This is a genomic window from Citrobacter sp. RHB35-C17, assembly GCF_013816795.1.
GTDB lineage: Bacteria > Pseudomonadota > Gammaproteobacteria > Enterobacterales > Enterobacteriaceae > Citrobacter_A > Citrobacter_A amalonaticus.
Genome location: NZ_CP057150.1, coordinates 1384118 through 1845490, shown reverse-complemented (window position 1 = coordinate 1845490; position 461373 = coordinate 1384118). Strand labels below are relative to the sequence as shown.

General features: G+C 53.9%; 422 protein-coding genes, 14 tRNA genes, 7 pseudogenes and 1 riboswitch (2 of these 444 only partly in view). Of the genes and pseudogenes, 224 read left to right on the top strand and 219 right to left on the bottom strand.

All coding sequences use genetic code 11. From position 1 onward, the window contains the following. The 5 genes in view from HVZ37_RS08660 to lptG are tightly spaced (at most 52 nt apart) and all read left to right on the top strand, a layout consistent with a single transcriptional unit that may run on beyond the window. A protein-coding gene (locus tag HVZ37_RS08660; protein ID WP_181628341.1) for a lipopolysaccharide biosynthesis protein crosses the window boundary here: on the top strand, window positions 1–426 show its 3' end. Its footprint begins 912 nt before the window's first position; only the last 426 of its 1338 coding nucleotides appear in the window; its start codon lies off the left edge, out of view; the stop codon is at window positions 424–426. Next, window positions 423–1247 (top strand): hypothetical protein, encoded by an 825-nt coding sequence (locus tag HVZ37_RS08655; protein WP_099433439.1) that lies wholly within the window; start codon window positions 423–425, stop codon window positions 1245–1247. The genes HVZ37_RS08660 and HVZ37_RS08655 overlap by 4 nt, the downstream gene beginning before the upstream one ends. A gap of 52 nt (window positions 1248–1299) precedes the next feature. Then, the gene (locus tag HVZ37_RS08650) at window positions 1300–1872 is read left to right on the top strand and encodes a YtfJ family protein (RefSeq protein WP_109740152.1); all 573 of its coding nucleotides are present in this window, start codon (window positions 1300–1302) and stop codon (window positions 1870–1872) included. Beyond that, a complete protein-coding gene (gene lptF, locus HVZ37_RS08645; protein WP_181628340.1) occupies window positions 1872–2942 on the top strand; it encodes an LPS export ABC transporter permease LptF in 1071 nt (356 codons plus the stop codon). Before HVZ37_RS08650 ends, lptF begins: the two co-directional genes overlap by 1 nt. Beyond that, window positions 2939–4006: an LPS export ABC transporter permease LptG gene (gene lptG / locus HVZ37_RS08640; RefSeq protein WP_044258104.1), complete on the top strand. Its 1068-nt coding sequence runs from the start codon at window positions 2939–2941 to the stop codon at window positions 4004–4006. The genes lptF and lptG overlap by 4 nt, the downstream gene beginning before the upstream one ends. A gap of 89 nt (window positions 4007–4095) precedes the next feature. On the opposite strand, the gene HVZ37_RS08635 is transcribed toward lptG, so the two are convergent. The 4 genes from HVZ37_RS08635 to HVZ37_RS08620 are packed head-to-tail and all read right to left on the bottom strand — an operon-like array spanning window position 4096 to window position 8189. After that, window positions 4096–5268 carry an aminotransferase class I/II-fold pyridoxal phosphate-dependent enzyme gene (locus HVZ37_RS08635; protein ID WP_043001070.1) on the bottom strand — a complete coding sequence of 391 codons (1173 nt, stop codon included), beginning with the start codon at window positions 5266–5268 and terminating at the stop codon, window positions 4096–4098. Beyond that, the gene (locus tag HVZ37_RS08630) at window positions 5255–5515 is read right to left on the bottom strand and encodes an acyl carrier protein (RefSeq protein ID WP_043001963.1); all 261 of its coding nucleotides are present in this window, start codon (window positions 5513–5515) and stop codon (window positions 5255–5257) included. The genes HVZ37_RS08635 and HVZ37_RS08630 overlap by 14 nt, the downstream gene beginning before the upstream one ends. Window positions 5516–5544: 29 nt before the next feature. Further along, the gene (locus tag HVZ37_RS08625) at window positions 5545–6459 is read right to left on the bottom strand and encodes an NAD(P)-dependent oxidoreductase (protein ID WP_181628339.1); all 915 of its coding nucleotides are present in this window, start codon (window positions 6457–6459) and stop codon (window positions 5545–5547) included. Then, window positions 6456–8189 (bottom strand): fatty acyl-AMP ligase, encoded by a 1734-nt coding sequence (locus HVZ37_RS08620; RefSeq protein ID WP_220132976.1) that lies wholly within the window; start codon window positions 8187–8189, stop codon window positions 6456–6458. Before HVZ37_RS08620 ends, HVZ37_RS08625 begins: the two co-directional genes overlap by 4 nt. A 383-nt stretch (window positions 8190–8572) precedes the next feature. Between HVZ37_RS08620 and HVZ37_RS08615 the strand changes: the two genes are divergently transcribed. Both HVZ37_RS08615 and HVZ37_RS23095 read left to right on the top strand, forming a co-directional pair. Further along, window positions 8573–9697: an N-acetyltransferase gene (locus tag HVZ37_RS08615; protein ID WP_181628337.1), complete on the top strand. Its 1125-nt coding sequence runs from the start codon at window positions 8573–8575 to the stop codon at window positions 9695–9697. Between the two features lie 100 nt (window positions 9698–9797). Continuing rightward, window positions 9798–9955, top strand: a pseudogene (locus tag HVZ37_RS23095) (deoxyribose-phosphate aldolase); the annotation flags it as partial. Between the two features lie 51 nt (window positions 9956–10006). Here the strand turns inward: HVZ37_RS23095 and HVZ37_RS08610 are convergent. The 7 genes and pseudogenes from HVZ37_RS08610 to HVZ37_RS08580 form a co-directional block, all read right to left on the bottom strand. After that, window positions 10007–10591 carry a hypothetical protein gene (locus HVZ37_RS08610; protein ID WP_044258110.1) on the bottom strand — a complete coding sequence of 195 codons (585 nt, stop codon included), beginning with the start codon at window positions 10589–10591 and terminating at the stop codon, window positions 10007–10009. A 676-nt stretch (window positions 10592–11267) separates the two neighbouring features. Next, the gene (locus HVZ37_RS08605) at window positions 11268–12014 is read right to left on the bottom strand and encodes a class I SAM-dependent methyltransferase (protein WP_181628336.1); all 747 of its coding nucleotides are present in this window, start codon (window positions 12012–12014) and stop codon (window positions 11268–11270) included. 55 nt (window positions 12015–12069) lie between these two features. After that, a pseudogene (locus tag HVZ37_RS08600) lies at window positions 12070–12617 on the bottom strand (N-acetyltransferase). Window positions 12618–12627: 10 nt separating this feature from the next. Next, window positions 12628–12885 (bottom strand): YjhX family toxin, encoded by a 258-nt coding sequence (locus tag HVZ37_RS08595; protein WP_043001077.1) that lies wholly within the window; start codon window positions 12883–12885, stop codon window positions 12628–12630. 380 nt (window positions 12886–13265) lie between these two features. Further along, window positions 13266–13466, bottom strand: a pseudogene (locus tag HVZ37_RS08590) (tryptophan synthase subunit alpha); the annotation flags it as partial. A 15-nt stretch (window positions 13467–13481) separates the two neighbouring features. Beyond that, complete coding sequence (locus HVZ37_RS08585; protein WP_043001079.1) at window positions 13482–13874, bottom strand: VOC family protein; 393 nt, start codon at window positions 13872–13874, stop codon at window positions 13482–13484. A gap of 480 nt (window positions 13875–14354) precedes the next feature. Then, window positions 14355–15146: a PhzF family phenazine biosynthesis protein gene (locus tag HVZ37_RS08580; protein ID WP_181628335.1), complete on the bottom strand. Its 792-nt coding sequence runs from the start codon at window positions 15144–15146 to the stop codon at window positions 14355–14357. Between the two features lie 235 nt (window positions 15147–15381). Between HVZ37_RS08580 and HVZ37_RS08575 the strand changes: the two genes are divergently transcribed. The 4 genes from HVZ37_RS08575 to HVZ37_RS08560 all read left to right on the top strand — a co-directional run bounded on the left by HVZ37_RS08575 (window position 15382) and on the right by HVZ37_RS08560 (window position 20514). Beyond that, entirely contained in the window at window positions 15382–16170 is a 789-nt protein-coding gene (locus tag HVZ37_RS08575) for an IclR family transcriptional regulator (RefSeq protein WP_181628334.1), read from the top strand. A gap of 4 nt (window positions 16171–16174) precedes the next feature. Continuing rightward, complete coding sequence (locus HVZ37_RS08570) at window positions 16175–17080, top strand: dihydrodipicolinate synthase family protein (RefSeq protein ID WP_043001082.1); 906 nt, start codon at window positions 16175–16177, stop codon at window positions 17078–17080. Between the two features lie 10 nt (window positions 17081–17090). Further along, window positions 17091–19070, top strand: coding sequence for a xylonate dehydratase YjhG (gene yjhG, locus HVZ37_RS08565; protein ID WP_181628333.1), 1980 nt, complete (start codon window positions 17091–17093; stop codon window positions 19068–19070). A gap of 94 nt (window positions 19071–19164) precedes the next feature. Further along, window positions 19165–20514 carry a GntP family permease gene (locus HVZ37_RS08560; protein WP_043001084.1) on the top strand — a complete coding sequence of 450 codons (1350 nt, stop codon included), beginning with the start codon at window positions 19165–19167 and terminating at the stop codon, window positions 20512–20514. Window positions 20515–20632: 118 nt separating this feature from the next. On the opposite strand, the gene HVZ37_RS08555 is transcribed toward HVZ37_RS08560, so the two are convergent. Further along, window positions 20633–21025: a YdeI family stress tolerance OB fold protein gene (locus HVZ37_RS08555; RefSeq protein ID WP_043001085.1), complete on the bottom strand. Its 393-nt coding sequence runs from the start codon at window positions 21023–21025 to the stop codon at window positions 20633–20635. Window positions 21026–21165: 140 nt separating this feature from the next. Here HVZ37_RS08555 and HVZ37_RS08550 point away from each other — a divergent pair, with 140 nt between their 5' ends. The 7 genes from HVZ37_RS08550 to HVZ37_RS08530 all read left to right on the top strand — a co-directional run bounded on the left by HVZ37_RS08550 (window position 21166) and on the right by HVZ37_RS08530 (window position 25026). Beyond that, a complete protein-coding gene (locus HVZ37_RS08550) occupies window positions 21166–21669 on the top strand; it encodes a hypothetical protein (protein ID WP_181628332.1) in 504 nt (167 codons plus the stop codon). Between the two features lie 9 nt (window positions 21670–21678). Then, complete coding sequence (locus tag HVZ37_RS08545) at window positions 21679–22125, top strand: YetF domain-containing protein (RefSeq protein WP_043001087.1); 447 nt, start codon at window positions 21679–21681, stop codon at window positions 22123–22125. 11 nt (window positions 22126–22136) lie between these two features. Then, a complete protein-coding gene (locus tag HVZ37_RS23225; RefSeq protein WP_256434419.1) occupies window positions 22137–22268 on the top strand; it encodes a hypothetical protein in 132 nt (43 codons plus the stop codon). A 433-nt stretch (window positions 22269–22701) separates the two neighbouring features. Then, complete coding sequence (locus HVZ37_RS23220) at window positions 22702–22830, top strand: hypothetical protein (RefSeq protein ID WP_255347751.1); 129 nt, start codon at window positions 22702–22704, stop codon at window positions 22828–22830. A 36-nt stretch (window positions 22831–22866) separates the two neighbouring features. Then, window positions 22867–23136, top strand: coding sequence for a hypothetical protein (locus HVZ37_RS08540; protein ID WP_044258129.1), 270 nt, complete (start codon window positions 22867–22869; stop codon window positions 23134–23136). 383 nt (window positions 23137–23519) lie between these two features. Continuing rightward, the gene (locus HVZ37_RS08535) at window positions 23520–24209 is read left to right on the top strand and encodes a YafY family protein (protein WP_044258130.1); all 690 of its coding nucleotides are present in this window, start codon (window positions 23520–23522) and stop codon (window positions 24207–24209) included. A 70-nt stretch (window positions 24210–24279) separates the two neighbouring features. Beyond that, window positions 24280–25026: an SDR family NAD(P)-dependent oxidoreductase gene (locus tag HVZ37_RS08530; RefSeq protein ID WP_142765032.1), complete on the top strand. Its 747-nt coding sequence runs from the start codon at window positions 24280–24282 to the stop codon at window positions 25024–25026. A gap of 1219 nt (window positions 25027–26245) precedes the next feature. On the opposite strand, the gene HVZ37_RS08525 is transcribed toward HVZ37_RS08530, so the two are convergent. The 7 genes and pseudogenes from HVZ37_RS08525 to HVZ37_RS08500 all read right to left on the bottom strand — a co-directional run bounded on the left by HVZ37_RS08525 (window position 26246) and on the right by HVZ37_RS08500 (window position 31869). Then, window positions 26246–27112 (bottom strand): SdiA-regulated domain-containing protein, encoded by an 867-nt coding sequence (locus tag HVZ37_RS08525; protein WP_235188486.1) that lies wholly within the window; start codon window positions 27110–27112, stop codon window positions 26246–26248. Window positions 27113–27433: 321 nt separating this feature from the next. Then, on the bottom strand, window positions 27434–28330 hold the full coding sequence (locus tag HVZ37_RS08520; protein WP_346654973.1) for an autotransporter outer membrane beta-barrel domain-containing protein: 897 nt from the start codon (window positions 28328–28330) through the stop codon (window positions 27434–27436). 17 nt (window positions 28331–28347) lie between these two features. Beyond that, on the bottom strand, window positions 28348–29412 hold the full coding sequence (locus HVZ37_RS23090) for an autotransporter outer membrane beta-barrel domain-containing protein (protein WP_249418385.1): 1065 nt from the start codon (window positions 29410–29412) through the stop codon (window positions 28348–28350). Beyond that, window positions 29389–30054: pseudogene (locus tag HVZ37_RS23085) on the bottom strand (host specificity protein); the annotation flags it as partial. The gene HVZ37_RS23090 and the pseudogene HVZ37_RS23085, both read right to left, overlap by 24 nt. A gap of 51 nt (window positions 30055–30105) precedes the next feature. Further along, window positions 30106–30690: a tail assembly protein gene (locus HVZ37_RS08510; RefSeq protein WP_054177302.1), complete on the bottom strand. Its 585-nt coding sequence runs from the start codon at window positions 30688–30690 to the stop codon at window positions 30106–30108. Between the two features lie 55 nt (window positions 30691–30745). Continuing rightward, window positions 30746–31153 carry a hypothetical protein gene (locus HVZ37_RS08505; RefSeq protein ID WP_046401860.1) on the bottom strand — a complete coding sequence of 136 codons (408 nt, stop codon included), beginning with the start codon at window positions 31151–31153 and terminating at the stop codon, window positions 30746–30748. A gap of 41 nt (window positions 31154–31194) precedes the next feature. Then, complete coding sequence (locus tag HVZ37_RS08500) at window positions 31195–31869, bottom strand: hypothetical protein (protein ID WP_181628330.1); 675 nt, start codon at window positions 31867–31869, stop codon at window positions 31195–31197. 196 nt (window positions 31870–32065) lie between these two features. Between HVZ37_RS08500 and HVZ37_RS08495 the strand changes: the two genes are divergently transcribed. Beyond that, a complete protein-coding gene (locus HVZ37_RS08495) occupies window positions 32066–32248 on the top strand; it encodes a YlcI/YnfO family protein (protein ID WP_181628329.1) in 183 nt (60 codons plus the stop codon). Window positions 32249–32284: 36 nt separating this feature from the next. On the opposite strand, the gene HVZ37_RS08490 is transcribed toward HVZ37_RS08495, so the two are convergent. From HVZ37_RS08490 to HVZ37_RS08425, 15 genes and pseudogenes are all read right to left on the bottom strand, one after another. Further along, window positions 32285–33376: a hypothetical protein gene (locus tag HVZ37_RS08490; protein ID WP_181628328.1), complete on the bottom strand. Its 1092-nt coding sequence runs from the start codon at window positions 33374–33376 to the stop codon at window positions 32285–32287. Between the two features lie 24 nt (window positions 33377–33400). After that, window positions 33401–33628: an AlpA family phage regulatory protein gene (locus tag HVZ37_RS08485; RefSeq protein ID WP_181628327.1), complete on the bottom strand. Its 228-nt coding sequence runs from the start codon at window positions 33626–33628 to the stop codon at window positions 33401–33403. 1 nt (window position 33629) lies between these two features. Then, window positions 33630–34865 (bottom strand): integrase arm-type DNA-binding domain-containing protein, encoded by a 1236-nt coding sequence (locus HVZ37_RS08480; RefSeq protein ID WP_181628326.1) that lies wholly within the window; start codon window positions 34863–34865, stop codon window positions 33630–33632. A gap of 162 nt (window positions 34866–35027) precedes the next feature. After that, window positions 35028–35273: pseudogene (locus HVZ37_RS08475) on the bottom strand (major capsid protein); the annotation flags it as partial. A gap of 70 nt (window positions 35274–35343) precedes the next feature. Beyond that, window positions 35344–35673, bottom strand: a complete 330-nt coding sequence (locus HVZ37_RS08470) for a head decoration protein (RefSeq protein ID WP_181628325.1) — start codon at window positions 35671–35673, stop codon at window positions 35344–35346. Between the two features lie 9 nt (window positions 35674–35682). Further along, on the bottom strand, window positions 35683–37008 hold the full coding sequence (locus tag HVZ37_RS08465) for a S49 family peptidase (RefSeq protein ID WP_181628324.1): 1326 nt from the start codon (window positions 37006–37008) through the stop codon (window positions 35683–35685). Beyond that, window positions 36989–38581, bottom strand: a complete 1593-nt coding sequence (locus HVZ37_RS08460) for a phage portal protein (protein WP_181628323.1) — start codon at window positions 38579–38581, stop codon at window positions 36989–36991. The genes HVZ37_RS08465 and HVZ37_RS08460 overlap by 20 nt, the downstream gene beginning before the upstream one ends. Continuing rightward, a complete protein-coding gene (locus HVZ37_RS08455; RefSeq protein WP_043001120.1) occupies window positions 38578–38784 on the bottom strand; it encodes a gpW family protein in 207 nt (68 codons plus the stop codon). Before HVZ37_RS08455 ends, HVZ37_RS08460 begins: the two co-directional genes overlap by 4 nt. Next, window positions 38784–40025 carry a terminase gpA endonuclease subunit gene (locus tag HVZ37_RS08450; protein WP_181628322.1) on the bottom strand — a complete coding sequence of 414 codons (1242 nt, stop codon included), beginning with the start codon at window positions 40023–40025 and terminating at the stop codon, window positions 38784–38786. The genes HVZ37_RS08455 and HVZ37_RS08450 overlap by 1 nt, the downstream gene beginning before the upstream one ends. Further along, complete coding sequence (locus HVZ37_RS08445; protein WP_181628321.1) at window positions 40000–40545, bottom strand: terminase small subunit; 546 nt, start codon at window positions 40543–40545, stop codon at window positions 40000–40002. The genes HVZ37_RS08450 and HVZ37_RS08445 overlap by 26 nt, the downstream gene beginning before the upstream one ends. Window positions 40546–40894: 349 nt before the next feature. Then, complete coding sequence (locus HVZ37_RS08440) at window positions 40895–41068, bottom strand: addiction module toxin, GnsA/GnsB family (RefSeq protein ID WP_181628468.1); 174 nt, start codon at window positions 41066–41068, stop codon at window positions 40895–40897. A 208-nt stretch (window positions 41069–41276) separates the two neighbouring features. Next, window positions 41277–41507 (bottom strand): hypothetical protein, encoded by a 231-nt coding sequence (locus tag HVZ37_RS08435; RefSeq protein ID WP_043001123.1) that lies wholly within the window; start codon window positions 41505–41507, stop codon window positions 41277–41279. A gap of 65 nt (window positions 41508–41572) precedes the next feature. Further along, complete coding sequence (locus HVZ37_RS23080; protein ID WP_071887719.1) at window positions 41573–41761, bottom strand: cold-shock protein; 189 nt, start codon at window positions 41759–41761, stop codon at window positions 41573–41575. Window positions 41762–41771: 10 nt separating this feature from the next. Then, on the bottom strand, window positions 41772–41984 hold the full coding sequence (locus HVZ37_RS08430) for a cold shock domain-containing protein (protein ID WP_042319517.1): 213 nt from the start codon (window positions 41982–41984) through the stop codon (window positions 41772–41774). Window positions 41985–42227: 243 nt separating this feature from the next. Then, window positions 42228–42779, bottom strand: a complete 552-nt coding sequence (locus HVZ37_RS08425) for a DUF2514 domain-containing protein (protein WP_181628320.1) — start codon at window positions 42777–42779, stop codon at window positions 42228–42230. A 30-nt stretch (window positions 42780–42809) separates the two neighbouring features. On the opposite strand from HVZ37_RS08425, the pseudogene HVZ37_RS08420 reads away from it, so the two are divergent. Continuing rightward, a pseudogene (locus tag HVZ37_RS08420) lies at window positions 42810–43085 on the top strand (integrase); the annotation flags it as partial. Window positions 43086–43188: 103 nt separating this feature from the next. Here HVZ37_RS08420 and HVZ37_RS08415 read toward each other — a convergent pair. After that, window positions 43189–43276: transfer RNA gene (locus tag HVZ37_RS08415), tRNA-Ser, on the bottom strand. 274 nt (window positions 43277–43550) lie between these two features. On the opposite strand from HVZ37_RS08415, the gene yccA reads away from it, so the two are divergent. Both yccA and tusE read left to right on the top strand, forming a co-directional pair. After that, on the top strand, window positions 43551–44210 hold the full coding sequence (yccA, locus tag HVZ37_RS08410; protein ID WP_012905355.1) for an FtsH protease modulator YccA: 660 nt from the start codon (window positions 43551–43553) through the stop codon (window positions 44208–44210). 89 nt (window positions 44211–44299) lie between these two features. After that, window positions 44300–44629 carry a sulfurtransferase TusE gene (gene tusE / locus HVZ37_RS08405; protein ID WP_043001148.1) on the top strand — a complete coding sequence of 110 codons (330 nt, stop codon included), beginning with the start codon at window positions 44300–44302 and terminating at the stop codon, window positions 44627–44629. Here the strand turns inward: tusE and yccX are convergent. Beyond that, window positions 44626–44907 (bottom strand): acylphosphatase, encoded by a 282-nt coding sequence (yccX, locus tag HVZ37_RS08400; protein WP_043001149.1) that lies wholly within the window; start codon window positions 44905–44907, stop codon window positions 44626–44628. The two genes, tusE and yccX, sit on opposite strands and share 4 nt — an antisense overlap. 94 nt (window positions 44908–45001) lie before the next feature. Between yccX and rlmI the strand changes: the two genes are divergently transcribed. Together rlmI and hspQ are read left to right on the top strand one after the other, a co-directional pair. Continuing rightward, window positions 45002–46192, top strand: coding sequence for a 23S rRNA (cytosine(1962)-C(5))-methyltransferase RlmI (rlmI, locus tag HVZ37_RS08395; RefSeq protein WP_044256297.1), 1191 nt, complete (start codon window positions 45002–45004; stop codon window positions 46190–46192). Window positions 46193–46249: 57 nt separating this feature from the next. Then, window positions 46250–46567, top strand: coding sequence for a heat shock protein HspQ (hspQ, locus tag HVZ37_RS08390; protein WP_042319966.1), 318 nt, complete (start codon window positions 46250–46252; stop codon window positions 46565–46567). Between the two features lie 68 nt (window positions 46568–46635). Here the strand turns inward: hspQ and HVZ37_RS08385 are convergent, their stop codons facing one another. Continuing rightward, on the bottom strand, window positions 46636–47049 hold the full coding sequence (locus HVZ37_RS08385; protein WP_044256299.1) for a CoA-binding protein: 414 nt from the start codon (window positions 47047–47049) through the stop codon (window positions 46636–46638). Window positions 47050–47221: 172 nt separating this feature from the next. Here HVZ37_RS08385 and HVZ37_RS08380 point away from each other — a divergent pair, with 172 nt between their 5' ends. Both HVZ37_RS08380 and mgsA read left to right on the top strand, forming a co-directional pair. Beyond that, window positions 47222–47884 carry a DUF2057 family protein gene (locus tag HVZ37_RS08380; protein WP_181628318.1) on the top strand — a complete coding sequence of 221 codons (663 nt, stop codon included), beginning with the start codon at window positions 47222–47224 and terminating at the stop codon, window positions 47882–47884. A 92-nt stretch (window positions 47885–47976) separates the two neighbouring features. Next, complete coding sequence (gene mgsA / locus HVZ37_RS08375; protein WP_044256300.1) at window positions 47977–48435, top strand: methylglyoxal synthase; 459 nt, start codon at window positions 47977–47979, stop codon at window positions 48433–48435. 31 nt (window positions 48436–48466) lie between these two features. Here the strand turns inward: mgsA and helD are convergent, their stop codons facing one another. After that, window positions 48467–50521: a DNA helicase IV gene (helD, locus tag HVZ37_RS08370; RefSeq protein ID WP_181628317.1), complete on the bottom strand. Its 2055-nt coding sequence runs from the start codon at window positions 50519–50521 to the stop codon at window positions 48467–48469. A 123-nt stretch (window positions 50522–50644) separates the two neighbouring features. Here helD and HVZ37_RS08365 point away from each other — a divergent pair, with 123 nt between their 5' ends. Both HVZ37_RS08365 and yccS read left to right on the top strand, forming a co-directional pair. Continuing rightward, window positions 50645–51103, top strand: a complete 459-nt coding sequence (locus HVZ37_RS08365; protein WP_043001155.1) for a YccF domain-containing protein — start codon at window positions 50645–50647, stop codon at window positions 51101–51103. Window positions 51104–51109: 6 nt separating this feature from the next. After that, window positions 51110–53272, top strand: coding sequence for a YccS family putative transporter (gene yccS / locus HVZ37_RS08360; protein WP_043001156.1), 2163 nt, complete (start codon window positions 51110–51112; stop codon window positions 53270–53272). On the opposite strand, the gene HVZ37_RS08355 is transcribed toward yccS, so the two are convergent. Beyond that, complete coding sequence (locus HVZ37_RS08355; protein WP_043001157.1) at window positions 53226–53855, bottom strand: TfoX/Sxy family DNA transformation protein; 630 nt, start codon at window positions 53853–53855, stop codon at window positions 53226–53228. The genes yccS and HVZ37_RS08355 overlap by 47 nt on opposite strands. A 217-nt stretch (window positions 53856–54072) precedes the next feature. On the opposite strand from HVZ37_RS08355, the gene sulA reads away from it, so the two are divergent. Together sulA and ompA are read left to right on the top strand one after the other, a co-directional pair. Then, a complete protein-coding gene (gene sulA / locus HVZ37_RS08350) occupies window positions 54073–54582 on the top strand; it encodes an SOS-induced cell division inhibitor SulA (RefSeq protein WP_043001158.1) in 510 nt (169 codons plus the stop codon). A 355-nt stretch (window positions 54583–54937) separates the two neighbouring features. Beyond that, window positions 54938–55993 (top strand): porin OmpA, encoded by a 1056-nt coding sequence (ompA, locus tag HVZ37_RS08345; protein ID WP_043001975.1) that lies wholly within the window; start codon window positions 54938–54940, stop codon window positions 55991–55993. A 76-nt stretch (window positions 55994–56069) separates the two neighbouring features. Here ompA and matP read toward each other — a convergent pair whose 3' ends face one another. Continuing rightward, on the bottom strand, window positions 56070–56522 hold the full coding sequence (gene matP / locus HVZ37_RS08340; RefSeq protein WP_043001159.1) for a macrodomain Ter protein MatP: 453 nt from the start codon (window positions 56520–56522) through the stop codon (window positions 56070–56072). 185 nt (window positions 56523–56707) lie between these two features. On the opposite strand from matP, the gene HVZ37_RS08335 reads away from it, so the two are divergent. Continuing rightward, window positions 56708–58468 carry a Lon protease family protein gene (locus tag HVZ37_RS08335; RefSeq protein WP_043001160.1) on the top strand — a complete coding sequence of 587 codons (1761 nt, stop codon included), beginning with the start codon at window positions 56708–56710 and terminating at the stop codon, window positions 58466–58468. A 68-nt stretch (window positions 58469–58536) separates the two neighbouring features. Beyond that, complete coding sequence (gene fabA / locus HVZ37_RS08330) at window positions 58537–59055, top strand: bifunctional 3-hydroxydecanoyl-ACP dehydratase/trans-2-decenoyl-ACP isomerase (RefSeq protein WP_013097260.1); 519 nt, start codon at window positions 58537–58539, stop codon at window positions 59053–59055. A 95-nt stretch (window positions 59056–59150) separates the two neighbouring features. Here fabA and rmf read toward each other — a convergent pair whose 3' ends face one another. From rmf to rlmKL, 6 genes are all read right to left on the bottom strand, one after another. Next, window positions 59151–59318 (bottom strand): ribosome modulation factor, encoded by a 168-nt coding sequence (rmf, locus tag HVZ37_RS08325; RefSeq protein WP_042320000.1) that lies wholly within the window; start codon window positions 59316–59318, stop codon window positions 59151–59153. A gap of 257 nt (window positions 59319–59575) precedes the next feature. Next, complete coding sequence (pqiC, locus tag HVZ37_RS08320; protein ID WP_044256303.1) at window positions 59576–60139, bottom strand: membrane integrity-associated transporter subunit PqiC; 564 nt, start codon at window positions 60137–60139, stop codon at window positions 59576–59578. Continuing rightward, on the bottom strand, window positions 60136–61776 hold the full coding sequence (gene pqiB, locus HVZ37_RS08315) for an intermembrane transport protein PqiB (protein WP_044256306.1): 1641 nt from the start codon (window positions 61774–61776) through the stop codon (window positions 60136–60138). Before pqiB ends, pqiC begins: the two co-directional genes overlap by 4 nt. Before the next feature lie 4 nt (window positions 61777–61780). Then, window positions 61781–63034: a membrane integrity-associated transporter subunit PqiA gene (pqiA, locus tag HVZ37_RS08310; protein WP_043001163.1), complete on the bottom strand. Its 1254-nt coding sequence runs from the start codon at window positions 63032–63034 to the stop codon at window positions 61781–61783. A 14-nt stretch (window positions 63035–63048) separates the two neighbouring features. Continuing rightward, window positions 63049–64956 carry an ABC transporter ATP-binding protein gene (locus HVZ37_RS08305; protein ID WP_181628316.1) on the bottom strand — a complete coding sequence of 636 codons (1908 nt, stop codon included), beginning with the start codon at window positions 64954–64956 and terminating at the stop codon, window positions 63049–63051. A 12-nt stretch (window positions 64957–64968) separates the two neighbouring features. After that, entirely contained in the window at window positions 64969–67077 is a 2109-nt protein-coding gene (rlmKL, locus tag HVZ37_RS08300; protein ID WP_044256310.1) for a bifunctional 23S rRNA (guanine(2069)-N(7))-methyltransferase RlmK/23S rRNA (guanine(2445)-N(2))-methyltransferase RlmL, read from the bottom strand. Between the two features lie 97 nt (window positions 67078–67174). Here rlmKL and HVZ37_RS08295 point away from each other — a divergent pair, with 97 nt between their 5' ends. Continuing rightward, window positions 67175–68284, top strand: coding sequence for a YcbX family protein (locus HVZ37_RS08295; RefSeq protein WP_054177190.1), 1110 nt, complete (start codon window positions 67175–67177; stop codon window positions 68282–68284). Here the strand turns inward: HVZ37_RS08295 and zapC are convergent. Both zapC and pyrD read right to left on the bottom strand, forming a co-directional pair. Next, on the bottom strand, window positions 68281–68823 hold the full coding sequence (gene zapC / locus HVZ37_RS08290; protein WP_043001167.1) for a cell division protein ZapC: 543 nt from the start codon (window positions 68821–68823) through the stop codon (window positions 68281–68283). The two genes, HVZ37_RS08295 and zapC, sit on opposite strands and share 4 nt — an antisense overlap. Window positions 68824–69002: 179 nt before the next feature. Continuing rightward, entirely contained in the window at window positions 69003–70013 is a 1011-nt protein-coding gene (pyrD, locus tag HVZ37_RS08285; RefSeq protein ID WP_043001168.1) for a quinone-dependent dihydroorotate dehydrogenase, read from the bottom strand. A 242-nt stretch (window positions 70014–70255) separates the two neighbouring features. On the opposite strand from pyrD, the gene ssuE reads away from it, so the two are divergent. The 5 genes from ssuE to ssuB are packed head-to-tail and all read left to right on the top strand — an operon-like array spanning window position 70256 to window position 74507. Beyond that, window positions 70256–70831 (top strand): NADPH-dependent FMN reductase, encoded by a 576-nt coding sequence (gene ssuE / locus HVZ37_RS08280; protein ID WP_043001169.1) that lies wholly within the window; start codon window positions 70256–70258, stop codon window positions 70829–70831. Further along, window positions 70824–71798 (top strand): sulfonate ABC transporter substrate-binding protein, encoded by a 975-nt coding sequence (locus tag HVZ37_RS08275; RefSeq protein ID WP_181628315.1) that lies wholly within the window; start codon window positions 70824–70826, stop codon window positions 71796–71798. Before ssuE ends, HVZ37_RS08275 begins: the two co-directional genes overlap by 8 nt. Continuing rightward, entirely contained in the window at window positions 71795–72940 is a 1146-nt protein-coding gene (gene ssuD / locus HVZ37_RS08270; protein ID WP_043001171.1) for an FMNH2-dependent alkanesulfonate monooxygenase, read from the top strand. The genes HVZ37_RS08275 and ssuD overlap by 4 nt, the downstream gene beginning before the upstream one ends. 11 nt (window positions 72941–72951) lie before the next feature. Further along, window positions 72952–73743, top strand: a complete 792-nt coding sequence (gene ssuC, locus HVZ37_RS08265; RefSeq protein ID WP_181628314.1) for an aliphatic sulfonate ABC transporter permease SsuC — start codon at window positions 72952–72954, stop codon at window positions 73741–73743. Further along, a complete protein-coding gene (ssuB, locus tag HVZ37_RS08260; RefSeq protein WP_043001173.1) occupies window positions 73740–74507 on the top strand; it encodes an aliphatic sulfonates ABC transporter ATP-binding protein in 768 nt (255 codons plus the stop codon). Before ssuC ends, ssuB begins: the two co-directional genes overlap by 4 nt. A 105-nt stretch (window positions 74508–74612) precedes the next feature. On the opposite strand, the gene pepN is transcribed toward ssuB, so the two are convergent. Beyond that, a complete protein-coding gene (gene pepN, locus HVZ37_RS08255) occupies window positions 74613–77225 on the bottom strand; it encodes an aminopeptidase N (RefSeq protein ID WP_044256317.1) in 2613 nt (870 codons plus the stop codon). Window positions 77226–77491: 266 nt separating this feature from the next. Here pepN and pncB point away from each other — a divergent pair, with 266 nt between their 5' ends. From pncB to aspC, 4 genes are all read left to right on the top strand, one after another. After that, window positions 77492–78694 carry a nicotinate phosphoribosyltransferase gene (gene pncB / locus HVZ37_RS08250; RefSeq protein ID WP_043001175.1) on the top strand — a complete coding sequence of 401 codons (1203 nt, stop codon included), beginning with the start codon at window positions 77492–77494 and terminating at the stop codon, window positions 78692–78694. A gap of 162 nt (window positions 78695–78856) precedes the next feature. Beyond that, complete coding sequence (gene asnS, locus HVZ37_RS08245; RefSeq protein ID WP_181628313.1) at window positions 78857–80266, top strand: asparagine--tRNA ligase; 1410 nt, start codon at window positions 78857–78859, stop codon at window positions 80264–80266. Window positions 80267–80867: 601 nt separating this feature from the next. Further along, window positions 80868–81977 carry a porin OmpF gene (gene ompF, locus HVZ37_RS08240; protein WP_044256321.1) on the top strand — a complete coding sequence of 370 codons (1110 nt, stop codon included), beginning with the start codon at window positions 80868–80870 and terminating at the stop codon, window positions 81975–81977. Between the two features lie 183 nt (window positions 81978–82160). Then, window positions 82161–83351: an aspartate transaminase gene (aspC, locus tag HVZ37_RS08235; RefSeq protein ID WP_044327011.1), complete on the top strand. Its 1191-nt coding sequence runs from the start codon at window positions 82161–82163 to the stop codon at window positions 83349–83351. Between the two features lie 49 nt (window positions 83352–83400). Here aspC and HVZ37_RS08230 read toward each other — a convergent pair whose 3' ends face one another. The 7 genes from HVZ37_RS08230 to cmoM form a co-directional block, all read right to left on the bottom strand. Continuing rightward, on the bottom strand, window positions 83401–84048 hold the full coding sequence (locus HVZ37_RS08230) for an MBL fold metallo-hydrolase (protein WP_044256324.1): 648 nt from the start codon (window positions 84046–84048) through the stop codon (window positions 83401–83403). Between the two features lie 19 nt (window positions 84049–84067). Further along, complete coding sequence (locus HVZ37_RS08225) at window positions 84068–84616, bottom strand: YcbK family protein (RefSeq protein ID WP_043001180.1); 549 nt, start codon at window positions 84614–84616, stop codon at window positions 84068–84070. Between the two features lie 176 nt (window positions 84617–84792). After that, window positions 84793–86643: a L,D-transpeptidase gene (gene ldtD / locus HVZ37_RS08220; protein ID WP_181628312.1), complete on the bottom strand. Its 1851-nt coding sequence runs from the start codon at window positions 86641–86643 to the stop codon at window positions 84793–84795. A gap of 172 nt (window positions 86644–86815) precedes the next feature. Further along, complete coding sequence (gene mukB / locus HVZ37_RS08215; protein ID WP_181628311.1) at window positions 86816–91276, bottom strand: chromosome partition protein MukB; 4461 nt, start codon at window positions 91274–91276, stop codon at window positions 86816–86818. Next, window positions 91276–91980, bottom strand: a complete 705-nt coding sequence (mukE, locus tag HVZ37_RS08210; RefSeq protein WP_043001183.1) for a chromosome partition protein MukE — start codon at window positions 91978–91980, stop codon at window positions 91276–91278. The genes mukB and mukE overlap by 1 nt, the downstream gene beginning before the upstream one ends. Further along, the gene (mukF, locus tag HVZ37_RS08205) at window positions 91961–93283 is read right to left on the bottom strand and encodes a chromosome partition protein MukF (protein WP_042320184.1); all 1323 of its coding nucleotides are present in this window, start codon (window positions 93281–93283) and stop codon (window positions 91961–91963) included. The genes mukE and mukF overlap by 20 nt, the downstream gene beginning before the upstream one ends. 3 nt (window positions 93284–93286) lie before the next feature. Next, window positions 93287–94066 (bottom strand): tRNA uridine 5-oxyacetic acid(34) methyltransferase CmoM, encoded by a 780-nt coding sequence (cmoM, locus tag HVZ37_RS08200; RefSeq protein WP_104446280.1) that lies wholly within the window; start codon window positions 94064–94066, stop codon window positions 93287–93289. Window positions 94067–94201: 135 nt separating this feature from the next. On the opposite strand from cmoM, the gene elyC reads away from it, so the two are divergent. Continuing rightward, a complete protein-coding gene (gene elyC, locus HVZ37_RS08195; RefSeq protein ID WP_104446279.1) occupies window positions 94202–94981 on the top strand; it encodes an envelope biogenesis factor ElyC in 780 nt (259 codons plus the stop codon). Here elyC and HVZ37_RS08190 read toward each other — a convergent pair. The 14 genes from HVZ37_RS08190 to HVZ37_RS08125 form a co-directional block, all read right to left on the bottom strand. After that, a complete protein-coding gene (locus HVZ37_RS08190; protein WP_043001187.1) occupies window positions 94958–95851 on the bottom strand; it encodes a YcbJ family phosphotransferase in 894 nt (297 codons plus the stop codon). The two genes, elyC and HVZ37_RS08190, sit on opposite strands and share 24 nt — an antisense overlap. A gap of 152 nt (window positions 95852–96003) precedes the next feature. Next, window positions 96004–96750 carry a 3-deoxy-manno-octulosonate cytidylyltransferase gene (gene kdsB / locus HVZ37_RS08185; RefSeq protein ID WP_043001188.1) on the bottom strand — a complete coding sequence of 249 codons (747 nt, stop codon included), beginning with the start codon at window positions 96748–96750 and terminating at the stop codon, window positions 96004–96006. After that, on the bottom strand, window positions 96747–96929 hold the full coding sequence (ycaR, locus tag HVZ37_RS08180; RefSeq protein ID WP_042320194.1) for a protein YcaR: 183 nt from the start codon (window positions 96927–96929) through the stop codon (window positions 96747–96749). The genes kdsB and ycaR overlap by 4 nt, the downstream gene beginning before the upstream one ends. Before the next feature lie 51 nt (window positions 96930–96980). After that, window positions 96981–98213: a winged helix-turn-helix domain-containing protein gene (locus HVZ37_RS08175; RefSeq protein ID WP_109740100.1), complete on the bottom strand. Its 1233-nt coding sequence runs from the start codon at window positions 98211–98213 to the stop codon at window positions 96981–96983. A gap of 41 nt (window positions 98214–98254) precedes the next feature. Next, a complete protein-coding gene (gene lpxK, locus HVZ37_RS08170) occupies window positions 98255–99232 on the bottom strand; it encodes a tetraacyldisaccharide 4'-kinase (RefSeq protein ID WP_181628310.1) in 978 nt (325 codons plus the stop codon). Then, entirely contained in the window at window positions 99229–100977 is a 1749-nt protein-coding gene (gene msbA / locus HVZ37_RS08165; protein WP_181628309.1) for a lipid A ABC transporter ATP-binding protein/permease MsbA, read from the bottom strand. The genes lpxK and msbA overlap by 4 nt, the downstream gene beginning before the upstream one ends. A gap of 36 nt (window positions 100978–101013) precedes the next feature. Then, complete coding sequence (locus HVZ37_RS08160; protein ID WP_181628308.1) at window positions 101014–103278, bottom strand: ComEC family protein; 2265 nt, start codon at window positions 103276–103278, stop codon at window positions 101014–101016. A gap of 204 nt (window positions 103279–103482) precedes the next feature. Next, the gene (gene ihfB / locus HVZ37_RS08155) at window positions 103483–103767 is read right to left on the bottom strand and encodes an integration host factor subunit beta (RefSeq protein WP_002463068.1); all 285 of its coding nucleotides are present in this window, start codon (window positions 103765–103767) and stop codon (window positions 103483–103485) included. A gap of 147 nt (window positions 103768–103914) precedes the next feature. Then, window positions 103915–105588 carry a 30S ribosomal protein S1 gene (gene rpsA / locus HVZ37_RS08150; protein ID WP_042320207.1) on the bottom strand — a complete coding sequence of 558 codons (1674 nt, stop codon included), beginning with the start codon at window positions 105586–105588 and terminating at the stop codon, window positions 103915–103917. Window positions 105589–105701: 113 nt separating this feature from the next. Continuing rightward, window positions 105702–106385 carry a (d)CMP kinase gene (gene cmk / locus HVZ37_RS08145; RefSeq protein WP_042320210.1) on the bottom strand — a complete coding sequence of 228 codons (684 nt, stop codon included), beginning with the start codon at window positions 106383–106385 and terminating at the stop codon, window positions 105702–105704. Between the two features lie 172 nt (window positions 106386–106557). Next, window positions 106558–107319, bottom strand: a complete 762-nt coding sequence (locus HVZ37_RS08140; protein ID WP_043001193.1) for a M48 family metallopeptidase — start codon at window positions 107317–107319, stop codon at window positions 106558–106560. A gap of 143 nt (window positions 107320–107462) precedes the next feature. Next, window positions 107463–108746 carry a 3-phosphoshikimate 1-carboxyvinyltransferase gene (gene aroA, locus HVZ37_RS08135; protein WP_044256343.1) on the bottom strand — a complete coding sequence of 428 codons (1284 nt, stop codon included), beginning with the start codon at window positions 108744–108746 and terminating at the stop codon, window positions 107463–107465. Window positions 108747–108818: 72 nt separating this feature from the next. Further along, on the bottom strand, window positions 108819–109907 hold the full coding sequence (gene serC, locus HVZ37_RS08130; protein WP_043001195.1) for a 3-phosphoserine/phosphohydroxythreonine transaminase: 1089 nt from the start codon (window positions 109905–109907) through the stop codon (window positions 108819–108821). 203 nt (window positions 109908–110110) lie between these two features. After that, window positions 110111–110803, bottom strand: a complete 693-nt coding sequence (locus tag HVZ37_RS08125) for a DUF421 domain-containing protein (protein WP_043001196.1) — start codon at window positions 110801–110803, stop codon at window positions 110111–110113. A gap of 136 nt (window positions 110804–110939) precedes the next feature. On the opposite strand from HVZ37_RS08125, the gene ycaO reads away from it, so the two are divergent. The 4 genes from ycaO (at window position 110940) to pflA (ending at window position 117247) form a co-directional block, all read left to right on the top strand. Beyond that, entirely contained in the window at window positions 110940–112700 is a 1761-nt protein-coding gene (gene ycaO / locus HVZ37_RS08120) for a 30S ribosomal protein S12 methylthiotransferase accessory factor YcaO (protein ID WP_043001976.1), read from the top strand. A 405-nt stretch (window positions 112701–113105) separates the two neighbouring features. Then, a complete protein-coding gene (gene focA, locus HVZ37_RS08115) occupies window positions 113106–113963 on the top strand; it encodes a formate transporter FocA (protein WP_043001197.1) in 858 nt (285 codons plus the stop codon). Window positions 113964–114019: 56 nt separating this feature from the next. After that, the gene (gene pflB / locus HVZ37_RS08110) at window positions 114020–116302 is read left to right on the top strand and encodes a formate C-acetyltransferase (RefSeq protein WP_043001198.1); all 2283 of its coding nucleotides are present in this window, start codon (window positions 114020–114022) and stop codon (window positions 116300–116302) included. Window positions 116303–116506: 204 nt separating this feature from the next. Further along, entirely contained in the window at window positions 116507–117247 is a 741-nt protein-coding gene (gene pflA / locus HVZ37_RS08105) for a pyruvate formate lyase 1-activating protein (RefSeq protein WP_043001199.1), read from the top strand. A gap of 115 nt (window positions 117248–117362) precedes the next feature. Here pflA and HVZ37_RS08100 read toward each other — a convergent pair whose 3' ends face one another. Beyond that, entirely contained in the window at window positions 117363–118511 is a 1149-nt protein-coding gene (locus HVZ37_RS08100; RefSeq protein ID WP_043001200.1) for an MFS transporter, read from the bottom strand. A gap of 313 nt (window positions 118512–118824) precedes the next feature. Between HVZ37_RS08100 and ycaC the strand changes: the two genes are divergently transcribed. Beyond that, entirely contained in the window at window positions 118825–119451 is a 627-nt protein-coding gene (ycaC, locus tag HVZ37_RS08095) for an isochorismate family cysteine hydrolase YcaC (RefSeq protein ID WP_043001201.1), read from the top strand. A 192-nt stretch (window positions 119452–119643) separates the two neighbouring features. On the opposite strand, the gene HVZ37_RS08090 is transcribed toward ycaC, so the two are convergent. From HVZ37_RS08090 to lrp, 8 genes are all read right to left on the bottom strand, one after another. Continuing rightward, window positions 119644–120507, bottom strand: a complete 864-nt coding sequence (locus HVZ37_RS08090) for a dimethyl sulfoxide reductase anchor subunit family protein (protein WP_043001202.1) — start codon at window positions 120505–120507, stop codon at window positions 119644–119646. A gap of 1 nt (window position 120508) precedes the next feature. Beyond that, window positions 120509–121126, bottom strand: coding sequence for a DMSO/selenate family reductase complex B subunit (locus tag HVZ37_RS08085; protein ID WP_181628307.1), 618 nt, complete (start codon window positions 121124–121126; stop codon window positions 120509–120511). Window positions 121127–121136: 10 nt separating this feature from the next. Further along, on the bottom strand, window positions 121137–123581 hold the full coding sequence (gene dmsA / locus HVZ37_RS08080; RefSeq protein ID WP_181628306.1) for a dimethylsulfoxide reductase subunit A: 2445 nt from the start codon (window positions 123579–123581) through the stop codon (window positions 121137–121139). Between the two features lie 232 nt (window positions 123582–123813). Continuing rightward, window positions 123814–125106, bottom strand: a complete 1293-nt coding sequence (serS, locus tag HVZ37_RS08075) for a serine--tRNA ligase (protein ID WP_181628305.1) — start codon at window positions 125104–125106, stop codon at window positions 123814–123816. Between the two features lie 92 nt (window positions 125107–125198). Further along, on the bottom strand, window positions 125199–126542 hold the full coding sequence (gene rarA / locus HVZ37_RS08070) for a replication-associated recombination protein RarA (RefSeq protein WP_181628304.1): 1344 nt from the start codon (window positions 126540–126542) through the stop codon (window positions 125199–125201). An 8-nt stretch (window positions 126543–126550) separates the two neighbouring features. Next, the gene (gene lolA / locus HVZ37_RS08065; RefSeq protein ID WP_042320255.1) at window positions 126551–127162 is read right to left on the bottom strand and encodes an outer membrane lipoprotein chaperone LolA; all 612 of its coding nucleotides are present in this window, start codon (window positions 127160–127162) and stop codon (window positions 126551–126553) included. 111 nt (window positions 127163–127273) lie between these two features. Beyond that, window positions 127274–131257 carry a DNA translocase FtsK gene (ftsK, locus tag HVZ37_RS08060; RefSeq protein ID WP_181628303.1) on the bottom strand — a complete coding sequence of 1328 codons (3984 nt, stop codon included), beginning with the start codon at window positions 131255–131257 and terminating at the stop codon, window positions 127274–127276. A gap of 134 nt (window positions 131258–131391) precedes the next feature. Next, the gene (gene lrp / locus HVZ37_RS08055) at window positions 131392–131886 is read right to left on the bottom strand and encodes a leucine-responsive transcriptional regulator Lrp (protein ID WP_000228469.1); all 495 of its coding nucleotides are present in this window, start codon (window positions 131884–131886) and stop codon (window positions 131392–131394) included. 546 nt (window positions 131887–132432) lie between these two features. Here lrp and trxB point away from each other — a divergent pair. From trxB to infA, 6 genes and pseudogenes are all read left to right on the top strand, one after another. Then, the gene (gene trxB, locus HVZ37_RS08050) at window positions 132433–133401 is read left to right on the top strand and encodes a thioredoxin-disulfide reductase (RefSeq protein ID WP_043001206.1); all 969 of its coding nucleotides are present in this window, start codon (window positions 132433–132435) and stop codon (window positions 133399–133401) included. A gap of 114 nt (window positions 133402–133515) precedes the next feature. Continuing rightward, window positions 133516–135282 carry a cysteine/glutathione ABC transporter permease/ATP-binding protein CydD gene (gene cydD, locus HVZ37_RS08045; RefSeq protein WP_181628302.1) on the top strand — a complete coding sequence of 589 codons (1767 nt, stop codon included), beginning with the start codon at window positions 133516–133518 and terminating at the stop codon, window positions 135280–135282. Further along, complete coding sequence (gene cydC, locus HVZ37_RS08040; protein ID WP_181628301.1) at window positions 135282–137003, top strand: cysteine/glutathione ABC transporter ATP-binding protein/permease CydC; 1722 nt, start codon at window positions 135282–135284, stop codon at window positions 137001–137003. The genes cydD and cydC overlap by 1 nt, the downstream gene beginning before the upstream one ends. A 44-nt stretch (window positions 137004–137047) precedes the next feature. Next, on the top strand, window positions 137048–137752 hold the full coding sequence (gene aat, locus HVZ37_RS08035) for a leucyl/phenylalanyl-tRNA--protein transferase (RefSeq protein WP_044256350.1): 705 nt from the start codon (window positions 137048–137050) through the stop codon (window positions 137750–137752). Then, a pseudogene (locus tag HVZ37_RS08030) lies at window positions 137753–138120 on the top strand (hypothetical protein). It begins immediately after the preceding gene. Then, entirely contained in the window at window positions 138048–138266 is a 219-nt protein-coding gene (gene infA / locus HVZ37_RS08025; RefSeq protein ID WP_001040187.1) for a translation initiation factor IF-1, read from the top strand. The pseudogene HVZ37_RS08030 and the gene infA overlap by 73 nt, the downstream one beginning before the upstream one ends. Before the next feature lie 75 nt (window positions 138267–138341). Here infA and HVZ37_RS08020 read toward each other — a convergent pair whose 3' ends face one another. Then, window positions 138342–139253 (bottom strand): LysR family transcriptional regulator, encoded by a 912-nt coding sequence (locus HVZ37_RS08020; RefSeq protein WP_043001210.1) that lies wholly within the window; start codon window positions 139251–139253, stop codon window positions 138342–138344. A 106-nt stretch (window positions 139254–139359) separates the two neighbouring features. Between HVZ37_RS08020 and HVZ37_RS08015 the strand changes: the two genes are divergently transcribed. Next, a complete protein-coding gene (locus HVZ37_RS08015; RefSeq protein WP_181628300.1) occupies window positions 139360–140220 on the top strand; it encodes a pirin family protein in 861 nt (286 codons plus the stop codon). A 195-nt stretch (window positions 140221–140415) separates the two neighbouring features. Continuing rightward, a tRNA-Ser gene (locus tag HVZ37_RS08010) sits at window positions 140416–140503 on the top strand. Between the two features lie 450 nt (window positions 140504–140953). Here the strand turns inward: HVZ37_RS08010 and clpA are convergent. From clpA to HVZ37_RS22990, 3 genes are all read right to left on the bottom strand, one after another. Beyond that, window positions 140954–143230 carry an ATP-dependent Clp protease ATP-binding subunit ClpA gene (gene clpA, locus HVZ37_RS08005; RefSeq protein ID WP_043001212.1) on the bottom strand — a complete coding sequence of 759 codons (2277 nt, stop codon included), beginning with the start codon at window positions 143228–143230 and terminating at the stop codon, window positions 140954–140956. A gap of 31 nt (window positions 143231–143261) precedes the next feature. After that, complete coding sequence (gene clpS / locus HVZ37_RS08000; RefSeq protein WP_042320277.1) at window positions 143262–143582, bottom strand: ATP-dependent Clp protease adapter ClpS; 321 nt, start codon at window positions 143580–143582, stop codon at window positions 143262–143264. Window positions 143583–143680: 98 nt separating this feature from the next. After that, window positions 143681–143755, bottom strand: coding sequence for a hypothetical protein (locus HVZ37_RS22990; protein ID WP_212807582.1), 75 nt, complete (start codon window positions 143753–143755; stop codon window positions 143681–143683). A gap of 150 nt (window positions 143756–143905) precedes the next feature. Here HVZ37_RS22990 and cspD point away from each other — a divergent pair, with 150 nt between their 5' ends. Next, window positions 143906–144127, top strand: a complete 222-nt coding sequence (gene cspD / locus HVZ37_RS07995) for a cold shock-like protein CspD (RefSeq protein WP_042284847.1) — start codon at window positions 143906–143908, stop codon at window positions 144125–144127. 75 nt (window positions 144128–144202) lie between these two features. Here the strand turns inward: cspD and macB are convergent, their stop codons facing one another. Together macB and macA are read right to left on the bottom strand one after the other, a co-directional pair. Further along, window positions 144203–146149, bottom strand: a complete 1947-nt coding sequence (gene macB, locus HVZ37_RS07990) for a macrolide ABC transporter ATP-binding protein/permease MacB (protein WP_181628299.1) — start codon at window positions 146147–146149, stop codon at window positions 144203–144205. Beyond that, complete coding sequence (gene macA, locus HVZ37_RS07985) at window positions 146146–147258, bottom strand: macrolide transporter subunit MacA (RefSeq protein ID WP_102948068.1); 1113 nt, start codon at window positions 147256–147258, stop codon at window positions 146146–146148. Before macA ends, macB begins: the two co-directional genes overlap by 4 nt. 151 nt (window positions 147259–147409) lie before the next feature. Here macA and HVZ37_RS07980 point away from each other — a divergent pair, with 151 nt between their 5' ends. Beyond that, window positions 147410–148360, top strand: a complete 951-nt coding sequence (locus HVZ37_RS07980; protein WP_181628298.1) for a VirK/YbjX family protein — start codon at window positions 147410–147412, stop codon at window positions 148358–148360. On the opposite strand, the gene HVZ37_RS07975 is transcribed toward HVZ37_RS07980, so the two are convergent. Continuing rightward, window positions 148357–150015: an ATP-dependent endonuclease gene (locus tag HVZ37_RS07975; protein WP_043001216.1), complete on the bottom strand. Its 1659-nt coding sequence runs from the start codon at window positions 150013–150015 to the stop codon at window positions 148357–148359. The two genes, HVZ37_RS07980 and HVZ37_RS07975, sit on opposite strands and share 4 nt — an antisense overlap. A 413-nt stretch (window positions 150016–150428) precedes the next feature. Here HVZ37_RS07975 and aqpZ point away from each other — a divergent pair, with 413 nt between their 5' ends. The 4 genes from aqpZ (at window position 150429) to hcr (ending at window position 154945) form a co-directional block, all read left to right on the top strand. Beyond that, window positions 150429–151124: an aquaporin Z gene (gene aqpZ, locus HVZ37_RS07970; protein ID WP_044327096.1), complete on the top strand. Its 696-nt coding sequence runs from the start codon at window positions 150429–150431 to the stop codon at window positions 151122–151124. A 146-nt stretch (window positions 151125–151270) separates the two neighbouring features. Continuing rightward, complete coding sequence (locus HVZ37_RS07965; protein WP_090050837.1) at window positions 151271–152170, top strand: lysine exporter LysO family protein; 900 nt, start codon at window positions 151271–151273, stop codon at window positions 152168–152170. Between the two features lie 143 nt (window positions 152171–152313). Further along, window positions 152314–153966: a hydroxylamine reductase gene (hcp, locus tag HVZ37_RS07960; protein ID WP_043001978.1), complete on the top strand. Its 1653-nt coding sequence runs from the start codon at window positions 152314–152316 to the stop codon at window positions 153964–153966. 10 nt (window positions 153967–153976) lie between these two features. Then, a complete protein-coding gene (gene hcr / locus HVZ37_RS07955; RefSeq protein WP_044264207.1) occupies window positions 153977–154945 on the top strand; it encodes an NADH oxidoreductase in 969 nt (322 codons plus the stop codon). A 33-nt stretch (window positions 154946–154978) separates the two neighbouring features. Here the strand turns inward: hcr and HVZ37_RS07950 are convergent, their stop codons facing one another. Further along, the gene (locus HVZ37_RS07950) at window positions 154979–155413 is read right to left on the bottom strand and encodes a DoxX family protein (RefSeq protein ID WP_044327093.1); all 435 of its coding nucleotides are present in this window, start codon (window positions 155411–155413) and stop codon (window positions 154979–154981) included. A gap of 151 nt (window positions 155414–155564) precedes the next feature. Between HVZ37_RS07950 and poxB the strand changes: the two genes are divergently transcribed. The 4 genes from poxB (at window position 155565) to HVZ37_RS07930 (ending at window position 160876) form a co-directional block, all read left to right on the top strand. Next, complete coding sequence (gene poxB, locus HVZ37_RS07945) at window positions 155565–157283, top strand: ubiquinone-dependent pyruvate dehydrogenase (RefSeq protein ID WP_090050831.1); 1719 nt, start codon at window positions 155565–155567, stop codon at window positions 157281–157283. Between the two features lie 38 nt (window positions 157284–157321). After that, window positions 157322–158323 carry a low-specificity L-threonine aldolase gene (ltaE, locus tag HVZ37_RS07940; RefSeq protein WP_181628297.1) on the top strand — a complete coding sequence of 334 codons (1002 nt, stop codon included), beginning with the start codon at window positions 157322–157324 and terminating at the stop codon, window positions 158321–158323. Between the two features lie 10 nt (window positions 158324–158333). After that, on the top strand, window positions 158334–159770 hold the full coding sequence (locus HVZ37_RS07935) for an SDR family oxidoreductase (RefSeq protein WP_181628296.1): 1437 nt from the start codon (window positions 158334–158336) through the stop codon (window positions 159768–159770). A 92-nt stretch (window positions 159771–159862) separates the two neighbouring features. After that, window positions 159863–160876: an NAD(P)-dependent oxidoreductase gene (locus HVZ37_RS07930; RefSeq protein WP_142764966.1), complete on the top strand. Its 1014-nt coding sequence runs from the start codon at window positions 159863–159865 to the stop codon at window positions 160874–160876. Here HVZ37_RS07930 and HVZ37_RS07925 read toward each other — a convergent pair. Beyond that, window positions 160873–161703: an N-acetylmuramoyl-L-alanine amidase gene (locus HVZ37_RS07925; protein ID WP_044256372.1), complete on the bottom strand. Its 831-nt coding sequence runs from the start codon at window positions 161701–161703 to the stop codon at window positions 160873–160875. The genes HVZ37_RS07930 and HVZ37_RS07925 overlap by 4 nt on opposite strands. Next, a complete protein-coding gene (locus tag HVZ37_RS07920; RefSeq protein ID WP_042320310.1) occupies window positions 161700–162023 on the bottom strand; it encodes a heavy metal-binding domain-containing protein in 324 nt (107 codons plus the stop codon). The genes HVZ37_RS07925 and HVZ37_RS07920 overlap by 4 nt, the downstream gene beginning before the upstream one ends. 128 nt (window positions 162024–162151) lie before the next feature. On the opposite strand from HVZ37_RS07920, the gene HVZ37_RS07915 reads away from it, so the two are divergent. The 6 genes from HVZ37_RS07915 (at window position 162152) to artJ (ending at window position 166664) form a co-directional block, all read left to right on the top strand. Continuing rightward, window positions 162152–162667: a lipoprotein gene (locus HVZ37_RS07915; RefSeq protein WP_043001225.1), complete on the top strand. Its 516-nt coding sequence runs from the start codon at window positions 162152–162154 to the stop codon at window positions 162665–162667. A gap of 228 nt (window positions 162668–162895) precedes the next feature. Then, on the top strand, window positions 162896–163624 hold the full coding sequence (artP, locus tag HVZ37_RS07910) for an arginine ABC transporter ATP-binding protein ArtP (protein WP_043001226.1): 729 nt from the start codon (window positions 162896–162898) through the stop codon (window positions 163622–163624). A 16-nt stretch (window positions 163625–163640) separates the two neighbouring features. Then, a complete protein-coding gene (artI, locus tag HVZ37_RS07905; RefSeq protein ID WP_043001227.1) occupies window positions 163641–164372 on the top strand; it encodes an arginine ABC transporter substrate-binding protein ArtI in 732 nt (243 codons plus the stop codon). Between the two features lie 6 nt (window positions 164373–164378). Further along, on the top strand, window positions 164379–165095 hold the full coding sequence (gene artQ / locus HVZ37_RS07900; RefSeq protein ID WP_043001228.1) for an arginine ABC transporter permease ArtQ: 717 nt from the start codon (window positions 164379–164381) through the stop codon (window positions 165093–165095). Further along, on the top strand, window positions 165095–165763 hold the full coding sequence (gene artM, locus HVZ37_RS07895; protein ID WP_042320323.1) for an arginine ABC transporter permease ArtM: 669 nt from the start codon (window positions 165095–165097) through the stop codon (window positions 165761–165763). Before artQ ends, artM begins: the two co-directional genes overlap by 1 nt. Before the next feature lie 169 nt (window positions 165764–165932). After that, complete coding sequence (artJ, locus tag HVZ37_RS07890; RefSeq protein ID WP_043001230.1) at window positions 165933–166664, top strand: arginine ABC transporter substrate-binding protein ArtJ; 732 nt, start codon at window positions 165933–165935, stop codon at window positions 166662–166664. A gap of 94 nt (window positions 166665–166758) precedes the next feature. Here the strand turns inward: artJ and rlmC are convergent, their stop codons facing one another. The 10 genes from rlmC to HVZ37_RS07840 form a co-directional block, all read right to left on the bottom strand. Further along, window positions 166759–167904 carry a 23S rRNA (uracil(747)-C(5))-methyltransferase RlmC gene (gene rlmC / locus HVZ37_RS07885; protein ID WP_181628295.1) on the bottom strand — a complete coding sequence of 382 codons (1146 nt, stop codon included), beginning with the start codon at window positions 167902–167904 and terminating at the stop codon, window positions 166759–166761. Window positions 167905–167944: 40 nt separating this feature from the next. Then, window positions 167945–168433 carry a YbjO family protein gene (locus HVZ37_RS07880; protein ID WP_109740081.1) on the bottom strand — a complete coding sequence of 163 codons (489 nt, stop codon included), beginning with the start codon at window positions 168431–168433 and terminating at the stop codon, window positions 167945–167947. Window positions 168434–168492: 59 nt separating this feature from the next. After that, window positions 168493–169338, bottom strand: a complete 846-nt coding sequence (potI, locus tag HVZ37_RS07875; RefSeq protein ID WP_181628294.1) for a putrescine ABC transporter permease PotI — start codon at window positions 169336–169338, stop codon at window positions 168493–168495. Beyond that, on the bottom strand, window positions 169335–170288 hold the full coding sequence (gene potH, locus HVZ37_RS07870) for a putrescine ABC transporter permease PotH (RefSeq protein ID WP_181628293.1): 954 nt from the start codon (window positions 170286–170288) through the stop codon (window positions 169335–169337). The genes potI and potH overlap by 4 nt, the downstream gene beginning before the upstream one ends. Before the next feature lie 9 nt (window positions 170289–170297). Beyond that, complete coding sequence (gene potG / locus HVZ37_RS07865; protein WP_044264253.1) at window positions 170298–171431, bottom strand: putrescine ABC transporter ATP-binding subunit PotG; 1134 nt, start codon at window positions 171429–171431, stop codon at window positions 170298–170300. A 96-nt stretch (window positions 171432–171527) separates the two neighbouring features. After that, window positions 171528–172640 carry a spermidine/putrescine ABC transporter substrate-binding protein PotF gene (gene potF, locus HVZ37_RS07860; RefSeq protein WP_043001234.1) on the bottom strand — a complete coding sequence of 371 codons (1113 nt, stop codon included), beginning with the start codon at window positions 172638–172640 and terminating at the stop codon, window positions 171528–171530. 364 nt (window positions 172641–173004) lie between these two features. Then, on the bottom strand, window positions 173005–173481 hold the full coding sequence (locus HVZ37_RS07855; RefSeq protein WP_043001235.1) for a YbjN domain-containing protein: 477 nt from the start codon (window positions 173479–173481) through the stop codon (window positions 173005–173007). A 90-nt stretch (window positions 173482–173571) separates the two neighbouring features. Further along, entirely contained in the window at window positions 173572–174474 is a 903-nt protein-coding gene (gene rimK / locus HVZ37_RS07850) for a 30S ribosomal protein S6--L-glutamate ligase (protein ID WP_181628292.1), read from the bottom strand. 60 nt (window positions 174475–174534) lie between these two features. Beyond that, entirely contained in the window at window positions 174535–175257 is a 723-nt protein-coding gene (nfsA, locus tag HVZ37_RS07845) for an oxygen-insensitive NADPH nitroreductase (RefSeq protein WP_043001237.1), read from the bottom strand. Next, a complete protein-coding gene (locus HVZ37_RS07840) occupies window positions 175241–175528 on the bottom strand; it encodes a DUF1418 family protein (RefSeq protein ID WP_043001238.1) in 288 nt (95 codons plus the stop codon). Before HVZ37_RS07840 ends, nfsA begins: the two co-directional genes overlap by 17 nt. 172 nt (window positions 175529–175700) lie before the next feature. On the opposite strand from HVZ37_RS07840, the gene HVZ37_RS07835 reads away from it, so the two are divergent. After that, window positions 175701–175964, top strand: a complete 264-nt coding sequence (locus HVZ37_RS07835; protein WP_000495514.1) for a GrxA family glutaredoxin — start codon at window positions 175701–175703, stop codon at window positions 175962–175964. A 39-nt stretch (window positions 175965–176003) separates the two neighbouring features. Here the strand turns inward: HVZ37_RS07835 and HVZ37_RS07830 are convergent, their stop codons facing one another. Continuing rightward, window positions 176004–176381, bottom strand: a complete 378-nt coding sequence (locus HVZ37_RS07830) for an inner membrane protein YbjM (RefSeq protein ID WP_044256385.1) — start codon at window positions 176379–176381, stop codon at window positions 176004–176006. Window positions 176382–176649: 268 nt separating this feature from the next. On the opposite strand from HVZ37_RS07830, the gene HVZ37_RS07825 reads away from it, so the two are divergent. Beyond that, window positions 176650–178335 (top strand): aspartate:alanine antiporter, encoded by a 1686-nt coding sequence (locus tag HVZ37_RS07825; protein ID WP_043001240.1) that lies wholly within the window; start codon window positions 176650–176652, stop codon window positions 178333–178335. A 292-nt stretch (window positions 178336–178627) separates the two neighbouring features. Here HVZ37_RS07825 and HVZ37_RS07820 read toward each other — a convergent pair whose 3' ends face one another. Next, a complete protein-coding gene (locus tag HVZ37_RS07820; protein WP_043001241.1) occupies window positions 178628–179167 on the bottom strand; it encodes a TetR/AcrR family transcriptional regulator in 540 nt (179 codons plus the stop codon). An 81-nt stretch (window positions 179168–179248) separates the two neighbouring features. Here HVZ37_RS07820 and HVZ37_RS07815 point away from each other — a divergent pair, with 81 nt between their 5' ends. Continuing rightward, window positions 179249–180457 (top strand): MFS transporter, encoded by a 1209-nt coding sequence (locus HVZ37_RS07815; protein WP_043001242.1) that lies wholly within the window; start codon window positions 179249–179251, stop codon window positions 180455–180457. Beyond that, window positions 180458–181270: a Cof-type HAD-IIB family hydrolase gene (locus HVZ37_RS07810; RefSeq protein WP_043001243.1), complete on the top strand. Its 813-nt coding sequence runs from the start codon at window positions 180458–180460 to the stop codon at window positions 181268–181270. A 96-nt stretch (window positions 181271–181366) separates the two neighbouring features. On the opposite strand, the gene HVZ37_RS07805 is transcribed toward HVZ37_RS07810, so the two are convergent. Further along, on the bottom strand, window positions 181367–182599 hold the full coding sequence (locus HVZ37_RS07805; protein WP_043001244.1) for an MFS transporter: 1233 nt from the start codon (window positions 182597–182599) through the stop codon (window positions 181367–181369). A gap of 293 nt (window positions 182600–182892) precedes the next feature. Between HVZ37_RS07805 and ybjG the strand changes: the two genes are divergently transcribed. Next, on the top strand, window positions 182893–183501 hold the full coding sequence (ybjG, locus tag HVZ37_RS07800; protein WP_181628291.1) for an undecaprenyl-diphosphate phosphatase: 609 nt from the start codon (window positions 182893–182895) through the stop codon (window positions 183499–183501). Window positions 183502–183572: 71 nt separating this feature from the next. Then, complete coding sequence (gene deoR, locus HVZ37_RS07795) at window positions 183573–184331, top strand: DNA-binding transcriptional repressor DeoR (RefSeq protein WP_043001246.1); 759 nt, start codon at window positions 183573–183575, stop codon at window positions 184329–184331. Between the two features lie 48 nt (window positions 184332–184379). Here the strand turns inward: deoR and dacC are convergent, their stop codons facing one another. Then, window positions 184380–185582 (bottom strand): serine-type D-Ala-D-Ala carboxypeptidase, encoded by a 1203-nt coding sequence (gene dacC, locus HVZ37_RS07790; protein WP_044256495.1) that lies wholly within the window; start codon window positions 185580–185582, stop codon window positions 184380–184382. 247 nt (window positions 185583–185829) lie between these two features. On the opposite strand from dacC, the gene HVZ37_RS07785 reads away from it, so the two are divergent. After that, on the top strand, window positions 185830–186456 hold the full coding sequence (locus tag HVZ37_RS07785; RefSeq protein ID WP_044264227.1) for a glutathione S-transferase family protein: 627 nt from the start codon (window positions 185830–185832) through the stop codon (window positions 186454–186456). Between the two features lie 5 nt (window positions 186457–186461). Here the strand turns inward: HVZ37_RS07785 and HVZ37_RS07780 are convergent, their stop codons facing one another. Then, entirely contained in the window at window positions 186462–187577 is a 1116-nt protein-coding gene (locus HVZ37_RS07780; protein WP_181628290.1) for a PQQ-dependent sugar dehydrogenase, read from the bottom strand. Window positions 187578–187682: 105 nt separating this feature from the next. Next, complete coding sequence (bssR, locus tag HVZ37_RS07775) at window positions 187683–188066, bottom strand: biofilm formation regulator BssR (protein WP_043001249.1); 384 nt, start codon at window positions 188064–188066, stop codon at window positions 187683–187685. Window positions 188067–188296: 230 nt separating this feature from the next. Between bssR and rimO the strand changes: the two genes are divergently transcribed. Continuing rightward, window positions 188297–189622, top strand: a complete 1326-nt coding sequence (gene rimO / locus HVZ37_RS07770; protein ID WP_181628289.1) for a 30S ribosomal protein S12 methylthiotransferase RimO — start codon at window positions 188297–188299, stop codon at window positions 189620–189622. 87 nt (window positions 189623–189709) lie between these two features. Here the strand turns inward: rimO and gsiD are convergent, their stop codons facing one another. The 5 genes from gsiD to iaaA are packed head-to-tail and all read right to left on the bottom strand — an operon-like array spanning window position 189710 to window position 195952. Continuing rightward, window positions 189710–190621 (bottom strand): glutathione ABC transporter permease GsiD, encoded by a 912-nt coding sequence (gene gsiD / locus HVZ37_RS07765; protein WP_044256394.1) that lies wholly within the window; start codon window positions 190619–190621, stop codon window positions 189710–189712. Window positions 190622–190623: 2 nt separating this feature from the next. After that, window positions 190624–191544, bottom strand: coding sequence for a glutathione ABC transporter permease GsiC (gsiC, locus tag HVZ37_RS07760; protein ID WP_044256395.1), 921 nt, complete (start codon window positions 191542–191544; stop codon window positions 190624–190626). A gap of 17 nt (window positions 191545–191561) precedes the next feature. Then, window positions 191562–193100, bottom strand: a complete 1539-nt coding sequence (gsiB, locus tag HVZ37_RS07755) for a glutathione ABC transporter substrate-binding protein GsiB (RefSeq protein WP_044256396.1) — start codon at window positions 193098–193100, stop codon at window positions 191562–191564. Between the two features lie 28 nt (window positions 193101–193128). After that, window positions 193129–195000: a glutathione ABC transporter ATP-binding protein GsiA gene (gene gsiA / locus HVZ37_RS07750; protein WP_181628288.1), complete on the bottom strand. Its 1872-nt coding sequence runs from the start codon at window positions 194998–195000 to the stop codon at window positions 193129–193131. Further along, window positions 194987–195952 carry a beta-aspartyl-peptidase gene (gene iaaA, locus HVZ37_RS07745; protein WP_181628287.1) on the bottom strand — a complete coding sequence of 322 codons (966 nt, stop codon included), beginning with the start codon at window positions 195950–195952 and terminating at the stop codon, window positions 194987–194989. Before iaaA ends, gsiA begins: the two co-directional genes overlap by 14 nt. A gap of 184 nt (window positions 195953–196136) precedes the next feature. Between iaaA and moeA the strand changes: the two genes are divergently transcribed. Beyond that, on the top strand, window positions 196137–197372 hold the full coding sequence (gene moeA / locus HVZ37_RS07740; protein WP_181628286.1) for a molybdopterin molybdotransferase MoeA: 1236 nt from the start codon (window positions 196137–196139) through the stop codon (window positions 197370–197372). Further along, complete coding sequence (gene moeB, locus HVZ37_RS07735) at window positions 197372–198130, top strand: molybdopterin-synthase adenylyltransferase MoeB (RefSeq protein WP_181628285.1); 759 nt, start codon at window positions 197372–197374, stop codon at window positions 198128–198130. The genes moeA and moeB overlap by 1 nt, the downstream gene beginning before the upstream one ends. Before the next feature lie 88 nt (window positions 198131–198218). Here moeB and fsa read toward each other — a convergent pair whose 3' ends face one another. Then, window positions 198219–198881: a fructose-6-phosphate aldolase gene (fsa, locus tag HVZ37_RS07730; RefSeq protein ID WP_044328493.1), complete on the bottom strand. Its 663-nt coding sequence runs from the start codon at window positions 198879–198881 to the stop codon at window positions 198219–198221. Window positions 198882–199012: 131 nt separating this feature from the next. Between fsa and HVZ37_RS07725 the strand changes: the two genes are divergently transcribed. From HVZ37_RS07725 to HVZ37_RS07710, 4 genes are all read left to right on the top strand, one after another. Continuing rightward, a complete protein-coding gene (locus tag HVZ37_RS07725) occupies window positions 199013–199912 on the top strand; it encodes a glycyl-radical enzyme activating protein (RefSeq protein ID WP_181628284.1) in 900 nt (299 codons plus the stop codon). Window positions 199913–199916: 4 nt separating this feature from the next. After that, window positions 199917–202349: a glycyl radical protein gene (locus tag HVZ37_RS07720; protein ID WP_181628283.1), complete on the top strand. Its 2433-nt coding sequence runs from the start codon at window positions 199917–199919 to the stop codon at window positions 202347–202349. A gap of 146 nt (window positions 202350–202495) precedes the next feature. Next, entirely contained in the window at window positions 202496–203311 is an 816-nt protein-coding gene (locus HVZ37_RS07715; protein ID WP_181628282.1) for a Cof-type HAD-IIB family hydrolase, read from the top strand. Between the two features lie 148 nt (window positions 203312–203459). Beyond that, window positions 203460–204722, top strand: a complete 1263-nt coding sequence (locus HVZ37_RS07710) for a DUF1479 domain-containing protein (RefSeq protein WP_044256408.1) — start codon at window positions 203460–203462, stop codon at window positions 204720–204722. Here the strand turns inward: HVZ37_RS07710 and HVZ37_RS07705 are convergent. After that, a complete protein-coding gene (locus HVZ37_RS07705) occupies window positions 204719–205792 on the bottom strand; it encodes a LacI family DNA-binding transcriptional regulator (RefSeq protein ID WP_043001263.1) in 1074 nt (357 codons plus the stop codon). The two genes, HVZ37_RS07710 and HVZ37_RS07705, sit on opposite strands and share 4 nt — an antisense overlap. Window positions 205793–206077: 285 nt before the next feature. Between HVZ37_RS07705 and HVZ37_RS07700 the strand changes: the two genes are divergently transcribed. Together HVZ37_RS07700 and HVZ37_RS07695 are read left to right on the top strand one after the other, a co-directional pair. Further along, window positions 206078–207379, top strand: a complete 1302-nt coding sequence (locus tag HVZ37_RS07700; RefSeq protein ID WP_181628281.1) for an MFS transporter — start codon at window positions 206078–206080, stop codon at window positions 207377–207379. A 17-nt stretch (window positions 207380–207396) separates the two neighbouring features. Continuing rightward, entirely contained in the window at window positions 207397–209760 is a 2364-nt protein-coding gene (locus tag HVZ37_RS07695) for a glycoside hydrolase family 31 protein (RefSeq protein ID WP_181628280.1), read from the top strand. Window positions 209761–209941: 181 nt separating this feature from the next. Here HVZ37_RS07695 and HVZ37_RS07690 read toward each other — a convergent pair whose 3' ends face one another. Beyond that, window positions 209942–211537, bottom strand: a complete 1596-nt coding sequence (locus HVZ37_RS07690) for an ABC-F family ATPase (protein ID WP_044256415.1) — start codon at window positions 211535–211537, stop codon at window positions 209942–209944. Window positions 211538–211754: 217 nt separating this feature from the next. On the opposite strand from HVZ37_RS07690, the gene ldtB reads away from it, so the two are divergent. Further along, window positions 211755–212675, top strand: a complete 921-nt coding sequence (gene ldtB / locus HVZ37_RS07685; RefSeq protein ID WP_046401463.1) for a L,D-transpeptidase — start codon at window positions 211755–211757, stop codon at window positions 212673–212675. Between the two features lie 65 nt (window positions 212676–212740). Here ldtB and HVZ37_RS07680 read toward each other — a convergent pair whose 3' ends face one another. After that, window positions 212741–213850 carry an anion transporter gene (locus HVZ37_RS07680; protein ID WP_181628279.1) on the bottom strand — a complete coding sequence of 370 codons (1110 nt, stop codon included), beginning with the start codon at window positions 213848–213850 and terminating at the stop codon, window positions 212741–212743. Beyond that, the gene (mntR, locus tag HVZ37_RS07675) at window positions 213847–214320 is read right to left on the bottom strand and encodes a manganese-binding transcriptional regulator MntR (protein ID WP_043001268.1); all 474 of its coding nucleotides are present in this window, start codon (window positions 214318–214320) and stop codon (window positions 213847–213849) included. The genes HVZ37_RS07680 and mntR overlap by 4 nt, the downstream gene beginning before the upstream one ends. Window positions 214321–214505: 185 nt before the next feature. On the opposite strand from mntR, the gene mntS reads away from it, so the two are divergent. Then, complete coding sequence (mntS, locus tag HVZ37_RS07670; RefSeq protein WP_043001269.1) at window positions 214506–214634, top strand: manganase accumulation protein MntS; 129 nt, start codon at window positions 214506–214508, stop codon at window positions 214632–214634. Between the two features lie 277 nt (window positions 214635–214911). Further along, entirely contained in the window at window positions 214912–216498 is a 1587-nt protein-coding gene (locus tag HVZ37_RS07665; RefSeq protein WP_181628278.1) for a phosphoethanolamine transferase, read from the top strand. 63 nt (window positions 216499–216561) lie between these two features. Here the strand turns inward: HVZ37_RS07665 and ompX are convergent, their stop codons facing one another. Both ompX and HVZ37_RS07655 read right to left on the bottom strand, forming a co-directional pair. After that, the gene (ompX, locus tag HVZ37_RS07660; protein ID WP_043001271.1) at window positions 216562–217077 is read right to left on the bottom strand and encodes an outer membrane protein OmpX; all 516 of its coding nucleotides are present in this window, start codon (window positions 217075–217077) and stop codon (window positions 216562–216564) included. Window positions 217078–217150: 73 nt separating this feature from the next. Further along, the gene (locus HVZ37_RS07655) at window positions 217151–217195 is read right to left on the bottom strand and encodes a hypothetical protein (RefSeq protein WP_125340082.1); all 45 of its coding nucleotides are present in this window, start codon (window positions 217193–217195) and stop codon (window positions 217151–217153) included. Window positions 217196–217465: 270 nt separating this feature from the next. Here HVZ37_RS07655 and rhtA point away from each other — a divergent pair, with 270 nt between their 5' ends. From rhtA to ybiO, 6 genes are all read left to right on the top strand, one after another. Then, the gene (gene rhtA / locus HVZ37_RS07650) at window positions 217466–218353 is read left to right on the top strand and encodes a threonine/homoserine exporter RhtA (protein WP_043001272.1); all 888 of its coding nucleotides are present in this window, start codon (window positions 217466–217468) and stop codon (window positions 218351–218353) included. 309 nt (window positions 218354–218662) lie between these two features. Beyond that, window positions 218663–219166 (top strand): DNA starvation/stationary phase protection protein Dps, encoded by a 504-nt coding sequence (gene dps / locus HVZ37_RS07645; RefSeq protein ID WP_042320427.1) that lies wholly within the window; start codon window positions 218663–218665, stop codon window positions 219164–219166. A gap of 364 nt (window positions 219167–219530) precedes the next feature. After that, a complete protein-coding gene (gene glnH, locus HVZ37_RS07640; RefSeq protein ID WP_043001273.1) occupies window positions 219531–220277 on the top strand; it encodes a glutamine ABC transporter substrate-binding protein GlnH in 747 nt (248 codons plus the stop codon). A gap of 86 nt (window positions 220278–220363) precedes the next feature. After that, the gene (gene glnP / locus HVZ37_RS07635; RefSeq protein ID WP_043001274.1) at window positions 220364–221023 is read left to right on the top strand and encodes a glutamine ABC transporter permease GlnP; all 660 of its coding nucleotides are present in this window, start codon (window positions 220364–220366) and stop codon (window positions 221021–221023) included. Beyond that, entirely contained in the window at window positions 221020–221742 is a 723-nt protein-coding gene (gene glnQ / locus HVZ37_RS07630; RefSeq protein ID WP_043001275.1) for a glutamine ABC transporter ATP-binding protein GlnQ, read from the top strand. The genes glnP and glnQ overlap by 4 nt, the downstream gene beginning before the upstream one ends. Before the next feature lie 117 nt (window positions 221743–221859). Continuing rightward, window positions 221860–224100 (top strand): mechanosensitive channel protein, encoded by a 2241-nt coding sequence (ybiO, locus tag HVZ37_RS07625; protein ID WP_181628277.1) that lies wholly within the window; start codon window positions 221860–221862, stop codon window positions 224098–224100. Here ybiO and rlmF read toward each other — a convergent pair. After that, window positions 224097–225023 (bottom strand): 23S rRNA (adenine(1618)-N(6))-methyltransferase RlmF, encoded by a 927-nt coding sequence (rlmF, locus tag HVZ37_RS07620; RefSeq protein WP_043001277.1) that lies wholly within the window; start codon window positions 225021–225023, stop codon window positions 224097–224099. The two genes, ybiO and rlmF, sit on opposite strands and share 4 nt — an antisense overlap. Before the next feature lie 286 nt (window positions 225024–225309). Here rlmF and mcbA point away from each other — a divergent pair, with 286 nt between their 5' ends. The 3 genes from mcbA to ybiJ all read left to right on the top strand — a co-directional run bounded on the left by mcbA (window position 225310) and on the right by ybiJ (window position 226504). Then, window positions 225310–225570: a DUF1471 family periplasmic protein McbA gene (mcbA, locus tag HVZ37_RS07615; RefSeq protein WP_043001278.1), complete on the top strand. Its 261-nt coding sequence runs from the start codon at window positions 225310–225312 to the stop codon at window positions 225568–225570. A 121-nt stretch (window positions 225571–225691) separates the two neighbouring features. Beyond that, window positions 225692–225958: a DksA/TraR family C4-type zinc finger protein gene (locus HVZ37_RS07610; RefSeq protein ID WP_043001279.1), complete on the top strand. Its 267-nt coding sequence runs from the start codon at window positions 225692–225694 to the stop codon at window positions 225956–225958. A 285-nt stretch (window positions 225959–226243) separates the two neighbouring features. Further along, complete coding sequence (gene ybiJ, locus HVZ37_RS07605; protein WP_043001280.1) at window positions 226244–226504, top strand: DUF1471 family protein YbiJ; 261 nt, start codon at window positions 226244–226246, stop codon at window positions 226502–226504. Between the two features lie 107 nt (window positions 226505–226611). Here the strand turns inward: ybiJ and ybiB are convergent, their stop codons facing one another. The 4 genes from ybiB to pcaB all read right to left on the bottom strand — a co-directional run bounded on the left by ybiB (window position 226612) and on the right by pcaB (window position 232773). Further along, window positions 226612–227580: a DNA-binding protein YbiB gene (ybiB, locus tag HVZ37_RS07600; protein WP_181628276.1), complete on the bottom strand. Its 969-nt coding sequence runs from the start codon at window positions 227578–227580 to the stop codon at window positions 226612–226614. A gap of 26 nt (window positions 227581–227606) precedes the next feature. Next, on the bottom strand, window positions 227607–229757 hold the full coding sequence (gene dinG, locus HVZ37_RS07595; protein WP_044256421.1) for an ATP-dependent DNA helicase DinG: 2151 nt from the start codon (window positions 229755–229757) through the stop codon (window positions 227607–227609). A 208-nt stretch (window positions 229758–229965) separates the two neighbouring features. Continuing rightward, complete coding sequence (locus HVZ37_RS07590) at window positions 229966–231387, bottom strand: DASS family sodium-coupled anion symporter (RefSeq protein ID WP_181628275.1); 1422 nt, start codon at window positions 231385–231387, stop codon at window positions 229966–229968. Window positions 231388–231420: 33 nt separating this feature from the next. After that, window positions 231421–232773: a 3-carboxy-cis,cis-muconate cycloisomerase gene (gene pcaB, locus HVZ37_RS07585; RefSeq protein ID WP_061070348.1), complete on the bottom strand. Its 1353-nt coding sequence runs from the start codon at window positions 232771–232773 to the stop codon at window positions 231421–231423. A gap of 202 nt (window positions 232774–232975) precedes the next feature. Here pcaB and HVZ37_RS07580 point away from each other — a divergent pair, with 202 nt between their 5' ends. Next, window positions 232976–233710 carry a GntR family transcriptional regulator gene (locus tag HVZ37_RS07580; RefSeq protein ID WP_043001287.1) on the top strand — a complete coding sequence of 245 codons (735 nt, stop codon included), beginning with the start codon at window positions 232976–232978 and terminating at the stop codon, window positions 233708–233710. A gap of 668 nt (window positions 233711–234378) precedes the next feature. On the opposite strand, the gene rhlE is transcribed toward HVZ37_RS07580, so the two are convergent. Then, window positions 234379–235740, bottom strand: coding sequence for an ATP-dependent RNA helicase RhlE (gene rhlE / locus HVZ37_RS07575; RefSeq protein ID WP_181628274.1), 1362 nt, complete (start codon window positions 235738–235740; stop codon window positions 234379–234381). A 231-nt stretch (window positions 235741–235971) separates the two neighbouring features. Between rhlE and cecR the strand changes: the two genes are divergently transcribed. From cecR to HVZ37_RS07550, 5 genes are read left to right on the top strand one after another with little or no spacing between them, the layout of a single operon-like run. Next, window positions 235972–236646, top strand: coding sequence for a transcriptional regulator CecR (gene cecR, locus HVZ37_RS07570; RefSeq protein WP_181628273.1), 675 nt, complete (start codon window positions 235972–235974; stop codon window positions 236644–236646). Next, window positions 236646–237641 carry a secretion protein HlyD gene (gene hlyD, locus HVZ37_RS07565; RefSeq protein WP_181628467.1) on the top strand — a complete coding sequence of 332 codons (996 nt, stop codon included), beginning with the start codon at window positions 236646–236648 and terminating at the stop codon, window positions 237639–237641. The genes cecR and hlyD overlap by 1 nt, the downstream gene beginning before the upstream one ends. After that, the gene (locus tag HVZ37_RS07560) at window positions 237634–239370 is read left to right on the top strand and encodes an ATP-binding cassette domain-containing protein (RefSeq protein WP_181628272.1); all 1737 of its coding nucleotides are present in this window, start codon (window positions 237634–237636) and stop codon (window positions 239368–239370) included. The genes hlyD and HVZ37_RS07560 overlap by 8 nt, the downstream gene beginning before the upstream one ends. Further along, complete coding sequence (locus tag HVZ37_RS07555) at window positions 239363–240496, top strand: ABC transporter permease (protein ID WP_044267992.1); 1134 nt, start codon at window positions 239363–239365, stop codon at window positions 240494–240496. The genes HVZ37_RS07560 and HVZ37_RS07555 overlap by 8 nt, the downstream gene beginning before the upstream one ends. A gap of 10 nt (window positions 240497–240506) precedes the next feature. Continuing rightward, window positions 240507–241613, top strand: a complete 1107-nt coding sequence (locus HVZ37_RS07550) for an ABC transporter permease (RefSeq protein ID WP_043001292.1) — start codon at window positions 240507–240509, stop codon at window positions 241611–241613. Here the strand turns inward: HVZ37_RS07550 and HVZ37_RS07545 are convergent. Further along, the gene (locus HVZ37_RS07545; protein WP_044267995.1) at window positions 241575–241985 is read right to left on the bottom strand and encodes a YbhQ family protein; all 411 of its coding nucleotides are present in this window, start codon (window positions 241983–241985) and stop codon (window positions 241575–241577) included. The two genes, HVZ37_RS07550 and HVZ37_RS07545, sit on opposite strands and share 39 nt — an antisense overlap. Window positions 241986–242117: 132 nt before the next feature. Between HVZ37_RS07545 and HVZ37_RS07540 the strand changes: the two genes are divergently transcribed. Genes HVZ37_RS07540 through HVZ37_RS07530 form a run of 3 tightly spaced genes read left to right on the top strand, consistent with a single transcriptional unit; the run spans window position 242118 to window position 245076 of the window. Further along, window positions 242118–242876 carry an endonuclease/exonuclease/phosphatase family protein gene (locus HVZ37_RS07540; protein WP_043001294.1) on the top strand — a complete coding sequence of 253 codons (759 nt, stop codon included), beginning with the start codon at window positions 242118–242120 and terminating at the stop codon, window positions 242874–242876. After that, window positions 242873–244114 (top strand): cardiolipin synthase ClsB, encoded by a 1242-nt coding sequence (gene clsB, locus HVZ37_RS07535; protein ID WP_043001295.1) that lies wholly within the window; start codon window positions 242873–242875, stop codon window positions 244112–244114. The genes HVZ37_RS07540 and clsB overlap by 4 nt, the downstream gene beginning before the upstream one ends. Beyond that, entirely contained in the window at window positions 244114–245076 is a 963-nt protein-coding gene (locus HVZ37_RS07530; protein WP_043001296.1) for a lysylphosphatidylglycerol synthase domain-containing protein, read from the top strand. Before clsB ends, HVZ37_RS07530 begins: the two co-directional genes overlap by 1 nt. Before the next feature lie 70 nt (window positions 245077–245146). Here HVZ37_RS07530 and HVZ37_RS07525 read toward each other — a convergent pair whose 3' ends face one another. The 6 genes from HVZ37_RS07525 to moaA all read right to left on the bottom strand — a co-directional run bounded on the left by HVZ37_RS07525 (window position 245147) and on the right by moaA (window position 248615). After that, the gene (locus tag HVZ37_RS07525; RefSeq protein ID WP_042320470.1) at window positions 245147–245851 is read right to left on the bottom strand and encodes a Bax inhibitor-1/YccA family protein; all 705 of its coding nucleotides are present in this window, start codon (window positions 245849–245851) and stop codon (window positions 245147–245149) included. A gap of 54 nt (window positions 245852–245905) precedes the next feature. Next, the gene (moaE, locus tag HVZ37_RS07520; protein ID WP_044256447.1) at window positions 245906–246358 is read right to left on the bottom strand and encodes a molybdopterin synthase catalytic subunit MoaE; all 453 of its coding nucleotides are present in this window, start codon (window positions 246356–246358) and stop codon (window positions 245906–245908) included. Window position 246359: 1 nt separating this feature from the next. Beyond that, window positions 246360–246605: a molybdopterin synthase sulfur carrier subunit gene (moaD, locus tag HVZ37_RS07515; protein WP_043001299.1), complete on the bottom strand. Its 246-nt coding sequence runs from the start codon at window positions 246603–246605 to the stop codon at window positions 246360–246362. Then, window positions 246598–247083 (bottom strand): cyclic pyranopterin monophosphate synthase MoaC, encoded by a 486-nt coding sequence (gene moaC, locus HVZ37_RS07510; protein ID WP_044256450.1) that lies wholly within the window; start codon window positions 247081–247083, stop codon window positions 246598–246600. The genes moaD and moaC overlap by 8 nt, the downstream gene beginning before the upstream one ends. Before the next feature lie 5 nt (window positions 247084–247088). Next, window positions 247089–247601, bottom strand: a complete 513-nt coding sequence (moaB, locus tag HVZ37_RS07505; protein WP_181628271.1) for a molybdenum cofactor biosynthesis protein B — start codon at window positions 247599–247601, stop codon at window positions 247089–247091. A gap of 24 nt (window positions 247602–247625) precedes the next feature. Continuing rightward, window positions 247626–248615, bottom strand: coding sequence for a GTP 3',8-cyclase MoaA (gene moaA / locus HVZ37_RS07500; RefSeq protein WP_043001302.1), 990 nt, complete (start codon window positions 248613–248615; stop codon window positions 247626–247628). Beyond that, window positions 248603–248745, bottom strand: a riboswitch (molybdenum cofactor riboswitch). Its footprint overlaps the gene before it by 13 nt. A 267-nt stretch (window positions 248746–249012) precedes the next feature. On the opposite strand from moaA, the gene yvcK reads away from it, so the two are divergent. Continuing rightward, on the top strand, window positions 249013–249921 hold the full coding sequence (gene yvcK, locus HVZ37_RS07495) for a uridine diphosphate-N-acetylglucosamine-binding protein YvcK (RefSeq protein ID WP_043001303.1): 909 nt from the start codon (window positions 249013–249015) through the stop codon (window positions 249919–249921). Window positions 249922–250028: 107 nt separating this feature from the next. On the opposite strand, the gene uvrB is transcribed toward yvcK, so the two are convergent. From uvrB to bioB, 5 genes are all read right to left on the bottom strand, one after another. Continuing rightward, on the bottom strand, window positions 250029–252050 hold the full coding sequence (gene uvrB, locus HVZ37_RS07490) for an excinuclease ABC subunit UvrB (RefSeq protein ID WP_043001304.1): 2022 nt from the start codon (window positions 252048–252050) through the stop codon (window positions 250029–250031). Between the two features lie 564 nt (window positions 252051–252614). Beyond that, window positions 252615–253301: a dethiobiotin synthase gene (gene bioD / locus HVZ37_RS07485; RefSeq protein ID WP_046401466.1), complete on the bottom strand. Its 687-nt coding sequence runs from the start codon at window positions 253299–253301 to the stop codon at window positions 252615–252617. After that, a complete protein-coding gene (gene bioC, locus HVZ37_RS07480) occupies window positions 253294–254049 on the bottom strand; it encodes a malonyl-ACP O-methyltransferase BioC (RefSeq protein ID WP_043001307.1) in 756 nt (251 codons plus the stop codon). Before bioC ends, bioD begins: the two co-directional genes overlap by 8 nt. Further along, window positions 254033–255190 carry an 8-amino-7-oxononanoate synthase gene (bioF, locus tag HVZ37_RS07475; RefSeq protein ID WP_181628270.1) on the bottom strand — a complete coding sequence of 386 codons (1158 nt, stop codon included), beginning with the start codon at window positions 255188–255190 and terminating at the stop codon, window positions 254033–254035. Before bioF ends, bioC begins: the two co-directional genes overlap by 17 nt. Next, on the bottom strand, window positions 255187–256227 hold the full coding sequence (gene bioB / locus HVZ37_RS07470; RefSeq protein WP_142764947.1) for a biotin synthase BioB: 1041 nt from the start codon (window positions 256225–256227) through the stop codon (window positions 255187–255189). Before bioB ends, bioF begins: the two co-directional genes overlap by 4 nt. 76 nt (window positions 256228–256303) lie before the next feature. Here bioB and bioA point away from each other — a divergent pair, with 76 nt between their 5' ends. After that, a complete protein-coding gene (bioA, locus tag HVZ37_RS07465) occupies window positions 256304–257593 on the top strand; it encodes an adenosylmethionine--8-amino-7-oxononanoate transaminase (protein ID WP_044328582.1) in 1290 nt (429 codons plus the stop codon). A gap of 58 nt (window positions 257594–257651) precedes the next feature. Further along, the gene (locus tag HVZ37_RS07460) at window positions 257652–258128 is read left to right on the top strand and encodes a kinase inhibitor (protein WP_043001310.1); all 477 of its coding nucleotides are present in this window, start codon (window positions 257652–257654) and stop codon (window positions 258126–258128) included. Window positions 258129–258222: 94 nt separating this feature from the next. Here the strand turns inward: HVZ37_RS07460 and hutH are convergent, their stop codons facing one another. The 5 genes from hutH to hutI form a co-directional block, all read right to left on the bottom strand. Further along, a complete protein-coding gene (gene hutH / locus HVZ37_RS07455; RefSeq protein ID WP_044256466.1) occupies window positions 258223–259743 on the bottom strand; it encodes a histidine ammonia-lyase in 1521 nt (506 codons plus the stop codon). A 1-nt stretch (window position 259744) separates the two neighbouring features. Further along, a complete protein-coding gene (hutU, locus tag HVZ37_RS07450; protein WP_181628269.1) occupies window positions 259745–261430 on the bottom strand; it encodes a urocanate hydratase in 1686 nt (561 codons plus the stop codon). Window positions 261431–261599: 169 nt separating this feature from the next. Continuing rightward, the gene (locus HVZ37_RS07445) at window positions 261600–262325 is read right to left on the bottom strand and encodes a histidine utilization repressor (RefSeq protein WP_099433387.1); all 726 of its coding nucleotides are present in this window, start codon (window positions 262323–262325) and stop codon (window positions 261600–261602) included. 24 nt (window positions 262326–262349) lie between these two features. Continuing rightward, entirely contained in the window at window positions 262350–263291 is a 942-nt protein-coding gene (hutG, locus tag HVZ37_RS07440) for a formimidoylglutamase (protein ID WP_130097990.1), read from the bottom strand. Beyond that, window positions 263288–264511 (bottom strand): imidazolonepropionase, encoded by a 1224-nt coding sequence (gene hutI / locus HVZ37_RS07435; protein WP_130097989.1) that lies wholly within the window; start codon window positions 264509–264511, stop codon window positions 263288–263290. The genes hutG and hutI overlap by 4 nt, the downstream gene beginning before the upstream one ends. A 222-nt stretch (window positions 264512–264733) precedes the next feature. On the opposite strand from hutI, the gene HVZ37_RS07430 reads away from it, so the two are divergent. Further along, the gene (locus HVZ37_RS07430) at window positions 264734–266017 is read left to right on the top strand and encodes a putative acyl-CoA thioester hydrolase (protein ID WP_043001316.1); all 1284 of its coding nucleotides are present in this window, start codon (window positions 264734–264736) and stop codon (window positions 266015–266017) included. A gap of 65 nt (window positions 266018–266082) precedes the next feature. Here the strand turns inward: HVZ37_RS07430 and pgl are convergent, their stop codons facing one another. Beyond that, complete coding sequence (gene pgl, locus HVZ37_RS07425) at window positions 266083–267078, bottom strand: 6-phosphogluconolactonase (protein ID WP_044256478.1); 996 nt, start codon at window positions 267076–267078, stop codon at window positions 266083–266085. Between the two features lie 162 nt (window positions 267079–267240). Here pgl and HVZ37_RS07420 point away from each other — a divergent pair, with 162 nt between their 5' ends. Continuing rightward, window positions 267241–268059: a pyridoxal phosphatase gene (locus tag HVZ37_RS07420; protein WP_043001318.1), complete on the top strand. Its 819-nt coding sequence runs from the start codon at window positions 267241–267243 to the stop codon at window positions 268057–268059. On the opposite strand, the gene modC is transcribed toward HVZ37_RS07420, so the two are convergent. The 4 genes from modC to HVZ37_RS07400 form a co-directional block, all read right to left on the bottom strand. Beyond that, window positions 268060–269118, bottom strand: a complete 1059-nt coding sequence (gene modC / locus HVZ37_RS07415) for a molybdenum ABC transporter ATP-binding protein ModC (protein WP_043001319.1) — start codon at window positions 269116–269118, stop codon at window positions 268060–268062. It abuts the gene before it with no gap. 2 nt (window positions 269119–269120) lie between these two features. After that, window positions 269121–269810: a molybdate ABC transporter permease subunit gene (gene modB, locus HVZ37_RS07410; protein ID WP_044328845.1), complete on the bottom strand. Its 690-nt coding sequence runs from the start codon at window positions 269808–269810 to the stop codon at window positions 269121–269123. Then, the gene (modA, locus tag HVZ37_RS07405) at window positions 269810–270583 is read right to left on the bottom strand and encodes a molybdate ABC transporter substrate-binding protein (protein ID WP_043001321.1); all 774 of its coding nucleotides are present in this window, start codon (window positions 270581–270583) and stop codon (window positions 269810–269812) included. The genes modB and modA overlap by 1 nt, the downstream gene beginning before the upstream one ends. Window positions 270584–270815: 232 nt before the next feature. After that, complete coding sequence (locus tag HVZ37_RS07400) at window positions 270816–270965, bottom strand: AcrZ family multidrug efflux pump-associated protein (protein ID WP_043001322.1); 150 nt, start codon at window positions 270963–270965, stop codon at window positions 270816–270818. 128 nt (window positions 270966–271093) lie between these two features. Here HVZ37_RS07400 and modE point away from each other — a divergent pair, with 128 nt between their 5' ends. The 5 genes from modE to HVZ37_RS07375 all read left to right on the top strand — a co-directional run bounded on the left by modE (window position 271094) and on the right by HVZ37_RS07375 (window position 277501). Beyond that, window positions 271094–271882: a molybdenum-dependent transcriptional regulator gene (gene modE, locus HVZ37_RS07395; protein WP_044328844.1), complete on the top strand. Its 789-nt coding sequence runs from the start codon at window positions 271094–271096 to the stop codon at window positions 271880–271882. 192 nt (window positions 271883–272074) lie between these two features. Next, window positions 272075–274219 (top strand): methylmalonyl-CoA mutase, encoded by a 2145-nt coding sequence (gene scpA, locus HVZ37_RS07390; protein WP_181628268.1) that lies wholly within the window; start codon window positions 272075–272077, stop codon window positions 274217–274219. After that, on the top strand, window positions 274212–275207 hold the full coding sequence (meaB, locus tag HVZ37_RS07385; RefSeq protein ID WP_181628267.1) for a methylmalonyl Co-A mutase-associated GTPase MeaB: 996 nt from the start codon (window positions 274212–274214) through the stop codon (window positions 275205–275207). Before scpA ends, meaB begins: the two co-directional genes overlap by 8 nt. A 10-nt stretch (window positions 275208–275217) precedes the next feature. After that, a complete protein-coding gene (gene scpB / locus HVZ37_RS07380) occupies window positions 275218–276003 on the top strand; it encodes a methylmalonyl-CoA decarboxylase (RefSeq protein ID WP_044256718.1) in 786 nt (261 codons plus the stop codon). A gap of 19 nt (window positions 276004–276022) precedes the next feature. Further along, window positions 276023–277501: an acetyl-CoA hydrolase/transferase family protein gene (locus HVZ37_RS07375; protein ID WP_181628266.1), complete on the top strand. Its 1479-nt coding sequence runs from the start codon at window positions 276023–276025 to the stop codon at window positions 277499–277501. Here HVZ37_RS07375 and HVZ37_RS07370 read toward each other — a convergent pair. Continuing rightward, window positions 277498–278394, bottom strand: coding sequence for a LysR family transcriptional regulator (locus HVZ37_RS07370; protein WP_044256509.1), 897 nt, complete (start codon window positions 278392–278394; stop codon window positions 277498–277500). The genes HVZ37_RS07375 and HVZ37_RS07370 overlap by 4 nt on opposite strands. Before the next feature lie 247 nt (window positions 278395–278641). Between HVZ37_RS07370 and modF the strand changes: the two genes are divergently transcribed. The 6 genes from modF to gpmA all read left to right on the top strand — a co-directional run bounded on the left by modF (window position 278642) and on the right by gpmA (window position 285561). Further along, entirely contained in the window at window positions 278642–280114 is a 1473-nt protein-coding gene (gene modF / locus HVZ37_RS07365) for a molybdate ABC transporter ATP-binding protein ModF (protein ID WP_181628265.1), read from the top strand. Window positions 280115–280320: 206 nt separating this feature from the next. Beyond that, entirely contained in the window at window positions 280321–281337 is a 1017-nt protein-coding gene (gene galE / locus HVZ37_RS07360; protein ID WP_054176163.1) for a UDP-glucose 4-epimerase GalE, read from the top strand. Window positions 281338–281345: 8 nt separating this feature from the next. Next, window positions 281346–282392 carry a galactose-1-phosphate uridylyltransferase gene (galT, locus tag HVZ37_RS07355; RefSeq protein WP_044256515.1) on the top strand — a complete coding sequence of 349 codons (1047 nt, stop codon included), beginning with the start codon at window positions 281346–281348 and terminating at the stop codon, window positions 282390–282392. Between the two features lie 2 nt (window positions 282393–282394). Then, the gene (gene galK, locus HVZ37_RS07350; protein ID WP_181628264.1) at window positions 282395–283543 is read left to right on the top strand and encodes a galactokinase; all 1149 of its coding nucleotides are present in this window, start codon (window positions 282395–282397) and stop codon (window positions 283541–283543) included. After that, window positions 283537–284577 carry a galactose-1-epimerase gene (gene galM, locus HVZ37_RS07345; RefSeq protein ID WP_043001331.1) on the top strand — a complete coding sequence of 347 codons (1041 nt, stop codon included), beginning with the start codon at window positions 283537–283539 and terminating at the stop codon, window positions 284575–284577. The genes galK and galM overlap by 7 nt, the downstream gene beginning before the upstream one ends. A 231-nt stretch (window positions 284578–284808) precedes the next feature. Beyond that, window positions 284809–285561 carry a 2,3-diphosphoglycerate-dependent phosphoglycerate mutase gene (gene gpmA / locus HVZ37_RS07340; RefSeq protein ID WP_043001332.1) on the top strand — a complete coding sequence of 251 codons (753 nt, stop codon included), beginning with the start codon at window positions 284809–284811 and terminating at the stop codon, window positions 285559–285561. A 56-nt stretch (window positions 285562–285617) separates the two neighbouring features. Here the strand turns inward: gpmA and aroG are convergent, their stop codons facing one another. Beyond that, a complete protein-coding gene (aroG, locus tag HVZ37_RS07335; protein WP_043001333.1) occupies window positions 285618–286670 on the bottom strand; it encodes a 3-deoxy-7-phosphoheptulonate synthase AroG in 1053 nt (350 codons plus the stop codon). A 316-nt stretch (window positions 286671–286986) separates the two neighbouring features. Between aroG and HVZ37_RS07330 the strand changes: the two genes are divergently transcribed. Then, window positions 286987–287361 carry a YbgS-like family protein gene (locus HVZ37_RS07330; RefSeq protein WP_043001334.1) on the top strand — a complete coding sequence of 125 codons (375 nt, stop codon included), beginning with the start codon at window positions 286987–286989 and terminating at the stop codon, window positions 287359–287361. 111 nt (window positions 287362–287472) lie between these two features. Continuing rightward, window positions 287473–288414 (top strand): CDF family zinc transporter ZitB, encoded by a 942-nt coding sequence (gene zitB / locus HVZ37_RS07325; RefSeq protein WP_181628263.1) that lies wholly within the window; start codon window positions 287473–287475, stop codon window positions 288412–288414. Here the strand turns inward: zitB and pnuC are convergent. From pnuC to mngA, 20 genes are all read right to left on the bottom strand, one after another. After that, on the bottom strand, window positions 288411–289130 hold the full coding sequence (pnuC, locus tag HVZ37_RS07320; RefSeq protein ID WP_044256522.1) for a nicotinamide riboside transporter PnuC: 720 nt from the start codon (window positions 289128–289130) through the stop codon (window positions 288411–288413). The genes zitB and pnuC overlap by 4 nt on opposite strands. 25 nt (window positions 289131–289155) lie before the next feature. Beyond that, the gene (gene nadA / locus HVZ37_RS07315) at window positions 289156–290199 is read right to left on the bottom strand and encodes a quinolinate synthase NadA (protein WP_181628466.1); all 1044 of its coding nucleotides are present in this window, start codon (window positions 290197–290199) and stop codon (window positions 289156–289158) included. Window positions 290200–290598: 399 nt separating this feature from the next. After that, window positions 290599–290674 (bottom strand) — tRNA-Lys (locus tag HVZ37_RS07310). 131 nt (window positions 290675–290805) lie between these two features. Further along, window positions 290806–290881 (bottom strand) — tRNA-Lys (locus HVZ37_RS07305). A gap of 158 nt (window positions 290882–291039) precedes the next feature. Continuing rightward, window positions 291040–291115, bottom strand: a tRNA-Lys gene (locus HVZ37_RS07300). 3 nt (window positions 291116–291118) lie between these two features. Further along, window positions 291119–291194 (bottom strand) — tRNA-Val (locus tag HVZ37_RS07295). A 136-nt stretch (window positions 291195–291330) separates the two neighbouring features. Continuing rightward, window positions 291331–291406, bottom strand: a tRNA-Lys gene (locus tag HVZ37_RS07290). Window positions 291407–291570: 164 nt separating this feature from the next. Then, a complete protein-coding gene (gene cpoB, locus HVZ37_RS07285; protein ID WP_043001338.1) occupies window positions 291571–292365 on the bottom strand; it encodes a cell division protein CpoB in 795 nt (264 codons plus the stop codon). Between the two features lie 9 nt (window positions 292366–292374). Next, window positions 292375–292893: a peptidoglycan-associated lipoprotein Pal gene (pal, locus tag HVZ37_RS07280; RefSeq protein WP_006685431.1), complete on the bottom strand. Its 519-nt coding sequence runs from the start codon at window positions 292891–292893 to the stop codon at window positions 292375–292377. Window positions 292894–292927: 34 nt separating this feature from the next. Beyond that, the gene (gene tolB / locus HVZ37_RS07275; protein WP_043001339.1) at window positions 292928–294220 is read right to left on the bottom strand and encodes a Tol-Pal system beta propeller repeat protein TolB; all 1293 of its coding nucleotides are present in this window, start codon (window positions 294218–294220) and stop codon (window positions 292928–292930) included. 131 nt (window positions 294221–294351) lie between these two features. Beyond that, the gene (gene tolA, locus HVZ37_RS07270; protein ID WP_109740021.1) at window positions 294352–295563 is read right to left on the bottom strand and encodes a cell envelope integrity protein TolA; all 1212 of its coding nucleotides are present in this window, start codon (window positions 295561–295563) and stop codon (window positions 294352–294354) included. Window positions 295564–295625: 62 nt separating this feature from the next. Further along, window positions 295626–296054, bottom strand: a complete 429-nt coding sequence (gene tolR, locus HVZ37_RS07265; protein ID WP_044266307.1) for a colicin uptake protein TolR — start codon at window positions 296052–296054, stop codon at window positions 295626–295628. A gap of 3 nt (window positions 296055–296057) precedes the next feature. After that, window positions 296058–296750 (bottom strand): Tol-Pal system protein TolQ, encoded by a 693-nt coding sequence (gene tolQ, locus HVZ37_RS07260; protein WP_080343208.1) that lies wholly within the window; start codon window positions 296748–296750, stop codon window positions 296058–296060. Continuing rightward, on the bottom strand, window positions 296747–297151 hold the full coding sequence (gene ybgC / locus HVZ37_RS07255) for a tol-pal system-associated acyl-CoA thioesterase (RefSeq protein WP_043001341.1): 405 nt from the start codon (window positions 297149–297151) through the stop codon (window positions 296747–296749). The genes tolQ and ybgC overlap by 4 nt, the downstream gene beginning before the upstream one ends. Window positions 297152–297467: 316 nt before the next feature. After that, complete coding sequence (gene ybgE / locus HVZ37_RS07250; protein WP_044266309.1) at window positions 297468–297761, bottom strand: cyd operon protein YbgE; 294 nt, start codon at window positions 297759–297761, stop codon at window positions 297468–297470. After that, entirely contained in the window at window positions 297761–297874 is a 114-nt protein-coding gene (gene cydX, locus HVZ37_RS07245) for a cytochrome bd-I oxidase subunit CydX (RefSeq protein ID WP_042320599.1), read from the bottom strand. The genes ybgE and cydX overlap by 1 nt, the downstream gene beginning before the upstream one ends. 14 nt (window positions 297875–297888) lie before the next feature. Beyond that, window positions 297889–299028, bottom strand: coding sequence for a cytochrome d ubiquinol oxidase subunit II (cydB, locus tag HVZ37_RS07240; RefSeq protein WP_043001342.1), 1140 nt, complete (start codon window positions 299026–299028; stop codon window positions 297889–297891). A gap of 15 nt (window positions 299029–299043) precedes the next feature. Beyond that, a complete protein-coding gene (gene cydA / locus HVZ37_RS07235) occupies window positions 299044–300612 on the bottom strand; it encodes a cytochrome ubiquinol oxidase subunit I (protein ID WP_043001343.1) in 1569 nt (522 codons plus the stop codon). 681 nt (window positions 300613–301293) lie between these two features. Then, on the bottom strand, window positions 301294–303927 hold the full coding sequence (gene mngB, locus HVZ37_RS07230) for a mannosylglycerate hydrolase (RefSeq protein ID WP_181628262.1): 2634 nt from the start codon (window positions 303925–303927) through the stop codon (window positions 301294–301296). Between the two features lie 19 nt (window positions 303928–303946). Then, window positions 303947–305863, bottom strand: a complete 1917-nt coding sequence (mngA, locus tag HVZ37_RS07225; RefSeq protein ID WP_043001345.1) for a PTS 2-O-a-mannosyl-D-glycerate transporter subunit IIABC — start codon at window positions 305861–305863, stop codon at window positions 303947–303949. 176 nt (window positions 305864–306039) lie between these two features. Between mngA and HVZ37_RS07220 the strand changes: the two genes are divergently transcribed. The 11 genes from HVZ37_RS07220 (at window position 306040) to cobO (ending at window position 318415) form a co-directional block, all read left to right on the top strand. Beyond that, window positions 306040–306759, top strand: a complete 720-nt coding sequence (locus HVZ37_RS07220) for a GntR family transcriptional regulator (protein ID WP_043001346.1) — start codon at window positions 306040–306042, stop codon at window positions 306757–306759. A 497-nt stretch (window positions 306760–307256) separates the two neighbouring features. Further along, window positions 307257–307706, top strand: coding sequence for a methylaspartate mutase subunit S (gene glmS / locus HVZ37_RS07215; RefSeq protein WP_043001347.1), 450 nt, complete (start codon window positions 307257–307259; stop codon window positions 307704–307706). After that, window positions 307706–309094 (top strand): methylaspartate mutase accessory protein GlmL, encoded by a 1389-nt coding sequence (gene glmL / locus HVZ37_RS07210; protein WP_130098297.1) that lies wholly within the window; start codon window positions 307706–307708, stop codon window positions 309092–309094. The genes glmS and glmL overlap by 1 nt, the downstream gene beginning before the upstream one ends. Window positions 309095–309112: 18 nt before the next feature. Beyond that, on the top strand, window positions 309113–310558 hold the full coding sequence (locus tag HVZ37_RS07205) for a methylaspartate mutase subunit E (protein ID WP_043001349.1): 1446 nt from the start codon (window positions 309113–309115) through the stop codon (window positions 310556–310558). Next, on the top strand, window positions 310558–311799 hold the full coding sequence (locus HVZ37_RS07200) for a methylaspartate ammonia-lyase (protein WP_043001350.1): 1242 nt from the start codon (window positions 310558–310560) through the stop codon (window positions 311797–311799). The genes HVZ37_RS07205 and HVZ37_RS07200 overlap by 1 nt, the downstream gene beginning before the upstream one ends. Window positions 311800–311802: 3 nt before the next feature. Next, window positions 311803–313173: an acyclic terpene utilization AtuA family protein gene (locus HVZ37_RS07195; protein WP_044256532.1), complete on the top strand. Its 1371-nt coding sequence runs from the start codon at window positions 311803–311805 to the stop codon at window positions 313171–313173. Further along, window positions 313170–313487 (top strand): DUF4387 domain-containing protein, encoded by a 318-nt coding sequence (locus tag HVZ37_RS07190; RefSeq protein WP_042320615.1) that lies wholly within the window; start codon window positions 313170–313172, stop codon window positions 313485–313487. Before HVZ37_RS07195 ends, HVZ37_RS07190 begins: the two co-directional genes overlap by 4 nt. A 170-nt stretch (window positions 313488–313657) precedes the next feature. Continuing rightward, window positions 313658–314965, top strand: a complete 1308-nt coding sequence (locus HVZ37_RS07185; protein WP_043001352.1) for a dicarboxylate/amino acid:cation symporter — start codon at window positions 313658–313660, stop codon at window positions 314963–314965. 70 nt (window positions 314966–315035) lie between these two features. Further along, complete coding sequence (gene glsA, locus HVZ37_RS07180; RefSeq protein WP_044256534.1) at window positions 315036–316037, top strand: glutaminase A; 1002 nt, start codon at window positions 315036–315038, stop codon at window positions 316035–316037. A 113-nt stretch (window positions 316038–316150) separates the two neighbouring features. Then, window positions 316151–317803: a class I fumarate hydratase gene (locus HVZ37_RS07175; RefSeq protein ID WP_061070370.1), complete on the top strand. Its 1653-nt coding sequence runs from the start codon at window positions 316151–316153 to the stop codon at window positions 317801–317803. A gap of 9 nt (window positions 317804–317812) precedes the next feature. After that, a complete protein-coding gene (cobO, locus tag HVZ37_RS07170; RefSeq protein ID WP_043001355.1) occupies window positions 317813–318415 on the top strand; it encodes a cob(I)yrinic acid a,c-diamide adenosyltransferase in 603 nt (200 codons plus the stop codon). 61 nt (window positions 318416–318476) lie between these two features. On the opposite strand, the gene HVZ37_RS07165 is transcribed toward cobO, so the two are convergent. Further along, window positions 318477–319385 (bottom strand): LysR family transcriptional regulator, encoded by a 909-nt coding sequence (locus HVZ37_RS07165; protein WP_043001356.1) that lies wholly within the window; start codon window positions 319383–319385, stop codon window positions 318477–318479. A 405-nt stretch (window positions 319386–319790) separates the two neighbouring features. Between HVZ37_RS07165 and cobA the strand changes: the two genes are divergently transcribed. Then, window positions 319791–320570 (top strand): uroporphyrinogen-III C-methyltransferase, encoded by a 780-nt coding sequence (cobA, locus tag HVZ37_RS07160; protein ID WP_043001357.1) that lies wholly within the window; start codon window positions 319791–319793, stop codon window positions 320568–320570. Here the strand turns inward: cobA and HVZ37_RS07155 are convergent. Continuing rightward, on the bottom strand, window positions 320549–321442 hold the full coding sequence (locus HVZ37_RS07155; RefSeq protein ID WP_044266321.1) for a PocR ligand-binding domain-containing protein: 894 nt from the start codon (window positions 321440–321442) through the stop codon (window positions 320549–320551). The two genes, cobA and HVZ37_RS07155, sit on opposite strands and share 22 nt — an antisense overlap. A 372-nt stretch (window positions 321443–321814) precedes the next feature. Here HVZ37_RS07155 and otnK point away from each other — a divergent pair, with 372 nt between their 5' ends. The 8 genes from otnK to HVZ37_RS07115 are packed head-to-tail and all read left to right on the top strand — an operon-like array spanning window position 321815 to window position 328590. Further along, window positions 321815–323077, top strand: a complete 1263-nt coding sequence (gene otnK / locus HVZ37_RS07150) for a 3-oxo-tetronate kinase (RefSeq protein WP_181628261.1) — start codon at window positions 321815–321817, stop codon at window positions 323075–323077. After that, a complete protein-coding gene (locus HVZ37_RS07145) occupies window positions 323077–323721 on the top strand; it encodes an aldolase (RefSeq protein ID WP_181628465.1) in 645 nt (214 codons plus the stop codon). Before otnK ends, HVZ37_RS07145 begins: the two co-directional genes overlap by 1 nt. A 9-nt stretch (window positions 323722–323730) precedes the next feature. Then, window positions 323731–324537: a DeoR/GlpR family DNA-binding transcription regulator gene (locus HVZ37_RS07140; protein ID WP_042285318.1), complete on the top strand. Its 807-nt coding sequence runs from the start codon at window positions 323731–323733 to the stop codon at window positions 324535–324537. Continuing rightward, the gene (locus HVZ37_RS07135) at window positions 324518–325294 is read left to right on the top strand and encodes a TIM barrel protein (protein ID WP_044256547.1); all 777 of its coding nucleotides are present in this window, start codon (window positions 324518–324520) and stop codon (window positions 325292–325294) included. Before HVZ37_RS07140 ends, HVZ37_RS07135 begins: the two co-directional genes overlap by 20 nt. Before the next feature lie 36 nt (window positions 325295–325330). Further along, window positions 325331–326140, top strand: a complete 810-nt coding sequence (locus HVZ37_RS07130) for a 3-keto-5-aminohexanoate cleavage protein (protein WP_181628260.1) — start codon at window positions 325331–325333, stop codon at window positions 326138–326140. A 24-nt stretch (window positions 326141–326164) separates the two neighbouring features. Further along, entirely contained in the window at window positions 326165–327511 is a 1347-nt protein-coding gene (locus HVZ37_RS07125; RefSeq protein ID WP_043001362.1) for a bile acid:sodium symporter family protein, read from the top strand. Between the two features lie 6 nt (window positions 327512–327517). After that, entirely contained in the window at window positions 327518–327937 is a 420-nt protein-coding gene (locus HVZ37_RS07120; protein ID WP_044256550.1) for a heme-binding protein, read from the top strand. Further along, window positions 327934–328590, top strand: coding sequence for an aspartate/glutamate racemase family protein (locus HVZ37_RS07115; protein ID WP_044256552.1), 657 nt, complete (start codon window positions 327934–327936; stop codon window positions 328588–328590). Before HVZ37_RS07120 ends, HVZ37_RS07115 begins: the two co-directional genes overlap by 4 nt. A 165-nt stretch (window positions 328591–328755) precedes the next feature. Here the strand turns inward: HVZ37_RS07115 and sucD are convergent, their stop codons facing one another. The 8 genes from sucD to sdhC form a co-directional block, all read right to left on the bottom strand. Next, window positions 328756–329625 carry a succinate--CoA ligase subunit alpha gene (sucD, locus tag HVZ37_RS07110; RefSeq protein WP_043001365.1) on the bottom strand — a complete coding sequence of 290 codons (870 nt, stop codon included), beginning with the start codon at window positions 329623–329625 and terminating at the stop codon, window positions 328756–328758. Next, the gene (gene sucC / locus HVZ37_RS07105) at window positions 329625–330791 is read right to left on the bottom strand and encodes an ADP-forming succinate--CoA ligase subunit beta (RefSeq protein ID WP_042320639.1); all 1167 of its coding nucleotides are present in this window, start codon (window positions 330789–330791) and stop codon (window positions 329625–329627) included. The genes sucD and sucC overlap by 1 nt, the downstream gene beginning before the upstream one ends. Before the next feature lie 115 nt (window positions 330792–330906). Next, a complete protein-coding gene (gene odhB, locus HVZ37_RS07100) occupies window positions 330907–332127 on the bottom strand; it encodes a 2-oxoglutarate dehydrogenase complex dihydrolipoyllysine-residue succinyltransferase (RefSeq protein ID WP_044256556.1) in 1221 nt (406 codons plus the stop codon). 14 nt (window positions 332128–332141) lie between these two features. Further along, the gene (gene sucA / locus HVZ37_RS07095; RefSeq protein ID WP_044327997.1) at window positions 332142–334943 is read right to left on the bottom strand and encodes a 2-oxoglutarate dehydrogenase E1 component; all 2802 of its coding nucleotides are present in this window, start codon (window positions 334941–334943) and stop codon (window positions 332142–332144) included. A gap of 414 nt (window positions 334944–335357) precedes the next feature. Then, the gene (gene sdhB, locus HVZ37_RS07090; protein ID WP_043001368.1) at window positions 335358–336074 is read right to left on the bottom strand and encodes a succinate dehydrogenase iron-sulfur subunit SdhB; all 717 of its coding nucleotides are present in this window, start codon (window positions 336072–336074) and stop codon (window positions 335358–335360) included. A 15-nt stretch (window positions 336075–336089) separates the two neighbouring features. Further along, the gene (gene sdhA / locus HVZ37_RS07085) at window positions 336090–337856 is read right to left on the bottom strand and encodes a succinate dehydrogenase flavoprotein subunit (RefSeq protein ID WP_043001369.1); all 1767 of its coding nucleotides are present in this window, start codon (window positions 337854–337856) and stop codon (window positions 336090–336092) included. Next, window positions 337856–338203 (bottom strand): succinate dehydrogenase membrane anchor subunit, encoded by a 348-nt coding sequence (gene sdhD, locus HVZ37_RS07080; protein WP_043001370.1) that lies wholly within the window; start codon window positions 338201–338203, stop codon window positions 337856–337858. Before sdhD ends, sdhA begins: the two co-directional genes overlap by 1 nt. After that, window positions 338197–338601: a succinate dehydrogenase cytochrome b556 subunit gene (gene sdhC, locus HVZ37_RS07075; protein WP_043001371.1), complete on the bottom strand. Its 405-nt coding sequence runs from the start codon at window positions 338599–338601 to the stop codon at window positions 338197–338199. Before sdhC ends, sdhD begins: the two co-directional genes overlap by 7 nt. 694 nt (window positions 338602–339295) lie before the next feature. Between sdhC and HVZ37_RS07070 the strand changes: the two genes are divergently transcribed. Beyond that, window positions 339296–340579 carry a citrate synthase gene (locus HVZ37_RS07070; RefSeq protein WP_043001372.1) on the top strand — a complete coding sequence of 428 codons (1284 nt, stop codon included), beginning with the start codon at window positions 339296–339298 and terminating at the stop codon, window positions 340577–340579. Between the two features lie 186 nt (window positions 340580–340765). After that, on the top strand, window positions 340766–341812 hold the full coding sequence (locus HVZ37_RS07065) for an AbrB family transcriptional regulator (RefSeq protein ID WP_043001373.1): 1047 nt from the start codon (window positions 340766–340768) through the stop codon (window positions 341810–341812). On the opposite strand, the gene nei is transcribed toward HVZ37_RS07065, so the two are convergent. The 11 genes from nei to HVZ37_RS07010 all read right to left on the bottom strand — a co-directional run bounded on the left by nei (window position 341809) and on the right by HVZ37_RS07010 (window position 351017). Further along, window positions 341809–342600, bottom strand: coding sequence for an endonuclease VIII (nei, locus tag HVZ37_RS07060; protein WP_044256562.1), 792 nt, complete (start codon window positions 342598–342600; stop codon window positions 341809–341811). The two genes, HVZ37_RS07065 and nei, sit on opposite strands and share 4 nt — an antisense overlap. A gap of 23 nt (window positions 342601–342623) precedes the next feature. Beyond that, window positions 342624–343268, bottom strand: a complete 645-nt coding sequence (gene pcp, locus HVZ37_RS07055) for a pyroglutamyl-peptidase I (protein ID WP_043001375.1) — start codon at window positions 343266–343268, stop codon at window positions 342624–342626. Window positions 343269–343277: 9 nt separating this feature from the next. Next, window positions 343278–344273, bottom strand: coding sequence for a DUF979 domain-containing protein (locus HVZ37_RS07050; protein WP_043001376.1), 996 nt, complete (start codon window positions 344271–344273; stop codon window positions 343278–343280). Further along, window positions 344270–344998: a DUF969 domain-containing protein gene (locus tag HVZ37_RS07045; protein ID WP_043001377.1), complete on the bottom strand. Its 729-nt coding sequence runs from the start codon at window positions 344996–344998 to the stop codon at window positions 344270–344272. Before HVZ37_RS07045 ends, HVZ37_RS07050 begins: the two co-directional genes overlap by 4 nt. A 77-nt stretch (window positions 344999–345075) precedes the next feature. Further along, on the bottom strand, window positions 345076–345810 hold the full coding sequence (gene pxpA, locus HVZ37_RS07040; protein WP_044327595.1) for a 5-oxoprolinase subunit PxpA: 735 nt from the start codon (window positions 345808–345810) through the stop codon (window positions 345076–345078). Then, window positions 345800–346732: a 5-oxoprolinase subunit PxpC gene (gene pxpC / locus HVZ37_RS07035; RefSeq protein ID WP_044327592.1), complete on the bottom strand. Its 933-nt coding sequence runs from the start codon at window positions 346730–346732 to the stop codon at window positions 345800–345802. Before pxpC ends, pxpA begins: the two co-directional genes overlap by 11 nt. Continuing rightward, window positions 346726–347382, bottom strand: coding sequence for a 5-oxoprolinase subunit PxpB (gene pxpB, locus HVZ37_RS07030; protein WP_181628259.1), 657 nt, complete (start codon window positions 347380–347382; stop codon window positions 346726–346728). The genes pxpC and pxpB overlap by 7 nt, the downstream gene beginning before the upstream one ends. Window positions 347383–347403: 21 nt before the next feature. Beyond that, window positions 347404–348147 carry a radiation resistance protein YbgI gene (gene ybgI / locus HVZ37_RS07025; RefSeq protein ID WP_043001380.1) on the bottom strand — a complete coding sequence of 248 codons (744 nt, stop codon included), beginning with the start codon at window positions 348145–348147 and terminating at the stop codon, window positions 347404–347406. A 175-nt stretch (window positions 348148–348322) separates the two neighbouring features. Further along, on the bottom strand, window positions 348323–349741 hold the full coding sequence (gene phrB, locus HVZ37_RS07020; protein ID WP_181628258.1) for a deoxyribodipyrimidine photo-lyase: 1419 nt from the start codon (window positions 349739–349741) through the stop codon (window positions 348323–348325). 21 nt (window positions 349742–349762) lie between these two features. Continuing rightward, window positions 349763–350716, bottom strand: a complete 954-nt coding sequence (locus HVZ37_RS07015; protein ID WP_044327594.1) for a 2-thiouracil desulfurase family protein — start codon at window positions 350714–350716, stop codon at window positions 349763–349765. 94 nt (window positions 350717–350810) lie between these two features. Further along, complete coding sequence (locus tag HVZ37_RS07010) at window positions 350811–351017, bottom strand: YbfA family protein (RefSeq protein ID WP_043001383.1); 207 nt, start codon at window positions 351015–351017, stop codon at window positions 350811–350813. A 308-nt stretch (window positions 351018–351325) separates the two neighbouring features. Between HVZ37_RS07010 and kdpF the strand changes: the two genes are divergently transcribed. The 9 genes from kdpF to potE all read left to right on the top strand — a co-directional run bounded on the left by kdpF (window position 351326) and on the right by potE (window position 363251). Further along, on the top strand, window positions 351326–351415 hold the full coding sequence (gene kdpF / locus HVZ37_RS07005; protein ID WP_042285393.1) for a K(+)-transporting ATPase subunit F: 90 nt from the start codon (window positions 351326–351328) through the stop codon (window positions 351413–351415). After that, window positions 351415–353094: a potassium-transporting ATPase subunit KdpA gene (kdpA, locus tag HVZ37_RS07000; RefSeq protein ID WP_044327930.1), complete on the top strand. Its 1680-nt coding sequence runs from the start codon at window positions 351415–351417 to the stop codon at window positions 353092–353094. The genes kdpF and kdpA overlap by 1 nt, the downstream gene beginning before the upstream one ends. Before the next feature lie 19 nt (window positions 353095–353113). Then, window positions 353114–355162 carry a potassium-transporting ATPase subunit KdpB gene (kdpB, locus tag HVZ37_RS06995; protein ID WP_181628257.1) on the top strand — a complete coding sequence of 683 codons (2049 nt, stop codon included), beginning with the start codon at window positions 353114–353116 and terminating at the stop codon, window positions 355160–355162. Between the two features lie 8 nt (window positions 355163–355170). Further along, on the top strand, window positions 355171–355746 hold the full coding sequence (kdpC, locus tag HVZ37_RS06990; RefSeq protein WP_043001386.1) for a potassium-transporting ATPase subunit KdpC: 576 nt from the start codon (window positions 355171–355173) through the stop codon (window positions 355744–355746). After that, window positions 355736–358423 carry a two-component system sensor histidine kinase KdpD gene (gene kdpD / locus HVZ37_RS06985; protein WP_181628256.1) on the top strand — a complete coding sequence of 896 codons (2688 nt, stop codon included), beginning with the start codon at window positions 355736–355738 and terminating at the stop codon, window positions 358421–358423. Before kdpC ends, kdpD begins: the two co-directional genes overlap by 11 nt. After that, entirely contained in the window at window positions 358420–359097 is a 678-nt protein-coding gene (gene kdpE / locus HVZ37_RS06980) for a two-component system response regulator KdpE (RefSeq protein WP_043001388.1), read from the top strand. The genes kdpD and kdpE overlap by 4 nt, the downstream gene beginning before the upstream one ends. A gap of 278 nt (window positions 359098–359375) precedes the next feature. After that, on the top strand, window positions 359376–359480 hold the full coding sequence (gene speFL, locus HVZ37_RS06975) for a leader peptide SpeFL (RefSeq protein WP_114149115.1): 105 nt from the start codon (window positions 359376–359378) through the stop codon (window positions 359478–359480). A 256-nt stretch (window positions 359481–359736) separates the two neighbouring features. After that, window positions 359737–361935: an ornithine decarboxylase SpeF gene (gene speF, locus HVZ37_RS06970; protein WP_181628255.1), complete on the top strand. Its 2199-nt coding sequence runs from the start codon at window positions 359737–359739 to the stop codon at window positions 361933–361935. Beyond that, the gene (potE, locus tag HVZ37_RS06965) at window positions 361932–363251 is read left to right on the top strand and encodes a putrescine-ornithine antiporter (RefSeq protein ID WP_181628254.1); all 1320 of its coding nucleotides are present in this window, start codon (window positions 361932–361934) and stop codon (window positions 363249–363251) included. The genes speF and potE overlap by 4 nt, the downstream gene beginning before the upstream one ends. A 56-nt stretch (window positions 363252–363307) precedes the next feature. Here the strand turns inward: potE and pgm are convergent, their stop codons facing one another. Both pgm and seqA read right to left on the bottom strand, forming a co-directional pair. After that, window positions 363308–364948: a phosphoglucomutase (alpha-D-glucose-1,6-bisphosphate-dependent) gene (gene pgm / locus HVZ37_RS06960; protein ID WP_054176142.1), complete on the bottom strand. Its 1641-nt coding sequence runs from the start codon at window positions 364946–364948 to the stop codon at window positions 363308–363310. 23 nt (window positions 364949–364971) lie between these two features. After that, on the bottom strand, window positions 364972–365517 hold the full coding sequence (gene seqA / locus HVZ37_RS06955; protein WP_044256570.1) for a replication initiation negative regulator SeqA: 546 nt from the start codon (window positions 365515–365517) through the stop codon (window positions 364972–364974). Between the two features lie 190 nt (window positions 365518–365707). Between seqA and ybfF the strand changes: the two genes are divergently transcribed. The 8 genes from ybfF (at window position 365708) to tcuC (ending at window position 373346) form a co-directional block, all read left to right on the top strand. Beyond that, the gene (gene ybfF, locus HVZ37_RS06950) at window positions 365708–366481 is read left to right on the top strand and encodes an esterase (RefSeq protein WP_043001990.1); all 774 of its coding nucleotides are present in this window, start codon (window positions 365708–365710) and stop codon (window positions 366479–366481) included. A gap of 128 nt (window positions 366482–366609) precedes the next feature. After that, window positions 366610–366903, top strand: a complete 294-nt coding sequence (ybfE, locus tag HVZ37_RS06945; RefSeq protein WP_043001392.1) for a LexA regulated protein — start codon at window positions 366610–366612, stop codon at window positions 366901–366903. Window positions 366904–367052: 149 nt separating this feature from the next. Beyond that, on the top strand, window positions 367053–367583 hold the full coding sequence (fldA, locus tag HVZ37_RS06940; RefSeq protein ID WP_043001393.1) for a flavodoxin FldA: 531 nt from the start codon (window positions 367053–367055) through the stop codon (window positions 367581–367583). A gap of 280 nt (window positions 367584–367863) precedes the next feature. Beyond that, window positions 367864–368310 (top strand): ferric iron uptake transcriptional regulator, encoded by a 447-nt coding sequence (fur, locus tag HVZ37_RS06935; protein WP_043001394.1) that lies wholly within the window; start codon window positions 367864–367866, stop codon window positions 368308–368310. A 132-nt stretch (window positions 368311–368442) separates the two neighbouring features. After that, window positions 368443–369369: a tricarballylate utilization LysR family transcriptional regulator TcuR gene (tcuR, locus tag HVZ37_RS06930; protein ID WP_054176140.1), complete on the top strand. Its 927-nt coding sequence runs from the start codon at window positions 368443–368445 to the stop codon at window positions 369367–369369. Window positions 369370–369466: 97 nt separating this feature from the next. After that, on the top strand, window positions 369467–370870 hold the full coding sequence (gene tcuA / locus HVZ37_RS06925) for an FAD-dependent tricarballylate dehydrogenase TcuA (RefSeq protein WP_104010328.1): 1404 nt from the start codon (window positions 369467–369469) through the stop codon (window positions 370868–370870). Further along, the gene (gene tcuB, locus HVZ37_RS06920; RefSeq protein WP_044266362.1) at window positions 370857–371996 is read left to right on the top strand and encodes a tricarballylate utilization 4Fe-4S protein TcuB; all 1140 of its coding nucleotides are present in this window, start codon (window positions 370857–370859) and stop codon (window positions 371994–371996) included. Before tcuA ends, tcuB begins: the two co-directional genes overlap by 14 nt. 54 nt (window positions 371997–372050) lie before the next feature. Continuing rightward, window positions 372051–373346 (top strand): tricarballylate/proton symporter TcuC, encoded by a 1296-nt coding sequence (tcuC, locus tag HVZ37_RS06915; protein WP_181628253.1) that lies wholly within the window; start codon window positions 372051–372053, stop codon window positions 373344–373346. A 52-nt stretch (window positions 373347–373398) separates the two neighbouring features. Here tcuC and chiQ read toward each other — a convergent pair whose 3' ends face one another. The 4 genes from chiQ to nagE all read right to left on the bottom strand — a co-directional run bounded on the left by chiQ (window position 373399) and on the right by nagE (window position 379497). Then, window positions 373399–373731 (bottom strand): ChiQ/YbfN family lipoprotein, encoded by a 333-nt coding sequence (gene chiQ, locus HVZ37_RS06910; RefSeq protein ID WP_104446146.1) that lies wholly within the window; start codon window positions 373729–373731, stop codon window positions 373399–373401. A gap of 49 nt (window positions 373732–373780) precedes the next feature. Further along, window positions 373781–375187, bottom strand: a complete 1407-nt coding sequence (gene chiP / locus HVZ37_RS06905; protein WP_043001399.1) for a chitoporin — start codon at window positions 375185–375187, stop codon at window positions 373781–373783. Window positions 375188–375625: 438 nt separating this feature from the next. Then, a complete protein-coding gene (gene glnS, locus HVZ37_RS06900; protein WP_181628252.1) occupies window positions 375626–377293 on the bottom strand; it encodes a glutamine--tRNA ligase in 1668 nt (555 codons plus the stop codon). Between the two features lie 188 nt (window positions 377294–377481). Beyond that, window positions 377482–379497, bottom strand: coding sequence for an N-acetylglucosamine-specific PTS transporter subunit IIBC (nagE, locus tag HVZ37_RS06895; RefSeq protein ID WP_043001401.1), 2016 nt, complete (start codon window positions 379495–379497; stop codon window positions 377482–377484). A gap of 324 nt (window positions 379498–379821) precedes the next feature. Between nagE and nagB the strand changes: the two genes are divergently transcribed. From nagB to HVZ37_RS06835, 12 genes are all read left to right on the top strand, one after another. Next, the gene (gene nagB, locus HVZ37_RS06890; RefSeq protein ID WP_043001402.1) at window positions 379822–380622 is read left to right on the top strand and encodes a glucosamine-6-phosphate deaminase; all 801 of its coding nucleotides are present in this window, start codon (window positions 379822–379824) and stop codon (window positions 380620–380622) included. Between the two features lie 58 nt (window positions 380623–380680). Beyond that, entirely contained in the window at window positions 380681–381829 is a 1149-nt protein-coding gene (nagA, locus tag HVZ37_RS06885) for an N-acetylglucosamine-6-phosphate deacetylase (protein ID WP_043001403.1), read from the top strand. An 8-nt stretch (window positions 381830–381837) separates the two neighbouring features. Beyond that, on the top strand, window positions 381838–383058 hold the full coding sequence (nagC, locus tag HVZ37_RS06880; protein WP_044266370.1) for a DNA-binding transcriptional regulator NagC: 1221 nt from the start codon (window positions 381838–381840) through the stop codon (window positions 383056–383058). A 46-nt stretch (window positions 383059–383104) separates the two neighbouring features. Further along, entirely contained in the window at window positions 383105–383857 is a 753-nt protein-coding gene (gene nagD / locus HVZ37_RS06875) for a ribonucleotide monophosphatase NagD (protein ID WP_042320681.1), read from the top strand. 253 nt (window positions 383858–384110) lie between these two features. Beyond that, window positions 384111–385775, top strand: coding sequence for an asparagine synthase B (gene asnB, locus HVZ37_RS06870; protein WP_054176137.1), 1665 nt, complete (start codon window positions 384111–384113; stop codon window positions 385773–385775). A gap of 223 nt (window positions 385776–385998) precedes the next feature. After that, window positions 385999–386075 (top strand) — tRNA-Met (locus HVZ37_RS06865). Window positions 386076–386083: 8 nt separating this feature from the next. Then, a tRNA-Leu gene (locus tag HVZ37_RS06860) sits at window positions 386084–386168 on the top strand. Window positions 386169–386191: 23 nt separating this feature from the next. Next, a tRNA-Gln gene (locus HVZ37_RS06855) sits at window positions 386192–386266 on the top strand. Between the two features lie 36 nt (window positions 386267–386302). After that, window positions 386303–386377: transfer RNA gene (locus tag HVZ37_RS06850), tRNA-Gln, on the top strand. Between the two features lie 15 nt (window positions 386378–386392). Beyond that, window positions 386393–386469, top strand: a tRNA-Met gene (locus HVZ37_RS06845). 47 nt (window positions 386470–386516) lie between these two features. Continuing rightward, a tRNA-Gln gene (locus HVZ37_RS06840) sits at window positions 386517–386591 on the top strand. 84 nt (window positions 386592–386675) lie between these two features. After that, window positions 386676–386750: transfer RNA gene (locus tag HVZ37_RS06835), tRNA-Gln, on the top strand. 95 nt (window positions 386751–386845) lie between these two features. Here the strand turns inward: HVZ37_RS06835 and ubiF are convergent. Beyond that, entirely contained in the window at window positions 386846–388021 is a 1176-nt protein-coding gene (gene ubiF, locus HVZ37_RS06830; protein WP_054176136.1) for a 3-demethoxyubiquinol 3-hydroxylase, read from the bottom strand. A gap of 145 nt (window positions 388022–388166) precedes the next feature. On the opposite strand from ubiF, the gene miaB reads away from it, so the two are divergent. The 10 genes from miaB (at window position 388167) to rihA (ending at window position 398496) form a co-directional block, all read left to right on the top strand. After that, entirely contained in the window at window positions 388167–389591 is a 1425-nt protein-coding gene (gene miaB, locus HVZ37_RS06825; RefSeq protein WP_043001407.1) for a tRNA (N6-isopentenyl adenosine(37)-C2)-methylthiotransferase MiaB, read from the top strand. A gap of 209 nt (window positions 389592–389800) precedes the next feature. Further along, a complete protein-coding gene (locus HVZ37_RS06820) occupies window positions 389801–390850 on the top strand; it encodes a PhoH family protein (RefSeq protein WP_043001408.1) in 1050 nt (349 codons plus the stop codon). Next, window positions 390847–391314, top strand: a complete 468-nt coding sequence (gene ybeY, locus HVZ37_RS06815; protein ID WP_061070379.1) for an rRNA maturation RNase YbeY — start codon at window positions 390847–390849, stop codon at window positions 391312–391314. Before HVZ37_RS06820 ends, ybeY begins: the two co-directional genes overlap by 4 nt. Before the next feature lie 98 nt (window positions 391315–391412). Beyond that, window positions 391413–392291: a CNNM family magnesium/cobalt transport protein CorC gene (gene corC, locus HVZ37_RS06810; protein ID WP_043001410.1), complete on the top strand. Its 879-nt coding sequence runs from the start codon at window positions 391413–391415 to the stop codon at window positions 392289–392291. 23 nt (window positions 392292–392314) lie between these two features. After that, entirely contained in the window at window positions 392315–393853 is a 1539-nt protein-coding gene (lnt, locus tag HVZ37_RS06805) for an apolipoprotein N-acyltransferase (protein WP_181628251.1), read from the top strand. A gap of 379 nt (window positions 393854–394232) precedes the next feature. After that, a complete protein-coding gene (locus HVZ37_RS06800) occupies window positions 394233–395141 on the top strand; it encodes an amino acid ABC transporter substrate-binding protein (protein ID WP_043001412.1) in 909 nt (302 codons plus the stop codon). A 163-nt stretch (window positions 395142–395304) separates the two neighbouring features. Further along, window positions 395305–396045, top strand: coding sequence for a glutamate/aspartate ABC transporter permease GltJ (gltJ, locus tag HVZ37_RS06795; RefSeq protein ID WP_181628250.1), 741 nt, complete (start codon window positions 395305–395307; stop codon window positions 396043–396045). Further along, a complete protein-coding gene (gltK, locus tag HVZ37_RS06790) occupies window positions 396045–396719 on the top strand; it encodes a glutamate/aspartate ABC transporter permease GltK (protein WP_043001414.1) in 675 nt (224 codons plus the stop codon). Before gltJ ends, gltK begins: the two co-directional genes overlap by 1 nt. Beyond that, a complete protein-coding gene (gltL, locus tag HVZ37_RS06785; RefSeq protein ID WP_043001415.1) occupies window positions 396719–397444 on the top strand; it encodes a glutamate/aspartate ABC transporter ATP-binding protein GltL in 726 nt (241 codons plus the stop codon). Before gltK ends, gltL begins: the two co-directional genes overlap by 1 nt. A 116-nt stretch (window positions 397445–397560) precedes the next feature. Further along, window positions 397561–398496 carry a pyrimidine-specific ribonucleoside hydrolase RihA gene (rihA, locus tag HVZ37_RS06780; RefSeq protein WP_061070380.1) on the top strand — a complete coding sequence of 312 codons (936 nt, stop codon included), beginning with the start codon at window positions 397561–397563 and terminating at the stop codon, window positions 398494–398496. A gap of 90 nt (window positions 398497–398586) precedes the next feature. Here rihA and HVZ37_RS06775 read toward each other — a convergent pair whose 3' ends face one another. Beyond that, the gene (locus HVZ37_RS06775; protein ID WP_043001417.1) at window positions 398587–399069 is read right to left on the bottom strand and encodes a zinc ribbon-containing protein; all 483 of its coding nucleotides are present in this window, start codon (window positions 399067–399069) and stop codon (window positions 398587–398589) included. Between the two features lie 234 nt (window positions 399070–399303). On the opposite strand from HVZ37_RS06775, the gene leuS reads away from it, so the two are divergent. The 4 genes from leuS to nadD are packed head-to-tail and all read left to right on the top strand — an operon-like array spanning window position 399304 to window position 404165. Further along, window positions 399304–401886 carry a leucine--tRNA ligase gene (leuS, locus tag HVZ37_RS06770; protein WP_181628249.1) on the top strand — a complete coding sequence of 861 codons (2583 nt, stop codon included), beginning with the start codon at window positions 399304–399306 and terminating at the stop codon, window positions 401884–401886. Between the two features lie 14 nt (window positions 401887–401900). After that, window positions 401901–402491 carry an LPS assembly lipoprotein LptE gene (lptE, locus tag HVZ37_RS06765; protein WP_043001418.1) on the top strand — a complete coding sequence of 197 codons (591 nt, stop codon included), beginning with the start codon at window positions 401901–401903 and terminating at the stop codon, window positions 402489–402491. Further along, window positions 402491–403522, top strand: a complete 1032-nt coding sequence (holA, locus tag HVZ37_RS06760) for a DNA polymerase III subunit delta (protein WP_044266379.1) — start codon at window positions 402491–402493, stop codon at window positions 403520–403522. The genes lptE and holA overlap by 1 nt, the downstream gene beginning before the upstream one ends. 1 nt (window position 403523) lies before the next feature. Beyond that, window positions 403524–404165 (top strand): nicotinate-nucleotide adenylyltransferase, encoded by a 642-nt coding sequence (gene nadD / locus HVZ37_RS06755; RefSeq protein ID WP_080343225.1) that lies wholly within the window; start codon window positions 403524–403526, stop codon window positions 404163–404165. Here nadD and cobD read toward each other — a convergent pair. Next, window positions 404140–405225: a threonine-phosphate decarboxylase CobD gene (cobD, locus tag HVZ37_RS06750; protein WP_099433804.1), complete on the bottom strand. Its 1086-nt coding sequence runs from the start codon at window positions 405223–405225 to the stop codon at window positions 404140–404142. The two genes, nadD and cobD, sit on opposite strands and share 26 nt — an antisense overlap. A 97-nt stretch (window positions 405226–405322) precedes the next feature. On the opposite strand from cobD, the gene HVZ37_RS06745 reads away from it, so the two are divergent. The 11 genes from HVZ37_RS06745 (at window position 405323) to lipA (ending at window position 416054) form a co-directional block, all read left to right on the top strand. Continuing rightward, window positions 405323–405934, top strand: a complete 612-nt coding sequence (locus HVZ37_RS06745) for an adenosylcobalamin/alpha-ribazole phosphatase (protein WP_044266384.1) — start codon at window positions 405323–405325, stop codon at window positions 405932–405934. 258 nt (window positions 405935–406192) lie between these two features. Further along, window positions 406193–406510, top strand: a complete 318-nt coding sequence (gene rsfS, locus HVZ37_RS06740) for a ribosome silencing factor (protein ID WP_012904988.1) — start codon at window positions 406193–406195, stop codon at window positions 406508–406510. A 3-nt stretch (window positions 406511–406513) separates the two neighbouring features. Continuing rightward, entirely contained in the window at window positions 406514–406981 is a 468-nt protein-coding gene (gene rlmH, locus HVZ37_RS06735) for a 23S rRNA (pseudouridine(1915)-N(3))-methyltransferase RlmH (protein ID WP_003022725.1), read from the top strand. A 29-nt stretch (window positions 406982–407010) separates the two neighbouring features. Next, window positions 407011–408912 carry a peptidoglycan DD-transpeptidase MrdA gene (mrdA, locus tag HVZ37_RS06730; protein WP_043001424.1) on the top strand — a complete coding sequence of 634 codons (1902 nt, stop codon included), beginning with the start codon at window positions 407011–407013 and terminating at the stop codon, window positions 408910–408912. 2 nt (window positions 408913–408914) lie between these two features. Continuing rightward, window positions 408915–410027, top strand: coding sequence for a peptidoglycan glycosyltransferase MrdB (mrdB, locus tag HVZ37_RS06725; RefSeq protein WP_043001425.1), 1113 nt, complete (start codon window positions 408915–408917; stop codon window positions 410025–410027). Window positions 410028–410037: 10 nt separating this feature from the next. Continuing rightward, window positions 410038–411153, top strand: a complete 1116-nt coding sequence (gene rlpA / locus HVZ37_RS06720; RefSeq protein WP_043001426.1) for an endolytic peptidoglycan transglycosylase RlpA — start codon at window positions 410038–410040, stop codon at window positions 411151–411153. A 148-nt stretch (window positions 411154–411301) separates the two neighbouring features. After that, on the top strand, window positions 411302–412513 hold the full coding sequence (gene dacA, locus HVZ37_RS06715) for a D-alanyl-D-alanine carboxypeptidase DacA (RefSeq protein WP_043001427.1): 1212 nt from the start codon (window positions 411302–411304) through the stop codon (window positions 412511–412513). 107 nt (window positions 412514–412620) lie between these two features. Continuing rightward, window positions 412621–412884, top strand: a complete 264-nt coding sequence (gene ybeD / locus HVZ37_RS06710; protein ID WP_042320704.1) for a DUF493 family protein YbeD — start codon at window positions 412621–412623, stop codon at window positions 412882–412884. A 102-nt stretch (window positions 412885–412986) separates the two neighbouring features. Beyond that, on the top strand, window positions 412987–413628 hold the full coding sequence (gene lipB / locus HVZ37_RS06705; RefSeq protein ID WP_054176130.1) for a lipoyl(octanoyl) transferase LipB: 642 nt from the start codon (window positions 412987–412989) through the stop codon (window positions 413626–413628). Window positions 413629–413926: 298 nt separating this feature from the next. Then, entirely contained in the window at window positions 413927–414880 is a 954-nt protein-coding gene (locus HVZ37_RS06700; RefSeq protein ID WP_044256603.1) for a YbeF family transcriptional regulator, read from the top strand. 208 nt (window positions 414881–415088) lie between these two features. Then, window positions 415089–416054: a lipoyl synthase gene (lipA, locus tag HVZ37_RS06695; protein ID WP_044266391.1), complete on the top strand. Its 966-nt coding sequence runs from the start codon at window positions 415089–415091 to the stop codon at window positions 416052–416054. 97 nt (window positions 416055–416151) lie between these two features. Here the strand turns inward: lipA and tatE are convergent, their stop codons facing one another. Both tatE and HVZ37_RS06685 read right to left on the bottom strand, forming a co-directional pair. Continuing rightward, window positions 416152–416355, bottom strand: a complete 204-nt coding sequence (gene tatE / locus HVZ37_RS06690; RefSeq protein ID WP_043001430.1) for a twin-arginine translocase subunit TatE — start codon at window positions 416353–416355, stop codon at window positions 416152–416154. A 129-nt stretch (window positions 416356–416484) separates the two neighbouring features. After that, window positions 416485–417273, bottom strand: a complete 789-nt coding sequence (locus tag HVZ37_RS06685) for a deaminated glutathione amidase (RefSeq protein WP_181628248.1) — start codon at window positions 417271–417273, stop codon at window positions 416485–416487. A 90-nt stretch (window positions 417274–417363) separates the two neighbouring features. On the opposite strand from HVZ37_RS06685, the gene crcB reads away from it, so the two are divergent. Further along, complete coding sequence (crcB, locus tag HVZ37_RS06680; RefSeq protein WP_043001432.1) at window positions 417364–417747, top strand: fluoride efflux transporter CrcB; 384 nt, start codon at window positions 417364–417366, stop codon at window positions 417745–417747. Window positions 417748–417799: 52 nt separating this feature from the next. On the opposite strand, the gene cspE is transcribed toward crcB, so the two are convergent. Beyond that, a complete protein-coding gene (gene cspE / locus HVZ37_RS06675; protein WP_000034826.1) occupies window positions 417800–418009 on the bottom strand; it encodes a transcription antiterminator/RNA stability regulator CspE in 210 nt (69 codons plus the stop codon). A 173-nt stretch (window positions 418010–418182) separates the two neighbouring features. Continuing rightward, window positions 418183–418761, bottom strand: coding sequence for a lipid IV(A) palmitoyltransferase PagP (gene pagP, locus HVZ37_RS06670; protein WP_043001433.1), 579 nt, complete (start codon window positions 418759–418761; stop codon window positions 418183–418185). Window positions 418762–419207: 446 nt separating this feature from the next. On the opposite strand from pagP, the gene dcuC reads away from it, so the two are divergent. Continuing rightward, window positions 419208–420593 (top strand): anaerobic C4-dicarboxylate transporter DcuC, encoded by a 1386-nt coding sequence (gene dcuC, locus HVZ37_RS06665; RefSeq protein ID WP_043001434.1) that lies wholly within the window; start codon window positions 419208–419210, stop codon window positions 420591–420593. A gap of 56 nt (window positions 420594–420649) precedes the next feature. Here the strand turns inward: dcuC and dpiA are convergent, their stop codons facing one another. Both dpiA and dpiB read right to left on the bottom strand, forming a co-directional pair. Continuing rightward, window positions 420650–421327: a two-component response regulator DpiA gene (gene dpiA, locus HVZ37_RS06660; protein ID WP_043001435.1), complete on the bottom strand. Its 678-nt coding sequence runs from the start codon at window positions 421325–421327 to the stop codon at window positions 420650–420652. Then, window positions 421296–422957, bottom strand: a complete 1662-nt coding sequence (gene dpiB / locus HVZ37_RS06655) for a sensor histidine kinase DpiB (protein ID WP_043001436.1) — start codon at window positions 422955–422957, stop codon at window positions 421296–421298. Before dpiB ends, dpiA begins: the two co-directional genes overlap by 32 nt. A 389-nt stretch (window positions 422958–423346) precedes the next feature. Here dpiB and citC point away from each other — a divergent pair, with 389 nt between their 5' ends. The 8 genes from citC to rna all read left to right on the top strand — a co-directional run bounded on the left by citC (window position 423347) and on the right by rna (window position 431006). After that, complete coding sequence (gene citC, locus HVZ37_RS06650) at window positions 423347–424423, top strand: [citrate (pro-3S)-lyase] ligase (RefSeq protein WP_181628247.1); 1077 nt, start codon at window positions 423347–423349, stop codon at window positions 424421–424423. Beyond that, window positions 424420–424716, top strand: coding sequence for a citrate lyase acyl carrier protein (gene citD / locus HVZ37_RS06645; RefSeq protein WP_043001438.1), 297 nt, complete (start codon window positions 424420–424422; stop codon window positions 424714–424716). The genes citC and citD overlap by 4 nt, the downstream gene beginning before the upstream one ends. Further along, window positions 424713–425621 (top strand): citrate (pro-3S)-lyase subunit beta, encoded by a 909-nt coding sequence (gene citE / locus HVZ37_RS06640; RefSeq protein WP_044256612.1) that lies wholly within the window; start codon window positions 424713–424715, stop codon window positions 425619–425621. Before citD ends, citE begins: the two co-directional genes overlap by 4 nt. Window positions 425622–425631: 10 nt before the next feature. Further along, entirely contained in the window at window positions 425632–427164 is a 1533-nt protein-coding gene (citF, locus tag HVZ37_RS06635) for a citrate lyase subunit alpha (protein ID WP_181628246.1), read from the top strand. A 3-nt stretch (window positions 427165–427167) separates the two neighbouring features. Then, the gene (gene citX, locus HVZ37_RS06630; protein WP_181628245.1) at window positions 427168–427719 is read left to right on the top strand and encodes a citrate lyase holo-[acyl-carrier protein] synthase; all 552 of its coding nucleotides are present in this window, start codon (window positions 427168–427170) and stop codon (window positions 427717–427719) included. After that, complete coding sequence (gene citG, locus HVZ37_RS06625) at window positions 427691–428599, top strand: triphosphoribosyl-dephospho-CoA synthase CitG (RefSeq protein WP_044256616.1); 909 nt, start codon at window positions 427691–427693, stop codon at window positions 428597–428599. The genes citX and citG overlap by 29 nt, the downstream gene beginning before the upstream one ends. A gap of 25 nt (window positions 428600–428624) precedes the next feature. Then, window positions 428625–430088 carry a citrate/succinate antiporter CitT gene (gene citT, locus HVZ37_RS06620; protein ID WP_043001443.1) on the top strand — a complete coding sequence of 488 codons (1464 nt, stop codon included), beginning with the start codon at window positions 428625–428627 and terminating at the stop codon, window positions 430086–430088. A 111-nt stretch (window positions 430089–430199) separates the two neighbouring features. Continuing rightward, entirely contained in the window at window positions 430200–431006 is an 807-nt protein-coding gene (rna, locus tag HVZ37_RS06615; protein ID WP_044266403.1) for a ribonuclease I, read from the top strand. Window positions 431007–431044: 38 nt separating this feature from the next. Here rna and HVZ37_RS06610 read toward each other — a convergent pair whose 3' ends face one another. Continuing rightward, window positions 431045–431668 (bottom strand): flavin reductase family protein, encoded by a 624-nt coding sequence (locus tag HVZ37_RS06610; protein ID WP_181628244.1) that lies wholly within the window; start codon window positions 431666–431668, stop codon window positions 431045–431047. A 96-nt stretch (window positions 431669–431764) separates the two neighbouring features. Beyond that, window positions 431765–432601 (bottom strand): alpha/beta hydrolase, encoded by an 837-nt coding sequence (locus tag HVZ37_RS06605; RefSeq protein ID WP_043001446.1) that lies wholly within the window; start codon window positions 432599–432601, stop codon window positions 431765–431767. 274 nt (window positions 432602–432875) lie between these two features. Here HVZ37_RS06605 and rnk point away from each other — a divergent pair, with 274 nt between their 5' ends. The 3 genes from rnk to uspG all read left to right on the top strand — a co-directional run bounded on the left by rnk (window position 432876) and on the right by uspG (window position 434062). Continuing rightward, window positions 432876–433286 (top strand): nucleoside diphosphate kinase regulator, encoded by a 411-nt coding sequence (gene rnk / locus HVZ37_RS06600; RefSeq protein ID WP_043001447.1) that lies wholly within the window; start codon window positions 432876–432878, stop codon window positions 433284–433286. Window positions 433287–433433: 147 nt separating this feature from the next. Beyond that, window positions 433434–433523: a small membrane protein YldA gene (gene yldA, locus HVZ37_RS23240; RefSeq protein ID WP_272482625.1), complete on the top strand. Its 90-nt coding sequence runs from the start codon at window positions 433434–433436 to the stop codon at window positions 433521–433523. Window positions 433524–433633: 110 nt separating this feature from the next. Then, window positions 433634–434062, top strand: a complete 429-nt coding sequence (uspG, locus tag HVZ37_RS06595; protein WP_043001448.1) for a universal stress protein UspG — start codon at window positions 433634–433636, stop codon at window positions 434060–434062. A 77-nt stretch (window positions 434063–434139) separates the two neighbouring features. Here uspG and ahpF read toward each other — a convergent pair whose 3' ends face one another. Both ahpF and ahpC read right to left on the bottom strand, forming a co-directional pair. Further along, window positions 434140–435705: an alkyl hydroperoxide reductase subunit F gene (gene ahpF, locus HVZ37_RS06590; protein ID WP_044256621.1), complete on the bottom strand. Its 1566-nt coding sequence runs from the start codon at window positions 435703–435705 to the stop codon at window positions 434140–434142. 243 nt (window positions 435706–435948) lie between these two features. Next, window positions 435949–436512, bottom strand: coding sequence for an alkyl hydroperoxide reductase subunit C (ahpC, locus tag HVZ37_RS06585; protein WP_004859485.1), 564 nt, complete (start codon window positions 436510–436512; stop codon window positions 435949–435951). Window positions 436513–436888: 376 nt separating this feature from the next. Between ahpC and dsbG the strand changes: the two genes are divergently transcribed. The 3 genes from dsbG (at window position 436889) to HVZ37_RS06570 (ending at window position 439792) form a co-directional block, all read left to right on the top strand. Then, a complete protein-coding gene (gene dsbG, locus HVZ37_RS06580) occupies window positions 436889–437635 on the top strand; it encodes a thiol:disulfide interchange protein DsbG (RefSeq protein WP_043001450.1) in 747 nt (248 codons plus the stop codon). Window positions 437636–437966: 331 nt separating this feature from the next. Then, on the top strand, window positions 437967–439190 hold the full coding sequence (locus HVZ37_RS06575) for a phosphoadenosine phosphosulfate reductase (protein WP_043001451.1): 1224 nt from the start codon (window positions 437967–437969) through the stop codon (window positions 439188–439190). Further along, window positions 439175–439792: a ParB/RepB/Spo0J family partition protein gene (locus HVZ37_RS06570; protein WP_043001452.1), complete on the top strand. Its 618-nt coding sequence runs from the start codon at window positions 439175–439177 to the stop codon at window positions 439790–439792. Before HVZ37_RS06575 ends, HVZ37_RS06570 begins: the two co-directional genes overlap by 16 nt. A gap of 48 nt (window positions 439793–439840) precedes the next feature. On the opposite strand, the gene HVZ37_RS06565 is transcribed toward HVZ37_RS06570, so the two are convergent. The 7 genes from HVZ37_RS06565 to entC form a co-directional block, all read right to left on the bottom strand. Beyond that, complete coding sequence (locus HVZ37_RS06565) at window positions 439841–440038, bottom strand: YbdD/YjiX family protein (RefSeq protein WP_043001453.1); 198 nt, start codon at window positions 440036–440038, stop codon at window positions 439841–439843. Between the two features lie 57 nt (window positions 440039–440095). Beyond that, entirely contained in the window at window positions 440096–442201 is a 2106-nt protein-coding gene (gene cstA, locus HVZ37_RS06560) for a pyruvate/proton symporter CstA (RefSeq protein WP_043001454.1), read from the bottom strand. Between the two features lie 185 nt (window positions 442202–442386). Further along, window positions 442387–442800 carry a proofreading thioesterase EntH gene (gene entH / locus HVZ37_RS06555; protein ID WP_043001455.1) on the bottom strand — a complete coding sequence of 138 codons (414 nt, stop codon included), beginning with the start codon at window positions 442798–442800 and terminating at the stop codon, window positions 442387–442389. A 2-nt stretch (window positions 442801–442802) separates the two neighbouring features. Continuing rightward, entirely contained in the window at window positions 442803–443558 is a 756-nt protein-coding gene (entA, locus tag HVZ37_RS06550) for a 2,3-dihydro-2,3-dihydroxybenzoate dehydrogenase EntA (RefSeq protein ID WP_109739992.1), read from the bottom strand. Then, a complete protein-coding gene (locus tag HVZ37_RS06545) occupies window positions 443558–444415 on the bottom strand; it encodes an isochorismatase (RefSeq protein ID WP_044266415.1) in 858 nt (285 codons plus the stop codon). Before HVZ37_RS06545 ends, entA begins: the two co-directional genes overlap by 1 nt. Before the next feature lie 13 nt (window positions 444416–444428). Further along, a complete protein-coding gene (gene entE / locus HVZ37_RS06540) occupies window positions 444429–446036 on the bottom strand; it encodes a (2,3-dihydroxybenzoyl)adenylate synthase EntE (protein ID WP_044266418.1) in 1608 nt (535 codons plus the stop codon). A 9-nt stretch (window positions 446037–446045) separates the two neighbouring features. Beyond that, window positions 446046–447221: an isochorismate synthase EntC gene (entC, locus tag HVZ37_RS06535; protein WP_044256627.1), complete on the bottom strand. Its 1176-nt coding sequence runs from the start codon at window positions 447219–447221 to the stop codon at window positions 446046–446048. Between the two features lie 184 nt (window positions 447222–447405). Between entC and fepB the strand changes: the two genes are divergently transcribed. Further along, entirely contained in the window at window positions 447406–448344 is a 939-nt protein-coding gene (gene fepB, locus HVZ37_RS06530; RefSeq protein ID WP_061070391.1) for a Fe2+-enterobactin ABC transporter substrate-binding protein, read from the top strand. A gap of 49 nt (window positions 448345–448393) precedes the next feature. Here fepB and entS read toward each other — a convergent pair whose 3' ends face one another. Next, a complete protein-coding gene (gene entS / locus HVZ37_RS06525; protein WP_181628243.1) occupies window positions 448394–449632 on the bottom strand; it encodes an enterobactin transporter EntS in 1239 nt (412 codons plus the stop codon). Between the two features lie 111 nt (window positions 449633–449743). On the opposite strand from entS, the gene fepD reads away from it, so the two are divergent. The 3 genes from fepD to fepC are packed head-to-tail and all read left to right on the top strand — an operon-like array spanning window position 449744 to window position 452528. Then, window positions 449744–450748 carry a Fe(3+)-siderophore ABC transporter permease gene (gene fepD, locus HVZ37_RS06520; protein WP_044256630.1) on the top strand — a complete coding sequence of 335 codons (1005 nt, stop codon included), beginning with the start codon at window positions 449744–449746 and terminating at the stop codon, window positions 450746–450748. Further along, window positions 450745–451737 carry an iron-enterobactin ABC transporter permease gene (gene fepG, locus HVZ37_RS06515; RefSeq protein ID WP_044266425.1) on the top strand — a complete coding sequence of 331 codons (993 nt, stop codon included), beginning with the start codon at window positions 450745–450747 and terminating at the stop codon, window positions 451735–451737. The genes fepD and fepG overlap by 4 nt, the downstream gene beginning before the upstream one ends. After that, window positions 451734–452528 (top strand): iron-enterobactin ABC transporter ATP-binding protein, encoded by a 795-nt coding sequence (gene fepC, locus HVZ37_RS06510; protein ID WP_181628242.1) that lies wholly within the window; start codon window positions 451734–451736, stop codon window positions 452526–452528. Before fepG ends, fepC begins: the two co-directional genes overlap by 4 nt. Window positions 452529–452565: 37 nt before the next feature. On the opposite strand, the gene wzz(fepE) is transcribed toward fepC, so the two are convergent. The 4 genes from wzz(fepE) to fes form a co-directional block, all read right to left on the bottom strand. After that, complete coding sequence (gene wzz(fepE), locus HVZ37_RS06505) at window positions 452566–453699, bottom strand: LPS O-antigen length regulator Wzz(fepE) (RefSeq protein ID WP_044256634.1); 1134 nt, start codon at window positions 453697–453699, stop codon at window positions 452566–452568. Between the two features lie 211 nt (window positions 453700–453910). Next, entirely contained in the window at window positions 453911–457807 is a 3897-nt protein-coding gene (entF, locus tag HVZ37_RS06500; protein ID WP_181628241.1) for an enterobactin non-ribosomal peptide synthetase EntF, read from the bottom strand. Continuing rightward, complete coding sequence (locus HVZ37_RS06495) at window positions 457804–458022, bottom strand: MbtH family NRPS accessory protein (protein ID WP_043001467.1); 219 nt, start codon at window positions 458020–458022, stop codon at window positions 457804–457806. Before HVZ37_RS06495 ends, entF begins: the two co-directional genes overlap by 4 nt. A 30-nt stretch (window positions 458023–458052) precedes the next feature. Continuing rightward, the gene (gene fes / locus HVZ37_RS06490) at window positions 458053–459255 is read right to left on the bottom strand and encodes an enterochelin esterase (protein ID WP_043001992.1); all 1203 of its coding nucleotides are present in this window, start codon (window positions 459253–459255) and stop codon (window positions 458053–458055) included. Between the two features lie 243 nt (window positions 459256–459498). On the opposite strand from fes, the gene HVZ37_RS06485 reads away from it, so the two are divergent. Next, window positions 459499–461373, top strand: the 5' portion of a protein-coding gene (locus tag HVZ37_RS06485) for a TonB-dependent siderophore receptor (RefSeq protein ID WP_054176113.1). It continues 399 nt past the right edge of the window; 1875 of the gene's 2274 nt are visible here — the first part of the coding sequence; the start codon lies at window positions 459499–459501; its stop codon lies off the right edge, out of view.

The following is a 461373-nucleotide window of genomic DNA, read 5'->3' as shown; positions in this document are numbered from 1 at the left end:
CCGTGGCAACTGGGAATGAAATCCGCGTTGCTGGCCGGCGGGATTGGAATCGTCGTAGCACTTGCGGTGGTGATTGTTGGTAAGCCGCTTATTTCGCTGGTTTTTGGCGTCAAATACCTCCAGGCGTATGACCTCATCCAGATTATGCTTGGTGCAATTATCGTCTCAATGTTGGGGTTTCCTCAGGAATCGCTGCTGCTTATGTCCGGCAAACAGCGGGCTTTTCTGACCGCACAGACCCTGGCTTCTATCGCCTACATAGTCCTGCTACCAGGGCTGTCGCATCTCTTTGGCGTAATCGGCGCGGCATTTGCTTATTTCGCCGGACAATGCCTGGATGTGCTGCTTTCCCTGATCCCGACATTACACGCCTATCGCCATCGTCAGCGCTTGCCATTTACCGCAGACAAAGAGACTCACTCATGACACACGAAAAATTCTCGCCAGACGTTCTTCAACGCCTCTTTGCGGCGGTGGAAGAAGACGACATCGTTGATCGCCATGCCACGCTACCGGAACATATTCATACCTACTGCACCGAGGACAATATCCGTCGCTGTTATGATTTGTGCCTGCAGTTTTGGGAGGAGGGTTTTACCCGAACGGACTTACTGCATTTGGTACTGAAACAATTACGCGGCGGCGAGCTGTCAGATAACGAACGGATGCAGTACAAATACATTCGCGCGCGTTATAAGCATTTACGTTTCGCACTGCGTCTTTATCGCAAGAACCACCAGGCAGGCCGTTTATTTAGCAAAACCACCGTTTTTCTCGGCCACTTCCAGGACGGGTTTCGTATCGGAAATAAAACGATTATTGCCACCTATGGAAAGCGCTTGCGTCTTTTCCTGAGCCTTCCCGTCTGGTGGGTTGTCCAGTATTCCTTGCACCACAGTCAGCCAGAAACGGCCAACGGATTTACCACCTATTGTCAGGCGCAAATGCGCACGCTACGGGACCTGCTGGCCCAACCGCAACTGACAGGACATGAATTCCACACTATGCGAAAAATCATCAGTCAGCAGGTTTCTTATTTCGATACGTTACGCTCTCTCGAACCTGACAATCACGATGCTCGCGCCATCTCCCGCTTTCTGGCTGCTATTAACGGTCTGATGGGAGACCGGCATGATGAGATGGTGGCCGATGCAATGGAAATGCGAACACCGTACGACGAGCCCTGCGCACTGAATGGCGATATTCGTGGCCGTATAGAGCAATGGCTCGCCCGTTATCCTCTGTAGATTGCCCGACACAGGATTCTCCATCCCGACTCAGCGAAATAAAGGATTTGCGATGCTGATACGTCGATTATTGATGATTTCACTTCTGCTCTCGCCATGGCTGGCGTCAGCACATAACTTTGTCGGTGGCCAGCCGGTTAAGCCCATTGTCATTACGGATCGCGGCGAATTACTGCTGGATAATCGCGATACGTTTAGCTACCGAACCTGGAATAGCAGTGAACTGGCAGGAAAGGTGCGCATTGTTCAGTATATTGCCGGGCGAAAATCGGCAAAAAAGAAAAACGCAATGTTGATAAAAGCCGTTAAGGCCGCCCATTTCCCTCTGGACCGCTTTCAACCGACCACCATCGTGAATACCGATGATGTGATCTTTGGTTCTGGTTTCTTTGTCCTCGGCAAGATAGAAAAAAACAAACGTCGCTACCCGTGGGCACAATTTATCATCGACAGCAGCGGACTGGGACGCAAAACCTGGCAACTCAATGAGATGAGTTCAACCATTCTGGTGCTGGATAAAGAGGGCCGCGTCTCGTGGGCTAAGGATGGTGATCTGACGCCGAAAGAGGTGCATCAGGTCATCGCGATGGTACAAAAGATGGTTAACGAATCGCCAGGCCTGTGATGAAATTAATTGAACACTACATCATGACCGGCATTTGTCGACTGGTGGTGACACTTGTGGGCTTTCTGATTTTTATTTTCGCCTGCTATTGCGCACAGCGCTACCTGACCGAAGCGGCCAACGGGACATTAGCCCTCGGCGTTGTACTGAATGTTGTCTTCTATAAAGTTTTGATTGCGCTGGAGATGTTGCTTCCGGTCGGTCTGTATGTTTCCGTCGGCGTCACCCTTGGCCAGATGTATACCGATTCGGAAATGACGGCGATAGCCGCCGCTGGTGCCACGCCTTCACGCCTTTATCGCGCCGTGATGTTCCTCGCCATTCCATTGAGTATTCTGGTGTTGCTCCTGTCTCTGTACGGCAGACCCTGGGCTTACGCGCAAATTTATCAGTTAGAACAGCAGTCGCAGTCAGAGCTGGATGTCCGTCACCTGCAGGCAAGAAAGTTTAACGTCAACAACAATGGACGGATGATCCTCGCCCGTCAGATTGACCCCGACGCGGCTCATTTGAATGATGCGCTTATCTACACCGCCTCTGCCAGTAAAACCAGTATCTTCAGGGCCAACAGCGTGGACGTTGTTGATCCCTCCTCCACGACGCCCTCAGTGATGTTGCACTCCGGTACCGCCTATGTCCTGGATCATCAGGGCCGTGATGATAACGAGCAACTTTTCCGCAATCTCAAACTGAATATGAAACCGTTCGACCAGAATGGCGAGGTCAAACGCAAGGCGAAATCCATACAGACGCTCTCTCGTTCCTCTGCACCGGCGGATACCGCTGAACTGCAATGGCGGGAAAGTCGCGGAGTCTGCGCGTTACTCATGGGGCTGCTGGCAGTCCCGTTAAGCCGCGTCAGGCCACGCCAGGGACGGTTTTCCACACTGCTCCCGCTCACGCTCTTATTCGTCATCATTTTTTATGGCGGTAATATATGCCGTACGCTGGTTGCCAACGGTGCGTTGCCCGTCACGCCGGGACTGTGGCTGGTCCCCCTGCTCATGCTGTCAGGTCTGGTGATTCTGTTGATTCGCGACGGCACGCTGCGATGGAAAACGTATAAATGAAAATCTTCAGTCGCTATATCATACGCAATCTCTTTTTAGGATTTGCGGCGGCTGCAGGGTTACTGCTTCCCCTGTTTACCACCTTTAATCTGATCGGCGAACTCGATGATGTGAGTCCAGACGGATACCGCTGGACGCAGGCGGTGATGGTCGTGTTGATGACATTGCCGAGGACCCTTATCGATCTTGGTCCGTTTATCGCTTTGCTCGGTGGTATTATCGGATTGGGACAGTTGTCGAAAAGCGGGGAATTAACCGCCATACGCACCACGGGATGCTCAATTTTCAAAATCGCCATAGTGACGCTAAGCGCGGGACTGATGCTAATCGTTGCCCTCGGCGTCATTGACGAATGGATTGCCTCACCGATGCAACAACAGGCGTTGCAGATTAAAACGCGCTACAGCAATCACGATACGGCAGGAAACATTCTGTGGGCCCGGCGCGGCAATGTGTTTGTGACGGTAAAATCGCTGGATGCGCATCGCCAACCAGAAGGCATTGAGCTCTTTTACTACCGGGCGGACCACTCTCTGCAACGGTATATCTATGCGCGGACTGCCACCATTTCAGATAACGGCGTCTGGCGGCTTGAGGGCGTCAATCAAAAAGCGTGGGCCAACGGTAAGGAGACAACCGAGACGAAAGAGAACGTCGTGTGGTCATCTTTGTTCGGGGACATGAGTCTTGAGGAACTCACCCTGCCCAGCAGCAGTTTTTCAGTTAAACAACTCAGTCATTATATTTCCTACCTGAAGAGCACAGGTCAACCCAGTCTCGAATTTACGCTGGCGTTGTGGCTAAAGCTGGGACATCCGCTTTTAATCCTGGCGATGATTTTACTGGCGATCCCTTTCACCTTTAGCACCCCCCGCGCTCCCGGACTCGGGAGTCGACTGGCCGTCGGTGTGATCGTTGGTCTACTTACTTACGTCTGTGACCAGATCATCGTCAACCTGGGACTGCTCTATTCCCTGAACGTGCAAATGACAACGCTGGCACCGCCAATATTGCTCCTGGCGGTGGCATTAATACTGGTTTATCGATTCGATCGCCAACCCTGATATCGCAACATTCATCAGACGGCGTGATGGACAGGAGTAAGACATCGCAGCAGATATTCTCAGGAACAATATCTGCTGCGCAGAGCAGATTATTTTTTCAGCTGTGCAAATGCCTGAATAATCGCGTCAATCTGCTCGTAGGTATGTGCGGCATTAACACTGCAACGCAGCAACGTAATCCCGGCGGGGGCAGCCGGTGGCAAAATGAGATTCACATAAACGCCAGCGGCGATCAGTTCTCGCCAGATACGCAGTCCCTCTTCTTTTGCACCAATAATCACCGGTACCACAGGGCTGATGTGCGAACTCAGCTCATAACCCAGTTTCTCAAGCCCTTCATACAGTCGCGCTGCGTTATCCCACAGCTTTTGGCGCAGCTCCGGTTGTGTTGCGATCGTTTTCAACGCAGAGCGGACGGTTGCAATGCTCGACGGCGATGGGGATGCGGTAAAAATGTAGGGACGACTGGCGTAACGCAGGACATCCATGCCCTGATCGCCGACGGCAAAACCACCAATAGAAGCCAGGCTCTTACTGAAGGTTCCCACAATAATATCGACATCCTGCTCCACACCGGCGGCTTCCGCCAGTCCCCGTCCCTTCGCGCCCATCACGCCGAAGGAATGGGCTTCATCGACAATTAAAAAGCCACCCAACCGTTTTTTGATCTCGACAATATCGACCAGTGGCGCAATGTCGCCCAGCATGCTGTAAATGCCTTCGACAATGATGATCGCGTCTTTGGCGCGCTCACCAAGGCGCATCATGCGCCGCTCGAGATCTTTCGCGTCATTATGACGAAAGCGGATAATTTCAGCTCCACCTAACGCGCAGGCATCATAAATGCTGGCGTGGCTGTCAGCATCCAGCAATACCACGGCATTGTGACTGGCAAGCGTGCTGATTATCCCCAAATTCGCGGTATAGCCTGTGGAGAATACGATGGCTGATGGTCGCTCAAAAAACTCGGCAATCTCCTTTTCTAAGGCTAAATGTGGTCCATAGCTGCCATTCGCCATTCGTGAACCGGTCGTGCCTGTCCCCTGACTGGCTAAAGCGGCCTGCCCCTCGGCAATCGCCTGTGGATTAAAGGTGAGCCCCAGATAGTTATTCGTACCTGCCAGAATAATTTTTTGGTTGCCAATCCGTCCTTCCGTTGCGGAAAACACCTCATCGATACAGGTGCCAAATGGGTTAATTCCTGCCATGCTAAATTGTTCTCGCTCGCAGGCCAGGCGCGAAAATTTATCATAGAGACTCATTGATACTCTCCAGATAAGGGATTAACGCTTCCATTAATTGCGCCGGGGTTCTGACATCCAGCAAAATATTAATAGGGATGGAAATGTCGAATTTATCTTCCAGCAACATTAATAAATCCATAACTTTAATCGATTCCAGCCCAAGATCATTAACCAGATCGCTGTCAGGATGGATATCTACGCCGCTTTCAACCATACCCTGTAAACACTCAAGGGTGTAATCCATTACTTCTTCATGATTTAACATAGAAAATAACATACCTGTAATATAAATAATTAAAATAACCCCTGCCGTAACGCATATTCCAGGCTAACCCGGGGAAACCAATTTATTTTCTCGCACAGAGATTTATTATTTGCCGACCAGTCAGAGTGGATTAACTCACAAACTTTACTCCTGGTTAACATCGGTTCTTTTCCGGCAAACCGACTGATTAACGTACTCGCGTCGGCAAACAATGTGAGTAACGGTAACGGAATGGTTACGGTGCGAACCGGTCCGTTGCGCACTGCGGCCGCAATTTCCTGAATGCGTTGCCAGTTGTAGCCACCGGCAACACCATCGCAGAGTTCATACGGATAAACCGACATCCGGTCGGCCATGAGCCATTGACTGACAGCCTGCGCTAAATCGCTCACGTGCAAAAATGACAAACGGGCCTCGGCAGCGCCAAAACGCGGAAGGTAACCGCGCAGCATCGCGCGAAACAGCGGTGTTAACTCTTTGTCACCGGGTCCATACACTGCCGTAGGTCGAAAAATCCCCAGCGTAATTTCTGCGGCCATCGTCGTTAGCCGTTGTTCTGCGACATACTTGGAATTTGCATACCATGAGAGTTCCGGGTGACGTGCTGCAAGCGACGAGATAAACAGAAAGCGTCGACAGCTGCCGCTCTCTTTCGCGGCCTGCATCAGCCGTTGGCTGCCTTCAACATTGCAGCGGGTGAAGATCGCTTCTGTGTGTCCGCGAACCTGCCCGGCACAGTGGATGACATGTTCCGCCCCGGCGACCAGTTGCGCCAGTACCTCACTGTCTTCCAGCGCCCCCCTGATCCAGACAAGATTATCGCGCACGTCGTGGCGAATCGTTCGGGTTAACGCCCGAACGGCAAAACCGCGGGACAGCAGGTCATCAATAATATGCTTCCCGATAAAGCCGGTTCCACCTGTCACCGCAACCGTGATGCTCATTGCAAGTATCCCGGCATAGGGATCGGTGAGTTAAGCGACTCAGCAAAGAGATTCAGGTAGCGTTTTTTTGCTTCCGCACGCGCTGGTTTCCCGGATGATGTCCGTGGAATACTGTGCGGCGGCAAGAGTTCGATGCTGACAGAAACCCCAAACTCGCTTTGTACCCGTGCGGTCAGGCTATGGACGATCTGCGCCCGACGTTCTTCACAACTGACCCGGCACTGGATCTGTAAAATAATCCGTTCCTGAGACGTCACAAATGCTATCGCATCGCCGGAATGTATTTCCGGTTCCTGTTCCGCAATATACTCAATATCCTGTGGCCAGATATTCCGACCGCGAATAATGATCAGATCTTTTATACGTCCCGTCACGTACAGGTAGCCATCCAGAAGATAGCCCAGATCCCCGGTATCCAACCATCCCGTTGACTGGATATCCTTCTGCGAAACCGGATCCTGAAAATAACCACTCATCAGACTCGGACCGGAAATGCAGATATGGCCAACGTCTCTTTCAGGCAATGGGCTCCCAACTTCGTTACGAATTTCAATGCGGTGGCCGGGAAGCGCTTTACCGCAATTCACGAAGGTAGATATCGCCCGGGTACTTTTCGTCGGCGCAACCGCTTTACCCTGGCATTCGAGTACGTCGCGATCGACATCGTTCACCTGTGAGCCGGAGGCTTCATCAGAAAAGCTCACCGCCAGCGCATTTTCAGCCAAACCATAGCACGGCATGAATGCTTTGCTGTCAAATCCCGCGCGCTTGAAACATTCGCCAAACTGATTCAGTTGTCCGGCGGAAATGGGTTCTGCCCCCACTCCGGCTACGCGCCAGCAGGAGAGATCCAACCCGGCAAGTTCGTTGTCATTGATACGACGCAGGCATAAATCGTAACCGAAAGGCGGCGCAACGGAGACGGTGCAGCGGTTCTGACTGATTAATTTCAGCCACTGCAGCGGGCGCATAGCAAAATCCTGGGTGCGCAGATAGTCAACGGATAGCTGAGTCGCCACAGGCGTAAGCAGAAAGCCCACCAGCCCCATATCATGATAAAAAGGCAGCCAGGATACGCAACGGTCACTGTCTCGCAATTTGATTCCATCATGGCTAATCACATGCAGATTCGCCATAACTTCACGGTGAGTAATAATGACGCCACGAGGAAAACGCGTGCTGCCTGAGGTGTACTGAAGGTAAGCAATATCGTCTGGCGACGGTAATGGCAACTCAATATCCTTTTCCGGCAGCGCATTAAATTGCGCATTGCTGAGAATGCGGATTGCCGCACCATGCTCGTTGACCACATTTATCAGCGACAACCATTGGTCACTGCTGATGATAGCCGCAGGCTTACAACTGGCGAGCAGGCCCTGCAATTTCGCGGAATAAGAATCGCGTTGTCCAACCCCCATAGGAATGGCCAGCGGTACCGCCACCAACCCCGCATACTGACACGCAAAAAAGGCTTCGACAAAACCGACGCTGGTTTCCGCAATCAGCGCGACGCGATCGCCCTTGTTGAGATTCAATGAAAGCAACCGTCTGGCTCCGGCTTTAGCCCGCATTTTTAGCTCTCGGTATTCCAGTACTGCTTCAGGCTGAATGCGTCGATCATAAAAATTCATTCCTGCATTTCCCAAAGCGGCATAGTCCAGAGCTTCCACCAGGGTTGAAAAGTCAGCATAACGCATAGGAAGAGAATGAGTTGAGATTCTATTGGACATATACACCATGAAAATGTTTGAATTTAAAATCGATGGATATACAAAAAAAATAATCGGCGGGTGATAATATAAATTAAATAGTCATTAAACAGTATCTCTTTTTTGGCTAAAAGATCATCAGCAAAATTAATGTTTTTCTGCATTTCAATTTCAATAATTATGATATTACCCAGCTAAATATTTTATTTCATTCTCCGAAGGGAGAGTTATCATTAAACGCCCTGTCCACCTCCTGTCTTATGTTTTACCGTCCTGTTTTATCACCAACCGCATTAAGTGGTAAAAGAGAGAAAGAAACATTCAGTAATTTATTTCGTTTCGACTGACAACATAGCAGTCAGTGTAATTATGTTTATTTCTGCACTTTTTATTTAAGGCTGTTTATGATTCAGATACAAAAAGTCATGAATAAACATGACCTCAACACGTTTATCTCTTTCCCTTCTTCACTTTATTGCGCCGACGACAGCTGGATCGACCCCTTGCGCCTTGAACGCGCAGAGCATCTGTCCGCGAAAAATCCGAGTTCTGAACATATTCGTTGGCAGGCATGGATCGCTAAAAAAGCAGGACGGGTCGTCGGACGCATCACGGCACAAATTGACACCCTGCATCGCAAACGGTATGGCAACGACACGGGTCATTTTGGCATGCTCGATGCCATCGACGACCCTGAGGTCTTTAGCGCACTGTTTGCCGCCGCCGAATCATGGCTGAAATCCGCCGGGGCGCAAAAAATCACCGGACCTTTTAGCCTGAACATTAACCAGGAAAGCGGCCTGCTGGTTGATGGCTTTGAGACGCCGCCCTGCGCGCTGATGCCACACGGGAAACCCTATTATGGCGCTCACGTGGAACAACTGGGATACACCAAAGGAATCGATCTGCTTGCCTATTGGATGCAGCGCACAGATTTATCTTTCTCACCGTCGCTGGTCCGACTGATGGATCAGGTGCGTCAAAAGGTCACCATTCGCAGCATCAACCGTAAGCGGTTTAGTGAAGAAATGCAGATTCTGCGTGAAATTTTCAACTCCGGATGGCAGCACAACTGGGGATTTGTCCCTTTCACGGAACACGAATTCGCCTCCATGGGCGAGCAGCTCAAATTCCTTGTTCCGGACGATATGATTCACATTGCTGAAATAGATTCGGTGCCTTGCGCCTTTATCGTTGGCCTGCCGAATATTAATGAGGCGATCGCCGATCTCAACGGTCGGCTGTTGCCTTTCGGCTGGGCCAAACTGCTCTGGCGACTAAAAGTGAGCGGCGTACGCACCGCGCGGGTGCCTCTGATGGGCGTTCGTCAGGAATATCAGTTCAGCCGCATTGGCCCGGTCATGGCTCTGCTGTTAATAGAGGCATTACGCGACCCGTTTGCCAGACACCATATTGACGCGCTGGAGATGTCCTGGATTCTGGAGTCTAATAGCGGGATGCGCACAATCCTGGAACGCATCGGCGGAGTTGCCTATAAGCGCTATCGCCTGTACGAAAAACAACTCTGACTGCGGTCTGAAGAAGCAAACGCGGGTATCAGTAAGTTCCCTCTTTAAAGCAGGTCTTAGCCCATAACGTATGTTTTTCTGCTAACAGGCGTCGCAGTAAATGTTCGGTTTTAATGGCCCACATCAGGTAGCCAAAGCCATTCAATTCACGAACGTCAATCCTGACGTAACCCGGAAGGGCTTATCATCTGTATAGAATATCAGTCTGATGCGGCAAGGGGTGCCCCCTGCCGGATCTCCCTTGCCATAGACGTGCTGAACAGGACACGCGAAAAAGGAATCCGTAAGGATTCCCTTTTCTGTTACGTTTCAGTGCCCGTTGATCGTTTCATTCACTTCTGAGCCTGGTGGAAAATCCGCCACAGAAAGGACAATATTCAGGCCCTGAGGCCGGAATGTTGTTGAATGAATCAACATATATTTATACCAGCGAAAAAATAACCGCTTATCCCTTACGTTAATACGTTCAAGAATACTGTACAACCTTGAGTATATCGACTTCTGGCTCAACCCCAGATATTGCGAAGCGTCAGCATAGGTATCCAGACAAACAATCGCATTGAGCGTGTGTTTATCCGCCCGATTCATCTTCGCCATAAACTGGCAGAACTCACACGTCTGCTCCCCACTGTTAGCCTGCGCATCCTTAAGTTTTTCAATAATCAGACTAATAGAATCACTATAGTTTATATGTTGTTTCAGGAACAAATTATCTTGTTTATCTGAAATACTCACTAATGTATATTCAGCGACTATGGCGCAACAGCATCGTGTTTGTACCCACATTGCAGGAAGAAAGCAGAATGGTTTCCGATCTGATGGCCTCGCTGCCCAATTTTTTATTTCACTCAGCGCAAGAGCGATCAGTGGAGAAATTTTATCATCGACAACCACGTTATCCCTCCTTGTATCGCTATTCGCAAATATACACTTAACTTAAAAAAAACTGCCAAATGATATAACTGTTCAATCTAATACATCATGATAGGAAAAAACTATCACTATTCTTATTTCTATCGTCACACCAGATCGGAATATTAACAAAAACCAACATATTTATATAAATATCAATTTGTTACAAAAAACAAAAAAGTCATATGGTGTAACAATACAGAAAACAAACAGAAACAATAAATCAACACAACAACGTGTTAAATCATAAAAAAACCAAGATTATTTAATCGCCACCCAGGAAAATAAATAAATATCAGCATCAATCTTAGGAATTATTAAAAATACATTTTAAGAATCTTCTGAAAATACTTAATTATCCTACAAACACAAGAGAAGAGAATGTTAATTATTAACAAGAAATTATTTAACGTATTTAAAAACAGGTCCTAACCTTTTATGGATTATTAAATAATTATTATAACCGCGTCACAGAAACAATCCATTTTCGCTGTTTTAACGATTAATTGTGGACGCACCTGGCCGGACGTCTTTGTGAGACAGAAAGGAAGAAGGTTTCAGGTGTGATAATTATTTAATACGGTCGTTGCTTTCGCCACGACGCTTCTCTTCTGGAGAGAATACGACATAGCCCTCAGGCTATGCCGCATTACTTACTTTATCGTGCGATTAACGCAAATACGCCCCAACCGAAGTATTCCCGGGTGTAGGTGACATGGCGTTCAGGTGCTATCGTCAACTCCGCGCGAACCTCATCGGCAAAATCATCCTCTGCATTAGCTTCTAACCAACGGCGCATTGTCAGCCATTTCGCCGCTTCATATCGGTCCCAGCCCTCCTGGTCTGCCAGCACCATTTCCACAACGTCATAGCCGAGTTCGTTGAAAGAAGCGACGAGCCCAGGAAGGGTGAGAAAATCAGCCTTCGACGAAACACCACAGGCCTGGGCGATCTCTTCCGTTGCGGGAACCTGACGCCAGTAAGGTTCACCGATCAGTATCATTCCGCCTGGCTTGAGGCTTTTTGCCAACAGCCCGACGCTTCCGGCTACGCCACCGGCAATCCAGGTCGCGCCAACACAGGCCGCCACGTCGCATTTTTCGTCCGTGACGTAACCCGCCGCGTCGTTATGAATAAAATGGACGCATTCGCTGACGCCAAGCTCTTCAGCACGCTGTTTTGCCTGGGCAGTAAAAAGCTGGCTCATGTCGATACCGGTACCGTTAATGCCGTGATCGCGCGCCCAGGTGCAGAGCATCTCACCAGAACCACTGCCGAGATCAAGAATGCGCGCTCCCGGCTTCATGCGTAACACCCGGCCCAATGTGGCATACTTTTCCGGCGTAAACGGGTTATGAATGCGATGTTCGCTTTCGCTAATCGTAAAAATACGTGGGATATCCATTAGTTAATTCCTTTCATTGCGTTACGAGTAACAGAGCGTTCAGTCTGATTGTTATTCACGCCAGTGCTCCGGTTTCATTAAGGCCTGCGCACATTGGATGTCGCCGGCACGATCAAAGGGTTGTGCGGAGAGGGACTGCATCATCCAGCAGGCCTTATGTTCCTCCGCAATGGGGTAAGGCGCGGGAAAGCCTTTGTCTCCTGCACAGGGTTCAAATCCATGTCGCGGATAGTAAGTGGCATGACCGAGAACAAAAACGCACTGGCATCCCATCGAACGTAAGTGTTCTATACCGGTACGAATCAATAATCCGCCCACGCCCCTCCCCTGGTATTCAGGGATGACCGCCAGGGGAGCAAGGATATGCATCAGAGGGGAATCCATTTCTCCTTTGAATGTCGCCCGGGTAAACAGGATATGCCCGACGGCGTTACCTTCCTGTCTGGCCAGCAACGATAACGTTGGACGCGCAGTGTCGTCCTCGAGCAAAGAAGCCACCAGGCAGGCCTCTTTACTGTAGCCAAAGGCGCGGGTTTCGACTTCCCGGATGTCGTTGGTATCACTTTCATCGGTAATATGAATAGTGAAGTTGCGTGTTGTCATAACGCTCTCCTTAGCGGTTATCTGGCTGAGCACGCACGTTGTTCAGCCCGGTGGTATTAATGCGGTACGGCTGACCATTGACGGATTTGATCAGCTTTTTGGTTTTGAGTTTTTTGAAGACGGCAAGTGTACAGTCGGCGAGCAGCAGCCCTTCGCGGCTGTAGCATTCAACGGCGGTGACGCGGCCTGACGCATCGCGGACGTGCGCAATACGTCCACCTTTGGCGAGAACGTGTAAGGTACGTTGTTCCTGACGGGATAAATTCATACTGGAAAACCTGTTTAATCATCATGTGCAAAACGTGCAAACACACAGCGGTGTCCGCATTCGATTTCGGCGCATTGATAATCAGTCCGGCCTGAAAAGGTCGGGGAAACTGATTATCAGATGATTACATTCTCCAGCATCAAAGCCTCGGGTTGAGTTGAAAGGTATTTACGAGATGAATGGTAACACGTAATTTCAGCAGGGATATGCGCAGGTCGGAAAAATGTGATCGCCGTCGAAATCACGCCCGTCGTCGCAGACATTGCCTCATTTACCATCCCAGGCCATATTTGCGAAGATGAGAATAACCGAGATTGAGCGCCAGATTCAGGGTCGCGCCCCCCATTGCCTGCCGCTACCGACAGGCAATAGAAACGTACTTACCGCTGATGCGTTGCCGCTTTCATGCTCATCACAAATGCCTTTAACTCAGCCAGCATCGTTTCCTCATTATCTCTGTTTTTCTCAATAATCCTGACGATGGCAGAGCCTGAAATGGCCCCCGTCGCACCAGCGTTAATTGCATCCGCCACCTGATCGGGCGTGGAACCCCCAAACCCCTGCAGTGTCGGTGGAGCCTGTTGCATAAGATATGTTCAGCATTCGTCTGCATAGTAGACAAACGCCAGCTTATTGCCGTCGGGATCTCTGACATAGGCGCTATGAAAGCCTTGTCCATACTGTGGTCTGTGACCCGGCGCGCCTTCATCCGCGCCGCCCAGGCGAAGAGCGAGCGCGTGAAGTTGTTGGATATGTTCGACGGATCGGGCATTCAGCGCCACCATCGTGCCATTACCGACACCAGCGGCCTGGCCATCAAAGGGTTTGCCAACGCACAATCCGGTGGTGTGGTTTTCACTGAACATCCCCCATGATGCGCCCTCTTCGCCGCGGCCTGCTTTCGGGTGCCCAAGCAGCTCCATTAACGGATCGTAGAAACCGATCGCACGTGGCAGATCGTTCGTACCCAGCATGATGTAAGAAAACATATTCCCTCCTCATTTGATGTCGCAGGGATTATCCGCTTGATCCCCCTGCGGGCGTCACCGTCAGGTTACGTGTGACTAACATACCGAACGGCAGCGAGTCGTTAAGCGCGTCAGATCAATAGAACAGACCTATACCATAATGAAGATTGATTGAACTTATATCCCCGGCGATCGCCGTTTTGCTGGTTTCAACGTATCTCTTGGCCGGTGAGCAGGATGGCAACGCTGGAATTTTTTTTCATGTCCCTTTTCCGCTCAGTACGCCATCCAGTATGTATGGATAAAATAAGATGGATGAGAATGCGGTTCTGACATTGCTCAATGAGCGGGGTATGTATTTGCCGATCGGATTTATTACGGCTGTTGGCTTTTTACGGTCATTTTCCGACAGACGTTCAATCTGATGACATACTCCGGTTTAAGCATGATGCGCCTTCATCCTGACTTTGTGAGTTTTGTAGTGACTGGTATCAGTGCTATCTAGCGCAACACAACTTTACCCAGCAGATACGTGGTTGCCTGTCCGCCGATATGTACACGCTCCCCGGCACTCTGACAGCGTAGCTCCCCACCGCGTTCGGCCCCCTGATACGCCAGCATCTCCGTTTTGTTCAGTTTTTCCGCCCAGTAAGGAATGAGCATGCTATGCGCTGAACCGGTAACGGGATCTTCCGCTACGGCTTCTCCTGGACAGAAGAAACGGCTGACAAAATCGTATTTCCCTTCACCCGGTGCGGTGACACAAACCATTTTCCCTAAAGGGATCATCGCGTGGATATTCGGGCGCAGCGCGTCAACCTGCTGCTGATTATCCAGCACCACCATATAATCCCGCCCAACGCGCATGTCTTTGTATTCCGTGATACCCAACGCCTCCAGCAGAAGAGACGGCGGCGTGACGGACTCGGTTCCCCAGGCAGGAAAATCCAGCGTCAACCATTCACCGCTACGTGCAACAGTCAGCGGGCCAACAAATCGGGTAGTAAAATGGATACTGTCGCGCGGATAATCCAGATGTTCAAAGATGACATGAGCTGCCGCCAGCGTGGCATGCCCACACAGATTGATTTCTCCCTGCGTGGTAAACCAGCGCAGCGCAAAGCCGTTTTCAGCGGGGACAAAATAGGCCGTTTCTGACTGGTTATGTTGTTTAGACATCTTCAGTAACGTCTCATCAGGCAACCATTCGGTTAGCGGACAGACTGCTGCGGCATTGCCGCCAAACGTCGTGGTACTGAAGGCATCAACCATGTAAAAATCAATTTGTTGCATCGCGCAAACCTCGAATGTTCTTTGTGTAATTTACACTTTATCATGCCACGACGACCTGTCGTCTTTCATTTTCAGGTATTCATATTCAGCGTACTGGCAGTGCGATAATTCTGCTATTAAAACTGCGTACAAGATCACATTTAATCATCGCATTACGGTTCAGCATGTTGAACAAGGCATATTTTCAACTGTGCAATGCCGATATTATTTATTCTAACCACAGGAGGGAGCCAGTATGGTTCGCAAAGGGTGTAATTCATTAGTCCGTGCCGAAAAAATATTAACTCATATTGCATGGGTAGGCGTGGTGAGTTATATGGAGCTATTAAAAGAATTCCAGTATCCCAAAAGCAGCCTGCTTAATTTATTAAATGTGATGGTGGAGTGCGGCTTCTTAATTAAAAACAAAAACGGCCATTATTCGCTGGGAATAAAAAACTACGAACTGGGTTGTCAGGCACTGCACCGCCAAAATATCTTTGAGGTGACGAAACGGCCTATGCAGGAGCTGTCGCTGAAAAGCGGCCTGGTTTGTCACCTGGGGGCAATGGAGCGCTATTCTGCTATCTATCTCGACAAGGTTGAAAGCCCGGAATCAGTGCCAACGAGTAAAAGCTGGATTGGCAAAAAACTGGAATTACACATTACCGCGCTGGGTAAAGCGTTATTAGCCTGGAAAACACGGGAAGAACTGGATTATTTTTTAGATGCGATCACGTTAACGCCGCATACGCGCAATACGTTAACCGATAAAAAGTTATTTCTGGAGGAGTTGCAAAAAACACGACTTCGGGGATGGGCCATAGACAGTGAAGAATCAACCTATGGCGCGGTATGTTTAAGTATGCCGGTATTCAATATGTATAACCGGGTCAACTATGCGATCTCGCTGTCAGGCGATCCTGTGGTTTATTCAGGAAATAAGATCGACGGCTATCTGGAACTGCTCCGCAAATGTGCCGGGCAAATATCTTATGGGCTGGGCTACAGAAACGAAAATGAGTATTTACGAAAAGGAAACTGAGGTAATGAGAAAATTCAGCGGCATTATTCCACCGGTATCCAGCACGTTTCATCGTGACGGGACCATTGATAAAACAGCAATGCGTCAGGTTGCCGACTTCCTGATCAATAAGGGAGTCGACGGGCTGTTTTACCTTGGCACCGGGGGTGAATTTAGCCAGATGAATACCGCCCAGCGAATGGCATTCGCCGAAGAAGCCGTTGCCGTTGTCGGTGGTCGGGTTCCGGTCCTGATTGGCGTCGGTTCGCCTTCTACTGATGAAGCGGTCAAACTGGCACAACATGCCCAGGCCTGCGGCGCTGACGGCGTCGTCGCAATTAACCCCTACTACTGGAAAGTCGCGTCACGCAATCTTGACGACTATTACCAGCAGATCGCCCGTAGCGTCACGCTGCCGGTGATCCTGTACAACTTTCCGGATCTGACCGGTCAGGACTTAACCCCAGAGACCGTGAAACGTCTGGCGCTGCAAAATGAGAACATCGTCGGGATCAAAGACACTATCGACAGCGTCGGCCATCTGCGCACGATGATTAACACCGTTAAGTCAGTGCGCCCGTCATTTTCGGTCTTCTGCGGCTACGACGACCATTTACTCAACACCCTGCTGCTGGGCGGCGATGGCGCAATATCCGCCAGCGCGAACTTTGCTCCGGAGCTCTCTGTCGGTATCTATCACGCTTGGCGCGAGGGCGATCTGGCAACTGCCGCTACCCTGAATCAAAAGCTGCTGCAACTGCCGGCGATTTACGCCCTGGAAACGCCGTTTGTCTCACTGATCAAATACAGCATGCAGTGCGTGGGATTGCCGGTGGAGACGTATTGCTTGCCGCCGATTCTCGATGTGTCAGAAGAAGCCAAAGAAAAAGTCCATGCGCTGCTGGTCGCGCAGGGAATTATATCGCTCTGAGGAGAAGATCATGTCTGTTCGCTCTATTTTTGCTGACGAGAGTCACGATATCTACACCGTCAGAACGCACGCCGACGGGCCTGACGGTGAACTGCCGCTGACGGCAGAGATGCTCATCAACCGCCCGAGCGGGGATCTGTTCGGGATGACGATGAATGCCGGAATGGGCTGGTCTCCGGATGAGCTGGATCGCGACGGCATTTTGCTGCTCAGCACGCTGGGAGGGTTACGCGGGGAAGACGGTAAGCCCATCGCACTGGCGCTGCACCAGGGTCACTACGAGCTGGATATCCAGATGAAAGCGGCAGCAGAGGTGATCAAAGCGAACCGCGCCCTACCCTATGCCGTGTATGTTTCCGATCCCTGCGACGGACGAACACAGGGTACAACGGGCATGTTTGATTCACTGCCATACCGTAATGACGCCTCAATGGTGATGCGCCGCCTGATCCGCTCCTTGCCCGATGCGAAAGCCGTTATTGGCGTGGCGAGCTGTGATAAGGGACTCCCGGCCACCATGATGGCCCTCGCCGCGCAGCATGACAAACCGACAGTGCTGGTGCTTGGTGGCGCGACGCTGCCCGCGAAGGATGGAGAAGATAACGGCAAAGTGCAGACCATCGGCGCACGCTTCGCCAATGGCGAGTTATCGCTACAGGACGCTCGTCGTGCTGGCTGTAAGGCCTGTGCCTCCTCTGGCGGCGGCTGTCAATTTCTGGGTACCGCCGGGACATCGCAGGTGGTGGCCGAAGGTCTTGGGCTGGCGATCCCGCACTCTGCGCTAGCCCCTTCCGGTGAGCCGGTATGGCAAGAGATCGCCAGAGCATCCGCGCGGGCAGCGTTGAACTTATGTAAAAAAGGTATCACTACCCGGGAAATCCTTACCGACAAAGCGATTGAGAATGCGATGACGGTTCATGCAGCGTTCGGCGGTTCAACAAACCTGCTGCTGCACATCCCGGCGATTGCCCATCAGGCAGGCTGCCATGTCCCGACCGTTGACGACTGGATCCGCATCAATAAGCGTGTGCCCCGACTGGTGAGCGTGCTCCCGAATGGTCCGGTTTATCACCCGACAGTGAATGCATTCATGGCAGGCGGTGTGCCGGAAGTGATGTTGCATCTTCGCAGTCTTGGATTGCTGCATGAAGACGTGATGACCGTAACCGGCAGCACACTGAAGGAGAACCTCGACTGGTGGGAACACTCCGAGCGGCGGCAGCGATTCAAACAGCTGCTGCGCGACCAGGAACAGATCGACGCCGACGAGGTGATCATGTCACCGCAACGCGCACGGGAGCGTGGCCTGACTTCAACGATCACCTTCCCGGTTGGCAATATTGCTCCGGAAGGATCGGTGATCAAATCCACCGCCATTGACCCTTCGGTAATTGATGATCAAGGCATCTATTACCATAAAGGGGTGGCGAAGGTTTATCTGTCCGAGAAAACAGCAATTTACGATATCAAGCACGACAAAATTAAAGCAGGCGATATTCTGGTCATTATCGGCGTTGGCCCTTCCGGTACCGGGATGGAAGAAACCTACCAGGTCACCAGCGCCCTGAAACATCTGTCTTATGGTAAGCATGTCTCCCTGATCACGGATGCGCGTTTCTCGGGCGTTTCCACTGGCGCGTGCATTGGTCACGTGGGACCGGAAGCCCTCGCCGGGGGGCCAATCAGTAAATTACGCACCGGGGATATTATTGAAATCAAAATTGATTGCCGCGAACTTCAGGGCGAAGTCAATTTCCTCGGAACCCGTAACGATGAAAAATTACCCTCACGGGAGGAGGCTACCGCAATATTGAACGCCAGACCCAGCCATCAGGATTTACTTCCTGATCCGGAACTGCCAGACGATACCCGGCTTTGGGCGATGCTTCAGGCAGTGAGCGGTGGGACATGGACGGGCTGTGTTTACGATGTGAATAAAATCGGTGCGGCCCTGAACGATTATATGAATAACACCTTAAAGCAAAAATAATAATATCCTGACCGCTAAATAACCCGGCTACACATTATTAAAACATTGTGTAGTCGGACTATGACCGGTCGCAACCCTACAATGAGAGGACGTTATGCCACTAATTATCGTTGTGGCAGGGATTGCTTTACTCCTGCTTTTAACCATTAAAATTAAACTCAATACGTTTGTTTCCTTAATTATTGTCTCGATTGTTGTCGCCATTGCCAGTGGAATGGATCTGAATAAAGTCGTCACGTCGGTCGAATCCGGCCTTGGCGGTACGCTGGGCCATATTGGTTTAATCTTCGGCTTCGGCGTGATGCTCGGTCGCTTACTGGCTGACGCGGGTGGCGCACAGCGAATCGCCCTGACCATGCTGAATTATTTCGGTAAAAAGCGGCTTGACTGGGCGGTAGTCTGTTCAGCCTTTATCGTCGGTATCGCACTCTTTTTCGAAGTTGGCTTAATTCTTCTGGTGCCTATTTTATTCGCCATCGCCCGTGAAGCGAAAATATCGCCGATGTTTATGTGTGTGCCCATGCTTTCCGGTTTGCTGGTCGCGCACGGTTTTTTACCCCCGCATCCCGGCCCAACCGTTATTGCCCGTGAATATGGCGCAGATGTGGGACTGGTACTGATCTACGGCATTATTGTCGGCATTCCGACCTTTATTCTTTGCGGGCCGATATTGAACAAATTCTGTCAGCGGATTATTCCTGACGCGTTTAAAAAAGAGGGGAATATTGCCTCCCTCGGTGCGACCCGCCGGTTCAGCGAAAACGAAATGCCCGGCTTTGGCATCAGCTTTCTCACCGCGATGCTGCCGGTGATCCTGATGGCGGTAGTGACAATTATCCAGATGACCCATGCTAAAAACGCCTCGGAGTCAGGCACGTTCTATAACGTATTACTGTTCTTAGGTAACTCGACGATTGCAATGCTGATCTCGTTGCTGTTCGCGATTTATACCATGGGTCTGGGTCGCGGAAAGACAATCCCTGAACTGATGGACTCCTGCGGCAAAGCCATTGCCGGTATCGCAGGACTGTTGCTGATTATCGGCGGTGGTGGCGCATTCAAGCAGGTGCTCATCGATTCTGGCGTGGGTCAGTACATTTCTACTCTGGTCTCAGGCATGGATATTAATCCGATTCTGATGGCCTGGGGCGTTGCCGCGTTCCTGCGTATTTGCCTGGGTTCTGCCACCGTAGCAGCGATCTCGACTGCCGGACTGGTTATCCCGCTGCTGGCGGTACATCCCAACACTAACCTGGCGTTGATTACGCTGGCCACTGGAGCAGGTTCCTGTATCTGCTCCCACGTCAACGATGCCAGCTTCTGGATGATTAAAGACTTCTTCGGCCTGACAACCAAAGAGACGCTGCTGTCCTGGACGCTGATGTCAACGCTGTTATCCATCTGCGGACTGATATTTATCCTGCTCGCCAGCATGGTTCTTTAATTCTCCTCTCGCCAGTGGATCGCGTTGTCGATTCACTGGCGCCCCTCCCTTCACGTGGTATCAGAAAACAACTGTTAACAGCTTACAAACGTCAGCAATGGGCCGAGCAGCAGTATTGTTACTTTTGTATTCTGTTAACGCGAACCACAAGCGGTTGCGTTTTGGTGTCCAGACTGCCGTTAATACTGATCATTTGATCGGGTTTTACCGTGCGACCATCAAAGACAGAGAGTGGAATCAGCGTATGGATACTGCCGGTTTTATCGCGAAAAACAAATTTATCATCGCCCAGATCGTCAATCAGATTACCACGCAGAGAGATGGTTGCGCCGTCATGCATGGTTTTAGCTTGTTGAACCGTCATGGTTCTCGCATCTTCAACACCACGATACCCCTCATCCAGGGCGTGAGGCGGCGGCGGTGCCGTATCTTTTTTCAGCCCACCATTATCGTCAGCAAACACTGTCGGGATTAAAAAACAACATAGTAATGGTGCCACGGATAATTTCATTTCACCCTCATCTCATTGTCGACTTGACTTATTAAGTCTGATTGCTATTCCTTAATCTGGCAAACTGGAAGAGTCTTAAAAGGTAATAGTGTTACGAATCAGATAACTGACGGGATACAAGCGAAACGGTGAGGTTAAAGATGCCCAGAGAAAACATGAAAGTCCCCGGCATTGAAGAGAGTCAGCGTTTTCTGAATTTTGAAGCGAGATTTCATAAGATTGGGTTTGTCATTTTACTGTGTATTATTTCCCTGGCCATAGTCGGTGTTTTTTCTGGTGGTTATTTCAGTGATTCGGTGAAGAGGAATACTACCGGGGAGGTGACATTAAATTTTGAACGGTTTGGTCGATTGCAAACAGAATTTAAATTAAAAATCTCTGCTACAGACCAACGATCCGGGAAGAATATTTATCGCATTGGTGGAGATTTCAATTCTTTTTATGAGACAGCGAATATCTGGCCTCAACCTGACAGCATGTACAGCAAGGGAGACGATCTGTACCTGGTGTATAACACACATGAAAATCAGCAAGATACCTCTATATGGTTACTCGTTACCCCTGTAAAGCCTGGCAGCGCAAAAAGTGTTATTCAATTAAACTCCGGCCCTGTAATCGATTTCAGGCAATTTATTTATCCGTAGGAGGTCTGTATGGAAATGGTGCTGAGGGCCTTAGCCATTTATCTTATTTTACTGGTCGTGTTTAAGATTGCTGGACGCCGGGCGTTATTACAAATGACCAGTTTCGACCTGATTTTGCTGTTGATTATTAGCGAAGCCACACAGCAGGCATTATTAGGCAATGATTTCTCCGTTACCGGAGCAATGCTCACCATTGTCACGTTGGTGACAATCGACATATTGTTCGGATTCATTAAAAAACAGATGCATGGGGCTGAATCTGCTCTCGATGGATCACCGGTTATTCTGCTGGAACACGGCGAACCATTAATGGAAAAGATGAAAATGGTAGATGTTTCTCTCGACGATATCTTAGTGGCTGCCCGGCAGAGCCAGGGCATTACGGAGCCGGGTAAAATTAAATACGCCATTCTGGAGCGTAATGGGCATATTTCAATTATTCCTGATGAGGATTAAGGAAAAAGAGAATGAAAAAATCGGCATATAACGAAGCGAAAACCGCTGGCGTGTTAACGAAACAGTTCGCGAAGACGTTTATTGCCAAGGGCTTATCCGCGACCACAGCTGAATCGACATCTGGCTACCGCACTTTGCGCTGAGGCAGATATGTCCGCATTGATGATGCTTCGAATTCATTAAATTTGTTCTACGCTTATTTATGCTTGTCAGAAAGATAGACTGAGGTGAATGAATGGCTAATAAATATAATGAAAAACAGGTGGCTATTATGACAAAGACAGAGCGTTTTCCTGCTCGCCTTGTCCACACCCACAACAACGCTTTGCGGAGCTTATTGGAAAAATGCAACCACGTCCCGCTGCCCCGATCGTTGTGAAGAAAGCTATCCGGGATAGTGGTCGACTTTTTGGCAGCAAAAAGCAACCTTCAAGACTCATGTCTACTCAATATTATGGATTACCAAAGCGGCGATCGTTGCTTTTACAAAATCGCAGGCAAAGCGACTGGCGCTGATAAATGCTGTTACTGGACGGTTTTACAATGTTGTGGAGACCAACCACAGGAGAACGACTGATGAAAGTACTGACCTGTCAGCGCTCTCAACATGTCAACATCGATACACTCGCGGCGGACGATATCGTTGCTCTGGCTGAATATTTATCCACCCAGGGTTCATATAACCTTGATGTTATACGTATTTAGTTTGAATCCTCTATTCCCAGATACCCAGGAGATTACATGGCTGACGTAAATGAACGCATTGAAATCCTCGAGAAAAACCTTAATGATCTGAGCCTCGATCTGCACGCATCAAAGGTTGCTATTAACGTTTTATCTACGGTGGTAAACACCCTAAGTGGTGAACCTGGTTTACTTGAGAGATCATATGAGCAAACCAGAAGTTCTGCTCCACTTGTAAAGTTCAATCACCCGGTAGAGGAAGGTTATGAGGATAAACTTACGGAGAGAATATTGAATTTACTCTCGACTACCCAACACGAGCTTTAATAATCCACAGCTTCCTCAGAGGATAAGCGGAATATCCTCTCGGGAGGATCGCATTCCGGGCTCCCCCAGCCAGGGACAAATCTGCCCCGGAACGGGTGTTCCGATATGCACACTATTCCCCTCAATGGAAAACCTGGGCGCAGTAGTGACGTACGCACTGTCTGCCCATGGCATAGCGTGGACAAGCTGGCAAAACTGAAGGTCCCTATTGAACAAAGAGGAGATGTTTATGTCCATCATCACCGCTGAAGGACGCATAGCATATGGGGGATATCAATCAACGGGGAGTCACTCAACTTAAGCAGGTACATTTGTTTTGTATTAAGATGCTTATCCGGCAGGTGCTTTAAGCTCAAGTCCAGGATCAAGATGGATTTTTCAACATGACCAGAACAGAAAGGCTTCTCGAATTATTACAGATATTAAGGGCACAACGATATCCGATCACAGCTTCCGCTCTCTCAGATCGATTAGGCATAAGTGTACGCTCCCTTTACAGAGATATTAAAACGCTACAACACCAGGGCGTGTCCATTGAAGGAGGCGCAGGAATTGGATATATCATCAGGTCTGACTTTCATTTACCTCCCTTAAATCTTTCACATGAAGAAATCAATGCTATTATACTTGGGTTAAATTGGGTTTCTCATAATACGGATTATGATTTCAAAAACACCGCAAGGAATGCGCTTGCCAAAATACATGCCGTTATCCCCGGTGAATTAAAAAATCTTATTGAGAGTCAATCCTATCTGACCGGCCCTTCAGAAAAGAATGAGTTATTTTTCGAAGACATTCGTAGTGCTATTAAAAATCAAAAAAGAATCAACATAACGTATCGTGACAAGAAAGATGTTTACTCTTCTCGGGTCATATGGCCCATCGCGTTGATATATATGGAATCATGCTGGCTTTTGGTTGCATGGTGTGAGATGAGAAATGATTTTCGTCATTTCAGAACTGACCAAATCGAAGAGATTGTGCAACTGGATTCCACGTACAGGGAAAGCAGAACGACTTTATTGAAAAAATGGAGAATTAAAGAAGGAATCTGCGTGGGGAAAGAGTACTGACAAAAACTGTCACAGCGAGTTTGTATACTACCCCAGCAGTAAGACTCAATCCTACTTCATAGGGGGAATTATGGATTTTCAGAATAAAGTAGCTGTGATAACAGGAAGTACTACAGGTATAGGTGAAGCCGTCGCAGAGCAATTACACAAACAGGGTGCGAAGGTCGTCATTATATCCCGCTCATCAGAGCAGGCTAAACAAAAAGCGAAACGGTTATCTTCACAGGGACAACAAGCAATAGGGATCGGATGTGATGTGTCGCAGCCTGAACAAGTACGGAAAATGATAGATGACGTTATCAAATATTTTGGTAGGCTTGATTATGCTGTAAATAATGCAGGCTTAACAGGAGAGCATGATAAAAATATTACAGAGCAGACAGTTGAAAACTGGGATAAGGTCATTGCCACCTCATTGAGCGGCATTTTTTACTGCTTAAAATACGAGATACCTCAGATGATAAAGTCTGGTGGCTCTATTGTTAATTTATCTGCAGTAAATGGACTGGTTGGCATTCCTGGGTTGGCACCTTATACCGCGGCTAAGCATGGTATAATCGGCTTAACCCAAACCGCAGCGCTTGAGTTTGCATGTCAAGGCATTCGAATCAATGCGGTCGCGCCGGGCTATGTCCAGACCCCACGAATGAGTGAATTCCCTGAAAATATCGTACGTAGTTTCGCAAATAGTCACCCAATGAAAAGGATGGCAAGAATGCAAGAAATAGCAGACTTCATATTGTTTTTGCTATCAGACAATTCAGCGTTTTGTACCGGAGGCGTTTATCCCATTGATGGTGGTTATTTAGCTGAGTAAAATTCACTTAACCCTTTTAAATGATAATAATTACCTCACCTGTGTGGTTGGCTAAACGGGAGCGACAGAACACCTGTCGTTCGCGCTTCCGTTGTAGGGCCAATAATAGACACATTATTCGCATGGATTGTCTGCTCTCCATTGGTCATACATGTTCCATTAACCCTATCTGCGTCTGGCATAACGCGAGCAGAATAAAAGATCATTAAGTCTGTTGTGCGCAAGAAGCAGAAATAATGAGCAACGCTATTGTTTATAGCAGCGCAGGCTTGATGCAGGATATCGTCGATAGCGCTATTGTGCTTAACGTGCACGAGATAAACACACTCTACAGGCATAAAAATTCGCGCCATGCTGTGGACATGTTCCATTCGGACAGACTGGCCGCACCCTTGACGTTTAAACAGAAATAGAAGCGATGTGCGGTTGAAACGATAAAAATCGTTGGCAAGCGTTATTCGCCTGAGCACCAGGATCGCACAATGATAAGAAAAGATGACTGATTTCATTGGCTGTATGGGGAAATATACCAAGTGAATATACCAACACTATACCAACAGCCAAAAAAACAAAGGGGTTACCTTTCGGTAACCCCTTTTTTTAATCTGGCGGAAGCGCAGAGATTCGAACTCTGGAACCCTTTCGGGTCGCCGGTTTTCAAGACCGAACGCATTTTTTTATTTTTCAATAAGTTGTACAATTTATTGATAATATCGTTTAAATTTTGCACTCATAAAATCAATTAGTTAAGTACATCTATAGAGTTAGTATTCCAACACTTTCACGCTACATAGACGAGCTATTACTGAACATAGTAGTCGGTTATTGTATGCTTAGATGGTTAATTAAATTACAGGACTGCCATAAATACTTAATTACCCATTTCCTATGGCAACCGCCAGTTCACTACAAAACCATCACACACCGAAGTAAATGAATCGACAATCAGAAACTTCTATCCCTTATCACTGTTTTACATTATATGGCAAACACCTAAGTATAGACATACTGAAAACATCTGAAAATGTGAGCGAAGGATGATTTATGCTTGAATTTTTAGAATGAAAACTTGAGAATAGTAATATAAAATTAAAAAATTATAGAGTGTAATTTATATTCTTTGTCCCTCCGACTCTACCGGAGGTTTTTTTAGTTATTATCTCTGATAGCGAGTTATTTTTTCGTACCTATACAAACCAAAACCAGTAACAGCTACGTTTTATTCCAGGCTCATCTCAGGACGATACAGTCTTGTCCTGCCATTTTGTTTTTTGGTGAAACGGTAAAACAAGTTAGGTTCACTCACAATATACAAATTAGCTTCGTCATCAAGAGCAAGCCCTTCTGCCTGGGGAATATCCTCTGCCAGACCTGCCCATCCGGCATTCAGATACAGGCGATCAGTCACCAGCCCTTCACTGTTTATTTCCAGTACTTTGTTTGATTCATCAGAGAGTACCAGGAGGGAGGCCGTTGGGGAGTGGTAATGCAACCCCGACACGTCCCTGACTGATGATGTGACAGACGCCGGTAACGTGGAGACACTGCTTTCTTCACGCTGGACGTCCACCCGGCTTATGATTACCGGCTTTTTCTCTTTTGCCGCAAACAGCACCTGGTTCTCTTTATCCCAGGCAAGTCCTTCCAGACCGTTATTGCCGGGTCGGGTGTAGCCTTCTAGCGGTATATTAGAAAGAAGCTGGTAGTTTCCTTTTAGGATGTCTATGTTTACCAACCAGGCGCTCCCATCTTTCTCACTGCCTACCCGGAACAGGTTATCTCCCATCCACTCCACAGCTTCCGGATCCGTAATTTCAGGTATGGGCAGACTGCCAGTCCGCTCACCATCAGATGTCAGCCAGACCACTTCCGGCGGTTTATTAACCACAGCAAAAAGCAGTCTGTGTTTATCTGACCAGGTCAGCCCCGATAAATTATCCTTAACGCCTTTAACCTCTTTTCCTTCAATGTCTGCCACATATGCACGTAGATTCAGCGCTGAAGGCTTGTCGTTATATCTTTCATATAACCGGTAAAGGTAACGGATATCTTCTTTGATATAAAACAAAACAGCAAAAATAACCACCCCAAATATTATTGCACGTCTTAAATATATAAAAGTCATTTTTATTACAAAAAATAATCACAGTAAATGGGTAATGTAAATAATGAACCAATATCAGAACCACACAGAAGTGTGCGTTATTACGGACACCATTCAAAAAAAATAACACTGGTGCAACCTGAACATCAGAAATAAATATAAATAGCGTTCGTCACACGCTCCCTTAGCCGGGCATCATAGATTTATGACCGGGTTACACACGGTCCGGTAACCGTAATGGCGGGGGAAGTTTTTCACCAGCCCACGCCATTCACCGTTTAATGTCCGTGTTCAGGACATAACTCAGAAGTTAATACGGAACCCGACGCTGCTCGTTACCGGTGACTCGGTATGTCTGTCGTTCTCGTAACGCGCCTCAACCCACACGCCTGCATTCGGCGTCAGCTGCGCACTGACTCCCAGGCCATATTTACCTGTTGTCCGCGAAAGGTCATTACGGAAGTCGTACCTGTCATTAATCCGGACCTTATTGTTGTCCGCAAATTCATGACTCACTGCCGCCGTCAGGTACGGCTTCACCACCGTCCCGCCCACATCCAGGTTCATCCCGTTATCCAGCCGGATATCCTTTCCGTCCGCACTGAATGCCGTACCGCGGACATAAGGTTCAGCCCAGACAGTCTCATTCACACGGAAGGTCTTACCCACCTCCAGACTGACACCATATCCGTTCTGGCTGTAGTCTCCATACACCGGTGTGCCATCGCTCATCTGTGTCTGCAGTGTGTTGCTGAAGTGGTTAAATTTGACCACCCCGTCCGCATACAGCCCGCCGCCGCTATGAACCACACGCGGTGGCTCACCCGGGGAGACCGGCTCCTGACCGGTGTTCTTAATTCCCAGATTAAAGTGACCACTGGCATTACCGGTGACATTCAGCAGGTCACCTGACCAGGCCGCAATGTCCGTGTTCATCAGGAAAGTCCCGGTGCCGGACAGCGTGCGGGCCGTCAGGGTCACTGCCTGCGCCACCGGCATCAGCCGGGTGGTGAGACCGCCATGGAAATTCACCGTTCCGGCATTCAGGGTCAGGGCGCCCACGGCAGAATCGCCGGTCAGCCGCCAGACGGAAGGACCGGTAACTGTCACATCCCCGCCCCCGGTTCCGTCATCCAGAATGCGCCCGGTCAGGGTACTGCCGCTCATCAGGTTCAGGGTGGTACCGGACTGTGCCGTCACATCCACCCGGGTCAACACTAAAATGAATATTTAAAACCAATAACCGCTGAGGTATCAGAGTATCCATCATTTCCAATCTGTTGATTAACAAACCCTGTGATATTAAATTCTGGTGACATGCGGCCTTCAACGCCCAGTTTTAATTCTCCAACGTTACGCGTACCGGACTGATTAACGCTTACTCCATCCATAACAACACCTCGATTATGCATGTTATGAAGCCAGTTTGCTTCAACAAAGGGTTTAAAATTACGTTCTTTCTGGTTATCAATTGCATTATGCCCTTTGATGAACATTTTCAAACCAAGGCTGGTAGTTAGATTATTATCACCTTCCGTTTTCACCACCGTGCCGTTTGCTTCTTTTAAATCCTTTGATTTTATACCTGACCAGAGAATTTTTGCTTGCGGTTGAACAAACCATGCAACCGATTTAGCGTCATTACTCATAGGAAATACATAACCGGACTCAAGAGAGGCGCTAAATCCTTTAGAACTATATTTTTCTTCTTCCAGAAGTTGTCCATTCACACGGTTGTTAAACCAGCTATGCTGTAAAACACCGTCGATGTATGCACCTTGCTCGCTATCTCCATCAGCATACCAGGTGGCATAAAGTCCAGTCGTATAGCCATTAACGGACCCTTTCGCATGATATCTCGATAAACTGGACTGGGTATTGCTATGATTATACCCGTAGCCAGCAAGTGCCCCGAAACGAAAAGCACCGTCTCCTTCAGTGAAAGCTGTAGCAAAATCACCGCCCAGCATCAGCACATAGCGGTTACTTTTCGTTTTGAGCTGTCCGGTAGAATCATTTATACGGCTATGACCTCCGGTATTTTTCATCCACAGGCTGGTCAATTTACGCTCCCCCGTCATCATGTCGGTGTATTCAGTCTCTCCCAGACGATCTGAAAGCGTAGTGTTGAACATAGTATCAGCAGCATAAGCGTTAGCAGAATAAGCACCGGCCTCAGGCCTCAGGACATTGATTTCGTTACCATTGTTACCTTCGCCGCTATTATCAGGCTGTGTTTCAACAAACGTACTGGATAGATAGCGCAACTTGGCATCGATCACCTCGGTGTAGCTTTGCAACGTCATCGCATCGCCAATTTTTGCACTGTTGGCATCGGCGGTGATTTTGCGAAGTCGCACTGTCCATGTTGTTCCTGCCTGCGGCAGAGCAATGCGATGGCTGCGCTCATAACCAGATGTGGTTTTTCCGGTCACGCGCGTGTTGATCACTGTCTGCCATGCGCCGCCGTCGGTCTGCAGATCGATCGCATAATTAATCGAGTACCCGACCAGGTCGCCATCGTCTTCCTGCCTGAAAAGTGAAGGCCATTTCAGACGCAGGCGGATGGCTGAAAGCTGGGTATTTGTGAACGTATGCGTCCATGCCGTACTGCTGGAGATCGCCGTACCCACATTAATTTCATTTTCGGTACCCGGTATCCCCTGAATATATTTTTGTGCCTGAGTACCCGGACGAAACTCCCAGGCCACTCCACCGAAGTTTTTCGAACCGTCAGAGTTTTCAATGGGCGTTCCGTCAAGGTAGATGTCTTTCCCGGTCAACTGTCCCGCAAATTCGCCTTCACCCAGCGCAATCAGGATTTTTGCTTTTGCAACCGACTGCAGGTCATCGGGTTGTTCAGTTGGTGTGCGGGTCTTCGAACTGCCGCCCTTGCGGCCTTTAATCGCAGTTGCAGTTACCATATCGTTCCCATAAAAAAACCACCCGAAGGTGGCCTGGAGGAAAGTGATTTTTTATTGCTGATCTTCGACGTAGATGCCGGCGGAGATGATTGCGCCACCGATGCGACGCTTACCGTAAAGAAGAGGAACGGGGTAACCCTGTGCGGCGGTATTCGTCACGCCACCGAAAGCATAACTGGCCTGATTAGCTGCATCCTGCTTGCTGGCGAGACCAGCTGGTTGCGGAGAAAGCATTTGTATAACCCCACCGAGCATCATTGATGCTCCTGTACCATAAAACCATGGTGCGGCTGCAGCTGCTGGAGTAAAACTTAATACGACACCTACAACGACTAATACAGCTCCAAGTATTGTTTGTAAAACTCCTGATTTTTTGCTTCCTATTACCACAGGTACAATACGAATTATTTCTTTTGTTACAGGAAATGCTAAATCCTCTTTACTTAAATTCTTTTTGCCTCGAAAAACAGCATAAGTTATCCCTCTTTGCTTACTGGTATTCAGGTAATTTTCAAAGCCATTTATAGTACAACATAAAGCTCTAATAGCTTCTGCCGTAGTTGTAACAACACGATTATGTGATTTACCGAAAGTTTTACCTAAAATTCCGCCAAGCACAATAGTAATCATAGTCATGTATTCGAAACCCCCAATAAAAAGGCCGAATTTTTTCGGCCTAAAATACAATATATTACTTGGTTCGCCACATCCTATATTGGCCCCACACGCCTTGTTCAGTAATGTATTCCTGTTCAGCCCCATCAGCAATGATATCAAGCGTCTTACGCATACCCATACTGAGGGTTGCGCAATCATTACTTACTCGTAACTTATGAGGACCTTTATCTAAATAGGCGGTTACGAACTGATTTTGACGGAGAAGAGCTAAATCTCTATCATCGATTGCAATTAAAAATTTACACATTCCCCCACTGCCACCGCCAATAAATTGTTTATTCCTAGTAATGGTAATTTTCGTTTGCTCTTTATTGTTATTAGGTGTCACTAACTCTTGATTTAAAATTTGCTCGGCTGGACCATATGGACGAGCACACCCAATCAATCCCAAAACAGCAACAAATAGAAGAATAGCTCTCATACATACTTACCCTCAATAAAAACGTCAACGTTAAAACAGATTCAAATAAAAAACTTCATATACAACCCAAGGAAGAATTTTTCACACACTTCAATAGGTTCAAGAGAAAACTCCTTATATTTCTCCTTAATCGTACCAAAACTATCTGGACATTGGCCTGAATATTTATAGTAATTATATATACACGGATCTACCTTTACCTTATCAAAAGAGTGAGCTATACCATCAATCACTGTAAGAGAAGAGTTTAGATGTTGAGCAAGTGATAATTGATAGATTAACTCAGAACTAGTGTAAACAGGTCCTAAAGCGCAAGTTTTTGCCGCGTTATTAAAAATAATTGATTTATCACCGCACTTATCGGAAGCATTGTTAAAAGCAATAGTAAGGTCGCTACGAAGATCAATATGCTTGATATCCAGTGCTGTTGACTGATTTACAATCCCTATAACCCCTAAAATAAAAACAGCCACTACAATAATATTGGTAGTATCTAAATTCAATTCTTTGCTAAATATGCGTTCCACAGCTGCCGCCCCCCCAACACCCGCTAATATATAGCTCCCCCCTGTCCATAAATTAACTTTACAGCCTAATATTTCATTAGCACACAGCAAAATTCCAGCGACTATTAACAAAACAATTAATGCTATTTTTACATAATATAAGACATTAGCTATCATTTTAATTAAATTGCCTTTGTGATGATTAATCATCTTGCCATTATCCATCAAATAGACCGACATGACGAACTACTAAAATTGTCCTATCTTGCCAGTACTCCAGTTAACGGTTTTGGTTAGAGGCCCGGTCGGTGTTAGCGCACCGCCGGGCTTCGATAATTTCATGGTTGCACAATGTTAATTCGGTACGTACCATGTGAATTCTAGCCTAACCCAGTGGTACGTACCGATGCAAGACAAAAATACGAAAGCAGCTTTTGAACGTTCCGGCAGCACCAAAAAAAACATTCGTTTCGAGGACGATTTGCTTGAACAGATCAACGCAACTGCCGGAACAGGTAACTTTAGTTCTTGGGTTAAAGAGGCATGCAGGGAAAAGTTACAACGATTAAAAAGCACAAAAAGATGTTAATAAAGTGAACCGCTATCATAACGATAGCGGTTTCTACTAGTGTATTGGCGGGATGAATATCTGTATCTCTTTCTCCCATAGGCCATGCCCTTTAACATCCAAAGAAACGAAGATAGGAATTCTATCTTTTTCACTAATCTCACCAAGTATTTTTACATCATAGACTTTTTGTATGCATTTTAAAGGAGTCGTCATTCCTTCATCATCAATAATAATTGATGCAGCCTTAATTATTTCCAGTTTGAAAATTTTATTTAGCCACAATGTGTCTTTATATAGGTGATAATACTCACCTAATCTAACACCAAGTTTTGGATATCTTTGAATTTCGCCCTTAATTGTTGACAAATAGACGTATAGCAATTGAGGCAGTCTATCAAGACCACCAATCATTTTAAGACTACCATTAAAAATTCCTAAATCACCCGTTTCATCAAGGGCAATATCGAAACCTATCTTATCAACTGGTATTCGCTCGGTTCTCAATGAAATAGCACATTTCAAAAACAACTTCCCATTTTCAAAGAATACAGCAGGTGGTTGAACTAAATTTCGGCCATCACTAAAAGACTCACAAATTATTATTTTTTCATCTAAAGGCAAGTCAGAGAAATCGCTTATAAAATCCAATAGTTCAAATTTATCCCCCCTTATATATTCTTTTACCTCTATAGTCCAACAGTCGACATTAAATTCTTTAAAAGCCCCTATGACTATCAAATTATCTCCAATCATGAAAAGGTCATTTGACATATCATTGATAGGCAATTTATATAATTGACTTTGAACCTTTTCCTCATGTTTTTTCTTCATATCCCTTAGGAGTTCAGGGGTGAATTTTTTCTCATCTCTGTCAATTAACGTGGCATGTGTTTGACACAACCAGATCCCATTTTCAATATCGGTTCGCTCTTCGCTTGACATATTTAAATCGTATCGTTTTCCACCAGGTGCCGCTGCATAAATATGTGCAGCAACACCAATACTAGTTACCGCCGATGATGACTCGTCACTTGGTCCACAAGTAATAGTTTTACAGTCAGGGTAGGAGCAGCGAAAATTAGCTCTTGCTGCCAATGCACTTTTAGTTTTTGTAGAAAAGTCGTCGCGTCCTTCTTTATTACTCATTATTCACCTTTATGGTTTTGTGATTTATAAAGGCCACTCCCCCTTAATCCAGGCCTGAATCTCAGAGAGTCTATAAGCCACCGCCGTAGATCCAATTTTGATTCGCTTGGGGAACTTACCCTCCTTTTCAAGCTTCCAGCGAGTACTGTTCGCCAATGTGGTTAGCTCCCGACACTCTTTCTCACGGATCATGCGATCTATGTTAGGAATGTACTCCAGACCATTTTTATCAACAACTGCCATTTTTTTCATGTTAACCAGCCTTTTGTTTGAGGATTGTCACTTTTGAATCAGCACCAGCGATGCTATTCAGATATGTAGTCCAGAGCTCCAGTGCATCCAGTTTTTTAGCCATGAACTTACTTCGGTTGTAAACACCTGCCACACCTGGTAGTGCATGGCCTAACAACTGTTCTACAACATGAAATTCCACACCGAGATCGCTAAGATGGGTAGAAAGCGTTCTCCTGAGGTCATGAAGGGACCATTGCTTTTCGTGTCCCAGACGCTTACCGATTTTACCGCCAATCCTGCTCACACTTTCCCTGATACGCAGGCTACCCAATACATAGCCACTACGCCTTGTTTCCTCGTGAACGTCCGTTATCCACTGCCGCAATACTTCAGGAACTGGCCGGACAATTTCCACACCAGTTTTGGAATGCTCTTTTGGTACAGTCCAAACCCAGCTATCGCGATCCCACTCTTTCCATTCTGATAACCGGGCTTCACTCATACGACATCCGAAAACCGTACACAGTACAAACATTTTCCTGGTGTATTCGGACATCAACTTGATATCAGGCTCAACAAAGATGAATTTCCAGAGCTGCCCTATCTCCGACTCACTTAGGACCCGATCCCTCTTACCTGCAATTTGTCCGACATCACTCATTCGCAAGTCCTTTAGTGCATCACATGTCGCGTACTGGCGAACCCGGCAAAAACGAAGAGCTAATTTTGTGTCAGAAAAAACATACGCAGCCATGACTGGTGCATTACGTTTAATCCGGTCAAAACAATCCAGCCATTCATAGAGGTGAGTGTCGTTTACAGGTAAATGGCCGATATAGGGAAAGATATGCTTACGAAAACGTCCCAGCGTCACTGCATGGGTTTTACGACGAACCTTACAAAAATTTTCGTACCAGTAATTAAGTGCATCCTCCACAGTGACCGGCTTTAATCGTTCTTCAGACTGAATCTTTATCTGGATACGAGGATCGCGTTTGTCTGCCAGCCATGCCCGACACTCGTCCCGCTTTTCCCTGGCTTGTTTTAACGACATATCAGGATATTTACCAAGCGTTAACCAGACAGGAGCCGTCAAACCACCAGCTAACCTGTAGAAGAAAACAAAACTCACAGCCCCCTTCTTACTCACACGAACGGAAAGCCCCTTCCCATCCGCAACAGTGATCTGCTTTTCTCTGTGTTTACCCAGATAACCTTTAAGCGTTTTGTCGCTCAATTTGTTCTCGCTCGCCATTTTAGCCCCCAAAAAGCAATACAAGTTGCAATACAGAGGTGATTGCAACGCACAGATAACGAGGAAAATCCAGTGAAAGCGCCAGAAAAACTTATTCTTTATAATCAAAAGATTAAGTGTAAAAACCAGCAACTACACGATAGCCTCAGAAAGCTATGCTAAGTGCTTCGGTTTCACATAACCCGGCGTGAATTCGGAAGTGTTACCGCCGCGTGAGCGGATCACATTGCCGGAGACAATCGGCGACACATACAGCGCCATATTCACCAGGCCGGGGATCTGAGAAAGGTAAACTTTTTCGGTGGAAAACGGATAGCTTTCACGAAAGAAGATACGCAGAAACAGCGGATCGAATTTGAATTTTTTCTCGGTAACCGCCAGCAACTGGGCAGTGGTATACATAGACATAGTTTTTTCCCGTAGAAAAAAGGCCGCTCATGCGGCCTTTATGGATGGAGATAACTGGCTGGTTAAGGGGTCACACAATACTGATGGAGGTACCGGCGAAGGCGTTGCGTCTGACGTTATCCGTTGCCGCAGCAGCAGGCCACAACACATCTTCAATCCGGAAAGAGCCAGTTTTAAAGAACGTCAGTTGATCACTGTTCTGATCGGCGTCAATCGCGAGAATGCCTGTCGCTGTGCCAGCGGCAGCACCGTCCCAGACAACCAGCTTTCCGGCAGCGGGATCAAGCATCAGCGGCGTCATCGCCGAAACACTGTCCGTTAAGGCACCGGGTGCGGATGCGGTATGTGCCGGGTCACTGTTACCCAGCGGCTGATAATGCTTAAATTCTTCGTTTGGCATTGGAACCTCTTATACAGGTGTGTTCATCAGGTCATCGGTATCAGATGCCTGGCTGGCGGCACTGACAGCACCAGGCGCGGTGTCCATCAGGCGATCAAGTGCGGTATCCGTTCTGACCTGCGCGCTCGCTGGCGCTGCGGCGAGGATCAGTTGCGCATTTTCAACCGTCATACCCGGTGTTGCCGCGAGCACCCGCGCCTGCGATTCACGGCCCTTCGCCTCTTCACAGTTCAGGATCCCCATGATTCGGCTGTTTTCGGCATTTACCGCCGCTGAAACCTGCGCGCTGATATCGGCTGATGCAGTATTTACCGTCGCGACAGGCGTCGCAGCGTCGACAGTGACTCCGGCTGACGCGTCCGCTACAGGCTGAGTTGTTTCAGCGGATGCAGTGGTAGTTTTCATATTTCCTCCGAGGGTTATTTTCTTTCGTTTATCAAGTGCATCGCGCATCGCACTGAGCGCGTCGGTGTTATTGACGAGTTCGTCTGCGATTCCGTTCTCTATGGATTCCTGTCCGGTGAAAACCGCCGCTTCGGTATCCAGTACCGCCTGAATGGTCAGGCCGGTGTACCCGGCCACCTTCTCGGCAAACATCTGTCGGGTGGCATCAATACGTGCCTGAAAATCAGCACGCACATCCTTCGGCAACTTTTCGTAAGGGTTTCCGTCGACCTTGTGATCGCCGCTGTAGATGAGCGTGACTTCGACGCCGCTGGTCTTGAGTGCAGCACCGTAGTTGCTGTGCGCCATCATGACGCCGATCGAACCGGTTCTGGCGGTCTGGGTAACAAGACGACGAGATGCCGCGCTGGCGATAAGCTGCCCGGCGCTACAGTTCATGTCGTTCGCCAGCGCCCAGACCGGTTTGATATCCCGCAGACGGGCAATAATGTCAGCGCAGTCAAAAGCACCGGATACCATGCCGCCAGGTGTATCCATATCCAGAAGAATGCCGTCCACGCCGGGATCACTGATAGCCTGTTGCAAGCGGGCAATAATGCCGTTGTAACCCGTCATACCTGAATACGGTTGCAGCGAACGGGTTTTACTCACCAGCGTGCCGGAAACCGGCAAAACCGCGATACCGTCGATCACCTGGTAACTGCGTGACGGGCGCGGCCCCATCTCTTCATCGTCACCAAACAGCGCAAGAGGTTCAACAATCTGTTCACCGCTGAGAGTGACGCCGGAAACGGTATCTGTCAGACGGGTAATACCCAACTGGCCCGCCAGCGCGCAAAAGAAAACCCGCGCATAGGTGGGTTCAAGTAGCAGCGGCTCATTAAAAGCCAGGCTGGCAATATGCGGGAGATTACGCAGATCGGGCGTCATCTTTCTCCTCCTTAGTGGAATTCTCTAACCCGGACTGGAAGGCAGCAGCAGCCCATGAAGGCGGTTTGAGCCCGGCGGCGCGGCGCTCCATCGTTTCGCGAACCTGCTGCGCGAAAATTTCCTGATAATCTTCACCGCGTTTGGCGCACTCTTTTTCATAAGTACTGAGGCCCGCTTCGATCAGCATGACCGCTTCCTGAACCTCTTTCAGTCCATCAATAGCCATGCGCCCGGAACCAATCCAGTCGCAGTTTCCCCAGGCGCTTCGCGCTTCCTGAAAGCTGAACCTCGCCCGGGAAGGCAATGTCACAACCCGACGAATAATGGCCTCTTCCAGCCAGCAGAGAAACATCATGCACGCCTGACGGGACGCAACGAATTTCCGACGCCCCATAAAAAACGCCCATGATTCATTGGCGCTGGCGCGGGCGGTGGAGTAACTCATCTGGGAGTAATTCCGGGACAGTTGTTCAAACGAAACGCCAAGCCCGGCAGAGATATACCTCAACAGCGACTGTTCGAATACCGAATAGCCGTTATCCGCGTTCGGTGGCGACTGGAGATTCAGGGAATCACCTGGCATAAGGTGCGGCACTTTCGCCCCACCCAGGCGAACCGGCGCCGCAGAGTAATACGACGCCATTTCCGCCAGCCAGCCCGTAAATTTGTTCTGCTGCTCTTTATTATCAGCGCCGAGAATAAAATCCATCGCGGTCTGGGTATCGAGTTCGCTCTCGGTAGTGGCAGCATACATTGCCTTCACGATAGCGCTCTGCAACTGTGTGTTTTGCAGCGTATCGAGCATCTTCATTTGCTCCATGACGCTGTAAAACTGGTTGGCGCCGCGGGTCTGACCGTCCTCTAGCGGTTCAAAAATGTGAATGAATGAAGTGCGCCCACCAGCCAGTTCACGCGGGATATACGTCCATTTCTGCGGCATCCAGCCAGGATAACCATCATCGCTGACGTAATACCCCACCGCCGCCCCGGTGTTGTTCACCGCCACACCGGCACGACAGTTTCGCGTATCGCCCGTGTTATTCGGGTTACTGATGCGCTTCGGACTGACCATTTTGAACTGTGTACGGAAAAGGCGTCCGGGGCTGCTGTCCCACGCGGGCTGCACACACAATTCACCATTAAAGGAGTGCATTGCCACGCCTTCACGGATCATCATCGTGAAAGTGCGTTTGCGCTCCGCATCGATAAAGCAGTTGTCGTCTTCGGCAAACTCTTTCCACGCGGCTTCCACCTCGCGGGAGAAAGCCCGGGCATCCTCTTCAGAAATACCAAGAAAACGCCAGCTCGGACGGTGGCTCAGGCGAAAGAATGAGCCGACGATATGATCCTGGTGCAGTTGTATCGCATTTGCGGCATAGCCGTTATTCCTGACCAGATCATCTGCGCGGGCGTTACCGCGCGCAAAATTGGGCAGTAACGCCGCATCAGGGCTTTCGCTCTGCGGTTGCCACCCCCTGAGTTGCCCACCAAAACCATGAGCACCGCCGTGATAACCGGCGTATTCCCGTAACGACGTCCTGCCGTCCGGCCCCAAAAGTGCAGGTGTTTTCATACGTAAAATCCTGCCGGACCCCGGCGACGTTGAGTGATACCGACCTGAACCTCCAGATCAGCTATGTATTTTTTAAGGTCGCTCACCGAAGTAACCGTAAACTCCACCCGGCGACCGTCCTTTTGTACCGTCGCCACCCGCTTTCCCGTCATCAGGTCATGCAGTGCGGCGCGGGCGCTGTCGAGATCGGATTGTGACGCCATTACTCATCTCCAGATAATGCCCTGGCGTAATCTGCCACGGTCTTTTTCGGTTTACGCGCCCCTTCTTCCTCCAGCAGGCTTGCCAGGAGAGAATCAAGGTTCAACTGCCAGCGGGAAATGCTGATCCGCAGTGCCGCCAGCGCATACACGAAGCAGTCGAGTGCCTCATTGCGGCGCTTTTTGCTGTCCCAGACAATTTTCTTCCGCCCGTCCACCCATTTTTCAACCTGTTCCTCGGCGGTCAGTTGCTGTGCCTCAGTCAGATCGTAAATATCGGGATTGTTGGGGAAGTGAACGGCCCCCGGCAACGGTTCATCACCTTCGGCTACCAGGGTGAAACGGTTGTAAATCTGCTCTTTCGCGGTATCAGTACCGACTTCCGTCAGATAGACACCGTTCTTGTTGCGCTTGCGAGGCATATTCGCGACGGGCTTACCGTAAACGGATGCCCCTTTTATCGGGATCACACGGAACAGACCATGCTTTTTCGAGCGGTTATAGACAATGGTGGGATCAATACCGCCGATATCCCAGCAGATACGGGATATCGACATTTCAACGCCATTCTGTCGGGGATATGTTTTGTTGATAGCCTCATCAACCCTGAGAAGCGTCGCCTCATCATCATGACGGCCCATGATGATCTGCCGGTCAATGAGCCAGCTTTCTTCACCAGGCCCCCATCCCCAGACACGCATTTCGTATCGATCAAGCTGGGAGTCGATCCCGGCGGTAAGATAGGCAACCCGATCAGGGACTGAGGCTTCAAAGTGTTCCTTACGCTCAGCCATCACATCCGCGTCAGGCCGTTCACCGATTTTCGGCTCCCACGTTTCACCCAGCGTGGTGTTCACGAAGGTTTTACGCTTTCCGGTAGTCGGCTCAACATGCGACTTCATGAAGTTTTCGGCGTCGCCGTCGGTAGGAAGCCAGATCAGGGAGTTTCGCTGTTTGTGCTCAATAAAATATGCATAAACCCCGAGCAACATTTTTGAATAGCCAACACGGGCAGATTTAACGACGTTCACCTCGCGGATATAGTCGTTTCCCATCGCATTCATGATCGCGCGCTGAAAAGGCAATGTTTCCCAGCGCCCTTCCTGATAAGCAGATTCTTTCGGGAGATAATAATGGGTATCAGCCCATTCAACTGCCGTCTGCGGCTCTGGCCTGTACAGAGAATGAAGCCCCGCACGCGCAGAGTGCTGCAGTCCCTTAACCTGACTGTTTGATATATTCACTCAGCAACCCCGGTATGATTTCATCCAGCGCAGCTGCTTTGTTCATGGCTTTGATGATGTCCTTTTTGAGGAAATCAATATGTCGGTTTTCCAGTTCCGGAAAACGCCGCTGAACCGACAGAGGGATCCCATCGAGAATACTGGCTATTTCACCGGCGATCCGTGACAGCACGAACGTGCAGAATGCGGTCTCCACCACCTCAGCGGTATCTTTGGCATTTTTTAGCTCCTGGGCGTCAGCCTGTGCTCGGGTAAGCCGGTGCCGCTCATATTCAATCGTGCCTGGCTGGAGGTCGGATTCCGAAGCAATGCGAAGATCCTCTACCTCTTTCCGTAATTTCTCATTCTCAATCTCCGCGTCGCGCGCGGAATACCACTCGATAGCGGCGGCTGAGTCATAGAGTACTTCGTTACCTTTTCCACCACCTCGCGCAACCGGCATCCCCTGATCCTGCCAGTTCTGGATCGTGCGCACACTGACACCGAAGATGTCAGAAAGCCGCTTTTTGTTGACCTCCATAGCTCACTCCGTGCGCAAAAACAGAGAACGGAAACGATCTCGGGTTTTTTACCCATTTTTCTGGCTTAACGTTTCCTTTCTTTTGAGAGGGTGTTTTCTTTTAAAACAATGAATTAGCGAGAAGAAGAACGGAAACGGCAAAAAACCGAAAATTTTCATAAATAGCGAGAATCTGCGCGGACGCCGCCCCGTAACAGACCAGATCGCCAGAAAGGACCCACAAAAACAAAGCAAACAAAATGTGATGAAGTTCAAGCTGAATCACTTACTCAACTTCAAATGCCGAAATAAAAAAGCATCATCTCTTGAGAAAGATGATGCTTTTATTAGAACTGGCCGTCGATGACGATTAGATTAAATTAATTTGTATGTCATAGCTTTCCAGTCCAGTCATTTTTTCCCGAGCAGTAAACTGGATATCAGCAACTTCTTTACCTGTCTTTTTTTTGAGCTCAGTTATTTTTTTAGTAATGAAATCAGAAATATCCGCTTCAGTTTTTCTTTTTAACTCTTCGATTTTCATCATGCACCTCTTCTGGTCTGTATTGGCATCTATGCCCGGCAGATCCCATGATTCATGTGATAACTTGAACAACCATTGGTATCTATAAACGATAAGTTGGAAAGTTTCAATAATCAAGGGTTTAGTGCATATTGTTTATACTAATTTCGCTCAATAATCAAACAACCATTCACTACTTTAGCCACATTCATAAAGGTATGAACAGTAATCATTTAAAGAGTTTTGATGCTGCTTCAAGAATTTCTTCAGAAGTAACATCCCGGTCTGAGGCAACATAAACAATCTTATGATCTCCGGTTATAGACGGAAAACCTGCAGACATTACTTGTAGATGTGCTTTTTCCCCATTAGGGTACTCGCGCATTATTGTAGTAATACCCTTCATTACTGATACTACTACAGCGGATTCTGAATTAAAAAACACTATCACTTTTTTCATAATTCTCCCGTGTACACCCTGTCAATAAGAACCGCATAAAAAAGGCCCCATAAGGGGCCTGATTTTTATTTTCTGAAATCTAATGGAGACTGACCAGAACGAATGTACATTGCAATATTATCGAATGTAATCATTGTAGTTTTGCAAAAAATACATTTCGCGCCGAAAGGATTGCTATCTGTGACATCAAAAGATGATGTTCTGTACTGAGACCCATGGCAACAAGGGCATCTGAAGTGAATATTATTAGTAATAACAGTTTCCTTAAAGGGCTACGACATTAACTGCCGAGGGACCTTTAGGGCCCTGTTCAACACCAAACTCGACTTCCTGATTCTCATTCAGCGTCTTAAAATCGTTACTTTGGATAGCAGAAAAATGTACAAATACATCCTTACTACCATCTTTTGGAGTGATAAAACCAAACCCTTTTTCAGGATTGAACCATTTAACTAAACCAGTCATTTTGTTAGACATAATCATTACCTTTTTTGAGTAAGCCCTTGGGCAGAATGGTCCGAAAAAAATTATCAGAGAGAAAAAGCCGACAAGGAAATCTCAATAGGAACAAATAATAAAATTATTACAGTGACTGCTTCAGATAAATTTGTAACAAACCAGAGCCCTATTAACGCATGATTAACACTACATAGCAAGATATAGTTTTGTAAGGCAGTAACACTCTGCTACTGCACATGTTTTTATGTTAATTGACGAATTTTATTTTGATTCATCCCTCTGCAATACACTTTTAGTTTGCCTTAAGGATTCATATGTACGTTGACAAGTCACTCCTGCAATGTAGCGTTCGTCAGCGATTGCAGCATAACGTTTAGCTTCTGCTGCAATATCTCCGAGCATGTCGGCGAGCATTCCGGCGTCGGCTCTGGCTGTTTTGCTTCTGACGGCAGCGGCAAGATCTGCGGTGTGCTTTGCGGCGTCCAGGCGGGTGGCAAGTTTTGTTGCTTCGGTGCGCAGCTGGTTAACAGTGGCAGACAGGCCAGCAGCAGTGGCAGCAGCTTTGGCGGCATTCGCTTGTGCATCTTTAACAGCCTCATCCCGGGCAATAATGCGCCCTTGTTCAATCATCCTGGCGGCAGTCTGCGCGTTTGCTGTCTGTGAAGCCTCTGCGCCGTCACGCTCTGCCCACTTTTTTTCCCAGCCCCGATCGCTCCAGACATTACCAGCGATAAACGAACAGGCCACCAGCAAGAGAACAGCAGCAGGTTTCCACCAGGTCTTTATCGCGGCAAGGATAGTAGCTGGATTCACTGGTCTATCCCCCAGCACGTAAGCGCGCTTTACGTAATTCCGTCCCCCAGCGGCGGAAAAATGAATAAAAAAACATTCAACACCTGGTGGAATAACGCCAAAAAAGCAGCAGCGATAAAACTTGGAAGGAACATACCGGGAACATTTCACGATATCAAAGCCAAAGCAATTTCTGATTACGAGGGAAGCAGTAAGGAGAAACAATTGTTCAGTGGGCACATGACCGAAAGCCAGGTTGTGACCTATGACAGAAGGGTCAAAATTTCACCAACACTGGACATCCCGATGATGAAAAAAGATGACTGATATCATTGGCTGTATGGGGAAATATACCAAGTGAATATACCAACACTATACCAGGAGCCCAAAAAAACAAAGGGGCTACCTTTCGGTAACCCCTTGTTTAATCTGGCGGAAGCGCAGAGATTCGAACTCTGGAACCCTTTCGGGTCGCCGGTTTTCAAGACCGGTGCCTTCAACCGCTCGGCCACACTTCCGGAATGAGGCGCACTATAAACATCCCGATGCGCTGTGTAAAGCCCGAATGTGTTCGTTTGCCTGAAAAACAGTCAAAATGTTGTTAATAGCCTGAAATAACAACAGATTGTCCATTTATTCAGCACAATACTCATGCTTTATCAGCTATTCACTGTCATCCACGATGAAACCTGATTTAGATCAAATGAGTAAAGATGGGTAAAAGCGCTGTGTCGTCGTCTGTGTTTTCATTATCCTCCATCATTAATTACATCTGTCATAAGAGAGTGACTCATGGATCGTATTGTTAGTTCATCACATGACCGTACATCGCTACTTAGCACGCACAAAGTACTGCGCAATACCTATTTTCTGCTGAGCCTGACGCTGGCATTTTCGGCGATCACCGCCACCGCCAGCACCGTGCTGATGCTGCCTTCTCCGGGTCTGATTCTGACGCTGGTGGGGATGTACGGGCTGATGTTCCTGACCTATAAAACGGCGAACAAGCCAAGCGGTATTATTTCCGCGTTTGCCTTCACTGGTTTCCTCGGTTACATCCTTGGGCCGATTCTGAACGCTTACCTGTCCGCTGGAATGGGCGACGTGATCGGGATGGCGCTGGGCGGCACCGCGCTGGTGTTTTTCTGCTGCTCCGCCTACGTGCTGACCACCCGCAAAGACATGTCCTTCCTCGGCGGCATGCTGATGGCCGGTATTGTGGTGGTACTGATTGGTATGGTTGCTAACATCTTCCTGCAACTGCCAGCGCTGCACCTGGCGATCAGCGCGGTGTTTATCCTGATTTCTTCAGGCGCAATCCTGTTTGAAACCAGCAACATCATCCGTGGCGGTGAAACCAACTATATCCGCGCAACGGTTAGCCTCTACGTTTCGCTGTACAACATCTTTGTCAGCCTGCTCAGCATTTTGGGCTTCGCCAGCCGCGATTAACGGCAATCCGGCATGACACCCGGCCCCGCTTATGCGGGGCTTTGTTTTTTGGTAAACTGCCGCCAGGTTGTCTAACGCAGTGAAGAATTATGTTGATCTTTGAAGGTAAAGAAATCGCTACCGACGCCGACGGCTATCTGAAAGATAGCGCGCAGTGGAGCGAGCCGATGGCGGTGGTCATTGCTGAAAACGAGGGAATTATCCTCTCCCCGGAACACTGGGAAGTGGTGCGTTTTGTGCGCGACTTTTATCTGGAGTTTAATACCTCGCCTGCGATTCGTATGTTAGTCAAAGCGATGGCGAATAAGTTTGGCGAGGAGAAAGGCAACAGCCGTTATCTGTATCGTCTGTTTCCAAAAGGCCCTGCAAAACAGGCCACTAAAATTGCTGGCCTGCCAAAACCGGTGAAGTGTATTTAATAACGAATACTAAAACCGGTAAACGCCTCTCGAGGACGGTGCGGCTCACTCAGGACTCTGTCTACCCGGGCAGAACGCGGGCCGCCGTCCTTGAGCCATTTCAGTAATTTGTCGACCTGCTCCGCTTCGCCGCTGGCAACCACCTCCACGCTGCCATCATCCCTGTTCCTGGCGTAACCGGTTAAGCTCAGACGCCGTGCCTCCTGCTGCGTGGTATAGCGAAATCCCACGCCCTGAACCCGGCCATAAACCCACGCGATAATGCAGACTCTCGACATTGTTATTCTCCTTCACATCCTCGGGCGCGTTGCAAATCCGGGTAAAACTCAGGACAATGGCGCCCATTTCTTTGATTCGACAGAACCGTTAATTATGAGTGTACGTTTAGTGTTAGCCAAAGGGCGCGAAAAATCATTACTTCGCCGCCATCCGTGGGTCTTTTCTGGTGCCGTTGCCCGTATGGAAGGTAAAGCCAACCTCGGTGAAACCATCGACATTGTTGACCATCAGGGTAAATGGTTAGCCCGTGGCGCCTTTTCCCCGGCGTCGCAAATCCGCGCACGCGTCTGGACCTTCGACAAGAACGAGTCTGTCGATATCGCCTTCTTCACCCGCCGTCTGCAACAGGCGCAGCAATGGCGCGACTGGCTGGCGAAAAAAGATGGTCTGGACAGCTATCGTTTGATCGCCGGAGAATCCGACGGCTTGCCGGGCATAACCATCGACCGCTTCGGTCATTTCCTGGTGCTGCAACTGCTCAGCGCTGGCGCGGAATATCAGCGTGCCGCATTGATTAGCGCGCTGCAAGCGCTCTACCCGGAATGTGCGATTTATGACCGTAGCGATGTCGCGGTACGTAAAAAAGAGGGGATGGAGCTGACGCAAGGCCCGGTCACCGGTGAGATCCCCCCTGCACTGCTGCCAATTGAAGAGCACGGTATGAAGCTGCTGGTGGATATCCAGGGCGGTCACAAAACCGGTTATTACCTCGATCAGCGTGACAGCCGTCTGGCGACGCGCCGTTATGTCGAAAACCAGCGGGTGCTCAATTGTTTCTCCTACACCGGAGGTTTTGCTGTTTCTGCGCTGATGGGCGGTTGCCGTCAGGTGATCAGCGTCGATACCTCCCAGGAAGCGCTGGATATTGCGAAACAGAACGTTGAACTCAACAAACTCGATCTCAGCAAGGCAGAATTTGTCCGTGACGATGTCTTTAAACTGTTACGAACCTATCGCGATCGTGGTGAAAAGTTTGATGTCATCGTGATGGATCCGCCGAAGTTTGTCGAAAACAAAAGCCAGTTGATGGGGGCATGTCGGGGTTACAAGGATATCAACATGCTGGCGATCCAGTTGCTGAATCCGGGCGGCGTGCTGTTGACGTTCTCCTGTTCCGGCCTGATGACAACAGATTTATTTCAGAAAATCATCGCCGATGCCGCAATTGATGCAGGGCGTGATGTACAATTTATAGAGCAGTTCCGTCAGGCCGCCGATCATCCCGTGATCGCTACCTACCCGGAAGGGCTGTATCTGAAAGGGTTTGCCTGTCGCGTCATGTAACTTGAAAAGTGGAATTTTACCCTCATATCGAGAGTAATGATTTCCCGGGAGGTGACTATGATTGCCAGCAAATTCGGTATCGGCCAGCAGGTCCGCCATTCCCTGTTAGGATATCTCGGAGTGGTCGTGGATATCGACCCGGTCTATTCGCTTGCAGAGCCGTCACCTGATGAGTTGGCGGTCAACGACGAGCTTCGCGCCGCTCCGTGGTATCACGTGGTGATGGAAGATGATGACGGTCGTCCAGTGCATACCTATCTTGCCGAAGCGCAGCTAAGCAGCGAAACGCAGGACGAGCATCCTGAACAGCCTTCGATGGATGAGCTTGCTCAGACCATTCGTAAACAGTTGCAGGCCCCTCGCCTGCGTAACTGATCCTTACCAGGGCCCGATGGCGCATTGCTTCTCGGGCCTGTCTTCTTTCGGCCGCCAGACTCGTCGACTTACTTCGTTAACCCCAGTCGTGGGATCTCAATCGCCGGGCAGCGATCCATCACCACCATCAATCCCGCTTCGCGCGCCAGCACCGCAGCCTGCTCATTAATCACGCCCAATTGCATCCACAGCGTTTTCGCGCCAATCGCAATCGCTTCCTGAGCGACGCCCCATGCCGCTTCTGAATTACGGAACACATCCACCATATCCACTTTTTCCGGCACGTCCGCCAGCGTCGCGTAGCCCTTCTGCCCTAACAAGGTTTTACCGGCAACCTTCGGGGAAACCGGAATCACGTGATAGCCCTGATCGAGTAAATACTTCATCACGCGGTAGCTTGGACGGTCAGGCTTATCGCTTGCGCCAACCAATGCAATGGTTCGGGTCGAGGTTAAAATGCCAGCAATATCGGTCTCTTTCATCATCATTCTCCAGGCTGTTTTGCAAAGTGTACGACAATCCTGACAACCCAACCATGCGTCCCACCCGTAAGTATGAGAGCAAAACGCCAAAATATGTCTATATGTTAGTAAACGTGATTATCGAAAAATTTTGATACATTCTTACCCGGCGGTCCTTGGACAGGAGAACCCTATGAAAACCGGCACTGTGACCCTGATGATAGCCCTCTGCTTGCCGGTCACGGTTTTCGCTACCACTCTTCGTCTTTCAACCGACATTGACCTGCTGGTACTGGACGGCAAAAAAGTCTCCAGTTCACTCCTGCGCGGCGCGGACAGCATTGAGCTCGATAATGGGCCCCATCAACTTGTTTTTCGGGTTGAGAAGACAATCCGCCTCCCCAGCCATGCAGAACAGCTCTACATTTCCCCGCCGCTGGTGATCAGTTTTGACACTCAGCGCGTGGAGCAGGTTAATTTTCACCTTCCGCGCCTGGAAAGCGACCGCGACGCCAGCCATTTTGACGTGGTGCCACGGCTGGAATTACTGGATGGCAATGCGATGCCGATCCCGGTACAACTGGATATCCTCGCCATTACCTCAAAAACTAAAGCCATTGATTTTGAGGCAGAAACGGAGCGCTACAATAAATCGGCAAAACGTGCTTCCTTACCCCAGTTCGCGACGATGATGGCCGACGACAGCACTCTGCTTTCGGGGGTCTCAGAACTGGATACCATCCCGCCGCAATCTCAGACGCTCACAGAACAGCGTCTGAAATACTGGTTTCGCCAGGCGGACCCGCAAACGCGTAATAGCTTTCTGCAATGGGCGGAGAAACAGCCCTCGTCCTGATGTTTTGTTCCGTCCGGCTTTTTTTTCGTCTTTCTCTTGCAGCATCAGGCACATTCAGTACTCTGTAGCAAAACCCACAATGGAACTGAATGATGGAACTGACGACTCGCACTTTGCCGGCGCGTAAGCACATTGCGCTGGTTGCACACGATCACTGCAAAAAGATGTTGATGAGCTGGGTAGAACGCCACCAGCCGTTGCTGGAAAAACATGTGCTCTACGCCACCGGGACGACCGGAAATCTTATTCAACGCGCGACGGGTATGGACGTTAACGCCATGCTGAGCGGTCCGATGGGCGGCGATCAGCAGGTTGGCGCGTTGATTTCTGAAGGGAAAATTGATGTGCTGATTTTCTTTTGGGATCCGCTTAACGCGGTTCCGCACGATCCGGATGTGAAAGCGTTGCTGCGCCTGGCGACCGTCTGGAATATCCCTGTCGCCACCAATGTCGCCACGGCGGATTTCATTATCCAGTCGCCACACTTCAATGATGCCGTTGACGTGCTCATTCCGGACTATCCGCGTTATCTGGCTGAACGCCTCAAGTAATCCCGCGCAGGCGACGGGCGTCGCCTGTTGCTTACGGTTTTCTTACCACCGGCACGTCCAGGTCTTTGAGATCCTCCACGAAGCGTGAGGGGGTCGCTTTGTTGTACAGCAGCCAGACCCGATGGCGGGCGCGGGTCAGGGCAACGTAAAGCAACCGCCGCTCTTCCGCATCCGGAAAATCTTCCACAACCGGCAGCAACGCCTCTTCCATGATGGATTCACGCGCCGGTGCCGGGAACCCATCGCTCCCTTCCTGTAGCCCGACAATGATAACGTAATCCGCCTGTTGCCCCTTGCTGGCGTGGATGGTCATGAAATCAAGTTGCAGCTTAGGCCAACGGGTTGCCGCCTTTTCGAGACTGGCCGGTTTCAGATGGTGATAACGCGCCAGCACCAGAATCCGCTCGTCGGCTTTCGCATAACCGGAAAGCTTATCCAACAACGCATCAAGCTGCGTGTCATCCAGCAACGTAACGGCTTTCTTATCTCCCGTCGTCAGACTATTAAGCGGTTTCTTGAGTTGATGTGGGTTCTGCTGAATAAAGCGGTTAGCGATTTCGCCAATGCGATTGTTGAAACGGTAAGTGGTGTCGAGATCGCAACGGTCACCGTCGCCGAAGGTCTGATGAAACGCAGTCGTTAAGGAAAGCTGCGCGCCGCTAAAACGGTAAATAGCCTGCCAGTCATCCCCGACGGCGAACAACGTGGTATGGCTATTTTGCTTACGCAATGCAGCCAGCAGCGCGGCACGCTGCGGGGAGATATCCTGAAATTCATCCACCAGAATATGCTTCCACGGACTGACAAAACGCCCTTTTTCCAGAATCACAATGGCCTGATGAATCAGACCTGAAAAATCGACGGCGTTTTCCGCTTTCAGCGCACTTTTCCAGGCTTTCAGCAATGGCGCCATCAGCTTCACACGCTTTCCAAACAGATCCCGAATCTCCTCCGGTGCGCTGGCAATCATCTCCGCCTGGGCTCCGCCATGCATGCGCATCAGGCTCACCCAGCGATCCAGACGCGAGGCAAGACGCCGCTGTAGTTTTTCATCGTCCCAGAAATTGCCTTCCGGCACCGTCCACGCCATTTCCTCTTCCAGCCACTGTCGCCAGCCCTTCGCCTGCGCTTTTTTCTCGCTGCATTGTTGACGCCAGGTGCTGATGAATAGTTTATTTCGCGCGGCGGTGTCATTTTCAAGCTTACTGATGGTCGGTACTTTTTTGCTGCCCTGCTGAATGATGTGCAGCGCCAGGGCATGGAACGTCCGCGCCGTTATCTCCTCGGTATGCAGCCGCTCACGAATACGCTCATCCATCTCCTGCGCCGCTTTGCGACCAAAAGCCAGTAGCAGGATCTGTTCTGCGGCCGCTTCGCCCCGCGCCAGCAGCCAGCCCGCCCGCGCCACCAGCACGGATGTTTTACCGCTACCGGCCCCAGCCAGCACCAGCAAAGAATGTTCGCCATTGACGACCGCTCTGGCCTGAGCCGGATTGAGCGGTGACGATTCCACCTGCTGGAAAAAATCGGCGTATTCCGTCAACATCGTTTCGGTATACGCCTGGTTATGCTGCAGGCGACATGCCTCGATATCTTTCAGCCACGCCTGGCACTGTCGCAGCGCATCGCGACAGTTCTCAAACTCTTCCAGCCGGTTAACCGGTAACGGCAGCGCGGCAAACGCCCGCAGGATCTGTTGCTGTAATCCCGTCGTTTGCTCGCGCGTCAGCCAGGCATTTTGCCCGGTTCGGGCCGCAATCAAATCCAGTTGCTCCTGCAGTACGCCAGCCGCAACTTCACTCATCTCCTGGCTCCACTGCTGCCATCGGCTATTCAGATGGTGATGGAAGCGCTGAGTTTCTGCCCACTCGGTGCCATGCAGTCGCACCACTTTTTCGTCCGGCAGCACAAATTCCAGCTCCCCCCACACCAGCCCGCGCTTACAATGAATCGCCAGTAACTGATTGAAGGGAATGAGATATTCATGGCGATCGCCCGATACCTTAATGCCGGCATTAAGGATCACCGCCCGATCATACGGGTGTTGCGCCAGACGTTTACCAATAGACGTTGCTTTCAGTTCCATGACTCAGCCGATCCAGACAAAGCGTATTTCTTCTCAGTGTAACCGCCAGAGAATACGTGCTCCAGCCCAAAAAAACGTTACAATTGCCGGAAATCACAGAAAACCAGAATCAATCGAGGGTTTATGCGTACCGTTCTGAATATTTTGAATTTTGTGTTGGGGGGCTTTGCCACCACGCTGTCCTGGTTCCTGGCAACGCTGGTCAGTATAGTGCTGATCTTCACCCTGCCGCTCACCCGCTCATGCTGGGAAATCACCAGGTTGTCGCTGCTGCCTTACGGAAACGAAGCGGTTCATGTTGATGAACTGGATCCGGCGGGTAAAAGTGTGCTGATGAATACGGGCGGGACGCTGCTGAATATTTTCTGGCTGATCTTCTTCGGCTGGTGGCTGTGTCTGATGCACATCGCCGCAGGTATCACCCAGTGCATCACGATCATTGGTATTCCGGTTGGCATTGCGAACTTTAAGATTGCCGCGATTGCACTCTGGCCAGTGGGACGTCGCGTTGTCTCCGTAGAAGTTGCACGTGCAGCACGCGAAGCGAACGCCCGTCGCCGTTTTGAGTCATCAGGACGCTAAGTCAGTATGTTAAGTCCCCTGCTTCGCCGCTATACCTGGAACAGCACCTGGCTGTATTACGTGCGTATTTTTATCGCCCTCTGCGGAACAACAGCGCTGCCCTGGTGGTTGGGTGATGTCAAACTGACCATCCCCCTGACGCTGGGGATGGTGGCAGCAGCGCTGACCGATCTGGACGATCGTCTCGCGGGTCGTCTGCGCAACCTGATCATTACGCTAATCTGCTTTTTTATCGCCTCTGCGTCAGTCGAGCTACTGTTTCCTTACCCATGGCTGTTCGCCATCGGACTGACGCTCTCTACCAGCGGTTTTATCCTGCTCGGCGGTTTAGGGCAGCGTTATGCGACGATTGCCTTTGGCGCATTGCTGATCGCCATTTACACCATGCTTGGGGCGTCGTTGTACGCCCAATGGTATCAGCAACCGCTTCTGCTGCTGGCGGGCGCTATCTGGTACAACGGGCTGACGCTTATCGGTCATTTGCTGTTCCCAATTCGTCCCTTGCAGGACAATCTGGCACGCAGCTATGAGCAACTGGCGCACTATCTGGAGCTGAAGTCACGGCTTTTTGACCCGGATATTGAAAATGAAAGCCAGGCACCGCTTTATGACTTAGCGCTGGCCAACGGCCAACTGATGGCGACACTGAATCAGACGAAAGTGTCCCTGTTGACTCGCCTGCGCGGCGACCGGGGGCAGCGCGGCACACGGCGAACTCTGCATTACTACTTTGTGGCGCAGGATATTCATGAGCGCGCCAGCTCCTCGCATATTCAATACCAGACGCTACGTGACCATTTCCGTCACAGCGACGTGATGTTTCGCTTTCAACGCCTGATGTCGATGCAGGGCCAGGCCTGTCTGCAACTGTCGCGCTGTATTTTGTTGCGCGTCCCCTATCAGCACGATCCGCATTTTGAACGCGCCTTCACGCATCTCGACGCCGCGCTTGAGCGAATGCGGGCAAACGGCGCCTCCGCCGATCTGCTGAAAACGCTGGGATTTTTACTGGCTAATTTGCGCGCCATCGATGCACAACTGGCAACAATTGAATCAGAACAGGCGCAGGCTATGCCGCGTAACGAATCGGAGAGCCAGCTCGCCGATGACAGTCCGCACGGGTTCAGCGATATCTGGCTGCGTCTGAGTCGTAACTTTACTCCCGAATCGGCGCTGTTTCGCCATGCGGTCAGGATGTCTCTGGTTCTGTGCGTCGGCTACGCGATCATTCAGATAACCGGTATGCATCACGGTTACTGGATCCTGCTGACCAGCCTGTTTGTTTGTCAGCCAAACTACAACGCCACGCGGCACCGCCTGGCGCTGAGGATTATCGGTACCCTGGTCGGGGTGGCGATTGGTATCCCGATTTTATGGTTTGTTCCGTCGCTGGAAGGTCAGCTTATTTTACTGGTGATCACCGGCGTTCTGTTCTTTGCCTTTCGCAACGTCCAGTATGCCCACGCCACTATGTTTATCACGCTGCTGGTTCTGCTGTGCTTCAACTTGCTCGGCGAAGGGTTTGAAGTCGCCCTCCCCAGGGTGATTGATACGCTCATCGGCTGCGCCATCGCCTGGGCGGCAGTAAGCTTTATCTGGCCGGACTGGCGTTTCCGAAACCTCCCGCGAGTGATGGAAAGAGCGACCGATGCAAACTGTCGCTATCTTGACGCCATCCTGGAGCAGTACCATCAGGGACGCGATAATCGACTGGCATATCGGATTGCCCGTCGCGATGCCCATAACCGCGATGCTGAGCTGGCCTCCGTGGTGTCGAATATGTCCAGCGAGCCCGACGTGACGGCACAAACACGTGAGGCCGCGTTCCGTTTGCTCTGCCTCAATCATACATTCACCAGTTATATTTCTGCTTTAGGTGCGCATCGTGAGCAACTCACCAACCCCGACGTGCTGGCTTTGCTGGACGATGCGGTCTGTTATGTTGATGATGCGCTACATCATCTCCCGGCCGACGAAGCGCGCGTGCAGCAAGCTCTCGCCGAACTGAAACAGCGCATTCAGCAGCTTGAGCCACGTCCGGACAGCAAAGAACCACTGGTGATTCAGCAGGTCGGTTTACTGGTGGCCCTGCTGCCGGAAATGGGGCGGCTACAGCGGCAAATCACTCACTCTTCTCCACCGACATCGGCACCGGTGAAAGCGACTTAACCCACAGAGCAAGCTCCTGGCGGCGTATCGCCGGGAGCGCCGCTTCATGGATACCATAAATAGCCCCTTCAAGATTAAACAGCACCTTGTCAGTGATGGATTTGTTCATTTGTCGCAGTCGCAACCAGCACATTTTAGCGCCCAGCATTCGCAGGGTGGCGACGTCGTAGATCCCCGCTTCATTCAGCAAACTCTCCAGATGAAAGGTCATATTGGGGAGATCCTTAAGCCGCTGCTGAGAACTGCGGGACAACTTCTCCTGCAACGCGGCATCCAGCGAAAACTTCGACAACTGGATCAACTGTTGCTGGTCGCGCCAAAGAGTGTCATCAACCTGATAATAATTAAGCATGACCGGACGCCCGCGTTTAAGAAACGTCAGCCAGACCGGGGAATGTTGCACGCAATACTGTACGCTTTGCTCACAGGCACGCAGATAGAGCTCCCCATTGGCAACCATCGCAAAGACGGTATTCCTGATTGTCAGACTGTAACTGCCAAACAGTGAGCGGAAGTGGATCGTCCCCAGAGAAGATAAATATTCCTGTGATTTATAGATCCTGTCATAGGAGTGAATTTTCATAAAATTCCCTTTTAAATCATAAACTAAAAGAATGATTTGCCGTCACGAATCCGTTAATGACGAAAATAGGCAACTTATTCTCTAGGGGCAAGCTGAATTTCGTTTTTACCGCTACCATGAATAAAAATTGCGAGTCTCTTTCCGAAAATAAAGTTGATCTTTCACGACATCAGGGTTACTGTACATCCATACAGTAACTCACAGGGCTGGATTGATTATGTACACTTCAGGCTACGCAAATCGTTCTCCGTCATTCTCTTCCACATCGAACACGATGGCGCGCGTCTCTTCCGAGAAAGTGTCCACCGGGCTTATCAGCGAAGTGGTCTACCGCGAAGACCAGCCCATGATGACGCAGTTACTGCTGTTACCGCTTCTTCAGCAGCTAGGACAGCAATCGCGCTGGCAGCTCTGGCTGACGCCACAGCAGAAGCTGAGCCGTGAATGGGTTCAGTCTGCCGGGCTTCCGCTGACTAAAGTGATGCAAATTAACCAACTGTCCCCCTGCCATACGCTGGAATCAATGGTTCGTGCATTGCGCACGGGCAACTACAGCGTGGTAATTGGCTGGCTAACAGAAGAATTAACAGAAGAAGAACATGCTGAATTGGTTAAGGCGGCAGATGAAGGAAATGCGATGGGATTTATCATGCGTCCCGTGAATGCACACACCCATGCCACGAGACAGCAAACCGGGCTAAAAATTCACTCAAATTTGTATCATTGAGTAAATTTAGGATTTATCCTGGAATTTTTTTTCCTCCTCGACCTTCACATTGAGGACTAACGTTTTTTTTCTGTGAACGCTTGGCGCACGCGGTTCCCGCGAAATCTGGCGATAAATTCTGATGCGCCAAATGTTAAATATTATGTATACAAGTTTTTTTTTTTCATATGCCTGACAGAGTTCACACTTGTAAGTTTTCAACTACGTTGTAGACTTTACATCGCCAGGGGTGCTCGGCGTAAGCCGCAGATATCGGTAGAGTAACTATTGAACTACTCCCCCGGTGAAGGATTTAACCGTGTTATCTCGTTGGAGATATTCATGGCGTATTTTGGATGATAACGAGGCGCAAAAAATGAAAAAGACAGCTATCGCGATTGCAGTGGCACTGGCTGGTTTCGCTACCGTAGCGCAGGCCGCTCCGAAAGATAACACCTGGTACACTGGTGCTAAACTGGGCTGGTCCCAGTACCATGACACTGGTTTCATCAACAACAACGGTCCGACCCACGAAAACCAACTGGGTGCCGGTGCGTTCGGTGGTTACCAGGTTAACCCGTATGTTGGCTTTGAAATGGGTTACGACTGGTTAGGTCGTATGCCGTACAAAGGCGACAACATCAACGGCGCTTACAAAGCTCAGGGCGTTCAGCTGACCGCTAAACTGGGTTACCCAATCACTGACGATCTGGACATCTACACTCGTCTGGGTGGTATGGTATGGCGTGCAGACACCAAGGCTAACGAACCTGGTGGCGCTTCCTTTAAAGACCACGATACTGGCGTATCCCCAGTATTCGCAGGTGGTGTTGAGTACGCAATTACTCCTGAAATCGCTACCCGTCTGGAATACCAGTGGACCAACAACATCGGTGACGCTAACACCATCGGTACTCGTCCAGACAACGGTCTGCTGAGCGTAGGTGTTTCTTACCGTTTCGGTCAGCAGGAACAAGCTGCTCCGATCGTAGCGCCGGCGCCGGCTCCGGCTCCTGAAGTACAGACCAAACACTTCACTCTGAAGTCTGACGTTCTGTTCAACTTCAACAAAGCGACTCTGAAACCAGAAGGCCAGCAGGCTCTGGATCAGATGTACAGCCAGCTGAGCAACCTGGATCCGAAAGATGGTTCCGTAGTGGTTCTGGGCTTCACGGACCGCATCGGTTCTGACGCTTACAACCAGGGTCTGTCTGAGAAACGTGCTCAGTCTGTTGTTGATTACCTGATCTCTAAAGGTATCCCGGCTGACAAGATCTCCGCACGTGGTATGGGCGAATCCAACCCGGTTACTGGCAACACCTGTGACAACGTGAAAGCTCGCGCTGCACTGATCGACTGCCTGGCCCCGGATCGTCGCGTTGAGATCGAAGTTAAAGGCATCAAAGACGTTGTAACTCAGCCGCAGGCTTAAGTTTCCGTCTTATGAAAAAACCCCGCGTTGCGGGGTTTTTTTTGGCCGTCAGCAAAACAGCTTTGATGAAAACCTGTCACTCTTTGCCTAACAGCGCCTGCAGATCCTGCTTTAGCGAAGACATCTTGTTAGCGTACTTCTCTTTATTCTCTGCATCTTCAATCAGCTGCACTACGGTCTCTGATAGCGTTTTGCCTCGCCGCTGTGCCAGCCCTGCCAGTCTCTGCCAGACAATAAATTCCAGATCGATAGATTTCTTTCGCGTGTGCTGATGCTCAGCATTGAAATGACGTTTACGCCGTGCGCGTATCGTCTGTTTCATGCGGTTTTGCAGCGCGGGACTCATATGTTCGTCAATCCAGAGATTGACCCGCACCGGTTCATTTTCCAGCGTAAGCAACAAATCCACGGCCTCCTGGGCTGCACTGGCCTCCACATAACGGGTTATTAATTCCCCTTCACGATGCTTCTTCACCAGGTACTTCCACTTCCAACCGCTTTCAAGATTCTCAAGTTGTTGATATTTCATGGCGATCTCAATGTTACCGTGTCACTCCTATCAGAATATCAGCTTTTTTAGCATCTGAAGAAAAGAATCTTCAGGCTGTGAGCCACTCTGCAGCCTCCTGTGCGTTTGCCATCGCATTCCACGTGTGAAGCGCGGACGGTTACGCTATAATCGCGTCTTTTACAACAGACTAAAAAACATCAACTTTGACCATTACGAAACTTGCATGGCGTGATCTTGTCCCTGATACCGAAAGCTATCAGGAGATTTTTGCACAGCCACATGTCACTGAAGAAAACGACACATTACTGAGTGATACTCAACCACGTTTGCAATTTGCCCTGGAGCAATTGTTACAGCCCAGAGCCTCATCCCCTTTCATGCTGGCCAAAGCACCCGAAGAGCTTGAGTATCTTAATCTTCTTGCCGATGCCGCACGTGCCTTGCAGCACAATGCCGGTCACCTGACGGGAGGTCATTACGAGATCTCTGGTCACACGATTCGCTATCGTGACGCTGAGCGGGAAGAGGATAATTTTTCTACCTTATCTCAGGTGGTGATTGCCGACTGGGTTGAGGCAGAGCAACTGTTTGGCTGCCTGCGTCAATTCAACGGCGACATCACGTTACAACCGGGACTGGTTCACCAGGCCAATGGCGGCGTGCTGGTTATCTCGCTGCGCACTCTGCTTGCACAACCGCTACTGTGGATGCGCCTGAAAGCGATTGTCAGCCGCGAACGCTTTGACTGGGTAGCCTTTGATGAATCACGTCCTCTGCCAGTCTCTGTGCCGTCTATGCCGCTTAAACTGAAGGTGCTGTTAGTCGGTGAGCGCGAATCGCTGGCGGACTTCCAGGAGATGGAGCCCGAACTGGCCGAGCAGGCGATTTATAGCGAATTCGAAGATAACCTGCAGATTGTGGATGCAGAATCCATGACGCAGTGGTGCCAGTGGGTAACGTGGACCGCGAGACATAATCAGTTGCCTTACCCGGCACCCGACGCCTGGGAAGTGCTGGTTCGCGAAGCGGTGCGCTATACCGGCGAACAGGATACGTTACCGCTCAATCCGCTGTGGATCATCAGGCAGTTCACGGAAGTCGCGCCGCTGTGCGAAAGCGAAACCTGCAGCGGTGAACAACTTAGCCTGATGCTTGCTCAGAGAGCGTGGCGTGAAGGGTTCCTGGCTGAACGCATGCAGGATGAGATCCTCCAGGAACAGATTCTGATCGAAACCGAGGGTGAGCGCGTGGGTCAGATCAACGCCCTGTCGGTGATTGAGTTTCCGGGTCACCCTCGCGCCTTCGGTGAACCTTCTCGCATTAGTTGCGTCGTGCACATCGGCGATGGCGAGTTCACGGACATTGAGCGGAAAGCAGAACTTGGCGGTAATATTCATGCTAAGGGGATGATGATCATGCAGGCGTTCCTGATGTCGGAACTCCAGCTCGAACAACAGCTCCCCTTCTCGGCTTCACTCACGTTTGAACAGTCCTACAGTGAAGTCGATGGCGACAGCGCGTCCATGGCGGAACTGTGTGCACTCATCAGCGCCCTGTCAGATGTGCCGGTAAATCAGAACATCGCTGTTACCGGGTCGGTCGATCAGTTCGGTCGAGCCCAGCCGGTTGGTGGTTTAAATGAAAAAATTGAAGGCTTCTTCGCGATTTGCCAACAGCGTGAACTGACGGGTAAGCAAGGGGTGATTATCCCTTCTTCTAACGTCAGACACCTGAGTCTGCAACCCGCACTGTTACAGGCCGTTGAAGAAGAGAAGTTCACTATCTGGGCGGTAGATGACGTGACCGACGCATTACCGCTGCTGTTAAATCTGGTGTGGGATGGCGAAGGCCAGATGACGCTGATGCAGACTATCCAGGAGCGTATCGCCCAGGCGACGCAACAGGAAGGACGTCACCGTTTTCCATGGCCGCTGCGTTGGCTGAACGGTTTTTTTCCTAACTGATCGGACTTGTTCAGCGTACACGTGTTAGCTATCCTGCGTGCTTCAATAAAATAAGGCTTACAGAGAACATGGTAGATAAACGCGAATCCTATACAAAAGAAGACCTTCTTGCCTCTGGTCGCGGTGAGCTGTTTGGTGCGAAAGGCCCGCAGTTGCCTGCTCCTAACATGCTGATGATGGACCGTGTCGTCAAAATGACCGAAACGGGCGGCAACTTCGACAAAGGTTATGTTGAGGCAGAGCTGGATATTAATCCGGATCTTTGGTTCTTCGGATGCCACTTCATCGGTGATCCGGTCATGCCGGGTTGCCTGGGACTGGACGCCATGTGGCAGTTGGTTGGATTCTACCTCGGCTGGCTCGGCGGTGAAGGCAAAGGCCGCGCGCTGGGCGTAGGCGAAGTGAAGTTCACCGGTCAGGTGTTGCCTTCTGCGAAGAAAGTGACCTACCGTATCCACTTCAAGCGCATCGTAAATCGCCGCCTGATCATGGGTCTGGCAGATGGTGAAGTGCTGGTGGATGGTCGTCTGATTTATACCGCAAACGATCTGAAAGTCGGGCTGTTCCAGGACACCTCTGCGTTCTGATGCCAACCGGGTGAATGACCAGATAGCGTCATTTATCACAGGTCATAAAAGGCGAAACCTCCGCACTGCGGAGGTTTCTTTTTAAAGAGACAGAATCAGGCCATTACCACCCTGTCAGCCATGGCTTCTCGCCAGCCTCCTAGCCAGTACGACCTCTGATTCAGCGTCTGATAGGGACACATTTCTTTTGAGCGTCCGGCAATACCGGCCTGATAACCACGTTGATGTGCCCGTTCCAGGCGATCTCGTTTTTGTCTCTTCATGCCTCGTTTCCCTCATACTTAATATCTGGTGGAAAAGATAACAGTGATTACGAAGTGTGCAATCACACTAAACGAATACCGCGAATCCCCGGTTCCGTCAATGCGCAAAATTCACACAGGTGTCATATTTGTGAGCTAGTGAAAAACTCGGTTGTACAAAAAATGTGAACCGGAACAAGTTCCTGGCCCCTCTCTACGACCAAAAAAAACCGCCTCAAACGCACGGTCTGAGACGGTTTTATTTACAAAATTTTAAACTATGGGATGCGCTTCAGCTCCTGAGCGATCGCCGCCGCTTCCTGACTCCAGACGTTCGCCAGCACTTTCACCATTTCATCGTAACCGTCCTGTGTCTGTATGGCTTCAATGTGGAACGGGCGCTTAATGAGACGTCCCTGATGGTTTAGCAGCCACTCACCACTGACCACCACTTTGCCATCATAACGACCGTGGAAGCCGGTGACCGTCACGTTGAGCGTGTCCTGCACGCTGCCTAACGGTTGAGACGCCACCACCCAACCAGGCAATTGTGTACTCAGATTGGCAACCAGCGTATTGCGCAACTGTTGATCCAGCGGACTGGCCCACAGATTATTATTGGCGATCACGTACTGTACATCGCTGGTCTGATAGACCACGCCATTGCCGGCCAGATAATCCGGCACTGCAACTTGCTCGACCCACAGCAGACGGTTCCCCTGGCTTGCGGTACTCTGCACGCCACCTTGCGCAACAGGAAGCTGGTAATAGCTTTTGTTATCTCCACTGGTACTGCATGATGTCAGCCAGAACGCCATCGCCACCACTAGCCACTTTTTCATTGTTTCGCCCTCTTCGGCTCTGGATCTTTCTTGTCCTTCGCTTCAAACACCAGCGCGTTACTCTTGTCATTCAGCGTTTTCAGCACCGGCTGTAGCTCGCGGAGCACCTGATCAAGACGTTGCATATCGGCCACCATCTTGTTGTAGGCTGCCGAACCCGGCTGGAAGCCCTGCATGCTGCGATTCAGTTCACGCAGAGTATTCTGCATATCTGCCGGCAGTTGTTGCATAGACTGACTGGACGTAATCTTGTTCATGTTATCCAGTGTCGTTTGCAGATGTTTCATCGTGCGCTGGCTTTCACTCAACGTATTGGTGGCCTGCTCAATCATCGGGTTCAGCGGCAGATTGTTGATCTTATCCAGCGCTTCCATCAGCCGCTGCTGAATTTGTGCCAGACCGCCGCTCACCGTCGGGATGATCTGATAACCGTTAAACTCGCGAATGCCAGTAATCGGCGGCTCTTTCGGATAGAAGTCCAGATCGACATACAACGCCCCGGTCACCAGGTTCCCGGTTTTCAGCGAGCCGCGTAAGCCCCGCTTCAGCAGGTCGGCCAGATGAGCGCCCACGTCGGTATCTTCACCCAACTGCGCTTTCAGACGCTCGGGTTCAATGCGCACCAGCACAGGAATACGGTAATCGTTGTTAAACACCTGACGCATATTTGGCGCAAAGAACGGCACTTTACTCACCGTCCCCAGACGAATACCGCGGAACTCCAGCGGCGCTCCCGGTTGCAGACCGCGGATCGAATCTTTGAAGAACATCAGGTAATCGATGTGCTCGGTGAACAGCGAATCCTGGATGCTTTTCTGATCGTCATACAGGCTAAAGGCGGCCTTCTCGGCAACCGGCTGACCCTGCTCAAGCCCTTCCGGTACGTCAAAGCTAACACCTCCGCCAAACAACGTCGTCAGCGAGCCCATTTCAACCCGCATGCCTGCGGACGTCAGATCCACGGCAATCCCGCTGTCTTTCCAGAAACGGACGTTACTGGTGACCAGGCGATCGTTAGGTGCATTGATAAACAGCTGATAGCTGATGCTGCGTTTTTGTGGATCAAAAGTACTGGTTTCCACCGATCCGACGCGATAGCCACGGAACAGAACCGGATCGCCGGGACTAAGCTGACCGGCTTTTTTACTGTCGAGCACCACGCGGATCCCCTTGGCATCAGGCGGCGCCAGCGGCGGCGAATCCAGCAGATCATACTTTTCCAGTTTGTTACCTTTATTACCCGGCTGCAGTTCGATATAAGCGCCAGAAAGCAGCGTCCCTAAGCCGCTGATCCCTTCACGTCCAACCTGTGGCTTCACCACCCAAAACACGGAGTCTTTGTGCAGCAGTTTTTCCATACCGGCGTTCAGGCGCGCTTTGATTTCAACATGCGTCAGATCGTCGGTCAGCGTGGCGCTTTCGACAACACCCACGTCAACGCTGCGGCTTTTGATAGTGGTTTTTCCGCCCTCGATGCCCTCGGCATTGGTGGTAATCAGGGTCACAACCGGTCCCTGATGGCTGTAGTGATAGAACAGAACCCATGCCCCAATCAGCGCAGTGACGATGGGAAAAATCCACACGGGAGACCAGTTTTTTACCTTCTGGATTTTGGCTTCCCCACTTTTAGATTCCATGTTATCAGGACTCCTCATGGCCTGGTTCTGGTTCACGATCCCACGACAGACGCGGATCAAATGTCATCGCAGAAAACATTGTCATAATGACGACTAAAGCAAACATTAATGCACCCATTGCTGGATAAATATTCATCAAACCTCCCATGCGCACCAGCGCAGAGAGCACGGCGATAACAAACACATCAATCATTGACCAGCGACCTACAAACTCCACCACTTCATAAATCAGGTGCATGCGTTCACTGTCACGCTTGCCATGCCCTTTGGCGTCCCAGCACAGCCAGGCAATGGCGATCATTTTTAGCGTCGGCACCATAATACTGGCGATAAAGATCACCGCCGCGACCGGATAAGAGCCTTCACTCCAGATTAAAACCACCCCTTCAAGAATGGTGGAAGGCAGTTTCGACCCCAGTAAATCGGTGATCATGATCGGCAAAATATTCGCTGGAAGATACAGCATGATCGACGTGAACAGTAATGCCAGCGTCCATTGCAGGCTGTTTCTGCGGCGCACATACCCTTTCGTTTCGCAGCGCGGGCAAAGATGCTCATCCGCCGGAAGGATCGCCGTACAGCAGGAACAAGAGCGTAATCCCTGACGAATGCCGGGAACGCCAGGTGTTAACGTCTGTTTAATCACGGGCATAGGGGCGATATCGTCCCACAGCCAGCGACGGTCAACACACTGAAACGCGCGGAGTTGCAGAATGCAGAAGAAGCACCAGGGGATAAAGCTGCTGCCGACGCCGATATCGCCGTATGCCATCAGTTTGACGAAACTTACCAGCACGCCCGCGAGAAAAATTTCCGCCATTCCCCAGCTCTTTAGCTGAAACAGAATGCGAGCCAGTTGGGCTTTGAGCCTTGCGGGCATTTGTACCCGATTCACCAACAACAGAATGGTTAACAGGCAAAATGCGGGAACCAGTTGAACGAAGAGTAAAAAGAACGTACCGAGACTGGCGTAATTTTCCGAAAACAGGACACCAGGGATTTGCATCAGGGTCACTTCACTGCTCACCCCAGCGACATTCATATTCACAAAAGGGAACAGATTCGATAAAAGCAACATAAACAGCGCAACTAACGCATAAGCAGTGGGACGCTGTCTCGGCGCGTCCCACATCACCGTCAATGTTGTGCCACATCTCGGGCATGCCGCTTTCTGCCCATGCTCAAGGTGGGGCAATGCCACCAGCATGTCACACTGCGAGCACAAAATGTGCTTTGCGGCATGATGATGTTCGCACATGGTGTGCTCCTTAATTATGCACCATTCTTTAACGCTTCAAGATACTCCCAGCGCTCAAAGGCCTGCTCAAGTTCTTGCTCTGCTTTTGCCAGATCGGCCAAAACCTGTTGTGTGTGCTCATGAGGCTGGCTGAAAAACGCGGCGTCGGCAACCTGTGCCTGCAGGGCTTCCAGCTTCGCTTCCAGTTCTTCCAGCAGTTGCGGTAACTGTTCCAGTTCGCGCTGCAGTTTATAGCTTAGTTTGCTACTGGCGCGTTTTACAATTTCTGCTTTCGGGGCAACCACTTCCTCAGTTTTTTTCGCCGCTGGCTGTTTAAACGCCAGATGCTGTTCCTGTTGACTGCGTGCATCATGATAGCCGCCGACATAACGGCCGATTTTCCCGTTGCCTTCGAAAATCCAGCACTCGGTCACCGTATTGTCGACAAACTGACGATCGTGGCTCACCAGTAACACGGTGCCCTGATAACCATCAATCAGCTCTTCCAGCAACTCCAGCGTTTCGACGTCGAGATCGTTAGTTGGTTCATCGAGAATCAACAGATTGCTGGGTTTCAGAAAAAGACGCGCCAACAGCAGACGATTTCGCTCACCGCCAGACAGTGCGCGTACCGGGGTCATCGCCCGTTTCGGATGGAACAAGAAGTCCTGCAAATAGCCGAGCACATGGCGCGGTTTGCCGTTAACCATCACTTCCTGCTTACCTTCGGCGAGGTTGTCCATCACCGTCTTGTCTGGATCCAGTTCGGCGCGGTGCTGGTCGAAATAAGCGACTTCCAGTTTCGTACCGACGTGAATACGACCGCTGTCCGGCGGCAACTGGCCTAACATCAGCTTCAGCAGCGTGGTCTTACCGCAGCCGTTAGGACCGATCAGGGCAATTTTATCGCTGCGCTGTACCTGAGCTGAAAAGTCTTTCACCAGCTGTTTGCCGTCGACCTGGTAATCCACGTTCTCCATTTCGAAAACGATCTTACCGGAGCGGGTCGCCTCTTCGACCTGCATCTTCGCGGTGCCCATCACTTCGCGGCGTTCGCTGCGTTCGCGGCGCATCGCTTTCAGCGCCCGCACGCGGCCTTCATTACGGGTACGACGGGCTTTAATGCCCTGGCGGATCCACACCTCTTCCTGCGCCAGCTTGCGATCGAACTCGGCGTTCTGGAGTTCTTCGACGCGCAGCGCCTCTTCTTTCTCCACCAGGTATTGATCGTAATTCCCCGGGTAGGTCACCAGCTTGCCACGATCGAGATCGACAATGCGGGTCGCCATATTGCGAATAAAAGAACGGTCGTGGGAGATAAAAATAATCGTCCCATTGAACGACTTCAGGAACCCTTCCAGCCAGTCAATGGTTTCAATATCGAGGTGGTTGGTCGGTTCATCCAGCAGCAGAACGCGCGGATTACTGACCAGTGCACGACCCAGCGCGGCTTTACGCAGCCAACCACCGGACAGCGACGACAACGCGGCATTAGGATCCAGTCCTAACTGCGCCAGCACCTCATTGATGCGGTTTTCCAGTTGCCACAGATTGTGGTGATCGAGCTGCTCCTGCACTTTTGCCAGCTCATTTAAGTTTCTGTCGCTCGGATCGGTCATCACCAGACGCGAAATTTCGTGATATCGCTTAAGGTAGACCGCCTGTTCTTCGATGCCTTCCGCGACAAAATCGTAAACGGTGCCTTCAATATTGCGCGGAGGATCCTGTTGCAAACGGGCAACGATCAGATCCTGCTCATAAATAATGCGCCCATCGTCCAGACCCTGCTCACGATTGAGGATCTTCATTAACGTTGATTTGCCGGCGCCGTTACGGCCCACCAGACAGACGCGTTCGTTATCTTCGATATGCAGTTCTGCATTATCAAGAAGCGGCGCGTCGCTGAACGACAGCCATGCGCCATGCATACTGATTAATGACATTTACTTATCCTTTCAGGCCGCGGTAATCAACCAGCAGTTGTGGATTTGACGGTTACGGGCAAAGTCCTGGGAAAGCGTTTTTTGGGTGATTTCTTGTGCTTTCAGCCCCAGCGCCGCCAGTCCGTCAAGATCCATACGGAATCCGCGTTTATTGTTGGAGAACATGATCGTGCCGCCTTTACGCAGCAGACGTTTCAGATCTTTCATCAGCGCCAGGTGATCGCGCTGAACGTCAAAGGCATCCTCCATCCGTTTCGAGTTGGAGAACGTCGGGGGATCGATAAAAATCAGATCAAACTGTTCATTAGCTTCACGCAGCCAGGCCAGACAGTCGGCCTGGATCAGGCGATGCGCGCGTCCGCTCAAGCCATTCAGACGCAGGTTGCGCTCTGCCCACTCAAGATAGGTACGCGACATATCGACCGTCGTGGTGCTGCGCGCGCCGCCTAAACCTGCGTGCACACTGGCGCTGCCGGTGTAGGAAAACAGGTTAAGGAAGTCTTTGCCGTTGCTCATCTGCCCCAGCATCCGTCGCGCAATACGGTGATCGAGGAACAGTCCGGTATCCAGGTAATCGGTCAGGTTCACCCACAGGCGAGCGTTGTATTCGCTTACCTCGATGAATTCCCCCTTCTCGTTCATCTTCTGATACTGGTTTTTCCCTTTCTGCCGTTCACGGGTTTTCAGCACCAGCTTGTTCGGCGCAATCTCCAGCACCGACAAGGTGGCGGCGATGATGTCGAACAGTCGCTGACGCGCTTTCTGCGCATCGACAGTTTTCGGCGGAGCGTACTCCTGAATCACGACCCAGTCGGCGTAGCGATCGACCGCTACGTTGTATTCAGGCAGATCGGCATCGTACAGGCGGTAGCATTCAATCCCTTCCTGACGCGCCCATTTTTCCAGTTTCTTGATGTTTTTACGCAGACGGTTGGCATAGTCTTCCGCCACCGTTGCCGGTTTGCTGTCCGGCGTGCTTTCCGCTACATGGTAGTTTTTCTGCACACAGTCCAGCGGGCCGTTTTTCGCTTTGAATTGTTTGTCCGCGCGCAGTTGCAGGCTGCTTAGCAAATCCGGTGAGGCGCTGAACAAAGAGAGATTCCAGCCGCCGAACTGGTTCTTCATGGTGCGTCCCAGCAGGCTGTGCAGCGCAATCAGCGCCGGCTCGCTGTCCAGACGTTCGCCGTAAGGCGGGTTGCTGATCACCGTCCCGTAAGGACCTTTCGGCAGCGGATTGCTCAGCTTCGCCACGTCTTTGACTTCGAAGGTAATCAGTTCGCCAATCCCTGCGCGACGGGCGTTGCTGCGCGCGCGTTCGATCACTCGGGCATCACTGTCAGAACCGTAAAAACGCGAGGTATATTCAGCCAGACCTTTGCGGGCGCGGGTTTGCGCTTCCGCCTTCACGTCCTGCCAGATAGCGTCATCATGCTGCGCCCAGCCGCTAAAGCCCCAACGACCACGGTGTAAGCCCGGTGCGCGATCGGTTGCCCACATCGCCGCCTCAATCAATAGCGTGCCCGAACCGCACATCGGGTCGAGCAATGGAGTTCCCGGCTGCCAGCCAGAGCGCATCACAATCGCCGCCGCCAGCGTCTCTTTGATCGGCGCCAGACCGGTGCGATCGCGATAGCCGCGCAGATGCAGACCATCACCGCTTAAATCCAGCGCAATGCTGGCCGTGTCTTTATTCAGCCAGACGTTTACGCGGATGTCGGGCGATTCGCGATCGACATTCGGACGCGGCAGATTTTTACGCGTGAAGGCGTCAACAATCGCATCCTTGACTTTCATCGCGCCGTACTGGCTATTGCGAATGGTGTCGTTCAGCCCGCTGAAGTGGACAGCAAAGGTCGCACCCGGATTAAACATTGCCGTCCAGTCGATGGCCAGCACACCAAGGTAAAGGTCTAAGTCACTGTAAACTTTGCACTCACCCAACGGTAAAATAATGCGCGAGGCCAGGCGACTCCACATCAGGCTCTGGTAAACAAGCCGGGTGTCGCCCTGGAAATGGACCCCACCCTGAACCACCTGACACTCCACGGCGCCGAGGCTTTCCAGTTCAGTTTTTAACAGCTCTTCCAGCCCACGGGCCGTACTGGCAAACAAAGAATTCATAGCGTCACTTATACTCGAAGAAAATTGCTGCGCATTATAGCTAATATGGGCGCTATGTCATAAAGTTGAGGGCTTATTTCTTTTGAGGGGCCGTACCGTGTTGACGTTATCCAGACTTTTCATCCACCCCGTCAAATCAATGCGTGGCATTGGGCTGACCCACGCTCTGGCAGACGTCAGCGGTCTGGCTTTTGATCGTATTTTTATGGTTACCGAAGCCGATGGCACCTTCATCACAGCGCGTCAGTTTCCACAAATGGTGCGCTTTACCCCCTCGCCCCTGCACGATGGCCTGCATTTGACCGCGCCTGACGGCAGCAGCGCGCTGGTGCGGTTTGCTGATTTTGCCGCCCAGGATGCGCCGACGGAAGTCTGGGGCAACCATTTTACCGCGCGAGTCGCCCCCGATGCGATTAATCAGTGGCTTAGCGGCTTCTTCTCCCGCAGCGTGCAACTGCGTTGGGTGGGACCACAGTTGACCCGGCGGGTTAAACGCCACGCGGGCGTGCCGCTCTCTTTTGCCGATGGTTTCCCGTATCTGCTGGTGAATGACGCTTCGTTGCGCGATCTGCAGCAGCGCTGCCCGGCGGGGGTGCAGGTTGAACAGTTCCGCCCCAATATCGTGGTCTCTGGTGCTACGGCATGGGAAGAAGACAACTGGAAAGTGATCCGCATTGGCGAGGTTATCTTTGATGTGGCGAAACCGTGCAGCCGCTGTATTTTTACCACGGTCAGTCCGGAAAAAGGGCAAAAGCATCCCTCCGGTGAGCCGCTGGCAACGCTGCAAACCTTCCGTACCGCGCCGGACAATGGCGATGTCGATTTTGGGCTGAACCTGATCGCCCGTAATAGCGGCGTGATTCGCGTGGGCGATGAAGTGGAGGTTTTATCGACCGGTCCGGCTCGCGTTTATGGCGCCGCCGACACCGGGGAGACGGTTGAAGTCGCGCAGCAACCGAATGCGACGGTCACCATCGACTGGCAGGGACAGGCGTTTCAGGGGAACAATCAACAGGTATTGCTTGAGCAACTGGAAAACCAGGGGATCCGGGTACCCTATTCGTGTCGGGCGGGAATTTGCGGCTGCTGTCGTATCAAACTGCTGGAAGGCGAAGTGAACCCGCTGAAGAGATCGGCACTTGGCGATGATGGCACCATCCTCAGCTGTAGCTGCGTGCCAAAAACCGCGCTGAAGCTGGCGCGTTAAACCGCCTGTTCCAGACTGAAGCTGTGCGGACGAAACGACGGCTTCAGTCGGTCATTCATTATTTTAATCGCATCACCAAGCTGCATCGTCCGCCCGGCCACAACCACGCCGGGTTGCGCCAGCAGACACAGCGCCGCATTTTCGCCAGGCTCTACCACTAACAGATTGATTTGTTCCTGGGTATCGCTCAGCCAGACACAGGCCGCATCGCCAGTGCCGGGTACCCAGTTTTCGCCGTGCGCCACAAAGTGCCAGCTTTTCGGCATTTGGGGTTTCAGATAGCGAATGGCCACCAGCGCATTGAGCACCAGTTCCGCTTTCTGGTCTTTAGAGAGCTCAAGGTCGCGGCACTTTTCTTCAAAGGAGAAGTACAGCGCGGCATCGTCAACGCAAAAACCGGACGGTGAGAATGCATCCGGGGTGAGCATTTTGCGGGCAAAACGCGAGCGAAATAACATGCCATTGGCTAAATCGAGCATCATTCGGTCATGCTCTTCGTCATAATACCAGCGCCAGTTATCGTCAGGTTTAATTCGCATTGTTTTCTCTCCCCTCTCCATCGCCCCGTTGCAAAATTGTCCTTTTTCGCCGCTTCGTTTATTACCTTAATAAGCAAAGCTTAAAATGTTTAAATAAGCAACAGTGAAAGAATATAAAACAACCAGGGGAGGAAATAAACCCCTGGTTGTCTGATATTCTGATTAAGAGAGAAAAAAAATCAAATATGGGTAACGATTTCTTTAATCAGTGGCGGACCTTTAAAAATAAAACCAGAATAAATCTGAACCAGCGACGCCCCGGCAGCCATCTTCTCGCGCGCGGCAATCACTGAGTCGATACCGCCAACGCCAATAACAGGCAACTGACCTTTTAATTCCTGAGACAGACGGCGGATAATTTCTGTACTTTTTAATTGCAGGGGACGACCACTTAAGCCACCCATTTGATCGCAATTTTTCATTCCCTGAACCAAAGAACGATCGAGTGTTGTATTGGTGGCAATAACACCATCAATATTATGGCGTACTAAACTATCGGCAACCTGGATCAGTTCTTCCTCAGAAAGATCCGGCGCGATCTTTACAGCGATCGGAACATATTTCTGGTGGATCTTTTGCAGATCGTTTTGTTTATTTTTAATCGCCGTAAGCAAATCATCCAGCGCGTCGCCATATTGTAATGAACGTAATCCCGGCGTATTTGGCGAGGAGATATTAATGGCAATATAACCGGCATAGGCATAGATTTTTTCCATACAAATCAGATAGTCATCTTTACCCTGCTCAACCGGCGTATCTTTATTTTTGCCGATATTAATTCCGAGCACCCCGTCATAATGGGCCTTTTTAACGTTCTCGACCAGGTTATCAACGCCGTGGTTATTAAAGCCCATACGGTTGATCAAACCTTCGGCATCGACCAGGCGGAACAGTCTTGGCTTATCGTTGCCGGGCTGTGGACGCGGGGTCACGGTGCCGATCTCGATCGAGCCAAATCCCATCGCGCCCAGGGCATCAATACACTCCCCGTCCTTGTCCAGACCAGCAGCCAGACCAAGCGGATTTTTAAAGGTTAATCCCATACAGGTGACCGGTTTCGCCGGGACCTTCTGGCGGATCAACGCTTCTAGCGGCGTTCCCGTCACACGACGTAATTGCTGAAAAGTTAATTCATGAGCGCGCTCTGGATCGAGCTGGAAAAGGGCTTTACGAACGAAGGGGTAGTACATGAACTCTCCTGGATTCCCGGTGTGCAAACCGGGGGCGTATTATGGGTGATATCGAACAAAAAGGGAATTGACCTGCGGCAATAAAAAGCAAACGTTTTCCCTGGCAGCTTCTTTTTATGCAATTTTCAGCTTTTCAATTCCGCATAAATCATTTCGATTCCCGATTCCCCTCTGTCAGACTGCAAAATTGTTATCAATGTTAAATAAAAGCGAACAATTGGTTATAAGGGGAGAATGCAATTATGCGCGTCATCACTTTGGCGGGAAGCCCACGCTTTCCCTCTCGATCCAGTGCTTTACTGGAATATGCCCGGGAAAAATTGAACGGTCAGGACGTTGAGGTGTACCACTGGAATCTGCACAACTTCGAGCCTGAAGATCTGCTGTATGCCCGTTTCGACAGCCCGGCATTGAAAACACTGGTCGCACAACTGAAAGAGGCGGACGGCCTGATCGTTGCCACGCCGGTTTATAAAGCCGCCTATTCCGGGGCGCTAAAAACGCTGCTCGATCTGCTCCCCGAACGGGCGCTGGAAGGTAAAGTCGTCCTGCCTCTGGCGACAGGCGGCACCGTTGCACATCTGCTTGCCGTCGATTACGCGCTGAAACCGGTGCTCAGCGCCCTGAAGGCGCAGGAGATTTTACACGGCGTCTTTGCCGATGACTCCCAGGTGATCGACTATCAGCATAAGCCGCATTTCACGCCCAATTTACAGCTGCGTCTTGATAAAGCGCTGGAAACGTTCTGGCACGCCCTGCACCGCCGCGACGTTAAGGTTCCTGCTTTTGATACTGTGCGAGGTGCGGCCCATGCGTAATCTTCTCAAAGCTCGTACGGCATGGCTGGCATTCGCCGGACTGCTGGCCTTTTGCGGACTGACACAGGCGGCGGAGCCCTCACCTGATGCCCTGCGTATAGGCTATCAGAAAGGCAGCATCAGTATGGTCCTGGCGAAAAGCCACCAGCTGCTGGAAACGCGTTATCCCGGAACCAAAATATCCTGGATTGAATTTCCCGCCGGACCGCAAATGCTGGAAGCCCTGAACGTCGGCAGTATTGATCTGGGCAGCACCGGCGATATTCCGCCCATTTTCGCCCAGGCCGCTGGCGCAGATTTAGTGTACGTCGGCGTAGAACCGGCGAAACCGAAAGCCGAAGTGATTCTGGTGCCGGAAAACAGCCCCATCAAAACGGTGGCGGAACTGAAAGGCCATAAAGTGGCGTTCCAGAAAGGATCCAGCTCGCACAACCTGCTGCTGCGCGCCCTGCAACAGGCCGGGCTGAAATTTACCGATATCCAGCCGACGTATCTTACCCCTGCCGATGCCCGAGCGGCGTTCCAGCAGGGTAACGTTGATGCATGGGCCATCTGGGATCCTTACTATTCCGCTGCATTATTGCAGGGCGGTGTGCGCGTACTGAAAGACGGCAGCGATCTGAAACAAACGGGATCGTTCTATCTCGCCGCGCGACCGTACGCTGAGAAGAACGGCGCGTTCATTCAGGGCGTGCTGGATACCTTCAGTCAGGCAGATGCGTTAACCCTCAGCCAGCGGCAGGAAAGCATTGCCCTGCTGGCGAAAACAATGGGACTGCCAGAGCCCGTGATTGCGTCATATCTCGATCATCGCCCGCCGACCCGCATTTCACCGGTCAGTGACGCTGTAGCCGCGTTGCAACAACAAACCGCAGATCTGTTTTACGACAACCGCCTGGTACCGAGAAAAATCGATATCCGCCAGCGCATCTGGCACCCCACTCAACAGGAAGGAAAATCATTATGAGTCTGAATATGTTCTGGTTTTTACCGACGCACGGTGACGGTCACTATCTGGGGACGGAGGAAGGCTCGCGTCCGGTGGATCACGGCTATTTACAGCAGATTGCGCAGGCGGCGGATCGTCTGGGATTCACCGGTGTGTTGATCCCCACCGGGCGATCCTGTGAAGACGCGTGGCTGGTCGCGGCATCAATGATCCCGGTAACTCAGCGACTCAAATTCCTGGTCGCATTGCGCCCGAGCGTCACTTCACCGACAGTCGCCGCACGGCAGGCCGCTACGCTTGACCGCCTCTCCAACGGTCGCGCGCTGTTTAACCTGGTCACCGGCAGCGATCCACAGGAACTGGCGGGCGACGGTGTGTTTCTCGATCACAGTGAACGTTACGAGGCCTCTTCGGAGTTCACCCAGGTCTGGCGTCGTTTATTGCAGGGTGAAACCGTCGACTTCAACGGTAAGCACATTCACGTTCGCGGAGCGAAACTGTTCTTCCCGCCCATCCAGCAACCCTATCCCCCACTTTACTTCGGCGGCTCTTCAGATGTCGCCCAGGATCTGGCCGCTGAACAGGTCGATCTTTACCTCACCTGGGGCGAACCGCCTGAGCTGGTGAAAGAGAAGATAGCCCAGGTACGAGCCAAAGCGGCGGCGCGTGGGCGTAACATTCGTTTTGGCATTCGCCTGCACGTCATTGTCCGTGAAACCAACGAAGAAGCATGGCGAGCCGCGGACCGGCTGATCGCTCACCTTGATGACGACACGATCGCGAAGGCGCAAGCGGCGTTTGCCCGGACGGATTCTGTCGGTCAGCACCGAATGGCGGCGCTGCATAACGGCAAGCGCGACCAACTGGAGATCAGCCCGAATTTGTGGGCCGGTGTGGGTCTGGTGCGCGGTGGCGCCGGGACCGCGCTTGTCGGCGACGGACCGACGGTGGCGGCGCGCATCAACGAGTATGCCGCGCTGGGCATCGACAGCTTTGTCCTTTCCGGCTACCCACATCTGGAAGAGGCGTACCGGGTCGGCGAACTGTTGTTCCCGCATCTGGACGTCGCGATCCCGGAAGTCCCACAACCGCAACGCCAGCATCAGCAGGGTGAAGCGGTGGCGAATGAATTTATCCCGCGTAAGGTTGCGCAAAGCTGAGGAGAACCGTGATGGCAACGCCAACGAAAAAGTGGTTGTTACGCGTTGCCCCCTGGTTTTTACCGGTGGGCATCGTCGCCGTCTGGCAACTGGCCTCCTCCATGGGCTGGCTCTCCGGGCGTATTTTACCCTCACCGGAAGGGGTGATCATCGCCTTCTGGACGCTCTCCGCCAGCGGTGAACTCTGGCAGCATCTGGCCATCAGTTCCTGGCGTGCGCTGATCGGCTTTTCGATCGGCGGTTCGATTGGCCTGATGCTGGGGCTGATTAGCGGCTTATCGCGCTGGGGGGAACGCCTTCTGGACACCTCCATTCAGATGCTGCGCAACGTTCCACATCTGGCACTCATCCCGTTAGTGATTTTGTGGTTTGGCATTGATGAAACCGCGAAGATTTTTCTGGTCGCGCTGGGGACGCTCTTTCCAATCTACATCAATACCTGGCACGGGATCCGCAACATCGATCGCGGCCTGGTGGAGATGGCGCGTAGCTACGGATTATCCGGCTTTTCGCTGTTTATCCATGTGATCCTGCCCGGCGCCCTGCCCTCGATCATGGTCGGCGTGCGCTTTGCGCTGGGGCTGATGTGGCTGACGCTGATCGTCGCGGAGACCATTTCATCCAATTCAGGAATCGGTTATCTGGCGATGAACGCTCGCGAATTCCTGCAAACGGATATCGTGGTTGTCGCCATTATTCTCTACGCCCTGCTCGGTAAACTGGCCGACGTCAGCGCTCAACTGCTGGAACGCGTCTGGTTGCGCTGGAACCCGGCTTATCATGTGAAGGAAGCCACCGTATGAATACCGCCCGTCTGAACCAGGGTACTCCGCTCCTGCTGAATGCGGTAACGAAAAAGTACGCGGGTAACATCGTACTGAATCAGCTTGATCTCCATATCCCGGCAGGCCAGTTTGTCGCCATCGTCGGGCGCAGCGGCGGGGGAAAAAGCACCCTGCTACGCCTGCTGGCGGGGCTGGAATCGCCAAACGCCGGTGAACTGCTGGCGGGAACCACGCCGCTTCGCGATAGTCAGGACGACACCCGCATGATGTTTCAGGATGCCCGACTTTTGCCGTGGAAATCGGTGATCGACAACGTGGGACTGGGTCTGAAGGGCCACTGGCGGGACGCTGCGCGTCAGGCGCTGGCGGCGGTTGGGCTGGAAGAGCGGGCGAGCGAATGGCCAGCAGCGCTTTCCGGCGGACAAAAACAGCGTGTTGCCCTTGCGCGGGCGCTAATCCACCGGCCGGGCCTGCTGTTGCTTGACGAACCGCTTGGCGCGCTGGATGCGTTAACACGTCTGGAGATGCAAGATCTCATTGTTTCGCTGTGGCAGGAGCATGGTTTTACCGTGCTGCTGGTGACACATGACGTCAGCGAAGCCGTGGCGATGGCCGATCGGGTGTTGCTGATTGAGGATGGCAAGATTGGACTGGATTTGACGGTCGACATTGCACGCCCCCGCCGCCTGGGATCGGTGCGTTTAGCGGAGCTGGAGGCCAACGTATTGAGTCGGGTGATGCAGCGTGGGGTAACGGAACAGCCGATCCGTCGGCATGGATAAGTATTCAGGACGTTGTAGGCCCGGTAAGCATGAGCTCCACCGGGCATTTTGCCGGATAGCGGCGTTACCGCCTTATCCGGCCTACAAAAACGACAGGTCAACGTCTCAGGCTAACGCTTTGGTTACCTTCTCGTACAGATCGCCGGAAAGATTCTCCAGCCCTTTCAATTGTTCCAGCGCGGCACGCATTTTTTGCTGACGCTTCGCATCGTAACGTTTCAGACGGATCAAGGGTTCGATCAGACGTGACGCTACCTGCGGGTTACGGCTGTTAAGCTCGGTCAACATCTCAACCAGGAACTGATATCCGCTGCCATCTTCCGCATGGAACGCCGCCGGGTTACTGCCGGCAAACGCACCAATCAGCGAACGAATACGGTTCGGGTTGCTCAGGCTGAACGAACGATGTTTCAACAGACCGCGTACCGTATCCAGCACGTTATCCGCCGGGCTGGTGGCCTGCAGGATAAACCATTTGTCCATCACCAGACCGTCCTGATGCCAATTGTCGTCATACTCCTGCATCAGCGCATCACGGCACGGCAGTTGCGCCGCTACGGCCGCAGACAGCGCCGCCAGCGCATCGGTCATGTTGTTAGCTTCACGATACTGCTTACTTACCAGCGTGTCCGCCAGCGTCGTTTCACCAAAGGCCAGGAAGCGCAGGCAGGCGTTACGCAGCGTACGTTTACCGATGTCCGCATGCTCAACACGATACTCCTCCAGCCGGTTGGCGTTGTAGATCGCCAGGAACTCATCCGCCAGTTCGGTCGCCAGCGTACGCGTTAACGCTTCGCGAACTTCAGCGATCGCCAGCGGATCGATGATATCAAACAGCTCAGCAATTTCGTTTGCCGAAGGTAACGTCAGGATCTCCGCCGCCAGCGCCGGATCGATCTTCTCATCCAGCAGCACCGCGCGGAACGCGTCAGCCACATGGACAGGCAGCGACAGCGGCTGGCCCTGCTGATGGCGGTTTACGTTGAGCTTGATGTAGGTCGCCAGTAGGCTTTGCGCCGCATCCCAGCGGGAGAAGTCATTGCGCGCATGACGCATCAGGAACGTCAGTTGCTGATCGCTCCACTTATACTCCAGTTTCACCGGAGCTGAAAACTCGCACAACAGCGCCGGTACCGGCTGGAAGTAAACGTTATCAAAGACAAACGTCTGCTCCGCCTGGGTGAAATTCAGTACCGAATTTACCGGGTGACCGCCTTTCTGCAGCGGTATCACTTTACCTTCGTTGTCATACAGTTCGATGGCAAACGGAATATGCAGCGGCAGTTTTTCCGCCTGATCCGGTGTTGGCGGCGTGCGCTGGCTGAGAGTCAGCGTGTATTGTTCGGTTTCCGGGTTGTAGTCATCTTTAACGGTGACAATTGGCGTGCCGGACTGGCTGTACCAGCGGCGGAAGTGGGAAAGGTCGACGTTGGAGGCATCTTCCATGGCCTGAACGAAGTCATCGCAGGTCGCCGCGCTGCCGTCGTGACGTTCAAAGTACAGTTGCATCCCTTTCTGGAAATTTGCCTCACCCAGCAGGGTGTGGATCATGCGAATCACTTCTGCACCCTTTTCATACACGGTCAGGGTGTAGAAGTTGTTCATTTCAATGACCATGTCCGGGCGGATCGGATGCGCCATCGGACTGGCATCTTCAGCAAACTGCAGGCCGCGCATGGTGCGCACGTTGCTAATCCGGTTAACGGCACGGGAACCGAGATCCGAACTGAACTCCTGATCGCGGAAAACGGTCAAGCCCTCTTTCAGGCTCAACTGGAACCAGTCGCGGCAGGTAACGCGGTTACCGGTCCAGTTGTGGAAATATTCATGGCCGATCACGCGCTCAATATCGAGATAGTCTTTGTCGGTGGCGGTATCGGTACGCGCTAGCACATATTTGGAGTTAAAGATATTAAGCCCTTTATTCTCCATCGCGCCCATATTAAAGAAGTCGACAGCGACGATCATATAGATGTCGAGATCGTACTCCAGGCCGAAGCGCTCTTCGTCCCACTTCATTGAGTTCTGTAACGAGGTCATCGCCCACGGCGCACGGTCGAGATTGCCGCGATCCACGTACAGCTCCAGCGCGACTTCGCGCCCGGAACGGGTCGTAAAGGTGTCGCGCAGCACGTCGAAATCACCGGCAACCAGCGCAAACAGATAGCACGGCTTCGGGAACGGATCCTGCCACTGAACCCAGTGACGACCGTTTTCCAGTTCCCCCTCGCCGGTGCGGTTACCGTTGGAGAGCAGGAACGGATATTGACTCTTATCGGCAATAATTTTGGTGGTAAAACGCGCCAGCACGTCAGGGCGGTCGAGATACCATGTAATATGGCGGAAGCCTTCCGCTTCGCACTGAGTGCAGAGTGCATCGCCCGATTGATACAGGCCTTCCAGCGCGGTATTCCGGGCCGGGCTGATTTCATTCACAATACGCAGCGTAAAACGCTCGGGCAGATTGCTGATCACCAGCGCACCCGCTTCTTCTTTATAAGCGGTCCACGGTTCATCGTTGACGTGGAGAGAGACCAGCGTCAGATCTTCTCCATCCAGTTTCAGCGGGGCATCCGATGCGCCATGACGAACAGCCTGGCTCACTGCCGTGACCACGGTTTTTTCAGCATCCAGGTCAAAGGTCAAGTCAATATCAGTAATCTGGTAATCCGGCGCACGGTAGTCGTGGCGGTATTTGGCTTGTGGCTGTTGTGTCATAAAAAAACCTTTAGCATCTTTTGAAGAGTCTCGACTCCAGTCTATTCCTGTTGCGGAAATCGCGCTACGCAGAATGTTTATCTTTTCAGGCACAAACACTCTTTTCGCTACATTTTTATAACACGAGGCACGAAATGCACTCGACCCTAACGTCAGCTTATGGTGTGATCGGGGTTCAATAAATCGCTAAACAAGGTATACTCCAGCGGTTTTCTTAGTTGTTTATTGTACTAAACGCTCCCGTGAGAGGATGCTACTGCGCACCTATGACACAATTCGCTTCTCCTGTTCTGCACTCGTTGCTGGATACAGATGCTTATAAGTTGCATATGCAGCAAGCCGTATTTCACCACTACTATGATGTGCAGGTAGCGGCTGAATTTCGTTGCCGAGGCGACGACCTGCTGGGTATTTATGCCGACACCATTCGCGAGCAGGTTAATGCTATGCAGCATCTGCGCCTGCAGGATGAAGAGTACCAGTGGCTCTCCGGCCTGCCCTTCTTCAAAGCGGATTACCTCAATTGGCTGCGCGATTTTCGCTATAACCCGCAACAGGTATCCATCAGCAACGACAACGGGAAGCTGAATATCCGCTTAACTGGCCCATGGCGTGAAGTCATCATGTGGGAAGTCCCACTGCTGGCGGTGATCAGTGAGCTGGTCCATCGGTATCGCTCACCAGAAGTGGGTGTCGCGCAGGCCCTCGATACGCTGGAGACGAAACTAGTCGATTTCTCTGCTTTAACGTCAAGTCTCGATATGTCCCGCTTCCACCTGATGGATTTCGGCACTCGTCGCCGTTTTTCCCGTGAAGTGCAACAGGCTATCGTTAAGCGTTTGCAGCAGGAGTCGTGGTTTGTTGGCACCAGTAACTACGATCTGGCGCGTCGTTTGTCGCTAACCCCGATGGGCACACAGGCGCACGAGTGGTTCCAGGCGCATCAACAGATAAGCCCTGAACTGGCAACCAGTCAACGCGCCGCTCTCGCCGCATGGCTGAATGAATATCCGGATCAGCTAGGTATTGCGCTGACCGACTGCATCACAATGGATGCGTTCTTACGCGATTTTGGCAGCGAATTTGCCACCCGTTACCAGGGACTGCGCCATGACTCTGGCGATCCGGTTGAATGGGGTGAAAAAGCTATCGCTCACTATGAAAAGTTAGGTATCGACCCGCACAGCAAAACGCTGGTCTTTTCCGACAATCTGGATCTGAATAAAGCCGTCGATCTTTACCGGCATTTCTCATCCCGCGTGCAGTTGAGTTTTGGTATTGGCACGCGTCTGACGTGCGATATTCCGCAGGTTAAGCCGCTTAACATCGTGATCAAACTGGTGGAGTGCAACGGTAAACCGGTTGCCAAACTGTCTGACAGTCCGGGCAAAACCATTTGCCACGACAAAGCTTTTGTTCGCGCATTGCGCAAAGCGTTTGATTTACCGCATATCAAAAAAGCCAGTTAATCCTGCCAGGGAGCCGCTTCGGCTCCCTTTTAGCATTTATTTCTGAATTCTTTTCTTTTCCTGTTAATTCTACTTGTCTGATTGCAGATGCCAGGTAACATAGGAAATCCCCATTCCGGGGAACATGTGTTTATATATCGGACTATTAACAGAGAGAATATTATGAGCGTTGTGCCTGTAGCCGACGTACTCCAGGGCCGCGTAGCCGTTGACAGCGAAGTCACCGTGCGCGGATGGGTACGTACCCGCCGAGATTCAAAAGCTGGCATCTCCTTCCTCGCCGTTTATGACGGTTCCTGCTTTGATCCTGTACAGGCCGTCATTAATAATTCTCTGCCCAATTACAATGAAGAAGTGCTGCGTCTGACCACCGGCTGCTCCGTTATCGTCACCGGCAAGGTTGTGGCCTCTCCGGGACAAGGACAGAGTTTTGAGATCCAGGCCTCTGAGGTTGAAGTTAGCGGTTGGGTTGAAGATCCAGACACCTACCCGATGGCGGCGAAACGTCACAGCATCGAGTACCTGCGTGAAGTTGCGCACCTGCGTCCGCGTACCAACATGATTGGTGCCGTTGCACGTGTTCGCCACACACTGGCCCAGGCGCTGCACCGTTTCTTTGATGAGCAGGGCTTCTTATGGGTTTCCACTCCGCTGATCACCGCATCCGATACCGAAGGTGCTGGTGAGATGTTCCGCGTGTCGACGCTGGATCTGGAAAACCTGCCGCGTGACGATCAGGGCAAAGTGGATTTCGACAAAGACTTCTTTGGTAAAGAGTCCTTCCTGACCGTATCCGGCCAGTTGAACGGTGAAACTTACGCCTGTGCGCTGTCGAAAATCTATACCTTCGGCCCGACTTTCCGTGCGGAAAATTCCAACACCAGCCGTCACCTGGCGGAGTTCTGGATGCTGGAACCGGAAGTGGCGTTTGCCAACCTGAGCGATATCGCCGGCCTGGCGGAAGGCATGCTGAAATATGCCTTCAAAGCCGTACTGACCGAGCGTGCTGACGACATGAAGTTCTTTGCCGAGCGCGTAGATAAAGAGGCGATTAGCCGTCTGGAACGTTTCATTGAAGCGGATTTCGCCCAGGTAGATTACACCGATGCAATCGTTATTCTGGAAGAGTGCATTAAGAAAGGCAGAAAGTTTGAGAACCCGGTTTACTGGGGTGTCGATCTCTCCTCCGAGCACGAACGTTATCTGGCAGAAGAACACTTTAAGGCACCAGTGGTAGTGAAAAACTATCCGAAAGATATTAAAGCGTTCTATATGCGCCTGAACGAAGATGGAAAAACCGTTGCCGCGATGGACGTTCTGGCACCGGGTATCGGTGAAATCATTGGTGGTTCTCAGCGTGAAGAGCGTCTGGATGTGCTGGATGCGCGCATGCTGGAAATGGGTCTCAATAAAGAAGACTACTGGTGGTATCGCGATCTGCGCCGCTACGGTACCGTGCCGCACTCCGGCTTCGGTCTCGGCTTTGAGCGCCTGATCGCCTACGTCACCGGCGTACAGAACGTTCGTGACGTGATTGCCTTCCCGCGTACACCGCGTAATGCGACGTTCTAAGATCGTTCACAAAAAGGCCAGCGTTGCTGGCCTTTTTTATCGCCTGAAATGTCAGTTTTTGTGAGTAATAAGTAAGCAATTCTAAGATCAACCCCGAAATCCCCCACTCCTGTTACTGGGTATTACGTTGTAATATTTCTGCACAAAAAATAAACCGTAGCTTTCTTGCGGATTAGTATTTACTCACCCATTAGCACATTTTTTAAACAACCCAACAGCATTCCAGACGTCCAGATAATGCCATAAGCAAAACTGGAAATGTCTATTTTCTGTACGTTGTTTTTCTTTTATTCAAATTAAAGATAAGAAAATCATATAAATAGATATAAGTGGTGTGTTCTGGCGCTGAAATCGTTTCGAAATTTGATATCGTTCACAAAGTTCCAAAAATGAAATAATTAGTTACACATTTTTTCTTTCTGAAACCAATTCTTTATCTTTGTAGCACTTTCACGGTAGCGAAACGTTAGTTTGAATGGAAAGATGCCTGTCAGACACATAAAGACACCAAACTCTCATCAATAGTTCCGTAAATTTTTATTGACGTAATTTATTGACGGCAGTGGCAGGTGTCATAAAAAAACCATGAGGGTAATAAATAATGATGAAGCGCAATATTCTGGCAGTGGTTATCCCTGCCCTGCTGGTAGCCGGTGCAGCTAACGCTGCAGAAATCTACAACAAAGACGGCAACAAACTGGACCTGTACGGTAAAGCGGTAGGTCTGCACTATTTTTCTGATAACAAAGGCAACGACGGCGACCAGACTTATGCTCGTCTTGGTTTCAAAGGGGAAACTCAGATCAATGACCAACTGACCGGTTACGGCCAGTGGGAATATAACTTCGCCGGTAACAACTCTGAAGGCGGTTCTGACGCACAGAACAACAACAAAACCCGTCTGGCGTTCGCCGGTCTGAAATTCGGTGACGCGGGCTCCTTCGACTATGGTCGTAACTACGGTATCGTTTACGATGCACTGGGTTACACCGATATGCTGCCAGAATTCGGCGGTGATACTGCATACAGCGATAACTTCTTCGTTGGCCGTGTTGGTGGCGTAGCAACTTATCGTAACGCTAACTTCTTCGGTCTGGTTGATGGCCTGAACTTCGGTGTTCAGTACCTGGGCAAAAACGAGCGCGCAAGCAGCTACGAAGTTGACGCTACCGATCCGACCAGCACCAACTTCAGCGATGTTCGTCGTTCTAATGGTGACGGCGTTGGCGGCTCCATCAGCTATGAGTTCGAAGGCTTCGCTGTTGTAGGTGCTTACGGTGCAGCTGACCGTACTAATGCACAGCAAGATCCGGCACTGCGTGGCAGTGGCGAAAAAGCTGAGCAGTGGGCGACCGGTCTGAAATATGACGCGAACAACATCTACCTGGCGACCAACTACGGTGAAACCCGTAACGCTACTCCGATCAGCGGTGGTTTCGCCAACAAAACTCAGGACTTCTTCGTGGTCGCTCAGTACCAGTTCGATTTCGGCCTGCGTCCGTCCATCTCCTACAACAAATCTAAAGCGAAAGACGTAGAAGGTGTAGGTAGCGAAGATCTGGTGAACTACATTGAAGTGGGTGCCACCTACTACTTCAACAAAAACATGTCCACCTATGTTGACTACCAGATCAACCAGATTGATTCTGACAACAAACTGGGCGTGAACTCTGACGACACCGTTGCTCTGGGTATCGTATACCAGTTCTAATAGCAGACCCCTTTGCTAAATGCCTAAAAAACAGGACTTCGGTCCTGTTTTTTTATGCCTGTCAGCAAAATCTTGCGACTTCAAAAAACCTTCAGGCTTTTCATCACTAACGGTTGGCATTTTGTAAATCTACCGTTAACCTGATAACGGATTTCCCTTCTGTAACCACAATGGAACCTCGTCATGTTTGAGAACATTACTGCCGCCCCTGCCGACCCCATTCTGGGTCTGGCCGATCTGTTTCGTGCTGATGACCGTCCTTCGAAAATTAACCTTGGGATCGGTGTCTATAAAGATGAAACTGGCAAAACGCCAGTGCTGACCAGCGTTAAAAAAGCCGAGCAATACTTACTCGAAAATGAAACAACAAAAAACTACCTCGGCATTGACGGTATTCCGGAATTTGGCCGTTGCACGCAGGAGCTGCTGTTCGGCAAAGGTAGTCATCTTATCAATGACAAACGCGCACGCACGGCGCAAACGCCGGGCGGCACCGGCGCGCTACGCGTTGCTGCCGACTTCCTGGCAAAAAATACGGCAGTAAAACGCGTCTGGGTGAGCAACCCAAGCTGGCCGAACCATAAGAGCGTGTTTAACTCCGCCGGGCTGGAAGTACGCGAGTACGCTTATTACGACGCAGAAAACCATTCACTCGACTTCGATGCGCTGCGAAACAGCCTGAGCGAAGCACAGGCGGGCGATGTGGTGCTATTCCACGGTTGCTGCCATAACCCAACCGGTATCGATCCTACGCTTGAGCAGTGGCAAACCCTGGCACAGCTTTCCGTCGAGAAAGGCTGGTTGCCGCTGTTTGACTTCGCGTATCAGGGCTTCGCCCGTGGTCTGGAAGAAGACGCGGAAGGACTGCGCGCGTTCGCCGCGCTGCACAAAGAGCTGATTGTCGCGAGCTCCTACTCCAAGAACTTTGGCCTGTACAACGAACGTGTGGGTGCCTGTACGTTGGTTGCGGCAGATGCGGAAACCGTTGACCGCGCCTTCAGCCAGATGAAATCCGCCATTCGTGCGAACTACTCTAACCCGCCAGCCCACGGCGCATCAGTAGTTGCCACAATTCTCAGCAACGATGCGCTGCGCGCAATCTGGGAACAGGAACTGACCGACATGCGCCAGCGCATTCAGCGTATGCGTCTGCTGTTTGTGAACACCCTGCAAGAGAAAGGGGCTGAACGCGATTTCAGCTTCATCATCAAACAAAACGGCATGTTCTCATTCAGCGGCCTGACCAAAGAGCAGGTTCTGCGTCTGCGTGAAGAGTTTGGCGTTTATGCGGTGGCTTCTGGTCGCGTCAACGTTGCCGGAATGACGCCGGATAACATGGCGCCGCTGTGCGAAGCCATTGTTGCCGTGCTGTAAGACGTGCGATAAAAGCAAAGCCCGCGATAAGCGGGCTTTTTAACAGGAATTACCAGACAGGCATTTCATCCTGCAGGAACGGATTGTGCAACCGTTCATAGCCCAGCGTCGACAGCGGGCCATGACCCGGAATAAACGTCACGTCATCGCCTAACGGCAACAGCTTACGTTTGATCGAGTCAATCAACTGGCTGTGATCGCCGCGCGGGAAATCACTGCGCCCGACTCCACCTTTAAAAATCACGTCGCCTGAGATAAGAAGTTGCGACTGCTCATCAAAGAAAACAACGTGTCCAGGCGTATGGCCCGGGCAATGCAGCACCTGTAAAGTCACATTCCCTACGCTGACACGATCTCCTTCGTTAAGCCAACGGTCGGGCGTCAGTGGCTGACATTCGCCGAGGCCAAACATGCGACTCTGTGCAGGCAAACCCTGCAGCCAGAACTCATCTTCTTTTTCCGGACCGATAACCGGTACTCCGTAGTGTTGCGCCAGTTCCGCCGCGGCACCCACATGATCGAGGTGTCCGTGAGTGAGCAGGATCTGCGTCAACGTGATGCCGCTGGCATCCACTTCCTGTTTGATTTTTTCAGCATCGCCGCCGGGATCGACAAGCGCTGCCAGACGCGTTTGCTCACACCAGATCAAAGAACAGTTCTGGGAGAACGCGGTGACCGGAATAATACGATAGTTCATACTGCTCCTGTTTCGTTAATCACCAGTGCCGCGCCGGCCCGGTGTCAATATGCACAAAGTTACTGCGTGGGTAGTATCCTACACCACCTGCGCGCATAGATAACGCGGCTTTGCGAATATTACTTAACGAAATGCCTTCAATATGAAAATCCATGGCCTGGCCTTTGGTGTGATAGCTTTGTTTCGCAACCCCACGGCTGTGCGCACGCAATTCATTGTTGGTATCCAGTGAACGATAACCGGAAATCAGTTGAACGGGCTTACGTGTTCCCAACAGCCCTTGCAGGCGGAAAAGCTGATCGAAGAGTCTGGGATCGATGGACTTCACCTTATTCGCGCGATAGTCACGGAAAAAATGGTTAAGTTTGGCTAATTCATCCTGAATATAAGCTCTGCCATCAAAAAATTCCGCTTTAATTGACTCTCCGGTGTTGAGGTTGCTCAGAGTCAAAATACGCGGACGCGGGGTAGAGAGTGTGGCAAACGCAGGCACAGGCAAGATGGCAGCTCCGAGGGCAGCGCCACCTAACGCCAGCAGTTTGCGGCGATTAGCGTCAAATTTGTCCATGGTTTAAGGTCTACAGGTCAATGTTATCGTCTATATGCTTTAGCGCACGATAGGCACCTTAACTGGCATCAAAGCCGCCGTCAAGTTGGCCCAACCCCAGCAATGACGGGGCTTCTGGGCCGATGCCCCTGTCACTGCCAATTATTACGACAACAGATTAACCAGAACTTCTTCATTTACCTGATTAATTGTTCTGCTTTTGCCACAATTTGTGCGCTGGATCGCGCTGTCAGATCATAATTGTAAATATCTGTACGATACTGGGTACGCCCGTCCGCGCCAACAAACGCCGTCAGGTAATACAGATTGACCGGGATAGTCTGACGAATATTGACGTAGCGCGTGTCGCCCTGCTTCAGCGCATCGGAAATTCGCGTATCGTTCCAGCCCGCATCCTGTAACAGCATGTTTGCCAGTTCAGAAGCCTTGTTCACACGCACGCAACCGGAACTAAGCGCCCGGGAATCCTTCTGGAACAAATTATGGTTAGGCGTGTCGTGCAGATAAATTGCATCGGAACTTGGCATATTGAACTTGTAGCGGCCCAACGAGTTACGCGCTCCCGGCGCCTGCTGGAAACGGAACGGTAAATTTGACGGCGTGATGGTTGACCAGTCAACCTGCCACGGATCAATCGCTTCTCTGCTGTTCCAGCCCCGCATCACGGTATAGCCGTGACGTTCAAGGTAGCCAGGATCGTTCCACAGCTTGGGCAGAATATCCTTACGCGCCAGCGTCGGCGGGACGTTCCATGGCGGATTGACCACCACGTTATTCAGCGCGCTGCTCATCATCGGCGTTTTACGATCGGGACGACCGACAATCACCCTGGACGCCAGCACCTGATTACCATTCTGATAATAAACCAGCGAATACGCCGGAATATTCACCATAATACCCGTCGACAGTTCAGATGGAAGCAAACGCAGACGCTGGATATTGAGCGCCAGTACCCCTGCACGCTGCGCGGGGGTCACGTTCAGCCAGTCGCGGGTAGCCGGGCCAATAGCGCCATCTGCGCCCAACCCTTGCCACGTCTGGAAGCGTTTTACCGCTTCAACCAGCTCTTTATCATACGCAGCACGGACAGCCGGTGCTGGCTTACTGCGCGGCGCAGTCTGTTTTGCCGTGTCAGCGCTCGGGGTTTCAACGGCAACGGCTGACGGGCTGACCACCGCTTCTGACGGGATCTCATCTCCCGGCAGCGCAATTTTCGGTCCGCCTTCCAGCATCCCGGTACGTTGCAGTATTTCCCGCAGCGCAGGCACGTCGTTGCTCCACTGACCCGGTCGTAGCGTTGCTTTGCCGGTCAGCTGCGGCCATGGACGTGAATCGCCCACCAGCGCTAATAGCGACGCGTGCATTGACGCATACTGCGGGTGTTGAGGTGCCAGCCCGGCAATAAACGTCGGAAGTTGTCCGTTATCCAGCGCAACCTGCCACTGATTGATGACCGACAGCGGTGGCGTCGCCAGTGCATACGGTTTACTGCTGTACAGCCAGCGGTTGCCTTTGACCGGAATATTGGCGATCAGATGGAGATACCCCATCATCGCATCAGACAACACCAGATCGCGCGCGATGCCGTTAACGGCAGGATCGGTCAGTAACGCCACCCAGGTGGTGAACTGAGGCTGGAAGCCTGCAATAGCGACCTCTGCCAGCTGTTGCTGGAACGCTTTGACGGCTTCGCGATTTTCCCACATGGGTTTCATATCGCGCGCCGCATAAAGCAGTTCAAGTTGATTCATATAGACAGGCGTATAGCCTGAAGGAAGTTGCGACTGAAGCTCAGCTCGCGCCTTTTCCGCCGCCCCCTCAGGGAGTGGCTGCAGACCCGCCATCAGCGCCGTTGCGCCAGATTGCGCCTGCGGCTGAGCGAGACTCTGTTCACTGACAACGACAGGGCTGTCGCCAGGTATCACTTCAGGCTCATCAGCCTGAACACTGGACAGTGGAGCGAATACTACGGCCAGGCATAAACTTATTGCCGAGAACCGACGACCACCAATTTTATTAAGCAACATCCCTTGCCCTCTGGTTACATTACGACATGCTCACATCTACCGGAGCTTTCCTTCATTATAGAAAGGCTGATATGCGATTGCCTAACCTAATGTAAAGAAGTTTAAAGAAAATGCACCTGAAATCCATAGTTTAAGAAATGAAAAAGACGGCTTTTCAGCCGTCTTTAAGGTTTTAGCTGGCCTCTGACGGGGCATCAGCCTCGCCGGGGAGAGGATCCGGTAACTGCGGCGCAAATCCTCGCAGCCCGACCACATGAACGTGTTCCGTATTCTGGAAGACTTTACGCACCAGCTTATAGGTGGTGCCCTTCTCCGGACTGATGTTTTCCGGCGCCGCGATGATGAGCTGCATCTGCAGACGCTCACACAGCTCAAACAACGTCGCGATGGAGCGCGCATCCAGACGGGCGGCTTCATCGAGGAACAGCAGACGGCACGGGGAGATATCTTTCCCGCGCAGACGGCGCGCTTCATCTTCCCAGCTTTGAACCACCATCACCAGGATCGACATCCCGGTCCCGATCGCTTCACCGGTCGACAGCGCACCGGACTCCGCACGCAGCCAGCCGTCAGAACCACGGTTAACTTCCACTTCCATTTCGAGATAGTTACGGTAATCCAGTAACTCCTCGCCAATGGTTTGCGGCGTACGCTGTCCCATGTCGATTTGCGGGTTCAGGCGTTGATAAAGTTTCGCCAGCGCTTCTGAGAAGGTCAGGCGGTTGCTGTTGAACAGATCCTGATGCTGCTCATGCTGTTCAGACAGCACTTCCAGCAGCGTGGCATGGGTTTCACGCACATTCACGTTCAGACGCACGCTGTGAACCTGACCGAACGACACGCTCTGCAACCCCTGGTTGAGCTGACGAATACGGTTCTGCTCGCGCTGGATGGTCTTGCGAATAATGTTCGCCACGCTACGTGAGCTGATCGCCAGTTTCTGTTCACGGGAGGTCAGCTCTTCGGTCAGGCGGCCCAGCTCGATTTCCATCTGTTCGATGGCTTCCACTGGATCGTCGGTACGAATGATATCCTGACGGATACGCTCGCGCAGATGCTGATACACTGCGACAAAGAACTGGATCTTACGTTCCGGACGTTTCGGATCTTCCGACAGACGCAGGACATCACGCAGATGTTCGTTATCAGCGACCGCCAGACGCAGCGCACCCAGCGCCTTATCCGACATGGAGCGCAGATCATCACCGGAAAGATAGGCCAGCTCGCGACGATGCAAACGACGCTCGACGCCGCTGTCTTTCACCAGTCGCATCACGGCGCACCAGCCTGCTTTCGCGGTTACCACCTGCTCACGCATTTCGTGGTAATCGCGTTCCAGTTTGCGCAGTTTGCGGGTCAGGTTATCCATCTCCGCTTCACAGAAGGTAAGCGCTTTTTCGAGCTGGTTACGCCGCGCACGGTTGTTGCTGAGCTGCGAATGCAGTTCATCGCGACGAATGCGCGCACGCTCTTCCGCTCCGCTGTCGGCACGCACGCCAATATCCTGCAATTCACGCTGCAAATCGTTAAGCAGCTCTTTCTTGGTATCGTAAGAGCTTTTCAGCGAAGCCAGAACCTGATTGTACTGATTCAGTTGCGCCGCATGACCACGCAGGGCTTCACGGGCGCGGGTACGTTCAGCTTCCGCATGTTCCAGGCGCTCACGCAGTTTTTCGTTAAGATCGCTGTTGCCGCTGAGCATTTCCGCTGAGTCGGAATAGCCGAAGTGTGCACGACGCTGGACCACTTCGGTCAGCGCAAACGCCTGCTGACGCGCATCGCGCTGCGTCTGCTGGGAGTACGCGTAATCTTCTTTCAGTTGTTCAAACTGTTCCGGGTCGCTCTGCAACACCGACACCATCGGTTCCAGTTTCGCCAGTTGGTTGCCGTGCTGCTGTACAAAGCGCGCGGCTTCTTGCGCTTCATCCAGACGCTCGCGGATCTCTTCGACGCGATCCGCCAGACTGTCGTCAGCCAGCAAATTCAGACGCGGCAGCAGGCGGTTAAGCGCGGCAACGCCCTCTTTCGCCTGTTCGTACTGCAGACGCTGCTGCTGGTTTTCGTTTTCGTGGGCGGTCAACGCACGTTCCAGCTCAACGCGACGGCTGTTGAGCTGGCGAATTTCGGCTTCCGGATCGGATTCAAAAGCCACCGAAAGATGGCTGCCAATGAAGCGGCTGAACGCCTGATGCAGACGCTGCGTTTTCTGAACGTCAAAAGAGAGCGTGGCAAAACGCTCGGATAATCCTTCACGCTCGGCATGCAGCGTTTCGATACGGTTTTCTCGCGCCGCACGGCCAAACAGCGGTACGGACGGGAAGCGCGAGTAGCGCCACTGGCGATCGGCAATCTTCACCACCACCGCTTTTTCCAGTTCGTCGACGCTGAAGACGCTGTCATCAAATGACTGCGGATCCCCTTCGATCAGATACAAATCTTCCGGGCAATCCGTCAACCCTTCCAGTTGTTCAGCTATCAGCGACAGATCCGGCACCACAATGGCGTGACGCGACGGACCATACAACGCGGAGAAGTACGGCGCATCTTCAAGACTGACGTCGTCATAGATTTCTGACAGCAGCACGCCGCCAAAGCGTTCCGCCAGCGCGTTCAGACGCTGATCTTCCGAGCCACCAGGCTGGCTTAAGCGTTCGATCTCTTCATCGACGGCATTCTTGCGCGCGCCGACTTCGTCGCGTTCCACAATCGCTTCACGCTCTCGTTCGAGCAATTGCTGCAGATATTCGGTCACTTCCTGGCTGGACGTAAACTCTTCACCGCACTGTTCACTCAACTGACTCAGGCTGTTCTGCGCCGCCAGCCAGACGGGGGCACGCTGCATGAGATGCTGAATGCGCGACTGTAGCTGTTCCTGCTCCTGACGCAGCGCCATACGCTGTTCATGCGCGCTGGAAACGTTGTCAGACAGCGAGGCGATACGCGCTTCCAGCTCCTGATGCAGGGCTTCCAGTTCGTCAATGTCGAAATTTTTCCCCTGACGTTTGCAGAATTCCGCCAACAGACGTTCGGCTTCCTGCTGCTCGCGCAGACGCTGTTCCAGTTCGCTCAGTCGCATACGCAGCGACTGCGCCTGTTCCGCCAGGTGACGCTGGTCAACGCCTTCGCGCAGCAGTTCGCGCGCCACGTCCCAGGCTTCATTACGCGCCAGCGGGCCATTGATCGCCACCACCAGCTGATACGCCTGCTCGAACTGACTGTGCGCGGTTTGCGCCACGCTCATTTTCTGTTCCAGCGAGAGCATTTTTTCGGTGGCTTCCTGCTCTTTCGCCTGGAAGGTTTCCAGCCACTCGGCGGCGCTATCGGCCGTCAGATCCGGCAGATGGCACACCGCTCTGGCGCGTTCCAGCGCCGAGATCGCCTGGTTGTACTGGATGGCGCGGGTCTGTTGAACGTCCAGCGCCTGCTGGTAATCCGCCAGTTGGCTTTTCAGCTCATCCACTTCCAGCTCGGCAGCTTCGGCGCGCGCTTCGTTCTCTTCCTGACGATCGGCGGCTTCTGCGACCACTTCATTTTGTTCTTCGAGACGGATCTGCAACTCGTCGAGATCCGCTTCATAACGTTCAATTTTTTCCTGCTGGCGTAGCGCGGTTTGCACCAGGTTCAGGTGATCGCTTGCCGCCTGATAATCGGCTTCGAGATCGCCTTCCGCACCGTTGTGCTCGCCCAACTCACGCGCCATGTCGACGTGTTTATACTGCTCGGCCGCCAGTTGTTTGCGCGACGTGTACAATTCGCGACGGAATTCCAGCGCTTTATCGAGGTGGATCCGGCGCTCATTGGCGTGACGCATATAGTCCGCCGCCACATAGTTGGTGGCTTCGCTAATCAGGTGTTTAAACAGATCGCGATCGGACTGGGTAACGCGAATGGCTTCCAGCGTCAGGCGGTTTTCCCGCAGCGCAGCTTCCATATCCTGGAACGCCTTACGCACCCCGCTGTTTTCCGGTAACAGGTAGTCGCGCAGAGACCGGGTGATCGCGCTGGAAATCCCACCGTACAGCGAGGCTTCAATCAGGCGATAGAATTTACTACGGTCAGACGCAGAGCGCAGACGACGGGCGATGAGGCCCAGATCGAACATCAGCGAATGGTAATCGGTGATCGAGTTGAACTGCTTAAACTGCACGCCTTCCATCGCGTCGAGCTTTTCTTTCAGCTCCGTTAACGGCAGGACGCGCGCCTGACGTTCGTTCAGCGTCTCCGTCACCAGTTGCGTAGGCTGCACAGACATCGGCAGTCCCTGAATGGCAAACGGTTTGATATCGACTTTACGGTCGCGTCCGGCAACCTGCTGCAAGCGCACACCCACCACCACGCGCTGATGGCGCGAGTTGATCGTATCGAGCATCGAATAACAGACACCCGCTTTCAGCTTACCGTGCAGACCTTTGTCGCGTGAGCCGCTGGTCGCGCCTGCTTCCGTGGTGTTACGGAAGTGCAACAGGGTTAAATCCGGGATTAGCGCCGTGACGAACGCCGCCATGGTAGTAGATTTCCCCGCGCCATTCCCCCCGGAAAGCGTGGTAACCAGTTCATCCAGGTCAAAGGTACGGGCAAAGAAACCGTTCCAGTTAATCAGCGTTAGTGAGCGAAATTTACCGCGTTCAATCATTATTCTTCTTCTCCACTGTCCGGCTGATTCTCTTCGGTCTCATCATTGAGCTGCAGGTGGTTTTCGACCGGCATCGCTTCGCCATCGCGGATCAGGCGACGCTGCGCTTCGCGCGGGTCGTCACCCGTTCGTACATCCGCGCCAAAGCGGAACACCGATTCCGTAATGCGGAATTTGCTGCTGTCATGCCCCATAAACCACACCATGCCTAAACGGCGCAGGCGGTTTAATGACGAACGCATTTTTTCCTGTAACTTCTGGCGGTCAACGTCGGAGCCGGTTGAGCGGTTATTCACCAGCTTCAACAGTTTGGCTTCGTCAGCCAGCGTCAGCAGCTCGTCGTACAACTCCTGCTGAGTGAAAATCCCCTCGTTCGCCAGCCGCTCCGGACTGAGGTAGAGGTAGCAGAGAATTTTACCGACCATCATGTCCAGTTCAGACAACACGGAACGCGGGATAATGGTCGTTGAACGCGGACGCAGGTAGAAGAAACCTTCCGGCGCGCGGATCAGCTCCACGTTATAGCGGCTGTAAAACTCTTCCAGATAGTCCTGAAAGTCCATCAAAAAGGCATGATTATCCAGTTCATCCAGACCAATGTGGCGGCCTGAACGTAATGCGCTATCCAGCGCCGGAAATAACGGATTCGCCAGCGCCTGCGCCAGCTTAACCGGCATCACTTGTTCAATATTTGTCAATGACATGCGCCTGTACCTTGGCTCCGTAATCATTAATCGGCTGCCATTTGGCTGGCAGTCCGGTGAAGTCTGCTTGCGCTACGCCAAGACGTACCGCCTGATCGATAACAATGCGCGCAACGTCAAAGTGACGCGCACGCGGGTATTGCGCAAGATACTCGCGCACTACCAGACCGAGATCTAACGGCGTCTCTTTCGATTTATAGATAGCCAGTTGGCCTTCGATAATCGCCGCCAGCTGTTCGCGGATCTCGTTAAACTCTTCGTACTCTAAATCCGGCGGAAGTTCCCCGGTGACCTCTTCATCACGCAGCGCCATCTCTTCGTCACGCATATCCAGCAGACGATCGGCGTTGGCATAGGTCAGCGCCCACGGCTCGTCAAAATAGGTCTGTACCGACTGACGTAAGCGCTGGGCAAAGACGCGGTTTTTATCCATATCGATGGCGGTACGGATAAATTTGTGAACGTGGCGGTCATAGCCAATCCACAGATCGATCGACTGCTGACCCCAGCTGATAATACGATCGAGCTTGCTTTGCAGGTCAAACACCAGGCGATCAACAAAATGCAGATCGTCATGAGCCAGCGTCGCATCCTGGATACGCAGCAAATTGGCCTGCAATTTATCGCCTGCCGCTTCCAGCGTATCCTGCAACTCGCGCAGAGTGCCGGAGGTTTCTGACAGTAGCAGTTCACAGCTCGAAATCGCCGCGCGCCAGTCTTTATTCAGCAGTTGCGCGATATCATCTTTCACCTGCTGCTGCTGTTCATCCATGATGCGCTGAGTCAGATCGATACTGTCGAAAATCTCAGCGACCGAATACTTGAGTGGCGCATAGACGTTGCGATGCCAGTGGAACTCATCGCCGCCCTCATCGGCGGCATCCGCCGCGCGCTTGAGCTCACCCGCCACGATCGACAACTGCATTGACAGACGCAGCGTGGAAAATTCACGTTGGCGAATATAGTAATCGGTAATGCCAATGCCGAGCGGCGTCAAACGATAAATCGCGTTCCCTTCTGCCTGCTCACTGGTAAAGCGGTTCAGCAGACGTTGACGCACCATATCGTTGATCGCATTGTTCGCGCGCACGCCAATGGTTTCGCTGGTTTGCTCAAACGCATCACTTACATGGCGGAACGCATCCACCAGTTCGCCTTCACTCATCTCACCGTCCAGGCGCTCGCCATTCAGCGTGGCCACCGCCAGCAGAAACGAGAGTCGGTCTACCGGCAGCGAGATAGAGAAGTCATTTTTTCTGGCCCAGGCAACCAGTTCGGGGACTGTCTGGGAAAATTCACTCATAGGTTATCCTTGCATCTGCGGTTTACGCGCGGTGACGTGAATGTAACGACCCAGGCTGACATACGGCTCCAGGCGACAGTAACGCGTTTCTAATTCAAGCAATATCTCATAACAGTCACGCTGCTGATGTTTCTCACGCAGATAATCATGAAACACGCGCACCCCGGTTTTCCCGGTGATCTGCCAGCCCATCTGTTCCAGCCACTGGTAAACCTCTCCTGGCTCACGCGGATAGTCTGGTGAAAGGGTACGCTTCTTACGTTTGGGCATCCCTATCTGCACGTAGTCAAAGTTCCCCGCCACCATGTTATGCATCAACAGGCCGTTGGCATTGTAGAACATTAACGACAGTACGCCACCGGGACGCAATACCGACCAAAGGGTCTTTAACACGCTGACCGGATCGGCGACCCACTCCAGCACAGCGTGAAACAATATCAGATCAACGGAGCTTTCCAAATGCGAAGCGACGTCCTGAGCAGCGCATTGTATAAAATGCATGTTGTGGCTCACACCTTTGGCTTCTGCCGCCCGTTGCGCACGGGCGATCATCTCACCGGAGACGTCACACAACGTCACGTGATGACCACGTTCTGCCATTTTAATGGCCGTTTGTCCTTCACCGCCGCCAGCGTCCAGCACACGCAGTGGTTGCGCGCCGAAGTCTGCCAGAATAAGGTCGAGATCCTGCCACAGGATCGCCTGCCTTAGCTGCCCTTTTGTGGTGCCGTAAATATTACGGGAAAACTTCTCAGCAATGTCATCAAAATTGCGATCCCGCATCGGGCTCTCCACAGGCTGGCTTAGCTGTTCTCTGATAAAACCGCTATTTTGTCACACCCGCGCGGAGAATGAACCTCTCTGGTGTAATATCACGATTATTCTTCTGCTGTATGGTCAAAAAAGGAACCAAAAAGGATGCTTTTTACGCTGAAGAAAGTGATTGGCGGCATGCTGTTGCCTCTCCCTTTTCTGCTCTTGATGATGGGTATCGGTCTGGCACTGCTGTGGTTTAGCCGTTTTCAGAAAACCGGCAAGGTATTTATCAGCCTCAGTTGGCTGGTACTGTTCCTGCTCAGCCTGCAACCCGTTGCAGACCATCTGCTGCGCCCGATAGAAAATAGCTACCCCACCTGGCAGGATACGCAGAAAGTTGAATACGTCGTCGTGTTAGGCGGCGGCTATACCTGGAACCCGCAGTGGGCGCCCAGTTCTAACCTGATCAACAACAGTTTGCCGCGTCTAAATGAGGGAATACGTCTGTGGCGGGCTAACCCGGGTTCGAAATTGATTTTTACCGGCGCGAATGCCAAAACCAATCCGGTGAGTACGGCAGAAGTTGGCGCACGGGTGGCGCAATCGCTGGGGGTGCCGGAAGAGGATATCATCACGCTCGACAAGCCTAAGGATACGGAGGAAGAAGCCGCTGCCGTGAAGCAGGCTATCGGCGACGCGCCATTCCTGCTGGTCACTTCAGCCTCTCATCTGCCGCGAGCAATGATTTTCTTTCAGCAGGCCGGGTTAAATCCGCTGCCGGCTCCGGCGAATCAACTGGCTATCGATTCCCCGTTGAATCCGTGGGAGCGGGCAATCCCCTCTCCCGTCTGGTTGATGCATAGCGATCGCGCAAGCTACGAGACGCTGGGGAGAGTCTGGCAGCGGTTGAAAGGCTCGTCAGGCGAGCCAGGGCAGGAGTGATTTCGCAGCGAGATCAAAATGAGATCGGTTAAAGCGCCCGGTATTGACCAGTTGCGCCACTTCATCCCATAACACGTATAACCAACGCCGCCAGATGAACGATTCCGCCACTGGCGCGCGTTGCAGGTAGTGCCAGAGTAGTCCTTCCGCCAGCGTGTTATCTACCAGCCGGAACAGTTCGTACTCCCGTGGTGCCCAGAGCATAATACCAGGCCCCACCATCGCCAGAAGCTGGTCGCTCCGGGCGTCTTTTAACATGCTGCGCAGACTGAAATTGCCATGCACCAGCACACAGTTGTCGTTAAAGCCGTCAAACAGCGCGGGCAGACATTCGCGGGTGCGAAACAGAATGCGCTTATCCTGCATGGTTAGCCCGGTGTTGTTGAACTGATTGAGCGTACTCCAGAGCACCTCAACCCGCTGACGATACCAGGAAGGCCAGATATTCTCCTGCGTATTGTCCACCGCACCGACACACCCCCGGCTATCCTGGCGGTGCCAGGCCAGTAACCCTTCGACAATCTGATCTTTGAGCTGCTCCCAACGCTCCGGCGTCCGGGCCGGCGCTTCAACGGGGACGCCACGCAGACGTTCCAGCAGTAAGACATCCGGACCGGGATGTTCATCGTGAGTCATCACCCCATAAATGACCGGCATTCGCACGGTGCCGCTACGCGCTAACATGGTGGTTTTCCAGGCCAGTTGTTGCGCGACCCCCGGCGTGGTGAAACTTTGGGCCATCAGCGGCATTGGGTTGCCCTGGCTGTCATAGAGCGACCACAGTGCTGTGTCGACTTTTTCATTCACGCATTCAATGCGGCTCAGTTTTTCGCCCAGTAAATGACTTAATTCGGCGCGCAGCTGTTCCATTCAGATTGCCCTCATAAAAGCTACTGCTTTTATAATGAGCGCCACACCGACGGATGTCACCCGGATGAGATCAATTGTTGAAAAGAAAAAGCGTGGAAAATCGTAACGGTACGACACTCCTCTCACTAAAGAGCGGAGTGTCGTAAAGAAAATTAACGCATTTCAGCGCGAACGCGCTCGAGGTCTTCTGCGGTATCAACACCGGTGCCAGGCACCTCTTTTGCCACAGCCACGTGGATTTTTTCGCCGTACCACAGCACGCGGAGTTGCTCCAGCATCTCGATGTTTTCCAACGGGCTGGGCTCCCAGCTCACATAGCGGCGGATAAATCCGGCGCGGTAGCCGTAAATGCCGAGATGTCGCAGGAAATTATCGCCGACGGTCTCGCGACTTTTCGCAAAACGATCGCGATCCCAGGGGATCGTTGCACGCGAGAAATACAGCGCATAGCCTTCGGCATCCAGTACCACCTTCACTGCATTCGGATTGAACGCCTCTTCCGCACTATGAATCGGTGCCGCGAGCGTGGCCATTCCAACCTGACGCTGCGCCAGGTTTTCTGCCACCTGGCGAATAATGATGGCCGGGATCATCGGCTCATCACCCTGCACATTGACAATCACGGTGTCATCACTGAAACCACACTTCTCAACCACTTCAGCCAGACGTTCTGTCCCGGACTGGTGATCGACGCGGGTCATGCACACTTCTCCACCCGCCACTTCAACGGCGCGTGCGACCTCTTCATGATCGGTCGCGACAATAATACGCTCAGCGCCGGATTCACGGGCGCGTTCCAGCACATGCACAATCATCGGTTTACCGTTGATGTCCTGCAACGGTTTACCCGGCAGACGCGTGGAGGCGTAGCGGGCAGGAATAATGACGACAAAACTCATGATTTACGCTCATCAGCCGCTAATACACGGGCCTCGGTTTCCAGCAAAACGGGAATGCCATCACGCAGTGGAAAAGCGAGGTTATCCAGTTTGCAGATCAGTTCTTGTTTTTCCTGGTTGTACCAGAGTTTGCCGTTACAGACCGGGCAGGCAACGATTTCAAGCAGTCGATGATCCATAGTTCCTCCAGATGGACCGGGTAATGAATGCAGAGATCTTATCATACTCGCTCATGCGACTGCGTCTATTTCCCACCCCTGTCGACATTGCGTAAATATCCCTGCCGGACAGCGGCCGAGCGTCACGCGAACGGCATTCTGCCAGCGGGCAAAATCGGTTATCGCCTGCTGTAGCCCATTTTGCAGCGTCACTCCTGGCTTTACGCCTTCTTGCAGATAGAGAGAAATCACTTCCAGTACGCCCGTCTTACGGTGCATTTTGGCGTCCATCCGCCCCACCAACTGACCCCGGTGCAGTAAAGGCAGGACAAAATAACCATACTGGCGCTTTGGGGCTGGCGTGTAGCACTCCAGCCGATAGCTGAAATCGAACAGTTGCTCCGCACGTTTGCGATCCCAAACCACCGGATCAAACGGCGACAGTACCGCGCTATGCGTCGCTGTCAGCTTGCCTGCCTGTGCCTGTTCAAGTTGCGGCAGCAAATCCGCATGCAACCACAGCCGACCAAGTTTTTCGACCTCTACCGGAATGATGTACTGCTGTTCAGCCCGCACGTCGCGCCAGTTTTGTAACTCAGGACGTTTCAGGCGGTAGTAATCTGCCAGCCACTGCTCACGAAAAATACCCAGGCTGCGCGCACTGTTGTCCAGCATGACGGATTCTGCTTGCGCCCGGGGTAGCAAATCGCGTTCATCATCCCAGTGTGGCATCACGCGATGCGTGAGATCGTACACGCGCTGGAAATTGCGACGCTCAATCACCATCACTTTTCCTGCCGTAAACAACCCTTCCAGATGCAGCTTGTGCGGCTTCCAGTCCCACCAGCCGCTGTTGCCTTTACGCGGATGCTCAAAGTCAGCCGAGCGTACCGGTCCATTTTGATGAATATGCTGCAACAGTTGCTCAATTTCGCCGGCATGCTCTTCCATCCACGCCGCCTGGTACTTCCAGCCCATTTTTTCAGGTGCCAGCATCCGGTGGCGTATCAGCGTAAAATCACTACGCGGCAGGAAACAGGCCTCATGGGCCCAGTACTCCATCAGTTCACCCTGCGCCAACGCATCATCCAGCCACTGTGGGGTGTAATTGCCCAGTCGACTGAACAACACAAGGTAGGGACTGCGGGCGACAATATTGATGGTATCGATTTGTAGTAGCGACATACGGGTAATCGTCGGCAGGATATCGCTTGCCAACGCGCGACGACGTGGTTTTTTTAACAATCCCTGGGCGGCGAGATGAAGGTTACGGGCATCCGTAAGTGAGAGGTACGGCAACGACATTCATGATTCCCTCATTTGTACGCTGCCGTCATGGTGGTGCGCTAACGTGTCAGCGAGATCAATTTTTCGAGTAATGTCTCAGGTTCAGTCCCCGACAAATGTGCATCGACAGGAAGATACCACCAGTTGTCTTCGGCAAAGGCACGGCACTTCACGGCGTCCTTCTCCGTCATGACCAGCGTTTGCGACCCGTTTAGTAGGCCGTTGACATCATGCGAAGTCAATGCCTGATGATCCGCCAGAGGAACACATTTTTGCGGCTGTACGCCACAGGATTCTAACGTGGCAAAAAAGCGTGGCGGATGACCAATACCGGCCATTGCCACGACATTTTTCAATTGCGCGATATCACGACGTTCACCGGTACGCAGGTTCACAGCCTGTCCTGGCGCCAGATGCATCGGGATCTCGCCCGCCTGTGGAATACCGCCATTAACAATAACCGCATCCACCGTTTTCAGGCGACCTGCCCGCTCCCGCATCGGACCTGCCGGTAGCCACCAGCCGTTGCCGAAGCGACGAACGCCATCAACCACCACAATCTCGACATCTCGCGCCAGACGGTAGTGCTGAAGACCATCATCAGTAACGATAATCTGCACATCGTGATGCGCCAGAATCGCTTTTACCGCGTCAGCCCGGTTGGGCGATACGGCAACTGGCGCGCCGGTGCGCTGATAAATCAGCACCGGCTCATCACCCGCTTCCGCCGTGGTGGTTTCGGCATTCAGCAGCAAGGGATAGGACGCGGCTTTGCCGCCATATCCACGAGAAACTACCCCAACGCGAAGACCGCGCTGCTGGAGTTGTTCCACCAACCAGATCACTATCGGCGTTTTGCCATTGCCACCTGCCGTCAAATTACCGACCACCACCACCGGCACCGGTGCGCGCCAGGCGCGTTTGATCCCGAGCGTGTAGCACAGGCGGATCGCCCCGCTCACCAGGCCGTATAACCAGGAAAGTGGGAGTAACAGTCGCCACAAGGGCGACTCACCGGACCAGATGCGTGCGATCATTGACCAAATTGCATTTTGTGCAGTTGCGCGTAGACGCCGCGGTGTTCCAGCAGCTCGTTGTGCGTACCGCGCTCCACAATCAGCCCATCTTCCACGACCACAATTTCATCGGCCTGTTCGATAGTTGAAAGGCGGTGCGCAATCACCAGCGAGGTGCGGTTTTTCTGCAGTTCGTCCAGCGCCGCCTGAATGGCGCGTTCAGATTCGGTATCCAGCGCTGACGTGGCTTCATCAAGGATCAGAATCGGGCTGTCACGCAGTAAGGCACGCGCGATGGCGATACGTTGACGTTGACCACCGGAAAGCAGCACGCCGTTTTCACCGATCACCGTATCAAGGCCGTTATCCATCTTATTGATAAAGTCCATGGCATAAGCCATACGAGCCGCTTCTTCGATCTCCTCACGGCTATACTGCTCAGTTCGCGCGTAGGCGATGTTATTCGCCACCGTGTCGTTGAACAGATGTACGTTCTGCGACACCAGCGCGACCTGATTACGTAACGAGGCCAGGGTGTATTCCCGCAGATCGTGACCATCCATCAGGATTTCACCTTCATTGATGTCATAGAAACGCGTGATCAGACTGGCAATGGTTGATTTGCCGGAACCTGAACGCCCCACCAGCGCAACGGTTTTGCCCGCCGGAATTTTCAGGTTGATGTTACACAGCGCCGGTACTTCGCGCCCCGGATAGGTAAAGGTGACATTGCGGAATTCCAGATCGCCGGTCGCACGCTCAATCACACGTTTACCTTCGTCTTTTTCCTGCTCGCTATCTAGGATGGCAAATAAAGTCTGGCATGCGGCCATCCCACGCTGGAACTGGGCGTTAACGTTAGTCAACGACTTCAACGGACGCATCAGGGCGATCATTGAGGAGAAGACCACGGTGATCGTCCCTGCCGTCAGGCTGTCCATCACGCTTGGGAAGCTAGCCGCGTACAGCACAAACGCCAGCGCCAGTGAAGCGATCAACTGGATGACAGGATCGGAAATGGAAGAGGCAGAAACCATCTTCATCCCCTGCAAACGCATCTTGTTACTGACTTTGTCGAAGCGCTTCGTTTCCACTCCCTGACCACCGAAGATCAGTACCTCTTTGTGGCCTTTCAGCATCTGCTCCGCGCTGGTTGTCACCTGCCCCATCGTATTCTGCATATTCTTACTGATAGCACGAAAACGTTTGGAGACTACGCGAATCGCGATCGACACAATAGGTGCCAGCACAACCAGGATTATCGACAATTGCCAGCTGTAATAGAACATCATGATGAACAGGCCGATAATCGATGCACCTTCACGCACAACGGTAATCAGCGCACCGGAAGACGAAGAGGCTACCTGTTCAGAATCATAAGTAATACGAGACAGCAGCGTCCCGGTAGACTGTTTGTCAAAGAAAGAAACCGGCATTCCCATCATATGACCGAACAGGCGACGACGCATGGTCATCACCACTTTGCCGGATACCCAGGAAATACAGTAGCTGGAGATATAGCTGGTGATACCACGTAAAATCATCAGCCCAATAACCACCAGCGGCATCCAAAGCAACACTGAGCGATCTGTTTTACCAAAACCATCGTCCAGTAATGGTTTGAGGAGCGATAACATGAAGGTATCGCTGGCCGCGTTGAGGATTAACGCAACACCCGCCACGATCAGACCCGATTTGAAAGGCGCAATGGTTGGCCACAGTCGGCGAAACGTCTGCCACGTAGAGAGATCTTTATCGTTATGCATTCAAGAAACCAGCATCTGTTGAAATAGCCGCATATTCTACCCGTTATCGTCTGACACGCCAAACCACTGATGATACCAACGAGGTAAAATTTGCTCCCGCAGGCTGATCGCCTGCCAGCCCTGTGTTGAAAAATCCAGCGAAATTTGCCCCTGATGCGGGGTATCACACCACCGGTAACCCTGTTGCAGATAGCGTTGCTTCACCTTCCATGACGGCAATCGCCAGGCGTTATAGCGTGAGGCGGAGACCAGCGCCACGTTGCCACTAACGCGCTGAAGTAGCGCCAGTGAAGAAGAGGTACTGCTGCCATGGTGTGGTACCTGGATTGCCGTCGCCGAAAGATGCTGCCAGTAATGACTGAGCATTTTCAGTTCCGCGGGGGACTCTATATCGCCCGTCAGCAGAATACTGTGCGTACCATCATCAATCTTTACGACGCAAGAGTGATTATTCCCCTGCGTCGGGTCTCCTTTTAACGGCCAGTGCACGCTAAAACGCAGTCCCTGCCATTGCCACGTCTCACCGCGGTAACACGGCAGATGCCCCTGCCAGCCTAACGGACTGCGCACCCAAAGCGCTGGCCAGGTTGTCTGCAAAGAGTGTAGTCCACCGCGATGGTCGAGATGCTCATGGCTGAGAATAATCCCCTCTGGTTGCAAGTGGTGCCAGCGCAGCCACGGAATGATTATCTGTTGGGCGCTGTCACCTCCCGGCCAGGCCAGCCCGGTATCGTAGAGTAACGCTTTACCATTACGGACGATAACTATCGCTAACCCCTGCCCGACATCCAGCATGTGCACCTGCCAGGCGTCAGTGCGCACCGGACTCCAGAACGGCCAGCTCAGCAACGCCAGCGTCGCCAGACACAGGCCGGGGAAAACGCGCCAGGCGATAAATCGCCAACCGGGTAGCATCAGCCAAGGGACAAAGACCAGCCACTGCCAACGGGCATCAACGTTGATCCACCCCGCAGGCAAGTGATTGAGCGCCCAGAATAATGCAGCCAGTGAGCGATCGGCCAGATACCAGAGTCCGCCCTCAAGAAGCAGCGGACCAGTGAGATGGACCACCATTCCGGCGAGGATCAGCGGGACGCTGACAAACGTAACCAGCGGGACAGCAAACAGATTCGCAGCAAACGACGTCAGGCTGATACCGTGGAACAGTGCGATTTGTAGCGGCATAAGCAGCAAGGTAATCCCCAGTTGCAGATGTGCCAGTTCAACCAGCAAGCGCCCGGCACGTGATGTGGGACAGGCGGGGCAAGGAAACCATTGGTACCAGAATAACAGCGCCGCAACGGCAAAGGCCGAAAGCCACAGGCTTTGCGAGATCACGGCGACGGGATCAACAACCAGAATAGCCGCCAGACAGCAGCACCAGACTGACCATCCGCTCCATTGCCGCCCGCATAATTTCAGTGCCCCCCACACCAGCAGCGCCACCACCGTACGTAGCGCCGGAGGCTGTAACCCGGTCAGCCAGGCGTAAAACGCAGCGCAAATAAGCCCACCAATCACAGGATGTTGCCAGCGAATTGCACTGATCGGCAGCAGAAACTGCACGCCGCGAATCAGAGCTGCTGCCAGTAAAGCTGCAAAAGCGATATGCAGGCCGGAAATTGCCATCAGATGCGCCGTGCCGGTATCTCGCATGATCGCTTTGACTTCCTGTGGCACCAGCAGGCGCTCCCCCATCCCCAGACCTAGTATCACCTGCTGCCAGGGATAGTTTTCCAGAGAATCCGTTAACGAGGCAAGATAGCGCGCTCGCCAGCTGCATTTGCTGTCGACAATCTTTGCCTGTAAAAATCGGCCAGTGAGCGGCTGATGCTGTGCCAGGGCATAACGCTGACTATCAAATCCGCCGTCATTTAACTCGCCGTGCATGGCACGGACCTTCAGCGTCATCGCCCAACGTTGTCCCGCGCACGGCGCGATTGGCAAATATTGGTTATAAAGCACAATACCGACGGCAGGGAAAAGCCGATGCCCATTAAGATGCGTGATCAGCCCGGCATGTGTCGTCATGCTATCCGTGGCCGTCAGCTCAACGATGGTCTCCTGCGTGGCGGCGGGCAACGTATTTCCCGCCCACAGCGACTGTTTCGCCGCCATGACGCCCCAGAGAAAAAACAGCAGGAGAAGCCCAGCGTACTGTGCCACTTTCCAGCGGAGCAGACCGAGCAGACAGGCCAGCACAAACAGGATGCTAACAAGCCATCCCCCCGGCAGCGCAGGTAGCAAAAATAAAGGGAAAATCCCCCCTAATGCACACAGACTGACCGTCGTTAATTTCATACACACCTCCGTGTTGGCGGCAGTGTGCGGGTCTGAACCGGGATTGTCAGGAGGAGAATGAAGGATTTACGGCCATGATTCCGCGATTTTCATCGCCGCCCGGCAATGTGCAACATGAAATGCGAGCGGCATTCCAGGGTTGAAAAGCAGGCAAGAAAAAAGCACCGTAAAGGTGCTTTTCTGAGGTTACGTTGTGCGAAAAACTTAACCGTAAATATTGGCGCGATCGCGCAGTTCTTTACCCGGCTTAAAGTGCGGAACGTATTTCCCTTCCAGATCCACTTTGTCGCCAGTCTTCGGGTTACGCCCGGTACGTGGTGCACGGTAGTGCAAAGAAAAGCTGCCGAAACCGCGGATTTCAATACGCTCGCCCTGTGCAAGAGTCGAGGCCATATGCTCCAGCATCTCTTTGACCGCATCTTCAACCGCTTTCGCGGGAATATGAGATTGCTGAGTGGCAAGTCTTTCAATCAATTCTGACTTGGTCATGATTCCTCCGGTTCCAATAAGCTGCTGCTGTTGCATTGATTAAGGGCGGCCGTAGCCGCCCTTTGTCATTGATTACAGAACGAATTCTATAATCTGTCAAGTATTCTCATCTGACTTCAGGACGAAACCTCCCAAAGTATCAAAGAATTACTCGCCTTTAGCTGCTTTGAAAGCTTCAGCCATTGCGTTGTTGGAGAAGTTTGCATCTTCCTGTTTGTTAACAGTTGCGATGGCATCTTTCTCATCAGCTTCGTCTTTAGCACGAACAGACAGGCTGATTGCACGGTTCTTACGGTCAACGCCGGTGAATTTAGCTTCAACGTCGTCACCCACGCTCAGAACCAGGGTAGCGTCTTCAACGCGGTCACGGGATGCTTCAGAAGCGCGCAGGTAACCTTCAACGCCGTCAGCCAGTTCTACGGTTGCGCCTTTCGCGTCAACTGCAGTCACTTTACCGTTTACGATTGCGCCTTTCTTGTTCAGTGCAACCCAGTTGTTGAACGGATCTTCTGCCAGCTGTTTAACGCCCAGAGAGATACGCTCGCGCTCTGCGTCAACCTGCAGAACAACTGCTGCGATTTCGTCGCCTTTTTTGTATTCACGAACTGCTTCTTCGCCTGCAACGTTCCAGGAGATGTCAGACAGGTGAACCAGGCCGTCGATGCCGCCGTCCAGGCCGATGAAGATACCGAAGTCAGTGATAGACTTGATTTTACCTTCAACACGGTCGCCCTTGTTGTGGGTTTCCGCGAACTGCTGCCATGGGTTAGATTTGCACTGCTTCAGGCCCAGGGAGATACGACGACGTTCTTCGTCGATATCCAGAACCATAACTTCCACTACGTCGCCAACGTTAACAACTTTGGACGGATGGATGTTTTTGTTGGTCCAGTCCATTTCGGAAACGTGAACCAGCCCTTCAACGCCTTCTTCGATTTCAACGAAGCAGCCGTAGTCGGTCAGGTTGGTTACGCGACCGGTCAGTTTAGTACCTTCCGGATAACGCTTAGCGATAGCTACCCACGGATCTTCGCCCAGCTGTTTCAGGCCCAGAGATACACGGGTACGTTCGCGGTCGAACTTCAGCACTTTAACAGTGATTTCGTCGCCAACGTTTACGATTTCGCTCGGATGCTTAACGCGTTTCCATGCCATATCGGTGATGTGCAGCAGGCCGTCAACGCCACCCAGATCAACGAATGCACCGTAGTCAGTGAGGTTCTTAACGATACCTTTAACTTCCATGCCTTCCTGCAGGTTTTCCAGCAGCTGATCGCGCTCTGCGCTGTTTTCGGATTCGATCACGGCACGACGAGAAACAACAACGTTGTTGCGTTTCTGATCCAGCTTGATGACTTTGAATTCAAGCTCTTTGCCTTCCAGGTGCAGCGTATCACGCACCGGACGAACGTCTACCAGTGAACCTGGCAGGAACGCACGAATACCGTTCAGCTCAACAGTGAAGCCGCCCTTAACTTTGCCGTTGATAACACCGGTAACAGTTTCAGCATCTTCGTAAGCTTTTTCCAGCGTGATCCATGCTTCGTGACGTTTCGCTTTTTCACGAGACAGCAGTGTTTCACCGAAGCCGTCTTCTACTGCATCCAGAGCAACATCAACTTCGTCGCCCACCTGGATTTCCAGTTCGCCAGCCGCGTTTTTGAACTGTTCTGCAGGAATTGCAGATTCAGATTTCAGGCCTGCATCAACCAGAACAACGTCTTTGTCGATAGCAACAACAACACCGCGAACGATGGAACCCGGACGGGTTTCGATTTCTTTTAAGGATTCTTCAAACAGTTGAGCAAAAGATTCAGTCATGTTTAATCTTCAGGTTTCATATTTAACGTCCACCTGGCTCCGTGCCGGATGGGGTTGTTTAACATACCCGCTGTCATTCCATTGCAACGGGGGTACTGCAAATTCGGTCGCTCTTAAGCGAGTGCCAGTTTTTGGCGCGCGTATTGTAGCGCTTTTTCAATCACTTGCTCAATGCTTAATCGTGTGGAATCTAAAACTAAAGCATCAGCAGCGGGAACCAACGGCGCTACAGCACGGTTTCGGTCGCGATCGTCACGTTCTTTGATCTCGGCCAAAAGGCGTTCAAAGTTAACACTAAAGCCCTTCTCCTGCAACTGTAGCATACGGCGATGTGCACGTTCTTCCGAGGAGGCGTCAAGGAAAATTTTGACCGGCGCATCCGGGAAAACTACCGTCCCCATATCACGTCCATCAGCGATCAGTCCGGGTGCTTCACGGAAAGCGCGTTGACGACGCAGCAGTGCCTCACGTACGCGAGGGAATGCGGCGACCTGAGAGGCGGCATTGGCGACTTCCTGCGTGCGGATTTCACCGCTGACGTCTTCCCCTTCAAGGATCACTTCCAGATTTCCGTCGGTTGAAACAAAGCGGACATCGAGATGGGTTGCCAGCGGAACCAGCGCGTCTTCCGATGCAACATCAACATGATGATGTAATGCCGCCAGCGCCAGCACGCGATAGATTGCGCCAGAGTCCAACAGATGCCATTGCAATGCTTCCGCCATCGCTTTGCACAAGGTGCCTTTTCCTGCACCGCTTGGGCCATCAATGGTAATTACCGGGGCAATTGCCGTCATCTTTATCTCCTTAAACAGGCGTTCTGTTAACGTAAACGCCGCGCATTATACGCGCCAACGCCCACAATCGTTAACGTTGTGTGCAAAAACCGATTTAGTCTGTCACCAGGTGAAGAATAATTGCGCAATTATAGCGGGCCGGGGAGAAACCAGCCCGAAAGATGACAATGTTTTACTTTTTATCTTCAGCGATACGGTCACGCATATGCTGAGCACGGTCGGCTGACGCCGGGTGGGAATCCATCAGGGATTTAGCGTGGCCGGCATCCATTGTGGCTAACTTATCGAATGCGCTCACTAACCCCTGCGTATTGATGCCACGTTTTTTCATCAGGTCATAGGAGAAGTCATCAGCCTCAGATTCCTGACTGCGGGAGAACGCCGAGTTGATCACCCCTTCAGCCAAATCGCCTAACTGCGACTGAGAGAGTTGTGAAGCCACGCCGCTGGTGGCAGAAATCGCATCACGCGCGGCCAGGGTAGCATAAGCCGTCTGCATTGCTTTGCGGGAATGCCCTAAAGAGACGTGACCTAACTCGTGACCTAATACCCCTTCGATTTCATTATCGGTCATCAGATCCATCAAACCGGAATAGACGCGAACACAACCGTTCGCCATTGCCCACGCATTGACGTCAGAAGTGATGTAGACCTTATAATCGACCGGAGTACCATCAATATTATTTCCCAGAGCTTTGGCAATCTTACCCAGACGCCTGGTGTATTTACTGCTTTTTCCCGCAAGTTGATTCTGGCTATCCATCTGTTTGCAGGCGTTGCTGGACAACGTTTTGACATCGGTATCAGAAAGCGTGGCTGCTTTATAGGCCGACATGCCCGAACTGGCGAGCATGTCACCATTAACGCCATTTTTACATCCCGCCAGCAGCGCTGCGGATACTGCAATAGTAATCAGGAGTGATTTATTTTTCATGCTAATCTTCCGTTGATATTTATAATAAAACACATATAAATCAAAATATTAAATCATCAACACGTTAGCATTAGCAGTAACAGGAAAAAAGTACAGATACAGACGATATCGCGCCAGCCAGTTGACCGGCGCGAAGAGAGAAATCAGGCAGGGGTACTGATACGCGCCAACTGTTCGAAATAGTCAGGGAAGGTTTTGGCGGTACATTTCGGGTCAAGGATCGTAACCGGCGTATCAGATAACGCCACCAGCGAGAAACACATCGCCATACGGTGATCGTTATAGGTGCTAATGTCGGCAAACTTCAGGTGTGCCGGCGGCGTGATGCGAATAAAATCATGCCCCTCTTCCACTTCCGCGCCGACTTTGCGCAGTTCGGTCGCCATCGCAAACAGACGATCAGTTTCTTTCACCCGCCAGTTATAAATGTTGCGAAGCGTTGTCGTACCTTTGGCAAACAACGCGGCTGTCGCGATAGTCATGGCGGCATCCGGAATATGGTTCATGTCCATATCGATGGCATTCAGTTCGCCACGGGTACAGGCGATAAAGTCGTCACCCCAGGTGACGGTCGCGCCCATTTTCTCCAACACATCGGCAAAACGGATATCGCCCTGCATGCTGTTGCGGCCAATCCCGGTCACTTTCACCGTTCCACCTTTAATGGCGCCTGCCGCGAGGAAATAGGAGGCCGATGAAGCATCTCCTTCAACCAGATAATGACCTGGAGAGTGGTACTGCTGACCGCCTTTGACCACAAAGCGCTGATAGCTCTGGTTCTCTATCTCAACGCCAAAGGTTTTCATCAGGTTCAGCGTGATATCAATATACGGTTTCGACACCAGATCGCCTTTGATACTTATCACCGTATCCTGGGGTGCCAGAGGCGCGGTCATCAGCAGCGCAGTGAGAAACTGGCTGGAGACGCTGCCGTCAACCTCAACCTGTCCGCCGGTAAATCCGCCACGCAGTCGAAGCGGCGGATAGTTTTCCTGCTCCAGATACTCAATGTTCGCCCCGCCCTGACGCAGCGCATCCACCAGATGACCAATCGGGCGCTCTTTCATACGCGGTTCACCGGTCAGCACAATATCGTTTGCGCCAAGGCACAGTGCGGCGGCCAGCGGTCGCATTGCCGTTCCGGCATTGCCCAGAAACAGCTCTAATGCGCCTTCGGCGTGCAGCGGGCCTGCGTTACCCGTGATTTCACAGCGGGTGCGATCCGCAGAAAGAGTGTAATCAATCCCCAACGCACTCAGGGCATTGAGCATATGGCGAACGTCATCGCTGTCTAACAGGTTGGTCAGCTCTGTGGTGCCATGAGCTAACGCCGCCAGTAACAGCGCGCGGTTTGATACGCTCTTCGAGCCTGGCAGATTAATCGTGCCATCGACCCGTGCGATGGGTTGTAACGTCAGGGATTCCATGAAACTCAACTCTCAAAAGACAGAAATAAAAACCCCACAGACAAGGCTGTGGGGATGAAAAGAGACAGCTGATTAGCCGCGACGGCGCTCGAAATCAGTCATGAAATCGGCAAGCGCTTTTACCCCTTCCAGCGGCATCGCGTTATAAATGGAGGCACGCATTCCGCCGACAACGCGGTGGCCTTTCAGCGCGTGCAGGCCCGCAGCAAAAGACTCTTCCAGGAAGAGCTTATCCAGCGCGCTGTCAGCTAACTGGAACGGCACGTTCATACGTGAACGGTTCGCTTTCGCGACATCGTTACGATAGAAGTCACTGTTATCAATCACACCGTACAGCAGTTCTGCTTTTTGCTGATTGATTTTATCCATCGCCGCCACGCCACCATTGGCTTTCAGCCATTTGAACACCAGGCCGGAAAGATACCAGGCGAAGGTCGGCGGCGTATTGAACATCGAGTCATTGTCGTTCAGAACGGAATAATCGAGGATCGACGGACACGCCACATTCGCTTTACCCAGTAAATCTTCGCGTACGATGACGATAGTCAAACCCGCCGGGCCAATGTTCTTCTGTGCGCCCGCATAAATGATGCCATAGCGTGAAACATCCAGCGGTCCGGAGAGAATGGTTGAGGAGAAATCAGCGGTCACCACCACATCGGAACCAAAATTGGGCGTTTCGTTAATTGCGATGCCATCGATGGTTTCGTTCGGGCAGTAATGCAGATACGCTGCATCAGCAGAAGGCTGCCACTCACTCATCGGCTTCACGCCGCGCAGGCCATCGACCGAAACTTTGGCGTCAATCACATTCGGCGTGCAGTATTTTTTCGCTTCTTTGACGGCGCTGGCTGCCCAGTAGCCTGCATCAACGTAGTCTGCCGTGGTTTTGTCGCCCAGAATGTTCAGCGGAATGGCAGAAAACTGGCCACGACCACCGCCGTGACAAAACAGCACTTTGTAGTTGGAGGGGATATTCAACAGATCGCGAAAATCCTGCTCCGCTTCTTGCGCGACCTGGATGAATTCTTTGCCGCGGTGGCTCACTTCCATGACGGACGTACCAAGACCGTTCCAGTCACAAAGATCCTTTTGAGCCAGTTTAAGCACGTCTGCCGGTAACATTGCCGGACCTGAACTAAAATTGAAGACCTGAGCCATTTCCCCTCACCACGTTGCGTTGTTATTAACCCAATCTCTTTTCGTACATGAACAGAGATTGGGTATAAGTTATTCCTGTGGATATCGGTTTTATCATTCAGTGACACGCGCCGCAATGGCTAAAACAAACTCGAGTAAAAATGAGTGTTCGCTCACACAACAGAATCTTCGGGATTGACGATAAAAGACCGATATTTTTGCTGTCAGACGACCCGTTTTGCCCGACTGGCCTTCGACCATTCTGGATTTTTACACCGCGGGCACGCCTGACGATCGCCGGCTTTCATTGTGATCACTTCACTGCATCGCACACAGGAATACTCTCCCGCTTCAGGAACGACTTTATAACGTTGCGTACAATACTTCGGCAAAATGCTTAAGCCAGGCTTTACCTCACTGTCTTCAAAGAAATAAACGCTGATCTGACCATTCGTTTCAAGGATCGCCAGGCGCACCTGTCCCAGTTGCTCAACGCCATTCAGTCGCAGCTCCATGAAAAACTCGAACTCGGTCATATTTGACTGGTTCAGTTTTTCCCACGCCAGCTCGCCATCTTCAATAATCACGACGGGCTTACCTTCCAGTAAATCTTCCAGTTTTTCACTGCGCGCCATCAGCCACATCACCAGACGGTACAGCAGCGCGAGGGTAATGAAGACCACCAGTACTGGCAACATCGGGACATCATCATAAAAGGCCACGTCACCCGCCGCCGACCCCAGCGTTAAAATAATCAGCACTTCGAAGAGCGACATCTGTCGCACGCCGCGTCGTCCTGTGAGTTTGAGAAACAGATAGACCAGTACGAAGGTATACAGACTGCGTAAAGCCACTTCACCGAGGAATTCCATCGGCACTTTATCGAGTGCCATCCGTTGTAAATCAAACGCTTTCATTTTTATGCTCTTATGGTGGATCACTGCCTACAAGCATAGCCAAAACTTTTATTTGCGCCGCGTCAGTGGCGGCGATAGCGTCAGTCACGTAAAACCCGTATCATTGCGCGCTTTCCGTACGACAAAAGTGATTTTCATGACGCAAACATTTATTCCCGGCAAAGACGCCGCACTGGAAGACTCCATCGCTCGCTTCCAGCAAAAACTGCTCGACCTCGGTTTCCATATTGAAGAGGCCTCGTGGCTGAACCCGGTGCCGAATGTCTGGTCCGTACACATTCGCGATAAAGAGTGTGCGCTGTGCTTTACCAACGGCAAAGGGGCGACGAAAAAGGCCGCGCTGGCCTCGGCGTTGGGCGAATATTTTGAGCGTCTGTCAACCAACTATTTCTTTGCCGATTTCTGGCTGGGTGAAACCATCGCCAATGGCCCGTTCGTGCATTATCCGAACGAGAAATGGTTCCCGCTGACCGAAAATGATGACGTACCGGACGGTCTGCTGGATGCCCGCCTGCGTGCCTTCTACGATCCCGAGAACGAACTGACCGGCAGCATGCTGATCGACCTGCAGTCTGGCAACGAAGAGCGTGGTATCTGCGGCCTGCCGTTTACCCGCCAGTCGGATAACCAGACCGTCTATATTCCAATGAACATTATCGGCAACCTGTACGTCTCAAACGGGATGTCCGCCGGTAACACCCGTAACGAAGCGCGCGTGCAAGGGTTATCTGAAGTCTTTGAGCGTTACGTGAAGAATCGCATTATTGCCGAAAGCATCAGCCTGCCGGAAATTCCGGCCGACGTGCTGGCACGCTACCCGGCGGTGGTGGAATCTATTGCAACGCTGGAAGCGGAAGGTTTCCCCATCTTTGCTTACGACGGTTCTCTGGGCGGTCAGTATCCGGTGATCTGCGTTGTGCTGTTCAATCCGGCTAACGGCACCTGCTTCGCCTCTTTCGGCGCACACCCTGATTTTGGCGTCGCACTGGAACGTACCGTGACGGAACTGCTGCAGGGCCGTGGTCTGAAAGATCTCGACGTCTTCACGCCGCCGACCTTCGACGATGAAGAAGTGGCTGAGCATACCAACCTGGAAACACACTTCATTGACTCCAGCGGTCTGATCTCCTGGGATCTGTTCAAGCAGGATGCCGACTACCCGTTCGTTGACTGGAGTTTCTCCGGTACCACAGAAGAAGAGTTTGCCACCCTGATGGCGATCTTCAACGCGGAAGATAAAGAGGTGTACATCGCCGATTACGAACATCTCGGTGTCTACGCCTGTCGGATCATCGTTCCTGGGATGTCTGATATTTATCCTGCTGAAGATCTGTGGTTAGCCAATAACGCCATGGGCGTCCATCTGCGCGAGACCCTGCTCTCACTGCCGAATAGTCGCTGGGATAAAGAAGACTATCTCAACCTGATTGAGCAACTCGATGAAGAAGGGTTTGATGATTTCACCCGCGTTCGTGAACTGTTAGGCCTGGCAACCGGTTCAGATAACGGCTGGTACACCCTGCGTATTGGGGAACTGAAAGCAATGCTGGCGCTGGCAGGTGGTGATCTGGAACAGGCACTGATCTGGACCGAATGGACGATGGAATTTAATACGTCGATCTTTAGCGCCGAGCGGGCGAATTATTACCGTTGCCTGCAAACGCTGTTACTGCTGTCGCAGGAAGAAGAACGTGAACCGCTGCAATATCTGAACGCGTTTGTCCGTATGTATGGCGCAAATGCCGTCGAAGCCGCCAGTGCAGCATTGAGCGGTGAAGCCGCCTTTTATGGTCTGCAGCCGGTTGACAGCGATCTGCACGCATTCGCATCACACCAGTCGCTGTTGAAGGCCTATGAGAAGTTGCAGCGTGCAAAATCTTCATTTTGGTCAAAATAAAGCCAATCAACCTACGCTGAGTAGGTTTAAATAATCGTCTGGGCTATATTACGGGGCGCGCTAAGCGCCCCTTTTTATTTATTTTTGAATATCCCAAAATAAATGTAATAACAAAGTTAAATGTTGGTAGTTGATATTACATAATTTAATGGATAGTTGTTACTTTATCTGCCAATTACTCCATATTAATTAACTGGCTAACAGACGTAGGAAGGAAAATTTTCAACTCATTTGCTAAAATTTAAAATTTATTTTTATCATAAAAATCAATTAATTACTCCGTAATTGCATAAAAACCATGCGTATTACGGGCCTATAAGCCAGGCGGGATATGATCTACATCAATTTCTCATCTATAATGCTTTGTTAGTATCTCGTCGCCGACTTAATAAAGAGAGAGTTAGTGTGAAAGCTGACAACCCTTTTGATCTTTTACTCCCTGCAGCAATGGCCAAAGTGGCCGAAGAGGCAGGTGTCTATAAAGCAACGAAACATCCGCTTAAGACTTTCTTCCTGGCAATTACTGCCGGTGTGTTCATTTCCATCGCCTTTGTTTTCTATATCACTGCAACGACCGGTACAGGTACGATGCCCTTTGGTATGGCGAAACTGATTGGCGGTATCTGCTTCTCTCTGGGGTTGATTCTTTGCGTCATCTGCGGTGCAGACCTCTTTACGTCAACCGTGTTGATTGTCGTTGCCAAAGCCAGTGGCCGAATCACCTGGGGTCAGTTGGCAAAAAACTGGCTCAACGTCTATTTTGGTAACCTGATTGGTTGCTTGCTCTTTGTGCTATTGATGTGGCTTTCCGGCGAATATATGGTCGCCAACGGCCAGTGGGGACTGAACGTCCTGCAAACCGCCGACCACAAAATGCACCATACTTTTGTTGAAGCCGTCAGTCTCGGTATCCTCGCAAACCTCATGGTATGCCTGGCTGTATGGATGAGCTACTCAGGCCGTAGCCTGATGGATAAAGCGTTTATCATGGTATTACCGGTTGCGATGTTTGTTGCCAGCGGTTTTGAGCACAGTATCGCAAACATGTTTATGATTCCGATGGGTATTGTAATCCGTGATCTCGCAACACCGGAGTTCTGGAGCGCAGTTGGCTCGACGCCGGAAAGTTTTTCTCACCTGACCGCGATGAACTTCATCACTGATAACCTGATTCCGGTTACGATCGGTAACATTATCGGCGGGGGTTTGTTGGTTGGGTTGACATACTGGGTCATTTATCTGCGTGACAACGATCATCATTAATTGATGTCGCGATACACGCAGTAAATAAAAAATCCACTTAAGAAGGTAGGTGTTACATGTCCGAGCTTAATGAAAAGTTAGCCACAGCCTGGGAAGGTTTTACCAAAGGTGACTGGCAGAATGAAGTAAACGTCCGTGACTTCATTCAGAAAAACTACACTCCGTACGAGGGTGACGAGTCCTTCCTGGCTGGCGCGACTGATGCGACCACTGCACTGTGGGACAGCGTAATGGAAGGCGTTAAACAGGAAAACCGCACTCACGCGCCTGTTGACTTTGACACCTCTGTTGCTTCCACCATCACTTCTCACGACGCTGGCTACATCAATAAAGCGCTCGAGAAAATTGTTGGTCTGCAAACTGAAGCTCCGCTGAAACGTGCGATCATCCCGTTCGGTGGTATCAAAATGGTTGAAGGTTCCTGCAAAGCGTACAACCGCGAACTGGACCCGATGCTGAAAAAAATCTTCACTGAATATCGTAAAACCCACAACCAGGGCGTTTTCGATGTTTACACCAAAGACATTCTGAACTGCCGTAAATCCGGTGTTCTGACTGGTCTGCCGGATGCCTATGGCCGTGGCCGTATCATCGGTGACTACCGTCGCGTTGCGCTGTACGGTATCGACTTCCTGATGAAAGACAAATACGCTCAGTTCGTTTCCCTGCAGTCTGACCTGGAAAACGGCGTAAACCTGGAAGCGACTATCCGTCTGCGTGAAGAAATTGCTGAACAGCACCGTGCGCTGGGTCAGATCAAAGAGATGGCTGCGAAATATGGCTGCGATATCTCTGGTCCGGCAACCAACGCTCAGGAAGCGATTCAGTGGACTTACTTCGGCTACCTGGCTGCGGTTAAATCTCAGAACGGCGCGGCAATGTCCTTCGGTCGTGTCTCCACCTTCCTGGATGCATACATTGAACGTGACCTGAAAGCAGGCAAAATCACTGAACAAGACGCTCAGGAAATGATTGACCACCTGGTCATGAAACTGCGTATGGTTCGTTTCCTGCGTACGCCTGAATATGATGAACTGTTCTCCGGCGACCCGATTTGGGCAACGGAATCCATCGGTGGTATGGGCGTTGATGGCCGTACTCTGGTTACCAAAAACAGCTTCCGCTTCCTGAACACCCTGTACACCATGGGTCCGTCTCCGGAGCCGAACATCACCGTTCTGTGGTCTGAAAAACTGCCTCTGAACTTCAAGAAATTCGCCGCTAAAGTGTCCATCGACACCTCTTCTCTGCAGTACGAGAACGATGACCTTATGCGTCCGGACTTCAACAACGACGACTACGCTATCGCTTGCTGCGTAAGCCCAATGGTTGTTGGTAAACAAATGCAGTTCTTCGGTGCGCGTGCAAACCTGGCGAAAACCATGCTGTACGCGATCAACGGCGGCGTTGATGAAAAACTGAAAATGCAGGTTGGCCCGAAATCTGAGCCAATCAAAGGCGACGTGCTGAACTATGACGAAGTCATGGAGCGCATGGACCACTTCATGGACTGGCTGGCTAAGCAGTATGTCACCGCGCTGAACGTTATCCACTACATGCACGACAAGTACAGCTACGAAGCCTCTCTGATGGCGCTGCACGATCGTGATGTTATTCGCACCATGGCATGTGGTATCGCAGGTCTGTCCGTTGCGGCTGACTCCCTGTCTGCTATCAAATATGCGAAAGTTAAACCGATTCGTGATGAAGACGGTCTGGCTATCGACTTCGAAATCGAAGGCGAATACCCGCAGTTTGGTAACAACGACGCGCGCGTTGATGACATGGCGGTTGACCTGGTTGAACGTTTCATGAAGAAAATTCAGAAACTGAAAACCTACCGTGATGCTATCCCGACGCAGTCTGTTCTGACCATCACCTCTAACGTTGTGTATGGTAAGAAAACCGGTAACACCCCAGATGGTCGTCGTGCTGGCGCGCCGTTCGGACCAGGTGCTAACCCGATGCACGGTCGTGACCAGAAAGGTGCTGTTGCCTCTCTGACTTCTGTTGCTAAACTGCCGTTTGCTTACGCGAAAGATGGTATCTCTTATACCTTCTCTATCGTTCCGAACGCACTGGGTAAAGACGACGAAGTTCGTAAGACTAACCTGGCCGGTCTGATGGATGGTTACTTCCACCATGAAGCGTCCATCGAAGGTGGTCAGCACCTGAACGTGAACGTGATGAACCGTGAAATGCTGCTGGACGCGATGGAACATCCGGAAAAATATCCGCAGCTGACCATCCGTGTATCTGGTTATGCAGTACGTTTTAACTCCCTGACGAAAGAACAGCAGCAGGACGTTATTACCCGTACCTTCACTCAAACCATGTAATGTGTTTTGACTGAAATCACGCGGTAAAAGGCGTACAATAAAGGCTCCACGTAAGTGGGGCCTTTTTAACAGGTCGTTTCCCGACTGCAGCCTGTTTTGTCAGCTATCTATACTCAATGGATAACCGCCAAAACAGACTCGACACAGCCAATGAGCTGTGCACCAACACGGCCCCGGATGGGCCACATCTGGAGAAACACCGCAATGTCAGTTATTGGTCGCATTCACTCCTTTGAGTCCTGTGGTACCGTTGACGGCCCAGGCATCCGCTTTATTACCTTCTTCCAGGGCTGCCTGATGCGCTGTCTGTATTGCCACAACCGCGATACGTGGGACACGCATGGCGGTAAAGAAGTCACCGTTGAAGAACTGATGAAAGAGGTCGTGACCTATCGCCACTTTATGAACGCATCCGGCGGCGGCGTAACGGCGTCAGGCGGTGAAGCCATCCTGCAAGCGGAATTTGTCCGTGACTGGTTTCGTGCCTGTAAGCAAGAAGGTATCCATACCTGTCTGGATACCAATGGTTTTGTTCGCCGCTACGACCCGGTGATTGATGAACTGCTGGAAGTCACCGACCTGGTGATGCTCGACCTCAAGCAGATGAATGATGAGATCCACCAGAACCTGGTCGGCGTTTCCAACCACCGTACGCTGGAGTTCGCCCGCTATCTGGCAAACAAAAATATCAACGTGTGGATCCGTTACGTCGTGGTACCTGGCTGGTCCGACGATGACGACTCCGCGCACCGACTCGGTGAATTTACCCGCGATATGGGCAACGTTGAAAAAATCGAGCTCCTGCCCTATCACGAACTGGGTAAACATAAATGGGTGGCGATGGGCGAAGAGTACAAACTCGATGGTGTACATCCACCGAAGAAAGAAACGATGGAACGCGTTAAAGGCATTCTTGAGCAGTACGGGCATAAAGTGATGTATTGATTGCGTCTTTTAAAAAGGCTATCCGACGGGTAGCCTTTTTGCTTTCTGTCGGGGAATACAGAAAATTAACCAAAACAGGGTGCAATAACACACATTGCTTCCTGTTGACGCTGAATTAAACGTGAGCAACCGGGTTCGGAGTATGTCCGGCATTGCGCAGCAGCATCAGCAAATAAATAAACGACACGCTGGCAATCATAATAAACAGAAGATTATCGGAATAATTCTGCATCAACATGGCGGTGAAGGAAGGCCCTAACAGGCTGCCAACGGTGTAGCTTAGCAGCAGCGCCTGGTTCATCGCCACCAGTTGATGATGTTCCACTTTTTCACAGGCCCAGGCCATCGCCACCGGATAGAGCGTAAAACCGGCCGCCCCCAGGATAAAGAGCGCAGGTGCCATCGCTGCCTGGCTTAACATCGCGATGCTTCCGAGGATGACCACAAACACCTGCACGCGCAGTACCAGCAGTCGACCAAACTTATCCGCCAGTCTCCCGATTGGCCACTGCCCGAGGATCCCCGCGCTAACCAGCACCGCCATCCAGAAACCGATACTGGCATTACTCATGCCCTGATGATTGAGATAGAGCGGCATCAGGCCGTACAGCGAACCCAGGACAATCCCGGAAATGATGCAGCCGTTAACGCCCAGCCGCGCCTGACGCAGTTTCAGCATTGCGGTAATTGGCGTGTCGTTGTGTTCATCAGACTGTTGATTCAGGATGCGGGTAAAGAGCAGCGGTAAAATCCCTGCCAGAATCAGTCCCGTCGCCCACGGCAGCACATTCATCAGTTCCGTCGAGACTTTGCTGACCAGCAGTTGTCCGAGGAAGGTCCCCACATAATAGACCATCATGTAGGCCGCCAGCAGGCGACCGCGGTTACGTGATGTCCCGCTGCACATCAGCGCACTCTCCACAACCACCCAGATCATCGCGCAGCCAATGCCCGCGACAAAGCGCCATGCCAGCCAGCTCCAGAAGCCGACCATCACCCCGAGGCCCACACAACCGGCGGCAAAAATCAGCGAGGCAAGATAGTAACTACGGTTAAACCCGAGGCGTTTGATTAAAGCTCCTGTCAACAGCGTCCCGACCAGATTACCGGTGAAATAGGACGAACTGATCATACCCACCTGCCACGTCGGCAGGTTTTCCTGGGCGAGCCAAAGCGGGACGAGCGTGTTCAGCACCGCAATCGCCAGGGTCAGCAGAAGTAGACCAGCCAGCAAAAGCAAGACAGGTCGGGTATAGGTGGACATGAGTATAAACCGTGAGGAAGTTCAAATTTCACGCGCATCATGCCACCAACAAAAACATTGTCAATCGGCGGAAACCGTGGTGTGGCGGCCCTTTTCCGTCTTCGATTGAATTTATTGATTAAGATTATGTATTACTGATAACCAATCAACTACAGGTGACTGTTTTTATTGATTTAACGCAAAGGTATTCCGTTTCGATCAGTCGAAAAATCTCATAGTCCCGGCAGGTTTTTTTTTCCGTTCTATGCTTTGAATGAACCATACGCACCTGAATGAATTCGGGCGCAGAGTTGACTCAAGCAAGGAGAAGAGAATGACCAGGCCTTATGTTCGTCTCGATAAAAATGACGCAGCGGTTCTTCTGGTGGATCACCAGGCCGGATTGCTGTCACTGGTCAGGGATATTGACCCTGATAAATTCAAAAACAACGTGCTCGCGCTGGGTGATTTAGCCAAATACTTCAAGCTGCCTACCATCCTCACCACCAGTTTCGAAACCGGACCAAACGGCCCGCTGGTCCCCGAATTAAAAGCCCAGTTTCCTGATGCCCCGTACATTGCGAGGCCAGGGAATATCAACGCCTGGGATAATGAAGACTTCGTGAAGGCCGTCAAAGCCACGGGGAAAAAGCAGTTGATCATTGCGGGTGTAGTGACCGAAGTTTGTGTGGCATTTCCGGCGCTGTCAGCCATTGAAGAAGGTTTTGATGTCTTCGTCGTCACCGACGCGTCGGGTACGTTTAATGAAATTACCCGTCATTCGGCGTGGGATAGAATGTCGCAGGCCGGTGCTCAGCTCATGACATGGTTTGGTGTGGCCTGCGAACTGCACCGTGACTGGCGTAATGATATTGAGGGGTTGGCGACGCTGTTCTCCAACCACATTCCGGATTATCGCAACCTGATGACCAGCTACGATACGTTGACTAAACAGAAATAGTAAAACCGGGGCGAAAGCCCCGGTGAGAGTGATGACAAACTTCATCCCGATACCGGAAAAGTAAAGATCACCTCATTAAAAACCAGGAAAATCAATTCATTGATTTTCGGCTGATAACCACAAGGAAGGAAAAACCACGCTTTTTCTTTCCTTGTCAGTAATCTGACCGGGGCGAAAGCCCCGGTTATTCACTTAGCTGGCAACCGCCATACCGACGGTCATATGCAGACCGTAGAATACGCCGCGACCAATCAGTTCTCCCACCAGCAGCAGAATAAAGGCCACTGACAGCAGCGGAACCGCAGGCTGATACCCTTTCAACTGCGGAACAATCCAGCAGCACAAGGCCAGCGCCAGCACCCCAATCCGCCAGGCCATCAACGCCCCGTAGTCAGGTACCAACGCAGAAGCCTGCTGAATAGAGCTGTGAATGGTCGCCAGTTCTGCGCCCTGCATCACCGACATGATGGCACTGACCACCAGCGCCAGCAGTGAAACCGCAGGCAACAGACGCATCGCCCAGCCATCGACTCCCGCCACGCGCAGCAGCAGATAGCCCAGCAGTGGCCCCCCCATCAGCAGAGTCAGGAAGAAGCCCAGCGGCGTCCAGACGCTGTACCAGGTCGGTACGGTATCAATGCTGTTATAGACGCGCACCATCATCCAGACGAACAGTACACCCAGCACCATCGTCAGCAGCAACCACAGGTTACGCAGAGCCGGAGAGAGCTTTTTCAACACCGCCAGCAGCCAGCCGATCCCGCCAACCGCAAAGAAAATCGAACCGCTGGCAATTTCATTACTCAGCGCCGATGAACCGACACGGTTAAGCGAGTTAAACGCCCGCATTGGCGAGCCAAGGTGCAGCATAGATGCGATAAAGCCAATCCCCATCAGCACCCACAGCGCAAACATGCAGGTAATCACGCGCTGTTGCGTTTCGGCCCGCAGGTCGCCTTTCATTAGCGCCAGCGCCAGGACAATGAAGCCACCGACCACACATTGTCCGAAGACCGTGAAGATCATCAGCGGCCATTCATGCCATCCACTTCCCATCTTACACCTCCTTCGGATTCGCCAGATAACCGGTGGCATCCCCGGTCGGGCGGCTGTTGGCATTCGGTTTGATCACAATACTCGGCTTCGTAAAGTGCGCGCCAGGCAGCGGAGCAACCGCCGCCAGATCGCCGTGTTTCTGACGCAATTCGTCGACAGGACCGAAATCCAGCGCACGCAGCGGACAAGATTCGACACAGATCGGTTTCTTGCCTTCCGCCACCCGGTCATGACAGCCGTCGCATTTGGTCATGTGGCCTTTGGCGGCGTTGTACTGCGGCGCACCGTACGGACAGGCCATATGGCAATAACGACAGCCGATGCAGATATCTTCATCAACGACCACAAAGCCGTCTTCCCGCTTGTGCATCGCCCCGCTCGGACAGACCTTGGTACAGGCCGGATCTTCACAGTGGTTACAGGCAATAGAGAGATAATAGGCAAACACGTTCTGGTGCCAGACGCCGTTGTCTTCCTGCCAGTCTCCGCCCGCATATTCATAAATGCGGCGGAAGCTGACATCCGGGGTTAAGTCTTTGTAATCTTTACAGGCCAGTTCGCAGGTTTTACAACCGGTGCAACGGCTGGAATCAATAAAAAATCCATACTGGGTTGTCATCGGTTACTCCTTACACCTTCTCAACCTGAACAAGGTTCGTATGTGACGGGTTCCCCTTCGCCAGAGGAGACGGGCGCTGGGTGGTCAATACATTGATACAGCCCCCCTGGTCAATGCGTTTGGCATCCGGGTCATACCAGGCCCCTTCCCCTAGCGCAACCACACCCGGCATCATCCGCGGCGTCACTTTCGCCTCAATATGTAGCTCTCCGCGACCATTGAAGATGCGGACCTTGTCGCCATTACGGATACCGCGTTTTTGCGCGTCCAGCGGGTTGATCCACATCTCCTGGCGGCACGACGCCTTCAGGACATCCACGTTGCCATAGGTGGAGTGAACGCGAGATTTATAGTGGAAGCCCGTGAGCTGCAATGGATAATCTTTGGTCAACGGATCGTTGTAGTTCTCAAAACCTGGCGTGTAGATCGGCAATGGATCGATGACATCGCCTTCCGGTAGTTCCCAGGTGGCGGCAATCTTAGCCAGTTCCTGCGAGTAGATCTCGATTTTACCTGACGGCGTGGTCAACGGATTGGCCTGCGGATCGTCACGGAACGCCTTATAGGCCACGTGATGTCCTTCCGGATCGCGCTGCTTGAACAGACCCTGCTTACGGAATTCCTCAAAGGTCGGCAGCGCCGAAATAGCTTTACGCGACTGTTCGTACAGATGACGCATCCATTCTTCCTGAGTGCGTCCTTCGGTAAACTGCTGCTCGACACCCAGACGCTTCGCCAGCTCGCTAGTCATTTCATAGATGGTTTTGCATTCAAAACGCGGCTTAATGGCCTGATCGGCGAAAATCACATAAGACATATTCCCGCAGGAAGCATCCAGCGCGAAGTCCATCTGTTCAGAAGCCGTGCAGTCCGGCAGCAGGATATCGGCATACTTCGCTGACGACGTCATGTGGCAGTCGATGACGACAATCATTTCGCACTTCTTGTCATCCTGCAGGATGTCGTGCGTGCGGTTGATCTCTGAGTGCTGGTTGATAAGACAGTTACCGGCGTAGTTCCAGATCATCTTAATCGGCACGTCGAGTTTATCTTTGCCGCGCACGCCATCACGCAGCGCAGTCATTTCCGGACCACGTTCAATCGCGTCGGTCCACATAAACATCGAGATACTGGTTTCTACCGGGTTTTCCAGCGTTGGCATCCGAACAAACGGCAGACCGTAAGAGCCTTCACGTGCACCGCTGTTGCCGCCGTTGATCCCGACGTTACCGGTTAAAATAGCCAGCATTGAAATGGCACGGGTGGCGATTTCACCGTTCGCATGGCGCTGCGGTCCCCATCCCTGGCTGATATAGGCTGGTTTTGCGCTGCCGATTTCTCGCGCCAGTTTGATAATACGGTCTGCCGGAATGCCGGTAATTTGCGCTGCCCACTCAGGCGTTTTTGGCGTACCGTCAGTCCCCTGCCCGAGAATATAGGCCTTATAGTGGCCATTCTTCGGCGCGCTGGCTGGCAACGTTTTCTCGTCGTAGCCCACACAGTACTTATCGAGGAACGGCTGATCGACCATATTCTCAGTAATCAGCACATAAGCCAGCGCATTCACCAGCGCCGCATCGGTACCCGGACGAATCGGGATCCATTCATCTTCACGACCGGCCCCGGTATCGGTATAGCGCGGATCGATAATAATCATCCGGGCATTCGATTTCTGTCGCGCCTGTTCCAGATAGTAGGTCACCCCACCGCCGCTCATACGGGTTTCGCCAGGATTGTTACCGAACAGCACTACCAGCTTACTGTTTTCGATGTCCGATGGGCTGTTACCATCCGCCCAACCGCCATAGGTGTAGTTCAGACCCGCCGCGATTTGTGCGGAAGAGTAGTCGCCGTAGTGGTTCAAATAACCGCCGCAGCAGTTCATCAGACGCGCCACCAGGGTATTTCCCGGCGGCCAGGAACGGGTCATCGTACCGCCCAGCGTACCGGTGCCGTAGTTCAGATAGATAGACTCGTTACCGTAGTCTTTAATCAGACGCTGCATGTTGCTGGCGATGATGTCGTAAGCCTCATCCCAGGTGATGCGCTCGAATTTGCCTTCTCCGCGTTTACCGACGCGTTTCATCGGGTATTTCAGACGATCCGGGTTATAGACGCGACGACGCATGGAACGTCCACGCAGACAGGCACGCACCTGATGCAAGCCGTCGTAGTTGTCATCACCGGTGTTGTCGGTTTCAACGTATTTGATTTCGCCATCCACAACATGCATGCGCAACGGGCAACGACTCCCGCAGTTTACGGTACAGGCGCTCCAGACGACTTTTTCGCTGGCTTGTGCCGGACTCAGGGCTTCGGCAGCATTAGCGATACGGGTAAATGGCAGGGTAAACGCGCTGCTGGCCATCGCCAGTCCGCCAATCGCCGTCGTTTTGACCAAACCGCGACGACTCACCTCCGCTGCCATCACGGCATCAGGGATCTTCGTTTTCATAAAGGCTCACTCTGCTTGCTTACAGTAAAAAAACAGAAATTGATATTATTATTTGAGTAGTTAAGCAACGTTATATAGTTCTACATACAACGTATTTACAGGATAACAGTGCAAAATGCTGAAGTTCATTCGAAAGTAATATTACCCCTAAGGGGGTAATGATTATTGTCCGGCGTCAAACAGGCATAAAAAAAGCGCCCAAAGGCGCTTTTTAGAAAGAGTGAAGCGAGGATTAACCGATATATTCCAGTCCGTTCATGTACGGACGCAACACTTCCGGCACTTCGATACGGCCATCAGCCTGCTGGTAGTTTTCCATCACCGCCACCAGCGTACGACCAACCGCCAGACCAGAACCGTTCAGAGTATGCACCAGACGGGTCTTTTTGTCGGACTTGCTGCGACAGCGAGCCTGCATACGGCGCGCCTGGAAATCCCAGACGTTAGAGCAGGATGAAATCTCGCGGTAGGTATTCTGCGCCGGTACCCACACTTCCAGATCGTAGGTTTTGCATGCGCCAAAGCCCATGTCGCCGGTGCAAAGAATGATTTTGCGATAGGGCAGACCCAGCAGTTGCAGCACTTTTTCCGCATGACCGGTCATCTCTTCCAGCGCTGCCATTGAATCTTCCGGGCGAACGATCTGTACCATTTCAACTTTGTCGAACTGGTGCATACGGATCAGGCCACGGGTATCACGACCGTAGGAACCCGCTTCAGAGCGGAAGCACGGTGTGTGCGCCGTCATTTTGATCGGCAGTTGGTCTTCGTCGATGATCTCATCACGCACCAGGTTGGTCAGCGGCACTTCTGCCGTCGGAATCAACGCGTAGTTGCTGCTGTCAGCCTCTTCTTCCAGCGGACGCGTGTGGAACAGATCGCCGGCAAATTTCGGCAACTGCCCCGTGCCGTACAGGGTGTCATGGTTGACCAGATACGGCACATAGTTTTCGCTGTAGCCATGCTGTTCGGTATGCAGATCGAGCATAAATTGCGAGAGCGCACGGTGCATACGGGCAATCTGCCCTTTCATCACCACGAAGCGGGAACCCGTCAGCTTAACGGCAGCAGCGAAATCCAGACCGAAATGCATTTCGCCCAGCGTGACGTGATCGCGAACCTCAAAGTCGAACTCGCGCGGGGTACCCCAGCGGCTGACTTCAACGTTATCGTTCTCGTCTTTACCGACCGGCACTTCGTCTGCAGGCAGGTTAGGAATGGCCAGCGCGATATCGCGGATCTCAGCCTGTAAAACATCCAGCTCCGCTTTTGCGGCATCCAGCTCTTCGCCCAGTTTGTTCACTTCCAGACGTAAAGGCTCGATATCTTCCCCGCGCGCTTTCGCCTGGCCGATGGATTTCGATCGAGAGTTACGCTCTGCCTGCAGGTTTTCAGTATTGACCTGCAAAACTTTACGACGCTCTTCAAGAGCGCGCAGCTTATCTACATCCAGCTTAAAGCCCCGGCGTGCCAGTTTTTCAGCGACTGCGTCTGGCTCATTACGCAGCAGATTGGGATCGAGCATGCTTATCCTGTGCTTATCGAATTGAAATGGGAAAATGTGACCACAGCCTGCGGTCACAGGGATACAGTGCCAACATTACCGCAACGCCTGCGCTAACGGTAGCGTTTTATAGGGCTATTTTGATCCTGTCCGGCGAGCCAGGCGAGCTTTTCGCCAATCTTGCCCTCAAGACCTCTGTTTGTGGGGTGATAATAGCGTGTTTGTGCCATCTCCGGCGGGAAATATTCCTCGCCCGCGGCATAAGCATTCGGTTCGTCATGTGCATAACGATATTCCTGGCCGTAACCCATCTCTTTCATCAACTTCGTCGGCGCATTGCGCAGATGAACAGGTACGTCATAGTCAGGACGTTCACGGGCATCGGAGAGCGCCGCTTTAAAGGCGGTATACACCGCATTGCTTTTCGGTGCACAGGCCAGATAAACAATCGCCTGGGCGATGGCGCGCTCGCCTTCAGCAGGCCCCACTCGCGTGAAGCAGTCCCAGGCGGAAATCGCCACCTGCATCGCACGCGGATCGGCATTGCCCACATCTTCGGAAGCAATCGCCAGGCAACGGCGCGCGACATACAGCGGATCCCCCCCGGCCGTAATGATACGTGCATACCAGTAAAGTGCCGCATCCGGCGCGCTGCCGCGAACTGATTTATGCAATGCGGAAATGAGATCGTAGAAGCGGTCGCCTTTGTTATCAAAACGCGCGCTGCGCTCACCGGCGATTTCGGTCAACAATGCGGGAAGCAGTACTCGCTTGCCACTATCATCCACTTCGGCCATATCAGCCATCATTTCCAGGGTGTTCAATGCGCGGCGCGCATCACCATTGACCAGTTCCGCGATGGCTTTGCGGGTATCATCCGGCAGAACGATATCCTGGCCACCATAGCCCCGCGCCTTGTCTTCCATCGCCTGACGGAGAACCTGTTCGATATCTTCCGTGGTCAGCGATTTGAGCAAATAGACGCGCGCCCGCGACAACAGCGCAGAATTCAGTTCAAACGACGGGTTTTCGGTGGTTGCCCCGATAAAGGTGATCGTGCCGTCTTCAATATGCGGTAAGAACGCATCCTGTTGGCTTTTATTAAAGCGATGAACTTCGTCAACAAACAGAATAGTGCGACGCCCGGCATGACGATTCTGACGGGCGCGTTCGATGGCTTCGCGGATCTCTTTCACGCCGGAGGTGACCGCCGATATCCGCTCAACGTCGGCATCGGCGTAGCGGGCAATCACTTCAGCGAGTGTCGTTTTCCCGGTTCCCGGCGGTCCCCACAAGATCATGGAGTGCAGATGTCCGGCTTCAATCGCACGCGGCAACGGTTTACCCGCAGCCAGCAGGTGCTGCTGACCAATATACTGCGCTAAATTTCCTGGCCGCATCCGCGCGGCCAGTGGCTGAAAGGTATTATCAGAAAAATCGAGCGACAGGTTGCTCACGCAGGCCTCTACTTACGTTGGTCGTCTACCGTTACGCCTTGCGGTGGAGTAAAGGTGAACTTCGATGCGTCAACGGTGCCATTCTGCTGTGATTTCAGCTGATAGCTGCTGCGCTGGTCATCCTGCTCCACGGCGCTGAACTGATGAATAGTCCCGTCACGGCCCACATTGATGGTGAACTGTTTCAGGTTACCGTTGCTGGTTTTCGGCGTCAGGACGAAGTCGTCACCGTTCTGCTTGATATTGTACTGTTGCCAGTCGCTGGACTGGTTGCGGGCAATCAGCATAAACGGCGTGTTGCCGGTGGCGTCTTTCAGCCAGGTCGCGGTGGCCTGCTCAACAAACGGGTTGAAGAACCACAGCGTTTTCCCATCAGAAACCAGAATGCTTTCATCAGGCTGCGTCATGTGCCAGTTAAACAGGTTCGGACGCTTCACCCACAAATCACCCTGACCTTCCTGAACAGCAGCGCCGCTGCCATCAGTCACTTTCTGTGTGAAGCTGGCGTGGAAGCTGCTTACTTTATCCAGACGACTTTTCAGATCGCTGGCGGCATCCGCCCAAACGCTGCTTACCACGAATCCTGAGAGTAATGCACAGGTGATTGCGATTTTTTTCATTGTTATTCCTCAAAATACGTCACTCCCGACCGGGAGATCCCTCTGCTATCCATTCCAGGCCAAAAATCAGCGTGAGGAAAGAAGACAATACTGAATTACGTAACTTTGCACTTAGTCAAACGGTGGTGGCGCCAGCACTTCACGATTGCCGTTATGGCCTTGTTCGCTGACGATTCCCTGCGCTTCCATTTGTTCGATAATGCGCGCCGCACGGTTGTAGCCAATACGGAACTGGCGCTGTACGCCGGAGATGGACGCTTTACGTTTCTCTGTCACAAAGTTGACAGCCTGATCGAATAACGGATCCAGCTCTTCTCCACCGTCAAAGCCACCGCCGCCGCCTTCGCTTTCGCTGTCGGAGGTGATGCCATCCACATACTGCGGACGCCCACGCGCCTTCCAGTCCTGCACCACCGCATGCACTTCCTGGTCACGGACAAATGCGCCGTGAACACGCACCGGCATGGTGGAGTTTGGCCCGGAGTAAAGCATATCCCCCATCCCCAGCAGCGATTCTGCACCGCCCTGATCGAGGATAGTACGCGAGTCAATCTTACTGGACACGGTGAAGGCAATACGTGTCGGTATGTTGGCTTTAATAAGACCGGTAATGACGTCAACCGATGGACGCTGTGTCGCCAGCACCAGGTGGATCCCGGCCGCACGGGCTTTTTGCGCCAGTCGGGCAATCAGCTCTTCAACTTTCTTACCGACGGTCATCATCAGGTCGGCAAATTCGTCAACCAGCACAACGATATACGGCAGTTTTTCCAGTACCGGATGCTGCGCATCCATACTGTCGCCCGGTTTCCAGTACGGGTCCGGAATTGGACGTCCCATCCGCGCGGCTTCGGCTATCTTCTCGTTGTAACCCGCAAGATTACGCACGCCCAGCGCAGACATCAGCTTGTAACGGCGTTCCATCTCGTTAACGCTCCAGCGCAGGGCGTTGGCGGCGTCTTTCATATCCGTGACGACTTCCGTCAGCAGATGCGGAATGCCTTCGTAAACCGACAGCTCCAGCATTTTCGGGTCGATCATGATGAAACGAACGTCTTCCGGCTGCGCCTTGTAAAGCATGCTGAGGATCATGGCGTTCACCCCAACCGATTTACCCGAACCGGTTGTTCCCGCCACCAGCAGGTGCGGCATTTTCGCCAGATCGGCTACCACCGGATCGCCGGCAATATCTTTACCCAACACGACGGTCAGCGGCGACGGGTTTTCACGGAACTTCGCGTTATCCAGCACTTCACGCAGGTAAACGGTCTGCCGTTTTTTGTTCGGCAATTCCAGGCCTACGTATGGTTTACCCGGAATCACTTCCACCACGCGCACCGCGACAGTCGACAACGAACGCGCCAGGTCACGAGAAAGGTTGGAAATACGCGCCGCTTTCACACCCGGCGCCAGATTCAGTTCAAAACGGGTGATCACCGGACCTGGCGAGTAATTCACCACATCAGCCTTGATGCGGAAATCAGCCAGGCGAGCTTCAACCAGGCGCGCCATTTGTTCCAGCGCGAAGGTATCAACCGGCTCCACTTCACTCGGTGGCTGCGTCAGCAGATCCAGTGAAGGCAGTGGCGTCGTCGGTTTCTGCAGCGGACGGCTGTCACCATTGCGCATCAGCAGCGGGTGAATCAGGCTTTCCTGCGGCTGGGGTGCAGCAGGTTGCTGCGTCACTACCGGCTGATGCGGTTGCTGATACTGTGGCTGCGGCGCTGCCGGCTGTTGTGGTTGTTGATAGTGCGGCTGCGGCGCTACCGGCTGTTGTGGCTGTTGATACTGCGGCTGCGGCGCTACCGGCTGTTGCGGCTGCTGATACTGCGGCTGTGGCGCTACCGGCTGTTGCGGCTGCTGATACTGCGGCGTTGTGGGTGGCTGAACAGGCGCAGACTCCGGCATTACGCCCGGTGTAAACAGCGGCTCATGCGGGCCGTTATCGACCAGCGTTTTCATGGGTGAAAACTCAAAATCATCCAGCGAGAATGGATTCGCTCCGGCAGGTTGCTCACCGGCGTAGCGCTGTTGCTGTGAAGAGGCAAACTGGCGCGCCAGTTCAGCTTCCGCAGCGGCATCTTCATCGTCGGCCTGCGTCGCCTCATGCTGATACTCGTCGCCATAACGACTTTGCTGTGACTGAGCAAACTGACGAGCCAGTTCGTCCTGTTGCATGGCGTCGATTTCATCATCGCTATACTGCGGATCGTGTTGACCGGCTTCACGCGCTCTCTCCTCAGCCATACGCTGAGAAGGCAATTTAATACCATACGATGCCAGCTCACGGCGTGTCGGTACACGTACGCGATTGGGACGAGGCAGTTGCGGGCCAATCCCTTCTTTCACCTGCGGACGCGGCGCTCCGCCGTTCGCGAGGCTGAAGACTGGCGCTGCAGCTGCCGCAGTCGCACCGGCTGATAAGGTCGCATCCTTCACGCTTGCAGCGATCGGCGCAATGGTCGCAGCGGTGTCAACAGGCGGTATAGAAGGCGCAGTTGACGGTGCAGGAACCACCGGTTCCGGCGTGTTAACAGGTTCAGGAATCGGCTGATACCACGCGGCCAGTTGCTCACGTTCACGCGCACGCTTCTCTTCCACTTCTTCAAAGTAGTACAGCGGCGGGCGCGCAGGTTTTGTCTCTTCGACTACCGGCTCAGGCTCAGTAATCGGAGCCTGCGGAACCACAGGTTCCTGTGGCGATAAAGGCTCCGGCTGATACGCTGGCTGATGATAAACCGGCTGCTGGACAGGCTCGGGTTGATAAACCGGCTCGGGCTGCCAGGGTTGCTCTACCGTAGCTTGCGGTTGCTGCCACGGTTGTTGCGGTACGTCTGGCTGCGGATAACCAGCTTCAGGGGCCACAGACGCAGCGTATTGCGGTTCAGTCGGAACAGGCTGTTGCCATGTCTCATACTGCGCCTGCTGCGGCTGCGCGTACGGGTTGTGCGACGGATAGCCTTCCGGCGCAGGAGCAATCACCGGCTCGCCGGTTTGCGGGCCTGGTACGGGTTGCCATGCAACCGCAGGTTGTACAGGAACGGTTTCTGCGCCTGGTACGGGCGGCGTTTGCATAATCGGATCGACCGGCGCAGCCCAGGCCTGAGTCGCAGCCGTTGCTGCCGCCGCAGCGGCGACGGGTTCGGTCACCGAATGACCGTTTAACAGCGGATCGTATTCATCATATTCCGGCTGTGTCGCACGATGCCCGGAGAACAGCACATCGCCAGGATCGGCCGCGACGCCGCGCGCGCTGTAGGCTATCTCATCGTCATCATCCATGCGTCTGCCGGAGAAGAGCGCCGCATCCGTCTGACGGCCATGCGGATTGATAAATTTTTCAGCCAGACGTTTACGGCGCGCCAGCGCACCGCGAAGAATACGCGCCCGACGGGATTCACGTTTCCCGCCCTCGACTTCATCTTCATACTCTTCATCGTCTTCGTATTCGTCGTCTTCTACCCAGGTATCATCACGACGGGTACGGTTGCTGGCAAAGGTCAGAATATTGAGCAGCCAGCCGCCAAGTTTTTCGGCGATGCTAACCCAGGACCAGCCGGTAAAGAGCGTCAGCCCTGCCGCCCACACGCACAGAAGCGTAATGGTGCCACCACTGCTGTGCAGCAACGGTTGCAGCGTGGTACTCAACAGACTGCCAATCACCCCGCCGGAGGCGAAGTACCAGATGTCATCGGCATTAATAGCGGCCAGACCACAGGAGGTAAGGATAAGCGCCAGCACGCCAATGATGCGCAGCGAGACGGCAAAATAGTCGATATAGTCATCGGTCGCCTGGTGACGCCAGGCAAACCAGCAGCCGCCCACAATGATGACAGGAATGGTGTACGCCATTATCCCAAAGATAAAGAACAGGGTATCCGCCAGCCATGCCCCCGGCGCCCCGCCCAAATTATGGATAGGCTCATGCCAGGCCGTTTGCGACCAACTGGGATCAGAAGGATTAAAGCTCAGTAAGGCTGCCATCAGCCAGACGGCAAAAAGGGCAATAAGAATCAGCAACGCCTCCAGAAGTCGGCGCCCGCTGCTTAACTTTGTCAATGTGACTTCTTTGTCTTCAGTGTATTCCTGGCTCAAAAAAGGCTCTCCAGGTTTCGGGCTTTTCCTGCCCGATGCTAAAACGGACAACAGCACCGGGTTACCCCGGCACTGTTGCTGTATGGATTAACAGGAGTGTAATCAAAATACGCCGATTTTGCACCTGTTCCGTATTAGCGCGTCTTAATAACCAGACGATTACTCTGTTTGACTTCTTCCATTACCACGTAAGTACGGGTGTCATTGACGCCAGGCAGACGCAGCAGGGTTTCCCCCAGCAGCTTACGGTAAGCTGACATGTCCGGCACACGTGTTTTCAACAGGTAGTCGAAATCGCCAGACACCAAATGACACTCTTGAATTTCTTCAAGTTTTTGTACTGCGGCGTTGAATTGTTCAAACACATCCGGAGCGCCACGATTCAGAGTAATCTCAACAAATACCAGAAGTGATGCATCCAGATAATGCGGGTTTAACAGCGCTGTATAGCCCTGAATGAAACCCTGTCTTTCCAGACGACGCACACGCTCAAGGCAGGGCGTCGGGGAAAGTCCCACTCGTTTAGAAAGCTCGACGTTAGAAATACGCCCATCCTTTTGCAGCTCATTAAGAATGTTACGATCAATACGGTCGAGATCTTTGCCAGGGCGCTTCTTGCTATCTACCATTATTATTGTCTCTCTGTATTCCTTCCCTACTCCTGCCTGACTCATCAAACATCATTGTCGAGAGTCGATGCCCATCACAATAGACCGAACCCAAGAGGATTAGCGGCGCGCAATGCCTGGGTCTATAGTGAGAAGACCGTTGCCTGACGGCAGCTATCGACATCACGAATGGCGTCTGTCCACACCATGCGTAGATTTCGCTAGCCCGGTAAACATGGTATTTATATGCATGATTATGCGGCACACACACAACACTGTTTTTTTCTTCCTCGAATGTTTTCGCAAAACAGCAGGTGATTGTCAAAGCAAAACATCGATTTTTAGTACAACATGCCAGTTATTCATTAGGCGTTAAGATGATTCATCATTTTATCACCTTATAACTGAGGGATTTTAAGTAGAATTCGTTATGGCGTGACGGCAGATTTGTTCACTCATTGGCCTCGTCTATTCCACAAATTGTTAACAAAATCGCTATACCCTTTTTTTACGCCGTCAAATTCCCTACAATCCAGCCCATTGCCTGCCAACAACAATGAGGATCTCATGGGCACGACCAAACACAGTAAACTGCTTATCCTGGGTTCCGGCCCGGCGGGATATACCGCAGCGGTCTATGCTGCGCGCGCAAACCTGCAGCCGGTACTGATTACCGGTATGGAAAAAGGCGGCCAACTGACCACCACCACAGAAGTGGAAAACTGGCCGGGCGATCCGAATGATCTGACCGGACCACTGCTGATGGAACGTATGCACGAGCATGCGACTAAGTTTGAAACCGAGATCATCTTCGATCACATCAATAAAGTGGACCTGCAAAACCGTCCGTTCCGTCTGATCGGTGACAGTGCAGAGTACACCTGTGATGCGCTAATCATCGCTACCGGTGCGTCCGCTCGTTATCTCGGTCTGCCGTCAGAAGAGGCATTCAAAGGCCGTGGCGTTTCTGCCTGCGCTACCTGCGACGGTTTTTTCTATCGTAACCAGAAAGTCGCGGTTATCGGTGGCGGTAACACAGCCGTCGAAGAAGCGCTGTATCTGGCAAACATCGCCTCTGAAGTTCACCTGATTCACCGTCGTGACGGCTTCCGCGCGGAAAAAATTCTGATTAAGCGTCTGATGGACAAAGTGGAGAACGGCAACATCGTGTTGCACACCCACCGCACGCTGGAAGAAGTGACCGGCGATCAGATGGGCGTCACGGGTCTGCGCCTGCGTGATACGCAGAATGCGGACAACATTGAGTCGCTGGATGTCGCAGGGCTGTTTGTTGCCATCGGCCACAGCCCGAACACGGCGATTTTCGAAGGACAGCTTGAACTGGAAAACGGCTACATTAAAGTGCAGTCCGGGAGTCACGGTAACGCGACCCAGACCAGCATCCCGGGCGTCTTTGCTGCGGGCGACGTGATGGACCACATTTACCGTCAGGCTATCACCTCCGCAGGCACCGGTTGTATGGCTGCGCTGGATGCTGAACGCTACCTCGACGGTTTAGCCGACGCGTGCAAATAGTTTTTACAAATCAGCAACAAAAGTAAATAAGGCGACTATAGGTCGCCTTTATTTTTGCCCCGTTGTAACATTGCCCTGGCAAAAAATTCTGATAACTCACCTGCAAAGCGCGCAATGAATAAAACTCGTCAACAAGAGCTAACCCGCTGGTTAAAACAGCAAAGTGTCATTTCCCAACGCTGGCTTATGATTTCCCGTCTGCTGGGGTTTGTGAGTGGCGTACTGATTGTCGCTCAGGCCTGGATCATGGCTCGCATTCTGCAACATATGATCATGGAAAATATCCCGCGCGAGGCGTTGCTGTTGCCATTTGTCGTGCTGGTGCTGATCTTTATCCTCCGTGCCTGGGTCGTCTGGTTACGCGAACGCGTCGGATTCCATGCGGGCCAACACATCCGGTTTGAGATCCGCCGCCAGGTGCTCGACCGCCTGCAACAGGCCGGTCCGGCGTGGATCCAGGGAAAACCCGCAGGAAGCTGGGCCACGCTGGTGCTGGAACAGATTGACGATATGCACGACTACTACGCTCGTTATCTGCCGCAGATGGCGCTGGCGGTGTGTGTGCCCATCCTGATTGTCGCGGCTATTTTTCCGTCAAACTGGGCCGCCGCGTTGATCCTTCTCGGCACCGCGCCGCTGATCCCTCTGTTCATGGCGATGGTCGGTATGGGCGCTGCTGATGCTAACCGGCGTAATTTCCTCGCACTGGCGCGTCTGAGCGGACATTTCCTCGATCGCTTACGCGGAATGGAGACCCTGCGCATTTTTGGCCGTGGTGAAGCTGAAACCGAAAGCATTCGCGTCGCCTCGCAAGATTTCCGCCAGCGTACGATGGAAGTCTTGCGCCTTGCCTTTTTATCCTCGGGCGTACTGGAGTTTTTTACCTCGCTTTCCATTGCGCTGGTCGCGGTTTACTTTGGTTTTTCCTACCTCGGCGAACTTAATTTCGGCCACTACGGCACGGGCGTCACGCTGGCAGCAGGCTTCCTCGCCCTTATTCTGGCCCCTGAGTTTTTCCAGCCGCTGCGCGATTTGGGGACGTTTTATCACGCTAAAGCACAGGCGGTTGGCGCGGCAGACAGCCTGAAGACTTTTATGGAAACGCCGCTCGCCCATCCTGAACAAGGTGATGTGGAACTATCCACGCAAGAACCTGTTTCCATTGACGCCGTCGATCTCATCATTACATCGCCAGAAGGTAAGACCCTGGCGGGACCACTGAACTTCTCCCTCGCTGCCGGGCAGCGTGTCGTGCTGGTCGGTCGCAGCGGTTCGGGTAAGAGTTCTCTGCTGAATGGGCTTTCCGGCTTCCTCTCTTATCAGGGATCGCTGCGCATTAACGGGGTGGAACTTCGCGATTTGTCGCCAGAGTCCTGGCGTAAGCATCTCTCCTGGGTGGGGCAAAACCCGCAGTTGCCCGCGGCGACGATACGGGAAAACGTTCTTCTGGCTCGCCCGAATGCCAGTGAGCAAGAGTTGCGTGCCGCGCTCGACAGCGCCTGGGTCAGTGAATTCCTGCCGCTGTTACCACAGGGCGTGAATACGCCCGTTGGCGATCAGGCCGGACGTCTGTCCGTTGGTCAGGCGCAACGCGTGGCAGTAGCTCGTGCGCTCCTTAATCCCTGCAAGTTGCTGCTGCTGGATGAGCCGGCTGCCAGCCTGGATGCCCATAGCGAACAGCGGGTCATGCAGGCGCTGAAAGCCGCCTCAAAACGCCAGACCACCCTGATGGTCACGCACCAGCTTGAAGATCTGGCTGACTGGGACACGATTTGGGTGATGCAGGACGGACAGATTATCGAACAGGGCTCCTGGGCCGAACTGAGTACCGCCAATGGCGCATTTGCGACGCTGTTGGCCCATCGTCAGGAGGAAATCTAATGCGCGCGCTACTGCCTTATCTGACGCTCTATAAACGTCACAAATGGATGTTAACGCTGGGCATCGTGCTGGCGATCATCACCCTGCTCGCCAGCATTGGCCTGCTGACGCTGTCCGGCTGGTTCCTCTCTGCGTCAGCCGTCGCGGGCTTTGCCGGTATCTACAGTTTTAACTATATGCTGCCTGCCGCAGGCGTGCGCGGTGCGGCTATTACCCGGACTGCCGGACGCTATTTTGAGCGGCTGGTCAGCCATGATGCCACCTTCCGCGTGCTGCAACATTTACGTATTCACACCTTTAGCAAGCTGCTGCCGCTCTCCCCTGCCGGGCTGGCTCGTTATCGTCAGGGTGAACTGTTGAACCGCATTGTGGCGGATGTGGATACGCTGGATCACCTCTACCTGCGCATCATCTCCCCCCTGGTGGGAGCCTTCGTGGTGATTATGGTTGTGACGATCGGTCTGAGCGTGCTGGATGTCACCCTCGCCTGCACCCTCGGCGGCGTGATGCTGCTGACGCTGTTTATTATGCCGCCGGTGTTTTATCGCGCCGGGAAAACCACCGGACAAAACCTGACGCACCTGCGCGGACAGTATCGCCAGCAGTTGACCTCATGGTTACAGGGTCAGGCTGAACTGACCATTTTCGGCGCCAGCGACCGCTACCGCGCACAGATGGAGGCCACCGAGTTACAGTGGCACGAAGCGCAGCGCCGCCAGTCTGAACTGACGGCACTGTCACAGGCGCTGATGTTGCTCATCGGTGCCATTGCCATTTTGCTGATGTTGTGGATGTCGGCAGGCGGCGTAGGGGATAACGCTCAGCCTGGCGCGCTGATTGCCCTGTTTGTCTTTTGCGCGCTGGCAGCATTTGAAGCGCTGGCTCCGGTTACCGGCGCATTCCAGCATCTGGGACAGGTCATCGCCTCCGCCATGCGGATCACCGAACTGACCGAACAGAAGCCGGAAGTCACTTTCCCGACTGACGTATCCGACGTCCCGGATCAGGTCACTCTGACGCTGCGTGACGTTTCATTCAGCTACCCCGAACAGGCGCAAAAGGCGCTGGATTCGCTCTCCCTGCAGGTGAATCCAGGCGAGCATATCGCCATTCTTGGGCGCACCGGGTGCGGTAAATCGACATTACTCCAACTGCTCACGCGCGCGTGGGATCCGCAGCAGGGCGAGATCCTGCTCAACGGTTGTTCGATTGCAACCCTGAATGAAGCGACGCTGCGCAAGACCATCAGCGTTGTGCCGCAGCGCGTGCACTTATTCAGCGCCACCCTGCGCGACAACCTGCTGCTTGCGGCGCCTGACGCCAGTGACGACCAGCTGACAGACACGCTGCGCCGCGTCGGGCTGGAGAAACTCCTGGACGATGCTGGCCTCAACAGTTGGCTGGGCGAAGGCGGTCGTCAGCTATCCGGTGGCGAACTGCGTCGTTTGGCGATCGCCCGTGCGCTTTTGCACGATGCGCCGCTGATGCTGCTTGATGAACCGACGGAAGGCCTGGATGCGACGACCGAAAGCCAAATGCTTGAATTGCTGGCAGAGGTGATGCGCGATAAAACGTTACTGATGGTGACGCATCGCCTGCGCGGGCTCGCGCGTTTTGATCAAATAATAGTGATGGACAACGGCCAAATTATTGAGCAAGGTAATCACGCAGATCTGTTAGCGCAGCAGGGTCGTTATTACCAGTTTAAGCAAGGTCTGTAAGCTATTATTGAACGATCCGACTCGCGTACTGGAGTTCTGCTGTCATGCGCCTGGTTCAGCTTTCCCGACACTCTATCGCCTTCCCTTCGCCGGAGGGCGCTTTACGCGAGCCAAACGGCCTGCTGGCGCTTGGAGGCGATCTCAGCCCTGCGCGCCTGCTGATGGCCTATCAACGCGGTATTTTTCCGTGGTTTTCGCCTGGCGACCCTATTCTTTGGTGGTCACCGGATCCCCGCGCCATTCTGTGGCCTGACGCGTTTCATGTCAGCCGCAGCATGAAGCGCTTTCATAAGCGTTCTCCGTATCGCGTCACACTGAATTATGCGTTTGGCCAGGTCATCGAAGGGTGCGCCAACGATCGCGATGAAGGGACATGGATCACCCAGGGCGTGGTGGAGGCCTATCATCGACTGCACGAACTGGGACATGCGCATTCCATTGAGGTCTGGCGTGAAAATACGCTGGTTGGCGGGATGTATGGCGTTTCCCAGGGGGCGCTGTTTTGCGGCGAATCGATGTTCAGCCGACAAGAGAATGCGTCAAAAACCGCACTGCTGGTTTTTTGCGCAGAATTTGTTCGGCAAGGCGGTAAATTAATGGATTGTCAGGTGCTCAATAGTCATACCGAATCGTTAGGCGCGGTCGAAATTCCGCGTCGGGTGTATCTGGAACACCTCGATGCATTACGCCAGCAACGTTTACCTCGCGATTTTTGGGTCCCTCGCACGTTATTTTTGCCCCAGGGGTGAATGTTTTCGGCACATTTTTTATCAGGGTGTTATAATTGCGGTCGCAGAGTTGGTTTAGCCCATTACCCCGCTGCCGTTAAGGATCCGTTCGCGTCAGGTAACGCCATCGTTTATCTCATCGCTCCCTTATACGTTGCGCTTCACGTGCGGCTTTGTCGTGTGTTTTTGAAGCGAATCGGAGTAATGCGCCAAATTTTGTTTGCTGCGTTTTAAACGTGCAAATCTTTACTTATTAAAAGAACTTCGGCATTATCTTGCCGGTTCAAATTACGGTAGTGATACCCCAGAGGATTAGATGGCCAAAGAAGACAATATTGAAATGCAGGGTACCGTTCTCGAAACGTTACCTAATACCATGTTCCGCGTAGAGTTAGAAAACGGTCACGTGGTTACTGCACACATCTCCGGTAAAATGCGTAAAAACTACATCCGCATCCTGACGGGCGACAAAGTGACTGTTGAGCTGACCCCGTACGACCTGAGCAAAGGCCGCATTGTCTTCCGTAGTCGCTGATTGTTTTCACGCCCGAATGGCGTCCAGATGATAAAAGGTCGGTTAAGCCGGCCTTTTTTGTTGCATGAAAATCCCCTACTCCTCCGCCATTCGCGCATACTCATCCGTCAGAAAATCCACCAGCGCTCTGACCGATGGCAGTAATCCCCTGCGTGAAGGGAAAACCGCGTGAATGACCTCTCTTCGTGGTTCCCAACCTTCCAGTAACGCAACCAGTTCCCCCGCCGCAAGCTGTTCTTTCGCCATTAAGATGGGAAGTTGCACGGCACCGACGCCGGCGATGGCCGCCTCGCGCAATGCCAGCATGTCGGTCGTGATAAATCGCGGGGTAAAGTGCACTTCCGCTCTGGCCCCTTGTGGACCATACAGTTCCCAGCGATGAATATGTTTGCCTGCCGAGAGACTCAGTCCGGGCCAACAGCTTAATTCCGACGGCGCCGTAGGGGTACCCATGCGTGCGATCAGCGCCGGGCTGGCAAACAACCGATGGGCGCGGTCGGCAAGCACCCGCATCACCAGATCGCTGTCCTCAATCGGGCGCGGACGCACTCTGATCGCAATATCAACGCCTTCCCCTACTACATCAACGCGACGGTTCGTGGCTTCGAGTTGCAACGTTACGTCGGGGTAACGCGCCATAAATTTCGCCAGCATTGGCCCCACGTGGACATGAAGCAGCGTCACCGGACACGTTAGCTTCACCACGCCCCGAGGCTCAACCTGCAATGCGGCAATCGCATCCTGCGCTGCCTGTGCTTCTACCAGCATGGCTTTACAGTGCTCATAGAACGTTTGTCCCACTTCCGTGACGTTAAACTGCCGTGTCGTCCGCTGGATGAGCCGCACCCCCAGTTGCTCTTCCAGTTGTGCAATGCGCCGGCTGAGCTTTGATTTCGGTTCATCGAGTGCACGACCTGCAGCAGCAAACCCGCCCTGCTCCACGACATGAACAAACCACGCAAAATCATTGAGATCTGGCTTTACCATTTATTGTTCCATTTTCAGAACGATGAAATCCATTTTAGCCACTACTCACCTCGCTGTCATGAATATAAGCTTATTCATAACGTAACAAGCCATTGAGGAGAGAATGATGAAAAAGGTTACAGGCGTCTATACCGCACCTCGTCCGCACTGGGTTGGCGATGGATTTCCGGTTCGTTCACTGTTTTCGTACCAGTCCCACGCAGAACAGTTGAGCCCATTTTTGCTGCTTGACTATGCCGGTCCCCATACCTTCGCGCCGGGAACGGAAAAGCGCGGCGTGGGTGAACATCCCCACCGTGGTTTTGAAACGGTGACAATTGTATACCGCGGTGAGGTTGAGCATCGCGACTCAACCGGTCGAGGCGGCATTATCGGCCCCGGCGACGTGCAATGGATGACCGCGGGTGCGGGCATTCTGCATGAAGAATTTCACTCTGAAGCCTTCACCCACAAGGGAGGAGAACTGGAGATGGTGCAACTGTGGGTGAACCTGCCAGCAAAAGACAAAATGACGGCGCCGGGTTATCAGAGCATCACCCAGGATTACATCCCAACCGTTGAGCTGCCGGACAATGCCGGGACAGCGCGAATTATTGCCGGTCAGTATCAGCAGACGACCGGTCCGGCACACACGTTCTCGCCGCTGAACGTCTGGGATATGCGGTTACAACAGGCGCGCCCGGTGACGCTTTCGCAGCCTGAAGGGTGGAGTACCGCGCTGGTCGTCCTGAAAGGCTCAATCACGGTAAATGGATCGACAACAGCAAGCGAGGCGCAACTGGTGGTATTAAGCCAGCAAGGGGACGCACTGCATCTGGAAGCCACCCACGATGCCAGCGTGTTGTTACTGTCGGGGGAGCCGCTGAATGAACCGATCGTCGGCTACGGTCCGTTTGTCATGAATACCAGACAAGAAATCGCAGAAGCCGTTCGCGATTTTAACGCGAGCCGCTTTGGTCAACTCTGAGCGTGAGAAGGTCGTGAAGAGCCGCGAAAAGTGGATTCACAACGCTAAATCGCTTCCCCGACGGCTTACGTTGGGGAAGATGTACAATGCGTAACCAAACGAGAAGTAAAGCGTAAATACTGCTTGACCGTTTTAGTGCAACTCCCTATAGTAGCGCCCCGTTGCCCCCCAAGTGGTCAGGCAGCAATACAATATGGTGAGGTGTCCGAGTGGCTGAAGGAGCACGCCTGGAAAGTGTGTATACGGCAACGTATCGGGGGTTCGAATCCCCCCCTCACCGCCATATTTCAGAAAAGAGCCGGTACTTATGTATCGGCTCTTTTCTTTTATGTTCCCCAATAGGGGGGATGAGAATCCCCGACCGGGGGTCGACAACGGGCACAGCCCGTTGGACGGAATGGCCGCAGGCCATGACGCCCGCAGGGCGAGCGAAGCGAGTCAATCCCCCCCTCACCGCCATATTTCAGAAAAGAGCCGGTACTTATGTATCGGCTCTTTTCTTTTATGTTCCCCAATAGGGGGGATGAGAATCCCCGACCGGGGGTCGACAACGGGCACAGCCCGTTGGACGGAATGGCCGCAGGCCATGACGCCCGCAGGGCGAGCGAAGCGAGTCAATCCCCCCCTCACCGCCATATTCGAGAATGAGCGCGTACGCAAGTACGGGCTTTTTTTTGCATAAAAAAAACCGGGCACACGGCCCGGTCTATCAACCAGTTATAGAGAGGTGAGATTAATGCGCGGCTTCCGGTTTGTGCTTCTGGGCACTCTGGAAACCATAGGTCAGCTCATTTTTCTCTTTATCCAGTGCCACGGTCACCTGCCCGCCATCCACCAGAGAACCAAACAGCAACTCGTTCGCCAATGGTTTTTTCAGGTTATCCTGAATCACGCGCGCCATTGGACGTGCGCCCATTGCCCGGTCGTAGCCTTTCTCAGCCAGCCAGTTACGCGCTTCCTGGCTGACTTCCAGGGAGACACCTTTCTGATCCAGTTGAACCTGCAGCTCGACGATGAACTTATCGACAACCTGGTGGATCACCTCAGTAGACAGGTGCTCGAACCAGATAATATTGTCGAGACGGTTACGGAACTCCGGCGTGAACACTTTCTTGATTTCGCTCATCGCGTCAGTGCTGTTGTCCTGATGAATCAGGCCAATCGATTTACGCTCCGTTTCACGGACACCGGCGTTAGTCGTCATCACCAGCACCACGTTGCGGAAATCGGCTTTACGCCCGTTGTTATCCGTCAGCGTGCCGTTGTCCATCACCTGCAGCAGCAGGTTAAAGACATCCGGGTGCGCTTTTTCGATTTCATCGAGCAGCAGTACCGCATGAGGATGCTTGATGACCGCATCCGTCAGCAAACCGCCCTGATCGAAACCAACGTATCCCGGAGGCGCGCCAATCAGGCGGCTGACCGTATGACGTTCCATATACTCGGACATGTCAAAACGCAGCAATTCAATTCCCAGCGCTTTAGAAAGCTGCACTGTTACCTCGGTTTTCCCGACCCCGGTCGGACCGGCAAACAGGAAGGAACCGACAGGCTTATGCTCGTGTCCCAGGCCCGCACGGCTCATCTTGATGGCTTCGGTCAGCGCCTCAATGGCTTTATCCTGCCCAAAGACCAGCATTTTCAGACGGTCGCCAAGGTTTTTCAGCGTATCACGATCGCTTTGCGACACGCTCTTCTCCGGGATACGCGCAATACGCGCCACAACGGACTCGATATCCGCCACGTTGACGGTTTTCTTACGCTTGCTGACCGGCATCAGGCGCGCACGCGCACCCGCTTCATCAATGACGTCAATCGCTTTATCCGGCAGATGACGGTCGTTGATGTATTTCACCGCCAGTTCAACCGCCGCACGTACCGCTTTCGCGGTGTAACGGACATCATGGTGCGCTTCATACTTCGGTTTCAGGCCATTGATGATCTGTACGGTCTCTTCTACCGACGGTTCAGTAATATCAATTTTCTGGAAGCGACGGGCTAACGCACGGTCTTTCTCGAAAATATTGCTGAACTCCTGATAGGTTGTGGAGCCGATCACGCGGATCTTACCGCCGGAAAGCAGCGGTTTAATCAGGTTTGCCGCATCCACCTGACCACCCGACGCCGCACCGGCCCCGATGATAGTGTGGATCTCGTCGATAAACAGAATGCTGTTGCTATCCTGCTCCAGCTGTTTCAGCAGCGCTTTAAAGCGTTTTTCAAAGTCACCGCGGTATTTGGTGCCCGCCAGCAGCGAACCGATATCCAGCGAGTAGATGGTGCAATCGGCCATCACTTCCGGCACGTCGCCCTGCACGATACGCCAGGCCAGGCCTTCGGCTATCGCCGTCTTCCCGACGCCAGATTCCCCCACCAGCAGCGGGTTATTTTTACGCCGACGGCACAGTACCTGAATGGCGCGCTCCAGTTCTTTGTCACGGCCGATCAGCGGGTCAATACCGCCAACCCGGGCAAGCTGGTTAAGGTTAGTCGTGAAGTTCTCCATACGTTCCTCCCCGCCAGCTTGCTCGTCGGTATTGGGCTGACTGCCAGGATCAGACGACTGACTCGGCTCATCTTTGCGCGTACCGTGAGAAATAAAGTTGACCACATCAAGACGGCTGACCTCATGTTTACGCAGCAGGTAAGCAGCCTGAGATTCCTGTTCGCTAAAGATGGCGACCAGCACGTTCGCGCCAGTCACTTCACTGCGCCCGGAGGACTGAACGTGGAAGACCGCACGTTGCAGTACGCGCTGAAAGCTCAGCGTCGGCTGCGTGTCGCGTTCTTCTTCGCTGGCAGGCAATACGGGTGTGGTTTGTTCAATGAAGGCTTCGAGTTCCTGACGGAGCGCCACGAGGTCCACGGAACACGCTTCCAGCGCTTCGCGGGCCGATGGGTTACTGAGCAGCGCCAGTAACAAGTGCTCGACGGTCATAAACTCATGACGGTGCTCGCGCGCTCTGGCGAAAGCCATATTTAAACTGAGTTCCAGTTCTTGATTGAGCATAGGCACCTCCCCCCAATTTTTATGCCTGCATTCAGGCTTTTTCCAGCGTACACAGCAACGGGTGCTCGTTCTCCCTCGCATACGTGTTCACCATCGCCACTTTGGTCTCCGCGACCTCTGCGGTGAAAACGCCGCAGATGGCTTTACCGTGATAGTGAACCGCAAGCATCAGTTGCGTTGCACGTTCTACATCATAAGAAAAGAATTTTTGTAACACGTCAATAACAAACTCCATCGGAGTGTAATCATCATTGACTAATATCACTTTATACATAGATGGCGGTTTTAGCGCGTCACGCACTTTATCAGCCGCCAGCTGGTCGAAATCCAGCCAGTCGTTCGTCTTACCCATTGTCAGTCGTCATCTTCAGTTACGGTTACCGGCAGAACAGTCTGCCGCTGACAAGAGCGGATGTGCACAATCAATCTACCTCAATTAATAGATAACTATCATCTATCACTGGCATCCGCGACATCTGTCACATTCCCGCCAATAGCGTTAACTGCTTCAAATTTTTGATTCATTTTTACCCACCGACCCCCGTCAGACGCTTGACGCCCCGCCTGATTTCTCTAAATTGTAATTTCGAGAGTTGGCGAGGTTTTGAACAACCCCCACTCCACCACCGGTTCATTCCATCTTACTTATATAAGATTTACGAAGGATGTCGAAGCATGGAAACGGGTACTGTTAAGTGGTTCAACAATGCCAAAGGGTTTGGGTTCATCTGCCCTGAAGGCGGCGGCGAAGATATTTTCGCTCACTATTCCACCATTCAGATGGATGGTTACAGAACGCTAAAAGCCGGACAGTCTGTCCAGTTTGATGTTCACCAGGGGCCAAAAGGCAATCACGCCAGTGTCATCGTGCCTATCGAAGCAGAAGCTGTTGCATAGCTCTTCTGTCTCATTGTGTACATCCCGCAGGTAAAATGCCAGCCCGATCGGCTGGCATTTTTATTTCCCGGGACGTTACTCTCGCGCTAACGCATCGACCGGATCCAGTCGCGCCGCGTTGCGCGCCGGTAACCAGCCAAACAGGACGCCAGTAAAGGTAGAGCACAAAAATGCCGTCAGCAGCGCGACCGGCGAGAAACCAATCTCCCAACCGGGCAGAAACAGTTGCAGCGTGAAGGCAATCAGCATCGACAGGCTGATACCCAGCGCGCCACCCACCAGACAAACCAGCACCGCTTCAATCAGAAACTGCTGCAGCACATCACTGGCGCGCGCGCCAACCGCCATCCGGATGCCGATCTCCCGCGTACGCTCTGTGACCGACACCAGCATAATGTTCATCACGCCGATCCCGCCAACTACCAGCGAAATCACCGCCACCAGCGTCAGGAATAACTGAAGAGTACGTGTGGTCTTTTCGGCGGTTTTCAAGACACCGTCCATATTCCAGGTGAAGAAATCCTTTTTGCCATGACGCAGCGTCAGCAGTCGGGTGAGTTGCTGTTCGGCCTGTGCGCTGTCGAAGCCTTCCTTCACTCGTACGGTGATCGAGTTCAGCCACGACTGCCCCATAACGCGCCCGGACATCGTGCTGTATGGTAACCAGACGCGCAGGATTTTGCTGCTGCCAAACATCGACTGCTTCTCTTCCGCCACGCCAATGACCGTCGCAGGCATGTTGCCCACGAGGATCACCTCGCCCACCACGTTCGCCTTATGCGGGAACAACTGACGTCGGGTGTTGCTGTCGAGCACCACCACCTGCGCACGGCCGTTAAGCTGTTCGCGGTTGAACGTTGTCCCTTCGCTGAACGTCATGCCATAAACGTTAAAATAGTCGCCGCTGACCCCGTTCGCGCTGGCGGCGACGTCGATATTGCCATAGCGTAAGCGCAGGTTCTGCGACACGGCGGGCGTCGCAGAAGTCACCCAGGGTTGTTTTTGGATCGCCGCAAGATCGTCGTATTTCAGCGCCTGCTGATATTGTGGATCGTCGTCGCCAAAATCTTTGCCGGGGTAGATATCAATGGTGTTGGTCCCGATGGCGCGGATGTCCGCCAGCACCAGCTGTTTCGCTGCGTCGCCAACCACCACAATCGACACCACCGACGCGATACCGATGATGATCCCGAGCATCGTCAGCAGCGTGCGCATTTTGTTGGCCGCCATCGCCAGCCACGCCATTGTCAGCGCCTCGCGAAACCCGCTGACAAACTGGCTCCAGCCGGACGCCGTTTTCACCGTCGGTTCCTGAATGCCCTGCCCCTGCGCGGCGTGCTTTGCGGGCGGATTGAGCACAATTTCGCCGTCATGGATCTCAATCACCCGCTCTGCCTGGGCGGCAACCTGGGGGTCGTGGGTGACGATAATGACCGTATGCCCGCGATCGCGCAGCTGGTGCAGAATTGCCATCACCTCTTCACCGGAACGGCTGTCGAGCGCACCGGTGGGTTCATCGGCGAGGATCACCTGTCCGCCGTTCATCAGCGCGCGGGCAATACTCACGCGCTGCTGCTGACCGCCGGAAAGCTGCGAGGGTTGATAATCAACGCGATCGCCCAGACCAAGCCGCTGGAGCAGCTCCTGCGCGCGCGCCAGACGCTGTTTCCTTTCCGTACCGGCGTAAACGGCGGGGACTTCGACGTTTTGCGCTGCCGTCAGATGTGACAGCAAATGGTAGCGCTGGAAAATAAAACCGAAATGCTCCCGACGCAGTTGCGCCAGCGCATCGCGGTCCAGCGTTGAGACATCACGTCCCGCGACCCGGTAGGTGCCGCTGGTGGGTTTATCGAGACATCCCAGAATGTTCATCAGCGTGGATTTGCCGGAGCCAGACGCCCCGACGATCGCGACCATCTCCCCGGCATTGATCTGTAGCGTGATGCCTTTCAGCACCTCCACCTGCTCTTCTCCCGAGGGATAACTGCGGCGAATATTGCTCAGTTCAAGCAATGCCGTCATTGCGCGACTCCTGGTTTGCCCTCGCCCGTCACCACTTCATCACCGGCTTCCAGCCCTTTTACAATCTCCACGTCGGTGTCATTGCGCGCGCCAATTGACACTTCGCGTTCACGAGTTTCACCGTTACGCAACAGGGTCACCTTGTAGCGATTATCCCCGACCGGATCGCCCAGCGCGGAAAGCGGGATCGTCAGAACGTTTTTCACATCCGTTAGCTGAATATGGACCTGTGCGGTCATCTCCAGGCGCAGAATACCTTTGGGGTTGGGCACTTCAAATCGGGCGTAATAGAAAATGGCATCATTCACTTTTTCCGGCGTCGGCAGCACATCTTTCAGCGTCCCTTCGTAGCGGGTCTGCGGATCGCCCAGCACGGTGAACCAGGCTTTCTGCCCCGGTTTAAGGTGAATCACATCAGCTTCAGAAACCTGTGCTTTCACCAACATCGTACTCATGTCCGCCAGTGTCAGAATGTTCGGCGCCTGCTGCGCGGCAATCACCGTCTGCCCCTGTAGGGTGGTGATCTGCGTGACTTCACCGGCCATCGGCGCAACGATGCGGGTGTAGTCGAGGTTGGTCTTCGCGGTATCCAGAGATGCCTGATTGCGTTTGATCTGCGCATCAATGGTGCCGATTTGTGCCTGTTTCACCGCCATCTCCGTCGCGGCGGTGTCCAGATCCTGTTGCGACACAGCCTGAGTTTTTGCCAGCTGTTGCTGGCGGGCGAGCGTCACCCGCGCCAGCTTCCACTCGGCTTCAGCCTGCTGGCGTTGAGCGCGAAGCTCCATCAGCGTCGCTTCCACCTCTTTGATCTGGTTTTCCGCCTGTTCGGGGTCGATAACGCCCAGCAACTGGTCTTTCTTCACCTTATCGCCAATCGCTACCGACAGCGTTTTGAGCTGACCACTCACCTGCGCGCCCACGTCAACTTTACGTAAGGCGTCGAGTTTGCCGGTTGCCAGTACACTCTGCTGCAAATCTCCCGGCCGCACAATCAGCGTCTGATAATTTGGCACCGGCGCATTAAGCGTCCGCCAAAGGGCAAATGCCCCCAGGATGAGAATGAAAATAAGCAACAGATAGCGCTTTTTAATTTTATTTCCCTTAATACCCATAGCGATCCTGATGGTAAGTTTTCAGCTGAAATTCAACAGTATCTAAACAAACCGCAAGCGAAAAGGATAGCGCTCGAGGCATTGATGATTGGTTAAGATTCAGCGTGTTTCAATTTCCACAATCATCGCATTGCGGATTATGATCATGTCACAGATTACTGATAATACCTTTTACACTTCAGACGTTGCGTCTCCTTTACAATTATTTATGCGCCTGACAAGGGGTCAATTACTGCCGGGTAAATTCTGGCGGAAGGCCAGCTTTCGCCGTAAGTTTTTAATTCGCTCGTTACTGATGCCAAGGGCTACCCGTCAGTTGCTGGAAAACCTGACCCAATGGCCTGAGCTGAATACGCTGCTGGCCCGACAACCCCGGTTGCCAATTCGTCTGCATCGCCCGTATATGGCGGTGAATATTAAGCGCGAAACCGCGCTGACCGCGCTCTGTAGTCATTATGACCTGCTGCGTCAGTTATTCAGCCGCGAACAACTGGCCCGTTATTTAAGCCAGAACGGTCTAAATCTGGCAAAATTTGAGGCCAAAGACGGTGCGTCATTCCAGCTTGATTTAGTCAGCCTGGTCTCACTGGATAAAGAAGGTGAAAGTACCGTCGTGATCCGCGACGAGCAGATGCGTATTCTGGCAGAAATTACCTTCACATTCTGCACGCTAAACGGAAAACGCACCCTGTTTATTGGCGGCTTGCAGGGCGCGGCAAATGATGTTCCACATGAGGTCATTCAGCAGGCCACGAAAGCCTGTTACGGCCTGTTCCCCAAAAGAGTGGTAATGGAAGCGCTGTGTCAGTTCGCACACATCGCCAGGGCGGAGCAGATTCTGGCGGTCAGCAACGAGGTGCATGTTTATCGCAGTTGGCGCTATATGGACAAAAAAACGCAAATGCATGCCGACTACGACGCCTTCTGGGCGTCCCTGGGCGGTGAAAAAACGCAAGGAGATTACTTCTCGCTACCGCTGACCATTGCGCGAAAAAGCGAGGCGGATATCGCCAGCAAAAAACGGGCTGAATACCGCCGCCGCTATGCGCTGCTCGACAGCGTTGTCACGCAGGTTCCGCAGTGCTTACAGGGTTAGTCCGCTCTGCCGCGCGCCAACCACAGCACCCGGGAGAACATTTTTCTCAGCAGCGTCGGCACCGCATCCACACCTCGCCGCCCGGCTTCCATCGCCACTTCGATGGCTAAGTCGGGCTTCGATGAGCGATGGATCGCCTTCGAAATGATTTTGCGCATATTCATTGGCACATTTTCCGGGATTTGCGCCACCCGGTGAAAAACATCGGCAAACCCCTGCCGGTACATAAAGTGTTCCATATCCAGCGCTGGCAGCGTCGTCAGGTGTTCGCGCTCCTCTTCCCGGTCGTTATTCAGCAGGCTGCGCACCGTGGCGGCATATTTTTTCCCGGCTTCATCACCATCCACCAGCACGTGCCACTCAATGCCCATCCGCCGGGCAAATTTCACCAGCGGTTTAAGACCGGACTGCGCGAATTCGATCACCTTAATCCCTTCGGCATCAAAGTGATGACCGCACTGACGGGCCAGTTCGTTAATCACCCAGGTTTCTGTTTCCCCTTCCACCAGCAGCCAGCAGCGGGCAAACAGCGAGGAAGCACGGTTAAAGCGAATGTGGAACGCAATGCGTCGACCATCCTCTGCGCTCAGCCCCCCCGGTCCCAGACGCCAGGCCGCCACACGCGAGGATTCACGCACCAGACGGCAGACATGTTCCACCGGGGTCAGCGAGAGCAACTCGCCCGAGTTGGTGGTGGTGATACGCTGAAGCGGTAGCAGATTCAGCAACTGCCACGCCACTGACAGCATGATGGGATGCAGACGCGTTTCCGGATCTTCTACCAACAGCAGTGGTCTGGCGTCTTTATGCAACCTGACCGTGCCCTTCGCCTGCAACAGCGTGGAGAACAGCCCCAACAGAATCACCCGGTGAGTACGTCCTCCCGGTTTGTCGATCATCCGGTTGATAATATCGAGATAGCGCCAGCTTCGCTGTTCGTTGGTGGAGCGTCGGCGCATTAAGCGGTGGCGGGACTGCGAAGTGCCCTGCTCGGTAAAATAGTGCTCGAGCAGTTGCACCATCGCCGAAAGCCCCTGCCGAATCTGTCCGTCGGTGAGATTCTGCGGACGCATCGCCAGTTCGCGGGCGAGAAAATCCAGTTGGCGGGCGGTGACTTCGACATCAGCAACCTCCGGCACCGTGCCGTTACGAATACGGCGCATAAACCGCGCATCGCGTAAACGCAGCACCGGCATCAGGCGCACCAGATGCCGCGCCTGTTCGTTGATATCGTCTACCGCCAGCGGATGCCCGTCACCGTCGAGAAAACTGCGCAGCGTCATCACGCTGCCATCCTCGCCACATTCGCCTTCAAGTCGATAAAAGATGCGTTGAAAACCATCGTGACACGGTGCCCAGCACGCCTCGAGCGGCCGATAGCGGCGAACCCGGTAGCGCCCAGGCTGAGATTCACGAAACGTCAGTACGATATGCAGATGATGTTCGCGGCCTTTCATATCACCAGGAGGAAACCAGAAATCATCGCGGTCAAAATGATACAACTCAGATTCGGGTGACAGCAGGAGTGTTAACGCATCCAGTAAACTTGATTTACCCCAGGCGTTCTCACCGATCAGGACGTTATTCTGCTCGAGCATCAACGACAGTCGATTGATACCGCGAAATCCCACTATCTCAACGCGTTCGAGAATCATGTATCCTCCAGAAAATCTTCACTTTCCCTTTACTCTCCTCGCAGTATAACCGCAAAACCCGGCGCGGGACGTGACAGGCATATTATTACGCAGGCTAACTGTCTGAAGGATGAACGATTTATTCTTTACTCTTTCATTCGTAATACAGAAACGCACGTTTTGCAGGATGCAAAAAATAAATCCGTTTTTGACAATCCATTTTCACAGGACTTTGCACTACACTTCCCTTAAGAGAAATCTATGGAAGGAATGACGCCGCATTGCCCTAAATCAAACTAACGGGTTTTATTTGACTAGAGAACGGATGACGATCGTTTTTAAAATAGCGAGCTATTTATTTGTCGTCATTCAGGCAGACAATAAATATTGATTGCCACTATTTTTTTGTGGTTATTTTTTACATTGAGGTGGATATGTTGAGAAAATTAGCAGCCGAATGTTTTGGTACATTTTGGCTTGTTTTTGGTGGCTGCGGCAGCGCCGTTCTGGCAGCAGCGTTTCCGGAATTAGGTATTGGTTTTGCGGGTGTTGCCCTGGCCTTCGGCCTGACCGTATTAACCATGGCCTTTGCTGTTGGCCATATTTCCGGCGGGCATTTTAATCCGGCGGTGACATTAGGCTTATGGGCTGGCGGCCGTTTCCCGGCAAAAGAGGTTATTGGCTACATTATTGCCCAGGTAGTCGGCGGTATTATTGCAGCGGCAGTCCTGTATTTAATTGCCAGCGGTAAAGCCGGTTTTGATGCAACCGCCAGCGGTTTCGCCTCCAACGGTTATGGCGAGCACTCTCCGGGTGGCTACTCCATGCTGTCCGCGATTATTATCGAAATCGTGCTGACTGCCGGCTTCTTGCTGGTGATTCACGGCGCAACGGACAAACACGCACCGGCAGGTTTTGCGCCGATCGCTATCGGTCTGGCATTAACCCTTATCCACTTGATCAGCATTCCGGTGACCAATACGTCTGTGAACCCGGCGCGGAGTACCGCGGTCGCTATCTTCCAGGGCGGTTGGGCGTTAGAACAACTGTGGTTATTCTGGGTGATGCCAATTATTGGCGGGATTCTCGGCGGTCTTATTTACCGTACGCTGCTCGAAAAACGCGATTAATGTCAGAACACCCGACGGCGCATACCCGTCGGGTCAAACGCGCTTCAGCCGGACCTTGTCCGGCTTTTATTTTGCATCTTTACTGAACCCGCGTAATTGGGTAGTGTCATGGCGCTGTCTCGCTAATTCAAAGGACCCGGCTGTTCATGTTTTCAGGACTTCTCATCATTCTGCTTCCGCTGATAGCAGGTTATCTCATTCCGCTTCGGCACACCGCGGCATTAAAACTGATCAATCGACTATTGAGCTGGATGGTTTATCTGATTCTCTTTTTTATGGGGATCAGCCTGGCCTTTCTGGATAATCTGGCGAGCAATCTGCTGGCGATATTTCACTATTCCGCCGTTAGCATTACCGTTATTTTGCTGTGTAATATTGCCGCATTACTGTGGCTGGAACGCGCATTACCCTGGCGACATCATCATCAACAAGAGAAACTGCCCTCCCGTATCGCGATGGCGCTTGAGTCACTGAAACTGTGCGGCGTGGTGGTGGTTGGCTTTTTGCTGGGGTTGAGCGCGCTGCCCATTTTGCAACATGCCACAGAAGCAAGCGAATATACGCTGATCCTGCTGCTGTTGTTGGTTGGCATCCAGTTACGCAATAGCGGGATGACGTTAAGGCAGATTGTCCTGAACCGGCGAGGCATGATTGTGGCGGTCGTGGTCGTCGCCAGCTCCATGATTGGCGGCCTGATTAACGCGTTGATTCTCGGTCTGCCAGTGAAAACTGCGCTGGCGATGGCGTCGGGTTTTGGCTGGTACTCCCTTTCTGGTATTTTGCTGACCGAATCCTACGGTCCGGTGATCGGCAGCGCCGCGTTCTTTAACGATCTGGCGCGCGAACTGCTCGCGATTATGCTGATCCCGGGTCTGGTACGCCGCAGTCGTTCTACTGCACTGGGACTGTGTGGTGCCACGTCGATGGACTTTACCCTGCCGGTGTTACAGCGTACCGGTGGGCTGGAGATGGTTCCAGCGGCGATTGTTCACGGCTTTGTCCTCAGTTTGCTGGTGCCCATTTTGATGGCTTTTTTCTCCGCTTAACGCCCTCTTTGGCGGTAGGCCACTGCCGCCAAAATTGCGCTAAATCAATCTCCCTGTAAGTTGTATCAGAAATCCCTTTTATCCCTCTGCGCACAGGCATAATCTTAAACATGTATATCAAATATAACTTTTAAGGTGTGACCATGTTTTGTGTGCAATGTGAACAAACCATCCGTACTCCGGCAGGAAACGGCTGCTCTTACGCGCAGGGTATGTGCGGTAAAACGGCTGAAACCTCTGATCTGCAGGATCTGCTGATCGCCTCCCTACAAGGTCTGTCTGCATGGGCGGCTAAAGCTCGTGAATATGGCATCATTAATCATGACGTTGATAACTTTGCCCCGCGTGCTTTCTTCTCCACGCTGACCAACGTTAACTTCGATTCTCCACGTATCGTCGGCTATGCACGCGACGCTATCGCGATGCGTGAAGCGCTAAAAGCCCAATGCCTGAGCGTTGACGCCAATGCGCACTGCGACAACCCAATGGCTGACCTGCAACTGGTTAGTGACGATCTGGGCGACCTGCAGCGTCAGGCCGCCGAATTTACCCCGAACAAAGACAAAGCCGCGATTGGCGAGAACATTCTCGGCCTGCGTCTGTTGTGCCTGTACGGCCTGAAAGGGGCGGCGGCCTATATGGAGCACGCGCACGTTCTCGGGAAGTACGACAACGATATCTACGCGCAGTACCATAAAATCATGGCGTGGCTGGGTACCTGGCCTTCCGATATGAACGCTCTGCTGGAGTGCTCAATGGAAATCGGCCAGATGAACTTCAAAGTGATGAGCATTCTGGATGCCGGTGAAACCACTAAATACGGCCACCCGACGCCGACCCAGGTTAACGTGAAAGCGACCGAAGGGAAGTGCATCCTGATCTCAGGTCATGACCTGAAAGATCTGTATAACCTGCTGGAACAAACCGAAGGTACTGGCGTTAACGTCTACACCCACGGTGAAATGCTGCCCGCGCACGGTTATCCGGAACTGCGTAAATTCAAACATCTGATTGGTAACTACGGTAGCGGCTGGCAGAACCAGCAGGTCGAATTCGCCCGCTTCCCTGGCCCTATCGTGATGACCTCTAACTGCATCATCGACCCGACCGTTGGCAGTTACGACGATCGTATCTGGACTCGCAGCATCGTCGGTTGGCCGGGTGTGAGCCACCTGGAAGGCGATGACTTCGGTCCGGTTATCGCGCAGGCCCAGCAAATGGCAGGCTTCCCGTACAGCGAAATTCCACACCTGATCACCGTCGGTTTCGGTCGTCAGACCCTGCTGGGCGCGGCGGACACCCTGATCGATCTGGTGAGCCGTGAAAAACTGCGTCACATCTTCCTGGTTGGCGGCTGTGACGGCGCGCGCGGCGAACGTAACTACTTCACCGATTTCGCCACCAGCGTACCGGATGATTGCCTGATCCTGACCCTGGCCTGCGGTAAATATCGCTTCAACAAGCTGGAGTTCGGCGATATCGAAGGCCTGCCGCGTCTGGTTGATGCCGGTCAGTGTAACGATGCGTACTCCGCTATCATTCTGGCAGTGACGCTGGCAGAGAAACTGGGCTGTGGCGTAAACGACCTGCCGCTGTCGCTGGTACTCTCCTGGTTTGAACAGAAAGCGATTGTCATTCTGCTGACCCTGCTGTCTCTCGGTGTGAAAAACATCGTTACTGGCCCGACGGCGCCTGGTTTCTTCACGCCGGATCTGCTGGCGGTACTCAACGAGAAATTTGGTCTACGTTCCGTGACCACCGTTGAAGAAGACATGAAGCAGTTGCTGAGCGCGTAAGGAGTAAAAAATGACAATGCCAACTCATCAGTGCCCATGGCGGATGCAGGTTCATCACATCCATCAGGAAACGCCGGATGTATGGACAATTTCGTTGCTGTGCCACGACTATTATCCGTATCGCGCCGGGCAGTATGCACTGATCAGCGTGCGTAATTCGGCAGAAACGCTGCGCGCTTACACGCTCTCTTCAACGCCGGGCGTCAGCGAGTACATTACGCTGACCGTTCGCCGGATTGACGACGGTGCGGGCTCACAGTGGTTAACCCGCGACGTGAAGCGCGGCGACTACCTCTGGCTGTCCGATGCAATGGGCGATTTCATCTGCGAAGACAAAGCCGATGATAAGTTCCTGATGCTGGCAGCCGGTTGTGGCGTCACGCCGATCATGTCGATGCGCCGCTGGTTGGCGAAGTACCGTCCGCATGCTGACGTACAGGTGATCTTCAACGTGCGCTCGCCGCAGGATGTCATTTTTGCCGAAGAATGGCGTCAGTATCCGGTCACGCTGGTGGCGGAAAACAACGCCACGGCCGGTTTTGTCGCCGGTCGCCTGACCACTGCGCTGTTGCAACAGGTACCGGATCTGGCCTCCCGCACGGTGATGACCTGTGGCCCGGCGCCGTATATGGATCTGGTCGAGCGGGAAGTGAAAGCGCTGGGCGTCACGCGCTTCTTTAAAGAACAGTTCTTCACCCCGGTAGCGGAAGCGGTAACCAGCGGTCTGAAATTCACTAAGCTGCAGCCAGCGAAAGAATTTTACGCGCCGGTCGGTACGACGCTGCTGGATGCGCTGGAAAGCAACAAGGTGCCCGTCACCGTTGCCTGCCGCGCGGGCGTCTGCGGGTGCTGTAAAACCAAAGTGGTTTCCGGCGACTATACGGTCAGCAGCACCATGACGCTAACCGATGCTGAAATCGCCGAAGGCTACGTACTGGCCTGCTCCTGTCACCCGCAGGGCGACTTAGTGCTCGCCTGAGTCAACAAAGCCCGGTTCGTCCGGGCTTTTTTTTTACCGCCAGGCTGAATTACCCGCAACCGAAAACCGTCCCGCACCGAGAAACGCCACCGCCAGTGCGCCGATAAAGAAATAGACCAGACTTTCAATTGCCCATGCGCCAGTTTTATCCAGCGCCCAGGTTTCATTCATCCCGACCATCAGCCACGCCACAATCATGGTGAATGCCAGCACCAGCGCCGCCGGACGCGTCAGGATCCCGAGAATAATCAGACAAGGCGCAATCACTTCCCCCACCAGTACGCCGTACGCAATAAAGCCCGGTAACCCTTTGGCAATCAGCATTCCGCTAATGCCATCAATCCCGGCAAACAGCTTATGCAGCCCGTGAAACAGCATCAATCCCCCAACCGCCAGGCGTAATAAAAACTTGCCAAAATCCTCGTGCGTCAGCATCCGATTCACTGCATTTAACAATGTGGTAAGCATCTGAATTTACCCCTGGTTCACTCTGATTTTTTCACGCTACGCGTTATCCCCCCTGAAAGGAAGCCGCTGAAAATAAGGGGGTGCCACGCAGCGTAATCACTATCTTCATCTAAACTTGTAACCGGTATCACAATTAAGGAGATGGAAAACCATGAAACAAACGGTTGCCGCTTTTATTGCTAAAACACTGGAACAGGCAGGTGTGAAACGTATCTGGGGCGTGACGGGCGATTCGCTGAACGGCCTGAGCGACAGCCTCAATCGCATGGGAACGATTGAGTGGATGTCGACCCGTCATGAAGAAGTTGCCGCGTTTGCGGCGGGTGCGGAGGCGCAACTGACCGGTGAACTGGCGGTTTGCGCAGGGTCTTGTGGACCCGGTAACCTGCATCTGATCAACGGTCTGTTTGATTGTCATCGTAACCACGTCCCGGTGCTGGCCATCGCCGCCCACATTCCGTCCAGCGAAATTGGCAGCGGCTATTTCCAGGAGACGCACCCACAGGAACTGTTCCGCGAATGTAGCCACTATTGCGAGCTTGTTTCCAGCCCGGAACAGATCCCCCAGGTCCTGGCGATTGCCATGCGCAAAGCGGTGCTCAATCGCGGCGTCTCGGTGGTGGTATTACCAGGCGATGTGGCATTAAAACCGGCGCCAGAAAGCGCCAGCAGCCACTGGTATCACGCGCCCTTACCGATCGTCACGCCCGCAGAAGAAGAGTTAAGAAAGCTGGCCCAACTGTTACGCTACTCCAGCAACATCGCCTTGATGTGCGGCAGCGGCTGCGCGGGTGCGCATAAAGAACTGGTCGAGTTTGCCGCCAAAATTAAGGCCCCTATCATTCACGCCCTGCGCGGTAAAGAACATGTCGAATACGACAACCCATATGATGTGGGGATGACCGGATTGATCGGCTTCTCATCCGGCTTCCATACCATGATGAATGCCGATACGCTGGTGCTACTCGGTACGCAGTTCCCTTACCGCGCGTTCTACCCAACCGACGCCAAAATTATTCAGATTGATATCAACCCCGCCAGTATCGGCGCGCACAGTAAGGTCGATATGGCGCTGGTAGGCGATATCAAAGCCACGCTGACGGCACTGCTGCCGCTGGTGGAAGAGAAAACCGAACGTAAATTCCTCGATAAGGCATTGAGCGATTATCGCGATGCGCGTAAGGGCCTCGACGATCTTGCCAAACCCAGCGAAAAGGCGATCCACCCGCAGTACCTGGCGCAACAAATCAGCCATTTTGCCGCCGATGACGCCATCTTTACCTGCGACGTCGGTACGCCGACGGTGTGGGCCGCCCGCTACCTGAAAATGAACGGCAAGCGCCGTCTGTTGGGCTCGTTTAACCACGGTTCGATGGCTAACGCCATGCCGCAGGCGCTGGGCGCACAGGCCACCGCACCGGGACGTCAGGTCATTGCCATGTGCGGCGACGGCGGATTCAGTATGCTGATGGGGGATTTCCTGTCGGTGGTCCAGATGAAGCTCCCGGTCAAAATCGTGGTCTTTAACAACAGCGTGCTGGGCTTTGTGGCGATGGAGATGAAGGCCGGTGGTTATCTCACTGACGGTACGGAGTTGCACGACACTAATTTTGCGCGCATTGCCGAAGCGTGCGGCATCACCGGTATTCGGGTGGAAAAAGCCGCAGACGTTGATGAAGCACTACAGCGCGCCCTGTCAATCGACGGCCCGGTGCTGGTGGATGTAGTTGTTGCAAAAGAAGAACTGGCCATTCCGCCGCAGATCAAACTGGAGCAGGCCAAAGGCTTCAGCCTGTATATGCTGCGCGCCATCATCAGCGGTCGCGGCGATGAGGTGATCGAACTGGCAAAAACCAACTGGCTCAGGTAAAACAATGCACATCGCCTTTCAAACAATAGGGATGTGCAATGATTGATCTACGCAGTGATACCGTCACCCGTCCGAGTCGCGCCATGCTTGAAGAAATGATGGCCGCCCCGGTGGGGGACGACGTGTACGGGGATGACCCTACCGTTAACGCTCTCCAGCACTACGCCGCTGACCTTTCAGGTAAAGAAGCGGCGTTATTTTTACCCACCGGCACCCAGGCCAATCTCGTGGCGCTGCTCAGCCACTGCGAGCGCGGCGAAGAGTATATCGCCGGTCAGGGCGCGCATAATTATCTGTATGAAGCCGGCGGTGCGGCGGTGCTCGGCAGCATTCAACCGCAGCCGATTGACGCTGCGCCAGACGGAACGTTACCGCTGGATAAAGTCGCGGCCAAAATTAAGGCCGATGACATTCACTTTGCCCGCACTCGTCTGTTAAGCCTCGAAAATACGCACAACGGTAAAGTGCTGCCACGTGAATATCTGAAAGAGTCCTGGGAATTTACCCGTGAGCGCGGTCTGTCGCTGCACGTCGATGGCGCGCGTATTTTTAACGCCGTCGTAGCTTACGGCTGCGAACTCAAAGAGATCACACAATACTGCGACTCCTTTACCATCTGCCTGTCCAAAGGGCTGGGGACGCCGGTCGGATCGCTACTGGTCGGCAGCCGCGATTATATCAAGCGTGCTACCCGCTGGCGCAAAATGACCGGCGGCGGCATGCGTCAGGCCGGTATTCTGGCGGCTGCCGGGCTGTATGCCCTGAAAAATAACGTTGCGCGCCTGCAGGACGATCACGACAACGCGGCCTGGCTTGCAGAGCAGCTACGGGAAGCCGGGGCGGACGTGATGCGTCACGACACCAATATGCTGTTCGTGCGCGTCGGTGAGGCTAATGCCGCTGCGCTGGGCGAGCATATGAAAGCACATGGCGTGCTGATCAACGCCTCGCCAATCGTCCGTCTGGTGACCCATCTGGATGTTTCACGGGAACAGCTTGCTGATGTCGTCGCCCACTGGCGCGCGTTCCTGACTCGTTAAGGAGAGAGATGTGCCGCAACGCATAGTGGTTCTTGGCGCCAGTGGTTACATTGGTCAACATCTGGTGCAGGCGCTCAGCCAGCAAGGACATCAGGTACTGGCGGTGGCACGTCGCATTGAACGACTGGACAAACAGCAGTTGCCCAACGTCAGCTGTCATAAGGTCGATCTGAACTGGCCGACGCAGCTTGCGTCTCTGTTGACGAATGTTGATACCGTCTACTATCTGGTACACGGTATGGGAGAAGGCGGCGATTTCATTGCCCATGAGCGTCAGGTCGCGCTTAACGTGCGTGATGCTCTGCGTGAAACGCCGGTCGGGCAACTGATTTTTCTCAGCTCCTTGCAGGCACCGGAACACGAGCAGTCTGACCACCTGCGGGCGCGGCAGATCACCGCCGATACCCTGCGCGAGTCTGGCGTACCGGTAACGGAACTGCGCGCCGGGATCATCGTCGGAGCCGGTTCCGCCGCTTTTGAAGTGATGCGCGACATGGTCTACAACCTGCCGGTGCTGACCCCGCCGCGCTGGGTGCGCTCACGTACCACGCCCATCGCGCTGGAAAACCTGCTGCATTATCTGGTGGCCTTGCTGGATCACCCGTCCCGTGAGCATCGGATCTTTGAAGCCGCCGGGCCACAGGTGCTTAGCTATCAGCAGCAGTTCGAACATTTCATGACGGTGAGCGGCAAGCATCGCTGGCTTATCCCCATCCCCTTTCCCACCCGTTGGATTTCCGTCTGGTTCCTGAATGTCATCACCTCGGTGCCGCCTACCACCGCGAAAGCGTTGATACAGGGTCTCAGACACGATCTGCTGGCCGATGACAGCGAACTACGGGCGTTGATACCCCAAAAGCTTATCGCCTTTGACGATGCTGTACGCAGCACGCTGAAGGAAGAGGAGAAACTGGTGAACTCCAGCGACTGGGGTTACGACGCGCAGGCGTTTGCCCGCTGGCGACCGGAATACGGTTTTTTCGCCAAACAGGCCGGGTTTACCGTAAAGACATCCGCCAGATTGCCGGCGTTGTGGCGGGTAGTGAACCGTCTTGGCGGCAAAGAGGGCTATTTCTTTGGCAATGGATTGTGGAAGATCCGGGCCGCGCTGGATCTGCTAGTCGGGCATCGGCTGGCAAAAGGTCGCCCTGAACACGAACTGCTTCAACCGGGCGATACTGTAGACAGTTGGAAAGTGATTATCGTCGAGCCAGAAAAACAGCTCGCGCTGCTGTTTGGCATGAAAGCGCCAGGCCTGGGACGGCTGAGCTTTACCCTTGACGATAAGGGCGATCATCGCGAAATTGACGTGCGTGCCTGGTGGCATCCGCACGGTATGCCAGGGCTTTTCTACTGGCTGCTGATGATCCCGGTGCACCTGTTTATTTTCCGGGGGATGGCAAAGAAAATTGCCAGACTTGCAGAACAAATCACAGATAAATCGTAAAAACTTACTGTATTGTTTCATGTTTCCCATTGCATACCGACGTAATTCACGGAAGAATGCGCACGACGTTTTATTAAACACAGTGGACTGATATGAAGGTACTGGTTACCGGCGCAACCAGCGGCTTAGGACGAAACGCGGTTGAGTTTTTGCGCAACAAAGGCATCAGCGTCAGAGCGACCGGTCGCAACGAAGCGATGGGTAAACTGCTCGAAAAAATGGGCGCGGAGTTTGTGCATGCGGATCTGACCGAGCTGGTCTCTTCGCAGGCGAAGGTTATGCTTGCGGGCATCGATACGCTGTGGCACTGCTCAAGTTTCACCTCACCCTGGGGAACTCAGGAAGCCTTTGATCTGGCAAACGTACGTGCGACCCGCCGTCTTGGCGAATGGGCCGTCGCATGGGGCGTGCGTAACTTTGTTCATATTTCCTCTCCATCGCTTTATTTCGATTATCGCCATCATCGCGATATCAAAGAAGATTTTCGCCCGCACCGCTTTGCCAACGAATTTGCCCGCAGCAAAGCCGCTGGCGAAGAGGTCATCAGCCTGCTGGCCCAGGCCAACCCGCAGACCCGGTTTACGGTGTTGCGCCCACAGAGCCTGTTTGGCCCACACGACAAAGTGTTTATTCCCCGTCTGGCGCACATGATGCACCACTACGGCAGCGTGCTGTTGCCGCACGGCGGCAGCGCGATGGTCGATATGACCTACTATGAGAACGCAATCCACGCGATGTGGCTGGCGAGTCAGGAACTGTGCGACAGCCTGCCGTCCGGTCGGGTGTACAACATCACCAACGGCGAACCCAGAACCCTGCGCAGTATCGTGCAAAAGCTGATTGATGAACTGAATATTCACTGCCGGATCCGTTCCGTGCCCTATCCGATGCTGGATATGATTGCCCGCAGCCTGGAGCACTTTGGCAATAAGTCTGCCAAAGAACCGGCGTTAACCCACTACGGGGTGTCGAAGCTGAATTTCGATTTTACGCTGGATATCAGCCGTGCCGAAACGGAACTGGGGTATAAGCCGGTGGTGACGCTGGATGAAGGCATTGTGAATACGGCCGCGTGGTTGCGCGACCACGGAAAACTGCATCGCTAACCTTGCCCATACTTTTCCAGTAACGCCTCAGCAATCGCCTGCGTTTCGGCATCGGCAACGCCGTTCCACAACGTCGGGCGGAAGTGCATCTGAAACGCCATCACAACGCGCTGCTGTTCACGCGCGGTCATTTCAGGCTTCACCTCATACCCATAACGCGACAACAGATCCAGCAGTGAGGCCATCTCAACGGGCGTATGCGGCGCCCGCCCAGCGAGGTAGAAATTTACCCGCTGCGCATCGGGCCAGGCGCCAATGCCTTGTGCTGCCAGCGCTCGCCAGGGAAACAGCGGACCGGGATCGTCTTTTCGCTGTGGGGCAATATCCGCATGCGCGACCACGTTCTGTGGCTTGATGTCGTAACGGGCGATAATGTCTTTTGCCAGCGGGATCAGCGCCTGAATCTGCGCAGGCTCAAACGGGGCAAAATATTTATCACCCGCCGATTTTTGCCAGCCGCGATTTTCCAGCTCAATGCCAATCGAGGTGTCGTTGATGCGCGTCGCGCCGCGCCAGAAACTGATACCGGCATGCCACGCCAGATCCTGTTCCGGCACCAGTTGCCAGATACGCGGTTTACCACGATGCAACGGCGGCACGGACGGGATCAGATAATGCGAACTGACGTTTTTATCCGTCAGCGTCGCCAGCGAGCTATCGAAGTCATCCGCGGTATAGTGGATCACCAACACTTTGATGCGCGGATATGCCGCCTGCGCCTGATGACGGGTATCAAGCTGATAACCGTCTTTATCAACGATCCCTTTTTCGCCCGCGCATCCCGTCAGCAGTAACGCAAAGGCCGCCAGCCATAACCCCTTTCTCATCGACGCGTTTTCACCGCCGTCCCGCTGACGCTGACCATCAGCATGCTGCTGTCTTTGCCGACCGTTTCATAATCGATATCAATGCCCACGACGGCGTCAGCGCCCAGCGCTTTCGCCTGCTCGCCCAGCTCTGCGAAAGCAATTTCACGCGCTTTGCGTAACTCTTTTTCGTAAGCGCCTGAACGACCGCCGACGATATCGCGGATACCGGCAAAAAAGTCCCGGAAAATATTCGCGCCCAGAATGGCTTCGCCTGTGACCACACCGCAGTATTCCACGATGCTTTGTCCTTCGAGCGTGGGGGTTGTCGAAAATTGCATGATGTCTCTCCTGGTTACATTCAGCACATTATCAGCGCCATACACTATCATTGAAAGGATATAATTGATTATCGTAGATGACTGTTATCTTAGAAGACTCATGGCAGAACGCTTATAAGGAAATCACTATGCGCTATTCGAAACTCTCCCTGCTCATCCCTTGCGCGCTGCTGCTCAGCGCCTGCACTACCGTCACGCCAGCCTATAAAGACAACGGGCCGCGTGCGGGGGCCTGTGTGGATGGCGGCCCGGACAGTGTGGCTCAACAATTCTATGACTATCGTATCCAGCACCGCAGTAATGATCTCACCGCCCTGCGCCCTTATCTGAGCGACAGCCTGGCGAAACTGCTGTCGGATGCCAGTCGTGACAGCGCGCATCGTCAACTGATGAGCAGCGATCCGTTCTCCAGCCGCGCCACGCCGCCGGACAGCGCCAGTGTTGCCAGCGCCTCGACCATTCCGAATAGTGATGCACGAAACATCCCACTACGCGTTGCGCTGAAACAGGGCGATCAGAACTGGCAGGATGAAGTGCTGATGATCCGTGAAGGCCAGTGCTGGGTCATTGATGATGTTCGCTATCTCGGCGGCAGCGTGCATGCCCCGGCCGGTACGCTTCGTCAGTCGGTTGAAAACCGTTAATCTCTCCGCTTAAACGCGCTAAAAATTGTCCCCCCGTAAATTGTCCGGCATTCTGCATGGAATGCCGACAATTGTTCTTACCGACCTTCCCCCTCGCTATTTTGTGCTATGTTTAATGAGAAATGCGCGTTATATTTAACTTTTAAAGCATAAATATTGCATAACTATTCTGTCAAAGGTACTATCTGCGGCTTCAATAGCTATCAGACGGCCAGTATACGAGCATCAATGAGTATTCAATTAAACGGCATTAACTGCTTCTACGGCGCGCATCAGGCGCTGTTCGATATCACGCTGGATTGCCCGCAGGGTGAAACACTGGTGTTACTGGGCCCAAGCGGGGCCGGTAAAAGCTCACTGCTGCGGGTACTCAATCTGCTTGAGATGCCGCGTTCCGGTACGCTTAACATTGCGGGAAATCACTTCGATTTCCGCAAGACGCCGTCAGATAAAGCAATTCGCGAGCTGCGTCAGAACGTCGGAATGGTCTTTCAGCAATACAATCTGTGGCCGCACCTCACCGTGCAACAGAATCTGATTGAGGCACCCTGCCGCGTGCTGGGTCTGTCGAAAGATCAGGCACTGGCGCGCGCCGAAAAGCTGCTTGAACGCCTGCGCCTGAAACCTTACAGCGATCGCTATCCGCTGCATCTCTCCGGCGGACAACAGCAGCGTGTGGCCATTGCCCGCGCGTTGATGATGGAGCCGCAGGTGTTGCTGTTTGATGAACCCACCGCCGCGCTGGACCCGGAAATTACCGCGCAGATCGTCAGCATCATTCGTGAACTGGCGGAAACTAAAATTACACAAGTGATCGTGACGCACGAAGTGGAAGTGGCGCGTAAAACCGCCAGCCGCGTCGTGTATATGGAAAACGGTCATATCGTCGAGCAGGGTAATGCGAGTTGCTTTGCCGACCCGCAGACCGAAGCATTTAAAAACTATCTCTCTCACTAAGATTCGGGACAACACAATGAAAAAAGTTCTGATTGCCGCGCTTATCGCAGGCTTTAGCCTTTCCGCTACAGCAGCCCAGACCATTCGTTTTGCGACCGAAGCGTCCTATCCTCCGTTTGAATCCATGGACGCTAATAACAAGATTGTCGGCTTTGATGTCGATCTGGCCAATGCGCTGTGTAAAGAGATCGACGCGACCTGTACCTTTACCAACCAGGCATTTGACAGCCTGATCCCAAGCCTGAAATTCCGCCGTTTCGACGCGGTGATGGCCGGGATGGATATCACGCCCGAGCGTGAAAAACAGGTGCTGTTCACGACCCCTTACTATGACAACTCCGCGCTGTTCATTGGTCAGCAGGGTAAATTCACTGGCGTTGATCAGCTGAAAGGCAAGAAAGTGGGCGTGCAGAATGGCACCACTCACCAGAAATTCATCATGGATAAGCACCCGGAAATCACTACCGTTCCGTATGACAGCTACCAGAATGCGAAACTGGATCTGCAAAACGGCCGTATTGACAGTGTGTTCGGTGATACCGCGGTGGTCACAGAGTGGCTGAAAGACAATCCGAAGCTGGCGCCGGTTGGCGATAAAGTGACGGATAAAGATTACTTCGGCACCGGCCTCGGCATCGCCGTACGCCAGGGCAATGAGGAACTGCAGCAGAAATTCAACACTGCGCTGGAAAAAGTGAAGAAAGATGGGACTTACGAGACCATCTATAACAAATGGTTCCAGAAGTAAGCCTTGATGAACGAATTTTTCCCACTTGCAAGCGCCGCCGGGATGACCGTCGGCCTTGCCGTTTGTGCACTGATCCTCGGCCTGGCGCTGGCAATGCTTTTCGCCGTCTGGGAGTCAGTGAAATGGCGTCCTGTCGCGTGGACGGGTTCCGCGCTGGTCACCATTTTACGCGGCCTGCCGGAAATTCTGGTGGTGCTGTTTATCTATTTCGGCTCCTCTCAACTGCTGCTGATGCTCTCTGATGGCTTTACGATCAATCTGGGCGTCGTGCAGATTCCGGTACGAATGGAGATCGAAAACTTCGACGTCAGCCCCTTCCTGTGTGGGGTGATTGCCCTCTCTCTGCTCTACGCAGCCTATGCGTCTCAAACGTTGCGCGGCGCGCTAAAAGCGGTACCGCTGGGGCAGTGGGAATCCGGCCAGGCGTTGGGACTGTCGAAGACCGCCATTTTCTTCCGGCTGGTGATGCCGCAAATGTGGCGTCATGCGCTGCCGGGGCTGGGCAACCAGTGGCTGGTATTGCTGAAAGATACCGCGCTGGTGAGCCTCATCAGCGTCAACGACCTGATGCTGCAAACCAAGAGTATCGCCACGCGAACCCAGGAACCGTTTAACTGGTACATTATCGCTGCGGCGATCTACCTGGTGATTACGCTGGTGAGCCAGTACATTCTCAAACGCATTGACCTGCGCGCGACACGTTTTGAGCGGAGACCAGGCTGATGTTTGAGTATTTACCTGAACTGCTGAAAGGACTGCATACCAGCCTGACCCTGACGGTGGCATCCATTGTCGTTGCCCTGATTCTGGCGTTGATTTTCACGATTGTTCTGACGTTGAAAACGCCGGTGGTAGTCTGGCTGGTGCGTGGCTATATCACGCTGTTTACCGGTACGCCGCTGCTGGTTCAGATCTTCTTGATCTACTACGGACCGGGTCAGTTTCCGTCTTTGCAGGAGTATCCGGTTCTGTGGCATCTGCTGTCAGAGCCGTGGTTGTGCGCCTTGATTGCACTGTCGCTGAACAGCGCAGCTTATACCACTCAACTGTTCTACGGGGCGATTCGCGCGATTCCGGAAGGCCAGTGGCAGTCCTGCGGCGCGCTGGGGATGAGCAAGAAAGACACGCTGGCAATCCTGTTGCCGTATGCCTTTAAACGCGCCCTCTCCTCGTATTCCAACGAAGTGGTGCTGGTGTTCAAAAGTACCTCTCTGGCATATACCATCACGCTGATGGAAGTGATGGGTTATGGTCAGCTGCTGTACGGTCGCACTTATGATGTGATGGTGTTCGGCGCAGCGGGAGTTATCTACCTGATCGTCAACGGCCTGTTGACGTTAATGATGCGTCTGATCGAGCGCAAAGCGCTGGCATTCGAACGTCGAAACTAAGCACTTTATTGCATAAATCACAACCAACAAGACGGACAAGTTTATAACCTGTCCGTCTTTTTTTATTTATCATAAAATAGTTAATCATTTTTATTGCATACAAATTCATTTACTGGCATTGTAAATCCATGCCGCAGAAACGGCGCCTCATCATAACGGGAGTCCAACCATGAAAAAGTTAGTTCTGGCCACATTACTTGCCTCTTTCACCTTCGGTGCCTCTGCCGCTGAAAAAATCAGTTTTGGCGTCTCTGCGACCTATCCACCGTTCGAATCTATGGATGCCAATAACCAAATCGTCGGCTTCGACCTCGATCTGGCAAAAGCCTTATGCAAACAGATGCAGGCAGAATGTACTTTCACCAACCATGCATTTGACAGCCTTATCCCGGCGCTCAAGTTCAAAAAATATGACGCCGTGATTTCCGGTATGGATATCACCCCAGAGCGGAGCAAACAGGTGGCGTTTACGACCCCCTACTATGCCAACTCGGCGCTGGTAATTTCGAAGAAAGATACCTATAAAACCTTTGCCGACCTGAAAGGTAAACGTATCGGGATGGAAAACGGCACCACTCACCAGAAATACTTGCAGGACAAGCACCCGGAAGTGAAAACCGTGGCCTATGACAGCTATCAGAATGCGTTTATCGACCTGAAAAATGGCCGTATTGATGGTGTATTCGGTGATACCGCCGTCGTGAACGAGTGGCTGAAAACTAACCCGCAGTTGGGTGTGGCAACCGAGAAAGTCACCGATCCACAGTACTTCGGTACCGGCCTCGGCATCGCGGTTCGCCCGGATAATAAAGTGCTGCTGGATAAACTGAACGCTGCGCTGGCGGCGATCAAGGCCGATGGTACGTACCAAAAAATCAACGACCAGTGGTTCCCGCAGTAAGACCGAGAATTGGCTGTAGAGTGCCTGATGACGCTACGCTTATCAGGCCTACAAAATACACTTCACTCGCAAGCCGGATAAGGCGCCACCGCCGCTATCCGGCAAACCGTGACTCGTCCTTCAGCAACAATGTCAGCACTTCATAATGCGCGGTATGTGGGAACATATCGAAAAGTTGTACCCGTTCAATGTGATAGCCTGGCAATGCGGCAATGTCTTTCGCCATCGTCTGCGCATTACAGCTGGAATAGATGATAAATTGCGGTGCCATTCGGCTGAGGTAATCACACAAGGATTTACCAATTCCGCGGCGCGGCGGGTTCACCAGCACCAGATCCGGCACAGCCCCCTGCCCGGTGGCAAACTGCGTCGAATCCAGCGCCTGAAAATGAAGATTGGTTAAGCCCAGTTCCGCCGCTGACTGCTTCGCACAGACAATGGCTTCCGGCGCAATTTCAATTCCCGTCAACTGCATCTGCGGCGTCGCGCAGTGCAGACCAAACCCACCGACACCACAGAACAGATCCCACATGTGGTTCACCGGCAACTGCCGCACCCAGTCACGCGCTGTGGCATATAATTGGCTTGCCACCGCCGGGTTGGTCTGGAAGAAACTGTGCGGGCGGATCCACAGCGGCACGTCGTTAAACCGCTCCGCCAGCGCCTGCTGTTCAGTCAGAAAGATTTCTGTCTCCCCTTCCATAATCGCCATATGCACCGGCTGAAGATTGACGCTGATGACCTTCAGTTGCGGCAGTTGCGCCTGCAACCACGGCAGCGCAGCACGCAACTGCGCCAGTTTACTGTCGGAACGCAGAACAAAGCGCAGCATCATACCGCCATCAAACTGACTTTCCGTCAGCAAAAGGTACTTAAGCTCTCCACGCTTGCGTGCCACGTTGTAGGGAGTTAGTCCGGCCCGCGCAATAAACGGTTTCAGCACAGCAAACACCGGCGCAAACGAGGCCGGATAGAGCGGGCAATCGCACAGATCTTCTGGCGTACCATCGCGATGCAACATGCCCAGCAACGGTTTTTCCACGCTGCCGCTGACCACCATCTTCGCCTTATTGCGAAACGCCTGCTCCGGGCCGCTGACCGGCACGCACCATTCTCCGACGGGAAAACCGGTAAGCAAATTTCGCAGATCGGCGGTTTTGGCGGTGAGTTGCTCGCCCACGGGCTGCGTGATCCACTGACAGGAACGACAGCGACCGGCGTCATAGAGTGCGCACTGCATACGGAAACCTTTATCTAAACAGGGGCGAGGATTATACACATTATTGTAAGCGGAAGAAGCGACGACTGGCCGCGGGCACAAACAGTAATAACAGCACCAGCATATCGGGCAATTTTTGCATTACCAGCGTACGCAGAATCTCCCGCTTTGACTCACCCGCAATGCTGAACAGCTCTGGATAGCCGTAGCCCAGCGAGGCCGCCCACAAATAGCTGGCGGCAATCACCTGCGTGAGGAGATAGATCCAGCGCGCCCAGTTATGCCCTTTCACCAGTGAAAACGCACACCAGATTTCAATAAATACCAGCAACAGGCTGCCGAGAAAAACCAGCGTTAAATTCCATGTCTGCACGCTGCGATGAATAAACTCGCCCAGTCCGCGAATGCCAAGGGTGTTGAAAATCATCAGCAGGTCGAGCCCACGGATCATAATAATGGCGAGCGCCGCCACCTGCACCAGCGTGGGCACATTCAGGCGGGCATGTGATGAGGATGTTTTATTAAAAAATCCCAACGAATCGTCTTCCATGAAAACAATGCCGCGACGAGCGCGGCATTATGTAGCCAGGTTGGCAGATTTTAGTGTCTTCAGTCACGTCTTGCACGTTGGATATCGCGGATCCGCTGTTTTTCCGTGCGAGCCATCAAATACCAGGCGATAAAACCAACAATTCCCACCACCCCGAGTATCAGCGTCGCCAGGGCGTTAATTTCCGGGTTAACGCCCATCCGCACGCTGGAGAAGACCAGCATCGGTAACGTGGTCGCGCCCGGTCCGGAGACAAAGCTGGCAATGACCAGATCGTCCAGCGACAGGGTAAACGCCAGCAGCCAGCCGGAGACCACCGCTGGCATAATCATCGGCAGCGTAATCACAAAGAACACCTTCAGCGGCGTCGCCCCCAGATCCATCGCCGCTTCCTCAATGGAGCGATCCAGTTCACGCAGGCGCGAGGAGATCACCACCGCCACATACGCCGTACAGAACGTGACGTGTGCCAGCCAGATAGTCAGCATGCCACGATCTGACGGCCAGCCAATAGCGTGCCCCAGTGCGACAAACAGCAGCAACAAAGAGAGCCCGGTGATCACATCCGGCATCACCAGCGGCGCGGTGATCATAAAGGCAAAGCCGTTCGACCCGCGAAAGCGACCAAAACGCACCATCACCACCGCAGCAATCGTGCCGAGTATCGCCGCCATGGTCGCCGCGCAGGCGGCGATGGTCAGACTCAACCCCACTGCGCTCATCATTGCGCTATCGCGGAACAGTTCGCCATACCAGCGCGTTGACCATCCAGCCCACACCGTGACCAGTTTGGAACTGTTAAACGAGTAGATGACCAGCATCAGCATCGGCGCATACAGGAAAGTAAACCCGAGCACCAGAATCACAATCCGACAGGGCGAACGAATTACCGGTAAGTTGTTCATCCGTGGGCCCCTCCGCTTTTTTGCTGATGTTTGTGAAACCACATAATCGGGACGATCAGCGGCAGCAACATGACAATCGCGACCGCAGACGCCACCGGCCAGTCGCGGTTGTTAAAGAACTCTTGCCAAAGCACGCGACCAATCATGATGCTGTCTGGCCCGCCGAGCAGTTCCGGGATCACAAACTCGCCCACCGCCGGAATGAACACCAGCATAGAACCGGCAATAATGCCGCCTTTGGTCAGCGGGACGATCACACTAAAGAACGTTTTCAACGGACGCGCACCCAGATCCAGCGACGCTTCCACCAGCGAGTAATCAATCCGCGTCAGTGCGGTATAAATCGGCAGCACCATGAACGGCAAATAGGCGTACACAATACCGATATACACCGCCAGATTGGTGTGCAGAATGGTCAGCGGCTGGTCAATTACGCCCAGCCACAGCAGAAAGTTATTCAACACGCCATTATTTTTCAGTATCCCCATCCAGGCATATACGCGGATCAAAAACGAGGTCCACGACGGCAGGATCACCAACAGCAGCAGAATATTACGCGTTGACGGCTTGCTGTGCGCCACCGCCCACGCCAATGGATACCCCAGCAGCAGACAGCAGAGCGTCGAGATCCCCGCCACCTGTAGTGACTGCAGATAAGCATCAAAGTAGAGCGGATCGTCCGTCAACTGCAGGAAGTTACCGAGATTAAGGGTGATCGACAGTTGCCCGTCGGCCCACTCCATCAGCTCCGTATACGGCGGGATCGCTCGCGCCATCTCCGCCAGACTGATTTTAAAGACGATCAGAAAAGGCAGCAGAAACAGCAGGATCAGCCAGACGTAAGGCAGCGCTATCACCAGTTTGCGCCCGTGTTTCATCTGCACGCGCGCCAGCCAGAACGTAAAGCCGCCTGGTTTTTCTACGCGTGCCGGAGGTTCAAGTGTACTCATCTTCGCTCCTTAAACCGTCAACACCACACAACTGTCCGCATCCCAGCACAGACGCACCTCATCGCCCCAGGTCGGCAGACCTTTGCGATAACGGTGAGCGTTTTGCAACTGGGCGCTGATCATCTGTCCGCTTTTCAGGCGAACGTGATAGATGGAGAGATCGCCAAGATAGGCAATGTGCACCACTTCACCGACGGCGAAGTTAAAACCGTCGGCAGGCGGCTCTTCGCAGAGCATGATTTTTTCCGGACGCAGCGCCACGTGCACCGGCACGTTATCCACCACCGACGCATCCGGATCGACCTTCAACGGATGCACCAGCCCAGGAGAATAGAGCACCAGACCGTCTTCCTGGCGCTCTTTAATTACGCCCTCAAAGACATTGACCGAGCCGATAAACTCTGCGCTGTAGCGCGTGGTCGGGTGCTCGTAAATTTCTTCCGGCTCACCGATTTGCACAAACTTGCCACGGTTCATAATGGCGATACGCCCGGCCATGGTCATCGCCTCTTCCTGATCGTGCGTCACCATCACGCAGGTTACGCCGACGCGCTCAAGGATATCGACCACTTCGAGCTGCATACGGTCACGCAGCTTTTTATCCAGTGCGCCCATCGGTTCGTCGAGCAGCAGAAGTTTAGGCCGTTTTGCCAGGCTTCTCGCCAGCGCCACACGCTGACGCTGACCGCCGGAAAGCTGATGCGGTTTGCGTTTAGCGAACTCTTGCATATGCACCAGACCTAACATCTCATCGACCCGGCTGGCAATTTCTGCTTTCGGCAGTTTGTCCTGCTTCAGGCCAAAGGCGATATTCTGTTCCACCGTCATATGGGGAAACAGCGCATAGGACTGAAACATCATATTGATGGGCCGTAAATAAGGCGGCACCTGGGACAGGTCGACGCCATCCAGCATGATTTGTCCTGTAGTAGGTTGTTCAAACCCCGCCAGCATGCGCAACAGCGTGGATTTTCCACAGCCTGATGCGCCCAGCAGGGCAAAGATTTCGCCTTTATAAATGGTCAGACTTACGTCATCGACAGCGTGCTGACCATCGAAGGATTTGGTCAGGTTACGGATTTCGAGGAGCGGCGTCAGCGCTTTACGGGTTTTCGCCTGCGGGCGTGGGGTGGCATCATTCACGGGGTGCTCTCCGGCAGAAACAATCATGGTGCAGGCGCACCAGAACGGTGCGCCAGTTGCCGGGAGCGCTTCGCTTGCCCGGCCTACGGTAAAAGGTTATTTACCGCTTTTCACCTTGGTCCAGGCACGCGTACGGACGCGGTCAATCTTCGGATCCTGAACTTTCAGGGTGAACATCTTCGCGCGCACGTCTGCTGGCGGATAAATACCTGGATTATCACGCACTTCTGCACTCACCAACGCCGTCGCCTCTTTGTTGGCATTCGCGTAGAACACGTGGTCAGAGATATGCGCAATCACATCCGGGCGCAACAGGTAGTTGAGGAACTGATAGGCCTCGTCTTTATTTTTGGCATCTGCTGGCATCGCGAAGACATCAAAGAAGGCCATTGCCCCTTCCTTCGGAATCGAGAAGGAGATATTGACGCCATTCTTCGCCTCTTTCGCCCGGTTGGCGGCCTGCCAGACATCTCCTGCCCAGCCAATCGCCACACAGGTATCGCCGTTAGCCAGGTCGTTGATGTACTGCGAAGAGTGGAAGTAACGGATATTCGGCCGCAGCTTGAGCAGCAGATCGGTAGCCGGTCCGGTATAGTCGTCTGCTTTGGTGCTGTTCGGATCTTTACCCAGATAGTTCAGCACGGTGGCAAACACCTCTTCCGGCGCATCGAGGAAAGAGACGCCACAGCTCTTGAGTTTTTCAAGATTTTCCGGCTTCAGCACCAGATCCCAGCTATTAAGCGGGGCATCAGCGCCGAGCACCGCTTTCACTTTATCGACGTTGTAGCCAATACCGGTGGTCGCCCACATATACGGCATCGCGAATTTATTGTCCGGGTCGTGTTTGGCGACCAGTTTCAGCAATTCCGGATCGAGGTTTTTCCAGCCCGGCAGTTTGCTCTTATCCAGCGGCTGGAAAACGCCTGCCGTCAACTGACGTTCAAGAAAGCTCGCGGAAGGCACTACCAGATCAAAACCGGTGCTACCTGCCATCAGTTTGCCTTCCAGCACTTCGTTGGAGTCAAAAACGTCATAGACCACTTTGATGCCGGTCTCTTTTTCAAAATTAGCGACCGTATCCGGCGCAATATAATCAGACCAGTTATAGATATGGAGTGTTTTTTGTTCTGCAGCGAGCGTGCCGGCAGAGACGGCCATCAGAGCACCCGCAACCAGACCCGATAGCCATTTTTTATTTAAGGCGGTCATAATCTCTTTCCTTATCAAAGTTCGTTAACAAACGAACCAAAAAAGTTGCACTCAATGCTATGCAAGAAACGTGCATAGTTTGTCACTCGGCAAAAACCAGGAAGAGTGGACGCTCCCCCGACCGTTATTGCTCGCTGTAATTAAGCTTCGCAAGAATAACTTTAGCCAGGGTTTCAGGCTATAGCCCAGATTAAAAAACGCCTTTTATCAATTTTTTATGCAATTTATGTCTATGTGATAAAGCGAAACAGCGGGAAAGGAGGTGAATAATTCTTTAAAGAAAGGTTAAATGCAGAATAAAAGAACGTAAACCGCAGCCGCTCTGGCAGCGACTGCGCTATACGCGCCATACTTCACGTTAAAATCAGTGAAGAAAATGGTTCTCAACGCTGCTTTTTTGCGCGTCTTCTTCGGCGGTAAACAGCATCTGGTGCGCGCCCGCTTCAAGAATGACCATGGATATCTGCTCTTCGCTCTGGCGCACGAACCACTCGAACTGCGCGTAAGTTACCCCTTGCATAACGGATAAAGACTGGCAAACCACCAGCTTTGGCAGATTATCATCCTGCATATCCAGAAACGCCTTCACGGTGAGGGAACTGGCATTGATGGCAGACAGATCCGCGGCCAGCGGCAGTAACGCAGAAGGCCTCACTTCAGCCATCGCGGAAAACAGCAGCGTATTATCGACGAGATCTAATTTCGCATCGTAGATGCCGTCAAAATTTTGCATGTGTGGTAAATGCAGTGCCTGACAGGTATCACATTCAAAAAAACTCATGCCCAGGTCGTCGAGCCATTGCCGCAACGTATCCAGAGTGGGAACGACCAATTCTGTCATAATAATGTGCTACCTCTTACGATAAAAAAATACCGGCACAGCTTACGCAAAAAGTGTTCGTCATGCCACGATCATCGGCGATATTAAAGACTAGCCACCCGTTTTGAGACAAAATTCAGCCGTCGCGTGGCGTTCGATCCACTGAATCATCCGCCCGGCGATATCGATACCGGTGGTTTTTTCGATCCCTTCCAGACCCGGAGAAGCATTCACTTCCATCACCAGCGGGCCGCGCTCGGCGCGTAAAATATCAACACCAGCGACATCAAGCCCCATCGTCTGCGCGGCTTTTATCGCAATTTTGCGCTCACGGGGAGTAATGTTGGCAATGCAGGCGACGCCGCCGCGATGGAGATTAGAACGAAAATCGCCGTCCTTCGCCCGTCGTTCGATGGCAGCAACCACCTCATCCCCCACCACCAGACAGCGAATATCGCGGCCTTTGGCCTCTTTAATATATTCCTGAACCAGAATGTGGGCGTTAAGCCCCCGGAACGCATCCACGACGCTCTCGGCAGCCTGACGGGTTTCTGCCAGTACCACGCCAATTCCTTGCGTTCCCTCCACCAGTTTCACCACCAACGGCGCGCCACCAACCATATCGATCAGATCGCTGGTGTCATCCGGCGAGTGCGCAATGCCGGTAATCGGGAGATCGATACCCTGACGCGCCAGCAACTGCAACGAACGCAGCTTATCGCGGGCGCGGGTAATCGATACAGATTCATTCAACGGATAGCTGCCCAGCATCTCAAACTGGCGTAGCACCGCCGTACCATAAAAGGTAATCGCCGAACCAATACGCGGAATGACGGCATCAAAATGAGGCAACTTGCGTCCTTTATAATGAATTGAGGACGCCGCCGGATTGATGTTCATATAACAGGAAAGCGGGTCGAGTATTTCAACCAGATGACCACGCGTCATCGCCGCTTCACGCAGGCGCTTACACGAGTAGAGCGTTCCATCCCGGGACAATATGGCAATTTTCACCCTGCACCTCTCTGCATCACTCGATCACTATCCCGCGTATCATACACAGCGGCGGAATTTTTAGCGCGTGGCCCAACCCTGTTTATGCAAATATTCCAGGATAAAGGGACGATTTTCCTTAATCAGCGTGCGGCGAATATGATCGCTCCAGGTGTCACGGCGGGTATTGCTGCCACGGCTGAGATAATACTGCGCGAGCTGTTCGTCATAATCAGCCAGCACGTCCTTATCGAGCGGCTGATAACGATTTTCATGCATCACTATCGCTGCGGGCAGGCGCGGCTTCAGCTCCGGGTTATCAGCAGGCCAGCCCAGGCACAGCCCAAACAGCGGCAGTACGTGTTTTGGCAGCGCCAGCAACTCGGTGACAGATTCGATGTTATTGCGCAATCCGCCGATATAGACACCACCCAGACCCAGCGATTCCGCCGCCGTCAGCGCGTTTTGCGCCATCATCGCCGTATCAACGACGCCCAGCAACAACTGCTCTGCAAGGCCTAATTGCGCTTCAGGGCAAATCTGCAAATGACGGTTGAAGTCGGCGCAGAAGACCCAAAACTCAGCGGCCTGCGCGACGTGCTGTTGACCGCCGGTTAAGGGTACCAGTGCGTCACGTAGTACCGGATCCGTAATACGAATAATGGACGTACACTGCAAAAAGCTGGAGCTGGAGGTCGCCTGAGCGGCGGCCAGAATCGCCTCTCGCTGTTCAGGCGTAATCGGTTGATCGGTATAATGGCGAATCGAACGGTGACGACGCAGAAGGTTAATGGTTGGAGTCATTCTCTTTTTCTCTGTCAGAACGGGATGAATCGGATGAGGGCTTCATCAGCTGGGGCGCCAGCCGCTGCGCGACTTGCCAGACGAATGCCAGTGCGGCGGGGATCATCAACAGCACGCCCAAAAAAAGCATGATAATGACCGCTAACGAGCTGTTAAACGGGGCGGGAAGCGTCAGGTAGTGGTTCAGCAACAGCAAAGCCAGCGCCAGGAGCACCATACCCACCATTTCCAGAATCAATACACTTTTTGGTAACGCGCCGGTCATACGCACAGGAAGCCCCCTTTTGTGAGACATAGTGTAAGGCGTTCAGCGTGAATGTGTTTAACAGATATAGACTAAATGTATCGAAGTAAAAGGTGCAACCTACTGTTCAAGACTGACGATTAGCGTCATCATAGCAGCCATTCGCCGTCAGGCTTTGAGTTCGAGGAGAGAGACTACAATGTTTACTGTTATTTTTGGTCGCCCGGGTTGCCCTTACTGTGTACGCGCAAAAGAACTGGCAGAGAAACTGAGCAACGAGCGCGATGATTTCAACTATCGCTACATCGACATCCACGCGGAAGGCATCACCAAAGCGGACCTGGAAAAGACCGTCGGCAAACCGGTTGAAACCGTGCCGCAGATTTTTGTTGATCAGAAACACATCGGCGGTTGCACCGATTTTGAAGCCTGGGCGAAAGAGAATTTGAACCTGTTCGCCTGAGTACTGTAAGTGATGTCATAACGCCCTCTTCGGAGGGCGTTATTGGTTTTTACGCTGTCGCGGTCTGAACAAACTGCTGATGAACAGGAAGCATAAGGCTCCCAAAGCGCACCAGAATACGGCGCTGAATAACCACGCCATCTCCTGCCACAGCGAGCGAGTGGGCGTAAAGAAAAGACGCGTGAACAGCAAACAACAAGGTGCTGCAAGCATTGCGCCAAGGAGCGGTTTGATCACCTCCCGGCGATGAGAGCAAAAACTGGCGACCGCGCCTGGCAGCGTAAAAAACAGTAGCCCAATTTCAGGATGCCCGGCCGCCCGAAATGCCCCTTTCATGTTCATCGTCAGAAAAAGACAGACAACCACAAAGAGCACAAAGCAGCAGACCGCTCCTACCCAACCATGCTTATATTTCAATCTTTTCTCCTGACACTGTCTCTATCGAACACACTTTTCGCCAAAGGCGTCCAGTCAGATAAAGCCGTTCAGCATTCCGTGCCAAAATACGCCAACACGATTCTTATAGCCGTTGATACGTAATGAGATTAAACTAGCCAGATTATATTGTTGTGCCGCTTATATTCGGGCTGTGAATATGTCACAATCGCCCTTATTTGATGGCAAAACAGTAGCCTAAATTACCATTTCTTTCAACAGCTTACTCGTAAACAAGAAGTTAGTCTCCGTGAATATAAACGTCGCCGATTTGTTAAATGGGAATTACATCCTGTTATTATTCGTTGTACTGGCTCTCGGCCTGTGTCTCGGTAAATTGCGTCTGGGTTCCATCCAACTGGGTAATTCCATTGGCGTTTTAGTCGTCTCTCTCTTATTAGGGCAACAGCATTTCAGTATTAACACTGACGCACTGAATCTGGGCTTTATGCTGTTTATTTTTTGTGTCGGCGTTGAAGCGGGTCCTAACTTTTTTTCCATTTTTTTTCGGGACGGGAAGAATTACCTGATGCTGGCTCTGGTGATGGTCGGCAGCGCGCTGCTGATCGCCCTCGGTTTGGGTAAGCTATTTGGCTGGGACATCGGCCTGACGGCCGGTATGCTGGCTGGCTCAATGACGTCTACCCCGGTTCTGGTCGGTGCTGGCGATACGCTGCGCCATTTTGGAATGGAGAGCGCACAGCTTTCCCGGGCGCTGGATAACCTGAGCCTGGGCTACGCACTGACCTACCTGATCGGTCTGGTCAGCCTGATCGTCGGCGCACGCTATCTGCCAAAATTACAGCATCAGGATCTGCAAACCAGCGCCCAGCAAATCGCCCGTGAACGCGGTCTGGACACCGACACGAACCGGAAGGTGTACCTGCCGGTCATTCGTGCTTATCGCGTCGGCCCGGAACTGGTCGCCTGGACGGACGGAAAGAACCTGCGGGAGCTCGGCATTTACCGCGCAACTGGCTGCTACATTGAACGCATCCGTCGTAACGGTATTCTGGCAAACCCGGACGGTGACGCCGTGCTGCAGATGGGTGATGAAATCGCGCTGGTCGGCTATCCGGATGCTCATGCCCGCCTCGACCCCAGCTTTCGTAACGGCAAAGAGGTGTTCGACCGCGACCTGCTCGACATGCGGATCGTCACGGAAGAGATCGTGGTGAAAAACCACAATGCCGTGGGACGCCGTCTTGCGCAACTGAAGCTCACCGATCACGGCTGCTTCCTGAACCGCGTGATTCGTTCGCAGATTGAAATGCCAATTGATGACAACGTGGTGCTCAACAAAGGCGACGTATTGCAGGTCAGCGGCGACGCGCGCCGGGTGAAAACAATCGCGGATCGTATTGGCTTTATCTCGATTCACAGCCAGGTCACCGATCTGCTGGCCTTCTGTGCGTTCTTCATTATTGGTCTGATGATCGGCATGATCACCTTCCAGTTCAGCAACTTCAGTTTCGGCATCGGTAACGCCGCTGGATTGCTGTTCGCCGGGATCATGCTGGGCTTCCTGCGTGCTAACCATCCCACATTTGGCTACATCCCGCAGGGAGCGCTGAATATGGTGAAAGAGTTCGGCCTGATGGTCTTTATGGCGGGCGTTGGCTTAAGCGCAGGCAGTGGCATCGGTCAGGGGTTAGGGGCAATTGGCGGTCAAATGCTGATTGCTGGTCTGATCGTCAGCCTGGTGCCGGTGATCATTTGCTTCCTGTTCGGCGCCTATGTCTTGCGCATGAACCGGGCGCTTCTTTTTGGCGCCATGATGGGGGCGCGTACCTGCGCACCGGCAATGGAAATTATCAGCGATACCGCGCGTAGCAATATCCCGGCACTCGGTTACGCAGGCACCTACGCGATAGCCAACGTGCTGCTGACACTGGCGGGGACACTCATCATCATCATCTGGCCAGGCTTAGGCTAAAACTGAAGTTGTCCCTTAAGTGAAAATTTTTTGCAGATATGTAGAACTTTTCCTCAAGGTGTCAGTCATAACTAGTGCCACTGCTTTTCTTTGATGTCCCCAATTTGTGGAGCCCATCAACCCCGCCGTTTTGGTTCAAGGTTGATGGGTTTTTTGTTGCCTGCATTTCTCCTCTCCCGTCTTTACCCCCCTCCTCAACCATACTGACTGATGATCGGCATGAAGAGCAGGATCGTGTGGCGCAAGACATTTGTGTCGCCGGGGAGACAACCACTATCGCCCTCAACGATGCTCACCCGGCGATGCGTTTAACCATCCGCAGGATCTCTTCGCGCGTCATCGGCGTCCGGTCAGTCACAAAATGCAACGTCATCCCTTCAATAAAAGCGTCCAACGCCCGGGCGGTAATAGGATCAAACCACTGCTCAAGCGTTCTCTGACTGGTTTGCATCCAGTCCTGCATCACACTTCTTAGTGTCGGCTTACGATTCATCATCGCGTACAGCTGATACATCAGCTCCATATTATGCGGCGTCGTCACTTCTGAACTGTAAATGAGGGTGGTGATCGATTCGCAGGCCATTTCCGGGCCGGTCACCCCGGCAAAAAAATCACGATATTGCTGCGCCATATCGCACGTAAAACGCGTGAACGCTTCTTCAATCAACGAGTCTATACCCTCGAAGTAATACGTCATGGATCCCAGTGGAACCCCTGCACAGCTGGCGATTTTACGATGCGTTACAGCACTGATCCCATGCTCAGCAATTGTCTCCAGAGTTGCCTGAAGTATCCTTTCCCGACGCTGCGGATCGTTTGGTCGTCTGCTCATAAATTCCCCTTCTGATTTATGTACAAATGTACACAAACTTGCTAGTGTTGTCGCTATTGTTGTACTTTTGGTGCTTCCCTGATGACATTGACTTCCTCCCGCAAAGCCCTGCAACGCCGAACCTGGGCGCTTTTTATGTTCTTCTTTTTGCCCGGCTTGCTGATGGCCTCCTGGGCCACGCGCACGCCCGCCATTCGTGACACGCTTTCGGTCTCGACGGCGGAAATGGGGGCCGTACTGTTTGGTCTCTCGATTGGTTCGATGAGCGGCATCCTTTGTTCGGCCTGGCTGGTGAAACGATTTGGCACCCGAAAGGTGATTCGCACCACCATGTCCTGCGCAATTGTAGGGATGCTGGTGCTAAGCCTGGCGCTTTGGCTCACCTCCCCGGTGTTGTTCGCGCTGGGTTTAGGTGTATTCGGCGCCAGTTTTGGTTCCGCAGAAGTGGCGATCAATATTGAAGGGGCGGCCGTCGAACGTGAGATGAACAAAACCGTTTTGCCGATGATGCACGGTTTTTACAGTTTCGGCACGCTGGCGGGCGCGGGTATCGGGATGGCACTGACAGCCTTCGGCGTCGCGGCAACCACGCATATTGTACTGGCTTCGCTGGTAGCGATTGCGCCGATTTTTATTGCCATCCAGGCCATTCCTGACGGGACGGGCAAAAACGCCAACGACGGTTCTCATCACCAGGAAAAAGGCGTCCCCTTCTGGCGCGATATTCAGTTGCTGCTGATTGGCGTTGTGGTGCTGGCGATGGCCTTTGCTGAAGGGTCCGCCAACGACTGGCTACCGCTGCTGATGGTCGACGGTCACGGGTTTAGCCCGACATCCGGCTCGCTGATTTACGCTGGGTTCACGCTCGGGATGACCGTCGGGCGCTTTACCGGTGGCTGGTTTATTGACCGTTACAGTCGTGTGGCGGTGGTTCGCGCCAGCGCCCTGATGGGCGCGCTCGGTATTGGTCTGATTATTTTCGTCGACAGCGCCTGGGTGGCCGGCGTCTCTGTGATACTGTGGGGCCTGGGCGCATCGCTCGGTTTCCCGTTAACCATTTCTGCGGCCAGCGACACGGGGCCGGATGCACCGACACGCGTTAGCGTCGTGGCAACCACCGGCTATCTCGCCTTTCTCGTTGGCCCTCCGCTGCTCGGCTACCTCGGCGAACACTACGGTTTACGTAGCGCCATGCTGGTGGTGCTGGCGCTGGTGCTGCTGGCCGCCGTTGTCGCCAGAGCCGTCGCCAAACCAAATTCAACTACGCAAACTGCGATGGAGAAGGGATAAATGGGTATTAAGTTAATTGCAGTCGATATGGATGGCACTTTTCTGAGCGATCAAAAGACCTATAATCGCGAACGTTTTCTTGCACAGTATCAGCAGATGAAAACGCAGGGTATTCGTTTTGCGGTCGCCAGCGGCAATCAGTACTACCAGCTCATCTCTTTCTTTCCTGAGATTGCCCATGAGATCTCCTTTGTCGCCGAAAACGGCGGTTGGGTGGTAAGCGAAGGCCAGGATATCTTTAACGGTGATCTGGCGAAATCCGATTTTACCGCCATCGTCGATCACCTGTTAACCCGCGCCGATGTCGAAATCATCGCCTGCGGTAAGAACAGTGCGTATACCCTGAAAGCGTACAACGACGAGATGAAAGCCACCGCCGGCATGTACTATCACCGCCTCGAATTCGTGGATGATTTCAACAATATCAATGACGTGTTTTTCAAATTTGGCCTGAACATCTCAGACGATCGGATCCCGGAAGTTCAGCAAGCCCTGCACGACGCCATTGGCGATATCATGGTGCCTGTTCACACCGGCTATGGCAGCATCGATCTCATTATCCCCGGCGTACACAAAGCGAACGGACTGCGCCTGCTCCAGCAGCGTTGGGGAATTGACGATAGTGAAGTCGTGGTGTTTGGGGATGGCGGAAATGATGTTGAAATGCTGCGCCAGGCGGGCTTTAGTTTTGCAATGGAAAATGCGGCAGATACGATTGCGAAGGCCGCGAAATATCGAGCTGGCTCAAACAACAAAGAAGGCGTCCTCGACATCATTGATTGTGTCCTGAAGAACGAAGCGCCATTTAATTAACAACGACTTGCGTTATTCACCAGGCTAAGGTGTTTACACCGCCATCCGATTTTATTGCCTGATGGCGGTGCGCTTAGCGGGCCAACAATGTCGCCATTACCCTTCCCGGGTATTCCCGGCCTGTTTATCTTTCAGGAAGATAAACATCAGCAACAGCCACAGCATGCCGCTCGCCAGATTAAACAGGCTGAACAGCCCATTCCCGCCGAGCAGATAAGCGTGCTTACTCAGTTCAATCCCGACGGTAAAGATCAGCATTTGCAGCATTCCCATCGCCGCAGAGACCGTGCCTTTACTCATGTCGCTGGCGAACAGGGTGAGGCGCACCAGTCCGGCGTTGGCCACACCGATGCCAAAAGCGTAAACGCTCAGACCAGCCGTCATCCACAGATACGCATGGGACGAGACGACGGTGGCCGCCGCGGCGATGAGCAGTCCCAGCACAATCGGCCAGCCGCCCATGATGATGAGCGAACGCACCGTACGCCGAGCGGTCAGGCGCGCCAGCATCAGGTTCCCGGCGATCAGCGCGCCAAAAATCGGCACCTGTAGCAGGCCATACTCGTAGCTACTAAGCTGTTCGCCGCTGATGATAATAATCGGTGACTGGGCGATCCAGGCCAGCAACGGCAGGCTGACGAACCCCAGCGCCAGCGCGCCGGCGACAAAGCGCCCATTTTTCAGCACCAGTCTGTAATCATTACCCAGCGCCTTTAGCGATAGCGGCTCGCCGATCCGCGTGGCGGTCTCCGGCATCGCCCGCTGCAGACCAAAGAACGCGATCGCCGCCAGTGCGGCGAACAGCACAAACATGCCTTCCCACGGCAGGACATGCACCCACGCCGCTCCCACCAGCGGTCCGAGCAGTGGCGCTATCAGCGCGACGTTCGCCATCAGGGCGGTGATTTTAATACACACGGCCTCTTCAAAGGACTCCTGGATCGCCGCGTAGCCCACCGCGCCAATAAAGCACAGACTGATGCCCTGCAAAAAACGCAGCAGGGTAAATTGTTCGATGCTTTGCGCCAGCAGCGTTGCCAGGCAGGTGACAATAAACCACACCACGCCCGCTAACATCACCGGACGACGGCCAATGCGATCCGACAGCGGCCCTAACAGCCATTGCAAAAACATACCGCCGGCCAGATAGGCGGTCATGGAGGTGGGTACCCAGTCGATCCCCGCCTGATATTGTTCCACCACCGCCAGCATGCCGGGTTGGATCATATCGTTGCCAATGTAGGTGGAGAATTCGTAGAGCACCAGACAGAGAGGGAAAAGCAGCGCCTGACGTCCAAGACGGGCACCTTGTTGTAAACGGTTTTGCATGCAATCTCTTCGACAATAAAAAATCGCGCAAAGTGTAATGAAAGAGCCTCACCTGAGATAGTGAATTATGCGTGGTAAAAGCAAAATGCGCACATTTTTACCCGCTCATGAAAATCCTTCCCTGGGTTTAAGGTTAGTCTACGTTGACGCGGTTATGCTGAGTGAAAATCACGAGCGATGTCTGAAACACCTTCTTTTACAGGTAAATAAGACAATCCCTCTTTACCCTGCGGACGGACACTTTTATTCTCGGCCTGCCTGGATTTTCATTAAACGAACTGAGTCTGACTGCTATGCTGGAAAATATTAACTATTCGCTGTTCTACTTTATCAATGCCACGCCGGACTCGGCATCGTGGATGATTTCCCTCGCCATTTTTATCGCCAAAGATCTGATCAACATCGTCCCGCTGTTAGCCGTTGTTCTCTGGCTGTGGGGACCGCGTGAACAGGTTTGCGCGCAGCGGCAGTTGATCGTCAAAATGGCGATGGCGCTGGTCGTTAGCCTGCTGGTGTCATGGGTAATGGGACACCTGTTCCCACACGATCGTCCGTTTGCCGATCGCATTGGCTACAATTATCTCCAGCATGCGGCAGATGACTCGTTCCCCAGCGATCACGGCACGGTGATATTTACCTTCGCGCTGGCGTTTTTGTTCTGGCATCGTCTCTGGTCCGGCGTTCTGTTGATGGTGTTGGCCGTCACCATCGCCTGGTCCCGCGTCTATCTTGGCGTGCACTGGCCGCTCGACATACTCGGCGGACTGCTGGCTGGGATGATCGGCTGCCTGAGCGCGCAGATGATCTGGCAAAAATTCGGTCCGGCCCTCTATCGTGGCCTGCAACACGGTTACCGCATCTGCTTCGCCCTGCCGATTCGTAAAGGCTGGGTACGTGACTAGACGAAGGAAAAAAGAGTAATATTAAGCGCACTGAAAGAGACAGAGCGCTTAATTATTCATCCAGGGGAATTATGGAAACACGTCGCGAAGAGCGTATTGGTCAATTGCTGCAGGCACTGAAACGCAGCGATAAACTCCATCTTAAGGAAGCCGCGACCCTGCTGGGCGTCTCTGAAATGACCATTCGCCGCGACCTGAATAACAACAGTGCGCCGGTAGTGCTGCTCGGTGGCTATATTGTGCTGGAACCCCGCAGCGCCAGCCACTATCTGCTCAGCGATCAAAAATCCCGCTTAGTGGAAGAAAAACGTCGTGCGGCGCAGCTGGCGGCAAGTCTGGTGCAGCCGCATCAGACGCTGTTTTTTGACTGCGGTACGACGACGCCGTGGATCATCGAAGCGATCGATAATGACATCCCGTTTACCGCCGTCTGCTATTCCCTGAATACGTTTCTGGCATTGCAGGAAAAACCGCTGTGCCGGGCGATCCTCTCCGGCGGCGAATTTCACGCCAGCAATGCGATTTTCAAACCGCTTGATGCTCAGGAAACCCTGAACAATATCTGTCCGGATATCGCCTTTTATTCCGCTGCCGGCGTTCATATCAGCAAAGGGGCGACCTGTTTTAATCTGGAAGAATTGCCGGTGAAACACTGGGCAATGTCGATGGCGCAACACCACGTACTGGTGGCCGATCACAGCAAATTTGGCAAGGTCCGTCCGGCGCGGATGGGAGATTTAAAACACTTTGACATCGTGGTAAGCGACTGCTGCCCTGACGATGAATTTGTCAGCTTCGCCAAAGCGCAGCGAATTAAGCTTATGTACTAATTGCCGTTTGCCGGACAGGCGTCAGCGCTATCCGGCAATCATCAGGACTTAAGAGAACCAGCTACCGAACCACTGATGAAATTTCATCAGTACGAAATCCCACATCCGACCAAAGAAGCCGCCCTCTTCTACCGCCTCCATCACGATCAACGGACGCTGTTCAATCGATTTGCCGTTCAACTGGAAGTCAATTGTCCCGACCACCTGGCCCTTTTTCAGCGGCGCGGTGAGCTGCGGTTCCGTCAGCGTAAAGCTGGCTTTCAGGTTTTTCAGTTGACCGCGCGGAATCGTCACAGAACCGGCTTCGCCAGCCCCCAGATTCACCTCACTCTTGTCACCAAACCAGACGCGCTGGGTCACAAAGGTGGCATCCGGTTTGATAGGCGTTACGGTCTCAAAGAAGCGGAACCCCCAGGTCAACAGTTTTTCTGATTCATTAAAGCGGATACGGTCAGTTTTGGTGCCTAATACCACCGAAATCAGACGCATGTCGCCCTGAGTGGCCGACGCGACCAGATTGTATCCGGCTCCCGCCGTGGTGCCTGTTTTCATGCCGTCAACGTTCAGGCTGGAGCTCCAGAGCAGACGGTTTCGGTTGGGCTGGCGAATCTTGTTAAAAGTGAACTCTTTTTCTTTATGGATCGCATACTCTTCCGGCACATCGTGGATCAGTGCTTTACCCAGCAGCGCCATATCACGCGCGGTGCTGAACTGGCCCGGCGCATCCAGACCATGTACCGTCTGGAAGGTGGTGTTCGTCAACCCAAGCTTTTTCGCATAACCATTCATCAGACCGATAAACGACTCCTGGCTCCCTGCGACATAGTCTGCCAGTGCGATACAGGCGTCGTTGCCGGACTGAATAATCACCCCTTTATTGAGATCGGAAACCGCCACCTGATCGCCGGGCTTCAGGAACATGACCGAGGAGCCGCGCAGCGCCGGGTTACCGGTCGCCCACGCGTCTTTGCCTATCGTCACCATGTCGGTCAGTTTAATTTTGCCCGCTTTGAGTGCCTGCCCCACCACATAGCTGGTCATGATTTTCGTCAGACTGGCCGGATCCAGTTTCTCATCGGCATTGCCTTCAGCCAGCACCTTACCGCTGGCGTAATCCATTAAAATCCACGCGCGCGCATCGACGCTCGGCGGTTCAATGGTCTGTTCCGCCGCCATCACCGTCGGCGCAAAGAGAAAGAGAAGGGCTGAACCCGCTGCGAAATTGCGAAGGGAAGAAACGTATTGCGTCATAAATGCCACCCGAGTATCCATTCAAAAAATATACGTCATACCACCGTATAATAAGTGCGGTGAGTAATAACGCACTAAGAAGCGTAAGTGAACCGTAAGTTGGTAAAGTTTTTAAAGTTTATGCAATAACCCCCCGCTATGCCGCAACGGAGAGGAATTTTTTGTTGGCTGTTGCGTAAATGTTAGCTTTATCTCACCATGTGGAGTGAACGCAGCCCTGAGGCTGTCCATTTTTTGAGGGGTAATTATGATTACGCTGTGGGGCCGGAATAACTCAACCAACGTCAAAAAAGTATTGTGGACGCTCGAAGAACTGGAATTACCGTTTAATCATATCCTGGCGGGAGGACAGTTTGGCCTGAACCATGATGCCGATTATCTGGCGATGAACCCGAACGGTCTGGTGCCTTTGCTACGTGATGATGAAAACGACCTGCTGCTGTGGGAATCCAACGCCATCGTGCGTTACCTGGCTGCCCAGTATGGACAAAAACGCCTGTGGGTCGAGTCACCGGCGCGTCGGGCTGAAGGCGAAAAATGGATGGACTGGGCGAATCAAACCCTCAGTCCAGCACACCGTGTGGTGCTTTTTGGTTTAGTGAGAACACCGCCGGAACAGCGCGATCACGCCGCTATCGATGCCGGAGCGAAACGCTGCGACGAGCTGTTCGCGATCCTCGACGCGGCGCTGGCCGACCAGTTATGGTTCTCGGGAAAAGCGTTTGGCACCGGTGACATCGCCATCGCGCCGTTTGTCTACAACCTGTTCAACGTGGGACTGACATGGACACCGCGTCCGCATCTTGAGCGCTGGTACCAGCAGCTCAGCGAGCGCCCGGCGTTTCGTAAAACGGTCATGATCCCGGTCAGCTAAGCCGTTCAGGTACGCGGGCTGACTTTAAGCAACTCGCCATCGGACTCGTCGGTTAAGACATACAGATAACCGTCGGGCCCGACGCGTACGTCGCGGATCCGCTGTTTTCGCTCACCCAGAATGCGCCCCTCTTCAGCGACCGTATTGCCATTCACCCTCATCACAATCACATTCTGGTCCTTCAGTGCGCCAATGAACAGTTTCTGCCGCCACTGAGGGAAAGTATCGTGGCCATAAAAGGCCATCCCGCTAACGGCAGGTGATTTCTGCCAGTAGAAAATGGGCTGTTCGGTACCTGCCACCTTTTCGCCCTGCGCTTCCGGGATTTTCAGCCCGCTATAGTTAATGCCCCATGTCGCCAGCGGCCAGCCGTAGTTTTTGCCTTTTTCGGGGATATTGATCTCATCTCCGCCGCGCGGCCCGTGCTCATTGAGCCACAGCGTATCGCTCCACGGATTCATCGCCATCCCCTGCGGATTACGGATCCCATAAGACCAGATTTCCGGGCGCGCGCCAGGCTGATTAACAAACGGATTGTCCGCCGGGATTTTCCCCTGATCGGTCAGACGCACCACTTTCCCCTGCAGTTTGTCGAGATCCTGTGCGGTCGGCCGCTGGTTGTTTTCCCCCAGCCCGATGAACAGATGCCCCTTACCGTCAAACACCAGTCGTCCACCGAAATGATTGCCGGTAGAGAGTTTTGGCATCTGCCGGAAGACCGTCTGGAAGTTTTCCAGCCGCGAAAGGTCGTCGCTGAGTCGACCATAGCCCACCGCAGTTCCTGCTTTTCCCTCTGCATCAGCCTGGGAAAAACTGAGCCAGACGCGCCGGGACTGGCTAAAGTCCGGTGCCAGCGCCACGTCCAGCAGACCGCCCTGCCCGTTTGACCACACCTTTGGCACCCCAGGCAGCGGGTCAGAAAGCCCTTTTCCTGCCTGCCAGTGGCGCAACTGCCCACCCTTCAGAGTGATCAGCATGCCGTCGTCGCCCGGCAGAAAGGCCAGCGCCCACGGGTGGTCAAGTTTGGTTTGCAGCACCTCAACATTGACCGCAGGCGTTTTCGCCTGAGCAAACCAGGGGAAAATTAGCAATGTCATTACTGGGATAAGCGAACGACGCATAACGCCTCCTTGTTGACTCTGGTTAAAGCGTAGTCAGCGAAGAACGTCAGGAAGGCATTTTTACAAAAACTTAACGATGAAAGGGGGAGTCGCCTCCCCCTGGAATCAGGCATCTTCAAGCGTGGAATGAGCCTGCAAACTCTGAATGCTCAGCGTTAAGGTTGTCAGGCAGGTATTGAGTTTTTCTGCATTGACGGCAATAAAATTCGGACAGTCGTGGTGTCCGCTCATCAGGCACACCGCCGCAGCGGCGAGTGCGCCTTCGGCATGGTGCAAAGCATCCCACTCTTCCTGATCGAGATGCAGATTCAAGCGCAACGATTTATCGTGCAGCTCTCGGTTCAGTTCGAAAAAGTTCTCACGTAGATGATCATTCTCGCTGACTGACATGTATCCTTTCGCCATCCTTAGCTGCAGATACGCAGCGAGGTCGATCCTGGCGTTGATAAGCTTATTCAGCAGATCGGTTCTCAGTCTGTCAACGAACATACTTCGTTCCTCCTCTTCCAGCCATGGTGCAACATAATAGTATGGCTATTTTTTGTACAATGTGATGCCTGAGATCAATAATTCACCCGCCATTAACATAATTTACAAAGTCGCTATAAGCCAATACCGACTTTCCCGCCCTTATCGGGTGAGATAGCAATACAATTTTTGTGCGGAACTCTGTAGAATCCCTGCCCTGAACATTCCAATAACTGAACAATTTTTAAGCTATGAGCAAAGTAACCCACCAGCCGAAAATCGGCTTCGTTTCCCTCGGCTGTCCGAAAAACCTCGTCGATTCGGAACGTATCCTGACTGAACTGCGTACCGAAGGCTACGATGTCGTCCCGAGTTACGACGACGCCGATATGGTGATCGTCAATACCTGCGGTTTTATCGACAGCGCAGTGCAGGAATCACTGGAAGCCATTGGCGAAGCGCTGAACGAAAACGGCAAAGTGATCGTCACCGGCTGTCTGGGCGCGAAAGAAGATCAGATCCGTGAAGTCCATCCGAAAGTGCTGGAAATCACCGGGCCGCATAGCTATGAGCAGGTTCTGGAACATGTTCACCACTACGTGCCGAAACCGAAGCACAATCCGTTCCTGAGCCTGGTGCCGGAACAAGGCGTGAAGCTGACCCCGCGTCATTACGCCTACCTGAAAATTTCTGAAGGCTGCAATCATCGCTGCACCTTCTGCATCATTCCGTCCATGCGCGGCGATCTGGTTAGCCGTCCAATTAGTGATGTGCTGAGCGAAGCAAAGCGTCTGGTCGATGCCGGTGTGAAAGAGATCCTCGTGATTTCTCAGGACACCTCCGCCTATGGCGTGGATGTGAAGCATCGTACCGGGTTCTATAACGGTGAACCGGTGAAAACCAGCATGGTCAGCCTGTGTGAACAGCTGTCTAAACTGGGTATCTGGACGCGTCTGCACTATGTCTACCCGTATCCGCACGTTGATGACGTGATCCCGCTGATGGCGGAAGGTAAGATCCTGCCATATCTGGATATCCCGCTTCAGCACGCCAGCCCACGTATTCTCAAGTTGATGAAGCGCCCCGGCTCGGTTGACCGCCAGCTGGCGCGCATCAAGCAATGGCGTGAAATCTGTCCGGAGTTGACCCTGCGCTCAACGTTTATTGTTGGCTTCCCGGGTGAAACGGAAGACGATTTCCAGATGCTGCTCGACTTCCTGAAAGAAGCGCGTCTCGACCGCGTAGGCTGCTTCAAATACAGCCCGGTAGAAGGCGCTGGCGCCAATGCGCTGCCGGATCAGGTACCGGAAGAGGTGAAGGAAGAGCGCTGGAACCGCTTTATGCAACTGCAACAGCAGATCTCTGCGGAACGTTTGCAGGAAAAAGTTGGTCGCGAAATTCTGGTGATCGTCGATGAAGTCGACGAAGAAGGCGCGATTGGTCGCAGCATGGCCGACGCCCCGGAAATCGACGGCGCAGTCTATCTGAACGGTGAAACCAACGTGAAGCCGGGCGACGTGATCCGCGTGAAAGTGGAAAACGCCGACGAGTACGACCTGTGGGGCACCCGCGCTTAACTCTCACTGACCCAGCCGGATAAGGCATTTATGCCCCATCCGGCAATGCCTGATAACGACGCCAACGCGTCTTATCAGGCTTGTGGTTCACCCTTTTATCTTCGGGTCCAGCGCGTCGCGCAGGCCATCGCCTAACAGATTAAACGCCAGTACCGTCAGGAAAATCGCCACCGCCGGGAACAGCGCCACATGCGGCGCAATCACCATATCCGCCCGCGCTTCATTCAGCATCGCGCCCCACTCCGGCGTCGGCGGCTGTGCGCCCAGTCCCAGAAACGACAGACTTGCCGCAGAGATGATCGACGTACCAATACGCATGGTAAAAAAGACCACAATCGACGAGACGGTTCCTGGCAGGATATGACTGAAAATAATGGTCGCATCGCTGGCACCAATACTGCGCGCCGATTCGATAAACGTCTGGCGTTTCAGCACCAGCGTGTTGCCGCGCACCAGACGCGCAAATGCCGGGATTGAGAAGATCGCCACCGCGATAATCACGTTGGCAATGCCGCTGCCTAATACCGCGACCACAGCAATCGCCAGCAGGATACCCGGAAACGCAAACAGCACGTCGCAGATGCGCATGATGACCCGGTCCCACCAGCCTTCATAGTAACCCGCGAGCAGCCCCAGGACGGTGCCAATAACCGCGCCAATCAATACTGCAAATACCCCTGCCGCCAGTGAAATTTGCGCGCCAACCAGCACGCGGCTGAAGATATCTCTGCCCAGCGAATCCACGCCGAACCAATGCATCATCGACGGTCCGTCATTCAGCCTGTCGTAATCGAAATAGTTTTCCGCATCGAACGGCGTCAGCCAGCGGGCGAAGATTGCCACCAGGATCAGCAGCAGCACAAACAGGCCTGCTATCAACGCCACATGCTGACGGCGAAAACGTCGCCAGAATTCGTGCCACGGCGTGCGTACCCGCTCGGGTTTCACCATTGGCATGGCATCTAAAATCGCCTGACGGCGCCAGTTAAGTAAACGCATCCTTACTTGTACCTGATAGCCGGGTTAATGGCGGCATACAGCACATCCACCACTAAGTTGATAAGTATAAATTCCAGTGAGAACAACAGGACTTCCGCCTGAATCACCGGATAATCGCGCATCTCTACGGAGTCCACCAGCAGACGTCCGAGACCGGGCCAGTTGAAGACCTTTTCGACCACGATAGACCCGCCGAGCAAAAAGCCGAACTGTAACCCCATCATGGTGACCACCGGGATCATCGCATTGCGCAGCCCATGCTTGAGCACCACCCAGGTTTCGCTGACCCCTTTCGCCCGGGCGGTACGCATATAGTCTTCACTGAGCACATCGACAAATGAGGCGCGGGTAAAGCGTGCCATCACTGAGGCCACCGCCGCGCCAAGGGTGACAGACGGCAGAATATAGTGCTGCCAGCTATCGGCCCCGACGGTCGGCAACCAGCCTAACTCCACGGAGAACACCTGCATTAACAACATCCCCAGCGCGAACGCCGGAAAGGAGATCCCGGTAACGGCCAGCGTCATGCTGAGGCGATCCGGCCAGCGATTACGCCATACCGCCGCGACAATTCCCGCCGCCATACCGAACAGAACGGCCCAGATCATACTGGTCAACGTCAGCCACAGCGTCGGCATAAACCGGCTGGCGATCTCCTCCGAGACCGGCCGACGGGAAACCATCGAGAGGCCAAAATCGCCCTGCAACACGTTAGTCATGTAATGCCAGAACTGGACATGCAGCGGCCTGTCGAGACCGAGTTGCTGACGAACCAGCTCAATCACCTGCGAGTCGGCTTCCGGCCCGGCAATCAGTCGCGCCGGGTCACCGGGCAACAGGTGAACAAATAAAAACACCAGCACCGCAACAATGAACAGGGTCGGAATCAACCCCAGCAGGCGTTTAAGGATATAGTTAAGCATCCGATTTCCGCTGTGGCTTATTTCAAATCTGCATCATCAAAGCTGAACCCGGTATCTGGCATGATCCAGAAACCGGTCAGTTTGTTACTGTGCGCCGAGACCAGTTTTTCCACCACCAGCGGGATCCACGGCGACTCTTTCCAGACGATATCCTGCGCCGCTTTGTACAGCCGCGCTTTCTCTTGCGGATCGGTCGTTTTCAGCGCGTCGGCGAGGTCAGTGTCAACCTGCGGATTGCTGTAGAACGCGGTGTTAAACAGCGTTGGCGGCCAGTTTTGTGAGGCAAACAGCGGCGACAATGCCCAGTCGGCTTCACCGGTCGACGCCGACCAGCCGGTGTAGAACATTCTCACGCCGCTCTCTTTCTGCCCTTTGCCCTCCACTTCCGACGCGCGCTGACCGGCATCCATCGCCGTCACCTGCACTTTAACCCCCACCTGCGCCAGTTGCTGTTGGGTAAACTGCAACACTTTCTGGGCGGTACTGTGATTGTGCGATGACCATAGCGTGGTGCTAAAACCGTTTGGATAACCCGCTTCTTTCAGCAGTTCACGCGCTTTTGCCGGATCGTAAGGCCAGGGCGTGTAGCTCTGCGCATAAGCAATCGACGGCGGCACCACGCCGGTAGCCGGGGTCGCATAGCCAGCAAACGCCACTTTCACCAGCGCCTGACGGTTGATGGCGTAGTTTAACGCCTCGCGGACTTTCGGGTTGTCGAACGGTTTTTGCGTCACGTTCATGCTGATGTAACGCTGCATGATCGACGGACTGGCGACCAGCTGCAGATTTTTGTTTTTCTCTAACAGCGCCGCCTGCTCGTAGGGGATCGGGAAGGCAAACTGTGCTTCCCCGGTTTGCAGCATCGCCGCACGGGTATTGTTATCGGTGACCGGACGCCAGGTGATGCTATCCAGCTTCGGTAATCCCGGCTGCCAGTAATCGGCAAATTTCTTCACCTTCACAAAATCGGTTTGATTCCAGGTGTCCAGCACATACGGACCAGTGCCGACCGGATGAAAGCCAATCTCTTTGCCGTATTTCGCCAGCGCGGCTGGTGAGATCATCGCCGTTGCCGGGTGCGCCAGAATATTAATAAACGCGGAGAACGGCTGCTTCAGAGTGATTTTTACCGTCGCGGGATCGACAGCCTCTGTTTTGGCGATGTTTTTATACAGGTTATAACGCTTAAGGCTATTGGCGGGATCGCTGGCGCGATCGAGGTTTATTTTCACCGCCTCGGCGTTAAAGTCGGTCCCGTCCTGGAATTTCACCCCCTGACGCAGTTTAAGGGTATACACCAGGCCGTCGTCAGAGACGGTGTAACTTTCTGCCAGCACGTTCTTCAGCTTCATCTCTTTATCAAGGCCAAACAGCCCCTGATAAAACGATTTTGCCACCTGCTGCGATAAGGTGTCATTCGCATCATATGGATCGAGCGTGGTGAAGTTGGACCCCACCGCGACCACTACATCTTTCGCGGCAAACGCCGGGGAGGCTGCCAGCGCGGTCGTCGCGCCTAATGCCAGTAGCCAATGTCGGGCGAGTAATTTTGTCATCTTTTTTCTCCTGAACCCTGCCTGATTGTTATAAACGCAATAGCGCATTTTCTTGTTGTGGACGCGCGACATAATGTCCGGGCCCGACTAACTGCAATGAAACCGGTGCGGGCGCTTCACCGCGCCGGTAAATGTTGCTGGGCAGATCGTCCGACAGCAGCACCCGCTGCGGGCGGTGATGTCCGGGGTCGGCAACCGGAACCGCCGCCATGAGCTTGCGGGTATACGGATGCTGAGGATCTTCAAACAGCGCAGCGCGTGGGCCGATCTCAACAATCTGCCCCATATGCATCACCGCCACGCGGTGGCTGATCCGTTCAACGACGGCCATATCATGCGAGATGAACAGCCAGGCGATCCCCAGCTCTCGCTGCAAGTCGAGCAGCAGGTTGATAATTTGCCCGCGAATCGACACATCCAGCGCGGAGACCGACTCATCGGCAATAATCACTTTTGGATTGAGCGCCAGCGCGCGGGCAATACAGATCCGCTGGCGCTGTCCGCCGGAAAACTCATGCGGGTAACGCCACGCATGTTCAGGTTTCAACCCGACACGCTCCAGCAGCCACGCCACCCGATCGGCCGCCGCCTTCCCCTGCAACAACCCGTGGACGCGCAGTGGCTCCATGATCGAATAACCCACGGTTTGTCGCGGGTCGAGTGAGGCGTACGGATCCTGAAAAATAAACTGAATATCGCGACGCAATGGCTGCAATTGACTGTCGGACAACGTATCGATTCGCTGACCGTTGAAAATAATCTCGCCGGACTGCGACTCCACCAGGCGCAGTAGCGCACGTCCGGTGGTGGATTTGCCACAGCCTGACTCACCGACCAGCGATAGCGTCTCGCCAGGCCAGAGATCAAAGCTGACATTTTCCACCGCATGCACTTCGCGGGTCACCCGATTCAGGATCCCGCTACGTAACGGGAAACGAGTGACCAGATTGCGTACCTGCAAAATGGGTTCCCCCTCGACCACCGTATTTTGATCGATGGGTTGCTCATGCTTTTCCGGCTCGCTCAAAGAGATCAACGGGAAGCGGCGCGGATAAGGGAGACCTTTCATCGCCCCAAGTTGCGGTACCGCCGCTAATAATGACTGCGTGTAAGGATGCTGTGGCGCGCGGAAGATCTGTTCCACAGTGCCGGTCTCCACCCCTTCGCCCTGATACATCACCAGTACACGATCGGCGACATCCGCGACCACGCCCATATCGTGAGTGATGAAAATCACTCCCATCGACATCTCTCGTTGCAGGACTTTGATCAGTTGCAGGATTTGCGCCTGAATCGTGACGTCCAGCGCGGTTGTCGGTTCATCGGCAATCAGCACCGCCGGGCGACACGAGAGCGCCATCGCAATCATTACCCGCTGGCGCATGCCGCCGGATAGCTGATGGGGATAGCGTGAAAGGATCGCTTTCGCCTCCGGAATGCGAACCTGATCGAGCATCCTCTTCGCCTCCGCCATCGCCTCTTCACGTCCCGCCCCCTGATGCAGGCGAATGGACTCGGCTATCTGCTCACCCACGGTAAACACCGGATTGAGCGATGTCATCGGCTCCTGAAAGATCATGGCGATATCGGCGCCACGGACCCGCTGAAGCTGCGACGTACTCTGTTCGCCCAGCTCAATCACCTCGCGGTTCCGACGACGCAGCAGCATCTGCTCGCACTGCACCTCACCACCAGACTGTTCAATCAGTCGCATCAGCGACAGCGCGGTGACCGATTTTCCTGAACCGGATTCACCGACAATCGCCAGCGTTTCGCCACGCCTGAGACGAAACGACAGGTTCCGCACCGCCTCAGTACGCTGCTGGTCCTGTTGAAAGGCTATATTCAGATTGCTGACGGCCAGCACGTCGCTGGCATCAAGCGCATCACTGTGTGGCAACGGTGTCCCCTTTTTCCCGGTAAATCCCGGTCGTTGGTGTATCCCCGGCATAACCCCAGGCGCGATACATGCCTTCGCAATTAAACGGCAAGGCCACATTCCCTTCGTGATCGATGGCAATCAGCCCGCCGCTGCCGCCCAGCGCCGGTAACTTTTCCATCACCACCCGTTCGCAGGCTTCGGATAAACTCAGGCCGCCGTAGTCCATCAACGCAGCAATATCATAAGCCGCCAGCGCGCGGATAAACACTTCTCCGGTGCCGGTGCAGGAGACCGCCACGCTGGCGTTATTGGCATAGCAGCCCGCGCCAACGAGCGGGCTGTCGCCGACGCGGCCCGGTAATTTGTTGGTCATGCCGCCAGTCGATGTCGCCGCCGCCAGATTGCCATGCACATCCAGCGCTACCGCGCCCACAGTGCCCATTTTCTTGCCTTCATCCAGCGGTGCGCCGCTGTGATCCAGCACGGTTTCGCCGCTCGATCGCGCGGTCAGCAATTGTTGATAACGTTCAGGCGTTGAAAAGAGATCCGCAGAGACCAGCCCCATCCCTTCTGCGGCCGCAAATTTTTCTGCCCCCGCGCCAATCATCATGACATGCGGGCTGCGCTCCATCACCAGTCGGGCAGCGAGGATCGGATTACGCAAATGACTGACGCCCGCTACCGCCCCGGCTTTCAGGGTATTGCCATCCATGATGCAGGCATCCAGCTCATGGGTCTCATCACGGGTATACACCGCGCCGATCCCGGCATTAAACAGCGGACACTCTTCAAGCAGTCGCACGGCTTCAGTGACCACATCCAGCGCGCTCTCTCCCGCTTCCAGCATCTTTTGGCCGACGTCGACAATGTCGGAAAGCGCCTGGATATAGCGTAATTCCTGCTCCTGGCTCATCTGCGCGCGGGTAATCGCCCCTGCGCCGCCGTGAATTGCAATGACTGCTTTGCCCATATTTGCCGTCCGTCTTCTACAAATATCAGAATTCTGTAGAGTTATTGATTCGATTTTTGACTATAGAAAGATGCGATTAGCATGTAAAGCGTTCACACCCTTCCTAAGTCCGAGGTGGCATACAGTCCCCTCGCATTTTCTGACATAATAGACGGATTCGATTTTGCCCCGCAGGAGTGTTTTCATGGAATTTACCGCCGGACTGATGCCGCTGGAAACGGCGCTTACCGAAATGTTGTCGCGTGTTACCCCGCTCACCGCCGTCGAGACGTTACCGCTGGTGCAGTGCTTTGGCAGAATTCTGGCGACTGACGTGGTTTCGCCGTTGGACGTCCCGGGTTTCGATAATTCGGCGATGGACGGTTACGCGGTACGTCTGGCCGATCTCGCCAACGGACATCCGCTGCCGGTCGCTGGCAAAGCGTTCGCCGGTCAGCCGTTCCAGGGAGAATGGCCTGCGGGCAGCTGTATTCGCATTATGACCGGTGCGCCAGTACCGCCGGGATGTGACGCGGTGGTGATGCAAGAGCAGGCGGAACAGACAGATAACGGCGTGCGTTTTACCGCCGACGTTCGCGCCGGGCAAAATATCCGCCGTCGTGGCGAAGACATCGGGCAAAACGCAGTGGTTTTCCCTGCCGGTACACGTCTTACCACAGGCGAACTGCCGGTACTGGCCTCGCTCGGCATTGCCGACGTCCAGGTGGTGCGTAAAGTGCGCGTTGCGCTGTTCTCGACGGGAGATGAACTGCAACTGCCCGGTCAACCACTCGGCGAAGGTCAGATTTATGATACCAACCGCCTGACGGTGCACCTGATGCTGCAACAGTTGGGTTGCGACGTAATCAATTTAGGCATCATCCGCGATGATCCGCACGCCCTGCGCACGGCGTTTATCGAAGCCGACAGTCAGGCGGATGTGGTGATTAGCTCCGGCGGCGTGTCGGTCGGTGAAGCGGATTACACCAAAACCATTCTTGAAGAGCTGGGCGAAATCGCTTTCTGGAAACTGGCAATCAAACCGGGCAAACCGTTCGCCTTTGGCAAACTGCGCAACAGCTGGTTCTGCGGTCTGCCGGGCAACCCGGTCTCAGCGGCACTGACCTTCTACCAGTTGGTTCAGCCGCTGCTGGCGAAACTGAGCGGCAATACGGCCAGCGGATTACCCGCGCGCCAGCGCGTCCGTACCGCTTCGCGACTGAAGAAAACGCCGGGACGTCTCGATTTCCAGCGAGGTATGCTGCAGCGCACCGCTAACGGTGAACTGGAAGTAAGTACCACAGGCCATCAGGGTTCACATATTTTTAGTTCCTTCAGTCAGGGCAACTGCTTCATTGTGCTGGAGCGCGATCGCGGTAACGTCGAAGTGGGTGAATGGGTGGAAGTCGAACCCTTCAACGCGCTGTTCGGAGGCCTGTGATGGCAGAACTCAGCGATCAGGAGATGCTGCGCTACAACCGGCAGATCATTTTGCGCGGCTTTGACTTTGACGGACAGGAAGCGCTGAAGGAAGCCAGAGTACTGGTAGTGGGCCTCGGTGGGCTGGGCTGTGCGTCCTCGCAGTATCTGGCGAGCGCCGGCGTCGGCCACCTGACGCTGCTCGATTTCGACACCGTGTCGCTGTCAAATCTGCAGCGCCAGACGCTGCACAGCGATGCGACCCTCAACCAGCCGAAAGTGGAGTCGGCGCGTGCCGCGCTAAGCCGAATTAATCCGCACGTCGCGATTACCCCGATTAATGCGCTGCTGGACGAGACCGCCCTTCGGGCACTCATCGCCGAACACGATCTGGTGCTGGACTGCACCGATAACGTCGCGATTCGTAACCAGCTCAATGCGGGTTGTTATGCGGCAAAAGTCCCGCTGATTTCTGGCGCGGCGATCCGCATGGAAGGCCAGATCACTGTCTTTACCTACAAAGAAGGTGAGCCCTGCTATCGCTGTCTGAGCCGTCTGTTTGGTGAAAATGCATTGACCTGCGTGGAAGCCGGAGTGATGGCGCCGCTGATTGGGGTGATAGGGTCGTTACAGGCAATGGAGGCGATAAAGCTGCTGGCGCAGTATGGTCAGCCCGCGTCAGGGAAAATCGTCATGTACGATGCCATGACCTGCCAGTTCCGCGAAATGAAGCTGATGCGTAATCCGGGCTGCGAGGTGTGTGGGGAAGCATCATCCTGAGTAGATTCCGGCCTGATAAGGCGTAGCGCCATCAGGCAATGATGGCGCGAATTGCCGGATGACGACGTTGCCTTATCCGACCTACAATTTACAGCGACGTGCGCCCAAAGGCACTCTGCCAGTCGTGTTCAAACTTCGCCACCGCCGCATCAACAGCCGGAGAGCGAATCAGCTGCTGGGCAACGTCCAGCGGTAAGGTGATGGATTCACAACCCGCCAGCAGACAATCCAGCGCCTGACGCGGTGTTTTGAAACTGGCGGCCAGCACTTTGGCATGCGGCGCATGCATCGTCAGTAAATTCTGCAAATCGTTGACGGTCTGAATGCCATCGCCGCCCTGCGCGTCTACGCGGTTCACGTAAGGCGCAACATACTCCGCCCCCGCCAGCGCCGACAGCAGCCCCTGCGCCGCCCCGTACACCGCCGTTCCCAGCGTCGGAATGCCTTCCTCTTTCAGCAGTTTGATCGCCGCCAGACCTTCCGCCGTGACCGGCACTTTCACCACGATATCAGCAATGATCCCACGCAGTTTACGCGCATCACTCACCATCCCTTGTGCCGTTGTCGCCATCACCTGAGCGAACAGACGCCCCTGTCCTCCCATCGCTTCATGCAATTGTGGCAATAAGACATCCAACGGTTTTTTCCCCGCCGCCACAATACTGGGGTTGGTGGTCACGCCCGCCAGCGGGAAAACTCGCGCCAGCGTTTTCACCGCGTCAACATCGGACGTATCCAGATAGAGTTCCATAATCATTCCTCAACGACTCGTTAGCATAAATGAAAGATACCACGGCAAAACCTTTCTGTTAGTTGACGCACGTCAACATAACTTTCATTCGAAAGTTATTTAATCTTTATACGAAACAAATGAGGCCGTTTATGATTTTCAATATTCAGCGCTATTCTACACACGATGGCCCCGGTATCCGCACCGTGGTGTTCCTTAAAGGATGCTCTCTGGGCTGTCGCTGGTGTCAGAATCCGGAAAGCCGGGGGCGCACGCTGGATCTGCTGTTTGATGCACGTTTGTGCCTCGAAGGCTGCGAGCTTTGCGTAAAGGCGGCGCCGGGCGTCATCGAACGCGCGCTGAATGGCCTCCTTATCCATCGCGAAAAACTCACTGACGCGCATCTTACCCGCCTGACCGATTGTTGCCCCACTCAGGCATTGACCGTCTGCGGTGAAGTCAAAAGCGTGGATGAAATAATGACCACCGTTCTGCGCGATAAACCTTTTTATGACCGCAGCGGCGGCGGTATTACGCTTTCGGGCGGCGAACCGTTTATGCAACCAGAACTGGCCGCGTCGCTGTTTAAAGCCAGTCACGAAGCGGGCATTCATACCGCAGTTGAAACCTGTCTGCATGTGCCGTGGAAATACATTGAACCTTCATTGCCCTGGATCGATCTGTTCCTTGCAGATTTGAAACACGTTGCCGACGCGCCGTTTAAGCAATGGACGGATGGCAGCGCATCACGCGTGCTGGAAAACCTGAAAAAGCTCGCCGTTGCCGGAAAAAAAATCATCATCCGCGTTCCGCTGGTTCAGGGGTTTAACGCGGATGAAGAGGCCATTAAAGCGATTACCGATTTTGCCGCCGACGAACTGCACGTCAGCGAGATCCACTTTTTGCCCTACCACACGCTGGGCATCAATAAATACCACTTGCTCAACCAACCCTACCACGCGCCGGATAAGCCGCTGGATGCACCCGATCTGCTCGCCTTTGCGCAGCAGTACGCCTGCACGAAAGGTTTGACCGCGACTTTACGAGGATAAACCCATGACCCAACTGAAACTGGATACGCTCAGCGACCGCATCAAAGCACACAAAACCGCGCTGGTGCATATCGTCAAACCACCGGTCTGTACCGAACGCGCGCAGCATTACACTGAAATGTACCAGCAGCATCTGGACAAGCCGATTCCGGTACGCCGCGCGCTGGCGCTGGCACATCATCTGGCACAACGAACCATCTGGATCAAACACGACGAGCTGATCATCGGTAACCAGGCAAGCGAAGTCCGCGCCGCGCCGATCTTCCCTGAATACACCGTGTCATGGATTGAAAAAGAAATCGACGACCTGGCGGACAGACCAGGGGCTGGTTTTGCGGTCAGTGAAGAGAACAAGCGCGTCCTGCATGCCGTGTGCCCGTGGTGGCGCGGTCAGACCGTTCAGGACCGCTGCTACGGCATGTTTACCGATGAGCAAAAAGGGTTGCTGGAAACCGGTATTATCAAAGCTGAAGGCAACATGACCTCCGGTGACGCACACCTGGCGGTGAACTTCCCGCTGCTGCTGGAAAAAGGCATTGACGGCTTGCGGGAAAAAGTCGCAGAGCGCCGTTCTCGTATTAACCTGACTGTTCTCGAGGATCTGCATGGCGAGCAGTTTCTGAAAGCCATTGATATTGTGCTGGTTGCCGTCAGTGACCACATCGCCCGCTTCGCCGAACTGGCACGTAAAATGGCGAGTGAAGAGACGCGTATCAGCCGTCGTAACGAACTCCTGGCGATAGCAGAAAACTGCGATCTGATCGCCCACCAGCCGCCGCAAACTTTCTGGCAGGCGCTGCAACTGTGCTACTTCATCCAGTTGATTCTGCAAATTGAGTCCAATGGTCACTCGGTGTCGTTCGGGCGTATGGACCAGTATCTTTATCCGTACTACCGCCGTGACGTGGAGCTGAACCAGTCGCTGGACCGCGAACACGCCATTGAACTGCTGCACAGCTGCTGGCTTAAGCTGCTGGAAGTGAACAAAATCCGTTCCGGATCGCACTCTAAAGCCTCTGCAGGCAGCCCCCTCTATCAGAACGTCACCATTGGCGGACAAAGCCTGGTTAACGGTCAATCGATGGATGCGGTCAATCCGCTCTCTTACGCGATCCTTGAATCGTGCGGTCGTCTGCGCTCCACTCAGCCTAACCTCAGCGTGCGTTATCACGCCGGGATGAGCAATGACTTCCTCGACGCCTGCGTGCAGGTGATCCGCTGTGGCTTTGGGATGCCAGCATTTAACAACGATGAAATTGTCATCCCGGAATTTATCAAACTCGGAATTGAGCCGCAGGACGCCTACGATTACGCAGCGATCGGTTGTATCGAAACCGCGGTCGGCGGCAAGTGGGGCTACCGCTGCACCGGCATGAGCTTTATCAACTTTGCCCGCGTGATGCTCGCTGCGCTGGAAGGCGGTCGTGACGCCACCAGCGGGAAAGTCTTCCTGCCGCAGGAAAAAGCGCTTTCCGCCGGTAACTTCAACAATTTCGATGAGGTGATGGCCGCATGGGATGCGCAAATCCGCTACTACACGCGTAAATCGATTGAGATTGAGTATGTGGTCGACACCATGCTTGAAGAGAACGTGCACGATATTCTCTGCTCGGCACTGGTGGATGACTGCATCGAACGGGCGATGAGCATTAAACAAGGTGGGGCGAAGTATGACTGGGTATCCGGCTTGCAGGTGGGTATCGCCAACCTCGGCAACAGCCTGGCCGCGGTGAAAAAACTGGTCTTTGAACAGGGGGCCATCGGTCAGCAACAGCTTGCGGCCGCGCTGGCGGATGATTTTGACTGCCTGACCCACGAACAATTGCGTCAGCGTTTAATCAACGGCGCGCCGAAGTATGGCAACGATGATGACACGGTCGACACCCTGCTGGCTCGCGCTTACCAGACCTATATTGATGAACTGAAGCAGTACCATAACCCACGCTACGGACGTGGTCCGATCGGCGGCAATTATTACGCGGGCACCTCGTCTATCTCGGCAAACGTACCGTTCGGCGCAGCGACCATGGCCACACCAGATGGGCGTAAAGCGCATACTCCGCTGGCCGAAGGGGCAAGCCCGGCGTCCGGTACTGACCATCTTGGTCCAACGGCGGTGATTGGCTCGGTCGGTAAACTGCCTACCGGTTCAATTCTGGGCGGTGTACTGTTAAACCAGAAGCTGAACCCGGCAACGCTGGAAAATGAATCCGACAAGCAGAAACTGATGATCCTGCTGCGCACCTTCTTTGAAGAGCACAAAGGTTGGCACATTCAGTACAACATCGTGTCGCGCGAAACCTTGCTGGAGGCGAAAAAACATCCTGATCAGTACCGTGATCTGGTGGTCCGTGTCGCCGGTTATTCCGCGTTCTTCACTGCGCTTTCACCGGACGCGCAGGACGATATCATCGCCCGTACCGAACATATGCTGTAATTCTCCCCGTAGGCCGGATGGCGACACAAAGCGTCTTATCCGGCCTATTCGTCCCTCTTCACCGCTTTCATTCGAAATAAATTTGTGCTTTAGGTCACATTGTTATTAAAATGTTTCTGGTCGCAGTTTTGAGCCAGGAGCTTTATATGACCGTTAAAATTATCGTCACCGATATGGACGGAACTTTTCTCAATGACGCCAAAAAGTACGATCACACACGATTTATGGCGCAGTACCATGAGCTAAAAAAACGCAACATTGAATTCGTCGTCGCCAGCGGCAATCAGTATTACCAGCTCATCTCTTTCTTCCCCGAACTCAAAGACGAGATCTCTTTCGTTGCCGAAAACGGCGCGCTGGTGTTTGAGCATGGCAAACAGCTTTTTCACGGCGAACTCACGCGTCACGAATCTCAGGTTGTGATGGGCGAATTGCTGAAAGATAAACAGCTCAACTTTGTGGCCTGCGGTCTGCAAAGCGCGTACGTCAGTGAAAACGCGCCGGAACCCTTTGTCGCACTGATGTCGAAGCACTACCACCGCCTGAAGCCGGTGAAGGACTACCATGACATCGACGACGTGCTGTTTAAGTTCTCGCTGAATCTGCCAGACCAGCAGATCCCGTTGGTTATCGACCACCTGCACACGGCGCTGGACGGCATTATGAAACCCGTGACCAGCGGTTTCGGCTTTATCGATCTGATCATTCCGGGGCTGCACAAAGCGAATGGTATCAGCCGATTGCTGAAACGGTGGAACCTTTCACCAAAAGAAGTCGTGGCGATTGGCGACAGCGGCAATGATGCAGAAATGCTGAAAATGGCGCACTACGCTTTCGCGATGGCGAATGCCACCGACAGTATCAAAGCAATCGCCCGCTTTCAGACGGATGACAATAACCATGACGGCGCGCTGAACGTGATTCAGGCCGTGCTGGATAACACTGCCCCTTTCAACGTGTGACGGCAATAACCGGAACACCCTGTTCCGGTTTTATTTTCTTCCCCCCTGTTTGCCCCCTCAACATTTTAAACTTGCATTAACTTTTTTATAACTTATATTATCACCTGTAAGATAAATAAGTTTCGAATGAAAGTTATGCGAGGTGGTTATGGCTTTTTCCTTCACAAGCGACACATTACCGGTCGACCATAAAGCGGCGATCCGTCAGATGAAGCAGGAACTGCGGGCGCAGCTCGGCGACGTCCAACAGATCTTCAGCCAGATTAGCGATACCATTGCCACCCGCGTGGCGGAAATCAACGCACTTAACGCACAGGGCGCCCCGGTGTGGCCTGAGCTATCGTATGCCGATATCAACGCTGGCACCGTCACGGCTCAGCAGCGCGAACAGATCAAACGTCGCGGCTGTGCGGTCATCAAAGGTCACTTCCCACGTGAGCAGGCGCTGGCCTGGGATCAGTCGATGCTGGACTATCTGGACAGAAACCATTTTGACGAGGTGTACAAAGGCCCCGGCGATAACTTCTTTGGCACCCTCACCGCTTCGCGTCCGGAGATTTATCCGATCTACTGGTCGCAGGCGCAAATGCAGGCCAGACAGAGTGAAGAGATGGCTAACGTGCAGTCGTTCCTCAACCGTCTGTGGACCTTTGAAAGCGAGGGCAAGCAGTGGTTTAACCCGGATGTCAGCGTGATCTACCCAGACAGGATCCGTCGCCGTCCACCGGGAACCACGTCAAAAGGGCTGGGCGCGCACACCGATTCCGGCGCGCTGGAACGCTGGCTGCTGCCGGCCTATCAGCGCGTCTTCGCGAATGTGTTTAACGGCAAGCTGGCGGAATACGATCCGTGGCAGGCCGCCCATCGTACGGAAGTGGAAGAGTATACGGTGGACAACACCACCAAATGTTCAGTATTTCGCACCTTCCAGGGCTGGACCGCACTGTCGGATATGTTGCCCGGTCAGGGTTTACTGCATGTCGTCCCCATTCCGGAAGCCATGGCCTATGTGCTTTTACGTCCTTTGCTCGATGATGTTCCGGAAGATGAACTGTGTGGCGTGGCGCCAGGGCGGGTACTGCCGATATCCGAACAATGGCATCCTTTGTTGATTGAGGCGCTTACCAGTATTCCGCCACTGGAAGCAGGCGATTCCGTCTGGTGGCATTGCGATGTGATTCACTCCGTGGCGCCGGTCGACAATCAGCAGGGCTGGGGCAATGTGATGTATATTCCCGCCGCCCCGCTGTGCGAGAAAAATCTGGCCTATGCGCACAGCGTGAAGGCCGCGCTGGAGAAAGGCGCGTCACCGGGCGATTTCCCGCGAGAGGATTACGAAACAGACTGGGAAGGCCGCTTCACGCTGGCGGATTTGAATATCCACGGCAAGCGCGCGCTGGGGATGAGTTAACGATCATACAGACCTTCCTGTTCAACGGCGGTGCGTCGTTTCCCCTGACGTATCCGCCGGACCGACTCCCGTACCGCAAGCGTACCATTGAGTAACAACGAACTGACTGGCGCCTCCGGGCGCACCAGACGTTGCTGGAGCATATACACTGCTTCTGTCCCCAACTCATCCCGAGGAACATGAACTGCTGTTAAGGGGACATCCTGAATCGACGCCAGATTAAAACCATCGATACTCATCACCGAGATATCCTGAGGGACACGTAATCCCCGTTTTTGCAGCGCGCTGATGACCCCTGCCGCCATAAAATCTCCCCCGACTAAAAAGGCGGTGGGTAAATCTTGCCCTTTTCTCTCGCTGATCCATTCACTGACCAGTTGTTCTGTCTCTCTGGCGCTAAAATTTGTGGCGACCAGCAGATCGCGGTCGTCAGTGAACTTCATGTTATGTGACCGCCACGCATCGCGGATCCCTGCTAAGCGCAGCTCCATTGTGTATCGGCGCAGGCAGAGAACGTTCATCACCTCACGATGCCCCATTTCAAACAGATAGCCCGCCGCTCGTTCACCGATCGCCCGATGATCGGGTGCCACCACGGGAAGACGCATGAGCCGATCGCGACAGTTAATCAACAGGCACGGTTTTCCGACATCAACGGCTAAATCATGAATATGCGGATCGTCGATCCCCAGCAAAATAGCGGCATGCGTATCCGGTTCGTTCATTCGCGCCAGAAACAATTGCGCATCACTGTCATGTTCCTCAAGAGCGCAGTAGCGCAACCGGACTTCGTGCGAAGCCAGTCCTTTATTCACACTCTGGATCACACGGTAATAAAAGATGTCGGACCGCTCATCAAATGCCCGCTGTGGCGCAAAGATCATCAGGCTATTGAGTAGCAGACGTCCTGCCGCCATCCCCTCCATCACCCCCAGTTCACGTGCGCATTCCAGCACGAGACGCCGGGCGTTGTCGCTGGTGTTGGACTTACCCGCCAGCACACGCGAAACGGTGCTGATCGAGAGCTGCGTTCGGGCGGCAATTTCCCTGATTTTTAACCTTTTATCCATTTTGTGATCTTGCTCCACTTGCCTCATGAAAAAATTTTCACGACCTGAAATTGAAGCTCTGACTCGCTTCGAATGAATAGTGGCAGATGACTGCGTGCATTGATGAGAAAGCTTGCACAAATTCTGCTATTGGTCGCCCATTTTCTCCCTTAAGGTGAATTTGTCATACAGCTTCCATACTAGTTGTATAGCAACTTCATCGCTTAACGCAATAAAAACTAAAGCGATAACCGTATGACATTTTAAACATTCATCCCCCTACCGTCCGTCTTGTGGAGACAGAAAATGAGTCAGGACATCAACAATACGGTTGCGACAAGCAAGCCCCGTCGCGTCATAAAAAATCTGCGCTGGTATGTGCTGGTACTTTTTTTACTCGGCGTCACCGTTAACTACATCACACGAAATTCATTAGGCATTCTGGCACCGGAACTGAAAGAGAACCTGGGCATCACTACCGAGCAATATTCGTGGATTGTCGGCACATTTCAGATTGCCTACACCATTTTCCAGCCGTTATGTGGATGGCTGATCGACGTGATTGGTTTGAAAATTGGCTTCATGGTTTGCGCTGGCATCTGGGCGCTCATGTGTATTTTTCATGCCGGTGCAGGAAGCTGGTTGCATCTTGCGATCCTGCGCTTTTTTATGGGTGCCTCAGAAGCGGCTGCCACCCCGGCCAACGCGAAAACAATCGGCGAATGGTTTCCGAAATCAGAGCGTCCCGTCGCTGCCGGCTGGGCTGGCGTGGGTTTCTCGATTGGCGCGATGCTCGCGCCGCCTATCATCTACTTCGCGCACGCCTCGTTTGGCTGGCAGGGTGCGTTTATGTTTACCGGTGTGCTGGCGCTGGTGTGGGTCGTCCTGTGGTGGGCGTTCTATCACAACCCGGAACAGCATCCGAATCTGAGTAAAGATGAACTGGACTTTATTAAGCAGGATAACGAACCACCAGCCGTCAAGCTGCCTTTCCTGACAGCGTTAAAAACCGTCTCAAAAAACAAACGATTCTATGGTATCGCCATCCCGGCTTTTATGGCGGAGCCGGCCTGGGCCGTACTGAGCTTCTGGGTGCCGCTGTATCTCGCCAAAGAACACGGTATGGATCTGAAGCAGATCGCGATGTTTGCCTGGCTACCGTTCCTGGCCGCCGATCTCGGCAGCGTGGCGAGTGGCTACCTGACGCGTCTGTATACCCGCTGGTTCGGCTGCTCCCGCGTTAACTCGGTCGTAGCCAGCTCCGTGACGGGCGCGTTCCTGATGATCTCTCTGGCCATTGTGGCCATTACCCGCGACCCGTATATCACCATTGTCCTGATCTCTATTGGCGGCTTCGGACATCAGATCATCTCCTGCATGCTGAGTGCGCTCGTTGTCGAGTCGTTTGATAAAGGTCAGATGGCCACCGTTAACGGTATGCGCGGTTCGGCGGCGTGGATCGCCAGCTTCCTATTCTCTCTTTTGATTGGTGTTACGGCTGACAAAATCGGCTTTAACCCCCTCTTCATTGCCATGGGTTTCTTTGACCTGATTGGCGCTGTTTTCCTGGTGGCATTTATTGCTGAACGTCGCGCCAAGCGCGCCTGATCGTGGATGTATTGCATATGAAAACCCTGAAAAACTGGACCCTTGATAAACAATCGGCCACTCACCTTGAACTGGTGGTGGATAAACAGCACCGTCTGTGTCTTTACGTACTGGAAGAAAATCTCTTCCGTGTGCTGATCAAACGCAAAGGTGAACTGGCGCTGGACCGAACCTGGAGCATCGCGCCTGAAAAAGACGTGCCGTGGGAAGGTCGGCACCGCGACGACATCAGCGGTTTCAGTTGCCCGGACTGGACGCTTTCACAGCAGGACGATAGCGTGACGGTGTCGACCCACCAACTGCGCGTCACCGTCCATCAACCACTGTGGCTGGAGTGGGAATATCGTAACGATGCCGGCGCCTGGCAGTCGCTGGTCAACGATCGCGCCACCAGCGCCTATCTGATCAACGCCCACGGCGATGGTGTCGCACATTACCTGAGCCGCCGTAAAGACGAACGTTTCTACGGCCTGGGTGAAAAAGCCGGCGATCTACAGCGTAACGGTAAGCGCTATGAAATGCGTAATCTGGATGCGATGGGTTACAACGCCGTGAGCACCGACCCGCTGTACAAACACATCCCGTTCACTCTCACCCGCCGCGACGACGTGAGCTACGGCCTGTTTTACGACAACCTGAGCAGTTGCTGGCTGGATTTGGGGAACGAGATCGATAATTATCACACCGCTTATCGCCGCTGGCAGGCGGAAGCAGGCGATATTGATTACTACCTGTTTACCGGCAAACGGGTCCTGGACGTCACTAAAGCTTTTGTGCGCCTGACCGGGAAAACGCTGTTTGGGCCGAAGTGGAGTCTGGGCTACAGCGGTTCCACGATGCACTATACCGACGCGCCGGACGCGCAAAACCAGCTCATGAACTTTATCCGACTGTGTGAAGAACACGCGATTCCGTGCGACTCGTTCCAGCTCTCGTCGGGATATACCTCAATTAACGGTAAGCGCTATGTCTTTAACTGGAACTACGACAAAGTGCCGCAACCTAAAGTGATGAGTCAGGCATTCCACAATGCCGGGCTGAAGCTTGCTGCCAACATCAAGCCCTGTCTGTTGCAGGATCATCCTCGCTATAACGACGTCGCGGAAAGCGGCCTGTTTATTCGTGATTCAGAAACCGATTCACCGGAACGTTCCAGTTTCTGGGATGACGAAGGATCGCACCTCGACTTTACCAACCCGCAGACCATTCAGTGGTGGCAGAACGGTGTGACGACGCAACTGCTGGAGATGGGCATCGACTCCACCTGGAACGATAACAACGAGTTCGAAGTGTGGGACGGCGAAGCGCGCTGTTACGGCTTTGGCAAGGAAATTGCCATCAAACACATTCGCCCGGTGATGCCGTTACTGATGATGCGCGCCTCGCTGGAAGCGCAACAGCGTTTTGCCCCGGATAAGCGTCCGTATCTGATTTCCCGCTCGGGTTGTGCCGGGATGCAACGTTACGTTCAGACCTGGAGCGGCGATAACCGCACCAGTTGGGACACGCTGCGTTATAACACCCGCATGGGGCTGGGCATGAGTCTTTCCGGGCTGTTCAACGTCGGCCATGATGTCGGCGGATTCTCTGGCGATAAACCCGACGCCGAACTGTTCGTAAGATGGGTACAGAATGGGGTGATGCATCCACGCTTTACCATTCACTCGTGGAATGACGACCATACGGTGAACGAGCCATGGATGTATCCGGGCGTGACGCCAGCCATTCGCAGCGCGATAGCGCTGCGTTATCGGCTGCTGCCCTATCTCTACACCCTGCTCTGGCAGGCGCATGCCGATGACGAACCGATGCTACGTCCGACGTTCCTCGACCATGAGCATGACGCGCAGACCTTTGAAGAATGCGATGACTTCCTGCTAGGCCGCGACCTGCTGGTGGCAAGCGTGGTAGAAGCGGGTCAGCGCGAGCGCCGCGTCTGGCTGCCGGATAACGAAACCGGCTGGTACGATTTTTACACTCACGAGTGGTTCTCTGGCAGTCAGTGGATCACCCGTGATGCGCCGCTGGAAAAACTGCCGCTGCTGGTACGCGCCGGGGCGGGTCTGCCGTTAAGCGAGCGCATTACCCATGTGTCCGCTGAAAAAGACAACACCCGCGAGCTGAAGCTGTTCCCGGTGAAGGGCGTCGGCACGACCACCGGAATGCTGTTTGAAGACGATGGCGAAAGCTGGGGCTACCAGAACGGCAATGCGCTGTGGGTGGAGTGGGAAATGCAATGCGACGGCGCAACCATTAACCTGAAGGTGAACGCCCGCGGGGATTATCGTCCGGCGTGGAAAGCCCTGAAGGTGTCGTTACCGGCAGGAGAAAGACGTCAGTTGCGGGTAAATGGTACTGAAGCGAGTGAGTGGGTGTTGTAGTGCGGGCTGATACCCTAGCCCTCTCCTACGGGGAGAGGGAACAGGAGCACGCCTCCTTTCCCTAAGTATTTCGCGCTGCAGGAAGGCGGCAAACCTGTGAATCCCCGGGAGCTTACATAAGTAAGTGACCGGGGTGAACAGGTGAAGCCAACGCATCTGCAGCGTGAAAGACGACGGGAAATTAGTTGTCGATCCCTTTACTGCGCAGGTAGTCTTCGTAGTTGCCGCTGAAGTCCACCACGCGCTCTGGGGTGATTTCCAGCACGCGGGTCGCCAGCGAGCTCACAAATTCACGGTCGTGAGAAACGAAGATCAGGGTACCCTGATACATCTCCAGCGCCATGTTCAGCGATTCGATGGATTCCATATCGAGGTGGTTAGTCGGTTCGTCCATGACCAGAATGTTTGGTTTCTGCATCATCAATTTACCGAACAGCATGCGACCCTTTTCACCACCCGACAGCACCTTAGCTGGCTTTTTGATATCGTCCTGGCTGAACAGCAGACGACCGAGGATGCTGCGCACCGCCTGTTCGTCATCGCCTTCCTGCTTCCACTGACTCATCCAGTCGAAGACCGTCAGATCGTTTTCGAATTCATATTCGTGATCCTGCGCGTAATAACCAATGCGCGCGTTCTCCGACCATTTCACGGTACCGCTGTCGGCGTCCAGATCGCCCACCAGCGTTTTCAGCAGCGTCGATTTACCCACGCCGTTGGTCCCCAGTACCGCCAGCTTTTCACCGACTTCCAGCAGCAGGTTCACGCCTTTAAACAGCGGACCGTTATCAAAACCTTTGCTGATCGCTTCCACTTCCAGCGCGTTACGGAACAGTTTCTTGTCCTGCTCGAAGCGGATAAACGGGTTCTGACGGCTGGATGCCTTCACTTCATCGAGTTTGATTTTATCAATCTGACGGGCACGAGACGTCGCCTGACGAGATTTAGAGGCGTTGGCGCTAAAACGGCTGACGAAGGATTGCAGGTCGGCAATCTGCGCTTTTTTCTTGGCGTTATCCGCCAGCAGACGTTCGCGCGCCTGCGTCGCGGCGGTCATATATTCGTCGTAGTTCCCCGGATAAATTCGCAGTTCGCCGTAGTCGAGATCCGCCATGTGCGTGCACACCATGTTCAGGAAGTGACGGTCGTGCGAAATGATGATCATGGTGCTGTCACGTTCGTTCAGCACCTGCTCCAGCCAGCGAATGGTATCGATGTCCAGGTTGTTGGTCGGTTCGTCGAGCAGCAGAATGTCCGGATTGGAAAACAGCGCCTGGGCCAGCAGGACACGCAGCTTCCAGCCGGGAGCGACTTCGCTCATCGGACCGTAGTGCTGCTCTACCGGAATACCAACGCCAAGCAGCAGTTCACCGGCGCGCGCTTCAGCCGAGTAACCGTCCATTTCGCCGTATTTCACTTCCAGATCGGCCACCTTGTAGCCATCCTCTTCGCTCATCTCCGGCAAGGCGTAGATACGATCGCGCTCCTGCTTCACTTCCCACAGTTCACCGTGGCCCATGATCACCGTATCGAGCACCGTGAACTCTTCAAAAGCAAACTGATCCTGGCGCAACTTACCGATACGCTCGTTCGGATCGAGAGAAACGTTACCCAGCGTCGGCTCAAGGTCGCCGCCGAGAATTTTCATAAAGGTGGATTTACCGCTACCGTTGGCGCCAATCAGGCCGTAACGGTTGCCGCCGCCAAATTTGACGGAAATGTTTTCGAACAGCGGCTTACTGCCGAACTGCATGGTGACGTTGCTGGAAACTAACACGGACGTATCCTAAAGAATATGTGACAAACCGCGTATTATGCCACAAGTCTGAAATAAGATCGCGCCTCGTCGCAAACGACTACACTGGGGTAACAGGAAAAAAATGTGATTTCGTACACATCTGAATTCCCTGTTAACAGGAATGCACATATAATGCGCTCCCAACACTACAGAATTCTCAACCCAACAGCCTGCCAGGCAATGAATCTCGCATAACATGAATATGAAATTAACAACGTTTTTCGCGGCAGCACTCGCGGTCGTCGGCTTTTGCAATACCGCATCCGCTGTCACTTATCCCCTGCCAACGGATGGTAGTCGCGTCATTGGTCAGAATCAGGTTATCACCATCCCGGAAGGTAACACGCAGCCGCTGGAATATTTTGCTGCTGAATACCAGATGGGACTTTCCAACATGCTGGAAGCCAACCCGGGCGTGGATACCTTCCTGCCAAAAGGCGGCACCGTGTTGAATATTCCGCAGCAGTTGATTCTGCCGGACACCGTGCACGAAGGCATCGTGATTAACAGCGCGGAAATGCGTCTGTACTACTACCCGAAGGGCACCAATACGGTGATCGTCCTGCCTATCGGTATCGGTCAGTTAGGTAAAGACACGCCTATCAACTGGACCACCAAAGTAGAACGTAAGAAAGCCGGTCCGACCTGGACGCCAACCGCGAAAATGCACGCTGAATATCGTGCCGCAGGTGAACCGCTGCCTGCCGTTGTTCCGGCAGGTCCGGATAACCCGATGGGTCTGTACGCGCTGTACATTGGGCGTCTGTACGCCATTCACGGCACCAACGCCAACTTCGGTATCGGCCTGCGCGTGAGCCACGGTTGCGTGCGTCTGCGTAACGAAGACATCAAATTCCTGTTCCAGAATGTGCCTGTCGGCACGCGCGTACAGTTTATTGATGAGCCGGTAAAAGCGACCACTGAGCCAGATGGCAGCCGTTACATCGAAGTTCACAACCCACTGTCGACCACTGAAGCGCAGTTTGAAGGCGGCGAAATCGTACCGATTACCCTGTCGAAGAGCATTCAGAACATCACCAATCAGGCCGATGTTGACCAGAGTATTGTGGAACAAGCGATTCAGAACCGTTCAGGGATGCCGGTTCGTCTGAACTGATACGAATCTGGACAATAAAAAGGGCGGATAATTTTTCCGCCCTTTTTTGTTGATTTTATTTGGGATTATCTCAGCAGTAACAGCCCATACCCCACCAACGCCGCCCACACCAGCATCGGCAGTGAATAGAGATGAAAGCGCCACCAGATGCGTCGGTCGTTTGCCATCCGTAGCGCAATCAAATTCGCCAGCGATCCCGGCAACAAACCAAATCCACCGATGTTGACCGCCCATGCCAGCAGCACGGTCGGAGGCACGTAATTCAGCAGTAAGATGGTGCCGGGAACATTGCTGATAAACTGCGACAGGCCAATTGCCGTCAGCCACAGGCCGGGTTCAGACAGCGAGCCGACGTGACTTAACGTTCCCTGCAACGCCGGCAGTTGCGTCAGTAGATGAACATCAATAAACATCGCCATAAACACCAGCAACAGCGTCCAGTCAATACTCAACACCACACGCCGAGCCAGTAACAGAAACCCCAGCGCGACAATCGCCAGCCCTACCAGCTCTTGTTTGAACTCCAGCGCCGTCAGAAAAACGAGGTACAGCCCCAGCCCCCCCCATACCAGTCGCGGCTGCCATTGCGGCGCATGCGTGCCGGTGTGGTACGACAGCGGCTTAATAGGGAAGCAGAACCAGCACACGACCAGCAGCGTCACCATCATCGCAACGGCAAGCGGCGCCATCTGGCTGATAAAGGCAAAAAATGAGAGACCAGAACGCCCCCACAGCAAAATGTTTTGTGGGTTGCCGATGGGCGTTAACAGCGAGCCAGCATTCACGGCCAGCGCTTCAAAAATAATCAGCCGGTTGACCGGTATCGCACACAGCTTCTTCAGCGTAATGGTCAGCGGCACAACGATAAAAAGCGCGACGTCGTTGGTCAGAAAAGTGGAAAGCAGCGCCGCTGCCAGCACCATGAACATCGCCAGACGGCGCTCAGTCGCAAAGCGGCGGGTCATTTTACGTCCCAGCACATCGAAATAGCCGCTAAGCTCCACGCCTTTAGTCAGCAACATCAGGCCGCTCAGGATGATAATGGTGTGCCAGTCAATAGCGCCAGGCCACGTCCGTGGCGTGAACGGCACCCACAGACTCAACGCCACGCCAACGACAATCAATAGCTGAAAAAAACGGTCGCGTTTCAACGCCCGCAATAAAGGCAGGTTCATTCAACGGAAGTTCCGTGTTGTTCGGTAAACAGCCGGAATGCGTCCAGCGTCTCCTGACTGACATGATGCTCCATCCCCTCAGCATCGCGACGGGCTATCTCAGCACTCACCCCCAGCACCAGCAGGAAGTTCTCCACGATCTGATGGCGCTCACGGCTTTCCTGCGCCAGCTTCTCCCCTTCCGGGGTTAAGAAAACGCCGCGCCAGGGGATCATTTCGATCAATCCCACCGAGGCCAGGCGTTTGAGCATCTTCGCCACTGTGGGTTGGGACACCCCGAGCCGGGCCGCCATATCCACCTGACGCGCTTCACCGACTTCGATAATCAGATCAGAAATCAACTCAACATAGTCGTCAATCAGCTCACGCCGATGCGCCTCTCTCACCTGACGAAACCCTTCGACGTGTTCTTCAACGTTCACTAACTGCGTCACTTTTTTTGTTGTTGGCATACCTGCGCGACGACTCATTCTGCTTCCTCATTCCTGTGACGCGTTAACAGCATCTAATTGGAGAGCGTCCATTGTAAACCAGAGTTGCCCTGGCACAAAAAATTAACGTTTTAGCAATAGCTATATAATATAGCCTGTGCTATATCTGTATGTAATGCAGTCATCTCTCACGGATCGAGGGACCAGAACGTCAGGAGGTCAATATGAACGAGTTTAAGAGGTGTATGCGCGTGTTTAGCCACTCTCCCTTTAAAGTCCGGTTAATGCTGCTCTCAATGCTGTGCGATATGATCAACAGCAAACCTGAGCAGGATAAGCCCTCGGATAAATAACGCGGCGTCGCGGTACGCCGCGTCATCTGGCTGTCATCTACGGCCGTTACACTTCTGCTTATGTCAAAATAGCCCTTCTTTTTGTCGGATTTGCTAACCCCTTCGCAAAACAATTTCTGTCTGCCCGTTGACCTTCACATTCACACGCTCTATCTTCTTGCAGCCCTGCCTAACTTGCGGCTCGCAGATGCGGACCTCTTTCCCTCTTCACGCACTCTCAGCAGGTAATGACCCTTGGCGCCAGGGTAAGCACATGGCGTTTTTACGATAGTGGCATATGAATTTAACCGTCAAAGACTCACTTCTTGCTCGCAGCCGGGCCCTTAGCCCGTGGACTGGCTTTTATGTTCTGCAGTCGCTGCTGATCAACCTGGCGCTGGGCTATCCGTTTAGTCTGCTGTATACCCTTGCCTTTACCTGCATATTGCAGTTGCTCTGGCGGAGCGCGCCGAAAGCGCAGAAGGTGCTGATCGGCGTGTGTTCGCTGGTCGCCGCCTGTTACTTTCCTTTCGGCCAGGCCTACGGATCGCCAAACTTTAATACGCTGCTGGCTCTGCACTCGACCAATATGGAAGAGTCCACGGAAATCCTGACGATTTTCCCCTGGTATAATTACCTGATGGGGGTGTTTATCTTTGTTCTTGGCGTGATCGCCGTGCGTCGCAAACCTGACGAAGAGAAGAAACGCTGGAATAAATATGACAGCCTGTGCCTGCTGTTCAGCGTCGTGGCTTTTTTTGTCACCCCCGTACAGAACCTGGCGTGGGGCGGCGTGTTTAAATTAAAGGATACCGGCTATCCGGTGTTCCGTTTCGCCAAAGACATCATCGTCAATAACAATGAAGTCATTGACGAGCAGGAGCGCATGGCGAAGTTAGCCAGCATGAAAGACACCTGGACTGTCACCGCTGTGAAGCCGAAATATCACACCTATGTGGTGGTGATCGGTGAAAGCGCTCGTCGTGATGCGCTGGGGGCGTTTGGCGGTCACTGGGATAACACTCCGTTTGCCAGCAGCGTTAACGGCTACCTGTTTGCCGATTACGTCGCGGCCAGCGGGTCAACGCAAAAATCGCTCGGGCTGACCCTCAACCGGGTCGTTGATGATAAGCCGCAGTATCAGGACAACTTTGTCACGCTGGCAAACCGCGCCGGTTTCCAGACGTGGTGGTTCTCGAATCAGGGACAAATCGGCGAATACGATACCGCTATCGCCAGTATCGCAAAGCGGGCTGATGAAGTGCATTTTCTTAAAAACGGTGACTTCGAGGCGGACAAAAACACCCAGGACGAGGCGCTGTTAAAAATGACCGCACAGGTGCTGGAAACAGAACGCACCCAGCCGCAGCTGATTGTCCTGCATCTGATGGGGTCTCATCCGCAGGCCTGCGATCGGACAAAAGGCAAGTACGACACGTTCGTCCAGTCGAAAGAGACCTCCTGCTATCTCTATACCATGACTCAGACCGACGACCTGCTGCGAAAACTGTACGATCAGCTCCGCAACAGCGGCGACAGTTTCTCGCTGGCGTATTTCTCCGATCACGGTCTCGCCTTTAAAGAGCGCGGGAAGGAAGTACAGTACCTGGCGCATGACGACCAGTTCCAGCAAAACTTTCAGGTACCGTTTATGGTGCTCTCCAGCGATGACAAAGCGCATAAAGTCATCAAAGCGCGGCGCTCCGCCAACGACTTCCTTGGCTTTTTCTCACAGTGGACAGGGATCAGTGCAAAAGAGATTAAGATGAAGTACCGGTTTATCTCTGAACAGAAAGCCGGGCCGGTGTATATCACCAATTTCAAATTGCAGAAGGTGGATTATAACCACCTGGGAACCGATATCTTTAGCACCAAATCTCGCTAACATATTGAAACACAGCCAAAAAAATCCGCCCCTTGAGGCGGATTTTTTATATCACGGACGTGATTAGAAGCGGTAACCGACGCCTGCGATCCAGGTGCCAACGTCAACGCTACGAATACGGCTCTGCTCGTAAGAGAAGTCCAGAGCAACATTTTCGATCGGGTTGAACTGCACACCTGCGCCATAAGAGAAACCATAATCGCTGGTGTCATCTTTATGCGTCGGGTAGTTGGTGTCCTGGAATTTACCGTAGCCCACACCCACAACACCGTAGATGCTTGCCCAGTCGTTCAGACGGTAAGCCGGACCAGCAGTGATGCCGTAGTACTGAGTTTTGTTGTAATCGCCTGCACCGTTAGTACGATCTTTTTCGGTGTAAGTGAAGGAACCGATTACGCCCAGCGGGTTGTTGTCCTGCTCATAGCGATACTTCAGGTTGAAACCGTTCATTTTGTTCGCCGCGCCCTGAGCATCGCTCTGAGCATAACCACCGGTAACGGTAGACGTTGCAGCGACAGCGGAACCTGCGGAGATAGCCAGAACAGCGGCCAGTGCTGAAAGACATGCAATTTTTTTCATAACCACCTCAAATGTGCTTCAAATAAATCCTAAGTGTTAAATATATCAAAAATTGATGAGAAACTCTTTGCGATTAGTGATGTCTAACGGGCAATTTCATGTAACAGAACGTTTCCATCAACCGCTATCTCTTTCAATTAACATCACTTTTCCAGATATTTGCCCCATTATTACGCGCATAATAAAGGACATTCATCCAGATTATTCCTAATCTGCCAGCGCATTAATCCATCAATTTGCCGCCATTTTACGGCTTTCCAGAAATTTTTTTTCAACGAAGACTCAACCGTAGATGGTTATTTCCATTACACTGCCTCTTTTACTTTTCTATACACAAATCAGGCAAGTTGCTGGATGGCGTGTATCTACAGTTATGTCGGGAGAACGGATGCCAGGGTCGTCACGTAAAACGCCAGTTTGGCTGCCTGTTTTAGTACTGCTTATTGCCATGGCCTCAATCCAGAGCGGCGCATCGCTGGCAAAATCATTGTTTCCGCTGGTTGGCGCGCCCGGTGTGACCGCTCTCCGTCTGGCGTTAGGCACGCTGATTCTTATTGTCTTCTTCAAGCCATGGCGTCTGCGGTTTGCCAAAGAGCAGCGTCTGCCGCTGCTTTTTTACGGCCTGTCGCTGGGGGGAATGAACTACCTCTTCTATCTGTCGATTCAGACGGTCCCGCTGGGGATCGCTGTCGCGCTGGAGTTTACCGGGCCGCTGGCGGTCGCCCTGTTCTCTTCGCGACGCCCCGTTGATTTTATCTGGGTGGTACTCGCGGTTCTCGGACTCTGGTTCCTGCTGCCGCTGGGTCAGGACGTTTCGCATGTCGACCTGTTCGGCGCCACCATGGCACTGGGCGCAGGCGCCTGCTGGGCTATCTATATTCTCAGCGGACAACGCGCCGGCGCTGAGCACGGCCCGGCCACTGTCGCGATAGGTTCGCTGATTGCGGCTCTGGTTTTCGTCCCACTTGGGGCTGTGCAGGCCGGGGAAGCGCTCTGGCACTGGTCTGTCATTCCGCTGGGTCTGGCGGTTGCGGTACTGTCGACGGCGCTCCCCTACTCGCTGGAGATGATTGCCTTAACCCGTCTGCCTACGCGCACCTTTGGCACGCTGATGAGTATGGAACCCGCACTGGCCGCACTGGCAGGTATCCTGTTTCTGGGCGAAACGCTCACGTTTGTCCAGTTGCTGGCGCTTGGCGCGATCATTGCCGCCTCGATGGGCTCGACGTTAACCATTCGACGGGAAAGCAAAATAAAAGAGGTTGATGTAAATTAATTTTACATTTCTGCATGGTTGCATAACCATGCAGAATATCTTCCCGCTGTTTTCCCTGTATTTTCCTGATATTTCCCCACCGTCTATCTGCCCCGTACCGACTATTTATCCGCCTTCTCATGTCGGCATCAGAATATTGTTACCGCTGGTCTAACTCTTGCGCGACTACATGAATAGTAATGCAATTAAATACCGATGGTGTTAAATACTATTAAAGCGATAGGCAGAGCCAGAAAAGCAGGAATCATAACCGGTGCTATACTGAATCTCGTAAATTACTGGGACAAAACATCAAGAGGATATGAAATTATGAGTACCGCTAAATTGGTAAAAACAAAAGCGTCCAATCTGCTTTATACCCGCAACGATGTCTCTGACAGCGATAAGAAAGCAACGGTTGAGTTGCTGAATCGTCAGGTGATCCAGTTTATCGACCTGTCACTGATCACCAAGCAGGCCCACTGGAATATGCGTGGGGCTAATTTTATTGCCGTCCATGAGATGCTGGATGGCTTCCGTACGGCATTGACCGACCATCTCGATACCATGGCAGAGCGTGCCGTACAGCTGGGCGGTGTGGCGTTGGGGACTACGCAGGTCATTAATAGCAAAACGCCGTTGAAAAGCTATCCGCTGGACATCCATACCGTTCAGGATCATCTGAAAGAACTGGCAGACCGTTATGCTGTCGTCGCTAACGATGTGCGTAAAGCCATCAGCGAAGCGAAAGACGAAGATACCGCCGATATCTTTACCGCCGCATCCCGCGATCTCGACAAATTCCTGTGGTTCATCGAATCCAACATCGAATAATCGCCTCATAAGTATTCCCTCTACAACCCTCGCCACGGCGGGGGTTTTGCACTTTTATGGTGCACCACACCGTCACCACTCCGTCGTAAAGTAAAATATTTGTAATAATCACCTCACACAATCGTTAACGAAAGATTGTTTTATCAACGATCTTTGCGCTAAATAGGCAGACCGTTCACGCCCCCTCCAGGCTGCACTAAATCAGTGCCCCAGAATGGTGCAAAAAGCGAGTTTTGCTCCGAGACCTGTGCACAAGCGTGCAGTCCCCTCTTGTTAAAACAAGGGGTTGCAAAACTGGCACGATTTTTTCATTACATTTATCGTTCTCGCAGGGGATCGCCCCGTGGATAAAAAAGGAAATGCTATGAAGTCTGTATTAAAAGTTTCACTGGCAGCACTTGCTCTGGCTTTTGCGGTGTCCTCTCATGCCGCGGATAAGAAACTGGTTGTCGCAACTGACACCGCGTTCGTGCCGTTTGAATTCAAACAGGGTGACAAATACGTTGGCTTTGATGTGGACCTGTGGGCCGCCGTAGCAAAAGAACTGAAGCTGGATTATGAACTGAAACCGATGGATTTCAGCGGCATTATCCCGGCGCTGCAAACCAAAAACGTTGACCTGGCGCTGGCGGGCATCACCATTACTGACGAGCGCAAAAAAGCGATCGATTTCTCTGACGGTTACTACAAAAGCGGTCTGTTAGTGATGGTGAAAACCAACAACAACGACGTAAAAAGCGTAAAAGATCTGGACGGTAAAGTGGTCGCGGTGAAGAGCGGTACTGGCTCCGTTGATTACGCCAAAGCCAACATCAAAACGAAAGATCTGCGTCAGTTCCCGAACATCGATAACGCCTACATGGAACTGGGTACCAACCGCGCAGACGCGGTTCTGCACGATACGCCGAACATCCTGTATTTCATCAAAACCGCAGGTAACGGCCAGTTCAAAGCGGTGGGTGAATCACTGGAAGCGCAGCAGTACGGTATCGCATTCCCGAAAGGCAGCGACGAACTGCGCGAGAAAGTGAATGGCGCGCTGAAAACGCTGCGTGACAACGGTACTTATAACGAAATCTACAAAAAATGGTTCGGTACTGAACCTAAATAATAATGGCTTTGCCTTCAGATGTTGCCCGGAGGCGCTAAGCGTACCGGGCATTTGATTTTTTTTCACCACGGTAACAGGAACAACATATGCAGTTTGACTGGAGCGCCATCTGGCCCGCCATTCCGATCCTGCTTCAGGGCGCCAAAATGACCCTGTGGATCTCCATCCTCGGTCTGGCTGGCGGGATCATCATCGGCTTGCTGGCGGGTTTAGCCCGAACTTATGGCGGCTGGATCGCCAATCACGTCTCTCTCGTCTTCATTGAAGTCATCCGCGGCACGCCGATCGTCGTCCAGGTGATGTACATCTATTTCGCCCTGCCGATGGCTTTCCCGGACTTGCGCATCGACACCTTCAGCGCCGCCGTTATCACGATCATGATTAACTCCGGAGCCTATATCGCGGAAATCACCCGTGGTTCGGTCCTGTCGATCCATAAAGGATTTAGCGAAGCGGGTCTGGCGCTGGGTCTTTCCCGTCGGGAAACCATCCGTCATGTGATCATGCCACTTGCGCTGCGTCGTATGCTGCCTTCGCTCGGTAACCAGCTCATCATCAGTATCAAAGATACATCGCTGTTTATCGTCATCGGCGCGGCGGAACTGACCCGCAGCGGTCAGGAAATTATTGCCGGCAATTTCCGTGCCCTGGAAATCTGGACCGCGGTGGGTGTTATTTACCTCATCATCACGCAAGTCCTGAACATCGTGCTTCGTAGTCTGGAAAGAAGGATGAAAATCCTGTGATTGAATTTAAAAACGTCTCAAAGCATTTTGGCCCGACCCAGGTGCTGCATAACATTGATCTGAGCATTAAGCAGGGCGAAGTGGTGGTGATTATCGGGCCATCGGGTTCCGGTAAATCCACGTTATTGCGCTGCATAAATAAACTCGAAGAGATTACCTCCGGCGATCTGATCGTTGATGGGCTAAAGGTCAACGACCCGAAGGTCGACGAGCGTCTGATCCGTCAGGAAGCCGGGATGGTGTTCCAGCAGTTCTATCTTTTCCCTCATCTGACCGCGCTGGAAAACGTCATGTTTGGCCCGTTGCGCGTTCGTGGGACGAAGAAAGACGCTGCCGAGAAGCAGGCAAAAGAGCTGCTGGCGAAAGTGGGTCTGGCCGAGCGCGCTCACCACTACCCGTCTGAGCTTTCCGGCGGTCAGCAGCAGCGTGTGGCGATTGCCCGCGCCCTGGCGGTGAAGCCGAAGATGATGCTGTTTGATGAACCGACCTCTGCGCTCGATCCGGAACTGCGCCACGAAGTACTGAAAGTGATGCAGGATCTGGCGGAAGAAGGGATGACGATGGTCATCGTTACGCACGAAATCGGCTTTGCAGAAAAAGTCGCCTCACGCCTGATCTTCATCGATAAGGGCCGTATTGCCGAGGACGGTAATCCGCAAACCCTGATTGAAAACCCGCCAAGCCAGCGTTTGCAGGAGTTCTTGCAGCACGTTTCCTGACGGTCTGCCTCCCTTCCATCTGGAAGGGAGGTTTCTCTACGACTCTTCCCATTTCGAATCGCCGCGCCTCCAGCCACTATACTTATCTCTTTGTTCTGTTTTCTCACTGGAGGAGTCATGCGGTGGATCCTGTTCATCCTCTTTTGCCTGCTGGGCGCACCAGCCCAGGCGGTAACCATTCCCGGTGTCACAACCGGCGCTGATGCTGACGCGCAAACAACACCTGCGCCCGAACCTGATGTCGAGCAAAAGAAAGCGGCCTACGGAGCGCTGGCCGACGTACTGGAAAATGAGACATCGCGCAAAGAATTGATTGACCAGTTGCGTACCGTTGCCGCCACGCCACCGCCGGAACCGGTGCCTAAAATCACCCCGCCGGTGGTTGTGGAGGAAAAAACGGTACTGGAGAACGTTACCGATCTCAGCCGCCATTACGGCGAAGCCCTGTCTGGCCGCTTTGCCCAACTCTATCGCAACATCACCGATGCGCCACACAAGCCCTTTAACAGCCAGACCTTCAGTAATGCCCTCAGTCACTTTCTGATGTTGGCCGCTGCGGTGTTCGGCTTCTACTGGTTGATTCGGCTGTGTATGTTGCCGTTGTACCGTAAAATGGGAACCTGGGCGCGGAAGAAGAACCGCGAGCGCAGCAACTGGCTCCAGCTACCGGCAATGATCGTTGGCGCCTTTATTATTGATCTGCTTCTGCTGGCGCTTACCCTGTTTGTCGGTCAGTTGTTGAGCGACAGACTGAACGCGGGCAGTCGCACCATCGCGTTTCAACAAGGACTGTTTCTGAACGCCTTTGCCCTGATCGAATTTTTCAAAGCCATTCTGCGACTGATCTTCTGTCCGAACGTGGCGGAACTGCGGCCCTTTACCATTCAGGATGCCAGCGCCCGTTACTGGAACCGGCGACTGAGTTCGCTGAGCAGTCTGATTGGCTATGGCCTGATCGTCGCTGTTCCGATTATTTCCAATCAGGTGAACGTACAGGTTGGTGCGATGGCCAACGTGGTCATCATGCTGTGTATTACGCTGTGGGCGCTGTACCTGATTTTTCGTAACAAGAAAGAGATTACCCAGCACCTGCTGAATCTTGCGGAACGATCGCTGGCCTTTTTCAGTCTGTTTATTCGCGCCTTTGCGCTGGTCTGGCACTGGCTGGCAAGCGCCTATTTCATCGTCCTGTTTTTCTTCTCCCTGTTCGACCCCGGCAACAGCCTGAAGTTTATGATGGGGGCGACAGTGCGCAGTCTGGTGATCATCGGCATTGCGGCCTTCGTTTCCGGAATGTTTACCCGCTGGATCGCCAAAACCATTACCCTCTCCCCGCATACGCAGCGCAATTATCCCGAACTGCAAAAGCGGCTCAACGGCTGGCTTTCTACGGCATTGAATGTGGCGCGGATCCTGACGGTGTGTGTCGCCATCATGCTGCTGCTGAACGCCTGGGGACTGTTTGATTTCTGGAACTGGCTGCACAACGGCGCCGGTGAGAAGACGGTTGATATTCTGATCCGCATCGTGCTGATTCTGTTTTTCTCCGCAGTAGGCTGGACGCTGCTTGCCAGCCTGATCGAAAACCGGCTGGCTTCCGATATTCATGGCCGTCCTCTCCCCAGCGCGCGTACCCGCACGCTGTTAACGCTGTTTCGTAACGCACTGGCGGTGATCATCAGCACAATCACCATCATGATCGTACTTTCGGAAATCGGCGTTAACATCGCCCCACTGCTGGCCGGGGCCGGGGCGCTGGGGCTGGCAATTTCCTTTGGTGCGCAAACGCTGGTGAAAGATATTATTACCGGGGTCTTTATTCAGTTTGAAAATGGCATGAATACGGGCGATCTGGTGACCATCGGGCCGTTAACCGGTACGGTAGAACGCATGTCGATTCGCTCCGTTGGCGTACGCCAGGACACCGGGGCGTATCATATTATTCCGTGGTCATCGATCACCACCTTTGCCAACTTTGTCCGCGGCATTGGCTCGGTGGTCGCCAATTACGATGTGGATCGTCATGAAGATGCTGATAAGGCCAATCAGGCGCTGAAAGAGGCGGTCGCTGCGGTAATGGAAACCGAGGACGTTCGTGGGCTGATTATTGGTGAGCCGTCGTTTGCCGGGATTGTCGGATTAACCAACACGGCATTTACGCTACGGGTATCGTTTACCACGCTGCCGCTGAAGCAGTGGACGGTTCGCTTCGCGCTGGACAGTCAGGTGAAAAAACATTTCGACCTGGCGGGCGTTCGTCCACCGGTGCAGACCTGGCAGTTTCTGCCCGCCGCGCCAGCGGCAGCCACAACACCGGCCACACCGCCGTCGCGGCCACCCGGCGAGCCGACGCTCTAGCGCTTACGCGCGCTAAAACGACGGCGCTGGTCGTCGTCCATAAAGGTCCAGGCAATAAAGCGGCTCTGCTTTTGCCCCTGGGCCATCTCTTTTTTCACCACCTTGACCGCTCCCACGTCAGTCAGCGCACGATAGAGCGGCGGCAGGTTTTCGCCGCGTGACACCAGCGTGGTAAACCACATGACCTGACGGCCAAAAGCCTGGCTTTCGGAAATCATCGTTTTGATGAACGCGACTTCCCCCCCTTCGCACCACAACTCCTGCTGCTGACCGCCGAAGTTCAGCGCATCATCTTTGCTCTGTCCGAGGTTGCGACGTTTGCGCTCGCTTCCTGCACGAGCAGAGGCGGCGGAATCATGGAACGGCGGGTTGCACAGCGTCGCATCATATTGCTCATTTTTATGAATAATGCCGTTAAAAATAGCCGCTGGGGTTTTCTGACGACGCAGGCGAATGGCGCGCGTCAGCCCTGGATTGGCGCTGATAATGGCCTGCGCGCTGGCTAACGCCTGCTCATGCGTCTCACTGCCCGTAAAACGCCAGCCATACTCATGCACGCCGATCAGCGGATAAATACAGTTCGCGCCCACGCCAACATCCAGGATTGTGGCCTGAGTTGGCACACTTCCCGTTGTCTCTGCAAGCAGATCGGCCAGATGGTGGAGGTAATCGGCACGCCCAGGAACAGGCGGACACAGAAACCCTTCAGGAATATCCCAATTTGCCACCCCATAGAAATGCGCCAGCAGCGCCTTATTCAAGGCCTTTACCGCCAGCGGATTGGCAAAATCAACGCTTTGTTCGCCTGCGGGGGTCAGGACGAGATACTGCGCCAGCTCAGGCGTGCCTTTGCAGAGCGTGGCAAGATCGTAGCGACTGTGGTGACGGTTGCGCGGGTGTAAGCCCGGTTTCTGGGGGGACATAGCATTCTCCTTTTAACAGCGGCGTAAGATACCCACATAACGCAACGCGGTAAACCAGGTTGATAACAAACGGGCGCTTCTCTGCAGCGCATCTGCGCGCGAAATGGGGTGAAGTGGCGCAAATCGCCCAAATATCAATGATATGTATGTCATTGATTTGTCAATATACGTCAATATTTTTCGTTCAAATTTTAAGCAGATCATCATCAATTTTTTACGCCATTTCTGCCGCACTGACGACCTAAACTTATCTGGCACTACACGTTGTTTCACTGAGGAGAGCATCATGAAAAAATGCCTCGTATTACTCGTCGCCACCACGCTTGCAGGCGTGGCATTCGCGGCGTCTGCAGCACAACCTTTGAGCAGTCCCGATACCGGTCAGCTACGTGCGTCAGGTACCGTCTCTGCCACTGGCGCAACCAACCTGAGTGATCTGGAGGATAAGCTGGCGGAAAAAGCGCAAGAACAAGGCGCGAAAGGCTTTATGGTTAATTCCGCAGGCGGTAAGAACCAGATGTATGGTACAGCCACCATTTACAAGTAACCTTCCCCACCACCTGCCCGATAGCGACGCCGCTTATCGGGCAATGTTCCCTTGACTGAGCAATTTTTGACCCCATCTTGACTATAATAACCTCGGTAAAAAGCGTGAGGAGAATAGTGCTATGGCTTCTGGTTGGGCAAATGATGACGCTGTGAACGAACAAATCAACAGTACAATTGAAGATGCTGTTGCACGTGCAAGAGGCGAAATTCCGCGCGGTGATAGCCTGTATGAATGTGAAGAATGTGGCGATCCGATCCCTGAAGCCCGCCGACAGGCAGTGCCAGGTGTAAGACTGTGCCTTAACTGCCAGCAGGAGAAAGATTCACAGAACTCATCCTATACAGGATATAATCGCAGAGGATCAAAAGACAGCCAGCTACGTTGACCTAAGCTTACATAGATATCAAGAACATGCCGTTTCGCTTACGCTCACGTTAAATTGCTCTTTGCGTAGCAAAATGTGCCGTTCATCCCTCAACTGTAAAGTGAACTGCGTAGAACCGTAAATTCATCTCGTGAATTAATTAATAATCAATAAGTTATTTGTCATTCAATTTTTTTGATTAATGCTGTCAATTCTCTTCGATTTTATCTCTCGAAATAAAGCGTGATACTCATCACATCGACGGAACATCGTCTTCCTTAATAAATAACCTGCGAGAGATTAACAATGAAAACTATCAAATATGCTGTTGCCGCTGTTGCCCTGTCTACTCTGTCTTTTGGCGTTTTCGCTGCCGAACCTGTTACGGCTGCTCAGGCGCAAAGCATGAATAAAATCGGTGTGGTTTCTGCAGAAGGCGCAACCACGCTGGACGGCCTGGAAGCAAAACTGGCTGAGAAAGCCGCTGCTGCCGGCGCAAGCGGTTACAGCATCACATCCGCCAACAACAACAACAAAATGAGCGGTACTGCTGTTATCTACAAATAAGTTTTACCCCGTCTGCTGCCAACAGACACCCTGCTCCAACCCTCATTGAACCTGAATTACCCTTGTTTGCCCGTCCGCCACTGGACGGGCTTTTTTTATCTGTCGCGCTAAAAACTGTCGTTGACTCGCGCCAGTCCTTGCTCGAGTGTTGCCACCTCACCCGTTGCCACCAGGCAACAGGCCATCTGGATTTTCAACGATGCGGGTACCGGCTCACTTCCCGCCAGGCAGCGTTCAATCCAGCGCGCGGTCGTCTCAGGATCCTTTGCCGCGGGCAGCGGTACAGGTTCGTCTGGCATTTCACTTTGTCGGCTCTGTAACACCCGGGTGCCAGTGCTATCAATCAGGCTAATCTGCGGGCAGCGTTGCGGATTGGCGTAAACCTCACCTTCGGTTCCGTGCATCAACAACCCACGCCCACCAATATCATTAAAGAATTTCGCGACGCGCGGCACATATTCCGGATGCGACACGCTGGCAAGACGCAGCGCGGCGTCTTCGGCAAACGGTGTCGCTAACTTCGCCAGCGTATGTGCGCTGTTGCGCACACCCAGTCGCCAGCGCATTGCCAGCTGTTTTTCCAGCGGCGGGCAGAGCGTACTCACCGGAATAAAGACTGGCTGATGTCCATCCAGTTTCGCCTGTGCCTGTCCGGCATGACGCGTCGGCGCAATCCCCATCAGTTCGAAAATGGTCTCTGTCAGCACGCGGGTCGGATCTTCGCTCACCCCATGCACGACGACCGGAAAACCCAGCTTGTGCAATAAAATCGCCAGCAGCGGCGTCAGGTTCGCCTGTTTACGCGCGCCGTTATAGCTGGGTATAACGATCGGCATCGGCTTCGCAACCGGCGGGGTAAGCTTAATGGAATGGTTTTGCATCGCCTCATAAAAGCCCAGCATTTCGGCTTCCCCTTCCCCTTTGATACGCAATGCAATCAGCACGCCGCCCATTTCCAGTTCCGGCACGTCGCCGTTGAGCATGTGGGTATAAAGCCCTCGCGCGGTATCCTGATCCAGATCGCGGGCGTGGTTTTTCCCCCGGCCGATCTCTTTAATTATTTTGCGGTAATCCATCGAAAACTCCTTGCCTCACACTCACGTTATTTACGCCGACGGCGCGTGGGTTTCGCTTTTTCTTTTGCCTTAACGATAACGTCTGGCACTGCGGGTCGTTCTATGGGAAAAACAGGTAATGCATCCAGTAAACGCTTGCCATAATTTTTGGTCAACAGACGCTTATCATAAATTACCACTTCTCCCCAACACCCGTGGCTACGGATCAAGCGTCCCACCTGCTGGATTAGATTAAACGAGGCGGCGGGCAAACTCTGCACTTCGAACGGATAGCGATTGAGACTTTTAAGCCACTCGCCTTCGGTGATCACCACCGGGCTGTCGATGGGGGGAAAAGCAATTTTGTGGATATGCACCTGACTGAGTAAATCGCCTTTCAGGTCCAGTCCTTCGGCGAAGGATTGCAGCCCCACCAGCACGCTACGCTCGCCGTTTTCCACCCGCTTACGGTGCAATTCCACCAGCCGGTAGCGCGGCTGGTCACCCTGGACCAACAACAACAAGCGCAGATCGCTGACGTATTCCAGAAAGCGCTGCATCGCTCGCCCACTGGCAAATAGCACCAGCATGCCGGAATGTTTTTTACTTTCCAGCTGTTCGCGGAAATAAGCCGCCATCTCCGCAATATGCTGTTCTTCGTTGTCGATCAACGGTTCATAGCGCATCTGCGGAATAATAATTTTACCCTGTTCGACATGGTTAAACGGCGAATCGAGCGCGACGAAGCGGTCTCCGGCTTTTTCCTTCAGGCCGCTCATCTCCTGCAGACGCGAAAAACTATTAAGCGAACGCAGCGTGGCGGAGGTGACGATGATATGCGGCACACTGCGCCAGAGTAATCGCTCGAGTTGATCGCTCACGCGGATCCCCACGCAGTGAAACCAGACGTGGGGTTGCCCGTCGCGCACCTCGCGCGTCGTCCATTTCGACACCGGTGCGCCGGATGACTGGGCCAGCGAGGCCAGTCGCCACAGTTTGCTTTGCGCTTCAAACATCCCCAGCGCCCGGTTCATCTGCAAAATAGCCCGATGCAAACGCACAACGTCATGGCTGCCGGTTTTCTCGCTGAGATCATTCAAAAACAGCTCCGCCAGACCGCGCAGCGTTTCGGTGAGCTTCGCCAGACGCTGGCAAATCTCCATCACTTCATCCGGCAGTTCCCCCATCGCAAAGCGATGTTCCGCTTCCTGCCCGGCAGGCATGTACAAACTGAGAATGTGATTAAGTGACGCGATAAGTTCATACAGCTCTTCGCAATGGGCGTTCAGACGCTCCGGATTCGCCAGCGGCGGCGTGGTCTTGGGGCGAAACTGCTCCATGCAAGTCGCCACCAGTTTGCTGAACAGATCCAGTTGCAGGCGATACCAGGAGGCGGTAATTTCCGCGCTCATTTCCAGCGCATCGCGGGCGACATCCGGCAGGTGATGGCCTTCATCCAGAACCAGCAGCAGGTTTTTCGGGTCCGGTAACACCGCTTCGCTTTCCATCGCCGCCATCACCAGCGCATGGTTTGCCACCACCACTTCCGCTTCCTGAATCTCGCGACGGGCGACAAAAAACGGGCACTCGCGGTAGTAGTGGCAGTTGCGGTTCAGGCAACTGGCTTTATCGGTACTCAGTCGTCGCCAGAGGTCGTCGTCAATGGCGATATCCGTATGATCGCGCAGACCGTCCCACTTGTAGCTGTCGAGGTCGCCTTTTAACTTTGCGCAGCGCTTCTGTTCTTCCTGGTTGTTCGGCGTGAGTTCATCGTCAAGAAAGGCGAGCAGATCCTGTTGCGTGGGTTCAGTACTGGCCAGCGCCGTCAGATTTCGCGGACACACATAGCGCCCGCGTCCAAACGCGGCGGTAAAGCGAAGATCGGGAATAATTTTGCGCAGTAAGGGCAGATCTTTACTGTAGATCTGATCCTGCAACGCCACGTTGGCGGTGCTAACCACCAGCGTTTTTTGCTCTTCCCGTGCAATGGCAATGCCGGGAATGAGATAGGACAGGGTTTTCCCCACTCCGGTAGGCGCCTCTATCGCCAGATGACGCCCTTCTTCTCCGGTCAGCGTTTTCGCGACATCGGCAATCATCTGCCGCTGCGGCGCACGGGGGATAAAGTCGGGGATCTGTTCCTGAAGCGCCTTATACCAGACGGCGATTTGCGCTTTAAGCGCAGCGGTTAATGCCATGAGAAAACCTGAAACACTGTATAAACAGCCACTATTGTGGCACATTTCAGACTTGGAACGTATCTTTTTTGCCGCTTCTGGAAGGCGCTTCGCAACCTGGATTCGACGTGTCGGATGGCAGCTTACGCCTTATCCGGCCTACGGCTATAGACAATTCTATGCGCGCAGGCCTAATAAGCGCAGCGCCATCAGGCAACTGCGCTGTGACTTAATAGTAACCCAGCAGCTTCCACCACAGCATGCCAACCGCGAAAATGATAATGACGTTGAAGGTCACCACGCACAGGTTGATTCGGTAAAACCGTGGTCGCTCGAAATAACCTTGCGCAAAGTAGATAGGGCCGGGTCCTCCGCCGTACTCGGTGTTCCCCCACATCAGGTTACTGAAGATACCGAAGCAGATAGCCACCATCATCGGCGGTGCGCCGGCGGCAATCGCCGTGGCGGCAAATGGTGCGTACAACGCGGCAACGTGCCCCGTGGCGGTAGCAAACAGGTAATGGACGTAGATGTACAAGACACCGAGCACAATGAATGCTTCCATCGCACCGAATCCTTGAATCCCGCTCCCCAGCTTCACCGTCATCCATTTGATGAATCCCAGATCCGCCAGACCCGTCGCCAGGCTGATGATCACGCTGAACCAGATCACCGTGTCCCACGCCGCATGGTCATTGAGGAGACTTTTCCAACTGACGGCCCCGGTCGCAAACAAATAAGCGGCCAGCCCCAGCCCGACCGACGTCGCCGAGATCCCGGTAATCAGACTGGTTCCCCAGCCCACCAGCGCCAGCACAAAGCCCACGGCCACTTTTTTCTCATTACTGCTCATACCGCCCAGTTCGCTGAGCGACTGTTTGCCCATCGCTTTGGCTTCCGGTGTATGCTTCAGTTCTGGATCCAGCAGCTTGTAGACCAGCAGCGGCATCAGGCAAAAACAGACCATCGCTGGAACGACGGCAGAAATAAACCAGCCGCCCCAGGTGATCTCCAGACCCAGCGTGGATTTTGCCAGGCTTGCCACCAGCGGGTTCGCCGCCATACCGGTTAAAAATATCGCCCCGGTGATCGGCGTAAACTGAAAGCAAACCATCGTCAAGAAATCGCCAATCCGCTTGCCAGTCGCGCCAGGAGCCGAACCGAGTACGTCGTTGATTGAGCGAGCGATCGGGAAAATAATCCCGCCAGACCGCGCCGTCACCGACGGCATCGCCGGGGCCATAATCAGGTCAGAAACACCGAGCGAATAGGCAATTCCCAGACTGCTTCCGCCAAACAGCGACAGCATTTTATAGGCAATACGTTTTCCCAGTCCGGAGGTCACAAACCCCAGCGAGAGCACGTAGGCGCAGAAAATCAACCATACCGTGCCAGAGGCAAAGCCTGACAGTGCCTTCGCCTCAGTCAACGTTTTGCTGAAGATCACCACGCAAAGCGCAATCAGCATAACCGCCCCCGAAGGGAGCGGCTGGGTCAGGATTGCCGCAATGGTGGCGGCAAAAATCGCAAACATATGCCAGGCCGCCGGGGTTAACCCTTCAGGAACGGGAATAAACCAAATGACGGCACCGATTACCAGCGGGATCAGAAATGAGAGAAGTTTCTTTCCCGCGACAGTATTTGTAGACATAGCCATATCCTTATTCCGTTAACACGAGAACCTTCATTTCCGTGACTGATACCTGGACAGCACCTGATCGACCATTTCCGGCGCCATTCCCAGATAATTAGCCGGATCGGTCAGTTGGTTAATCAGTTGCGGATCCAGTCGTTGTGCCACTGTCGGCATGGCGTTCAGTACGTCGGCCAAGTGACCACCCTTCTCATTAACGATGCGACAGGCGTCATACACCACATCATGGGCATCCTGGCGGCCGATGTACGGAGCCAGCCCCATCATCACCGCTTCTGCCACAATCAGGCCGTTGGTCATCCCAAGATTGCGCAACATTGCCGCTTCATCGACCTCCAGTCCTGCCAGCATAAAGTTGGCCTGATGCAGCGCCCCTGCGCTCAGGACGAAACTTTCCGGGATCGCAATCCACTCCGCGTGCCACGGTCCGGTGGCGCGTTCCAGATCCTGAACCATCGCATCCAACATCAGCCCGGCCTGTTGACGAACGCCTTTTGCACAGGCCAGCATGAGTTCGCTGGAGATAGGATTGCGTTTTTGCGGCATAGTGCTGCTGGCACCACGGCCTTTAACGAACGGTTCATACAGTTCGCCAAACTCGTTCGATGCCATCAGCATCACGTCATAAGCAATCTTCCCTAGCGAACCGGTGATGACCGCCAGCAGGTTCACCGCCTCTGCGAAGCCGTCGCGCGCTACGTGCCAGGTGGAGGTCGGGACGTTAAGACCTAACTCTTCCATCAGCGCTTTTTGTACCGGCAATCCTTTGTCGCCCAGCGATGCCAGCGTTCCGGCGGCCCCGGCAAATTCACCGACCAACACTCGCGGACGCGCCTGTTGCAAACGTTCGGCGTGGCGTTCAAACATGTCCAGCCAGATAGCGGCTTTATAACCAAACGTCACCGGTAGCGCCTGCTGTAAATGGGTGCGACCGGCCATTGGCGTATCCCGATAGCGCAGCGCCAGGTCAGCCAGCGTTGCACGTAACCGGTTCATGTCCGCCTCGATCAGTTCAAAGGCATCACGGATTTGCAGTACCACCGCCGTGTCCATAATATCCTGCGTCGTCGCCCCCCAGTGCACATAGCCGCCAGACTCTCCGGCTTGCTTTGAAATCTGGTGCACAAGCGGCAGGATCGGATAACCGACGATTTCCGTCTCATGACGTAACAAATCGAAATCCAGCGTATCGGCATTGCACTTCTCAGCGATCTCTTTGGCTGCCGCTTCCGGGATCACTCCGCAACGCGCCTGCGCTTTGGCGAGCGCCACCTCCACTTCGACATACTTGCGAATAAGTTCGTAGTCATCAAACACGGCGCGCATTGCGGGTGTACCAAAAGAATCTCTAAATAAAACAGAATCCATTACATTCGAAGCCATAAATCCCCCGGTTCAATCTGATAATGATAAGATGAGCGTCTGACCCGGTTTACGACGCAACCGGGCCAACAAAAATGTCCGAACATATATAAATGTCCGTACATTTAAAATGTACGGACATTTATAATAATCATGACGAATCCAGGGAATAGCCCGTAGTCATTTCTGTGACTGTGATCATTAATAATTTGACGAAACTGCGATGAAAGAATCTCTGTACAAACGGATAGCCCGTGAACTGGCTCATCAAATCTCAACGGGAACTTACCCGCCCGGTTCACTGTTTCCGACAGAAATGGAACTGTGCGAAACCTGGCAAGTGAGTCGTCACACCATGCGCGAAGCGCTGAGGGAATTAACGGAACAGGGGTTGATTTCGCGACGTAAAGGCGCTGGCACGCGCGTATGCGAACCGCAGGCAAGCGGGGTTAACCATCCGTTGTCACATCTGGAAGATCTGCTGCTGTTGGCGAAAAACAACCTGCGGGTGATTAAGAAGATCGATGAGATTGTAGCGGATATTGAGCTTTCCCAATTGATAGATTGCCCGCCCGGTTCACGCTGGCTACATATCGCCAGTATTCGTGAGGATGCGCAAAACCCGGATGCGCCTATTTGCTGGACGGACAGTTACGCCAGCACCGATTATTCCAGGCTACGCGCGTTCATCCGCGACGATCCGCACTCGCTGATTAGCGATCTGATCGAAACGCACTACGGAATTAAGAGTCACGAAGTGCATCAGACGATCACCGCCGTTGGCGTACCGAAGAAAATTGCGAAGATACTGAATGTCGAGCCCGATTCGCCGGGGATGCGGATCGTGCGACGCTATCGGGATCGTGACGGAAAAGTGTTCGAGACCACGATTTCAATTCACCCGGCGGGACGGTATACCTGTTCTATTGTGTTGAAATCACAGAATTCAGGGGAGTGAGGGGGCGTATACGCTTTGAGAAGCATATGCCCCTGTGGGACGAGTACCGTTCACCTCATGTTCGCAGCCAATCTGGTACACCAGTACCTGTGAACGGGTTAAGGAGGCTCGTCGCCGCCTCCTTAACAATCCTGGCTCCCGGCTGGAAAATTGTCGCTTCGCGATACCCTCCGCTTATTCCTTCAGGCTACCGGGCCGGGCACGACTCAGCATCCCTGCTTCGCGCGCCCTGAACCCGCATCCCTGCGGGTTCTCCCGGCCTTACGGAAACGCGTCGGCAATTTTCAGCCGGACCTATCCATACCTGACCATCTCCACGGTTTGCTTTTTTTTACAGCGAAGTGAATTTAGCTGAAAGGCAGAGAATTGAAGCGATGGCATTGGTCCGGCGTGAAAATCGATGAGGCGTTGGCGGCTGACCGGGGCCGCCCGCAGGGAAGCGGGCGGAGGGGACGGCCTGCATGAATGCAGGCTCGACCCCGACCCGACAGGCAGACGGCATAAGACGAATGAACCACGAAGTGGCGATTTTCCTTGCCGGGAGCCAGGGTTGCAAGGGAGGCGGCGGTGAGCCTCCCTTGCACGTTCACGTGTACTGCGGTTTCAGAGAATCACTGAATACAAAGTGAACGTAACATTTCTCAGAGTATCAGACCTTCCTGACCCCCTTACTGCACGGGTGTAATTCTGCGCGGGCGACGCGGTGGACGCGGCTTTTCGCCAGCCGGTTTGCCTTCTGCGCTACGGGGTTTGCCCTTCGACGCGCCACCGTCCTGACGACGCGGCTGCTGAGCGCGACACGCGCCCTGCCCTTGTCCCTGACCACGGCCCCGACCGCCACCACCGCTACGCTGCTGACGACCATTCTGGATCGGCTCAGCTTTGATCGAGGGATCTGGCTCATAGCCCGGCGTGGTAATACGTGGGATCTCTTTTTTCAGCAGTTTTTCAATGTCACGCAGCAGTTTGTGTTCATCAACACAAACCAGCGACAGCGCTTCCCCCGTCGCCGCAGCACGACCGGTACGACCGATACGATGCACATAATCTTCCGGAACGTTCGGCAGCTCGTAGTTCACCACGTGTGGCAGTTCTTCGATGTCCAGACCTCGCGCCGCAATGTCAGTCGCCACCAGCACGCGGATATCGCCTGATTTAAAATCCGCCAGCGCACGGGTGCGCGCCCCCTGGCTCTTGTTACCGTGGATCGCTGCGCTGCGGATACCATCTTTGTTGAGCTGTTCCGCCAGGTGATTGGCGCCGTGTTTGGTGCGGGTAAAGACCAGTACCTGCTGCCAGTTGCCCTGACCGATCATCTGCGACAACAGTTCGCGCTTGCGTTTCTTATCGACAAAATGGACGTGCTGCGTCACCTGCTCAGACGCCGTGTTGCGACGCGCCACTTCAATTTCCAGCGGGTTATGCAACAGCTTTTCGGCCAGCGCTTTGATCTCATCAGAGAACGTCGCGGAAAACAGCAGGTTCTGACGCTTCGCCGGCAGTTTCGCTAACACGCGGCGAATATCGTGAATAAAGCCCATATCCAGCATACGGTCCGCTTCATCCAGCACCAGAATCTCAATCTGGTCCAGCTTCACCGCGTTCTGGTGTTCCAGGTCCAGCAAGCGGCCCGGCGTTGCCACCAACACATCGACGCCACCGCGCAGTTTCATCATCTGCGGGTTAATACTCACGCCGCCAAAAACCACCAGCGAGCGAATGTTCAGATACTTGCTGTAATCACGGACGTTTTCACCAATCTGCGCCGCCAGCTCACGCGTTGGCGTCAGGATCAGCGCACGCACCGGGCGACGCCCTTTGCCATGCGGCTGTTTGGTAATAAGGTGCTGTAACAGCGGCAGCGTAAAGCCCGCCGTTTTACCGGTACCGGTCTGCGCACTCGCCATCAGGTCGCGACCTTCCAGCACGGCAGGGATCGCCTGTTGCTGAATAGGGGTAGGTTCACGGTAACCCTGCTCGGCAATGGCGCGCAGAATATCAGGATTTAAACCCAGGGAATCAAAAGACATAACTACTCCGAACCGCCCCGACCGTTCCCGGTGTCGTTTTCAGGGAGATGCATACAATTTGGGAATGACAAAAACCACAATGTCATGAAGGGGCGGAGTGTAGCAGTTTTTGTGACACACCGCATAAATTATCCCGGTCACTGGAAAAGACAAAATAAACGGCCAGACTGGACAAGGAGAATATTCAGTCATAATCTTAATCAATCGATTGATTAAGAATTAGGTCGCGTGATGAATACACCCACCATGACCACGAAAGGTGAACAGGCCAAAAGCCAGCTGATTGCCGCCGCACTGGCACAGTTTGGCGAGTATGGCCTGCATGCCACCACCCGCGACATTGCCGCGCAGGCCGGACAAAATATTGCCGCCATTACCTACTATTTTGGCTCAAAAGAGGATTTATACCTCGCCTGCGCCCAGTGGATTGCCGATTTTATTGACGGGCAGTTTCGGCCACACGCGGAAGAAGCCGAACGCTTATTCGCCGAGCCTCATCCCGACCGTGCGGCCATGCGCGAACTGATTCTGCGTGCCTGCAAAAACATGATCATGCTGTTGACCCAGGAGGACACCGTCAATCTGAGCAAATTTATCTCGCGTGAACAGCTCTCCCCTACCGCGGCTTATCAACGGGTGCACGAGCAGGTTATTGAGCCTCTGCACAGTCATCTCACTCGTCTTATCGCCGCGTATACCGGCTGCGACGCCAGCGATACGCGCATGATTCTGCATACCCACGCGCTGCTCGGCGAAGTACTGGCATTCCGTCTCGGTAAAGAAACCATTTTGTTACGTACCGGCTGGTCGCAGTTTGATGAAGAAAAAACTGCACTGATTACGCAGACCGTGACCTGCCATATCGATCTTATTCTGCAAGGGTTATCGCAAAGGAGTCTGGAGTGATGAAAAAACCTGTCGTTATCGGGCTGGTGATTGCGGCACTGCTCGCCGTGATTGCGGGTGGCACATGGTGGTATCAAAGCCGGCAGGATAACGGACTGACGCTCTACGGCAACGTGGACATCCGTACCGTTAACCTCAGCTTTCGCGTCGGAGGCCGACTCGCGTCGCTGGCGGTGGATGAAGGGGATACCATTAAAACGGGACAGGTGCTGGGTGAACTGGATCATGCTCCCTATGAGAACACCCTGATGCAGGCAAAAGCAGGCGTTTCCGTCGCCCAGGCCCAGTACGATTTGATGCTGGCGGGCTATCGTCAGGAAGAGATTGCGCAGGCGGCGGCAGCGGTGAAACAGGCCCAGGCTGCCTATGATTACGCACAGAATTTCTACAACCGACAGCAGGGATTGTGGAAAAGCCGCACTATTTCCGCTAACGATCTGGAAAACGCCCGTTCTTCCCGCGACCAGGCGCTGGCCACGTTGAAATCCGCGCAGGACAAACTGAGTCAGTACCGTTCCGGTAATCGCGAACAGGATATCGCCCAGGCGAAAGCCAGCCTTGAACAGGCACAGGCGCAGTTGGCACAGGCGGAACTCGATCTCCATGACACCACGCTTGTCGCCCCCTCGAACGGCACGCTGCTAACTCGTGCGGTCGAGCCTGGCAGCATGCTCAGCGCAGGAGGCACCGTGCTGACGCTCTCTCTCACCCGACCAGTCTGGGTGCGCGCCTACGTCGACGAACGTCATCTTTCTCAGGCACAGCCGGGACGCGAAATCCTGCTGTATACCGATGGACGTCCCGACAAGCCTTATCACGGTAAAATCGGTTTTGTCTCTCCGACGGCAGAATTCACGCCGAAAACGGTAGAGACACCGGACCTGCGTACCGATCTGGTTTACCGTCTGCGCATTGTGGTCACCGATGCCGACGACGCGCTGCGCCAGGGCATGCCGGTGACGGTGAAGTTCGGCAACGAGGCTGGACATGAATGACGCCGTCATCACGCTGAACGGGGTGACTAAGCGTTTTTCCGGACTGGAAAAGCCGGCGGTCGCCCCACTCGACTGTACGATTCACGCCGGGTATGTAACCGGTCTGGTGGGGCCGGATGGCGCCGGGAAAACCACGCTGATGCGAATGCTGGCGGGCTTGCTGAAGCCGGATGGCGGTAGCGCAACGGTGATTGGCTTTGATCCAATCAAAAACGACAGCGCGCTGCATGCTGTGCTCGGTTACATGCCGCAGAAATTCGGTCTGTATGAGGATCTCACTGTAATGGAGAACCTCAATCTTTACGCGGATTTACGCAGCGTGACGGGCGAGGTGCGGGAAAAAACCTTTGCCCGTCTGCTGGAATTTACCTCGCTCGGCCCGTTTACCGGACGTCTGGCGGGAAAACTGTCCGGCGGGATGAAACAAAAGCTGGGGCTGGCCTGTACATTGGTCGGCGAACCCAAAGTGCTGCTGCTGGATGAACCTGGCGTCGGCGTTGACCCAATCTCACGTCGCGAACTGTGGCAGATGGTGCACGAACTGGCGGGAGACGGGATGCTGATCCTGTGGAGCACCTCCTATCTGGATGAAGCCGAACAGTGTCGGGACGTGCTGCTGATGAACGAAGGCGAACTGCTGTATCAGGGGGAGCCGACCCAACTGACACAAACCATGGCGGGACGCAGTTTTTTGATGCACAGCCCGCAGGAAAACAACCGGAAACTGCTCCAGCGGGCGTTAAAACTGCCGCAGGTTAGCGACGGCATGATTCAGGGGAAATCGGTGCGTCTGATCCTGAAAAAAGAGGCCACAGCGGACGACATTCGCCATGGCAACGGCATGCCGGAACTCGACATCAGCGAGACTGCGCCACGCTTCGAAGATGCGTTTATCGATCTGCTGGGCGGTGCCGCGACCTCTGAATCGCCGCTGGGCGCCATTTTGCATACCGTAGAGGGAACGCCAGGCGAAACGGTGATTGAAGCGAAAGCGCTGACCAAGAAATTCGGCGATTTTGCCGCCACTGACCACGTTGATTTTGCGGTCCAGCGCGGAGAAATTTTTGGCCTGCTGGGCCCCAACGGCGCGGGAAAATCGACAACCTTTAAAATGATGTGCGGCCTGCTGGTGCCCACGTCCGGGAAAGCGTTGGTGTTGGACATGGATCTGAAGGTCAGCTCCGGCAAAGCTCGCCAGCATCTTGGCTATATGGCGCAAAAGTTCTCGCTCTACGGCAACCTGACGGTGGAGCAAAACCTGCGCTTTTTCTCCGGCGTTTATGGTCTGCGGGGACGCGCGCAGAACGAAAAAATCGCCCGCATGAGCGAGGCGTTTGGTCTGAAGAGCATCGCTTCGCATGCCACCGACGAACTGCCGCTGGGCTTTAAGCAGCGTCTGGCGCTGGCCTGTTCGCTGATGCATGAACCGGACATTCTGTTTCTTGACGAGCCCACTTCTGGTGTCGATCCCCTCACCCGCCGCGAGTTCTGGCTGCATATCAACAGCATGGTGGAAAAAGGCGTGACGGTGATGGTGACGACCCACTTTATGGACGAAGCGGAATACTGCGACCGCATCGGACTGGTCTATCGCGGGAAACTGATTGCCAGCGGTACGCCGGACGATCTGAAAGCGCAGGCCGCCGATGACGACACGCCGGACCCGACCATGGAGCAGGCTTTTATCCGGTTAATTAACGACTGGGATAAGGAGCATGCCAATGCGTAACCGCCTTCTCTCCTGGCGTCGCGTACGGGCGCTGTGCGTCAAAGAGACGCGGCAGATTGTCCGCGATCCCAGTAGCTGGCTGATCGCCGTGGTGATCCCACTGCTGCTGCTGTTTATTTTTGGCTACGGCATTAACCTTGACTCCAGCAAGTTGCGGGTGGGGATCCTGCTTGAGCAGCAAAGCGAAGAGGCGCTGGACTTTACCCATGCGATGACCGGCTCACCGTACATCGACGCCACCATCAGCGATAACCGCCAGGCGCTGATTGAAAAGATGCAGGCCGGACGTATTCGCGGTCTGGTGGTCATTCCGGTCGATTTCGCCCAGCAGATGGCGCGCGCCAACGACACCGCACCCATTCAGGTAATCACCGACGGCAGTGAACCCAATACCGCCAACTTCGTGCAGGGCTATGTGGAAGGGATCTGGCAAATCTGGCAGATGCAGCGAGCGGAAGATCGCGGGGAAACGTTTGAACCACTGATTGATGTGCAAACCCGCTACTGGTTTAACCCTGCGGCAATCAGCCAGCATTTTATTATCCCGGGCGCAGTGACCATCATCATGACGGTGATCGGCGCGATCCTCACCTCGCTGGTGGTGGCGCGCGAATGGGAACGCGGGACCATGGAAGCGTTGCTCTCCACGGAAGTGACGCGCGCAGAGCTGCTGCTGTGCAAGCTCATCCCCTACTACTTCCTCGGCATGCTGGCGATGCTGCTGTGTATGCTGGTGTCGGTGTTTATTCTCGGCGTCCCGTATCGCGGATCGCTTCTGCTGCTGTTTTTCATCACCAGCCTGTTTTTGCTCAGCACGCTGGGGATGGGACTTCTGATCTCCACCATCACCCGCAACCAGTTTAATGCCGCCCAAGTGGCGCTTAACGCCGCCTTTTTGCCGTCGATTATGCTGTCAGGCTTTATTTTTCAAATAGACAGTATGCCTGCGGTGATCCGCGCGGTGACCTATATTATTCCGGCGCGCTACTTCGTCAGCACCCTGCAAAGCCTGTTTCTCGCCGGTAATATCCCGGTGGTGCTGGTGGTCAACGTGCTGTTTTTGATCGCCTCAGCGGTGATGTTTATTGGTCTGACGTGGCTGAAAACCAAACGTCGGCTGGATTAGGGAGACGCGCATGTTTCATCGTTTATGGACGTTAATCCGCAAAGAATTGCAGTCGCTGCTGCGCGAGCCGCAGACCCGCGCGATTTTAATTTTGCCGGTACTGATTCAGGTGCTTTTGTTTCCCTTTGCCGCAACGCTGGAAGTGACTAACGCCACCATCGCCATCTATAACGAAGACAACGGCAAGCATTCGGTGGAGCTGACCCAACGCTTTGCCCGTGCCAAAGCCTTTACCCACATCCTGCTACTGAAAAGCCCGCAGGAAATTCAGCCCACAATCGATACGCAAAAAGCGCTGCTGCTGGTGCGTTTTCCGGCGGATTTCTCGCGCAATCTGGATACCTTTCAGTCTGCGCCCATGCAGTTAATACTTGATGGTCGTAACTCGAACAGCGCGCAGATCGCCGCCAACTATCTCCAGCAAATCGTGAAGAACTATCAGCAGGAGTTGATGGAGGGCAAGCCGAAGCCGAACAACAGCGAGCTGGTGGTGCGCAACTGGTACAACCCTAACCTCGACTACAAATGGTTTGTGGTGCCGTCACTGATCGCGATGATCACCACCATTGGCGTGATGATCGTTACCTCGCTGTCTGTCGCGCGCGAGCGCGAACAGGGCACGCTGGATCAGCTGTTGGTCTCCCCGCTCACCACCTGGCAAATATTTATCGGTAAAGCGGTTCCTGCACTGATTGTCGCCACCGGCCAGGCCTCTATCGTGCTGGCAATCGGTATCTGGGCGTATCAGATCCCGTTTGCCGGGTCGCTGGCGCTGTTTTACTTCACGATGGTGATTTACGGGCTGTCGCTGGTGGGATTTGGCCTGTTGATCTCCTCACTCTGCTCCACGCAGCAGCAGGCGTTTATCGGCGTATTCGTCTTTATGATGCCGGCAATTTTACTGTCGGGCTACGTCTCTCCGGTCGAGAACATGCCGGTCTGGTTACAGAATCTGACATGGATAAACCCGATCCGTCATTTCACGGATATCACCAAGCAGATCTATTTGAAAGATGCGAGTTTGCAGATTGTCTGGGGAAGCTTGTGGCCGCTACTGGTGATAGCGGCCACAACGGGATCAGCGGCGTATGCGATGTTTAGACGCAAAATCATGTAACTTTTTGTCTTTCGCCAGCAGCGAAACCACAGCGGGTCCGGCCAGGATTGCCAGTCCCGCTAACGCCAACAAGACGTTGTTTTGTAAAACCCGGGACAGCAGCCACAACGCAATCAGCGACGCGCCGAAATACCAGGTGGTGGTGAGTTCTTCCAGCACGTCGGCGACTTCGCGCCAGCGCTGCTCGTGATGACGCTGTAACGCCAGCATCAGTAATACGGTCACGCCATACACTACGCATAATCCCAGGCCAACGTGCACCAGCGTGCCACTCTTCCAGCCTACGACCAACAACGCCACGACCAGTAAATGCAACATAATCTGCCAGCAACTTAACCCCGTTGCGACACGAACTCGTTGTTGCCACCTCATGGCTTTTCTCCTGAAGGATTTTTCTCTAATGACTCAGAGTACCGCACTTTACGGAAAATTCCGTAACACCGCACCTTTTTGTGACGACGACTACACTATTTCAATCAGAAGAGTGACGCCAACAGGAGAAAAATGACTCAATCGACACGAAATTTTTCATTCACCGTGCTCACCATCAATACGCATAAAGGCTTTACCGCCTTTAACAAGCGCTTCATTTTACCGGAACTGCGTGATGCCGTTCGTACGGTTGGCGCCGACATTGTCTGCCTGCAGGAGGTGATGGGCGCGCACGAAGTGCATCCGCTGCACGTCGAAAACTGGCCGGATACCACGCACTACGAATTTCTCGCCGACACGATGTGGAGTGACTACGCTTACGGGCGTAACGCCGTCTACCCGCAAGGGCATCATGGCAACGCGGTGCTGTCACGCTATCCTATTGAACATTATGAAAATCGTGATGTTTCGGTCGGCAGCAGTGAAAAGCGCGGCGTGCTCTATTGCCGTATTGTTCCGCCGCAACTCGGGAAACCGATTCATGTGATGAGTGTTCACCTCGGCCTGCGTGAAGCTCACCGGCAGGCGCAACTTACCCTGCTGACAGACTGGGTCAACGCCCTGCCCGACGGTGAACCGGTGGTGGTGGCCGGTGATTTCAACGACTGGCGGCAAAAGGCAAACCATTCCTTAAAAGCCGCGGGCCTGGAGGAAATTTTCACCCGCGCCCGCGGCCGCCCGGCACGGACCTTTCCTGTCAGCCTGCCGCTGCTGCGCCTTGATCGTATTTACGTGAAAAATGCCAATGCCAGTTCGCCGACAGCGCTACCGCTGCGCAACTGGCGGCATCTCTCTGACCATGCCCCCCTTAGCGCGGAGATCCATCTATGAAATGTGGCTGGCGTGAAGGTAATCAGATCCAGTTACTGGAAAACGGCGACCAGTATTATCCCGCTGTGTTTGCGGCAATAGCCGATGCGCAGCAAAGAATTATTCTCGAAACTTTCATCTGGTTTGAAGATGAGGTAGGAAAACAGCTTCATGCGGCTCTGCTGGCCGCAGCAAAACGCGGCGTGAAGGCGGAAGTACTGCTGGACGGCTACGGCTCACCGGACCTGAGCGATGCATTCGTTGGCGAACTGACCTCGGCAGGCGTGGTGTTTCGTTATTACGATCCGCGTCCCCGGATCTTTGGTATGCGCACCAACGTCTTTCGCCGTATGCATCGCAAGATTGTGGTGATAGACGACCGGGTGGCGTTTATCGGCGGGATCAACTATTCCGACGAACATATGTCCGACTATGGCCCGGAAGCCAAGCAGGACTACGCGGTGCGCGTGGAAGGACCTGTCGTCGCCGATATACTGCAGTTTGAAGTGGAAAACCTTCCCGGGCAGAGTGCAGTGCGCCGCTGGTGGCGCCGTCATCACCGTGCTGAAGAGAACCGCCAGCCCGGCGAGGCGCAGGCGCTGTTCGTCTGGCGCGACAACGACGAGCACCGCGACGATATCGAACGTCACTACCTGAAAATGCTCACCCAGGCACGGCGGGAAGTGATTATCGCCAACGCCTACTTCTTTCCCGGTTACCGGTTACTGCACGCCATGCGCAAAGCCGCCCGCCGCGGCGTGCGCGTCAAACTGATCGTGCAGGGGGAGCCGGATATGCCAATTGTGAAGGTCGGAGCCCGTCTGCTGTACAACTATCTGGTGAAAGGCGATGTCCAGGTTTACGAATATCGCCGCAAGCCACTGCATGGCAAAGTGGCGCTGATGGATGACCACTGGGCGACGGTCGGCTCCAGCAATCTCGACCCGCTCAGCCTGTCGCTTAATCTGGAAGCCAACCTGATCGTGCACGATCGCCAGTTCAACCAGACGCTGCGCGACAACCTTAACGCGATCATTGCCGAAGACTGTAAGCAGGTCGATGAGTCGATGCTGCCGAGACGCACCTGGTGGAACCTGACCAAAAGCGTGCTGGCGTTCCACTTCTTACGTCACTTCCCGGCGCTGGTCGGCTGGCTTCCGGCGCATACTCCCCATCTCGCGCAGGTTGATCCGCCAGCCCAGCCCGAGATGGAAACGCAGGATCGGGTAGAAGTACAGAACACAGGAGCCAAACCCTGATGGCAAAATCACATCCGCGCTGGCGGCTGGCAAAAAAGATCCTCACCTGGCTGTTTTTTATCGCCGTGATTGTGCTGCTGGTGGTCTACGCCAAAAAGGTGAACTGGGAAGACGTCTGGACGGTGATCCGTGACTACAACCGGGTTGCGTTGCTGAGCGCCGTCGGGCTGGTGATCCTCAGCTATCTGCTCTATGGCTGCTATGACCTGTTGGGCCGCGCCTATTGCGGTCACAAGCTGGCAAAGCGGCAAGTGATGCTGGTGTCGTTTATTTGCTATGCATTTAACCTGACGCTCAGTACCTGGGTCGGCGGCATCGGTATGCGCTACCGGCTCTATTCCCGCCTCGGCCTGCCGGGTGGCACCATCACCCGTATCTTCTCTCTTAGCATCACCACCAACTGGCTGGGCTATATTTTGCTTGGCGGGATCATCTTCACCTTTGGCGTGGTGCAACTGCCTGCCCACTGGTATATCGACGAGGGCACGCTGCGTATTCTCGGCGTGGTGCTGCTGTTAATCATCGCTATTTATCTGTGGTTCTGCGCTTTCGCAAAACACCGTCATATGACGATCAAAGGGCAGAAACTGGTGCTACCGTCGTGGAAATTTGCGCTGGCCCAGATGGCCATCTCCAGCGCCAACTGGATGGTGATGGGGGCGATTATCTGGTTGCTACTGGGCCAGGAGGTGAATTATTTCTTCGTGCTGGGCGTGCTGCTGGTCAGCAGTATCGCGGGAGTGATTGTCCACATTCCGGCGGGAATTGGCGTTCTGGAAGCGGTGTTTATCGCGCTGCTGGCGGGGGAAGACACGTCGCAAGGCGCGATTATTGCCGCCCTGCTCGCCTACCGCGTGCTGTATTACTTTATTCCCTTATTGCTGGCGCTGATCTGCTATCTGGTGCTGGAGAGTCGGGCGAAGAAGCTGCGGGCGAAGAACGAGAAGGCGATGGCGAAGTAATACCTCGTCACCGCCCTCGGCATCATTTCGTAGGCCGGATAAGGCGTAGCCGCCATCCGGCACAACGAACTCAACGGCGATTGCCTAAAATACGCAGCAGCATCAGGAACAGGTTGATAAAGTCCAGATACAGCGTCAGCGCACCGAGAATCGAATATTTACGCAGGTTAGAACTGTCGCGCACATCGATTTGCTCGCCAATGTTCTTCAGCTTCTGGGTGTCATAGGCGGTCAGCCCAACAAAAACCACCACACCAATATAGGTCACCGCCCACATCAGCGCCTCGCTTTTCAGCCAGAAGTTCACCAGTGAGGCCAGGATGATGCCAATCAGCGCCATAAACAGCATGTTGCCCCAGCCGCTCAGATCGCGCTTCGTGGTGTATCCCCACAGGCTCATCACTCCAAACATCCCGCCGGTCACCACGAAGGTGCTGGCGATGGAGGAGGCTGTGTAAATGATGAAGATACTGGAAAGCGTTAGACCGGTGAGTACCGAATAGAGCATAAACAGCGTCGTCATGACCCCCGCGCTAAGTCTGTTCACCAAACCGGACAGCACAAAAACCACAGCTAACTGCGCGATGACCAGACCAAAGAAAAAGATTCGGTTGGTATAGAGTAACTCCATAAAAGCGCTGGAATTCGCCGCATACCACGCAATAAACGCGGTAAGCAGCAACCCGACCGTCATCCAGCCGTATACCTGCGCCATATAGGTTTGCAGGCCGGAACGCGCCTGCACGATTGATTCGGATCGTGGAAATCGGTCCATGATAATCTCCTGATTGAAAGTGACCACTCTGGATAAGCGTATCACAATTTCGTGCTACCAGCGTTTAGCCGCCTGCCGATCGCTGTCACGGGCTTCCACCCAGCGCTCGCCTTCCGGCGTGGCTTCACGCTTCCAGAACGGCGCACGCGTCTTTAGATAGTCCATAATGAACTGACCGGCCTCAAACGCACTGCTACGGTGCGAACTGGTGACGCCAACAAAGACGATTTCATCGCCCGGCCACAGTTCGCCAATCCGGTGAATCACCGTGATGCGTCCCAGCGGCCAGCGCACCCGCGCCTCATCGACAATCTCCGCCAGCGCTTTTTCCGTCATCCCCGGATAGTGCTCCAGCGTAAGCGCCTTCACGCTGTCGCCGAGATTATGGTTGCGCACTTTACCAGTAAAGGTCACCACCGCACCGTCTTCGTCGCGTGCCGCCAGCCAGGGATACTCGTCCCCCACGCTGAACGGCGCAGGCCCGACCACAATTTTCGTTTCAGCCATCTCAGCCTCCCGTCACCGGGGGAAAGAAAGCCACTTCATCACCCGCCGTCAGCGGATGATCAAAGCTCACCAGCGTCTGGTTTACCGCCGCCAGCAGCTTGCCGTCTTCCAGCGCCAGCGCCCAACGGTTGCTGTTAGTCGCCAGATGCTGACGCAGCGCTTCCACTGTCGGGAAATCTGCCGCGACGTCCAGCGTATCCGTACCAACCAGTTCGCGAACCTGAGCAAAGAACAAAACCTTAATCATTCGAATCCGCCTTAAAATCGCCAGACTTGCCGCCGCTTTTCGCCAGCAGGCGCACCGGGCCAATCACCATGTCTTTTTGCACCGCTTTGCACATGTCGTAAATGGTCAACGCGGCGACGGACGCCGCCGTCAGCGCTTCCATTTCCACCCCGGTTTTGCCGGTAAGACGACACAACGATTCAACACGGACACGGTTGTGTTCCGGCTGTGCCTGGAGCTGGACTTCCACTTTGCTCAACAGCAACGGATGGCACAGCGGGATGAGCTCCCAGGTGCGCTTTGCTGCCTGAATCCCGGCGATACGCGCGGTGGCGAACACATCGCCCTTATGGTGGCTGCCGTCGATAATCATGGCCAGTGTTTCGCTGCGCATGGTGACAAAGGCTTCGGCGCGCGCTTCGCGTACGGTCTCCGCTTTTGTGGAGACATCCACCATGTGCGCTTCACCGGCGGCGTTTATGTGAGTCAGTTGCGACATACTTATTATTTCTTCAAATGTGGGTGAAAATTACAAGGACGCGTACGGGCATCAAGCTGCGGCGCGATGATATTGTCCCACGCCGTGCGGCAGGCTTTGGTGGAACCCGGCATCGCAAAAATTAGCGTTTTGTTGGTCACGCCCGCCACTGCGCGCGACTGCAGCGTGGCCGTGCCGATCTCTTCAAATGACAGCATACGAAACACTTCACCAAAGCCTTCCACTTCGCGATCAAATAGCGGCAGCAGCGCTTCCGGTGCCTGGTCGCCTTCAGTCAGGCCCGTGCCGCCGGTGATCAACACCACCTGCACCTCATCACTGGCAATCCATGCTGACACCTGCGCGCGAATGGCGTAACGGTTCTCTTTGACAATTGCTTTATCGATAACCTGATGTCCCGCTTCCTGCGCGGAATCCCGCAGAAAATGACCAGAGGTATCGTCCTCTTCGCCACGGCGATTCGATACTGTCAGAATAGCAATGCGGGTCGGGATAAATTCAGCGCTTACCTGACTCATGGAATACTCCTTGTTCAAGCGGCGTTAACCGCCGATGTATGAGAGGTTCTGGGTAATACCGGTGTTGTTCTGGTGCAGGAAATGGGTCTGCTTTTTCTCACGCAACGCAAGCGAGATACGCGCTTCGAGCGCGTCTTGTTGCCCATCGTCTTCCAGCAAATCACGCAGGCTGACGCCACCCTCGCCGAACAGGCAGAGATGAAGTTTACCCACGGAGGAGACGCGCAGACGGTTGCAGGTGGCGCAGAAATCTTTTTCGTACGGCATGATGAGGCCGATTTCACCCTCATAATCGGGGTGACAGAACACCTGCGCCGGGCCGTCACTGCGCTGGCGTAGCTGGTGGATCCAGCCGCGACGCAACAGTTCGTCACGCAACACCTGACCGGAGATGTGGTGTTTACGGAACAGTTCGCTGCCCTCACCCGTCTCCATCAGTTCGATGAAACGCAGTTGAATGGGGCGCGTCTGGATCCAGCCAAGAAAAGTATCGAGCTGATGATGATTCACATCGCGCATCAGCACGGTGTTGACTTTAACTTTTGCAAAACCGGCATCAAACGCGGCGTCGATGCCCGCCATCACCTGCTGGAATTTATCCTGCCCGGTAATCGCGTGGAACTGACGCGCATCAAGGCTATCAACGCTGACGTTAATGCCGGTCAAACCCGCATCGCGCCAGTGGGCGGCATCACGCGCCAGACGGTAGCCGTTGGTGGTCACCGCCAGTTGACGAATCGCCTCGTTTTCACGCACGGCGGCAATGATGTCGGTAAAATCACGACGCAGAGAAGGTTCGCCACCGGTCAGGCGCACTTTTTCGGTGCCCAGGTTAGCAAAGGCGCGAGTCACCCGACGAATTTCATCGACGGAGAGAAAACCTTTATTGGTGACGCCGCCGGGCTTGTAGCCATCCGGCAGACAGTATGTGCAACGAAAGTTACACACATCGGTAATCGACAGACGCAAATAGTAAAACTTGCGCGCGAAAGCATCGGTCAGTTGTGTGGCCATGTACACCTTTCCAAATACGGGAGGCGAAGTCATTTCTTCCTGCGCCCTGGTGGCAATGCGTTTGCGTTGTCACGGCCAAAGCACCGTATCATTTGACCCAGGTGCAGAGGCTAGAGTGTTAACTGTGGTTATGGCGATACTAGCGTGTAAACGAACATAATGCTATTTACACTTAACGATGTATAATCATATATATAGCGCCATGATCGTGCCATTTCGTTACAGAATAAGCAAAAATAGCACTTTTGCATTGATGTACATCATTTCGCTGTCAGGCATTCGCCCCCCTAAAGGAGTAGTGCGGCAGAATTTATTTTCTCAACTTACCGTTAGCGAATTGCTGAAAAGCCCCTGTTTGCGCTACTGTAGCGCGGTAAATCTGACTTCAGGAACTTTTATGCGCAATCGTACGCTGGCTGACCTGGATCGTGTCGTCGCTCTCGGCGGAGGGCATGGATTAGGACGCGTTCTCTCTTCCCTCTCCTCCCTGGGTTCACGCCTCACCGGTATCGTGACCACCACCGATAACGGCGGTTCGACGGGGCGTATTCGCCGCTCGGAAGGGGGAATCGCCTGGGGCGATATGCGCAACTGTCTCAATCAGTTGATTACCGAACCGAGCGTCGCTTCCGCGATGTTTGAATACCGTTTTGGCGGTAATGGTGAACTTTCAGGCCATAACCTCGGAAATCTGATGTTAAAGGCGCTCGACCACCTGAGCGTGCGGCCTCTGGAAGCCATCAACTTAATTCGTAATCTGCTGAAAGTGGACGCGCATTTAATCCCCATGTCAGAGCTGCCAGTTGACCTGATGGCGATCGACGATCAGGGGCATGAAGTGTACGGCGAAGTGAATATTGATCAGCTCACCTCGCCCTTGCAGGAACTGATGCTGTCACCGAAGGTCCCCACCACCCGGGAAGCGGTACAGGCGATTAACGATGCCGACCTGATTATTATCGGTCCGGGCAGTTTTTACACCAGCCTGATGCCAATCCTGCTGCTGGAGGATCTCGCACAGGCGCTGCGCCGTACGCAGGCGCCGATGGTCTACATCGGCAATCTGGGCCGGGAATTGAGCATCCCCGCCGCAAGCCTGACGCTTATCGATAAGCTAACCATTATGGAGCAGTATGTCGGCAAGAGAGTCGTTGATGCGGTTATCGTGGGGCCGAAGGTGGATGTCTCTGCGGTCAGCGACCGGGTGGTGATTCAGGAAGTGCTGGAGGCCAGCGATATTCCCTATCGCCATGACCGCCAGTTATTGCACAGCGCGCTGGAGAAAGCCGTACAGGCGCTGCGGTAAAGGGTTTATTGCCAGATGGCGCTACGCTCATCAGGCCAACTTATCTACTCTGCAAACTACCAGCGAACAGGCCGGATAAGGTGGTTACACCGCCATCCGGCAATCTCTCACGACGCAGCGATAAACAGTTCACGCAGCTGATGCAGTTGATCGCGGATCTGCGCGGCCTCTTCGAATTCCAGGTTCTGCGCATGCTGCATCATCTGCCCTTCGAGCTCGTGAATCTTCTGTTGCAGCGCTTTTGGCGTCATGTCCAGTTCCACCACATCCGATTGCACTGCGGAACGCGATTTGCCTCGGCCCTTCGCTTTGGTTTTCGCAATGTTCTGCCCCAGCGCCAGAATATCGACCACTTTTTTATTCAGGCCCTGCGGAGTAATGCCGTGTTCTTCATTGTACTGCTGCTGTTTCTCGCGACGACGCTCGGTTTCGCCAATCGCCTTCGCCATTGAGGCCGTAATTTTGTCACCGTAAAGAATCGCCTTCCCGTTGATGTTACGCGCCGCACGACCGATGGTCTGTATCAGCGAACGTTCGGAACGCAGGAACCCTTCCTTGTCGGCGTCGAGAATCGCCACCAGCGACACCTCAGGCATGTCGAGACCTTCGCGCAACAGGTTGATCCCCACCAGCACATCAAACTCGCCCAGACGCAGGTCACGAATGATCTCCATACGCTCAACGGTATCGATGTCCGAGTGCAGGTAACGCACCCGCTCACCGTGTTCTTCCAGATACTCGGTGAGATCTTCCGCCATACGCTTGGTGAGCGTGGTAACCAGCACGCGCTCGTTGATCTCTGCGCGCTTGCGGATTTCAGAGAGCAGATCGTCCACCTGCGTTGCCACCGGTCGCACTTCAATGACCGGATCCAGCAACCCTGTCGGACGCACCACTTGATCAACCACTTCTCCGCCCGATTTCTCCAGCTCGTAATTGCCCGGCGTCGCAGACACATATATGGTCTGCGGAGCCAGCGCTTCAAACTCTTCGAACTTTAACGGACGGTTATCCAGCGCCGATGGCAAACGGAAACCGTACTCCACCAGCGTCTCTTTACGCGCCCGATCGCCACGATACATCCCGCCAATCTGCGGGATGGTGACGTGGGATTCATCCACCACCAGCAAACCGTCAGCGGGCAGATAGTCAAACAGGGTCGGCGGCGGCTCACCCGGCCCGCGTCCTGACAGAAAGCGCGAGTAGTTTTCGATCCCCGAGCAGTAACCCAGCTCGTTCATCATTTCCAGATCAAACTGGGTACGCTGACTCAGGCGTTGCTCTTCCAGCAGTTTGTCGTTGGCGAGCAGGATTTTGCGACGTTCAGCCAGTTCGACTTTGATCTCTTCCATCGCCTGCACAATGCGCTCACGGGGGGTCACGTAGTGCGTTTTGGGGTAGATGGTGTAGCGCGAAATAGTGGATTCCACCTGCCCGGTCAGCGGGTCAAACAGCGACAAACGCTCCACCTCTTCATCAAACAGCTCCACACGCAGCGCGATGTCGTCAGACTCCGCCGGGAAGATGTCAATCACCTCACCGCGCACGCGGAAAGTCCCGCGCTGGAACGCCTGATCGTTACGGGTATATTGCAGTTCAGCCAGTCGCCGCAGAATGGCGCGCTGATCGATAATCATGCCCACCGTCAGGTGCAGCATCATCTTCAGATATAAATCGGGATCGCCCAGACCATAGATGGCAGAAACGGAGGCCACGACGATCACGTCACGACGCTCCAGCAACGCTTTGGTGGCCGACAGACGCATCTGCTCGATGTGTTCATTCACCGAGGCATCTTTTTCGATGAAGGTGTCTGAGCTGGGAACATACGCTTCCGGCTGATAGTAGTCGTAGTAGGAGACGAAATACTCGACGGCGTTATCCGGGAAAAACTCTTTCATTTCACCATACAGCTGCGCCGCCAGCGTTTTGTTGGGCGCCAGCACCATCGTCGGTCGCTGCAAATCCGCGATCACATTCGCAATGGTGAACGTTTTCCCCGACCCCGTTACGCCAAGTAGCGTCTGATGCGCCAGGCCGTCCTCCAGTCCCTCTTCCAGACGGCGTATCGCCTCAGGCTGATCGCCGGAAGGTTTAAATGCGGAATTCAGTTTGAACGGTTTACTCATGAGCAGCTACCTGAAGGAATGAGCGGGCAGGTGTGTAATTTTACTCGCAGAAGATAATATTGCCAGTAAAATATACTGGATGAAAAAACAGTAACGCCTCATAAAATTTGTGTTACGCATGATAAAAGCGGATCGGAGATGGCTATAATTTCACCGCTGGCAAGATATTACACTATGAAGCGGGTTTATCCCCAGACCATTGACTTCGTTAACATTGTCAAGATGTGTGATGAAAGTTTTATTGCATTCAATGACCACAATATGACAGCCATTGATTTTATCTAACGCACTGTAAATTAAAGGATATTTTATAAAGACGCCTTTCGCACCAATTCGGCTGGAAGCCGCGTAATCTCTCGCTTGCCTTGTGTTTTCTAACTCTAATACACAAGGTTATCCACAGGAATGGTGGATAACTGCCTGCAGGCCATATGGTCTGCCGCCTGGCAAATTCCCGGTCCAACCCACCAGGCAGCACATAAAAAAAAATTATCGCTAAATTTTGATTTTTATCAGCTAAAGAAGTGTCCCTGGCAGGCGAGATCTTGCTCGCAATTTCGCCTTTTACTCACCCGCGAGTAAAGCGAGATCCAGATATTGTCCTGTGGCCGCATTTTCGGCTCCCGCCGCCAGCCACGGGATTTCGCCTAACAATGGCGCAGGGATGACCCGCTTAAGCGTCGCCAGATACTCATGATGGCGTTTTCCCGGCGGCGTGACGTCATTTGCCACCCACCCGACAAGCGGAAGTCCTGCCTGCTGTACCGCCTGCGCGGTCAGCATCGCATGGTTTATACACCCCAGCTTCACGCCGACGACCAGGACCACCGGCAGGCGCTCGATCTGCACCCAATCAGCGAAGGTAAAATCCTCCGCAAGCGGGGTAAACCAGCCGCCAGCACCTTCCACCAGCAGCCACTCCGCCTGCGCGTCCAGCGCGCGCAGGCCGTCTGACATCACATCAGCACGAATTGGCCTTCCCTCATCAGCGCTGATGATATGCGGCGAGGTGGGTTCCGCGAAGGTGTAAGGATTCACCGCCGCGTAGTCCAGCGCCAGACTGCTGTTGCGCTGAAGCGCCAGGGCGTCGCTGTTGCGCAGTCCCTCTGGCGTCATGTCACTACCTGATGCGACAGGTTTATACCCGGCCGTCCGATAACCCAGACTGCGCGCCGCCTGGAGCAGCGCACAGCTGGCGACGGTTTTACCAACTTCCGTATCGGTACCGGTGACAAAATAACGTTTAGTCACGTGCAATCACTCCTGCAAAAAGATGGTAGGTCAGCAGATATTTCCCCTGCCGCTGCGGCCAGGCCAGTTGAAGCTGCTGCAACTGCGAGCGGGTTAAGACGCGCGGCTCGCGCCCCTCGTGCAAATGGGTCGCGCCGATGCCTTTCAGTGAGCGCATAGCGCTCAGGGCGTCATCAAACTCCAGCGTCAGGGAGATTGATTGATGATGCCCTTGCCAGCCGTGCATCGCTTCACACAGCGCCTCGCGGGATAAAAACCGGTTGCCGTGCGCCCGCTCATCCACCGCGCGCCAGGCCTGATGAAGCTCCGGTAGCGAATCCTGGGCCAGCGTGGTGAAAGCCACGCAGCCACCGGGGCGCACGACCCGATACAGTTCGCTCAGCGCCTGATGCAGACTGTTACACCATTGCACGGCCAGATTGCTCCAGGCCAGGTCAAACGTTGCGCTGGCTAACGGCAGTGACTCAATGTCGCCGGTGAGATAGTGATGCGCCACGTCCTGGCGACGCGCCTCGTCCAGCATGCGGGCAGAGAGATCCAGCGCGGTGACCTGACTCCCCAGCTCGCGCCAGTAGCGACTCAAACGCCCCGGCCCGCAGCCGGCATCCAGTACCTGTAAAAATGGGCGTTCCGGCAGTTGCGCCAGCAACGCGTCGGCGCTCAGGCGCTGCAATGTGGCGTGCTGCTCATAGTGCGCTGCCGCACGACCAAACGCCGCCGCGATTGCCTGTTTATTCACCTGCCCCATGCAGCACCTCCAGCAATCGGTCGATATCCTCAGGCTCATGCGCCTGAGTTAAGGTCAGTCGCAGACGGGCTGTCCCGGCGGGCACGGTCGGCGGACGGATCGCCGTGACCCAACATCCCTGACGGCGCAAGGTGTCCGCCAGCTGCAATGCGCGCGCATTTTCGCCGACAATCAGCGGCTGGATGGCGCTGTGCGACTGCGCCAGCATGAAATCGGGATGGTTGATAGCCGAGCGGAAGCGCTGGATCAGCGCAGTCAGTTTCTCCCTGCGTGCGTCACCTTCCTGACTGCGAATCACCGAAAGCGACGCCTGTAACGCCATCGCCTGCGCGGGCGGCATGCTGGTGCTGTAAATCAGATGACGGGCGAACTGCAGCAAATAATCGGCAACGTTTTCAGAGCACAGAATCGCCGCACCGCTGACGCCAAAGCCTTTGCCGAATGTTACGACCAATAACTCCGGTTTTACCCGCTGCTGCCAGCAGCTCCCGCGACCCGCTTCTCCACTGACGCCAATGCCGTGGGCATCATCCACCAGCAACCAGGCATTACGCGCCTGTACGGCCTGCTGAATGTCCACAAGCGGCGCATTGTCGCCATCCATGCTGAACACGCCTTCGGTCACCACCAGTTGTCGCCCGGAACAGGGGGCGTCAAGCAGGCACGTGAGATGCGAGGCGTCGTTATGGGTAAAACGGCGAAGCTGCGCCGGGCAAAGACTGGCCGCTTCCAGCAGCGAAGCATGGCTGAGACGGTCAGCGACAATCCGGTCATCTTTTTCCATCAGCGCGGTAATCACCGCCTGATTTGCGGCGAAACCGGAAATAAACAGTAACGCGCGCGGATAGCCCAGCCAGTCGGCCAGTTCCTCTTCCAGTTGCTGATGGGCAATGGAATAACCGCTGACGTGGCCCGAGCCGCCGCTGCCGACGCCAAACCGCTCCGCCCCCTGCTGCCAGGCACGAAGGATATGCGGATGATGACTCAACCCCAGATAATCATTGCTGGAAAAATTGAGATAGCGCTGGTCATTCGTCTCCAGCCAGCGACCGGCTCCCTGCGCTACCGCATAACGTCGGCGCAACGTATCCGCCGAACGACGCGCCGCCAGCGCATCGTCGATTTTGTGTTGCCAGGTCATACGGCAGCCGCGTTGTAGTAATCGTCAGTATCCGGTGTCAGCAGCGCCTGCTCCAGACGCGCACGCTGCTCGTTATCCCCGGCGAGCACCACCGTTTGCTGCGGATTCAGCCCCAGCTTATGGAAAAGCTGAAGATCTTTGTCCTCTGCCGGGTTTGGCGTGGTGAGCAGTTTGCAGCCGTAGAAAATAGAGTTGGCGCCAGCCATAAAGCACATGGCCTGCGTTTGTTCATTCATCTGCTCGCGACCGGCAGACAGGCGCACATACGAGGTCGGCATCATGATGCGCGCCACGGCAATGGTGCGAATAAAATCAAATGCGTCGACGTCATCGTTATCTGCCAGCGGCGTACCTTTCACCTTCACCAGCATGTTGATCGGCACACTTTCCGGCGGGGTCGGCAGGTTTGCCAGTTGCAGGAGCAGCCCGGCGCGATCGGTCACCGTTTCGCCCAGGCCGACGATGCCGCCGGAACAGACCTTGATCCCGGCCTCGCGTACTTTGTCCAGCGTGTCGAGTCGCTCCTGGTAGGAACGGGTGGTGATGATGTTGCCGTAAAATTCCGGCGAGGTGTCGAGGTTGTGGTTGTAATAGTCCAGCCCCGCCTCCGCCAGCCGTTGCGCCTGTGATTCATCAAGTGTGCCAAGCGTCATGCAGGCTTCCAGTCCCAGCGCTTTCACCCCCTGAACCATCTGCTGCAAATATGGCATGTCGCGCTCGTGCGGGTTCTTCCACGCCGCACCCATGCAGAAACGAGTGGAACCGGCGTTCTTCGCCTGGCGCGCCGACTCCAGCACCTGCTCAACTTCCATTAGCCGCTCAGCTTCAAGGCCGGTTTTATAGCGCGAACTTTGCGGACAATATTTGCAGTCTTCCGGGCAGGCGCCGGTTTTGATCGACAACAGTGTGCTGACCTGCACCTGACGAGGATCGAAATGCTGACGGTGGATTTGCTGCGCCTCGAACAGCAGATCCAGCAGCGGTTTTTCAAATAATTCGGTGACTTGCGACAGCGTCCAGCGAGAATGAGTGGTCATAATTTTATACGTTTTGTAGTGATAAGGGTGTAGACTTGTAAACCTAAATCTTTTTAATTTGGTTTACAAGTCGATTATGACAACGGACGATCTCACGTTTGATCAGCGCCACATCTGGCACCCCTACACCTCTATGACCTCCCCGCTACCGGTCTATCCTGTTGAACGGGCCGAGGGCTGCGAACTGATTTTATCCAGCGGTGAACGCCTGATTGATGGCATGTCGTCGTGGTGGGCCGCGATTCACGGCTACAACCATCCGCAGCTCAATGCGGCGATGAAAACGCAGATAGACGCCATGTCGCATGTGATGTTTGGCGGGATCACGCATGCCCCCGCCGTCAACCTGTGCCGTAAACTGGTCGCCATGACGCCCGCGTCGCTGGAATGCGTGTTCCTCGCCGATTCCGGTTCCGTCGCGGTGGAAGTGGCGATGAAAATGGCGCTGCAATACTGGCAGGCCAAAGGGGAATCCCGTCAGCGCTTCCTGACGTTCCGTAACGGCTATCACGGCGATACCTTCGGCGCGATGTCGGTCTGCGATCCAGATAACTCCATGCACAGCCTGTGGAAGGGCTATCTGCCGGAAAACCTGTTTGCCCCTGCGCCGCAAAGTCGAATGGACGGCGAGTGGGATGAGCGCGATATGGTGGCCTTCGCGCGCCTGATGGCCGCACATCGTCATGACATTGCGGCAGTGATTCTCGAGCCGATTGTTCAGGGCGCGGGCGGAATGCGGATGTACCATCCGGAGTGGCTGCGCCGTATCCGCAAAATGTGTGACCGTGAAGGCATTCTGCTGATTGCGGATGAAATCGCCACCGGATTTGGCCGTACGGGCAAACTATTTGCCTGCGAACACGCCGGGATCGCGCCCGACATTCTGTGTCTGGGAAAAGCGCTGACCGGCGGAACGATGACCCTTTCCGCCACCCTGACCACCCGCCAGGTGGCGGAAACCATCAGCAACGGCGAGGCGGGCTGTTTTATGCATGGTCCGACGTTTATGGGCAATCCGCTGGCTTGCGCGGTGGCGACCGCCAGCCTGTCACTACTCGAATCCGGCGACTGGCAGGCGCAGGTCTCGTCCATTGAAGCCCAGTTACGCCAGGAACTCACCCCGGCGCAGACATCGCCATGGGTGGCTGATGTCCGCGTGCTGGGGGCGATTGGCGTGGTGGAGACGACGCATCCGGTTAATATGGCGGCCCTGCAGAAATTCTTTGTGCGACAGGGTGTGTGGATCCGCCCGTTTGGCAAACTCATCTACCTGATGCCGCCGTATCCCATCCAGCCAGAGCAACTACGCCGCCTGACGCAGGCCGTGAACGACGCTGTGCGCGACGAAACATTTTTTAACGGGTAACTGGCGGTAAGCTGTGCGGTTTCTGGCTACACTTTTTGGCGAGAATTAAGGAGAGTGCATGAAAGTAATCAGCAACGATTTTCGCGACGGGGAAAAACTCCCCCTGCGCCATGTCTTCAACGGTATGGGTTATGAAGGGGATAATATTTCCCCGCATCTGGCCTGGGATGAAGTGCCTGCCGGAACGAAGAGTTTCGTGGTGACCTGTTTCGACCCCGATGCACCGACCGGCTCTGGCTGGTGGCACTGGGTGGTGGCTAATTTACCGGCCGATACCCGTGTTCTTACCCAGGGCTATGGCTCCGGGCTGGTCGCCGTGCCAGACGGCGTTATCCAGACACGAACCGATTTCGGTAAAGCGGGCTATGGCGGCGCGGCGCCGCCAAAAGGCGAAACCCACCGCTATATCTTTACCGTTCACGCGCTGGATGTGGACAGGATTGACGTCGATGAAGGTGCCAGCGGGGCGATGGTCGGATTTAACGTCCATTTCCACTCGCTTGCCAGCGCCTCAATTACCGCGATGTTCAGTTGATCGCTGTTGTGCCGGATGACGACGCTCGCGCGTCTTATCCGGCCTACGGGAGGGATTCACAGGCCGGATAAGCGTTAGCGCCATCCGGCGCGGTTCAAAGAAATTCCGGCACGAGCTGCAGCAACGCCCCCTGTGCAAGCAATTCTGTCGCACGCTCAATATCCGGGGCGAAGAAGCGGTCCTGGGTGTAATGCGCAACCTGCTCACGTAATACCGTTCGCGCCTGCTCCAGCAGCGGGCTTGACGTTAATCCTTCACGCAAATCGATCCCCTGACACGCGGCCAGCCATTCGACGGCCAGCACGCCGCGAGTATTCGCCGCCATTTCCCACAACCTGCGCCCTGCCGCCGGTGCCATCGAGACATGATCTTCCTGATTCGCCGACGTTGGCAGGCTGTCCACGCTGTGCGGATGCGCCAGCGCTTTGTTCTCGCTGGCAAGCGCCGCCGCCGTCACCTGGGCAATCATAAAGCCGGAGTTCACGCCCCCGTTTTTGACGAGGAAAGGCGGCAACTGCGACATATGTTTATCCATCATCAGCGCAATACGGCGTTCGGACAACGCGCCAATTTCAGCAATCGCCAGCGCCAGATTATCTGCCGCCATCGCCACCGGTTCAGCATGGAAATTACCGCCTGAGATAACGTCTCCCTGCTCAGCAAAAACCAGCGGATTATCGGAGACCGCATTGGCTTCCGCCAGCAGTACATCCATCACCTGACGCATCTGTGTCAGACATGCGCCCATCACCTGCGGCTGACAGCGCAGAGAATACGGGTCCTGCACCTTTTCGCAATTGTGGTGCGACTGAGACAGCGCGCTGGTCTCTGTCAATACATGGCGATACAGCGCCGCCGCGTCGATCTGTCCACGCTGCCCCCGCGCGGCGTGAATACGCGCATCAAACGGACGGCGAGACCCTAACACCGCTTCGGTGGTTAACGATCCGCACATGACAGCCGACGCGAACAGCTCTTGTGCTTCAAACAGTCCGCGTAACGCAAACGCCGTCGATGCCTGTGTGCCGTTAAGTAACGCCAGCCCTTCTTTCGCCGCCAGCGTAATCGGCTCCAGGCCGGCTTTTTTTAACGCTTCCGTCGCCGGTAACCATTCCCCCTGCCAACGCGCCTTTCCTTCCCCCAGCAGCGTGAGCGACATATGGGCCAGCGGCGCTAGATCACCGGAGGCGCCTACCGAACCTTTCGCCGGGATGTGCGGCCAGACTTCGGCGTTCACCAGCGCAATCAGCGCCTCTATCACGCTAAGGCGAATACCAGAGAAGCCGCGCGCAAGGCTGTTTATCTTCAGCACCATGATCAGGCGCACCAGTGCGTCATCTAAGGCATCACCCACGCCTGCCGCATGGGACAGCACCAGCGAACGTTGCAGGTTTTGCAGATCCTCATTGGCGATGCGCGTCTGCGCCAGCAGACCAAAGCCGGTGTTAATGCCGTAGGCCGTGCGGCCCTCAGCGACAATGGTGTTGACGCAGGCCACGCTGGCGTTAATGCCGTCAATAGCGCTGGCATCGAGGCGCAGTTTAACCGGCTGCTGCCAGACTTCGCGTAGTTGTGAAAAACTCAGATGGCCCGGCGTTAAGGTCATGGTATTCATATCAGCGTTTCCCCTGCGTTGCCGCAACCATCGGCAGATTCAGCCCTTGTTCCACAGCGCACGCCACGGCAATATCGTAGCCCGCATCCGCATGACGCATTACGCCGGTCGCCGGATCGTTATGCAAAACCCGGGCAATGCGCTCGGCGGCTTCATCGCTACCGTCACAGACAATGACCATCCCGGCATGCTGTGAGAAGCCCATTCCCACACCGCCGCCGTGATGCAGCGATACCCAGGTCGCCCCGCTGGCCGTGTTGAGTAGCGCATTGAGCAGCGGCCAGTCGGAGACGGCGTCAGAACCATCGCGCATCGCTTCGGTCTCGCGGTTGGGGCTGGCGACAGAGCCAGAATCCAGGTGGTCGCGACCGACCACAATTGGCGCAGACACTTCCCCCTTGCGCACCATTTCGTTGAATGCCAGACCCAGTTTTTGCCGCCATTCGAGCCCCACCCAGCAGATACGCGCTGGTAGCCCCTGAAAATTAATGCGCTCCCGCGCCATGTCCAGCCAGCGGTGGAGATGTTCGTCATCCGCCACGATCGCTTTCACTTTGGCGTCGGTTTTATAAATATCCTGCGGATCGCCGGAAAGCGCCACCCAGCGAAACGGTCCAATGCCGCGGCAGAACAGCGGGCGAATATAGGCCGGTACGAAGCCAGGAAAGGCGAAAGCGTTTTCCACGCCCATCTCTTTAGCCATCTGACGAATGTTGTTGCCGTAATCGAACGTCGGTACGCCCATGTCGTTGAACGCCAGCATCGCCTCCACGTGTTTTGCCATCGAGCGCTTCGCTGCCTCTACCGTACCCTGTGGATCGGAGAGCGCTTTTTGCTGATAGGTTTCCCAGTCCCAGCCGGAAGGCAGATAACCGTGCAGCGGGTCATGAGCGCTGGTCTGGTCGGTAACCATGTCCGGACGCACACCGCGCTTCACCAGTTCGGGCACCACATCCGCCGCATTGGCGCACAGAGCAATCGATACGGCTTGACCTTCGCGGGTGTATTTTTCGATACGCGCCAGCGCATCATCAAGAGATGTCGCCTGTTCATCGACATAACGAGTGCGCAGACGAAAATCGATACGACTCTGCTGACATTCAATGTTCAGGGAACAGGCACCTGCCAGCGTCGCCGCCAGTGGCTGCGCGCCGCCCATGCCGCCGAGCCCGGCGGTTAACACCCACCGCCCGCGCAGGTCGCCGTCGTAGTGCTGCCGTCCCGCTTCAACAAACGTTTCATAAGTGCCCTGCACAATTCCCTGACTGCCGATATAGATCCAGCTTCCGGCCGTCATCTGTCCGTACATCGCCAACCCTTTCGCATCAAGTTCATTGAAATGCTCCCAGGTCGCCCAGTGAGGCACGAGGTTGGAGTTGGCAATCAGCACGCGCGGAGCGTTCTGGTGAGTTCTGAACACACCAACCGGTTTACCAGACTGGACCAGCAGCGTTTCGTCCTCTTCCAGTTGGGTCAGGGCGTTTACAATCGCGTCATAGCATTCCCAGTTACGGGCCGCGCGGCCTATACCGCCATACACCACCAGCTCATGTGGGTTCTCGGCGACATCGGGGTCCAGGTTGTTCATTAACATGCGCAATGGCGCTTCGGTCAGCCAGGATTTGGCCGTCAGCGTTGTCCCTCGCGGGGCGCGGATATCTTGCTGACGAAACTTGCTATGAGACATAACAACGACTCCTCACGGACATGCCGGAAAAGGTTTATCCGGCAAAGGGAATGATCGGGTGTGAGGTAAATATATACTTGTCTATACAAGACATAACAAGATGCAATTTAACAAATAAGATACATTTTTGTTATATTGCGTCAGCAATCACGCTTTCAGTCCGCGTGCGTCAGGAGGAGAAGTGGCCCTGCAAGCGGTAACGAGAGCCCGGAAAGAGCAACCGCGCGTGAGAAACGATCTGCGAGGCGGACCAGGTGGTACGACGAATGAGCAGGCAAGGATCGGTCTCGCCGATGTCGAGTAACGCGCACTCTTGCGTCGTGGCGCGCACCGCTTCAACAATGTGTTCCCCTTCCGTCAGCGGGGCAATCAGCGACAAATATGCATGCGGCGTGGTCTGGCTGTAATCCTGCGCCAGATATTCCGGCACAATGTCGGCATTCACACAGCGATCTTCAATCTGTACCGGCTGGTCGTTTTCAAAATGTACCATCACAGAATGAAAAATCGCCGTACCTTCCGTCACCTTCAGCACCGCAGCCTGCCGCGCATTGGCCGGTTTCTTTTCCAGAATCAGCACCTCGCAGTGATGCCGATGCGCCCGTGCGGCAATTTCGTCGGCAATACTGCGAATTTCAAACAGCGCGGACTGGCCTTTCGGCTCCGCGACAAAGGTTCCCACTCCCTGCAGGCGCACCAGCATCCCTTCGTCAGTCAGTTCACGCAGCGCCCGGTTGATGGTCATCCGGCTGAAGCCGTACTGCGCCACCAGCTCCGCTTCCGACGGAATACGATCGTGCGGCTGCCAGACGCCACTGGCGATCTTTTCGCTAATCTCGCGTTTAACCGTCTCATAAAACGGCGCGGGAGCAGAACGAGGGCGAGAAAGTGTCATGGGAATGTTTACCTTATCAATCGATTACTGCCACCAGTGGGCGATTTGCCAGCCAAGCCGCGCCGCCACGCGTGCCGACCTGCCATCATTATCAAAGCGCGGATTAAATTCAACCACATCCACCGCCTGGAGCTTACCGCTGCGGCAAACAGGTTCAATCAATTTCAGCAGGGTCGCCAACGGTACGCCCAGCGCCGCAGGCGCCGATACGGCTGGCATCTCTCCAACGGGCAGGACGTCGAGATCGACAGTCAGATAGAGTTTATCCACCTCGCTGATAAACGCCGCCAGTTGAGCGTGGGCGTCATTACTCTGCAAATCTTCCACCACCAGCACGTTGCGCTTGTGCGCCTCATCCCATAGCGCCTGGGTGTTTACCGCCCGGCTAACGCCGATGCACGCATAGCGGAACTCACGCTGCTGCTGGTCGCAAAGCTGCGCCAGTTGACGAAACGGCGTGCCTGAGGTTGCCCGCCCGGCGTTACGCAGATCCAGATGCGCGTCGAGATTAATGATCCCTACCCGCTCGCCAGGGAATGCATCGAAAACGCCCGCCCCATGACCGAATGCCGTTTCGTGCCCGCCGCCAAGAACGAAGGTGCGCATCCCCGCCTGCTGACATTGACAGACCGCATCACGTAGTGCTTGCTGCGCCCCTTCCAGATCCGCTGTCGGGGCCAGCAGATTCCCCATATCCACCAGTCGCTCGTGTCCCGCGTGACTCGCCAGGTTAGCCAGCGCTGAACGCAGCGCGTCCGGCGCACCGGCGGCACCAGGACGCCCATGATTACGCTTGACCCCCTCATCGCAGGCAAAGCCGAGCAGCGCTATCCTGTCGCGGTATCGCTCTGGCGAAAACGTCAGGCTGCGATCGATCGTCTGAAACAGGCGCAGCGCGTTTGCGGCTTCGCCGCTGTCATCTCGCCCCCGCCACAGGTCAGGGGCAGCCGCTTCCCATTGTGTCATGTGATTTGTCCTCGAAATATGCGTAGATACAGCGGGTTGCGCCCAGGCTCATAGAGGATCTCCACCGGGTTTTGCGCATCCCAGACGTTAAAATCGGCAACGTAACCCGCCTTTAGCTGTCCGTGCGTCGCCTGGCGGCCCAGCGCCTGAGCGGCATGACGGGTGACGCCCGCCCATGCCTCTTCCGGTGTCAGTCCGAACTGAACGCAGGCCATGTTCATTGCCAGATGCAAGCTGATAAAGGGACTGGTGCCGGGGTTGAAATCGGTCGCCACCGCCATCGGTACCTGGTAACGGCGCAGTAACTCAACGGGCGGATGCTGCGTCTCTTTAAGGAAATAGAACGCCCCCGGCAGCAGTACGCCAACGGTGCCGCTGTGACGCATCGCGGCCACGCCCGCTTCATCAAGATATTCAATGTGATCCGCAGAAAGCCCATGATAGCGACTGACCAGTTGCGCTCCACCCAGCAGAGACAACTGTTCGACATGCCCTTTGACCGGAATGCCCGCCGCCTGCGCCGCGCGCAATACCCGCTCGCTTTGCGCCAGGGTAAAGCCCACGCTCTCACAGAACAGATCGACCGCTTCAAACAGCCCCTTTTCCCATAGCTGCGGCAGTATCGTTTCGCAGACGTGGGTGATATAGCCGTCAGGATTGTCCCGATACTCAACCGGCACGGCATGGGCCGCCAGCAGCGTGGGGCTGATTTCGATAAGATTCTCTTCGGCCAGGCGGGCCACGACGCGCAGCATCTTTTCTTCGGCTGTCGCATTCAGGCCATAGCCGGATTTCACTTCCAGCAGCGTCACGCCCTCGCGCATCAGGCGCGCGATCCGCACCTGTGCAGAGGCTAAAAGCGCCTCCTCCGTCGCGGCACGCGTCGCCGTCACGGTGGCGTTAATCCCGCCGCCCTGCGCACTAATCTGCTGATAAGAAACGCCGTTCAACCGTTGCTCCCACTCGCTGGCGCGATTGCCGCCAAACACCAGATGAGTGTGACAATCAATCAACCCAGGCGTCACCAGACGTCCTTGCAGGTCATGCGTATTGGCATGCGCAGTCGGGAGTGAAGCCTCTGGCACAATCGCCAGCACCCTTCCCTTACGGATAATCAGCGCATGATGGTCCAGCATGCCATACGGTGCCGTCTGCGCCGGATCGAGCGTCGCCAGGCGCAGGTTTCGCCAGAGCGTATCATCAGGTAACAGGGGTTCCATGCTTTCTCCAGCTTGTCTTAGGTTGTATAGACATTTATTTGAGATCGCACGCGGGAAGTCAATCATCCCAGGCAAATATGTTATTTAATTGTGACTTTGACAGTACCCGAATCCGCGAGGAGGGGTTTAAAAACAACTTTTTAGCTTTTCACCTTTCTGTTTTGCTCAACTTAGTATAAAAAAGCAGGCTTCAATGGATACTTTTATAGCCCGGAGCAACTCGTGAACACATCATCAGTTTCCCGTCTGGCGCTGGCACTGGCTTTTGGCGTGACGCTGACCGCCTGTAGCTCTACCCCGCCGGATCAAATTCCTTCCGATCAAACCGCGCCAGGAACCTCCTCGCGCCCGATTTTATCGGCGAATGAAGCGCAGAATTTTGTCGCTAAAAACTATTTTTCTTCTCTGACGCCGAACACCGCGCCGTGGACGCCATCTTCAATTTCTCTGCCTGCGCAGCCTGACTTTGTGGTCGGCCCGGCCGGTACGCAAGGCGTTACCCACACCACCATTCAGGCGGCGGTGGATGCGGCGATCACTACGCGCACCAACAAACGTCAGTACATTGCGATTATGCCAGGTGAGTATCAGGGGACTGTTTATATCCCTGCGGCGCCAGGCAGCCTGACGCTGTACGGAACGGGTGAGAAACCGCTGGACGTGAAGATTGGCGCAGCAATTGACGGTGAAATGAGCACCGCTGACTGGCGTCATACGGTGAATCCGGGCGGGAAATATATGCCTGGTAAACCGGCCTGGTACATGTTTGACAACTGCCAGAGCAAACGCGGCGCGACTATCGGCGTGATGTGTTCAGCGGTATTGTGGTCACAGAATAATGGCCTGCAGTTGCAGAATCTGACCGTTGAAAACAATCTTGGCGATAGCGTGGATGCGGGTAACCACCCGGCCGTTGCGCTGCGCACCGACGGTGACAAAGTTCAAATCAATAATGTGAACATTCTGGGCCGCCAGAACACCTTCTTTGTGACCAACAGCGGCGTGCAGAACCGTCTGGAAAATAATCGCCAGCCGCGTACCCTGGTGACCAACAGCTATATCGAAGGTGATGTGGATATCGTTTCCGGTCGCGGCGCGGTGGTGTTCGATAACACCGACTTCCGCGTAGTGAACTCGCGTACTCAACAGGAAGCGTACGTCTTCGCGCCTGCAACGCTTGCGAACATTTATTACGGTTTCCTCGCCACCAACAGCCGCTTTACCGCCGCCGGTGACGGCGTGGCGCAGTTGGGTCGCGCACTGGATGTCGACGGCAACACCAACGGTCAGGTCGTGATCCGTGATAGCGTGATTAACGAGGGCTTTAACATGGCACAGCCGTGGGCTGACGCCGTGATCTCTAAACGTCCATTCGCGGGCAATACCGGGGCGAAGGATGATAAAGGCGAAACCCAGCGTAACCTGAACGACACCAACTTTAACCGCATGTGGGAATACAATAACCGCGGTGTGGGCAGCAAAGTCGTGGCTGCGCCGAAGCAGTAAGCATAAAAAAACCGGCATCACAGGATGCCGGTTTTTATTTATCGGTTGGCTAATAAGCGCCCCTATTAATACGCGTTAACCACCACCCACATCGGGCCCTGGCCTACCGCATAACGTCCCTTCTCCGTTAACAGCCCCTGCTCACCGGCAATCTCGTACACCGCGATATGGTGTGACTTCTGTCCGGCAGCAATCAGGTATTTCCCGCTATGGTCAACGTTGAAACCACGCGGCTGTGTTTCGGTTGGCTGGAAGCCTTCTTTGGTCAACACGCTGCCATCTTCTGAAACGCTGAACACGGTAATCAGGCTGGCGGTACGGTCACAGGCATACAGATGACGACCATCCGGCGTAATGTGAATGTCCGCCGCCCAGCGGGTGTCGGAGAAATCAGCCGGCATCATGTCCAGCGTTTGCACGCATTCGATATCACCGTGCGGATCTTTCAGTTCCCAGACGTCCACAGAGCTGTTGAGCTCGTTGACGCAGTAGGCATATTGCTGATTCGGGTGGAACGCCATATGGCGCGGACCGGCCCCTTCAACGGTGGTCACTTCCGCAGGCTCTTGTGCCACCAGCTTACCGTCATCGCTGAGGGTAAACAGGCAGATACGATCCTGCTTCAGCGCAGGCACCCACAGGGTGCGGTTGTCCGGGGAGATATTGGCGGAGTGACAGCCATCCATTCCCTCCACCACATCCACCACCCCAACCGGCAGGCCGTCTTCCAGACGGGTGACGCTGACGTTACCCGCGTTATAGGAGCCAACAAAAACAAAACGGCCATGATGATCGGTTGAAATGTGTGTCGGGCTACCCGGCAGCGCGGATTCTGCGGCAAACGTCAGCGCACCATCATCCGGCGCAATCCGGTAAGCCAGTACGCGGAATTCAGGACGCACGCCCACGTAGAGATAACGTTTATCCGGGCTGACTACCATCGGCTGAACCTGCCCGGGCACATCAACCACCTGTACCAGCTTCAATGCGCCATCATGATTCAGGCTCCAGACATGGATCTGTTGGCTTTCAGGGCTGGCGGTATAAACGGTTTGCTTCATGAATGCTCCTCTGCTTTAGGCAACTGGCTGCAAAAATGGAATACAGCTTAACGTAGTCGCTTTTAACGGTGAATGCTGAATATACGCACAAAATTTTGCCTGCTCCCCGTCCCGGTGTACCATTCAGGCAGACAAAACTTCAATGTTAATCGGGATGACGATATGACCGCTCGCGTGATTGCCCTTGATTTAGATGGAACCTTGCTAACCCCGCAAAAAACCCTGCTCCCCTCGTCTGTCGAAGCACTGTCGCGCGCCAGGGAGGCAGGCTACCAACTTATCATCGTCACCGGGCGTCATCACGTCGCAATTCATCCTTTTTATCAGGCACTGGCACTGGATACACCTGCAATTTGCTGTAATGGCACCTATTTGTATGATTATCACGCAAAAAATGTTCTCGCAGCCGATCCCTTGCCGGTTAACCAGGCGCTACAGCTTATTACGCTGCTGGAAGCGCATCAGATTCACGGCCTGATGTATGTCGATGACGCCATGCTGTATGAGCACCCGACCGGCCATGTCATTCGCACCTCAAACTGGGCGCAGACGTTGCCGCCGGAACAGCGCCCGATCTTCACCCAGGTGCCTTCACTGGCGCAGGCGGCGCACGATGTCAACGCGGTGTGGAAGTTCGCTCTGACAGACGACGATATTCCTAAGCTGCAGCAATTTGGCAAGCATGTCGAAGAGCTGTTGGGCCTTGAGTGCGAATGGTCCTGGCACGATCAGGTCGATATCGCTCGTCAGGGTAACAGCAAAGGCAAACGCCTGACCCAGTGGGTTGAATCTCAGGGTGGGTCGATGGAAAACGTAATTGCCTTCGGGGATAACTACAACGACATCAGTATGCTGGAAGCGGCTGGTACCGGCGTGGCGATGGGCAATGCTGACGACGCAATCAAAGCACGCGCCAACGTCGTCATCGGCGATAACACCACCGACAGCATCGCGAAGTTCATCTATAGCCAGCTGCTGTAATCAGGCGGTTATCGATACACTCTTAATCTGCGCATACAGCCAGAGGCCAGCTTTGATCCCCAGTTCATCCCTGGCCCATGGGCTAATGCGCGCCCACAGCGTTTTACCTCCCACCTCAAGCTGAACTTCCACTTGCCCGTTATCGTCGTAGCAATGGATCACCTTCGCGCGCAGGATATTACGAATGCTGGTCTGCTGCGGCGGCTGTAGCACCAGCGAGACATCCGACGCCTGAATGCGAATGCGCAGCGAGGCCTGCAGCGGCTCATTGAGCTTATTGACCCATAGATGCTGATCACCCAGCGCCAGCGCCGTCATCGCGTAATGCGGATGATGCTCCAGTACGCTCACTTTCAGGATGCTGCTCTGCTGTTCTTTCGGCAGCCATGGATGCATCACGCTGCTCCCCCAGACCTCTTCCAGCGCGCCAAACGCCTTCACCTGACCGTCTTCCAGCACCATTACGTTATCGGCCAGATGGAGAATTTCATCGAGCGAGTGACTGACATAGAGCATGGGAATATTGATCTCCCGCGCCAGCCGTTGCAGATAGGGCAACAGTTCACGCTTACGCGGAATATCCAGCGAGGCGAGCGGTTCATCCAGGAGTAGCAGTTCCGGCGCGGTCAACAGCGCCCGGCCAATCGCCACACGTTGTTTTTCACCGCCGGAGAGGCCGCCCGGCAGTCTGTCGAGCAGAGGCTCAATACCCAATAGCGCCACCAGCTTATCGAACTGGCCGGCCATACTTTTCGCCATGCCGTAACGCAGGTTGCCGCGCACTTTATAATGGGGAAACAGGCGCGCATCCTGAAAAACGTAGCCTATCCGGCGTTTTTCCGGGGTCAGACAGATGTGGTTTTCCGTGTCATTCAGCACCCGTCCGTTGAGTACAATGCGCCCTTTCTGCGGTCGCGTCAGGCCACTGATGGCATTGATCAGCGAGGTTTTTCCAGAACCAGAGACGCCAAATATCGCGGTGATACCGCTGGCGGGCAGCGTTTCGTTGAGCGAGACGCAGTGGGTCCCCAGCGTCTGAGAGAAATTGAGTTCCAGCATAATTATCGCCCCGTCCGCTCACGGCTGAGTCGCGCCAGCCATTCAGAAATTAACAGCGAAATCAGCGCCAGTACGATGGAAATAAGACACAGCCTTGCCGCAGCGCTTTCACCGCCCGGCGTCTGAATCAGGGTATACATCGCCGAAGGAATGGTGCGGGTTTCGCCGGGAATATTGGAAACGAAGGTAATCGTCGCGCCAAACTCGCCGAGCGAACGGGCAAATGCCAGTACCGTCCCGACGATAATGCCAGGCAGCGTCAGCGGAAGGGTAATGGTGAAGAAGACGCGCCAGCGTCCCGCCCCTAGCGTCCGGGCGGCCTGCTCAAGCTTAAGATCCACCCCTTCCAGCGCAAGTCGGATAGCCCGCACCATCAGCGGAAAAGACATCACTGCCGCCGCCAGTACCGCGCCGCGCCAGCTGAAGGCAAAGGTTATGCCGAACCAGTCGTATAGCCACTGGCCGATAAATCCGCGCCGTCCCATCGAAATCAGCAGCAAATAACCGACCACCACCGGCGGTAATACCAGCGGCAGATGCAGTACGCTGTCCAGCAGGGCTTTGCCTGGGAAAGTGCAGCGCACCAGCAGCCAGGCAAAGAAGATCCCAAACGGCAAACTAAACAACACGGCCAGGGAAGACACTTTCAGGCTCAGAAGCACGGCCTGCCATTCAGGATCGGTCAATATCATTACTTGGTCGTAAATCCGTAACGTTTAAAGATTTCAGCAGCCTGCGGTCCTTTCAGGTAATCATAGAACGCGCTGACCGTGGCGTTTTTATGTCCATCAACAATCGCGATGGGGTACTCCACTTTTTTGTGCGAATCTTCCGGGAAGGTGGCCACGACGTTAACGCCTTTACTGGCAACCGCATCAGAGCCGTAAACAATGCCCAACGGCGCTTCGTTACGCTCGACCAGCGCCAGCGCGCCGCGCACATCTTCCGCCGGAGCCAGTTTCGGTGACAGCGTCTCCCAGGCCCCCAGTTTCTGCAGTGCTTCTTTCGCGTAGATCCCCGCCGGAACGTGTTCCGGGTCGCCTACCGCCAGACGTCCACCGTTCAGCAGCGTCGTCCAGCGGGTATTATTGTCAATCGTAAACGCTTTCTGCTCACTGGCTTTTGGCGCCACCACCACAAGGCTGTTGCCCAGCAGCGTCTGACGCGTTGCGGTATCAATCGCTTTCTTATCTACCGCGTAATCCATCCATTTCTGATCGGCAGAAATGAACAGATCTGCTGGCGCACCGGCTTCTATCTGGCGAGCCAGCGTGGAAGACGACGCAAAAGAGGAGACCACGTCGACATTCTTCTCTTTTTTATACTCTGCCGCGATATCCTGCATCGCATTAGTCAATGACGCTGCGGCAAACACGGTGATTTTCCCTTCATCCGCCAGCGTTTGTCCAGCAACCGACAATGATAAGGTTGCCCCAGCAAACAGGCGTAACCAGGTACGAGCCATTTGTAACTCCTTTGCATATCGTTATGTATTTATGAATATAACGATAAAGCAACGATTTTCCCAGAAGTTATTGATACCACTAAGAGGTTACGCAAAGAAAATATCGGCAGGAATAAGGAGAACTTGAGAAACAATCCCAATGGGGTGCGCACTGCATTGAGGCGCGACCAACAAAGATACGGTTTGAAAGATGAGAAAACAAAAACGCCCGACTGAGCGGGCGTTTGGGAAATCAATGATTCTGTCTGGACTGGTTTTTCTGACCGATACCGGAGAAAATGTTGAACACTTCACCGAGACCGTAAATCAGACCCAGGATGATGGCCATCACCACAGGTACCATGATTACGGCGAATACCAGACTTTTCAATAACTCTAACATGGTCAACTCCTGATATAGTCCTTGTAGTATTCTAACCGCATCACTGAGAAAAGCACTCCCCTTTTGTGCGGTCGGCTTTGCGTCTCTGCAGTTTTCCGTCACAATACCCTTTTTGCCAGGATCTTGTTATGCAAGCCGAAATCCTTCTTACCCTGAAACTTCAGCAAAAACTGTTCGCCGATCCCCGACGCATCTCTTTGCTCAAGCACATTGCGCTTTCCGGTTCCATTAGTCAGGGCGCGAAAGACGCAGGCATCAGCTATAAGAGCGCCTGGGACGCCATTAATGAAATGAATCTTCTCAGCGAGCAAACGCTGGTCGAGCGTGCGACAGGCGGTAAAGGCGGCGGCGGAGCGGTGTTAACCCGCTACGGTCAGCGTCTGATCCAGCTCTACGATCTACTGGCACAGATTCAGCAAAAAGCCTTCGATGTTTTAAGCGACGATGACGCGCTGCCGCTCAACAGCCTGCTGGCGGCCATCTCGCGTTTTTCTCTGCAGACCAGTGCGCGCAACCAGTGGTTTGGCACCATTACCGCCCGCGATCGCGATCAGGTGCAGCAGCATGTCGACGTGCTGTTAGCCGATGGTGAAACACGACTGAAAGTGGCCATTACCGCCCAGAGCGGCGAGCGTTTAGGGCTTGATGAAGGCAAAGAGGTTCTCGTGCTGCTGAAAGCGCCGTGGGTGGGGATTACCCAGGACGACGCCATCGCCCAGGCGGCGGATAACCAGCTCCAGGGCATTATCAATCATATTGAACGCGGCACAGAGCAGTGTGAAGTACTGATGGCGCTACCGGACGGTCAGACGTTGTGCGCCACCGTGCCGCTGGACGCCGCCGCCACGCTGACGGAAGGCACGAACGTGACGGCGTATTTCAACGCCGACAGGGTAATTATCGCAACATTGTGCTAAGTATCGCCACCACGGTGATTACGGCGGGATGTTACCCGCCGTAAATTTTTCTTTGAAATTCATTACAGGATGAATAATTCCACCCGGCAAAAAACGACGCATCGTTGGCTATTTTTTGCTGGCGACAGAGAACAGTAAAAAGCTCATCGTACTCGCAATCCCCTCTTTTTATTGCGGAATACGGAGCAAAATATGTCAGACTTATCAGAGTGGCAGACACTCGCCAACAAGGAGCTCAGCCGGCGGAATAAAACCGTCGAGTCGCTGGTCACACAGACAGCGGAAGGCATTGCCATCAAGCCGCTGTACACCGAAGCCGACCTCGATAAACTGGAGGTTACCGGCACCCTTCCCGGCCTGCCGCCTTACGTTCGCGGCCCACGCGCTACCATGTATACCGCGCAACCGTGGACCATTCGTCAGTACGCTGGCTTCTCTACCGCCAAAGAATCTAACGCCTTCTATCGTCGCAACCTTGCCGCCGGGCAAAAAGGCCTTTCTGTCGCCTTCGATCTCGCCACCCACCGCGGCTATGATTCCGATAATCCACGCGTCGCAGGCGATGTCGGGAAGGCCGGTGTGGCTATCGATACCGTTGAAGACATGAAGATACTGTTCGACCAGATCCCGCTGGATAAGATGTCGGTATCAATGACCATGAACGGCGCGGTGCTGCCAGTAATGGCTTTTTATATCGTGGCCGCGGAAGAGCAAGGCGTTTCGCCGGAACAGCTTACCGGCACCATTCAGAACGATATTCTGAAAGAGTACCTGTGCCGTAACACTTACATTTACCCGCCGAAACCCTCCATGCGCATTATCGCCGACATCATCGCCTGGTGTTCGGGCAACATGCCACGCTTTAATACCATCAGCATCAGCGGCTACCATATGGGCGAAGCAGGCGCCAACTGCGTGCAACAGGTCGCTTTTACCCTGGCGGATGGTATTGAATACATCAAAGCCGCCCTTTCAGCCGGGCTGAACATTGATGACTTTGCGCCCCGCCTTTCGTTCTTCTTTGGCATCGGCATGGATCTGTTCATGAACGTCGCCATGCTGCGCGCGGCGCGTTATCTGTGGAGCGAAGCGGTGAGCGGCTTCGGCGCAGCAGACCCGAAATCGTTAGCCCTTCGTACCCACTGCCAGACTTCCGGCTGGAGCCTGACCGAACAGGATCCCTATAACAACGTGATCCGTACCACTATCGAAGCGCTCGGCGCCACGCTTGGCGGCACCCAGTCACTCCATACCAACGCCTTTGACGAAGCACTCGGTCTACCCACCGACTTTTCTGCCCGCATCGCGCGTAACACGCAAATCATCCTGCAAGAGGAATCAGAAATCTGCCGCACCGTGGATCCGCTGGCTGGCTCTTACTATGTGGAGTCGTTGACCGATCACATTGTTAAACAGGCGCGGGCCATCATCCAGCAGATCGACGACGCGGGCGGGATGGCAAAGGCTATCGAAGCCGGGTTACCGAAACGGATGATTGAAGAAGCGTCTGCCCGCGAGCAATCACTGATCGACCAGGGCAAACGCGTCATTGTCGGCGTCAACAAATACAAGCTGGAAAAAGAGGACGACACGACCGTCCTGGAGATCGACAACGTCAAGGTGCGCAACGAGCAGATCGCCTCTCTGACGCGGATCCGCGCGACCCGCGATGATGCCGCCGTTCACGCGGCGCTGGCGGCGTTGACTCACGCCGCATTGCATCATGAAAACCTGTTGGCCGCCGCCGTGAACGCCGCACGCGTCCGCGCCACGCTGGGTGAGATCTCCGACGCGCTGGAGTCGGCGTTTGACCGTTATCTGGTGCCAAGCCAGTGCGTCACTGGGGTGATTGCGCAGAGCTACCATCAGTCCAACCAATCGGCCTGCGAGTTTGACGCCATTGTTGCGCAAACAGAGCAGTTCCTGGCAGACCGCGGTCGTCGTCCGCGCATTTTGATCGCCAAAATGGGTCAGGATGGTCACGATCGCGGCGCAAAAGTGATCGCCAGCGCCTATTCCGATCTCGGCTTCGATGTCGATCTCAGCCCGATGTTCTCCACTCCGGAAGAGATCGCCCGCCTGGCGGTAGAAAACGATGTACACGTCGTCGGCGCCTCATCGCTCGCGGCCGGTCATAAAACGCTCATCCCGGAACTGGTCGACGCGTTGAAAAAATGGGGACGCGACGATATCTGCGTGGTCGCTGGCGGCGTGATCCCTCCCCAGGATTACGCCTTCCTGGAGGAGCGCGGCGTGGCGGCCATTTATGGACCCGGCACTCCAATGCTGGAAAGCGTACGCGACGTACTGAAACGGATAAGTCAGCATCATGATTAGTGAATCCACGCTGGCTGACACCGTGCGGCGATTACGCCAGGCCGAGCGGGCGACGCTCGCCCAGGCCATGACGCTGATTGAAAGTCAGCACCCTCGTCACCAGGAGCTGAGCGCACAACTGCTGGATGCCATAATGCCTTTCACCGGCAACGCGCTGCGTCTGGGGATCACAGGTACGCCGGGGGCCGGGAAAAGCACCTTTCTGGAGGCTTTCGGTACGCGACTGATCCGCGACGGACTGCGCGTGGCGGTGATTGCCGTCGACCCCAGCAGTCCGATCAGCGGTGGCAGCATCCTTGGCGACAAAACGCGGATGACCGAACTGGCGCGATCGGATGCCGCCTTCATCCGTCCGGCCCCCTCCCGCGGGCATCTGGGTGGAGCCTGTCTGCATGCACGAGAGCTGGGGCTGTTGTGCGAAGCGGCGGGCTTCGACGTTGTGATTATCGAAACCGTCGGCGTTGGACAATCGGAAACAGAAATTGCCCAGATCGTGGACTGCTTTGTGTCGTTACAGATAGCCGGCGGCGGCGACGACCTGCAGGGCATCAAAAAAGGGATCATGGAAATGGCGGACGTGATTGTCATCAACAAGGATGACGGGGAAAACCATAACCGTGTCGCCATCGCCCGCCATATGTACGAAAGCGCACTGCATATTGTGCGGCATAAATATGCCGAGTGGCAGCCGCAGGTATTGACCTGTAGCGCGCTGGAAAAACGCGGGATTGACGAGGTCTGGCAGACCATCTGCGATTTCAGAACACAGATGACCTCCAGCGGACGGCTGCATCAGGTGCGCCAGTTGCAGGAAATTGCCTGGTTGAAAAAGCAGACGGAAGCCGAGGCGTTGCGATTGCTGTTCTCCCGTGACGACTTCGACCGCTACTACCACCTGACGCAGCAGGCCGTCAAAAACAACCGTCTCTCGCCGCGCGCTGGCCTTCAGCGAATCAGCGAATACCTTCAGAATCATTACTTTGCATAAAGAGAAAAATATGTCTTATCAATACGTTAATGTTGTTATCATCCGTAAAGTGGCGGTCATTGAGTTCAACTATGCCCGCAAACTGAACGCCCTGAGCAAAGTCTTTATTGACGATCTCATGCTGGCGCTCAGCGATCTCAATCGCCCGGATATTCGCTGTATTATCCTGCGTGCGCCCAGCGGCGCGAAGGTCTTCTCCGCCGGTCATGACATTCATGAACTTCCCTCCGGACGTCGCGATCCGCTCTCTTATGACGATCCGCTGCGCCAGATCACCCGCATGATTCAGAAGTACCCCAAACCAGTGATCTCCATGGTCGAAGGCAGCGTCTGGGGAGGGGCGTTTGAGATGATCATGAGCTCCGATCTGATCATCGCCGCCAGTACCTCCACGTTCTCCATGACCCCGGTCAACCTTGGCGTTCCATACAATCTGGTCGGGATCCACAACCTGACCCGCGATGCGGGTTTCCATATCGTCAAAGAGCTGATCTTCACCGCGTCCCCTATCACCGCACAGCGCGCGATGGCGGTCGGCATTCTCAACCATGTCGTCGCCGCCGAAGAGCTGGAGGATTTCACGTTGCAGATGGCGCACCATATCTCGGAAAAAGCGCCGCTGGCCATTGCCGTGATCAAAGAAGAGCTACGCGTGCTTGGCGAAGCGCACACCATGAATTCCGATGAGTTCGAACGTATTCAGGGGATGCGCCGCGCCGTTTACGACAGCGAAGATTATCAGGAAGGAATGAACGCGTTTATGAATAAACGTAAACCCAATTTTGTGGGCCATTGATACCAGGAAGGGACAAGATATGAAAGACCCCTGGACACGGATGAGCGCCGACGACGCCGCGCAGGTCATTGAGCACAATGCGATGGTTGCTTTCAGCGGCTTTACCCCCGCCGGTTCGCCCAAAGCACTCCCTGCGGCTATCGCCCGCCGCGCCAGCGAACTGCATCAGGCGCAACAACCGTTTCAGATTCGGTTATTGACGGGAGCGTCTATTGGCGCTGCCGCCGATGATGCGCTGTCTGAGGCTGACGCCATTTCATGGCGTGCGCCCTATCAGACGTCAGGCAGCCTTCGGCAAAAAATCAATCAGGGTCAGGTTCGATTTGTAGACCTGCATCTGAGTGAAGTGGCGCAGATGGTAAACTATGGTTTCTTTGGTGATATTGACGTCGCGGTGATTGAAGCCTCGGCGATCGCGCCTGACGGACGAGTCTGGCTCACCAGCGGGATCGGCAATGCGCCCACCTGGCTACTGCGGGCGAAGAAAGTCATCATTGAGCTGAATCACTACCATAACCCACGCGTCGCTGAACTGGCTGATATCGTCATTCCCGGCGCACCGCCGCGTCGCAACAGCGTCCCCATTTTTCATGCGATGGATCGCGTGGGCGCCCGGTATGTGCAGATTGATCCCACCAAGATTATTGCGGTGGTCGATACAGAACTCCCCGACGGCGGAAACGTGCTGGATAACGCCAATCCTGTCTGCCAGCAAATCGCCGATAACGTCGTAACGTTTCTGCTGGAAGAAATGGCGCATGGGCGGATCCCCGCGGAGTTTCTGCCGCTGCAAAGCGGGGTGGGTAATATCAATAATGCCGTGATGGCGCGACTGGGTGAAAATCCGGATATTCCGTCTTTTATGATGTATTCGGAGGTGTTACAGGAGTCTGTCGTTCATCTACTGGAAACGGGAAAAATCACCGGAGCCAGCGCCTCCAGTCTGACGGTATCCGCCGATTCCTTGCGAAAGATTTATGACAATATGGACTTCTTCGCCAGCCGTATTGTGCTTCGCCCACAGGAGATCTCGAATAATCCGGAAATTATTCGCCGTCTTGGCGTAATAGCCCTTAATGTCGGGCTGGAGTTTGATATCTACGGCCATGCCAACTCAACGCACGTGGCTGGCGTGAATCTAATGAACGGCATTGGCGGCAGCGGTGATTTTGAGCGCAACGCCTACCTGTCTATCTTTATGGCACCATCCATCGCCAAAGGCGGCAAGATTTCCACTATCGTCCCCATGTGCAGTCACGTTGATCACAGCGAGCACAGCGTGAAGGTGATCATCACCGAACAGGGGATCGCCGATCTGCGGGGACTCTCACCGCTACAACGGGCGCACACGATCATCGACAACTGTGCGCATCCTCTCTATCAGGACTATCTACATCGCTATCTCGCCAGTGCGCCTGCCGGGCACATTCATCACGATCTCAACCACGCGTTCGATCTGCACCGTAATCTGATTGAACGCGGTTCGATGCTCGGCTAAGCCATCTCTGCGCCACGATCTTCCGCAATATGCTGAAGCATCGTGGCGGTATAGCGGTGGTTTTTCAGGGAGTAAAGGTACTCCTGCATATACATCGTACCGCCGGGCGCATCGAAATACTTCAACGTTGCCGGATTCACCAGACGCCAGGCAAACCAGGGGATCACGGTCAGAAACTGCCCGCGCTCTACCGCGCTTATCTTCGCCATAAAGCTGTAGGGACGATAGATGATCGTTGGGTTAATACCGCATGGCCGCATATGCGCTTCCAGTATCGCTTCAAAATTGGCCCGATTCTGAAAGCGCATTTGCAGCCAGGGCAGTTCACGCAAAAGCGTCTGCGGCTGTTTATCCTCGTAGCGACGGGAAACAAGAAACCCCAGACGCAAAGGCTTCAACTCACTGATGGTCAGATTGTCCAGCTCCTGCACGCGAGCCGAAACATACTGTGGCGAAATGATAAAATCGAGCTGGCGGCTAAACAGGTCATCAATGACTTCATTCTCGCTGAACTCAACGGACTTTACGGTCACGCCGTCATACTTATCGCCCAGGCTAATCAACTGGTCGAAAATAATCGTTGGGTAGGTGTTGTCGACGCCAATGACTATGTTGCGCGAACCACGTGCAGCGTGATGAATTTCATTATCGATTGCCGACAAGGACTGATAAATCGGAAAAAGTTTCTGGTACAACTCCTGCCCGGCCTTGTTCAGGCTTATGCTGTTGTCTTTACGGGTAAACAGCGTATAGCCAATTTGATCTTCCAGCGCAGAAATGCTTTTACCAAATGGCGATGCCGTCATGTGTATTTTCTCAGCCGCTCTGGCGATATTATTGGTTTGCGCCAACAGGATGAAATTACGCATTTTTTTCGAGATAAAAACATCCATAAAACACTCCATTATTCATCGCCATGACATCTCAACTGGCTGCGAAAAAATACTGGATAACGCGTCACCCTTTTTTGCAGTTGTTCACAAAACAGCGATAGTTCTGTTGCCGCAACCGCCGCACGGCACAGATATCGACATCGATATTTAAGCGCTGTTTTTTATCCGCAGTCGTGCTAATCACATTGACATTCCTCCGCAGAACACGTATCCCTGTCATTCATTGCTGCATAAAATGGGATACAAAATGTCATCGTTGCAAATTTCGCAAGGCACGTTTCGTCTTAGCGACACAAAAACGCTTCACCTGGATTCCGTGACGTTAAACGCGGGTGAGAGTTGGGCGTTTGTCGGTTCGAACGGAAGCGGGAAATCAGCGCTGGCACGCGCGCTGGCCGGCGAATTGTCGCAGCTCAAAGGTGAACGCCAGTGCGCATTCTCGCGGATAACCCGCCTCTCCTTCGAGCAACTGCAGAAACTGGTCAGCGATGAATGGCAGCGTAATAACACCGATATGCTCAGTCCTGGCGAAGAGGATACCGGACGCACCACGGCGGAAATCATTCAGGACGAAGTGAACAACCCGGCCCGCTGCGCGACGCTGGCGCAGCAGTTTGGTATCACTCACCTGCTCGATCGCCGCTTTAAATATCTCTCTACCGGCGAAACGCGTAAGACGTTGCTCTGCCAGGCGCTGATGGCTGAGCCGGACCTGTTGATTCTCGACGAGCCGTTTGACGGTCTCGACGTCGCCTCCCGCCAGCAACTGGCAGGACTGCTTGAAACGCTCCATCAGTCAGGTATCACGCTGGTGCTGGTGTTGAACCGCTTTGATGAAATCCCGGCATTTATTCAGTATGCCGGTGTGCTGGTCGACTGCACCTTAACGGAAACCGGCGCGAAAGCCGATTTACTCCAGCAGGCGCTGATCGCTCAACTTGCGCATAGCGAGCGACTGGAAGGGGTGGCATTACCTGAAGCCGACGAACCCGCCGCCCAGCCTGCTCTGGCCACCGATGCGCCGCGGATCATCCTCCGGGATGGCGTCGTGTCGTATAACGATCGCCCTATTCTCGATCGTCTGAGCTGGCAGGTCGATCCCGGCGAACACTGGCAGATTGTCGGCCCCAACGGGGCAGGAAAATCGACGCTGCTCAGCCTGATCACCGGCGACCATCCGCAGGGTTACAGCAACGATCTGACGCTGTTTGGTCGTCGTCGCGGCAGTGGGGAAACTATCTGGGATATCAAAAAGCACATTGGCTACGTCAGTAGCAGTCTGCATCTCGACTACCGGGTGAGCACCACGGTGCGCAATGTGATTCTGTCGGGCTATTTCGATTCCATCGGGATTTATCAGGCCGTGTCGGATCGTCAACAAAAACTCGCACAGCAGTGGCTGGACATTCTGGGACTCGACAAACGTACCGCTGACGAGCCGTTTCACAGTCTTTCCTGGGGACAACAGCGACTGGCGCTGATCGCCCGTGCGCTGGTTAAGCATCCGACCCTGCTGATCCTCGACGAACCCTTACAGGGGCTGGATCCGCTGAACCGCCTGCTTATTCGTCGCTTTGTCGATGTGTTGATTAGCGAGGGCGACACGCAACTGCTGTTTGTCTCCCATCACGCTGAAGATGCGCCTGCCTGCATTACCCATCGTCTGGAATTTGTGCCAGAAGGCGAGACCTATACCTATCAGCAAACGCGGCTGCGTTAGTTTTCATCCGTGGGCGCGAAAGCGCCCTTTTTTTTCGGATAAAAGGCGCAATCATTCTTAAAGTTAATGATTTATAATCGATTAATTGATGACTCAGCGTGAGAAATCGTGAGTGTAAACGATTCCACTATTTTATTCCATGTCACACTTTTCGCATCTTTGTTATGCTATGGTAATTCCATACCATAAGCTTAACGGAGCGAATTATGAGAGTACTGGTCACCGGTGGTAGCGGTTACATAGGAAGTCATACTTGTGTACAATTGCTGAAAAACGGTCATGACGTCATCATCCTTGATAACCTCTGCAACAGTAAGCGTAGCGTACTGCCTGTTATTGAACGTCTGAGCGGCAAACATCCAACGTTTGTTGAAGGCGATATCCGTAACGAAGCGCTGATGACGGAGATCCTGCACGATCACGCCATTGACACCGTCATCCATTTTGCCGGACTGAAGGCCGTCGGCGAATCCGTTGCAAAGCCGCTGGAATACTATGACAACAACGTCAACGGAACACTGCGACTGATTAGTGCCATGCGCGCCGCCGGCGTCAAAAACTTCATTTTCAGCTCATCCGCCACCGTCTACGGCGACCAGCCGAAAATCCCTTACGTTGAAAGCTTCCCGACCGGCACGCCGCAAAGCCCTTATGGCAAAAGTAAACTGATGGTTGAGCAAATCCTCACCGATCTGCAAAAAGCCCAGCCGGAATGGAGCATCGCGCTGCTGCGCTATTTCAACCCGGTCGGCGCGCATCCATCAGGGGACATGGGCGAAGACCCGCAGGGCATCCCGAATAACCTGATGCCTTACATCGCCCAGGTTGCAGTGGGCCGTCGCGACTCCCTCGCCATTTTTGGCAACGATTATCCGACCGAAGACGGTACCGGTGTCCGCGATTACATCCACGTGATGGATCTGGCTGATGGTCACGTTGCCGCGATGGAAAAACTGGCGGGCAAACAGGGCGTCCATATTTACAACCTCGGCGCAGGCGTCGGCAGCAGCGTGCTGGACGTGGTCAATGCCTTCAGCAAAGCCTGCGGAAAACCGGTGAATTATCATTTTGCTCCGCGTCGCGATGGTGACCTGCCAGCCTACTGGGCAGATGCCAGCAAAGCCGACCGTGAACTGGACTGGCGTGTCACGCGCACGCTTGATGAGATGGCGCAGGACACCTGGCACTGGCAGTCGCGTCATCCGCAGGGATACGAGGATTAAGAAATATCATGAGTCAATTCAACCCCGTCGATCATCCGCATCGTCGTTTTAATCCGCTCACCGGACAGTGGATTCTGGTGTCGCCGCATCGTGCTAAGCGCCCCTGGCAAGGGGCGCAAGAAACGCCCTCTAATGACGTACTGCCAGCACACGATCCGGACTGTTTCCTGTGCGCGGGCAATACCCGCGTCACCGGTGATAAAAATCCGGATTACAGTGGGACGTTTGTGTTCACTAACGACTTTGCCGCGCTGATGACGGATACGCCTGACGCGCCGGACAGTCACGACCCGCTGATACGCTGCCAGAGCGCACGCGGCACCAGTCGCGTTATTTGCTTTTCACCGGATCACAGTAAAACCCTGCCGGAGCTTAGCATTCCTGCCCTGACCGAAATAGTGAAAACCTGGCAAGAGCAAACCGCTGATCTTGGGAAACGTTATCCCTGGGTACAGGTCTTTGAAAACAAAGGCACGGCGATGGGCTGCTCGAATCCCCACCCCCACGGCCAGATTTGGGCCAACAGTTTCCTGCCAAACGAAGCTGAACGCGAAGATCGCCTGCAAAGAACTTATTTTGCTGAGCAGGAGTCGCCGATGCTGGTTGACTATGTGCAGCGTGAACTGGCTGACGGCAGCCGTACGGTAGTAGAAACCGATCACTGGCTGGCTGTCGTCCCTTACTGGGCGGCCTGGCCGTTCGAAACGCTATTACTGCCGAAAGCGCACGTGCTGCGCATTACTGATTTGACCGACGAACAGCGCGCAGACCTTGCGCTGGCGTTGAAAAAACTGACCAGTCGTTACGACAACCTGTTCCAGTGCTCTTTCCCCTATTCAATGGGCTGGCACGGCGCGCCGTTTAACGGTGCAGAGAACGAACACTGGCAGCTACACGCGCACTTTTATCCGCCGCTGCTACGCTCCGCGACCGTCCGCAAATTTATGGTCGGTTACGAAATGCTGGCCGAAACCCAGCGCGATCTCACAGCGGAACAAGCGGCAGAGCGTCTGCGCGCGGTCAGCGACATCCATTTTCGCGAATCCGGAGTATAAAAATGAGTCTGAAAGAGAAAACACAATCTCTGTTTGCTGAAAAATTCGGCTACCCTGCAACCCACACTATTCAGGCGCCAGGCCGCGTCAATCTCATCGGCGAACACACCGATTATAACGACGGTTTTGTGCTGCCCTGCGCCATTGATTATCAAACCGTGATCAGTTGCGCTGCCCGCAACGACCGCCAGATCCGCGTCATTGCGGCCGATTACGATAATCAGACTGACGAGTTTTCTCTTGATGCTCCTATCGTCACCCATGACAGCCAGCAGTGGGCAAACTACGTACGCGGCGTGGTGAAGCACCTGCTCAAGCGCGACAGCAGCTTTGGTGGCGCAGACCTGGTGATCAGCGGTAATGTCCCACAGGGCGCGGGTCTGAGCTCTTCCGCTTCGCTGGAAGTGGCGGTCGGTACCGTGTTCCAGCAGCTTTACCATCTGCCACTGGACGGCGCGCAGATTGCGCTCAACGGTCAGGAAGCAGAAAACCAGTTTGTCGGCTGTAACTGTGGGATTATGGATCAGCTCATCTCCGCGCTGGGCAAGAAAGATCATGCCCTGCTGATCGACTGCCGCACGCTGGGCACCAAAGCGGTCTCAATGCCAGAAGGCGTAGCGATCGTCATCATCAACAGCAATTTTAAGCGCACGCTGGTCGGTAGCGAGTACAACACTCGCCGTCAGCAGTGCGAAACAGGCGCGCGTTTCTTCCAGCAACCGGCATTGCGTGATGTCAGTCTCGATACCTTTAACGCCGTGGCGAATGAACTGGACCCACTGGTTGCCAAACGCGTCCGTCACGTGTTAACTGAGAATGCACGTACTGTTGAAGCCGCCAGCGCGCTGGTAAAAGGCGATCTGCAACGCATGGGGCAACTGATGGCGGAATCGCACGCCTCGATGCGTGATGATTTTGAAATCACCGTGCCGCAGATTGATACGCTGGTTGACATTGTCAAAGCCACAATCGGGGAGAAAGGCGGTGTACGCATGACCGGCGGTGGATTTGGCGGTTGTGTTGTGGCGCTGATCCCGGAAGCGCTGGTCCCTGCCGTCCAGCAAGCCGTGGCTGCACAGTACGAAGCTAAAACCGGTATCAAAGAAACATTCTATGTGTGCAAACCATCACAAGGAGCAGGACAGTGCTGAATGAAACACCCGCACTGGCACCCGATGGTCAGCCGTACCGCCTGTTAACCCTGCGCAATGACGCAGGGATGGTGGTTACGCTGATGGACTGGGGTGCTACGTTACTCTCGGCCCGTATTCCCCTTTCCGACGGCAGCGTGCGTGAAGCATTACTGGGCTGCGCCAGTCCGGAGCATTATCAGGATCAGTCGGCGTTTCTGGGTGCCTCAATTGGCCGTTACGCCAACCGGATTGCCGACAGCCGTTACACGTTTAGCGGTGAGACGGTCAGTCTGCTGCCAAGCCAGGGCGTCAATCAGCTACATGGCGGGCCAAACGGATTTGATAAACGCCGCTGGCAGATAGTCAATCAGAACGAACGTCAGGTACTGTTCGCCCTCACCTCCGACGATGGCGATCAGGGGTTTCCGGGCAATTTGTGCGCCACGGCGCAATATCGTCTGACCGATGACAACCGCATCTCGATTACCTATCGCGCGACGGTGGATAAGCCGTGTCCGGTCAATCTGACCAACCACGTCTACTTCAACCTCGATGGCGATCAAACCGACGTGCGCAACCATAAGCTGCAACTTCTGGCGGATGAATATCTGCCGGTGGATGAAGGCGGGATCCCACGTAACGGCCTGAAGCCGGTCGCCGGAACCTCATTTGATTTCCGCACCGCGAAGGTGATCGCCAGCGAATTTCTTGCCGATGACGACCAGCGCAAAGTGAAAGGCTACGATCACGCCTTCCTGTTGCAGGCAAAAGGCGACAGTAAAAAACCGGTTGCCCTGCTCACTTCGCAAGACGGGAAGTTGCAGATGGAGGTCTACACCTCGGCCCCGGCGCTACAGTTTTACTCCGGTAATTTTCTCGGTGGCACCTCTTCACGCGGACCGAACGCCTACGATGATTATCAGGGCCTGGCGCTGGAGAGCGAATTCCTGCCAGACAGCCCGAACCATCCGGAATGGCCGCAGCCAGACTGCGTTCTGCGCCCCGGAGAGGAGTACGCCAGCCTGACGGAATATCGTTTTATTCCTTCCTGATGGTGCGGCACAGCCAGTGTAAAATGCCCGATAGCACCTGCGTATCGGGCTTAAGATATCGCATCTTGCTCAAATCCCCATCACTCAAAGACAAAATCGCAACTTAGAGTTCACAAGAACCTTACACTGCTGCACTATTTTCGCTATGGTTATGCGTAAGCATTGCCGCTGCCCCGTCACGGCAATATAATGAGAATTATTATCATTCGATAAAGCTTGAGGAGTGAGAGTATGGCTGTAACTAAGCTGGTTCTGGTACGCCACGGCGAAAGCCAGTGGAACAATGAAAACCGCTTCACCGGTTGGTATGACGTTGACCTGTCCGAGAAAGGCGTGGGTGAAGCGAAAGCAGCAGGCAAACTGCTGAAGGCTGAAGGCTATAGCTTCGATTTTGCTTATACCTCTGTGCTGAAACGTGCCATCCACACGCTGTGGAACGTCCTGGATGAACTGGATCAGGCCTGGCTGCCGGTTGAGAAATCCTGGAAACTGAACGAACGTCACTACGGTGCGTTGCAAGGTCTGAACAAAGCAGAAACCGCTGAGAAATACGGTGACGAACAGGTTAAACAATGGCGTCGTGGTTTCGCGGTGACCCCGCCGGAGCTGACCAAAGATGACGAGCGCTATCCGGGCCACGATCCGCGCTATGCCAAACTGACGGAAAAAGAATTGCCGCTGACCGAGAGCCTGGCGCTGACCATCGATCGCGTGATCCCTTACTGGAATGAAACCATTCTGCCGCGCATGAAGAGCGGCGAGCGCGTGATCATCGCTGCGCACGGCAACTCTCTGCGCGCGCTGGTGAAATACCTCGACAACCTGAGCGAAGACGAAATCCTCGAACTGAACATCCCGACCGGCGTGCCGCTGGTGTATGAGTTCGACGAAAACTACCAGCCAATCAAACGTTACTATCTGGGTAATGCCGACGAGATCGCGGCGAAAGCGGCTGCCGTCGCCAACCAGGGTAAAGCGAAGTAATTTACCTTACGACGTAAAAAAGCCGACTCAATGAGTCGGCTTTCTATTCGCAAGACTTAACCGCGACGCGCTTTTACCGCATCCGCAAGTTGGCGCAGGATGGTGTCGGTATCTTCCCAGTTAATGCAGGCATCGGTAATGCTTTTGCCGTACACCAGCGGCTCACCGCTGTCCGGGTTCTGATTGCCTTCTACCAGATGACTTTCAATCATCACGCCCATTATCGCAGTCTCACCGTTAGCAATCTGCTGGCAGACATCAGCCCCAACTTCCATCTGCTTTTTAAACTGCTTACAGGAGTTGGCATGGCTGAAATCAATCATGATTTGCGCAGGCAGACCCGCTTTCGCCAGACCCTCTTTCACCGCCGCGACATGTGCAGCGCTGTAGTTCGGCTCTTTGCCGCCGCGCAGAATGATATGGCAATCGCCGTTACCGCTGGTATTCACAATGGCAGAGTGACCCCATTTGGTGACAGACAGGAAGCAGTGCGGTGCACCAGCGGCGTTGATGGCGTCAATCGCCACTTTAATGGTGCCATCAGTACCGTTCTTGAAGCCGACCGGACAAGAAAGACCCGACGCCAGCTCACGGTGAACCTGAGATTCGGTAGTACGCGCGCCAATCGCGCCCCAGCTCATCATGTCCGCCAGGTATTGCGGGGTGATCATATCGAGGAATTCCCCTGCCGTCGGCAGGCCGCTGTCGTTAATATCCAGCAGCAGCTTACGCGCAATGCGCAAACCGTCATTGATCTGGAAGCTGTTATCCATGTGCGGATCGTTAATCAGCCCTTTCCAGCCAACGGTCGTACGCGGTTTTTCAAAGTAGACACGCATGACGATTTCCAGCTCGCCTTTCAGCGCTTCGCGCAGCGCCAGCAGACGACCTGCGTACTCTTTCGCCGCCACAGGATCATGAATAGAGCACGGCCCAATCACCACCAGCAGGCGATCGTCATTCCCCTTCAAAATTTTGTGAATGGCTTTACGCGCATGGGCAACCGTGTTGGCGGCATTTTCTGTAGCGGGGAATTTTTCCAGCAGTGCGACAGGGGGTAATAACTCGTTGATCTCTTTAATACGTAAATCGTCGTTCTGATAATTCATGATTATTCCAGCGTTGCCATACTTATCTAAATGAATGCAATCCCTCCAATCTATATCCTCAGCCAAAAAGTGTAAACGGGCTTTTACACTTCGGACGGAATAATCCTGGAATTCAGCTAAAAAACGCCACAAAGTAGCGAAAAACGAGATCTAACCTACAATTTTTAACTGTAACCACTCTGTTTATGAATCTTTTCAAGATTCTCTGCTGAGCCTTTGCGCTCGTTTGAGATCGTTAACCATTGCCTGACCCTTGACTGGCATATGCACTGTTGGAAGACGTTATCCGACATCTCAACCATAACAGGAGCATCTGATGAAAATGACAAAATTAGCTTCACTTTTCCTGACCGCTACGCTCAGCCTTGCCAGCGGCGCAGCGCTGGCAGCCGAAACCAGCGCCCAGACCAATAATGGCCAGGCGAACGCCGCCGCCGACGCAGGCCAGGTCGCTCCGGATGCAAAAGAAAACGTGGCGCCAAATAATGTCGATAACGACAACATCAACTCAGGTGGCACAATGCTGCATCCGAATGGTTCATCGATGAACCATGAGGGGATGACCAAAGATGAGGTGCACAAAAACACCATGTGTAAGGACGGGCGCTGCCCGGATGTGAATAAAAAAGTGGAAACCGGAAATGGCATTAACAACGACGTTGATACTAAAACCGATGGCACCACTCAGTAACACTGAAAATGGCTAATAACGGGAGAGCTCAGGCTCTCCTTTTTTAATTTATTAATCCAGAAACGGTATGATGTCATACAGTTAAGAAAAGAATACCCAAGGGATGACATTATGGCGCACTCACACTCACATTCGGCCCCTCATCTGCCCGAGGATGGCAACGCCCGCCGTCTGATGCTCGCGTTTTGCATCACGGCAGGCTTTATGTTGCTGGAGGTAGTGGGCGGGATTTTATCCGGTTCACTGGCGTTGCTCGCCGACGCAGGGCATATGCTGACCGATGCCGCCGCACTGTTGTTTGCGCTATTGGCCGTTCAGTTCGCCCGCCGACCGCCGACTATCCGCCACACCTTTGGCTGGCTGAGACTGACGACGCTGGCCGCTTTCGTCAATGCGATTGCGTTAGTCGTGATTACGATTTTAATCGTCTGGGAGGCGATTGAGCGCTTCTACACGCCGCGTCCGGTGGCGGGCGGCATGATGATGGTCATCGCCATCGCCGGATTGCTGGCGAATATCCTTGCCTTCTGGATCCTCCACCGCGGCAGCGAAGAGAAAAACCTGAACGTACGCGCCGCGGCGTTGCATGTGATGGGGGATTTATTGGGTTCTGTGGGGGCCATCATCGCGGCGGTGATTATTATCTGGACCGGCTGGACGCCTGCCGACCCTATTCTGTCAATACTGGTTTCACTGCTGGTCCTGCGCAGTGCGTGGCGCTTATTGAAAGATAGCGTGAATGAGTTGCTGGAAGGTGCCCCGGTTTCGCTGGATATCGCTGCGCTGCAGCGCCACCTCAGCAGGGAGCTTCCTGAAGTGCGAAACGTCCATCACGTACACGTGTGGATGGTGGGGGAAAAACCGGTCATGACCCTGCATGTACAGGTGATCCCACCGCACGATCATGACGGGCTGCTGGCGCGCATCCAGCATTTTCTGATTCATCATTACCAGATTGCACACGCCACCATTCAGATGGAATATCAGTCCTGTCACGGGCCGGACTGCGATCTCAATCAGAAAGTGTCCGGCCATTCACATCATCACCACTAATGGGACAGCGCGTGTGAGCCTCGTTCGCGCGCGCTGTTAATCCACATCCGGCTACCGTTAAGCGCAATGAAGGTCAGGATCAGGTACTCCAGCGACATCGCATAGACCCCCTGCAGGGCAAAGATCACCACGCTAATCACATTGATCACCACCCAGAGCAGCCAGTTCTCAACGTATTTGCGGGTCATCAGGATCATCGCCACGATCGACAAAACCATCATGCAGGAATCCCAGAACGGGAAGGCATCGGGCTGTAAATCCGGTACAGCAACCTGCAGGCCAAGTATCTGCATGATCGATACCGCAATACGGGTCAGAAAAGCAAAGACCGGGTCGATATAGACTGTCATCAAACCGATCGCCACCACACAAACCGCCAGCCAGCCCAACGCCTTCGGCAGAGGCAGCCAGCGAATCTTGAGCTCCGCCTCATTCTGCGTGGTCTGCCGCGACCACGCATACCAGCCGTAAATGTTGGCGGCGAAAAAGAAAAGCTGCAACAGCAGGCTGGCGTAGAGCTGGATCTGGAAAAAGATGATCGCAAACAGCGTGACGTTAATCAGGCCAAAAACGTAGTTGCTGATCTTCTCCATACTGGCGAGACCAATACACAACAACCCCGCGATAGTGCCTATCGCTTCGATCCACGACAGATCGTACCCCCCAGCACCAATGGGTATATGTACCAGAATGTTCTGCGTGCTAAAAAAGTCCATCTTTTCCCCCGGAGCGTGTGATTATCTACGCACGTAGTGTAGCCGCAAATTCCAGCATACGGTTTAACGGCACTAATGCGCCTTCTCGCAGCGCTTCGTCAACCTGAATCTCATGGGACTGCCCACCCTGCTCCAGCCCCTCAGCGATGGCTTTAAGGCCGTTCATCGCCATCCATGGACAGTGCGCGCAGCTGCGGCAGGTGGCGCCTTCTCCGGCTGTGGGCGCTTCCAGCAACTCTTTGTCCGGTACCGCCTGCTGCATTTTGTAGAAAATACCCCGATCGGTAGCAACAATAAGTTGCTGATGTGGCAGCGTTTTAGCTGCATTAATGAGCTGGCTGGTGGAACCGACAGCATCAGCCATATCCACTATCGCCTGCGGTGATTCCGGGTGAACCAGGATCGCGGCGTCCGGGTATAAACCTTTCATGCGACTCAGCGCCTGCGTTTTGAACTCGTCATGGACAATGCACGCCCCTTGCCAGCAAAGGACATCCGCCCCTGTCTTCTTTTGAACATATTTTCCGAGATGGCGATCCGGTGCCCAGATGATTTTTTCACCCAAACTATCCAGATGCTCAATCAGTTCAACCGCGATACTGGACGTCACCACCCAGTCGGCGCGAGCCTTAACCGCCGCGGAGGTATTGGCATAAACCACGACGGTGCGATCCGGATGGGCATCGCAGAACACGCTGAATGCGTCGATCGGACAGCCAAGATCCAGCGAACATTCTGCCTCGAGGGTCGGCATTAAAATGGTTTTTTCCGGGCTGAGAATTTTAGCCGTCTCCCCCATAAAGCGAACGCCTGCAACGAGCAGCGTCGAGGCGGGATGATTGGCGCCAAAGCGGGCCATCTCCAGTGAGTCAGAAATACAGCCGCCGGTCTCTTCGGCCAGTTGCTGGATTTCGGGGTCGGTGTAATAGTGCGCAACCATCACCGCATCACGCTCTTTCAGCAGACGCTTGATTTTTTCGCGGTAGAACGCTTTTTCATCGGCACTCAGCGGTACCGGCTTCGGGGGAAACGGATAGATTGCGGTTTCAGGATCAAACATCACGCTCATCATGCTTTCTCGTTTTGCTAGCTTAACGAATTAACCGACTTAAGGCGTGATGCATGCCATGATCGGTCATATTTGTTTTATATGCTAAACAAGATAGCGGATTGAGCGGCAAAAGTCACAACAATTGCGCTTGATAATGCCGGATGGCGACTGACGTCTTATCCGGACAGGAAGGGCGTAGCCTTTGACCCGATCAATCATTGTCGGCCTGGTAAACGAAGCGTCATCAGGCGCTACGCAGGTTCGAATCGTTACATTCTGCGCATAGCAAAAAGGCGCCTTTAGGGCGCCTTTTTACACTGGTGGGTCGTGCAGGATGACTTGGCTTCGCCTCGCCCTTCGGGCCGTTGATGAAGCAACGTTATCCTTCACGTTTAACATCTGATGTTGATGTTAAATTGGTGGGTCGTGCAGGATTCGAACCTGCGACCAATTGATTAAAAGTCAACTGCTCTACCAACTGAGCTAACGACCCCTTACGGGACTTTCTTAATTAATCATTCAGGATGGTGGGTCGTGCAGGATGACTCGGCTTCGCCTCGCCCTTCGGGCCGTTGCTAAAGCAACGTTATCCTTCACGTTCTCTACCAGTAACCACCTTAATATTGGTGGGTCGTGCAGGATTCGAACCTGCGACCAATTGATTAAAAGTCAACTGCTCTACCAACTGAGCTAACGACCCATTCGGGTGTTACCTGAAAGATTTTTTACTCGTCACCAATTTAATATTCAATGTTAAATTGGTGGGTCGTGCAGGATGACTCGGCTTCGCCTCGCCCTTCGGGCCGTTGCTGAAGCAACGTTATCCTTCACGTTTAACATCTGAGTTTGATGTTAAATTGGTGGGTCGTGCAGGATTCGAACCTGCGACCAATTGATTAAAAGTCAACTGCTCTACCAACTGAGCTAACGACCCGAGTGGTGGGTGATGACGGGATCGAACCGCCGACCCCCTCCTTGTAAGGGAGGTGCTCTCCCAGCTGAGCTAATCACCCGATACTACGCTGGATATTACTGACTACCTTTGTTCGTGGCGGGTCGTGCAGGATGACTCGGCTTCGCCTCGTCCTATGGGCCGTTGCTTTCGCAACGTTATCCTTCACGTTCTACTATCGCGTCCACCAGAACGATTGGTGGGTCGTGCAGGATTCGAACCTGCGACCAATTGATTAAAAGTCAACTGCTCTACCAACTGAGCTAACGACCCACTTTTGCGCTGCTTTTGGTTTGTTTGATATCCCTTGGCAACGGCGGCATATATTACTGATTTAAGATTTGAGCGCAACAAAAATTTCGATGTAGATCACTCAACTGCTTAGGAATCGCACGACACGACCAGAAATAATTCGATTTCTGGTCGCATGCTGTGCATTACATCGCGCCAAGACGTTTCTGCGCTTGTTTTGCGCCTTCGGTGCCTGGGTATTTGCTGATAACCTGTTGATAAACCGCTTTTGCTTTCGCAGTGTCACCTTTGTCCTGCATGATCACTCCGACTTTATACATCGCGTCAGCAGCCTTTGGTGACTTCGGGTAGTTTTTCACCACCGAAGCAAAATAAAACGCGGCATCATCTTTTTTACCCTTGTTGTAATTCAACTGACCGAGCCAGTAGTTGGCGTTCGGCTGATAAGTCGAATCAGGGTACTTTTTGATGAAGTTCTGGAATGCCACAATTGCATCATCCTGGCGGGATTTATCCTGCACCAGGGCAATTGCCGCATTGTAATCGGTATTCGCATCACCGCTTTGTACTGGCGCACCCGACGTCGCAGCACCTGCGTCAGGCGCAGACGTCGCTGCCCCCGCAGTTGATCCGCTCTGATCGCCGCTTGTCGACTGCGCGGAAGCGCCACCGCTGCTCAGACTGTCCATCTGTAACAGGATCTGCTTCTGACGCTCAACTACCTGATTCAGTTGATACTGACTTTCCTGAATTTGACCACGCAGGGAGTCTATATCGGCCTGATTATCAGAGAGTTGCTGCTGGAGTTGGGTTAAAAGCTGGCTGTGAGCGTTAGAAATACGCTCGAGTTGAGTGACACGGTCTTCGACCGAGCCTGAGCCGACACTACTGATTGGCGCCTGAGCAAAAGCGGCCCAGGGGGCCGCTATGCCAACCAGTAACGACAGACTCAACAGATGATGTCTGAAGTTACTGCTCATGCAATTCTCTTAGTAAACCAGTACGGCACGACGGTTTTTGGAGTAAGCCGCTTCGTCGTGACCCAGTACTGCAGGTTTTTCTTTACCGTAAGAAACGATGGAGATCTGGTCAGCAGAAACGCCTTTACCCTGCAGGTACATCTTAACAGCGTTCGCACGACGTTCACCCAGGGAGATGTTGTACTCAGGAGTACCACGTTCGTCCGCGTGACCTTCTACGGTGACTTTGTAAGACGGGTTGCTACGCAGGAAGTTAGCGTGCGCATCCAGCATTGCAGCGAAGTCAGAACGGATATCGTACTTGTCCAGATCGAAGTAAACGATGTTGTTCTGCTGCAGCTGTTGCATCTGCAGACGAGCCTGCTCTTCAGAGGACATGTTGCCGCTGCCGTTTGCATCCATACCAGTGCCGGCACCCAGCATGCCTTCGCTGCCGTCATTGCTGGCGTTCTTGTTAGAAGAACATGCCGCAATAGCCATAACAGGCAGAGCGATCATCAGCCCTTTCAGCACTTTGTTCAGTTGCATTTCAATGATTCCTTTATTAATCAATTATTTATTATCACAGATACGGCGACCAGGCAGGGAATTTAACCTGTCCATCAGTTGCCGGAAGACGCGCTTTGAAACGCCCATCTGTAGAAACCAAATTCAGCACGGATCCCATCCCCTGAGAAGAGCTGTAGATTACCATAGTGCCGTTAGGTGCCAGACTTGGCGTTTCGTCCAGGAACGTTGACGACAGAACTTGTACGCCACCCGCTACCAGATCTTGTTTGGCAATGTGCTGCTGACCATTGGCCGAGCTTACCATTACCATAAATTTGCCGTCGCTGCTGACATCAGCATCCTGGTTTTGTGAACCTTCCCAGGTAATACGCTGCGGAGCACCGCCGTTAACGTTAACTTTATACACTTGCGGACGACCCGCCTGATCCGATGTAAAGGCCAGGTTCTGGCTGTCCGGGAACCAGGTCGGCTCCGTATTGTTGCTGCGGCCATCGGTCACCTGACGGATCTGGCCAGAACCAATATCCATCACATACAGGTTCAGGCTGCCGGTTTTTGACAGGGCAAACGCCAGTTTGCTGCCATCCGGAGAGAACGCAGGCGCACCGTTGTGACGCGGGAATGACGCAACCTGACGGACCGCGCCGTTAGACAACGTCTGAATAACCAGCGCAGAACGGCCACTTTCGAAGGTGACATATGCCAGTTTAGAACCGTCCGGAGACCAGGCCGGAGACATCAACGGCTGCGGTGAACGGTGAACCACAAACTGGTTGTAGCCATCGTAGTCAGACACGCGCAGTTCATACGGGAACTGACCGCCGTTAGTCTGAACAACATACGCGATACGGGTACGGAATGCGCCTTTAATACCGGTCAGTTTCTCAAACACTTCGTCACTGGCAGTATGGCCGGCATAACGCAGCCACTGCTTGTTCACTTTGTAAGAGTTCTGAGCCAGTACAGTACCCGGCGCACCGCCGGTGTCAACCAGCTGGTAAGCAACATTGTAGGAACCGTCCGGATTCGGAGTCACCTGACCGACCACGACCGCGTCAATCCCCAGCGCAGACCATGCAGCAGGTTGAACGTCCTGCGCAGTCCCCGGCTGTTGTGGCAAACGAGACCGATCTAACGGATTAAATTTACCGCTGTTGCGCAGGTCAGCGCCAACAATGCCACCGATATCTTCAGGTGCAGCACCCGGCCCAGCCCACTGGAATGGCACAACCCCAATCGGGCGCGCCGAGTCCACCCCCTGGGTTATCTCAATACGTACTTCTGCGTGCAGCACCGCTGCCCACAGCATCAGAAAACCAAATGCTACTCGTAATGCCTGCTTCATCATATCTCCCTTATCCAGGCGATCAGCCCACGATAATTTAGCAGAATGTTAACAAACTCAAATACACAAAACTACCAGAACCCAGCGACTACCGCAGATTGTTTTCCCCGTCATAACGGGGAAAGTTTAGCTTACGGTTTAAAGTCCAGAGGTGCGTTTTTAAACACTTCATATACCGCCTGGCTCGGTGGTTTTGGAATCTTCGCTTGTCGGGCTGCAGCAAGCGCTGCCTGACAAAGCGCGGGATCGCCACCTTCAGACTGAATGTCGAGCAGCATACCGTCAGAAGCCAGTTTTATCCGAAGCGTACAGGTTTTACCTGCATAAGACGATGCGTCGTAGAACTTGCTTTCAATGGCAGATTTAATCTGCCCGGCATAGTTGCTGATATCCGCGCCTGATGCGCCATTATTTTTAGTATTACCACTCCCCGCAGGAGAAGCGTTGTTCCCTTTTGCCCCACCGCCGGTTTTCGGCGCATTCTTACCGGAGCTAAGATCGCCAAGCAGATCGTCAACGCCAGATGCTGCAGCCGCTTTTTCAGCAGCGGCCTTTTTGGCCGCAGCGGCTTTCTCGGCTGCTGCTTTCTTATCGGCAGCGGCTTTCTCAGCTGCAGCTTTTTTATCAGCGGCGGCCTTTTCTGCGGCGGCTTTTTTCTCAGCAGCGGCTTTCTCGGCGGCGGCGGCGGCTTTGGCTGCAGCCGCTTTTTCCGCGGCGGCTTGCTTAGCGGCTTCGGCCTCGGCTTTCTTCTTCGCATCGGCAGCCGCTTTAGCCGCTTCTGCTTCTGCTTTCTTCTTCGCGTCAGCAGCGGCTTTTGCCGCCTCTGCTTCGGCTTTCTTCTGTGCATCCGCCGCGGCTTTTTTCGCGGCTTCTGCGGCTTCTTTCACCTGCGCATCAGCTTTCGCTTTGGCATCCGCCGCGGCTTTCTTCGCCGCTTCTTCAGCCTGTTTCTGCTGTTCCTGCGCTTTCTTCGCGTCGGCTTCAGCCTGCTTCTGCTGTTCCTGAGCCGCTAAACGTTCTTTCTCGATCTGCTTAAGCCGTTCCTGTTCGGCAGCCTGCTTCTCACGAAGCTCTTCCGCCTGCTGCTGCTCCAGTTTTTCACGTTGCTCTTTGGCACGCTGCGCACTTGACTGTTGCTGCTGCTGACGTTCGTACTGCTGAACCACGGCGCCAGGATCAACCATCACGGCATCGATGGAAGAACCACCGCCGCCGCCGGCTGAAGCCTCAATATGCTCATCGAACGAACTCCAGATCAGGACTGCAAATAGGATGACATGCAGCACCGCTGAAATAATTATCGCCCGTTTGAGCTTGTCGTTTTGTTCGGTTGCCTTTGACACTCTCGGTTCCCAAAAACTGTTCGCCTGTTACACGTTCTCTTTAAAACCAGAGACGCAAATGATCAGATAGGCTGCGTCATTAAGCCAACCGACTTCACACCTGCACTGTGCAACAAGTTCAGCGCTTTAATTATTTCATCGTAAGGCACATCTTTCGCGCCCCCGATCAAGAAGACCGTTTTCGGATTGGACTCCAGGCGACTTTTCGCCTCGGCGATCACCTGTTCCGGCGGTAGTTGTTCCATACGATCTTTCTCAACCACCACGCTGTACTGCCCTACTCCGGAAACCTCAATAATGACCGGCGGATTATCGTTACTGCTAACGGCCTGCGACTCGGTCGCATCCGGCAGATCGACTTCCACGCTCTGCGTAATGATCGGCGCTGTCGCCATAAAGATCAGCAGCAGCACCAACAGCACGTCGAGCAACGGTACGATGTTGATTTCGGACTTCAGGTCGCGACGACCTCGTCCACGCGATCTGGCCATGGCTTACCCCTTGTTGCTTTCGCTAACGGTAAACGCCTGACGGTGCAGAATCGCGGTGAACTCTTCCATAAAGTTGTCGTAATTCAGTTCCAGCTTGTTAACACGCTGATTCAGACGGTTGTAGGCCATGACCGCCGGGATTGCCGCAAACAGACCAATTGCCGTAGCAATCAATGCTTCCGCGATACCCGGAGCAACCATCTGCAACGTCGCCTGTTTTACCGCCCCGAGCGCAATAAACGCATGCATGATCCCCCACACGGTACCGAACAGACCGATATACGGGCTGATGGAACCCACGGTGCCGAGGAACGGAATATGCGTTTCCAGCGTTTCAAGTTCACGGTTCATCGAGATCCGCATCGCACGAGATGCCCCTTCCACCACTGCTTCCGGCGCATGGCTGTTTGCCCGATGCAATCGTGCAAACTCTTTGAACCCGCTATAAAAGATTTGTTCCGAACCCGCCAGATTATCACGGCGTCCCTGACTCTCCTGATACAGGCGAGACAGTTCAATTCCGGACCAGAATTTGTCTTCGAACGCTTCGGCTTCACGCGCGGCGGCGTTAAGAATACGGGTCCGCTGGATAATGATGGCCCAGGATGCGATTGAAAAACCAATCAAAATCAACATGATAAGTTTAACCAGAAGGCTTGCCTTCAGGAACAAATCAAGGATATTCATGTCAGTCACTGCTTAAACTCCGCGACAATAGACTTGGGAAGCGCACGAGGCTTCATTTTGAGTGGATCAACGCAAACAATCAGAACCTCAGCCTCATTGAGCACGGTGTTCTCTGCGTTGACAATGCGTTGCGTGAAAACCAAAGAGGTGCCACGCATTGACGTAATTTCTGTTTGGATTTCGAGCATATCGTCGAGTCGCGCAGGCGCGTAGTATTCCAGCGTCATTTTACGCACCACGAAGGCAACTCGCTCAGCCAACAGCACCTGCTGACTGAAGTGATGATGACGCAGCATCTCTGTGCGTGCTCGTTCATAAAAAGCAACGTAACTGGCGTGATAAACCACACCACCGGCGTCGGTGTCTTCATAGTAAACACGTACCGGCCATCGAAATATATACTTATTCATTCCTGCTGCCTTTTTGTTGGCTTCGTCCACTCACACCGTCACTTACGCCTGTAAGCTCCTGGTGATTCGCGTACTTACCGCCGCGATGCTTCAAGAATGCTGTTGTATATAGCGTTGTATTCACTTTACATCCCGGTAATGCAATTAGGTTGTTGACTGCCATTGTTTACGGATGGCAGGACACAGCCTCACGTTAGTGCTTTTAAACGTTGCTACTATACGCGCGCGATTGAGGCTTGGGAATGGGGGGAAGTTAAGGGAGAGTAAAAATATATGGGCTTATGCAAGCCCATAGATCATTCAGGATGTTTCTTATTCAAAAGAAGAAGAATATCAGACCGACAATAAGCACGATATCGGCGAGTAGCGGAGAGAAAATCCCCTGCCAGTGCACAGCGCGAGGACGAAAGCCCACGCCATGAATGATGCCCGCACAGACCGCCCACATCAGCAGCAGACCGTGCCAGATTTCCAGCCCGCTGGTTTTAGCCGCGAAGCGGGAGGGATCCCAAAACATACATCCTGCTAACACTAGCGCCATCACCAAAGAAAGCGCCCGTAACGGGCGCTTGTCCATCGCGTTATATTGCATCGCGATCAGGGTGGTCATCAGTGTTCTTCTTGACCGTCTTTGCTTGCCTCGACGTGCTCAAGGGCCAGCGCAGTGATGATCCCAAATGCACAGGCAAGAAGCGTTCCCAGAATCCAGGCGAAATACCACATAGTTTGCTCCTTACTTAGTACAGAGAGTGGGTATTGTTTTCAATATGCTCTTTGGTGATGCGACCGAACATTTTCCAGTAACACCAGCTGGTGTAGATGAGAATGATCGGAACAAACACCACAGCAACCCAGGTCATCAGATTCAGCGTCAACTGACTGGACGTCGCATCCCACATGGTCAGGCTCGCGTTCATCATGGTGCTTGAAGGCATCACGAACGGGAACATGGCGATACCGGCAGTCAGGATGATGCAGGCCAGCGTCAGAGAAGAGAACAGGAATGCCCATGCCCCTTTCTCCATGCGGGACGTCAGAATCGTCAGCAACGGCAGCGCCACACCCAGTGCCGGAACCAGCCACAGGATCGGTGCATTGTTGAAGTTGACCATCCAGGCACCCGCTTCACGTGCCACTTCTTTGGTCAGCGGGTTAGACGCTGCATGATGATCAATCGCAGAGGTCACCACGTAGCCATCAATACCGTACATCACCCAGACACCCGCCAGTGCGAAGCAGACCAGAGTGACCAGCGCCGCAATCTGCGATGTCGCACGTGCACGCAGGTGCAGTTCACCCACGGTACGCATTTGCAGATAGGTGGCGCCCTGAGTAATGATCATCCCTACGCTCACCACGCCCGCCAGCAGACCAAACGGATTCAGCAACTGGAAGAAATTACCGGTGTAGAACAGACGCAGATACTCGTCGATATGGAACGGTACGCCCTGCAACAGGTTGCCGAATGCCACGCCGATCACCAGCGGCGGCACGAAGCTCCCCACGAAGATGCCCCAGTCCCACATGTTGCGCCAGCGGGTGTCTTCAATCTTGGAGCGGTAATCAAAACCGACCGGACGGAAGAACAAGGATGCCAGCACGAGGATCATCGCCACATAGAAACCGGAAAACGCCGCGGCGTAGACCATCGGCCAGGCTGCAAACAACGCGCCACCCGCGGTGATCAGCCACACCTGGTTACCGTCCCAGTGCGGGGCGATGGAGTTAATCATAATTCGACGCTCGGTGTCGTTACGACCGAGGAAACGGGTGAGCATGCCCACCCCCATGTCGAAGCCATCGGTGACCGCAAAACCAATCAGCAGAATGCCAACCAGCAGCCACCAGATAAAACGTAGTACTTCATAATCGATCATTTGACGACTCCTGTCTTAGCGTGCCGGCTGAGAAGCCACGGTGGACTGCTCATAGTGGTAGCGACCCGTTTTCAGGCTGCTTGGGCCAAGGCGTGCGAACTTGAACATCAGGAACAGTTCAGCCACCAGGAACAGGGTATACAGGCCACAAATCAGGATCATGGAGAACAGCAGGTCACCGACGGTCAGCGACGAGTTCGCCACTGCGGTTGGCAACACCTCACCGATCGCCCACGGCTGACGGCCATATTCGGCAACAAACCAGCCGGCTTCTACTGCAATCCACGGCAGTGGAATACCGTACAGCGCGGCGCGCAGCAGCCATTTCTTCTCACCGATGCGGTTACGAATCACGCTCCAGAAGGAGAGCGCAATGATCGCCAGCAGCAGGAAGCCACAGGCCACCATGATACGGAAGGCAAAATACAGCGGCGCAACGCGAGGAATAGAATCTTTCGTCGCCTGCTGAATCTGCGCTTCAGTCGCATCAGAGACGTTCGGGGTATAGCGTTTCAGCAGCAGGCCGTAACCCAGGTCTTTTTTCATCACGTTGAACTGATCGCGAACCGCCTGGTCGGTCGAACCGGCACGCAGTTGCTCCAGCAGTTCATACGCTTTCATCCCGTTACGGATACGCTCTTCATGCTGCACCATCAGGTCTTTCAGACCGATAACTGGCGTGTCGACAGAACGTGTCGCAATGATGCCCAGCGCATACGGGATCTGAATCGCCAGTTTGTTTTCCTGCGAATCCTGATCCGGAATACCAAACAGGGTAAAGGCAGCTGGAGCGGGCTGAGTCTCCCACTCTGCTTCAATGGCCGCGAGTTTGGTTTTCTGCACGTCACCCATTTCGTAACCGGATTCATCACCCAGAACGATAACAGACAACACAGCAGCCATACCGAAACTGGCAGCGATAGCAAAAGAGCGTTTTGCGAAAGCGATGTCGCGACCTTTCAGCAGGTAATAAGCACTGATACCGAGGATGAACATCGCACCGGTCACGTAGCCAGACGCCACGGTGTGCACAAATTTCACCTGGGCTACCGGGTTAAGGACCAGTTCAGAGAAGCTCACCATCTCCATACGCATGGTTTCGAAGTTGAAATCCGATGCGATAGGGTTCTGCATCCAGCCGTTTGCGACCAGGATCCACAGAGCGGACAGGTTAGAACCTAATGCGACCAGCCAGGTTACCGCCATGTGCTGAACTTTACCCAGACGATCCCAGCCGAAGAAGAACAGACCTACAAAGGTGGATTCGAGGAAGAAGGCCATCAGACCTTCGATCGCCAGCGGCGCACCGAAGATATCCCCAACGTAGTGGGAATAGTAAGACCAGTTTGTCCCGAACTGGAACTCCATGGTCAACCCGGTTGCGACACCCAAGGCGAAGTTGATACCAAACAACTTGCCCCAGAACTTAGTCATATCTTTATAAATCTGTTTGCCGGAAAGGACGTAAACCGTTTCCATAATGGCCAGCAGGAACGCCATACCGAGCGTCAGTGGCACAAAGAGGAAGTGGTACATCGCGGTCAAGGCAAACTGTAAGCGCGACAGTTCGACTATATCTAACATCATGACTCCTTGCTCATCGCATGAAGACTCCGAGAGTGAACCCCGTTAGAAAGGGTCACACGCATGCCCCAATACAAATTTATTTGTGCACTCTCGCCGTTGCCGTTTTCCTGGAGAAGGAAACAGAAAGGGAGAAAGGTTACAAACATGTTAATAAAAAACTCAAATTGATCCCGCAATTATATTACGCCGCAAAATCCTTACAATAAACAGGTTTTTATTGAGGAATATTTGCATTTTTCGACAGTGATCAATTTATAGCGAATTCATCACTTTTCCACCAATTTGATCGGCGACAATTTAACTCGTTTCACGTCGGTTTTCCAATGTTTAAACCTTGATTTAAATCAAAAACAGGACTTTTTGTTAACTATGTTTAAATGGAGTGATTATGGTGAAAAACATGTTGCAAACATGTGCATCTACGGGAGGGATGGTTACTAAGTGAAAATGTATATATAAAAAAACAGTGTTTTAATTAACGCCAACACAGGAATTTATCTTCCCTTTCCCGATGAGTTCAGCGTAGACAATTTATTGTTATTTGCCAGGATATAAATTTCACGCGTCAACATTCACAATTATTTCACTTTTATAGTGGTATAAATTAACACCGCACAGTTATTATTCTGTTAAGAAAAAAGCCACGCGATGCGTGGCTTGTGTCTGTTTGCTGGCTATTCACACAATTTTGTAGCTGAACGTTCGTGTTTGTCCCGGCAAAACCGGGCCGAAGTCGCTACGCTTTTCATCAACGCTCTTAAGCGGCTGCTCATCCAGGCGCGTTTCTGTACACGATTGAACCGCGCTGCCGAAGGCAACCGTTGCGTCGCATGGCTCCGAATCGGAGGGATTAAACAGGCGCAGGATCAGTTCATCCCCCCCTTCAGCTTTCTTCAGGGTGCTCAACTGACACCCAACCGGTGGCATAGTGAACAAACTGTAGCGGTCAGGCGTCATGAAACCGGCCATGTTCAGTTTCATCGCATCCCACGGAATCTTGTTATAACACTGTACGGGTGTGAGCCAGGCCCTGGCCTGCTGAGCAATACCGGCGTTCACAGGCGTACCGGTATAACTGAAAAGGCTCAACCGACAGTGCAACCGTCCGCGCAGTTGTGCATCCGGTACCGCCATTTTAATGCCTGAAGGACGACCTGGACGCAAAAGCAGATCCTCTTTCCCCAGTAGTCCTACACCGCGTAGTAGCGTGATGGCGAAAGTTTTTTCCCGGTCACCCAGCACTTCAAATTCCCGCAATCCTTCAGTGAAAACTGCCAGACCATTTTTGCCCTCCTGAAGCGTCGCATAGTTAAGCATATTCCAGACGGGAATCGGTGCCTCTTTCCAGCCCTCTTCCCGCCAGTTTGCCAGTGCGGGATCCCGCACGGGGCGACTCACCGTACCAAACTGCGTATCTGCCAGCACAGTGTCGGTCACAAACGGAGTGGGGATCAGTACCCGCAGACGATGATCGTCTGCCTGATTGTCCAGAAGGACTTCAATATCAATTCGCCTGCTGTTGTGACTCAGGATGACCGTTATTTCAACCCCAACCCTACCGCTACGCTGGCGAGCGCGACGTTCCGTAAGATTGAGCGGCACGTCCATTTGATAACGAATCCGCGCCCGGCTTTGCCAGGCTTCATGGGTCATAACACACTCTGCTTTTACCGATGCGGAAGTCAACCGCCACTCTTCTCTGGCGGGCGAGTAATCATACTCATCCCCATCATCAGATCCCTCTTCCAGCACCAGAACGCGGTCATAGCAGATGCCGCTATCTTTGTCATACAGACGCAGCGTTCCGTCGTCATTAACGGCTATCTGCCAGAACGCATTTTCCAGCACTTCTGCCCCTGGCGTTTCTGGTGCAACGTGATTTCCCGCCTCCCCTTGCGTTACGTACAGTGTGCGATAACCCATCGACGGTACAATCTGCTGGATCTGGATATCAAACTCCATAAACGGCTCGTAGTTACCGTAATGCACGATCTGCCTGTCTATCAGACCAGGATCGATTTCGCGAACCCCGCGAACAAAAAAGGGAACGGGATTTCCCCGATCGTCACGCAGGCAAAACTGATGACCTCTCAGGCGGATCGTTGTGTTAATCACCTCTTCACGCGGCCACGGCATCAGGTTAAACAGCACCAGTTTATCGCTGTCGCTGAGCGGCATGTTGTCCGTGATTTTGCGCAGATAAAAGCGGATCAGGTTATCCGCCATATCCTCCGCCAGTTCGAAGCGCGCGATGATTTCCCGGTGAACCTTATCGCTGCAGCAACATCCAATGCTGTCGTGAGCATGATTTTTTAAAATCTCTTTCCACATTTTTTCCAGCAAACCGTGGTGATACTCAAAGCCAAGCGTCCAGGCCAGCGTCGCCAGAGGTTCAAGGATATTGACTACCTTATTTTCAATACGCGCATGAATGAGTTTGATGTCCATCCGCGTCGAGCCAATCGTGCGGTGTACTCGCATATACTTACCGTCAATAAACTCGCCTTTCAGCGTAGCCAGTTGTTCACGTCGATTCTCGATATGTTCAAACACCGCTTCAAAACGGCTCATCACAAACTTTCGCTGCGGGTAGATCTCGCGCAGTTTGTCCATCACCGCAAAAATGTTCTGTTGCAGCGGCATCTGATCGTGACCATTCGGCAGCAAAATCTCTTTTGTCACAGACGCTTTTTCCAGCACCTCAAAATAGCTGTCAAGCCGTTTGCGCAGCCCGTTCTCATCCTCGGGTAAGTACTTCCCAATCGCATAACCCAGTGGCAGTACCTGTGCGACGACCTCACTGCCATCGCTGCTTTGCCATAAAAACTCGGTCTTATCGGTACCGTGTCGCTCTGAACAACCGCGCCAGAACATCGTGCGGGTGATGCCAAATCCGTTGTAGATATGCGGAAGCTGTCCCGACATGCCAAAGGAATCGGGTAGATAGCCAATTTTCATCGGCTCGCCAAAAGCCAGGCAATCACGCATGCCATACAGCAGGTTACGCACAATAGACTCACCGGAGACAATGGTGGTATCCGTCTGGGTGTACCATGGGCCGATAATTAACTTTCCGGTTTGCACCAGACGTTGTACCCGATGGGTATTTTCCGGCTTTATCGCAAAGTAATCCTCCAGCACTGCCGTCTGTCCATCAAGAACGTAATATTTATAGTCGGTATCCTGTTCCAGTCGGGTGAGGATCTCTTCCATATTGTTGACCAGCAAAATGCGTGACGCTTCGGTGGTAAAATACCACTCCCGATCCCAGTGCATATGCGGGGTAATGTGAACGCGAGATACAGCTTTCATCTTCGTTTCCTGTTCAGAATTAAGACATTACGCCATCAGTCGTATATTTACCCTGCTTCACCGCATAGCGTCGCCAGAGCAGCAAAACCAGCGTTGAGATAACGGTTCCCACCAGCGCCGCACCGAACCAGCCTGCCGCCGCCAGTACGCCGCCGTACCCGGCATCGTGCAGCAAAAAGAGTGAAAAAATACCCGCGCCAGGCGTTGAGAGACCAATATTCATCGCCCCAACCATTGCCCCTGTCGCCATTGACCCGAGGACAAAGGAGCCAATCACCCGCACAGGATCTTCAATCGCCATCGGGATTGCCCCTTCTGTAATACCCGCCAGCCCTAGCAGCCAAGTGGATTTCCCTGTTTCAATTTCAAACTCTTTAAACAGACGGGGAGAAATTAATGTTGACGCGGTCACCGTAAATGCGGAGACCATTTTGACCGAGGCAAAGATGGCATAAGGACCGTAGACGCCGTTCGCCATCGCCCCCAGACAAAAGGCATAGGCGGCCTTATTGACCGGGCCCCCCAAATCAAATGAACACATAAAGCCGAGAATCGCGCCAAGCAGCAGCGCATTCGCCCCAGATAAACCGTTAAGCCAGGCGGTCAGGCTGTTGTTAATCCATGCCACCGGTTCGCCGACAACAAACAACATCAGGCTGCCTGCCCCCAGCGTACCAACCACCGGATAGAGGTAAAACGACAAAAAACCGTTGAATTTACTGCTCAATCGCAGGTGTTTTTTCACCCAGCGCATTAGGTATCCAGCAATTAATCCCCCTGCGATTGCGCCAAGAAAACCGGAACCGATCATGTTCGCGGCAAGCCCGGCAGCAAAACCGGGTGCCAGTGCGGGTTTATCCGCCAGAGAATACGCGGTGTAAGCCGCCAGTACAGGCACCATCAACACACCAAGCATTCCACCGCCAAGTTTGCGATACATCCACAGCCAGGAGTTCTCCTGCTCGAACAGCGGTTGCAGACCGAATATCTGCGCCAGTAATACCGCGACAGCAAGTACCGTCCCACCCGCAACAATCAGCGGCACGGCAAAGGAGATCCCACTCAGTAAGGCCTGTTTTATCTCCGTCTTAAGCCCTTTAGGCTGATGGCTCTCTTCCTGCCGCACGCGCTTGACATTTTGTGGTTCAAGCGCCAACGCTTGCCGGATCAGTTGCTCAGCATGGCGAATCGGTTCGGCGACGGGTACCGTCAGCACCGGGATCCCTGCAAACCGTTCGCTCTCTTTGATTGTCACCTCAGCGGCCAAAATACAGGCACTGGCCGAATTCAGTTGATCTGCCGTTAAGCGCCCTTCAATACCGTTAGCGCCCTGCTTTTCAACAAACACATTGACGCCCAACTTCCGTCCGGCTTTCTCCAGATATTCCGCCGCCATATAGGTATGCGCGATCCCCGCCGGACAGGCGGTCACACACACAATTGTGGGGGCGTTGAATGGCGTTGCGACCATTGGTCCATGCCCGTTGTCATCCAGCGCCGCCAACAGCTCGTCTGCACTCGTTGCCGCCATAACACGGGCTCGCGTTTCTTCATCAGCCAGCCTCGTGGTGAGCGCGGTCAACAATTGCATATGGGTACTGCCCGCCTCTTCCTGTGGGATGGCGAGCAGGAAAATCAGGTCAACAGCTTCCGGACCGTCGACCCCTTGCCAGCTCAGGGGCTTGCTGAGCGTCGCCACCGCAAAAGCGGCTTCTTTCACAGCCGACGTTTTCCCGTGTGGTACCGCCAGCCCTTCTCCTAACGCAGTCGGCCCGAGGGTTTCACGTGCAAACACGGCTTCCAGAAAGGCATCAGAATCAGCAATTTTGCCCAACGCCGTTAGCCGCTGCGCTAACGTACGAATCGCCTCTTCACGGCTGGTAAACCGGGCGTTCAGGCACAGCGCGTCCCGCTGGGTTAACGTCGTCAGGTTCATCATGATCCTCACAAAATGGTTGTTTTATGTGCGAAGGAGTGTGCCAGACAAAACAATACATTTATGTGATCATTTTCACTTAAAGACGATAATTTGTATTTAATTTGTATTATTTACACATTCAATTCATTAGGCATAATGTGAAAAGTCGTCTTAACAACCTGACAGAAAAAACCATGAGCCGAAAACCACTTTATCGACAGATAGCCGACGGGATCCGTGAACAAATCCAGCGAGGTGAGTTGAAGCCCGGTGATGCTCTGCCGACAGAATCCGCGCTACAGGCGGCATTTGGGGTCAGTCGGGTCACCGTGCGTCAGGCGCTAAGGCAGTTAACCGAGCAGCAGATCATCGAAAGCATTCAGGGCAGCGGCACATACGTTAAAGAGGATCGGGTTAATTACGACATCTATCAATTAACCAGTTTTGATGAAAAGCTGACCGACCGTAGCAGCGATACGCACAGCGACGTGCTGGTTTTCGAAGTGATTCAGGCCGATGATTTTTTGAAAAATCAATTACAACTGGCTGATGACAAACGGGTCTGGCACGTCAAGCGGGTGCGTTACATCAAGCAAAAACCAGTCGCGCTGGAGGAGACGTGGATGCCGTTGGCATTATTCCCTGATTTAACCTGGCAGGTGATGGAAAACTCAAAGTACCACTTCATTGAAGAGGTGAAGAAACAGGTCATTGAACGCAGTGAGCAGGAGTTGATTCCACTGATGCCCACCGAAGAGATGAGCCGCCTGCTTGCTATCCCGCTCACAAAGCCAATCCTGGAAAAAGTATCGCGTGGTTTTTTAAAGGGAGGACAGGTATTCGAATACAGTCGCAATGCGTTTAATACTGACGATTATAAATTTACGTTGATCGCCCACAGGAAACAGCGTTAATCGGAGTGCGCTTTAAAACTATTTCGACGAAGTGTTAACTGCTTCACAAATATAAAGTCAATGTAATATGCTGAATTTTTCATGTCCCAACGCGGGAATTGCAAACAACTCACCATCATATTTATCATTTTATTAACAATAATAAAATGGCGTATAGAAACATTATGCTTTATTCCGTTACGCGCCTCACACTTCTTCCTCTAAAATTATTTAAACACCTATTCCGCGCAAAGACAAATAAACAGGATTTAGATCACAAACATAGAAAGCCGTTTAATAGGAATCTATTTATTAAATATATACACCATCCAGAATAAAACATATAATTCATTGATAATAAACAGTTTTTAAATTTTCATTCATAGAACAGTCGTTTTTCGAAAGATATTTTGAAAATAGATCAATTGCATCCATCGCGCCTCCCCACGACACTCCGTCCCTATTAAAACATTGCAAAACTTTTTATTTCTTACCCTGAGTCCTGGAGAGGATTACCCATGAAAAAATCAACACTCGTTATTGGCGTCATTGGTGCTGACTGCCATGCCGTAGGCAATAAAGTTCTGGACCGCGTTTTTACTGCCCATGATTTTCGCGTAATCAATCTGGGCGTAATGGTAAGCCAGGATGAATATATCGATGCCGCGATCGAAACCGGTGCCGATGCGATTGTCGTCTCTTCCATTTATGGCCACGGCGACATCGACTGCCTGGGTCTGCGCGAGCGCTGCATCGAACGCGGTATCGGCGATATCCTGCTTTATGTCGGCGGCAACCTGGTGGTCGGGAAGCATGACTTCGCAGACGTCGAAGCTAAATTCAAAGAGATGGGCTTCCAGCGCGTCTTTGCTCCAAGCCACGATCTCGAAGATGTGTGTCAGTTGATGGCAGCGGATATCAACAAGCGCCACGGCATTGAAAAGCGTTGTCTGGAAGAGGCCATCTGATGCAAACCGTCTCTGTCGATATCGGCTCGACGTGGACCAAAGCTGCCCTCTTCGCAAAGGAGGGGGATGCGTTAACACTGGTTAACCACGTTCTGACTCCGACGACGACCCATCATCTGGCGGAAGGTTTTTTCGCCAGCCTGAACCAGGTGCTGAACGTTGCCGATGCGCGCCCACTGCTCAACCGGGGTGAAGTGACCCTGAAATACTCCTCGTCGGCGAAAGGCGGTCTTGCCGTCGCCGCAATGGGACTGGTGCCGTCGATCACTCTGGAATCGGCAAAAGTCACGGCGCATTCCGCCGGGGCAAAAATCGCCCAGTACTATTCGTACAAACTGAATCGCCATGATATTCAGGCGCTGGAAGCTTCACCACCGGACATTCTGCTGTTTACCGGCGGCACCGACGGTGGTGAAGAGAGCTACGGCCTGGCCAATGCGCGCGCCCTGGCAGAGTCCAGCCTCGACTGCGCCATTATCTACGCCGGAAACCGCGACATTCAGGATGATGTCCAGGCGATTCTGGGACACAAAGATCTGACCACGGTAGACAACATTCTGCCCGATCTCGATCACCCGAATCCCTTCGCCGCCCGCAAGGCGATTTGTGATGTCTTCCTGTCCCGTATTGTGAAAGGCAAAGGCCTGGATGTGATTGTCGGTGAAACCGGCGAAGAGCCCATGCCAACACCCTGGACGGTGTACGAACTGGTCAAAGCCATCAGCGAAGCCGATAGCGCGTGGAGAGAATTCATGCTCATCGACATGGGCGGCGCGACCACCGACGTCTATTCCGCCAGTGCCAACACCCTCTCGCCCGATACCGTGCTGCACGGTGTCCCGGAGCCCTTTGTTAAGCGCACCGTGGAAGGCGATCTCGGCATGCGCGTCTCCGCCGTGGTGGTAGGCGAAAGCACCCAGGAACTGGTGAAGGTGGTATTCGCTCAGCAACCGGCACGCCAGGAGGCCTTCTATGGCTACCTGCGTCATCTGGTGGCGCATCCCGATTATCTGCCGCAGAGCGAGGAAGAGAAATACTTTGATTCTCTGTTAGCCGGACTGTGCGTCGGCTATGCCGCCGAGCGTCACGCTGGCACCAAAAAGCAGGTCTGTACCTGCGTTGGCAATGTCGATTTACAGATGGGGCGCGACCTGACCACCGTGCGCAAAGTGGTTGGCTCGGGCGGCTGGCTCTCCCGCGCCAGTCAGTTTGATATCCATCACTGGCTCAAATATCGCGAACTGGACGACGACGGTAGACGCATTCTTTTACCCACTCAGTTTGAGTACTACCGCGACGCAAAAGGTCTGCTCCCCCTGCTGGCAAACGTTGCCAGACTGGATCCCCAGGCCGCTGCGCGCACCAGCATTCACTGTTTAACCCTATAAAACCTAAGGCAGCGACGAATGGAACTTCGAAATAAAAAATTAACCCATGACGAATTTATGACCGAACGGCATCAGGTGTTGCAGACGTGGCATACCGGCAAAGACGTCGAACATTTTGAAGATGGCGTGAAGTATCAGCAGACCATTCCTGAGAAAAAACGTTTCTCTCATGCCTTGCTGAAGGCGGATCAGGAAGGGAAAACCCTGAGCCAACCGCGTGCCGGTGTGGCGTTGATGGATGAGCATATCGAACTGCTGAAAACCCTGCAGGTTGAGTGTGACCTGCTGCCGAGCACCATCGATGCCTACACCCGTCTGAATCGTTATGAAGAAGCCGCCATTGGGATCCAGAAATCTATCGAAGCCGGGACCTCAAAACTCAACGGACTGCCGGTGGTTAACCACGGTGTGGCGGCCTGTCGTCGGATGACCGAAGCGCTGGAGAAACCGATTCAGGTCCGTCACGGTACGCCAGATGCGCGTCTGTTGGCGGAGATCGCCATGGCCAGCGGCTTCACCAGCTATGAAGGCGGCGGGATCTCCTACAACATTCCTTACGCCAAGCGCGTGACGCTGGAAAAATCGATTCGCGACTGGCAGTACTGCGACCGTCTGATGGGGCTGTATGAAGAACATGGCATTCGCATTAACCGCGAACCATTCGGCCCGTTGACCGGCACGCTGATCCCGCCGTTCATGTCTCACGCAGTGGCGATTATCGAAGGTCTGCTGGCGCTGGAACAGGGCGTGAAGTCGATTACCGTCGGCTACGGCCAGGTCGGTAGCCTCACGCAGGATATCGCAGCGATTCAGTCCCTGCGTGAACTGTCTCATGAATATTTCCAGAACTACGGTTTTGATGATTACGAGCTGAGCACCGTCTTCCACCAGTGGATGGGCGGTTTCCCGGAAGACGAATCCAAAGCATTCGCCATTATCTCCTGGGGCGCAGCGGTCGCCGGTATGTCCGGCGCAACCAAAGTGATCACCAAGAGCCCGCATGAAGCCTTCGGTATTCCGACAGCGGCGGCAAATGCCCAGGGGCTGCGTGCGTCACGTCAGATGCTCAACATGGTCAGTGACCAGAAATTCCCGCCGTGTGCCGCCGTCGAGCAGGAAGTGGAACTGATTAAGAGCGAAGTTCGTGCGGTTCTGAAGAAAGTGTTTGAGCTGGGCAACGGCGACGTTGCGCGCGGCACCGTGCTGGCCTTCGAAGCAGGCGTGCTGGACGTACCTTTCGCTCCTGCCTCCTGTAACGCCGGTAAAATCCTGCCAGTTCGCGATAACGCCGGGGCGATCCGTATTCTGGAAGCCGGCTCCGTTCCGCTGCCGCAGGACATTCTCGCTCTACACCACGATTACGTCGCCGAACGTGCCCATTTCGAAGGACGTAAACCCTCATTCCAGATGGTTGTTGATGACATCAACGCTGTATCCCACAGTCAATTAATAGGAAGACCATAATGAAAATTAAACAGGCGCTTTTCACCGCTGGCTACTCCTCATTCTATTTTGATGACCAGCAGGCGATCAAAAATGGCGCAGGTCATGACGGGTTCATTTATACCGGTGCGCCGGTTACCCCGGGCTTTACCTCTGTCCGCCAGGCTGGCGAGTGCGTTTCCGTACAACTGATTCTGGAAAACGGCGCCGTCGCGGTGGGTGATTGCGCCGCAGTGCAGTACTCCGGTGCCGGCGGCCGCGATCCGCTGTTCCTGGCTGAACATTTTATTCCGTTCCTCAACGATCATATTAAGCCGCTGCTGGAAGGCCGCGATGTGGATGCGTTCCTGCCGAACGCCCGTTTCTTCGACAAACTGCGCATCGACGGTAATTTGCTGCATACCGCCGTTCGTTACGGTCTGTCGCAGGCGCTGCTTGACGCCACCGCGCTGGCCTCAGGTCGTCTGAAAACCGAAGTGGTGTGTGACGAATGGCAACTGCCGTGCGTACCAGAAGCCATTCCTTTATTTGGTCAGAGCGGCGACGACCGCTACATCGCCGTCGACAAGATGATCCTCAAAGGCGTTGACGTCCTGCCGCACGCGCTGATCAACAACGTTGAAGAGAAGCTCGGTTTTAAAGGCGAAAAACTGCGTGAGTACGTGCGCTGGTTGTCCGACCGTATTCTCAGCCTGCGCACCAGCCCACGCTATCACCCGACGCTGCATATCGACGTGTATGGCACCATCGGTCTGATCTTCGACATGGACCCGGTGCGCTGCGCCGAGTATATCGCCAGCCTCGAAAAAGAAGCGCAGGGTCTGCCGCTGTACATTGAAGGCCCGGTCGATGCAGGCAACAAACCGGATCAGATCCGCATGCTGACCGCGATCACCAAAGAGCTGACCCGTCTGGGTTCCGGCGTGAAAATTGTCGCCGACGAATGGTGCAACACCTATCAGGACATCGTGGACTTCACCGATGCCGGTAGTTGCCACATGGTGCAGATCAAAACCCCGGATCTCGGCGGTATTCACAACATCGTTGACGCGGTGCTGTACTGCAACAAGCACGGGATGGAAGCCTACCAGGGCGGCACCTGCAACGAAACCGAAATCAGCGCCCGCACCTGCGTCCACGTGGCTCTCGCCGCCCGTCCAATGCGTATGCTGATCAAGCCGGGTATGGGCTTCGATGAAGGTCTCAATATCGTATTTAACGAAATGAACCGCACCATCGCGCTGTTGCAGACTAAGGATTAAGAGATGGCACGCACATTTAAGATCTTATCGCCGACGGCTATCCTGGGCTATGGCTTCCCGGAAGAGAGCTTTCGTAAAGCCATGGAAGAGTCACCGGATCTGATCGCGGTTGACGCAGGCTCCTCCGATCCCGGCCCCCACTACCTGGGGGCGGGTAAACCGTTTACCGATCGGGCCGGAGTGAAACGCGATCTGCGCTATATGATCACGGCGGGCGTTAAGAACAACATTCCGGTGGTGATCGGCACCGCCGGGGGATCCGGTGCTGCACCGCACCTTGAGTGGTGTCGGCAGATTATCCTGGAGATCGCACAGGAAGAAAAACTGTCCTTCTCCATGGCGCTGATCCCATCGGATGTCAATAAAGAGGTGGTTCACCAGGCGCTGGATAACGGCAAAATCACCGCGCTGGACTTTGTTCCGGCACTGACCCACGAGGCGATCGAAGAGAGCACCTACATCGTGGCGCAGATGGGGATCGAACCGTTCCAGCGGGCGCTGGAAGCCGGTGCGCAGGTGGTGCTGGGCGGGCGGGCTTATGATCCGGCCTGCTTCGCGGCGCTGCCGATTATGCAGGGCTTTGATGAAGGTCTGGCGCTGCACTGTGGCAAGATCCTGGAATGTGCGGCCATTGCCGCCACCCCAGGTTCCGGTTCTGACTGCGCAATGGGGATTATCGACGACAACGGCTTTACGCTGAAGACGTTCAACCCGAAACGCAAGTTCACCGAAACGTCGGCGGCGGCACATACCCTGTATGAGAAATCCGATCCGTACTTCCTGCCTGGCCCGGGCGGCGTGCTGAACCTGAAAGGGTGCAGTTTCAAAGCGGTAAACGATGGCGAAGTGTACGTCAGCGGTTCACGTCATGAAGCAACGCCGTATGCGCTGAAACTGGAAGGCGCGCGTCAGGTGGGCTTCCGTTGCCTGACCATCGCCGGTACCCGCGATCCGATCATGATTGCCAGCATCGACACCATTCTCGAAGAAGTTCAGGCCAGCGTCGCCCGCAACCTCTCGCTGAATGATGACAGCATCCGCATGACGTTCCACCTGTACGGCAAGAACGGCGTGATGGGTAACCATGAACCGGTGCAAACCGCCGGGCATGAGCTGGGCATTTTGCTGGACGTGGTCGCGCCGACGCAGGATATCGCCAACAGCGTCTGTTCGCTGGTGCGATCTACTCTGTTGCACTACGGCTACGAAAACCGGATCGCCACGGCAGGCAACCTCGCCTTCCCGTTCTCGCCATCCGACATTCAAAGCGGGCCGGTGTATGAGTTCTCAATCTATCACCTGATCGAAGCCAGCGACGCCCTGCGTTTTGACTTCCATATCGAACAGGTGACGCCAGAAGGAGTTCAGGCATGAAACACGCTATTTGCACCCTGGCGCAGGTGATTCGTTCTAAAAACGCCGGACCGTATGAACTGGTGTTAGATATTTTATTTAAAACGCGCGAAGACTATCAGCGGGTAAAACGTTCTGAGCAATTAACCCCGCAGTTAATTGCCCGCTTATATAACGTTGAACCTGATTTTATTCATCGCATCGTCTGGTTTGACCCGGCGAATGCCGTAAAAATCGTGATGCCTCGCGATATTATTTCCGGCAACGTTGGTGACAATGATGTTTATGGCGCGCAGCAGCATGCGCCGTTATTAAGTATTGAGTTCGATCTGTAACCAATAAAATACAACAACGTCCATTGGCGTACAGGATTTCGCTGTATCACTGTATTCCAGATAATTCATGCGGTTGGTCATAACCTGCGTGCGCCTGAGCTGCTGTCCTGGCTCTGGCGCACGCGACCCTACAACACTTCACAGACCAGCCTAGATCCGATGGAGTAAACATGAAGAAAATAAGTCTAACAAAAATGATCATATTAGGCCTGATACTCGGCATGATTGCCGGGGTGGCTATTAATAATATGGCATCGGCTGATACAGCAAAATCGTATGCGCAGGATATCTCTATTTTCACCACCATATTCTTACGTATGGTGAAAATGATTATCGCGCCGTTGGTTATTTCAACCCTGGTTGTCGGCATCGCGAAAATGGGCGATGCGAAAACGCTGGGGCGTATATTTTCAAAAACTTTTTTCCTGTTTATTTGCGCCTCACTGCTGTCGATTGCGCTGGGTCTGGTGATCGTCAACCTGTTCCAGCCAGGCGCGGGCATTAACTTTGTTGCCCATGACGCCGGGGCCGTGGCGGCCGTTCAGTCTGAACCGTTCACGCTGAAAGTGTTTATTTCTCACGCCGTACCGACCAGTATCGTTGACGCCATGGCGCGTAACGAAATCCTGCAAATCGTTGTGTTCTCGATCTTTCTCGGCTGTAGCCTGGCGGCGATTGGTGAGAAAGCCGAACCGATCGTGAAGGTGCTCGACTCTCTGGTTCACGTCATGCTGAAACTGACGGGTTACGTCATGCTGTTCGCCCCGTTAACGGTATTCGCCGCTATCTCCGGGCTTATCGCTGAACGCGGGCTGGGCGTGATGGTGAGCGCCGGGATCTTCATGGGTGAGTTCTACCTGACGCTGGGTATGCTGTGGGCGATCCTCATCGGCCTGTCAACGATGATTGTCGGTCCGTGCATCGGTCGCCTGACGAAAGCGATCCTCGAACCGGCACTGCTGGCATTTACCACGTCCAGCTCGGAAGCCGCGTTCCCGGGTACTCTGGATAAGCTGGAGAAATTCGGCGTCTCGTCCAAGATTGCCAGTTTCGTACTGCCTATCGGTTACTCCTTCAACCTCGTGGGTTCAATGGCCTACTGCTCGTTTGCCACCGTCTTTATCGCGCAGGCGTGCAACATTGAGCTGAGCATGGGCGAGCAAATCACCATGCTGCTGATCCTGATGTTGACTTCTAAAGGTATGGCAGGCGTACCGCGTGCCTCGATGGTGGTCATTGCCGCTACCCTCAACCAGTTCAACATTCCGGAAGCCGGTCTGATCCTGCTGATGGGCGTCGATCCGTTCCTCGACATGGGCCGTTCTGCAACCAACGTGATGAGTAACGCCATGGGCGCCGCGATTGTCAGTCGCTGGGAAGGCGAACATTTCGGTTCCGGCTGCCGGGGCACTGCGCCGGTCAAAACGCCAGAACAGGAGCGTCCTGCCACTGAGCCATCAGAAGTGGTGATGTCCTGATGATATCAGGTTGCCGGATAAGCACTCGCCCCTTCCGGCAACATGCCAATCACACCAACAAGGTTGCACCATGAACGTAAAATTCTTCGGCGCGAGCATGTTAACCGCCAGCCTGTTTTTTAGCGCCGCCGCGCTGGCGCAAACGGCGCCGGACTACGCCGCATTGATCGAACAGGCACACCAGAAATACAAAAGTAACAACGACGGCAAAGTCGCCGACTACATCCCTGCCCTTGCCACTTACAGCCCCAACAACTTCGCCATTACCCTCGCTACCGTTGACGGCAAAATTTACCAGGCAGGAGACATCAACAAAGCATTCCCGATGGAATCGCTGAGCAAAGTCTTCACCCTCGCGCTGGCGATGGAACAGCACGGGCCACAGGAGGTGCTGGATAAACTCGGCGCTAATGCCACCGGCCTGCCCTTTAATTCCGGTCTCGCGGTCGAACTCACGAAGGGCGCACCGGAGAATCCGCTGGTCAATGCAGGTGCCATGAGTACCGTCAGCCTGATTGACGCCAAAGACAAAACCGACCGCTGGAACAAAATCCTCACCAACCTGAACGCCTGGGCCGACGCCACGCTCACGGTCAATGAACCGGTATTCAGATCGGAAATGGAGACCAACCAGCACAATCAGGCGCTGGCGCAACTGATGGCATCGTACAACAGCTTCTACGGCGATACGCAGGAGGCCGTAGAGATTTACACCCGCCAGTGTTCAGTAGACGTCACCGTTGAGCAGCTTGCCAAAATGGGTGCCGTGCTGGCCAACAAGGGTAAATCGCCGTTCAACGGCAAACAGTTGCTCAATGAGCGCTATGTACCGCAGGTGCTGGCTGAAATGGCCATCGCCGGTCTCTATGACGGCAGCGGAAAATGGCTGTACACCGTCGGTATTCCGGCGAAAAGCGGCGTCGGCGGGGGCATGGTCGCGGTGGTACCGGGACAGTACGCCATTGCCGTTTACTCACCGCCGCTGGACAGCGCCGGGAACAGCGTGCGCGCCCAGCAGACTATTGAATATGTTGCCCATGCAACACAGGCCAATCTCTTTATGGCGCATTAAGTGGATGCCGGATGGCGCTCATGCGCATCCGGCCTACGAATCAGGCATTTTTGTAGGTCGGATACGGCGCGACGCCGCCCTCCGGCGATATCAACCTTAACGTGAGAAGTAACATGTCTAAACCCTTTGTCTGGCAAGAACTCTTTGTACAAAGCAAAGAGAGTACGGAATACGAATTACTGAGCAATCAGCATGTTACGGTGACAGAGTTAGATGGCGAAGAGGTCATCAAAGTGGCGCCGGAAGCATTAACGCTGCTGGCGCAACAGGCATTCTATGAAGCATCGTTCTTCCTGCGCTCCGGACATTTAAAGCAGATCGCCAGCATCCTGCACGATCCGCAGGCCAGCAGTAACGACAAATATGTCGCCCTGCAGCTGTTACGTAATGCGGAAGTGTCGGCGAAAGGCGTGCTGCCGAACTGCCAGGATACAGGTACGGCGACAGTGGTCGCCAGCAAAGGCCAACAGATATGGACCGGCGGCGATGACGCCGAAGCGCTCAGCAAAGGGATTTACACCACCTTTAAAGAAAATAACCTGCGCTATTCGCAAAACGCCCCACTGGATATGTATACCGAGGTGAATACCGGCACCAACCTGCCGGCGCAGATCGATATCAGCGCCACACCGGGTAACGAATACCGCTTCTTGTTTGTCAATAAGGGCGGCGGCTCAGCCAACAAGGCGGCGCTGTTCCAGGAGACCAAATCGATCCTGCAACCGGAAAAGCTCACCGCATTCCTGATCGAGAAGATGAAATCACTGGGCACCGCAGCCTGCCCGCCGTATCACATCGCTTTTGTCGTCGGCGGTCTCTCCGCAGATCAGGCGCTCAAGGTCGCCAAACTGGCCTCAACCAAGTATTACGACAACCTGCCCACCAGCGGTAATGAGCTGGGTCAGGCGTTTCGTGACACGGCGCTGGAATCCGCGCTGCTCAATGCCAGCCGTGAATTTGGCATTGGCGCGCAGTTTGGCGGTAAATATTTCGCCCATGATATTCGCGTAATTCGTCTGCCGCGCCACGGCGGCTCCTGCCCGATCGCGATGGCGCTCTCCTGCTCCGCCGATCGCAATATCAAAGCGAAGATCAACAAACACGGGATCTGGCTGGAAAAACTCGAGCATAACCCAGGTAAATTTATCCCTGAATCCAGCCGCATCGAGAACAGCGCACAGAGCGTAAACCTGGATTTGAACCGTCCGCTGCGCGAGATCCTGCATGATTTATCCACCCTGCCAGTCGGCACGCGGCTTTCGCTAAACGGCCCGATCGTCGTCGCCCGCGACATCGTGCATGCCAAACTCAAAGAGCGCCTGGACAACGGCGAAGCGATGCCAGCGTACATGAAAGATCACATTGTCTACTATGCCGGCCCGGCTAAAACGCCGGATCAGATGGCCTGTGGTTCGCTCGGGCCAACCACCGGCGGGCGCATGGACGGCTATGTCGACGCTTTCCAGGCCGCTGGCGGTAGCCTGATCATGCTGTCCAAAGGCAACCGCAGTGCGCAAGTCACCGAGGCTTGCCATAAACACGGCGGATTCAACCTCGGCAGCATCGGTGGCGCCGCCGCCTTGCTGGCGCAGCAATACGTGAAAAGCCTGCGCTGCCTCGAATATCCCGAACTGGGAATGGAAGCGGTCTGGATGATGGAAGTTGAAAACCTGCCTGCCTTCGTGCTGGTAGACGACAAAGGAAACAACTTCTTCAGTCAGTTTGAACAACAGCATCGTTGTGCATCCTGCCCGGCAGGACATTAAGGAGCGTTTATGCAAGCGCGAGCCAATGGCGACCGTCATCGCCAGCGTCAGCAAAAGCTGAAAGAACAGGTGGAAATCCGTGTGGCCGCCGCCACGGAACAAAAAGGGATTTTGATCGTATTTACCGGAAATGGAAAAGGGAAATCCACGGCCGCCTTTGGCACTGCCACCCGTGCGGTGGGTCATGGTAAAACCGTTGGCGTCGCGCAGTTTATCAAAGGCCAGTGGGATAATGGCGAATACAACACCCTGCATCCGCTGGGGGTTGAGTTTCACATTATGGGTACCGGGTTTACCTGGGAAACGCAAAACCGCGAGGCGGATATCGCGGCGGCGCAGGCTGTCTGGACAGAGAGCAAGCGCATGCTGGCCGATGCGCATTACGATCTGGTGGTCCTGGACGAACTTACATACATGCTGGCGTATCACTACCTGGATACTGACGAGGTGATTGCCGCCATTCGGGAGCGTCCGGCGCAGCAGAGTGTGATTGTGACCGGGCGAGGGTGTCACGCGCAGTTACTGGAGCTTGCCGATACGGTGAGCGAACTGCGCCCGGTCAAGCATGCGTTTGACAGCGGTATTCAGGCTCAGGCAGGAATTGACTGGTAGTTACGTCGTTGCCGGATGGCGCATGCGCTTATCCGGCTTCCCGTTTACCCGTCATCCGCCGTCAGCGTTCCAGGTGAGATACCACCGATTTTTGTAACAGCCAGTCGCGGAAAACCTGTAAATGACGGGATTCCGCTTTTTCTTCCCGCCAGGTCATGATGAAACGATTACCCGTGCGCATGGGCACATCGCAAGGGATCACCATGTCACCGTTGTCCAGATCGTGCTGGATCGCAAAACGTGGGAGCAGCGCAACCCCCAAATTCGATCGCACCGCGGCGATCAGCATCGACAGCAGATCAAAACGCGGGCCTTTGTTGACCAGTGGGCTACTGACATCCGACAGGGCGAACCACTCCTGCCAGCCGTTAATTCGCGTACTTTGATGCAACAAGGGAAACTCATTGAGCAACTCTTCAACCGCCAGTTTCTGGTTGGGCTGCGACAGCAAACTGCCGCTACAAACCGGGAGGATTTCCTCTTCGAACAGATACTCCACTTCTGACCACGGCGAACAGAAGTCTTCACGCATAATGGCCGCATCATATTCACGGTTGAGGAAATCGCCCATGTTCGCCAGCGAGTGAATATTAACGATAATATCGGGGTTAAGTTTGTTGAATTCACGCAGATTGGGGATCAGCCAGTGGGTGCTGAAGGTCGGGTTGACCGCCAGTTCAATGACTTCGACCGTGGGCTGCCAGGTCATAATGGTATTCGTATCACGCTCAAGTTTATTTAGCGTTTCTTTAACAATGCTCAAATAATGCTTCCCGGCCTCGTTTAAAAAAATCCGCTTTTTGGCATGATTAAATAATGCAGTATGCAGAAAATCCTCAAGTGCATTCACCTGGCGAAATACAGCACTTTGCGTTAATGCTAACTCCTCCGCCGCACGCGTATAACTTTCATGACGTGCCACCACTTCAAACGTCACCAGTAATTCAGTCTTTGGTATCTTTCCTCTCATAACGTCTTCCATATGCCGCGTACAAAAATAGTTTAATTTATAAAAAATAAATGCAACCGACTCCCGATTGGCCTGAGAGTTATATTTTATTTCCTACCTGGATGTCATTGATCCACTCCATGGTTTATTCACACAGGGGGCGAACAAATAATAACCAATAATACGCAAGACTGACCATAAACACAATTTAATTAAGGTTATTTTGCGACAAATAGCGCCAATAAGTTCTTAATAATTTTTCAAGATAACTTGTTTATCGGAGAAAAAACTTTGCGGGTTTAATCAATATTATTTACTTATTATTTCAGGAGAATTCAGTTCACTCAACGATAAGCAAACGATGACGTTTTTTTATCTGCTTTTACTATTTTTACCGTTTTTCCCGACAATAATTAAGGACGACATATGAAAAATTCCGGAAAAGTCTGGCTGGTTGGTGCAGGTCCTGGTGATATCAGCTTACTGACCCTTAAAGCCCTGCAGTGTATTCAACAGGCTGATGTCATCATTTACGATCGGCTGGTCAATCCTAAAATGCTTGAGTGGTGCTCAGCGAGTTGTACCTGCATCAACGTTGGCAAAAGTCCGGGCTATCATAGTGTTCCTCAGGAGGAGATCAATGCCCTGCTTATCCAGCATGCGCGAACACAGCGGAACGTTGTGCGCCTGAAAGGCGGCGATCCTTACGTGTTTGGCCGTGGTGCCGAAGAGGTGGAATGTCTGGTCGAAGAAGGCATTGCTTTCGAAGTGGTGCCGGGGATCAGTTCCGCCATTGGCGGGCTGGCCTGCGCCGGGATCCCGGTGACCCACCGCGACCTGGCATCCGGTTTTCATGTCGTGACAGGACATACCCGCGAAGGTAATCAGCAGCAGGACTGGCGGCAGTTGGCGAAGCTCAACGGCACGCTGGTGATTGTTATGGGGATCGCTAACCTGCCGTTTATTTGTGAAGAACTGCTGATGGGAGGCAAATCACCGGCCACACCCGCGGCGATTGTGATGTCGGCTACCCGGGACAATCAGCGGCGCTTAACTTGTACGCTCGGTACATTACTCACGAAAGCACAGGAAGCGAATATTGTGCCACCGGCACTGATTGTGGTTGGCGATGTTGTCCGTTTGAGCGACCGACTCTCTTTTATTCCCGAGGTGATGGAACGCGCCTACAGCGAAAGGTGTTCATGACGGAATGACTGCGGAGACGTCTGGTGAGCCGCCCGGAACACCCGACAAAAATAGCTGGTCTGCGCATACTGAAGTTTCCGGGCGATGCTGTCGATAGAGTTCTTCGGATCGCGCAGCAACTCACTCGCCCGCTGCATTTTTTTCTGGCTCACCCAGGTTTTAAAATTCACTCCCTGCCGTTTCTTAAAGAAACGGCTAAAGTAGTTGGCGCTTAAACAGACATGCGCGGCCACCGACTCCAGCGTCAGTTCTTCGTATAAGTGTTCATCAATATAGCGCAGTGCGGCGACCAGTTTCTTTTCGTGGCGAGAAAGTTCCATTGCCGACAGACGCAGGTCGCTCAACTGCACATCAGCGGTGTCCACCGTTTTACGCTGAACCGGGCTGAGATTGTTAATAATAAAGCTGAGCAGGTTTGCCGCTGCCACCAGATGATTATTTTCAACAATCGCGACCTGATTCCAGGCTGATTTAATTTTAGGATCGAAAGCCCACTGCCGATCGTCATCAATGACAATAGTTTTATATTCCGGATACTTTGCGCGCACCTGACCGCAAATAATAAATCCCAGCAGATGCCCCTGACGAATTAACGGCATAGAGAAAAAACTCAACCCCGCATGACAGCAGAGTATTCTGATTTTTTCTTCTTTTAACCCTTCAAAAGCGCAATATTTATCACATTTCTGACACGTTTTTTGGTATTGCGGATTGGCGCGCAGTAATGAACAGAACGAATTAAAATTATGACAGGCAGAGATTTCCCGACCATTAATGTCTACCACCACGGCGGCGAGCCCGGTCGCCTTAGAAAATACCTCTGCCAGTGAGTAAAAAGTGTGTAAGACATCGTCCTGAATATGCTGAGGCACGTTACGCTCCGTCAGTGGTCTGGATAACGTCGCTACTATGCTTAATTTGTCCAGGTGAAAAAATGACCCTGGCCGCAAAAAATAATCTCATTTAATCAGGTGATTATGATCAAATTGCAAGAGTGCCCCCCGCGCTCCTCAACACCAGTCCACCGACTGCTGTGACAACTTTTCCCAAAGATTAACGAATCTTCACATCTTCCTGTGAGCTTCATTTCAACATCACTCACCATTTTATTTATGATTTTCAATTAGTTATATAAATAACATACAATTTTATGATGTGCTTATTTGTGAGAATCATCATGTGAATGTGAAACGCCCTCCTGAATAATAGGCTCAATGACAAGATAATCTGAACGGAGTGGATGTATGCCCGTCACGACAGGTGTTATCGCCGACGACTTTACTGGCGCAACGGATATCGCAAGTTTTATGGCTGAGCAAGGCTGGAGGGTCGCGCTGCTGCCCGGGATGCCAGACACCGCGCAGCCGTGGAATGAAGAGGTCGACGCGATTGTCATCTCGCTGAAAAGCCGTTCTCTACCGGCTGACCAGGCCATCGATCAATCATTACGCTGCTGGCAATGGCTGCACCACACGGCAGGTGCGCGGCAAATTTACTTTAAATATTGCTCCACCTTTGATTCCACCCCCGCCGGGAATATCGGTCCGGTCAGCGATGCGCTGATAGAAGCGATGCACGCGCCGTACATCGTTCACTGCCCAGCCCTGCCACAAAACGGACGGACGGTGATTCACGGTCATTTGTTTGTGAATGGCGTATTACTGAATGAATCCGGCATGGAGAAACATCCGCTCAACCCGATGACCGATGCGAACCTGATTCGCCTGCTCACGGCGCAAACTGCCAGCGCTGTCGGGCGCATTGACCTCAGCACGATTCAGAAAGGTGTGGAAGCGGTCACTCACGCGCTGGAACGCTGCCAGTCTGAAGGTGTACGTCACGTGATCGTGGATACCTTCAGCGAAGCCGATCTGCAGACCCTCGCTCAGGCCTTACGTCATACACCGTTGCTGGCGGGCGGTTCCGGCCTGGGTGGTGCACTGGCCGCTTGCGCCGCACCACAGCGTAGGCGGGAAGCGGTACATCCCTTCCCGCAGCCGGCAAAAACGGTGGTGTTTTCCGGAAGTTGTTCCGCCATGAGTAACCGCCAGGTGAATCGCTATAAAGCACAGGCCGCTTCCCTTCTACTCGACGTGGCGCGCTGCCTGACAGACGCAGAGCGTTACAGCGACGAGCTGTCGCGGTGGACAATGACTCATGTCGATGACGCGCTCGCTCCATTGATTTACGCCACCCAGCCGCCGGAAGCGCTGAAACACATTCAACAGGAGTACGGCGAGCAGCGCGCCAGCCGGGCGATTGAGCATACCTTTGCCAGACTGACGGCCAAACTGCAGGCCGCAGGCGTAAACAGTTTTATCGTCGCCGGTGGCGAAACGTCCGGCACCGTAGTGGAGGCGTTACAGGTGACGCGACTGACGGTCGGCAAAGCCATCGCGCCCGGCGTGCCGTGGGTGTTCTCCGCCGAGCCGCCGCTCGCGCTGGCGCTGAAGTCAGGCAACTTCGGTGACGAAGACTTCTTTTTCACCGCGCAGGAGTCTGCATGATGAGTCAGCTTAACGAACAACAACTCCGCGAACAGCTGGTGCACTACGGTCGTTCTCTGTTTATGCGCGGCTTCAGCAGCGGTGGTTCGGGCAACCTGAGCGTAAAACTGCCGAACGGCGGCTATCTGGTCACGCCGACCAACTCCTGTCTGGGCGAGCTGGACGCCGCAACGCTCAGTAAACTGGATGCCAACGGGGTTCACCTCAGTGGCGATAAACCGTCGAAAGAAGTGCCCATGCACCTGGCCTGGTATCGTCATCGTCCGGCCTGCGGCGCGGTGGTTCATCTGCATTCGCCATGGCTGACCGCCCTTTCCTGTCTGCCATGCAGCACACCGGAAAACTGTCTGCCGCCGTTAACGCCGTACTACGTAATGCGCGTCGGGCAGTTGCCTCTGTTGCCCTATTTCAAACCCGGTCATGAGGGGATTGCCAGCGCACTCAGCGAGATTGCGGCGGACCATACTGCCGCGCTCCTGGCAAATCACGGCCCGGTAGTCAGTGGTCGCTCACTTCGTGAGGCGGTGTTTAATGCCGAAGAGCTGGAAGACAGCGCCCGCATCTGGCTGACCTTAAAACCACTCGGCTACGTGCCGCTAACGGCGGAAGCAGTAGCTGAACTCGAACAATCCCGGCGAGCATGAGGTGAGAGGATGATCCCCGAACAACGACGTGATTTTATCTACCGCTACGTGCATGAAAAAAACGTCGCCTCGTTTAATGAGCTGGCGGATCTGATGAGCGTGTCGCACATGACCGTGCGCCGCGATATTCAGTTGCTGGAAGAAGAAGGCAAAGTCATCTCGATCAATGGCGGGGTGAAACTCAACAATCTGCTGAAATCGGAGCTGCCGTGGCGGGAAAAGGCCGAGCTGCATCATGACGTGAAGCGACGGATGGGGCAACTAGCCGCGATGTTGATAGAACCAGGGCAAACGCTGTATCTCGATGCGGGAACGTCGTTGTTTGAAGTGGCGAAAGCCGTCGCCGCCAGCCACTGCTTCAACCTGACGGTGGTGACGAACGATTTTTCCATCAGCCACTACCTGATGGATATGCCGCACATCACGCTGTATCACACCGGCGGACTGGTGGATCAGCGCAACCGCTCATGCCTTGGGAAAAGCGCCGCCAGTTTTCTGCGCACGATCAATATAGACGTGGCGTTTCTCAGTTCGTCCTCGTGGGATACCGAACGTGGAATGTCGACCCCCAGCGAAGGCAAAGCCTCGGTGAAAGAGGCCGTGCTCACCGTCTCCCGCCGTCGGGTGCTGGTCTGCGACAGCAGTAAATTTGGCAAATACGGGATGTTCCACATCTGCTCGCTGGATCAACTGACCGACATTATTTCGGATAACCGGTTACCCGACGTAGCGCAGGACACCATTGCCAGCCAGGGCGTGAAACTGCACCTGGTGGATTGCCGGGAGGGAACGCATCATGCTGAAGTTAGCGGCTAACCTTGACTGGCTGTTTTGCGAACGTCCCATTGCGGAGCGCTTTCAGGCCGCAAAGGCGGCGGGTTTTCACGGCGTTGAAGGGCTGTTTCTCTGGCAGCATCCGCTGGATGTGCTGCTGGCGGCGCAACGGGAAACCGGTCTGCCGGTGGCGCTGATGAATGCGCCAGCGGGTCACTGGCAGGCCGGTGAACGCGGACTGGCCTCCCTGCCAGGCTGTGACGAGGAGTATCATCGCAGTCTGCTGATTGCCCGCGATTACGCCACGGCACTGGGCTGTCGCAAGGTGCACGTCATGGCCGGATTGCGCGTGGCCGGACTTTCCGCTAACGCCCAGTATGAACAATTAACCGACCGACTGCGTATCGCCTGTGACGTCATGGTTGGGGCCGATATCGACGTGTTGATTGAACCGTTAAACCCGGACGATATGCCTGGTTATTTTGTTGATAGCTTTCCACTGGCTGAACGTCTTATTCGCGAAGTGAACAGAAAAAATATCGGCTTACAGTTTGATATTTACCACTGCCAAAAAATACACGGTAATGTTACACATCTTATTCAACATTATTTACCGATCATTAAACACTTTCAGATTGCTTCTGTACCCGGCCGCCATGAACCGGGAACGGGAGAATTAAATGAAACATGGCTTTTTGAATTTATTAAGCAGACAGGTTATCAGGGCTGGATAGGTTGTGAATATAAACCGTCAACACCAGGGCCCGAATCGTTACGCTGGATGACACCGTACTTATAATTTTAATATCTCTGTACCGGAAAACCGGAGGAACACATGTCGGATACTGTTATTATTTCGCTGGCACCCGTTGCCGCGGATTGCCCCAGAGTTATACCCGAAGAACTGGCGCAGGAAATACTGGCCAGCGTCGAACAGGGTGCAGCCATCGTGCATTTACACGTTCGCGATAAACAAGGTCGTCTGACGTCGGACACCACCGATTTTCAGGAGACAATTGACCACGTCATGCGCCATTCCGACCTGATTATTCAGGCCTCAACCGGTGGCGTCTCCACCATGTCGATTGCCGAGCGCTGCGCGCCTCTGGACTGTCCCGGCGTCGAAATGGCGTCGCTGAACGTCGGCTCCGTTAACCTCGGCGATGCCGTGTACGTTAATCCCGGACCGGACGTCGAATATTGTTCGCAACAAATAACCCAACGTTCCATTATTCCTGAATTTGAAGTTTTCGAAATTGGCATGATTAATAACATTCTGGCGCTGGAAGAAAAAATATCGTTCAAGAAACCGATGTTATTCAATATTGTCCTCGGACACCGTGGAAGTTCACCCGCGACGGTTGATGCGTTAATTGCCTTGCGCAGTATGATCCCTCGCGACGCCTTATGGGGAATTACCCATTTTGGCCGCAAGAATTTCGATATTATTGCGGCAGCGGTCGGCATGGGCGCCAGTGAAGTGAGAATTGGTTTTGAAGATAGCTATTATTTAAGCGCCGAAGAGAAAGCTCAGCATAATTATCAGCAGGTTGCCAAACTCGCCACGCTTATTCGCAGTATGGATAAAAAGGTCGCCACGCCGGATATTGCGCGGCAAATGTTAGCTATTCCACCACGGCAGTAATAACGAGAGAAAGGACATTTCACCATGACTATCACAACCGTTATTCACAAAACCGGACTGGGCGTCTGCATCGCCGGTGGCGCCCTGGCGGCAATTGGCGCGCTGATGCAGTCTCCCGCCCTCTGGCAGCCGGGGCTGGTGATGCTGACGACAGGCTTCGCGGCAGGTGCGGGCTACTGGACAAATCTTCGCAGCTACCAGTTTACCCTGTGGATCATTGCCGGCTTTGTCGCGGCGATGACCTGGTCAACCGATCTAATCGTCTGGGGCGGATTCAACATCACCCATAAATGGATCGTCTTTTTGGTGATCCAGGCGACCATGTTCAGTATGGGCACCAAACTCACGATTCAGGACTTTATCGACGTCGCTAAAATGCCCTGGGCGGTGTTTATCGGCACCTTCTGTCATTTCGTCATCATGCCTCTGCTCGGCCTGAGCATCACGCTGATCTTTGACTTTCCGCCGGAAGTGGCGGTAGGCATTCTGCTGATTGGTTCCTGTCCCAGTGGGCTCTCCTCCACTGTCATGGTGTATATCGCCAACGCCAACCTGGCGCTGGCGGTCTCGATCGCCGCCGTCTCGACGCTGGCGGCGACGGTCATGACCCCGCTGTGGGTGAATCTGCTGGCGGGTTCAATGATCGACATCCAGCTCACGGCGATGGTGATGGACGTCGTGAAAATCGTGTTGATCCCGATTGGCGCGGCGATTTTACATGACTACCTGAAAACCTATGCCGGCGTGCAGGGGCGTCGTACCGTGCAAACGCTGGCCGGGATCAGCGCCATCTGGCTGCTGTATATGCTTACCGGCGGCTGGGACACGCTGTTTGGTAGCGCCAGCGCCGACGCGCAAATGTATGCGGTGGTGCTGAACTTTGTGGCTGGCGGGATCATCTGGGCGCTGTTCTATAACTGGCTGTATGGACGCGTGGCCGGCGTTAAGAAGATCATGCCGACCATTTCGATGATGGGCATCATTTTCTTCACCACTACGGCAGCGGCAGCCGGGCGCGACAACCTGGTTCAGGTCGGCTTCCTGCTCTGCTTCGCCATGCTGATGCACAACCTCGGCGGCTTCCTGATTGGCTATCTGATGAGCCGCTGGATCTTCCGCATGGATGTTCAGTCCGCCCGGACGGTAGCCTTCGAAGTCGGACTGCAAAACGGCGGGATGGCATCAGGTCTTGCCGCCGCGATGGGAAAACTGGCCACCGTTGGTCTCGCCTCTGCGGTCATGACGCCGCTTGGCAACGTCAGCGGCTCGCTGCTAGCTAACTACTGGCGCAAAAAGGATGCCCGACAGGCGCAGGCCCAGAGCGAGAGTTCGCCTGCTCAGCCGGTATCAGAACCTCTGTCAAAAGGATAACTCACCATGATGACTTTAACCCTGCAACAGGCACGACGCGCGGTAGACTGCGCGCTCGATCTCGCCGACACCCGTTATGCGCAACGTCCGCTCAGCGTGGCGGTGTGCGACGCTCACGGCGAGTTACTGAGCTTTGCCCGTATGGATAACGCCAAACTGTTGACCATTGAGCTGACGCAGCGCAAAGCACGCACCAGCAGCCGTTTAGGTTGCACCACTCAGGCGTTTTTGCAACGTCTGCAAAATGAGTCACTGGATATCAGCTACTTTGCTGACCCACGTTTTACCGCGCTGCCCGGCGGCGTACCGATTCTTCACAACGGTAAATGCGTGGGGGCCGTTGCGGTTGGTGGACTGTCCGCCCAGGAAGATCACGATGCGGCTATGGCCGTTGCCGAATGTTTGCTCAAGGAGTTCGCAGAATGAAAAAGATCGCTATGCTTCACACCAGTTCCGCCACGCTCGCCATGATGCAGCAACTGATCGGCGACATCATGCCAGAAGCGGACGTGATGCACCTGGTCGAAGAGTCGATGATTAAGCAGGTGATGAAGGCCGGAGGCGTGACGCCGAACATTGCGGCACGCATTGCCGACTACGTCCACATAGCCGAAAAAGCGGATTGCGAGATTTTCATCACCGCCTGTTCGTCCATTGGCACGGCGGTTGAACAGTGTCAGTTTATGACACCGCTGCAGCTTGCCCGTATCGACTGCGCGATGGTGGAACAAGCCATTAGCCTGGGTGAGAACATTGCCGTGCTGGCCACCGTCGCCACCACGATGAAACCGACGCTGGAGTATGTGCAACGCAAAGTACAGGCCAGTGGTAAGCAATGCACCGTGACGCCGATATTGATGGAAGAGGCCTTCCATGCTCTGCTGGCGGGCGATATGGAAACGCATGACCGCATCGTCAGCGAAGGATTGCACAGCGCGTATAAACAGGCTGATGTGGTTATGCTGGCGCAAGCGTCGATGGCGCGCGTTCTGCAGCAGCTTCCGTCGCCGCCCGTCCCGGTGATGACCTCTCCGGAAAGCGGCATCCGTTGGCTGAAAGCGCTGGCTGAAAGCGCATAACCTGGCAAGTCAACACTCCCCCCTAGGCCGGATAAGCGCCAGCGCCATCCGGCATACAGACAGGCAAAAAAAAGGCCATCATCAGATGGCCAACCATGTCGAAAATGGACCAGCCCTTTCCCCTGCATCACGGGTAAATGCAGGGGTTGGGCTGTTTTATTGCTTTTACTTAATGACGGCTTTCAGCGCTTCGCCGATATCGGCCAGGCTGCGAACGGTTTTCACACCAGCGGCTTCCAGCGCTGCGAATTTCTCATCCGCAGTTCCTTTTCCACCGGCGATAATGGCGCCTGCGTGACCCATACGTTTGCCTTTCGGCGCAGTCACACCGGCAATGTAGCCAACAACCGGTTTGGTCACGTGATCTTTGATGTAGGCCGCCGCTTCTTCTTCCGCGCTACCGCCGATCTCACCGATCATCACGATCGCTTCGGTCTGCGGATCTTCCTGGAACAGTTTCAGGATGTCGATGAAGTTAGAGCCCGGGATCGGGTCGCCGCCGATGCCCACACAGGTGGACTGGCCGAAACCGTAGTCGGTGGTCTGCTTAACCGCTTCATAGGTCAGCGTACCGGAACGCGAGACGATACCCACTTTACCCGGCTTATGAATGTGACCGGGCATGATGCCGATTTTGCATTCGCCCGGGGTGATAACACCCGGACAGTTCGGGCCGATCATGCGTACACCGGCTTCATCCAGCTTCACCTTCACGGTCAGCATATCCAGCGTCGGGATGCCTTCGGTGATAGTGATGATGAGCTTAATGCCTGCGTCGATGGCTTCCAGAATGGAGTCTTTGCAGAACGGTGCCGGCACGTAGATAACGGACGCGGTGGCGCCCGTCGCTTCTACGGCTTCACGCACGGTGTTAAATACCGGCAGGCCCAGGTGCGTGGTGCCGCCTTTGCCTGGCGTTACGCCGCCAACCATCTGCGTACCGTAGGCAATTGCCTGTTCGGAGTGAAATGTCCCCTGGCTACCGGTGAAGCCCTGGCAGATAACCTTGGTATCTTTATTAATTAAAACTGACATTATTTCCCCTCCACTGCGGCAACAACCTGCTGAGCTGCATCCGTCAGACTTTTCGCTGCAATAATATTCAGGCCGCTGTCAGCCAGTTTCTTCGCGCCGAGTTCGGCGTTGTTACCTTCCAGACGAACCACCACCGGAACGTTAACGCCCACTTCCGCTACCGCGCCGATAATGCCGTCAGCGATCAGGTCGCAACGCACGATACCGCCGAAGATGTTAACCAGAACCGCTTTAACGTTGTCGTCAGAGAGGATAATTTTGAACGCTTCGGTGACGCGCTCTTTGGTGGCGCCGCCGCCCACGTCAAGGAAGTTAGCCGGTTCGCCGCCGTGCAGTTTCACGATGTCCATGGTGCCCATCGCCAGACCTGCGCCGTTAACCATGCAGCCGATGTTGCCATCCAGCGCGACGTAGTTCAGTTCCCACTGTGCTGCCTGCGCTTCACGCGGGTCTTCCTGAGACTGATCGCGCATTTCGCGCAGATCCGGCTGGCGGAACAGCGCGTTGCCGTCAGCGCCCAGTTTGCCGTCGAGGCAGATCAGGTCACCCTGTTTGGTGATAACCAGCGGGTTGATTTCGATCAGCGCCAGGTCGCGCTCAAGGAAAATGGTCGCCAGGCCCATGAAGATCTTAGTAAACTGCTGAACCAGTTTGCCTTCCAGACCCAGTTTGAACGCCAGCTCGCGTCCCTGATACGGCATTGGGCCGGTCAGCGGATCAAGCGCCACTTTGTGGATCAGGTGCGGGGTTTCTTCCGCCACTTTTTCAATTTCAACGCCGCCTTCGGTGGAGGCCATGAAGACCACACGACGGGAGCTACGGTCAACGACCGCACCCAGATACAGCTCTTTATCAATATCGGTCGCCGCTTCAACCAGAATCTGGTTGACCGGTTGACCGTTGGCGTCTGTTTGATAGGTCACCAGACGTTTGCCCAGCCAGTGCTCAGCAAACGCGCGAATCTCTTCTTTGCTTTTTACAACTTTCACACCGCCCGCTTTACCGCGGCCACCTGCGTGAACCTGACATTTTACTACCCACGGACCCGCACCGATTTTCGATGCCGCTTCTTCAGCTTCACGCGGAGTAGTACAGGCATAACCCACCGGCGCCGGTAAGCCATAGCGGGCAAAAAGTTGTTTTGCCTGATATTCATGTAAGTTCATGTGTTCTGTCCATCCTTCAGGTAATCGTTATCTTTAAACCCGTAGACCGGCGTGGTGCTTGTGCCGGATGGCGCTACGCTCATCCGGCCTACGAGGCAGGTGATACTCTTGTTTACTACACGTCCAGCAGCAGACGAGTCGGATCTTCCAGCAGTTCTTTGATCGCCACCAGGAAGCCCACGGATTCGCGACCATCGATCAGACGGTGATCGTAGGACAGCGCCAGGTACATCATCGGCAGGATTTCGACCTTGCCATCTACCGCCATCGGACGATCTTTAATCGCGTGCATGCCGAGGATCGCACTCTGCGGCGGGTTGATGATCGGCGTGGACATCAGCGAACCGAACACACCACCGTTGGTGATGGTGAAGTTACCGCCCGTCAGATCTTCCACCGTCAGCTTGCCGTCACGACCTTTGATAGCCAGCGTCTTGATGTTTTTCTCGATGTCAGCCATACCCAGCGTATCGACGTCGCGCAGGACCGGGGTCACCAGACCGCGCGGCGTGGATACCGCCATGCTCACGTCGAAGTAGTTGTGATACACCACGTCGTCGCCATCGATAGAGGCGTTCACTTCCGGATAGCGTTTCAGCGCTTCTACTACCGCCTTCACGTAGAAGGACATGAAGCCCAGACGGATACCGTGACGTTTTTCAAACGCTTCACCGTACTGCTTACGCAGATCCATGATGGGCTTCATGTTCACTTCGTTGAAGGTCGTCAGCATGGCAGTGGAGTTTTTCGCTTCCAGCAGACGCTCGGCCACGCGTTTGCGCAGACGGGTCATCGGTACGCGTTTTTCGCTACGTGCCCCCAGCGCTGGCTGTGCAGCAGGGGCTTCTGCCGGTGCTTTGGCCTCGGCTTTCGCAGGGGCTTTCGCCAGATGCTTATCCACATCTTCACGAGTGATACGTCCGCCCACACCGGTGCCTTTGATCGCACTGGCGTCGAGGTTGTGCTCAGCCAACAGGCGACGGATCGCCGGGCTCAGCGCATCGTTATTTTGCTCTTCCAGAGAAGCCTGTTGACGCTGCGCCGGGGTAGACGCTTTTTCTTCAGACTTCGCGCTGGTTTCTTTACCCGCGCTATTGCCTTCACGCAGGCGACCGAGGATCTGGCGGGAGGTCACGGTGGTGCCTTCGTCTTCCAGAACCGCATCCAGAATGCCGTCCGCTGATGCCGGTACTTCCAGTACCACTTTGTCAGTTTCGATTTCTACCAGCACTTCGTCACGAACCACCGCATCACCCGGTTTTTTGTGCCAGGTGGCAACAGTCGCGTCCGCTACGGACTCAGGCAGGTCGGGAACAAGAATATCTACGCTACTCATTTTGTATCCTTTAATTAATCGACGTTCAGCGCGTCATTGACCAGATCTTGTTGCTGTTTCTGGTGAACGGACATATACCCTACCGCCGGAGAGGCGGAGGCCGGGCGACCTGCATAACGCAGAGCGGCCCCAAATGGAATCACTTCACGGAAATGATGCTGGCTGCAGTACCATGCGCCCTGGTTGAGCGGCTCTTCCTGGCACCAGACAAAATCATGTACGTGAGCGTACTGTTTCAATACGTCCTGCATCGCCTGATGCGGGAACGGATAAAGCTGTTCGATGCGCACAATGGCGACATCTTTCTGATTGTTCTTGCGACGCTGTTCCAGCAGGTCGTAATAAACCTTACCAGAACACATCACCACACGCTTCACGCCTTTCGGATCGAGGTCATCGATTTCACCGATGGCAGGCAGGAAGGTGCCGTTCGCCAGCTCATCCAGGCTGGAGACCGCCAGCGGATGGCGCAGCAGCGATTTCGGCGACATGACCACCAGCGGACGACGCATCCCGCGCAGCGCCTGACGACGCAGCATGTGATACACCTGAGCCGGAGTAGACGGTACGCACACCTGCATGTTCTGCTCAGCGCAAAGTTGCAGATAACGCTCCAGACGCGCGGAGGAGTGCTCCGGACCCTGCCCTTCATAACCGTGCGGCAGCAGCATCACCAGGCCACACATCCGGCCCCATTTCTGTTCGCCAGAGGAGATGAACTGGTCGATAACCACCTGCGCGCCGTTGGCGAAGTCACCGAACTGCGCTTCCCAGATGGTCAGGGTGCGCGGTTCCGCTGTGGCATAGCCATATTCGAAGGCCAGTACCGCTTCTTCAGACAACACGGAGTCCCAGACGCGGAAGCTGCCCTGCCCGTTGTGGACATGCTGCAGAGGAGTCCAGGTCGACCCGTTGGTCTGGTTGTGGATCACCGCGTGGCGATGGAAGAAAGTGCCGCGACCAGAGTCTTCACCGGACAGGCGAATCGGGATCCCTTCGTCAACCAGCGTAGCGTAAGCCAGCGTTTCTGCGCCGCCCCAGTCGAACGGTTTTTCCCCGTTCGCCATCAGCTGGCGGTCGCCGTAGATTTTGGCCACACGAGACTGCATCTCAACGGTTTCAGGCACCGTACTGATGCGTTTCGCCAGTTCCTGAAGGCGCTTCATTTCAACCTTGTTCGGGTACGCTTCATCCCACTCGTGGTTGAGGTACGGCGACCAGGTAAAGGAGTGCATATTCATCGGACGCCACTCTTTCACCACGCATTCGCCCGCGTCCAGCGCGTCGCGATACAGGTTGACCATTTCGGTAGCATCTTCCAGCGTCGCGACGTTATCCGCTTCCAGCTTATCCGCATAGATTTTGCGCGGGGTCGGATGCTTTTTGATTTTCTGATACATCAGCGGCTGGGTTGCGCTCGGCTCGTCGGCTTCGTTGTGGCCGTGACGGCGGTAGCACACCAGGTCGATGAAGACATCGCGTTTGAAGGTGTTGCGGAAATCCAGCGCCAGACGAGTGACGAAAGCCACCGCTTCCGGATCGTCCGCATTCACGTGGAAAATCGGTGCCTGTACCATTTTACCGATATCGGTGCAGTACGGGGTGGAACGTGCATCCAGCGGGTTAGAAGTGGTGAAGCCCACCTGGTTGTTGATCACGATGCGAACGGTACCGCCCACTTCGTAACCCCGCGCTTTCGACATGTTCAGGGTTTCCTGAACCACGCCCTGCCCGGTTACCGCAGCGTCGCCGTGGATGGTGATCGGCAGCACTTTGTTGCTGCTTGGTTCATCCAGACGATCCAGACGAGCGCGAACGGAACCGATCACCACCGGGCTGACGATTTCCAGGTGCGACGGGTTAAACGCCAGCGCGAGGTGAACCAGGCCACCTTCGGTTTCGATATCCGATGAGAAGCCCATGTGGTACTTCACGTCACCGGTGCCGAGATGTTCTTTATGTTTACCCGCAAATTCGTCGAACAGATCCTGCGGTTTCTTACCCAGTACGTTGACCAGGACGTTCAGACGACCACGGTGCGCCATACCCAGCACCACTTCACGGGTACCGCTGTTACCGGCATGGCGGATCATCTCTTTGAGCATCGGGATTAACGCATCACCGCCTTCCAGCGAGAAGCGTTTCGCGCCAGGGAATTTGGCGCCCAGATAACGTTCCAGACCTTCGGCTGCGGTGAGTTCACTCAGGAAGCGTTTTTTCTCTTCGCTGCTGAATGCCGCGCGACCGGATTCGATGCGCTGTTGCAGCCAGCGTTTCTCTTCGGTGCTGGTGATGTGCATGTACTCAGCACCAATCGGGCCGCAGTACGTTTGTTTGAGCGCGGAAAGCAGCTCGCCCAGCTTCATCGTCTCTTTGCCGCCGGCAAAAGAACCTACGTTAAAGCTTTCCTGGAAGTCGGCCTCTGTCAGATCGTGGAAGGACGGATCCAGATCGGCAACAGTGTCTTGCTGCCACAGTCCCAGCGGATCGAGATTCGCATGCTGGTGACCACGGAAGCGATAAGCGTTGATGAGCTGCAGGACTTTAACCTGCTTCACATTGGTGTCAGGGTCGGAAATCGAAGAAGAGTAACGTGAGGCATCCTTCGCCAGACGACGGAAATAATCACGCGTTTTTGAATGGAATTGATCCGGTTTGACTCCGGTGCCAGGTAACTGCTGGAACGTCGAACGCCAGTTAGCGTCTACCGAGTCAGGATCGGTTAAGAAGTCTTCATAGAGCTGTTCTATCCAGCTCTGGTTTGCGCCAGAGAGGTAAGAAGAGTCCAACCAGGCTTTCAAAGCGCTGTTCTGCATCGTGATCCCTTAAGCATTTGTATGCTTACTTCGCCGTGGATACTACCACGCATACGTCGTATGCGTGCCGGGGTTCACTTGTTACGGACTGTCGTGTGATCTGCGTCCGCTAAGGAACCTTTAAAAACTGTCTAATAATCGTCGTTGTTCAGGCTGCGACTACGTTGCAACCGTTCCTCACCCGGTCACATAGTGAACTATGCTCCCGGCGATTCGTTCCGTTCGCGCCTTATCTCGCGCTGAACATCTCGATTATTGCTATCAATGTGGCAGTTTTTAGAGGTTTCCTGCACTAATTTGCCTGATGGCGACCCCGTAGGCCTGATAAGCGAAGCGCCATCAGGCAACATGTGCCGGATGGCGACGGAAACGTCTTATCCGGCCTACAGGATTGCCACCGCAGGCAATGTCTACTTACGCACTGCGTTGCAACAGCATCGACTTAATATGGCCAATGGCGCGCGTCGGGTTCAGCCCCTTAGGACATACACTGACGCAGTTCATGATGCTGTGACAGCGGAATACGCTGAATGCATCGCTTATCCCTTCCAGGCGGCTGTCCGTCTCGGTATCACGGCTGTCGATCAGGAAGCGATAGGCCGCTAACAGACCCGCCGGACCGATAAACTTATCCGGATTCCACCAGAAGGATGGGCAAGACGTTGAGCAGCAGGCGCACAGAATGCATTCATACAGCCCATCGAGTTTTTCCCGCTGCTCTGGCATCTGTAAATGCTCACGAGCCGGAGGATTTTGCCCATTATTCAATAAGTAAGGCTTAATCTTCTCATATTGTGCATAGAATTGCCCCATGTCTACTACCAAATCGCGGATCACCGGCAAACCAGGCAGCGGACGGATAACAATTTTCTTACCGGGCTGAACCAGCGCTGATACCGGCGTGATGCAGGCCAGACCGTTCTTCCCGTTCATGTTCAGACCATCTGAACCACACACGCCTTCACGGCAGGAGCGGCGGAAAGAGAGACTGGGGTCTTTCTCTTTGAGCTGCATCAACGCATCCAGCAGCATCATGTCACGCCCTTCTTCGCCTTCCAGGGTGTAATCCTGCATGCGCGGAGCGTCATCAACATCCGGGTTATAGCGATAAATTGAAAACTCGAGTTTCATTGTCCTGTCTCCGCATTAGTATGTACGAATCTTCGGCGGGAATGCCGGGCGCAGTTTCGGTTCCATGTTGACTTCACGTCGGGTCATGGATTCCGTCTCTGGCAGATACAGGGAATGGCACAGCCAGTTTTCATCATCACGCTCCGGGAAGTCGAAGCGGCTATGCGCGCCACGGCTCTCGGTACGGAAGTTGGCGGATACTGCGGTGGCATAGGCAGTTTCCATCAGGTTATCCAGCTCCAGACACTCTACGCGCTGGGTGTTGAATTCGCTGGAGGTGTCGTCCAGACGGGCATTTTTCAACCGCTCGCGGATGGCTTTCAGCTCTTCAAGCCCTTTCGCCATCGCATCGCCTTCCCGGAAGACCGAGAAGTTATGCTGCATACATTCCTGCAGCGCTTTGCGAATCACCACCGGATCTTCACCATCACGGTTATTGTTCCAGCGGTTCAGACGCGCCAGGGACGCGTCGATTTCGTCTTCTGTGGCATCGCGCAGTTCACCCTGCTCAGCGATAGATTCCTGCAGATGCAGACCGGCCGCACGACCAAAGACCACCAGATCCAGCAGCGAGTTACCGCCCAGACGGTTAGCGCCGTGTACCGATACGCAGGCGATTTCACCCACCGCAAACAGCCCCGGAACCACCACGTCTTCACCCTGCTCGTTCACCGTCAATGCCTGACCGGTCACTTTGGTCGGAATACCGCCCATCATGTAGTGACAGGTTGGGATAACCGGAATCGGCTCTTTCACCGGGTCAACGTGTGCAAACGTACGGGACAATTCCAGAATGCCCGGCAGACGGGATTCGAGGACGTCTTTACCCAGATGGTCAAGTTTCAGTTTAGCGTGCGGACCCCAAGGACCATCGCAGCCGCGACCTTCACGGATTTCAATCATGATGGAACGCGCCACCACGTCACGGCCCGCCAGGTCTTTCGCATTCGGCGCATAACGCTCCATAAAGCGCTCACCGTGTTTATTCAGCAGGTAACCGCCCTCACCGCGGCAGCCTTCTGTTACCAGCACGCCCGCACCGGCAATCCCGGTTGGGTGGAACTGCCACATTTCCATATCCTGAACCGGAACACCGGCACGGATTGCCATCCCCACGCCGTCGCCGGTGTTGATGTGCGCGTTAGTGGTGGACTGATAAATGCGGCCTGCGCCGCCGGTGGCCAGCACGGTTGCACGGGCTTTGAAGTAAACCACTTCACCGGTTTCGATGCACAGTGCGGTACAACCGACCACTGCGCCATCGGCGTTTTTGACCAGATCCAGCGCATACCACTCGGAGAAAATGGTGGTGTGGTTTTTCAGGTTCTGTTGATACAGCGTATGCAGCAGTGCGTGACCGGTACGGTCAGCTGCCGCTGCGGTGCGTGCCGCCTGCTCACCGCCGAAGTTTTTCGACTGGCCGCCAAACGGACGCTGATAGATACGACCGTCGTCGAGACGGGAGAACGGCAGCCCCATATGTTCCAGTTCCAGAATCGCTTCCGGACCGGTTTTACACATATATTCGATAGCGTCCTGGTCACCGATGTAGTCCGACCCTTTCACGGTGTCGTACATGTGCCATTCCCAGTTATCTTCATGGGTATTACCGAGCGCGACGGTGATGCCACCCTGCGCGGAAACGGTATGGGAACGGGTTGGGAACACTTTGGACAGCAGCGCACAGGTCTGTCCGCTTTGGGAAATTTGCAGCGCCGCACGCATACCTGCGCCGCCTGCGCCAATAACTACAGCATCAAATTCTCTGACTGGCAGTTTCATTACACACCCCACACCACAACAAATCCATAAATCACGTAAACCACCAGTGCAACGACGATAGCCAGTTGCAGCGACAACCGAATTGCCAGTGGTTTAACGTAGTCGGTCAACACCTGCCACATGCCGATCCAGGCATGAATCAAGATGGAGAAGAGTGCCAGCAGGGTGAAGACTTTGGTGAAAGCCGATGAGAAGAAACCGGTCCAGACTTCCCAGGTCAGTTCGCCGCTTGTGGCGAAGAAACCCACCATATAGATGATGTATAACGTCAGAACGATAGCGGTAGCACGGACCAGGATGAAGTCATGTACGCCATTGCGTCCTAGTGCGGAGGCGTTGCTTACCATACGAGGACTCCTGCGAGAAGTGAAAGCACGACAGTGATAACAAAAGAGATTTTGGCTGAGCGTTTACCCGCTTCGAATGTTTCTTCCAGATAGCCAAAATCCATCATCATGTGACGAACACCGACCACGACGTGATACGCCAGCGCGGTAAGGATGCCCCACATAATAAATTTAACAAAAAAGCTACCCATGATGGCGGATGCCTGCTGGAATCCTTCAGGGGAAGAGAGGCTGGTGCCCAGTAACCACAACAGGATCCCGACCGCCACAAAGGTGATCACTCCGGAAACGCGATGGAGAATGGACGCTATCGCCGTGATTGGGAACCGGATCGTTTGCAGATCCAGATTGACAGGTCTTTGTTTTTTCACATTTCTTATCATGAATAACGCCCACATGCTGTTCTTATTATTCCCTTTGGACTTCGGGTACAGAGAGTGAATCACCTGTAGCCTGAAAGACGACGGGATTTCCTTCCTCCGGTCTGCGTGCGGGTCAGACAGCGTCCTTTCTATAACTGCGCGTCATGTAAAACACTGCTTCCAGTTGCTAAAACGACACGTAACAACGCTGGGTGGCTCGGGATTGCAGGGGTTTCCGGAGACCTGGCGGCAGTATAGGACGTTCACAAAATCATTACAATTAACCTACATATAGTTTGTCGGGTTTTATCCCGAACAGTGACACAGGTCACGATAACAACATTTATTTAATTTTTAATCATCTGATTTGACAATCATTAAACAAAGTTGTTACAAACAACACCAGAAAAGGCATATAATGCGTAAAAGTTATGGGGTCACTCTTTAACCTGCAAATAAGTTATGTAACAGTAGGAAGATATTGACCGATCCCTTCAGTACAGTTAATAGTGATAGACAGGTTGAATAATTCGGATTGCTAAGTTGTTGATTTGTTGCTAATTCACCATGAGTTAACTGATTTACCTGCAAGCGCCCATTGCTCTGTACCCTGGTTTCTCCTCTATCCAGAGCGGCGAGCCGAATAACAAACTGGTAACGGTTGATTGATGTATCGATGGCAAATCTCACCTGAGTAGTCTTAAGCAATAAGGCGCTAAGGAGACCGTAAATGGCTGACACAAAAGCAAAAATCACCCTAAATGGTGATACGGCTATTGAACTGGATGTGCTGAAGGGCACGCTAGGTCAAGATGTTATTGATATTCGTAGCCTGGGTTCGAAGGGGATGTTTACTTTTGACCCTGGTTTCACCTCTACTGCATCCTGCGAATCCAAAATTACGTTCATCGACGGCGATGAAGGCATTTTGTTGCATCGCGGCTTCCCGATCGATCAGTTAGCCACCGAGTCTAACTATCTGGAAGTGTGTTACATCCTGCTGAACGGCGAAAAACCGACGCAGGCAGAGTACGACGCGTTCAGAACCACCGTGACTCGCCATACCATGATCCATGAGCAAATCACCCGTCTGTTCCACGCTTTCCGTCGCGATTCACATCCGATGGCGGTCATGTGCGGGATCACCGGTGCACTCGCCGCGTTCTATCACGACTCTCTGGATGTTAACAATCCGCGCCACCGCGAAATCGCCGCATTCCGCCTGCTGTCCAAAATGCCGACAATGGCGGCGATGTGTTACAAATATTCTATCGGCCAGCCGTTTGTTTATCCGCGTAACGACCTCTCCTACGCCGGTAACTTCCTGAACATGATGTTCTCCACGCCGTGTGAAACCTATGAAGTGAACCCGGTACTGGAACGCGCAATGGACCGTATCCTGATCCTGCATGCCGACCATGAACAGAACGCCTCCACCTCAACGGTACGTACTGCTGGCTCGTCTGGCGCGAACCCGTTTGCCTGTATTGCTGCGGGTATTGCATCCCTGTGGGGACCGGCGCACGGTGGCGCGAACGAAGCGGCGCTGAAGATGCTGGAAGAAATCAGCTCGGTTAAACACATTCCGGAATTCGTTCGTCGTGCGAAAGACAAGAATGACTCTTTCCGCCTGATGGGCTTCGGTCACCGTGTTTACAAAAACTACGATCCGCGTGCCACCGTGATGCGTGAGACCTGCCACGAAGTGCTGAAAGAGCTGGGTACCAAAGATGACCTGCTGGAAGTGGCGATGGAGCTGGAACACATCGCGCTGAACGACCCGTATTTCATTGAGAAGAAACTTTACCCGAACGTCGACTTCTACTCCGGTATCATCCTGAAAGCGATGGGAATCCCGTCTTCCATGTTCACCGTGATCTTCGCCATGGCGCGTACCGTCGGCTGGATTGCGCACTGGAGCGAAATGCATACCGATGGCATGAAAATCGCGCGTCCACGTCAGCTGTACACCGGCTACGAAAAACGCGATTTTAAATCTGACCTTAAGCATTAATCGTCAGACTGCCGGATGGTGACGCGACTGCGTCTTATCCGGCCTACGGTTGTCAATTCGTAGGCCGGATAAGTAGTAGCGCCATCCGGCAACTTCCCTACCTTTTCTTGACCCTCGCTATATTAATCTTCTCCGCCCTTCTCTATGATTTACGGATAGTTTGTTCATTTCTTCCGGGAGCACAGGATGCCAGTTCTGCAGTGGGGCTTGTTGTTTTTGCTGTCACTCCTTCTGTCCCTGCTCTTTCTCAGCATTCATCTTCCGGCGGCGTTACTGCTCGGCCCGATGATCACCGGTATTCTGTTTAGTCTTCGCGGTATCTCACTAAAGCTTCCTCGCTGTACGTTCCTCGGCGCGCAAGCCATTCTTGGCTGTATGATTGCGCAGAATTTGTCAGGCTCATTATTAACGACGCTGGCGGCAAACTGGGTAGTAGTGCTGGCAGTTCTGCTGGTGACGCTGCTCTCCAGTACGGTCGTTGGCTGGTTACTGGTTCGCTACAGTTCACTCCCTGGCAATACCGGCGCGTGGGGCTCATCTCCCGGCGGTGCGGCGGCAATGGTCGCGATGGCGCAAGACTACGGCGCCGATATCCGCCTGGTCGCCTTTATGCAATATCTGCGGGTACTGTTTGTCGCTGGCGCAGCAGTGCTGGTGACGCGGTTTATCATGGGCGAAAGCGCAGAAGCCGTCAGCCAGCAGATTGAGTGGTTCCCGCCGCTGAGCGGCAATCTGTTCACGACGCTGCTATTAGCGGTGGTTGCCAGCGTTGTCGGTCGGGTGCTGCGCATTCCCTCCGGTACCATGCTGGTGCCGATGCTGGTAGGCGCCCTGCTGCACGCAAGCGGCGTGATGGTGATTGAACTGCCGGAATGGCTGCTGGCGATAGCGTATATGCTTATTGGCTGGCAGATTGGTCTCGGATTCGACAAGCAGGTCTTCTTTATGGCGCTGCGACCGTTGCCGCAAATCCTGCTCTCTATCTTCGCCCTGCTTGCCATTTGCGCAGCAATGGCCTGGGGAATGACCCACTATATGCAGATTGATTTTTTAACCGCCTATCTCGCCACCAGCCCCGGCGGGCTTGATACGGTTGCAGTCATTGCCGCCGGCAGTCACGCCGACATGTCGCTGATCATGGCGATGCAAACCCTGCGGCTGTTCAGTATTCTTCTCACTGGCCCTGCCATCGCCCGTTTTATTTCAGCCAAAGCGCCGCGACAAGCGCATTAATGCTGGCAATGTGGACACCAGTAGAACGGCCGTGAGGAGAGCGTGGTTTTCTCGATGATCCCGCCACAACGTTCGCAAGGTTCACCGTCGCGGTGAAACACCTTAAAGCGAAACAGCGCGCCATGATGCTTATTTTCATCGACCTGCCCACGCGTGGTGTAGGACAAGCGCGGAATATCCAGCAGCGCATGCGCTAACGCCGTCAACTGCGCATCGCTGAGATCGCGCGCTTTATGCTGACCGGTTATCCCCACCTGCCAGAGGATCTCCACCCGCAGATAGTTTCCCAGCCCAGCGAGAAAAGCCTGATCCAGCAACAGTCCGGAAAACTGGCGGTTGCGAAAACGCGGCGAGAGTAACCGGGCTTTCACCGCATCAGGGGTCAGACGCGGGTCCAGCACGTCCGGCCCAACCCGTTGCAGGAAGGGATGGGTAGTGAGCTGTTCCGGCGTCAACATCTCAATGTCAGACGCGCTATAAAGCAGAATGGTTTTATCCGCGGTTTGCAGTTTAACGCGCAGAATACGGGTGGTGTGCGGCATGTCGCCACTGTCCACCACGTGCCAGACGCCATACAGCTGATTATGGCTGTAGAGCGTCAGACCCGCAGAAAAATGGGTCAGCAACGCTTTGCCGCGCGTCTCCATCGCCGTGACGGTCTGCCCCACCAGTGTGGATTGATACGGTTTTAACTGCGCAAAGGCAAACCAGACATCCGTCAGGGGTTTGCCTTTGATCGCCGCCTCCAGGTTATCCGCCGCGCGGCGGATCTCCGGGCCTTCAGGCATGGTTCTGTCCTTATCTGAGAAGATTAGTGCGTGGCGCCACCTGTCACGGCGATGTCATCGTCAACCTGCAATGCGGTAGCGATCGCCACCTCCAGCGCCAGACGCACCGTTTCCGCCGCCATACTGGGCGCCCCCGGATGCGCCGCCGCCTGCTGCGGCAGATAAGGGATATGGATGAATCCCCCCTTCACCTCCGCGATGCCGCTCAGTTTGTGGAGCAATCCGTACATCACATGGTTGCAAACAAATGTCCCCGCCGTCTGTGAGACCGACGCTGGCACACCGGCTTCACGCATCGCCGCCACCATGGCTTTGACTGGCAGCGTGCTAAACCAGGCCGCTGGTCCACCAGCAACAATCGGCTCATCCACCGGCTGTTGGCCTTTATTATCCGGAATACGCGCGTCGTCGACGTTGATCGCCACGCGCTCAACGGTAATATCGGTCCGTCCGCCCGCCTGTCCGATGGCCAGCACCAGCGATGGAGAGAGCGTATCAATGGCGGAATTCAGCACACTGAGCGACTCGCCAAACACACACGGCAACTGACGCGCCACCACGCGGCACCCGGCGATGATAGCATTGTCGAGCTGCGAGACCACTTCCCAGGAAGGGTTAATCTGCTCGCCGCCGAAGGGCTCAAATCCGGTGATTAATACCGTTTTCATCCGTCCTCCTTACAGGAACATCAGGAAATACATCAGGAACACGTTGACTAGCAGCAGCAGTATGCCGGTTGGCACCTGCGCTTTAATGACCGCGTTTTTATCTGGCAGTTCCAGCAGCGCGGCGGGCACGATGTTGAAGTTTGCCGCCATCGGCGTCATCAGCGTACCGCAATAGCCGGAGAACATCCCGATAGCCGCCATCACCGCCGGGTTACCACCGTGCTGAAGCACCAGAATCGGAATGCCAATTCCCGCGGTGACAATCGGGAAGGCGGCAAACGCATTGCCCATCACCATCGTCAACAGCGCCATCCCAATGGTATACACCGCCACCGCGATAAAGCGGCTGTCGACGGCCAGATACTCTTGAGTAAGATACGAAATGCCACTGCCAACGCCTGCCGCCGTAAACAGCAGTCCTAACGTTGCGAGGATCTGCGGTAAAATAAATGCCCAGCCGATGGAATCCAGCAGGCGGCGCGCCTCCTGAATCGGCTGATGCACCCTCTCATGGGTCATTTTGATAGCCATACCGAGACCAATCAGTGAGCCTGCGGTCATCGAGAACAGCGTCACCAGCGTGGCATGATTACCCGGTCCAAACAGAGCGTCCTGCAACCCCGGAATGTGATTGAACATCAGTACGCCAATCACGGTGACGACCGGAATGGCCAGCGCCGGGTAAAACAGGCGGTTACCCAGACGCGTCGCGCTCTCTTCCCGCTGCTCGCGGGTGCGCTGATGATAACTGCCCAGCTTGACGCCGCCAAAACCGGCGATCAACGCCATGATCACCACCGCGACACCGACGGCAATGTTGACTGTACGTTTGTCGCCCACCAGTTGATACGTCCAGTCGCCCAGCAGGAACAACAGCCCGTAGACGCCCCAGAATAACCCGGTCGTTAACCGACGCGGATTAGCTTTATCCTGCCAGGACATAATGGCGACAATCAGCAGCACGATCCCCGCCAGCCAGTAGAGGTAGCTTTGTTGAAAATTCATTGCGCCTCTCCTTTGCGGGTGTCAACAGAACCGGCTTTCGCCATTTCGCGTTGCAGATAGTTATCCAGCCGCCACAGGCGCGTACCATGGATCACGAAGGCGCACAGGGCCGTTGGGATCCCCCATAAGGCAATGTGCAGCGGTTCGGTCTGAATACCGCCGGACTCCAGCATAAAGTTGTGCATGAAGATAATCGCGCCGAACGCGACGAAGATATCCTCACCAAAAAAAAGTCCCACGTTATCCGTCGCCGCCGACATCGCTCGCAACCGGTAGCGCACCGCGCCGGGCAATGCCCCGTACGTTTTCTCCGCCGCCCCTTCCGCCATAGGCGCTAACAACGGACGCACCATTTGCGGGTGACCGCCCAGGCTGGTCAGCCCTAGCGCAGCGGTGGCTTCACGAATAAACAGATAGACGATCAGCAAGCGACCTGATGTAGCGCTTTTAATCCTGGCAATCCACGCCTGGGCGCGCTCTTTCAGCCCGTGACGCTCGAGCAGGCCAATAACCGCCAGCGGGATCAGCAGGATAAACGGCAGGTTGCGGGTGTTGAGAAAACCTTCACCCAGCTTTTCGAGGATCGTGGCGATCGGCATTTGTGCCGCCAGTCCAGTGACGATCCCGGCGACAATAACCACCAGCACCGGGTTAAAACGTAAAAGAAATCCAACCACAATGACGGCGATGCCCATCAGTGGCCAGAGCGTTATTGCATCTCCCATAATCCATTCCTGTATGTTGTGTTTTGTTGTGGTGTTTTTATATGCGCAACCCCTCTATGGAGGCTGCGTCAGTGTGCTCAGGCAACAATGGTGATTCTGCGGGCTTCAAACGCCGAGCGTAAACGTCGGGCGAAGGCCAGCGCGTGTTCGCCATCGCCATGAATACAAACCGTTTGCGCCACCACGCTTGTCCATTCACCGGTAATGCTTTTCACGCGTCCGGTTTCCACCATTCCCAGCGTTTGCGCCAGCGACTGGTCCTCGTCTTCAATCAGCGCGCCCGGCTGCGTGCGTGGCACCAGACTGCCGTCCGCCTGATAACCGCGATCGGCGAACACCTCCTGGCGCGTGACGAGACCGTAACGCTCACCCGCACGGACAAGCTCACTTCCCGCCAGGCCGACCAGAATCAGTGCCGGATCGCAGGCGTACACCGCTTTGGCAATGGCATCTGCCAGTTGCGGATCTTTCGCCGCCTGATTGTAGAGCATGCCATGCGGTTTCACGTGCCGCATGACGCCCCCCTCCGCCCGGGCTATTGCCGCCAGCGCGCCGATTTGATACAGCGTTTGCGCGTACACCGTTTCCACAGGCAGCGTCATCGCCGTGCGGCCAAAGTTTTCCCGATCCGGAAAGCTCGGGTGCGCCCCAATGGCTACACCATTTTTCAGCGCCTCGCGCACGCTGGTCAGCATGGTTTGCGCATCGCCGGCATGAAAGCCGCAGGCAATGTTGGCCGATGAGACCAGCGTCAACAGTTCTCCATCGCTGGCGCAGCCTTCGCCGAGATCCGCATTTAAATCAATGTTCATCATTGAGTCGCCATGTGAGTTGTTCCAGATAGCGCTGTTGGTCCTGCCGCGCTTTCAGCGCCTCCTCCAGCGAACACTGAACAAAGTGAATGGGTTGACCGAGCGGGATCTGCGCCAGATGGTACATGTCTGCCTCGATTATGCAGGCAATGCGCGGATAGCCGCCGGTCGTCTGGGCATCGTTCATCAATACAATCGGCTGCCCGTTGTGCGGAACCTGAATCACGCCAGGCAGCAGACCGTGCGACACCAATTCCCGATCCGTCGTTCGCATCAGCGGTTGTCCCTGCAGGCGGTAGCCCATCCGGTTACTCTGCGGACTGAGATGCCACGGCGATCGCCAGAACGACTCCTGCGAAACGGCGTCAAATTCGTGGTATTCCGGCCCCGGCAGCGCCCGAATGCGATTCCCCCATAGCAGTTGTTTTACCCCTCGCGCTTCCAGGAACGTCCGTCGGGGTTTGCCGGTCGCCAGCCGGTCGCCGTCTTTCAGCAGGCGTCCTTCCAACCCGCCGATGCCCACTTTGAGATCGGTACTGCATGACCCCATCACTTCCGGCACGTCGATACCGCCCGCGACGGCAAGATAGCTGCGCATACCATGCTGCGGACGTTTTAGCACCAGACGCTGGCCCGCTTTCACCGGCAGACGCCAGCCCGTCCAGACGGGGTGATTATCCAGCCGCGCTTCACATCCCGCACCGGTCAGGGCAAACCAGCTGTCGGTTTCAAATTCCACAACCAGTTGTCCGAGAGTAATTTCCAACACCGGAGCACTGGCCTCATTACCCACCAACAGGTTAGCGATTTGCATCGCCGGTTTATCCAGCGCACCGCAGTGACTAACGCCTGACTGACGAAAACCGTGACGACCGCCATCCTGAACGGAGGTGTACAATCCCGCGCGAATAATATTCAGCATACCCCCTCCTTCTGCGGGATAAAGCGCACGTTATCGCCAGGGCGCAGGAGAACCGGTTCCTCTTTTTTCGGGTCGAACAAGGCCTGCGAGGTATGACCAATCAACTGCCAACCGCCAGGCGTTGGCAGCGGATAAATACCGGTTTGCGGTCCGCCGATACCCACCGATCCAGCCGGAACGATCAGCCGCGGCTCAGCGCGCCTGGGCGTGTGCAGTTGTTCCGGTAAGCTACCGAGATACGGGAATCCCGGCTGAAAACCTAAAAACCAGACCACATACTCGACCGACGCGTGCAGCTCCACTACCTGCTTTTCGCTCAGGCCGCTATGGCGGGCAACGTCCGCCAGATCGGGACCACCTGCGCCGCCGTAGGTCACCGGAATTTCGATATAGCGTGAGTCTGGCTCCAGCGCCTCACTCTCCTCCCACCAGCGTTGCAGGCGTTCAATCGCATCCAGCGCCAGCGTTTGCGGGTCGCGTAGGATCACGGTGATATTGTTCATTCCCGGAATCGCCTCGACCACGTTTGGCGTCTCAACCAAACGTTGCGCCAGACGCCAGATACGTTTCTGGCTCGCCAGCGTCACCGGCGGCTCAAGCTCCAGCACTACCGCCGTTTCACCTAACAGATAACAACGCGCTCGTTGCACTTGCATTCCTCTTGTTTTTATTTATGCCGGGTTTGGAATATCAATAAACGTCACATCCAAATCGGTGTTCTCCGTCAGCCATTCGCTGAGCGCACGGATCCCGCCGCGTTCGGTGGCGTGATGCCCGGCGGCGTAAAAATGCAGTCCCTGTTCACGGGCTGAGTGGATGGTTTGTTCGGAAACTTCACCGGTGATAAAGGCGTCAACGCCAGCCTGCGCGGCGCTGTCGATGAAGCTTTGCCCGCCGCCAGTGCACCAGGCGACACGTTTGATGGTATCCGGCCCGGTGTCACCGCACCATAACGGCCTGCGTCCAAGACGTGCTTCAATCCACGACGCCAGTTCCAGCCCAGGGACCGGCATCGTCAGTTCGCCCCAGGGAACCAGCGGCTCGATTTCACCCATCACGGTGATCCCCAACAGGGCCGCCAACTGTGCGTTATTGCCCAGTTCGGGATGTGCATCCAGAGGGAGATGCCAGCCGTAGAGGTTAATGTCATTCGCCAGCAGCGTTTTCAGGCGATTGCGCTTCATCCCGCGAATCACCGGAGATTCGCCTTTCCAGAAATAGCCATGATGAACGATGACCGCATCAGCCTGCAGACGCACCGCTTCATCCAGTAACGCCTGACTGGCGGTCACACCGGTGACGATTTTTTGCACCGTTTCTTTGCCTTCAACCTGCAAACCGTTTGGCGCGTAGTCGCTGATGGCGGCGCTGTTCAGTTTCTCGTTGATCAGTTGTTCCAGTTCGGTGTTTTTCATCATCGATCCCTTGTTTATTTATGCACTCCGTTAACATAGCGTCCCTGTGGCGGTTCGTCGATAGACAATTATTAGCCATATTAAGAAACCATCACCCCGTTCTTAGCCATAAAAAAAGGGGCGTATTTACGCACCTCTTTATGAATAGTTATGGCGTCAGGCCGCATAGCCACCGTTAGTTCTTTCGCGCGGCCTCATACGCGGCAAGCGTCTGCTGGCGCGCCAGTTTGTGATCGACAATCGGCTGCGGGTAGTCGAGCGTGATGCTTTCTTTCATCGCCCATTTCCACGGCTCGTGAATCGCCTTGCCCGGTACATCGCGCAACTCAGGGATCCACCGGCGGATAAACTCCCCGTCTCTGTCGAACTTTTCGCCCTGTGTCGTGGGGTTAAAAATGCGGAAATACGGCGCGGCGTCGGTTCCGGTAGAGGCCGCCCACTGCCAGCCGCCGTTATTCGCAGCGAGATCGCCATCAATCAGTTGCGACATGAAATAGCGTTCACCTTTACGCCAGTCAATCAGCAGATCTTTGACCAAGAAGCTGGCCGCAATCATCCGCAGACGGTTGTGCATCCAGCCGGTGACGTTCAGTTGCCGCATCGCCGCATCAACAATCGGATAACCCGTTCTCCCCTCCTCCCAGGCCTGTAAATCTTCCGCTCGATCCCGCCAGCGCACGCGATCGGTCCAGAGAATAAAGGGGCGGTGTTTGCACAGATTGGGGTGGTACGTCATCAGATGGCGATAAAACTCACGCCAGATAAGTTCGTTCAGCCAGACACTGCCCGCGCCGCCGTCCAGCGCCTGCGGCTGTTGCGCCAGCAGGCGATGCAGACACTGGCGCGGCGATAAGCCACCGGTAGTAAGACTGGCGGATAAACGACTGGTGCCCTCAATGGCCGGGAAGTCGCGACATCCGTCGTACTCTCCTGCCCCCTGTTGGCAAAACTGGCGTAACCGGGCAATTGCGGCTTTTTCTTCGGCGGGAAAAAGGGCTGTGTCGAATTCCTGTTGCGGATAGTGAAGGTTAATCGGCACCAGCGCAGAAGAAACACTACCGTTCTCCCGGCGGGCCGGTGCGGATACGCACTCCGGCATCCCCTCCTTCAGCCGTTTTAACCAGGCGTTTTTAAACGGCGTGAAGACTTTATACATCTCATGATTTCCCGTCGTCACCGCACCTGGCGGCAGGATCACGCTGTCATCAAACCCTTCGCAAACCACTTGCGGCAGCGCCTTTTCTACCGCCGCATCGCGTTCACGCTCGTTCACTTCATACTGATAGTTATAAAACAGGTGGCTGACGTCATGCTGTTCGCACACCGCTTTCACCGTTTCGATACTGCCCGCGAAGTCATCGACTTCCTCAAACAGCAGCGGAATGCCTTTTTCCGCCAGCGCCTGTTGTAAAGCGTTTAGCTGAGCCTGGATAAAGGCGGCCTGACGCGGTGACATGACGTGATTCTTCCACTGCTCAGGCGTGGAGATAAATAACGCCACAACGCGCGCGGCGCGGTGGCGGCAGGCGGCGGCGAGGGCAAGATTGTCATGCAGACGGAGATCGCGACGAAACCAGACCAGATGGGTGGACATAACACTCCCGAATGAAAAAAATCAACTCCCGTAGCGCAGCCGCAGGGCTTCCGGCCAGGGATCAAAATAGCGTTGCCCGGAGAGATACGCATCCGGATATTCCGCCATATAGTGTTTGAGCAGCGTCACAGGCGCAAGCAGTGGCTGCGTAGCGCGTCGGTAACCGTCAATAAGGGAAGCCAACTCTTGCCGCTGACGGGCATTGAGCTGTTTGCGAAAATAGCCCTGAACGTGCATCAGGACATTGGTATGGTTACGCCGGGTGGCAGGATGGGACATCAATTTCATCAGACGCAGACGATATTCAATGAAAAAGTCATCAAGGCTCTCCCACTCGTAAAGCGCAGCGACAAAGCGCCCCAGCTCGCGGTATTCCGGCTGTGAATGGGCCAGCAGCAACAGTTTATAGCGGCTGTGATAGTCAATCAGCGCGCCACGCGTGAGTCCTTGTTGCCGCAATCCATGCAATTCATGCAGGGCATAAATCCGCGCGACAAAATTTTCCCGTAATTGTGGATCGTGCAATCGCCCGTCCTCTTCAACAGGGAGCCACGGATAAGACGCCATCAGGATTGAGGTAAAGATACCGCGACCGGCTTTGCGATTGTTTTTCCCATCGGCGTCATAAACACGAACGCGTTCCATGCCGCAACTTGGGGATTTCGCACAGACAATATAACCACAAAGGTGTTCGAAACGACTGACACGTTCTTCACTGAACGCGGTCATCGCCTGGGTTAAATCGCCCTCGCGCCGGTCACTGAAACGCAGTGCAATTGCCTCTTCCATTTTGACTAAGCGCAATGCAGGACGCGGCACCGGCAGGCCGATCGCCATTTCCGGACAGACGGGTTCAAAGTGCACCCACGGTGAAAGTTCTTCGACTGCAAAGGGCAGGCGTTTGTGTCCACCATCAAAGCGAACCGCCTCCCCTAACAAACAAGCGCTAATGCCAACAGGGATTTTCTCGCTCATGATGTCTCCTTTTCCATTTCTGAAATAAGTGTAGACACAGAGACATAAAAAAACCGCCACATTGCTGTTGGCGGTTTTTCTGAACGCGATGCGCTTAATAGAAATCGCAGGTGGCTTTTTCAGCCTGATCCATCCACACGGGTTTATCGCTGGTTTTTGACCACACGCGGTGTAGATAGCTATAAAAACGGGCGCGGTCTTTCCAGAACAGCATGACCGGTAGTGCCAGCACCCCAGCCACGACGGCGAAAGTACGGCGTAACAATACAACATGTGCTGGATATTCTTTGTACAACTCCATGATTCTCTCCCCTTTATCTGGCCGGTAATCATCACCGGTAAAGTCAAATTGGTTATCTGCTGAAAATAGTACCGCTTTGCGTGTAATTTTACTACTCATCCGACCACTTATTTTTAGCTATTGACGCTTTATTTATCTTTATCGCGTAATTAAGTTACAAAAAAGTTAAATTAATACTAATCATTAGTTAAATAATGGTCTTTGCCATTTTTATACTTTTTTTACACCCCCGACGTCGATTTTTGCGAAATCTTTGCAGGCAGATATTTACGCTTTGTTTATCACATTTATGCCACGGGAGGTGCACTGTGAGTGCAGGCGTGATAATCGGCATCGTGCTGATTTTCTTATTATTAGGTTACCTGGTATATGCATTAATCAATGCGGAGGCGTTCTGATGGCTGCGCAAGGATTTTTACTCATCGCCAGTTTTCTGCTGATTCTGTTCGTGCTCGCCAGGCCGTTAGGCGCGGGCCTGGCACGGCTGATCGGCAACCATTCGCTGCCTGGTACCGCGAGGGTTGAACGCCTGATCTGGCGCGGTCTGGGCATTTCGACAGACGAGATGAACTGGAAGCAGTACCTGCTGGCGATCCTCGCGTTGAATGTGCTGGGGTTGACGCTCCTGTTCCTGCTGTTGTTGTGGCAACACCTTCTGCCGCTGAATCCACAGCAGTTGCCCGGTCTGCCCTGGCATCTGGCGCTTAATACGGCGGTGAGTTTTGTTACCAATACCAACTGGCAGGCTTACAGCGGGGAAACCACCTTAAGCTATTTCAGCCAGATGGCCGGGCTGACGGTACAAAACTTCCTGTCCGCCGCGACCGGCATTGCGGTGGTGTTCGCGCTGATCCGCGCCTTTACCCGCCAGAGCATGAATACGCTGGGCAATGCGTGGGTCGACCTGGTGCGTATTACCTTGTGGATTTTATGCCCCATCGCGCTGGTGATTGCGCTGTTCTTTATTCAGCAAGGCAGCCTGCAAAATCTGCTGCCCTATCAGACTTTCACTACTCTGGAAGGTGTGCAGCAACTGCTGCCGATGGGGCCGGTGGCCTCGCAGGAAGCCATCAAGATGCTGGGGACCAACGGCGGCGGCTTCTTTAACGCCAACTCGGCACACCCGTTCGAAAACCCCACCGCGCTGACCAACATGGTGCAAATGCTGGCCATCTTTTTAATTCCAGCCGCGCTCTGTTTCGCGTTTGGCGACGCGGCAGGCGATCGCCGTCAGGGGCGGATGTTGCTGTGGGCCATGTCGCTCATCTTCACCGTCTGCGTGGCGGTGGTGATGTGGGCGGAGGTCCAGGGCAACCCCCATCTGCTGCAATTTGGCGCAGATTCCACTCTTAATATGGAAGGCAAAGAGAGCCGCTTTGGCGTGCTGGTGAGCAGTCTGTTTGCGGTGGTGACGACGGCAGCCTCATGCGGCGCGGTGATCGCCATGCACGACTCGTTTACCGCGCTGGGCGGCATGGTGCCGATGTGGCTGATGCAGATTGGCGAAGTGGTGTTCGGCGGCGTTGGTTCGGGCCTTTACGGCATGCTGCTGTTCGTGCTGCTGGCGGTGTTTATCGCCGGACTGATGATTGGCCGCACGCCAGAATACCTGGGCAAAAAGATCGACGTTCGCGAGATGAAAATGACCGCACTGGCGATTCTGGTCACCCCTGCGCTGGTTTTACTCGGCACCGCGCTTGCCATGATGACCGATGCGGGACGCAGCGCCATGCTCAACCCTGGTCCACACGGCTTTAGCGAAGTCCTGTACGCCGTCTCTTCCGCCGCCAACAACAACGGCAGCGCCTTTGCTGGTCTGAGCGCAAACACCCCGTTCTGGAACTGCCTGCTGGCGTTTTGCATGTTCGTCGGTCGCTTCGGAGTCATCATCCCGGTGATGGCGATTGCCGGATCGCTGGTGGCGAAAAAGAGCCAACCGGCCAGTCCCGGCACCCTGGCGACCCACGGCGCGCTGTTTGTCGGTTTACTGATCGGCACGGTGCTGTTAGTCGGCGCCCTGACCTTTATTCCTGCACTGGCGCTTGGCCCAGTCGCTGAACACCTTTCCTTACGCTAAGCGATGCGGAGCAAATGTTATGAGTCGCAAACAACTGGCGCTGTTCGAACCGTCTCTGGTCGCTCAGGCGCTGATGGACGCAGTGAAAAAATTAAGCCCACATACCCAGTGGCGCAACCCGGTGATGTTCATTGTCTGGATGGGTAGCCTGCTGACCACCGTGATTACCGTTGCGATGGCGACAGGACAGATGGCCGGCAGCGCGCTGTTTACCGGGGCGATCAGTCTGTGGCTGTGGGTCACTGTACTGTTTGCCAACTTTGCGGAAGCGCTCGCCGAAGGGCGCAGTAAAGCACAGGCCAACAGCCTCAAAGGAGTGAAAAAGACGGCCTTTGCCCGCAAACTGCGCGAGCCGAAGTACGGCGCGAAAATGGATCACGTTCCGGCCGATGAGCTACGCAAAGGCGACATCGTGCTGGTGGAAGCAGGTGATATCATTCCCTGTGACGGCGAAGTCATTGAAGGCGGCGCCTCCGTGGATGAAAGTGCGATTACCGGCGAGTCTGCGCCGGTCATCCGCGAATCCGGCGGCGATTTCGCCTCGGTGACTGGCGGGACGCGCATTCTCTCCGACTGGCTGGTGATCGAGTGTAGCGTGAACCCCGGCGAAACTTTCCTTGACCGGATGATCGCCATGGTCGAAGGCGCCCAGCGTCGTAAAACGCCCAACGAGATCGCCCTGACCATTCTGCTGGTAGCCCTGACGATTGTCTTTTTGCTGGCAACCGCCACGCTGTGGCCGTTTTCTGTCTGGGGCGGTCACGCGGTCAGCGTCACGGTGCTGGTCGCCCTGTTGGTTTGTCTGATCCCAACGACAATCGGCGGGTTACTCTCCGCGATTGGCGTCGCCGGGATGAGCCGTATGCTCGGTGCGAACGTCATCGCCACCAGTGGACGCGCGGTGGAAGCCGCAGGCGACGTGGACGTACTGCTGCTGGACAAAACCGGCACCATTACTCTCGGTAACCGTCAGGCCTCGGACTTCCTGCCTGCGCAGGGTGTCGACGAAAAAACGCTGGCCGACGCCGCACAGCTTTCGTCGTTAGCCGATGAGACGCCGGAAGGTCGCAGTATTGTGATCCTCGCCAAGCAGCGCTTTAATCTGCGCGAACGTGACGTGCAGTCGCTGCATGCCACCTTCGTCCCCTTTACCGCCCAGAGTCGTATGAGCGGTATTAACATCGACAACCGGATGATTCGTAAAGGTTCCGTCGACGCCATCCGTCGCCACATAGAAGCCAGCGGTGGCCAGTTCCCGGCGGATGTCGAGCAGAAAGTGGACAGCGTCGCCCGTCTGGGCGCCACGCCGCTCGTGGTGGTGGAAGGTTCCCGGGTGCTAGGCGTGATCGCGCTGAAAGATATCGTCAAAGGCGGGATAAAAGAGCGTTTTGCCCAGTTGCGTAAAATGGGCATTAAAACGGTGATGATCACTGGCGATAATCGCCTGACCGCCGCCGCCATCGCCGCCGAGGCGGGTGTGGATGACTTTCTTGCTGAAGCGACACCGGAAGCCAAGCTGGCGCTCATCCGCCAGTATCAGGCGGAAGGCCGCTTAGTGGCGATGACCGGTGATGGTACCAACGACGCCCCGGCGCTGGCCCAGGCCGATGTCGCGGTAGCAATGAACTCCGGTACGCAGGCGGCAAAAGAAGCGGGCAACATGGTCGATCTCGACTCTAACCCCACCAAGCTTATCGAAGTGGTGCACATCGGCAAACAGATGCTGATGACGCGTGGTTCACTGACCACGTTCAGTATCGCCAACGACGTGGCGAAGTATTTTGCGATCATTCCGGCCGCGTTCGCCGCGACCTATCCGCAACTGAATGCGCTGAACATCATGCGTCTGCATTCGCCGGACTCGGCCATTCTGAGTGCGGTGATCTTTAACGCCTTGATTATTGTCTTTCTGATCCCGCTGGCGCTGAAAGGCGTGAGCTACAAACCGCTTTCCGCCTCCGCCATGCTGCGCCGTAACCTGTGGATTTACGGTCTGGGGGGGCTGGTGGTGCCGTTTATTGGCATCAAAGTAATTGATTTGCTGCTGACCCTGCTGGGTCTGGTGTGAGGTGTCTGATGAGTGCTTTACGTCCGTTGTTTTCAACACTGATTTTCCTGCTGCTGCTGACGGGCGGTGCGTATCCGCTGCTGACCACCGCGCTGGGGCAATGGTGGTTCCCGTATCAGGCCAACGGTTCACTGATTCGGGATGAGCATGGGGTGCGGGGTTCTGCGCTGATCGGGCAGAACTTTACCTCTGAAGGCTATTTCCAGGGACGGCCTTCGGCCACCGCTGAAATGCCCTATAATCCCATGGCATCCGGCGGCAGTAATCTCGCCGCCAGTAACCCGGAACTGGATAAACAACTGCAAAACCGGGTCGCCACCCTGCGCGCCGCCAACCCGCAGGCCAGTCGTAACGTACCGGTGGAACTGGTTACTGCCTCCGCGAGCGGTCTGGACAACAACCTGACGCCCGCCGCGGTGGCGTGGCAAATCCCCCGCGTGGCGCAGGCTCGTCATCTGACCATTGAACAGGTGACGCAACGGGTTGCAGAATACACGCAGAAACCACTGGTGAGCTTTATCGGTCAACCGGTCGTAAATATTGTCGAACTCAATTTAGCGCTGGACAGCATGAATGGCGAATAGTGAACCAGTACGCCCCGATCCCGATCGCCTGCTTGAGCAGGCGGTCGCCCCCCATCGGGGAAAACTAAAAATCTTCTTCGGCGCCTGTGCGGGCGTCGGGAAAACCTGGTCGATGCTGGCTGAAGCCCAGCGCCTGCGCGCACAGGGACTCGACATCCTGATTGGCGTGGTGGAGACCCATGGACGCAAAGAGACCGCCGCCCTGCTGGAGGGTCTCAGCATTCTGCCGTTGAAACGCCAGGCGCGCCACGGACGTCATATCAGTGAATTCGATCTCGATGCCGCGCTCGCACGCCGTCCGGCGCTGATCTTAATGGATGAACTGGCGCACAGTAATGCGCCGGGTTCACGCCATCCCAAGCGCTGGCAGGACATTGAAGAACTGCTCGACGCCGGTATTGATGTCTTTACCACCGTCAACGTGCAGCATCTCGAAAGCCTGAACGATGTGGTCAGCGGCGTGACGGGGATTCAGGTGCGCGAAACCGTGCCGGATCCGTTTTTTGACGCTGCCGACGAGGTGGTGCTGGTCGATTTACCACCTGACGATCTGCGCCAGCGCCTGAAAGAGGGCAAAGTCTATATTGCGGGACAGGCCGAGCGTGCTATTGAACACTTTTTCCGTAAGGGTAATTTAATCGCGCTACGCGAACTGGCGCTGCGCCGCACCGCCGATCGGGTGGACGATCAGATGCGCGCATGGCGCGGTCGTCCGGGTGAAGAGAAGGTCTGGCATACCCGCGACGCCATACTGCTCTGCATTGGTCACAACACCGGCAGTGAAAAACTGGTGCGTACTGCCGCACGACTGGCGTCGCGACTGGGCAGCATCTGGCACGCCGTCTACGTCGAAACCCCCGCGCTGCATCGCTTGCCGGAAAAGCAGCGGCGCAATATTCTGCACGCCCTGCGACTGGCGCAAGAGCTGGGCGCGGAGACCGCCACGCTATCCGATCCCAGCGAGGATAAAGCGGTGGTCCGCTACGCTCGCGAGCATAATCTGGGAAAAATAGTGCTGGGGCGAACGTCAACGCGACGCTGGTGGCACCGGGAGTCGTTTGCCGATCGGCTGGCGAAACGCGCCCCTGAGCTGGATTTGATGGTGGTCGCCCTCGATGAGCCACCGGTGCGGACGCTGTCGTCCCTGCCCGATACCCGCGCCTTTAAAGACAAGTGGCGGGTGCAAATTCAGGGCTGTCTGGTTGCCGTTGCACTCTGCGCTCTGACAACGTTTATCGCCAGCCAGTGGCTGGCCGCCTTTGATGCCGCAAACCTGGTGATGCTCTATCTGCTCGGTGTGGTGGTCATCGCTCTCTTCTATGGTCGCTGGCCATCGGCGTTTTCCACCTTTATTAGCGTGGTCAGCTTTGATCTGTTCTTCATTGCGCCGCGCGGCACGCTCGCCGTCTCAGACGTGCAGTATCTCCTCACCTTCGGCGTCATGCTGACGGTTGGACTGGTCGTGGGTAACCTGACGGCGGGCGTGCGCTATCAGGCTCGCGTTGCGCGCTACCGGGAACAGCGGACTCGTCATCTTTATGAGATGTCGAAAGCGTTGGCGATGGGGCGCAGTGCGCAAGACATCGCCAGTACCAGCGAACAATTTATTGCCTCCACCTTTCATGCCCGCAGCCAGATTTTATTGCCGAATGAAGAGGGCAAACTGGCCGCCCTCACCCACCAGCAGGGAATGACCCCCTGGGATGATGCGATCGCTCGCTGGAGTTTTGACAAAGGGTTACCGGCAGGCGCTGGTACCGATACCCTGCCAGGCGTGCCGTACCAGATCCTGCCGTTACGCAGCGCCGACAAAACCCACGGCCTGGTGGTTGTCGAACCCGGCAATCTGCGTCAGTTAATGATCCCCGAGCAGCAGCGACTGTTGGAAACCTTCACTTTGCTGGTGGCGAATGCGCTGGAACGTCTGACCTTAACGGCCAGCGAAGAGCTGGCGCGGCTGGCCAGCGAACGGGAAAGCCTGCGCAACGCTCTGCTCGCGGCACTTTCTCACGACCTGCGCACCCCGCTGACCGTGCTGTTTGGTCAGGCGGAAATCCTCACGCTCGACCTCGCCAGCGAAGGCTCGCCTCATGCCAGACAGGCCAGCGAAATTCGCCAGCATGTACTGAATACCACCCGTCTGGTGAATAACCTGTTGGATATGGCGCGGATTCAGTCCGGTGGTTTCAACCTCAAAAAAGAGTGGCTGACGCTGGAAGAAGTAGTGGGCAGCGCGCTGAAAATGCTGGAGCCAGGCCTGGTTCATCCGGTAAACCTTTCCCTGCCCGCGCCGCTGACCCTCATTCACGTCGATGGCCCCCTGTTCGAACGGGTACTGATTAATCTGCTGGAGAATGCCATTAAATATGCCGGACCGCAGGCGGAGATCGGCATCGACGCGCACGTTGAAGACGAACATCTGCAACTCGACGTCTGGGATAATGGGCCAGGCATTCCACAAGGACAGGAGCAGCGCGTGTTCGATAAATTCTCACGGGGGAACAAAGAGTCGGCGGTGCCGGGCGTCGGGCTGGGGCTGGCCATTTGTCGGGCGATAGTGGAAGTGCATGGTGGGTCAATTGCCGTCTATAATCGCCCTCAGGGCGGTGCCTGTTTCCGTGTTACACTGAGGCAAGACGCTCCACCAGAACTTGAAGATTTTCATGAGGATATGTGACAAACGTTCTGATTGTTGAAGATGAGCAGGCCATTCGCCGCTTTCTGCGTACCGCGCTGGAAGCCGATGGGTTGCGCGTGTACGACGCCGAGACGCTTCAGCGTGGTTTGCTGGAGGCGGCAACGCGCAAGCCCGATCTCATTATTCTCGATCTCGGCCTGCCGGATGGTGACGGCATCGATTTCATTCGCGACCTGCGACAGTGGAGCGCCGTCCCGGTGATCGTGCTCTCTGCACGTAGCGAAGAGAGCGATAAAATTGCCGCGCTCGACGCCGGTGCCGACGACTACCTGAGCAAACCGTTTGGCATTGGCGAGTTACAGGCACGTCTGCGCGTCGCCCTGCGCCGTCATTCTGCAACGCCCTCTCCTGAGCCGGTGGTACGCTTTTCCGATGTGGTCGTCGATCTCGCCGCGCATCTGATTCATCGCGGAGAAACAGAAATCCATTTAACACCGATTGAGTTTCGCCTGCTGGCCGTGTTGCTCAACAACGCCGGGAAAGTGCTGACCCAGCGCCAGTTGTTGAACCAGGTCTGGGGACCGAACGCCGTCGAGCACAGCCATTATTTGCGTATTTATATGGGTCACCTGCGGCAGAAACTGGAGCGTGATCCCGCGCGCCCCCGCCACTTTATTACCGAAACCGGTATTGGCTATCGTTTTATGCCATGAATGGTTATTCATTATTTTTAAATAAATCTTAAAATTAATTTTTATTATTCTTACTTAGCCGAAATTATATTATTTCGGGTATTTAAGATTTTCCACAAAATTAAAAAATACAGAATTATAACAAATAATAAACAAAACGATATCTTATCGCCAGCCATGCATAAAAAACGACTAAATATTTTGCGAATGATCGTTTTTTATTGATCTCCTTCACGGATCAGGCCGTTTTCCTGGATAAAATACCTTCACCTTCTACTGATAAAGAAAAGGTAATCAAAATGGAAAACAATAGCCGTACTATGCCACATATCAGGCGGACAACACATATTATGATGTTTGCCCACCGTAATAGTTTTGACTTTCATTTCTTTAATGCCCGTTAGTCTTTCGACTATGGGCACTCCAGCATACAGGTCTTCCTGACTCGCTGTATCGCAGGCTCACGCCTGTATTCCTCAGTGCTCACTCTGCTTAAGCCTTGATTTTCCTGTGACCGGACAGGTAAGGTTTTTTGCATCCTGAAAAAAGCAATTTACTGATTTATTTATCAGGGGACACACTTTGCTTTTATTCCGGCGTTATCAGTTTCTCATTCGGGAAATTGAGGACCTGCTATTATCTGAAAATAAAGAGATGAAAATGTCTGAATTAAAAATTGCCGTGAGTCGTTCTTGCCCTGACTGTTTTTCTACACAACGCACGATTGTGAATGTTGATGAAAGTAATTTTATTGATGTCGCTGCCGTCGTGTTGTCTGTCAATGATATTGAACGTGGGAAGCTCGATGAAATTGACGCGACCGGATACGGTATTCCGGTATTTATCGCAACCGAAGAGGAAGAGCGCGTTCCGGCAGAACATCTGCCGCGCATTTCGGGCGTATTCGAATGCAATGAAGCCCGTACCGCTTTCTACGGTCGTCAGTTAGAAACGGCAGCCAGTCATTACGAAACACAATTACGACCACCGTTCTTCCGCGCGCTGGTTGATTATGTAAACCAGGGAAACAGCGCCTTCGACTGCCCAGGACATCAGGGCGGCGAGTTTTTCCGCCGTCACCCGGCAGGTAACCAGTTCGTGGAATATTTCGGCGAAACGCTTTTCCGCTCCGACCTGTGCAATGCTGACGTAGCAATGGGCGATTTGCTGATCCATGAAGGCGCACCGTGCATCGCCCAGCAACATGCCGCGAAGGTTTTTAATGCCGATAAAACCTACTTTGTGTTAAACGGAACCTCTTCGTCTAACAAAGTGGTGCTGAACGCACTGCTGACTCCGGGCGATCTGGTGCTCTTCGACCGTAACAACCACAAGTCAAACCACCACGGCGCGTTATTGCAGGCGGGCGCAACGCCGGTCTATCTGGAAACCGCACGTAACCCGTACGGCTTTATCGGCGGGATCGATGCCCACTGTTTTGAAGAAAGCTACCTGCGCGAACTGGTCAGCGAAGTGGCGCCGCAACGGGCTCGTGACGCACGTCCATTCCGTCTTGCTGTTATCCAGTTGGGCACCTACGACGGCACGATTTATAACGCCCGTCAGGTGGTGGATAAAATTGGTCACCTTTGCGATTACATTCTGTTCGATTCCGCCTGGGTGGGCTATGAGCAGTTTATCCCGATGATGGCGGATTGTTCTCCGCTGCTGCTGGAACTGAACGAAAACGATCCGGGTATTCTGGTAACGCAGTCCGTTCACAAACAGCAAGCGGGCTTCTCCCAGACCTCGCAAATTCACAAAAAAGACAGCCATATCAAAGGTCAGCCGCGCTATGTGCCGCATAAACGCATGAATAACGCGTTCATGATGCACGCCTCCACCAGCCCGTTCTATCCACTGTTTGCCGCACTGGATATTAACGCCAAAATGCACGAAGGCGTCAGTGGCCGCAACATGTGGATGGACTGTGTCGCCAACGGTATCGACGCCCGTAAGCTGATCCTTGATAACTGCCATCATATCCGTCCCTTTGTTCCGGAACTGGTTGATGGCAAACCGTGGCAGTCTTATCCGACTGCGGAAATCGCCAACGATCTGCGCTTTTTCCACTTCGTCCCTGGCGAACACTGGCATGCGTTTGAAGGTTACGCCGAGCATCAATACTTTGTTGACCCTTGCAAACTGTTGTTGACCACTCCGGGTATCAACGCACGCAATGGCGAGTACGACACCTTCGGCGTCCCGGCGACTATTCTTGCCAACTTCCTGCGTGAAAACGGCGTGGTCCCGGAAAAATGCGACCTCAACTCGATCTTGTTCCTGCTGACCCCGGCGGAAGACATGGCGAAACTGCAACAACTCGTCGCCCTGCTGGTGCGCTTCGAGCGCCTGCTGGAATCTGACGCACCGCTGGCGGACGTTCTGCCGTCTATCTACAAACAGCACGAAGCGCGTTATGCCGGTTACACCCTGCGCCAGTTGTGTCAGGAGATGCACGACCTGTATGCGCGTCACAACGTGAAACAACTGCAAAAAGAGATGTTCCGCAAGTCCCATTTCCCGCGCGTCAGCATGAACCCACAAGATGCCAACTACGCCTATCTGCGTGGTGAAGTGGATCTGGTGCCGCTGCCTGAGGCCGAAGGCCGTATTGCCGCTGAAGGCGCGCTCCCTTACCCGCCGGGTGTGCTGTGCGTGGTTCCTGGGGAAGTCTGGGGCGGTGCGGTATTGCGTTACTTCAGCGCACTGGAAGAAGGGATCAACCTGCTGCCCGGTTTCGCGCCGGAACTTCAGGGTGTGTACATCAACGAGTGCGATGGTCGCAAACAGGTGTGGTGCTACGTGATTAAACCGCGTGAAGCACAAAGCAACCTGTTGAAAGGAGAAGCATTATGAGTAAAGCCAAATCCAATAAAATGGGCGTGATGCAGCTCACCATCCTGACCATGGTCAATATGATGGGCTCCGGGATCATCATGCTGCCGACCAAACTGGCTGAAGTCGGCACCATTTCGATTATCTCCTGGCTGGTGACAGCCGTCGGGTCCATGGCGCTGGCCTGGGCGTTCGCCAAGTGCGGAATGTTCAGTCGTAAAGCCGGCGGGATGGGGGGCTACGCAGAATATGCGTTTGGTAAATCCGGTAACTTTATGGCGAACTACACCTATGGGGTATCGCTGTTGATTGCCAACGTCGCCATTGCCATCTCCGCCGTGGGTTACGGTACCGAACTTTTCGGCGCCACCCTCTCCCCGGTGCAAATCGGTCTCGCCACCATCGGCGTACTGTGGATCTGTACGGTCGCGAACTTTGGCGGTGCGCGCATTACCGGACAGATCAGTAGCATTACCGTCTGGGGGGTGATCATTCCGGTGGTCGGTCTGTGCATTATCGGCTGGTTCTGGTTTAGCCCGACGCTGTATGCCAACTCGTGGAACCCACATCATGTACCGTTCTTTACCGCCGTCGGTTTCTCTATCGCCATGACGCTGTGGGCGTTCCTTGGTCTGGAATCCGCCTGTGCGAACGCGGAAGTGGTGGAAAACCCGGAGAAGAACGTACCGATTGCCGTACTGGGCGGGACGCTGGGCGCGGCGGTGATCTACATCGTCTCTACCAACGTGATTGCCGGGATTGTGCCTAACATGGATCTGGCTAACTCCACCGCACCGTTTGGTCTGGCGTTCGCGCAGATGTTCACACCGGAAGTGGGTAAAGTGATCATGGCGCTGATGATCATGTCCTGCTGTGGTTCATTGCTGGGCTGGCAATTCACCATTGCGCAGGTCTTTAAATCCTCTGCCGATGAAGGCTATTTCCCGAAAATCTTTTCTCGCGTGACCAAAGTCGATGCGCCGGTTCAGGGGATGCTGACGATTGTTATCATCCAGAGTGGCTTATCGCTGATGACCATCAGCCCGTCGCTGAACAGCCAGTTTAACGTGCTGGTCAACCTGGCCGTGGTGACGAATATCATTCCGTATATTCTGTCGATGGCCGCACTGGTGATCATCCAGAGAGTGGCGAACGTTCCGCCGTCAAAGGCGAAGATGGCAAACTTTGTCGCCTTCATCGGTGCGATGTACAGCTTCTATGCGCTCTACTCGTCAGGTGAAGAAGCGATGTTGTATGGTTCCATCGTGACCTTCCTCGGCTGGACGCTGTACGGCCTGGTATCACCACGCTTTGAACTGAAGAATAAACACGGTTAAGGCTAGCCAAACAAAAAAGGAGCCTTTCGGCTCCTTTTTTAATTCAGTGGTACAACTCAGGCGTTTTTCAGCACTTCGCTGACGATTTCGACCGCTTCTTTCTCGATCTGCTTGCGATGTTCTTCGCCAAGGAAGCTCTCGCAATAGATCTTGTACGCATCTTCCGTACCCGACGGGCGTGCCGCGAACCAACCATTGTCAGTCATGACTTTCAGACCGCCAATCGACGCACCGTTACCGGGTGCCGCCGTCAGACGTGCTGTGATCGGGTCTCCAGCCAGCGTACTGGCGCTGACCATCTCCGGAGACAGTTTCGACAGCGCCGCTTTCTGTGCCGATGTTGCGCCAGCTTGCAGACGGTTGTAGCTCGGCGCACCAAAACGGGCGGCAAGCTCGTTGTAGTGCTCCTGCGGGTTCTTCCCGGTGACGGCAGTAATTTCTGCTGCCAGCAGACACATGATGATCCCGTCTTTATCAGTAGACCACGGCGTACCGTCGAAACGCAGGAAGGATGCCCCCGCGCTCTCTTCGCCGCCAAAGCCGAAGCTGCCGTCAAACAGACCATCAACAAACCATTTAAAGCCCACCGGAACTTCAACCAGTTTACGCCCCAGATCGTTAACCACGCGGTCAATCATTGCCGACGAAACCAGCGTCTTACCGACAGCCACGTCTTTGCCCCACTGCGGACGATGCTGGAACAGGTAGTTGATAGCCACCGCCAGGTAGTGGTTTGGATTCATCAACCCCGCCGGAGTGACGATACCGTGACGGTCATAATCCGGATCGTTGGCGAACGCCAGGTCGAACTTATCACGCAGCGCCAACAAACCGGCCATGGCACATTCAGACGAACAGTCCATACGGATTGCGCCATCTTTATCGAGATGCATAAAGCGGAAAGTCTGATCAACCTGATCGTTTACGATGGTCAGATTCAGTTTGTAATGCTCTGCGATACGCTTCCAGTATTCAATACCGGAGCCGCCCAGCGGATCCACACCCAGCGTCAGACCGGCTTTCTGAATCGCCGCCATATCGACGATATCAGCCAGCCCCTCAACGAACGGCTGTACCAGGTCCTGCTCTTTGATATGACCGGACGCCAGCGCTGCATCCAGAGAAATGCGCTTCACGCCTTTCAGATCGTCAGCCAGCAGCGCATTCGCCCGATCTTCCACCACTTTCGTGACGTTGGTATCTGCCGGGCCACCATTAGGCGGGTTGTATTTAATGCCACCATCTTCTGGCGGGTTGTGGGACGGGGTAATCACAATACCGTCAGCCAGTGGACCGCCTTTTTTGTTGTGAACCAGAATGGCATTTGACACAGCGGGTGTTGGGGTAAAACCGTTGTTCTCCTGAACAATCACATCAACACCGTTCGCGGCGAGCACTTCCAGCACGGAGATAAACGCCGGTTCAGACAGTGCATGGGTATCTTTCCCCACGTAGCATGGACCCGTAATACCATTTTTTGCACGTTCTTCCGCGATAGCCTGCGCAATCGCCAGAATGTGGGGTTCGTTGAAGCTATGACGGCCTGCACTGCCACGGTGTCCGGAGGTGCCGAACTTCACCGCGTGTTCCGCATTTCCTTTTGCGGGCTTCAGTACATAGTATTGTGACGTCAGTTGCGCGACGTTAATCAAATCACTCTGTTGCGCAGGTTTACCTGCACGGTCGTGGATTGCCATTGCCTGGTCCTTTTCTGCATGGATTAAATTGTTCCGCAAACCTTTTCAATCAATTCCGCCGGGAATTGCATTGACTGCATGATGTGCTCAATCATGCTGCATTTACGGCCGGTGTTGGTGTTGGTGATCACCCAATACGGCGTGCCGGGCACGTGTTTTGGTTTGGTTTGGTTACCGTTTTTCAGTAGCGTCTGTTCATCAGCCGCGAAGTAGACACGCGTACGGCCATGCAACGATTCCGTTGCCTCAGCAAACGCGTGCTGATCCAGTGTATAGAGTGTAGTCAGCACCAGCATAAAGCGGTTAACGGCCTTCTTCTGTTCCGCATATTCATCGGACAGAAGCAGTTCACGCATAGCGCGCACTTTATCTTTGACAAGATTGACGGGTTTCGCCTCAGCAACAACCGGTTGCGCAGCGCGAACCTCTTTTGTCACTGGCGTGACGGGCAGTGATGCGGCGGAAAACTTCAACATACGCCGTAAAATCTCGGATGCGCTCTCGCCAATATGCTTCGTGTGGCTGGCAATATAGCTGTAGAGTTCATCATCAACTTCAATCGTTTTCATCTTAATCCAGTGCGGTGTCTTATCTGATCTGAAATACAAATCGTTGGGAGTATAGGAGCAAATCCCAACAGCGAATAGCGTCAAACCCGGCTGAACAAAAAACTCGGAGAAAACCGAAGTGGTTGCAGCCCAGTGGCAGAATGGTCAACATAATACCCTAACCCGACAGAGCGAAAAAAAGAACTTTGCCATGAAATTGAATATCCGAGCGCAATCCGCACAAAACCTGCACAATAATTCTCCCATCGTACTGGTTCACGGTTTATTTGGCAGTCTGGACAATCTGGGCGTGCTTGCTCGTGACCTGGTGAACGACCATGACATCATCCAGGTCGATATGCGTAACCACGGTCTCTCTCCTCGCGATCCGGTGATGAACTACCCGGCGATGGCGCAGGATCTGCTGGATACGCTGGATGCGCAACACATCGAAAAAGCCACCTTCATTGGCCACTCTATGGGGGGTAAAGCGGTGATGGCGCTCAGCGCGCTGGCACCGGAACGCATCGATCGCTTAGTGGCTATCGATATCGCCCCGGTGGATTACCATGTCCGCCGCCACGACGAAATTTTCGCGGCTATCAACGCGGTGACGGCATCAGCGGCAAAAACTCGCCAGCAGGCGGCAGCGGTCATGCGCGAACATCTTAATGAAGAAGGCGTGATTCAATTTTTGCTGAAATCGTATGTTGACGGCGAGTGGCGCTTCAACGTGCCGGTACTGTGGGAACAATATCCGCATATCGTCGGCTGGGAGACAATACCCGCCTGGAATCATCCGGCGCTGTTTATCCCCGGCGGCAACTCCCCATACGTCACCGAGGCGTATCGCGACGATTTACTGGCACAGTTTCCGCAAGCACGTGCGCATGTGATTGCCGGGGCCGGTCACTGGGTGCATGCCGAAAAACCGGAGGCGGTGTTGCGCGCCATCCGTCGTTATCTTAATGAAACAGCTAACTGATTAAAAACTCAGCGTCCGTGCGCGATTACGCGTGTGAACGTTGGCGCGCCTCATTCGCTGATGTATGATGGCGCGCTATCCATCCGGGCAGAGGCCTGGCTGATTGTTTCCCCGAAGTCACCAATATCATGGCCAAAGAACAAACGGACCGTACGACACTAGATCTGTTCGCGCACGAGCGTCGCCCGGGACGACCGAAAACCAATCCGCTTTCACGCGATGAACAGCTGCGCATTAATAAGCGTAATCAACTCAAACGCGACAAAGTTCGCGGTCTTAAGCGTGTCGAACTCAAACTCAACGCAGAAGCTGTTGACGCGTTGAATGAGCTGGCGGAATCCCGAGAGATGAGCCGCAGTGAACTGATCGAAGAGATATTGATGGCCCAACTGGCAACGCTACGCGGCCAGGATCTCGCCTGAAATTATCCTCTCTCCCACTTTCGTGTAGCATGGAGTGCACTCGTATGCGTTTGCTATTTCCGCATACCTGACTGTTCTGCTATGATTGCCCTTATCTGTGGGCAATTCGCCACCACCATTTCAATAAGTTTCAAGAGGTTACTTTACTCATGGCAATCACTGGCATCTTTTTCGGCAGCGACACCGGGAATACCGAAAATATCGCAAAAATGATTCAAAAACAGCTTGGTAAAGACGTTGCCGATGTGCATGACATTGCAAAAAGCAGCAAGGAAGATCTCGAAAGTTATGACATTCTGCTGCTTGGCATCCCAACCTGGTACTACGGTGAAGCGCAGTGTGACTGGGACGACTTCTTCCCTACCCTCGAAGACATCGATTTTAACGGCAAACTGGTCGCACTGTTCGGCTGTGGCGATCAGGAAGATTATGCAGAATACTTCTGCGACGCGTTAGGCACAATCCGCGATATCATTGAGCCGCGCGGTGCAACCATCGTGGGTCACTGGCCGACCGCTGGCTATCATTTTGAAGCCTCCAAAGGTCTGGCGGATGATGACCATTTTGTCGGTCTGGCGATTGACGAAGACCGTCAGCCGGAACTGACCGCCGAGCGCGTGGAAAAATGGGTGAAGCAGATCTCTGAAGAATTGCACCTTGATGAGATCATCAACGCCTGATGTACGGCGGCGCAGACAAGGTTTGCGCCGCATCAATAGACAGAACCAATCAAAATAATTGCTACAAATTTGTAACTTTCTTGCCCATCCCTGTACAATGTGCGGGAGTTTTTAGGTGGCGCTCTCATTTCCAGGCAATACCGACTATTTATTAACATTTGCCAGAGGCTTGCAGTTTTCATTTAGACACGGCAGTCCTATAATGAAACGCATTATCCCGAGTGCAATTTCTGTCACTTCTTGTATGAAGTGAATCGTTTAGCAACAGGACAGATTCCGCATGACTGACAACAATACCGCATTAAAGAAGGCTGGCCTGAAAGTAACGCTTCCACGTTTAAAGATTCTGGAAGTTCTTCAGGGACCGGATAACCATCACGTCAGTGCGGAAGATTTATACAAACGACTGATCGACATGGGTGAAGAAATTGGTCTGGCGACCGTGTATCGCGTGCTGAACCAGTTTGATGACGCCGGTATCGTAACCCGCCACAATTTTGAAGGCGGCAAATCCGTTTTCGAGCTGACCCAGCAGCATCATCACGATCACCTGATTTGCCTTGATTGCGGCAAAGTGATCGAATTTAGCGATGAGTCTATTGAAGCGCGCCAGCGTGAGATCGCGTCGAAGCATGGCATTCGTCTGACGAACCATAGCCTCTACCTCTATGGCCACTGCGCTGAAGGCGATTGCCGCGAAAACGAACACGCGCATGACGCGAAATAATCTGCATTATTCTGAAAAGCCAACCTGCCGGTTGGCTTTTTTTATGCCTGCCATTCCCTACTCAGCGCTTTCTTCTGCCTGCATGTTGCTTTAATGTAAAATATATCACCCTGCTTCGTCCGGAGAATCGAAATGGAACTTCGCCAGCTACGTTACTTTGTCCGTATTGTAGAAACCGGCAGTATGGGCAGCGCGGCGCTCGATCTCGACATCGGCGTGTCCGCCCTGAGCCAGCAGATGACGCGGCTGGAAAACGAACTCGCGATCCGCCTGTTGCAGCGAACCTCGCGCGGCGTCACGCCCACTAACGCCGGTCTGGCCTTTTACTCGCAGGCACAACTGGCGCTACGCCACGCCGATGATGCGATCCTGGCCGCTCGCGAGGCGCGTCTTTCGGGACACGTCAGCGTCGGCATGGCCCCCAGCACCGCCTCCATCCTGGGAATACCGTTTATTCATGCCATGCGGGAATATTACGCCGACGTTCGCCTGCATGTGGTGGAAAGCCTGTCGGGTAATCTGGAACGGATGATCAACACGCGCCAGATTGATCTGGCGGTCGTGTTTCAAAAAGAGAAAATCCTGCGCTGGAGCGCCAGACCGGTTCTTGAGGAGCGCCTGTTTCTGATTGGCACACACGAGCTGCTGGCGGATATTCCGGATGACACCATAACGCCTGCTCAACTGGCGAATATTCCCCTGATCATGCCAAGCCAGGGACACGGCCTGCGTGGCAGACTGGAAGCCATCTGTCAGGAACACGGACTGAAGGTCGATATTGCCACGGAAATTGACGGCCTGACGTTACTGATGCGCGCCGTTGGCAGCGGACTCGGCGCCACGCTGCAACCCGGTGCAGCCATTTCGCATCTTGAGAGGGAAGCGCTAAGAGTGATCGGCGTCCATAATCCTGTCCTCAGCCGCCCCAATTTTCTGGTCAGTCTGTCGGACGATGAACTCACCCCTGCCGGTCTTGCAGCCCGCGTAATACTCACAAAAGTCATGCGTGAACTCGTTGAAACCGGTCATTGGCCGGGCGCAACCCTTTACGCTCCCTAAACCCCTCTTTAGCTATTCGTCATAGCGCCCATACAATCAGCACGTATACATTTCAATTACAAATTTAACAAATAGTTAAATGGTAATGGAGTAGACGATGGTTGATGTACTGGTGATTGGCGGTGGTAATGCCGCGTTATGTGCCGCCTTAACCGCCCGTGAGGCAGGAGCTTCCGTGCTGCTGTTAGAGGCTGCGCCCCGGGAATGGCGCGGCGGGAATTCCCAACACACGCGCAATTTACGCTGTATGCACGATGCGCCACAGGATGTGCTGGTCGAGAGTTATCCCGAAGAGGAGTTCTGGCAGGATCTCTGGCGTGTCACCGAAGGCAATACCAATGAAGCGTTGGCGCGACTGGTGATCCGGACCTCTTCCCAGTGTCGCGACTGGATGCGTCAGCACGGCGTTAATTTTCAGCCTCCGCTCTCTGGCGCGCTGCACGTGGCGCGTACCAATGCCTTCTTCATGGGCGGCGGTAAAGCCCTCGTGAACGCCTATTACCGCAGCGCAGAAAAGCTGGGGGTACAGATTCGCTACAACACGCCGGTACAGGCACTTGAATTGCACAACGGCGAATTCATCGCAGCCCTGGCAGGCCACGAGCGCATTGAGGCGAAAGCCTGCGTACTCGCCGCCGGTGGATTTGAATCCAACCGCGAATGGCTGCGCGACGCCTGGGGAGAGAACGCTCGTGGCGAATGGCCAGCCGATAACTTCCTCATTCGCGGCACCCGCTTTAATCAGGGCGTCTTGCTCAAATTTATGATCGATGCCGGTGCTGACATTATCGGCGATCCGTCTCAGTCCCACTGTGTGGCAATTGATGCCCGGGCCCCGTTGTACGACGGCGGCATTTGTACCCGCGTGGATTGCGTCTCACTGGGTGTGGTAGTCAACCGGGACGCGGAGCGCTTTTACGATGAAGGCGAAGATTTCTGGCCGAAACGCTATGCCATCTGGGGGCGTCTGGTTGCCCACCAGCCGGGGCAGATTGGCTACTCCATTATCGACAGCAAAGCGATCGGTCACTTTATGCCGCCGGTTTTCCCCGGCGCACAGGCCAATACGCTGAGTGAACTGGCCCGCCAGTTGGGGCTGGATCCCGAACGCTTTACCCATACCGTGGAGCACTACAATCAGGCCTGTCAGCCGGGTCAGTTTGATCACACGAAGCTGGACAACTGCGCGACGCAGGGCCTGACGCCACCGAAAACGCACTGGGCGCGGCCTATTGATACGCCCCCCTACTACGGTTATGCCCTGCGACCGGGGATCACCTTTACCTACCTGGGACTGAAAGTGAATGAACACGCTGCGGTTCACTTCGCAGGCACCCCCAGCCGTAACCTGTTCGTTGCCGGTGAGATGATGGCTGGCAACGTACTGGGCAAGGGCTATACCGCCGGTGTCGGCATGTCCATCGGCACCACGTTTGGTCGCATCGCAGGTAAAGAAGCCGCGCAGGCAGCACGTAAGGAGGCGCATCATGAAGCAGCTTGAAAAACTGATCATCGAGGCCAAAATTCTCACCGAGCCAGAAGCTGAAGTCGAGCGGGTGATGCAGGTGTGTAATGCCTGTCGCTATTGCGAAGGGTTTTGCGCCGTGTTCCCGGCGATGACTCAGAGACTGGAATTTAGCAAAGCCGACATTAACTATCTGGCAAACCTGTGCCATAACTGCGGCGCCTGCCTGCACGCCTGCCAGTATGCGCCGCCCCATGAGTTTGCGATCAACGTGCCGAAAGCAATGGCGGAAGTGCGTCTGGAAACGTATCAACACTACGCGCAACCGGCGGCCTTCGGGGCGCTGTATCGCCAGGCTGGCGTTACCGTGACGCTGGCACTGGTCTTTAGTCTGATCCTCTTTTTACTCCTCGCGATGGGGCTGAAGGGATCGCTACTCCATCCGCCGCTGGCCGGTGATTTCTACCAAATCTTCCCGCATAACCTGCTGGCATGGATGTTTGGATCGGTTTTCATGCTGGCGATCGGTTTACTAATGGCAGGGGTGATCCGCTTCTGGCGCGAGATCTCTCCCGTCGGGCCGCGTCCGGCGGAAATTGCCGAAGCGTCGCACAACGCGCTGACGCTGAAATACCTCGACGGCGGACATGGCAAAGGCTGCAACGAGGCGGACGATGCTTTCACATTGATGCGTCGTCGTTTCCACCATTTCACCTTCTACGGCTTTATGCTCTGTTTCGCCGCGACCGTGGTGGCGACGGGTTACCACTACTTCGCCGGTTGGGAAGCCCCCTACCCGTTCTTCAGCGTGCCGGTCATGCTTGGCACGCTCGGAGGAATCGGTTTAATTGTCGGCCCGGCAGGCCTGCTGTGGTTAAACCTTAAGCGCTCGCCACTGCATGGCGACGCGCGACAGAAACCGATGGATCGCGGTTTTATTTTATTGCTGCTCCTGACCAGCCTGACCGGTTTAGGTTTGCTGGCGGGAAGAGACACCTCATGGATGGGGATCCTGCTTGCCATCCATCTTGGCGTGGTCATGGCGCTTTTTTTGACCATTCCATACGGAAAATTTGCCCACGGATTTTACCGCTGCGCGTCTTTACTCAAATGGGCGATTGAGAAGCGACGTGGAAAACAGGCGGGGGTCGCAGGCGACTAACCCGCAAACTCTTACCTCTATACATAATTATGATAAGACAGTGGAGCAACTTCAATGACTCAACAACCATCGCGCGCTGGCACGTTCGGCGCAATACTGCGTGTGACCAGCGGTAATTTTCTCGAACAGTTCGATTTTTTCCTGTTTGGTTTTTACGCCACTTATATCGCAAAGACGTTTTTTCCTGCCGAAAGTGAGTTTGCCGCATTAATGCTTACTTTTGCCGTTTTTGGCTCCGGATTTTTAATGCGCCCTATCGGGGCCGTGGTGTTGGGCGCATATATCGACAGGATCGGCCGACGGAAAGGGCTGATGGTCACCCTGGCGATTATGGGCTGCGGCACGCTGCTCATCGCCCTCGTGCCGGGTTATCAGACTATCGGCCTGCTGGCTCCCGTGCTGGTCCTGGTGGGGCGTCTGCTACAGGGATTTTCTGCTGGCGTCGAACTGGGCGGCGTCTCTGTTTATCTTTCTGAGATCGCCACACCAGGCAATAAAGGCTTTTACACCAGTTGGCAATCGGCCAGCCAGCAGGTGGCGACTGTCGTCGCCGCGCTGATCGGCTACGGTCTGAATGTCACGCTGGGACATGATGAAATCTCCGAATGGGGGTGGCGAATCCCGTTCTTCATTGGCTGCATGATTATTCCGCTGATTTTTGTTCTTCGACGTTCGCTACAGGAAACTGAAGCCTTTTTACAACGTAAACACCGTCCGGACACCCGGGAAATTTTTACCACTATTGCTAAAAACTGGCGCATCATCACCGCGGGTACCCTGCTGGTGGCGATGACGACCACGACCTTTTATTTTATTACTGTCTATACCCCCACTTACGGGAGAACGGTGTTGAACCTGAGCGCGCGTGACAGCCTGGTAGTCACCATGCTGGTAGGGATTTCTAACTTCATCTGGCTGCCGATTGGCGGCGCTATCTCTGATCGGATCGGGCGACGCCCGGTGCTGATGGGCATCACCTTGCTCGCCCTCGTCACCACCTGGCCGGTGATGAACTGGCTTACCGCTGCCCCTGACTTCACCCGCATGACGCTGGTGCTGCTCTGGTTCTCGTTCTTTTTTGGCATGTATAACGGCGCGATGGTGGCGGCCCTGACCGAAGTGATGCCGGTTTATGTCCGAACCGTGGGTTTTTCGCTGGCCTTTAGTCTTGCGACAGCGATTTTCGGCGGCCTGACGCCTGCTATCTCCACCGCATTGGTCCAGTTGACCGGCGATAAGAGTTCTCCGGGGTGGTGGCTCATGTGCGCGGCGCTGTGCGGACTCGCCGCAACGGCAATGCTGTTTGTTCGTCTCAGCCGTGGCTATCAGACAGCAGAGAATAAGCTCTGAAACGCAAGCGGGCGGAGAGATATCTCCGCCCGCTTTATGTTGTCTCTGACGTTTACTTCGCCGTATTGTTACTGCGAATTTCCTGCCAGATCTTATCGCAATCGGCTTTGACAGCCTGATCGTTACCGGTACGTGTCGCCTGAATACACTGCTGGTAATCCAGCACACGAACACTTTCCTGATTTGCAAACTGTTGATGTTGTTTTTCTTTTTTCAGCACATCCAGCACGCTCTGGCAGGCTTCGATTTTCTCGGGCGATCCCTGTGCCGTGTTGATACAGGCGCTATACGCCTCTTTCAACCGACTATCTTCTTTCGGCGCCGTTGACGGTGCGCAGGCCACCAGTCCCGGGGCCATTACGGCGATGAGTATCAGTTTTTTCATAGCATGGTCCTCAACGAGGCGGCAGGCACAAGGCCTGCCGCTGTTGGCATTAGAAGATGGTGAACGGTGCAATCACAATGAACTTCACGTCGCGCTCATCCTGGAAGATGTTGCCGTAACCGCCGCCCCAGCTCGGGATGTTGGAGTGGTTGTCATATTCGGTGAAGTGCAGTTTAAACATGGTGCCTTTCGCACGACCGTCCTGCAGGGTGTAGACCGCATCCAGGCTGTATGACGATTCTTCAATGGTACGGTTTTTGTCGTAGTACGCATCCGGGTTGCTCTGCCAGGTAGACGGTTTCGCGTCCCAGGCATACACATAAGAAGCCCCGACGGCCCAGCCTGGCAGGTTCCAGTTCTTCAGGTCATACATCGCGCCAAAGAAGACCGCTTTTTCGCCGTTGGCGTTGAAGTCTGAACGGTTATCCCACCAGATATCCAGACGACCGTTGGATGACGCATAGGTCGGCGTCATACGTTGCAGGAAGAACCCTTGCTGCCCTTCGGCCTTAACCCAGGTCCCTTCCAGACGCAGGTCAACCACTTCCGCCACTTTATAGCCGAAGGTCAACGCTTGCAGCCAGGCAGTTCCGTCATAGATATCGCTGGCGCTGCGGTCATCAACTTTGTCACGCGCACCGTAGAACTGGTAGCTGGTGGAGAACGGATTGCCACCTAAATCAAACTTGTAGCTGGCTTTGGCGAAGTACTGATCGACATAGCCTTCGGACTGACCAAAGGCGGCTTCCAGCACCAGGTCATTTTTGAAATCATACTTTGCGCCGACAGAATGGAGATAATCGACTTTGGTCTTTTTATCGCCCTGGTAGAATTTATCAACCTCAGTGTGCCATGGCGCTTTATATTCGTTGGCCCACATGTAGGAGAAACTCAGTGCGCCTGCATCGCCGTAGTCAAAGTTTGCGCCCGCTTCAGCACCCTGATAGGTACCTGGCATAAAGCTCCAGTGCGGTGCTAACAGCGTCTGACCAGTAGGCTGAATATAACCGGCACGCGCCCAGGCTGGGCCGTATTTGAATTTCGCGGCGGCCTTGTACAGACTGATTCCGCTCTTATCACCGGAATAGTCTTCATCGTAGCCTTTGTTCTTTTTCGAGAACGCGATTTCGTTTGGATGGCCGCTGTCGCCGTTTTCTGCCATTTCAATTGCCGTAAACGCCGCCACATCGAGACCGAACATATCTGCTGCATAGCCGGACTGGAAATCCAGGTTGGCGTTCCAGGTCGCGTGAGAAAGGTTGGTTTTGTACTTATCTCCGTCGGTGACATCTTTACGGTCGCGTTCACGCTGCCAGTAATAAATGCCGCCCGTCAGGGTTGAATCATCGATAAAGCCTTCGGCCTGTGCCTGCGGAACAACGACCAGACCTGACAGTGCTGTGATACCGGCGATAGCCAACGCCAGCGCACTACGTTTGCCACTAAACGTACGCATATGTTAATCCTCTTTGACGTATAAATTGCTGTTGCCAAAGGCAAAACAGCGAAAAAATAAAAAAGTAAAAGTAGCACTGAAAAAAAACCTCACTGACTACAGTGATAGACTATTTTTCGCGACGCGAATTATCAATATCTTTCTGTAACGAGAATGTAAGAGTATGAGCAACCGCACATAATTCATTGCTTCCTGTTACATTTTATTCATCCATCAAAAAATACCGTAAAAGCTGAAAATTCTCTTTGTTTTCCAGAAAGATGAACGCGATTTCATGACACTATCTGTTTTTTTGCGGGTGTTATCGATAACAGACGGTTGTTAATGGCATTATTTTGTGAATGGGAATTAATTCGCTTCGCAAAGCGAGATTTTTCGTTGAACAGAAGATAAAAAAACGCCGCAGAATGCGGCGCTTGAAGGTAGCATTGCGGCAGTTTATTCGCCGACTTTCGCCCAGGTGTCACGCAGGCCAACGGTGCGGTTAAACACCAGCTTCTCTGCGCTGGCGTAACGGCTGTCCAGGCAGAAGTAACCTTCGCGCTCAAACTGGAACGCTTTCCCTGCTACTGCGGCTTTCAGCGACGGTTCAGCAAACCCCTGTTTGATCACCAGCGATTCCGGGTTCATCACGGAGAGGAAATCTTCCGCCGCGCCTGGGTTTGGTACGCTGAACAGACGATCGTAGAGACGAATTTCGACTGGCAGCGCGTGTGCGGCGCTAACCCAGTGGATCACACCTTTCACTTTACGGCCATCTGCCGGATCTTTGCTCAGGGTATCTGCATCATAGGTACAGAAGATGGTGGTAATAGTGCCTTCCGCATCTTTTTCCACGCGTTCTGCTTTCACCACGTAGGCGTTGCGCAGACGCACTTCTTTACCCATCACCAGACGCTTGTACTGCTTGTTGGCTTCTTCGCGGAAATCAGCGCGATCGATCCAGATTTCACCGCTGAAAGGAACTTCACGCGTGCCCATTTCCGGTTTGTTCGGATGGTTAGGCATGGTGACCATTTCGCTTTCACCCTGCGGGTAGTTCTCGATAACCAGTTTCACCGGATCAATAACCGCCATCGCACGCGGGGCGTTTTCGTTCAGGTCTTCGCGGATACAAGATTCCAGCGACGCCATTTCGATCGTATTGTCCTGCTTGGTCACGCCAATGCGTTTGCAGAATTCACGGATCGCCGCTGCGGTATAGCCACGACGACGCAGACCAGAGATCGTCGGCATACGCGGATCGTCCCAGCCTTCAACGTGCTTGTCAGCCACTAGCAGGTTCAGCTTACGCTTGGACATCACCGTGTATTCCAGATTCAGGCGCGAGAATTCATACTGGCGCGGATGAACCGGAATCGTGATGTTATCGAGCACCCAGTCGTACAGACGACGGTTGTCCTGGAATTCCAGGGTACACAGAGAGTGGGTAATACCTTCCAGCGCATCGCTGATGCAGTGGGTGAAGTCGTACATCGGGTAGATGCACCACTTGTTGCCGGTCTGATGGTGCTCGGCAAATTTAATGCGGTACAGAACCGGATCGCGCATCACGATAAACGGCGACGCCATGTCGATCTTCGCACGCAGGCAGGCTTTACCTTCTTCAAAACCGCCGGTACGCATTTTTTCAAACAGCGCGAGGTTCTCTTCGATGCTGCGATCGCGGAACGGACTGTTTTTGCCAGGCTGAGTCAGCGTGCCACGGTATTCGCGGATCTGCTCCGGCGTCAGCTCATCGACATACGCCAGACCTTTGTTGATCAGTTCAACCGCATAAGCGTGCAGTTGATCAAAGTAATCTGAGGAGTAGCGAACGTTGCCAGCCCAGTGAAAACCTAACCACTCAACGTCGTTTTTGATCGAATCAACGTACTCGATATCTTCTTTTACCGGGTTGGTGTCATCGAAACGCAGGTTGCACTGGCCCTGGTAGTCTTGCGCGATACCAAAGTTCAGGCAGATGGATTTCGCGTGGCCAATGTGCAGATAGCCATTTGGCTCCGGCGGAAAACGGGTATGGATCGTGGTGTGCTTACCACTGGCCAGATCTTCATCGATGATCTGACGAATAAAGTTACTCGGGCGGGCTTCAGCCTCACTCATCGTGGATTCCTCAAAGCGTAAACAACGTATAACGGCATATGATCTTATAAGCCGGACTGACTGACAACCTTTAGTTACTGAAAAAGTGGCGTTGAAGAAAAATAGGAGGGATTTTGCTGCAAAAAAAAGCGGCGGAGGTTTCCCCCGCCGCTTCATGTTGCCGGATGGCGTCTTATACCTTATCCGACCTACCCTTTGATCTCATACAGTGGCGTTTGACCGGCAACCACGTGACCGTCGGCTTTAATCACCAGGCCGCTGAAATCGTCGATGTTGCTGCACACCACCGGACTAATCATAGAGCGCGCGTTTGCGTTCAGGTAATCCAGATCCATTTCCAGAATCGGCTGACCCGCGGTCACTTCCGCGCCCTCTTCTACCAGACGCGTGAAGCCCTGGCCGTTCAGCGCGACGGTATCGATCCCCATGTGGACAACGATTTCCGCGCCTTTCTCGGTTTCCAGACAGAACGCATGATTGGTATTGAAGATTTTCACAATCGTGCCCGCAGCCGGAGAAACTACGGTTTTATCCGTTGGTTTTACCGCAACACCATCACCCACCGCTTTGCTGGCGAACGCTTCGTCAGGCACCTGCTCCAGCGCAACCACATCACCGGTTACCGGAGAAACCAGTTCGGCAATGGTCACCGCATTTGGAACCGCCTGCGGTTTAGCTGCTGCCTGGGCAACAGGCGCAGCAGAGGCTTCAGCCGCCGCAACCGGACCGGTGGTTTTCATCGCGTTGGCGATTTTCTCAGCCACGAAGCCGACGATAATCTGCACGCTGGTTTTGTTCAGACGAATCACACCAGAAGCACCCAAGCGTTTCGCCAGACCTTCATTCACCAGCGACGAGTCTTTTACGCTCAGACGCAGACGGGTGATGCAGGCGTCAATACCGGTGAGGTTATCAGAACCACCGATGGCGGCGATGTACTGACGCGCCAGGGCAGAAACGTCCTGCTCTTTATCGCTGCTCACGTTGAGGTCCTGACCGTCCGCTTCGCTGCCAGCCACAGCCAGTTCGCGACCCGGCGTCATCAGGTTGAATTTGGTGATAACGAAACGGAACACCACGTAGTAGATGGCAAAGAACACCAGACCCTGCGGGATCAGCATCCACCACTGGGTCGCCAGCGGGTTACGGGAAGAAAGCACCATATCCACCAGACCCGCGCTGAAGCCGAAGCCAGCAATCCAATGCATGCTCGCTGCGATGAATACAGAGATCCCGGTCAGGACGGCGTGAATCACATACAGAACCGGCGCAACGAACATGAAGGAGAATTCCAGCGGTTCAGTGATACCGGTAAAGAATGCCGCAAACGCACCGGCCATCATAATACCCAGCACTTTCGCCTTGTTCTCAGGACGCGCGCAGTGGTAGATAGCCAGCGCCGCACCCGGCAGACCAAACATCATGATTGGGAAGAAGCCCGCCTGATAACGACCGGTAATCCCGACAACTGCTTTACCCGATTCAATAGACTGGGCACCACCGAGGAAGTTAGGAATGTCGTTAATCCCCGCAACGTCGAACCAGAATACGGAGTTCAGGGCGTGATGCAGACCCACCGGAATCAACAGACGGTTAAAGAAGGCGTAGATACCCGCACCGGTTGAGCCCAGTTTTTGAATGTGTTCACCGAAGTTAACCAGACCGTCGAAAATTACCGGCCAGATGTACATCATGATGAACGCCACAACGATCATCACAAAAGAGGTGAGGATCGGTACCAGACGGCGCCCGCTGAAGAAGGAGAGCGCTTTCGGCAGCTCAACGCTACTAAAGCGGTTGTACAGTTCAGCAGAGATAATACCCACAAGGATACCCACGAACTGGTTGCTGATCTTTCCGAAAGCAGCAGGCACCTGGTCTGCAGGGATCTTCTGAATCATGGAAACCGCCGCCGGAGAACAGAGCGTGGTCAGCACCAGGAAGCCCACAAAACCGGTCAGCGCCGCAGCACCGTCTTTATCTTTAGACATACCGTAAGCCACACCGATAGCAAACAGTACGGACATGTTATCGATAATGGCGGAACCGGACTTAATGAAGAACGCCGCAAGGGCGTTGTCTCCACCCCAACCTACCGGGTCGATCCAATAGCCGACCCCCATCAATATTGCCGCCGCAGGCAGCGTGGCGACCGGCACCATTAGCGCACGGCCTACCTTTTGCAGATAACCTAGAATACTCACTTTCTTCCCCCTTTGAGACCCCGTTAAGGCTCGCTTTAAGCTGTGTTTTTATTTTGTCACTAACTTATTGAAATTCAGTTGTTGCTTTACTGGCATTGTGAGTGTGTAAAAATTTAATTCGTACCGCAAATTAAAAGCGTGTTTTTTGTGAGTTTAGTCACCAAATATCGTTATATTCACTCCCTTTTACTGGCTATGTGGGAAAACTTATTTTATCATTCAAAAAATCAAGACAGATTGACCCAACTGATGCATGCCAGGTTACGCTTTGCCATGCACCTGCACAATCCGTCAACGGCTTACATTTACTTTCTGAGGTGAAGAATGAGACTGATTCCCCTGACTTCCGCTGAACAGGTCGGCAAATGGGCGGCACGCCATATCGTTAATCGCATCAACGCGTTCAAACCGACAGCCGATCGTCCGTTTGTTCTGGGTCTGCCGACAGGCGGCACGCCGTTGACAGCGTATAAAGCCTTAGTCGAAATGCACAAAGCGGGCCAGGTTAGCTTCAAACACGTCGTGACGTTCAATATGGACGAATATGTCGGCTTGCCAAAAGAGCATCCGGAAAGCTACTACAGCTTTATGCATCGCAATTTCTTTGACCATGTTGATATTCCAGCAGAAAATATCAACCTGCTCAACGGCAACGCGCCGGACATCGACGCCGAATGCCGTCAGTATGAAGAAAAGATCCGTTCCTACGGTAAAATCCACCTGTTCATGGGGGGTGTCGGCAATGATGGTCATATCGCCTTTAACGAACCGGCTTCGTCGCTGGCTTCTCGTACCCGTATCAAAACCCTGACGCATGACACCCGTGTGGCAAACTCCCGTTTCTTTGACGGCGACGTGGATCAGGTACCGAAGTACGCGCTGACCGTTGGCGTGGGTACCCTGCTGGACGCTGAAGAAGTGATGATTCTGGTGCTGGGTTCACAGAAAGCGCAGGCGCTGCAGGCTGCGGTGGAAGGCAATGTGAACCACATGTGGACCATCAGCTGTCTGCAACTGCATCCGAAAGCGGTTGTGGTGTGCGATGAGCCGTCCACAATGGAACTGAAAGTTAAGACACTGAAATATTTCAACGAGTTAGAAGCCGAAAATATCAAAGGTCTGTAATGTAGTCTCCGCCCTGTTTTATGTTCAGGGCGGCATTTTTTTGAAATCGGGGGTCGGAATGTATGCTTTAACCCAGGGCCGGATCTTCACCGGTCACGAAATTCTTGATGACCATGCGATTGTTGTCGCCAATGGCCTGATTGACCGCGTTTGTCCTGTGGCAGAACTGCCGCCAGAGATCGAACAACGTTCAGTGAACGGGGCCATTCTTTCCCCCGGCTTTATCGATGTCCAGCTCAACGGCTGCGGCGGCGTGCAGTTTAACGACACGGCAGAAGCCGTCACCGTTGAAACGCTGGAGATCATGCAGAAGGCCAACGAGAAATCGGGCTGCACCAACTACCTGCCTACGCTGATTACCACCAGCGATGATCTCATGAAGCAAGGCATTCGCGTGATGCGTGAATACCTGGCCAAACATCCGAATCAGGCGCTGGGTCTGCACCTGGAAGGCCCGTGGCTGAACCTGGTGAAAAAAGGGACGCACAATCCGAGCTTTGTCCGTCAGCCTGACGCTGCGCTGGTCGATTTCCTGTGCGATAATGCCGACGTAATCACCAAAGTGACGCTGGCGCCGGAAATGGTTCCTGCGGAAGTGATCAGCAAGTTGGCGAATGCCGGGATTGTAGTCTCCGCCGGGCACTCCAACGCCACGCTGAAAGAAGCGAAAGCCGGGTTCCGTGCAGGTATCACCTTTGCTACACATCTGTTCAATGCGATGCCTTATATCACCGGACGCGAACCGGGCCTGGCAGGTGCGATTCTGGATGAAGCTGATATCTATTGCGGCGTGATTGCCGACGGTCTGCACGTTGACTATGCCAATATCCGCAACGCCAAACGGCTGAAAGGCGACAAACTGTGCCTGGTGACGGATGCGACTGCGCCGGCAGGGGCAAATATTGAACAGTTCATTTTTGCTGGTAAAACAATATACTACCGCAATGGACTCTGTGTAGATGAGAACGGGACGCTGAGCGGTTCATCACTAACCATGATTGAAGGCGTGCGTAATCTGGTTGAACATTGCGGTATCGCACTCGACGAAGTGCTGCGCATGGCGACCCTCTACCCTGCGCGTGCCATCGGTGTTGAGAAACACCTCGGCAGTATCGCGGCGGGTAAAGTGGCGAACCTGACCGCTTTCACACACGACTTTAAAATCATCAAGACCATCGTTAATGGTAACGAGGTCGTTACTGAGTAAGAGAAAGTATGACACCAGGCGGACAAGCTCAAATAGGTAATGTTGATCTCGTAAAACAGCTTAACAGCGCGGCCGTTTACCGCCTGATTGACCAGCATGGGCCAATCTCGCGGATCCAGATTGCCGAACAAAGCCAGCTTGCCCCCGCCAGCGTAACCAAAATTACGCGTCAACTGATTGAACGCGGACTGATCAAAGAAGTCGATCAACAGGCCTCCACCGGAGGCCGCCGCGCCATCTCTATCATCACCGAAACCCGCAGTTTTCACGCCATTGGCGTGCGTCTTGGCCGCCACGACGCGACCATCACCCTGTTCGACCTGAGCAGCAAAGTGCTGGCGGAAGAGCACTATCCTCTGCCCGAACGGACGCAGGAAACGCTGGAACACGCGTTGCTCAACGCCATTACCGCTTTTATTGACAGCAATCAGCGCAAAATCCGCGAGCTCATCGCCATTTCCGTGATTCTGCCGGGGCTTGTCGATCCGGAAAGCGGCAAGATCCACTATATGCCGCATATTCAGGTGGAGAACTGGGGACTGGTTGAGGCACTGGAAAAACGGTTCCTCGTCACCTGTTTTGTCGGTCACGATATCCGCAGTCTGGCGCTGGCAGAGCACTACTTTGGTGCAAGTCAGGATTGCGAAGATTCCATTCTGGTGCGCGTCCACCGCGGAACAGGTGCCGGAATCATCTCTAACGGGCGAATTTTTATCGGTCGTAACGGCAACGTTGGCGAGATTGGTCACATCCAGGTTGAACCATTGGGCGAGCGCTGCCACTGCGGCAATTTCGGTTGTCTGGAAACCATTGCTGCAAACGCGGCGATTGAACATCGCGTTCTTAATCTGCTCAAGCAAGGTTACCAGAGCCGTGTTCCGCTGGAAGACTGCACGATCAAAACCATCTGCAAGGCGGCAAATAAGGGCGACAGCCTGGCTTCTGAGGTGATCGAGCACGTCGGGCGTCATCTGGGCAAAACCATTGCGATCGCCATCAACTTGTTTAATCCACAAAAAGTCGTGATTGCCGGTGAGATCACCGAAGCCGATAAAGTGCTGTTACCCGCCATTGAAAGCTGCATTAATACGCAGGCGCTGAAGGCGTTTCGCACGAATTTGCCCGTGGTGCGTTCTACGTTGGATCACCGCTCAGCCATCGGTGCGTTTGCGCTGGTAAAACGCGCTATGCTCAACGGTATTTTGCTCCAGCATTTGCTGGAAAACTGATGCGCTCTTATAGTATCGGATTAATAACACATCTCCTGGGTAGTTCATGACCATTAAGAATGTCATTTGTGATATCGACGGCGTGCTAATGCACGACAACGTCGCCGTACCGGGTGCGGCGGAATTTTTGACTGGCGTAATGGAAAAAGGCCTGCCGCTGGTGCTGTTGACCAATTACCCGTCGCAGACCGGCCAGGATCTGGCGAACCGTTTCGCGACGGCTGGCGTCAATGTGCCGGACAGCGTGTTTTATACCTCGGCAATGGCGACCGCCGATTTCCTGCGTCGTCAGGAAGGGAAAAAGGCATATGTGGTCGGCGAAGGCGCACTGATCCACGAATTGTATAAAGCCGGTTTCACCATTACCGATGTAAACCCGGATTTCGTTATCGTTGGCGAGACCCGTTCCTACAACTGGGACATGATGCACAAAGCAGCTTACTTTGTGGCAAACGGCGCACGCTTTATCGCTACCAACCCGGACACTCACGGTCGCGGGTTTTATCCGGCCTGTGGCGCGCTCTGTGCAGGTATCGAAAAAATCTCCGGTCGTAAACCGTTCTACGTTGGTAAACCCAGTCCGTGGATCATTCGCGCGGCGTTAAATAAAATGCAGGCGCACTCGGAAGAGACGGTCATTGTCGGCGATAACCTGCGCACCGATATTCTCGCGGGCTTCCAGGCGGGACTCGAAACCATTCTGGTGCTCTCCGGCGTTTCCACGCTGGATGACATCGACAGTATGCCGTTCCGCCCGAGCTGGATTTATCCCTCCGTCGCCGAAATCGACGTTATTTAACCCAGACCACGTCCCAGGACGTGGTTTTTCATTTTCGTCTTCTGAAAAATCACACTATTCAACAAAAACGGCAAAAAACTGATAATTCATCAATGAATATGCTCAATACGTAATCTTTTTTCACCATTCAGCAATAGCCATTGCGTTTTTTCTTTTTCAGACCGCAAACCCCTTGCGCCTCTTGTTTCTTTGCGGCATTTTCTTTAGCAAGCAAACACAAAAAGCATTACGCAACAGGTTAACGGAGAAGGTTATGTGTTCAATTTTCGGCGTATTCGATATTAAGTCAGATGCAGGTGAACTGCGTAAAAAAGCGCTTGAGCTGTCACGCCTGATGCGCCATCGCGGCCCGGACTGGTCCGGTATTTATGCCTGTGATAAGGCCATTCTGGCCCATGAACGTCTGTCGATTGTCGACGTCAACGCCGGTGCGCAGCCGCTGTATAACGAAAAGAAAACCCACGTGCTGGCCGTCAACGGTGAAATCTATAACCACCAGGTGCTGCGTGCAGAATATGGCGATCGCTACGCGTTCCAGACCGGCTCTGACTGCGAAGTGATCCTCGCGCTGTATCAGGAAAAAGGCGTAGAGTTTCTTGACGACCTGCAAGGGATGTTTGCCTTCGCGCTGTATGACAGCGAGCAGGATGCATATTTGATTGGTCGCGACCATATCGGCATTATCCCGCTGTATATGGGCTACGACGAATTCGGCAACCTGTATGTGGCGTCAGAAATGAAAGCGCTGGTGCCGGTGTGCCGCACCATTAAAGAGTTCCCGGCGGGGAGCTATCTGTGGAGCAAAGACGGTGAAATCCGTCAGTACTATCAGCGTGACTGGTTCGATTTTGACGCGGTAAAAGATAACGTTACCGACAAAAACGAACTGCGTCAGGCGCTGGAAGATTCCGTCAAAAGCCACCTGATGTCAGACGTGCCTTACGGCGTGCTGCTCTCTGGCGGCCTGGACTCTTCCGTTATCTCAGCCATCACCAAAAAATTCGCCGCCCGTCGTGTCGAAGATGACGAACGTTCTGAAGCCTGGTGGCCGCAACTCCACTCCTTTGCCGTCGGTCTGGAAGGCTCTCCGGATCTGAAAGCCGCGCAGGAAGTGGCGAACCATCTGGGGACCGTACACCATGAGATTCACTTTACGGTACAGGAAGGGCTGGACGCGATCCGCGACGTGATTTATCACATCGAAACCTACGATGTCACCACCATTCGCGCCTCCACGCCGATGTACTTAATGTCGCGTAAGATCAAGGCGATGGGCATCAAAATGGTGCTGTCTGGCGAAGGGTCGGATGAAGTGTTCGGCGGCTATCTCTATTTCCATAAGGCGCCAGACGCCAAAGAACTGCACGAAGAGACCGTACGCAAACTCCAGGCGCTGCACATGTTCGACTGCGCCCGCGCCAACAAGGCGATGTCGGCCTGGGGGGTGGAAGCACGCGTCCCGTTCCTGGATAAAAAATTCCTCGACGTGGCGATGCGCATCAACCCGGAAGATAAAATGTGCGGCAACGGCAAGATGGAAAAACATATCCTTCGCGAATGTTTTGAATCCTATCTGCCGGCAAGCGTCGCATGGCGTCAGAAAGAGCAGTTCTCCGACGGTGTGGGTTACAGTTGGATCGACACCCTGAAAGAGGTGGCCGCTAAGCAAGTTTCCGATCAGCAACTGGAAACCGCCCGCTTCCGCTTCCCGTACAACACGCCGTCCTCAAAAGAAGCGTATCTGTACCGCGAGATCTTCGAAGAGTTGTTCCCGGTACCAAGCGCCGCAGAATGTGTACCGGGTGGCCCTTCCGTCGCCTGCTCTTCTGCTAAGGCGATCGAATGGGACGAAGCGTTCAAAACCATGAACGATCCATCTGGTCGCGCAGTGGGTGTTCACCAGTCCGCTTATCAATAAGCCACGCTGATGAAAAAGGGCCTTTCGGGGCCCTTTTTTGATCCTGAAAAACGGTTCAGAAAGCGATTAATAACCAATAATTGCCGAATATTGCGCCACGCTGTTCGCAACCTAACCAAACAGTCACATTCCGGGCGTTTTCGATGAAAAAGGGGTTGACGCTTCAAGGCTCAATACGCATAATGCGCCCCGCAACGCCGATAAGGTAAGCGCGAAAAAAGAGGGCTACGTAGCTCAGTTGGTTAGAGCACATCACTCATAATGATGGGGTCACAGGTTCGAATCCCGTCGTAGCCACCATCTTTTTTGCGGGAGTGGCGAAATTGGTAGACGCACCAGATTTAGGTTCTGGCGCCGCAAGGTGTGCGAGTTCAAGTCTCGCCTCCCGCACCATTCCCATAAAAGCGTTGCACGGATGGGGTATCGCCAAGCGGTAAGGCACCGGTTTTTGATACCGGCATTCCCTGGTTCGAATCCAGGTACCCCAGCCATTTTTCTTCGAGTTTGCGGATTACCGCGACGGTCATTGGGGTATCGCCAAGCGGTAAGGCACCGGTTTTTGATACCGGCATTCCCTGGTTCGAATCCAGGTACCCCAGCCATCGAAGAAACACCCTGGCTACGTAGCTCAGTTGGTTAGAGCACATCACTCATAATGATGGGGTCACAGGTTCGAATCCCGTCGTAGCCACCATATTCAGAACACGTTAGTTTCTTTAAACGGGTTCAAAAACAATTTGTTGGGGTATCGCCAAGCGGTAAGGCACCGGATTCTGATTCCGGCATTCCGAGGTTCGAATCCTCGTACCCCAGCCAAATTTCAAGATGTACTGCACTATTGGATATCTCCAGGCTGTAAAGCACCGGGCTGAGTCTGGCGCGAGATAACCGACATACCATTGGGGTATCGCCAAGCGGTAAGGCACCGGATTCTGATTCCGGCATTCCGAGGTTCGAATCCTCGTACCCCAGCCACATCAGAAAAGCTCGCTTCGGCGAGCTTTTTGCTTTTCTGCTAGTGACCAACGAACAGGCCTGATAAGCGTACCGCCATCAGGCCTTTATCAACGCTACAGCCCTAATGCGTATTTCAGCGCCTGACGTTTTAACACGCCAGCGCGTTCAGCCGCCATTAGTCCAAGGTTACGAATAATTCGCAGCGGCTGCAGATCATTACTGAATCCGGCGTAGAACAGATCCATCCCGCTTTGCATGATGAAGTTATCCGCCATGCGCCGGGTCTGGTAACGTTTCAGAACCGGCTGACTCGCCCAGGCCTCGCCATAACTGCGGGCATTCACCAGCACATCAATCAGCGCATCCACGTCGCGATAGCCCAGGTTTACCCCCTGCCCGGCCAGCGGATGAATGGTGTGCGCCGCATCACCAACCAGCGCCAGCCCCGGCTGCACATATTGTAGGGCATGACGGCGCGTCAGCGGAAACGCACCTGCCGCGACGGGCATCACTTGTCCCAGACGCGCCGGGAAATGCTTCGCGATCTCCGTCTGAAGCTGCGACATACTTAGCCCCTGCAACTGACGGATCCGCGCCGGTGAGTCATACCACACCAGCGATGCCCAGTTATCGAACAGCGGCAGAAACGCGCGCGGCCCCTCCGGCGTAAACTGCTGCCAGGTGCTGTCACCAGGGTCATTCTCGCACTGAACGGTAATCAGCATACAGGATTGCGCATACTGCCAGGCGTGAATGCCAATGCCGGCCATCTGCCGCACCTGCGAATTTGCGCCATCCGCGCCAATCACCAGTTTTGCGGTGATTCGCTCGCCACCGGCCAGTTCCAGCTCATGACGTTCGTTATGGCGATGCAGCGCAATCAGCGAAGCCGGAACCCGCAGCGTCACTTTCGGATGCGCTTCCAGCGCCTGCCAGAGCGCCTGTTGCAGAACGTTGTTTTCAACCATATACCCAAGTAGCGGCAGCTTCAGTTCGCTGGCGTCAAACACCACATGTGCGTTTTCCCACTCCCAGGTTTCCAGTCGACGATAGGGATGACTGCGCATCCCCTGCACGGCATCCCAGACGCCGAGTCCCTTCAGCAGTGAAACCGAGGCGGCGCTGATCGCCGAAATACGCACGTCCGGCTGGCTGTGTGCAACAAACGGCGCAGGCGCGGCGTGTTCAATCACCGTTACTGTGAAGCCGTGTTGGGCCAGTCCCAGCGCCAGTGCGCCACCGACCATTCCCCCGCCGACAATGGCAATTTCCGTTGGTTGATTTGTCATGGTCAATCATCCTGTTGCATGAATAAGACAAGTTTACAGGATTTTTTACCCCTTGAGGCTGATAACGGTCATACTGGTCACCAGGGCAGCAAAGCATTACACTATGCGCCCTGCAATTCAGCCACTATTTCGCAAGAGCAAGTCGATGACCAAAAAACTCCATATTAAAACCTGGGGCTGTCAGATGAACGAATACGATTCATCGAAGATGGCCGATCTGCTGGATGCCACTCACGGGTATCAACTGACCGATGTGGCGGAAGAAGCGGATGTGCTGCTGCTGAATACCTGCTCAATCCGCGAGAAGGCTCAGGAAAAAGTCTTCCATCAGTTGGGCCGCTGGAAGCTCTTGAAAGAGAAAAATCCCGATCTGATCATCGGCGTCGGCGGGTGTGTGGCGTCTCAGGAAGGCGATCATATCCGCCAACGCGCGCACTATGTCGACATTATCTTCGGGCCGCAAACGCTGCATCGCCTGCCGGAAATGATTAACTCCGTTCGCGGCAACCGTAGTCCGGTTGTTGATATTAGCTTCCCGGAGATCGAGAAGTTTGACCGCCTGCCAGAACCGCGTGCGGAAGGTCCGACCGCGTTTGTCTCTATTATGGAAGGCTGCAACAAATATTGTACTTACTGCGTGGTGCCTTACACCCGCGGTGAGGAAGTCAGCCGTCCGTCTGATGACATTCTGTTTGAAATCGCCCAGCTTGCCGCTCAGGGCGTCCGTGAAGTCAATCTGCTTGGCCAGAACGTCAACGCCTGGCGCGGACAAAACTACGACGGTACCACCGGTTCGTTCGCCGACCTGCTGCGTCTGGTTGCCGCCATTGACGGTATCGATCGCATCCGCTTCACCACCAGCCATCCGATCGAGTTCACCGACGACATTATCGACGTCTATCGCGACACGCCGGAACTGGTGAGCTTCCTGCACCTGCCGGTACAGAGCGGTTCGGATCGCGTACTGAATCTGATGGGACGTACCCACACGGCGCTGGAATATAAAGCGATCATTCGCAAGTTGCGTGCGGCACGTCCGGACATTCAGATAAGCTCCGACTTCATCGTCGGCTTCCCAGGTGAAACCACCCAGGACTTCGAGCAGACCATGAAGCTGATTGCTGACGTTAATTTCGACATGAGCTACAGCTTCATCTTCTCTGCACGTCCGGGAACGCCAGCCGCCGATATGGTCGATGATGTGCCGGAAGAAGAGAAGAAACAGCGTCTGTATATTCTTCAGGATCGCATTAACCAGCAGGCAATGGCCTGGAGCCGTCGTATGCTCGGCACCGTTCAGCGTATTCTGGTAGAAGGAACGTCGCGTAAGAGCATCATGGAACTGTCTGGTCGTACCGAAAATAACCGCGTGGTGAACTTCGAAGGCACGCCGGAGATGATTGGTAAATTTGTCGATGTGGAAATTACCGATGTCTGGACCAACTCACTGCGCGGGAAAGTGGTGCGTACCGAAGACGAAATGGGTCTGCGCATTGCAGAAACCCCGGAATCGGTGATTGCGCGAACCCGTAAAGAGAACGAGATTGGCGTCGGTTTCTGGCAGCCTTAATTCTGCTGAAAACATCAAAATGCCCGATAACGCTGCGCTTATCGGGCCTACAAAGCACGACGCTTCATAGGCCCGATAAGGCTCTTGTATTTCCTCTCTGCGCCCCCATCTTTATTCCAGTGCTTGCGCCTTTCACCCGTGGCGTGAATAATTTCCTGACAGGCCGGTGAATGTTCGCCTTCCGGCTCCCTATGCATAAGAGGAACAGTTTGAACACAGACACTCGCGAAATTACCCTTGAGCCCGCAGACAACGCCCGCCTGCTGAGCCTTTGCGGCCCGTTTGACGACAACATCAAACAGCTGGAACGCCGTCTCGGCATCGAGATTAACCGCCGTGACAACCATTTTAAACTGACCGGTCGCCCGATTTGCGTCACCGCTGCGGCAGATATCCTGCGCAGCCTGTATGTCGATACTGCGCCGATGCGCGGCCAGACGCAGGATATCGAACCGGAACAAATCCACCTTGCGATTAAAGAAGCGCGTGTGCTTGAGCAGAGCGCTGAGAGCGTTCCCGAGTACGGCAAAGCGGTCAATATCAAAACCAAGCGTGGTGTGATTAAACCGCGTACACCTAATCAGGCGCAGTACATCGCCAACATTCTCGACCATGACATCACCTTCGGCGTCGGTCCTGCCGGTACAGGGAAAACCTACCTCGCCGTTGCCGCTGCCGTGGATGCCCTTGAGCGCCAGGAGATCCGCCGTATTCTACTGACCCGTCCGGCGGTTGAAGCCGGGGAAAAACTGGGCTTCCTGCCAGGCGATTTGAGCCAGAAGGTCGACCCGTATCTGCGCCCGCTGTATGACGCCCTGTTCGAAATGCTCGGCTTCGAGAAAGTTGAAAAGCTGATTGAGCGCAACGTGATTGAAGTGGCTCCGCTGGCCTATATGCGCGGACGTACACTGAACGATGCCTTTATCATTCTTGATGAAAGTCAGAACACCACTATCGAACAGATGAAGATGTTCCTGACCCGTATCGGCTTTAACTCGAAGGCGGTGATTACCGGCGACGTCACGCAGATTGACCTGCCGCGCAACATCAAATCGGGTCTGCGCCATGCCGTTGAGGTGCTGGCAGAGGTCGACGAGATCAGCTTTAACTTCTTCCACAGCGAAGACGTCGTGCGCCACCCGGTGGTAGCCCGTATCGTTAACGCCTATGAAGCCTGGGAAGAAGCCGAACAAAAACGTAAAGCCGAGCTGGCTGCCGAGCGCAAGCGTGAAGCTCAGGAACAACAGGAACAGAAATGAGTCAGGTGATCCTTGATTTGCAACTGGCGTGTGAGAACAACAGCGGTTTGCCGGAAGAGAGCCAGTTTCAGGCCTGGTTGAATGCGGTTATCCCGCAATTTCAGGAAGAATCAGAAGTGACGATTCGCCTGGTGGACGAGGCCGAAAGCCACGACCTCAATCTGACCTATCGTGGGAAAGATAAGCCGACCAACGTGCTCTCTTTTCCGTTTGAAGCGCCGCCAGGGATTGAAATGCCGCTGCTCGGTGATTTGATCATCTGCCGTCAGGTAGTTGAACAGGAAGCCCAGGATCAAGGTAAGCCGCTGGATGCCCACTGGGCGCACATGGTCGTCCACGGCAGCCTGCATTTGCTGGGTTACGATCATATCGAAGACGACGAGGCAGAAGAGATGGAATCCCTCGAGACAGAGATTATGCTTGCTCTGGGCTATGAGGATCCGTACATTGCCGAGAAGGAATAAGCGACCGGGCGAATGCCCGGTGGTTTCTGGTGATGCCATGCGCTGAGTTTGCGCGCATTGAGCAAGAGATTAACTAACAAGAGAACCCATACGACGCCATGAGCGACGACAATTCACACAGTAGTGACACGTTAAACAGCAAGAAGGGATTTTTCTCCCTGTTACTGAGCCAACTTTTCCACGGTGAACCGAAAAACCGTGATGAATTGCTGGCGCTGATCCGTGATTCCGGGCAGAACGACCTTATCGATGAAGATACGCGCGATATGCTCGAAGGGGTGATGGACATTGCGGACCAGCGCGTTCGCGACATCATGATTCCCCGCTCCCAGATGATTACCCTGAAACGCAACCAGACGCTGGACGAATGCCTCGATGTCATCATCGAGTCCGCCCACTCGCGTTTTCCGGTGATCAGCGAAGACAAAGATCACATTGAAGGGATTCTGATGGCCAAGGACTTGCTGCCGTTTATGCGCAGCGATGCCGAAGCCTTCAGCATGGAGAAAGTGTTACGCCAGGCCGTTGTCGTCCCGGAGAGCAAACGCGTTGACCGTATGCTCAAAGAGTTTCGCTCTCAGCGTTACCATATGGCTATCGTCATCGACGAATTCGGCGGTGTCTCTGGTCTGGTCACCATTGAAGATATCCTCGAACTGATCGTCGGTGAAATCGAAGATGAATACGACGAAGAAGATGATATCGACTTCCGTCAGCTCAGTCGCCATACCTGGACCATTCGCGCGCTCGCGCCGATCGAAGACTTCAATGATGCCTTCGGCACCAGCTTTAGCGACGAAGAAGTCGATACCATTGGGGGTCTGGTGATGCAGGCGTTTGGTCACCTGCCCGCCCGGGGTGAAACCATTGATATCGATGGTTACCAGTTCAAAGTGGCTATGGCCGACAGCCGTCGTATTATTCAGGTTCACGTCAGAATTCCGGATGACTCCCCCCAGCCAAAACTGGACGAATAACACCGAACGGGAAGAAGAACTCAATGGCTTTTGCCTCATTACTTGAACGCCAGCGCATTCGCCTGCTGCTGGCGTTATTATTCGGTGCCTGCGGTACGCTGGCTTTTTCTCCTTATGACATCTGGCCCGCTGCGATTGTGTCGCTGATGGGCTTGCAGGCACTCACCCTGAATCGTCGCCCGCGTCAGTCAGCTGCTATCGGCTATTTCTGGGGACTGGGACTCTTCGGTACAGGTATCAACTGGGTTTACGTCAGCATCGCGCAGTTTGGCGGGATGCCAGGCCCGGTGAACGTCTTCCTTGTGGTGCTGCTCGCGGCATACCTTTCATTGTATACCGGACTGTTTGCTGGCGTACTTGCGCGTCTGTGGCCAAAAACCAGCTGGCTGCGGGTTGCCATTGCCGCACCGGTGGTCTGGCAGCTAACGGAATTTCTGCGTGGTTGGGTGCTGACCGGATTTCCGTGGCTGCAGTTCGGCTACAGTCAGATCGACGGCCCGCTGAAAGGGCTGGCACCGGTCATGGGTGTCGAAGCCATAAACTTCCTGTTGATGATGGTCAGCGGATTGCTGGTTCTCTCGCTGGTCAGCCGTAACTGGCGTCCGCTGGTGGTCGCCATCGTTCTTTTCGCGCTCCCTTTCCCACTGCGCTATATCCAGTGGTTCACCCTGGAGCCGGAAAGAACAACCCGCGTGTCGCTGGTTCAGGGCAATATCCCGCAGTCGTTGAAATGGGACGAAGGCCAGTTGATGAATACGCTCAAGATCTATCTGGATGCGACGCAGCCCGAAATGGAGAAATCGCAGCTGATCATCTGGCCGGAATCCGCCATTCCGGATCTGGAAATCAACCAGCAGCGCTTTCTGGGCATGCTGGATGACCTGTTGCGTTCGAAGAACAGCTCGCTGATTACCGGTATTGTCGATGCGCGACTGAACAAGCAGAACCGTTACGACACCTACAACACCATCATCACGTTGGGGAAAGACAATCCTTACCGTTATGACTCCACCAACCGCTACAACAAAAACCATCTGGTGCCGTTTGGTGAGTTTGTGCCGCTGGAATCCATTCTGCGCCCCTTAGCGCCGTTCTTTGACCTGCCGATGTCCTCGTTCAGCCGTGGCCCGTACATTCAGCCGCAGCTGCATGCGCACGGTTTAGCACTGACCGCCGCGATTTGCTACGAGATCATTTTGGGTGAACAGGTACGCGATAACTTCCGCCCGGACACGGACTTTCTGCTAACCATCTCCAACGATGCGTGGTTTGGTAAGTCAATCGGTCCGTGGCAGCATTTCCAGATGGCGCGGATGCGCTCGCTGGAGCTGGCACGCCCCCTGCTACGCAGTACTAACAACGGTATTACAGCGGTGATTGGTCCGCAGGGCGAGATTCAGGCGATGATCCCGCAATTTACGCGCCAGGTGTTAACCGTCGATGTAACGCCAACAACGGGCTTAACGCCATATGCTCGCACCGGCAACTGGCCGCTGTGGCTCCTGACCGCGCTGTTCGGTTTTGCCGCCGTGTTAATGAGTTTGCGTCAACGTCGTAGATAATCGATTACTCCCTGCATCAGGCCGGATAACCGCGCTTACGCGTCTTATCCGGCCTACCATTCTCCATCCTCTTCTTCCATTCTGGCACGCCTATTGCTTTGTTAACAAAGGCAAACCTGTTTTTGGCGTTCAGCGCAACGTCGTCGCACTAAAGCAGTTCACCAGTAGCACCGAAACGGTGCAACGAGGGATTTTTGCCTCTAAACGGTGCGGCGCACTTCGCAAAAATAAACAATAACGCAGCAATATCTTTACATTAAGCCAGACTAAATGTTAACAAACAGGTAAAACACTGCACGCTTAAGTTGCAGGTGATAACAACACAGACACTCACAATAGGTATCACTGCGTCGACGGCGCAGACGATAAGGAGTTGGATATGCAATTACGTAAGCTAGCCGCAGCAATGCTGGTAATGGGAATGTCAGCCGGTCTGGTACATGCGGAAGATGCGGCCCCTGCCGCAGGCAGCACGCTGGACAAGATCGCCAAAAACGGCGTTATCGTCGTCGGTCACCGTGAATCCTCCGTGCCGTTCTCTTATTACGACAATCAGCAGAAAGTGGTGGGTTATTCTCAGGATTACTCCAACGCCATCGTTGAAGCCGTGAAGAAGAAGCTGAACAAGCCCGATCTGCAGGTGAAGCTGATCCCGATTACGTCGCAGAACCGTATTCCGCTGCTGCAAAACGGCACTTTCGACTTTGAGTGCGGGTCCACTACCAACAACCTTGAGCGCCAGAAACAGGCCGCTTTCTCTGACACCATCTTTGTCGTCGGCACCCGTCTGCTGGCGAAAAAAGGCGGCGACATTAAAGACTTCCCGGACCTGAAAGGTAAAGCGGTTGTTGTCACCTCAGGTACCACCTCTGAAATTCTGCTGCACAAGCTGAACGACGAGCAAAAAATGGATATGCGTATCATCAGCGCTAAAGACCACGGTGACTCTTTCCGTACCCTGGAAAGCGGTCGCGCCGTTGCCTTTATGATGGATGATGCCCTGCTGGCCGGTGAACGCGCGAAGGCGAAGAAACCGGACAACTGGGAAATCGTCGGCAAACCACAGTCTCAGGAAGCTTACGGCTGCATGCTGCGTAAGAACGATCCTGAGTTCAAAAAGCTGATGGATGACACCATCGCCCAGGCGCAGACTTCAGGCGAAGCCGCGAAATGGTTTGATAAGTGGTTCAAAAATCCGATCCCACCGAAAAACCTGAACATGAACTTCGAACTGTCGGACGAAATGCAAGCGCTGTTCAAAGAACCGAATGATAAAGCACTTAACTAACTAGAACGAAATGGGGCGGGAACTCCTTGCCCTCTCGATTGCTATGCAGCACGGACAGACTATATGCCTGATGGTCGTTCCCCATCAGGCCTGAAAACCGAAGTACGCTGGATAACAATCTTCGAGGGTAGCGCTGCTACCCTTATTTTTTCGGAGTAGATGTATGTCAATAGACTGGAACTGGGGCATTTTTTTACAACAGGCCCCATTCGGCAACACCACCTATCTCGGCTGGCTCTGGAGCGGTTTCCAGGTTACCATCGCACTTTCCATCACCGCCTGGATCATTGCCTTCCTGGTCGGTTCTTTATTTGGCATTTTACGCACCGTCCCGAATCGCTTCTTTTCCGGGATCGGCACCCTGTATGTAGAACTGTTCCGTAACGTACCGCTGATCGTCCAGTTCTTCACCTGGTATCTGGTGGTGCCTGAACTGCTGCCAGAAGATCTTGGCATGTGGTTTAAGGCAGAACTGGATCCCAATATTCAGTTCTTCGTTTCGTCCATGCTCTGTCTGGGGCTGTTTACCGCCGCGCGCGTTTGCGAACAGGTTCGTGCCGCCATTCAGTCACTGCCACGCGGTCAAAAAAACGCAGCGCTCGCGATGGGACTGACCCTGCCGCAGGCCTACCGCTACGTGTTGTTGCCTAACGCCTATCGGGTGATCGTCCCGCCGATGACCTCTGAGATGATGAACCTGGTGAAAAACTCCGCCATCGCCTCGACCATCGGTCTGGTCGATATGGCCGCGCAGGCCGGGAAGCTGCTCGATTACTCGGCGCATGCCTGGGAGTCATTTACCGCCATTACCCTGGCGTACGTGTTGATTAATGCCTTCATCATGCTGGTGATGAGTCTGGTGGAACGTAAAATCCGCCTGCCTGGCAATCTGGGAGGCAAATAATGTACGAATTCGACTGGAGTTCAATTGTCCCTTCCCTGCCCTATCTGCTGGATGGGCTGCTCATTACGCTGAAAATTACCGTCACCGCGGTGATTATCGGTATTGTCTGGGGCACTATTCTCGCCGTTATGCGCCTTTCCAGTTTTGCGCCTGTCGCCTGGTTTGCTAAAGCGTACGTTAACGTCTTCCGCTCCATCCCGCTGGTGATGGTACTGTTGTGGTTCTATCTGATTGTGCCGGGGCTATTACAGGACGTACTGGGGCTGTCGCCGAAAACCGATATTCGCCTGATTTCAGCAATGGTCGCATTTTCGATGTTTGAAGCCGCCTATTACTCCGAAATTATCCGTGCGGGCATCCAGAGTATTTCCCGCGGACAGTCAAGTGCGGCGCTGGCGTTGGGGATGACCCACTGGCAGTCAATGAAGCTCATCATTTTGCCGCAGGCGTTTCGCGCGATGGTACCGCTGCTGCTGACGCAGGGCATCGTCCTGTTCCAGGATACGTCTCTGGTGTACGTCTTAAGTCTCGCGGATTTCTTCCGCACTGCGTCTACGATTGGCGAGCGTGATGGTACACAGGTCGAAATGATCCTGTTTGCCGGTGCCGTTTACTTTGTTATCAGCCTGAGCGCGTCGTTGTTGGTCAGCTATTTGAAGAAAAGGACAGTTTAATGATTACCCTGAAAAATGTTTCTAAATGGTATGGTCACTTTCAGGTGCTGACCGACTGCTCCACGGAAGTGAAAAAAGGCGAAGTGGTGGTCGTCTGCGGCCCGTCAGGTTCCGGAAAGTCGACCCTGATCAAAACCGTTAACGGCCTGGAGCCGGTGCAAAAAGGTGAAATCACCGTGAACGGTATTATGGTCAACGACAAAAAAACCGATCTGGCGAAGTTACGCTCACGCGTCGGGATGGTGTTCCAGCACTTTGAGCTGTTCCCGCATCTGTCGATTATTGAAAACCTGACCCTGGCGCAGGTAAAAGTGCTTAAGCGTGATAAAGCCCCGGCGCGTGAAAAAGCGCAGAAGTTGCTGGAACGCGTGGGCCTTGCCGCGCATGCCAATAAATATCCAGCGCAGCTTTCCGGCGGCCAGCAGCAGCGTGTGGCGATTGCCCGCGCGCTGTGTATGGATCCTATCGCCATGCTGTTCGATGAACCCACTTCGGCGCTTGATCCAGAGATGATCAACGAAGTACTGGACGTTATGGTTGAACTGGCCAACGAAGGGATGACCATGATGGTGGTGACCCATGAAATGGGCTTTGCCCGCAAAGTGGCGAATCGGGTGATCTTTATGGACGAAGGGAAAATCGTTGAGGACTCACCGAAAGAAGAGTTCTTCGCTAACCCGAAATCCGAACGCGCAAAAGACTTCCTCGCCAAAATCCTGCATTAATCTTTTCGGCGCGCATGTCAGAGTGCGCGCCATCTCACGCTTTCTTGCCTCGCTCCTCGAATCATTTTCACCCCAGCGTTACCCTTGCCACAATGTAGCATTCATAAGGAGCAACAATGGCACTGCCAATAATCATAGATTGCGACCCGGGTCATGATGACGCGATCGCACTGGTTCTCGCCCTCGCCTCACCGGAACTTGACGTTAAAGCCATCACCTCATCCGCAGGAAACCAGACACCCGATAAAACGCTACGCAACGTATTGCGAATGTTAACGCTGCTGAACCGCACGGACATTCCAGTGGCGGGCGGCGCGCCCAAGCCCCTGATGCGTGAACTGATCATTGCCGATAACGTCCACGGTGAAAGCGGACTGGATGGCCCGGCGCTACCGGAACCCGCCTTTGCGCCGCAGCCATGCACCGCCGTTGAGCTGATGGCAAAGACGTTGCGCGAGAGCACACAACCGGTCACCCTTGTCTCAACCGGGCCGCAAACCAACGTCGCACTGTTGCTGAACAGCCATCCTGAACTGCGTGACAAAATCGCCCGTATCGTGATCATGGGCGGCGCGATGGGGTTGGGCAACTGGACGCCTGCCGCCGAATTCAATATCTATGTCGACCCTGAAGCCGCAGAAATCGTCTTCCAGTCGGGGATTCCGGTGGTGATGGCCGGTCTGGACGTCACGCATAAAGCACAAATTCATGTCGCAGATACCGAACGCTTCCGCGCCATTGGTAACCCGGTTTCCACGATCGTTGCTGAACTACTCGACTTCTTCCTCGAGTATCATAAAGACGAGAAATGGGGATTTATCGGCGCACCGCTGCACGACCCGTGCACCATCGCCTGGCTGTTGAGACCCGAACTGTTTACCACCGTTGAACGCTGGGTTGGGGTGGAAACTCAGGGGAAATACACTCAGGGGATGACCGTGGTGGACTATTACTTCCTGACGGGCAATAAACCGAATGCCACCGTGATGGTGGATGTCGATCGTCAGGGATTTGTAGACCTGCTGGCAGAACGGCTACAGTTTTACGCATGACCAATGCCGGACGGTGCTGACGCTTATTCGGCCTACGTAATGAGTCATCGTAGGCCTGATAAGATGCGTCAACCTCGGCATCAGACTAGATTACGGTTCAAACGGACGACGCTGAAACTGGTCGTGTCCACATTTTGGGCACAATGGCAACACATCCGGCGTATACACCGCCAAGTGAAAATGACACTTCTCACAGACCAGATTGCCCAACCCCACCACTTCGCCGCTGTGATATACCCCGTGATGACTTAGATCCTGAAACACTTCACGCCATTCGAGCTGCGTTTTGTCGGTGATATCCGCCAGTTCCTGCCACAGGCTCTCTTTGATTACCCGCATAAAGACGCTGTCGGACTCCTCTTCCAGACTCTCTTCGTAGCTGATGGCAAACTCTTCCAGGTCACGTCTGACAGCGCGCGTCAGTTCGTCCACTTCGGTTCGCGTTAACTCCCCGGCCTGCAAAACCTGCTGCCGCGCCTGTTCCACCAGCGCATCGATATCACGCTCGCCATTGCGCAGACGTTCACTTAATGACGCCACCAGTTCACGGTAGTATTGAGCAACCTTGTTCATCGTTTCGCCTCCTGGGTCGTTAACTGTCTATAATAATAGACGTTATTTGGGTTACGCTTTGCAAGACTGTCCACAGAGTGTGTAAATTCGTGCAAGGATTATCGTGGCGTGAATTCGAACCTGAATGCGCGAAAGGCTGTTTTGACGCGGGCGTTTGGGCTATGCTATGCGGATCTGAAACACCACATCGAAGCTACGTTTGTAGCTGTATTGAAAACAGGACCACTGGCTGCCATGCAAGAGCAATACCGCCCGGAAGAGATAGAATCCAAAGTACAGCTTCACTGGGATGAGAAGCGCACATTTGAAGTTACCGAAGACGAGAGCAAAGAGAAGTATTACTGCCTGTCTATGCTTCCCTATCCTTCTGGTCGACTACACATGGGCCACGTACGTAACTACACCATCGGTGACGTGATCGCCCGTTATCAGCGCATGCTGGGCAAAAACGTGCTGCAGCCTATCGGCTGGGACGCATTCGGCCTGCCTGCAGAAGGCGCGGCGGTGAAAAACAACACCGCGCCAGCACCGTGGACCTACGATAATATCGCCTACATGAAGAACCAGCTCAAAATGCTGGGCTTTGGCTATGACTGGAGCCGCGAGCTGGCGACCTGTACCCCGGAATACTATCGCTGGGAGCAGAAATTCTTCACCGAACTGTACAAAAAAGGTCTGGTCTACAAAAAGACCTCTGCGGTCAACTGGTGCCCGAACGATCAGACCGTACTGGCGAACGAACAGGTTATCGACGGCTGCTGCTGGCGCTGCGACACCAAAGTTGAGCGTAAAGAGATCCCACAGTGGTTTATTAAAATTACCGCCTATGCCGATGAACTGCTCAACGATCTGGATAAACTGGATCACTGGCCTGACACCGTGAAAACGATGCAGCGCAACTGGATTGGTCGTTCTGAAGGCGTGGAAATCACCTTCAACGTGAACGATTATGACAACACGCTGACCGTTTACACCACCCGCCCGGACACCTTTATGGGTGCCACCTACCTGGCGGTTGCCGCTGGTCACCCGCTGGCGCAGAAAGCGGCAGAGAACAACCCTGAACTGGCAGCCTTTATCGACGAATGCCGTAACACCAAAGTGGCCGAAGCTGACATGGCGACCATGGAGAAAAAAGGCGTCGATACCGGCTTTAAGGCGGTTCACCCGCTGACTGGCGAAGCAATCCCGGTCTGGGCGGCTAACTTTGTGCTGATGGAATACGGCACTGGCGCGGTCATGGCCGTACCGGGTCACGATCAGCGCGACTACGAATTTGCCACCAAATACGGCTTAACCATTAAACCGGTTATCCTGGCAGCCGATGGTTCAGAGCCGGATCTTTCCGAACAGGCGATGACCGATAAGGGCGTTCTGTTTAACTCTGGCGAATTTGACGGTCTGGCCTTCGACGCGGCCTTCAACGCCATTGCCGATAAGCTGGCCGCCAAAGGCGTGGGCGAGCGTAAGATCAACTACCGTCTGCGCGACTGGGGCGTTTCCCGTCAGCGTTACTGGGGGGCACCGATCCCGATGGTCACGCTGGAAGACGGCACCGTGCTGCCAACGCCGGAAGATCAATTGCCGGTGATCCTGCCGGAAGATGTCGTGATGGACGGCATCACCAGCCCGATCAAAGCCGATCCTGAATGGGCAAAAACCACCGTTAATGGCCAGCCTGCACTGCGCGAAACTGACACTTTCGACACCTTTATGGAGTCATCCTGGTACTATGCGCGCTACACCTGTCCGCAGTATCAGGAAGGGATGCTGGATTCCAAAGCGGCAAACTACTGGCTGCCGGTTGATATCTATATCGGCGGCATCGAACACGCCATCATGCACCTGCTCTACTTCCGCTTCTTCCACAAACTGATGCGCGATGCCGGCATGGTGAACTCTGACGAACCGGCGAAACAGTTGCTGTGTCAGGGGATGGTACTGGCGGATGCGTTCTACTATGTGGGCGAAAACGGCGAGCGTAACTGGGTTTCTCCGGTGGATGCGATCGTTGAACGCGACGAGAAAGGCCGTATCGTGAAGGCGAAAGACGCGGCGGGCCATGAGCTGGTGTATACCGGCATGAGCAAAATGTCCAAGTCGAAAAACAACGGTATCGACCCGCAGGTAATGGTTGAGCGTTACGGCGCGGATACCGTGCGTCTCTTTATGATGTTCGCCTCTCCGGCTGATATGACGCTGGAATGGCAGGAGTCCGGCGTGGAAGGCGCTAACCGCTTCCTGAAACGTGTCTGGAAACTGGTGTATGAACACACTTCCCGTGGCGATGTTGCGCTGCTGAACGTTGACGCGCTGACAGAAGATCAGAAAGCGCTGCGTCGCGATGTACACAAAACGATCGCCAAAGTGACCGATGATATCGGCCGCCGTCAGACCTTCAACACCGCGATTGCCGCCGTGATGGAGCTGATGAACAAGCTGGCGAAAGCCCCGCAGGATGACGAGCAGGATCGCGCGCTGATGCAGGAAGCGCTGCTGGCAGTAGTCCGGATGCTTAACCCGTTCACCCCACACGTCTGCTTTACGCTGTGGCAGGCGCTGAAAGGCGAAGGCGACATCGACAACGCGCCGTGGCCGGTCGCGGACAACGCCGCAATGGTCGAAGACTCCACGCTGGTCGTGGTTCAGGTTAACGGCAAGGTGCGCGGTAAAATCACCGTTCCGGTGAATGCGACAGAAGAGCAGGTTCGTGAACGTGCGGGACAGGAACATCTGGTCGCTAAATATCTTGATGGCGTTACCGTGCGTAAAGTGATTTACGTACCGGGTAAACTCCTCAATCTGGTCGTTGGCTAAGCGCGGGAGGAAGCGTGCGATATCTGGCAACATTGTTGTTATCTCTGGCGGTGTTAACCACCGCCGGATGTGGCTGGCACCTGCGCAATACCACGCAGGTACCGGACACCATGAAAACCATGATTCTGGACACGGGGGATCCGAACGGTCCGCTAAGCCGTGCGGTGCGTAACCAACTGCGTCTGAACGACGTTGAGCTGCTGGATAAGAGTACGCTGCGTAAAGACGTACCGTCTCTGCGTCTGGGTCGGGTCAGCATTTCGAAAGATACCGCATCTGTCTTCCAGAATGGGCAGACAGCGGAATATCAGATGATTATGACGGTTAATGCGTCAGTATTGATTCCTGGTCACGATATTTATCCTATCAGCGTCCGGGTATTCCGTTCGTTCTTCGACAACCCACAGATGGCGCTGGCGAAGGATAACGAGCAGGATATGATCATCAAAGAAATGTACGACAGAGCGGCGGAGCAATTAATTCGTAAGCTGCCAAGCGTACATGCTGCGGATCGTCTCTCATCGCAAGAAGAGGTTGCCGTTGACGATAAAGAAGCGGCACCCGCTTCCTCTTCAACGCGTGTCTCCAGCACGCTGGGTAACTGATGATTCGGTTGTACCCTGAACAACTCCGCGCGCAACTCTCTGAAGGGTTGCGCGCGGCGTATCTGCTCCTTGGAAATGACCCATTGTTGTTGCAGGAAGGCCAGGATGCCATCCGTCAGGTTGCGGCAACGCAGGGGTTCGACGAACACCACACGTTTACTCTCGACAACAATACCGACTGGAACGCATTGTGCTCGCAATGCCAGGCGATGAGTCTGTTCGCCAGCCGTCAGACGCTGTTGTTGCTGCTGCCCGAAAACGGTCCGAATGCCGCGATTAATGAACAACTGGCGACGTTGGTTCAGTTGCTGCATGACGATCTGCTGCTGATCGTACGCGGTAACAAGCTCAGCAAAGCCCAGGAAAATGCCGCATGGTTTAAAGCGCTGACCGATCGAAGCGTACAGATCAGTTGTCAGACGCCGGAGCAGGCGCAACTTCCCCGCTGGGTGGCGGCGCGCGCAAAACAAAATAATCTGCAGCTGGACGACGCAGCAAATCAACTGTTGTGCTATTGCTATGAAGGTAACCTGCTGGCGCTGGCGCAGGCACTGGAGCGTTTATCGTTACTGTGGCCCGACGGAAAGCTCACCCTGCCTCGCGTCGAGCAGGCCGTTAATGATGCCGCCCACTTCACCCCATTCCATTGGGTGGATGCGCTGATCATGGGCAAAAGTAAGCGCGCACTGCACATTCTTCAGCAGTTACGTCTGGAAGGCAGCGAACCGGTTATTTTGCTGCGAACCCTGCAACGTGAACTGTTGCTGCTGGTTACGCTGAAACGCCAGTCGGCCCATACCCCGTTGCGCACGCTTTTTGATAAGCATCGCGTCTGGCAAAACCGTCGGGGCATGATTGGCGACGCGCTGAACCGACTGAGTCCGGCGCAGTTACGTCAGGCGGTCCAGTTACTGACACGTACGGAAATCACGCTGAAGCAGGACTATGGCCAGTCGGTCTGGGCGGAGCTTGAAGGGCTCTCACTGCTGATTTGCCACAAAGCGCTGGCTGAAGTTTTTATTGATGGCTGATATGAAATCGTTACAGGCACTCTTTGGCGGCACCTTTGATCCGGTGCACTATGGTCACCTCAAACCCGTGGAAACGCTGGCCAATCTGATTGGTTTATCACGGGTCATCGTGATGCCTAATAATGTTCCCCCTCATCGCCCGCAGCCAGAGGCGACGAGTGAACAGCGCAAAACTATGCTTGAACTGGCAATTGCCGACAAGCCGTTGTTTATCCTTGATGAGCGCGAACTAAAGCACGACACCCCTTCCTATACGGCGCAAACGCTAAAGGCCTGGCGTGAAGAGCAAGGTCCAGATGCCCCACTGGCGTTTATCATCGGCCAGGACTCGTTGCTGACCTTCCCGACCTGGCACGACTACGAAACCATTCTCGACAATACCCATCTGATTGTCTGCCGCCGTCCGGGCTATCCGCTTGAAATGGCGCAGGAACAGCATCAGCATTGGCTGGATCAACATCTGACGAATACGCCGGACGATCTGCACCAGCTACCGGCAGGGAAAATTTATCTCGCCGAGACGCCGTGGTTCAATATTTCCGCCACGATCATCCGCGAGCGGCTGGAAAACGGCGAACCGTGTGATGATCTGATGCCGCACGCGGTGCTGGACTATATCAATGAGCATGGACTGTATCGCTAAGTACTTCGGTTAACGCCGCCAGCAGGCGGTTGTTCTCTTCCTGACTGCGTATTGCCACGCGGAAATAGCGTCCATCAAGACCTGGGTAATTGGCGCAACTGCGGATCAGAATATGTCGCGTCAGCAAAGCGCGCTGGAGATCGGTTTCGCAACGCAGCAGAAGATAATTCGCCTGACCGGGATAGACCGTCAGTCCCGACAGCGCACACAGCTGCTGATAAAAACGTCCGCCCTCTTCCCGCAACCACTGCCATGTCGCCTGTTGATACGCGGTATCCTCCAGCACCTGTTCCCCTGCCAGTGCAGCAAAAGCGTTGATCGACCACGGCATCTGGCGCGCCCTCATCGCCGCGACCGCCTGCACATCGCTGTTAAGGAGATATCCCAGCCGCAGTCCCGGGATGGCATAGAATTTTGTCAGTGAACGCAGAACCCAGATATGCGGGTTATCCTTTAACAGCGGAATAAATCCCGCTTCGTCTGCGATAAAATCGATAAATGCTTCATCAAGAATCAGCGCAATATTTAGCGCCTGACAGCGCCCGGCAATCGCCTCGAGTAACGCCCGCTCCGGCAGTAATCCGGTGGGATTGTTAGGCGTGCACAAAAACAGACAGTCCAGTTCTGCCGTTAACGCATCGAGAATCGCCCCGGTCAGTTGCCAGCCATCCTCTTCACGCAGCATGAACGTATCAATGACGCATTCGCTCCACTGCAACGCGCGGCGGTATTCGGCAAATCCCGGCGCGACGATCATCGCTCGCCGCGGTTTCAAACCATTTACCAGGGTGAAGATCGACTCCGTCTCACCGTTTCCGGCGAGGATCCATTCGACGGGAACCTGATGATGTCGGGCCAGTGCCTGATGCAGGTGGCGGTAATCGACGTCAGGATAGCGCTCGGCAAGGTGTAAATTGTCGACAATGGCGCGTTTTACCGTTTCAGGCATACCCAGTGGATTAATATTCGCGCTAAAATCCAGCAACTTCTCGGGCGAGATCCCGAGGAACTCAGCCGCCTCACGGATATTACCGCCGTGGGCGCTTTGGAATAGAGACATCGTGCCGCTCCTGGCAAAAGAGGCTATTTTAGAGAAATTAGCGCGCGCATTCAGGGCGAATATCATGTTTTGCGCGAATACGTATCACGAGGGATAAATGCGACTCTGGTTAGTTCGTCATGGTGAAACCGAGGCTAATGTGGCGGGTTTGTACAGCGGTCATGCCCCCACACCGTTGACCGGGCGCGGCGTGGCGCAGGCGCAAACGCTGAATACATTGCTTCGCCAGGTTCCCTTTAAGCAGGTGCTGTGTAGCGAGCTGGAGCGCGCGCAGCACACGGCGCGCTTAGTGCTTCAGGGACGTGAACTGCCGCTACAGGTGAAGCCTGAGCTCAATGAGATGTTTTTTGGTGACTGGGAGATGCGTCATCACCAGGATCTGGCCCGCGAAGATGCCGAAAACTACGCGGCCTGGTGCAACGACTGGCAAAATGCCGTTCCCACCAATGGGGAAGGATTTCAGGCTTTCGCCCAGCGCGTTGAGCAGGCAATTTCGATCCTCGCTGACTATCAGCACCATGATCATGTGCTGATAGTCAGCCATCAGGGTGTTCTCAGCCTGTTAATCGCCCGGTTGCTTGCCATGCCCGCCGCGGCGATGTGGCATTTTCGCGTTGAGCAAGGCTGCTGGAGTGCCATTGATTTTACTGGCGATTTTGCCACGCTTCGGGTTCTCAACAGCAGAGCGATATGGACGCCCGGCGAGTAAAATATCTGTTTTTTACTGCCAGCAACGCTCCGCCCATTGACACCCCCGGACAGGCTGCTATTCTCCGCTGCCAGACTTTTCCCACCCTTCAGCGTTTTGCAGAAATTGTTTTACAAAAATGGCGATGCATTCTGTTGCATGGGGTGGGATGATAGCCCACTTTCCAAAGTCGCCCGGTGACATTTGTCCCGAAAAGCCGGTGGGTTCAGGTATACTGACAGGCTTATTAATACTCATTCATGCACCCAGGGGGAAAACTTGCAGGGTAAAGCACTCCAGGATTTTGTTATCGACAAAATTGATGACCTTAAAGGTCAGGACATCATCGCCTTAGACGTTCAGGGCAAATCCAGTATCACCGACTGCATGATCATCTGTACCGGTACTTCCAGCCGTCACGTTATGTCTATTGCTGACCACGTCGTGCAGGAATCTCGCGCTGCGGGAATGCTGCCGCTGGGCGTGGAAGGTGAGAGCGTCGCCGACTGGATCGTCGTTGACCTGGGTGAAGTGATTGTCCACGTTATGCAGGAAGAGAGCCGTCGCCTGTATGAGCTGGAAAAACTCTGGAGTTAATGCGTGAAGCTTCAACTTGTCGCGGTAGGCACGAAAATGCCCGACTGGGTACAAACCGGTTTTACCGAGTACCTGCGGCGTTTTCCCAAAGACATGCCTTTTGAGCTGATCGAAATTCCGGCCGGCAAACGCGGCAAGAACGCGGATATCAAGCGTATTCTCGACAAAGAGGGTGAGCAGATGCTGGCTGCCGCTGGCAAAAATCGCATCGTCACCCTGGATATACCCGGTAAGCCCTGGGACACGCCGCAACTGGCGACCGAACTGGAACGCTGGAAACTGGACGGTCGTGATGTCAGCCTGTTAATTGGCGGGCCGGAGGGATTATCCCCTGCCTGCAAAGCCGCGGCAGAACAAAGTTGGTCGCTCTCTGCACTCACGCTTCCCCATCCGCTTGTCCGGGTGCTGGTGGCAGAGAGCCTGTATCGGGCGTGGAGCATTACCACTAATCACCCTTATCACCGTGAGTGATCATTGAGCTTGAGTAGACTAAGCAGCGGATGAAATTACAGAATTCTTTTCGCGACTATACGGCTGAGTCCGCGCTATTTGTGCGCCGGGCGCTGGTCGCTTTTTTGGGTATCTTACTGCTCACCGGCGTGCTTATCGCCAATCTGTATAACTTGCAGATCGTCCGTTTTACCGATTACCAGACTCGCTCGAATGAGAACCGGATTAAGCTGGTGCCTATCGCCCCCAGCCGCGGCATTATTTATGACCGTAATGGCATTCCTCTCGCCCTGAACCGCACCATTTATCAGGTCGAAATGATGCCCGAGAAGGTTGATAACGTGCAGCAAACGCTGGATGCCCTGCGCAGCGTTGTCGACCTGACCGATGACGATATTGCCGCCTTCAAGAAAGAGCGCGCACGTTCCCACCGCTTTACCTCTATTCCCGTCAAAACCAACCTCACCGAAGTACAGGTTGCGCGTTTTGCCGTGAACCAGTACCGCTTCCCGGGTGTGGAAGTGAAAGGGTATAAGCGCCGGTTCTACCCATACGGTTCCGCACTTACCCACGTCATTGGCTACGTGTCGAAGATTAACGATAAAGACGTTGAGCGACTGGATAAAGACGGCAAACTGGCCAACTACGCCGCGACGCATGACATCGGGAAACTGGGGATTGAGCGCTACTACGAAGATGTGCTGCACGGTCAAACCGGCTACGAGGAAGTCGAGGTCAACAACCGTGGCCGCGTCATCCGTCAGCTCAAAGAAGTCCCCCCACAGGCCGGACACGACATCTACCTGACGCTGGATCTCAAACTGCAGCAGTATATCGAGACGCTGCTTGCCGGTAGCCGCGCGGCCGTGGTGGTCACCGACCCGCGCACTGGCGGCGTGCTGGCGCTGGTTTCGATGCCCAGTTACGACCCGAACCTGTTCGTCGATGGTATCTCCAGTAAAGACTATTCCGGTTTGCTTAACGATCCGAACACGCCGCTGGTCAACCGCGCAACGCAGGGAGTTTATCCACCTGCGTCGACGGTAAAACCGTATGTCGCGGTGTCTGCATTAAGCGCGGGCGTTATCACCCGAAATACCAGCCTGTTTGACCCTGGCTGGTGGCAGTTGCCCGGCTCGGAAAAACGCTACCGTGACTGGAAGAAATGGGGTCACGGACACCTGAACATTACTAAATCACTGGAAGAATCGGCGGATACCTTCTTCTATCAGGTCGCCTATGACATGGGGATCGATCGCCTCTCCGAGTGGATGGGCAAATTCGGTTACGGTCACTATACCGGTATCGACCTGGCGGAAGAGCGTTCCGGCAACATGCCTACCCGCGAATGGAAGCTCAAACGCTTTAAAAAACCCTGGTATCAGGGCGATACCATTCCGGTCGGCATCGGTCAGGGCTACTGGACGGCAACGCCGATTCAGATGAGTAAGGCGCTGATGATCCTGATTAATGACGGCGTCGTGAAGGTGCCTCATCTGCTGATGAGTACCGCAGAAAACGGCAAGAAGGTTCCCTGGGTACAACCGCAGGAGCCACCGGTCGGCGATATTCATTCTGGTTATTGGGAACTGGCGAAAGACGGCATGTATGGCGTCGCCAACCGTGGCAACGGGACCGCGCATAAATATTTTGCCAGCGCGCCATATAAAATTGCCGCTAAATCCGGTACCGCACAGGTCTTTGGCCTGAAAGCCAATGAAACCTATAACGCGCATAAAATTGCCGAGCGTCTGCGTGACCATAAACTGATGACCGCATTTGCACCGTATAACAACCCGCAGGTGGCCGTCGCCATCATCCTGGAAAACGGGGGAGCGGGCCCGGCGGTGGGGACCATTATGCGTCAGATTCTTGACCACATCATGTTGGGCGATAACAACACCGATCTGCCAGCGGAAAACCCGGCGGTTGCAGCGGCGGAGGATCAATAACCATGACGGATAATCCGAACAAAAAAACATTCTGGGATAAAATCCATATTGATCCCACCATGTTACTGATTTTGCTGGCGCTGTTGGTTTACAGCTCACTGGTTATCTGGAGCGCCAGCGGCCAGGACATTGGCATGATGGAGCGTAAAGTCGGTCAGATTACGATGGGGCTGGTGATCATGGTGGTCATGGCCCAGATCCCGCCGCGCGTCTATGAAGGTTGGGCGCCGTATCTCTATATTTTCTGTATTATTCTGCTGGTGGCGGTCGATGCATTCGGGGCAATATCCAAAGGCGCGCAGCGTTGGCTGGATCTCGGCATTGTACGTTTTCAACCTTCTGAAATCGCCAAAATCGCGGTTCCTCTGATGGTCGCACGCTTTATCAACCGCGACGTCTGTCCGCCGTCCCTGAAGAACACGGCCATCGCGCTGGTGCTGATTTTTATGCCGACGCTGTTGGTGGCGGCACAGCCTGACCTCGGGACCTCGATTCTGGTCGCGCTTTCCGGCCTGTTCGTGCTGTTCCTCTCGGGTCTGAGCTGGCGTTTAATTGGCGTCGCTGTGCTGCTGCTCGCGGCGTTCATTCCGATCCTGTGGTTCTTCCTGATGCACGATTATCAGCGTCAGCGTGTAATGATGTTACTCGACCCGGAAACCGACCCGTTGGGTGCCGGTTACCACATCATTCAGTCTAAAATTGCGATTGGTTCCGGCGGTCTGAGCGGTAAGGGATGGTTACACGGTACCCAGTCGCAACTGGAATTTTTACCCGAACGCCACACCGACTTTATCTTCGCTGTCCTGGCGGAAGAGCTGGGTCTGATTGGGATACTGATCCTGCTGGCGCTGTATATACTGCTGATTATGCGTGGCCTGTGGATCGCCGCCCACGCACAAACCACCTTTGGTCGCGTGATGGCCGGTGGCTTAATGTTGATTTTATTCGTTTATGTCTTCGTTAATATTGGTATGGTGAGTGGGATTCTGCCTGTTGTAGGCGTTCCGCTTCCGTTGGTCAGTTACGGAGGCTCAGCACTGATCGTGTTGATGGCCGGGTTCGGGATTGTCATGTCGATCCACACCCACAGAAAAATGTTATCGAAAAGCGTGTAAGGGGTGCGCAATGCGTAAGCAGTTGCCTGGAGTCTGCGTCGTAGCAGGAATTATGCTGCTCGCGGCATGTACGAGTGATGATGGTCAGCAACAGAACACCGTCGCGCCGCAACCGGCGGTATGTAATGGGCCCGTCGTTGAAATCAGCGGAGCCGATCCGCGTTTTGAACCTCTCAACCCGAGCGCTAATCAGGATTATCAGCGAGACGGGAAGAGCTACAAGATAGTGCAGGATGTCTCGCGCTTTAGTCAGGCAGGGTTCGCGGCGATCTACGATGCCGAGCCCGGTAGCAATCTGACCGCCTCAGGCGAAGCGTTCGATCCTATGCAGCTCACCGCTGCGCATCCGACGTTACCGATCCCGAGCTATGCGCGGATCACTAACCTCGCCAATGGACGGATGATCGTGGTGCGCATTAACGATCGAGGTCCCTATGGCAACGATCGCGTGATTTCGCTGTCGCGTGCCGCTGCCGACCGTCTGAACACCTCCAATAACACCAAAGTGCGTATCGACCCAATTATTGTCGCACAGGATGGTTCATTGTCTGGTCCGGGTATGGCCTGTACCACCGTGGCCAAACAGACTTATGCCCTGCCCTCACGTCCGGATCTGAGCGGCGGCATGGGCAGCGCCTCCTCCGCACCGGAAGCGATGCAGCCTCAGGGTGACGTTCGCGCCATCAGCAATTCCACCTTACAAAGTGAAGATAATGCCGGCGCACCGGTTCAGAGTAGTGGGTTCCTGGGTGCCCCGACGACTCTGGCAGCAGGTGTACTGGAAGGCAGTGAACCGACGCCAGCGCCACAGCCCGCGGCTGCAGCTCCCGTTAGCGCACCAGTCAGTGCACCGGCAGCAACACCCGCTGCGACGGCTGCGCCTGCCGCCGCTTCGGCCAGCGGCAGTTACGTAGTCCAGGTCGGCGCGGTGAGCGATCAGGGGCGTGCCCAACAATATCAACAGCGCTTAGGCCAGCAGTTTGGCGTACCTGGACGCGTCACGCAGAACGGCGCCGTGTGGCGTATTCAGCTCGGGCCGTTTGCCAGTAAAGCACAAGCCAGTGCGCTGCAGCAGCGCTTACAATCTGAAGCCCAATTACAGTCCTTCATTACCGGCGCACAGTAACGTAACAAGGGCATCTGAAGTGTCAGTTTCTGTAAATGACGTTAACTACGTTAACAAAGTCATGCGGAAAGTCAGATGCCTGCCGGTATTGCATTTGCTATAGTAGGGCACTTTTTTTAATTCCATCACGGACGTCGTAGTTCAGACCATGAAGACCACTTTTTCCGCTCGTTTCCTGCAGCGCATGGCGCTCACCACGGCTCTTTGTACAGCCGCTATTTCAGGCGCGCATGCCGATGACCTGAATATCAAAACCATGATCCCGGGTGTTCCGCAGATCGACGCGGAGTCTTACATCCTCATTGACTATAACTCCGGTAAAGTGCTGGCGGAACAAAACGCCGATACGCGTCGCGACCCGGCCAGTCTGACCAAAATGATGACCAGTTACGTTATCGGTCAGGCAATGAAAGCGGGCAAATTTAAAGAAACGGATCTGGTCACTATCGGTAATGATGCCTGGGCCACGGGTAATCCGGTCTTTAAAGGCTCATCGCTGATGTTCCTGAAGCCAGGCATGCAGGTTCCGGTATCGCAACTGATTCGCGGGATTAACCTGCAGTCTGGTAACGACGCCTGCGTCGCGATGGCAGACTTTGCGGCGGGCAGTCAGGATGCGTTTGTCGGTCTGATGAACAGCTATGTGAATGCGCTGGGTCTGAAAAATACCCATTTCCAGACGGTTCACGGTCTGGATGCCGACGGTCAGTACAGTTCCGCTCGTGATATGGCGCTGATTGGACAAGCACTAATCCGCGACGTTCCTAACGAATATTCCGTCTATAAAGAGAAAGAGTTCACCTTTAACGGCATCCGTCAGTTGAACCGTAACGGTTTGCTGTGGGACAACAGCCTGAAAGTAGATGGCATCAAGACTGGTCATACCGATAAAGCAGGCTACAACCTGGTGGCCTCGGCGACCGAAGGTCAGATGCGTTTGATCTCCGCGGTCATGGGCGGGCGTACCTATAAAGGACGTGAGACGGAAAGCAAAAAACTGCTGACCTGGGGTTTCCGTTTCTTCGAAACGGTTAACCCGCTGAAAGCAGGCAAAGAATTCGCCTCTGAACCGTCCTGGTTTGGTGATACCGATCGCGCCTCCTTAGGGGTTGATAAAGATGTGTATCTGACCATTCCGCGTGGCCGTATGAAAGACCTGAAAGCCAGCTATGTACTGAACAGCACGGAGCTGCATGCGCCGCTGCAGAAAAATCAGGTGGTCGGTACCATCAACTTCCAGCTTGACGGTAAAACCATTGAGCAGCGCCCTCTGGTCGTGCTGCAGGAAATCCCGGAAGGTAACTTCTTCAGCAAAATCATTGATTACATTAAGTTAATGTTCCATCACTGGTTTGGTTAAAAATTGAACACTTGAAAGTGTGATTTCCATCCCCATATACTAAGCATCAGTAAAACTCCCGCCCTCTGGCGGGAGTTGTTATTTATTTACGTTACGCCGGAGCTGACATGAAAACCAAACTTAACGAACTGCTTGAATTCCCTACTCCTTTTACTTACAAAGTTATGGGGCAGGCGTTACCTGAGCTGGTTGAACAGGTGGTTGAAGTGGTACAGCGCCATGCGCCAGGTGATTACTCTCCGACGGTAAAACCCAGCAGCAAAGGCAATTACCACTCGGTCTCGATTACCATCAACGCGACCCATATTGAGCAGGTTGAAACGCTGTACGAAGAACTCGGTAACATCGAAATCGTCCGTATGGTTCTGTAATACAGGTTCGGGCCCCGACCATGTTCGGGCGCCCACCTCGCCTCCTCTTCACTGTGATATACTTCTCTCCCCCATTGATTACTTCTCTACGGAGATGCTGTTTTGTCTCAGGATAAAATACTGGTCCGCCAGCTCGGTCTTCAACCCTACGAACCCGTCTCCCAGGCCATGCACGACTTTACCAACACCCGCGATGAACAGACTCCCGATGAAATCTGGCTGGTTGAGCACTATCCGGTTTTCACCCAGGGTCAGGCAGGGAAAGCGGAACATGTTTTAATGCCCGGCGATATTCCGGTCATTCAAAGCGATCGCGGTGGGCAGGTCACTTACCATGGGCCAGGTCAACAGGTTATGTACGTTTTGTTGAACCTGAAGCGACGTAAACTGGGCGTGCGGGAATTGGTCACGTTGCTGGAACAGACTGTCGTGAATACTCTGGCTGAACTGGATATTGACGCTCACCCGCGTGCAGATGCCCCTGGTGTTTATGTCGGTGAAAAGAAAATATGTTCCCTCGGTTTGCGTATTCGTCGCGGTTGCTCATTCCATGGACTGGCATTAAACGTTAATATGGATCTCTCGCCTTTCTTACGAATTAATCCCTGCGGTTATGCCGGCATGGAAATGGCAAAAATATCTCAATGGGATAGCCAGGCCACGACAGATAATATCCGACCACGATTATTAGCCAATATTTTAGCACTGCTAAATAATCCCCCTTACGAATATATTTCCGCTTAACTTATTGAATGCAATGGCCCAAAAAATCGGGGGCCATTGTCACCCTTCCGGCTCAAATGCTTTACAATGTCTCCTGGTTTCTATATTTTCTGTTTGTCTTAGTTTGAATTTTTAACGAGTTTTCTCCGTCATAAAAGCGACGTAGGATTTTTCTTTATACGAACGTTAAACCTTCAATCCATTGCTATAAAAAAGGTTATCGATACCGCGAGATGAACAATAGTGGTGCAAAACGCATGCTTACAACAAATACAAGCATCACTATTATTTATAAAGTGAATTAAATTGGAGTTAGAACGTGAGTGAAAATAGTAAGCCGAAAGGACATTTCTACGAACACCGACCCGAAGATAAGCCGCAAATTTTCAGAACGCTGAGAAATATAGACCTGAACCTGCTGACTATTTTTGAAGCCGTTTATGTTCATAAAGGAATCGTCAACGCCGCGAAAGTTCTCAATCTGACTCCTTCAGCGATCAGCCAGTCCATTCAGAAACTGCGCACAATATTTCCCGATCCCCTGTTTATTCGAAAAGGCCAGGGCGTGACGCCCACGACTTATGCCACCCATCTGCATGAGTATATCAGCCAGGGGCTGGAATCCATTCTCGGCGCGCTGGATCTCACCGGCAGCTACGATAAACAACGGACGATAACTATCGGGACCACTCCGTCTATCGGCGCGCTGGTCATGCCGACAATTTATCACGCCATCAAAACGAGCCATCCACAACTGCATCTGCGTAACATTCCCGTCCATGATGCCGAAACGCAACTCAGTCAGTTTCAGAGTGATTTGATTATTGATAACCACATCTACAGCAACCGCGCAGTAGAGAACCATGTTCTGTTTTCTGACAAAATCGAACTGGTCTGCCGCCAGAATCACCCTTCCCTGACGCGTACCCTGACCCCTGAAGCCCTCGATGACGCTGAACATAGTCTGCTGATGATCGAAGGACAAAGCTTCACGCTCCTGCGCCAACGTATCCAGGAATTGTTCCCCGATCGGCAAATCAGCTTTAGCAGCTACAATATTTTCACGCTGGCATCACTCATTGCTCACAGCGATCTGGTGGGTATTATGCCCGCGCGTTTCTTCACGCTGTTCAGCCACTGCTGGCCGCTTCAGCGGATCCCCCATCCATCCCTGAACCATGAGAAAATCGACTTCTCACTGCATTACAACAAGCTGAGCTTACGCGATCCGGTACTGGAGAACGTCATCGCAGTGATCCGCGACGCCTTCTGAAAAAGAAATGTTGCGACCCGGTCAAAACTGATGCCAGGCAAATGGCACAAAACAACAACTATTTTACATTTTGCCGGTCACTCAGGCTGCTTTCAGGCCCGTTTAAATGATATACTGCGTGTAGTGAATTCAAAAATAGTTGATAAATACAACATTCCCTTGAATCAAAACGCTTTCCCTCGTTATTCGCAACTGGAACACGCACGCTATGAGTAAACCCATTGTGATGGAACGCGGTGTTAAATACCGCGATGCCGATAAGATGGCCCTTATCCCGGTCAAAAATGTGGCAACAGAGCGCGAAGCCCTGCTGCGCAAGCCGGAATGGATGAAAATTAAGCTTCCAGCGGACTCCACTCGTATCCAGGGCATCAAAGCAGCAATGCGTAAGAATGGCCTGCATTCTGTTTGTGAAGAAGCCTCTTGCCCAAACCTGGCGGAGTGTTTCAACCACGGTACCGCCACGTTTATGATCCTCGGCGCTATTTGTACCCGTCGCTGCCCGTTCTGTGATGTGGCCCACGGCCGCCCTGTGGCGCCGGACGCCAACGAACCGGTTAAGCTGGCACAAACGATTGCCGACATGGCCCTGCGCTATGTCGTTATCACCTCAGTTGACCGTGATGACCTGCGTGACGGTGGCGCTCAGCACTTTGCCGATTGCATTACCGCTATTCGTGAGAAAAGTCCTACGATTAAGATTGAAACGTTGGTCCCCGACTTCCGCGGTCGTATGGATCGTGCTCTGGAAATTCTGACCGCCACTCCGCCGGACGTTTTCAACCATAACCTTGAGAACGTGCCGCGTATTTATCGTCAGGTTCGCCCGGGCGCTGACTACAACTGGTCGCTCAAATTACTGGAACGCTTTAAAGAAGCGCATCCGGAGATCCCGACCAAATCCGGTCTGATGGTGGGTCTCGGTGAGACGAATGCGGAAATCATTGAAGTGATGCGCGATCTGCGTCGTCACGGCGTGACTATGCTGACGCTGGGACAGTATTTGCAGCCGAGCCGTCACCACCTGCCCGTTCAGCGCTATGTCAGCCCGGACGAATTTGAAGAGATGAAAGAAGAAGCCATGGCGATGGGTTTTACCCATGCGGCCTGCGGACCGTTCGTCCGTTCGTCTTACCATGCTGACCTGCAGGCGAAAGGGATGGAAGTGAAGTAATTTCGAAATAAATACTTACATTTCGCCTATAAAAAACCCGCTTAATCGCGGGTTTTTTCTCATCAGGGTAAAACGGACAGGCGTTTAGCTCCGGGTATTACTCTTTATGAGAGAGTTTCTCAGCCTGAATGCTGCCGTCTGCGTCTTTTTTCGCGCCCGCATCTTCATCATTCATTGCTTTCTTGAAACCCTTAATCGCCGTGCCCAGGTCTCCACCCAGTGTACGTAACTTCTTGGTACCAAACAGCAGAACGACCAGTGCGGCCACCACCAGCAATTTGGTAATACTAATCTCACCCATAGATACCTTCTTAACGTAAAACAGGCAGCGTAGCGCGCCCTTAGTAACCTGAGAATATTAACGGTCATTTGACGCGCGCACACAATAGCAATCTGTAACAAGGTGAATCAAGCAGTGTTTAAAAAAACGTCATAATAATTGCGGTGGCACAAATCTGCGGTTGCATAATACCGGTAATTGCGCCCGCACCTGGCGAATTCGCTCAGCGGTGATCTCCGCCATGATAAGCGTCGGGACGTCTGCCGCAGCCGAAATCGTCACCCCAAGGGGATCGATAATACGACTCTGCCCGATATTTTTGTTACCACACTCCCCTGCGGCAATCATATAGCAGGTGGTATCGAGCGCGCGGGCAGCCAGTAGTGTCGACCAGGGATGTTCCTTCAGCGCCCCTCTGACCCATGCCGCCGGTAGCACCAGCACTTCAGCGCCCTGCAACGCAAGCGCCATCGACAGTTCAGGAAAACGCAGATCGTAGCAGGTCATCAGCCCCACTCTGAATCCATCCACGTCAAGCAGCGGTGCGATTACGTTACCCGCATCAACATTGCGGGACTCCTGAATGGAGAAAGCATCATAGAGGTGTAGCTTGGCGTAGCTTGCCACAATTTTCCCCCCACGCAGCGCCACCAGCGTGTTTACCGCACGACCGGGACGCGAAGGAACGTGAACAGTGAGAATAGTGGTCATCGTATTCGACGCGCTTTCCCGCAACAGTTGTTGCAGGAATTCCCCCTCGAGAGACTGGGCGGATTTCACCGACAGGTCGGGATCCGTATCGTCTCGCGCCAGTAATGCCTCAGGCAGAACCAGCATTGACGCGCCGTTTCCCGCCGCCTGCGACATGAGCATGACGCAGGTTTCTGCGTTTTTTTCCCACACAGGACTGACGGCAAATTGCCCTGCAGCAACTAGCATAATTCCTCCGGTCAGGTTTATCAGGCTCGCCAACGATGATTATTCAGCGTTACACTTATCTTATATACCAACCAAAAGCAGGATTATGCAGTGTTACAACTTCTTTTAGCGGTTTTTATTGGCGGTGGCACAGGAAGTGTAGCGAGATGGATGCTCAGTATGCGGTTTAATCCCATGCATCAGGCGATTCCGATAGGAACCCTGACCGCAAATTTACTGGGTGCATTCATCATTGGTGTGGGACTGGCATGGTTTAGTCGAATGACTAATATCGATCCCGTATGGAAAGTCTTGATCACAACCGGCTTTTGTGGCGGCCTGACAACCTTCTCTACCTTTTCGGCGGAAGTGGTCTTTTTGCTGCAGGAAGGTCGGGTGGGCTGGGCAATGCTGAATGTGTTAGTCAACCTGTTGGGATCATTTGCGATGACGGCGTTAGCATTCTGGCTATTTTCCGCCTCCAGCGCGCACTAAAGACAAAAAAAACCCGCTAATAAGCGGGTTTTGAAATCTTGCTGACGTAAGCTTACAGAGCAGTTACGTTTGCAGCAGAAGGGCCTTTGGCACCGTTAGTGATTTCGAACTCTACACGCTGACCTTCAGCCAGAGTTTTAAAACCATTGGTCTGGATTGCAGAGAAGTGTACGAACACGTCTTTGCTGCCATCTTCCGGAGTAATGAAACCGAATCCTTTGGACTCATTAAACCACTTAACGTTACCTTTAATCTTAGACATCAAAATTACCTTTACATGAAAAATAGACACAAATGCTGTGTCGGGTACCAGTACACCAATTGTGGTTCACTTTGTCCAGTCGAACTTTGGCAAAAAGTGATAAATGTCGCGTTATTTTTTGATATAAGCTTATATCACTTTGTTTTATATGAAATTTATTGCCATTAATTGGTTCAGAACTGAAAACGCATCCACGCAAAGTATACGTTACCGTTGTTATAAGTACCGGGGATATAGGTCATCTGAAACGTTGCCGGACCGTAACCGATGGAAGCCAGCGGCAGCAGGACAGGAAGAGGAATGTAGTTCCAGTTATCACGCGCCGTCACTCCGGCGGTAAAACCTAACCCCAGGTGGAAATTGTCATCCGGCAGAGGTCGCCAGGTGCTCTCCCAGCCATAACCACCGATCGGCTCCCATTTATTCCATGAATCTTTGAAAGCCATGATATAAAGGCCGTGCCAGTTTCCCTTTTCATCCCAGCGCGACTGGCCAAAACCACCGCCCCACGGACGCTCGTTATAACGATCGGTTTTTTCTTTGTCATAGGCAAAACGCGCATGCCAGGTTATCGCGGGAATATATAAATCATAGTGCTCAGGTTGCTGCCAGGTTTCGGCAACATTGTCTGTAAAGGTATTAAACCACCCTTTTTCTTCTGCCACTGCACGCGGCAGCATCGCTAACTGAATAAAAAGAAATGAAAAAAGGAGAAAATATTTTTTAGCTGTACTCACAACGTTTATTACCATTCTTAAGTTCAGTCTTGATTATACCAAAAATAACTTGAATGAAACCTTAACAGCGGCAATGCTGACCTGAATCAGATTGTTCTAAGATTTTGAATGCTGCAATTAAACCCTATCTTTTGCAGTATTATTTATCGCTGGATTATCAGTCAGATATTGTATGATTTTCACTCTCTTACGTTGAAAGCACTCTTTCGCCGCCACTCATTAACAGCAGCGCTGCATAAACAAAACAAAAATGAAACAATAAGGAATTTTCCTGGAGACTGGAAAATTAAATATTTCACCTTCATCACGTCAATGAAAAAAATAGCCGCCGACCGACGGTTAATCGTTCTGTTTATTGATTTTAATCAGCAAGTAGCAAACACTTATTCGGCACATTTTTACACCAACTTATTGGTATTATCTTAATTTCACTTCTGGGTGTCTACGCGACAGGGGAAACAATGTTGACATTTATCGAACTCCTTATTGGAGTTGTGGTTATTGTGGGTGTAGCGCGCTACATCATTAAAGGGTATTCGGCAACCGGCGTGCTCTTTGTTGGCGGTCTGGTGCTGCTGATTATCAGCGCCCTGATGGGCCATAAAGTGCTGCCTTCCAGCGAGACCACGACGGGTTATTCCGCGACGGATATCGTTGAATACATCAAGATCCTGCTGATGAGCCGTGGTGGCGACCTTGGCATGATGATCATGATGCTCTGCGGATTTGCCGCTTATATGACCCACATCGGCGCGAACGATATGGTCGTGAAACTGGCGTCGAAGCCTTTGCAGTACATCAATTCACCTTATTTGTTGATGATTGCCGCCTATTTTGTTGCCTGTCTGATGTCCCTGGCAGTGTCATCCGCTACCGGACTCGGCGTATTGTTGATGGCGACGCTTTTCCCGATCATGGTCAACGTAGGAATCAGCCGCGGTGCCGCGGCGGCCATTTGCGCCTCGCCTGCCGCAATTATCCTTTCCCCTACCTCCGGTGACGTCGTGCTGGCTGCCAAAGCAGCCGAAATGCCACTGATCGATTTTGCCTTTAAAACCACACTGCCGATCTCCATTGCGGCAATCATCGGAATGGCGATAGCCCACTATTTCTGGCAACGTTATCTGGATAAAAAAGAGAACGCGGCCCACGAAATGCTTGACGTGAATGAAATCACCACTACGGCGCCGGCGTTCTACGCCATTCTGCCATTTACGCCGATTATCGGAGTGCTGATTTTTGATGGTAAGTGGGGACCGCAATTGCACATCATTACGATTCTGGTGCTCTGTATGCTTATTGCGGCAGTGCTGGAGTTCGTCCGGGGTTTCAACACCCAGAAAGTGTATTCAGGTCTGGAAGTGGCGTATCGCGGTATGGCCGATGCGTTTGCGAACGTGGTGATGCTGTTAGTTGCGGCGGGTGTTTTCGCACAGGGTCTGAGCACGATTGGCTTCATCCAGAGCCTGATCTCCATCGCCACTTCGTTTGGCTCAGCGAGCATCATTTTGATGCTGGTACTGGTGATTCTGACCATGCTGGCAGCGATGACCACCGGTTCCGGTAACGCGCCGTTCTACGCTTTCGTGGAAATGATTCCTAAGCTGGCACAATCATCGGGTATCAACCCGGCGTATCTGTCGATTCCGATGCTACAGGCATCCAACCTGGGCCGTACGATCTCCCCGGTCTCCGGCGTGGTCGTGGCGGTAGCCGGGATGGCAAAAATCTCGCCTTTTGAAGTGGTAAAACGCACCTCCGTACCGGTCATGGTCGGGCTGTTGATCGTTATCATTGCGACCGAAGTGATGGTGCCGGGTACCTCTTCCGCAGTAACGGGAGGCTGATTCAGAACCCTTGCCGGATGAGGGCGCGCTATGTCTCATCCGGCCATACGCCGCCATTAACCGTGGTAAATTCGCTGCGGTCTCCCCACCTTGCCGTGCACAATTTCCGCAATAACCAAATGCCGACTGGCACAATATTCGAGGTACCGTCTGGCGGTCGTACGGCTGATGGTCAGCGCCTGCGCGACGGTTTCGGCGGTGTGCTGTACCTGAGGATCAGCAAACAGCTTTTTAACCGCATTCAACGTTAACGCATCAATCCCGGTGGGCAGCTCATCTTTCGGCTCGCCTCGCGCATAGGCATTAAACATCTCATCAATTTGTCGCTGACTGGCGCTGTCGTTTTCTGCCAGCATCCGTCTGCGCTGTTGGTAACGGGTGAGCGTCTGCCCCAGACGCTCATAGGCGATAGGTTTGATCAAATAATCAAACGCCCCGCTGCGTACCGCGTCGGCCACCGTTTCCATATCGCTGGCCGCCGTGGTAAAAACCACCCCGCCGGGATAATGCGACGCCGTCAGCTCATGCAGCAGCGTGATCCCCTTCCCGTCCGGAAGGTAGTTATCCAGTAAAATGAGGCCCGGTTTAAACCGTTCAATCATCATTCTCGCCTGCGCCAGATTACCGGCTAACCAGATCTGATTAAAACCGGGAATATGGCGGATGTACTCTGCATGCATCTCGGCAAGCAGCATTTCATCTTCAACGATTAATAGGGTTAATGGTTCCGTCATTGTTCTTTTTCACTTTCGGAATAAAAAGAGAGAATAAGGTGCCGCAGGGATCGTTATCTTCCAGAGTAATCGTTCCGCCACAGCGCCCCACATAACTTGCAATCAGGTACAGTCCGATGCCGTGCTCACCCGGCTCATCGGAACGGGTGCTTACACCCTGTTCGAATATTTTTTCACGCAGTGCCTCAGGGACGCCGCATCCCTGGTCGGCCACTTCTATCACCACATCATCGCCTTCATCGCTCAGATACAGTTCCACGACCTTATTCCCCTGCTCGGTACGCAAACTGGCGTCAAACGCGTTGTCGAGAAGATTTCCGACAATCGCCGCAAATTCGGTACTGTCCAGCCCTTCCGGCAACTGCTGAAGCTGACTGCCAGGAACGATCGTCATTTTGAGCCCCAGTTCGCGCGCGCGCTGAACCTTACCAAACAGCAGGCCCGCCACCTGGCGATCGGCAAACGCCTCGCGCAGGCTATCAATCAACTGTTGCTGCGCCTGCGATTCCCCCTGCACCATCTCCCTGACCCGATCGTACTCTTTCATTTGCAGCAGGCCATTGAGCGTTGACATCCAGTTTAGATGCTCATGGCGCAACGTTCGCAGACTCTCCACATATTGCTTAATCTGTGTCAGTTGCGCGTTCAGGGTGGCAATCTCATCTTTGCTGCGAAAGCTGATAATCGCGCCCAGTAACTCATCCCCTGAACGGATCGCCTCACGGTTGGCAATAACGCTCAGACCATTGAAGTTGACCATCGCGTCCACACGCCTTTCGGCAATCTGTTCGGTAAAGAAATCGGATGGGTTAACCACCTCATGAATCGGTTTGCCCAACCATTGTCGACCTGGCGAACGCAGGCCGAGCATCTTTCTCGCACTACGGTTAATGGCCGTAATATAGCCGTCAGGGTCCACGGCAATCAGCCCTTCATAAACAGAACTGAACAGCGCCTCCTGCTGACGAACCACCCGGGCAATTTGCTTCGGTTCCATCCCCATCATCTGACGGCGAATATGAGCGGCAAAAAACCAGGAAAGCAACATCAGTACCACCAGCAGCAAAACAAACACGCCGGCCATCGGTAGAATGAAGTCCAGCCGCCAGCTGTCAATTTTGCTGACCAGATAACCGATGGAGACCACGCCAATAACGTTGCCGTCATCATCAAAGATTGGCGTTTTCGCCCGCATTGCCAGGCCGATGGAGCCCGTCCCGGTAATGAAATAGCTTTCTCCCCTCTCCAGCGCGCCAGGCTTGGTAAACTGCATCGGGTAGCCAATTTTCTCCGGGTTAGGATGATAAAGCCGGATAGAGTGACTATCGCCGATCACCACATAGTCAAAATCAGTATCGCTCTGCAGTTTTCCGGCAATGGTTGCCAGCCGTTTGTAATCGCGATCCTTCACCGCCGCAATGATGCTGTCGTTGGCGGCAATAATCTTCGCCTGGTTCATCGCCATATCGCGAACGTGCGTACTCAAGTAATCTTCAAAGCTCGCGGAAAAATACTGTGCCAGCGCGGCAATAATGAACACCGAAAAAACGAGAATAAGCAGAAAAATGCGCAACGGAAATGCCAGTCGGCGAAAAAAAGAAAACGGCTTTTTATTTTTTTGAACCAACATGACGGTTCCTTAATGGGCATAATTCGGTAAAAGCCGCCAGCATATGTAATGAAATTGTTTTATACAGACAGGCAGCAAATAAAGACAATCGTTACAGATTCACCACATTAAATCAATTAAGTCATTTAACACCACGTCACAATCTGTAATAAGAATAATTAAAAAACTTAAAACCATTAAACTCATAAAAACCATCTAAGTGTTTGTGAAATAAATCAAAATTTACCTCAAAAATACTCCTTACGATGTATGCATTCCGGAAAAAAAGAAATAGGCCGTTGCAAAATCGTTTTTTCCCCGGAATGAAAACAAAACGTTATAAAATCGTATTTCCGTACAACATACATACAAAACCGGCAACAACAATATATCTTCAGGACTTATCCACTATGTTTGGTAATAATGTGTTCACGCGCGTCAAACGCTCAGAAAATATAAAGATGGCGGCGATCACGCAATTCCTGAAAGAAAATGATCTGAGCGTCGATACCACCGTTGAGGTTTTTATTACCGTGACTCGTGATGAAAAACTCATCGCCTGCGGCGGTATCGCCGGAAATATCATCAAGTGTGTGGCCATTAGTGAATCAGTACGCGGCGAGGGGTTAGCGCTCACGCTGGCGACAGAACTTATCAATCTCGCCTACGAAAGGCACTGCACGCATCTCTTCATTTATACCAAAACTGAGTATGAATCGTTGTTCCGCCAGTGCGGATTTTCAACGCTGACCCGCGTTCCCGGCATCATGGTGCTAATGGAAAACAGCACCACACGTCTGAAACGCTATGCAGAGTCATTAAGCAAACTGCGTCATGACGGCAAGAAAATCGGCTGCATCGTGATGAATGCCAATCCGTTCACCAATGGACACCGCTATTTAATCCAACAGGCGGCAGCGCAGTGCGACTGGCTTCATCTGTTCCTGGTGAAAGAAGATACCTCCCGTTTCCCGTATGAGAACCGACTCGACCTGGTGCTCAAAGGCACCGCAGACATACCGCACCTCACCGTTCATCGCGGGTCGGAATACATCATTTCGCGCGCCACGTTCCCGTGTTACTTCATTAAAGAACAAAGCGTCATCAACCATTGCTACACCGAAATCGATTTAAAAATTTTTCGTCAGTATCTGGCACCTGCGCTGGGGATCACCCATCGCTTTGTCGGTACGGAACCGTTTTGCGGCGTAACCGCCCAGTATAACCACGACATGCGTTTCTGGCTGGAAACGCCGACTCTTCCCGCCCCGCCCATTGAACTGGTGGAAATCGAGCGACTGTGTTTCCAGGGGACGCCGATCTCTGCGTCTCTGGTGCGCAAACTGCTCGTGAAAAAAGATCTCACGGCTATCGCGTCGCTGGTGCCTTCAGCCACTTTGCACTACCTGCAAAGCATGCCTGAGCGCACACCCGCTCACGCGACAGTCCGCCAAAAGACCCCCGCATTAGTAACAGGTGAAAAATGAAAATAAACCAGGCTGCCGTCGCAGGCACACTTGAGTCCGGTGATGTGATGATACGCATCGCCCCTCTCGATACGCAGGAGATTGACCTGCAGATCAACAGCAGCGTTGAGAAACAGTTTGGCGAGGCCATTCGCGCCACCATTCTGGATGTTCTGACGCAGTATGACGTGCGCGGCGTGCAATTGAATGTCGATGATAAAGGCGCACTGGACTGCATTTTACGTGCACGACTGGAAGCATTACTGGCGCGCGCCAGCGGTATCCCGGCCCTGCCCTGGGAGGATCGCCAATGATTTCCGCTTCTCTGCAACAGCGCAAAACGCGCACTCGCCGCAGCATGCTGTTTGTTCCCGGCGCCAATGCCGCGATGGTCAGCAACTCGTTTATCTATCCGGCAGATGCCCTGATGTTTGACCTGGAAGACTCCGTCGCGCTGCGTGAAAAAGACACCGCTCGTCGTCTGGTCTACCACGCACTGCAGCATCCGCTGTATCGCGACGTCGAAACCATCGTGCGCGTTAACGCACTGGATTCCGAATGGGGGATCAACGATCTGGAAGCCGTCGTTCGCGGCGGCGCTGACGTAGTTCGTCTGCCGAAAACCGATACCGCTCAGGATGTTATCGATATCGAAAGCGAAATTCTGCGCATTGAAAAAGCCTGCGGTCGCGAGCCGGGCAGCACGGGTCTGCTGGCCGCCATCGAGTCACCGTTAGGCATCACTCGCGCCGTGGAAATCGCCCACGCCTCTGAACGTCTGATCGGGATCGCGCTGGGCGCGGAAGACTATGTACGCAACCTGCGCACGGAACGTTCGCCGGAGGGGACTGAATTACTGTTTGCCCGTTGTTCTATTTTGCAGGCCGCGCGCTCTGCCGGGATTCAGGCCTTCGATACCGTCTATTCCGATGCCAACAACGAAGCGGGCTTCCTGCACGAAGCCGCCCACATCAAACAGCTGGGTTTTGACGGCAAATCGCTGATCAACCCGCGCCAGATTGACCTGCTGCACAACCTGTATGCCCCGACGCAAAAAGAAGTGACGCACGCGCGTCTGGTCGTGGAAGCCGCAGAAGCCGCCGCCCGTGAAGGCCTCGGGGTGGTCTCCCTGAACGGCAAGATGGTCGACAGCCCGGTGATCGAGCGCGCACGTCTGGTGCTCTCCCGTGCAGAACTTTCCGGCATCCGCGAAGAATAAGGCAAAAACAATGACCCAGAAAAACGAACAGTCTCAACGACAGGAACGGGTAGCAGCCTGGAGCCGCCTGGCTGAAAGCGACCTTTCCACCTATACCAGCGCCGCAAAGCAGGCCTTGCAGGAACAGAAACCGCGCGACCAGAAACTGTGCGCCAGCCTGGAAGAGGCAATCCGCCGTTCCGGTTTGCAGGATGGCATGACTATCTCCTTCCACCATGCGTTTCGCGGCGGCGACCTGACCATTAACCTGGTGATGGCAACCCTCGCCAGCATGGGATTTAAAAACCTGACGCTGGCTTCCAGCTCCCTGAGCGATTGCCACGCGCCGCTGGTCGACCATATCCGTAACGGCGTCGTTAACCGTATTTACACTTCCGGTCTGCGCGGACCGCTGGCAGAAGAGATCTCTCGCGGCCTGCTCGCCGAACCCGTTCAGGTTCACTCCCACGGCGGCCGCGTGCATCTGGTTCAGAGCGGCGAACTTAACATTGATGTGGCCTTCCTCGGCGTCCCGTCCTGCGATCCGTTCGGTAACGCTAACGGCTACACCGGTAAAGCCTGCTGCGGTTCACTCGGCTATGCCCGCGTTGACGCTGAAAGCGCTAAACAGGTGGTGCTACTGACGGAACAACTGCTGCCTTATCCGCACAACCCGGCCAGCATTACCCAGGATCAGGTTGATCTGATCGTCCAGATAGACCAGGTCGGCGATGCCGATAAAATCGGAGCTGACGCCACCCGAATGACCACCAACCCGCGCGAACTGCTGATTGCCCGCAGCGCGGCAGATGTCATCGCCCACTCCGGCTATTTCAAAGAAGGCTTTTCACTGCAAACCGGTACTGGCGGCGCCTCACTGGCGGTCACACGCTTTTTGGAAGACAAAATGCGTCGCCGCGATATCCGCGCAGACTTCGCGCTGGGCGGTATCACGGCCACCATCGTCGATCTGCATGAAAAAGGGTTGATTCGCAAACTGCTGGACGTACAGAGCTTCGACCGCAATGCCGCAGAGTCGCTGGCGCGCAACCCGAATCACATTGAAATCAGCGCAAACCAGTATGCCAACTGGGGTTCAAAAGGCGCCTCCGTTGACCGTCTGGATGTGGTCGTGCTGAGTGCGCTGGAAGTCGACACCCAGTTTAACGTCAACGTGCTGACCGGTTCTGACGGCGTCATTCGCGGCGCGTCCGGCGGACACTGCGATACCGCCGTCGCCGCTGCGTTGTCAATCATCGTCGCACCGCTGGTGCGGGGTCGCATTCCGACGCTGGTGGATAACGTGTTGACCTGCGTCACGCCGGGTTCCAGCGTCGATATTCTGGTTACCGATCATGGCATTGCGGTTAACCCGGCACGTCCGGAACTGGCGGAACGCCTGAAAGAAGCCGGGATGAAGGTGGTCTCCATCGAGTGGCTGCGTGAACGTGCGCAACAGCTCACTGGTGAACCCCGTCCCATCGAATTCACCGACCGTGTGATTGCCGTGGTGCGCTATCGCGACGGTTCAGTGATCGATGTTGTTCATCAGGTGAAGGAATAAGCCATGCACCTGCTCCCTGAACTTGCCACCCGCCACGCCGTTTCAATTCCCGAGCTGCTCGTCAGCCGTGATGCGCGACAAGCACGGCAACACGTCTGGCTAGCGCGCCATCCCATTCCACTGGTCTCCTTTACCGTGGTAGCGCCTGGCCCGATTAAAGACAGCGAGCTCACCCGTCGCCTCTTTAATCATGGCGTGACTGCGCTGCGTACGCTGGCGGCACAGGCGGACTGGCATATCAGGGAGCAGGCTGCACTGGCCTCAGCATGCGGGCCGGAAGGCATGCTCTCGATTGAGGCACCGGCCCGTGACATCAAGCTCGCAACCATTGAGCTCGAACATACCCATCCTCTGGGACGTTTGTGGGATATCGATGTGCTCACACCCGGAGGCGACATTCTCTCCCGCCGCCATTTCGCCCTTCCCGCCCGCCGCTGCCTGCTTTGCGAGCAGAGCGCTGCCGAATGCGCGCGTGGGAAAACTCATACGCTCTCCGATCTGATCGCCCACATGGAGGCGCTGCTGCATGCTGCCGATTCCCAATATGCCCGTTGAAACGACCGCTCTTCCTCGTACGCTGTTTGACGCATATGGCCATCTGGCGTGGCGTGCAATGCTGACGGAAGTCAATCTGTCGCCAAAACCCGGGCTGGTCGATCGTCTGAACTGCGGCGCGCATAAAGACATGTCGCTGACGGATTTTCATCGCAGCGCGCTGGCGATTCAGGCCTGGCTTCCGCGTTTTATTGAATACGGTGCATGCAGTGCGCAGATGCCGGCCGATGCCGTATTAACCGGCTTACGCCCGTTAGGTATGGCCTGTGAAGCGGACATGTTTCGCGCCACCGCGGGTGTGAACACCCATAAAGGCAGCATTTTTTCTCTCGGTCTGCTGTGTGCCGCCATTGGCCGACTGCATCAGCAGCAGCAGCCCATCACCCCGGAAACGATCTGTACCACCGCCGCCCACTTTTGCCGCGGCCTGACCGAGCGCGAACTGCGCAACAACAATCAACAACTCACGGCAGGCCAGCGACTCTATCAGCAACTGGGGTTAACCGGCGCACGTGGCGAAGCCGAAGCGGGATATCCGTTGGTCATCCGCCATGCGCTTCCGCACTATCGCGCCCTGTTAGCCGAGGGACGCGATCCCGAGCTGGCGCTGCTGGACACCTTACTCCTGCTGATTGCGCGCAACGGCGATACCAACGTGGCCTCGCGCGGCGGTGCGGCAGGCCTGCGCTGGATACAGCAGCAGGCAAACGCATTGTTACAACAAGGGGGCATCCGAACCCCCGCCGATCTCGATCATCTGCATCAGTTCGACAGCCACTGCATTGAACGCAATCTCAGCCCTGGCGGCAGTGCCGACCTGCTGATCGTCACGTGGTTTTTAGCCCAGATTTCTCAAGTTAAACATTTACACAATTATTGAAAAGATCCTTTCCGGAGAATCACTTATGTCTTTATCGAAAGATAGTATATGGAAGTTGTTGGCTCCCCTGGTCGTCATGGGTGTCATGTTTCTTATCCCTGTCCCGGACGGCATGCCCCCTCAGGCATGGCATTACTTCGCCGTTTTCGTGGCGATGATCGTCGGTATGATCCTGGAGCCGATCCCGGCTACCGCGATCAGCTTTATCGCCGTGACCATCTGCGTCATTGGTAGCAACTACCTGCTCTTTGATGCCAAAGAGCTGGCGGATCCGGCATTCGATGCCGGTAAACAGGCGCTGAAATGGGGTCTTGCGGGTTTCTCCAGTACCACCGTCTGGCTGGTGTTCGGTGCATTTATCTTCGCGTTGGGCTACGAAGTTACGGGGCTTGGCCGTCGTATCGCGCTGTTCCTGGTGAAATTCATGGGCAAACGCACCCTGACGCTGGGCTATGCGATTGTCATCATCGATATTCTGCTGGCGCCGTTTACGCCATCCAACACCGCCCGTACCGGGGGCACCGTGTTCCCGGTAATCAAAAACCTGCCGCCGCTGTTTAAATCGTTCCCGAACGATCCGTCCGCACGTCGTATCGGCGGTTACCTGATGTGGATGATGGTCATCAGTACCAGTCTGAGTTCTTCGATGTTCGTTACGGGTGCTGCGCCAAACGTGCTGGGTCTGGAATTTGTCAGCAAAATCGCCGGTGTGCAGATTAGCTGGCTGCAGTGGTTCCTGGGCTTCCTGCCGGTCGGTATCATTTTGCTGATCGTTGCGCCGTGGCTCTCTTATGTTCTCTACAAGCCTGAAATCACACACAGTGCGGAAGTCGCCGCGTGGGCGGGTGACGAACTCAAAACTATGGGTACCTTGACGCGTAAAGAGTGGACGCTGATCGGTCTGGTTCTGTTGAGCTTAGGGTTATGGGTCTTTGGCGGTGAAATGATCGACGCCACCGCCGTCGGTTTGTTAGCCGTTTCACTGATGCTGGCGCTGCATGTGGTGCCGTGGAAAGACATTACCAAATACAACAGCGCCTGGAACACGCTGGTGAACCTTGCCACCCTCGTGGTCATGGCAAACGGTTTAACCCGCTCCGGTTTTATTGACTGGTTCGCCAGTACTATGAGCACCCATCTGGAAGGGTTCTCGCCTAACGCGACGGTAATTGTGCTGGTGCTGGTGTTCTACTTTGCCCACTACCTGTTTGCCAGCCTGTCGGCGCACACGGCTACCATGCTGCCGGTGATTCTGGCGGTCGGTAAAGGAATCCCAGGCGTGCCGATGGAACATCTGTGTATCCTGCTGGTGCTGTCCATCGGGATCATGGGTTGTCTGACGCCGTACGCAACAGGCCCAGGGGTCATTATCTACGGCTGCGGCTATGTTAAATCCAAAGACTACTGGCGTCTTGGCGCCATCTTCGGGGTGATTTACATTGCGATGCTGTTGCTGGTTGGCTGGCCGATTCTGGCGATGTGGAACTAGTTCTGACGTAAAACACTGAATGGATCAAGGCCCGCAGGGTAAAGACACCTCGCGGGCTTTTTTTATGGTTAAATAGATACTATTCAGATTTTATATAAGTTCAGAATCATCATGAAACCGACCTGGCAAAAATGGGTGTGGCTCGCCGCCCCACTCCTCCCCCTTTCTACCGCAACCGCCAACGAATTACAGGCAACGCAGTACGGCGACTTTGACCGTTATGTGCTGGCGCTCTCCTGGCAGACAGGCTTCTGCCAGAGCCAGCACGATCGGGACCGCCGTGAGCCTGACGAGTGTCGCCTGCAAAAAGAGACCGCCAACAAAGTCGATTTTCTGACCGTTCACGGATTGTGGCCAGGATTACCGAAATCGGTCGCTTCACGCGGAGTCGATGAACGCCGCTGGATGCGCTTTGGCTGCGCCACGCGTCCGATCCCTAACCTGCCGGAAGCTCGTGCCAGTCGCAAATGTTCTGCGCCAGAAACAGGACTTTCGCTGGAAACCGCCGCGAAACTCAGTGACGTTATGCCAGGAGCAGGCGGACGTTCTTGCCTCGAACGCTATGAATACGCGAAACACGGCGCCTGTTTTGGCTTCGACCCGGATGCGTACTTCGGCACCATGGTGCGGTTGAACAAAGAGATCAAGGCCAGCGAATTAGGGGCATTTCTGGGCGAGAATTACGGTAAGAGCGTCAGTCGCCGCGCCTTCGATGCAGCGGTGGCCCAACGCTGGGGAAAAGAGGCCGTCAAAGCAGTAAAACTGAGTTGTCACGGCAATCCGGCTTATCTGACGGAGATCCAGTTCTCGCTGAAGGCCAGTGCCATTAACGCGCCGCTCTCCGCCGACTCGTTTGCCCCGCAACCCCATCCGGGAAACTGTGGTAAGCAGTTCGTCATCGACAAAGTAGGTTACTGATCTTTTGACCCGACGTGAAATCCGCGCCGGGTCAAAAATCAACGTTTCGCACGCGCATCCGGGCGCACCAGATCAAAACGGTGCGACTCGCTGATCGCATAGTAGGCCGTAGGGCCGCCAGCACGCAGCACGGGCTGTGCTTTTGCGGTCTGGTAAATCCCCTCTTCCAGCAGCGTTTCGGCAATATGAATCCCGACAACCTCACCGAGGATCAGCCAGGTTTCGATGGCTTCACCTTGCGTGGTCGTCAGTTGAATACTCTGCGACAGGCGACATTCAAAATTCACCGGGCTTTGCGCAACGCGTGGCACTTTTACCAGCCGACTTTCCGCCTTCGTCAGACCGGCAGCGAAAAATTCATCTTCGCCATGCGGCAGACTGGCAGAGGTTTCATTCATCGCGCTGGCTAATTCTCGGGTGGTCAGGTTCCAGACAAACTCTCCGGTTTCCATGATGTTACGCACGCTGTCTTTCCAGCCAGTGCTGGCAAAACCGATAATGGGCGGATGATAATTGAAACAGTTAAAGAAGCTATAAGGCGCCAGATTATCCCGGCCAGCGGTGTCCTGAGAAGCGATCCAGCCAATTGGCCTGGGGCCAACAATGGCATTCAGCGGGTCGTGCGGCAGGCCGTGTCCCTGCGAGGGTTGATAGAAATACATAGTATTCTCTGATGAATTTAACGTCGGCGAAGCACGAAATGCGCTCCGCTCATCCCCCTGATGGAAGAGGATCAGCGTAGAGCAATCCGTTAAAGATTACGACTGAATAAAGTTGAGCAGATCCTGATTTATCTGCTGCTTATGGGTGGTGCAGATGCCGTGGGAACCGCCCGCGTAGACCTTCAGTTGCGCGTCGGGCAAGATTTCTGCCGCCACTTTGCCGCAGGTTTCAAGCGGGACAATCTGATCGTCATCGCCATGAATGACCAGCGTCGGAATGGTCATTTTGCGCAAGTCTTCGCGCAGATCTGTTTCCGAGAACGCCTTGATGCAGTCGTACAGCGCTTTTATTGAGCCCTGTAATCCCTGCTCAACAAAACTCTCGCGCACGGCTTTCGACTCTTTCGCTCCCGGACGGTTATAGCCGTAGAAGGCGGCAGTGAGTTCATAGAAAAAGGCGGCACGGTCATTGACAACGCCTTCACGGATACCGTCGAACACCTCTTTTGGCACGCCGTTTGGGTTGAAATCCGTTTTCACCATGATAGGCGTCACCGCCCCAATCAATACCGCTTTCGCCACGCGCTGCGTCCCGTGTCGCCCAATATAACGCGCCACTTCGCCACCGCCCGTCGAGTGACCGACGTGCACCGCATTTTGCAGGTTCAGGTGTGCGGTCAGTTCAGCCAGATCGTCGGCATACTGATCCATCGTGTGCCCCTCCCACGGTTGCGCGGAACGTCCATGCCCGCGCCTGTCGTGGGCGATCACCCGATATCCTTTCGACCCCAGAAAAAACATTTGATCTTCAAAGGCATCTGCCGTTAACGGCCAGCCGTGGCTGAAGACAATGGGCTGTCCACTGCGATCACCCCAGTCCTTAAAATACAGATAGCTGCCATCTTTGAGAGTAATTTTGTCGTACTGGCTCATGAGATCTCCTGTAACGGAACGCTGAGAAAGTGACGCGCTCGCGGCGCGCGCTTAAAAAGCATAATGCAAATTTGAGAACGATCACGTTTATCCAATAAAATTCATACCAGCGATGCTTTTTTAGCTATTTACCCGAATGTGAACTAAATCACTTCAAACCCAGGGTAAGTCTCAGTATCATCGGGAGAGTTAAACCCTTGCCGCCAGACGGTGAGGGTTTTCTTTTGGGAATATTACCTGCGGCAAAACGCAGTACTGACGACATGGAGTAAAAATGTCCAGACCAACTATCATCATTAACGACCTTGATGCAGAACGCATCGATCGCTTACTGGAGCAACCCGCGTATGCAGATTTACCCATTGCCGACGCGTTAAATGCCGAGCTGGATCGTGCCCAAATGTGTTCGCCAGAGACCATGCCGCATGACGTCGTGACCATGAACAGTCGTGTTAAATTCCGCAATCTGAGCGATGGCGAAATTCGCGTGCGCACGTTGGTTTATCCTGCGGCGATGACCGACAGCAGTACGCAACTTTCAGTGATGGCGCCAGTGGGGGCAGCGCTGTTGGGCGTGCGTGTGGGCGACACTATTCACTGGGAACTTCCGGGCGGCGTATCCACCCACCTCGAAGTGCTGGAGCTGGAATACCAGCCAGAAGCTGCTGGCGACTTCCTGCGTTAATCCCATCTGCATAAGCGACTTTCCGCTTTACCCAGAGGATGCGCTCGCATCCTCTTTCCGGCATCTTCCGTAAAATCACCCTTTCTTCCTGGTTCGCCTTTCTCCTGACTCGTCCACACTGAATCGGTTTCATTGGCAGGTGCGGTCATGAACGATACATTCAGCATATTACTGGGATTCTTCATTATGGCGGCGATCATCGTCGGTGCCGTGCTTTACCTGGAGAATCACTGGTAGTGAATGAACAAGGAATCGCCGCACATGTGAAAAATACCCTGCAGAAAGCAGACAGAATTATTATTATATGCTTGAATGATTTAAGTATTAATTAACAGGGAGAAACGGGTATGTATAAGACAATCATTATGCCGGTTGATGTTTTTGAAATGGAACTCAGCGATAAGGCGATTCGCCACGCTGAATTTCTGGCGCAGCAGGATGGCGTCATTCATCTTTTGCATGTGCTGCCTGGTTCTGCCAGCCTGAGCCTGCATCGCTTCGCCGCCGACGTTCGTCGTTTTGAAGAACACTTACAGCATGAAGCCGAAACCCGACTGCAAACGATGGTCGGTCACTTCAGTATCGATCCTTCCCGTATTAAGCAGCATGTCCGCTTTGGCAGCGTCCGTGACGTGGTCAATGAGCTGGGTGAAGAACTGAATGCTGACGTAGTGGTCATTGGTTCACGTAATCCGTCAATTACCACACACCTGCTGGGTTCTAATGCCTCAAGTGTGGTACGTCATGCCACGCTGCCGGTACTGGTTGTGCGTTAATCATCTGATGACTGACAAAAAAAGAGGTGCCAGTCGGCACCTCTTTCATTTTGCAGGTGTAGTCTTACTTTCTTTTTTTATGCCGTCTTCGTACGAATCAGGTAATCAAAGGCGCTCAGGGAAGCTTTCGCCCCTTCGCCGGTCGCGATGATAATCTGCTTGTACGGTACGGTGGTGCAGTCGCCCGCCGCAAATACGCCCTTCACACTGGTTTCGCATTTCGCGTCGATGATGATTTCACCCATCCGGTTGCGTTCAATCGCCCCTTCCAGCCAGGTGGTGTTTGGCAACAGGCCAATCTGGACGAAGATCCCCGCCAGTTCAACGTTGTGAACGTCGCCGCTCACACGGTCGCGGTATTCCAGACCAACCACTTTCGTGCCATCGCCTTTCACTTCTGTCGTCTGCGCGTTCAGAATAATATCGACGTTTTTCAGGCTGCGAACTTTGTCCTGCAGTACCTGGTCCGCCTTCATTTCCGGGGCAAATTCCAGCAGGGTCACGTGTTCCACAATCCCTGCGAGATCAATCGCCGCTTCTACGCCGGAGTTACCGCCGCCGATCACCGCCACACGCTTGCCTTTAAACAGCGGACCATCGCAGTGCGGGCAATAGGTGACGCCTTTGGTACGATACTGATCTTCGCCCGGAACGTTCATGTTGCGCCATTTCGCACCGGTAGCAATGATAATGCTGCGCGCTTTCAGTACCGCACCGGAAGCGGTTTCAATCTGATGCAGACCGCCTTCGCTGGCCGCTGGCACCAGTTTGCTGGCGCTCTGGCTGTCGATGACATCCACGTCATAATCATCGACGTGCGCCTTCAGTGCACCAGCCAACTTCTGCCCTTCCGTTTTCGGGACAGAGATGTAGTTTTCGATATCCACAGTATCGAGTACCTGGCCGCCAAAACGCTCACCCATCAGGCCGGTACGAATCCCTTTACGTGCGGAGTAAACCGCTGCGGCTGCACCCGCAGGACCGGAACCGACAATCAGAACATCATAAGCATCACGCTGGCTCAGCTCTTCTGCGGCGCGTTTTTCAGCGCCAGTATCCACTTTCGCCACGATTTCCGTCAGCGTCATCCGACCCTGACCAAACTCTTTCCCGTTAACGTAGACAGCCGGTACGCCCATCACGTTACGCTCAGTGATCTCGTTCTGGAACGTGCCGCCATCAATCGCCGTATGTTTGATACGCGGGTTCAGCACCGCCATCAGGTTCAGTGCCTGTACCACGTCAGGGCAGTTATGGCAGGAGAGTGAGTAATACGTTTCAAATTCAAAATCGCCGTCAATATCGCGGATCTGCTCGAGCAGAGACTGCGCTTCTTTTGACGGGTGTCCACCGGTCCACAACAGCGCCAGAACCAGCGACGTAAATTCGTGTCCCAGCGGAGAACCTGCAAAACGCGGCCCCTGCGTTGAACCCGGATTGGTGATCAGGAAAGAGGGTTTGCGCACCGACAGGCTGTTGTCTTCTTTAAAGGTGACTTTCTCTGACAGTCCAGCGATTTCAGCCAGCAGTTCCTTGATTTCCGCCGATTTAGCGCTGTCATCCAGCGTCGCAATCAGCTCAACAGGTTTCGTCAGTTTCTCAAGATAAGCCTTGAGCTGGGTTTTCATATTTGTGTCGAGCATTGTTCTTCCCTCTCTGAAAACATCATCATGCAAGCTGATTTGGCTGAGTCTGCATTAATACAACTTGCGTCATGGTGCTGAATAAAACGGGCACCCATAAGCACCCGTATGTGAGGTAAATTCCCTGTATTCCTTGTCACAGGAAGGCAGCAAGCTTATGAATCCCCGGGAGCTTACATAAGTAAGTGACCGGGATAAGTAAGCGCAGCCAACACACCTGTGGCATGAAAAACGCCGGAATTTTTAGATTTTACCGACCAGATCAAGGGATGGAGCCAGCGTCGCTTCGCCTTCTTTCCACTTAGCCGGGCACACTTCGCCTGGGTGAGAAGCAACATACTGAGCGGCTTTGATTTTACGCAGCAGGTCAGAAGCATCACGGCCGATACCTTCAGCGGTAACTTCGATCGCCTGGATGATACCCTGCGGGTCAACAACGAACGTCGCGCGGTCTGCCAGACCTTCGTCTTCACGCATGTTGTCGAAGTTACGGGTCAGGGCGCCAGTCGGGTCGCCGATCATCGCATATTTGATTTTGGCGATGGTGTCGGAGCTGCTGTGCCATGCTTTGTGGGTAAAGTGGGTGTCGGTAGAGACGGAGTAAACGTCTACGCCCAGCTTCTGCAGTTCTTCGTAATGGTCTGCAACGTCACCCAGTTCGGTCGGGCATACGAAGGTAAAGTCAGCCGGATAGAAGAAGAAGACGCTCCAGCGGCCTTCGGTATCTTTCTCGGTCACTTCGATGAATTCACCGTTTTTGAACGCCTGGTTTTTAAAAGGTTTAATTTTGGTATTAATCAAAGACATCTGTACTTCCTCCATGTTTTCGTTGAGAGATAAGTTACCGAAGATTGACTGACAGGGCTAATGCGTTTCCTTTATCAAATCAATAAGCGTTAGCTAACAAACCTCTCAATTCAACGTTGTGAACGTGCTACGACGCAAAGTAAAAAGGGCCACCTTTGCAGGCAGCCCCGTTACCTGAACTACCCGTGGGTAACTTCAGCGCCAGTGAAACTGGCTATGTGTTGCGCTCTACATTACCTTAACAAAGGCTGTAACAGCGAGAATGATTACACCACCCCACTCCTCAAAGGGCAACGTTCCAGCCTGAGGTCTTATCTATGGCTGTGATAGGTTTCCCCACCGTTCTCGCAATCGCTCTGATTTATAAGGATAAATGATGTTAAAACGTACGCTTTTGCTCTCCCTGCTCCCTCTTTTTGCCTGGGCCGAAGACCTGCCTGCGCCCGTTAAAGCGATAGAAAAACAAGGGATTACCATTATAAAGTCGTTCGATGCGCCCGGCGGGATGAAAGGATATCTTGGGAAATATCAGGATATGGGGGTCACTATCTACCTGACGCCTGATGGCAAGCAGGCCATTTCAGGCTACATGTACAATGAAAAAGGCGAAAACCTGAGCAATCAGTTGATAGAGAAAGAAATCTATGCGCCTGCCGGACGGGAAATGTGGCAGCGCATGGAAAAAGCCGACTGGCTTCTCGATGGCAAAAAAGAGGCTCCGGTGGTGCTGTATGTTTTTGCTGATCCTTTCTGTCCGTACTGCAAACAGTTCTGGCAACAGGCTCGGCCATGGGTGGAGTCCGGCAAAGTCCAATTGCGAACGCTACTCGTCGGCGTCATCAAACCAGAGAGCCCAGCTACCGCTGCTGCCATTCTGGCATCGAACGATCCGGCAAAAACCTGGCATGATTATGAAGCCTCTGGCGGAAAAATGGCACTCACGGTACCCAAAGCGATTTCTCCGGCACACATGAAAATCCTCAATATGAACCAGAAAATCATGGATGATTTAGGCGCAAACGTCACGCCCGCAATTTATTATATGAATAAAGATAACGTTCTTCAGCAGGTCGTTGGCTTGCCTGAAAAAGCGCAACTGGATGCCATGATGACACATCCATAAGTACTACGGGTAATTATATGCCATTAGATATAATTACCCTGAATATTTCTCATAACACGTTGTAAAAATCACTTCGTCATTTAAGCTTTACTTAAGTAACACTCAAACCAGAAAGAAACATTTCTTTGCAAAAACCCTTTGTTTTTAACCACACCAGCTTGTATAGCAAGCATGTAATATCAATTAAAATATATTCAAAACGGATATATGTAAGATAATTTAATTAATTCATTGAATTTATTTAAGTATTGCACACTCCAAAAAAAGTCTTATATTATAGAGGGATATCTATTTCAGGCGAATGACTTTAACGTTTAAGGATAAGCGATACATGTCCGTTTATAAAATATCATTAAACCAAAATGTTCTTGAAGCCGCTGAAGAACGCATCACCTGGACTCTCGAAAATCTTCCCCGCGTATGCGTCTCCTTTTCCGGTGGTAAAGATTCTGGCTTGATGTTACATCTGACGGCCAATATTGCCCGTAAGCTACACAAAAAAATCAATGTGTTGTTCATTGACTGGGAAGCGCAATTTTCCTGTACCATTAGCTATATTACCGCGCTGCGCGAAATGTATGCCGATGTCATCGACCATTTCTATTGGGTTGCCCTTCCGCTCACCACCCAAAACTCACTCTCACAGTTTCAGCCTGAATGGCAGTGTTGGGAACCCAATGCCCAGTGGGTTCGTCAACCGCCGCCAGACGCCATCACCGATCCGGGTTATTTTCCCTTCTATCAATCCGGCATGACCTTCGAACAGTTTGTACGTGAATTTGCCGACTGGTTTTCGAATAAACGCCCGGCAGCGATGATGATCGGGATTCGGGCCGATGAATCCTATAACCGTTTTGTGGCAATCGCCAGTTTACGTAAACAGCGTTTTGCCGATGACAAACCCTGGACGACCGCTGCACCAGGCGGACATACCTGGTATATCTATCCATTGTATGACTGGAAAACAGCCGATATCTGGACCTGGTTTGGTCGCACCAATTTGCCCTGTAATCCGCTCTACAACCTGATGTATCAGGCCGGTGTTCCGGCCCGTTACATGCGTATTTGTGAACCATTTGGCCCTGAACAGCGCCAGGGATTATGGCTCTATCATGTTGTTGAACCGGAAAGATGGGCCGCGATGTGCGAGCGCGTGAGTGGCGTCAGGAGCGGCGGGATCTACGCCGGGCAGGATAATCACTTCTATGGCCATCGAAAAATTCTCAAGCCCGATCACTTGAGCTGGCAGGACTACGCCATGCTGTTACTGCTCAGCATGCCCATCTCCACGGCAGAGCATTACCGCAACAAAATCGCCGTCTATTTACAGTGGTACAAGAAAAACGGCCTCGGAGAGATCCCGCAAACGCAGACGGGTGATATCGGTTCGAAAGATATCCCCTCCTGGCGACGCATCTGCAAAGTGTTATTGAACAATGATTACTGGTGTCGGGCGCTCTCTTTCAGTCCAACTAAACCGAAAAGTTACCAGCGTTATAGCGAACGCATGAAAGCGAAACGCAAGGAATGGGGAATTTTATGCAACAACGATTAACTCAGGACCTCCTTAGCTATCTTTCTGGCTTATCTGATGACGAAAGAATTAAAGCCATCAATGAGTTCAGAAAGGCGATTCACAGCGTCAGTCCATTTCGCAACGAGCCGGTTGACTGTGTGCTATGGATAAAAAACGATCGCATTTCGCCTAACGATTACAATCCTAATAACGTCGCACCACCGGAGAAAAAGCTGCTGCTGAAATCCATTGAGGCGGATGGCTTTACCCAACCCATTGTTGCCACCCAATCCAGTCCGGAAGAGTATGAGATCGTCGACGGTTTTCACCGCCATGAACTGGGGAAAAGCAAAGCCTCGCTTAAATCCCGTCTCAAAGGCTATTTACCCATTACTTGTCTGGAAGGGGAGCGGCATGACCGCATGGCAGCAACTATTCGCCATAACCGTGCTCGTGGCCGTCATCAGATCCACGCGATGTCAGAGATCGTACGTGAACTGGCATTACTGGGATGGGAAGACGAAAAAATCGGTAAGGAACTGGGGATGGACGAGGACGAAGTCCTGCGCCTGAAACAGATCAACGGTCTTCAGGAGCTGTTTGCCAGTCGTCGGTTTTCAAAAGCGTGGACGGTGAAATAACCTGATTATGCCGGATGACGTGCTTATCCGGCCCGAAGATCCTTGAGTTCAACAGCAGCGCGCCCCGCCCTTTCCGCCATAGCGCGCATCCTGACGCTCACGGAAAAACTCCTCATAGGTCATAGGCGTCTGATCCGGATGGGTGATCCGCATATGCTCGACATAGTTATCATAGTCCGGCACGCCAATCATGAGTTTCGCGGCCTGGCCCAGATATTTCCCGGCTTTCGAAAGCGTATCAAACATCATTACCACCTGTCAGAAAATCCCCTCTCCCGATCGGGAGAGGGGCATAATTACACGTTAGTGTGCGCCTTTGGCCTGCGCAACGATCTCTTCCACATTTTCCGGCATCGGCTCATACGGCGTCTCTTTTGCCGTCGGCTTGTCCTCTTTGAGAGCGGCGAGCGCCGTCTTAATGGAGAACAGTGCCAGTACCACGACCACTACCATGAAGAAGATAGTCAGGCCCGCATCCAGACGGTTGTTAAACACCAGTTGCGCCAGTTGCGATTCCGTGTACTGCGGCGGGATATTGCCGCTGTCGATCATCGCCTGGAACTTATTGGCAATCGCCAGGAAGCCCACTTTTGTATCCGGGCTGAAGGATTTCTGCCAGCCCGCCGTCAGGGTACAAATCAGCAACCATGCAGTCGGCACCAACGCCACCCACGCATAACGCTGACGTTTCATCTTGAACAGGACAACCGCGCAGAGCATCAGTGCCATACCTGCCAGCATCTGGTTAGCGATACCAAACAGCGGCCACAGGGTGTTAATGCCGCCTAACGGATCCACCACGCCCTGATGCAGGAAGTAGCCCCACGCCAGCACGCACAGTGCGGTCGCCAGCAGGTTGGCAGGCAATGAGTCCGTACGTTTAAGGCCTGGAGAAACGACACCCAGCAGATCCTGCAACATGAAGCGCGCGGCACGCGTCCCCGCATCGACCGCCGTCAGAATAAACAGCGCTTCGAACAGAATGGCGAAGTGATACCAGAAGGCCACATCCATCATCCCACCCAGCGCGCCGTGCAGGATATAGGCCATCCCCACCGCCAGCGTAGGCGCACCACCCGCACGGGAGATAATCGACTGCTCACCCACCTCGTTAGCAATCTGATGCAGCGTGTCCGGCGTAATCGCAAAGCCCCAACTGCTGACCACCTGAGCGGCAGACGCCACCACATCCGCTGTGCCGGCAGGCGCCAGCACGGCCATTGGGCTGTTCATAGCGAAGTAGACGCCCGGATCGATGATGCAGGCAGAAACCAGCGCCATGATGGCGACAAACGATTCCATCAGCATACCGCCGTAGCCAATGAAGCAAGCCTGACCTTCGTTTGCCAGCATCTTCGGCGTCGTGCCGGAGGAGATCAGCGCGTGGAAACCCGAAACGGCGCCACAGGCGATAGTGATAAACAGGAACGGGAACAGGTTACCTGTCCACACCGGCCCGGTACCATCGACGAATTTAGTCAGCGCAGGCATCGTCAGCGTTGGACGCATGATCAAAATGCCAACCGCCAGACCAACAATGGTCCCGATTTTCAGGAAGGTCGAGAGGTAGTCACGCGGCGCCAGCAGCAGCCACACCGGCAATACCGCCGCCACGAAGCCGTAACCCACCAGCATCCAGGTTAACTGAACCCCAGTGAAGTCAAAGTACGGCGCCCAGGTAGGACTTTCCGCGACCCAGCCGCCGGAAATAATCGCAAACACGAGGAACACCAGACCGATAACCGACACTTCGCCGATACGACCCGGACGCAGATAGCGCAGATAGATCCCCATAAAGATCGCCAGCGGAATCGTAAACGCGACGGTGTAGGTTCCCCACGGACTGTGGGTCAGCGCTTTCACCACGATCATCGCCAGCACCGCAAGGATAATCACCATGATCATGAAGCAGGCCACCAGCGCAATCACCCCTGCGGTTGGGCCCATCTCTTCTTTGACCAGTTCACCCAGCGAGCGGCCATCGCGACGCGTCGACACGAAGAGCACCATGAAATCCTGTACCGCCCCGGCTAAAACCACGCCAGCCAGCAGCCAAATCATGCCCGGCAAATAGCCCATTTGCGCCGCCAGAACCGGCCCGACTAACGGACCCGCGCCAGCAATCGCCGCAAAATGGTGACCAAACAAGACTTTTTTATCGGTGGGGACGTAGTCGAGCCCGTCGTTATGGCGTACTGCAGGCGTCATCCGCGTCGGGTCAACCGCCAGCACATTTTTGGCGATGTACAGACCGTAAAAACGATAGGCAATGAGATAGACACAGACCGACGCCACGACTATCCACAGTGCGTTGATCTGTTCCCCACGGTTTAGCGCAATATAACCCAGAGCAAAGGCACCCATTACCGAGAGCACTGTCCAGATGAGGTATTTCCCTGATTTATTCATGGTTGTTATCCGTTTGCGTGTTCCAGAGAAGAGAGATGTTACATTTTGTTTCTATAACATCTTTTCTGGTTTTAACAACCTGACAACCCAATAAACCTGAAGTATCACCGACTATTTACATTGCATTGTTAACTGGATCACTCCATTCACCCGTTAACGCTGCAATCACATAACATTAAGCGTGCTCAGCCCAACACTGCGGTTCCCAGTCGGCAAGTACAGCAACGCCGCCCTTGCTCATCAAACACCACGATTTCCCAGCTCTGGCTTTGACGCCCCAGATGCAGCGGCTGGCAGACACCGCGCACCTTACCCTGCGAAACCGCCCGGTGATGAGTGGCATTCAGTTCTGTCCCAACCACGCATTGCCCGTCGCGGGTCATCAGATAACCCGCCATTGAGCCTAACGTTTCGGCCAGCGCCGCTGAGGCTCCGCCGTGCAGTAAACCAAAGGGCTGGTGTGTGCGGGTATCCACCGGCATTTCGGCTTCCAGCACGTCGTCACCAAGTCGGGTATAGATAATACCCAGATGCGCCACCATCGTGTTCTGACTGGTGGCGTTCAGTTCATCAAGCGTGAAATGACGTTTCCAGATCATCGTTACGCTCCCAGCGTGGAGCCGCCGTCCACCACGATGTCCTGCAACGTAATGTGGCTGGCCAGATCGGAGGCAAGGAACAGAATGGTGTTAGCGATCTCCTGCGGTCGGGCAATTTTGCCTAAAGGAATACCGAGCTTAAACTGCTCGCCAAAGCCGCGAATGCGCTGCTGTTCCGCATCATCACTGACCCACAGCGTGCGCTGCATGTCAGTATCCGTTGATCCTGGCGACACCAGATTACAGCGCACTCCGCTGCCCGCCAGTTCCAGCCCGACGGTCAGCGCCAGACTTTTCAGCGCCGCCTTCGACGCCCCATAGGCGCTCATGCCTATACGTGGCGTATGCGCGGCGTCTGAAGCCACGGTCACTATCGCCCCACCCCGCTGATGGCGAAACTGCGCCATCGTCTGCTGGAACAGATTAAAAGCACCACCAACGTTAACTGCAAACGTCTGCTGCCAGTCGTGCGGACTCAGCGCGTCGGTCGCGCCCATGCGTAAAATCCCGGCAGCATTCACCAGCACGTCCAGCCGGTCGGTTTGCACCAGCAGGCGCTGACAAACCTCAGCTACCTGTCCGGCATCCGCCACATCCATCACTTCGGTAACAAACGGGTAATCCTGCAAAGCGAACTCACGATCGAAGCCCGTGACCTGTGCTCCGGCCTCAACAAACGCCAGCGCCGTGGCATAACCAATGCCTTTACCTGCGCCGGTGACCCACACCGTTTTGCCGTGAAAATCGAATCCAGCCATCAGCGCACCTCGCGAGAGAGTAGCGCCCACCAGGCATCAATGGTCGGGTTTTTCGCCAGCATCACGAAGTCGATATCACCATGCACTTTCCGCCAGCGTGCTGCCAGCGCCATCATCCGTACCGAGTCGAGACCGTAATCGATCAGGTTCTCGTCATCCATCGGTTCATCGGACTCATCGAGCAGCGGTAAAATCAGCGCGCGCAGTTCATCTTTGCTGGTTGGTACCGGCGCGGGCAACAACTCCTGAGTCATTACGACGCGACCTGAACGTCCCGCAACATACTTCAGCGACATCAGGTGTTCTTCACGGCTAAAGTCGGCCAGCGCGTCCGCTACCATGAACGGCTTGATATCGCGCATAAAAGCGTCCGTCGCGGTGGTCATGCAACCAATGTGTGCATATACCCCGGTGATAATAAGCTGATCGCGACCGGTTTCTTTCAGCATCAGTTCCAGCGGCGAACGGTGAAACGCGCTGTAACGCCATTTCACCAGTACATTATCGGCTTCATCCGGCGCCAGCGCGGCAACCACTTTTTGCTGCTCTGGTGAGCGTGTCAGTCCGGGCCCCCACATGTCGTTAAGCAGGGCACGATCTTCATCGCTCTGATCTTTCGGCTGTGCGGTGTAATAAACCGGAATATTATGGGCTTTACAGTAGTTGCGCAGCGCGGCGATATTGGCGATCACCTGTTCCATCATCGGACAGTTTTCACCCCAGAAGCTGACGAAGTAGTCCTGCATATCGTGGATCAGCAGCGCTGCACGGTCCGGCTCGAACGTCCAGTTGACCTTATTGACCGGAATATCGAGCGCGGTTGGCAGCGCGTAAGCCTGCAGTTTAGGAATTGCCATTGCGTGTTCTCCTTCAGGCCGAACGTGTTGCCAGCCACTGACGTAATTGTTTTTTATCGACTTTACCCACCGGGGTCAAAGGCAGCGACTCAACGGTTTCCACCCGGTCCGGTAACTTGAATTCAGCGACGCCCTGCTCACGCAGAAAGCGGCGCACCTGTACCGCGCGCAGCGGTTCTTTCACCACCAGATACGCGCAGCTTTTCTCCCCCAGCAGCTCGTCTTCCATACTGACCAGCGCCGCATGGATCACCGCCTGATGACGCAGTAACAGGTTTTCGATCTCTTCCGCGGCAATCTTCTCGCCGCCACGGTTGATCTGATCTTTCTCTCGTCCCTGAACGGTGATGTAGCCATCCTCGTCGATGGCGATCAGATCGCCTGAGCAGTAAAAACCGTTGTCGTCAAATGCGCTGGCGTTATGCTGCGGGCTTTTGTAATAACCGCGGAAGGTATAGGGACCACGCGTCATTAGCCGTCCCGTTTCCCCTTGTGGCAGCGGGTTGCCGTCGGCATCTGCCACCCACACTTCATCATCCGGACACATCGGACGCCCCTGGGTATTGATTACCCGCTCCGGGCTGTCGTCAAGACGGGTATAGTTCACTAAACCTTCCGCCATGCCGAAAACCTGCTGCAACTGGCAGCCGATTTCGGCTGGGATCCGCGCCGCCAGGGATGCAGAGAGGCGCGCACCACCAACCTGCAACAGCTTCAGCGAAGCCAGCTGCGCATTGCTGCCCCATTCATTAATCGCCTGTAACCACAGGCTGACCGCTGGCGGCACCAGCGCCGTCGCGTTGATCTGATGTTTTTCAATCAGCGGGAAGCACAGCGTGGCGCTCGGGTCCGCGGCCAGTACGACCGTTCCCCCCGCCAGAAATACGCCCAGCGATCCGGGTGAACTCATGGCGTAGTTATGCGCAGCAGGGATGGCGCATAAAAAACGCGTATCGGCGGTGAAGTGACAGATTTCATTACTACGACGCACGCTGTAGTAATAGTCGTTGTGGGTTCGCGGGATCAGCTTCGGCGTCCCGGTCGTGCCGCCAGAGAGCTGGAAGTACGCCACCTCATCCGCAGGCGATGGCGTAGCAGTAAACGCGTCTGCCGGCTGGTTTATCGCCGCTTGCAGGCAGTGCTCGCCACTGTCATTGAGCAGATGCACCACGCGAATAGAATTATGCTGAGCAATAAACGTATTCAGAAAATCATTGTCGGCAAACAGCGCGTGCTGACGATCGGCAATCAGCAGCGCGGGCTCGATCTGCGTCGTATACGCGGTAAGTTCGGTGCGTTGATGACTGAACAGCGCAAGCACGGGCGCGACGCCAAGCTTCAGCAGCGCAAAGAACGTGATATACAACTCCGCCACGTTGCCCAGTTGTACCAGCGCGGTTTCGCCGGATTTGATCCCCTGACGGCGCAGCGTACAGGCGAGGTTATCCACCGCCTGGTTCAGTTCACGATAGCTCAACTGGCGCTCACCCTCGATGACCGCCGTATGGTCGCTTTCTGCATGGCGGGTCAAAATATCCGTCAGCGGCAGATCCTGCCAGTAGCCTTTTTCGCGGTACCGACGGGCAAATTCGTCAGGCCACCGGGTGAAAGGAATGCTCATCATCGCTCCTTAATGCAATCCAAAAACGTTCAACATGGTGGAAAGTTTGACGCCGGTTTCACGCCATTCCCCCACCGGTGAAGAGGCCGGGACGATCCCTGCGCCTGCAAACAGACGCACCTGGTTTTTCCGTAATGTCGCGCAGCGGATGGTCACCACCCACTCTCCGTTGCCTTCGGCGTCACACCAGCCGACGATGCCACCAAACAGTTCGCGATCAAACGGCTCCAGTTCGGCAATCAGTTGTTTTGCCACCTGATGCGGGAAACCGCTCAACGCCGGCGTCGGATGTAGCAGACAAGCCAGCGTCAGGGCGTTTTCTCCGGCATTGGCTGTGCCTTCAAACGGCGTGCCGAGGTGCCAGAGCGTGGGCGTGGTGATGAGCTGCGGTGAAGACGGTAGTTGTAGATCCTGACAGCGATCGCGCAGTACGGTTTTCATCGCCTGCGTAACCAGCTCATGTTCATGGCGATCTTTTTCAGAGGCCAGCAGGCGGTTTCCGGCTTCCCGATCCAGCACGTCATCAGGCTGACGGCGCGCGGAGCCCGCCAGCGGCAGCGAGCTGAAGCGATCGCCTTCTTTGCGCAGCAACAATTCTGGGCTCGCGCCGAGCAAAATGCCGCCATCGCGCAGTGGGACATGGAAGTTGTAACTAACCGGGTTTTGCGCCACCAGACGTTCCAGCAGCGCACCGCTGTTGATCTCAGCGTCGGTGGTGATGTCAATCAGTCGTGACAGCACCACTTTGTCGACTTCAGGCGTCGCTGTCAGCGCAGCGGCGCGCGCGACCATCGCTTCGAACGTCTCCTGCTCGGGAATCGCGTTACGCGCCGTGACGTTGAGTGTTTGATGATCGGTAAAGTAACGTGATGATCGCTGCTTTTCCTGACGAGAAAAGGTCTGCCAGCGCTGAGGAATAAACAGCGACGATGGCTGGCGAGTATCGAACGGAATCGCCCCCACCATAACCGGGTTTGCGATACCCTGCGCTTTGGCATCGGTGAACAGTGTGTGTAATTTTTGTTGGAAGGGGCTGTCTGGCGAATCACCGTTAATGGCGGGTTCATCGAAGCGGGCGAAGCATCCTGACGTCGTGAAACTCCGATACGGCGACATAAAGAAAAAACGCTGGGGTGCAAGTGTTGCCATGGTCTGCTGAACTTCCTCGGCCAAAGACGTATCCATATGATCCTCCAAAAATGATAAAGGTTTTAATAATGATTATCATTTATATTTTCGGGCGCTAACCTAAAAGCAAACAGGCGACATGTCAACTCTTGAGGTAGCACAAAGTGCGACTAACGCTTGCATCCCTTACGCTTAATAATGAAAATGAGAAGCATTAATAACTCAGCACAGGAACTGATTTGTGAGACTGCCTTCCCTGCTCGTTACGCTCTTCGTTTTCGGATTCTCCTCAGCTCATGCGGCGGACTGGCCGCGTCAGGTGACCGACATTCGCGGCAACCATACGCTGGAACGCAAACCTGAACGCATCGTCTCTACCAGCGTCACGCTGACCGGTTCATTACTGGCGATTGATGCACCGGTGGTTGCCAGCGGGGCGACAACCCCCAATAACCGCGTGGCTGACGATCAGGGTTTCTTACGTCAGTGGGGCGACGTGGCAAAAGCACGCAAGTTGACGCGCCTGTATATTGGTGAACCGAACGCCGAAGCGGTGGCAGCACAAATGCCCGATCTCATTCTGATTAGCGCGACCGGCGGCGACTCCGCCCTGGCGCTGTACGATCAGCTCTCGCCTATTGCCCCGACGCTTATCATCAATTACGACGATAAAAGCTGGCAGTCGCTGCTGACGCAGTTGGGCGAGATTACCGGCCAGGAGAAACAGGCCTCCGCACGTATTGCCGAATTTGATAAGCAGCTAACCATCGTTAAGCAGCAGTTGACGTTGCCGCCACAACCGGTGAGCGCGCTGGTCTACACCGCCGCCGCCCACAGAGCCAATCTGTGGACGCCAGAGTCTGCGCAGGGAAAAATGCTGGAGCAACTCGGCTTTACGCTGGCAACGTTGCCTGGCGGGCTGCAGCCCAGCCAAAGCCAGGGGAAACGTCACGATATCATTCAGCTTGGCGGTGAAAATCTGGCGGCCGGACTGAACGGCGAGGCGCTGTTCCTGTTTGCCGGTGACGAGAAAGATGAGCAGGCGATCTACGCCAACCCACTGCTGGCGCACCTGCCTGCAGTACAGAACAAGCGCGTCTACGCCCTGGGCACCGAGTCTTTCCGTCTGGATTATTACAGCGCGATGCAGGTGTTAAACCGTCTCGCCACACTGTTTTAATTGTCATTGCCGGATGGCGGCGATAACGCGTTATCCGGCCAGTCTCACACTAAGCGGGTTCCGGCGGCGTCTGCCGGAATCGACGTAATTCACTGAGTAACAGCAGCAGTAGTAGTCCCACAACCACCAGACCAAAGCCGCTAACGCTCGCCGAAGCCACCGGTGTCATGATCGCTCCCAGACCGCCTAATAACGCCGCACCAATGGCGTCCCCGGTGACGTTTTGCGCCGTCCACAACCCGTTGATGCGCCCTAACATATTTTCCGGCGTCTGCGTTTGCAGCATCGTGTACTGTAACAGCGAACTGATGGCGCTCAGCCAACCAAACAGTGCGAGACACACCACGCCTAACGCCCAGACGGGCATCAGGGCAAACAGGCCAATCGCCAGAAACGACCCGATGGTCGTGGCCAGCATAATTAACCCCGGACGCAGGCTGTGCGCCAGTTTCCCGCTGGTGAGCGCGCCAACCGCCGCCCCAAGCGGGATGGCGGCGTACAACATGCCAATCTGCGCCGCTGACATCTGCCAGCTAATCGCCAGTGCCGGATAGAGTACGCGCACAGCGCTTGCCATCGTCATCAAGCCGCCGAGCAGCGCAATACCGCCGACAAGCGGACTGGCAAGCAGGAAGCGAAACGCCGCGAGTAGCGATTTCAGCGGATGTTCACGCGGCTGTGGCGGTGGCGGCAGTGCCGGAAGACTCAATAGCGGCAGTAAGGTGATAAAGGTACCTGCCGCCGCCAGACCGAAGTTCCAGGCCACACCGCCGGTGGCGAGCAACAGCCCACCCAGCATGGGCGAAATCACCGAGCCCAGACGCACGGTCAGCATGGTAATCGCCCCTGCCTGCATCAGGTTTTCACGCCCCACCAGCGCAGGCGTCGCCGCCAGCAATGCCGTCACGCCCAGCGAGGCAAAAAAGCCGTCCCACAGACCCAGCAGATAAATGGCAATCAACGAAGGCTCCGGCAGCATGGCGTTCAGGCATAAACCGATGAAGCCAATACCGCAGGTACCGCGCGCAAGCAGGATCACTTTTTTACGTTCATAGCGATCGGCGAGGACGCCACCGACCATCAGCCCGACAAACATCGCGCTGCCGGTCAGCGTTACCGAAAGCCCCACCTGCCAGGTGGAATGCGTCATCATCTGGATCTGTACGGGTACCGCGACGCCGAGCAGTCCGAGCGAAACAATAGAGATAAAACGGGCCAGGAAGACCGCGCGAAATGCCGGGTGTGTCTTCAGCAAACTGAGGTTCAGCAGCCAGGATTGTCGATTCATTACAACGCCTTAATGCGATCTTTTTTTCATTATCCATTCAATGGCTGCACATGCTAACATAATCAAATAAGATCGATAACGATAATTACTATCATTATCAGGGAAGTTGATATGTCATGTTCTGTTTCCGTGACGCGTGCCCTTGCCGTGCCCGGATTGTTGTTATTACTGGTTATTGCCACGGCATTAAGTCTGACCATCGGTGCAAAATCCTTACCCGTCTCCGTGGTGATGGAAGCGCTCACCGGCACCTGTCAAAGTGCCGATTGCACTATCGTGCTGGACGCCCGCCTGCCGCGAACGCTGGCAGGATTGCTGGCCGGAGGCGCGCTGGGACTCGCCGGGGCGTTAATGCAAACGCTCACCCGCAATCCGCTGGCCGATCCTGGGCTGCTTGGCGTCAATGCCGGAGCCAGTTTTGCCATCGTGCTGGGGGCAGCGCTGTTCGGCTTTTCCACACCGCAGGAACAACTGGTGATGGCCTTTATCGGCGCGCTGGTGGCGTCACTGATTGTGGCGTTTACGGGCAGTCAGGGTGGCGGTCAGTTGAGCCCGGTGCGTCTGACGCTGGCGGGCGTCGCGCTCGCCGCGGTTCTGGAAGGTCTCACCAGCGGTATTTCCCTGCTGAATCCTGACGTCTACGATCAGCTTCGTTACTGGCAGGCCGGTTCACTGGATATCCGCAATCTGCAAACCCTCAAGGTGGTTATTCTGCCGGTGCTGATAGCCGGTACCACTGCGCTGATGCTCAGTCGGGCATTGAACAGCCTGAGTCTGGGAAGTGATACCGCCACCGCGCTTGGTAGCAAAGTCGCGCGTACGCAACTGATTGGTCTGTTAGCCATCACCGTCCTGTGCGGGAGCGCCACGGCGATTGTTGGGCCGATTGCGTTTATCGGCCTGATGATGCCGCATATGTCGCGCTGGCTGGTTGGTGCCGACCACCGTTGGTCGCTCCCGGTGACGCTTATCGCCACGCCTGTTCTGTTGCTTTTTGCCGATATCATTGGCCGCCTGATTGTTCCTGGCGAGCTGCGCGTGTCAGTCGTGAGCGCCTTTATTGGCGCTCCGGTGCTGATCTTTCTGGTTCGTCGTCGTCCGCGAGGTGCCGCATGATGTACGTATCGCGTCGTCTGCTGATCGCGTGCCTGCTGCTGACGGTTGGCTGCCTGAGCTTCGCACTCTGGGGTCTGCGCAGTGGCGCAGTGACACTGGAAACCTCGCAAATTATTGCTGCTTTTACCGGCGATGCGCCGCGCAGCCTGACGATGATAGTGACCGAGTGGCGCTTGCCACGCGTGTTGATGGCACTGTTGATTGGCGCGGCACTCGGCGTCAGTGGAGCAATTTTTCAGTCCCTGATGCGTAACCCGCTCGGCAGCCCTGACGTGATGGGCTTTAACACCGGCGCCTGGAGCGGCGTACTGATCGCGATGGTGCTGTTTGGCCAGCATCTGACGGCTATCGCACTCGCAGCGATGGCTGGCGGGATTCTGACGTCACTGGTGGTCTGGCTGCTGGCCTGGCGCAACGGTATTGAAACCTTCCGCCTGATCATTATCGGCATCGGCATTCGTGCCATGCTGTTTGCGTTTAACACCTGGCTGTTGTTGAAGGCTTCGCTGGACACGGCACTGGCTGCCGGATTGTGGAATGCCGGATCGCTTAACGGTTTGACCTGGGCGAAAACCTGGCCCTCCGCGCCGATCATTATGCTCATGCTGGCAGGCGCCGCACTGCTGGTACGGCGCATGCGTCTGCTGGAAATGGGGGATGACAGCGCCTGCGCGTTGGGAGTCAGCGTAGAGCGCTCGCGGCTCGCCATGATGCTGGTCGCCGTGGTGTTAACCGCAGCCGCCACTGCGCTGGCCGGGCCGATTTCCTTTATTGCGCTGGTTGCCCCACATATCGCCCGTCGCCTGAGCGGCACCGCGCGTTGGGGATTAACCCAGGCCGCGCTCTGCGGCGCACTGTTACTGCTGGCAGCCGATTTGTGCGCACAGCAACTGTTTATGCCTTATCAGCTTCCGGTGGGTGTCGTCACCGTGAGTATCGGCGGTATTTACCTTATCGCCTTGTTAATTCAGGAGTCCCGCAAAAAATGACCGAATCAGTAGCCCGTTTGCGTGGCGACCAGTTAACGCTGGGTTATGGAAAGTTCACCGTTGCCGAAGACCTCAACGTCACTATTCCCGATGGTCATTTCACGGCCATAATCGGACCCAATGGCTGCGGGAAATCGACGCTGTTGCGGACTCTCAGTCGGCTGATGACCCCGGCAAACGGTCACGTCTGGCTGGACGGCGAGCCGATTCAGCGCTATCCCAGCAAAGAGGTCGCTCGCCGCATCGGATTGCTGGCGCAAAATGCCACGACGCCGGGCGATATCACCGTGCAGGAACTGGTGGCGCGTGGGCGCTATCCGCATCAGCCGCTGTTTACCCGTTGGCGCAAAGAAGATGAAAATGCCGTGACGCAGGCCATGCGCGCCACTGGTATTACGCATCTGGCCGGGCAAAGTGTGGATACGCTATCCGGTGGTCAGCGTCAGCGCGCGTGGATAGCGATGGTTCTGGCGCAGGAAACGTCAATCATGCTGCTCGATGAACCGACTACCTGGCTGGATATCAGTCATCAGATTGATTTGCTGGAATTACTGAGCGAACTGAATCGCGAGAAAGGCTACACCCTCGCCGCCGTGCTGCATGACCTCAACCAGGCCTGTCGCTATGCCACTCATTTGATCGCGCTGCGTGAAGGAAAAATTGTCGCAGAGGGCGCGCCGAAGGAAATTGTCACCGCAGAATTAATTGAGAAAATCTATGGGCTGCGTTGCATGATTATCGACGACCCGGTTGCGGGCACACCGTTGGTGGTGCCACTGGGCCGCCGTTAACCGCTGGCCGGAAGGCGCAGAACCTTCCGGTCGGCAATCAGACCAGACGTTCGTTGATCGTGGCGTCATCCCGTTTACGCGATACCATTGCATGCTGGAGAAGTACGCCACCGCAGGCCACAATCCCTCCCAACAGTGCCGCCAGCACGACCACGATCATTCTACCCGGCCCCTGTTTTTTCACCGGTAATGAAGGCTTAAGCTGATATTTGAACGGCGAAAATTTCACGTCCTGAACATTGACGGACTCCAGTTGTTCAACATAATACTGCCGGTTTTTTAGCTCCGCATTCAGTTCAGCCACATCCGTGACTGATTTTTCAATCTCCAGCTTTCGCTGGATCCCATCAGCGCCCAGAGAAATAGAAAAATCAGGATCGTCTTTCACCGCCTGGCCATTACTGTAAACCGGCTTTTTAATTCCGGCGGCATTTGCAATCTCCAGAGAATAATTGAGTCGTTGAATATTGGTATCCAGCTGATTTTTAAGTTTGACGCGCTCCAGAGCCAGACGCTCTTTCTCAAAGCGGGTTTTAACCTCCAGCTGATTGCGAATATTTTCCAGCGAGTCCTGCACGACTATCTCAGAAATAAACTGGATATAGCCCGCCAGTACCTGTTGCGCCTCTTCTTTGGCTGGAGCCGTAAAACTCAGCACCCATGACGTGTACAGTGCTGTTTCATTTTTCTTTCCGACATTGCTGTCTACCGCGCTCATCTTTTCGCTCAGCGCGACAATGGCCCGATGCAGATCCAGTTCATCGATTTTCGCCCCTTTTAACTGCTCCATCACATACGGTGACGAGCGTAAATATTGCTCCAGCAGTGAAGTAGACTGAAATTTCTTGATGAAGAGATTGAAGGTACTGTTACGATCCACACTGACATCGACATCCAGAACCCGTAATCCCGTCAGCGTTCTTTGCAGATCCTGCCACTGAATTGACTCAGCTGGCGTCACCACCGCTTCGCTGGTCCAGCGTTGTGGCAAAAAGAAAGTGACAAACAACCCCACGCACGCAAAGGCGAGCGTGCACACGATAATGCGTTTTTTAGCCTGCCATAAAATATCAATCAGATTTACTAAATCGATTTCATTATGCTGAGTGTGAGGCAACGGAAAATCAGTAAGTTCCGTATTTTTACCCTGCTGAATATTAAGTGACGGCATACTAAATGTCCCGCTACATGTTCCATGACTATATTCCCTATTAACAGCGTAACAAACACTCTGACCATTCCGAAATGTTAATTCAATAATGAGGCTAATTTCGGAATTTAACCTCTGGAGATAATATTCCGAATGCAATAAACTAATATTATAAATAACCCCCGTGTCCATGAACCGTCGTCACGGGGGAAATAGTTAATCAAAACATTAATCAGCGATGTGCATATTTATTACAGCATGCGGCAATGATCGGACCAATATTTTCAAAGGCTGACGGAGAGATAATCTCCACATGCGCGCAGTCCTGGCGATACACATCCAGTGCCGCGATCCACGGCGCCCAACTACGCTCCGGACTTACGCCTTCCGGCAGGGTGCGCTCAGCAACAAACAACGTCGCGCGCCCATCAAAGGGAACGCTGTGCGCGCTGGTCAGTAAGCGAACCGCATCAGCGTAGTTCCCTTCAATAGTGCTAAACAATTCGCCAGAGGCGTTCCCCTGCTGCGCGGCCAGAAAGGCTTCCCGCTCGCGATCAATCTCCGCCAGCACTTCCGGATCGAGTCCATTGGCCTCTTTCTCTGACCAGTTTTGCGTTTCCGGCGGCCAGGTATCCAGCAGGCCGAGGAAGGCGACGGTTTCCCCCCGCATCCGCAGACGTGCGGCAATGCCGTGTGCCAGCGTGCCACCGAGAGAATAGCCCAACAGGTAATACGGGCCATGCGGTTGTTGTTCAAGGAGCGTCGCCAGATGGTGTTCGCAGACCGCGTCCAGATCGGCTGCCGTCTGCATCGGCCCTTGCGGACGCGGCGACTGAATACCGGTAATGGCCCATTGCGGACTGAGATAGCGCGACAGTACGCTAAACTGCCAGGCAAACCCTGATGCCGGATGGAAACAAAATAGCGTTGGGCCGTCGCTTTTGCGTAACGGTAGCAGCGTTTCAAACCCCAGACGCTGTGCCTCTGCGTCATCGTCTGTATCCAGCAGCGCCGCCAGTTGCGCGACCGTCGAGGCCACCATGACCTGCCCCGGCGTCACCTGACGGGAGAAAGTCCGACTCAATTGCGCCGCCAGCTTCATGGCCAGTAGCGAATGGCCGCCCAGCGCAAAGAAATCGGCCTCAACGTCATTGACGTCACAGTCCAGCAGCTCACTGAATGCCTTCGCCACCGTTGTTTCACTGCCTGGCTGCGGGGCTCTTCCTTTGGTTCGTGACGTTAATTCCGGCATCGGTAGCGCTTTACGATCCAGCTTACCGTTGGCGCTGAGCGGCAGTTGCGCCAGCTGCAACAGCACCACTGGCACCATATGCGGCGGGAGTTTTTCCCGCAGCTGTGCCTGGAGCGAGGGGATATCAAGCGGAAGCCCTGACTGCGAGACCAGATACCCCACCAACTGGCGGGCATCGCCCCCTGTTGCCGCCGCCTGATTAAAGACGCAGGCGTGAACCACCGCCTGTTCAACATCAGGCAATGCCTGCATCACACGATCGATCTCGCCCAGTTCGATACGCTGACCGCGGATCTTGAGCTGATCGTCACTGCGTCCCAGATACTCAACAGCACCATTATCCAGCCAGCGTGCAACGTCTCCGGTACGGTACATCCGCTCTCCCGGCGCAAATGGATCGGCGATAAAGCGACTTGCCGTGAGGTCCGGTCGGCCAAGATAGCCCTGAGCGAGCTGGATGCCGGTCAGATAGAGATCGCCCGCCACGCCAACAGGAACCGGATGCATCATCGCGTCGAGGATACGCAACCCGGTATTCCATACCGGGAAACCAATCGGTACGCTGCTACCAGTAACATTTGCCAGTTCATCCCCCCAGGCCGGATACCAGCTGACATCAACTGCTGCCTCCGTTGGACCATACAAATTATGTAACGGCGCATGCGTCAGCCGTGCCCATTCGCGGCATAAATCAGCAGGTAAGGCTTCTCCGCTGCAAAAGACATGCTGTAACGTTGCGCAACTTTCACCGGCGCTCTCAGGCGTCAGCGACGCGACGAATGCCGCCAGCATCGACGGCACAAAATGGGTCGTCGTCACCCCGTAATGGGCAAAGAAACGCTGCATGGCCAGCGGATCGCGATGCGCTTCCGGTTCCGCCATCACCAGCTTCGCCCCGGCGATAAACGGCCAGAAGAATTCCCACACCGAGACGTCAAAGCTGCACGGCGTTTTTTGCGCCACCACATCCTTCGCCGTCAGCCCATACTGGTTTTGCATCCACAGCAGACGGTTAACAATGGCGGTTTGCCCGACCATCACCCCTTTCGGTCTGCCCGTTGAACCAGAAGTAAAAATGATGTACGCCGTATGCTGCGGTTGCGATAACCCCAGCGGCGCGCTATCGCCTGCCGACAGCGGTTCGCTATAGCAGAGGCTTTCCAGCCCCGGAATATCGCTAAAGCGTGGTAACTGTTCCACTGTGGTGATCAGCAGTTTCGGCTGCGCGTCTTCCAGCATCATTCGCAGACGATCGTCCGGATAACCGGTGTCTAATGGCAGCCATGCCGCACCGGCTTCAACAATTCCGTGCAGCGCCAGCGTCAGAAATACAGAGCGCGGTAAGGCCACCGCGACGCTGTCGCCCGGCTGCACGCCGTGTTCACGCAGCACACCGGCGAGCGCCACCACCTGCTCGCGCATTTCCCGGTAGCTGAAATCATAGCGGGCATCCGCCAGCGCGGGCGCGTCCGGCGTTCTGCTCGCCTGTTCCGCCACCAGCGCACTGAGCGTCGTGGACGGGACCTCAACCGCCGTGGCGTTGATCTGCGCCATCTGCTGATATTCAGTTGGAAGCAGCAGATCGGCATCACCACAGCACAGGGCTGGGTTAGCGGCAAATTGTTCGATCAGCGCCATCAGACGCAGTGCATGCTGTTTGAGCGTTGCTTCATCATAACGTTGTTGGTTGGCGAGAAGCTCAATGCTCAGCCCGCCGCCTTCATCCGGGAACAGTGCCAGTTCAAGATCGTTAACCGGTCCCGTCGCCAGCGTATGAGTTTGCGCCGTGACGCCCGGGATCTCCAGTTGATAATCGAAGACTTTGACGTTAAGCACCGGGCCAAACAGCGGCTCTTCTCCGGCCGCCCGGCCGCTGTCACGGACGATTTGCTCCGCATCATAGCGCTGATGACGGCGCATTTTCTTAAGCTGAGCGGACAGTCGTTTCGCCAGTTCTGGCAGTTTTTCTGCGGCATCAATACGCACGCCCAGCGGTAACACGTTGAGCACGGGGCCGGTGGCGGTCAGCGCCGCCGATCCCATGCGACGCATAAAGATAAAGCCTGCCGCGTATTCCATCCGGCTGCACAGCCGTCCCAGCCAGAGGGCCACCAGCGCCAGCGCCAGATCGGTTCGCTGCACGTCTGGCAGTTGCGCCGCCAGGTGGCGAAACGCGCCTTCCGGAGCGTTAAACTTCATGCGGTAAATGTCAGACGTCGCCGCCCGTCCCGGCAACGGTGCGGGTGAAAGCGACGCTGGCGGCGGAAGCTGTTTACGTTGCTCGGCCCAGAACGCACCGTCCCGTTGCCAGGCCTCACTCTGACGATACTGCTGATACTCTTCCACCACCCCGGCAAACGGCGTGAAGGGTGAGTCAGGTGTCGCGTCACCCCGAAGCCATGCGCTGTAAATCGCAGCTATCTGGCGGGTAATTGCCGGGAAACTGAAACCATCGACCAGTAAATGATGATAGCGCTGATACCAGTACCACTGGTCGTCACCAACCTGGATCAACTGATGATGCACCAGCGGCTTGCCGCCATCGACGCGCAGATTTTGCTGCAGATCGGCCTGCATCAGCGCCAGCGCGGCGTCATGCGGGTTCGCCGCGGTGCGGAGATCGCAAATCTGCGGTTCAGCAAACGTAAAGGCGTCATCAACCCATTGCCAGACGTCGCCGTTATCCTCAGTAAAACGCATCCGTAAGGTATCGGCCTGCTGTAGACCGGTGACGACTGCGCGCGCCAGTCGTTGCGCATCCAGTTCACCGGTTAACGCCACATAATGTGCGACGCTCCAGGCGGAAGGTAATGTGGAGAGTTTTTCGGCCATCCAGATGCCGGGCTGTGCGGCGACAAGCGGTAAACGACGGCTCATTGCGCCTCCTGCGAAACGGCATAATAACCGGGAATTAACGTGGTCCAGTGACGCGCCAGCCACTGCTGGCAGGCTTCCTGAGACTGCGGTTCGCATACCACCTGCCAGCCAGCAGGTAATGCGCAATGCTGCGGCCAGAGGCTAAACTGCTGCTGCGAATTTTGCAGAATGTAGAACTGTCCCTGCGGATTATCGAAGGGATTACTGAATTCCATACTCAACTCCTGTCGTGGAAAATCGCTCGCTCAGAGCAGCGGCGTCCAGAGGTCGATCAACCCCTGCGTCAGTCCGCCACGCCAGCAAAGCGCATCATGTCCGCCGTCAACCTGACGCCAGAAAACCGACTGCTGTGTCGTCTGTAGTTGTGTGTAGAGCGCCTGATTCGCGCGCAAGATAACCGGTTCGCGGACTCCCGCCTCGAGAACAATCCGTAGTCCCTTCGCGGACAGCGTGCCAGCGCGGAGTTGCTCAATAATCAGCCCGTTCTGTTGACCGCCACGATGGGGCCACCAGTAAGAACCGGACTGGCTGAGTACGCAGCCAAAGCGTTCCGGCCAGTGCAACCCGGCAAACAGCGATGACAACCCGCCAAAACTTTGCCCTGCAACGATCGTGCGCTCAGGACGATCGCTGAAGGGTGCGGCGCGCCGGACCTGCGGTAATAACTCGTGTTGAACCGCTAGCCAGAAATCCGCGTTGCAGGGAAGTTCACGGCTGCGATGTGTGGTATCGATGGCATCAATAAGCAGATACACCGCCGGTGGAAGTTGCCCCCGCTGAGTGAGTGAAGTGAGCGCAGGCCAGACGGGCATGCTCTGCGCCCAGAATTGCCCGTCGAGGAGAACCGCCAGGGGGCGTTCATCCGGCTGCGCATCACCGGTCGTAAAGACCCATACCCGACGCGTATTACCCAGACGCGCGCTATTCCATTGCAGAACCACCGGCGACGACACTGGCGTTTGTGGGGAGTCCCAGCCCGGTTGCGCAGGGGCGTGCGGCATCTCAAGCGCAGACACGGCGTGCCCTCGTCCCCCTTTCCAGCTCAACGGATTAAGTGGATCGGCAATCGCCTGTGGCAACAGTTGCCGCCAGCCTTCGCGCAACGCCGCGCGATCCAACACGCCATCAGTCTTCAACGAGGCAAATGACTCCTCCTGCGTTGAGGGAATAAAGCAGTAGCTGCCGCGCCAGTTAGCGCTTAACACGGTCTGCCACTGCCAGACATCCGTTCCGGCAATACGCTGCATCGTCTGAGGAAAGACATTCTGGTGATGATCGGTAACGCCCGTGATGTATACCCAGACTCGCTGAATGGCTGAGTGAAATTCACTCCCCTGCGGATCGCGCCACCAGAAGGTCACCCGGTAATTTCCGTCTGCTTCACGCGTCCATTGCGGACCGTTTTTTGACTGCCACCAGGCCTCGCTGCCTACCGTTAACGCCGTCACCGTCATAACCTCATGTTTATTGTGATTTTTTTCATTGTTTTATGAAATATATTGATAATATTATTGATAACTATTTGCATTTGCAATAGCGTATTGACGCGCCGTGGGAAGCGCGAACAGTTTTTAACCAACCGCGCTGCGGGCTTTTCTGGAACGGAGGGTTTTCGCAGAGGCGGGCGACATCGGGCCGGATACCGATCTCAGGTGTCTGGTACACGTGGCTAAAGAAAAGCAGGAAAGACAATGAACAAGAAGATTCATTCCCTGGCCTTATTGGTCAACTTAGGGATTTACGGGGTAGCGCTGCCCGCAATGGCAGAAGAAACCGCTGATAGCACCGCCGTCTCTCATGAAGATACTATTGTGGTTACCGCCGCCCAGCAGAACTTGCAGGCGCCTGGCGTGTCGACTATCACCGCAGATGAAATTCGCAAAAACCCTCCCGCTCGCGACGTCTCTGAAATCATTCGTACCATGCCAGGCGTTAACCTGACCGGTAACTCGACCAGCGGCCAGCGCGGCAATAACCGTCAGATTGATATTCGTGGGATGGGTCCAGAAAACACCCTAATCCTGATTGACGGTAAACCGGTGACCAGCCGTAACTCCGTACGCCTTGGCTGGCGCGGTGAACGCGATACCCGTGGCGATACGTCCTGGGTGCCGCCGGAGATGATCGAACGCATTGAAGTCCTGCGCGGGCCTGCTGCTGCACGTTACGGTAATGGTGCCGCCGGCGGCGTAGTAAATATCATCACCAAAAAAGGCAGCAACGAGTGGCACGGCTCCTGGAATACCTATTTCAACGCACCGGAACACAAAGAGGAAGGCGCAACCAAACGCACTAACTTTACCCTCAACGGTCCGCTGGGCGGGGATTTCAGCTTCCGCCTGTTCGGTAACCTGGATAAAACGCAGGCCGATGCGCGCAACATCAACCAGGGCCATCAGTCTGAACGTACCGGTACTTATGCCGACACGCTGCCAGCCGGTCGTGAAGGCGTTATCAACAAGGACGTTAACGGTGTGGTGCGTTGGGACTTCGCGCCGATGCAGTCTATTGAACTGGAAGCCGGCTATAGCCGTCAGGGTAACCTGTATGCCGGGGACACGCAGAACACCAATACCAACCAGTTGGTGAAAGATAACTACGGCAAAGAGACTAACCGTCTCTACCGTCAGAACTACTCGCTGACCTGGAACGGCGGTTGGGATAACGGTGTCACCACCACCAACTGGGTGCAATACGAACATACGCGTAACTCCCGTACGCCGGAAGGTCTGGCGGGCGGTACGGAAGGGATCTTCGACCCGAAAGCGTCACAGAAATATGTTGATGCCGACCTGAACGACGTCACGTTGCACAGTGAAATCAGCATGCCGTTCGATTTGCTGGTTAACCAGAACCTGACGCTGGGCACTGAATGGACCCAGCAGCGCATGAAGGATATGCTCTCCAACTCGCAAACCTTTATGGGCGGGGATATTCCAGGCTCCAGCAGCACCGACCGCAGCCCTTATTCAAAAGCGGAAATTTTCTCGCTGTTCGCTGAGAACAACATGGAGCTGACTGACAGCACCATGCTGACGCCGGGCCTGCGTTTCGATCACCACAGCATCGTGGGCGACAACTGGAGCCCATCGCTGAATCTGTCACAGGGTCTGGGCGATGACTTCACCCTGAAGATGGGCATTGCGCGGGCGTATAAAGCGCCAAGCCTGTATCAGACCAACCCGAACTACATTTTGTACAGTAAAGGCCAGGGCTGCTATGCCACGGGTGCCGCGACCGGTATCGGCTGTTACATGATGGGTAACGACGATCTGAAAGCAGAAACCAGCATCAACAAAGAGATTGGCCTTGAGTTCAAACATGATGGCTGGCTGGCAGGGGTGACCTGGTTCCGCAACGATTATCGCAACAAGATCGAAGCCGGTACGGTACCGATGAGCCGTACGTCTATCACCAACAAAGGCAAAACCACCTACACCGATATCTATCAGTGGGAGAACGTACCTAAAGCGGTCGTGGAAGGGCTGGAAGGGACGCTGAACGTACCGGTTAGCAACACCGTTAACTGGACCAACAACATCACTTACATGCTGCAGAGTAAAAAC

Bases quoted from the DNA above. Each gene is read 5' to 3' on its own strand.
- HVZ37_RS08655 (WP_099433439.1), top strand. From the start codon at position 423: ATGACACACGAAAAATTCTCGCCAGACGTTCTTCAACGCCTCTTTGCG.
- HVZ37_RS08650 (WP_109740152.1), top strand. From the start codon at position 1,300: ATGCTGATACGTCGATTATTGATGATTTCACTTCTGCTCTCGCCATGG.
- lptF (WP_181628340.1), top strand. From the start codon at position 1,872: ATGAAATTAATTGAACACTACATCATGACCGGCATTTGTCGACTGGTG.
- lptG (WP_044258104.1), top strand. From the start codon at position 2,939: ATGAAAATCTTCAGTCGCTATATCATACGCAATCTCTTTTTAGGATTT.
- HVZ37_RS08635 (WP_043001070.1), bottom strand. From the start codon at position 5,268: ATGAGTCTCTATGATAAATTTTCGCGCCTGGCCTGCGAGCGAGAACAA.
- HVZ37_RS08630 (WP_043001963.1), bottom strand. From the start codon at position 5,515: ATGTTAAATCATGAAGAAGTAATGGATTACACCCTTGAGTGTTTACAG.
- HVZ37_RS08625 (WP_181628339.1), bottom strand. From the start codon at position 6,459: ATGAGCATCACGGTTGCGGTGACAGGTGGAACCGGCTTTATCGGGAAG.
- HVZ37_RS08620 (WP_220132976.1), bottom strand. From the start codon at position 8,189: ATGTCCAATAGAATCTCAACTCATTCTCTTCCTATGCGTTATGCTGAC.
- HVZ37_RS08615 (WP_181628337.1), top strand. From the start codon at position 8,573: ATGATTCAGATACAAAAAGTCATGAATAAACATGACCTCAACACGTTT.
- HVZ37_RS08605 (WP_181628336.1), bottom strand. From the start codon at position 12,014: ATGGATATCCCACGTATTTTTACGATTAGCGAAAGCGAACATCGCATT.
- HVZ37_RS08595 (WP_043001077.1), bottom strand. From the start codon at position 12,885: ATGAATTTATCCCGTCAGGAACAACGTACCTTACACGTTCTCGCCAAA.
- HVZ37_RS08585 (WP_043001079.1), bottom strand. From the start codon at position 13,874: ATGTTTTCTTACATCATGCTGGGTACGAACGATCTGCCACGTGCGATC.
- HVZ37_RS08580 (WP_181628335.1), bottom strand. From the start codon at position 15,146: ATGCAACAAATTGATTTTTACATGGTTGATGCCTTCAGTACCACGACG.
- HVZ37_RS08575 (WP_181628334.1), top strand. From the start codon at position 15,382: ATGGTTCGCAAAGGGTGTAATTCATTAGTCCGTGCCGAAAAAATATTA.
- HVZ37_RS08570 (WP_043001082.1), top strand. From the start codon at position 16,175: ATGAGAAAATTCAGCGGCATTATTCCACCGGTATCCAGCACGTTTCAT.
- yjhG (WP_181628333.1), top strand. From the start codon at position 17,091: ATGTCTGTTCGCTCTATTTTTGCTGACGAGAGTCACGATATCTACACC.
- HVZ37_RS08560 (WP_043001084.1), top strand. From the start codon at position 19,165: ATGCCACTAATTATCGTTGTGGCAGGGATTGCTTTACTCCTGCTTTTA.
- HVZ37_RS08555 (WP_043001085.1), bottom strand. From the start codon at position 21,025: ATGAAATTATCCGTGGCACCATTACTATGTTGTTTTTTAATCCCGACA.
- HVZ37_RS08550 (WP_181628332.1), top strand. From the start codon at position 21,166: ATGCCCAGAGAAAACATGAAAGTCCCCGGCATTGAAGAGAGTCAGCGT.
- HVZ37_RS08545 (WP_043001087.1), top strand. From the start codon at position 21,679: ATGGAAATGGTGCTGAGGGCCTTAGCCATTTATCTTATTTTACTGGTC.
- HVZ37_RS23225 (WP_256434419.1), top strand. From the start codon at position 22,137: ATGAAAAAATCGGCATATAACGAAGCGAAAACCGCTGGCGTGTTAACG.
- HVZ37_RS23220 (WP_255347751.1), top strand. From the start codon at position 22,702: ATGAAAGTACTGACCTGTCAGCGCTCTCAACATGTCAACATCGATACA.
- HVZ37_RS08540 (WP_044258129.1), top strand. From the start codon at position 22,867: ATGGCTGACGTAAATGAACGCATTGAAATCCTCGAGAAAAACCTTAAT.
- HVZ37_RS08535 (WP_044258130.1), top strand. From the start codon at position 23,520: ATGACCAGAACAGAAAGGCTTCTCGAATTATTACAGATATTAAGGGCA.
- HVZ37_RS08530 (WP_142765032.1), top strand. From the start codon at position 24,280: ATGGATTTTCAGAATAAAGTAGCTGTGATAACAGGAAGTACTACAGGT.
- HVZ37_RS08510 (WP_054177302.1), bottom strand. From the start codon at position 30,690: ATGACTATGATTACTATTGTGCTTGGCGGAATTTTAGGTAAAACTTTC.
- HVZ37_RS08505 (WP_046401860.1), bottom strand. From the start codon at position 31,153: ATGAGAGCTATTCTTCTATTTGTTGCTGTTTTGGGATTGATTGGGTGT.
- HVZ37_RS08500 (WP_181628330.1), bottom strand. From the start codon at position 31,869: ATGATTAATCATCACAAAGGCAATTTAATTAAAATGATAGCTAATGTC.
- HVZ37_RS08495 (WP_181628329.1), top strand. From the start codon at position 32,066: ATGCAAGACAAAAATACGAAAGCAGCTTTTGAACGTTCCGGCAGCACC.
- HVZ37_RS08490 (WP_181628328.1), bottom strand. From the start codon at position 33,376: ATGAGTAATAAAGAAGGACGCGACGACTTTTCTACAAAAACTAAAAGT.
- HVZ37_RS08485 (WP_181628327.1), bottom strand. From the start codon at position 33,628: ATGAAAAAAATGGCAGTTGTTGATAAAAATGGTCTGGAGTACATTCCT.
- HVZ37_RS08480 (WP_181628326.1), bottom strand. From the start codon at position 34,865: ATGGCGAGCGAGAACAAATTGAGCGACAAAACGCTTAAAGGTTATCTG.
- HVZ37_RS08470 (WP_181628325.1), bottom strand. From the start codon at position 35,673: ATGCCAAACGAAGAATTTAAGCATTATCAGCCGCTGGGTAACAGTGAC.
- HVZ37_RS08465 (WP_181628324.1), bottom strand. From the start codon at position 37,008: ATGACGCCCGATCTGCGTAATCTCCCGCATATTGCCAGCCTGGCTTTT.
- HVZ37_RS08460 (WP_181628323.1), bottom strand. From the start codon at position 38,581: ATGAAAACACCTGCACTTTTGGGGCCGGACGGCAGGACGTCGTTACGG.
- HVZ37_RS08455 (WP_043001120.1), bottom strand. From the start codon at position 38,784: ATGGCGTCACAATCCGATCTCGACAGCGCCCGCGCCGCACTGCATGAC.
- HVZ37_RS08445 (WP_181628321.1), bottom strand. From the start codon at position 40,545: ATGGAGGTCAACAAAAAGCGGCTTTCTGACATCTTCGGTGTCAGTGTG.
- HVZ37_RS08440 (WP_181628468.1), bottom strand. From the start codon at position 41,068: ATGAAAATCGAAGAGTTAAAAAGAAAAACTGAAGCGGATATTTCTGAT.
- HVZ37_RS08435 (WP_043001123.1), bottom strand. From the start codon at position 41,507: ATGAAAAAAGTGATAGTGTTTTTTAATTCAGAATCCGCTGTAGTAGTA.
- HVZ37_RS08430 (WP_042319517.1), bottom strand. From the start codon at position 41,984: ATGTCTAACAAAATGACTGGTTTAGTTAAATGGTTCAATCCTGAAAAA.
- yccA (WP_012905355.1), top strand. From the start codon at position 43,551: ATGGATCGTATTGTTAGTTCATCACATGACCGTACATCGCTACTTAGC.
- tusE (WP_043001148.1), top strand. From the start codon at position 44,300: ATGTTGATCTTTGAAGGTAAAGAAATCGCTACCGACGCCGACGGCTAT.
- yccX (WP_043001149.1), bottom strand. From the start codon at position 44,907: ATGTCGAGAGTCTGCATTATCGCGTGGGTTTATGGCCGGGTTCAGGGC.
- rlmI (WP_044256297.1), top strand. From the start codon at position 45,002: ATGAGTGTACGTTTAGTGTTAGCCAAAGGGCGCGAAAAATCATTACTT.
- hspQ (WP_042319966.1), top strand. From the start codon at position 46,250: ATGATTGCCAGCAAATTCGGTATCGGCCAGCAGGTCCGCCATTCCCTG.
- HVZ37_RS08385 (WP_044256299.1), bottom strand. From the start codon at position 47,049: ATGAAAGAGACCGATATTGCTGGCATTTTAACCTCGACCCGAACCATT.
- HVZ37_RS08380 (WP_181628318.1), top strand. From the start codon at position 47,222: ATGAAAACCGGCACTGTGACCCTGATGATAGCCCTCTGCTTGCCGGTC.
- mgsA (WP_044256300.1), top strand. From the start codon at position 47,977: ATGGAACTGACGACTCGCACTTTGCCGGCGCGTAAGCACATTGCGCTG.
- helD (WP_181628317.1), bottom strand. From the start codon at position 50,521: ATGGAACTGAAAGCAACGTCTATTGGTAAACGTCTGGCGCAACACCCG.
- HVZ37_RS08365 (WP_043001155.1), top strand. From the start codon at position 50,645: ATGCGTACCGTTCTGAATATTTTGAATTTTGTGTTGGGGGGCTTTGCC.
- yccS (WP_043001156.1), top strand. From the start codon at position 51,110: ATGTTAAGTCCCCTGCTTCGCCGCTATACCTGGAACAGCACCTGGCTG.
- HVZ37_RS08355 (WP_043001157.1), bottom strand. From the start codon at position 53,855: ATGAAAATTCACTCCTATGACAGGATCTATAAATCACAGGAATATTTA.
- sulA (WP_043001158.1), top strand. From the start codon at position 54,073: ATGTACACTTCAGGCTACGCAAATCGTTCTCCGTCATTCTCTTCCACA.
- ompA (WP_043001975.1), top strand. From the start codon at position 54,938: ATGAAAAAGACAGCTATCGCGATTGCAGTGGCACTGGCTGGTTTCGCT.
- matP (WP_043001159.1), bottom strand. From the start codon at position 56,522: ATGAAATATCAACAACTTGAGAATCTTGAAAGCGGTTGGAAGTGGAAG.
- fabA (WP_013097260.1), top strand. From the start codon at position 58,537: ATGGTAGATAAACGCGAATCCTATACAAAAGAAGACCTTCTTGCCTCT.
- rmf (WP_042320000.1), bottom strand. From the start codon at position 59,318: ATGAAGAGACAAAAACGAGATCGCCTGGAACGGGCACATCAACGTGGT.
- pqiC (WP_044256303.1), bottom strand. From the start codon at position 60,139: ATGAAAAAGTGGCTAGTGGTGGCGATGGCGTTCTGGCTGACATCATGC.
- pqiB (WP_044256306.1), bottom strand. From the start codon at position 61,776: ATGGAATCTAAAAGTGGGGAAGCCAAAATCCAGAAGGTAAAAAACTGG.
- pqiA (WP_043001163.1), bottom strand. From the start codon at position 63,034: ATGTGCGAACATCATCATGCCGCAAAGCACATTTTGTGCTCGCAGTGT.
- HVZ37_RS08305 (WP_181628316.1), bottom strand. From the start codon at position 64,956: ATGTCATTAATCAGTATGCATGGCGCATGGCTGTCGTTCAGCGACGCG.
- rlmKL (WP_044256310.1), bottom strand. From the start codon at position 67,077: ATGAATTCTTTGTTTGCCAGTACGGCCCGTGGGCTGGAAGAGCTGTTA.
- zapC (WP_043001167.1), bottom strand. From the start codon at position 68,823: ATGCGAATTAAACCTGACGATAACTGGCGCTGGTATTATGACGAAGAG.
- pyrD (WP_043001168.1), bottom strand. From the start codon at position 70,013: ATGTACTACCCCTTCGTTCGTAAAGCCCTTTTCCAGCTCGATCCAGAG.
- ssuE (WP_043001169.1), top strand. From the start codon at position 70,256: ATGCGCGTCATCACTTTGGCGGGAAGCCCACGCTTTCCCTCTCGATCC.
- HVZ37_RS08275 (WP_181628315.1), top strand. From the start codon at position 70,824: ATGCGTAATCTTCTCAAAGCTCGTACGGCATGGCTGGCATTCGCCGGA.
- ssuD (WP_043001171.1), top strand. From the start codon at position 71,795: ATGAGTCTGAATATGTTCTGGTTTTTACCGACGCACGGTGACGGTCAC.
- ssuC (WP_181628314.1), top strand. From the start codon at position 72,952: ATGGCAACGCCAACGAAAAAGTGGTTGTTACGCGTTGCCCCCTGGTTT.
- ssuB (WP_043001173.1), top strand. From the start codon at position 73,740: ATGAATACCGCCCGTCTGAACCAGGGTACTCCGCTCCTGCTGAATGCG.
- pepN (WP_044256317.1), bottom strand. From the start codon at position 77,225: ATGACACAACAGCCACAAGCCAAATACCGCCACGACTACCGTGCGCCG.
- pncB (WP_043001175.1), top strand. From the start codon at position 77,492: ATGACACAATTCGCTTCTCCTGTTCTGCACTCGTTGCTGGATACAGAT.
- asnS (WP_181628313.1), top strand. From the start codon at position 78,857: ATGAGCGTTGTGCCTGTAGCCGACGTACTCCAGGGCCGCGTAGCCGTT.
- ompF (WP_044256321.1), top strand. From the start codon at position 80,868: ATGATGAAGCGCAATATTCTGGCAGTGGTTATCCCTGCCCTGCTGGTA.
- aspC (WP_044327011.1), top strand. From the start codon at position 82,161: ATGTTTGAGAACATTACTGCCGCCCCTGCCGACCCCATTCTGGGTCTG.
- HVZ37_RS08230 (WP_044256324.1), bottom strand. From the start codon at position 84,048: ATGAACTATCGTATTATTCCGGTCACCGCGTTCTCCCAGAACTGTTCT.
- HVZ37_RS08225 (WP_043001180.1), bottom strand. From the start codon at position 84,616: ATGGACAAATTTGACGCTAATCGCCGCAAACTGCTGGCGTTAGGTGGC.
- ldtD (WP_181628312.1), bottom strand. From the start codon at position 86,643: ATGTTGCTTAATAAAATTGGTGGTCGTCGGTTCTCGGCAATAAGTTTA.
- mukB (WP_181628311.1), bottom strand. From the start codon at position 91,276: ATGATTGAACGCGGTAAATTTCGCTCACTAACGCTGATTAACTGGAAC.
- mukE (WP_043001183.1), bottom strand. From the start codon at position 91,980: ATGTCATTGACAAATATTGAACAAGTGATGCCGGTTAAGCTGGCGCAG.
- mukF (WP_042320184.1), bottom strand. From the start codon at position 93,283: ATGAGTGAATTTTCCCAGACAGTCCCCGAACTGGTTGCCTGGGCCAGA.
- cmoM (WP_104446280.1), bottom strand. From the start codon at position 94,066: ATGCGGGATCGCAATTTTGATGACATTGCTGAGAAGTTTTCCCGTAAT.
- elyC (WP_104446279.1), top strand. From the start codon at position 94,202: ATGCTTTTTACGCTGAAGAAAGTGATTGGCGGCATGCTGTTGCCTCTC.
- HVZ37_RS08190 (WP_043001187.1), bottom strand. From the start codon at position 95,851: ATGGAACAGCTGCGCGCCGAATTAAGTCATTTACTGGGCGAAAAACTG.
- kdsB (WP_043001188.1), bottom strand. From the start codon at position 96,750: ATGAGTTTTGTCGTCATTATTCCTGCCCGCTACGCCTCCACGCGTCTG.
- ycaR (WP_042320194.1), bottom strand. From the start codon at position 96,929: ATGGATCATCGACTGCTTGAAATCGTTGCCTGCCCGGTCTGTAACGGC.
- HVZ37_RS08175 (WP_109740100.1), bottom strand. From the start codon at position 98,213: ATGTCGTTGCCGTACCTCTCACTTACGGATGCCCGTAACCTTCATCTC.
- lpxK (WP_181628310.1), bottom strand. From the start codon at position 99,232: ATGATCGCACGCATCTGGTCCGGTGAGTCGCCCTTGTGGCGACTGTTA.
- msbA (WP_181628309.1), bottom strand. From the start codon at position 100,977: ATGCATAACGATAAAGATCTCTCTACGTGGCAGACGTTTCGCCGACTG.
- HVZ37_RS08160 (WP_181628308.1), bottom strand. From the start codon at position 103,278: ATGAAATTAACGACGGTCAGTCTGTGTGCATTAGGGGGGATTTTCCCT.
- ihfB (WP_002463068.1), bottom strand. From the start codon at position 103,767: ATGACCAAGTCAGAATTGATTGAAAGACTTGCCACTCAGCAATCTCAT.
- rpsA (WP_042320207.1), bottom strand. From the start codon at position 105,588: ATGACTGAATCTTTTGCTCAACTGTTTGAAGAATCCTTAAAAGAAATC.
- cmk (WP_042320210.1), bottom strand. From the start codon at position 106,385: ATGACGGCAATTGCCCCGGTAATTACCATTGATGGCCCAAGCGGTGCA.
- HVZ37_RS08140 (WP_043001193.1), bottom strand. From the start codon at position 107,319: ATGAAAAATAAATCACTCCTGATTACTATTGCAGTATCCGCAGCGCTG.
- aroA (WP_044256343.1), bottom strand. From the start codon at position 108,746: ATGGAATCCCTGACGTTACAACCCATCGCACGGGTCGATGGCACGATT.
- serC (WP_043001195.1), bottom strand. From the start codon at position 109,907: ATGGCTCAGGTCTTCAATTTTAGTTCAGGTCCGGCAATGTTACCGGCA.
- HVZ37_RS08125 (WP_043001196.1), bottom strand. From the start codon at position 110,803: ATGAAAGCGTTTGATTTACAACGGATGGCACTCGATAAAGTGCCGATG.
- ycaO (WP_043001976.1), top strand. From the start codon at position 110,940: ATGACGCAAACATTTATTCCCGGCAAAGACGCCGCACTGGAAGACTCC.
- pflB (WP_043001198.1), top strand. From the start codon at position 114,020: ATGTCCGAGCTTAATGAAAAGTTAGCCACAGCCTGGGAAGGTTTTACC.
- pflA (WP_043001199.1), top strand. From the start codon at position 116,507: ATGTCAGTTATTGGTCGCATTCACTCCTTTGAGTCCTGTGGTACCGTT.
- HVZ37_RS08100 (WP_043001200.1), bottom strand. From the start codon at position 118,511: ATGTCCACCTATACCCGACCTGTCTTGCTTTTGCTGGCTGGTCTACTT.
- ycaC (WP_043001201.1), top strand. From the start codon at position 118,825: ATGACCAGGCCTTATGTTCGTCTCGATAAAAATGACGCAGCGGTTCTT.
- HVZ37_RS08090 (WP_043001202.1), bottom strand. From the start codon at position 120,507: ATGGGAAGTGGATGGCATGAATGGCCGCTGATGATCTTCACGGTCTTC.
- HVZ37_RS08085 (WP_181628307.1), bottom strand. From the start codon at position 121,126: ATGACAACCCAGTATGGATTTTTTATTGATTCCAGCCGTTGCACCGGT.
- dmsA (WP_181628306.1), bottom strand. From the start codon at position 123,581: ATGAAAACGAAGATCCCTGATGCCGTGATGGCAGCGGAGGTGAGTCGT.
- serS (WP_181628305.1), bottom strand. From the start codon at position 125,106: ATGCTCGATCCCAATCTGCTGCGTAATGAGCCAGACGCAGTCGCTGAA.
- lolA (WP_042320255.1), bottom strand. From the start codon at position 127,162: ATGAAAAAAATCGCAATCACCTGTGCATTACTCTCAGGATTCGTGGTA.
- lrp (WP_000228469.1), bottom strand. From the start codon at position 131,886: ATGGTAGATAGCAAGAAGCGCCCTGGCAAAGATCTCGACCGTATTGAT.
- trxB (WP_043001206.1), top strand. From the start codon at position 132,433: ATGGGCACGACCAAACACAGTAAACTGCTTATCCTGGGTTCCGGCCCG.
- cydD (WP_181628302.1), top strand. From the start codon at position 133,516: ATGAATAAAACTCGTCAACAAGAGCTAACCCGCTGGTTAAAACAGCAA.
- cydC (WP_181628301.1), top strand. From the start codon at position 135,282: ATGCGCGCGCTACTGCCTTATCTGACGCTCTATAAACGTCACAAATGG.
- aat (WP_044256350.1), top strand. From the start codon at position 137,048: ATGCGCCTGGTTCAGCTTTCCCGACACTCTATCGCCTTCCCTTCGCCG.
- infA (WP_001040187.1), top strand. From the start codon at position 138,048: ATGGCCAAAGAAGACAATATTGAAATGCAGGGTACCGTTCTCGAAACG.
- HVZ37_RS08020 (WP_043001210.1), bottom strand. From the start codon at position 139,253: ATGGTAAAGCCAGATCTCAATGATTTTGCGTGGTTTGTTCATGTCGTG.
- HVZ37_RS08015 (WP_181628300.1), top strand. From the start codon at position 139,360: ATGAAAAAGGTTACAGGCGTCTATACCGCACCTCGTCCGCACTGGGTT.
- clpA (WP_043001212.1), bottom strand. From the start codon at position 143,230: ATGCTCAATCAAGAACTGGAACTCAGTTTAAATATGGCTTTCGCCAGA.
- clpS (WP_042320277.1), bottom strand. From the start codon at position 143,582: ATGGGTAAGACGAACGACTGGCTGGATTTCGACCAGCTGGCGGCTGAT.
- cspD (WP_042284847.1), top strand. From the start codon at position 143,906: ATGGAAACGGGTACTGTTAAGTGGTTCAACAATGCCAAAGGGTTTGGG.
- macB (WP_181628299.1), bottom strand. From the start codon at position 146,149: ATGACGGCATTGCTTGAACTGAGCAATATTCGCCGCAGTTATCCCTCG.
- HVZ37_RS07980 (WP_181628298.1), top strand. From the start codon at position 147,410: ATGTCACAGATTACTGATAATACCTTTTACACTTCAGACGTTGCGTCT.
- HVZ37_RS07975 (WP_043001216.1), bottom strand. From the start codon at position 150,015: ATGATTCTCGAACGCGTTGAGATAGTGGGATTTCGCGGTATCAATCGA.
- aqpZ (WP_044327096.1), top strand. From the start codon at position 150,429: ATGTTGAGAAAATTAGCAGCCGAATGTTTTGGTACATTTTGGCTTGTT.
- HVZ37_RS07965 (WP_090050837.1), top strand. From the start codon at position 151,271: ATGTTTTCAGGACTTCTCATCATTCTGCTTCCGCTGATAGCAGGTTAT.
- hcp (WP_043001978.1), top strand. From the start codon at position 152,314: ATGTTTTGTGTGCAATGTGAACAAACCATCCGTACTCCGGCAGGAAAC.
- hcr (WP_044264207.1), top strand. From the start codon at position 153,977: ATGACAATGCCAACTCATCAGTGCCCATGGCGGATGCAGGTTCATCAC.
- HVZ37_RS07950 (WP_044327093.1), bottom strand. From the start codon at position 155,413: ATGCTTACCACATTGTTAAATGCAGTGAATCGGATGCTGACGCACGAG.
- poxB (WP_090050831.1), top strand. From the start codon at position 155,565: ATGAAACAAACGGTTGCCGCTTTTATTGCTAAAACACTGGAACAGGCA.
- ltaE (WP_181628297.1), top strand. From the start codon at position 157,322: ATGATTGATCTACGCAGTGATACCGTCACCCGTCCGAGTCGCGCCATG.
- HVZ37_RS07930 (WP_142764966.1), top strand. From the start codon at position 159,863: ATGAAGGTACTGGTTACCGGCGCAACCAGCGGCTTAGGACGAAACGCG.
- HVZ37_RS07925 (WP_044256372.1), bottom strand. From the start codon at position 161,703: ATGAGAAAGGGGTTATGGCTGGCGGCCTTTGCGTTACTGCTGACGGGA.
- HVZ37_RS07920 (WP_042320310.1), bottom strand. From the start codon at position 162,023: ATGCAATTTTCGACAACCCCCACGCTCGAAGGACAAAGCATCGTGGAA.
- HVZ37_RS07915 (WP_043001225.1), top strand. From the start codon at position 162,152: ATGCGCTATTCGAAACTCTCCCTGCTCATCCCTTGCGCGCTGCTGCTC.
- artP (WP_043001226.1), top strand. From the start codon at position 162,896: ATGAGTATTCAATTAAACGGCATTAACTGCTTCTACGGCGCGCATCAG.
- artI (WP_043001227.1), top strand. From the start codon at position 163,641: ATGAAAAAAGTTCTGATTGCCGCGCTTATCGCAGGCTTTAGCCTTTCC.
- artQ (WP_043001228.1), top strand. From the start codon at position 164,379: ATGAACGAATTTTTCCCACTTGCAAGCGCCGCCGGGATGACCGTCGGC.
- artM (WP_042320323.1), top strand. From the start codon at position 165,095: ATGTTTGAGTATTTACCTGAACTGCTGAAAGGACTGCATACCAGCCTG.
- artJ (WP_043001230.1), top strand. From the start codon at position 165,933: ATGAAAAAGTTAGTTCTGGCCACATTACTTGCCTCTTTCACCTTCGGT.
- rlmC (WP_181628295.1), bottom strand. From the start codon at position 167,904: ATGCAGTGCGCACTCTATGACGCCGGTCGCTGTCGTTCCTGTCAGTGG.
- HVZ37_RS07880 (WP_109740081.1), bottom strand. From the start codon at position 168,433: ATGGAAGACGATTCGTTGGGATTTTTTAATAAAACATCCTCATCACAT.
- potI (WP_181628294.1), bottom strand. From the start codon at position 169,338: ATGAACAACTTACCGGTAATTCGTTCGCCCTGTCGGATTGTGATTCTG.
- potH (WP_181628293.1), bottom strand. From the start codon at position 170,288: ATGAGTACACTTGAACCTCCGGCACGCGTAGAAAAACCAGGCGGCTTT.
- potF (WP_043001234.1), bottom strand. From the start codon at position 172,640: ATGACCGCCTTAAATAAAAAATGGCTATCGGGTCTGGTTGCGGGTGCT.
- HVZ37_RS07855 (WP_043001235.1), bottom strand. From the start codon at position 173,481: ATGACAGAATTGGTCGTTCCCACTCTGGATACGTTGCGGCAATGGCTC.
- nfsA (WP_043001237.1), bottom strand. From the start codon at position 175,257: ATGACTCCAACCATTAACCTTCTGCGTCGTCACCGTTCGATTCGCCAT.
- HVZ37_RS07835 (WP_000495514.1), top strand. From the start codon at position 175,701: ATGTTTACTGTTATTTTTGGTCGCCCGGGTTGCCCTTACTGTGTACGC.
- HVZ37_RS07820 (WP_043001241.1), bottom strand. From the start codon at position 179,167: ATGAGCAGACGACCAAACGATCCGCAGCGTCGGGAAAGGATACTTCAG.
- HVZ37_RS07815 (WP_043001242.1), top strand. From the start codon at position 179,249: ATGACATTGACTTCCTCCCGCAAAGCCCTGCAACGCCGAACCTGGGCG.
- HVZ37_RS07810 (WP_043001243.1), top strand. From the start codon at position 180,458: ATGGGTATTAAGTTAATTGCAGTCGATATGGATGGCACTTTTCTGAGC.
- HVZ37_RS07805 (WP_043001244.1), bottom strand. From the start codon at position 182,599: ATGCAAAACCGTTTACAACAAGGTGCCCGTCTTGGACGTCAGGCGCTG.
- ybjG (WP_181628291.1), top strand. From the start codon at position 182,893: ATGCTGGAAAATATTAACTATTCGCTGTTCTACTTTATCAATGCCACG.
- deoR (WP_043001246.1), top strand. From the start codon at position 183,573: ATGGAAACACGTCGCGAAGAGCGTATTGGTCAATTGCTGCAGGCACTG.
- dacC (WP_044256495.1), bottom strand. From the start codon at position 185,582: ATGACGCAATACGTTTCTTCCCTTCGCAATTTCGCAGCGGGTTCAGCC.
- HVZ37_RS07785 (WP_044264227.1), top strand. From the start codon at position 185,830: ATGATTACGCTGTGGGGCCGGAATAACTCAACCAACGTCAAAAAAGTA.
- HVZ37_RS07780 (WP_181628290.1), bottom strand. From the start codon at position 187,577: ATGCGTCGTTCGCTTATCCCAGTAATGACATTGCTAATTTTCCCCTGG.
- bssR (WP_043001249.1), bottom strand. From the start codon at position 188,066: ATGTTCGTTGACAGACTGAGAACCGATCTGCTGAATAAGCTTATCAAC.
- rimO (WP_181628289.1), top strand. From the start codon at position 188,297: ATGAGCAAAGTAACCCACCAGCCGAAAATCGGCTTCGTTTCCCTCGGC.
- gsiD (WP_044256394.1), bottom strand. From the start codon at position 190,621: ATGCGTTTACTTAACTGGCGCCGTCAGGCGATTTTAGATGCCATGCCA.
- gsiC (WP_044256395.1), bottom strand. From the start codon at position 191,544: ATGCTTAACTATATCCTTAAACGCCTGCTGGGGTTGATTCCGACCCTG.
- gsiB (WP_044256396.1), bottom strand. From the start codon at position 193,100: ATGACAAAATTACTCGCCCGACATTGGCTACTGGCATTAGGCGCGACG.
- iaaA (WP_181628287.1), bottom strand. From the start codon at position 195,952: ATGGGCAAAGCAGTCATTGCAATTCACGGCGGCGCAGGGGCGATTACC.
- moeA (WP_181628286.1), top strand. From the start codon at position 196,137: ATGGAATTTACCGCCGGACTGATGCCGCTGGAAACGGCGCTTACCGAA.
- moeB (WP_181628285.1), top strand. From the start codon at position 197,372: ATGGCAGAACTCAGCGATCAGGAGATGCTGCGCTACAACCGGCAGATC.
- fsa (WP_044328493.1), bottom strand. From the start codon at position 198,881: ATGGAACTCTATCTGGATACGTCCGATGTTGACGCGGTGAAAACGCTG.
- HVZ37_RS07725 (WP_181628284.1), top strand. From the start codon at position 199,013: ATGATTTTCAATATTCAGCGCTATTCTACACACGATGGCCCCGGTATC.
- HVZ37_RS07720 (WP_181628283.1), top strand. From the start codon at position 199,917: ATGACCCAACTGAAACTGGATACGCTCAGCGACCGCATCAAAGCACAC.
- HVZ37_RS07715 (WP_181628282.1), top strand. From the start codon at position 202,496: ATGACCGTTAAAATTATCGTCACCGATATGGACGGAACTTTTCTCAAT.
- HVZ37_RS07710 (WP_044256408.1), top strand. From the start codon at position 203,460: ATGGCTTTTTCCTTCACAAGCGACACATTACCGGTCGACCATAAAGCG.
- HVZ37_RS07705 (WP_043001263.1), bottom strand. From the start codon at position 205,792: ATGGATAAAAGGTTAAAAATCAGGGAAATTGCCGCCCGAACGCAGCTC.
- HVZ37_RS07700 (WP_181628281.1), top strand. From the start codon at position 206,078: ATGAGTCAGGACATCAACAATACGGTTGCGACAAGCAAGCCCCGTCGC.
- HVZ37_RS07695 (WP_181628280.1), top strand. From the start codon at position 207,397: ATGAAAACCCTGAAAAACTGGACCCTTGATAAACAATCGGCCACTCAC.
- ldtB (WP_046401463.1), top strand. From the start codon at position 211,755: ATGAATATGAAATTAACAACGTTTTTCGCGGCAGCACTCGCGGTCGTC.
- HVZ37_RS07680 (WP_181628279.1), bottom strand. From the start codon at position 213,850: ATGAACCTGCCTTTATTGCGGGCGTTGAAACGCGACCGTTTTTTTCAG.
- mntR (WP_043001268.1), bottom strand. From the start codon at position 214,320: ATGAGTCGTCGCGCAGGTATGCCAACAACAAAAAAAGTGACGCAGTTA.
- mntS (WP_043001269.1), top strand. From the start codon at position 214,506: ATGAACGAGTTTAAGAGGTGTATGCGCGTGTTTAGCCACTCTCCCTTT.
- HVZ37_RS07665 (WP_181628278.1), top strand. From the start codon at position 214,912: ATGAATTTAACCGTCAAAGACTCACTTCTTGCTCGCAGCCGGGCCCTT.
- ompX (WP_043001271.1), bottom strand. From the start codon at position 217,077: ATGAAAAAAATTGCATGTCTTTCAGCACTGGCCGCTGTTCTGGCTATC.
- rhtA (WP_043001272.1), top strand. From the start codon at position 217,466: ATGCCAGGGTCGTCACGTAAAACGCCAGTTTGGCTGCCTGTTTTAGTA.
- dps (WP_042320427.1), top strand. From the start codon at position 218,663: ATGAGTACCGCTAAATTGGTAAAAACAAAAGCGTCCAATCTGCTTTAT.
- glnH (WP_043001273.1), top strand. From the start codon at position 219,531: ATGAAGTCTGTATTAAAAGTTTCACTGGCAGCACTTGCTCTGGCTTTT.
- glnP (WP_043001274.1), top strand. From the start codon at position 220,364: ATGCAGTTTGACTGGAGCGCCATCTGGCCCGCCATTCCGATCCTGCTT.
- ybiO (WP_181628277.1), top strand. From the start codon at position 221,860: ATGCGGTGGATCCTGTTCATCCTCTTTTGCCTGCTGGGCGCACCAGCC.
- rlmF (WP_043001277.1), bottom strand. From the start codon at position 225,023: ATGTCCCCCCAGAAACCGGGCTTACACCCGCGCAACCGTCACCACAGT.
- mcbA (WP_043001278.1), top strand. From the start codon at position 225,310: ATGAAAAAATGCCTCGTATTACTCGTCGCCACCACGCTTGCAGGCGTG.
- HVZ37_RS07610 (WP_043001279.1), top strand. From the start codon at position 225,692: ATGGCTTCTGGTTGGGCAAATGATGACGCTGTGAACGAACAAATCAAC.
- ybiJ (WP_043001280.1), top strand. From the start codon at position 226,244: ATGAAAACTATCAAATATGCTGTTGCCGCTGTTGCCCTGTCTACTCTG.
- ybiB (WP_181628276.1), bottom strand. From the start codon at position 227,580: ATGGATTACCGCAAAATAATTAAAGAGATCGGCCGGGGGAAAAACCAC.
- dinG (WP_044256421.1), bottom strand. From the start codon at position 229,757: ATGGCATTAACCGCTGCGCTTAAAGCGCAAATCGCCGTCTGGTATAAG.
- HVZ37_RS07590 (WP_181628275.1), bottom strand. From the start codon at position 231,387: ATGTCTACAAATACTGTCGCGGGAAAGAAACTTCTCTCATTTCTGATC.
- pcaB (WP_061070348.1), bottom strand. From the start codon at position 232,773: ATGGCTTCGAATGTAATGGATTCTGTTTTATTTAGAGATTCTTTTGGT.
- HVZ37_RS07580 (WP_043001287.1), top strand. From the start codon at position 232,976: ATGAAAGAATCTCTGTACAAACGGATAGCCCGTGAACTGGCTCATCAA.
- rhlE (WP_181628274.1), bottom strand. From the start codon at position 235,740: ATGTCTTTTGATTCCCTGGGTTTAAATCCTGATATTCTGCGCGCCATT.
- cecR (WP_181628273.1), top strand. From the start codon at position 235,972: ATGAATACACCCACCATGACCACGAAAGGTGAACAGGCCAAAAGCCAG.
- hlyD (WP_181628467.1), top strand. From the start codon at position 236,646: ATGAAAAAACCTGTCGTTATCGGGCTGGTGATTGCGGCACTGCTCGCC.
- HVZ37_RS07560 (WP_181628272.1), top strand. From the start codon at position 237,634: ATGAATGACGCCGTCATCACGCTGAACGGGGTGACTAAGCGTTTTTCC.
- HVZ37_RS07555 (WP_044267992.1), top strand. From the start codon at position 239,363: ATGCGTAACCGCCTTCTCTCCTGGCGTCGCGTACGGGCGCTGTGCGTC.
- HVZ37_RS07550 (WP_043001292.1), top strand. From the start codon at position 240,507: ATGTTTCATCGTTTATGGACGTTAATCCGCAAAGAATTGCAGTCGCTG.
- HVZ37_RS07545 (WP_044267995.1), bottom strand. From the start codon at position 241,985: ATGAGGTGGCAACAACGAGTTCGTGTCGCAACGGGGTTAAGTTGCTGG.
- HVZ37_RS07540 (WP_043001294.1), top strand. From the start codon at position 242,118: ATGACTCAATCGACACGAAATTTTTCATTCACCGTGCTCACCATCAAT.
- clsB (WP_043001295.1), top strand. From the start codon at position 242,873: ATGAAATGTGGCTGGCGTGAAGGTAATCAGATCCAGTTACTGGAAAAC.
- HVZ37_RS07530 (WP_043001296.1), top strand. From the start codon at position 244,114: ATGGCAAAATCACATCCGCGCTGGCGGCTGGCAAAAAAGATCCTCACC.
- HVZ37_RS07525 (WP_042320470.1), bottom strand. From the start codon at position 245,851: ATGGACCGATTTCCACGATCCGAATCAATCGTGCAGGCGCGTTCCGGC.
- moaE (WP_044256447.1), bottom strand. From the start codon at position 246,358: ATGGCTGAAACGAAAATTGTGGTCGGGCCTGCGCCGTTCAGCGTGGGG.
- moaD (WP_043001299.1), bottom strand. From the start codon at position 246,605: ATGATTAAGGTTTTGTTCTTTGCTCAGGTTCGCGAACTGGTTGGTACG.
- moaC (WP_044256450.1), bottom strand. From the start codon at position 247,083: ATGTCGCAACTGACTCACATAAACGCCGCCGGTGAAGCGCACATGGTG.
- moaB (WP_181628271.1), bottom strand. From the start codon at position 247,601: ATGAGTCAGGTAAGCGCTGAATTTATCCCGACCCGCATTGCTATTCTG.
- moaA (WP_043001302.1), bottom strand. From the start codon at position 248,615: ATGGCCACACAACTGACCGATGCTTTCGCGCGCAAGTTTTACTATTTG.
- yvcK (WP_043001303.1), top strand. From the start codon at position 249,013: ATGCGCAATCGTACGCTGGCTGACCTGGATCGTGTCGTCGCTCTCGGC.
- uvrB (WP_043001304.1), bottom strand. From the start codon at position 252,050: ATGAGTAAACCGTTCAAACTGAATTCCGCATTTAAACCTTCCGGCGAT.
- bioC (WP_043001307.1), bottom strand. From the start codon at position 254,049: ATGGGGCAGGTGAATAAACAGGCAATCGCGGCGGCGTTTGGTCGTGCG.
- bioF (WP_181628270.1), bottom strand. From the start codon at position 255,190: ATGACCTGGCAACACAAAATCGACGATGCGCTGGCGGCGCGTCGTTCG.
- bioB (WP_142764947.1), bottom strand. From the start codon at position 256,227: ATGACCACTCATTCTCGCTGGACGCTGTCGCAAGTCACCGAATTATTT.
- bioA (WP_044328582.1), top strand. From the start codon at position 256,304: ATGACAACGGACGATCTCACGTTTGATCAGCGCCACATCTGGCACCCC.
- HVZ37_RS07460 (WP_043001310.1), top strand. From the start codon at position 257,652: ATGAAAGTAATCAGCAACGATTTTCGCGACGGGGAAAAACTCCCCCTG.
- hutH (WP_044256466.1), bottom strand. From the start codon at position 259,743: ATGAATACCATGACCTTAACGCCGGGCCATCTGAGTTTTTCACAACTA.
- hutU (WP_181628269.1), bottom strand. From the start codon at position 261,430: ATGTCTCATAGCAAGTTTCGTCAGCAAGATATCCGCGCCCCGCGAGGG.
- HVZ37_RS07445 (WP_099433387.1), bottom strand. From the start codon at position 262,325: ATGACACTTTCTCGCCCTCGTTCTGCTCCCGCGCCGTTTTATGAGACG.
- hutG (WP_130097990.1), bottom strand. From the start codon at position 263,291: ATGACACAATGGGAAGCGGCTGCCCCTGACCTGTGGCGGGGGCGAGAT.
- hutI (WP_130097989.1), bottom strand. From the start codon at position 264,511: ATGGAACCCCTGTTACCTGATGATACGCTCTGGCGAAACCTGCGCCTG.
- pgl (WP_044256478.1), bottom strand. From the start codon at position 267,078: ATGAAGCAAACCGTTTATACCGCCAGCCCTGAAAGCCAACAGATCCAT.
- HVZ37_RS07420 (WP_043001318.1), top strand. From the start codon at position 267,241: ATGACCGCTCGCGTGATTGCCCTTGATTTAGATGGAACCTTGCTAACC.
- modC (WP_043001319.1), bottom strand. From the start codon at position 269,118: ATGCTGGAACTCAATTTCTCTCAGACGCTGGGGACCCACTGCGTCTCG.
- modB (WP_044328845.1), bottom strand. From the start codon at position 269,810: ATGATATTGACCGATCCTGAATGGCAGGCCGTGCTTCTGAGCCTGAAA.
- modA (WP_043001321.1), bottom strand. From the start codon at position 270,583: ATGGCTCGTACCTGGTTACGCCTGTTTGCTGGGGCAACCTTATCATTG.
- HVZ37_RS07400 (WP_043001322.1), bottom strand. From the start codon at position 270,965: ATGTTAGAGTTATTGAAAAGTCTGGTATTCGCCGTAATCATGGTACCT.
- modE (WP_044328844.1), top strand. From the start codon at position 271,094: ATGCAAGCCGAAATCCTTCTTACCCTGAAACTTCAGCAAAAACTGTTC.
- scpA (WP_181628268.1), top strand. From the start codon at position 272,075: ATGTCAGACTTATCAGAGTGGCAGACACTCGCCAACAAGGAGCTCAGC.
- meaB (WP_181628267.1), top strand. From the start codon at position 274,212: ATGATTAGTGAATCCACGCTGGCTGACACCGTGCGGCGATTACGCCAG.
- scpB (WP_044256718.1), top strand. From the start codon at position 275,218: ATGTCTTATCAATACGTTAATGTTGTTATCATCCGTAAAGTGGCGGTC.
- HVZ37_RS07375 (WP_181628266.1), top strand. From the start codon at position 276,023: ATGAAAGACCCCTGGACACGGATGAGCGCCGACGACGCCGCGCAGGTC.
- HVZ37_RS07370 (WP_044256509.1), bottom strand. From the start codon at position 278,394: ATGGATGTTTTTATCTCGAAAAAAATGCGTAATTTCATCCTGTTGGCG.
- modF (WP_181628265.1), top strand. From the start codon at position 278,642: ATGTCATCGTTGCAAATTTCGCAAGGCACGTTTCGTCTTAGCGACACA.
- galE (WP_054176163.1), top strand. From the start codon at position 280,321: ATGAGAGTACTGGTCACCGGTGGTAGCGGTTACATAGGAAGTCATACT.
- galT (WP_044256515.1), top strand. From the start codon at position 281,346: ATGAGTCAATTCAACCCCGTCGATCATCCGCATCGTCGTTTTAATCCG.
- galK (WP_181628264.1), top strand. From the start codon at position 282,395: ATGAGTCTGAAAGAGAAAACACAATCTCTGTTTGCTGAAAAATTCGGC.
- gpmA (WP_043001332.1), top strand. From the start codon at position 284,809: ATGGCTGTAACTAAGCTGGTTCTGGTACGCCACGGCGAAAGCCAGTGG.
- aroG (WP_043001333.1), bottom strand. From the start codon at position 286,670: ATGAATTATCAGAACGACGATTTACGTATTAAAGAGATCAACGAGTTA.
- HVZ37_RS07330 (WP_043001334.1), top strand. From the start codon at position 286,987: ATGAAAATGACAAAATTAGCTTCACTTTTCCTGACCGCTACGCTCAGC.
- zitB (WP_181628263.1), top strand. From the start codon at position 287,473: ATGGCGCACTCACACTCACATTCGGCCCCTCATCTGCCCGAGGATGGC.
- pnuC (WP_044256522.1), bottom strand. From the start codon at position 289,130: ATGGACTTTTTTAGCACGCAGAACATTCTGGTACATATACCCATTGGT.
- nadA (WP_181628466.1), bottom strand. From the start codon at position 290,199: ATGAGCGTGATGTTTGATCCTGAAACCGCAATCTATCCGTTTCCCCCG.
- cpoB (WP_043001338.1), bottom strand. From the start codon at position 292,365: ATGAGCAGTAACTTCAGACATCATCTGTTGAGTCTGTCGTTACTGGTT.
- pal (WP_006685431.1), bottom strand. From the start codon at position 292,893: ATGCAACTGAACAAAGTGCTGAAAGGGCTGATGATCGCTCTGCCTGTT.
- tolB (WP_043001339.1), bottom strand. From the start codon at position 294,220: ATGAAGCAGGCATTACGAGTAGCATTTGGTTTTCTGATGCTGTGGGCA.
- tolR (WP_044266307.1), bottom strand. From the start codon at position 296,054: ATGGCCAGATCGCGTGGACGAGGTCGTCGCGACCTGAAGTCCGAAATC.
- ybgC (WP_043001341.1), bottom strand. From the start codon at position 297,151: ATGAATAAGTATATATTTCGATGGCCGGTACGTGTTTACTATGAAGAC.
- ybgE (WP_044266309.1), bottom strand. From the start codon at position 297,761: ATGACCACCCTGATCGCGATGCAATATAACGCGATGGACAAGCGCCCG.
- cydX (WP_042320599.1), bottom strand. From the start codon at position 297,874: ATGTGGTATTTCGCCTGGATTCTGGGAACGCTTCTTGCCTGTGCATTT.
- cydB (WP_043001342.1), bottom strand. From the start codon at position 299,028: ATGATCGATTATGAAGTACTACGTTTTATCTGGTGGCTGCTGGTTGGC.
- cydA (WP_043001343.1), bottom strand. From the start codon at position 300,612: ATGTTAGATATAGTCGAACTGTCGCGCTTACAGTTTGCCTTGACCGCG.
- mngB (WP_181628262.1), bottom strand. From the start codon at position 303,927: ATGAAAGCTGTATCTCGCGTTCACATTACCCCGCATATGCACTGGGAT.
- mngA (WP_043001345.1), bottom strand. From the start codon at position 305,863: ATGAACCTGACGACGTTAACCCAGCGGGACGCGCTGTGCCTGAACGCC.
- HVZ37_RS07220 (WP_043001346.1), top strand. From the start codon at position 306,040: ATGAGCCGAAAACCACTTTATCGACAGATAGCCGACGGGATCCGTGAA.
- glmS (WP_043001347.1), top strand. From the start codon at position 307,257: ATGAAAAAATCAACACTCGTTATTGGCGTCATTGGTGCTGACTGCCAT.
- glmL (WP_130098297.1), top strand. From the start codon at position 307,706: ATGCAAACCGTCTCTGTCGATATCGGCTCGACGTGGACCAAAGCTGCC.
- HVZ37_RS07205 (WP_043001349.1), top strand. From the start codon at position 309,113: ATGGAACTTCGAAATAAAAAATTAACCCATGACGAATTTATGACCGAA.
- HVZ37_RS07200 (WP_043001350.1), top strand. From the start codon at position 310,558: ATGAAAATTAAACAGGCGCTTTTCACCGCTGGCTACTCCTCATTCTAT.
- HVZ37_RS07195 (WP_044256532.1), top strand. From the start codon at position 311,803: ATGGCACGCACATTTAAGATCTTATCGCCGACGGCTATCCTGGGCTAT.
- HVZ37_RS07190 (WP_042320615.1), top strand. From the start codon at position 313,170: ATGAAACACGCTATTTGCACCCTGGCGCAGGTGATTCGTTCTAAAAAC.
- HVZ37_RS07185 (WP_043001352.1), top strand. From the start codon at position 313,658: ATGAAGAAAATAAGTCTAACAAAAATGATCATATTAGGCCTGATACTC.
- glsA (WP_044256534.1), top strand. From the start codon at position 315,036: ATGAACGTAAAATTCTTCGGCGCGAGCATGTTAACCGCCAGCCTGTTT.
- HVZ37_RS07175 (WP_061070370.1), top strand. From the start codon at position 316,151: ATGTCTAAACCCTTTGTCTGGCAAGAACTCTTTGTACAAAGCAAAGAG.
- cobO (WP_043001355.1), top strand. From the start codon at position 317,813: ATGCAAGCGCGAGCCAATGGCGACCGTCATCGCCAGCGTCAGCAAAAG.
- HVZ37_RS07165 (WP_043001356.1), bottom strand. From the start codon at position 319,385: ATGAGAGGAAAGATACCAAAGACTGAATTACTGGTGACGTTTGAAGTG.
- cobA (WP_043001357.1), top strand. From the start codon at position 319,791: ATGAAAAATTCCGGAAAAGTCTGGCTGGTTGGTGCAGGTCCTGGTGAT.
- otnK (WP_181628261.1), top strand. From the start codon at position 321,815: ATGCCCGTCACGACAGGTGTTATCGCCGACGACTTTACTGGCGCAACG.
- HVZ37_RS07145 (WP_181628465.1), top strand. From the start codon at position 323,077: ATGAGTCAGCTTAACGAACAACAACTCCGCGAACAGCTGGTGCACTAC.
- HVZ37_RS07140 (WP_042285318.1), top strand. From the start codon at position 323,731: ATGATCCCCGAACAACGACGTGATTTTATCTACCGCTACGTGCATGAA.
- HVZ37_RS07135 (WP_044256547.1), top strand. From the start codon at position 324,518: ATGCTGAAGTTAGCGGCTAACCTTGACTGGCTGTTTTGCGAACGTCCC.
- HVZ37_RS07130 (WP_181628260.1), top strand. From the start codon at position 325,331: ATGTCGGATACTGTTATTATTTCGCTGGCACCCGTTGCCGCGGATTGC.
- HVZ37_RS07125 (WP_043001362.1), top strand. From the start codon at position 326,165: ATGACTATCACAACCGTTATTCACAAAACCGGACTGGGCGTCTGCATC.
- HVZ37_RS07120 (WP_044256550.1), top strand. From the start codon at position 327,518: ATGATGACTTTAACCCTGCAACAGGCACGACGCGCGGTAGACTGCGCG.
- HVZ37_RS07115 (WP_044256552.1), top strand. From the start codon at position 327,934: ATGAAAAAGATCGCTATGCTTCACACCAGTTCCGCCACGCTCGCCATG.
- sucD (WP_043001365.1), bottom strand. From the start codon at position 329,625: ATGTCAGTTTTAATTAATAAAGATACCAAGGTTATCTGCCAGGGCTTC.
- sucC (WP_042320639.1), bottom strand. From the start codon at position 330,791: ATGAACTTACATGAATATCAGGCAAAACAACTTTTTGCCCGCTATGGC.
- odhB (WP_044256556.1), bottom strand. From the start codon at position 332,127: ATGAGTAGCGTAGATATTCTTGTTCCCGACCTGCCTGAGTCCGTAGCG.
- sucA (WP_044327997.1), bottom strand. From the start codon at position 334,943: ATGCAGAACAGCGCTTTGAAAGCCTGGTTGGACTCTTCTTACCTCTCT.
- sdhB (WP_043001368.1), bottom strand. From the start codon at position 336,074: ATGAAACTCGAGTTTTCAATTTATCGCTATAACCCGGATGTTGATGAC.
- sdhA (WP_043001369.1), bottom strand. From the start codon at position 337,856: ATGAAACTGCCAGTCAGAGAATTTGATGCTGTAGTTATTGGCGCAGGC.
- sdhD (WP_043001370.1), bottom strand. From the start codon at position 338,203: ATGGTAAGCAACGCCTCCGCACTAGGACGCAATGGCGTACATGACTTC.
- sdhC (WP_043001371.1), bottom strand. From the start codon at position 338,601: ATGTGGGCGTTATTCATGATAAGAAATGTGAAAAAACAAAGACCTGTC.
- HVZ37_RS07070 (WP_043001372.1), top strand. From the start codon at position 339,296: ATGGCTGACACAAAAGCAAAAATCACCCTAAATGGTGATACGGCTATT.
- HVZ37_RS07065 (WP_043001373.1), top strand. From the start codon at position 340,766: ATGCCAGTTCTGCAGTGGGGCTTGTTGTTTTTGCTGTCACTCCTTCTG.
- nei (WP_044256562.1), bottom strand. From the start codon at position 342,600: ATGCCTGAAGGCCCGGAGATCCGCCGCGCGGCGGATAACCTGGAGGCG.
- pcp (WP_043001375.1), bottom strand. From the start codon at position 343,268: ATGAAAACGGTATTAATCACCGGATTTGAGCCCTTCGGCGGCGAGCAG.
- HVZ37_RS07050 (WP_043001376.1), bottom strand. From the start codon at position 344,273: ATGAATTTTCAACAAAGCTACCTCTACTGGCTGGCGGGGATCGTGCTG.
- HVZ37_RS07045 (WP_043001377.1), bottom strand. From the start codon at position 344,998: ATGGGAGATGCAATAACGCTCTGGCCACTGATGGGCATCGCCGTCATT.
- pxpA (WP_044327595.1), bottom strand. From the start codon at position 345,810: ATGAACATTGATTTAAATGCGGATCTCGGCGAAGGCTGCGCCAGCGAT.
- pxpC (WP_044327592.1), bottom strand. From the start codon at position 346,732: ATGCTGAATATTATTCGCGCGGGATTGTACACCTCCGTTCAGGATGGC.
- ybgI (WP_043001380.1), bottom strand. From the start codon at position 348,147: ATGAAAAACACCGAACTGGAACAACTGATCAACGAGAAACTGAACAGC.
- phrB (WP_181628258.1), bottom strand. From the start codon at position 349,741: ATGTCCACCCATCTGGTCTGGTTTCGTCGCGATCTCCGTCTGCATGAC.
- HVZ37_RS07015 (WP_044327594.1), bottom strand. From the start codon at position 350,716: ATGAGCGAGAAAATCCCTGTTGGCATTAGCGCTTGTTTGTTAGGGGAG.
- HVZ37_RS07010 (WP_043001383.1), bottom strand. From the start codon at position 351,017: ATGGAGTTGTACAAAGAATATCCAGCACATGTTGTATTGTTACGCCGT.
- kdpA (WP_044327930.1), top strand. From the start codon at position 351,415: ATGGCTGCGCAAGGATTTTTACTCATCGCCAGTTTTCTGCTGATTCTG.
- kdpB (WP_181628257.1), top strand. From the start codon at position 353,114: ATGAGTCGCAAACAACTGGCGCTGTTCGAACCGTCTCTGGTCGCTCAG.
- kdpC (WP_043001386.1), top strand. From the start codon at position 355,171: ATGAGTGCTTTACGTCCGTTGTTTTCAACACTGATTTTCCTGCTGCTG.
- kdpD (WP_181628256.1), top strand. From the start codon at position 355,736: ATGGCGAATAGTGAACCAGTACGCCCCGATCCCGATCGCCTGCTTGAG.
- speFL (WP_114149115.1), top strand. From the start codon at position 359,376: ATGGAAAACAATAGCCGTACTATGCCACATATCAGGCGGACAACACAT.
- speF (WP_181628255.1), top strand. From the start codon at position 359,737: ATGTCTGAATTAAAAATTGCCGTGAGTCGTTCTTGCCCTGACTGTTTT.
- potE (WP_181628254.1), top strand. From the start codon at position 361,932: ATGAGTAAAGCCAAATCCAATAAAATGGGCGTGATGCAGCTCACCATC.
- pgm (WP_054176142.1), bottom strand. From the start codon at position 364,948: ATGGCAATCCACGACCGTGCAGGTAAACCTGCGCAACAGAGTGATTTG.
- seqA (WP_044256570.1), bottom strand. From the start codon at position 365,517: ATGAAAACGATTGAAGTTGATGATGAACTCTACAGCTATATTGCCAGC.
- ybfF (WP_043001990.1), top strand. From the start codon at position 365,708: ATGAAATTGAATATCCGAGCGCAATCCGCACAAAACCTGCACAATAAT.
- ybfE (WP_043001392.1), top strand. From the start codon at position 366,610: ATGGCCAAAGAACAAACGGACCGTACGACACTAGATCTGTTCGCGCAC.
- fldA (WP_043001393.1), top strand. From the start codon at position 367,053: ATGGCAATCACTGGCATCTTTTTCGGCAGCGACACCGGGAATACCGAA.
- fur (WP_043001394.1), top strand. From the start codon at position 367,864: ATGACTGACAACAATACCGCATTAAAGAAGGCTGGCCTGAAAGTAACG.
- tcuR (WP_054176140.1), top strand. From the start codon at position 368,443: ATGGAACTTCGCCAGCTACGTTACTTTGTCCGTATTGTAGAAACCGGC.
- tcuA (WP_104010328.1), top strand. From the start codon at position 369,467: ATGGTTGATGTACTGGTGATTGGCGGTGGTAATGCCGCGTTATGTGCC.
- tcuB (WP_044266362.1), top strand. From the start codon at position 370,857: ATGAAGCAGCTTGAAAAACTGATCATCGAGGCCAAAATTCTCACCGAG.
- tcuC (WP_181628253.1), top strand. From the start codon at position 372,051: ATGACTCAACAACCATCGCGCGCTGGCACGTTCGGCGCAATACTGCGT.
- chiQ (WP_104446146.1), bottom strand. From the start codon at position 373,731: ATGAAAAAACTGATACTCATCGCCGTAATGGCCCCGGGACTGGTGGCC.
- chiP (WP_043001399.1), bottom strand. From the start codon at position 375,187: ATGCGTACGTTTAGTGGCAAACGTAGTGCGCTGGCGTTGGCTATCGCC.
- glnS (WP_181628252.1), bottom strand. From the start codon at position 377,293: ATGAGTGAGGCTGAAGCCCGCCCGAGTAACTTTATTCGTCAGATCATC.
- nagB (WP_043001402.1), top strand. From the start codon at position 379,822: ATGAGACTGATTCCCCTGACTTCCGCTGAACAGGTCGGCAAATGGGCG.
- nagA (WP_043001403.1), top strand. From the start codon at position 380,681: ATGTATGCTTTAACCCAGGGCCGGATCTTCACCGGTCACGAAATTCTT.
- nagC (WP_044266370.1), top strand. From the start codon at position 381,838: ATGACACCAGGCGGACAAGCTCAAATAGGTAATGTTGATCTCGTAAAA.
- nagD (WP_042320681.1), top strand. From the start codon at position 383,105: ATGACCATTAAGAATGTCATTTGTGATATCGACGGCGTGCTAATGCAC.
- asnB (WP_054176137.1), top strand. From the start codon at position 384,111: ATGTGTTCAATTTTCGGCGTATTCGATATTAAGTCAGATGCAGGTGAA.
- ubiF (WP_054176136.1), bottom strand. From the start codon at position 388,021: ATGACAAATCAACCAACGGAAATTGCCATTGTCGGCGGGGGAATGGTC.
- miaB (WP_043001407.1), top strand. From the start codon at position 388,167: ATGACCAAAAAACTCCATATTAAAACCTGGGGCTGTCAGATGAACGAA.
- ybeY (WP_061070379.1), top strand. From the start codon at position 390,847: ATGAGTCAGGTGATCCTTGATTTGCAACTGGCGTGTGAGAACAACAGC.
- corC (WP_043001410.1), top strand. From the start codon at position 391,413: ATGAGCGACGACAATTCACACAGTAGTGACACGTTAAACAGCAAGAAG.
- lnt (WP_181628251.1), top strand. From the start codon at position 392,315: ATGGCTTTTGCCTCATTACTTGAACGCCAGCGCATTCGCCTGCTGCTG.
- HVZ37_RS06800 (WP_043001412.1), top strand. From the start codon at position 394,233: ATGCAATTACGTAAGCTAGCCGCAGCAATGCTGGTAATGGGAATGTCA.
- gltJ (WP_181628250.1), top strand. From the start codon at position 395,305: ATGTCAATAGACTGGAACTGGGGCATTTTTTTACAACAGGCCCCATTC.
- gltK (WP_043001414.1), top strand. From the start codon at position 396,045: ATGTACGAATTCGACTGGAGTTCAATTGTCCCTTCCCTGCCCTATCTG.
- gltL (WP_043001415.1), top strand. From the start codon at position 396,719: ATGATTACCCTGAAAAATGTTTCTAAATGGTATGGTCACTTTCAGGTG.
- rihA (WP_061070380.1), top strand. From the start codon at position 397,561: ATGGCACTGCCAATAATCATAGATTGCGACCCGGGTCATGATGACGCG.
- HVZ37_RS06775 (WP_043001417.1), bottom strand. From the start codon at position 399,069: ATGAACAAGGTTGCTCAATACTACCGTGAACTGGTGGCGTCATTAAGT.
- leuS (WP_181628249.1), top strand. From the start codon at position 399,304: ATGCAAGAGCAATACCGCCCGGAAGAGATAGAATCCAAAGTACAGCTT.
- holA (WP_044266379.1), top strand. From the start codon at position 402,491: ATGATTCGGTTGTACCCTGAACAACTCCGCGCGCAACTCTCTGAAGGG.
- nadD (WP_080343225.1), top strand. From the start codon at position 403,524: ATGAAATCGTTACAGGCACTCTTTGGCGGCACCTTTGATCCGGTGCAC.
- cobD (WP_099433804.1), bottom strand. From the start codon at position 405,225: ATGTCTCTATTCCAAAGCGCCCACGGCGGTAATATCCGTGAGGCGGCT.
- HVZ37_RS06745 (WP_044266384.1), top strand. From the start codon at position 405,323: ATGCGACTCTGGTTAGTTCGTCATGGTGAAACCGAGGCTAATGTGGCG.
- mrdA (WP_043001424.1), top strand. From the start codon at position 407,011: ATGAAATTACAGAATTCTTTTCGCGACTATACGGCTGAGTCCGCGCTA.
- mrdB (WP_043001425.1), top strand. From the start codon at position 408,915: ATGACGGATAATCCGAACAAAAAAACATTCTGGGATAAAATCCATATT.
- rlpA (WP_043001426.1), top strand. From the start codon at position 410,038: ATGCGTAAGCAGTTGCCTGGAGTCTGCGTCGTAGCAGGAATTATGCTG.
- dacA (WP_043001427.1), top strand. From the start codon at position 411,302: ATGAAGACCACTTTTTCCGCTCGTTTCCTGCAGCGCATGGCGCTCACC.
- ybeD (WP_042320704.1), top strand. From the start codon at position 412,621: ATGAAAACCAAACTTAACGAACTGCTTGAATTCCCTACTCCTTTTACT.
- lipA (WP_044266391.1), top strand. From the start codon at position 415,089: ATGAGTAAACCCATTGTGATGGAACGCGGTGTTAAATACCGCGATGCC.
- tatE (WP_043001430.1), bottom strand. From the start codon at position 416,355: ATGGGTGAGATTAGTATTACCAAATTGCTGGTGGTGGCCGCACTGGTC.
- HVZ37_RS06685 (WP_181628248.1), bottom strand. From the start codon at position 417,273: ATGCTAGTTGCTGCAGGGCAATTTGCCGTCAGTCCTGTGTGGGAAAAA.
- cspE (WP_000034826.1), bottom strand. From the start codon at position 418,009: ATGTCTAAGATTAAAGGTAACGTTAAGTGGTTTAATGAGTCCAAAGGA.
- pagP (WP_043001433.1), bottom strand. From the start codon at position 418,761: ATGGTAATAAACGTTGTGAGTACAGCTAAAAAATATTTTCTCCTTTTT.
- dcuC (WP_043001434.1), top strand. From the start codon at position 419,208: ATGTTGACATTTATCGAACTCCTTATTGGAGTTGTGGTTATTGTGGGT.
- dpiA (WP_043001435.1), bottom strand. From the start codon at position 421,327: ATGACGGAACCATTAACCCTATTAATCGTTGAAGATGAAATGCTGCTT.
- dpiB (WP_043001436.1), bottom strand. From the start codon at position 422,957: ATGTTGGTTCAAAAAAATAAAAAGCCGTTTTCTTTTTTTCGCCGACTG.
- citC (WP_181628247.1), top strand. From the start codon at position 423,347: ATGTTTGGTAATAATGTGTTCACGCGCGTCAAACGCTCAGAAAATATA.
- citD (WP_043001438.1), top strand. From the start codon at position 424,420: ATGAAAATAAACCAGGCTGCCGTCGCAGGCACACTTGAGTCCGGTGAT.
- citE (WP_044256612.1), top strand. From the start codon at position 424,713: ATGATTTCCGCTTCTCTGCAACAGCGCAAAACGCGCACTCGCCGCAGC.
- citF (WP_181628246.1), top strand. From the start codon at position 425,632: ATGACCCAGAAAAACGAACAGTCTCAACGACAGGAACGGGTAGCAGCC.
- citX (WP_181628245.1), top strand. From the start codon at position 427,168: ATGCACCTGCTCCCTGAACTTGCCACCCGCCACGCCGTTTCAATTCCC.
- citG (WP_044256616.1), top strand. From the start codon at position 427,691: ATGCTGCCGATTCCCAATATGCCCGTTGAAACGACCGCTCTTCCTCGT.
- citT (WP_043001443.1), top strand. From the start codon at position 428,625: ATGTCTTTATCGAAAGATAGTATATGGAAGTTGTTGGCTCCCCTGGTC.
- rna (WP_044266403.1), top strand. From the start codon at position 430,200: ATGAAACCGACCTGGCAAAAATGGGTGTGGCTCGCCGCCCCACTCCTC.
- HVZ37_RS06610 (WP_181628244.1), bottom strand. From the start codon at position 431,668: ATGTATTTCTATCAACCCTCGCAGGGACACGGCCTGCCGCACGACCCG.
- HVZ37_RS06605 (WP_043001446.1), bottom strand. From the start codon at position 432,601: ATGAGCCAGTACGACAAAATTACTCTCAAAGATGGCAGCTATCTGTAT.
- rnk (WP_043001447.1), top strand. From the start codon at position 432,876: ATGTCCAGACCAACTATCATCATTAACGACCTTGATGCAGAACGCATC.
- yldA (WP_272482625.1), top strand. From the start codon at position 433,434: ATGAACGATACATTCAGCATATTACTGGGATTCTTCATTATGGCGGCG.
- uspG (WP_043001448.1), top strand. From the start codon at position 433,634: ATGTATAAGACAATCATTATGCCGGTTGATGTTTTTGAAATGGAACTC.
- ahpF (WP_044256621.1), bottom strand. From the start codon at position 435,705: ATGCTCGACACAAATATGAAAACCCAGCTCAAGGCTTATCTTGAGAAA.
- ahpC (WP_004859485.1), bottom strand. From the start codon at position 436,512: ATGTCTTTGATTAATACCAAAATTAAACCTTTTAAAAACCAGGCGTTC.
- dsbG (WP_043001450.1), top strand. From the start codon at position 436,889: ATGTTAAAACGTACGCTTTTGCTCTCCCTGCTCCCTCTTTTTGCCTGG.
- HVZ37_RS06575 (WP_043001451.1), top strand. From the start codon at position 437,967: ATGTCCGTTTATAAAATATCATTAAACCAAAATGTTCTTGAAGCCGCT.
- HVZ37_RS06570 (WP_043001452.1), top strand. From the start codon at position 439,175: ATGCAACAACGATTAACTCAGGACCTCCTTAGCTATCTTTCTGGCTTA.
- HVZ37_RS06565 (WP_043001453.1), bottom strand. From the start codon at position 440,038: ATGTTTGATACGCTTTCGAAAGCCGGGAAATATCTGGGCCAGGCCGCG.
- cstA (WP_043001454.1), bottom strand. From the start codon at position 442,201: ATGAATAAATCAGGGAAATACCTCATCTGGACAGTGCTCTCGGTAATG.
- entH (WP_043001455.1), bottom strand. From the start codon at position 442,800: ATGATCTGGAAACGTCATTTCACGCTTGATGAACTGAACGCCACCAGT.
- entA (WP_109739992.1), bottom strand. From the start codon at position 443,558: ATGGCTGGATTCGATTTTCACGGCAAAACGGTGTGGGTCACCGGCGCA.
- HVZ37_RS06545 (WP_044266415.1), bottom strand. From the start codon at position 444,415: ATGGCAATTCCTAAACTGCAGGCTTACGCGCTGCCAACCGCGCTCGAT.
- entE (WP_044266418.1), bottom strand. From the start codon at position 446,036: ATGAGCATTCCTTTCACCCGGTGGCCTGACGAATTTGCCCGTCGGTAC.
- entC (WP_044256627.1), bottom strand. From the start codon at position 447,221: ATGGATACGTCTTTGGCCGAGGAAGTTCAGCAGACCATGGCAACACTT.
- entS (WP_181628243.1), bottom strand. From the start codon at position 449,632: ATGAATCGACAATCCTGGCTGCTGAACCTCAGTTTGCTGAAGACACAC.
- fepD (WP_044256630.1), top strand. From the start codon at position 449,744: ATGTCATGTTCTGTTTCCGTGACGCGTGCCCTTGCCGTGCCCGGATTG.
- fepG (WP_044266425.1), top strand. From the start codon at position 450,745: ATGATGTACGTATCGCGTCGTCTGCTGATCGCGTGCCTGCTGCTGACG.
- fepC (WP_181628242.1), top strand. From the start codon at position 451,734: ATGACCGAATCAGTAGCCCGTTTGCGTGGCGACCAGTTAACGCTGGGT.
- entF (WP_181628241.1), bottom strand. From the start codon at position 457,807: ATGAGCCGTCGTTTACCGCTTGTCGCCGCACAGCCCGGCATCTGGATG.
- HVZ37_RS06495 (WP_043001467.1), bottom strand. From the start codon at position 458,022: ATGGAATTCAGTAATCCCTTCGATAATCCGCAGGGACAGTTCTACATT.